This window comes from Stenotrophomonas sp. pho, from assembly GCF_006228405.1.
Classification (GTDB): Bacteria; Pseudomonadota; Gammaproteobacteria; order Xanthomonadales; family Xanthomonadaceae; genus Stenotrophomonas; species Stenotrophomonas sepilia.
The window spans coordinates 355001-813906 of sequence record NZ_CP029759.1 but is presented as its reverse complement, the minus strand read 5'-3'; the positions used below and the strand labels follow the sequence as shown (position 1 = coordinate 813906).

The 458906-nt window shown below is 66.9% G+C and carries 379 protein-coding genes, 3 tRNA genes, 6 rRNA genes, 1 other RNA gene, 36 pseudogenes and 3 riboswitches (2 of these 428 running past the window's edge); of the genes and pseudogenes, 176 read left to right on the top strand and 249 right to left on the bottom strand.

Annotation, left to right across the window (positions count from 1 at the left end; genetic code table 11):
- Nucleotides 1-2555 carry the 3' portion of an autotransporter family protein gene (locus DL544_RS03730; RefSeq protein ID WP_065196892.1) on the top strand. Its footprint begins 694 nt before the window's first position, so 2555 of the gene's 3249 nt are visible here — the last part of the coding sequence; its start codon lies off the left edge, out of view; it ends in the stop codon at nt 2553-2555.
- 504 nt (nt 2556-3059) lie between these two features.
- Here the strand turns inward: DL544_RS03730 and ychF are convergent.
- From ychF to DL544_RS03690, 8 genes and pseudogenes are all read right to left on the bottom strand, one after another.
- A complete protein-coding gene (ychF, locus tag DL544_RS03725) occupies nt 3060-4151 on the bottom strand; it encodes a redox-regulated ATPase YchF (protein ID WP_005415403.1) in 1092 nt (363 codons plus the stop codon).
- A gap of 223 nt (nt 4152-4374) precedes the next feature.
- Nucleotides 4375-4953, bottom strand: a complete 579-nt coding sequence (gene pth / locus DL544_RS03720; RefSeq protein WP_005415402.1) for an aminoacyl-tRNA hydrolase — start codon at nt 4951-4953, stop codon at nt 4375-4377.
- A 48-nt stretch (nt 4954-5001) separates the two neighbouring features.
- The gene (locus DL544_RS03715) at nt 5002-5619 is read right to left on the bottom strand and encodes a 50S ribosomal protein L25/general stress protein Ctc (RefSeq protein ID WP_005415401.1); all 618 of its coding nucleotides are present in this window, start codon (nt 5617-5619) and stop codon (nt 5002-5004) included.
- A 110-nt stretch (nt 5620-5729) separates the two neighbouring features.
- Nucleotides 5730-6689 (bottom strand): ribose-phosphate diphosphokinase, encoded by a 960-nt coding sequence (locus tag DL544_RS03710; protein WP_005415400.1) that lies wholly within the window; start codon nt 6687-6689, stop codon nt 5730-5732.
- A gap of 140 nt (nt 6690-6829) precedes the next feature.
- Nucleotides 6830-6906, bottom strand: a tRNA-Gln gene (locus tag DL544_RS03705).
- 11 nt (nt 6907-6917) lie between these two features.
- The gene (gene ispE / locus DL544_RS03700; RefSeq protein WP_065196902.1) at nt 6918-7787 is read right to left on the bottom strand and encodes a 4-(cytidine 5'-diphospho)-2-C-methyl-D-erythritol kinase; all 870 of its coding nucleotides are present in this window, start codon (nt 7785-7787) and stop codon (nt 6918-6920) included.
- Nucleotides 7784-8442, bottom strand: a pseudogene (gene lolB / locus DL544_RS03695) (lipoprotein insertase outer membrane protein LolB). The gene ispE and the pseudogene lolB overlap by 4 nt, the downstream one beginning before the upstream one ends.
- The gene (locus DL544_RS03690) at nt 8439-10124 is read right to left on the bottom strand and encodes a tetratricopeptide repeat protein (RefSeq protein ID WP_175421912.1); all 1686 of its coding nucleotides are present in this window, start codon (nt 10122-10124) and stop codon (nt 8439-8441) included. Before DL544_RS03690 ends, lolB begins: the two are co-directional and overlap by 4 nt.
- Before the next feature lie 63 nt (nt 10125-10187).
- On the opposite strand from DL544_RS03690, the gene hemA reads away from it, so the two are divergent.
- From hemA to ppk2, 4 genes and pseudogenes are all read left to right on the top strand, one after another.
- The gene (gene hemA, locus DL544_RS03685; RefSeq protein ID WP_139726758.1) at nt 10188-11471 is read left to right on the top strand and encodes a glutamyl-tRNA reductase; all 1284 of its coding nucleotides are present in this window, start codon (nt 10188-10190) and stop codon (nt 11469-11471) included.
- Complete coding sequence (gene prfA / locus DL544_RS03680) at nt 11449-12531, top strand: peptide chain release factor 1 (RefSeq protein ID WP_014036080.1); 1083 nt, start codon at nt 11449-11451, stop codon at nt 12529-12531. The genes hemA and prfA overlap by 23 nt, the downstream gene beginning before the upstream one ends.
- 5 nt (nt 12532-12536) lie before the next feature.
- Nucleotides 12537-14233 (top strand): annotated as a pseudogene (locus DL544_RS03675) (O-linked N-acetylglucosamine transferase, SPINDLY family protein); the annotation flags it as partial.
- 54 nt (nt 14234-14287) lie between these two features.
- Complete coding sequence (gene ppk2, locus DL544_RS03670; protein WP_065178972.1) at nt 14288-15070, top strand: polyphosphate kinase 2; 783 nt, start codon at nt 14288-14290, stop codon at nt 15068-15070.
- Between the two features lie 532 nt (nt 15071-15602).
- Here the strand turns inward: ppk2 and DL544_RS03660 are convergent.
- On the bottom strand, nt 15603-16178 hold the full coding sequence (locus tag DL544_RS03660; RefSeq protein WP_139726757.1) for a TlpA family protein disulfide reductase: 576 nt from the start codon (nt 16176-16178) through the stop codon (nt 15603-15605).
- The gene (locus DL544_RS03655; protein WP_005415390.1) at nt 16175-17449 is read right to left on the bottom strand and encodes a YihY family inner membrane protein; all 1275 of its coding nucleotides are present in this window, start codon (nt 17447-17449) and stop codon (nt 16175-16177) included. The genes DL544_RS03660 and DL544_RS03655 overlap by 4 nt, the downstream gene beginning before the upstream one ends.
- 77 nt (nt 17450-17526) lie before the next feature.
- On the opposite strand from DL544_RS03655, the gene wrbA reads away from it, so the two are divergent.
- The 3 genes from wrbA (at nt 17527) to DL544_RS03640 (ending at nt 19017) form a co-directional block, all read left to right on the top strand.
- Nucleotides 17527-18120, top strand: coding sequence for an NAD(P)H:quinone oxidoreductase (wrbA, locus tag DL544_RS03650; protein ID WP_053501045.1), 594 nt, complete (start codon nt 17527-17529; stop codon nt 18118-18120).
- Nucleotides 18117-18452, top strand: coding sequence for a DUF2069 domain-containing protein (locus DL544_RS03645; RefSeq protein WP_005415388.1), 336 nt, complete (start codon nt 18117-18119; stop codon nt 18450-18452). Before wrbA ends, DL544_RS03645 begins: the two co-directional genes overlap by 4 nt.
- A gap of 79 nt (nt 18453-18531) precedes the next feature.
- A complete protein-coding gene (locus tag DL544_RS03640) occupies nt 18532-19017 on the top strand; it encodes an asparaginase domain-containing protein (protein ID WP_053501049.1) in 486 nt (161 codons plus the stop codon).
- A 189-nt stretch (nt 19018-19206) separates the two neighbouring features.
- Here the strand turns inward: DL544_RS03640 and DL544_RS03635 are convergent, their stop codons facing one another.
- From DL544_RS03635 to sufT, 3 genes are all read right to left on the bottom strand, one after another.
- On the bottom strand, nt 19207-20949 hold the full coding sequence (locus tag DL544_RS03635) for a S8 family peptidase (protein WP_053501047.1): 1743 nt from the start codon (nt 20947-20949) through the stop codon (nt 19207-19209).
- A 450-nt stretch (nt 20950-21399) separates the two neighbouring features.
- A complete protein-coding gene (locus tag DL544_RS03630) occupies nt 21400-22494 on the bottom strand; it encodes a branched-chain amino acid aminotransferase (RefSeq protein WP_065186352.1) in 1095 nt (364 codons plus the stop codon).
- Between the two features lie 59 nt (nt 22495-22553).
- The gene (sufT, locus tag DL544_RS03625) at nt 22554-23105 is read right to left on the bottom strand and encodes a putative Fe-S cluster assembly protein SufT (protein ID WP_005415385.1); all 552 of its coding nucleotides are present in this window, start codon (nt 23103-23105) and stop codon (nt 22554-22556) included.
- Between the two features lie 122 nt (nt 23106-23227).
- On the opposite strand from sufT, the gene DL544_RS03620 reads away from it, so the two are divergent.
- Nucleotides 23228-23647 (top strand): membrane protein, encoded by a 420-nt coding sequence (locus tag DL544_RS03620; protein ID WP_032953950.1) that lies wholly within the window; start codon nt 23228-23230, stop codon nt 23645-23647.
- A 92-nt stretch (nt 23648-23739) separates the two neighbouring features.
- Here DL544_RS03620 and DL544_RS03615 read toward each other — a convergent pair whose 3' ends face one another.
- Both DL544_RS03615 and DL544_RS03610 read right to left on the bottom strand, forming a co-directional pair.
- A complete protein-coding gene (locus DL544_RS03615; protein WP_139726756.1) occupies nt 23740-25200 on the bottom strand; it encodes an NAD(P)(+) transhydrogenase (Re/Si-specific) subunit beta in 1461 nt (486 codons plus the stop codon).
- Complete coding sequence (locus DL544_RS03610) at nt 25197-25517, bottom strand: NAD(P) transhydrogenase subunit alpha part 2 (protein ID WP_005415382.1); 321 nt, start codon at nt 25515-25517, stop codon at nt 25197-25199. Before DL544_RS03610 ends, DL544_RS03615 begins: the two co-directional genes overlap by 4 nt.
- Nucleotides 25518-25615: 98 nt before the next feature.
- Between DL544_RS03610 and DL544_RS03605 the strand changes: the two genes are divergently transcribed.
- From DL544_RS03605 to DL544_RS03595, 3 genes are read left to right on the top strand one after another with little or no spacing between them, the layout of a single operon-like run.
- Nucleotides 25616-26200: an RNA polymerase sigma factor gene (locus tag DL544_RS03605; RefSeq protein WP_080104281.1), complete on the top strand. Its 585-nt coding sequence runs from the start codon at nt 25616-25618 to the stop codon at nt 26198-26200.
- Nucleotides 26197-26523: a hypothetical protein gene (locus tag DL544_RS03600; RefSeq protein ID WP_005415380.1), complete on the top strand. Its 327-nt coding sequence runs from the start codon at nt 26197-26199 to the stop codon at nt 26521-26523. The genes DL544_RS03605 and DL544_RS03600 overlap by 4 nt, the downstream gene beginning before the upstream one ends.
- Before the next feature lie 3 nt (nt 26524-26526).
- Nucleotides 26527-26988 (top strand): DUF3106 domain-containing protein, encoded by a 462-nt coding sequence (locus DL544_RS03595; protein ID WP_053500492.1) that lies wholly within the window; start codon nt 26527-26529, stop codon nt 26986-26988.
- 62 nt (nt 26989-27050) lie between these two features.
- Here DL544_RS03595 and DL544_RS03590 read toward each other — a convergent pair.
- Together DL544_RS03590 and DL544_RS03585 are read right to left on the bottom strand one after the other, a co-directional pair.
- A pseudogene (locus DL544_RS03590) lies at nt 27051-28129 on the bottom strand (NAD(P) transhydrogenase subunit alpha).
- A 51-nt stretch (nt 28130-28180) separates the two neighbouring features.
- On the bottom strand, nt 28181-30502 hold the full coding sequence (locus DL544_RS03585) for a DUF1631 domain-containing protein (protein WP_032953949.1): 2322 nt from the start codon (nt 30500-30502) through the stop codon (nt 28181-28183).
- Nucleotides 30503-30833: 331 nt separating this feature from the next.
- Here DL544_RS03585 and DL544_RS03580 point away from each other — a divergent pair, with 331 nt between their 5' ends.
- From DL544_RS03580 to DL544_RS03565, 4 genes are read left to right on the top strand one after another with little or no spacing between them, the layout of a single operon-like run.
- On the top strand, nt 30834-31415 hold the full coding sequence (locus DL544_RS03580; RefSeq protein WP_049414519.1) for a nitroreductase family protein: 582 nt from the start codon (nt 30834-30836) through the stop codon (nt 31413-31415).
- Nucleotides 31412-32347: a 5'-3' exonuclease gene (locus DL544_RS03575; protein WP_065179593.1), complete on the top strand. Its 936-nt coding sequence runs from the start codon at nt 31412-31414 to the stop codon at nt 32345-32347. The genes DL544_RS03580 and DL544_RS03575 overlap by 4 nt, the downstream gene beginning before the upstream one ends.
- Entirely contained in the window at nt 32344-32898 is a 555-nt protein-coding gene (locus DL544_RS03570) for an NUDIX hydrolase (protein ID WP_065179592.1), read from the top strand. The genes DL544_RS03575 and DL544_RS03570 overlap by 4 nt, the downstream gene beginning before the upstream one ends.
- Nucleotides 32891-33688, top strand: coding sequence for an N-formylglutamate amidohydrolase (locus DL544_RS03565; RefSeq protein ID WP_139726755.1), 798 nt, complete (start codon nt 32891-32893; stop codon nt 33686-33688). The genes DL544_RS03570 and DL544_RS03565 overlap by 8 nt, the downstream gene beginning before the upstream one ends.
- Nucleotides 33689-33761: 73 nt before the next feature.
- Here DL544_RS03565 and DL544_RS03560 read toward each other — a convergent pair whose 3' ends face one another.
- Nucleotides 33762-35174: an MFS transporter gene (locus DL544_RS03560; protein WP_065179590.1), complete on the bottom strand. Its 1413-nt coding sequence runs from the start codon at nt 35172-35174 to the stop codon at nt 33762-33764.
- Between the two features lie 105 nt (nt 35175-35279).
- Here DL544_RS03560 and DL544_RS03555 point away from each other — a divergent pair.
- Nucleotides 35280-36163, top strand: a pseudogene (locus DL544_RS03555) (LysR family transcriptional regulator).
- Between the two features lie 90 nt (nt 36164-36253).
- On the opposite strand, the gene pip reads toward DL544_RS03555, so the two are convergent.
- Nucleotides 36254-37195, bottom strand: a complete 942-nt coding sequence (pip, locus tag DL544_RS03550) for a prolyl aminopeptidase (protein ID WP_019661138.1) — start codon at nt 37193-37195, stop codon at nt 36254-36256.
- Nucleotides 37196-37243: 48 nt separating this feature from the next.
- Nucleotides 37244-38101, bottom strand: coding sequence for a peptide chain release factor N(5)-glutamine methyltransferase (prmC, locus tag DL544_RS03545; protein WP_065196909.1), 858 nt, complete (start codon nt 38099-38101; stop codon nt 37244-37246).
- Between the two features lie 355 nt (nt 38102-38456).
- Here prmC and ahpC point away from each other — a divergent pair, with 355 nt between their 5' ends.
- The 9 genes and pseudogenes from ahpC to DL544_RS21530 all read left to right on the top strand — a co-directional run bounded on the left by ahpC (nt 38457) and on the right by DL544_RS21530 (nt 45057).
- Nucleotides 38457-39020 carry an alkyl hydroperoxide reductase subunit C gene (ahpC, locus tag DL544_RS03540; protein WP_005415368.1) on the top strand — a complete coding sequence of 188 codons (564 nt, stop codon included), beginning with the start codon at nt 38457-38459 and terminating at the stop codon, nt 39018-39020.
- Between the two features lie 225 nt (nt 39021-39245).
- The gene (ahpF, locus tag DL544_RS03535) at nt 39246-40838 is read left to right on the top strand and encodes an alkyl hydroperoxide reductase subunit F (RefSeq protein WP_005415367.1); all 1593 of its coding nucleotides are present in this window, start codon (nt 39246-39248) and stop codon (nt 40836-40838) included.
- 85 nt (nt 40839-40923) lie between these two features.
- On the top strand, nt 40924-41886 hold the full coding sequence (locus DL544_RS03530; protein WP_049414506.1) for a LysR substrate-binding domain-containing protein: 963 nt from the start codon (nt 40924-40926) through the stop codon (nt 41884-41886).
- Nucleotides 41887-42009: 123 nt separating this feature from the next.
- A pseudogene (gene rnk / locus DL544_RS03525) lies at nt 42010-42413 on the top strand (nucleoside diphosphate kinase regulator).
- A gap of 50 nt (nt 42414-42463) precedes the next feature.
- On the top strand, nt 42464-43420 hold the full coding sequence (locus DL544_RS03520) for a transaldolase (RefSeq protein WP_139726754.1): 957 nt from the start codon (nt 42464-42466) through the stop codon (nt 43418-43420).
- Between the two features lie 207 nt (nt 43421-43627).
- The gene (locus DL544_RS03515; protein WP_032954795.1) at nt 43628-43921 is read left to right on the top strand and encodes a transposase; all 294 of its coding nucleotides are present in this window, start codon (nt 43628-43630) and stop codon (nt 43919-43921) included.
- Nucleotides 43918-44205: pseudogene (locus DL544_RS22310) on the top strand (IS3 family transposase); the annotation flags it as partial. The gene DL544_RS03515 and the pseudogene DL544_RS22310, both read left to right, overlap by 4 nt.
- Before the next feature lie 8 nt (nt 44206-44213).
- Complete coding sequence (locus tag DL544_RS21535) at nt 44214-44777, top strand: IS3 family transposase (protein WP_479692442.1); 564 nt, start codon at nt 44214-44216, stop codon at nt 44775-44777.
- A gap of 154 nt (nt 44778-44931) precedes the next feature.
- Nucleotides 44932-45057 (top strand): hypothetical protein, encoded by a 126-nt coding sequence (locus DL544_RS21530; protein WP_255313051.1) that lies wholly within the window; start codon nt 44932-44934, stop codon nt 45055-45057.
- A 194-nt stretch (nt 45058-45251) separates the two neighbouring features.
- Here DL544_RS21530 and msrA (DL544_RS03505) read toward each other — a convergent pair whose 3' ends face one another.
- Together msrA (DL544_RS03505) and DL544_RS03500 are read right to left on the bottom strand one after the other, a co-directional pair.
- Entirely contained in the window at nt 45252-45917 is a 666-nt protein-coding gene (gene msrA, locus DL544_RS03505) for a peptide-methionine (S)-S-oxide reductase MsrA (RefSeq protein WP_065179689.1), read from the bottom strand.
- A 30-nt stretch (nt 45918-45947) separates the two neighbouring features.
- Nucleotides 45948-46210: pseudogene (locus DL544_RS03500) on the bottom strand (putative signal transducing protein).
- Nucleotides 46211-46407: 197 nt separating this feature from the next.
- On the opposite strand from DL544_RS03500, the gene DL544_RS03495 reads away from it, so the two are divergent.
- The 6 genes from DL544_RS03495 (at nt 46408) to DL544_RS03470 (ending at nt 51776) form a co-directional block, all read left to right on the top strand.
- A complete protein-coding gene (locus tag DL544_RS03495) occupies nt 46408-48156 on the top strand; it encodes a glutamine--tRNA ligase/YqeY domain fusion protein (RefSeq protein ID WP_065186344.1) in 1749 nt (582 codons plus the stop codon).
- Nucleotides 48157-48198: 42 nt separating this feature from the next.
- On the top strand, nt 48199-48852 hold the full coding sequence (locus tag DL544_RS03490) for a hypothetical protein (RefSeq protein WP_065186343.1): 654 nt from the start codon (nt 48199-48201) through the stop codon (nt 48850-48852).
- 48 nt (nt 48853-48900) lie between these two features.
- Complete coding sequence (locus DL544_RS03485; protein ID WP_005415359.1) at nt 48901-49623, top strand: DUF6348 family protein; 723 nt, start codon at nt 48901-48903, stop codon at nt 49621-49623.
- Between the two features lie 96 nt (nt 49624-49719).
- Nucleotides 49720-50280 carry a nucleoside deaminase gene (locus DL544_RS03480; protein ID WP_005415358.1) on the top strand — a complete coding sequence of 187 codons (561 nt, stop codon included), beginning with the start codon at nt 49720-49722 and terminating at the stop codon, nt 50278-50280.
- Nucleotides 50264-51331, top strand: a complete 1068-nt coding sequence (gene rlmM, locus DL544_RS03475) for a 23S rRNA (cytidine(2498)-2'-O)-methyltransferase RlmM (protein WP_053501233.1) — start codon at nt 50264-50266, stop codon at nt 51329-51331. The genes DL544_RS03480 and rlmM overlap by 17 nt, the downstream gene beginning before the upstream one ends.
- 49 nt (nt 51332-51380) lie before the next feature.
- The gene (locus DL544_RS03470) at nt 51381-51776 is read left to right on the top strand and encodes an EF-hand domain-containing protein (protein WP_065179680.1); all 396 of its coding nucleotides are present in this window, start codon (nt 51381-51383) and stop codon (nt 51774-51776) included.
- 68 nt (nt 51777-51844) lie between these two features.
- On the opposite strand, the gene DL544_RS03465 is transcribed toward DL544_RS03470, so the two are convergent.
- Nucleotides 51845-53026 carry a UbiH/UbiF family hydroxylase gene (locus tag DL544_RS03465; RefSeq protein ID WP_139726752.1) on the bottom strand — a complete coding sequence of 394 codons (1182 nt, stop codon included), beginning with the start codon at nt 53024-53026 and terminating at the stop codon, nt 51845-51847.
- Entirely contained in the window at nt 53023-54231 is a 1209-nt protein-coding gene (gene ubiH / locus DL544_RS03460; RefSeq protein ID WP_139726751.1) for a 2-octaprenyl-6-methoxyphenyl hydroxylase, read from the bottom strand. The genes DL544_RS03465 and ubiH overlap by 4 nt, the downstream gene beginning before the upstream one ends.
- A gap of 109 nt (nt 54232-54340) precedes the next feature.
- On the opposite strand from ubiH, the gene DL544_RS03455 reads away from it, so the two are divergent.
- The 10 genes from DL544_RS03455 (at nt 54341) to DL544_RS03410 (ending at nt 64209) form a co-directional block, all read left to right on the top strand.
- Entirely contained in the window at nt 54341-54925 is a 585-nt protein-coding gene (locus DL544_RS03455; RefSeq protein WP_005415353.1) for a hypothetical protein, read from the top strand.
- 8 nt (nt 54926-54933) lie between these two features.
- Nucleotides 54934-55488 carry a cob(I)yrinic acid a,c-diamide adenosyltransferase gene (locus tag DL544_RS03450; RefSeq protein WP_065186340.1) on the top strand — a complete coding sequence of 185 codons (555 nt, stop codon included), beginning with the start codon at nt 54934-54936 and terminating at the stop codon, nt 55486-55488.
- A gap of 9 nt (nt 55489-55497) precedes the next feature.
- The gene (locus DL544_RS03445; RefSeq protein ID WP_053500468.1) at nt 55498-56436 is read left to right on the top strand and encodes a histone deacetylase family protein; all 939 of its coding nucleotides are present in this window, start codon (nt 55498-55500) and stop codon (nt 56434-56436) included.
- An 89-nt stretch (nt 56437-56525) separates the two neighbouring features.
- Nucleotides 56526-59006 carry an LPS-assembly protein LptD gene (gene lptD / locus DL544_RS03440; protein ID WP_111129210.1) on the top strand — a complete coding sequence of 827 codons (2481 nt, stop codon included), beginning with the start codon at nt 56526-56528 and terminating at the stop codon, nt 59004-59006.
- Nucleotides 59003-60346, top strand: coding sequence for a peptidylprolyl isomerase (locus DL544_RS03435; RefSeq protein ID WP_053500472.1), 1344 nt, complete (start codon nt 59003-59005; stop codon nt 60344-60346). Before lptD ends, DL544_RS03435 begins: the two co-directional genes overlap by 4 nt.
- A 3-nt stretch (nt 60347-60349) precedes the next feature.
- Complete coding sequence (gene pdxA, locus DL544_RS03430) at nt 60350-61330, top strand: 4-hydroxythreonine-4-phosphate dehydrogenase PdxA (protein ID WP_139726750.1); 981 nt, start codon at nt 60350-60352, stop codon at nt 61328-61330.
- The gene (gene rsmA, locus DL544_RS03425; RefSeq protein WP_139726749.1) at nt 61327-62130 is read left to right on the top strand and encodes a 16S rRNA (adenine(1518)-N(6)/adenine(1519)-N(6))-dimethyltransferase RsmA; all 804 of its coding nucleotides are present in this window, start codon (nt 61327-61329) and stop codon (nt 62128-62130) included. Before pdxA ends, rsmA begins: the two co-directional genes overlap by 4 nt.
- Nucleotides 62131-62143: 13 nt before the next feature.
- The gene (apaG, locus tag DL544_RS03420) at nt 62144-62527 is read left to right on the top strand and encodes a Co2+/Mg2+ efflux protein ApaG (RefSeq protein WP_008268668.1); all 384 of its coding nucleotides are present in this window, start codon (nt 62144-62146) and stop codon (nt 62525-62527) included.
- 15 nt (nt 62528-62542) lie between these two features.
- Nucleotides 62543-63565, top strand: coding sequence for a symmetrical bis(5'-nucleosyl)-tetraphosphatase (locus tag DL544_RS03415; protein ID WP_065179686.1), 1023 nt, complete (start codon nt 62543-62545; stop codon nt 63563-63565).
- Nucleotides 63562-64209 carry a DUF1287 domain-containing protein gene (locus DL544_RS03410; RefSeq protein WP_032953945.1) on the top strand — a complete coding sequence of 216 codons (648 nt, stop codon included), beginning with the start codon at nt 63562-63564 and terminating at the stop codon, nt 64207-64209. The genes DL544_RS03415 and DL544_RS03410 overlap by 4 nt, the downstream gene beginning before the upstream one ends.
- An 86-nt stretch (nt 64210-64295) precedes the next feature.
- On the opposite strand, the gene DL544_RS03405 is transcribed toward DL544_RS03410, so the two are convergent.
- The 10 genes and pseudogenes from DL544_RS03405 to DL544_RS03360 form a co-directional block, all read right to left on the bottom strand.
- Nucleotides 64296-64787 (bottom strand): dihydrofolate reductase, encoded by a 492-nt coding sequence (locus DL544_RS03405; protein ID WP_053500480.1) that lies wholly within the window; start codon nt 64785-64787, stop codon nt 64296-64298.
- Nucleotides 64784-65071, bottom strand: a complete 288-nt coding sequence (locus DL544_RS03400) for a hypothetical protein (RefSeq protein WP_065428238.1) — start codon at nt 65069-65071, stop codon at nt 64784-64786. The genes DL544_RS03405 and DL544_RS03400 overlap by 4 nt, the downstream gene beginning before the upstream one ends.
- A gap of 81 nt (nt 65072-65152) precedes the next feature.
- Nucleotides 65153-65947, bottom strand: coding sequence for a thymidylate synthase (locus DL544_RS03395; protein WP_005415342.1), 795 nt, complete (start codon nt 65945-65947; stop codon nt 65153-65155).
- Nucleotides 65944-66831 (bottom strand): prolipoprotein diacylglyceryl transferase, encoded by an 888-nt coding sequence (gene lgt, locus DL544_RS03390; RefSeq protein ID WP_005415341.1) that lies wholly within the window; start codon nt 66829-66831, stop codon nt 65944-65946. The genes DL544_RS03395 and lgt overlap by 4 nt, the downstream gene beginning before the upstream one ends.
- 51 nt (nt 66832-66882) lie before the next feature.
- Nucleotides 66883-67376 (bottom strand): annotated as a pseudogene (locus DL544_RS03385) (TPM domain-containing protein).
- Nucleotides 67376-68263 carry a TPM domain-containing protein gene (locus DL544_RS03380; protein WP_139726748.1) on the bottom strand — a complete coding sequence of 296 codons (888 nt, stop codon included), beginning with the start codon at nt 68261-68263 and terminating at the stop codon, nt 67376-67378. The pseudogene DL544_RS03385 and the gene DL544_RS03380 overlap by 1 nt, the downstream one beginning before the upstream one ends.
- A 3-nt stretch (nt 68264-68266) precedes the next feature.
- Nucleotides 68267-68887 (bottom strand): LemA family protein, encoded by a 621-nt coding sequence (locus DL544_RS03375; protein WP_139726747.1) that lies wholly within the window; start codon nt 68885-68887, stop codon nt 68267-68269.
- A 561-nt stretch (nt 68888-69448) separates the two neighbouring features.
- Nucleotides 69449-70609 carry an MFS transporter gene (locus tag DL544_RS03370; protein ID WP_139726746.1) on the bottom strand — a complete coding sequence of 387 codons (1161 nt, stop codon included), beginning with the start codon at nt 70607-70609 and terminating at the stop codon, nt 69449-69451.
- Between the two features lie 225 nt (nt 70610-70834).
- On the bottom strand, nt 70835-71584 hold the full coding sequence (locus DL544_RS03365; protein WP_005415336.1) for a TerC family protein: 750 nt from the start codon (nt 71582-71584) through the stop codon (nt 70835-70837).
- A 33-nt stretch (nt 71585-71617) separates the two neighbouring features.
- Nucleotides 71618-72013 (bottom strand): diacylglycerol kinase, encoded by a 396-nt coding sequence (locus DL544_RS03360; RefSeq protein WP_005415335.1) that lies wholly within the window; start codon nt 72011-72013, stop codon nt 71618-71620.
- Between the two features lie 211 nt (nt 72014-72224).
- On the opposite strand from DL544_RS03360, the gene DL544_RS03355 reads away from it, so the two are divergent.
- Nucleotides 72225-72926: an SGNH/GDSL hydrolase family protein gene (locus tag DL544_RS03355; RefSeq protein ID WP_065186813.1), complete on the top strand. Its 702-nt coding sequence runs from the start codon at nt 72225-72227 to the stop codon at nt 72924-72926.
- Between the two features lie 231 nt (nt 72927-73157).
- Here the strand turns inward: DL544_RS03355 and DL544_RS03350 are convergent, their stop codons facing one another.
- The 3 genes from DL544_RS03350 to DL544_RS03340 form a co-directional block, all read right to left on the bottom strand.
- On the bottom strand, nt 73158-74429 hold the full coding sequence (locus tag DL544_RS03350; protein ID WP_065178739.1) for a sensor histidine kinase: 1272 nt from the start codon (nt 74427-74429) through the stop codon (nt 73158-73160).
- 153 nt (nt 74430-74582) lie between these two features.
- Entirely contained in the window at nt 74583-75296 is a 714-nt protein-coding gene (locus tag DL544_RS03345) for a response regulator transcription factor (protein ID WP_002811889.1), read from the bottom strand.
- Between the two features lie 87 nt (nt 75297-75383).
- Nucleotides 75384-76028: an arylesterase gene (locus DL544_RS03340; protein ID WP_053500077.1), complete on the bottom strand. Its 645-nt coding sequence runs from the start codon at nt 76026-76028 to the stop codon at nt 75384-75386.
- Nucleotides 76029-76102: 74 nt separating this feature from the next.
- Here DL544_RS03340 and DL544_RS03335 point away from each other — a divergent pair, with 74 nt between their 5' ends.
- A complete protein-coding gene (locus DL544_RS03335) occupies nt 76103-76750 on the top strand; it encodes an ABC transporter ATP-binding protein (protein ID WP_005415330.1) in 648 nt (215 codons plus the stop codon).
- Nucleotides 76747-79263, top strand: a complete 2517-nt coding sequence (locus tag DL544_RS03330) for an ABC transporter permease (RefSeq protein WP_139726745.1) — start codon at nt 76747-76749, stop codon at nt 79261-79263. Before DL544_RS03335 ends, DL544_RS03330 begins: the two co-directional genes overlap by 4 nt.
- Nucleotides 79264-79432: 169 nt before the next feature.
- Here the strand turns inward: DL544_RS03330 and DL544_RS03325 are convergent, their stop codons facing one another.
- The 5 genes and pseudogenes from DL544_RS03325 to DL544_RS03305 all read right to left on the bottom strand — a co-directional run bounded on the left by DL544_RS03325 (nt 79433) and on the right by DL544_RS03305 (nt 84791).
- A complete protein-coding gene (locus DL544_RS03325; protein WP_065186809.1) occupies nt 79433-80359 on the bottom strand; it encodes a DUF6607 family protein in 927 nt (308 codons plus the stop codon).
- 72 nt (nt 80360-80431) lie between these two features.
- On the bottom strand, nt 80432-81031 hold the full coding sequence (locus DL544_RS03320) for a ChuX/HutX family heme-like substrate-binding protein (protein WP_065178741.1): 600 nt from the start codon (nt 81029-81031) through the stop codon (nt 80432-80434).
- A gap of 4 nt (nt 81032-81035) precedes the next feature.
- Complete coding sequence (locus DL544_RS03315; RefSeq protein WP_277948695.1) at nt 81036-83228, bottom strand: TonB-dependent hemoglobin/transferrin/lactoferrin family receptor; 2193 nt, start codon at nt 83226-83228, stop codon at nt 81036-81038.
- 152 nt (nt 83229-83380) lie between these two features.
- Nucleotides 83381-83575, bottom strand: a complete 195-nt coding sequence (gene hemP, locus DL544_RS03310) for a hemin uptake protein HemP (protein WP_005412278.1) — start codon at nt 83573-83575, stop codon at nt 83381-83383.
- Nucleotides 83576-83820: 245 nt separating this feature from the next.
- Nucleotides 83821-84791: pseudogene (locus DL544_RS03305) on the bottom strand (aldo/keto reductase).
- Between the two features lie 193 nt (nt 84792-84984).
- Here DL544_RS03305 and DL544_RS03300 point away from each other — a divergent pair.
- The 5 genes from DL544_RS03300 (at nt 84985) to DL544_RS03280 (ending at nt 89888) form a co-directional block, all read left to right on the top strand.
- Nucleotides 84985-86283 (top strand): NupC/NupG family nucleoside CNT transporter, encoded by a 1299-nt coding sequence (locus tag DL544_RS03300; protein WP_005415322.1) that lies wholly within the window; start codon nt 84985-84987, stop codon nt 86281-86283.
- A gap of 25 nt (nt 86284-86308) precedes the next feature.
- A complete protein-coding gene (locus DL544_RS03295; RefSeq protein WP_139726744.1) occupies nt 86309-87274 on the top strand; it encodes a ribokinase in 966 nt (321 codons plus the stop codon).
- A 149-nt stretch (nt 87275-87423) separates the two neighbouring features.
- Complete coding sequence (locus tag DL544_RS03290) at nt 87424-87855, top strand: hypothetical protein (protein ID WP_053500089.1); 432 nt, start codon at nt 87424-87426, stop codon at nt 87853-87855.
- A gap of 147 nt (nt 87856-88002) precedes the next feature.
- Entirely contained in the window at nt 88003-88998 is a 996-nt protein-coding gene (dusB, locus tag DL544_RS03285) for a tRNA dihydrouridine synthase DusB (RefSeq protein WP_065178788.1), read from the top strand.
- Nucleotides 88999-89060: 62 nt separating this feature from the next.
- Entirely contained in the window at nt 89061-89888 is an 828-nt protein-coding gene (locus DL544_RS03280) for a methyltransferase domain-containing protein (RefSeq protein WP_049414053.1), read from the top strand.
- 644 nt (nt 89889-90532) lie between these two features.
- Here the strand turns inward: DL544_RS03280 and DL544_RS03275 are convergent.
- The 3 genes and pseudogenes from DL544_RS03275 to olsF form a co-directional block, all read right to left on the bottom strand.
- Nucleotides 90533-91564 carry a metal-dependent hydrolase gene (locus DL544_RS03275; RefSeq protein ID WP_139726743.1) on the bottom strand — a complete coding sequence of 344 codons (1032 nt, stop codon included), beginning with the start codon at nt 91562-91564 and terminating at the stop codon, nt 90533-90535.
- Nucleotides 91565-91683: 119 nt separating this feature from the next.
- A complete protein-coding gene (locus DL544_RS03270) occupies nt 91684-92484 on the bottom strand; it encodes a UDP-2,3-diacylglucosamine diphosphatase (RefSeq protein ID WP_139726742.1) in 801 nt (266 codons plus the stop codon).
- Nucleotides 92481-94195: pseudogene (gene olsF, locus DL544_RS03265) on the bottom strand (bifunctional ornithine lipid synthase OlsF). Before olsF ends, DL544_RS03270 begins: the two are co-directional and overlap by 4 nt.
- 335 nt (nt 94196-94530) lie before the next feature.
- Here olsF and metK point away from each other — a divergent pair.
- Nucleotides 94531-95742, top strand: coding sequence for a methionine adenosyltransferase (gene metK, locus DL544_RS03260; protein WP_005408103.1), 1212 nt, complete (start codon nt 94531-94533; stop codon nt 95740-95742).
- Between the two features lie 138 nt (nt 95743-95880).
- Complete coding sequence (locus DL544_RS03255; protein WP_005415314.1) at nt 95881-96387, top strand: acyl-CoA thioesterase; 507 nt, start codon at nt 95881-95883, stop codon at nt 96385-96387.
- An 88-nt stretch (nt 96388-96475) separates the two neighbouring features.
- On the opposite strand, the gene ppc is transcribed toward DL544_RS03255, so the two are convergent.
- Nucleotides 96476-99187: a phosphoenolpyruvate carboxylase gene (gene ppc / locus DL544_RS03250; RefSeq protein WP_139726741.1), complete on the bottom strand. Its 2712-nt coding sequence runs from the start codon at nt 99185-99187 to the stop codon at nt 96476-96478.
- 237 nt (nt 99188-99424) lie between these two features.
- On the bottom strand, nt 99425-101941 hold the full coding sequence (locus DL544_RS03245) for a S9 family peptidase (protein ID WP_032953936.1): 2517 nt from the start codon (nt 101939-101941) through the stop codon (nt 99425-99427).
- 120 nt (nt 101942-102061) lie between these two features.
- Nucleotides 102062-102145, top strand: a riboswitch (S-adenosyl-L-homocysteine riboswitch).
- A gap of 36 nt (nt 102146-102181) precedes the next feature.
- Here DL544_RS03245 and ahcY point away from each other — a divergent pair.
- The 5 genes from ahcY to DL544_RS03220 all read left to right on the top strand — a co-directional run bounded on the left by ahcY (nt 102182) and on the right by DL544_RS03220 (nt 107134).
- On the top strand, nt 102182-103627 hold the full coding sequence (ahcY, locus tag DL544_RS03240; RefSeq protein ID WP_005415311.1) for an adenosylhomocysteinase: 1446 nt from the start codon (nt 102182-102184) through the stop codon (nt 103625-103627).
- A 292-nt stretch (nt 103628-103919) separates the two neighbouring features.
- Entirely contained in the window at nt 103920-104675 is a 756-nt protein-coding gene (locus DL544_RS03235; protein ID WP_235646206.1) for a lysozyme inhibitor LprI family protein, read from the top strand.
- A gap of 49 nt (nt 104676-104724) precedes the next feature.
- A complete protein-coding gene (locus DL544_RS03230) occupies nt 104725-106065 on the top strand; it encodes a peptidoglycan-binding domain-containing protein (RefSeq protein ID WP_231109136.1) in 1341 nt (446 codons plus the stop codon).
- A 110-nt stretch (nt 106066-106175) separates the two neighbouring features.
- On the top strand, nt 106176-106649 hold the full coding sequence (gene ybaK / locus DL544_RS03225) for a Cys-tRNA(Pro) deacylase (RefSeq protein ID WP_005415308.1): 474 nt from the start codon (nt 106176-106178) through the stop codon (nt 106647-106649).
- Nucleotides 106649-107134, top strand: a complete 486-nt coding sequence (locus tag DL544_RS03220) for a hypothetical protein (protein ID WP_005415307.1) — start codon at nt 106649-106651, stop codon at nt 107132-107134. Before ybaK ends, DL544_RS03220 begins: the two co-directional genes overlap by 1 nt.
- A gap of 75 nt (nt 107135-107209) precedes the next feature.
- Here DL544_RS03220 and DL544_RS03215 read toward each other — a convergent pair whose 3' ends face one another.
- Nucleotides 107210-107767 (bottom strand): DUF3228 family protein, encoded by a 558-nt coding sequence (locus DL544_RS03215; protein ID WP_053498826.1) that lies wholly within the window; start codon nt 107765-107767, stop codon nt 107210-107212.
- A gap of 213 nt (nt 107768-107980) precedes the next feature.
- On the opposite strand from DL544_RS03215, the gene DL544_RS03210 reads away from it, so the two are divergent.
- The 3 genes from DL544_RS03210 to DL544_RS03200 all read left to right on the top strand — a co-directional run bounded on the left by DL544_RS03210 (nt 107981) and on the right by DL544_RS03200 (nt 110973).
- Nucleotides 107981-109411 (top strand): amidohydrolase family protein, encoded by a 1431-nt coding sequence (locus tag DL544_RS03210; RefSeq protein ID WP_235646207.1) that lies wholly within the window; start codon nt 107981-107983, stop codon nt 109409-109411.
- Nucleotides 109412-109520: 109 nt separating this feature from the next.
- A complete protein-coding gene (gene metF / locus DL544_RS03205) occupies nt 109521-110348 on the top strand; it encodes a methylenetetrahydrofolate reductase [NAD(P)H] (RefSeq protein ID WP_005415304.1) in 828 nt (275 codons plus the stop codon).
- 40 nt (nt 110349-110388) lie between these two features.
- Nucleotides 110389-110973 (top strand): DUF4124 domain-containing protein, encoded by a 585-nt coding sequence (locus DL544_RS03200; RefSeq protein WP_139726739.1) that lies wholly within the window; start codon nt 110389-110391, stop codon nt 110971-110973.
- 85 nt (nt 110974-111058) lie between these two features.
- Here the strand turns inward: DL544_RS03200 and DL544_RS03195 are convergent, their stop codons facing one another.
- From DL544_RS03195 to DL544_RS03185, 3 genes are all read right to left on the bottom strand, one after another.
- Nucleotides 111059-112012, bottom strand: coding sequence for a Nudix family hydrolase (locus DL544_RS03195; RefSeq protein ID WP_065178756.1), 954 nt, complete (start codon nt 112010-112012; stop codon nt 111059-111061).
- Between the two features lie 100 nt (nt 112013-112112).
- Entirely contained in the window at nt 112113-114845 is a 2733-nt protein-coding gene (gene secA / locus DL544_RS03190; RefSeq protein ID WP_005415301.1) for a preprotein translocase subunit SecA, read from the bottom strand.
- A 302-nt stretch (nt 114846-115147) separates the two neighbouring features.
- Nucleotides 115148-116104 carry a M23 family metallopeptidase gene (locus DL544_RS03185; RefSeq protein ID WP_053498833.1) on the bottom strand — a complete coding sequence of 319 codons (957 nt, stop codon included), beginning with the start codon at nt 116102-116104 and terminating at the stop codon, nt 115148-115150.
- Between the two features lie 12 nt (nt 116105-116116).
- On the opposite strand from DL544_RS03185, the gene DL544_RS03180 reads away from it, so the two are divergent.
- A complete protein-coding gene (locus tag DL544_RS03180; RefSeq protein WP_049413132.1) occupies nt 116117-116566 on the top strand; it encodes a DciA family protein in 450 nt (149 codons plus the stop codon).
- Nucleotides 116567-116847: 281 nt separating this feature from the next.
- On the opposite strand, the gene lpxC is transcribed toward DL544_RS03180, so the two are convergent.
- The 15 genes and pseudogenes from lpxC to mraZ form a co-directional block, all read right to left on the bottom strand.
- Nucleotides 116848-117759 carry a UDP-3-O-acyl-N-acetylglucosamine deacetylase gene (lpxC, locus tag DL544_RS03175; RefSeq protein ID WP_005415298.1) on the bottom strand — a complete coding sequence of 304 codons (912 nt, stop codon included), beginning with the start codon at nt 117757-117759 and terminating at the stop codon, nt 116848-116850.
- Between the two features lie 205 nt (nt 117760-117964).
- Nucleotides 117965-119200: a cell division protein FtsZ gene (ftsZ, locus tag DL544_RS03170; protein WP_111096806.1), complete on the bottom strand. Its 1236-nt coding sequence runs from the start codon at nt 119198-119200 to the stop codon at nt 117965-117967.
- A 169-nt stretch (nt 119201-119369) separates the two neighbouring features.
- Nucleotides 119370-120605 carry a cell division protein FtsA gene (gene ftsA, locus DL544_RS03165; RefSeq protein WP_005408083.1) on the bottom strand — a complete coding sequence of 412 codons (1236 nt, stop codon included), beginning with the start codon at nt 120603-120605 and terminating at the stop codon, nt 119370-119372.
- Nucleotides 120606-120673: 68 nt separating this feature from the next.
- A pseudogene (locus DL544_RS03160) lies at nt 120674-121351 on the bottom strand (cell division protein FtsQ/DivIB); the annotation flags it as partial.
- Complete coding sequence (locus DL544_RS03155; RefSeq protein ID WP_139726738.1) at nt 121348-122310, bottom strand: D-alanine--D-alanine ligase; 963 nt, start codon at nt 122308-122310, stop codon at nt 121348-121350. The gene DL544_RS03155 and the pseudogene DL544_RS03160, both read right to left, overlap by 4 nt.
- Nucleotides 122307-123743 (bottom strand): UDP-N-acetylmuramate--L-alanine ligase, encoded by a 1437-nt coding sequence (gene murC / locus DL544_RS03150; protein ID WP_005415294.1) that lies wholly within the window; start codon nt 123741-123743, stop codon nt 122307-122309. Before murC ends, DL544_RS03155 begins: the two co-directional genes overlap by 4 nt.
- A 40-nt stretch (nt 123744-123783) precedes the next feature.
- Nucleotides 123784-124872 carry an undecaprenyldiphospho-muramoylpentapeptide beta-N-acetylglucosaminyltransferase gene (gene murG / locus DL544_RS03145; RefSeq protein ID WP_139726737.1) on the bottom strand — a complete coding sequence of 363 codons (1089 nt, stop codon included), beginning with the start codon at nt 124870-124872 and terminating at the stop codon, nt 123784-123786.
- Entirely contained in the window at nt 124869-126188 is a 1320-nt protein-coding gene (gene ftsW / locus DL544_RS03140; RefSeq protein ID WP_005415292.1) for a putative lipid II flippase FtsW, read from the bottom strand. The genes murG and ftsW overlap by 4 nt, the downstream gene beginning before the upstream one ends.
- Before the next feature lies 1 nt (nt 126189).
- Nucleotides 126190-127275 (bottom strand): phospho-N-acetylmuramoyl-pentapeptide-transferase, encoded by a 1086-nt coding sequence (gene mraY, locus DL544_RS03135; RefSeq protein WP_005415291.1) that lies wholly within the window; start codon nt 127273-127275, stop codon nt 126190-126192.
- Nucleotides 127265-128659 carry a UDP-N-acetylmuramoyl-tripeptide--D-alanyl-D-alanine ligase gene (locus tag DL544_RS03130; protein WP_069139506.1) on the bottom strand — a complete coding sequence of 465 codons (1395 nt, stop codon included), beginning with the start codon at nt 128657-128659 and terminating at the stop codon, nt 127265-127267. The genes mraY and DL544_RS03130 overlap by 11 nt, the downstream gene beginning before the upstream one ends.
- Entirely contained in the window at nt 128656-130164 is a 1509-nt protein-coding gene (locus DL544_RS03125; RefSeq protein WP_065178759.1) for a UDP-N-acetylmuramoyl-L-alanyl-D-glutamate--2,6-diaminopimelate ligase, read from the bottom strand. The genes DL544_RS03130 and DL544_RS03125 overlap by 4 nt, the downstream gene beginning before the upstream one ends.
- Entirely contained in the window at nt 130161-132005 is a 1845-nt protein-coding gene (locus tag DL544_RS03120; protein ID WP_005415287.1) for a peptidoglycan D,D-transpeptidase FtsI family protein, read from the bottom strand. Before DL544_RS03120 ends, DL544_RS03125 begins: the two co-directional genes overlap by 4 nt.
- Complete coding sequence (gene ftsL, locus DL544_RS03115; protein ID WP_005415286.1) at nt 132002-132265, bottom strand: cell division protein FtsL; 264 nt, start codon at nt 132263-132265, stop codon at nt 132002-132004. The genes DL544_RS03120 and ftsL overlap by 4 nt, the downstream gene beginning before the upstream one ends.
- A complete protein-coding gene (gene rsmH / locus DL544_RS03110; RefSeq protein ID WP_049468237.1) occupies nt 132262-133230 on the bottom strand; it encodes a 16S rRNA (cytosine(1402)-N(4))-methyltransferase RsmH in 969 nt (322 codons plus the stop codon). Before rsmH ends, ftsL begins: the two co-directional genes overlap by 4 nt.
- A 14-nt stretch (nt 133231-133244) precedes the next feature.
- Nucleotides 133245-133690 (bottom strand): annotated as a pseudogene (gene mraZ, locus DL544_RS03105) (division/cell wall cluster transcriptional repressor MraZ).
- 324 nt (nt 133691-134014) lie between these two features.
- On the opposite strand from mraZ, the pseudogene DL544_RS03100 reads away from it, so the two are divergent.
- Nucleotides 134015-134802: pseudogene (locus tag DL544_RS03100) on the top strand (NRDE family protein).
- Between the two features lie 354 nt (nt 134803-135156).
- The gene (locus DL544_RS03090) at nt 135157-135636 is read left to right on the top strand and encodes a DM13 domain-containing protein (RefSeq protein ID WP_139726735.1); all 480 of its coding nucleotides are present in this window, start codon (nt 135157-135159) and stop codon (nt 135634-135636) included.
- 88 nt (nt 135637-135724) lie between these two features.
- On the opposite strand, the gene rnpB is transcribed toward DL544_RS03090, so the two are convergent.
- The 5 genes from rnpB to rsmI form a co-directional block, all read right to left on the bottom strand.
- An RNA gene (gene rnpB / locus DL544_RS03085) (RNase P RNA component class A) lies at nt 135725-136076 on the bottom strand.
- An 80-nt stretch (nt 136077-136156) separates the two neighbouring features.
- Complete coding sequence (locus tag DL544_RS03080) at nt 136157-136339, bottom strand: hypothetical protein (protein ID WP_139726734.1); 183 nt, start codon at nt 136337-136339, stop codon at nt 136157-136159.
- A gap of 82 nt (nt 136340-136421) precedes the next feature.
- Nucleotides 136422-136970 (bottom strand): hypothetical protein, encoded by a 549-nt coding sequence (locus tag DL544_RS03075; RefSeq protein WP_139726733.1) that lies wholly within the window; start codon nt 136968-136970, stop codon nt 136422-136424.
- 117 nt (nt 136971-137087) lie between these two features.
- Nucleotides 137088-137723, bottom strand: coding sequence for a DUF6058 family natural product biosynthesis protein (locus tag DL544_RS03070; RefSeq protein ID WP_164092972.1), 636 nt, complete (start codon nt 137721-137723; stop codon nt 137088-137090).
- 392 nt (nt 137724-138115) lie between these two features.
- Complete coding sequence (gene rsmI / locus DL544_RS03065) at nt 138116-138934, bottom strand: 16S rRNA (cytidine(1402)-2'-O)-methyltransferase (protein ID WP_065178763.1); 819 nt, start codon at nt 138932-138934, stop codon at nt 138116-138118.
- 81 nt (nt 138935-139015) lie between these two features.
- Here rsmI and DL544_RS03060 point away from each other — a divergent pair, with 81 nt between their 5' ends.
- The 4 genes from DL544_RS03060 (at nt 139016) to DL544_RS03045 (ending at nt 143144) form a co-directional block, all read left to right on the top strand.
- Nucleotides 139016-140737: a penicillin-binding protein activator gene (locus tag DL544_RS03060; RefSeq protein WP_111128433.1), complete on the top strand. Its 1722-nt coding sequence runs from the start codon at nt 139016-139018 to the stop codon at nt 140735-140737.
- On the top strand, nt 140727-141095 hold the full coding sequence (locus tag DL544_RS03055; protein ID WP_049439300.1) for a YraN family protein: 369 nt from the start codon (nt 140727-140729) through the stop codon (nt 141093-141095). Before DL544_RS03060 ends, DL544_RS03055 begins: the two co-directional genes overlap by 11 nt.
- Before the next feature lie 85 nt (nt 141096-141180).
- Nucleotides 141181-141762: a metal-dependent hydrolase gene (locus DL544_RS03050; RefSeq protein ID WP_072167843.1), complete on the top strand. Its 582-nt coding sequence runs from the start codon at nt 141181-141183 to the stop codon at nt 141760-141762.
- Nucleotides 141759-143144: an FAD-binding oxidoreductase gene (locus DL544_RS03045; RefSeq protein ID WP_072167842.1), complete on the top strand. Its 1386-nt coding sequence runs from the start codon at nt 141759-141761 to the stop codon at nt 143142-143144. The genes DL544_RS03050 and DL544_RS03045 overlap by 4 nt, the downstream gene beginning before the upstream one ends.
- A 227-nt stretch (nt 143145-143371) precedes the next feature.
- On the opposite strand, the gene DL544_RS03040 is transcribed toward DL544_RS03045, so the two are convergent.
- A complete protein-coding gene (locus DL544_RS03040) occupies nt 143372-145393 on the bottom strand; it encodes an acyltransferase family protein (RefSeq protein ID WP_139726731.1) in 2022 nt (673 codons plus the stop codon).
- Between DL544_RS03040 and DL544_RS03035 the strand changes: the two genes are divergently transcribed.
- Nucleotides 145362-145697, top strand: coding sequence for an autotransporter outer membrane beta-barrel domain-containing protein (locus DL544_RS03035; protein WP_235646209.1), 336 nt, complete (start codon nt 145362-145364; stop codon nt 145695-145697). The two genes, DL544_RS03040 and DL544_RS03035, sit on opposite strands and share 32 nt — an antisense overlap.
- 216 nt (nt 145698-145913) lie before the next feature.
- Here DL544_RS03035 and DL544_RS03030 read toward each other — a convergent pair whose 3' ends face one another.
- Entirely contained in the window at nt 145914-146267 is a 354-nt protein-coding gene (locus DL544_RS03030; protein WP_072167840.1) for a hypothetical protein, read from the bottom strand.
- A 478-nt stretch (nt 146268-146745) separates the two neighbouring features.
- On the opposite strand from DL544_RS03030, the gene DL544_RS03025 reads away from it, so the two are divergent.
- Together DL544_RS03025 and DL544_RS03020 are read left to right on the top strand one after the other, a co-directional pair.
- Nucleotides 146746-147156 carry a hypothetical protein gene (locus tag DL544_RS03025; protein WP_139726730.1) on the top strand — a complete coding sequence of 137 codons (411 nt, stop codon included), beginning with the start codon at nt 146746-146748 and terminating at the stop codon, nt 147154-147156.
- Nucleotides 147157-147284: 128 nt separating this feature from the next.
- Nucleotides 147285-147656 (top strand): DUF805 domain-containing protein, encoded by a 372-nt coding sequence (locus DL544_RS03020; protein ID WP_139726729.1) that lies wholly within the window; start codon nt 147285-147287, stop codon nt 147654-147656.
- A 192-nt stretch (nt 147657-147848) separates the two neighbouring features.
- Here DL544_RS03020 and thiL read toward each other — a convergent pair whose 3' ends face one another.
- The 5 genes from thiL to DL544_RS02995 form a co-directional block, all read right to left on the bottom strand.
- Entirely contained in the window at nt 147849-148811 is a 963-nt protein-coding gene (gene thiL / locus DL544_RS03015) for a thiamine-phosphate kinase (protein WP_139726728.1), read from the bottom strand.
- 120 nt (nt 148812-148931) lie between these two features.
- Nucleotides 148932-149411 carry a transcription antitermination factor NusB gene (gene nusB / locus DL544_RS03010; protein ID WP_005415268.1) on the bottom strand — a complete coding sequence of 160 codons (480 nt, stop codon included), beginning with the start codon at nt 149409-149411 and terminating at the stop codon, nt 148932-148934.
- Complete coding sequence (ribH, locus tag DL544_RS03005) at nt 149408-149875, bottom strand: 6,7-dimethyl-8-ribityllumazine synthase (RefSeq protein ID WP_005415267.1); 468 nt, start codon at nt 149873-149875, stop codon at nt 149408-149410. The genes nusB and ribH overlap by 4 nt, the downstream gene beginning before the upstream one ends.
- Before the next feature lie 136 nt (nt 149876-150011).
- The gene (ribB, locus tag DL544_RS03000) at nt 150012-151112 is read right to left on the bottom strand and encodes a 3,4-dihydroxy-2-butanone-4-phosphate synthase (protein ID WP_005415266.1); all 1101 of its coding nucleotides are present in this window, start codon (nt 151110-151112) and stop codon (nt 150012-150014) included.
- Nucleotides 151109-151735, bottom strand: coding sequence for a riboflavin synthase (locus DL544_RS02995; protein ID WP_005415265.1), 627 nt, complete (start codon nt 151733-151735; stop codon nt 151109-151111). Before DL544_RS02995 ends, ribB begins: the two co-directional genes overlap by 4 nt.
- Nucleotides 151736-151809: 74 nt before the next feature.
- A riboswitch (FMN riboswitch) is annotated at nt 151810-151955 on the bottom strand.
- Between the two features lie 293 nt (nt 151956-152248).
- Here DL544_RS02995 and DL544_RS02990 point away from each other — a divergent pair.
- The 3 genes from DL544_RS02990 to DL544_RS02980 all read left to right on the top strand — a co-directional run bounded on the left by DL544_RS02990 (nt 152249) and on the right by DL544_RS02980 (nt 154393).
- A complete protein-coding gene (locus DL544_RS02990) occupies nt 152249-152869 on the top strand; it encodes a hypothetical protein (protein ID WP_005415264.1) in 621 nt (206 codons plus the stop codon).
- Between the two features lie 150 nt (nt 152870-153019).
- The gene (locus tag DL544_RS02985; protein ID WP_139726727.1) at nt 153020-153904 is read left to right on the top strand and encodes a hypothetical protein; all 885 of its coding nucleotides are present in this window, start codon (nt 153020-153022) and stop codon (nt 153902-153904) included.
- Between the two features lie 114 nt (nt 153905-154018).
- A complete protein-coding gene (locus DL544_RS02980) occupies nt 154019-154393 on the top strand; it encodes a hypothetical protein (RefSeq protein WP_032953932.1) in 375 nt (124 codons plus the stop codon).
- Between the two features lie 35 nt (nt 154394-154428).
- Here the strand turns inward: DL544_RS02980 and ribD are convergent, their stop codons facing one another.
- The 6 genes from ribD to DL544_RS02950 all read right to left on the bottom strand — a co-directional run bounded on the left by ribD (nt 154429) and on the right by DL544_RS02950 (nt 159188).
- Nucleotides 154429-155514: a bifunctional diaminohydroxyphosphoribosylaminopyrimidine deaminase/5-amino-6-(5-phosphoribosylamino)uracil reductase RibD gene (gene ribD, locus DL544_RS02975; protein ID WP_139726726.1), complete on the bottom strand. Its 1086-nt coding sequence runs from the start codon at nt 155512-155514 to the stop codon at nt 154429-154431.
- Nucleotides 155515-155650: 136 nt separating this feature from the next.
- Nucleotides 155651-156172: a transcriptional regulator NrdR gene (gene nrdR, locus DL544_RS02970; protein WP_005415256.1), complete on the bottom strand. Its 522-nt coding sequence runs from the start codon at nt 156170-156172 to the stop codon at nt 155651-155653.
- Between the two features lie 145 nt (nt 156173-156317).
- Nucleotides 156318-156767 carry a hypothetical protein gene (locus DL544_RS02965; protein ID WP_139726725.1) on the bottom strand — a complete coding sequence of 150 codons (450 nt, stop codon included), beginning with the start codon at nt 156765-156767 and terminating at the stop codon, nt 156318-156320.
- A 27-nt stretch (nt 156768-156794) separates the two neighbouring features.
- Nucleotides 156795-157214 carry a hypothetical protein gene (locus tag DL544_RS02960; RefSeq protein WP_005415252.1) on the bottom strand — a complete coding sequence of 140 codons (420 nt, stop codon included), beginning with the start codon at nt 157212-157214 and terminating at the stop codon, nt 156795-156797.
- 66 nt (nt 157215-157280) lie between these two features.
- Nucleotides 157281-158534, bottom strand: a complete 1254-nt coding sequence (glyA, locus tag DL544_RS02955) for a serine hydroxymethyltransferase (RefSeq protein WP_005415251.1) — start codon at nt 158532-158534, stop codon at nt 157281-157283.
- Nucleotides 158535-158720: 186 nt separating this feature from the next.
- Nucleotides 158721-159188, bottom strand: coding sequence for an RcnB family protein (locus DL544_RS02950; RefSeq protein ID WP_032953924.1), 468 nt, complete (start codon nt 159186-159188; stop codon nt 158721-158723).
- A gap of 252 nt (nt 159189-159440) precedes the next feature.
- On the opposite strand from DL544_RS02950, the gene ettA reads away from it, so the two are divergent.
- The 3 genes and pseudogenes from ettA to DL544_RS02935 form a co-directional block, all read left to right on the top strand.
- Nucleotides 159441-161105, top strand: a complete 1665-nt coding sequence (ettA, locus tag DL544_RS02945) for an energy-dependent translational throttle protein EttA (protein WP_005415249.1) — start codon at nt 159441-159443, stop codon at nt 161103-161105.
- Nucleotides 161106-161266: 161 nt separating this feature from the next.
- The gene (locus tag DL544_RS02940) at nt 161267-162583 is read left to right on the top strand and encodes an NCS2 family permease (protein ID WP_005415248.1); all 1317 of its coding nucleotides are present in this window, start codon (nt 161267-161269) and stop codon (nt 162581-162583) included.
- An 83-nt stretch (nt 162584-162666) separates the two neighbouring features.
- Nucleotides 162667-163659: pseudogene (locus DL544_RS02935) on the top strand (DUF4434 domain-containing protein); the annotation flags it as partial.
- 4 nt (nt 163660-163663) lie between these two features.
- On the opposite strand, the gene DL544_RS02930 reads toward DL544_RS02935, so the two are convergent.
- The 8 genes from DL544_RS02930 to DL544_RS02895 form a co-directional block, all read right to left on the bottom strand.
- Entirely contained in the window at nt 163664-166498 is a 2835-nt protein-coding gene (locus DL544_RS02930) for an NfrA family protein (RefSeq protein WP_139726724.1), read from the bottom strand.
- On the bottom strand, nt 166495-168642 hold the full coding sequence (locus tag DL544_RS02925) for a glycosyl transferase family protein (protein WP_139726723.1): 2148 nt from the start codon (nt 168640-168642) through the stop codon (nt 166495-166497). Before DL544_RS02925 ends, DL544_RS02930 begins: the two co-directional genes overlap by 4 nt.
- Before the next feature lie 6 nt (nt 168643-168648).
- A complete protein-coding gene (locus DL544_RS02920; RefSeq protein WP_139726722.1) occupies nt 168649-170850 on the bottom strand; it encodes a cellulose biosynthesis cyclic di-GMP-binding regulatory protein BcsB in 2202 nt (733 codons plus the stop codon).
- The gene (gene wecB, locus DL544_RS02915) at nt 170847-172031 is read right to left on the bottom strand and encodes a non-hydrolyzing UDP-N-acetylglucosamine 2-epimerase (RefSeq protein WP_139726721.1); all 1185 of its coding nucleotides are present in this window, start codon (nt 172029-172031) and stop codon (nt 170847-170849) included. The genes DL544_RS02920 and wecB overlap by 4 nt, the downstream gene beginning before the upstream one ends.
- A gap of 266 nt (nt 172032-172297) precedes the next feature.
- Nucleotides 172298-173332: a fimbrial protein gene (locus tag DL544_RS02910; RefSeq protein ID WP_111128421.1), complete on the bottom strand. Its 1035-nt coding sequence runs from the start codon at nt 173330-173332 to the stop codon at nt 172298-172300.
- The gene (locus DL544_RS02905) at nt 173323-175887 is read right to left on the bottom strand and encodes a fimbria/pilus outer membrane usher protein (RefSeq protein WP_139728061.1); all 2565 of its coding nucleotides are present in this window, start codon (nt 175885-175887) and stop codon (nt 173323-173325) included. Before DL544_RS02905 ends, DL544_RS02910 begins: the two co-directional genes overlap by 10 nt.
- A gap of 92 nt (nt 175888-175979) precedes the next feature.
- Entirely contained in the window at nt 175980-176708 is a 729-nt protein-coding gene (locus tag DL544_RS02900) for a fimbrial biogenesis chaperone (protein WP_065186240.1), read from the bottom strand.
- An 85-nt stretch (nt 176709-176793) separates the two neighbouring features.
- Nucleotides 176794-177333 carry a fimbrial protein gene (locus DL544_RS02895; protein WP_005415238.1) on the bottom strand — a complete coding sequence of 180 codons (540 nt, stop codon included), beginning with the start codon at nt 177331-177333 and terminating at the stop codon, nt 176794-176796.
- A 459-nt stretch (nt 177334-177792) separates the two neighbouring features.
- Here DL544_RS02895 and DL544_RS02890 point away from each other — a divergent pair, with 459 nt between their 5' ends.
- Complete coding sequence (locus DL544_RS02890) at nt 177793-178158, top strand: hypothetical protein (protein ID WP_049414538.1); 366 nt, start codon at nt 177793-177795, stop codon at nt 178156-178158.
- Between the two features lie 10 nt (nt 178159-178168).
- On the opposite strand, the pseudogene pncB reads toward DL544_RS02890, so the two are convergent.
- The 17 genes and pseudogenes from pncB to purL form a co-directional block, all read right to left on the bottom strand.
- Nucleotides 178169-179346 (bottom strand): annotated as a pseudogene (pncB, locus tag DL544_RS02885) (nicotinate phosphoribosyltransferase).
- A 108-nt stretch (nt 179347-179454) separates the two neighbouring features.
- On the bottom strand, nt 179455-180294 hold the full coding sequence (locus tag DL544_RS02880; protein ID WP_065179816.1) for a glycosyltransferase family 2 protein: 840 nt from the start codon (nt 180292-180294) through the stop codon (nt 179455-179457).
- Entirely contained in the window at nt 180291-181142 is an 852-nt protein-coding gene (locus DL544_RS02875) for a glycosyltransferase family 2 protein (protein ID WP_065186242.1), read from the bottom strand. Before DL544_RS02875 ends, DL544_RS02880 begins: the two co-directional genes overlap by 4 nt.
- Before the next feature lie 615 nt (nt 181143-181757).
- Nucleotides 181758-183958, bottom strand: a pseudogene (gene gspD / locus DL544_RS02870) (type II secretion system secretin GspD).
- 9 nt (nt 183959-183967) lie between these two features.
- Nucleotides 183968-184756: a general secretion pathway protein GspN gene (locus DL544_RS02865; RefSeq protein ID WP_065186244.1), complete on the bottom strand. Its 789-nt coding sequence runs from the start codon at nt 184754-184756 to the stop codon at nt 183968-183970.
- A complete protein-coding gene (gene gspM, locus DL544_RS02860) occupies nt 184746-185453 on the bottom strand; it encodes a type II secretion system protein GspM (protein WP_231114026.1) in 708 nt (235 codons plus the stop codon). Before gspM ends, DL544_RS02865 begins: the two co-directional genes overlap by 11 nt.
- On the bottom strand, nt 185434-186579 hold the full coding sequence (locus tag DL544_RS02855) for a PilN domain-containing protein (protein WP_139726720.1): 1146 nt from the start codon (nt 186577-186579) through the stop codon (nt 185434-185436). Before DL544_RS02855 ends, gspM begins: the two co-directional genes overlap by 20 nt.
- A complete protein-coding gene (locus DL544_RS02850) occupies nt 186576-187439 on the bottom strand; it encodes a type II secretion system minor pseudopilin (RefSeq protein WP_139726719.1) in 864 nt (287 codons plus the stop codon). The genes DL544_RS02855 and DL544_RS02850 overlap by 4 nt, the downstream gene beginning before the upstream one ends.
- On the bottom strand, nt 187436-188068 hold the full coding sequence (locus tag DL544_RS02845) for a type II secretion system protein J (RefSeq protein ID WP_139726718.1): 633 nt from the start codon (nt 188066-188068) through the stop codon (nt 187436-187438). Before DL544_RS02845 ends, DL544_RS02850 begins: the two co-directional genes overlap by 4 nt.
- Nucleotides 188065-188484 (bottom strand): type II secretion system protein XpsI, encoded by a 420-nt coding sequence (xpsI, locus tag DL544_RS02840; RefSeq protein ID WP_139726717.1) that lies wholly within the window; start codon nt 188482-188484, stop codon nt 188065-188067. The genes DL544_RS02845 and xpsI overlap by 4 nt, the downstream gene beginning before the upstream one ends.
- Nucleotides 188481-188975, bottom strand: a complete 495-nt coding sequence (gene xpsH, locus DL544_RS02835) for a type II secretion system protein XpsH (protein ID WP_049417201.1) — start codon at nt 188973-188975, stop codon at nt 188481-188483. Before xpsH ends, xpsI begins: the two co-directional genes overlap by 4 nt.
- 6 nt (nt 188976-188981) lie before the next feature.
- Complete coding sequence (gspG, locus tag DL544_RS02830) at nt 188982-189425, bottom strand: type II secretion system major pseudopilin GspG (protein ID WP_005415225.1); 444 nt, start codon at nt 189423-189425, stop codon at nt 188982-188984.
- Nucleotides 189426-189474: 49 nt separating this feature from the next.
- Nucleotides 189475-190695 (bottom strand): type II secretion system protein XpsF, encoded by a 1221-nt coding sequence (gene xpsF / locus DL544_RS02825; RefSeq protein WP_005415224.1) that lies wholly within the window; start codon nt 190693-190695, stop codon nt 189475-189477.
- A 24-nt stretch (nt 190696-190719) separates the two neighbouring features.
- A pseudogene (gene gspE / locus DL544_RS02820) lies at nt 190720-192440 on the bottom strand (type II secretion system ATPase GspE).
- A 136-nt stretch (nt 192441-192576) separates the two neighbouring features.
- Nucleotides 192577-194430, bottom strand: coding sequence for a S8 family peptidase (locus tag DL544_RS02815; protein ID WP_139728059.1), 1854 nt, complete (start codon nt 194428-194430; stop codon nt 192577-192579).
- Nucleotides 194431-194587: 157 nt separating this feature from the next.
- The gene (locus DL544_RS02810) at nt 194588-202495 is read right to left on the bottom strand and encodes an ESPR-type extended signal peptide-containing protein (RefSeq protein ID WP_065186248.1); all 7908 of its coding nucleotides are present in this window, start codon (nt 202493-202495) and stop codon (nt 194588-194590) included.
- A 439-nt stretch (nt 202496-202934) separates the two neighbouring features.
- Nucleotides 202935-206818: pseudogene (purL, locus tag DL544_RS02805) on the bottom strand (phosphoribosylformylglycinamidine synthase).
- Nucleotides 206819-207636: 818 nt separating this feature from the next.
- Here purL and DL544_RS02800 point away from each other — a divergent pair.
- Entirely contained in the window at nt 207637-209736 is a 2100-nt protein-coding gene (locus DL544_RS02800; RefSeq protein ID WP_053500400.1) for a glycosyl hydrolase family 18 protein, read from the top strand.
- 110 nt (nt 209737-209846) lie between these two features.
- Here the strand turns inward: DL544_RS02800 and DL544_RS02795 are convergent, their stop codons facing one another.
- Both DL544_RS02795 and xerD read right to left on the bottom strand, forming a co-directional pair.
- Nucleotides 209847-210632 (bottom strand): thioredoxin fold domain-containing protein, encoded by a 786-nt coding sequence (locus DL544_RS02795; protein ID WP_053500398.1) that lies wholly within the window; start codon nt 210630-210632, stop codon nt 209847-209849.
- 100 nt (nt 210633-210732) lie between these two features.
- Complete coding sequence (gene xerD, locus DL544_RS02790) at nt 210733-211710, bottom strand: site-specific tyrosine recombinase XerD (protein WP_005415216.1); 978 nt, start codon at nt 211708-211710, stop codon at nt 210733-210735.
- 56 nt (nt 211711-211766) lie between these two features.
- Here xerD and DL544_RS02785 point away from each other — a divergent pair, with 56 nt between their 5' ends.
- The gene (locus tag DL544_RS02785; protein WP_139726716.1) at nt 211767-212258 is read left to right on the top strand and encodes an RDD family protein; all 492 of its coding nucleotides are present in this window, start codon (nt 211767-211769) and stop codon (nt 212256-212258) included.
- 90 nt (nt 212259-212348) lie between these two features.
- On the opposite strand, the gene lptG is transcribed toward DL544_RS02785, so the two are convergent.
- Together lptG and lptF are read right to left on the bottom strand one after the other, a co-directional pair.
- Entirely contained in the window at nt 212349-213455 is a 1107-nt protein-coding gene (lptG, locus tag DL544_RS02780) for an LPS export ABC transporter permease LptG (RefSeq protein ID WP_049414332.1), read from the bottom strand.
- Nucleotides 213452-214534 (bottom strand): LPS export ABC transporter permease LptF, encoded by a 1083-nt coding sequence (lptF, locus tag DL544_RS02775; RefSeq protein WP_065179144.1) that lies wholly within the window; start codon nt 214532-214534, stop codon nt 213452-213454. Before lptF ends, lptG begins: the two co-directional genes overlap by 4 nt.
- 104 nt (nt 214535-214638) lie before the next feature.
- Between lptF and DL544_RS02770 the strand changes: the two genes are divergently transcribed.
- The 4 genes from DL544_RS02770 (at nt 214639) to DL544_RS02755 (ending at nt 220490) form a co-directional block, all read left to right on the top strand.
- Nucleotides 214639-216117: a leucyl aminopeptidase gene (locus DL544_RS02770; RefSeq protein ID WP_139726715.1), complete on the top strand. Its 1479-nt coding sequence runs from the start codon at nt 214639-214641 to the stop codon at nt 216115-216117.
- Between the two features lie 82 nt (nt 216118-216199).
- On the top strand, nt 216200-216625 hold the full coding sequence (locus tag DL544_RS02765; RefSeq protein ID WP_005415211.1) for a DNA polymerase III subunit chi: 426 nt from the start codon (nt 216200-216202) through the stop codon (nt 216623-216625).
- A 72-nt stretch (nt 216626-216697) separates the two neighbouring features.
- Nucleotides 216698-219526 (top strand): valine--tRNA ligase, encoded by a 2829-nt coding sequence (locus tag DL544_RS02760; protein ID WP_139726714.1) that lies wholly within the window; start codon nt 216698-216700, stop codon nt 219524-219526.
- A 133-nt stretch (nt 219527-219659) separates the two neighbouring features.
- The gene (locus DL544_RS02755; RefSeq protein WP_139726713.1) at nt 219660-220490 is read left to right on the top strand and encodes an EamA family transporter; all 831 of its coding nucleotides are present in this window, start codon (nt 219660-219662) and stop codon (nt 220488-220490) included.
- Between the two features lie 142 nt (nt 220491-220632).
- On the opposite strand, the gene rimI is transcribed toward DL544_RS02755, so the two are convergent.
- Genes rimI through pssA form a run of 3 tightly spaced genes read right to left on the bottom strand, consistent with a single transcriptional unit; the run spans nt 220633 to nt 222409 of the window.
- Nucleotides 220633-221130, bottom strand: a complete 498-nt coding sequence (rimI, locus tag DL544_RS02750; protein WP_005415208.1) for a ribosomal protein S18-alanine N-acetyltransferase — start codon at nt 221128-221130, stop codon at nt 220633-220635.
- Nucleotides 221127-221636, bottom strand: coding sequence for a hypothetical protein (locus DL544_RS02745; protein ID WP_005415207.1), 510 nt, complete (start codon nt 221634-221636; stop codon nt 221127-221129). The genes rimI and DL544_RS02745 overlap by 4 nt, the downstream gene beginning before the upstream one ends.
- Nucleotides 221633-222409, bottom strand: a complete 777-nt coding sequence (gene pssA, locus DL544_RS02740) for a CDP-diacylglycerol--serine O-phosphatidyltransferase (protein ID WP_005415206.1) — start codon at nt 222407-222409, stop codon at nt 221633-221635. The genes DL544_RS02745 and pssA overlap by 4 nt, the downstream gene beginning before the upstream one ends.
- Nucleotides 222410-222489: 80 nt before the next feature.
- On the opposite strand from pssA, the gene DL544_RS02735 reads away from it, so the two are divergent.
- From DL544_RS02735 to DL544_RS02720, 3 genes are all read left to right on the top strand, one after another.
- Nucleotides 222490-222867: a DUF4124 domain-containing protein gene (locus DL544_RS02735; protein WP_065196267.1), complete on the top strand. Its 378-nt coding sequence runs from the start codon at nt 222490-222492 to the stop codon at nt 222865-222867.
- Between the two features lie 534 nt (nt 222868-223401).
- Nucleotides 223402-225105 carry a proline--tRNA ligase gene (locus DL544_RS02725; protein ID WP_065186252.1) on the top strand — a complete coding sequence of 568 codons (1704 nt, stop codon included), beginning with the start codon at nt 223402-223404 and terminating at the stop codon, nt 225103-225105.
- A 223-nt stretch (nt 225106-225328) separates the two neighbouring features.
- A complete protein-coding gene (locus DL544_RS02720; protein ID WP_005415203.1) occupies nt 225329-225712 on the top strand; it encodes an H-NS histone family protein in 384 nt (127 codons plus the stop codon).
- Nucleotides 225713-225821: 109 nt separating this feature from the next.
- On the opposite strand, the gene DL544_RS02715 is transcribed toward DL544_RS02720, so the two are convergent.
- Nucleotides 225822-227081 (bottom strand): threonine/serine exporter family protein, encoded by a 1260-nt coding sequence (locus tag DL544_RS02715; protein ID WP_046428410.1) that lies wholly within the window; start codon nt 227079-227081, stop codon nt 225822-225824.
- Nucleotides 227082-227173: 92 nt separating this feature from the next.
- Between DL544_RS02715 and DL544_RS02710 the strand changes: the two genes are divergently transcribed.
- Genes DL544_RS02710 through DL544_RS02695 form a run of 4 tightly spaced genes read left to right on the top strand, consistent with a single transcriptional unit; the run spans nt 227174 to nt 230692 of the window.
- A complete protein-coding gene (locus tag DL544_RS02710; protein ID WP_065179137.1) occupies nt 227174-228295 on the top strand; it encodes an MlaE family ABC transporter permease in 1122 nt (373 codons plus the stop codon).
- A gap of 1 nt (nt 228296) precedes the next feature.
- Entirely contained in the window at nt 228297-229124 is an 828-nt protein-coding gene (locus DL544_RS02705; RefSeq protein WP_061480218.1) for an ABC transporter ATP-binding protein, read from the top strand.
- Nucleotides 229125-229127: 3 nt separating this feature from the next.
- Nucleotides 229128-230054: an MlaD family protein gene (locus tag DL544_RS02700; RefSeq protein ID WP_005415199.1), complete on the top strand. Its 927-nt coding sequence runs from the start codon at nt 229128-229130 to the stop codon at nt 230052-230054.
- On the top strand, nt 230051-230692 hold the full coding sequence (locus tag DL544_RS02695; RefSeq protein ID WP_065196227.1) for an ABC-type transport auxiliary lipoprotein family protein: 642 nt from the start codon (nt 230051-230053) through the stop codon (nt 230690-230692). Before DL544_RS02700 ends, DL544_RS02695 begins: the two co-directional genes overlap by 4 nt.
- 75 nt (nt 230693-230767) lie before the next feature.
- On the opposite strand, the gene DL544_RS02690 is transcribed toward DL544_RS02695, so the two are convergent.
- Genes DL544_RS02690 through DL544_RS02680 form a run of 3 tightly spaced genes read right to left on the bottom strand, consistent with a single transcriptional unit; the run spans nt 230768 to nt 232769 of the window.
- A complete protein-coding gene (locus tag DL544_RS02690) occupies nt 230768-231355 on the bottom strand; it encodes an alpha-ketoglutarate-dependent dioxygenase AlkB family protein (RefSeq protein ID WP_065179135.1) in 588 nt (195 codons plus the stop codon).
- Between the two features lie 48 nt (nt 231356-231403).
- Nucleotides 231404-232036, bottom strand: a complete 633-nt coding sequence (locus DL544_RS02685) for a CoA transferase subunit B (protein WP_049440689.1) — start codon at nt 232034-232036, stop codon at nt 231404-231406.
- A gap of 1 nt (nt 232037) precedes the next feature.
- Nucleotides 232038-232769, bottom strand: coding sequence for a CoA transferase subunit A (locus DL544_RS02680; RefSeq protein WP_065179132.1), 732 nt, complete (start codon nt 232767-232769; stop codon nt 232038-232040).
- A gap of 226 nt (nt 232770-232995) precedes the next feature.
- On the opposite strand from DL544_RS02680, the pseudogene DL544_RS02675 reads away from it, so the two are divergent.
- From DL544_RS02675 to DL544_RS02640, 8 genes and pseudogenes are all read left to right on the top strand, one after another.
- A pseudogene (locus tag DL544_RS02675) lies at nt 232996-234383 on the top strand (UbiA family prenyltransferase).
- Nucleotides 234383-235687 carry an FAD-binding oxidoreductase gene (locus DL544_RS02670; protein WP_065186255.1) on the top strand — a complete coding sequence of 435 codons (1305 nt, stop codon included), beginning with the start codon at nt 234383-234385 and terminating at the stop codon, nt 235685-235687. The pseudogene DL544_RS02675 and the gene DL544_RS02670 overlap by 1 nt, the downstream one beginning before the upstream one ends.
- Before the next feature lie 2 nt (nt 235688-235689).
- Complete coding sequence (locus DL544_RS02665; RefSeq protein ID WP_053505585.1) at nt 235690-236427, top strand: SDR family oxidoreductase; 738 nt, start codon at nt 235690-235692, stop codon at nt 236425-236427.
- Nucleotides 236424-237353: pseudogene (locus DL544_RS02660) on the top strand (NAD-dependent epimerase/dehydratase family protein); the annotation flags it as partial. The gene DL544_RS02665 and the pseudogene DL544_RS02660, both read left to right, overlap by 4 nt.
- A 31-nt stretch (nt 237354-237384) precedes the next feature.
- The gene (locus DL544_RS02655; RefSeq protein ID WP_139726711.1) at nt 237385-238671 is read left to right on the top strand and encodes an NAD(P)/FAD-dependent oxidoreductase; all 1287 of its coding nucleotides are present in this window, start codon (nt 237385-237387) and stop codon (nt 238669-238671) included.
- The gene (locus tag DL544_RS02650) at nt 238668-239060 is read left to right on the top strand and encodes a GtrA family protein (protein ID WP_139726710.1); all 393 of its coding nucleotides are present in this window, start codon (nt 238668-238670) and stop codon (nt 239058-239060) included. Before DL544_RS02655 ends, DL544_RS02650 begins: the two co-directional genes overlap by 4 nt.
- An 86-nt stretch (nt 239061-239146) precedes the next feature.
- Nucleotides 239147-240493, top strand: a complete 1347-nt coding sequence (locus DL544_RS02645; RefSeq protein WP_139726709.1) for a phosphohexomutase domain-containing protein — start codon at nt 239147-239149, stop codon at nt 240491-240493.
- A gap of 11 nt (nt 240494-240504) precedes the next feature.
- A complete protein-coding gene (locus DL544_RS02640) occupies nt 240505-241908 on the top strand; it encodes a mannose-1-phosphate guanylyltransferase/mannose-6-phosphate isomerase (protein WP_065179127.1) in 1404 nt (467 codons plus the stop codon).
- A 103-nt stretch (nt 241909-242011) separates the two neighbouring features.
- Here the strand turns inward: DL544_RS02640 and rfbD are convergent, their stop codons facing one another.
- Genes rfbD through rfbB form a run of 4 tightly spaced genes read right to left on the bottom strand, consistent with a single transcriptional unit; the run spans nt 242012 to nt 245413 of the window.
- Nucleotides 242012-242905: a dTDP-4-dehydrorhamnose reductase gene (rfbD, locus tag DL544_RS02635; protein WP_139726708.1), complete on the bottom strand. Its 894-nt coding sequence runs from the start codon at nt 242903-242905 to the stop codon at nt 242012-242014.
- Nucleotides 242902-243459: a dTDP-4-dehydrorhamnose 3,5-epimerase gene (rfbC, locus tag DL544_RS02630; protein WP_134967769.1), complete on the bottom strand. Its 558-nt coding sequence runs from the start codon at nt 243457-243459 to the stop codon at nt 242902-242904. The genes rfbD and rfbC overlap by 4 nt, the downstream gene beginning before the upstream one ends.
- Nucleotides 243456-244343: a glucose-1-phosphate thymidylyltransferase RfbA gene (gene rfbA, locus DL544_RS02625; RefSeq protein WP_065186261.1), complete on the bottom strand. Its 888-nt coding sequence runs from the start codon at nt 244341-244343 to the stop codon at nt 243456-243458. The genes rfbC and rfbA overlap by 4 nt, the downstream gene beginning before the upstream one ends.
- A gap of 14 nt (nt 244344-244357) precedes the next feature.
- On the bottom strand, nt 244358-245413 hold the full coding sequence (gene rfbB / locus DL544_RS02620) for a dTDP-glucose 4,6-dehydratase (protein WP_139726707.1): 1056 nt from the start codon (nt 245411-245413) through the stop codon (nt 244358-244360).
- A gap of 263 nt (nt 245414-245676) precedes the next feature.
- Between rfbB and DL544_RS02615 the strand changes: the two genes are divergently transcribed.
- Nucleotides 245677-246423, top strand: a complete 747-nt coding sequence (locus tag DL544_RS02615; protein ID WP_139726706.1) for an electron transfer flavoprotein subunit beta/FixA family protein — start codon at nt 245677-245679, stop codon at nt 246421-246423.
- The gene (locus DL544_RS02610) at nt 246423-247364 is read left to right on the top strand and encodes an electron transfer flavoprotein subunit alpha/FixB family protein (RefSeq protein ID WP_139726705.1); all 942 of its coding nucleotides are present in this window, start codon (nt 246423-246425) and stop codon (nt 247362-247364) included. The genes DL544_RS02615 and DL544_RS02610 overlap by 1 nt, the downstream gene beginning before the upstream one ends.
- Nucleotides 247365-247389: 25 nt before the next feature.
- Here the strand turns inward: DL544_RS02610 and DL544_RS02605 are convergent, their stop codons facing one another.
- From DL544_RS02605 to DL544_RS02490, 24 genes and pseudogenes are all read right to left on the bottom strand, one after another.
- On the bottom strand, nt 247390-248055 hold the full coding sequence (locus DL544_RS02605) for a PglD-related sugar-binding protein (protein WP_139726704.1): 666 nt from the start codon (nt 248053-248055) through the stop codon (nt 247390-247392).
- Between the two features lie 30 nt (nt 248056-248085).
- Nucleotides 248086-249294 (bottom strand): acyl-CoA reductase, encoded by a 1209-nt coding sequence (locus DL544_RS02600; protein WP_111008207.1) that lies wholly within the window; start codon nt 249292-249294, stop codon nt 248086-248088.
- Complete coding sequence (locus DL544_RS02595) at nt 249291-250439, bottom strand: LuxE/PaaK family acyltransferase (protein ID WP_139726703.1); 1149 nt, start codon at nt 250437-250439, stop codon at nt 249291-249293. The genes DL544_RS02600 and DL544_RS02595 overlap by 4 nt, the downstream gene beginning before the upstream one ends.
- Nucleotides 250384-251775, bottom strand: a complete 1392-nt coding sequence (locus tag DL544_RS02590; protein ID WP_139726702.1) for an AMP-binding protein — start codon at nt 251773-251775, stop codon at nt 250384-250386. The genes DL544_RS02595 and DL544_RS02590 overlap by 56 nt, the downstream gene beginning before the upstream one ends.
- A complete protein-coding gene (locus tag DL544_RS02585) occupies nt 251775-252527 on the bottom strand; it encodes an SDR family NAD(P)-dependent oxidoreductase (protein WP_111008204.1) in 753 nt (250 codons plus the stop codon). The genes DL544_RS02590 and DL544_RS02585 overlap by 1 nt, the downstream gene beginning before the upstream one ends.
- Nucleotide 252528: 1 nt before the next feature.
- Nucleotides 252529-252771 (bottom strand): acyl carrier protein, encoded by a 243-nt coding sequence (locus DL544_RS02580; RefSeq protein WP_043398768.1) that lies wholly within the window; start codon nt 252769-252771, stop codon nt 252529-252531.
- 5 nt (nt 252772-252776) lie between these two features.
- Nucleotides 252777-253733 carry a glycosyltransferase family 2 protein gene (locus DL544_RS02575; protein ID WP_111008203.1) on the bottom strand — a complete coding sequence of 319 codons (957 nt, stop codon included), beginning with the start codon at nt 253731-253733 and terminating at the stop codon, nt 252777-252779.
- Nucleotides 253730-254860 carry a DegT/DnrJ/EryC1/StrS family aminotransferase gene (locus DL544_RS02570; protein WP_111008202.1) on the bottom strand — a complete coding sequence of 377 codons (1131 nt, stop codon included), beginning with the start codon at nt 254858-254860 and terminating at the stop codon, nt 253730-253732. The genes DL544_RS02575 and DL544_RS02570 overlap by 4 nt, the downstream gene beginning before the upstream one ends.
- Nucleotides 254861-254864: 4 nt before the next feature.
- Nucleotides 254865-255281 carry a GtrA family protein gene (locus tag DL544_RS02565; protein ID WP_176556896.1) on the bottom strand — a complete coding sequence of 139 codons (417 nt, stop codon included), beginning with the start codon at nt 255279-255281 and terminating at the stop codon, nt 254865-254867.
- A gap of 90 nt (nt 255282-255371) precedes the next feature.
- On the bottom strand, nt 255372-257264 hold the full coding sequence (locus DL544_RS02560) for a hypothetical protein (RefSeq protein ID WP_139726700.1): 1893 nt from the start codon (nt 257262-257264) through the stop codon (nt 255372-255374).
- Nucleotides 257265-257561: 297 nt separating this feature from the next.
- On the bottom strand, nt 257562-258293 hold the full coding sequence (locus DL544_RS02555; protein WP_139726699.1) for a class I SAM-dependent methyltransferase: 732 nt from the start codon (nt 258291-258293) through the stop codon (nt 257562-257564).
- Between the two features lie 165 nt (nt 258294-258458).
- Nucleotides 258459-259052, bottom strand: coding sequence for a D-glycero-alpha-D-manno-heptose-1,7-bisphosphate 7-phosphatase (locus DL544_RS02550; protein WP_139726698.1), 594 nt, complete (start codon nt 259050-259052; stop codon nt 258459-258461).
- Nucleotides 259052-259744 (bottom strand): sugar phosphate nucleotidyltransferase, encoded by a 693-nt coding sequence (locus tag DL544_RS02545; RefSeq protein WP_139726697.1) that lies wholly within the window; start codon nt 259742-259744, stop codon nt 259052-259054. The genes DL544_RS02550 and DL544_RS02545 overlap by 1 nt, the downstream gene beginning before the upstream one ends.
- Before the next feature lies 1 nt (nt 259745).
- Complete coding sequence (locus DL544_RS02540) at nt 259746-260324, bottom strand: D-sedoheptulose-7-phosphate isomerase (protein ID WP_235646217.1); 579 nt, start codon at nt 260322-260324, stop codon at nt 259746-259748.
- On the bottom strand, nt 260321-261349 hold the full coding sequence (locus tag DL544_RS02535; protein WP_139726695.1) for a GHMP family kinase ATP-binding protein: 1029 nt from the start codon (nt 261347-261349) through the stop codon (nt 260321-260323). Before DL544_RS02535 ends, DL544_RS02540 begins: the two co-directional genes overlap by 4 nt.
- A complete protein-coding gene (locus tag DL544_RS02530; protein WP_139726694.1) occupies nt 261346-262086 on the bottom strand; it encodes a glycosyltransferase in 741 nt (246 codons plus the stop codon). The genes DL544_RS02535 and DL544_RS02530 overlap by 4 nt, the downstream gene beginning before the upstream one ends.
- A gap of 343 nt (nt 262087-262429) precedes the next feature.
- On the bottom strand, nt 262430-264754 hold the full coding sequence (locus tag DL544_RS02525; protein WP_139726693.1) for a class I SAM-dependent methyltransferase: 2325 nt from the start codon (nt 264752-264754) through the stop codon (nt 262430-262432).
- Between the two features lie 38 nt (nt 264755-264792).
- A complete protein-coding gene (locus tag DL544_RS02520) occupies nt 264793-266151 on the bottom strand; it encodes an ABC transporter ATP-binding protein (protein ID WP_139726692.1) in 1359 nt (452 codons plus the stop codon).
- Nucleotides 266141-266935 carry an ABC transporter permease gene (locus tag DL544_RS02515; RefSeq protein WP_053497939.1) on the bottom strand — a complete coding sequence of 265 codons (795 nt, stop codon included), beginning with the start codon at nt 266933-266935 and terminating at the stop codon, nt 266141-266143. Before DL544_RS02515 ends, DL544_RS02520 begins: the two co-directional genes overlap by 11 nt.
- 2 nt (nt 266936-266937) lie before the next feature.
- A complete protein-coding gene (locus DL544_RS02510) occupies nt 266938-268119 on the bottom strand; it encodes a cystathionine gamma-synthase (RefSeq protein ID WP_139726691.1) in 1182 nt (393 codons plus the stop codon).
- A gap of 123 nt (nt 268120-268242) precedes the next feature.
- Nucleotides 268243-269612, bottom strand: a pseudogene (locus DL544_RS02505) (pyridoxal-phosphate dependent enzyme).
- 300 nt (nt 269613-269912) lie between these two features.
- The gene (locus DL544_RS02500) at nt 269913-270149 is read right to left on the bottom strand and encodes an HP1242/YdcH family protein (RefSeq protein ID WP_005407964.1); all 237 of its coding nucleotides are present in this window, start codon (nt 270147-270149) and stop codon (nt 269913-269915) included.
- A gap of 324 nt (nt 270150-270473) precedes the next feature.
- A complete protein-coding gene (locus DL544_RS02495) occupies nt 270474-271358 on the bottom strand; it encodes an OmpA family protein (RefSeq protein ID WP_139726690.1) in 885 nt (294 codons plus the stop codon).
- Nucleotides 271355-271720 (bottom strand): DUF4398 domain-containing protein, encoded by a 366-nt coding sequence (locus DL544_RS02490; RefSeq protein ID WP_005415160.1) that lies wholly within the window; start codon nt 271718-271720, stop codon nt 271355-271357. Before DL544_RS02490 ends, DL544_RS02495 begins: the two co-directional genes overlap by 4 nt.
- Nucleotides 271721-271841: 121 nt before the next feature.
- Here DL544_RS02490 and DL544_RS02485 point away from each other — a divergent pair, with 121 nt between their 5' ends.
- From DL544_RS02485 to DL544_RS02475, 3 genes are all read left to right on the top strand, one after another.
- Entirely contained in the window at nt 271842-272969 is a 1128-nt protein-coding gene (locus DL544_RS02485) for a PilT/PilU family type 4a pilus ATPase (protein WP_049416904.1), read from the top strand.
- Between the two features lie 130 nt (nt 272970-273099).
- Nucleotides 273100-274383 (top strand): putative DNA modification/repair radical SAM protein, encoded by a 1284-nt coding sequence (locus tag DL544_RS02480; RefSeq protein ID WP_139726689.1) that lies wholly within the window; start codon nt 273100-273102, stop codon nt 274381-274383.
- Nucleotides 274364-275824, top strand: coding sequence for a UdgX family uracil-DNA binding protein (locus DL544_RS02475; protein WP_139726688.1), 1461 nt, complete (start codon nt 274364-274366; stop codon nt 275822-275824). The genes DL544_RS02480 and DL544_RS02475 overlap by 20 nt, the downstream gene beginning before the upstream one ends.
- 43 nt (nt 275825-275867) lie before the next feature.
- Here DL544_RS02475 and maiA read toward each other — a convergent pair whose 3' ends face one another.
- Both maiA and DL544_RS02465 read right to left on the bottom strand, forming a co-directional pair.
- Nucleotides 275868-276536, bottom strand: coding sequence for a maleylacetoacetate isomerase (maiA, locus tag DL544_RS02470; RefSeq protein WP_139726687.1), 669 nt, complete (start codon nt 276534-276536; stop codon nt 275868-275870).
- A 14-nt stretch (nt 276537-276550) separates the two neighbouring features.
- Nucleotides 276551-277540: a fumarylacetoacetate hydrolase family protein gene (locus DL544_RS02465; protein WP_065196201.1), complete on the bottom strand. Its 990-nt coding sequence runs from the start codon at nt 277538-277540 to the stop codon at nt 276551-276553.
- 900 nt (nt 277541-278440) lie between these two features.
- Between DL544_RS02465 and DL544_RS02460 the strand changes: the two genes are divergently transcribed.
- On the top strand, nt 278441-279859 hold the full coding sequence (locus DL544_RS02460; RefSeq protein ID WP_005415154.1) for a DEAD/DEAH box helicase: 1419 nt from the start codon (nt 278441-278443) through the stop codon (nt 279857-279859).
- A 564-nt stretch (nt 279860-280423) separates the two neighbouring features.
- Here the strand turns inward: DL544_RS02460 and DL544_RS02455 are convergent.
- Together DL544_RS02455 and DL544_RS02450 are read right to left on the bottom strand one after the other, a co-directional pair.
- On the bottom strand, nt 280424-283018 hold the full coding sequence (locus tag DL544_RS02455) for a M14 family zinc carboxypeptidase (RefSeq protein ID WP_139726686.1): 2595 nt from the start codon (nt 283016-283018) through the stop codon (nt 280424-280426).
- 74 nt (nt 283019-283092) lie between these two features.
- Nucleotides 283093-285732, bottom strand: a complete 2640-nt coding sequence (locus DL544_RS02450) for a TonB-dependent receptor plug domain-containing protein (protein ID WP_139726685.1) — start codon at nt 285730-285732, stop codon at nt 283093-283095.
- Nucleotides 285733-285924: 192 nt separating this feature from the next.
- Here DL544_RS02450 and queD point away from each other — a divergent pair, with 192 nt between their 5' ends.
- A complete protein-coding gene (gene queD / locus DL544_RS02445; RefSeq protein ID WP_005407953.1) occupies nt 285925-286287 on the top strand; it encodes a 6-carboxytetrahydropterin synthase QueD in 363 nt (120 codons plus the stop codon).
- A 116-nt stretch (nt 286288-286403) separates the two neighbouring features.
- The gene (locus DL544_RS02440) at nt 286404-286751 is read left to right on the top strand and encodes a phasin family protein (protein WP_053501159.1); all 348 of its coding nucleotides are present in this window, start codon (nt 286404-286406) and stop codon (nt 286749-286751) included.
- Between the two features lie 788 nt (nt 286752-287539).
- Here DL544_RS02440 and asnB read toward each other — a convergent pair.
- Nucleotides 287540-289440, bottom strand: a pseudogene (asnB, locus tag DL544_RS22305) (asparagine synthase (glutamine-hydrolyzing)).
- Nucleotides 289441-289789: 349 nt separating this feature from the next.
- Here asnB and DL544_RS02430 point away from each other — a divergent pair.
- Entirely contained in the window at nt 289790-290479 is a 690-nt protein-coding gene (locus DL544_RS02430; protein ID WP_005415149.1) for a winged helix-turn-helix domain-containing protein, read from the top strand.
- Nucleotides 290476-291824 (top strand): annotated as a pseudogene (locus DL544_RS02425) (ATP-binding protein). Before DL544_RS02430 ends, DL544_RS02425 begins: the two are co-directional and overlap by 4 nt.
- On the opposite strand, the pseudogene DL544_RS02420 reads toward DL544_RS02425, so the two are convergent.
- Nucleotides 291821-293289 (bottom strand): annotated as a pseudogene (locus DL544_RS02420) (sensor histidine kinase). The pseudogenes DL544_RS02425 and DL544_RS02420 overlap by 4 nt on opposite strands.
- The gene (locus tag DL544_RS02415) at nt 293286-294005 is read right to left on the bottom strand and encodes a response regulator transcription factor (protein ID WP_005415146.1); all 720 of its coding nucleotides are present in this window, start codon (nt 294003-294005) and stop codon (nt 293286-293288) included. The pseudogene DL544_RS02420 and the gene DL544_RS02415 overlap by 4 nt, the downstream one beginning before the upstream one ends.
- Nucleotides 294006-294150: 145 nt before the next feature.
- Between DL544_RS02415 and msrB (DL544_RS02410) the strand changes: the two genes are divergently transcribed.
- From msrB (DL544_RS02410) to DL544_RS02395, 4 genes are all read left to right on the top strand, one after another.
- Nucleotides 294151-294723 carry a peptide-methionine (R)-S-oxide reductase MsrB gene (msrB, locus tag DL544_RS02410; protein WP_065179290.1) on the top strand — a complete coding sequence of 191 codons (573 nt, stop codon included), beginning with the start codon at nt 294151-294153 and terminating at the stop codon, nt 294721-294723.
- 2 nt (nt 294724-294725) lie between these two features.
- On the top strand, nt 294726-296495 hold the full coding sequence (locus DL544_RS02405) for a cytochrome c biogenesis protein DipZ (protein ID WP_139726684.1): 1770 nt from the start codon (nt 294726-294728) through the stop codon (nt 296493-296495).
- 14 nt (nt 296496-296509) lie between these two features.
- Complete coding sequence (gene msrA, locus DL544_RS02400) at nt 296510-297247, top strand: peptide-methionine (S)-S-oxide reductase MsrA (RefSeq protein WP_065179295.1); 738 nt, start codon at nt 296510-296512, stop codon at nt 297245-297247.
- Between the two features lie 171 nt (nt 297248-297418).
- The gene (locus DL544_RS02395) at nt 297419-298867 is read left to right on the top strand and encodes an aminotransferase-like domain-containing protein (protein WP_139726683.1); all 1449 of its coding nucleotides are present in this window, start codon (nt 297419-297421) and stop codon (nt 298865-298867) included.
- A 64-nt stretch (nt 298868-298931) separates the two neighbouring features.
- Here the strand turns inward: DL544_RS02395 and bioD are convergent, their stop codons facing one another.
- On the bottom strand, nt 298932-299624 hold the full coding sequence (gene bioD / locus DL544_RS02390; protein WP_065179287.1) for a dethiobiotin synthase: 693 nt from the start codon (nt 299622-299624) through the stop codon (nt 298932-298934).
- A 68-nt stretch (nt 299625-299692) separates the two neighbouring features.
- On the opposite strand from bioD, the gene DL544_RS02385 reads away from it, so the two are divergent.
- Nucleotides 299693-300175, top strand: coding sequence for a GAF domain-containing protein (locus DL544_RS02385; RefSeq protein WP_004140850.1), 483 nt, complete (start codon nt 299693-299695; stop codon nt 300173-300175).
- Nucleotides 300172-300534: a TfoX/Sxy family protein gene (locus DL544_RS02380; protein WP_061478647.1), complete on the top strand. Its 363-nt coding sequence runs from the start codon at nt 300172-300174 to the stop codon at nt 300532-300534. Before DL544_RS02385 ends, DL544_RS02380 begins: the two co-directional genes overlap by 4 nt.
- A gap of 91 nt (nt 300535-300625) precedes the next feature.
- On the opposite strand, the gene DL544_RS02375 is transcribed toward DL544_RS02380, so the two are convergent.
- Nucleotides 300626-301204, bottom strand: coding sequence for a histidine phosphatase family protein (locus DL544_RS02375; RefSeq protein ID WP_072167748.1), 579 nt, complete (start codon nt 301202-301204; stop codon nt 300626-300628).
- A 143-nt stretch (nt 301205-301347) separates the two neighbouring features.
- Nucleotides 301348-301570: riboswitch (cobalamin riboswitch) on the top strand.
- Between the two features lie 115 nt (nt 301571-301685).
- Here DL544_RS02375 and btuB point away from each other — a divergent pair.
- Entirely contained in the window at nt 301686-303527 is a 1842-nt protein-coding gene (gene btuB, locus DL544_RS02370; RefSeq protein ID WP_069139411.1) for a TonB-dependent vitamin B12 receptor, read from the top strand.
- Between the two features lie 98 nt (nt 303528-303625).
- Here btuB and gph read toward each other — a convergent pair whose 3' ends face one another.
- The 3 genes from gph to DL544_RS02355 all read right to left on the bottom strand — a co-directional run bounded on the left by gph (nt 303626) and on the right by DL544_RS02355 (nt 306064).
- Nucleotides 303626-304282, bottom strand: a complete 657-nt coding sequence (gene gph, locus DL544_RS02365) for a phosphoglycolate phosphatase (protein ID WP_139726682.1) — start codon at nt 304280-304282, stop codon at nt 303626-303628.
- A gap of 64 nt (nt 304283-304346) precedes the next feature.
- A complete protein-coding gene (locus tag DL544_RS02360) occupies nt 304347-305138 on the bottom strand; it encodes a class I SAM-dependent methyltransferase (RefSeq protein ID WP_005415136.1) in 792 nt (263 codons plus the stop codon).
- Nucleotides 305135-306064 carry a LysR family transcriptional regulator gene (locus DL544_RS02355; protein ID WP_005415135.1) on the bottom strand — a complete coding sequence of 310 codons (930 nt, stop codon included), beginning with the start codon at nt 306062-306064 and terminating at the stop codon, nt 305135-305137. The genes DL544_RS02360 and DL544_RS02355 overlap by 4 nt, the downstream gene beginning before the upstream one ends.
- A 108-nt stretch (nt 306065-306172) precedes the next feature.
- On the opposite strand from DL544_RS02355, the gene DL544_RS02350 reads away from it, so the two are divergent.
- Nucleotides 306173-306811, top strand: coding sequence for an NAD(P)-dependent oxidoreductase (locus DL544_RS02350; protein ID WP_139726681.1), 639 nt, complete (start codon nt 306173-306175; stop codon nt 306809-306811).
- Between the two features lie 92 nt (nt 306812-306903).
- Nucleotides 306904-307815, top strand: coding sequence for an MBL fold metallo-hydrolase (locus tag DL544_RS02345; protein WP_139726680.1), 912 nt, complete (start codon nt 306904-306906; stop codon nt 307813-307815).
- Between the two features lie 311 nt (nt 307816-308126).
- Here the strand turns inward: DL544_RS02345 and dinB are convergent, their stop codons facing one another.
- On the bottom strand, nt 308127-309221 hold the full coding sequence (gene dinB / locus DL544_RS02340) for a DNA polymerase IV (RefSeq protein ID WP_139726679.1): 1095 nt from the start codon (nt 309219-309221) through the stop codon (nt 308127-308129).
- 190 nt (nt 309222-309411) lie between these two features.
- Here dinB and fabA point away from each other — a divergent pair, with 190 nt between their 5' ends.
- Together fabA and fabB are read left to right on the top strand one after the other, a co-directional pair.
- The gene (gene fabA, locus DL544_RS02335; protein ID WP_005415130.1) at nt 309412-309927 is read left to right on the top strand and encodes a 3-hydroxyacyl-[acyl-carrier-protein] dehydratase FabA; all 516 of its coding nucleotides are present in this window, start codon (nt 309412-309414) and stop codon (nt 309925-309927) included.
- Nucleotides 309927-311135, top strand: coding sequence for a beta-ketoacyl-ACP synthase I (fabB, locus tag DL544_RS02330; protein WP_139726678.1), 1209 nt, complete (start codon nt 309927-309929; stop codon nt 311133-311135). Before fabA ends, fabB begins: the two co-directional genes overlap by 1 nt.
- Before the next feature lie 95 nt (nt 311136-311230).
- On the opposite strand, the gene DL544_RS02325 is transcribed toward fabB, so the two are convergent.
- The 3 genes from DL544_RS02325 to DL544_RS02315 are packed head-to-tail and all read right to left on the bottom strand — an operon-like array spanning nt 311231 to nt 313679.
- The gene (locus DL544_RS02325; protein WP_065179277.1) at nt 311231-311914 is read right to left on the bottom strand and encodes an HAD family hydrolase; all 684 of its coding nucleotides are present in this window, start codon (nt 311912-311914) and stop codon (nt 311231-311233) included.
- Nucleotides 311911-312612, bottom strand: a complete 702-nt coding sequence (locus DL544_RS02320) for a pseudouridine synthase (RefSeq protein WP_053498050.1) — start codon at nt 312610-312612, stop codon at nt 311911-311913. The genes DL544_RS02325 and DL544_RS02320 overlap by 4 nt, the downstream gene beginning before the upstream one ends.
- On the bottom strand, nt 312609-313679 hold the full coding sequence (locus DL544_RS02315) for a class I SAM-dependent methyltransferase (protein WP_139726677.1): 1071 nt from the start codon (nt 313677-313679) through the stop codon (nt 312609-312611). Before DL544_RS02315 ends, DL544_RS02320 begins: the two co-directional genes overlap by 4 nt.
- Nucleotides 313680-313836: 157 nt before the next feature.
- Between DL544_RS02315 and DL544_RS02310 the strand changes: the two genes are divergently transcribed.
- Nucleotides 313837-314100: a hypothetical protein gene (locus tag DL544_RS02310; RefSeq protein WP_005415125.1), complete on the top strand. Its 264-nt coding sequence runs from the start codon at nt 313837-313839 to the stop codon at nt 314098-314100.
- Nucleotides 314101-314170: 70 nt separating this feature from the next.
- On the opposite strand, the gene DL544_RS02305 is transcribed toward DL544_RS02310, so the two are convergent.
- Nucleotides 314171-314464: a DUF3247 family protein gene (locus DL544_RS02305; RefSeq protein WP_019660923.1), complete on the bottom strand. Its 294-nt coding sequence runs from the start codon at nt 314462-314464 to the stop codon at nt 314171-314173.
- A gap of 43 nt (nt 314465-314507) precedes the next feature.
- Nucleotides 314508-316496, bottom strand: coding sequence for a hybrid sensor histidine kinase/response regulator (locus DL544_RS02300; protein ID WP_139726676.1), 1989 nt, complete (start codon nt 316494-316496; stop codon nt 314508-314510).
- Between the two features lie 244 nt (nt 316497-316740).
- On the opposite strand from DL544_RS02300, the gene DL544_RS02295 reads away from it, so the two are divergent.
- The gene (locus tag DL544_RS02295; RefSeq protein ID WP_049412742.1) at nt 316741-317304 is read left to right on the top strand and encodes a DUF3016 domain-containing protein; all 564 of its coding nucleotides are present in this window, start codon (nt 316741-316743) and stop codon (nt 317302-317304) included.
- Between the two features lie 181 nt (nt 317305-317485).
- Here DL544_RS02295 and alr read toward each other — a convergent pair.
- Together alr and DL544_RS02285 are read right to left on the bottom strand one after the other, a co-directional pair.
- Nucleotides 317486-318551: pseudogene (gene alr, locus DL544_RS02290) on the bottom strand (alanine racemase).
- The gene (locus tag DL544_RS02285; protein ID WP_005415120.1) at nt 318530-319834 is read right to left on the bottom strand and encodes a D-amino acid dehydrogenase; all 1305 of its coding nucleotides are present in this window, start codon (nt 319832-319834) and stop codon (nt 318530-318532) included. Before DL544_RS02285 ends, alr begins: the two are co-directional and overlap by 22 nt.
- 149 nt (nt 319835-319983) lie before the next feature.
- Between DL544_RS02285 and DL544_RS02280 the strand changes: the two genes are divergently transcribed.
- Nucleotides 319984-320463: a winged helix-turn-helix transcriptional regulator gene (locus DL544_RS02280; protein WP_005407919.1), complete on the top strand. Its 480-nt coding sequence runs from the start codon at nt 319984-319986 to the stop codon at nt 320461-320463.
- Between the two features lie 111 nt (nt 320464-320574).
- Here DL544_RS02280 and DL544_RS02275 read toward each other — a convergent pair whose 3' ends face one another.
- Together DL544_RS02275 and DL544_RS02270 are read right to left on the bottom strand one after the other, a co-directional pair.
- The gene (locus DL544_RS02275; RefSeq protein ID WP_065186685.1) at nt 320575-320754 is read right to left on the bottom strand and encodes a lana protein; all 180 of its coding nucleotides are present in this window, start codon (nt 320752-320754) and stop codon (nt 320575-320577) included.
- A gap of 143 nt (nt 320755-320897) precedes the next feature.
- A complete protein-coding gene (locus DL544_RS02270) occupies nt 320898-321269 on the bottom strand; it encodes a hypothetical protein (RefSeq protein ID WP_053498066.1) in 372 nt (123 codons plus the stop codon).
- 140 nt (nt 321270-321409) lie between these two features.
- Between DL544_RS02270 and msrB (DL544_RS02265) the strand changes: the two genes are divergently transcribed.
- The 5 genes and pseudogenes from msrB (DL544_RS02265) to DL544_RS02245 all read left to right on the top strand — a co-directional run bounded on the left by msrB (DL544_RS02265) (nt 321410) and on the right by DL544_RS02245 (nt 324645).
- The gene (msrB, locus tag DL544_RS02265) at nt 321410-321877 is read left to right on the top strand and encodes a peptide-methionine (R)-S-oxide reductase MsrB (RefSeq protein WP_005415117.1); all 468 of its coding nucleotides are present in this window, start codon (nt 321410-321412) and stop codon (nt 321875-321877) included.
- A 91-nt stretch (nt 321878-321968) separates the two neighbouring features.
- Nucleotides 321969-322822 (top strand): annotated as a pseudogene (gene motA, locus DL544_RS02260) (flagellar motor stator protein MotA).
- A gap of 3 nt (nt 322823-322825) precedes the next feature.
- Nucleotides 322826-323764, top strand: a complete 939-nt coding sequence (gene motB, locus DL544_RS02255) for a flagellar motor protein MotB (RefSeq protein ID WP_065186684.1) — start codon at nt 322826-322828, stop codon at nt 323762-323764.
- Between the two features lie 97 nt (nt 323765-323861).
- Nucleotides 323862-324356 (top strand): hypothetical protein, encoded by a 495-nt coding sequence (locus tag DL544_RS02250; RefSeq protein ID WP_065196183.1) that lies wholly within the window; start codon nt 323862-323864, stop codon nt 324354-324356.
- Between the two features lie 13 nt (nt 324357-324369).
- Nucleotides 324370-324645, top strand: coding sequence for a DUF4031 domain-containing protein (locus DL544_RS02245; RefSeq protein ID WP_005415114.1), 276 nt, complete (start codon nt 324370-324372; stop codon nt 324643-324645).
- Nucleotides 324646-324752: 107 nt separating this feature from the next.
- Here the strand turns inward: DL544_RS02245 and DL544_RS02240 are convergent, their stop codons facing one another.
- Nucleotides 324753-325295, bottom strand: a complete 543-nt coding sequence (locus DL544_RS02240; protein WP_139726675.1) for a DUF6630 family protein — start codon at nt 325293-325295, stop codon at nt 324753-324755.
- A 90-nt stretch (nt 325296-325385) separates the two neighbouring features.
- Between DL544_RS02240 and DL544_RS02235 the strand changes: the two genes are divergently transcribed.
- Nucleotides 325386-325634: a DUF3297 family protein gene (locus DL544_RS02235; protein WP_005415112.1), complete on the top strand. Its 249-nt coding sequence runs from the start codon at nt 325386-325388 to the stop codon at nt 325632-325634.
- Nucleotides 325635-325713: 79 nt separating this feature from the next.
- Here the strand turns inward: DL544_RS02235 and DL544_RS02230 are convergent, their stop codons facing one another.
- The 3 genes from DL544_RS02230 to DL544_RS02220 all read right to left on the bottom strand — a co-directional run bounded on the left by DL544_RS02230 (nt 325714) and on the right by DL544_RS02220 (nt 328710).
- Entirely contained in the window at nt 325714-327363 is a 1650-nt protein-coding gene (locus DL544_RS02230; protein ID WP_005415111.1) for a Na+/H+ antiporter, read from the bottom strand.
- A gap of 116 nt (nt 327364-327479) precedes the next feature.
- On the bottom strand, nt 327480-328268 hold the full coding sequence (locus DL544_RS02225) for a dioxygenase family protein (RefSeq protein ID WP_005415110.1): 789 nt from the start codon (nt 328266-328268) through the stop codon (nt 327480-327482).
- Between the two features lie 31 nt (nt 328269-328299).
- Complete coding sequence (locus DL544_RS02220; protein WP_065196179.1) at nt 328300-328710, bottom strand: DoxX family protein; 411 nt, start codon at nt 328708-328710, stop codon at nt 328300-328302.
- Between the two features lie 95 nt (nt 328711-328805).
- Here DL544_RS02220 and DL544_RS02215 point away from each other — a divergent pair, with 95 nt between their 5' ends.
- Nucleotides 328806-329687, top strand: coding sequence for a LysR family transcriptional regulator (locus DL544_RS02215; protein WP_139726674.1), 882 nt, complete (start codon nt 328806-328808; stop codon nt 329685-329687).
- A gap of 92 nt (nt 329688-329779) precedes the next feature.
- On the opposite strand, the gene DL544_RS02210 is transcribed toward DL544_RS02215, so the two are convergent.
- Nucleotides 329780-332842 (bottom strand): bifunctional diguanylate cyclase/phosphodiesterase, encoded by a 3063-nt coding sequence (locus tag DL544_RS02210; RefSeq protein ID WP_065186681.1) that lies wholly within the window; start codon nt 332840-332842, stop codon nt 329780-329782.
- A gap of 176 nt (nt 332843-333018) precedes the next feature.
- Between DL544_RS02210 and DL544_RS02205 the strand changes: the two genes are divergently transcribed.
- A complete protein-coding gene (locus DL544_RS02205) occupies nt 333019-335130 on the top strand; it encodes a M13 family metallopeptidase (protein WP_139726673.1) in 2112 nt (703 codons plus the stop codon).
- A 110-nt stretch (nt 335131-335240) separates the two neighbouring features.
- Here the strand turns inward: DL544_RS02205 and DL544_RS02200 are convergent, their stop codons facing one another.
- Complete coding sequence (locus DL544_RS02200) at nt 335241-336170, bottom strand: oxygenase MpaB family protein (RefSeq protein WP_139726672.1); 930 nt, start codon at nt 336168-336170, stop codon at nt 335241-335243.
- Nucleotides 336171-336479: 309 nt separating this feature from the next.
- Here DL544_RS02200 and DL544_RS02195 point away from each other — a divergent pair, with 309 nt between their 5' ends.
- On the top strand, nt 336480-337094 hold the full coding sequence (locus DL544_RS02195) for a hypothetical protein (RefSeq protein ID WP_005415104.1): 615 nt from the start codon (nt 336480-336482) through the stop codon (nt 337092-337094).
- Between the two features lie 39 nt (nt 337095-337133).
- Here the strand turns inward: DL544_RS02195 and DL544_RS02190 are convergent, their stop codons facing one another.
- The 13 genes and pseudogenes from DL544_RS02190 to DL544_RS02130 form a co-directional block, all read right to left on the bottom strand.
- Nucleotides 337134-337478, bottom strand: coding sequence for a hypothetical protein (locus DL544_RS02190; protein WP_139726671.1), 345 nt, complete (start codon nt 337476-337478; stop codon nt 337134-337136).
- Nucleotides 337479-337511: 33 nt separating this feature from the next.
- Nucleotides 337512-338282: a LytR/AlgR family response regulator transcription factor gene (locus DL544_RS02185; protein WP_005415102.1), complete on the bottom strand. Its 771-nt coding sequence runs from the start codon at nt 338280-338282 to the stop codon at nt 337512-337514.
- Nucleotides 338272-339530, bottom strand: a pseudogene (locus DL544_RS02180) (sensor histidine kinase). Before DL544_RS02180 ends, DL544_RS02185 begins: the two are co-directional and overlap by 11 nt.
- A gap of 284 nt (nt 339531-339814) precedes the next feature.
- Nucleotides 339815-341463: pseudogene (locus DL544_RS02175) on the bottom strand (M28 family metallopeptidase).
- A gap of 439 nt (nt 341464-341902) precedes the next feature.
- Nucleotides 341903-343555, bottom strand: a complete 1653-nt coding sequence (locus DL544_RS02170; protein WP_139726670.1) for a CsgG/HfaB family protein — start codon at nt 343553-343555, stop codon at nt 341903-341905.
- Nucleotides 343556-343571: 16 nt separating this feature from the next.
- Nucleotides 343572-344249, bottom strand: a complete 678-nt coding sequence (locus tag DL544_RS02165) for a hypothetical protein (RefSeq protein WP_005415096.1) — start codon at nt 344247-344249, stop codon at nt 343572-343574.
- Nucleotides 344250-344347: 98 nt separating this feature from the next.
- Nucleotides 344348-345448 carry a hypothetical protein gene (locus DL544_RS02160; protein WP_032953880.1) on the bottom strand — a complete coding sequence of 367 codons (1101 nt, stop codon included), beginning with the start codon at nt 345446-345448 and terminating at the stop codon, nt 344348-344350.
- The gene (locus DL544_RS02155; protein WP_065186678.1) at nt 345439-346635 is read right to left on the bottom strand and encodes a hypothetical protein; all 1197 of its coding nucleotides are present in this window, start codon (nt 346633-346635) and stop codon (nt 345439-345441) included. The genes DL544_RS02160 and DL544_RS02155 overlap by 10 nt, the downstream gene beginning before the upstream one ends.
- A gap of 106 nt (nt 346636-346741) precedes the next feature.
- On the bottom strand, nt 346742-348004 hold the full coding sequence (locus DL544_RS02150) for an RNA polymerase sigma factor (RefSeq protein WP_065186677.1): 1263 nt from the start codon (nt 348002-348004) through the stop codon (nt 346742-346744).
- A 45-nt stretch (nt 348005-348049) separates the two neighbouring features.
- Entirely contained in the window at nt 348050-348406 is a 357-nt protein-coding gene (locus DL544_RS02145; RefSeq protein ID WP_032128771.1) for a DUF1428 domain-containing protein, read from the bottom strand.
- Nucleotides 348407-348428: 22 nt separating this feature from the next.
- A complete protein-coding gene (locus DL544_RS02140; protein WP_005415091.1) occupies nt 348429-348839 on the bottom strand; it encodes a VOC family protein in 411 nt (136 codons plus the stop codon).
- Nucleotides 348840-348872: 33 nt separating this feature from the next.
- The gene (locus DL544_RS02135; protein WP_139726669.1) at nt 348873-349295 is read right to left on the bottom strand and encodes a VOC family protein; all 423 of its coding nucleotides are present in this window, start codon (nt 349293-349295) and stop codon (nt 348873-348875) included.
- Nucleotides 349296-349362: 67 nt separating this feature from the next.
- On the bottom strand, nt 349363-349776 hold the full coding sequence (locus DL544_RS02130; RefSeq protein ID WP_053500761.1) for a YciI family protein: 414 nt from the start codon (nt 349774-349776) through the stop codon (nt 349363-349365).
- 327 nt (nt 349777-350103) lie between these two features.
- On the opposite strand from DL544_RS02130, the gene DL544_RS02125 reads away from it, so the two are divergent.
- From DL544_RS02125 to DL544_RS02115, 3 genes are all read left to right on the top strand, one after another.
- Nucleotides 350104-350397 (top strand): transposase, encoded by a 294-nt coding sequence (locus DL544_RS02125; RefSeq protein WP_139726668.1) that lies wholly within the window; start codon nt 350104-350106, stop codon nt 350395-350397.
- Complete coding sequence (locus tag DL544_RS02120) at nt 350394-351254, top strand: IS3 family transposase (RefSeq protein WP_065185370.1); 861 nt, start codon at nt 350394-350396, stop codon at nt 351252-351254. The genes DL544_RS02125 and DL544_RS02120 overlap by 4 nt, the downstream gene beginning before the upstream one ends.
- 497 nt (nt 351255-351751) lie before the next feature.
- Complete coding sequence (locus DL544_RS02115; RefSeq protein ID WP_053499021.1) at nt 351752-352159, top strand: YciI family protein; 408 nt, start codon at nt 351752-351754, stop codon at nt 352157-352159.
- Here the strand turns inward: DL544_RS02115 and DL544_RS02110 are convergent.
- Nucleotides 352137-354218: an NHL repeat-containing protein gene (locus DL544_RS02110; protein ID WP_139726667.1), complete on the bottom strand. Its 2082-nt coding sequence runs from the start codon at nt 354216-354218 to the stop codon at nt 352137-352139. The two genes, DL544_RS02115 and DL544_RS02110, sit on opposite strands and share 23 nt — an antisense overlap.
- Nucleotides 354219-354385: 167 nt before the next feature.
- On the opposite strand from DL544_RS02110, the gene DL544_RS02105 reads away from it, so the two are divergent.
- Nucleotides 354386-355906 (top strand): hypothetical protein, encoded by a 1521-nt coding sequence (locus DL544_RS02105; protein ID WP_139726666.1) that lies wholly within the window; start codon nt 354386-354388, stop codon nt 355904-355906.
- 7 nt (nt 355907-355913) lie between these two features.
- Here the strand turns inward: DL544_RS02105 and DL544_RS02100 are convergent, their stop codons facing one another.
- Together DL544_RS02100 and cycA are read right to left on the bottom strand one after the other, a co-directional pair.
- A complete protein-coding gene (locus tag DL544_RS02100) occupies nt 355914-356690 on the bottom strand; it encodes a lytic transglycosylase domain-containing protein (RefSeq protein WP_005415084.1) in 777 nt (258 codons plus the stop codon).
- Nucleotides 356691-356893: 203 nt separating this feature from the next.
- Nucleotides 356894-358342 carry a D-serine/D-alanine/glycine transporter gene (gene cycA, locus DL544_RS02090; protein WP_139726664.1) on the bottom strand — a complete coding sequence of 483 codons (1449 nt, stop codon included), beginning with the start codon at nt 358340-358342 and terminating at the stop codon, nt 356894-356896.
- A 152-nt stretch (nt 358343-358494) separates the two neighbouring features.
- On the opposite strand from cycA, the gene DL544_RS02085 reads away from it, so the two are divergent.
- Nucleotides 358495-360111: an EAL domain-containing protein gene (locus DL544_RS02085; RefSeq protein ID WP_139726663.1), complete on the top strand. Its 1617-nt coding sequence runs from the start codon at nt 358495-358497 to the stop codon at nt 360109-360111.
- 54 nt (nt 360112-360165) lie between these two features.
- On the opposite strand, the gene DL544_RS02080 is transcribed toward DL544_RS02085, so the two are convergent.
- On the bottom strand, nt 360166-361350 hold the full coding sequence (locus DL544_RS02080) for an MFS transporter (RefSeq protein WP_139726662.1): 1185 nt from the start codon (nt 361348-361350) through the stop codon (nt 360166-360168).
- Complete coding sequence (locus tag DL544_RS02075; RefSeq protein WP_139726661.1) at nt 361347-362525, bottom strand: serine hydrolase domain-containing protein; 1179 nt, start codon at nt 362523-362525, stop codon at nt 361347-361349. The genes DL544_RS02080 and DL544_RS02075 overlap by 4 nt, the downstream gene beginning before the upstream one ends.
- A gap of 227 nt (nt 362526-362752) precedes the next feature.
- Here DL544_RS02075 and DL544_RS02070 point away from each other — a divergent pair.
- Nucleotides 362753-363651, top strand: a pseudogene (locus DL544_RS02070) (LysR family transcriptional regulator).
- Nucleotides 363652-363876: 225 nt separating this feature from the next.
- A pseudogene (locus DL544_RS02065) lies at nt 363877-365483 on the top strand (ATP-binding cassette domain-containing protein).
- A 186-nt stretch (nt 365484-365669) separates the two neighbouring features.
- Here the strand turns inward: DL544_RS02065 and DL544_RS02060 are convergent.
- Entirely contained in the window at nt 365670-366995 is a 1326-nt protein-coding gene (locus DL544_RS02060; RefSeq protein ID WP_065197339.1) for a GTP-binding protein, read from the bottom strand.
- A gap of 69 nt (nt 366996-367064) precedes the next feature.
- Between DL544_RS02060 and DL544_RS02055 the strand changes: the two genes are divergently transcribed.
- Complete coding sequence (locus DL544_RS02055) at nt 367065-367436, top strand: MerC domain-containing protein (RefSeq protein WP_014645760.1); 372 nt, start codon at nt 367065-367067, stop codon at nt 367434-367436.
- 77 nt (nt 367437-367513) lie between these two features.
- Here the strand turns inward: DL544_RS02055 and DL544_RS02050 are convergent, their stop codons facing one another.
- The gene (locus tag DL544_RS02050) at nt 367514-367798 is read right to left on the bottom strand and encodes a metal-sensing transcriptional repressor (protein ID WP_049417302.1); all 285 of its coding nucleotides are present in this window, start codon (nt 367796-367798) and stop codon (nt 367514-367516) included.
- 50 nt (nt 367799-367848) lie between these two features.
- Here DL544_RS02050 and dmeF point away from each other — a divergent pair, with 50 nt between their 5' ends.
- On the top strand, nt 367849-368814 hold the full coding sequence (gene dmeF, locus DL544_RS02045) for a CDF family Co(II)/Ni(II) efflux transporter DmeF (RefSeq protein ID WP_069139864.1): 966 nt from the start codon (nt 367849-367851) through the stop codon (nt 368812-368814).
- An 87-nt stretch (nt 368815-368901) separates the two neighbouring features.
- Here dmeF and DL544_RS02040 read toward each other — a convergent pair whose 3' ends face one another.
- A complete protein-coding gene (locus DL544_RS02040; protein WP_005415073.1) occupies nt 368902-369186 on the bottom strand; it encodes a hypothetical protein in 285 nt (94 codons plus the stop codon).
- A 90-nt stretch (nt 369187-369276) separates the two neighbouring features.
- Between DL544_RS02040 and DL544_RS02035 the strand changes: the two genes are divergently transcribed.
- Together DL544_RS02035 and DL544_RS02030 are read left to right on the top strand one after the other, a co-directional pair.
- Nucleotides 369277-369696, top strand: a complete 420-nt coding sequence (locus tag DL544_RS02035; RefSeq protein ID WP_139726660.1) for a hypothetical protein — start codon at nt 369277-369279, stop codon at nt 369694-369696.
- 1060 nt (nt 369697-370756) lie between these two features.
- A complete protein-coding gene (locus DL544_RS02030) occupies nt 370757-371599 on the top strand; it encodes a class I SAM-dependent methyltransferase (RefSeq protein WP_065197336.1) in 843 nt (280 codons plus the stop codon).
- Nucleotides 371600-371602: 3 nt separating this feature from the next.
- Here DL544_RS02030 and DL544_RS02025 read toward each other — a convergent pair whose 3' ends face one another.
- From DL544_RS02025 to DL544_RS02020, 3 genes are all read right to left on the bottom strand, one after another.
- Entirely contained in the window at nt 371603-372571 is a 969-nt protein-coding gene (locus DL544_RS02025; RefSeq protein WP_139726659.1) for a polysaccharide deacetylase family protein, read from the bottom strand.
- A 103-nt stretch (nt 372572-372674) separates the two neighbouring features.
- Nucleotides 372675-372836: a hypothetical protein gene (locus DL544_RS22300; protein ID WP_479692431.1), complete on the bottom strand. Its 162-nt coding sequence runs from the start codon at nt 372834-372836 to the stop codon at nt 372675-372677.
- Nucleotides 372797-373333 carry a hypothetical protein gene (locus tag DL544_RS02020; RefSeq protein WP_479692430.1) on the bottom strand — a complete coding sequence of 179 codons (537 nt, stop codon included), beginning with the start codon at nt 373331-373333 and terminating at the stop codon, nt 372797-372799. Before DL544_RS02020 ends, DL544_RS22300 begins: the two co-directional genes overlap by 40 nt.
- A gap of 134 nt (nt 373334-373467) precedes the next feature.
- Between DL544_RS02020 and DL544_RS02015 the strand changes: the two genes are divergently transcribed.
- On the top strand, nt 373468-374148 hold the full coding sequence (locus DL544_RS02015) for a hypothetical protein (RefSeq protein WP_139726658.1): 681 nt from the start codon (nt 373468-373470) through the stop codon (nt 374146-374148).
- Nucleotides 374149-374258: 110 nt separating this feature from the next.
- Here the strand turns inward: DL544_RS02015 and DL544_RS21205 are convergent, their stop codons facing one another.
- Together DL544_RS21205 and DL544_RS02010 are read right to left on the bottom strand one after the other, a co-directional pair.
- On the bottom strand, nt 374259-374432 hold the full coding sequence (locus tag DL544_RS21205; RefSeq protein ID WP_005415066.1) for a hypothetical protein: 174 nt from the start codon (nt 374430-374432) through the stop codon (nt 374259-374261).
- 9 nt (nt 374433-374441) lie between these two features.
- Nucleotides 374442-375254, bottom strand: a complete 813-nt coding sequence (locus tag DL544_RS02010; protein WP_139726657.1) for an alpha/beta fold hydrolase — start codon at nt 375252-375254, stop codon at nt 374442-374444.
- 227 nt (nt 375255-375481) lie between these two features.
- Here DL544_RS02010 and DL544_RS02005 point away from each other — a divergent pair, with 227 nt between their 5' ends.
- The 4 genes and pseudogenes from DL544_RS02005 to DL544_RS01995 all read left to right on the top strand — a co-directional run bounded on the left by DL544_RS02005 (nt 375482) and on the right by DL544_RS01995 (nt 377585).
- Nucleotides 375482-375961 carry a nuclear transport factor 2 family protein gene (locus tag DL544_RS02005; RefSeq protein ID WP_139726656.1) on the top strand — a complete coding sequence of 160 codons (480 nt, stop codon included), beginning with the start codon at nt 375482-375484 and terminating at the stop codon, nt 375959-375961.
- Between the two features lie 75 nt (nt 375962-376036).
- A pseudogene (locus DL544_RS21505) lies at nt 376037-376270 on the top strand (XVIPCD domain-containing protein); the annotation flags it as partial.
- A gap of 156 nt (nt 376271-376426) precedes the next feature.
- A complete protein-coding gene (locus tag DL544_RS21500) occupies nt 376427-377038 on the top strand; it encodes a type II restriction endonuclease (protein WP_479692441.1) in 612 nt (203 codons plus the stop codon).
- Nucleotides 377039-377357: 319 nt separating this feature from the next.
- Nucleotides 377358-377585 (top strand): hypothetical protein, encoded by a 228-nt coding sequence (locus DL544_RS01995; protein ID WP_139726654.1) that lies wholly within the window; start codon nt 377358-377360, stop codon nt 377583-377585.
- Between the two features lie 117 nt (nt 377586-377702).
- On the opposite strand, the gene DL544_RS01990 is transcribed toward DL544_RS01995, so the two are convergent.
- The 3 genes from DL544_RS01990 to aceE form a co-directional block, all read right to left on the bottom strand.
- Nucleotides 377703-378302, bottom strand: a complete 600-nt coding sequence (locus DL544_RS01990; RefSeq protein ID WP_139726653.1) for a primase 1D-like protein — start codon at nt 378300-378302, stop codon at nt 377703-377705.
- Entirely contained in the window at nt 378299-379720 is a 1422-nt protein-coding gene (dgt, locus tag DL544_RS01985) for a dGTPase (RefSeq protein ID WP_176556895.1), read from the bottom strand. The genes DL544_RS01990 and dgt overlap by 4 nt, the downstream gene beginning before the upstream one ends.
- Before the next feature lie 92 nt (nt 379721-379812).
- Nucleotides 379813-382500, bottom strand: coding sequence for a pyruvate dehydrogenase (acetyl-transferring), homodimeric type (gene aceE / locus DL544_RS01980; protein ID WP_012478970.1), 2688 nt, complete (start codon nt 382498-382500; stop codon nt 379813-379815).
- A gap of 544 nt (nt 382501-383044) precedes the next feature.
- On the opposite strand from aceE, the gene DL544_RS01975 reads away from it, so the two are divergent.
- Both DL544_RS01975 and DL544_RS01970 read left to right on the top strand, forming a co-directional pair.
- The gene (locus DL544_RS01975) at nt 383045-383605 is read left to right on the top strand and encodes a PadR family transcriptional regulator (RefSeq protein WP_095379197.1); all 561 of its coding nucleotides are present in this window, start codon (nt 383045-383047) and stop codon (nt 383603-383605) included.
- Between the two features lie 60 nt (nt 383606-383665).
- A complete protein-coding gene (locus DL544_RS01970; protein ID WP_139726651.1) occupies nt 383666-384463 on the top strand; it encodes a siderophore-interacting protein in 798 nt (265 codons plus the stop codon).
- A gap of 62 nt (nt 384464-384525) precedes the next feature.
- On the opposite strand, the gene DL544_RS01965 is transcribed toward DL544_RS01970, so the two are convergent.
- The gene (locus tag DL544_RS01965; RefSeq protein ID WP_139726650.1) at nt 384526-385347 is read right to left on the bottom strand and encodes a hypothetical protein; all 822 of its coding nucleotides are present in this window, start codon (nt 385345-385347) and stop codon (nt 384526-384528) included.
- Between the two features lie 207 nt (nt 385348-385554).
- Here DL544_RS01965 and DL544_RS01960 point away from each other — a divergent pair, with 207 nt between their 5' ends.
- Complete coding sequence (locus DL544_RS01960) at nt 385555-385956, top strand: hypothetical protein (RefSeq protein ID WP_139726649.1); 402 nt, start codon at nt 385555-385557, stop codon at nt 385954-385956.
- A gap of 175 nt (nt 385957-386131) precedes the next feature.
- Here the strand turns inward: DL544_RS01960 and DL544_RS01955 are convergent, their stop codons facing one another.
- Nucleotides 386132-386839, bottom strand: a complete 708-nt coding sequence (locus tag DL544_RS01955) for a YceI family protein (protein WP_005415047.1) — start codon at nt 386837-386839, stop codon at nt 386132-386134.
- A gap of 86 nt (nt 386840-386925) precedes the next feature.
- Nucleotides 386926-387516, bottom strand: a complete 591-nt coding sequence (locus DL544_RS01950) for a malonic semialdehyde reductase (protein WP_005415046.1) — start codon at nt 387514-387516, stop codon at nt 386926-386928.
- Between the two features lie 126 nt (nt 387517-387642).
- On the opposite strand from DL544_RS01950, the gene DL544_RS01945 reads away from it, so the two are divergent.
- The 6 genes from DL544_RS01945 to DL544_RS01920 all read left to right on the top strand — a co-directional run bounded on the left by DL544_RS01945 (nt 387643) and on the right by DL544_RS01920 (nt 391590).
- On the top strand, nt 387643-388602 hold the full coding sequence (locus DL544_RS01945) for a mitochondrial fission ELM1 family protein (RefSeq protein WP_072169051.1): 960 nt from the start codon (nt 387643-387645) through the stop codon (nt 388600-388602).
- A 154-nt stretch (nt 388603-388756) separates the two neighbouring features.
- Nucleotides 388757-388987 carry a hypothetical protein gene (locus tag DL544_RS01940; protein WP_005415044.1) on the top strand — a complete coding sequence of 77 codons (231 nt, stop codon included), beginning with the start codon at nt 388757-388759 and terminating at the stop codon, nt 388985-388987.
- Between the two features lie 48 nt (nt 388988-389035).
- The gene (locus DL544_RS01935; RefSeq protein WP_005415043.1) at nt 389036-389887 is read left to right on the top strand and encodes a DUF2145 domain-containing protein; all 852 of its coding nucleotides are present in this window, start codon (nt 389036-389038) and stop codon (nt 389885-389887) included.
- 19 nt (nt 389888-389906) lie between these two features.
- Nucleotides 389907-390410: a hypothetical protein gene (locus DL544_RS01930; protein WP_032953871.1), complete on the top strand. Its 504-nt coding sequence runs from the start codon at nt 389907-389909 to the stop codon at nt 390408-390410.
- 32 nt (nt 390411-390442) lie between these two features.
- Nucleotides 390443-390955, top strand: coding sequence for a hypothetical protein (locus tag DL544_RS01925; RefSeq protein ID WP_111201278.1), 513 nt, complete (start codon nt 390443-390445; stop codon nt 390953-390955).
- Nucleotides 390956-391029: 74 nt separating this feature from the next.
- Nucleotides 391030-391590: a queuosine precursor transporter gene (locus DL544_RS01920; RefSeq protein WP_065179558.1), complete on the top strand. Its 561-nt coding sequence runs from the start codon at nt 391030-391032 to the stop codon at nt 391588-391590.
- A 142-nt stretch (nt 391591-391732) separates the two neighbouring features.
- Here the strand turns inward: DL544_RS01920 and glnE are convergent, their stop codons facing one another.
- Nucleotides 391733-394528: a bifunctional [glutamate--ammonia ligase]-adenylyl-L-tyrosine phosphorylase/[glutamate--ammonia-ligase] adenylyltransferase gene (gene glnE / locus DL544_RS01915; protein ID WP_139726648.1), complete on the bottom strand. Its 2796-nt coding sequence runs from the start codon at nt 394526-394528 to the stop codon at nt 391733-391735.
- A 383-nt stretch (nt 394529-394911) separates the two neighbouring features.
- Here glnE and DL544_RS01910 point away from each other — a divergent pair, with 383 nt between their 5' ends.
- Complete coding sequence (locus DL544_RS01910) at nt 394912-396426, top strand: acetyl-CoA hydrolase/transferase family protein (RefSeq protein ID WP_021202957.1); 1515 nt, start codon at nt 394912-394914, stop codon at nt 396424-396426.
- 143 nt (nt 396427-396569) lie between these two features.
- Here the strand turns inward: DL544_RS01910 and hglS are convergent, their stop codons facing one another.
- From hglS to DL544_RS01865, 10 genes and pseudogenes are all read right to left on the bottom strand, one after another.
- A complete protein-coding gene (hglS, locus tag DL544_RS01905; RefSeq protein WP_005415037.1) occupies nt 396570-397934 on the bottom strand; it encodes a 2-oxoadipate dioxygenase/decarboxylase HglS in 1365 nt (454 codons plus the stop codon).
- A gap of 160 nt (nt 397935-398094) precedes the next feature.
- A complete protein-coding gene (locus tag DL544_RS01900) occupies nt 398095-398583 on the bottom strand; it encodes a hypothetical protein (RefSeq protein ID WP_005415036.1) in 489 nt (162 codons plus the stop codon).
- Between the two features lie 31 nt (nt 398584-398614).
- Nucleotides 398615-399364: an HAD family hydrolase gene (locus tag DL544_RS01895; protein ID WP_139726647.1), complete on the bottom strand. Its 750-nt coding sequence runs from the start codon at nt 399362-399364 to the stop codon at nt 398615-398617.
- An 84-nt stretch (nt 399365-399448) separates the two neighbouring features.
- Nucleotides 399449-399865 carry an EF-hand domain-containing protein gene (locus DL544_RS01890; RefSeq protein WP_005407824.1) on the bottom strand — a complete coding sequence of 139 codons (417 nt, stop codon included), beginning with the start codon at nt 399863-399865 and terminating at the stop codon, nt 399449-399451.
- 232 nt (nt 399866-400097) lie between these two features.
- Nucleotides 400098-400469, bottom strand: coding sequence for a hypothetical protein (locus tag DL544_RS01885; protein ID WP_065186625.1), 372 nt, complete (start codon nt 400467-400469; stop codon nt 400098-400100).
- Between the two features lie 380 nt (nt 400470-400849).
- Nucleotides 400850-401563, bottom strand: coding sequence for a M15 family metallopeptidase (locus DL544_RS01880; RefSeq protein ID WP_194442227.1), 714 nt, complete (start codon nt 401561-401563; stop codon nt 400850-400852).
- A complete protein-coding gene (locus DL544_RS01875; protein WP_231112041.1) occupies nt 401496-403082 on the bottom strand; it encodes a serine hydrolase domain-containing protein in 1587 nt (528 codons plus the stop codon). The genes DL544_RS01880 and DL544_RS01875 overlap by 68 nt, the downstream gene beginning before the upstream one ends.
- Nucleotides 403070-404290, bottom strand: coding sequence for a hypothetical protein (locus tag DL544_RS22295; RefSeq protein ID WP_479692429.1), 1221 nt, complete (start codon nt 404288-404290; stop codon nt 403070-403072). Before DL544_RS22295 ends, DL544_RS01875 begins: the two co-directional genes overlap by 13 nt.
- A 137-nt stretch (nt 404291-404427) precedes the next feature.
- Nucleotides 404428-406167, bottom strand: a pseudogene (locus DL544_RS01870) (TonB-dependent receptor); the annotation flags it as partial.
- The gene (locus DL544_RS01865) at nt 406119-407591 is read right to left on the bottom strand and encodes a transglutaminase-like domain-containing protein (protein ID WP_139726646.1); all 1473 of its coding nucleotides are present in this window, start codon (nt 407589-407591) and stop codon (nt 406119-406121) included. The pseudogene DL544_RS01870 and the gene DL544_RS01865, both read right to left, overlap by 49 nt.
- 132 nt (nt 407592-407723) lie before the next feature.
- On the opposite strand from DL544_RS01865, the pseudogene DL544_RS01860 reads away from it, so the two are divergent.
- The 6 genes and pseudogenes from DL544_RS01860 (at nt 407724) to DL544_RS01835 (ending at nt 414209) form a co-directional block, all read left to right on the top strand.
- Nucleotides 407724-409162: pseudogene (locus DL544_RS01860) on the top strand (SH3 domain-containing protein).
- Nucleotides 409159-410253, top strand: a complete 1095-nt coding sequence (locus DL544_RS01855) for a dipeptide epimerase (protein ID WP_012478950.1) — start codon at nt 409159-409161, stop codon at nt 410251-410253. The pseudogene DL544_RS01860 and the gene DL544_RS01855 overlap by 4 nt, the downstream one beginning before the upstream one ends.
- A gap of 598 nt (nt 410254-410851) precedes the next feature.
- The gene (locus tag DL544_RS01850; RefSeq protein ID WP_053498690.1) at nt 410852-411700 is read left to right on the top strand and encodes a MurR/RpiR family transcriptional regulator; all 849 of its coding nucleotides are present in this window, start codon (nt 410852-410854) and stop codon (nt 411698-411700) included.
- Between the two features lie 15 nt (nt 411701-411715).
- A complete protein-coding gene (locus DL544_RS01845; protein ID WP_139726645.1) occupies nt 411716-412477 on the top strand; it encodes a L,D-transpeptidase family protein in 762 nt (253 codons plus the stop codon).
- The gene (locus DL544_RS01840) at nt 412474-413775 is read left to right on the top strand and encodes an APC family permease (protein WP_065179423.1); all 1302 of its coding nucleotides are present in this window, start codon (nt 412474-412476) and stop codon (nt 413773-413775) included. Before DL544_RS01845 ends, DL544_RS01840 begins: the two co-directional genes overlap by 4 nt.
- A gap of 110 nt (nt 413776-413885) precedes the next feature.
- Nucleotides 413886-414209, top strand: coding sequence for a hypothetical protein (locus DL544_RS01835; protein ID WP_005415023.1), 324 nt, complete (start codon nt 413886-413888; stop codon nt 414207-414209).
- Nucleotides 414210-414309: 100 nt separating this feature from the next.
- On the opposite strand, the gene yiaA is transcribed toward DL544_RS01835, so the two are convergent.
- Nucleotides 414310-414762, bottom strand: coding sequence for an inner membrane protein YiaA (gene yiaA / locus DL544_RS01830; RefSeq protein WP_014645710.1), 453 nt, complete (start codon nt 414760-414762; stop codon nt 414310-414312).
- A 168-nt stretch (nt 414763-414930) separates the two neighbouring features.
- On the opposite strand from yiaA, the pseudogene DL544_RS01825 reads away from it, so the two are divergent.
- Nucleotides 414931-416095, top strand: a pseudogene (locus tag DL544_RS01825) (PQQ-dependent sugar dehydrogenase).
- A 115-nt stretch (nt 416096-416210) separates the two neighbouring features.
- Here DL544_RS01825 and DL544_RS01820 read toward each other — a convergent pair.
- The 4 genes and pseudogenes from DL544_RS01820 to folB form a co-directional block, all read right to left on the bottom strand.
- Nucleotides 416211-416765, bottom strand: coding sequence for a hypothetical protein (locus DL544_RS01820; protein WP_065197312.1), 555 nt, complete (start codon nt 416763-416765; stop codon nt 416211-416213).
- A 128-nt stretch (nt 416766-416893) separates the two neighbouring features.
- Nucleotides 416894-419067 (bottom strand): annotated as a pseudogene (locus DL544_RS01815) (glycoside hydrolase family 3 N-terminal domain-containing protein).
- A gap of 128 nt (nt 419068-419195) precedes the next feature.
- Nucleotides 419196-420467 (bottom strand): mechanosensitive ion channel family protein, encoded by a 1272-nt coding sequence (locus tag DL544_RS01810; RefSeq protein ID WP_053498700.1) that lies wholly within the window; start codon nt 420465-420467, stop codon nt 419196-419198.
- A 62-nt stretch (nt 420468-420529) separates the two neighbouring features.
- Nucleotides 420530-420883, bottom strand: a complete 354-nt coding sequence (folB, locus tag DL544_RS01805) for a dihydroneopterin aldolase (RefSeq protein WP_005415016.1) — start codon at nt 420881-420883, stop codon at nt 420530-420532.
- 358 nt (nt 420884-421241) lie between these two features.
- On the opposite strand from folB, the gene DL544_RS01800 reads away from it, so the two are divergent.
- Complete coding sequence (locus tag DL544_RS01800) at nt 421242-421907, top strand: hypothetical protein (RefSeq protein ID WP_065186697.1); 666 nt, start codon at nt 421242-421244, stop codon at nt 421905-421907.
- Nucleotides 421908-421940: 33 nt separating this feature from the next.
- Here the strand turns inward: DL544_RS01800 and tsaD are convergent, their stop codons facing one another.
- Nucleotides 421941-422966 carry a tRNA (adenosine(37)-N6)-threonylcarbamoyltransferase complex transferase subunit TsaD gene (gene tsaD / locus DL544_RS01795; RefSeq protein WP_021202939.1) on the bottom strand — a complete coding sequence of 342 codons (1026 nt, stop codon included), beginning with the start codon at nt 422964-422966 and terminating at the stop codon, nt 421941-421943.
- 165 nt (nt 422967-423131) lie between these two features.
- Between tsaD and rpsU the strand changes: the two genes are divergently transcribed.
- The 6 genes from rpsU to DL544_RS01765 all read left to right on the top strand — a co-directional run bounded on the left by rpsU (nt 423132) and on the right by DL544_RS01765 (nt 428279).
- On the top strand, nt 423132-423347 hold the full coding sequence (gene rpsU, locus DL544_RS01790; RefSeq protein ID WP_002808376.1) for a 30S ribosomal protein S21: 216 nt from the start codon (nt 423132-423134) through the stop codon (nt 423345-423347).
- A 133-nt stretch (nt 423348-423480) separates the two neighbouring features.
- Nucleotides 423481-423924, top strand: a complete 444-nt coding sequence (locus DL544_RS01785) for a GatB/YqeY domain-containing protein (RefSeq protein WP_065179428.1) — start codon at nt 423481-423483, stop codon at nt 423922-423924.
- 105 nt (nt 423925-424029) lie between these two features.
- A complete protein-coding gene (locus tag DL544_RS01780) occupies nt 424030-424950 on the top strand; it encodes a YihY/virulence factor BrkB family protein (RefSeq protein WP_139726644.1) in 921 nt (306 codons plus the stop codon).
- Between the two features lie 61 nt (nt 424951-425011).
- Nucleotides 425012-426751, top strand: a complete 1740-nt coding sequence (gene dnaG, locus DL544_RS01775) for a DNA primase (RefSeq protein ID WP_065179430.1) — start codon at nt 425012-425014, stop codon at nt 426749-426751.
- A gap of 27 nt (nt 426752-426778) precedes the next feature.
- On the top strand, nt 426779-427279 hold the full coding sequence (locus tag DL544_RS01770) for a protein tyrosine phosphatase family protein (RefSeq protein ID WP_139726643.1): 501 nt from the start codon (nt 426779-426781) through the stop codon (nt 427277-427279).
- A 28-nt stretch (nt 427280-427307) separates the two neighbouring features.
- On the top strand, nt 427308-428279 hold the full coding sequence (locus tag DL544_RS01765; protein ID WP_139726642.1) for a bile acid:sodium symporter family protein: 972 nt from the start codon (nt 427308-427310) through the stop codon (nt 428277-428279).
- 115 nt (nt 428280-428394) lie between these two features.
- Here the strand turns inward: DL544_RS01765 and DL544_RS01760 are convergent, their stop codons facing one another.
- The 5 genes from DL544_RS01760 to DL544_RS01740 all read right to left on the bottom strand — a co-directional run bounded on the left by DL544_RS01760 (nt 428395) and on the right by DL544_RS01740 (nt 432796).
- On the bottom strand, nt 428395-429201 hold the full coding sequence (locus DL544_RS01760) for a calcium-binding protein (protein WP_065186702.1): 807 nt from the start codon (nt 429199-429201) through the stop codon (nt 428395-428397).
- A 140-nt stretch (nt 429202-429341) separates the two neighbouring features.
- A complete protein-coding gene (gene cyoE, locus DL544_RS01755; protein ID WP_139726641.1) occupies nt 429342-430235 on the bottom strand; it encodes a heme o synthase in 894 nt (297 codons plus the stop codon).
- Nucleotides 430236-430239: 4 nt separating this feature from the next.
- Nucleotides 430240-431403: a COX15/CtaA family protein gene (locus DL544_RS01750; RefSeq protein WP_065186703.1), complete on the bottom strand. Its 1164-nt coding sequence runs from the start codon at nt 431401-431403 to the stop codon at nt 430240-430242.
- A gap of 10 nt (nt 431404-431413) precedes the next feature.
- Entirely contained in the window at nt 431414-431983 is a 570-nt protein-coding gene (locus DL544_RS01745) for a hypothetical protein (RefSeq protein ID WP_005415005.1), read from the bottom strand.
- A gap of 96 nt (nt 431984-432079) precedes the next feature.
- Nucleotides 432080-432796, bottom strand: coding sequence for an SURF1 family protein (locus DL544_RS01740; RefSeq protein WP_065186704.1), 717 nt, complete (start codon nt 432794-432796; stop codon nt 432080-432082).
- Nucleotides 432797-432853: 57 nt separating this feature from the next.
- On the opposite strand from DL544_RS01740, the gene DL544_RS01735 reads away from it, so the two are divergent.
- A complete protein-coding gene (locus tag DL544_RS01735) occupies nt 432854-433072 on the top strand; it encodes a twin transmembrane helix small protein (RefSeq protein ID WP_049416782.1) in 219 nt (72 codons plus the stop codon).
- Between the two features lie 20 nt (nt 433073-433092).
- Here DL544_RS01735 and DL544_RS01730 read toward each other — a convergent pair whose 3' ends face one another.
- From DL544_RS01730 to DL544_RS01705, 6 genes and pseudogenes are all read right to left on the bottom strand, one after another.
- On the bottom strand, nt 433093-433968 hold the full coding sequence (locus DL544_RS01730; RefSeq protein WP_005407793.1) for a cytochrome c oxidase subunit 3: 876 nt from the start codon (nt 433966-433968) through the stop codon (nt 433093-433095).
- Between the two features lie 13 nt (nt 433969-433981).
- Nucleotides 433982-434572: a cytochrome c oxidase assembly protein gene (locus tag DL544_RS01725; RefSeq protein ID WP_053498717.1), complete on the bottom strand. Its 591-nt coding sequence runs from the start codon at nt 434570-434572 to the stop codon at nt 433982-433984.
- The gene (locus tag DL544_RS22290; RefSeq protein ID WP_065179436.1) at nt 434569-434835 is read right to left on the bottom strand and encodes a hypothetical protein; all 267 of its coding nucleotides are present in this window, start codon (nt 434833-434835) and stop codon (nt 434569-434571) included. The genes DL544_RS01725 and DL544_RS22290 overlap by 4 nt, the downstream gene beginning before the upstream one ends.
- A gap of 8 nt (nt 434836-434843) precedes the next feature.
- Nucleotides 434844-436451, bottom strand: coding sequence for a cytochrome c oxidase subunit I (gene ctaD, locus DL544_RS01715; RefSeq protein WP_005407790.1), 1608 nt, complete (start codon nt 436449-436451; stop codon nt 434844-434846).
- A 59-nt stretch (nt 436452-436510) separates the two neighbouring features.
- A pseudogene (gene coxB / locus DL544_RS01710) lies at nt 436511-437466 on the bottom strand (cytochrome c oxidase subunit II).
- Between the two features lie 11 nt (nt 437467-437477).
- Entirely contained in the window at nt 437478-437954 is a 477-nt protein-coding gene (locus DL544_RS01705; protein WP_021202927.1) for a DUF2244 domain-containing protein, read from the bottom strand.
- Nucleotides 437955-438228: 274 nt separating this feature from the next.
- Between DL544_RS01705 and putA the strand changes: the two genes are divergently transcribed.
- Nucleotides 438229-441447: a bifunctional proline dehydrogenase/L-glutamate gamma-semialdehyde dehydrogenase PutA gene (gene putA, locus DL544_RS01700; protein WP_065186705.1), complete on the top strand. Its 3219-nt coding sequence runs from the start codon at nt 438229-438231 to the stop codon at nt 441445-441447.
- A gap of 118 nt (nt 441448-441565) precedes the next feature.
- On the opposite strand, the gene DL544_RS01695 is transcribed toward putA, so the two are convergent.
- From DL544_RS01695 to DL544_RS01685, 3 genes are all read right to left on the bottom strand, one after another.
- Nucleotides 441566-442438 (bottom strand): AAA family ATPase, encoded by an 873-nt coding sequence (locus DL544_RS01695; protein ID WP_255313030.1) that lies wholly within the window; start codon nt 442436-442438, stop codon nt 441566-441568.
- Between the two features lie 186 nt (nt 442439-442624).
- Nucleotides 442625-443224 carry a nicotinamide riboside transporter PnuC gene (gene pnuC, locus DL544_RS01690; RefSeq protein WP_111173230.1) on the bottom strand — a complete coding sequence of 200 codons (600 nt, stop codon included), beginning with the start codon at nt 443222-443224 and terminating at the stop codon, nt 442625-442627.
- 134 nt (nt 443225-443358) lie between these two features.
- Nucleotides 443359-444786 carry an outer membrane protein transport protein gene (locus DL544_RS01685; protein WP_139726640.1) on the bottom strand — a complete coding sequence of 476 codons (1428 nt, stop codon included), beginning with the start codon at nt 444784-444786 and terminating at the stop codon, nt 443359-443361.
- A 227-nt stretch (nt 444787-445013) separates the two neighbouring features.
- Here DL544_RS01685 and DL544_RS01680 point away from each other — a divergent pair, with 227 nt between their 5' ends.
- Nucleotides 445014-445706 carry a rhomboid family intramembrane serine protease gene (locus tag DL544_RS01680; protein WP_053498727.1) on the top strand — a complete coding sequence of 231 codons (693 nt, stop codon included), beginning with the start codon at nt 445014-445016 and terminating at the stop codon, nt 445704-445706.
- Between the two features lie 60 nt (nt 445707-445766).
- Here the strand turns inward: DL544_RS01680 and DL544_RS01675 are convergent, their stop codons facing one another.
- Nucleotides 445767-447227: a S41 family peptidase gene (locus DL544_RS01675; RefSeq protein ID WP_139726639.1), complete on the bottom strand. Its 1461-nt coding sequence runs from the start codon at nt 447225-447227 to the stop codon at nt 445767-445769.
- 108 nt (nt 447228-447335) lie between these two features.
- The gene (locus DL544_RS01670; protein WP_033834985.1) at nt 447336-448634 is read right to left on the bottom strand and encodes a murein hydrolase activator EnvC family protein; all 1299 of its coding nucleotides are present in this window, start codon (nt 448632-448634) and stop codon (nt 447336-447338) included.
- Between the two features lie 95 nt (nt 448635-448729).
- Between DL544_RS01670 and DL544_RS01665 the strand changes: the two genes are divergently transcribed.
- Together DL544_RS01665 and DL544_RS01660 are read left to right on the top strand one after the other, a co-directional pair.
- The gene (locus DL544_RS01665; RefSeq protein ID WP_005414989.1) at nt 448730-449392 is read left to right on the top strand and encodes a DUF4097 family beta strand repeat-containing protein; all 663 of its coding nucleotides are present in this window, start codon (nt 448730-448732) and stop codon (nt 449390-449392) included.
- An 86-nt stretch (nt 449393-449478) separates the two neighbouring features.
- Complete coding sequence (locus DL544_RS01660; RefSeq protein ID WP_139726638.1) at nt 449479-451188, top strand: M28 family metallopeptidase; 1710 nt, start codon at nt 449479-449481, stop codon at nt 451186-451188.
- A 317-nt stretch (nt 451189-451505) separates the two neighbouring features.
- Here the strand turns inward: DL544_RS01660 and rrf (DL544_RS01655) are convergent.
- The 8 genes from rrf (DL544_RS01655) to DL544_RS01620 all read right to left on the bottom strand — a co-directional run.
- A 5S ribosomal RNA gene (rrf, locus tag DL544_RS01655) occupies nt 451506-451620 on the bottom strand.
- Nucleotides 451621-451751: 131 nt separating this feature from the next.
- Nucleotides 451752-451865: ribosomal RNA gene (gene rrf, locus DL544_RS01650) — 5S ribosomal RNA — on the bottom strand.
- A 124-nt stretch (nt 451866-451989) separates the two neighbouring features.
- A 23S ribosomal RNA gene (locus DL544_RS01645) occupies nt 451990-454864 on the bottom strand.
- A gap of 223 nt (nt 454865-455087) precedes the next feature.
- Nucleotides 455088-455164: transfer RNA gene (locus DL544_RS01640), tRNA-Ile, on the bottom strand.
- Nucleotides 455165-455186: 22 nt separating this feature from the next.
- Nucleotides 455187-455262 (bottom strand) — tRNA-Ala (locus DL544_RS01635).
- A gap of 94 nt (nt 455263-455356) precedes the next feature.
- Nucleotides 455357-456898: ribosomal RNA gene (locus DL544_RS01630) — 16S ribosomal RNA — on the bottom strand.
- A 501-nt stretch (nt 456899-457399) separates the two neighbouring features.
- Nucleotides 457400-457514: ribosomal RNA gene (gene rrf, locus DL544_RS01625) — 5S ribosomal RNA — on the bottom strand.
- A gap of 125 nt (nt 457515-457639) precedes the next feature.
- Nucleotides 457640-458906: ribosomal RNA gene (locus DL544_RS01620) — 23S ribosomal RNA — on the bottom strand (it continues 1613 nt past the right edge of the window).
- The 16S, 23S and 5S rRNA genes sit together here with 2 tRNA genes alongside, the layout of an rRNA operon.

Here is a 458906-nt window from a genome sequence, read left to right as displayed (position 1 = left end):
CGGGCAGCCGCGCCGAGCTGTATGACACCTACATGGAAGGCGGCTGGTTCGATATCGACAGTGGTGGCAGCGTGCTGCTGGAGAACGTGGAAGCGCACTCGGTGGGTGGCAGCATGCGCCTGCTCGGCAGCCGCATCAGCAAGACCTATTCCAGCGCAGTGATCAACGGCGGCAGCTTCTACACCGTCGGCGGCTATGGCGTGAACATCAACAGCTGGGGGCAGCTGACCGCCCGCGACGCCGCGTTCGATGTGCGTGATGGCTACTCCGGATTCTGGCTGGCCAGCGATGAGTCGCGCCTGCAGCTGACCGACAGCACCATCGACACCTGGACCGACACCTACGGCTACGGTGTCGAGATCGCTGGCGGTGTCGCCACCGTGCAGGGCGGCCGGATCACCACGCACGGCGATGCGACCTATGGCGTACGCGTGACCGGTTCCACCGGCAGCACCGCCAGCCGCATTGAAGCCACCGGAAGCGTGATCGACGTGCGCGGCAACGGGGGTGGCGGCGTGTTCATCGGTGGCTCCACCGCCACCGCGCTGCTCGACACCGTTGCGATCCGCGGCGACGGCGAGAACGTGTTCGGCATCGTGCACATGAACACCGCGCGGCTGACCCAGGCCGATCGCCTGGACATCCGCATGACCGGCAGCAACAGCGGTGGCTACCGCTCCTACCTGACCGCGTTCGGCCCGTACTGGAACCGCGCCACCTTCAATGACAGCCACATCGAGACCGCCAGCGGCGCCGCGTTCTGGCTGCAGGGCAGCAACCATGCGTTGACCGTCAATGGCAGCGATGTGACCGCAGGCGACGGCAGCGGGCGCCTGCTGCGCGTCAGCGACACGGTGTTCACCGATGGCAGCAGCGTGGCGACCAGCCGCATCGACTTCAGCGCCGACGCCAGCACGCTGCGCGGTGACGTGGTGGTCGACAGCGCAACGGCTGACGTACGCATGGTGCTGGGCAACGGCACCACGTTCAGCGGTGCTCTGCGCAACGACTCCGGCTACCAGGTCGCACACCTTGCGCTGGATGGCAGCAGCCAGTGGAACGTGCGTGCCAGTTCCAGCGTCGGCGCGCTCGAACACGCCGGCACCATCGCCTTCGATACCCCGGGGGCAAGCGGCTTCAAGACCGTCACTGTCAGCGGCGACTATGTGGGCAACGGGGGCCAGTGGATCTTCAACCGTGCACTGGGTGACGACACTTCGCTGGGCGACCAGCTGGTCATCAATGGCAACAGCAGCGGCACTGCCAGCGTGAGCGTGCGCAATGCCGGCGGTGCCGGTGCACTGACGCAGGAGGGTATCCGCCTGATCACCGTTGGCGGCCAGTCCGATGCACAGTTCAGCCTGCAGGGACGCGCGGTCGCCGGTGCCTACGACTACTTCCTGTTCAAGGGCGGCGTGTCGACCCCGGATGATGGCAACTGGTACCTGCGTTCGGAATACGTGCCACCCGTCGATCCGCCGGAGCCGCCGGAACCGCCGATTGATCCGCCGCAGCCGCCGGAGCCGCCGGTCGACCCGCCGTCACCGCCGGAACCGCCGGTCGACCCGCCGTTGCCGCCGGAACCGCCGATCGACCCGCCGCGCCCGCAGGTGGAACGCCCGGAACCGGCGGCTTACCTGGCCAACCGCAACGCCGCGCTGGGCATGTTCCGGCACAGCCTGCACGACCGCGCCGGTGATCCCGCCGCCGAGGCCGGCGCCAGCAGCGATGCCGTGGCCTGGATGCACCTTCGCAGCGCGCAGCCCGACAGCCACGACCGCAACCGCCAGGTCCAGGTCGATGGGCAGATCAGCAGCGTGCTGGTCGGCGTCGGCCGTCGCTTCGAGGTGGGCGGCGCGGGCGAACTGCAGGCAGGTGCGATGCTCGGCCACGGCCGCGCGCGCAATGACAGCCGCTCGCAGGTGACCGGCTACACCGCGCGTGGCGTGGTCACCGGCACCAGTGTGGGTGCCTATGCCACCTGGCTGCAGGATGCACGCATGCAAGGCGGCGCCTATGTGGATGGTTGGCTGCAGTACGGCCGCTTCCGCAACAGCGTGCAGGGCGATGGACTGCAGAAGGAACGTTATGACGCCCGCAACTGGAGTGCATCTGCCGAAGCTGGCTATGTGCTGCCCCTGCGGCGCACCGCGCAGCGCGGCATCTACCTGCAACCGCAACTGCAGGTAGTGCACAGCCGCTATGACAGCGACCGCGTGGTCGAGGCCAACGGCACGGTGGTCGAAGACCGCAGTGGTGACGAGACCAGCACCCGCCTCGGCCTGCGCCTGTACAGCCGTGGGTTGAGCGCGGCGCAGGGCCAGGTGCATCCGTACGTGGCAGTGAACTGGTGGTCCGGCGGCAATGGCGCGGGCCTGGCGATGGACGGTGAACGGCTGCAGCGGCAGTTGCCGCGCGACATCTACGAGGCCAAGGCCGGTGTACAGGTGGATCTGTCCGGCGGCTGGCGCGGCTGGGGCGAACTGAGCCGGCAGAGCGGCGGCATGGGCTTCCGCGACGTCGGTGCCCAGCTGGGCGTGTCGTACACCTGGTGATGCGGGAAGTGCCCGGCAAGGGAGTGCCGGGCGCTTTTTCCACATGCCGCGTGGAAAGCGGTGGGAGTTTGGTGTGGACAAGTGGCGGTGAGCTCCACGTACCAAGCGTTTCAGGGTGTGGCGTTTTTTTGTCCACGCCCATGCGCGGTTTTCCACATCCGCCGTGGAGAGTGGTTGGGATTTGGTGTGGACAAGTGGGTGCGAGCATTGCACCGCAGGCGTTTCGAAGCGTGGTGAAAATTTGTCCATATTGCACAGGCAACCTGGCAGAGCCGAGCCCACGCTCTGCTGATACCCCCCTGAGCCGAGCGTAGGCTCGGCTCTACAGGGGAGCTGTGCGGTTTTCCACATGTGGCGTGGAAAGCGATGGGAGTTTGCTGTGGACAAGTGCCGGCGAACGTCACGCCACAAGCGTTTCGCAGTGTGGTGATTTTTTGTCCATCGCCGGAAACGCGAACGCCCCGCACAGGGCGGGGCGTCCGGGGGCGATCCGTTGCCGCCGGATCAGACGTTGAAGCGGAAGTGCAGGATATCGCCTTCCTGCACGCGGTATTCCTTGCCTTCCAGGCGCAGGCGACCTGCTTCCTTGGCGCCGGCTTCGCCCTTGTACTTGATGAAGTCGTCATACGCGATGGTTTCGGCGCGGATGAAGCCCTTCTCGAAGTCGGTGTGGATGACCGCGGCGGCCTGCGGGGCAGTGGCGCCCTTGCGCACGGTCCACGCACGGACTTCCTTCACGCCAGCGGTGAAGTAGGTCTGCAGGCCGAGCAGGCTGTAGGCCGCGTTGATCACGCGGTTCAAGCCCGGCTCGCTCAGGCCCAGGTCGGCCAGGAAGGTATCGCGGTCCTCGTCGTCGAGCTGGGACAGCTCTTCTTCGATCGCGGCCGACACCGGTACCACCTGCGCGCCTTCTGCGGCGGCATGCGCGCGCACGGCTTCCAGGTGCGGGTTGTTCTCGAAACCGTCTTCCAGCACGTTGGCGATGTACATCACCGGCTTCAGGGTCAGCAGGAACAGGTCGCGCACCAGCGCCTTCTCTTCCTCGTCCAGGCCGGCCGAGCGGCCGGCCTTGCCCTCCGACAGCGCCGCCTGCAGCTTGGCCAGTACCGGCTTGCGCGCCGCTGCATCCTTGTCGCCGCCCTTGGCCGCACGCTCGGCACGGTTCAGTGCCTTCTCGACGCTGTCCAGGTCGGCCAGCGCCAGTTCGGTATCGATGGTTTCGATGTCCGAGATCGGATCGACCTTGCCGGCCACGTGCACGATGTCGCCGTGCTCGAAGCAGCGCACCACGTGAGTGATCGCATCGACTTCGCGGATGTGTGCCAGGAACTTGTTGCCCAGGCCTTCACCGCTGGCGGCGCCGGCTACCAGGCCGGCGATGTCGACGAACTCGACTGCGGTCGGGATGACCTTCTGCGGGTTGATGATGCCCGCCAGCTCGTTCAGGCGCGGATCCGGTACCGGCACGATGCCGACGTTCGGCTCGATGGTGCAGAACGGGAAGTTCGCCGCGGCGATACCCGCCTTGGTCAGCGCATTGAACAGGGTCGACTTGCCGACGTTGGGCAGGCCGACGATGCCGCATTTGATACCCATGGGTGACAGCTCTCTGGGGTGAAAGTGATTGGGGAAACAGCGGCCTGGGCGCTGCTTTTCCAATCATTCTCCGTACCGACCAACGGTCGGTACCTACCGGATTGGTTGGTTCCGTACCGACCAACGGTCGGTACCTACCGGATTGGTTGGTTCCGTACCGACCAACGGTCGGTACCTACCGGATTGGTTGGTTCCGTACCGACCAACGGTCGGTACCTACCGGCTATTTCGGGGTGTGCAGCCGCTTCATCGCTTCGTTGAAATCGCCCTGCACCGCCAGCGGCATCACGTCGATCGCATCATCGATGGCGCGCGCGATCAGCACCTCGTCGTCCTTCGACGGGCGCCCCAGCACCCAACCCACCACGCGGTCCTTGTGGCCGGGATGGCCGATGCCCACGCGCAGGCGATGGAACTTGCCGTGGCCGAGCAGGCGGATGGTGTCGCGCAGGCCGTTCTGGCCGCCGTGGCCACCGTCGAACTTCAGCCGTGCCGCGCCGGGCGGCAGGTCCAGTTCGTCGTGGGCCAGCAGGGTTTCCTCCGGCTCGATCTTCCAGAACCGCTGGGCGGCGGTGACCGACTTGCCGCTGAGGTTCATGAAGGTGGCGGGCTTGAGCAGCCACACCGTCTGCCCGGCGATCTCGACCTTGGCGGTCTCGCCGAACAGCTTGCTGTCCACATTCCATCGCGCACCGGCTTTTTCCGCCAGGGCCTCAACGAAATGAAACCCGGCATTGTGCCGGGTCCGGGCGTGTTCAGATCCGGGGTTGCCCAGACCGACGATCAGTCGCAGTCCTGCCATGGTTCCTTCCAGTACGGTGCCTGCCCGGAGGCAGGCACCGTAACGGTATTACTCGGCGGCAGCCGCTTCTTCGTCAGCCGCGTCGGCCTTGCCGGCCTTGGCGGTGACGATGGCGTCGTCGTGGTCCTTGCCCAGCGCCAGCGCCGGGATTTCCACGCCCTTCGGCAGCTTGATGTCGGACAGGTACACCACGTCACCGGCCTTCAGCTCGCCCAGGTCGACTTCGATCGACTCCGGCAGGTCCTTCGGCAGGCAGGTAATGGTCACTTCCTTCAGTTCGTGGGTGACCACGACGTCGGCAGCCTTGCCAGCCGGCGAGGTGTCTTCGTTGACGAAGTGCAGCGGGACCGAAGCAGTCAGGGCTTCGTTCTCGTTCACGCGCTGGAAGTCCAGGTGCATGATCAGCTGCTTGTACGGGTGGCGCTGCATGTCACGCAGCAGGACCTTCTGCACCTGGCCGTCCAGGTTCAGGTCCAGGATCGAGGCATAGAACCACTCGTTCTGCTGGGCCAGCCAGATTTCGTTGTGGTCCAGGCTGATGGCGACCGGCTCGGCGTTGCCGCCGTACACGATGGCCGGGATCACACCCGCGTGACGCAGGCGGCGGCTCGCACCCTTACGCTGCAGTTCACGCTTGGTGACCTTGATTTCATGGGTCTTCGACATTTTCGACTACTCAGGTTGTTGCCTCGCCTTTCGGCGTGGCGGTTGAAGATGCTTCCGCGACCAGAAGCACCCGGGGTATGTCCCCGCCGCTGTCGGCAGGGACGAAAAACTCAGTCGACGTACAGCGAGCTGACCGACTCGCCGAAGGCGATGCGGCGCATCGTTTCGGCCAGCATCTCCGCCACGCTCAGCTGGCGGATCTTGCTGCACACCCGCGCGGCGTCCTTCAGCGGGATGGTGTCGGTCACCACCAGTTCGTCGAGCTGGGAATTGGTGATGTTGTCCACCGCCGGGCCCGACAGCACCGCGTGGGTGCAGTAGGCGGCGACCTTGAGCGCACCGCGCGCCTTCAGGGCAGCGGCAGCGGCGCACAGAGTGCCGGCGGTATCGACGATGTCATCGACCATGACGCAGGTCTTGCCTTCGACGTCGCCGATGATGTTCATCACGGTGGAGACGTTGGCGCGCGGGCGGCGCTTGTCGATGATCGCCAGGTCGGCGTCATCCAGGCGCTTGGCCACCGCACGGGCGCGGACCACGCCGCCCACGTCCGGCGAGACGACGATCAGGTTCTCGGTGCCGTAGGCGCGCCAGATGTCGGCCAGCAGCAGCGGGGACGCATACACGTTGTCCACCGGAATATCGAAGAAGCCCTGGATCTGGTCGGCGTGCAGGTCGACGGTCAGCACGCGATCAGCGCCCGCGGTGCTGAACATCTTGGCCGCCAGCTTGGCGGTGATCGGCACGCGCGAGGAGCGCATGCGGCGATCCTGGCGCGAGTAGCCGAAGTACGGCACCACGGCGGTCACGCTGGCCACCGATGCGCGCTTGAGCGCGTCGATCAGCACCAGCAGTTCCATCAGGTTTTCCGCGCTCGGCGCGCAGGTCGGCTGGATCACGAACACGTCCTGCTTGCGGACGTTCTCTTCGATCTCCACCTGCACTTCACCATCGGAGAAGTGCGAGACCAGCGCCTTGCCCGGGCGAACCCCCAGTTCCTTGCAGATGTTCTGCGCCAGACGTTTGTTGGCGTTGCCGGAAAAGACCAGCAGGTTCGGGGACTCTTGCATCATGATTGTCTCGGGCGGGGACGAGTGGCGGGGATCCGGGGGCGGCAAGGACCCGGATGGACCCTTGCTGCTGACAACACCGCGGTTGTTTCCACGTCCCGCGCGGGCGATGCGCTGGAAGGCGCGGACACAGCCGCTATTGGCAGGGGCGGTAGGATTCGAACCTACGAATGCCAGGATCAAAACCTGGTGCCTTGGGCCTCTTGGCGACGCCCCTGCATTGATAAATCAGTGTTGCTCGAGTGCATCCAGCAGTGGCGAACGCGCAACGCCCGCTGCCACCCTTGCCCGCAACTCCTTCGGCAATTTCGACCGTCCCTGCTCTGCAGCAGACTGCGACGCGAATTCGACGAAACAACCACTTCCCGAACCGGTCAGCCGCGCCGTGCCGATGTCGCTCAACGCGGCAAGCGCTGCCTCGACGGCAGGCTCACGGCGGCGCAGCACCGGCTCGAACGCGTTCCCGACCAGGGTCCCGGAAGCGAAGTCCTCTATTTTCGCCACTGGGCTGTCGCGCGTCAAATCCGGGTCTGCAAACAGGGCCGGCGTGGGAACATGAACGCCCGGTTCGACCACCACATACCAGGCCGGCGCCAGCGTGATCGGCTGCAGGCGCTCGCCCACCCCTTCGGCCCAGGCGTTGCGGCCGCGCACGAACACCGGCACGTCGGCGCCCAGGCGCAGGCCCAGCGCGGCCAGGGCATCTTCATCCAGGCCGGCATGCCAGAGCCGGTTCAGTACCACCAGTACGGTGGCCGCGTCGGACGAACCGCCGCCAAATCCACCACCGGCAGGAACGTGCTTTTCGACGATGATGTCAGCACCTTGCGCAACCTTCGCCGCTTCCTGAAGCAGACGCGCGGCGCGCACCGCCAGATCATCGGCCTCGGCCACGCCGGCCAGGCCCTCGCCCTGCCGGCGCACCTGGCCGTCTTCACGCAGGCGCAGGCCGATGCGGTCCCCCCAGTCCAGCAGGCGGAACACGGTCTGCAGTTCGTGGTAGCCGTCGGCCCGGCGGCCGGTAATGTGCAGGAACAGGTTCAGCTTGGCCGGGGCCGGCCACCAGGACCAGCCCGCGTCGTCGACTGCCCCGCTCATGGCGTGCCCTGCCCCCACTCGTCCACCAGCAGGCGCACCTTGGCGTCACCGTTGCTGGCCTCGATCCGGCGCGGCAGCGCCGGCCGTCCGGCGTCGGCCGGGTACCAGTCCAGGTACTGTACCTGCCAGCCCATCTGCTGCATGCGGCGGGGCCGGCCTTCGCCGTCGCGTTCGACCGTCTCGGGGCCGGCGGCGTCGCCGGCCACCAGGCCACGGATCCACTCCGGCAACTGGTTGACCGGAATGTCCCAGCCGGTCGCTTCCAGCAACAGCTGCTGGGCGTCCTCGCCGTCGCGCGGACCGCCTGCCAGTCCTTCCAGGCGGCCAGCTTCGGAATGGGTGTCACCGGTCAGCTTCCAGCTCTGCCGGGTCACCGGCGCGCTCAACTCCACCACGTAGCGGCGGCCTTGCTGCTTCCATTCGATGCGACCGCTGCCGCCGTCCTTGCCCTTGCTGACCGCGACCCGGCCCTGGAAGGCCCAGTCCGGTTGTGCATGCAGGGCGGCCACGCGCGCCGCTTCGGCCTGCGCCGCTTCGGCCGAGACCGTCTCGACCACCGCCGGTGGGGGGTCTTCTGCGTGCCCACGCTGGTACAGGCGGTCACCGCCAGGGTCGCAGCCGCCAACAGCAGCGGCCGGATCAGGGAAACACTCATGGATTGAATTTCTCGCGGGCGCGCAGCAGCGCGCGGTTTTCAGGGTCGAGCTTGGCCGCTTCGTCGAAGAAGTGGCGGGCCTCGTCATGCTTGCCCAGCACCCACAGCACCTCGCCGACATGGGCGGCGATCTCCGGGTCCTTGGCCAGGGTCCAGGCCCGGCGCAGCTGCACCAGCGCTTCGTCCTTGCGGCCCAGGCGATACAGCACCCAGCCATAGCTGTCGACGATGGCGGCGTTGTCCGGCTCGGCGACGCGGGCGCGGTCGATCAGCTCCAGCGCCTCCTGCAGGCGCCCGGTACGGTCAGCCAGGGTGTAGCCCAAGGCATTCAGGGCCGGCACGTTTTCCGGGTCGGTCACCAGGATCTTGCGCAGGTCGGCCTCGGCGCGCGGAATATCGTCACGACGCTCCCAGGTGAGCGCGCGGGCGTACAGCAGGCCATTGTCATCCGGGTAGGCGGCCAGGCCGCGGGCCAGCGCATCCAGCTCGCCAGCACTGTCATCGCCGCGCTGGCGCAGCTCGGCCTCCAGCAGATACGCGTCACGGCGCACATCATCATCGACCACCGCGTCGGACTGGATCGCGTGCACCTCATCCAGTGCCTGCGGCAGCCGTCCGGCCAGGGCCTGGGCGTTGGCCGCACGCAGGCGCGCCTCGCTCAGCTCATCACCGCCGGGCACACTGTGGTACCACTGCACCGCCTCGGGATAGCGCTTCAGGTATTCGGCGATCTTGCCCAGCAACAGGCGCTGCGCGGGGTCCGGCTTGGCCGCCTGCCGCGACAGTTCGTTGTAGAGGTTGGACAGCGCCGCCTTGTCGCCCTGCTTGGCCAACAGTGAAGCGCGCATGCCCCAGGTCTGCACATCCTGCGGGCCGAATGCCAGTACGCGCTCGGCCGCAGCCGGTTGCCCCAGGCTGTCGTAGGCGATGGCCACCGCATTGCGCAGCTCGGGGTCCTGCCGTGTCTTCGGCTCGACGTCGTGCAGCAGCGACAAGGCCTTGTCGGTCTCGCCGGCCTGCTGCAGCTGGCTGGCACGCAGCAACGCTACGCGCGGTTCTTCGGGGAAGCGCCTGACCACTTCATCGATCATGCGCCGCGCCAGGTCGGGCTTGTCCATGCGCAGGGCGAGGCGGCCGAACTCCTGCCAGGCCTCGATCTTCGGCGGAATCGCATTGGCATCGACCAGCTCGCCGAGCACCTGCGCCGGCACCGCCGGGTCGCGGCCACCGCCGATCAGCGCGGCCAGGGCGAACTTCCAGCCGCGCTCGTCGGGGTCGGCCAGCAGCGCCTGCAATTCAGTGCGGGCGGCCTTCACATCGCCCTGGCGCATGGCCAGCGCACCGGCGGCGCTGCGCATGGTCAACGAACGCGGGGCGCGCTGCTGCCACAGGGCCAGGCCCTTGGCGGCGCTGGCGTCATCATTGGCAAGCATGGAGATACGGGTCGCGCGCTCGGCCAGGCCAGCGTCGCCGTCGGTCTGCTGCGCGGCCTGCAGGTACCAGCGCGCGGCCTCGGCCAGCTTGCCGGCCTGCAGGGCGAACTCACCGGCCATCACCGGCTCCAGCGCCAGTTCCCCGGTGGCCGCGGCCCGCACGGGGACCTTGGCCGGCACCGCCGCCAGGGCCTGGGCGCAGGCCAGGGACAGCAGCAGAACACTGGGGATGCGAATCAATGCGGGCATCGTCGGCATCGGGGCCTTAAAATGTCGTCCAATGGCCAGCAGCTTATCGCAAGCAACTGAACAATGACCCTGTGGGTGCTCGGACTGAATCACCAGACCGCACCGGTAGAGCTGCGCGAGCGCGCGGCCTTCGCCGGTGAGGCGTTGCCGCGTGCGCTGGGCTCGCTGCGCGATACCCCGCAGATCGCCGAGGCGGTCCTGTTGTCGACCTGCAACCGCACCGAGCTGTACGCCGTGGCCGAGTCGGCACAGGCGCTGGACCAGTGGCTGCGCAGCCAGGCCGGCGACCTGCAGGGCTATCTGTACCAGCATGCCGATGCCGAGGCCGTGCGCCACCTGTTCCGGGTCGCCACCGGGCTGGACTCGATGGTGCTGGGCGAACCGCAGATCCTCGGCCAGGTGAAGGACGCCTGGTCGACCGCGCGCGACCATGGCCTGCTCGGCCAGCGCCTGGACCGCCTGTTCCAGCAGACCTTCTCGGTGGCCAAGCGGGCGCGCACCGATACCCAGGTCGGTGCCAACCCGGTATCGGTGGCGTCGGCCGCGGTGCGCCTGGCGCAGAACGCGTTCGCCCGGCTGGACGACTCCACCGCGCTGCTGGTCGGGGCCGGCGAGACCATCGAGCTGGCTGCACGGCACCTGAGCGAAGGCAAGGTGCGGCGGCTGCTGATCGCCAACCGCACCCTGGCCCACGCGCAGGAACTGGCCAGCCGCCATGGCGGCGTGGCCCTGCCGCTGACCGAACTGGACCGCCACCTGGGCGAGGCCGACGTGGTGTTCTCGGCCACCGCCGCGCGCGAGCCGGTGATCCATCGCGAGATGGTGGCCAAGGCCCTGCGTGCACGCCGGCACAAGCCGATGCTGCTGTTCGACCTGGCCGTTCCGCGCGACATCGAAGCCGAGGTCGGCACGCTCAACGATGCCTTCCTCTACACCGTCGATGATCTGGAACGCGCGGTGGAAGACAACCGTCGTGGCCGCCGCGAGGCCGCCGCCGAAGCCGAGGCGATCATCGACCTGCAGGTATCGCGTTACGTCGAGACCCAGCAGGCCAGTGCCCATCAGGCGCCTTTGCGGCAGCTGCGTGCGTTCGGCGAGGCCACCCGCGCCGAGTTGCTGGAGCGCGCACGCCAGCAGCTGGCCAACGGCAAGCCCGCCGACGAAGTGCTGGAACTGCTGGCCCACGGCCTGACCAACCGCCTGCTGCACCCGCCGACCGCCGCACTGCGCGCCGCCGCGCTGAGTGGCGATGCCGACCTGACCCGCGCCGCCGAGCGCCTGTTCCCGGCCACGCCGGGCTACCGCCACCCACCCGTGAGACCCGATGACGCCGACCCTGCGCCGTAAGCTGGAAGCGCTGGCCGAGCGCCGCGAAGAACTGGAACGCCTGCTCGCCGAACCCGATGTGGTCGCCGACAACACCCGTTTCCGCGACCTTTCGCGCGAATTCGCCCAACTTGAACCGGTCGCCACTGCACTGGCCGATGAAGCCCGTGCCAAGGCCGACCTGGCGGCCGCCGAAGGCATGCGCGCCGACCCCGACCTGCGCGAGCTGGCCGACGAGGAAATCGCCGCCGCCCAGGCGCGCCTGCAGGAGCTGGAACAGGAACTGGCCCTGTTGCTGGTGCCACGCGATCCGCGCGACGAAGGCAACCTGTTCCTTGAAGTACGCGCCGGCACCGGCGGCGACGAAGCCGCGATCTTCGCCGGCGACCTGTTCCGCATGTACGCCCGCTATGCCGAACGCCAGGGCTGGAAGGTCGAGATCGAATCGGACAACCCCGGCGAGCATGGCGGCTACAAGGAAGTGGTGGCACGTGTGGTCGGCCGGGGTGCGTTCTCGCGCCTGAAGTTCGAATCGGGCACGCACCGCGTGCAGCGCGTGCCGGCCACCGAATCGCAGGGCCGCATCCATACCTCGGCGGCGACCGTGGCGATCATTCCCGAGGCCGACGAAGTCGATGACATCGTCATCAACCCGGCCGACCTGAAGGTGGATACGTTCCGCTCGTCCGGCGCCGGTGGCCAGCACGTCAACAAGACCGAGTCCGCGATCCGCATCACCCATGTGCCAACCGGCGTGGTGGTGGAGTGCCAGACCGAGCGCAGCCAGCACGCCAACCGCGACAAGGCGATGAAGCGCCTGAAGGCGCAGCTGCTCGATGCCGAGCGCCAGCGCCAGGACGCGGCACAGGCCGAATCGCGGCGCCTGCAGGTCGGCAGCGGCGATCGCAGCCAGCGCATCCGCACCTACAACTTCCCGCAGGGCCGGATCACCGACCACCGCGTGGAAGGCCTGACGTTGTACGACCTGCCCAACATCCTGGCCGGTGACCTCGACCCGCTGCTGCAGCGGCTCAGCCACGAACACCAGGTCGACGCCCTGGCCCAGCTGTCGGCGGGCTGAGCACGATGACGGCCTGGAAGCAGCGGCAGCACCTGCAGCAGGCGATCGCACGCCAGCCCGGCGACTTCGTCGCCTGGGTGATGCTGGCCGACCTGGAACTGGAAGCCGGCGACATCGCTGCCGGCGAGCAGGCCGCACGACACGCCCTGCAACTGCGCCCGAACCACCCGAAGCGCTGGCGCGGCTGGGCCGCGTGGCGTGGATGGCCGGCGCGCACACCGACGCGGCGAAGCTGCTCGGCCAGGCCTCGGCATTGGCCCCGCAGCACCCGGGCATCGCGCTGTGGCTGGGCCATGCGCTGGAAGATGCCGATGATGCCGAAGGCGCAGCAGCGGCCTATCGCCGCGCGCACGCGCTGATGCCGGGCGAACCCTACATCGCGGCCCAGCGCCTGGCCTGGCAGCGCCGCCTGTGTGACTGGCAGGACGTGGACACGCTGGCTGCGCAGGTACGTGCCGCGCTCGCTTCCGGGCAGGGTGCAGTGGAACCCTTCGCCTTCCTCAGTGAAGACGTAGGCGCTGCGGAGCAGTTGGCCTGTGCGCGCACACGCGCCGCGGTCGTTGCGTCGGCGGTGCGCCCCCTTCCTGCAGTGAAGGTTCGCGAGCACGGCGCGTTGCGCGTCGGCTTCCTCTCCAATGGCTTCGGCGCCCATCCCACCGGGCTGCTGACCGTGGCCCTGCTCGAACACCTGCGCCATGACCCGGCGCTGCAGCTGCACCTGTTCGCGCTGAACCGCGCCGATGGCAGCCGCATCCGCGAACGCCTGCAGGCTGCGGCCCGCCTGCATGACGTGGCCGCACTGCGGCATGCCGACATCGCGGCCCGCATCCGTGCACAGGGCATCGACCTGCTGTTCGACCTGCGCGGCTGGGGGGGCGGCGGCACGCCCGAAGTGCTGGCCATGCGCCCGGCCCCGTTGCAGCTGAACTGGCTGGCCTACCCCGGCACATCAGGTGCGCGCTGGCTGGATGCCGTGGTCGCCGACGAATTCGTGCTGCCGGCATCGCTGGAACCTCACTTCAGCGAACGCGTCCTGCGCCTGCCACGTGCCTTCCAACCCTCGGACAACACCCGCGTACTGGAACCGGCACCGTCCCGCGCCGAGTGCGGGCTGCCCGAACACGGCGTGGTGTTCTGCTGCTTCAACAACAGCTACAAGCTCAACCCGCGCAGCATGGGCCGCGCCTTCGCGGTGCTGCAGGCCGTGCCCGGCAGCGTGCTGTGGCTGCTGTCCGGGCCCGGCAAGGCCGACGCCCGCCTACGTGCGGCCGCACAGGCCGCAGCCCTGGACCCGGCGCGCCTGGTGTTCATGGCCAAGCTGCCGCATCCGCAGTACCTGGCCCGCTATCAGCTGGCCGACCTGTTCCTCGACACGCATCCGTACAACGCGCACACCACAGCCTCCGATGCGCTGTGGGCCGGCTGCCCGGTGCTGACCTGCCCGGGCGATACCTTCGCCGCGCGCGTGGCCGGCAGCCTCAACCATCATCTGGGTCTCTCGCGGATGAACGTTGCCGACGATGCGGCGTTCATCGCCACCGCCAGCGCGCTGGGCAACGACCCGGTGGCGCTGGCAGCGTTGCGTGCCGAACTGGCGCAGGCACGCGAAGACAGTGGTGTATTCGACATGGCAGGTTTTGCCCATGACCTTTCCGCCCTGCTGCAGACGCTGGCGGGCGAGCAGGGCTGGCAGGGCGTCGACACCCCTGAGCAACCCGTGCGCTACGCTCCGGCTTCCTCCCCGCGTGGTGTGACGATGGCCAAGCTCAAGCGCAAGGACTACGACGAACTGCTGCTGCCGCTGCAGCTGGAACTGACTGCAATGGCGCGCTGGGTGCAGTACAGCGGGCAACGCCTGCTGGTGCTGTTCGAAGGCCGCGATACAGCCGGCAAGGGCGGCGCGATCCAGGCCATCAGCCAGCATCTCAACCCGCGCCAATGCCGGGTGGTGGCGCTGCCCAAGCCCACCGACCGTGAAGCCACGCAGTGGTACTTCCAGCGTTACGCCGCGCATCTTCCCGCCGCCGGCGAGATCGTGCTGATGGACCGCAGCTGGTACAACCGCGCCGGTGTTGAACGGGTGATGGGCTATTGCAGCGAAACCGAGTACCAGCAGTTCCTGCGCCAGGCGCCGGTGTTCGAACAGCTGCTGGTGGACGACGGCATCCTGCTGTTCAAGTACTGGTTGTGCGTGGACCAGGAGCAACAGGAAAAGCGCTTCGCCGAACGCCATCTCGATCCGCTGAAGGGCTGGAAGCTCTCACCGGTCGACCTGAAATCGCGCAGCAAGTACAGCGCGTACACCGAGGCACGCGAGGCGATGCTGCGCGCGACGCATCGCGAGGCGGCGCCGTGGACGCTGGTGGACTTCAACGACCAGCGGCTGGGGCGGCTGACGCTGGTGCGCAACCTGCTGGACCGGTTGCCGGACACGCGGGTGGACGCACCGTTGCCGGAGCTGCCGAAGCTGAAGGGCAAGCTGCATCGCGAGCACTACGATGTGCTGAAGCCGATCGAGGATTTCCCGGTCGAGGAATAGGGTGGGTCGGCAGGGCTTGCGGCCCTGCACCTGCCGAAGCCAGAGCAACGGCAACAGCAACAGCAACGGCGGGCTTCCTGAGGGATGGCGGGGCGGGTCCGGGTGCGGGGGCGCTGCAAGTACGTCCATGTAAGCTCGGTCGCCGCATCCATGCGGCTCACGCCCCGCACCCGGACCCACCCCGCCTTCGACAGATTTCCGCGATCTGTCGTTGATCCACACCATGCGTGGATGCTCTTCGAATTCAATTCGAAATATTCGATTTGTCTGGAGAATCATCCACGCATGGCGTGGATCTACCAGACATGAGGAATCTGTCAGAGGTGGGGCGGTGTCGGAGTGCGGGGTGTCAGCCGCATGGATGCGGCTGCCAAGCCTACATGGACGTACTTGCGGCGTCCCCGCACTCCGACACCGCCCCGCCACCCCACGGATAGCCCGCTGTTGCTGTTGCTTCGGCTGTTGCTGTTGCTGCCGGCCAGCGGCCGGCACTACCGCGGGTGCAGGGCCGCAGGCCCTGCCGACAAACCCACTACTTGGCAGCCGCGATCTGCTTCTCGATGTCGGCGGCGGTCACCGGGCCAAGGAACGTGTGCGCCAGCTTGCCCTGCGGGTCCACCAGATGCGTCAGCGGCAGGCCACGCGGCGTGGCGAAGTCGGCCGGCGGATCGAACGGGTCCACGATCACGATCGGATAGGTCACCGGATGCTTGGCCAGGAACGACTGCATCTCCGGCACTTCGATGTCCTCGTAAGCCAAGCCGACCACTTCGATGTTGCTACGCATCGCATGCAGGGCCGACAGCTCGGGCATTTCCTTGCGGCACGGCGCGCACCAAGTGGCCCAGAAGTTCACCACCACCCACTTGCCGCGATGCGCGGCCAGGTCGTAGTCGCTGCCATCCACCGCCTTCATCTTCAGCGTCGGGAACTCGGCGGTGGTGCGCTCGGCCGGGGTTTCCTCGACCGGTGCCGGCGTGCTCGGCGTCGGTGCCTGCGCCGGTGGCTGGCTGCTGGCCGGTGCCGGCTCCTGGGCCGGTTTGCAGGCCGCCAGGGCCAGCAGCAGGGTCAACGGGAGCAGCAGCGGCAACGACGTCTTGCGGGTCATGGGGTGTCTCCAGAGTCGGTATAGATATCACTGACCTTGCGCTTCAGGCGTTCGCGCAGGGGCAGTCGCAGGTCATCCAGCGCCGCCAAGGCGGCACGGCCCAGGCTGTCGTCGCGGTACGGGAGGTGCTGCTCGGCTACTGGGATGCGCAGCTGGGTGCATTCGTACAGATCGGCCAGGCTGACCTGGTCCAGGTCGCGTGACAGCAGCCACTCGCCGCGCTCATCGCGGCGCAGCAGGTCGATCTCCTGCAGGTTGCAGATCAGGTCCTGCAGCAGTGAATCGGTCAGCATCGGCTCCAGCCGCAGGATCTCGTCATCGGCCAGGCCTTTGCCCTTGGCCCGTGCATGCTGGAAGCGGCCAAGCAGGCGCAGCAGCCCATAGAACTCGTACCCCTGCGGCAGGCGCAGCTCGACCGGCTGGTAGCGGAAGGCGGCCATCGAGGAGGCCAGCGACGCACCCAGCAGCACCGCCACCCAGCACAGGTAGATCCACAGCAGCAGGATCGGCACGAAGGCGACCGTGCCATACAGCTTCTGATAGGACTGGAAGCTGCCCAGATACGCGCCGATGCCCCACTTCACCAGTTCAAGGATGACCGCCGCCAGGATCGCGCCGGGCACGGCATGCCGCCATTTCACCGTGTGGTGCGGCACCACGCGGAACATCAGCGTGATGCAGACGAACTCGATCAGGATCGGTGCCAGCCGCAGCGCCAGTTCGGCCAACCAACGGCCCTCCTGGGTACCGAACAACGGCATCGCGAACACCCTCGCCGATACTGCCAGCGATGCGGCGGCAAGCATCGCGCCCAGGGTCAGCACGGTCCAGTAGACCAGGAAGCGGGTCAGCTTGGGCCGGCTCGAGCCGACCCGCCAGATCTGGTTGAAGGTCTCTTCCACGCTGTTGAGCGTGATCAGCAGTGAGGCGACCAGTGCGATGAAGCCGGCGGCCGTCAGCTGGCCGGCACTGGCCGAAAACTGCCGCAGGTAACCCTCGGCCGCGCGCGCCGCGGAGGGCACGAAGTTGGAGAACACGTAGTCGCTGAGCTGATCGCTCCAGCGGTCGAAAACGGGAAAGGCCGAGAGCACGCCGAATACCACGATGGCCAGCGGCACCAGCGCGAACACCGTGGTGTACGCCAGCGCCGCCGCTGCCTGGAACAGGCGGTCGTCGAGGAAGCGATGCCACAGGAAGCGGCCGAAACTGATGGCCCGTGCGCGATCCCGCGCGCGCTCCATCCACAGGTTGAGCGTATCCAAAGGTTCCATCGGTGGAAGGGTACCCGATGCGGAATGCTCGCAGGATAGCCATACTGGTGGCCACACGACGAGGAGAAGCGGGCACGATGGGCGAGATTCTGGTGCTGTATTACAGCCGGGGCGGTTCGGTGGCACGGCTGGCGCGCCAGATCGCGCGGGGCATCGGCGAAGTGCCGGGCATGACCGCGCGCCTGCGCACGGTGCCGCCGGTGGCCGCAGTGACCCAGACCGCGCAGCCGCCGGTACCCGAAGATGGCGCCCCCTATGTAAGCGTGCAGGACCTGGTCGAATGCCAGGGCCTGCTGCTCGGCAGCCCGACCCGCTTCGGCAACATGGCCGCGCCGGTGAAGCATTTCCTGGACGGGCTGGGCGCCGAATGGGTCAATGGCACCCTGTCCGGCAAGCCGGCCGGCGTGTTCACGTCCACCGCATCCATGCATGGCGGCCAGGAATCGACCCTGCTGTCGATGCAGGTGCCGCTGCTGCACCATGGCTGCGTGATCGTCGGCATCCCGTTCACCGAACCGGCGCTGAGCCATACCACCAGTGGCGGCACACCCTATGGCGCCAGCCACGTAGCCGGTGCCGCCGACGACCCGCAGCCGACCGACGACGAAGCCGTGCTGGCGCGCGCGCTGGGGCGCCGGGTGGCCGGCATCGCGCAGCGGTTGGCCCGATGAGCGCCGCGCCGCGCACGGTCCTGCTGCTGGCCCTGATGGGGCTGGCCGCGCTGTTCGCGGGCTGGTTCATCAATGACAAGCACTGGCTGGCGACCCAGCTGGTGTTCACCGCGCCGCCGCTGGCGCTGGCCATCGCCGTGCGCCTGGGCTGGCGCAAGGCCGGATTCTGGGCCTCGGTACTGGCGCTGGGCTGGTTCAGCCACGGCGTGATGAGCGCCTGGAGCCACCCGGAAACGCGCTGGCTGGCGCTGATCGAGATCGCGCTGGCCCTCCTGGTGATCTTCAGCGCCAGCCTGCCCGGCCTGCGCGCCCGCTTCGGCAAGCAACGCTGACGCTGCGCCCGCTGGGTCGTATCATCTGCATTCCTGGCCCCGCGCCGCAGTACCTGTCCTGGTTTCGCGCATGCACATGATGGAAGAGCTCCTGGTCGTCACCACCGGTGGCACGATCGACAAGATCTACTTCGACGACAAGTCGGACTACCAGATCGGCGATCCGCAGATCGGCATGATCCTGCGCGAGCTGGGCGTGACGTTCCGCTTCAACGTGATTCCGATCCTGCGCAAGGATTCACTGCACATCAACGATGAGGACCGCGAACTGATCCGCGCCACCATCGCCGCGCAGCCGACCCGGCACGTCCTGGTGACCCACGGCACCGACTCGATGGTGCACACCGGCAAGGTGCTGGCGACGATCCCCGACAAGACCATCGTGATGACCGGCGCACTGAGCCCGGCACGCTTCCGCGGCTCGGATGCCGAGTTCAACATCGGCTGCGCGATCGGTGCGGTGCAGTCGCTGCCGAGCGGCGTGTACATCGCGATGAACGGGCGGATCTTCGACCCGCAGCACGTGCGCAAGAACGTGGCTGCGAACCGCTTCGAGTCGGTCTGAGGAACCGCGTGCCGACCAAGGTCGGCACCTGCCAGAGCACTGTCCTTGTAGTGCCGGGCCATGCTCGGCAACCGCGTGCCAGCGTGGCACAACGGTCGGCAGCCGGAGCAGCCGAGCATGGACTCGGCTCTGCAGAAGCGAAAACGCCCCGGCCGAAGCCAGGGCGTGCCCTTGGAGAGGGACTTGGGCTCAGTACTGGGCGTTGAGGGTCACGCCCGAGAAGGTGCTGTAGGCCTTCACCCGCACATACCATGTGCCGGCGGCAGGGCTGTTGATGGTGCAGGTCTCGCTGTTGCCACTCAGGTACGGACGGCAGGTGTAGCTGGTATCGGTCGGGGCACTGCCCTGGCGCACGTACAGGTCGGCATCGCCGCTGCCGCCACTGATCGTCACGCGTAGCTGGCTGCTACCGGCCGGAACGGCGACGGTGTAGTTCAGCTCGGCACCGGTTGCGGCGCCCAGGCCGGTCACCGGCACGTTGTTCTGCAGCACGTTGCCACCCGGGTTCGGGTTGCCACCGCCGTTGATCGCCGCAGCCACGGCCGCGTTGGCGTCGACGATGCCGGCGCCGCAGCCACCCGAGCAGGCGCCCGGCAGCGGGCGTGCAGTGCTCTTGATGATGCTTTCGACCTGCGCCGGGCTCAGCGGGCTTGGCGCGACCGACTGCATCAGCGCAACCACGCCGGCCACGTGCGGCGCCGCCATCGAGGTGCCGTTGTACGACGCGTAGCTGGCGCTGCCAGGCGTGGTGGTGCCGGTGTTGAGGGTGGACAGGATGCTCTGGCCCGGTGCTGAGATGTCGATGCCGGTGCCGTAGTTGGAGAAGCTGGCACGCGCACCGGCCGAGGTTGTGGCCGCCACGGCAATCACGTTCGGGCAGTTGGCCGGCACCGACGAGGACACGTTGGTGTTGCTGTTGCCGGCGGCGACCACCACGGTGGTGCCACGGCTGACCGCGCCGTTGATGGCGTTCTGGTAGGTGGTGGAGCAGCTGCCGCCACCACCCAGCGACATGTTGATGACTTCGGCCGGATTGGCGTTGGCCGGCACACCACTGACGGTGCCGCCAGAGGCCCACACGATCGCGTCGGCGATGTCGGAGGTGTAACCGCCGCACTTGCCCAGCACGCGCACCGGGACGACCTTGGCATTGAACGCAGTACCGGCCACGCCGGTGCTGTTGTTGGTCACCGCCGCCACAGTGCCGGCGACGTGGGTACCGTGCCAGCTGGAGTTGGAGGCCGGGATGCCCGAGCCGCACTCGTTGGCGCCGTACCAGTCGCCCTCGTCATTCGGGTTGTTGTCGCGGCCACCGCCATCGCGCGCCATCGCGGCATCGCTGATGAAGTCATAGCCAGGCAGGATGTTGGCGTTGAGATCGGGATGGTTGGTGATGCCGGTATCGATCACGGCCACCACCACGCCGGTGCCGGTAGCCTTGTCCCAGGCCGGCTGCACGTTGATCGACGCGTTGGAGGTACCGAAGCCCCACTGCTCGCTGAAGCGGGTGTCATTCGGGGTCAGCGTCGCACGCATGATCTGGTCGACTTCGACGTATTCCACGTTCGGGTCGGCGGCGAGCTTGCGCATCAGCAGCTCGGATTCGGCCTGGTCAAGCGGCCGATCGGTCCTGACCAGGGTCGGGCCAACGGCCAGCTTGCGGACCTCCTGCAGGCCCAGCGCGCGGCCCTGGCTGCTGGCCAGGCCGGCGGCGGCACTCTTCAGCGAAGAGGCCAGTGCGGTGGTGTTGGCCACCGGCGCACTGCCGTCGCGGTACTTCACGATGAAGCGCTGGTGCGTCGGCGCGGACTGCAGGCCGCTGAGCTGGACGTCACCGGCCAGCGCAGGCGTGGCCAGCAGCAGCGATGACAGAACGGACGCACCAAGGACCACCCACACTCGACGCACACGCGGTTGCGTTACCTGGGACATCGTATTTCCCTTTCTTGTGGTGTGAATGCCGGAATCGGCAGAAGCACCGGCCCGAACCCTGGGCTGGCTTGCGTTGGCGAGGTTCGAAGTCCGGCGAGTCAGCGGATCCCCCTAACGATCCGCCGTGCAGATGACGCTAATGGCCGAAACCGGACACCACAAGATTTTCAGCGTCTTTTCAGCAAGATGAAATGTTCGTTCTGAGACTTTTCGGGTCGAAGGTTTGTGAAGGTGAAGGAACTTTCTCGTGCCCTGCACAGACCTGACTGGGTCGTCACGTGTCCTGGAATGACTTTGCCGACATCGGCGTCCACCGATCCGGGGTCAGATCCCATTTCACGCGGAAAGGGATCTGACCCTTGGCCTGAAACGCAGAAAGCCCGTCGCGGGGACGGGCTTTCCAGAAGCGCAGCCGGGCGCGGGCTCGGCTCTACGATTCGATGTGGGCGATCAGCCCAGCTTGACCAGCCAGTTGTGGCGGTCCGGCAGGCGGCCATACTGGATATCGGTCAGTTCCTTGCGCAGCGACATGGTGACTTCGCCGGCCGGCGCGTTGATGTCGCCCACCGAGAAGCCCTCGCCCTTCAGCTGGCCGATCGGGGTGACCACCGCGGCGGTGCCACAGGCAAACACTTCGCTGATCGCACCGGAGGTGACGCCGTCCTTCCACTCGTCGATGCTGACCTTGCGCTCTTCGACCTTCATGCCACGGTCGCGGGCCAGCTGCAGGATGCTCTCGCGGGTGATGCCCTCGAGGATGCTGCCCGACAGTTCCGGGGTGACCAGCGTGCCGTCCTTGTAGACCAGGAACACGTTCATGCCGCCCAGTTCTTCCAGGTACTTGCCTTCGACCGGGTCGAGGAACAGCACCTGCGAGCAGCCCTGTGCCTGCGCCTTCTGCTGCGGGAGCAGCGAGGCGGCGTAGTTGCCACCGCACTTGGCAGCACCGGTGCCGCCCTTGGCCGCACGCGCGTACTCGGTGGACAGCCAGATCGACACCGGGGCAACGCCCTTGGCGAAGTACGGGCCGGCCGGGCTGGCGATGACGTAGTAGCCGGCCTTGTGCGCGCCGCGCACGCCGAGGAAGGCCTCGTCGCCGATCATGAACGGACGGAAATACAGGCTCGACTCATCGGCCGAAGGCACCCAGTCACTGTCGACGGCGATCAGCTGCTTCAGCGATTCGACGAAGATCTCCACCGGCAGTTCCGGCAACGCCAGGCGCTGCGCCGAACGCTGCAGGCGACGGCCGTTGGCATCCGGGCGGAAGGTCCAGATCGAACCGTCGGCGTGGCGGTAGGCCTTGATGCCTTCGAAGATTTCCTGGCCGTAATGCAGCACTGCGGCGGCCGGGTCCAGCTGCAGCGGGCCGTAGGCGCGCACATTGGCATTGTGCCAGCCGGCATCCTTGTCCCAGCGCACTTCCACCATGTGATCGGTGAAGTGCAGGCCGAAGCCCGGCTTCTCCAGGATCTTGGCGCGCTCTTCAGCGCTGCGCGGGTGGTCCGAACGGGTGACGGCGAAGCTGGGGATGGACTGGGACACCGGAGGATTCCTGTTCTGGTTGCGGGTAGTGCCGGGCCCGCGTCACTGCGGGCCTTGGGTCAAAGCATGCCGGTCTCTAGCCGGGCCGCCTCGGACATCATGTGCTGGTTCCACGGCGGGTCGAACACCAGGTCGACGTCGGCCTCGGCCACCGTCGGGATCATTTCAAGCTTGCTGCGCACGTCGTCGACCAGGATCTCGCCCATGCCGCAGCCCGGGGCGGTCAGGGTCATCTTCACGTCGATCTCGCGCTTGCCCTCATCCAGGTGCTTGATCTCGACTTCATAGACCAGGCCCAGTTCCACGATGTTGACCGGAATTTCCGGATCGAAGCAGGTGCGCAGCTGCTGCCACACCAGCTGCTCCACCTGTTCATCGGTGGCGTCGGCCGGCAGCTCGAGCGGCGCCGGTGCCTCCTTGCCGATGGCATCGCCGTCCTTGCCGGCGATGCGGAACAGGTTGCCCTCGACGAACACCGAATAACTGCCGCCCAGCGCCTGGGTGATGTACCCATAGCTGCCGGCAGGCAGGGTCACGGTATCGCCCTGCGGGACCATCACGGCCTCGCAATCGCGTTCGAAGTGGACAGGTTCGCTGCTACGGGAATACATGGGGACCGATATGGGGCCGTGGCTGAGGCCACGCAAGACGGCATTCTAGCCCAGCCGCCCGCGCACCGCCGGTGCACTGCGGCAAACCACAGTATCCTGTGGGTGATCTTCTGGGAGCTTCGATGTCCTCCAATGCCGCGCGTGCCAGGACCGTGACCTGGCTCTGGCCCCTCATGCTGCTGCTGGGCCTGTTTGTCGCTCCCCTCGCCTGGATGGTCCTGGCGCTGATGACCGGCCGGCAGGTCGGCTGGATGGCGGTGCTGGCCGCCCTGGAACTGGTGTTCATGCTGCGCCTGGGCACGCTGGGCCCAGGCCGGCTGCGCGTCGCCCTGGTCGTGCTCGGCACCCTGCTGGTGGCCGCCGTGGCCAACTGGGCCATCGCCAGCGCCTGGATGGGCGGCTCGATCGGCCTGGACCTGTGGGATGCCACCACGCGGATGGGCCCGCACCTGGCCTGGACCCTGATCAGCCTGGCCAATGGCGCGGTGGAATGGCTGTGGCTGGCCGTGGCCGTGGCCGTAGGTGCCTGGCTGGCGCGCTGAGCGCGTAGAGATCCGTGGATTCGGTAGTGCCGGCCGCTGGCCGGCAAAGGGGTCAGAGCCCTTTCCTGCGGAAAGGGATCCGACCCCCGTCCTCAATGCCCGCCGTCGAGCGCCTTCAGTTCGCTCACCAGCGAGGCCGCCGCTTCGGCGCCGTCGCCATAGAGCATGCGGGTGTTGTCGGCGTAGAACAGCGCATTCTCGATGCCGGCAAAACCGGTGCCCTTGCCACGCTTGATCACCACCACGTTGCGCGCGTTGACCACGTCCAGCACCGGCATGCCGTAGATCGGGCTGGCTGGGTCGGTCCGCGCCACCGGATTGACCACGTCGTTGGCACCGATCACCAGCACCACATCGGTATTGGCGAATTCGGGGTTGATGTCGTCCATGTCGGCGATCAGGTCGTAGGGCACGCCGGCCTCGGCCAGCAGCACGTTCATGTGCCCGGGCATGCGCCCGGCCACCGGGTGGATCGCGAACTTCACTTTCACGCCGCGCTGGCCCAGCCGCTGCGCCAGTTCCCAGATCTTGTGCTGGGCCTGTGCCACCGCCATGCCGTAGCCGGGCACGATCACCACGCGCTCGGCAAAGGCCATCATCGCCGCGACGTCCGACGCTTCGATGGGCTTCTGCGCGCCGGTGATCGCCTGTGCCTCGCCTCCGGCACCGCCGCCGAAGTTGGAGAACAGCACGTTACGGATCGGCCGGTTCATCGCCTTGGCCATCAACCGGGTCAGCAGGATGCCGGCCGCGCCGACCATCATGCCGGCGATGATCAGCGCCTCATTGCCCAGCACATAACCTTCGAAGGACACCGCCAGGCCGGTGAATGCGTTGTACAGCGAGATCACCACCGGCATGTCGGCGCCACCGATCGGCAACGTCATCAGCACGCCCAGTGCCAGCGCCAGCACGAAGAAGGCGACGATTGCCGAGGTGCTGAGCGTGCTGGCCGCGATGATCGCCAGTACCACCACCGCCAGCGCCACCAGCAGGTTCATCACCTGCTGGCCCGGCCAGGTCACCCGCTTGTCCAGGCGTCCATCCAGCTTGGCCCAGGCGATCACCGAACCGGACAGCGAGACCGCACCGATCGCCGCGCCGACCACCGCCAGCAGCAGCACCGTGCCCGACGGCTGGCGCGCGGCCAGGTCGGCCAGCGCCTGCTCGCTCCAATGGCTGGTATCGCGGTGGGCCAGGAAGGCATAGCGCAGCAGTTCCACCGCACCGATCGCCGCCGCCGAGCCACCGCCCATGCCGTTGTACAGCGCCACCATCTGCGGCATGTCGGTGATGGCCACCTTGCCGGCCGACCACCAGGCCAGGCCCGCGCCCAGCAGCAGTGCCACCAGGATCAGCGGTACGTTGTGCAGTTCAGGCAGGAAGAAGGTCGCCACCGTGGCCAGCAGCATGCCCAGCCCGGCCCAGCGGATGCCGCTGCGCGCGGTCAGCGGCGAAGCCATGCGCTGCAGGCCCAGCAGGAACAGCGTGGCGGCGACGAGGTAGCTGGCCTTGACCAGCCAGTCGAGCAGTTCGACGGTGCTGATGTTCAAGCCTGTGGCTCCTTCGGTTCGTCCCTGCCGCCCTTGGGCGCGCTCGGCTTGAACATCTCCAGCATGCGCGCGGTGACCACGTAGCCACCGGCGGCGTTGCCGGCGCCGAGCACCACGGCAAGGAAGCCCAGCGCCTTCTCCAGCGGCGTCTGCGCGTGCCCCAGCACCACCATCGCGCCGATCAGCACGATGCCGTGGATGAAGTTGGAACCCGACATCAGCGGGGTATGCAGGATCACCGGCACCCGCGAAATGATCACGTGGCCGGCGATGGCCGCCAGCATGAAGATGTACAGCGCTACGAACCCGTCACTCACTGGCAACGCTCCCGCTCTGTCTTCGTCGGCCCATCATAACCACGGGCTGAACCCGGCGCGCACCCGGCGTCAACCGCGGTGACGCTCACGCGTTGTCGATGGTGACCCCGAGCGAGGAACCGTACCCTGTGCTGGTGAGCAGCCCCGTCCCCCCGAGCGCCGACACCGATGCCCTGCCAGCATCGCTGGAGGCGTTCCTGGCCAGCGTCGGCCCGCGCGCGTTCCGTTTCGCCGAGGCCGGCCTGCGCCAGCGCGAAGACGCCATGGACGCGGTTCAGGACGCGCTGATGCGCATGCTGGACTACGCCGACAAGCCGGCAGCCGAATGGGCGCCCCTGTTCTGGAGCATCCTGCGCCGCCGCGTGATCGACCTGCAGCGCCGGCGCCGTTTCCGCCTGCCGTTCTGGCGCGACAACCAGGACGCCGACGGAGGCGGGATCGACTGGGCCGACCCCGGCCCGGACCCGGCGCAGGCGCACGAACAGCGCCAGCAGTACCAGCAACTGGTGCAGGCCCTGCGTACCCTGCCCGCACGCCAGCGCGAGGCCTTCACCCTGCGGGTGCTGCAGGACCTGGACGGAGCCACCACTGCCCGCGCCATGGGCTGCAGCGAAGGCGCGGTAAAAACCCATCTGGCACGCGCCCGCCAGGCGCTGCAGGACTACCTGGAGACCCACCCGTGAACCGCTCCCTGCCCTCCGATGACATGCTGCGCAACCTGCACGCGCAGTCGCTGCAGGCGCTGTCGCCGGCCACGCTGGCACAGTTGCGCCAGGCCCGCCACGGCGCCAGCGCGGCTCGTCACGGGCGCTGGCGCTGGTGGCTGGCCAGCGCCTGTTCTCTGGTGGTGGCGCTGGGGATCGGCCTGCAGTTCAGCGGCCACAGCCCCCTGTCGCCCGCCGTGCCGGCACCGGTGCTGGCCTCGATGGAAGACAACAGCGTGCTGTACGACGAAAATCCCGATCTGTACCTGTGGCTGGGCGATACCGACCTGGCGATGGAGTGAACCATGTCCCGACTGCATACCCTGCCGCTGCTGTTGACCCTGTTGCTGCTGCCGGCCTTCCCGGTATTGGCGCAGAACGCCGCGCCCGCCCCTGCCGCACGCCCCGCGCCAGCCCCACCGCTGCCGGCCTGGGAACAGTTGAGTGAAGCGCAGCGGGAATCCTTGCTGGCGCCGCTGCGCGACCGCTGGAACAGCGCCGATGCCGGCCAGCGCCAGCGGATGCTCTCGCATGGCCAGCGCTGGCAATCGATGAGCCCGGAGGAACGCGACAAGGCCCGCCGCGGCCTGCGCCGCTTCGAGCACATGAGCCCGGAACAGCGTGAGCAGGCCCGGGCCCTGTTCGGTCAGATGCGGGATCTGCCACCCGCGCAGCGCGACGCACTGCGCGAGCGCTGGTCGCAGATGACGCCGGAGCAACGCAAGGACTGGGTGCGGGAGAACCCGCCGCCGGCGAAGCCACGGTAAGCCTTCGGGATACCAGGGTCAGATCCCTTTGCCAGAGGCAAAGGGATCTGACCCCGTATCACTCACGCCTGCCAGCGCGTCTTCGCCAGCAGTTCGTCGTCCCAATCGAAACCGAGCTGCCCGTCGCGCACGAACAGCGCAACGAAGTTGAGCAGGTTCCGTGCATACATCTCGCTGGCCTGGGTCGCGCCGCGGCTGGCCAGGCCCAGCGGACCGTCGATGGTCACGCCCTGGTGTTCGATGCACTGCCCCGGCAGGGTCAGTGCGCAGTTGCCGCCACTTTCCGCCGCCAGATCAACAATGACGCTGCCGGTGGCCATGCCTTCCACCATCGCGGCGGTCACGATGGTCGGTGCCGGGCGGCCCGGTACCGCAGCCGTGCAGATCACCACGTCCACACTGCGCAGGTGGTCGGCCAGGCGGCGCTGCTGCTCGGCACGCTCTTCATCGGTCAACGCGCGCGCGTAACCGCCCTCGCCCGCCGCGCTCACCCCGAGGTCGAGGAAGCGCGCGCCCAGCGACTGGATCTGCTCGCGGGTTTCCGGGCGCACGTCGAAGCCTTCCACCTGCGCACCAAGACGCCGGGCAGTGGCAATGGCCTGCAGGCCCGCCACGCCGGCACCGATCACCAGCACCTTGGCCGGCCGCACGGTGCCGGCCGCAGTGGTCAGCATCGGGAAGAAGCGCGGCGCGCGTTCGGCGGCGATCAGCGCCGCCTTGTAGCCGGCCATGCCGGCCTGCGAACTGAGTACATCCATCGCCTGCGCACGGGTGGTGCGCGGCAGCTGCTGCAGCGGGAACAGCTGCAGGCGACCATCGGCCGCCAGCGCGGCCAGCGCCGGATCGCTGGCCGGGGCCAGCAGGCCGACCACGCTGGCGCCGGGCTTGAGCTGTTCCAGCACCGCCGCAGGGGGGCCTGCACGCACAGCAGGATATCGATCTCGGCCCAGCGGCCCGCGTCGAAGACGCGTGCACCGGCGTCGTCATAGGCGGCGTCGGTGAAACCAGCGGCCAAACCCGCGCCCGCCTCATACCAGACGGCAATGCCCAAGGCCCCGAGCCTGCGCGCGGTCTCCGGCGTCAGTGCCACGCGCCGTTCGCCCGGCGCGGTCTCCTTGATCCCCAGCAACGCCACGGCCATGCAGGTCCCCGCTGATCGGTGAGTTTCCCGATCCTAGCAGGCAGCACCCGCTCAGTGCAGCGTGGCGCTGCCCGGGTCGAGGCGATCGATCACGCCCTGCATGGCGCTGTCGAAGGCGCCATCATCAACGTGGGCACGCAGGCGGCCCAGCCGCATCATCACCGCCAGCTCTTCCGGCGAGGCCACGCAGAAGCGCACGCCGCGACGGTTGACGAACAGCAGGCGCGAGGAAATCGGGCTGACCCAGGACAGCTTGCCCGCCTGCACCTTGCCATCCTTGTCGACGAAGTCCAGCCAGTTGCCGATTTCCATGCGGCGGAAGCGGTCGGCATCGGCGTTGTCGAAATCGTCGGCGTCAATCTGCCCGCCAAGCTCAACCGCCGGCGATTCAGCCACTGGCGGCGCCGGCAAGGCAACCTGCGGCAGCTCCGGCAGCGCACGCTGCAGTTCCGGCCGCGATTCAGCGATGCCCTGCAGGGTGTCATGCAGGGCATCGATGGCGGCGGTTGCCGCATCGCCGTGCACGCCGACGCTGGCAAACACCTTGGCCAGCACCGGCTGCCAGGCCTGCAGCCACGGCTTGCCGACGATCTGGCGGCGGGCCTCGGCCACTTCCTCCAGCAGGCCGTCGCCCAGGCTCAATGCCTCGGCCACCGAGGCGCCTTCTTCGCCCTCGCGCAGCAGCGCCAAGGTGAGATGATGCTGCCACGGCTGGCGCAGGAATTCGGCAATGGCCGGCGGCAGCGTGGCGTCACCGATGCGGCGGTCCAGTTCCGCACCGGCCCGGCTGCGGGCCATTTCCAGCTTTTCCTGGCCGCGCTGCGTTTCTGCGGCACGGCGCTCGGCGATTTCCACGCGGCGGCGATGCTGCACCAGGAACTCGCGGAATTCCTCTTCCAGGGTCAGGAAGATCGCCAGGTTCTCGTTGAACTCGGCCACCAGGCGCTCGATGATCTCTTCGACCTTGGCCATCAGCATGCGCTCGGCCTGGCTCTCGCCGGTGTTGCCCTCGCAGGCCTCGGCCAGCGAGTTGAGCAGCTTGCGCGCCGGGTGGGTCTTCTGCACGAACATGCGGCGGTCGAGCATGGCGACCTTGACGAAAGGCACCACCAGGCGGCCGATCAGTTCGCGCGAGCGGCCTTCCAGTTCACGCTCGTCCAGCATCACGTCGAACAGCATGCCGACCAGGTCGATGGCATCCTCATCCTGCGGGTCCAGCCGGGTCTGGCCCGGATCGACGCCAAGCTGGGTGGCGCTGGACAGCACTTCGCTCTTCAGGCGCTGCGCCAGCGATTCGCCGTCCTCGCCGATGGCCGCGCGCAGGGTGGCGCTGGGCGTGGCCTGCAGCAGCGACAGCACCGACATCATTTCGCGCTGGCTGAGCGGGCGCTGCTGGCCAACCGCCACCTGTGCCGCAGACGTGGCGTCCTCACGCACATGGCGGGTCTGCTGCAGCAGTTCGTGCAGCGCTTCCAGCAGCATGCCCTGCTGGCCAGCGTAGGCCTCGCCGGTGGCGCCGTCATCGCCGCCCAGGTGCTGCTGCATATGCCCGCGGCGCTCGGACCAGCGGGCAGCAAAGCGCTGCGCCCAGGCCGGTGCGGCCTGCTCGTCATCGCTGAACCCCGGATCGACGCCCGCGCCGTGGCGATGCTCGACCAGGTCATCCAGCATCCCGGCCATGCGCGGATCCGGTGCCGGCGGTTGTGGGCGCTGCGGAGCCCCCATCTGCGACATCACGCCGGCTGCGGCCAGCTGCTCGTCCAGCTTCTCGTAGATGCGACCGACCGGTGCACGCAGGTCGCGCTCGCACAGCTTGATCAGCACCAGATGCACTTCCGGGGCCAGTTCACAGCCGGCAAAGGCTTCGTGGATGGCCACGCCCAGGTGTTCGGGGCTGATCGGATTGTGGTCCGCGTCCAGTTCCGCGCCGCCGATCAACCGGCCCAGGCGGCGATCCAGCCGCGCCAGCACCGGCTTGAAGTCACGCAGCAATACAGTGGCGAAATTGCGCACCGCCAACCGTGATTCCAGCACATGCTCGGCCAGCAGGCTGAGCCCATCCTCGGCCGGCCCGGACAGGGTCGCCTCGGCTGACAGCGGCTCACCAGCCTCCAATGCGGCCCAGGCCTGCTGCAGGTGGCCGGCGAAAGCGGCCGCGATGTCCTCACGGCGCCGGCGCAGTTCGCGCATCGCGTCCAGGAACAGCAACTGCGACGAGCCGGCATTGCCGGCGCGGTCGAACAGGGCATCGTCGAAACGCGCCAGTGCCGCCCCGAAGGCCTGGCACAACGCGGGCAGGACCATGTCCCGGGCACGCTGGAGCTGGGCCGGGTCACGGCCCGGCGATCCCATCGGTGTGGGCACGCTCATCATTCGGGAAGGCTCCCCACCTTCTCTGGTACGACAGACAGCATGGACATCGCGGCTTCCGGCACACCCCATGTACCGGAACGTCGATGGTAGGCCGGCCAGCCCGTCACGGACAGTGAAACAGTCCTCACTTCAAACCTCATGACCGGCGGCCCGGCAAGACAGATATCGTAAGCCGTGCAAGGCCCACGAGGCGAGGGGAAGCGGCTGTCCGTTTCCCGCCAGTGGCATGATGTTCATCACAGTTTGGTATTCAGGGGCCGGACGCGACACAGACGGCGTCATTGACCACCCCGACTATAATCAAACGCCCGTGATGACCGGTTCAGCCTCCATGCCCGATCCTGCCGCCCTGCTCGCCCTGGATGCCCGCCGCTCGGTGCCCTCGCGGCAACTGGGCGAGCCCGGGCCGGACCCGGCCACCCTGCAGCGGATGCTGGCCTCAGCGGTGCGCGTGCCCGACCACGGCAAGCGCGTGCCGTTCCGCTTCCTGAAAATCGCAGGCGATGCACGTCACACTCTGGGCGACTTCCTGGCTGAACGCAGCCGCCAGCGCGACCCACATGCGGGCGAGGCCGTGTTCGAGAAGGACCGCCAGCGTTTCAGCCACGCACCGCTGGTGATCGTGGTGGTGGCCAGCCCGCGGCCGGACCCGAAGGTGCCCGAACAGGAACAGCTGATGACCGCCGGCTGCGTCTGTTTCGCCCTGCTGCAGGCCGCGCAGGCGCTGGGTTTCGGCGCGCAGTGGCTGACCGCCTGGATGGCCTTCGATCCGGCTGTTCAGGCCCACCTGGGCCTGGTCGACGGCGAACGCATCGCCGGCTTCATCCACATCGGTACGCCCAAGGCCGACGTACCCGAGCGCGAGCGCCCCGACCCGGCGACCCTGCTGCGCGACTGGACGCCCCCGGCATGACCCTGCCGGCTGCCCCGCCGTCGCTGTACCTGGTTGATGCCAGCATCTACGTGTTCCGTGCCTGGCATTCACTGCCAGACCAGTTCCAGGACGCACAGGGCTGGCCCACCAATGCGGTGCACGGCTTCGCCCGCTTCCTGCTGGACCTGCTCGAGCGCGAGCGCCCGCGGCACATCGCCATCGCCTTCGATGAAGCGCTTGACAGTGGTTTCCGCCACCAGCTGTATCCGGCCTACAAGGCCAACCGCGAGCCAGCACCGGAAGCGCTCAAGCGCCAGTTCGTGCACTGCAAGGCGCTATGCGCGGCGCTGGGCCTTGCCGTCCTGGCCCACCACGAATACGAGGCCGACGACCTGATCGGCAGCGCCCTGCACGTACACCGGAGCAGCCATCGCGGGGTGATCATCTCCGCCGACAAGGACCTGTCGCAGCTGCTGGTCGACCATGACGAGCAGTGGGACTACGCCCGCAACCAGCGCTGGAACGTGGCCGGGGTGAAGGCGCGGCACGGCGTGCACGCGCACCAGATCGCCGACTACCTGGCGCTGTGTGGCGATGCGGTGGACAACATTCCCGGTGTCAGTGGCGTCGGCAGCAAATCGGCCGCCGTGCTGCTGGCCCATTTCGGCAGCATGGATGCGCTGTTCGAACGACTGGACGAAGTGCCGTTCCTGCGCCTGCGTGGCGCTGCACAGATGGCAGTGCGGCTGCGCGAGCAGCGCGAGCACGCCCAGCTCTGGCGCCAGCTGACCACCATCGCGCTGGATGCGCCGTTGGAGGGCAGCCAGCCCGGACTGCTGCGCCAATCGGCCGATCCAGAGCTGCTCGGTGGCCTGTGCCAGACCCTGCGCTTCGGCCCGATGACCCGCCGCCGGCTGTTCGACGCCGCCGGCGTGGCCGATCCTCTTCCCTCCCACAGCGAGCCCGCATGAGCAAGCGCAATACCGAAGCCCCGCGCGTCGTCTACGAAGGCAAGTACCAGCGCATGTTGGTGCGCGGCACCTGGGAATACAGCGAACGTACCCATGCCGGTGGCCTGGCGGCGATCATCATCGCCGTCACCCCGGAGGACAAGGTGCTGTTCGTCGAGCAGTTCCGCGTGCCGCTGCAGGCACCCACCATCGAGATGCCGGCCGGCCTGGTCGGCGACATCCACGCCGGCGAATCGATCGAAGTCTCGGCCGTGCGCGAACTGGAAGAAGAAACAGGTTGGACCGCCGATCACGCCGAAGTGCTGATGATCGGCCCGACGTCTTCCGGCGCCAGCAGCGAGAAGATCGCCTTCGTGCGCGCCACCGGCCTGCGCCGCATCGGCGAAGGGGGCGGTGATGACAGCGAGGACATCACCGTGCACGAGATTCCACGCAGCGAGGCTGCGGCCTGGCTGGTGCAGAAGATGGGCGAAGGCTACGAGCTGGACGCCAAGCTCTGGGCCGGGCTGTGGATGATCGAGCACCACCTGGACGGACGCCCACGTGGCTGACGCGGACCTGCACAGGCTGCCTGCGTTGCTCGGCGCCGACGACCCGGCGATCTACACGATCCACCGGGCGCAGGGCGTCTCGCCCTACCTCCTGCTGGCCGACCACGCCGGCCAGCAGGTGCCGCGTGCGTTGACCGGGCTCGGCCTGCCCCAGGCCGAGCTGGACCGCCACATCGGCTGGGACATCGGCATCGCCGGCACCACCCGTGCACTGGCCGAACGGCTCGATGCCTGGGCGATCGAACAGACGTACTCGCGGCTGCTGATCGACTGCAACCGCCCACTGGCCTCACCGACGCTGATTCCGGAGGTGAGCGACCACACCGTGGTGCCGGGCAATGCCGGGCTGTCGGCGGCGCAGCGACAGCAGCGCATCGATGCGATCCACGCGCCGTACCATACACGCATCGAGACCGAGCTTGATGCGCGCCGTGATGCCGGCCAGCCCACCCTGCTGGTGATGATGCACAGCTTCACCCCCGTGATGAACGGCACGCAGCGGCCCTGGCACGCCGGCGTGCTGTACCACCAGGACATGCGTTTTGCCCATGCTCTGCTGCGGGCATTGCGCGACGAAGGCGACCTGGTGGTGGGGGACAACGAACCGTATTCGGTCAGCAGCACCAGCGACTACGCGGTGCCGGTGCATGGCGAAGGCCGTGGGCTGGTGCACGTGGAACTGGAGATCCGCCAGGACCTCATTGCCGATATGGCAGGGAAGCAGGCGTGGGCCGAGCGGTTGGCGCGGATCTTCAGCGCGCTGCAACCGGAGTTGCTGGCGCTGGGTTGAACGCGCGTGCATCCATGCCGAACCGGTAGTGCCGGCCGCTGGCCGGCACATCCACCCACGGCAGCGCCTTCAATCATGCCTCGTTGGCCGGGCAGACGGTGGCGGCCGATTCGGCCGGCGCCGGGCGCAGGCCCAGCGCGATCACCACGCCGAACAGTGAAAACAAGGCGGCACCGTATTCGGCGCGCACCAGCCCGGCCAGTGCACTCGGCGAACCGGCTGTACCGGCATCGGCATTGGCCACCATCACCAGCACGGCCAGGCCCAGCGCACCACCGATCTGCTGCGCGGTCGCCGCCATGCCAGATGCAACACCCTGCTGTGCGGACGGCACGCCCTGCCCGGCCACGATCCACATCGAGGTCCAGGTCATGCCCTGGCCGATGCTCAGCACTACCACGCCCGGCAGCAGCGGCCAGAAGTTCGCGCCGTGCGGCAGCGTCGCGGCCACCCAGGCGATACCGATGGCGCCGGCCAGCTGCCCGATCACCAGCACCTTGCGCGCGCTCCAGCGCTGCAGCGTCCACTCGGCCAGCTGGATGCCGACCGTGCACACCGCAGTGGCGGGCAGGAACGCCAGGCCGGCCTGCAGCGGGCTCCAGCCGTAGCCGTCCTGGAAGTACAGCGCCATGAAGTAGTACTGCACCCCATAGCTGCTCATGAAGGCGAAGGTCAGGCCCAGTGCCGCGCGCAGTCCGGGCAGCCGCAGCAACGCGAATTGCATCAGCGGATCGCGGCTGCGCTGTTCGATCTGCACGAACGCCACCAGCAGCAGCACCGACAGCAGCAGGCAGCCCAGCGTGGCCGGCGCAGTCCAGCCCCACTCCGGCCCTTGCACGAGGGTAGTGACCAGCAGGCTGCCGCCGGCAGTGACGGTGATGCAGCCGGCCAGATCGAACGAGCGGCCCCGCGCACGCGGGCCATCGGCCGGCAACCACGCACCCGCAGCCACCGCGCAGGTGGTGGCCAGTGGCACGATCACCGCCAGCACCGCCGGCCAGCCGAACGCCTGGGTCAGCACGCCGCCGAGCAGCGTGCCCAGCGCCAGGCCCACCGCGCTGGCCATGCTCCAGATCGCAAGTGCACGGTTGCGCACCGGACCTTCCGCATACAACGTGTTGATCAGCGCCAGCGTGGCCGGGAACAGCAATGCCGCGCCGATGCCCTGCGCCGCACGCGCGATGATCAGCAGGGTGGCGTTCGGCGCCAGCGCGCCGAGCAGCGACGCCAGTGCGAACAGCAGCATGCCCAGCCGGTAGAAGCGGCGACGGCCGATCAGGTCGGCGGCACGGCCCCCCAGCAGCAGGCTGCCGCCAAAGGCCACGGTGTAGGCACTGACCACCCATTGCAGCTGCTGTGCGTTGATCTCCAGCGCGCGCCCCATGTCATGCAGGGCGACGAAGATGATGGTGGCGTCCAGGGCGATGATCAGCTGGGCGGTGGCCAGCAGGGCCAGCGCCCAGCGCGGGTACTTGAGGGGAGGCATCGACGCTCCGGTGCTGTGGGGGAGCGCAGTCTCATTGATGCAGCGCTCTCAATAAACCCCTTTCCGTCCATATCTGTCATGATTTTCAGCATGAATGGAACCTCGATGGACCTCAATGCCGTGCGCATGCTGGTGCAGGTGGCCGAAGCACGCAGTTTCACCGCCGCCGCCGGGCAACTGGGCCTGAGCCAGTCAGGCCTGTCGCGCGCGATCAGTCGGCTGGAGGCCACGCTGGGGTGAAGCTGCTGCAGCGAAACACCCGCAACGTGGCACTGACCCCGGATGGTCGCCAGTTCGTCGATCAGGTCGCGCCCCTGCTGTGCGGCCTCGAGGATGCCGAACGCCAGTTGGCCGACCGTCCGTGCACGCCCTCGGGCACCCTGAAGATCAGTGCGCCCTCGATGTTCGGGCGCAAGGTGCTGGTACCGCTGCTGGGGCCGATGCTGCAGCAGCACCCACAACTGCAGGTGGAAGCCGTGCTCAACGACCGCCTGGTCGATCTGGTCGAGGAAGGCTTCGATGCCGCGCTGCGCACCGGCGTCATCGCCGACCAGCGCATCGTCGCGCGGCCACTGCGGCCGCTGCGCTGGGTGACGGTGGCCAGCCCGGACTACCTCGACCGCTGTGGCGCGCCCGACGATGTGGCCGCCTTGCGGGATCATGCCTGCCTGGCGGTGCGCAACCTGCGCAGTGGCCGGCTGGTGGACTGGCAGTTCCTGCAGGACGGCCAGCTTCATGATTTCACGCCACCGGCGCGGATGGTGTTCGACAGCGGCGATCCGCTGGTGGAAGCGGCGATCGCCGGCATCGGCATCGTGCAGGTGATGGATTTCGCGGTGGCCGACGCCTTGGCCGATGGCCGCCTGCAGCGCGTGCTGCAGCCGTTTGAGGGCCGCAGCCGCGCGCTGTCACTGATCTACCCGCCGTCGCGCCAGCATTCGCCGAAACTGCAGGTACTGGCCGACGCGTTGCTGGCTGGGGACTGGTAGATCCACGCCATGCGTGGATGAGGCCGGTAGCGCCGGGCGATGCCCGGCGCGAATGGTGAAGCGTTGCCGGCCAGCGACCGGCACTACCGATCAGGCGAAGCTATCGGTGGCGCGCACCAGCGCGTCCACGTTCTCGGCCTCGAACGCCGAATGGCCCGAGGCCGGGGTGATTTCCAGCTTCGCCTTCGGCCACACCTTGGTCAGGTCCCAGGCGTTGGCCAGCGGGCAGACCACGTCGTAGCGGCCGTGCACGATCACGCCCGGAATGTCGGCGATGCGGTGTGCATCGCGCAGCAGCTGGTCTTCCACCTCGAAGAAGCCGCCGTTGACGAAGTAGTGGTTCTCGATGCGGGCAAACGCCAGCGCGAAATGCGGGTCTTCGTGGCTGTTGATGAAGTCATCATCGACGTGCAGGAAGCTGGTCGCGCCTTCCCACACCGCCCACGCCTTGGCCGCTTCCAGGCGGGTGGTCTCGTCTTCGCTGGTCAGGCGGCGGTGGAAGGCCGAGATAAGGTCATGACGCTCCACCAGCGGAATCGGCTTGAGGTAGTGCTCCCACGCATCCGGGAACAGGCGGTTGGCGCCTTCCTGGTAGAACCATTCCAGCTCCCAGCGACGCAGCATGAAGATGCCGCGCAGGACCAGTTCGGTCACGCGCTGCGGATGGGTCTCGGCATAGGCCAGCGCCAGGGTCGAGCCCCAGCTGCCACCGAACACCTGCCAGCGATCGACCTTCAGGTGCTCGCGCAGCTTCTCGATATCGGCGACGAGGTCCCAGGTGGTGTTGTCCACCAGGTCCGCGTGCGGGGTGGAACGGCCGGCACCGCGCTGATCGAACAGGATGATGCGGTACTTGGACGGATCGTGGAACTGGCGCATCTTGTCGCTGCAGCCGCCACCCGGGCCACCATGCAGCATCACCACCGGCTTGCCTTCCGGGTTGCCGCACTGTTCGAAGTACAGCGTGTGGCGGTCGTCGACCTTCAGGGTGCCGACGTCGTAGGGGGTGATGGCGGGGTACAGCGTACGCATGCTTGCAGCTCCAGGGTGATGCCCTGCCGGGGCAGGAGAACTGCCATTCTAGGCCGGACGCCGGCCCAGGGTGATGCGGTCGCGCTGCTCCAGGTCCTGCACGGTCTGCACCTCGGCAAATCCCGTCGCCTCGAACAGTGCCCGGATCGCCGCGCCCTGGTCCCAACCGTGCTCGATCAGCAACCAACCGCCGGGCCGCAGGTGGGCCTGGCCACCATCGACGATGCGGCGGATGTCATCCAGGCCGTCCATGCCCGAGGCCAGCGCGGTAGACGGTTCAAAGCGCAGGTCGCCCTGTTCCAGGTGCGGGTCGTTGCTGGCGATGTACGGCGGATTGCTGGCGATCAGGTCGAAGCGCACGCCCTGCAGCGGCGCATACCAGTCGTGCCCGCCCTCGGCGAAACGGACGTTGTCCAGTTCATGGCGGGCCGCATTGCGCGCGGCCACGGCCAGCGCGCCCGGGCTGGCATCGGTGGCCAGCACCTGTGCCCGGGGCCGTTCGCTGGCCAGTGCCAGTGCGATCGCACCGCTGCCGGTACCGAGGTCGGCCAGCTGCAACGCCTGGTCCGGCGGCAGTCGCTCCAGCGCCAACTCGACCAGCAGCTCGGTTTCCGGGCGCGGGATCAGCGTGGCCGGGTCGACCTCCAGGTCCAGCGTCCAGAAACCGCGGCGCCCGGTCAGGTAGGCAACCGGCTCACCGGCCACACGGCGGGCCAGCAAAGCTTCGAAGGCGGCCTGGTCATTGGCGGCCAGCGGATCGGTGGCATGGGCGAACAGCCAGCTGCGCGGGCGCTCCAGTACATGCAGCAGCAGCAGTTCGGCTTCGTGGCGGGCGTCGACACCGCCCAAGCGGGCACTGGCGTCGGCTACGACCTGACGCAGGGTGGGTTCGGGTTGGAAAGACATGCCTCAATTGTAGGGCCGAGCCGATGCTCGGCTGCTGCTGGAACAGCCGAGCATCGGCTCGGCTCTACAGATCCACCGTCGAGCATGGCTCGACGCTACAAAAAGCTGGAATCCGTTCAGGTTTCGCAAGAGGGTATAAGGAGGGGCTATCAGCCCTCTTCACACGTCCCGGTCGATTTTCCTTGTCACACAAGCAGTTGCAGGATGGGAGCGGCAGGGTTCAGTGCCTGCTCATGGCCATTTGATAGACTCCATCTATCAAATAGATGCAATCAATGGATTGTTCTTATCGCGAGCGAATGGGTAACCTAGCTCCTGTCGATTCACCCACTCCCCTTCACCAAGAGGAAAAATGATGTCCCTCATCAATACCCAGATCCAGCCGTTCGAAGCCAACGCCTACCACAACGGCGAGTTCATCAAGGTTTCCGACGCCAGCCTGAAGGGCCAGTGGTCCGTCCTGATCTTCATGCCGGCCGCCTTCACCTTCAACTGCCCGACCGAGATCGAAGACGCCGCTGACCATTACGCCGAGTTCAAGAAGGCCGGCGCCGAGGTCTACATCGTCACCACCGACACCCACTTCTCGCACAAGGTGTGGCACGAGACCTCGCCGGCCGTCGGCAAGGCCCAGTTCCCGCTGGTCGGCGACCCGACCCACCAGCTGACCCGCGCCTTCGGCGTGCACATTGAAGAAGAAGGCCTGGCCCTGCGCGGCACCTTCATCATCAACCCGGAAGGCGTGATCAAGACCCTGGAGATCCACTCCAACGAGATCGCCCGTGACGTGTCCGAGACCCTGCGCAAGCTCAAGGCTGCCCAGTTCACCGCCGCCAACCCGAACCAGGTCTGCCCGGCCAAGTGGAAGGAAGGCGAGAAGACCCTGACCCCGTCGCTGGACCTGGTCGGCAAGATCTAAAGCAGTACCGGCCTGCCGTGGCCCCACGCCACGGCGCGCCCTTCATCCCCGTGCCGGTCCCCCCGCCGGCGTGGGGGTGAACCCAAGACAGCCAACGCTCGCCCGCCTTGGCCAGCCAGCCCCTTCCACGGTCGCTGTCTTGGGTTCACCCCTACCCCCTGCTGGTCCGCTACCTTCTACAGCGGTGCCACGCCCCCTGTTTGCCTGAAGCCAGGAGATGACCCGATGTTGGACGCCAACCTGCAGTCGCAGCTGAAGACCTATCTGGAGCGCGTGACCCGCCCGATCCAGATCACCGCGCACGCCGACGACGGCGCCAAGTCGCAGGAAATGCTGGAACTGCTGCAGACCCTGGAAAACCTGTCGGACAAGATCACGCTGCAGGTCCTGCGCGATGGCCAGGGCCGCGTGCCGTCCTTCGACCTGGGCACGCCGGGCCAGGACATCCACCTGACCTTCGCCGGCCTGCCGATGGGTCACGAGTTCACCTCGCTGGTGCTGGCCCTGCTGCAGGTCGGCGGCCACCCGTCCAAGGCCACCGCCGAGCTGATCGAGCAGGTGCAGAACCTGGAAGGTGAATACAAGTTCGAAACCTACTTCTCGCTGTCCTGCCAGAACTGCCCGGACGTGGTGCAGGCGCTGAACCTGGCCGCGGTACTCAACCCACGCATCCAGCACGTGGCCATCGATGGTGCGCTGTTCCAGGACGAAGTCGAGAAGCGCGAGATCATGTCGGTGCCGACCGTGTACCTCAACGGTGAAGTGTTCGACCAGGGCCGCATGACCCTGGAGCAGATCGTGGCCAAGCTGGACACCAATGCCAGCAAGCGCGATGCCGAGAAGATCGCCGCCAAGGATGCTTTCGACGTACTGGTGGTCGGTGGTGGCCCGGCTGGCGCCGCAGCGGCGATCTATGCCGCGCGCAAGGGCATCCGTACCGGCATCGCTGCCGAGCGCTTCGGTGGCCAGGTGCTGGACACCATGGCGATCGAGAACTTCATCTCGGTGAAGGAAACCGAAGGGCCGAAGCTGGCCACGGCGCTGGAGCAGCATGTGCGCGAGTACGACGTGGACATCATGAACCTGCAGCGCGCCAGTGCGCTGGTGCCGGCCGGCGAAGACGGCCTGGTGCAGGTGCAGCTGGAGAACGGCGCGGTGCTGAAGTCGCGTTCGGTGATCCTGTCCACCGGCGCGCGCTGGCGGCAGATGAACGTGCCGGGCGAGGACCAGTACCGCAACAAGGGCGTGGCCTACTGCCCGCACTGCGATGGTCCGCTGTTCAAGGGCAAGCGCGTGGCGGTGATCGGCGGCGGCAACTCCGGTGTGGAAGCGGCCATCGACCTAGCCGGCATCGTGTCGCATGTAACCCTGCTGGAGTTCGATTCCAGCCTGCGTGCCGACGAAGTGCTGCAGAAGAAGCTGCGCAGCCTGGGCAACGTCACCGTGCTGACCAGCGCACAGACCACCGAAGTGCTCGGCGACGGCAGCAAGGTCACCGGCCTGGTCTACAAGGACCGCATCGGCGGCGATGCCCACCGCGTCGAGCTGGAAGGCATCTTCGTGCAGATCGGCCTGCTGCCCAACACCGAGTGGCTGAAGGATGTGGTGGCGCTGTCGCCGCGTGGCGAGATCGTCATCGACGATCGCGGCCAGACCAACCTGCCGGGTGTGTTTGCTGCTGGCGATTGCACGACGGTGCCCTACAAGCAGATCATCATCGCCATGGGCGCCGGTTCCACCGCCGCACTGAGCGCGTTCGACCACCTGATCCGCTCGTCGGTGAGCAACAGCAGCGGTGCCGTTGCTGAAGCGGCCTGATCCACCGTTCCCAGATCACCGGGAACATTGTCTGCCTGTCGGGTAACCACGCCGTCAGCCGGTCCGTTACCCCTGGGGTGTAAGGATGAACCTACGTGATCTGAAGTACCTGGTAGCCCTGGCCGACCACAAGCATTTCGGCCGGGCTGCCGCGTCCTGCTTTGTCAGCCAGCCGACGTTGTCCACGCAGATCCGCAAGCTGGAGGAAGAGCTCGGCCTGCCGCTGGTGGAACGCGCACCGCGCAAGGTGATGCTGACCCCGGCCGGCCAGGAAGCGGCCGCACGGGCGCGGGTGATCGTGTCCGAAGTGGAACAGCTGAAGGAAGCGGCGCGACGCAGCCGCGATCCGGAAGCCGGTACGGTGCGCCTGGGGATCTTCCCGACCCTCGGCCCGTACCTGCTGCCGCATGTGATCCCGCGCATCCGCGAGCGCTTCCCGGAGCTGGAACTGCTGCTGGTCGAGGAAAAGAGCGATGTGCTGCTGGACCGCCTGCGCGAAGGCAAGCTCGACGCTGCATTGCTGGCGCTGCCGGTGATCGACGACCAGCTGCATGCCGAGTTCCTGTTCGAGGAACCGTTCCTGCTGGCCGTCTCCGGTCGCCACCCGCTGGCACGTCGCGAGCACCTGGACGTGCAGGAACTGGCCACGCAGAAGCTGCTGCTGCTGGAGGACGGCCATTGCCTGCGCGACCAGGCGCTGGAAGTCTGCCGCCTGTTCGGCGCCAACGAGAAGTCCGAGTTCCGCGCCACCAGCCTGGAAACGCTGCGGCAGATGGTCGCCGCCGACGTCGGCATCACCCTGCTGCCGAGTCTGTCGGTGCAGCCGCCAGTGCCGCGCTCGAACAACATCCGCCTGCTCGACTTCACCGGCGAAGGCCGTCCCAGCCGCCGCATCGCCATGATCTGGCGCCGCAGCTCGGCCATGAACGACTTCCTGATGGACCTGGCCGACCAGTTCAAGCGCCTGCCGCAGGCGCTGTTCACCCTGGAGGCGCTCGATGCCGGCAGCGATGCACCCGCCCTGCCCGGCCCCGCGCTGAACGGCTGAGCCCCCGCAGTACCGGCCTGGAATCGGCAGGAGTCGATTCCGGCCGCATTTGTCCCCACAATACAGACAGGCGGCGCCAGCAGGTGCCGCCTTTTGCATGGCTTTCAACCAAGGAGCTTCACCATGAGTACCGCCAGCGGCCTGCCGCCGTCGATCACCGTTTCCACCTTCGACATGGACCGCCTGGACGCCATGCTCGAATCTCCCGCGCTGAGCCAGACGCCTGCCGCGCTCGCGCTTGCTGAAGAACTCAACCGGGCCACCGTGCTGGCACCGGACCAGATTCCCGAAGGCATCGTCATGATGCATTCGCGCGTGGAGTGCGAAGATGAAGTGTCGGGCGAGAAGCACGTCCTGACCCTGGTCTTCCCCGCGAAGCCAACGTGGATGAAGGCAAGGTTTCCGTGCTGGCCCCGGTCGGCAGTGCCCTGCTCGGCCTTTCGATCGGCCAGAGCATCGACTGGAACGCGCCCGGCGGCCGCAAGTTGCGCCTGCGCGTGACCGCGGTCCACAACGACCGCCCCTGATTACCGCTGCGCACCGCGCGCGATTCGATCCCCCTGCCCCAGGAGCCGTAATGAGTATCCCGTCCAAACTGTCCCAGCTGCGCGAACTGTCCGTGGTCGTTGCCGATACCGGTGACTACGAGGCGATCAAGCGCCTGCAGCCGGTGGACTGCACCACCAATCCGACCCTGGTGAAGAAGGCGCTGGACCTGCCGGTCTACGCCGAGCTGATCGAACGCGAACTGGCCTGGGGCCGCCAGCAGAGTGGCGACCGCGAAGCCGTGGTGCACGCCGTGGCCGACCGCCTGACCATCGGCGTCGGCGCGCTGCTGAGCACGCTGGTGCCGGGCCGGGTGTCCACCGAGGTGGATGCCGACCTGGCTCACGACACCGCTGCCACCGTGGCCAAGGCCCGCCAGTTCATCCAGATGTACGCCGATGCCGGCGTGCCGCGCGAGAAGATCCTGATCAAGATCGCCGCGACCTGGGAAGGCGTGGAAGCCGCACGCATCCTGCAGGCCGAGGGCATCGACTGCAACCTGACCCTGATCTTCAACCCGACCCAGGCGCTGGCCTGCAGCGAAGCCGGGGCGTTCCTGATCTCGCCGTTCGTCGGCCGCATCCTGGACTGGTACGTGGCCAACGGACAGGCCCCGGCCACCATCGATGAAGACCCGGGCGTGAAGTTCGTGCGCGGCGTGTATGCCGAATTCAAGCGTCGCGGTTCGCCGACGGTGGTGATGGGCGCCTCGTTCCGTTCGACCGCGCAGATCGAAGCACTGGCCGGCTGCGACCGCCTGACGATTTCGCCGGACCTGCTGGAGAAGCTGGACGCCGACCACGGCGAGCTGCCGCGCAAGCTGGTGGCCGGTGCCGCCGATGGCGCGGCGGTGACCCCGATCGATGCGGCCAAGTTCGCGGCGGATCTGGCGGCCGATCCGATGGCCACCGAGAAGCTGGCGACCGGCATCGATGCGTTTGCCAAGGATCTGGAAGCGCTGCGCGAGCGGATCCGCGCGGCACTGTGAGGATTCCGGCCAACGGCTGAGCCCCTCGTGGCAGGTCGGTTGGCCGCAAAGAGCAAAAAGCCGCGCTGGGTCGGGCGGGTTGGGTTCGCGGGAGACGCCGTGAATCCATCCCTGGAGGCTTGGCCGCCGCATCCATGCGGCGGACTGATCTGGCCCCCGTCAGCGGACGCCAAGAAGCGATACTTTGATCGCACTTGGAGGTCCCTTATGTCCCGTATCACCCGTCGTAGCTATACCGATGAGTTCAAGCACCAAGCCGTGGAGTTGGCCGAGTCGCTCGGGCCTGCCGCAGCAGCCCGTCAGCTGGAGATGTCGGTCAAGACGCTGGCAAATTGGCTTGACGCGGTCCGTGCTGGCCGGTCTCTGACCTCTGAGGCTCGCAGGCCAACCACCGACCTGGAAAGCGAGATCAGCCGCCTTCGGGCCGAGAACGCCAATCTGAAGATGGAGCGGGAAATCCTAAAAAAAGCGGCGGCGTTCTTTGCCAGAGAGTCCAAGTGAGGTACGCCTTCGTCGCCAGTCAAAGGACTCACTACCCGACCAGGTTGTTGTGTCGGGTTCTTGGGGTTTCTGTCTCTGGATTCCATGATTACCTGCGTCGGCAATGTGCCCAAGCGTGCGATGCCGATTCGGCCCTGCGTACCGAGCTTCGGGCCATTCATGTGACCAGCAAGCGCAGTTATGGGCGACGTCGGCTGGTCAGGGCCTTACGAGCCAGGAATCATCCAGTCGGCCACAAGCGCGTGGCACGGTTAATGGCCGAGGAGCGAATCCAGGGCAAGACCAAAGGCCGATTCCGACCCAAGTCCTCCGGCGGCTCATCTCAGCTCGCCCCCAACCTGCTGGATCGGCAATTTGCCCCGGAACCGGACCGACGGCGTGGGTCGGGGATATCACGTATGTCCCCACCCGCCAGGGATGGCTGCATCTGGCCGTGGTCATCAGCGTCCAGACCCGGCAGGTGCTGGGCTACAGCGTTTCCAAGCGTCTGACTGAAGAGCTGGTGGTGAAAGCATTTGCCAATGCCTGGGCTCTGCATCCACAACGACCCGGCCTGATCTTCCATTCAGATCGTGGTGGGCAGTACTGGGGGAACGAGTTTCGCCAGCTGCTGCAGTCCCATGACGTGGTCCAAAGCATGAGCCGGCCTGGCAATTGCTGGGACAACGCGGTGGCCGAGAGCTTCTTTGCGACGCTCAAGACAGAAGAGGCTGCCGAGCCTTACGCCAGTAGGGAACAAGCCAGCCAGTGCATCGCTGCTTACATCCACGGCTTCTACAATCCAGCCCGGCTACACTCGGCGCTGGGCTACCACTCGCCTAACAACTACGCCCGGCAGCTCCGGGCTGCCGCCTGAAACGGCTTCATGGCGTCCGTTTTCAGGGGGCCAGATCAGACACTCCCGCGAACCCAACCCGCCCGCCCTCTGACAGTTTCCGGTGGCCACCCGCCACGGAAGAAAGAAAGAAGAGCAACAGCGGGTCGCGCGCTTCGCTTGCTTGGAGCGGAGCATGGCTCCGCTCTACAGAAAGCACTGCAGGATCAAACAAGAAGGACGCGGCGAACGCCGCGTCCTTTTTGTTTTCCTTCAGTTCGTCAGTAATCCACTGCTCCTGCCCACCGTCACCGGGAAATGATCGGAGGCGGGACGGGTACAGATGGCGGGACCGTCCACGGCATGGATGCCGTGGCCGAGCCCCCAGGGACGGGTTTACGGCGTGTCCCGCCATCTGTACCCGTCCCGCCAAACCATCAGCAACCCAGAGCCGCTTTGGCTTTGGCTTTGGCAGTTGCTTTCAGCTTCAGCCCGCCGCAGGCGGACCACCGCGCGTCAGCGCGGCGCCTCCACATCCAACCCGATCGGGCAGCTCACGCCGGTGCCGCCGATGCCGCAGTAGCCGTTCGGATTCTTCGCCAGGTACTGCTGGTGGTAGTCCTCGGCGTAGTAGTACGCCGGTGCCGGGTACACGATCTCGGTGGTGATCGGGCCGTAGCCGGCCGCAGCCAGCTGCGTCTGGTAGGCCTCGCGGCTGGCCAGCGCGGCCTTGTACTGGGCCTCGTCGGTGGCATGGATCGCCGAGCGGTACTGGGTGCCGGTGTCGTTGCCCTGACGCATGCCCTGGGTTGGATCGTGGCTTTCCCAGAACAGCTGCAGCAGCCGCTCCAGGCTCACCACCGCCGGGTCGAACACCACCTGCACCACTTCGGTGTGGCCGGTCAGGCCCGAGCAGACCTCTTCATAGGTCGGGTTCGGCGTGATGCCACCTGCATAGCCGACCGAGGTGCTGTACACGCCCGGCTCGGTCCAGAACTTGCGCTCGGCGCCCCAGAAACAGCCCAGCGCAAAGCGGATCTGCTGCAGGCCGGCGAAACGGTCCTTCAGCGGATGGCTGTTCACGAAGTGCTGGTTGCTGTGCAGCGGCAGCGGTTGGTCACGCCCCGGTAGCGCCTCTTCCGGGCGCGGCAGGCGCTGCTTGAAGGCGCCGATGCCGAGGATGCCCTGGCCAATTCCCAACATGATGCGCTCCTACGCCGGAAGGCCGGCAATGTCGTCTGCATCGGAAATGGGGTCGGACGGCGCCTGGCCCAAGTCCAGCGCCGCTACGATGTCCTCGGCCTGCGGCCGCGCCGCATCGGGGATGCCGACCCGCAACACGCCAAACAGCGGCAGCTCGCCCATCCCGCCCAGCAGCTGCTCTCCGAACACGAACGCGGGATACCGGCGTCTTCCAAGGCGTGCTTGACCAGATGGGCGTCGAACAGGTTGTCGGCCTTGTACACGATGTGCATGCGGCGGCTCCTCGGGACAAGGGTCCAGCATACGCCTGGGGGCTGAATGGTGGAGAGGGCGGGATCCGAGAGTTGCCGGCCAGCGGCCGGCACTACCGGAAGACGCCTGGTAGTGCCGGCCGCTGGCCGGCAACCCCGGCAGTTCTGCCCGGTACGCGCTAGACTGTTGGTCTTTCTGCCTTTCTTTTCGCCGACTCATGTCCGAGCACACCCCCGCCAGCCCCGAGACCCCCGCCGACAGCCACGAGAAGCGCGATTTCATCCGCCAGATCGTGCGCGAGGACCTGGCCAGCGGAAAGCACCAGGCGATCAAGACCCGCTTCCCGCCGGAGCCGAACGGCTACCTGCACATCGGTCACGCCAAGTCGATCTGCCTGAACTTCGGCATCGCCGGTGAATTCAGCGGCGTCTGCAACCTGCGCTTCGATGACACCAACCCGGCCAAGGAAGATCCGGAATACGTGGCCGCGATCCAGGACGACGTGCGCTGGCTGGGCTTCAGCTGGAACGAGCTGCGCCACGCCTCGGACTACTTCCAGGCCTATTACCTGGCCGCCGAGAAGCTGATCGAACAGGGCAAGGCCTATGTCTGCGACCTGTCGGCCGAGGAAGTGCGCGCCTACCGCGGCACCCTGACCGAGCCGGGCCGTCCGTCGCCATGGCGCGACCGCAGCGTCGAGGAAAACCTCGACCTGTTCCGCCGCATGCGCGCCGGTGAGTTCCCGGATGGCGCGCGCACCCTGCGCGCGAAGATCGACATGGCCAGCGGCAACATCAACCTGCGCGATCCGGCGCTGTACCGCATCAAGCACGTCGAGCACCAGAACACCGGCAACGCGTGGCCGATCTACCCGATGTACGACTTCGCCCATGCGCTGGGTGATTCGATCGAGGGCATCACCCACTCGCTGTGCACGCTGGAATTCGAAGACCACCGCCCGCTGTACGACTGGTGCGTGGACAACGTCGATTTCGCCCATGACGACGCGCTGACCCAGCCGCTGGTCGATGCCGGGCTGCCACGCGAAGCGGCCAAGCCGCGCCAGATCGAGTTCTCGCGCCTGAACATCAACTACACGGTGATGAGCAAGCGCAAGCTGATGGCGCTGGTCACCGAACAGCTGGTGGACGGTTGGGAAGACCCGCGCATGCCCACCCTGCAGGGCCTGCGCCGCCGTGGCTACACCCCGGCCGCGATGCGCCTGTTCGCCGAGCGCGTGGGCATCAGCAAGCAGAATTCGCTGATCGACTTCAGCGTGCTCGAAGGCGCACTGCGCGAGGACCTCGACAGCGCCGCGCCACGCCGCATGGCCGTGGTCGACCCGGTCAAGCTGGTGCTGACCAACCTTCCGGAAGGCCACGAAGAACTGCTGACCTTCAGCAACCACCCGAAGGACGAGAGCTTCGGCAGCCGCGAAGTTCCGTTCGCCCGCGAAGTGTGGATCGATCGCGAGGACTTCGCCGAAGTGCCGCCGAAGGGCTGGAAGCGCCTGGTGCCGGGCGGCGAAGTGCGCCTGCGTGGCGCCGGCATCATCCGCTGCGACGAAGTGATCAAGGATGCCGACGGCACCATCATCGAACTGCGCGGCTGGCTCGATCCGGAATCGCGTCCGGGCATGGAAGGCGCCAACCGCAAGGTCAAGGGCACCATCCACTGGGTGAGCGCCGTGCACGGCGTGCCGGCCGAGATCCGCCTGTACGACCGCCTGTTCTCGGTGCCGAACCCTGACGACGAATCGGAAGGCAAGACCTACCGCGACTACCTGAACCCGGAATCGCGCCGTACCGTCACCGGCTATGTCGAGCCGGCCGCAGCCAGCGCCGCACCGGAGCAGTCGTTCCAGTTCGAGCGCACCGGCTATTTCGTCGCCGACCGCCGCGATCACACCGAAGCCAAGCCGGTGTTCAACCGCAGCGTGACCCTGCGCGACACCTGGTCGGCCTGAGGACCTGCGCGGGCGCCCACACGGCGCCCGCACGCCCCGACGATGATCACCGCCCTGTCCGTCCTGCTCTGGTTCATCTCGCAGCATCCGCTGCTGACGTTCTTTGCAGCGATGGTGCTGGCCGGGCTGGTCTCGTGGTGGCGACGCTTTCCAGGCTACGCCATCGTGGTGTTCCCGCTGGCGATGCTCAACATGTTCTTCGGCCACTTCCTCAACGCCACCTTCCTCAACCTGGTGGGCGAGCGCGGCGAAGCGGTGATCGTCAAGGCAGAGCGAACCAGCTCGACGCTCAACGAACAGTACATCTGGCGCTACGAAGCGGTGCTGCGCACTGCCGAAGGGCGCGATGTGGAAGCGGTGTTCCACACCAACACCGCCTCGCTGTGGCCGCTGGAAAACGCCATCCGCATCCCGGCGCGCGACCAGCCGTTCGTGGTCAAGTACACGCCGGGTTTCCCGCGCAACTTCGTCATCCTCACCAACGAATCACTCCACGGCATCGCCCAGGCCCGGTCCAGCGCGCGCGAGCGCGTGGAGGTGGCAGCACGCAAGCTGCATTTCAGCCCGGGCAATGCCGATTTCCGCGCGGAGTATCGCCGCGAACTGGAAAGCTGGCTGCGCGACCACGGCAACGACCCGCAGCAGCAGTCCGACGCGCAGCGCTATCGCGCCGAACTTGACGCGCTCGACCGCTAGCACCAGGCCCGGCCTGGATGCTCCACCCGATCCATCCACAGGCCTGACATGACCACGACGTCCACCGCCCTCCTCCCACTGCTGCAGCAGGCCCTGCAGGACGCCAGCGTCGCCAGCCGCATCGACGGCAACGCGCTGCTGCTGGACAGCGGACTGCGCCTGACCCCGCATGCGATGGCCGCGCACGCGCGCGACAACGGGGGCTGGCAGACCTCCACCGTCATCGAAAGCCAGCATCCGCTGCTGTTCGCTGACGGCCTGTTCGAGTACCAGCACGCCAACGGTACCGATGAACAGACATCGCTGCTGGCCGGCTTCCAGGCCTGGGCACGGGTGGACCTGGTGACCCTGCAGACCGCGATCGGCGCCGAAGACGCACAGGCCCTGCCAATGATGGGCCTGACCTATCCGGCCGGCGATGAGGGCCGGGAACACGAACGCACCGTGGTGCTGGGTCCGCTGGCGCATTACCGCGAGCACGAGGTGGACGCCAGCACCTGCAGCGAGGACGACCATGGGTCCTGTCCGTGCTGCCTGTTCACCAGGAGCATGGACGCCTTCGACGAGCTGCTGAAGGCGCGCCCGTTCCTGGCCATCCGCCTGTTCGCCTCGCGCGATGCCGATGGCCTGTGCGAGGCCGATTGCCGGGTCAACGGCCACGATTTCGCCGCCGCCCTGCCCCTGCTGCGTGCCTATGCAGCCAGCTGGCCGCAGGCCGGGCTGGAGTTCCGCAAGCAGTACGTGGTGATCCGCACCGGCTCGCCCGGCTGACCCACCGCCACACCCGATACAGGCCGGTGCGGCTACACTGCGCGCCGGTTTCCCAAGCAACCGCACTTTCTTCCATCCCTACGAGGCACCCCCGCGATGCTGTACGCGCAAGTCCACCTGACCCTTCCCGCCTGGATCCACGACCAGATCGACCTGGATCGTCGATATCCGGGCGATGAGGCCAAGGTCGCGCTGGCGATCGAGCTGTCGCGGCTGAACGTCGAGCACGCCAGTGGCGGCCCGTTCGGCGCCGTGGTGTTCGGCCCGGACGACAAGGTGATCGCTGCCGGCGTGAACCGGGTGATGCCACACGCGACCTCGCTGGCGCACGCCGAGAACATGGCCTACATGCTGGCCCAGCAACGCCTGCAGACCCCGCGCCTGAACGCGGTGCTGTCGCCGGTCACCCTGGCCACCAGCTCGCAGCCGTGCTGCCAGTGCTACGGCGCCACCGTGTGGGCCGGCATCGACCGCCTGCTGATCGGTGCCAGTGCAGCCGACGTCGAAGAACTGACTCCGTTTGACGAAGGCCCGCTGCCGGCCGACTGGGTCGGCGAGCTCAACAAGCGTGGCATCGAAGTGGTGCAGGGCCTGAACCGCGACGCCGCGCGCAGCGTGCTGCGTGCCTATGGGGAAAGCGATGGCGCCCGTTACTGAAACCGGCATCGGCCTGCTGTGCCTGTGCCGGCAGGGTTTCGAGCCCGAGCTGGCCGGCGAACTGCAGTTCCGTGCCGGCGAAGCCGGTTTCGCCGGTTATGCGCGTACCCAGCGCAATGACGGCTACGTGCTGTTCATGTGCGACGAGGCCGCGGCGCTGGCACCGCGCCTGCGCTGGCGCGAACTGATCTTCGCGCGGCAGAAGCTGGTGGTGCTGGCCGAGCTGCCGCAGCTGGATCCGGCCGACCGCATCACGCCGATGCTGGAGGTGCTGGCCGATGCGCCGCGCTTCGGCGACCTGTGGGTGGAGCATCCCGATTCCGACGCTGGCAAGCCGTTGTCCGGCCTGGCGCGTTCCTTTGGCAATGCACTGCGCCCGGCGCTGCGCAAGGCCGGCAAGCTCAGCGACAAGCCGAACACCCGCCTGCCGCGCCTGCATGTGGTGTTCGTCGACGGTACCCATGCCTTCGTCTGCGTGGCCGACCCGGGCGACAGCGCGCCGTGGGCATTGGGCATTCCGCGCCTGAAGCTGCTGCCCGAAGCGCCTTCGCGTTCGGCGCTGAAGCTGGACGAGGCGCTGTTGACCCTACTGACGCCTGAAGAACGCGAGGCGCTGGCCAAGCCCGGCATGCGCGCGGCCGACCTTGGCGCCGCCCCCGGTGGCTGGACCTGGGTGCTCACCCGGCAGCACATGCACGTGCTGAGCATCGACAATGGCCCGCTGCGCCAGCACGTGCTGGACACCGGCCTGGTCGAGCACCTGCGCGCCGATGGCTTCCACTGGCACCCGGAACAACCGCTGGACTGGATGGTCTGCGACATGGTCGAGCAGCCGCGCCGCGTCGCCGAACGCATGGCCACCTGGTTCCGCGAAGGCTGGTGCAGGCATGCGATCTTCAATCTGAAGCTGCCGATGAAGAAGCGCTGGGACGAGACCCGGCTGTGCCTGGACCTGTTCCAGGACCAGGCCGGGAAGCCGCTGGTGGTGCGCGCCAAGCAGCTCTATCACGATCGTGAAGAGATCACCGTGCTGGCCTCGCCGCTGCGCTGATCCCATTGCATCCGCCGGGCATGGCCCGGCGCTACCGGGGAACGGAACCATGCGCTACCACTCGCTCACCCTGCTGATCACTTTGCTGTCAGTCGCACCGGCCATGGCCCAGCAACTGCCGCACACCCCTGCGCAGAGCCAGCCGCTGGGCCCCACCGGCGGCGCGATCCGCCAGCAGCCACTGGATGCCGGTCGGGTCAGCGGCAGCGTCGAGATTGCACAGCCGGCCGGCGAGGCACAGGTGACGGTGCGTTCGCTGGAGCCCAGCAGCGTGGTTGGCCAGTACCGCATCCACTTCGCCGCGCTGGATGTGAACGGCGATGGTTTCATCAGCCGCGAGGAAGCGCAGGCCAACCCGGCGCTGGCCGACGAATTCAATTCGCTGGACCGCAGGCATCGCGGCAAGCTGGACCGCACCGACCTGGCCGGCTGGCTGGTGGATTGAAAAAGGGGACGGAGGGGATTAAGTCGTATGTGCACATACGACTTAATCCCCTCCGTCCCCTTTTTGCTTCAGACGCCGGCGGCGCGCTTCCAGAACGCCTGCACCAGCGGCGGCCATCGGCCGACGCAGCCCAACGCACGGCCCCGGGCCAGGGTCAGGTGCATTTCGTCGTTGGAGAACAGGCGGTTGATCGCATCGAAGCTGTAGGCGGCGATGTGGTTGTCGCTCCGCCGTTCGCGTGCCCAGCGCTGCAGGCGCTGCGGCGACAGCCGCGGTTGGCCGCGGCGCTCTGCCGAGGGTGCCAGCCACTGCTGCAGGGCGGCGACATCACGCAGCCCCAGGTTCACGCCCTGCCCGGCCAGCGGATGCACCACATGCGCCGCGTCACCCAACGCCAGTACACGACCGGCCACGTAGTGACGGGCCAGCTGGCGGCGCAGCGGGAATGCCGCTCGCGGGGAGGCCAACCGCAGCTCACCCAGGCGTGCCGCGAAGGCGCGGGTCAGTTCGCGGTTGAAGCTGTCCTCGTCCAGTGCCAGAACACGCGCCGCCTCGTCCTCGGGCAGGGTCCAGACGATCGAGCTGCGGCGCTCGGCCACCGGCAGCAACGCCAGCGGCCCGCTTGGCAGGAAGCGCTGCCAGGCCGTGGCCTGGTTGGGAAGATCGCTGTCCACGTAGGCCACCACGCCACGCTGGTGGTAGTCATGGCGCTCCACCTCTATCCCGGCCAGCTGGCGGAGGGTCGATTCGGCGCCGTCGGCGGCCACCGCCAACGCCGCTTCCAGGCGACGCCCGTCATCCAGGCGCAGGCGCACGCCGTCCTCGTCCTGCTCCAGCGCGTCCACCCGTGCCGGGCAGTGCAGCTGCACACCCGCCGCCGGCAGCGCCGACCACAGGCGGTCCTGCAGCAGCCCGTTCTCGACGATGTAGCCCAGTTCGCGACGGCCGAAGCGATCGGCGTCGAACAGCAGATCCTCGCCACCGGCAGCGTCCCACACCTGCATGCGCCGGTAGCGCCATGCACGGGCCTGCGCGATCGCCGGCCACACACCAAGACGATTCAGCAGCTGTACGTTGTCGGCAGCGAAGGCGAACACGCGCAGGTCCGGCTGTGCGGCCTGCCACGGCGCCGGTTCGCGACCTTCCACCAGCGCCACCGACAGGCCAGCATCAGCCAGCGCCAGCGCACACGCGGCACCGACCACGCCACCGCCGATGATGGCCACATCAAGACGCGCGCGCCGGCTCATGCCGCTTCTCCACGGCACAGCCGCGGCACCTCGCCGCGGAAGCCCATCGCACCACCGACCAGCATCGATTGCACCGAGGCGCGCTGCGCGGCCACCAGGCCGAGGCTGCGCAGCGGCCGCATCAACGGCGCCGGATTGCTGGTCAGGCGCGCCAGCCCGCCGGAGAACGCCACCGTCTGCCGGCGGTCCTCTTCGCGGCGCGCGACATAGGCCTGCAGCAGTGCATCGCTGCCGGCATCCTCATGCGCATCCTCCAGCAGTTCAGCCAGGGTCAGCGCATCGCGCAGGCCCAGGTTGAAGCCCTGCGCCCCCAGCGGATGGACGGTCTGCGCGGCATTGCCGAGCAGCACCGCGCGCTCTCCGGCCAACGCGCGCGCCAGCACCTGGATGAGCGGATAAGCACTGCGCGGGCCGGATTCGAGCAGCCGGCCCGCGCGCCAGCCGATCGCGTTCTGCAGGCGTCGCAGCCAAGCCGCATCGTCCAGCGCCATCACCGCATCGGCCTGGTCGCGCGCAACACCGTGCACGGTGCCGAAGTGGCGATCACCACGCGGCAGCAGGGCGGTCGGGCCGGTATCGGTGAAGCGCTCCCAGGCGGTGCCGTCCGGCGCACGCTGGCTGCGCACGCGGGCCACGAACAGGGTCTGCTGGAAATCATGGCGGTCGACCTCGATGCCGAGCGCGCCGCGCACGCCACTGGTCGTGCCATCGGCCCCCACCACCAGCCGGGCCTGCAGCACGCGTTCGCCGGTCTCGTCGGCCACCCGCACCTGGCGGTAGCCATCGACCACCTCGCCCAGGCCCAGGAAGCGCATGGGCCGGTAGCGCCGCAGCCGCGGCAGCTCCTGCAGGCGCGCTTCCAGCGCCTGGCCGAAGTCCCGCGCCACCACCACCTGGCCGAACCACGGCCGGTCGTAGTCGGAAGCCTCCAGCTGCACGCGGCCGAAATCGCCGGCGCGGCTGACGTGGATGCGGCGGATCGGGCCCGGCGCCATCGCCAGCTTCTGCATGACCCCCAGCGCGGTCAGCGCATTGACCGTGGCAGCGGCAAAACTGAGGTTGCGCTGGTCGAACACCGCCGGCAGCTCGCCGGCCGGGCTGGCCTCGAGCAGGCCCACATCGCGGCCCAGGCGGTCCAGGGCGATGGCCAGGCTGGCACCGACCAGGCCACCACCGACGATCAGCACGTCATGTCGTTCACTCATGATGTTCATGATACGCGCTCGCCCTGCCCGAACGCCCAACACCACCCGACCTGCGCCAACCGGCGCGGCGGGCTAGAATGAAACCTGAATCCGCTCCGGGCCCGCTGCCATGTCCGCCACCGCCAACCGCGCCTTCGTCCTGTCCGTCCTCGTGCTGTTGCTGGCGGCGACCCGGGTCAACCACTTCGCGGCGATCCCCGATGCCTCCTGGGCGGTGTTCTTCATCGGTGGCTTCTACCTGGCCACGTGGACACGCTGGGCGTTTCCGCTGCTGATGGTGTTCGCCGTGCTGGTGGACTGGATCGTGATCCGCAGCAGCGGCCTGGATTTCTGGCAGCACTACTGCGTGTCGCCGGGTTACTGGCTGCTGCTGCCGGCGTATTTCTCGCTGTGGGCCGGCGGCATGCTGCTGGGCCGCAACTACCAGGGCGCACGCTGGCCGGTGCTGGCCAAGGGTGCACTGCTGCTGGTGGCCTCGGTGGCGGTCTGCCACCTGCTGGCGCAGGGCGGTTTCTACTGGACCACCCGCAACGTGGCCGAGCCGACGCTGGCCGGTTGGGCGCAGAACTACGCACAATGGTTCGGCCCCTACCTGCGCACCACCGCGATCTACGTGGCGCTGGCGGCGGCATTGCAGCTGGCCGTGGAGCAGGTACTGAAGCTTCAGCAGGCCCGCCGCGACATTCGGCACTGAGCCGCGCCATGGGTCATCGCCTCTCGCGCATCTATACCCGCACCGGCGACGACGGCAGTACCGGCCTCGGCGACGGCCAGCGCGTGGCCAAGGACGACGCCCGGGTGGCGTCCTACGGCACCGTCGATGAAGCCAACGCTGCGCTCGGCCTGCTGCTTGCCACCGCGCTGCCCGAGGATGTCCGCGCGCTGGTGGTGCATCTGCAGCACCAGCTGTTCGACCTGGGTGCCGAGCTGTGCATCCCGGGCCACGTCGCCATCCACGCCGCCGATGTCTCGGCACTGGAACAGCAGCTGGACCACTACAACGCCAACCTGCCGATGTTGAAGGAGTTCATCCTGCCGGCTGGTGGCGAGGCCGCCGCACGCTGCCACCTGGCCCGCACCATCGTCCGCCGCGCCGAGCGCGAGACGGTCACCCTGGCCCGCCTTGAGCCCGTGCGCAGCGAGGCGCTGCAGTACCTCAACCGGCTGTCGGACCTGCTGTTCGTGCTGGCGCGCGTACTGGCCCGCGCCGACGGCCATGGCGAAGCGCTGTGGCAGCCACAGCAGCGCCAGCGCTGAGTCGGCACGATGCTGGTCTTCACCCATCCGTCCTGCCTGCTGCATGACCCCGGCCCCGGCCATCCGGAGTGCCCGCAACGCCTGCAGCAAGTACTCGATGCCCTGCACGCCGCGTTCCCCGGCCAGCTCGACTGGCGCGAGGCGCCGCCGGCCAAGTTCGGCGAACTGACCCGGGTCCACGACAGTGCCCTGCTCGACTTCGTGCTGCAGCCGCAGACCGCGCCGCTGCGCCAGCTGGACATGGACACCTGGACCTCGCCGGGCTCGGCCAGTGCCGCCGTGCACGCCGCCGGCGCCGGGGTGGCCGCGGTCGATGCAGTGATGCTGGGCGAGGATCCGCTGGCGTTCTGCGCGGTGCGGCCCCCGGGCCACCACGCCACCAGCAGCACCGCGATGGGCTTCTGCCTGCTCAACAACATTGCCATTGCCGCGGCCCATGCCCGCGACCGCCATGGGCTGGAGCGGATCGCGGTGGTCGATTTCGATGTCCACCATGGCAACGGCACCCAGGACATCTTCCAGCACGACGCCCGGGTCTCGTACTACAGCACCCACCAGGCCGGCCTGTTCCCCAATTCCGGCCTGCGCCGCGACCGCGGTGCCGGCAACCTGATGAACATCCTGCTGCCCCCGGGCAGTGGCGGTTTCCGCTTCCGCAACGTGTGGGCCGACGAAATGCTGCCGGCCATCGACGACTTCCGCCCTCAGCTGCTGCTGATCTCGGCCGGCTTCGATGCCCACCTGCGTGACCCGCAGGCCGACCTGATGCTGGAAACCGACGATTTCGCCTGGATCACCCGGGAGCTTCATGCGCTGGCGCGCCGTCATGCGGCCGGCCGGGTGGTCTCGATGCTGGAAGGCGGCTATGACCTGCAGGCCCTTGCCGAGTGCAGCGTGGCCCATGTCCGGGCCCTGCTGCTGCCCCCTCCCGGCAGCGTCTCCGGATGAACCCGAACCGGCAGGCTGCGGCGTCCTTCATTGCCCCTATGCAAGGGATGGGGCAAGCTACCGTCCGTTTTCGCCCGAATCCGAACCGCGTGCGCCGAGCCCTCCGCCTGCTTCCCCTGCCTCTGAGCATCGCCATCTGCCTGCCGGCAATGGCCGATGAAAAGCCGCTCAACTGGGGCCTGTGCCCGGCTACCGACGTGATTCCCGCGTTCACCGATGCGCCCACCCCGGTCCCGGGGCAGGACAAGGCCGCCGCCAGCGCTGCGCGCGAGCAGCAGCCGACCGACATCGAGGGTGACCAGCTGCTGGGCACGACCACTGTGCCGCAGTACGAAGGCAACGTGGCCCTGCGCCGCGGCGACCAGTTCGTCGGCACCGACAAGCTCAGCTTCGATACCGAGAGCGGCAACTACATCGCCGACGGCAATGTCCGCTACCAGGACTCCTCGATCCGCATGGTCGCCAAGCGCGCCGAGGGCAACCAGGAAAGCGACACCCACAAGATCACCGACATCAAGTACCAGCTGGTGTCGCGCCGCGGCAACGGCGATGCCGAGTCGGTCGACCTGCAGGGCGCGGTCGGCCAGATGCACCGCTCCACCTACACCACCTGCGACCCGTCACAGCCGGTGTGGAAGCTGTCGGCGCCGCAGATCGAAGTGGACAACGACGAGGGCTTCGGCACCGCCCGCAACGCCGTGCTGCGGATCGGCAAGGTGCCGGTGCTGTGGGCGCCGTACTTCAAGTTCCCGATCGATGACCGCCGCAAGACCGGCCTGCTGTTCCCGCAGCTGGGCATGTCCGGGCGCAACGGATTCGACTACGCACAGCCGATCTACTTCAACCTGGCGCCGAACTACGACGACACGTTGACCCCGCGCTACATGAGCCGCCGCGGCCTGATGCTCGACAACGAGTTCCGCTATCTCTACAACGGCGGCCGCGGCGAACTGCTGACCGCGTTCATGCCCAACGACAAGCTGCGCGACCGCGACCGCGGCCGGGTGATGTTCAGCGGTTACCACAACGTGGACAGCCACTGGCAGGCCCGTGCGAACCTGGCCTGGGTCAGCGACGAGCGCTATGTCGAGGACTTCGCCAACCGCCTGGTCGGGGTGACTGCCTCGAACCTGCAGAGCACCGTGGGCCTGTACGGCACCGGCAGGAACTGGACGGCCGGCATCATGGCCGACCGCTGGCAGCTGACCGACTACACGCTCAATGAAAGCGCGCTGCCGTACAACCGCCAGCCGCGCCTGTACTTCAACTGGGACAAGCCGGTCCTGCCGTGGCTGGAAACCGGCATCTATGCCGAAGCCGTGCGCTTCACCCACGACGACATCAACTTCAAGTACGGCGCCGATGCGGGACCCGACCTGCAGTACACGCGCAACGGCCAGACCCAACGCATGTACGGCGGCTCGCGACTGGACGTGAAGCCGTACGTGTCGTTCCCGATCAGTGGCGCGGCGTGGTACGTCACCCCGACCCTGGCCTACCGCTACACCGGCTACGACCTGGACCAGGGCCTGGCTGACAGCGTCCGCCGCAACGTGCTGGCCTCGCAGGGCATCGACCCGAACACCGCCACGCCGGAGCAGCTGCGTGGCAACAAATCGCCCAGCCGCAGCCTGCCGATCGGCAGCATCGACGCCGGCCTGTTCTTCGATCGCGAGACCACGATCGGCGGCAAGTCATTCCTGCACACGCTGGAACCGCGCCTGTTCTACCTGCGCACGCCGTACCGCAACCAGGACGACCTTCCGATCTTCGACACCCGTGACTTCACGTTCAGCTGGGGCCAGCTGTTCCGCGACTCGCGCTACACCGGCGCCGACCGCCAGAACGATGCCAACCAGCTGACCCTGGCATTGGGCACCCGCTTCATCGACCAGACCACCGGCAAGGAACGCTTCTCGGCGGCCATCGGCCAGATCCAGTATTTCGACGAGTCGCGGGTGACCGTCACCCCGGGCGGCGCGCCGGTGGAAAAGGGCAAGTCGGCGTGGATCGCCGACGGCAACTACATGATCAACGACCGCTGGACCCTGGGTGCCACCTACCAGTGGGACCCGAAGTACAAGCGTGAGGATCTGGCCAGCGTCCGTGCCCGCTATCTGATGCCCAACGATGGCGTGATCAACCTCAGCTACCGCTACCGCATCAACTCGGGCGCCCCGGCCAACGCCAACAAGCACGACCGTACCCTGCTGGAACAGGCCGACCTGTCGTTCCTGTACCCGCTGAATGCGCGCTGGAGCCTGGTCGGTCGCTACTACTACTCGCTGCAGGACAAGGAGCCGCTGGAAATCATCGGCGGTGTCCAGTGGGACAGCTGCTGCCTGGCCGTGCGTGTGGTCGGCCGCCGCTATGTCCGCAACCGCGAAGGCGAGATGAACAACTCCATCCAGGTGGAGTTCGTGCTCAAGGGCCTGAGCTCCCTGGGGCAGGACACGGACCGTACCCTGCGCCGTGCTATCCTCGGCTACAACCGCGACGACCTCTATCTCGTGCCGCCGAGCAACACCGGGGCGACCCGGGATGACTACGATCCGAACCTGATCCCATGACCAAGCGCTTCCCCGTTCTTCTCGCCTCGCTGCTGGCGGTGTCCAGCGTGTCCGCCCCCCTGCAGGTGCTTGCCCAGGAGGCGCAGCCGCTTGACCGCATCGCTGCCGTCGTCGATGAGGACGTGATCCTGCAGAGCGAGCTCCAGCGTGCGATCGCCAACATCAAGGCGCAGTATGCCGGTCGCGAAAACCAGCTGCCGCCGGAAGACGTGCTCAGCCGCCAGGTGCTCGAACGCCTGGTGCTGGTCAAGCTGCAGGTGGCCCGCGCCCAGGGCAGCGGCATCCGTGTCAGCGACCAGGAGCTGAACCAGGCGATGAACGCCATCGCCCAGCAGAACGGTTCGAACCTGGATGCCCTTCGCCAGCGCCTGGCCCATGACGGTATCGATTTCAACGATTTCCGCGCGTCGGTGCGTGACGAGATCACCGTGCAGCGCCTGCGCCAGAGCTTCGCGCAGAGCCGCATCAGCGTCAGCGAGGGTGAAGTCGACGCCGCGCTGAAGCAGCAGGCCACGGTAGGCAACCAGTATCACCTGGCGCACATCCTGATCGCCCTGCCCGACGGTGCCAACGCCGACCAGATCGCCACCGGCCAGAAGAAGGCCGATGGCGTGAAGGCCCTGCTGGACAAGGGCGAGCTGGACTTCAACGCGGCGGCCGTGCGCTATTCGGACAGCCCGAACGCGCTGGAAGGCGGCGATCTGGGCTGGCGCAGCCTGGATGAAATCCCGCAGGCCTTTGCCCAGTTGATGGAAAAGATGAAGCCGGGCGAGGTGGTCGGCCCGATCCGCGGCCCGAGCGGCTTCCAGCTGCTGAAGCTGGTGGAAGTGCGTGACAGCAGTTCCGCCGCCGGTGAGCAGACGGTCACCGAGTTCCACGGCCGCCACATCCTGGTCCGCGTGGACGACCACCAGACCGATGCCGCTGCCAAGGCCAAGATCGATACCCTGCGCGCCCGCATTGCCGGCGGCGCCGACTTCCAGACCGTTGCCAGGGAGTCCTCCGAGGACAACAACAGCAAGGGCCAGGGCGGTGATCTCGGCTGGTTCCCGGCTGACGCGTTCGGTCCGGCCTTCGGCCAGCAGGTGAGTGGCCTGCAGGATGGTGGCGTCAGCCAGCCGTTTCGCACCGACGCCGGTTGGCACATCGTGCAGCGCGTGGCGACCCGCCAGACCGACGTGACCACCGACAACCAGCGCGCCCAGGTCCGCGAGACCATCGGCCGCCGCAAGCTGGAAGACGAGTACAACCGCTTCCTGCAGGAACTGCGTGGCGAAGCCTACGTCAGCTTCCGCAGCGGCGACCGCGCGGAAAACACCGCCACGCCGCCGCAGTCCTGACCGATGCGCCCCGAGCTCGCTCTGGTACCGGGCGAGCCCGCCGGGATCGGCCCGGAGCTGTGTGTCCGCCTCGTTCAGCAGCCGCGTGAAGATTGCCGGCTGCTGGCCTTCGCCGACCCGGACACCCTGCGCGCGGCTGCGGCCGCCCTGAACCTGCCCCTGCAACTGCTGCCCGAGCACGCCGAAGCACGCGTCCCCGGCGATCTGCGCCTGCGCGCCGTCCGCAACGCGGCGCCCAGCCACTTCGGCCAGGCCGATCCGGCCAATGCGAGCGCGGTCATCGGCGCCCTGCTCGGCGCCGGCCAGGCCTGTCTGTCCGGTGAGCTGCACGGTGTGGTGACCGGCCCGGTGCACAAGGCGGTCATCAACGAGGGCGGCATCGCCTACAGCGGCACCACTGAACTGCTGGCCGACCAGGCCGGAGTGAAGGTGGTGATGATGCTGGCCAATCACATTGTCCGCGTGGCCCTGGCCACCACCCACCTGCCGCTGCGCGAGGTGGCCGATGCGATCACCGCGCCCAGCCTGGAACACACCCTGCGCACGGTGCATGCCGCGCTGCGCCGCGAGTTCGGCCTGCCTGCGCCGCGCATCGCGGTGCTCGGGCTGAACCCGCATGCCGGCGAAGACGGTCATCTGGGACGCGAGGAACTGGACCTGGTCATCCCCCTGCTGCAGCGCCTGCGCGCGGAGGGCATGGACCTGGTCGGGCCGCTGCCGGCCGACACCGCCTTCCTGCCGGCCAAGCTGGCCGGTTTCGACACCGTGCTGGCGATGTACCACGACCAGGGCCTGCCGGTGCTGAAGTATTCCGGCTTCGAACAGGCGGTGAACCTGACCCTCGGCCTGCCCTACCCGCGCGTGGCGGTCGACCATGGCACCGCGCTGGACCTGGCCGGCCGCAGCATCGCCGATCCTTCCAGCCTGCAGGCGGCAACGACGCTGTGTGCGCAGCTGGCGCGGCAACGTACACTGAGCGCATGAATTCCCCGCATTCCCCCTCCGGCCCGGTGTTCACCGCACCGGCCAAGAAGCAGCTTGGCCAGCATTTCCTGGCCGATCGCCACTACATCGACAAGATCGTGATGGCGGTCAATCCGAAAGATGGTGACCGCCTGGTCGAGATCGGACCCGGCCAGGGCGCCATCACCCTGCCGCTGCTGCGCGTGCACCCGACGCTGACGGTGATCGAGTTCGACCGCGACCTGATCGCGCCGCTGACCGCCGCCGCCGAGCCGCTGGGCGAGCTGACCATCGTCCATCGCGACGTGCTGCGCGTGGACTTCACCGAACTGGCCAATGGCCAGCCGATCCGCCTGGTCGGCAACCTGCCCTACAACATCTCCTCGCCGATCCTGTTCCATGCGCTGGAGCATGCCGCAGTGATCCGCGACATGCACTTCATGCTGCAGAAGGAGGTGGTCGACCGCATGGCCGCCGGCCCCGGCAGCAAGGTGTATGGCCGCCTCAGCGTGATGCTGCAGGCCTACTGCCAGGTGACCTCGCTGTTCGTGGTTCCGCCGGGCGCGTTCCGGCCGCCGCCGAAGGTCGATTCCGCCGTGGTGCGGCTGGTGCCGCGTGACCCGGCCTCGATCAGCATCAACGACCACACGCGCTTCGCCGAGGTGGTCAAGGCCGCCTTCGGGCAGCGCCGCAAGACCCTGCGCAATGCTCTGAACAACGTGGTGTCCGCCGAGCAGTTCATCGCTGCCGGCGTGCGTCCCTATGCCCGCGCCGAACAGCTGGACGTGGCCGAATTCATCGCTTTGGCCAATGTCTCCTGATTACACTGCCGGTATGGAAGACGCTGACGTATATGCCATCTCCGTCGAAGTCGCGCCGCGCTTCCTCGACGATCAATCCGCGCCGGAAGACGGTCGCTTTGCGTTCGCCTACACGATCCGCATCCACAACCAGGGGCGGGTCGCCGCACGCCTGGTCGCACGCCACTGGCGCATCACCGATGCCAATGGCCGTGTCGAGCATGTCGATGGCGACGGGGTGATCGGCGAGCAGCCGCGGCTGCGCCCCGGTGAAGACTTCCGTTACACGTCCGGTGTCATGCTGGGGACCGATCACGGGACCATGCAGGGGCACTACGACATGGTCGCCGACGATGGCACCGAATTTGCCGCGCCGGTCGCACCGTTCGTGCTGGCCGTCCCGCGTACCCTGCACTGACACGGAGGCCGAACGATGAGTGTGTGGGCGATCGGCGACCTGCAGGGCTGCTACGACGTGACCCAGCGGTTGCTGGAGAAGATCCGCTTCGACCCGGCCCAGGACACCCTGTGGTTCTGCGGCGACCTGGTCAACCGTGGCGGCCAGTCGCTGGAAACGCTGCGGCTGGTGCATTCGCTGCGCGAGCACAGCGTGGTGGTGCTGGGCAACCATGATCTTTCGCTGCTGGCCGTCGGTGCACGCACCGAAGAGGAGCAGCGCAAGGTCAACCCGGACCTGCTGCGCATCGTGCAGGCCGAGGACCGCGACGAACTGCTGGACTGGCTGCGCCTGCAGAAGCTGGTGCATGTGGATCGCGAGCTGGGCTGGATGATGGTGCACGCCGGCCTGGCGCCGAAGTGGACCACGCAGATGGCAGAGAAGCACGCCGCCGAAGTCGAGGTGCAGCTGCACGGCGCCGGCTACCGCAAGCTGTTCCGCAACATGTACGGCGACAAGCCAAGCTGGGCGCCGAACCTGTCCGGCTACGACCGTTCGCGTGCGATCATCAACGTGCTCACCCGCATGCGCTACTGCACCCCGCGCGGGCGCATCGGCATCGAGGACAAGGGCACCCCTGGCACGCAGGAACAGGGACTCTACCCCTGGTTCGAAGTACCTGGACGGGTCGAGCGCGACCTCAAGATCGTCTGCGGCCACTGGTCGGCGCTGGGCCTGACCATCACCCAGGGCGTGCACGCCATCGACACCGGCGCAGTCTGGGGCGGCAAGCTGACCGCGATCCAGCTCGATACCGACGAGCTGCGCGTGGTGCAGGTACCGGGCCGTGATGTACCGGCACCCGTACCCCACGCCCGCCCGCCGGCGCGACCGGCGCACGAGCGCTCCGCCGCTGCGGTGCAGGGCAAGGAACAGGGCGGCGGCAACGCCGCTGCTGCCAACCCGGGCAACCGTGGTCCGCGCCGTCGTCGCCGTCGAGGTGGTGGCGGTGGAGGCTCCGGTGGACCCCACAACAACGGCGCCGCGCCGCAGGCATGACGCGACGCGGCTGGGCACCATGGAGGGTGCTGCTGCTGACGCTGGCCCTGGCCAGCGGCTGCCAGCCTGCTTCGCCCCCGGCTCCCACCGGCGGCGGAAATGCCGCCCCCACGCCATCGCAGCCGCAGGCCCCTTCACCGCCACTGGTGGCCGCAGCGCGCGCACAGATCGGCGTCACCACCCGTTACGATCCCGCCTACCAGGTCCTGTCCTATCCCGGCGGCGACGTCCCGCTTGATCGCGGCGTGTGCACCGACGTGGTGGTGCGCGCCCTGCGCAGCCAGGGCCTGGACCTGCAGGCGCGCGTGCATGAAGACATGCGCGGCAACTTCAGCGCGTATCCCGCGATCTGGGGCCTGTCACGGCCGGACCGCAACATTGATCATCGACGTGTGCCGAACCTGATGCGCTGGTTCGAACGGCAGGGCTGGCAGCAACCGATCACCGCCCTCGCCACCGACTATGCGGCCGGTGACATCGTGGCCTGGAAGCTCAACGGCAACGGTCTGCTGCATGTCGGCATCGTCTCCGACCGGAGGCTGGCCAATGGCACACCGCTGGTGCTGCACAACATCGCGCGCGGCACGCGTGAAGAGAACCTGCTGTTCCAGCACGCGATCATCGGGCATTACCGGATGCCGTAGGCACCTGCAGAGCCGGGCCATGCTCAGCTACGGGAGGTATCAGGCAACAGCAGCCGAGCATGGCTCGGCTCTACAGAAAACCATCCTCAGCGGCGCACGTAATGCACGAAGCGGAACGCATAGGCGTGGCGGTCATCGGCCGGATGCGGCTCGCTGCTCACTTCCCGCCAGTCCTGCACGGCCACCTCGGGGAAATGGGTGTCGGCGGGGACTTCGGCATCGACCCAGGTCAGGTACAGGTCGCTGGCCTGGTCCAGCAGCTGGTGGAAGATCTCGCCGCCGCCGATGATGCACAGCTCGCTGGCGCCCTCGCCTTCGGCAATCGCCTTCGCCTCGTCCAGCGACGCCACCGCGCGCATGCCCGCGAACGGCACCTGGCCGCTGCGGGTCAGCACCAGGTTGGTGCGCCCCGGCAGTACGCGGCCGATCGACTCGGCCGTCTTGCGCCCCATCAGGATCGGCTTGCCCAGGGTGAGCGCCTTGAAGTGCTTGAAATCATCCGGCAGGTGCCAGGGCATGGCATTGCCCTGGCCGATGCCACGGTTGCGGTCCAGCGCCACGATCATCGAGAGCTTCATTTGTCCGGATACAACTCGTTGAAGATTTTCATCGCCGCGCTACGTCCACCGAGTACTGTCGCAACCGCTGAGCAATAGAGCAGGAACAGTATTGCCGCAGTAGTCGGTTTGAGGTCAGTAATCATGGCCCAAAGGTCCACATCCTTTCCCGCGACCGCCGCATTGGCGACTGCCAGGAGAGGAGTAATTAACACACCAACAGTCAATGCAACGGCCAGGGAGCCGGACATCGACATCAAGCCTTCCGCCAGCTTTTCCCGTGCCTTTCGTGAATGTTTGCTCATTGCTTCTCCACTTGGTGAATCCGAGAAACAATCTGCATCAGTCAGGTCTCACCAGCTGATACGCAGCATGCCAAACATCACTCACACCGCCACCGGCGCCTTGATCGCCGGGTGCGGGTCATAGCCGTCGATGCGGATGTCGTCGAACCGGAAGCCGAACAGGTCGCTCACCTCCGGGTTCAACCACAGCTTCGGCAGCGCGCGCGGTTCACGCGAAAGCTGCTCGCGCGCCTGCTCGAAGTGGTTCGAATACAGGTGCGCGTCGCCCAGCGTATGCACGAAGTCGCCCACGCCCAGGCCCGTGGCCTGCGCCACCATGTGGGTCAGCAGCGCATAGCTGGCGATGTTGAACGGCACGCCGAGGAAGATGTCGCCACTGCGCTGGTACAGCTGGCAGCTGAGCTTGCCGTCCACCACGTAGAACTGGAACAGGTTGTGGCACGGCATCAGCGCCATCTGCGAAAGCTCGCCCACGTTCCAGGCGCTGACCACCAGCCGGCGCGAATCGGGGTTGCGCTTGATCTCGTCCACCAGCCACTGCATCTGGTCGATCTCGCGGCCATCGGCGGTGGCCCAGCTGCGCCACTGCTTGCCGTAGACCGGGCCGAGGTCGCCGTTCTCGTCGGCCCACTCGTCCCAGATGCGTACCTGGTTGTCCTTCAGGTAGCCGATGTTGGTATCGCCCTTCAGGAACCACAGCAGCTCGTGGATGATCGAGCGCAGGTGCAGCTTCTTGGTGGTGACCAGCGGGAAACCTTCATTGAGGTCGAAGCGCATCTGCCAGCCGAACACGCTGCGGGTGCCGGTGCCGGTGCGGTCGCTCTTCTCCGCGCCATGTTCCAGCACATGCGCGAGCAGGTCCAGGTAGGCCTTCATGCCTTGCCCTCCGCAGCCATCACCGGTTGCGGCTGCAGCACCGGCGCGCGGCGCGACATCGCCAGCAGCACCAGGCCGAAGGCGATGAGCGGCAGGCTGAGGATCTGGCCACGGGTCAGCCAGTCGAAGGCCACGTAGACGCCGTTGTCGGGCATGCGTACGAATTCGACGGCGAAGCGGAACAGGCCGTACATCAGCGCGAACAGGCCGCCGACCAGGTAACGGTGGCGCGGCTTGGCCGACACCGTCCACAGCACCACGAACATCACCAGGCCTTCCAGGAACGCTTCATACAGCTGCGAGGGATGGCGGGCGAACTGGTTCAGCGCGCCGGTGGCGAACTGCGCCTGCAGGGTCGCGTGGTCCAACTGGTTCAGCGGCGCCGGCAGGCCCGACGGGAACACCACGCCCCACGTGCCGTCGGTGTACTTGCCCCACAGCTCGGCGCCGATGAAGTTGCCGATGCGACCAAAACCCAGGCCCAGCGGTACCAGCGGCGCCATGAAATCCATGGTGTCGAAGAAGTGCAGCGCGTGCTTGCGCGACCACCACCAGCAGGCACCCAGCACGCCCAGCAGGCCGCCATGGAAACTCATGCCGCCGTCCCACACCTTGAACAGCAGCAGCGGGTTGTGCAGGAAATCGCCCAGCGCGTAGAACAGCATGTAGCCGATGCGGCCGCCCAGCACCACGCCGAGCATGGCGTAGAACAACAGGTCGGAGAAGCCGTTGGCATCGACGCCCGGCAGGCGCCCGGCGGCGATGCGCGTGCGGCCCAGCAGCCAGGCCGCAGTGAAGCCGAGCAGGTACATGATGCCGTACCAGTGCACCTTGATCGGCCCCAGCGAGAGGGCGATGGGGTCGATGTCGTGGAAGTAGATCATGGAAGGTGCCTTGCGGTTGAACGTCTATTCTCGGGCCAGTGCCGCCCCGGCTCAACCAAGGATCTGCGGCGAGTTCGGCAACGCGTCATCGTTCGACCGCGTCGAGGCCGGAAAGTGCCCTTCGATCAGGCTGGAGACCTCGTCGATGGCATCCTGCAGCGCTTCCACCGGGTTGGAACCACGCAGGCCCTCGCGCAGATGGGTGCAGACCCGCTGCCACTGCGCTGGGCTGACCCGGCCATGCAGGCCGCGGTCGGCGACGATCTCGATGGCATGGTCGGCCAGCAGCAGGTAGATCAGCACGCCGTTGTTGTGGGCGGTGTCCCAGGTGCGCAGGCGTGCGAAGGCATGCTCGGCGGCCTGCCTCGGGTGACCTTGTGCCACAACGCGGCCAGCGGCAGATCAGCCTCCACCGCAAACATCACCTGACCGCCGTGGCGCTGCTCACCGGCCGCGATGGCCTCGGTGATCGCCTGCAGCGTGGCTGGCGGGAACGCGCGACGTACCGACGGCGAACATACATGACGGAACAGACGTTGGATCATCACCAGCCTCCCGAAGCGCCACCGCCACCGGAACGGCCACCGCCGCCGCCCCAGCCGCCACCACCGCCGAATCCACCACCACCGCCGAAGCCGCCGCCCCCGCCCCAGCTGCCGCCGCCCCAGCCACCACCGCCGGCAAAGCGCCCCGGGTGGCCGGACAGCATCGCCACGATCAGGCCAACCACGCCGGCCAGGCCACTGGCCAGCAGGGTGGAGGTGAACAGGAACGCCGCCACGGCTGCGCCAGCGCCGCCGAGCAGGCCACGCAGCGGGCGCGGCACGCGCGCGAACACGCCGCGCAGGATGCTGCCGGCGAACACACCGATGAACAGCGCCAGGAACCAGGTATCGCCGCCGCCACCCGGCTCGCGCCCACGATGACCACTGACCGGTGCCGGCAGCGTTTCGCCATCGATCAGCTTGACCAGCACGGCGGTGGCATCGGTGATGCCCCCGGCGTAGTCGCCGGCGCGGAAACGCGGCACCAGGTATTCCTGGATGACCCGGTTGGCGATGGCATCGGGAATCGCGCCTTCAAGACCGTAACCCGGCTCGATCCGCACGCGCCGGTCGTCCTTGGCCACCACCAGCAGCACGCCGTCATCCACGCCCTTGCGGCCGATCTGCCACTGGTCGAAGACCCGCGTGGTGTACTGCGCGATGTCCTCCGGCTGGGTGCTGGGCACCACCAGCACCTGCAGCTGGCTGCCCTTGCGCTGCTGCAGTTCAATCGCCTGCTGCACCAGCGCTTGCTTCTGCGTGGCGTCCAGCGTGCCGGTGGTATCGACCACGGGCGAATCCAGCGCCGGAATCGGCGCCAGCTGCTGCGCCTGCGACGCCAGCGGCAGCCACAGCAGCAGGGCCAGCAGCGCAGTGGCCAGGCGCATGGGTCAGTGGCCCGGCTGCGGTGCCGGCTGCTGCTGCGGCGCGTTGCCGAAATCGACCGCCGGCGCGTTGGAAATCTGCGCTTCGTTGTCCACGGTGAAGTTCGGCTTGGTCTTGTAGCCGAAGAGCTTGGCGGTGATCACCTGCGGGAACGAGCGGATGTAGGTGTTGTAGTCCTGCACCTGCTGGATGTAACGGCCACGCGCGACGGTGACCCGGTTCTCGGTGCCTTCCAGCTGGGCCTGCAGGTCGCGGAAGTTCTGGTCGGACTTCAGCTGCGGATAGTTCTCGGTGACCACCAGCAGCCGCGACAGCGCGCTGCCCAGTTCGCCCTGGGCCTGCTGGAACTGCTTGAGCGAGGCTTCGTCGTCGGCGTTGACGTTGATCTGGCCGACACGCGAACGGGCGTTGGTCACTTCGGTCAGCACGCGCTCTTCCTGGCTGGCGAAGCCCTTCACGGTCTGCACCAGGTTGGGCACCAGGTCGGCGCGGCGCTTGTACTGGTTGATGACCTCCGACCAGCTGGCCTTGACCGCTTCATCCTTCTGCTGGATGGCGTTGTAGCCGCAGCCGGACAGCAGGGAGGCCAGCAGCATCAGGGGCAGGACACGGGTGAACAGGCGCATGGCGGAGGTTCCGGGTGGACTGGGCACCGAGCATGCCATGGTTCGGGTGAAAGACCGGCCATCGGGCGCTGCCCCCTCCGCGGTGTGGTCCAGCCAGCTCGGGGTGGGCCGGGAGGGTGGGGCGGCTGGGGGCCGCTGCAAGTACGTCCATGTAAGCTCGGTCGCCGCATCCATGCGGCTCACGCCCCCAGCCGACCCACCCTCCCGGCCACGGACAATTTCCTGCGCACCGCGGGAAGATCAAAAGAAAAATCAAAAGCAAAAGCCGGTTCTTCAGGCATTCGTGTCGACCAAGGTCGACACCTACCAAAGCAGAACGCCGTTCCGACCGATCGCGGCAATCTGTCGGAGGCGGGGCGGTGTGGGTTGGCAGGACCGTTGGCGCCATGGATGGCGCCATCGAGCCCCCATGGATGGGTTCACGGCGTGTCCTGCCAACCCACACCGCCCCGCCCAACCCTCAGAAAACCAGCGCCGGCTGTTGCGGTTGCTGTTGCTTCGGCGGTTGCCTTCGCCTTTAGCGGGTGCAGGGCTGCAAGCCCTGCCGGAATCCAACACCCCTCAGCAGGCCTCGACCACCGCAGTGCGGGGACGCCCAAGCCATGCCAGCAGCAGGCCCGACGCGGCCAGCAGGCCACCGGCCACCGGAATCGCGGCGTAGCCCAGTCCCGAGCTGATCACCGCACCACCCAGCGCAGCACCTACCGCATTGCCCAGGTTGAATGCACCCACGTTGATCGACGACGCCAGGCCCGGCGCCTCGCTGGCCACCTGCATCACCCGGATCTGCAGCGGCGGCACGAGGGCGAAGGTCGCCGCACCGAACAGCAGTACACCCAGCGCCGCGGTGGCGTGGCTCATGAAGGCCAGCGGCAGCACGAACATCAGCACCGCCAGGACGGCCAGCAGGATCCGTGTGGCGCCATCGAGCGACCAGTCAGCCATGCGTCCACCGATGCCGTTGCCGAAGGTGAAGCCGATGCCGATCAGGGCCAGCGACATTGCGATGAAGGCATTGGAGGCGCCGGTCAATTCGGTCAGCACCGGTGCGACGTAGGTATAGAGGGTGAACATCGCACCCGCACCAAGCACGGTGGTGGCCATCGCCAGCAGCACCTGCGGCTGCAGGATCGCCTTCAGTTCGCGGCGCACGTCCGGGCGCGGCCCCGGTGCAGATGCCGGCAGCGCGAAACCCAGCGCAGTGATCGCAACCAGGCCCAGCACTGCGGTACCGGCGAAGGACAGGCGCCAGCCCAGCTGCTGCCCCACCCAGGTCGCCAGCGGCACGCCGCCGATGTTGGCGATGGTCAGGCCCATGAACATGGTGGCCACGGCAGCGGCCTGCTTTTCCTTCGGCACCAGGCTCGCAGCGACCACCGCACCGATGCCGAAGAAGGCACCGTGGTTGAGGCTGGTGACCAGGCGCGACAGCAGCAGCATCCCGTAGTTCGGCGCCAGCGCAGACAACAGATTGCCGGCGACGAAGATCGACATCAGCAGCATCAGCGCGGTGCGCTTGCCGAAACGCCCCATCAGCAGGGTCATCACCGGCGCGCCCAGCATCACGCCCACGGCATAGGCGGTGATCAGCATGCCCGCAGTGGGGATGCCAACGCCGACGCCGTCGGCGATGACCGGCAACAGGCCCATCGGGGCAAACTCGGTGGTTCCGATGGCGAAGGCGCCAACGGCAAGCGCCAGCAAGGCGGCTCTGGAATTCATGGGGGGTCCTGGGGGCGGGAATCGGGAGTGCGTAGCCTGCGCGCTTTGCTGCGCCGGATTAAGCCTCGCCCCGGGAAAACACTGTTGATCCTGGTTCACAAGTGGAAGCCGGAACGCAGCCACAAGTGCAAAAACCACAATGCCGTTGCAGAACCGACCTCGCCCCCACAACGCAGAACCCCCGGAATGCCGGGGTTCTGAGGGACTCACACGCCAGTGGCGCGCTTACCAGTTGCCGGCGCCCGGCACGTTGTGCTCGCGGGCGCGGCGGCGCATCAGCAGGTTCAGCCACTCCACCAGCACCGAGAAGCCCATCGCGGCGTAGATGTAGGGCTTGGGCACGTGCACGTCCAGGCCGTCCAGGATCAGCACCGCGCCGATCATCAGGATGAAGGCGAGCGCCAGCATCTTCACGGTCGGGTTGGCATCGATGAAGCGGCCCAGCGGGTTGGCGGCCAGCAGCATCACCATCACCGACAGCAGGATCGCGGCGACCATCACCGGAATGTGGTCGGCGATGCCGACGGCGGTGATCACCGAGTCCAGCGAGAACACGATGTCGATCACCGCAATCTGCGCGATCACGTAGCCGAACACGGCCGAGGCCTTGGTGGTGCTGGGATCTTCATCCTCGCCACCGCTGATCAGTTCCTTGATCTCCATGCAGCCCTTGATGATCAGGAACAGGCCGCCAACGATCAGCACCAGGTCGCGGATGGAGATGCCCATGCCGGCCACGGTGAACAGGTTTGCCGCCATGTGCGCCAGGTAGGCCAGCGATACCAGCAGGCCGATGCGGGTAATGCAGGCCACCGCGATGCCGAGCTTGCGGGCGAACGGGCGGCGCTCTTCCGGCAGCTTGCTGACAGCAATGGAAATGAACACCAGGTTGTCGATGCCGAGCACGATTTCCAGCGCGCTGAGCGTGAACAGGGTCACCCAGGCATTGGGGTCGGCGAGGAACTCAAAGGACATGGAAACTCTTCAAGGCAGTGGGGGAATGGGGTTTCAGCCGTAGTTGCCGGCCAGCGCGTGCGGAACCACGACCAGCGCCCAGCACAGCAACACGTTCATCATCAGCACGAACACCGCCGCCGAGCCCATGTCCTTGGCGCGGCCGGCCAGCTCGTGAATCTCACTGCCGTAGCGTTCGATCACCGCTTCGATGGCCGAGTTGGCCAGCTCCATCGCCAGCACCAGCAGCATCGAGCCGATCAGCAGCGCGCGTTCGACCGGCGTCTGGCCCAGCCAGATCGCAATCGGCGTCAGCAGGATCAGCAGGTAGACCTCAAGCCGGAACGAGGACTCGTGCAGCCAGGCAGCGCGCAGGCCCTGCCAGGACCAGCGGGCGGCCTGGAAGATGCGGCGCGGGCCGCGCGGCAGGTGGCCGAACTGATCAGCCACGGGTGGAACATCCAGCAACGGGGGCGCGGCGCAGCGACCGCTCAGACGCACGGCAGGGAATCATGGGTGCACAGGAATAGGCAGATGGCGGCCATTTTGCCACAAGGCCGCCAACCGCAGCCCGCGCCGGCCCGCTGAACGGCCTGCCAGGGGCAAGCAACGGCCCGGGCATGCTCCTATGATGGATGCCCCTTGCCTGCTGGAGCGCCTGATGTCCCGTCGCCGTACCTGCCTGTTGATGCTGGGCCTGCTGACTGCCGCACCGCTGGCCCAGGCGCTGAGCCCGGCCGAGTCGCCCCGGGTGCCAGAACAGGTCTCCAACGCGGCCTGGGCCGGCGACATGGCCCGCTTCGCCAGCGCCGACCAGTCCACCCCGCCGCCGCGCGGTGGCATCGAGTTCATTGGCAGCTCCTCGATCCGCTTCTGGGAGAGCCTGGCCACCGACTTCCCTGGCCAGCCAGTGTTCAACCGCGGCTTCGGCGGCTCGGAAGTGCGCGACAGCACCTGGTACGCCGACCGCATCGTGGTGCCGTATGCGCCATGCAAAGTGTTCTTCTACGCGGGCGACAACGACCTCAACAGTGGCCGCAGCGCCGTGCAGGTGCGCGACGACGTGGTTGCCTTCGTGCAGCGCGTGCACCGCGACCTGCCGAAGACCAAGGTGGAGTACCTGTCGATCAAGCCGAGCCCGTCGCGCGCGCACCTGCTGCCGGCGATCAACGAGGCCAACACGCTGATCAAGGCCGCGCTGGCCAAGCTGCCCAACACCGGTTTCACCGACATCTACACGCCGATGCTCGGCGCCGACGGCCAGCCGGATGCGACGCTGTTCCGCGAGGACATGCTGCACATGACCCCGGCCGGCTATGCGATCTGGACCAGGGCGCTGGCGCCGAAGGTCAACTGCAACTGAGCAACCCCATCCACGCATGGCGTGGATCTACTGCGGATCGCGGGAAACTGTCGAAGGCGGGGCGGTGTGGGTTTGCAGGACCGTTGGCGCCATGGATGGCGCCATCGAGCCCCCATGGACGGGTTTACGGCGTGTCCTGCAAACCCACACCGCCCCGCCATTCCACGGAATGCCCGCTTCTGATGTTGATGTTGCCTCGGCGGGTGCCGGGCGCAGCCCGGCAAAATCCCTCTACCGGAAGATCACCGTAGCCTCGGTGCCCTTGCCCGGCTCGCTGGCCAGGCTGACCTTCCAGCCGAAGCGGTCGCACAGCCGGCGCACGATCGACAGGCCCAGGCCGGTGCCCTGCGGACGGCTCGGCTCGGCGCGGTAGAACGGTTCAAACGCGCGCGACAGCGCCTCGGCGGACATGCCGATGCCGGTATCGCGCACCACCACCCGGTCATTGAGCACGTGCACGTCGATACGCCCTTCGTCGGTGTAGCTGCAGGCATTGCGCACCAGGTTGCTGACCACCACCTGCAGCACCCGCGGCGGTGCGTGCAGCTGTACCGGGCCGTCGCCGTGCAGGTGCACCGATACGGGCCGGTTGCCCAGCAGCTCGTTGGCGTTGTCCACCTCGTAGCGGACGATGTCGTTGACGTCGAACAGCTCGATCTGCGGTTCGACATCGGCCTCGCGGGCCAGGATCAGGAACGCATCGATCACCGCCTCCATGTCACGGCCTGCACGCTGGATGCGCTGCAGGCTGCGGCGCAGGCGCGGCTGCAGGGTTTCATCGCCAAGGGCCATGTCGCTGGCCACGCGGATGACGGTCAACGGCGTGCGCAGCTCATGGCTGGCATCACGGGTGAAGTTGCGCTCGCGCGCCACGTGCGCGCTGACCCGGTTGGCCAGCGAATGCAGTGCGGCCGCCAGCTGGCGGGTCTCGCCCTGCATGTCCGCCGGCAGCTTGTTCGGCTCCAGATCGGCCGCTTCGGGGTGGCCCGGGTCCCAGCGCGAGACGCGCCGCGCCAGCCAGTTCACCGGCGACACCAGTCGCTTGGAGGCACGGTAGGTGACCCAGCTGGCGCCATACACCGCCAACAGGGTCAGCAGCACCGGCACGATGCCGAACCAGAACGCCAGCATCTCCGCGCGCGAGCGCAGGAACACCAGGTACAGGCGACCGGCAGGGCGCACGTCGACCAGCACCAGCTGGTCGTCCTGGGGCAGCTCGTGGAAGCCAGGCTCCAGGGTGCGCAGGTTGGCCGGCAATGACAGTGCCGACTGCCCGCTTTCCAGCAGGTAGCCGCGGATGTTGTGGGTGTTGGGCGGCGGCTGCACCGGCGACGCCTCGTGCAGCGTCCAGTAATAGGCCGCTTCCTCGCGCAGGGCGGCGCCGACCAGGCTGTGCTTGATCACCAGCGAGACCAGCCAGGCACCGAGCAGGATGCCCAGGCTGGCCAGGACTGCCTGCAGGATGAAGGCGATACGGATCTTGCGCGGCAGGCCGTGCGGCATTGCGGGGTCCCGGTCAGAGCGCTGCGATTATAGGCAGCGCGCTGCGCCGTAGTCGTGCACGGACGCTGACCGGCGGCAGCGCCGGCCGGTCATCCGTGCCCGGTGCGGGGTCGTTGCCCGGCCGGGCCTGATGCTGCACAGGCCGGGCCCCGATCAGGCCATCGGCTGGGCAATATCGGCAATGCGATAGCCGGCGCTCTGCACAGTGTGCAGCAGCGGACGGTCGAACGGCTTGTCGATGATCTTGCGCAGGTTGTACAGATGGCTGCGCAGGGTGTCCGAATCCGGCAGGCCATTGCCCCAGATCTCGCGTTCGATCTCCTGGCGGGTGACCACGCGCGGCGATTCGCGCATCAGGATGGTCAGCAGGCGCAGGCCGATCGGCGACAGCTGCAGCTCGGTACCGGCACGGGTAGCCCGCATGCTGACCGGATCGAGCACCAGGTCGGCGACCTTCAGCACCTCCGAACCGACCTGGCGGCGTTCGCGACGGATCAGCGCGCGCAGGCGGGCTTCCAGCTCCTGGATCGCGAACGGCTTGGTCAGGTAGTCATCGGCACCGAACCCGAGGCCGGTGAGCTTGTCGTCCAGCGTGTCGCGTGCCGTGAGCATCAGCACCGGCGTGGACTTGCGCGCATCGTTGCGCAGGCGACGGCACACTTCAATGCCATCCAGGCGCGGCAACATGAGATCGAGCACCACGACGTCATAGCTGTTCTCCGCCGCGAGGCGGTAGCCATCCAGGCCGTCCTGTGCATAGTCGACTTCGAAGCCGCGACCTTCCAGGTATTCCCCGATCATCTCGGAGATGTTGCGGTTGTCTTCGACCACCAGCACCAAGCCGGAGGTCTCCTTCGTCTGACGCATGTGATTCCCTCTAACTTCAGCTTTGTGAAACATGCCGGATCGACGGTGGACGCGATGTGAAGTTCCGTCAAGAGGTACACAAACGGTTCAGAGCAGCGGCCTGAGCAGCGGCCAGACGTTGTCCAGCACCTTCGGCTGCGCCTGCGCCGTGGGGTGCAGGCCGTCGCCCTGCATCATGCCCGGCTGCAGGGCCACGCCCTCCAGCAGGAACGGCAGCAGCGGCACCTTGTACTGCGTGGCCAGCGCCTTGTAGGCCGCGGCCAGGCGCTGGCGGTAGGCCGGTCCGTAGTTGGGCGGCACGTCGATGCCCAGCAGCAGCACCTTGGCACCGGCCTTCTGGCTGGCCTGCACCATTTTTTCCAGGTTGCCCTGCACCTGCGCCGGGGTCAGCCCGCGCAGCGCGTCATTGCCGCCCAGCGCGATCACCACCACGGTCGGCTTCTCCCTGGCCAGCAGGCCCGGCAGGCGGGTCAGCGCGCCGGCGGTGGTTTCCCCGCTCATGCTGGCGTTGACGATGCGCGCCGGGGTTTTCGACTGCTGCCTGACCCGCTGTTGCAGCAAGCTGACCCAGCCGGCGTCGGCAGGGATATTGTGGGCGGCACTGAGGCTGTCGCCGAGCACCAGCACGGTGCCAGCCGGACCTTTGGCACAGGCCAGCCCCGGCAACAGCAGGAACCCTAGCAGCAGCACCATCATCGCGCCGGCTCGCCGGCTCCATCCCGTCTTGCGCATTGGAGTCTCCTCATCGACAGCCTGTCCCCCGCAGCGCGCCCGTCGCCATCGCCGTCGACCAGGTCGGCAAATCCGTGCAGGGCCCGGAGGGTGAAGTCCACATACTGGACAACATCACCCTGACCGTCCATGAAGGCACCAGCGCGGCCATCGTCGGCGCCTCCGGTTCGGGCAAGACCACCCTGCTCGGCCTGCTGGCCGGGCTGGACCTGCCCAGTCGGGGCCGCATTGCGCTGTCGGGCCAGGACCTGGGCGACCTCGATGAAGAAGCGCGGGCCCAGCTGCGCGCGCGCGAGGTTGGCTTCGTGTTCCAGAGCTTCCACCTACTGCCGGCGCTGACCGCCGCCGAGAACGTCGCGTTGCCACTGGAACTCGCCGGGCGCGAGGATCGCACGCGGGTCGATGAAGTGCTGGCGCAGGTCGGCCTCTCCCATCGCGCCCGCCACTACCCGCGCCAGCTGTCCGGTGGCGAGCAGCAGCGCGTGGCACTGGCGCGTGCCTTCGTCACCCGGCCGCGCATCCTGTTCGCCGACGAACCGACGGGATCGCTGGACCATGCCACCGGCCAGCACGTCAGCGACCTGCTGTTCGAACTCAACGCCGGCAGCGGCACTACCCTGGTACTGGTCACCCACGACATGCGCCTGGCGCAGCGTTGCCAGTACATCCATCGTATCGACGACGGTCGCCTGCTGCCGGTCGAGCGTGGGGCACAGGCATGAACGTGCTGCGCCACGCGTGGCGCGCACTGCGCCGCGAGGCGCTGGCCGGCGACCTGCTCACCGTCTTCGCCGCACTGGTGCTGGGCGTGGCGGTGATGACTGCGGTGGGCACGCTGGTGAACCGGGTCAACCTGGCGCTGACCGGCAGCGCGGCGGAAATGCTCGGTGGCGATCTCGGCATCGCCGGGCGTGATGACCCGCCGCAGGCATTCGCCGACGAGGCACAACGGCGTGGACTGGCCTACACCCGCATCGCCAGCTTCGGCAGCGTGCTGTTCAACGGCGACGCCAGCCAGATGGCCAGCATCAAGGCGGTGCAGGCGGGCTATCCACTGCGCGGCACGCTGCGGGTACGGGCCACGCCCGGCGGTACGTTGATCACCGATGCCGGCATGCCACCTAAGGGCCAGGCCTATGCCGACCCACGCCTGCTGCAGGGGCTCGGGCTGAAGGCCGGCGATGATCTCGAGTTCGGCGCCGGCACGCTGCGCATCGCCGGCATCATCGAGGCCGAACCGGATACCGGCGGCGACCTGCTGACGCTGTCCCCCACCCTGCTGGTCAACCGCGCCGATGTGGAAGGCACGGGACTGCTTGGCCCCGGCAGCCGCATCAACTACCGGCTGATGTTTGCAGGACCACCCGGGCAGGTCGCGTCCCTGCGTGAGTGGCTGCTGCCACAGGTGAAGGGCCTGCGCCTGCTGAGCGTGGATGACACCCAGCGCGGCGTGCGCCAGGCCTTCGATCTGGCCGGGCGCTTCCTCGGCCTGAGCGCGCTGCTGGCGGTGCTGCTGGCGGGCGTGGCCACCGCATTGGCGGCCAACCGCTTCGCGCTGCGCCGCATCGACCAGGTGGCGATCCTGCGCTGCCTGGGTGCGCGCCAGCGCGACATCCTGCTTGGCCTGGCACTGCAGCTGCTGATGCTGGCGGTGCCGGCCTGTGCGCTCGGCATCGGCCTGGGCATGGCCGCGCAGGAAGGCCTGGTGCAGGTACTGGGCAGCCTGGTGCCGCAGCGCCTGCCGTTGCCCGAGGCGATGCCTGCGCTGACCGGCGCCGGCATCGGCCTGTTGCTGCTGTTCGGTTTCGGCCTGCCACCGCTGCTGCGCCTGCGCGGGGTGCCGCCGATGCGGGTGCTCAACCGTTCCTTCGCTGCCCTGCCGCCGGCGTCACTGCTGGCCTATGTGGCAGCGCTGGCGGCCAGCCTGCTGCTGGCGGTACAAGTCACCGGCGACCTGAAGCTGGCGTTGTGGGTGCTGGGCGGCCTGGCCACGCTGGCACTGGCCGCCGGGGTGGTCGGCTTCGTGCTGCTGCAACTGCTGCGCGGCCTGCAGCACCGCCTGCACGGCCACTGGCGGCTGGGCCTGGCCGCGCTGACCCGGCGCCGGATACTGGCGGTAATGCAGCTGGTCGGGCTGTCGCTGTCGCTGTGCGCGCTGCTGTTGCTGGCCGTGACCGGCCCCGGCCTGCTGCAGCAATGGCGCGAGCGCCTGCCGGCGGACACGCCCAACTACTTCCTGATCAACATCCAGCCCGAACAGCGCGACAGCGTGCTGGCCACGCTGCGTGGACTGGGCGCCGGTGACGCCAGCATCGAACCGATGGCCACCGGCCGCCTGATCGCGATCAATGGCAAGCCACCGCTGCGCGTGGACCGCGAGCCCGGTCAGGACGGACAAGCGGCACAAGGCGAAGGTCAGCGCGATGACGATGACGAGAACCGGCCACTGAATTTCAGCTGGCGCAGCACGTTCCCGCCGGCCAATACGCTGGTCAATGGCACGTTCTGGAAAACCGACAGCACCGCACCGGAAGCCTCGGTGGAAATCGGCTGGGCCAAACGCTACGGCCTGTACCCCGGCGACCGCATCACCATTGCGGTGGGCGAGCAGGAGCGCGAGTTCACCGTCACCAGCGTGCGCAAGGCGGACTGGAACACCTTCCGGCCGAACTTCTTCGTGTTGCTGAACCCGAATGCGGTGGGCGAAACCCCGCACAACCTGCTGTCGGCCTTCCATCTGCCGGCCGGCAAGGCGGCGGGCCTGGGCGAACTGGTGCGCGCGCAGCCGAACCTGTCGCTGCTGGACGTGGATGCGGTGATTTCGCAGGTGCGCGATGTGATGGAGCGCGTGGCGCAGGCGGTGCAGCTGGTGATGGTGTTCAGCCTGCTGGCCGGCGTGCTGGTGCTGCTGGCCGCGCTGCAGGCCACCGCCGGCGAGCGCCGCTACGACAGCGCGGTACTACGCACCCTGGGTGCGACCCGGCGCCAGCTGCGCGGTGCGGTGCTGGTGGAGTTCGGCGCGCTGGGTACGCTGGCGGCGATGCTGGCGGTGGGCGCAGCGGCTGCCATCGGCGTGGCGGTCTCGCAGAAGGTGTTCGAGCTGCCGTTGCTGCCGCCGTGGCCAGGGCTGCTGATCGGCGGCGTAGTCGGCATCGGTTTGAGCCTGTTGGCGGGTTGGTGGGGTACGCGGGCGATCCTGCATACGCCGCCGGCATTGGCGTTGCGCGAGGCCTGAATCGGTTGCGCCTCCGGACGGCGTGCCGAGCAGGCTCGGCACTTGCCGGTAGATCCACGCCATGCGTGGATGCGGGAAAGCGTGTGCCGAGCAAGCTCGGCACCTGCCAAAAGCACATGACGGCGTTGCCAGTGTTCAAGGAACAAGCACATCCACGCATGGCGTGGATCTACTGCGCCTTTTCCACGTACTTGGCGAAGACCTCGTCGATCTGCGCGTCCTTCACCTGTTTGCCGGACTGGATCTCTTCGGCCTGGGTGAACAGCGGGATGATCATCGCCATGCCATCGAGCTTGGTCTTCAGGTGCACGCCCGGGGCCTGGCCGAGGAAGCCGTCCCAGCGCTGGCGCACTTTGGCCCAGTAGCCGGCGGTGGCCTTCCAGTAGGCGCGGGCCGGGGTGAAGTCGACCTCGGTTGTCTTGACGTAGTCGTTGAAGCCGAACTCGCGGGCGATCTCCACCTGGCTGCCGTCGGCGTTGCGCTGCACCTTGGTATTGAACTGCTCGTGGGTCCAGCCATTGGGCGTGAGCGTGTGGCGGTTGACCACGGCCAGCGCGTTGTAGTCGCTGCGCTTTGTGTATTCACGACGCGGCAGCGGGCGCCAGCTCAGGTCGCTGGTCCAGCTCGGCACGTTGTTGGTGTACGTCCATTTGCCGGTGCCACAGTAGCGCGGTGCATCGCTCACTTCATACACGCACTGGGTCCAGGCGCCCTGGTTCACCGCTGCGGGAATGCGGCGTACCTGCCAGGTCTGGTCGGCGCTGAACTCGAAACGGCTGGGCGCTTCGTAGACCCAGTCCTGGCGCCAGTGCTTGGTGATGTGGCCGCTCTTCTCATCGAGCAACAGGTGCTGCAGCACGATGCGCTGCGGGGTGTCCTCGACCACGATGACCACTTCGCTGCCGCCGCTGCGCATCGCCGGCGCACGCTCGTAGCCGGGCTTGAGCAGCACGGTCTCGTCGAACGCGAAGTCGACGGTGTACTCGCCCTGCATGGCGAGGATGCTGTCGTGGTCGCGGGCGATGTCGGAGGGCTGCGCGCTGGCCACGCCGCTGGCAGCGAGCAACAGCATGACGCTGGCTGTCTGGAACTTCATCGGGTCTTCCTTCGGGGTTGCAGGTTCGTTGAGAGGCCATCCAGGGCCGGCGGGCGTTCCATCAGGAAAGGATCACAGGCGGATCAGCGGCAGGTCGCCGGGAATACGGGGTGTCGGCCGGCGCGCGGCGTCGGCGCAGCAGCAATCGTCGATCGCCAGCTCGCCTTCGGCACCTTCCAACCGAGCGATGCGACGCGCGGTGGCCGCGCCCAGCGAGGACAGGGTCGACAGGCTGGCTGCCAGCGTGCGGCCCTCGTCCGCGGCATGCAGGCGCAGCGTGCACAGGCGCCAGCGCTGGCCGCCGAGGTGCCCGGCCAGGCGACGCCACAGGCGTTCGCCGACACTGCCATCTCTGTCGTGCTCCGGGCCCGGCGGCAGCGCCGCGACCAGCCGGTCCCAGGCCAGGAAATCGCTGTCGGGCAGCAGGTACAGGCGCCACACGCAGCGGCCGCGGGTATCAAGGAAACACAGGCTTTCGCGTATGCCCTCGCTGTCCACGCCCTGGCAGGCGTGCACGCGCACCGCCTGGCGCCAGCCACCCAGCTCGTTGCCGTCGGCGTGGTACAGGCACAACACGGTGCCGAGCGTGGCCAGCTGTGCCGGGGTCGGCCAGGCCGCGCTGCCCTGCACGGCGATGGCGTCATTCCTGCGTGCGGACAAGGCGCGGCTCATGAGGTCACCAGGAAACGGCAAGGCTGGCGGAAAGGGTGCGGCCCGGGCTGGTGTAGCGATCCAGCACGCGGCTGGTCGCAGACAGCGTCGAACCCACGTTGGACCAATCGATGTAGCGCTTGTCGCCCAGGTTGAACACGCCGACGTTGAAGGTCGCGCCCGGGGCGAAGTTCCAGTGCGCCATCAGGTCGGCCACGCCGTAGCCGGCCGGGCGGTACACCGTCGCTGCAGTGACGCGGTCCTTGCGCTTGACGAAGGTACCGGCCAGTTCGACGCCCCAGGCGTCGGTGTCGTACATCAGGCCGACGGTGCCGCGCAGCGGGTCGACCGAATCCAGCGGAGTGTCCTCGGTCTTGTTGTCGCCGCGCGACCAGGCCACCGAGCTGCGCAGCGCCCAGCCCTGCAGCGCCGGGTTGATCTGGCCGAAGTCAACGCCAGCCTTCAGTTCGGCACCGTAGATGCGCGCATCGGCGATGTTGCGCGACTGGAACACCATCAGGCCCTGGGCGTTGGTGCCGACCAGCGACTGCGACTCGATGAAATCCTTGTACTCGTTGTAGTAGCCGCTGACGCTGACGTAGGCGGCCGGTGACAGGAAGCGCAGGCCCAGCTCCATGCCATCACTGGTTTCCGGCTTCAGGTCCGGATTGGGGATGGCGGTGTAACCGAAGGCGAAGTTGGTGAAGCCCAGGTTGACGTCGTTGTACGGCGGCGAGCGGAAACCATGCGAGTAGCCGGCGAACAACGACCATTCGTCGGTGAAGCGATAGACCACGCCCAGCTTCGGCGAGACGCTGGTCTTGGTCAGCCTGGCCACCGCAACGCCGGGATTGTCGTCGGCGAAGATGCTGTCCACTTCCGGCTTCAGCTCGTAGCGATCCACGCGCACGCCCGGCACCAGCGACAGCTTGCCGCCGGCCATGCGCATTTCATCCTGCGCGTACAGGCCCAGCTCGGTGGTCTTGCTGATCGGGAAGTCGCGTACCGGGAAGGCGTCGGGCAGGATGGTGGTGCTGGTCTGGCCATTGGCCAGAACCTGATAGCCGTCGCGCTTCTGGCGGATCTCGGTACGCGCACCTTCGAAGCCGTAGGTCAGCGCGTGTTCGACACTGCCGGTGCTGAACGCCTTGTTGAATTGTGCCTGCAGGCCGTACACGCGCTGGTCGAAGTTGAACTCGCGGTGGCGGCGGCTGCGGTTGGCGCGGTCTTCGTCGGTGATCTGGTTGGTCTCGCTGTGCTGGGTATACAGCTGCCAATGCAGGTTGTCGGCGAAGCCCTTGTCCAGCGCATCCATTTCATGGGCGAACGACACGCGGGTGCGGTTCTGCGTGTCGCGCGCCTTCATGCCGGTGGTGGTGGTGCGGTCGATGGAGGACAGCACGTTGGTATCGGTGTTGTCTTCGTTGCCTTCCACGGTCAGGCGGAAGCGCTGGTCCTCGCTCGGTGCATAGACCAGCTTGGCCAGGCCACTGCGACCGTCGCGGTCCTGCGGGTTGGGCGCGGTACGAGTGTTGTCGAGGCTGCGAACATCGCCCTTGTTACCGGTTTCCTGGCCCTGGCGATGGTTGATGTTGACCATGCCGCTCCAGTGTTCGCCGCCGAACGCGCTGGTCACGCCGCCGAGCAGGCCCTTCCACTCACCGTCGTAGCCGAACTTCAGGCCGACGTAGCTGTCCTTGCCATCCTTCAGGTAATCGGCCGGATCCTTGGTGACGAAGGCCACCACGCCCCCGAGCGCGTCGGAACCGTACAGCGAGCTGGCCGGGCCACGCACGATCTCCACGCGCTTGAGCGTGTCCAGATCGGTGAAGTTGCGGTTGGCGTTGGAGAACGAGCCGATGTTGAAGCTGGTGGGCATGGCGATGCCATCGGTCTGCACGCGCACGCGGTTGCCGTCCAGGCCACGGATGCGGATGCTGCCAAGGCCGAAGCGCGCGGCGCTGCGGCTGACCGACAGGCCCGGCTCGTAGCGCAGCAGATCCTTGATGTCCTGCACCAGGTGCCGGTCCATCTGCTCGCGGTCGATGACATCCACGGTGGCCGCCACGTCACTCACTGCCCGCTCGGTGCGGGTGGCGGTGACCTGCACGCGGTCGAAGTCGCGCGCATCAGGCGCGGCGGTGGCCGCGGCAGCAGCATGGGCGGACAGCGGCAGGGCCATCCAGACGGCGAGGCAAAGGGCGGTAGGGCGGGTCATCGGGTTCGTTCGGTCAGGCAGGGGAACCCCGGTTACCGGCACACCCGGGAGGTGCACGCGGTAGACCGAGGGGGAGAGAGCGGGCGCGGACGGGTCGCCCACCCTGCCGGCGCTGCCGGCAGGAGGGAGGGAGGCGGGCGACCAGGCCGCGATTACTTGGTCAGGATCAGCTTGTCGTTGCTGGTGTGCCGCAGGCGGTAGAAGCGGTCGCCGTGCTGGATCAGGATTTCACGACGGCCCTTGAGCAGGGCTTCGCTGTCGATGACCTCTTCCGGCGGAACGACACGGACCGGACGATCGCGGAGGGTCAGCGTTTCGGGGCGCAGCAGTACAGGTTGAGCATTCATGAGCATCTGGACTCGTGCGAGGGACGAGTCAAATGATAATGATTCTCAGTTGACAATCAACAACCATTCTCAATTTGATTGATGGGATTAATGATCGAATTCGAAAATTCAATAGGTGTCATCAATCAAAAGATGGCGCGGCGCTTTTGTAGAGTCGAGCCATGCTCGACTGCTCCTGGCACCGTCGCCTGGAAACGCACGCGCTACGCGCGGAGTCGAGCATGGCTCGACTCTACAAAGGGCTGTCAGCCGAAGGCGGCTTCGATCTCGGCCCAGCCGGCCGCATCCACCTGCTCCAGCACGTCCAGTGCCTGCAGGTTCTGCAGCAGCTGCTCCACCCGGCTGGCGCCGAGAATCACGCTGGAGACGTTCGGGTTGCGCAGGCACCAGGCAATCGCCAGCGCGGCCGGGGCGTGGCCCAGCTCACGCGCTGCTTCGCTGAAGCGGCGCACCTGGGCCAGGCGGGCCTCGGCGTCGTCACCCAGCACCAGCGCCTGCAGCCATTCCATGCCCTCGCGGCCCAGCCGCGCATCGGCCGGAATGCCCTGGTCGTACTTGCCGGTCAGCAGGCCCGAGGCCAGCGGCGAGAAGATGGTGGTGCCCAGGCCGGCACCGGCATACAGCGGCGCATACTCGACCTCGACGCGTTCGCGGTGCAGCAGGTTGTACTGCGGCTGCTCCATCGACGGGCCCTGCAGGTTGCGTGCTTCGGCGATGTCCAGCGCCTGCTGGATCTGCACCGCCGACCACTCCGAGGTCCCCAGTAGAGGATCTTGCCCTGCCGCACCAGGGTATCCATGGCATGCACGGTCTCGGCGATCGGCGCGTCCGGATCCGGGCGATGGCAGTAATAAAGGTCCAGGTAGTCCACCCGCAGGCGCTTGAGCGCGGCATGGCAGGCGTCGGTCACATGCTTGCGCGACAGGCCGCGCTGGGTCGGCCGTGGGTCCTTGGCGCTGCCGAAGAACACCTTGCTGGAGACGCAGATGCCATCGCGCGGCAGGCGCAGGTCGGCGATCACATCGCCCATCACCTGTTCGGCGCGGCCGTTGGCATAGCCCTCGGCGTTGTCGAAGAAGTTGACGCCGTGGTCCCAGGCGGCAGCCACCAGGTTGCGGGCCTCGTCGCGCGGGATCTGGTCACCGAAGGTCACCCAGGCGCCGAAGGACAGGGCGGAAATCGGCAGGCCGGTGGAGCCCAGGCGACGGTATTGCATGCGAATCTCCTGCTGCGGGCCCGCATCCGGGCCGGGATCGAGCCCCATTCTACCTGCCGCCGCCGGCCGCAAGCCCTTGCCGTTGCTGGCCTGATCGGTACCGATGGGCGCGCGCACGCTGCTTTTTCTTGCCCCGGCCCCTGCCCTGCACTAGGCTTCCCGTTTTTCGCGACGCCCCAGGGGAGTCACTCACATGGTCGAAGGTTTGGGCAGGATCGGCTTCGGCCTGTTCGGGTTGGCGGTGCTGATCGGCATCACCTGGCTGTTTTCCAACAACAAGCGTGCGGTTGACTGGAAGCTGGTTGCCACCGGTATCACCCTGCAGATCGCCTTCGCGGCGCTGGTGATCCTGGTGCCGGGCGGGCGCGACGTGTTCGATGCGCTGGGCAAGGGCTTCGTCAAGGTCCTGAGCTTCGTCAACGAGGGCTCGGGCTTCATCTTCGGCTCGTTGATGGACACCAAGAACTACGGCTTCATCTTCGCCTTCCAGGTGCTGCCGACCATCATCTTCTTCTCGGCGCTGATGGGGGTCATGTACCACCTCAACGTCATGCAGGCGATCGTGCGCGTGATGGCCTGGTCGATCACCAAGGTGATGCGCGTGTCCGGCGCGGAAACCACCAGCGTCTGCGCCAGCGTCTTCATCGGCCAGACCGAGGCGCCGCTGACCGTGCGCCCGTACATCGCCAGGATGACCCAGTCCGAGCTGCTGACCATGATGATCGGCGGCATGGCGCACATCGCCGGCGGCGTGCTGGCGGCCTACGTGGGCATGCTCGGCGGTGGCGACCCGGCGCAGCAGGCCTTCTACGCCAAGCACCTGCTGGCGGCGAGCATCATGGCCGCACCGGCCACCCTGGTCGTGGCCAAGCTGCTGATTCCGGAAACCGGCACCCCGCTGACCCGCGGCACGGTGAAGATGGAAGTGGAGAAGACCTCCAGCAACATCATCGACGCGGCCGCTGCCGGTGCCGGTGACGGCCTGAAGCTGGCGCTGAACATCGGCGCGATGCTGCTGGCCTTCATCGCCCTGATCGCGCTGCTGAATGCACCGCTCACCTGGTTCGGCGAAGTGACCGGCCTGGCCGCTGCCATCGGCAAGCCGACCAACCTGTCGACCATCTTCGGTTACGTGCTGGCCCCGATCGCCTGGGTGATCGGTACCCCGTGGGCTGATGCCACCACCGTCGGTTCGCTGATCGGCCAGAAGGTCGTGATCAACGAGTTCGTGGCCTACACCGAGCTGTCGCAGATCGTGAACGGCCAGGTGGCGGGCGTGAGCCTGTCCGACGAAGGCCGCCTGATCGCCACCTACGCGCTGTGCGGCTTTGCCAACTTCAGCTCGATCGCGATCCAGATCGGCGGCATCGGCGGCCTGGCGCCGGAACGTCGCCACGATCTGGCCAAGTTCGGCCTGCGCGCGGTGTTGGGCGGTACCATTGCCACCTTCATGACGGCGACCATCGCCGGCGTGCTGACGCACTTCAGTTGAACCCCTGGTTGAGAAAAGATTTCCTATGAGCAGCAGTGTCGTTGTCGTCGGTTCCTTCAATGTCGATCACGTGTGGCGGTGCGAGTCGCTGCCGGCACCGGGTGCGACCATTGCCGGCCGCTACAGCACCGGCCCGGGAGGCAAGGGCTTCAACCAGGCCGTGGCCGCCTGCCGCGCCGGCGCCGAGACGCACTTCGTGTGCGCGCTGGGCGATGACGCCGGCGGCGCCACCGCACGTGAACTGGCCGCGCAGGATGGCTTCGGCCTGATTGCCGAAGCCAGCAGCGAGCCGACCGGCACTGCGGGCATCTACGTGGACGCGCGTGGCCGCAACACCATCGTGATCGGCCCGGGCGCCAACGCCGCGCTCAGCACCGACTTCCTGCAACAGCAGCAGGCATTGCTCACCAGCGCCAAGGTGGTGCTGGTGCAGCTGGAATCGCCGGTGCAGACCATCGAAGCGGCGCTGGCCACGGCCCGCGAGGCCGGTGTCACCACCGTGCTCAACACCGCACCGGCCGACGCGCCCTCGACCATCGGCCTGCTCAAGCTGGCCGATGTGATCACCCCGAACGAGACCGAGTTCGCCGCGCTGCTCGGTCGCCATGTCGGTGAGCGCGTGGATGCCAACGATGTCGCCGCGCTGGATGGCGTCAGCCTGCATGCGCTCTGCCGCAAGCTGGTCGGCAACGGTACCGTGGTGGTGACCCTGGGTTCGGTGGGCGTGTTCGTCTCGCATGCCGACGAGAACCTGCGCGGCGATACCCAGCCGTACTACCGCGTCGGCGCCGAGCAGGTGCAGGCCATCGACACCACCGGTGCCGGTGATGCCTTCAACGGTGCGCTGGCCGCGTCGCTGGCGCAGGTGGCCGACGCCCCGTTCGCCCGCCACGTGCGCTTTGCCAACCAGTTCGCCGGTCGCTCGACCGAGAAGGAAGGCGCTGCAGCGGCGATGCCGCGCTTCACCCCGGCCGACGCCGAAGCCAAGTAATTCCACGCCACGCGTGGATGACAAGGCCCGGGTGCACAGGCACCTGGGCCCTTCTTTTGCCCATTGCCCAGCCCCTGCGACCGCCTGTCGCATTGCCCACATCCTGCCCCTCGCTCACGATCCGCGCAGCTTCCTTGCACGGGCAGGACATGGACGGATTCCCCTGGTTGCTGGTCGCGGCCGCAGGCAGTGCCGCTGCGGCGCTGCTGCATATCGGCTGCATCGCCTTCGGCGCCGCGTGGTACAGATACTTCGGTGCCGGCCAGCGCGTAGTCCGGCTCGCGCATGCGGGGCACTGGTGGCCACCGTTGATGACCGCCGGCATCACGGCCGTGCTGGTGGCCTGGACCCTGTACGCACTGGCCGCCGCGGGCTGGCATTCGCCGCTGCCGGCCAGCCGCCTGGTCCTGCCCGCCATCGCTGCCTTGCTGCTGCTGCGCGCCGCGACGGGCTTCGGCCTGGCACTGTTCCGGCCGGGGTACAACGGCCGGCGCTTCTGGGTGGTCAGTTCGCTGGCCTGCCTGGGCCTGGGGCTGGCCTTCGCCCTGGGTACCCGCCAGGCCTGGCAGAGCCTGGGTTAGCCGGCCACCATCGCCCGCCCTTGGGGGCGACGGAAGCAACCGTCAAGCATCTGCTGATGCCGGTACGGCATGAGGTCGGTGCCGATCGGCCTGAACCGGACCGTACCCGACACGGCCGTACCGCCGCCCGCGCCCTACAATGGGCGCATGCAGATCGGCCCGTACACCATCGCCCCCAACGTCGTGCTGGCGCCCATGGCCGGCGTCACTGACAAGCCCTTCCGCCTGCTGTGCAAACGGCTGGGCGCGGGCCTGGCCGCCTCGGAAATGACCATCAGCGACCCGCGCTTCTGGAACACGCGCAAGTCGATCCACCGCATGGACCATGAGGGCGAGCCGGCGCCGATCAGCGTGCAGATCGCCGGTACCGAGCCGCAGCAGCTGGCCGAGGCGGCGCGCTACAACGTCGACCACGGCGCGCAGATCATCGACATCAACATGGGCTGCCCGGCCAAGAAGGTGTGCAACGCCTGGGCCGGCTCGGCGCTGATGCGCGACGAGCAGTTGGTGGCGCGCATCCTCGAAGCCGTGGTCAACGCGGTGGACGTGCCGGTCACCCTGAAGATCCGCACCGGTTGGGACTGTGACCACCGCAATGGCCCGCTGATCGCGCGCATCGCCGAGGACAGCGGTATCGCTGCACTGGCCGTGCACGGCCGCACCCGCGACCAGCATTACACCGGCCAGGCCGAGTACGCCACCATCGGTGAGATCAAGGCCGCCCTGCGCATTCCGGTGATCGCCAACGGCGATATCGATTCGCCGCAGAAGGCTGCCCACGTTTTGAAGGAAACTGGCGTGGACGCGGTGATGATCGGCCGTTCCGCACAGGGCCGGCCGTGGATCTTCCGCGAAGTGGCGCATTACCTGGCCACCGGCGAGGAACTGCCGCCACCGTCGCTGGCCGAAGTGCGCGACATCCTGCTTGGCCACCTGCACGCACTGCATGCCTTCTATGGCGAACCGCAGGGCGTGCGCATCGCGCGCAAGCACCTGGGCTGGTATGCCAAGGACCGGCCGGAGAACGCCGCCTTCCGCGCGGTGGTCAACCGCGCGGAGGATCCGCAGAGCCAGATCGCGCTGACCACCGAGTACTTCGACCGCTTGATTGACGGGGAACCGGCGCTGTCTTCGGCGGCCTGACCGCCCTGCCGCGTCGCAACGTCGAGCCTGCTCGACCGAATTGAACTCCGAGAGCCCGCCCCATGACCCCGCCGATTTCCTCCCCGACTTACCTGCACGGGTTCTCCGGCACCGAGCAGCAGCGCCTGATGACCCAGGCGCGCCTGCTGGAGTCGAGCATCTTCGGCCAGATCGACTACAGCGGCGCGCGGCGCCTGCTGGAAGTCGGCAGCGGCGTGGGTGCGCAGACCGAGATCCTGCTGCGCCGCTTCCCCGAGCTGCACGTGACCGGCGTGGACCTGAGCGAGACCCAGCTGGCCACCGCGCGCGAGAACCTGGCGCGCACCCCTTGGTGCAGCGACCGTTACACCCTGCAGCAGGCCGATGCCGGCGAACTGCCGTTCGAGGCGCGCAGCTTCGATTCGGCCTTCCTGTGCTGGGTGCTGGAACACGTTCCGTCACCGGCACGCGTGTTGAGTGAAGTGCGCCGCGTGCTGGCGCCGGGTTCACCGGTCTACATCACCGAGGTGATGAATGCCTCGTTCCTGCTTGATCCGTACTCGCCGCACATCTGGCGCTACTGGATGGCCTTCAACGACTTCCAGTACGACCACGGTGGCGACCCGTTCGTCGGCGCCAAGCTGGGCAACCTGTTGCTGGCCGGCGGCTTCCGCGACGTGCATACCGAGATCAAGACCATCCACCTGGACAACCGCGAGCCTGCCCGTCGCAAGACCATGATCGCGTTCTGGGAGCAGCTGCTGCTGTCGGCGGCCGACCAGCTGCTGCAGGCCGGCTCGGTGGACGAGGACACCGTGGAAGGCATGCGCCGCGAGTTCCGGCTGGTGCAGAACGACCCGAATGCAGTGTTCTTCTATTCGTTCGTGCAGGGCCGCGCGACGGTGTATTGAGCCGACGCGGCACCAATGCTCCCGTATCCACGCATGGCGTGGATCTACTCAACGGCACCGGCTGCGGGCGCTGACCGACGCAGTAGAGCCGCGCCATGCGTGGCTGCCACCGCCGATGTCCCGCCATCCACGCAGGGCGTGGATCTACTCAACGGCACCGGCTGCGGGCGCTGATCGACGCAGTAGAGCCACGCCATGCGTGGCTGCCACCGCCGATGTCCCTTCATCCGCGCATGGCGTGGATCTACTCAACGGCACCGGCTGCGGGCGCTGATCGACGCAGTGGAGCCACGCCATGCGTGGCTGCCAGCGCCGATGTCCCTTCATCCACGCATGGCGTGGATCTACTCAACGGCACCGGCTGCGGGCGCTGATCGACGCAGTAGAGCCACGCCATGCGTGGCTGCCACCGCCGATGTCCCGCCATCCACGCAGGGCGTGGATCTACTCAACGGCACCGGCTGCGGGCGCTGATCGACGCAGTAGAGCCACGCCATGCGTGGCTGCCACCGCCGATGTCCCTTCATCCGCGCATGGCGTGGATCTACTCAACGGCACCGGCTGCGGGCGCTGATCGACGCAGTTGAGCCACGCCACGCGTGGCTGCCACCGCCGATGTCCCTTCATCCACGCAGGGCGTGGATCTACTCGGGCGCATGCCAGATCCGCTGCCACATCGCCGCCAGCCGGCGCCCGGCATCAGCGCGCGCGGCCGGGCTTCTGTAGTCCGCCCGCACCTGCTCGGGCACGATCGCCCGCCATTGCCCGTCCGCCTGCTCGGCGACGACGAAGTTGAAGGTGTAGTCCGGTTCCAGCCCCATGCGCAGATCGCTCAGCACAAGCCTTCCGTCCACGACCTGCGCACGCATGAAGCCACGGTTGAACCATTGCAGCTGCTGCACCGCCGGGATGGCCCGCGCTTCGCGCAAGGCCTGCACGTTGGACGCATGGCCTTCGAACCGCATCGGCCCATGGTCGGCCACCAGTGAGCGATCACCCACCACGTAGCCATTGGGCGTCATCGCTACCACCCGCCACAGCAGCGTATTGAACGGCATCGGCACCGAGAAGCGCGGCGCGTCACCCAGGCCCATCGCCGCCAGGCTCTGCTGGGCGGCCCGATCGACCTGCGCCTTGGCTATCAGCCCCCAGCCCAGGTAGCCACTGCTGAACAGCAACGCCGCGCCCAGCACCTTGCCCGCCCAGGGCCGCGCACGACCAAACCAGGCCAGCACGCAGCCCAGCAGCAGCCACACCGTGTAGCCAGGGTCGATGATGAAGACGCTGGAGCCCATGGTTGGGTGTGGCCGCAGCGGCCACCACAACTGGGTACCGTAGACGGTGAACGCATCCAGCACGGGATGGGTAACCAGCGCCAGCTGGATCGCCCAGAACCAGCGCAGCGGTGACTGCGCGACGCGACCATTGCCGAAGCGCTTGAACAACCACCAGATCAGTGCGGCCACCCAGGGCAGCACCAGCAGCGAATGGCTGAAGCTGCGGTGTTCGGTCATGTTCGCCACCGGGTCGGCCGCAGTGAAGCCAAGCCACAGGGCGTCGAGGTCCGGCAGGGTGCCGAGCGCGGCACCGGCCAGCAGGGCCGCGCGGCGATGGCCGGGCGGAGCGATGGCAGCAGCGACGGCGCCACCGAGCACGATCTGGGTCAATGAATCCATGGGCCGATGCTAGCGGCTTGCGCGCGGTGTATGTAGAGCCGAGCCCATGCTCTGCTGCTCTTCGTTGCGCGCAACGACAGCCGAGCATGGACTCGGCTCTACAGCGGGACACACGCGGGCTATGCCGCCTGCGACAACCGCGCGCCCGGCAGCTCCACCAGCGTCTGGCCGTTGTGGTCCAGCAGGCGCAGCGCGCCGTCGTGGTCTTCGACCAGCGCGGTCAGGCTTTCCACCCAATCCCCATCGTTGGCATAGACCAGGCCATCGCGTTCGACCAGCGCGGCGCGGTGGATATGCCCGCAGACGATGCCGTCCAGGCCGCGCCGGCGCACGTCGTCCAGGCCGGCCTGCACGAAGCGCTCGATGTAGCGTTCAGCCGCACCACTGCGCTTCTTCAGGAACTCCGATAGCGACCAGTAGCGCATGCCAAGCTGGCGGCGCACCGCGTTCAATGCCTGGTTGCCGGTGAGGATGCGGTAATACAGCCAGTCACCGAACTTTTCCTGCAGGCCGCCGAAGTGGGTCACGCCGTCGTAGTCGTCGCCGTGCGCGACCAGCAGCCGGCGGCCATCGGCGGTCACGTGGATGGCGCGGCGGCGCACCTGCATCGCCGGCAGCATCAGACCGCAGACCTGGCGCAGCGAAGCATCGTGGTTGCCCGGAATGTAGATGATCTCGGTGCCGGCACGGCGCAGCGCATGCAGCGCCTGGATGACCTCGCTGTGCGACTGCCGCCAGGTGGCACGGCGGTGCGCCATCCACCACAGGTCGATGATGTCGCCCACCAGGTACAGCCGTTCGCAGCGCAGCTGCGAGAGGAATCGCGCCAGCTCGGTGGCATGGCAATGGCGCGAGCCCAGGTGCACATCGGAGACGAACACCGCGCGCCGGTTCGGCGACAGGTTCGCCAGCGTGCTCATGCCGGCGTCCCCGCGTCGCGCAGGTAACGTTTGCGCTTGTTCGGCCGGATCGCACACAGATCCACCTCGATCAGGCCGTCGATCGAATCGCTGAAGTCCGGATCCACCCCGAAGGCGAGGAAGCGCGCGCCGCCCGGTTCGCACAGATCGGTGTACTGGCGATACAGCGTGGGTACGCCGGTACCGAGTGCAGCCAGGTTGGCCTTGAGCACGTCGAACGCGGCGCCTGCATCCAGCTCACCGAAACTGGGCGGTGCGGCGAAGTACTGGAACGGCCGGTTCGATTCGGCCATGCCGGCGGTGCCGCTGTAATAGCGCTGGTAGTACGCCACCAGCTGCTCGCGCGCATCGCGCGGCAGCGCCGCACTGATCGACACCGCGCCGAACAGGTAGCGGATCCCCGGCCGGCACTGCAGGTAGGCACCGATGCCCTGCCACAGGTAATCCAGGCTGCGGCTGCCCAGTAGTCGGGCACCACGAAGCTGCGGCCCAGTTCCAGGCCTTCGGCGATGTGGCTGATGGCGTCGTCGGAATAGCGGAACAACGACGCACTGTAGAGGCCGGACAGGCCGTGCCGGGCCAACGCGTGGGCACCACGCATGATCCGGTACGCGCCAGCGATGCGCTGCGCGGCGGCGTCCCAGATCACGATGTGCTCGTACTGCGGGTCGTAGTTGTCGAGGTCACGGCTGCGGCCGGTGCCCTCACCCACCTGGCGGAAGGTCAGTTCGCGCAGGCGGCCCAGTTCCAGCAGCAGTGGCGAATCGGCAGTGCAGGTGGCCAGCAGGATCTGCTTGCCGTCGGCGGTCTGGCCCAGCTGGGTGGCGGCTGCGATGCCAGCGGCGACCTGCGAAGGTGGCACCGGAGCGGCCAGCGGCTCAGGGCCTGCGCAGGCAGCGGCATTGCCGGCCGCGCCATTGCGGCCCAGCGCATAGAGTGCGCGGCGTACCGCCAGCAGTTGGGCACCCGGATCGCCGCCGTCGCCCAGCCGCATCGGCTCGCCGATGCTCAGCCGCAGTGGGCGGCCACGACGAGTGAACATCTCGCGCGCCAGCAGCGCGGTACCGGCCGGCTTGAACAGGGTCGAGGCGCCATAGAACAGTGCCGAGTTGCGCGCTTCCACCCGCACCGGCAGCACCGGCGCGCCGGCCGCGCGGGCAAAGCGGACAAATCCCCGCTGCCAGCGGCCATCGCGGATGCCGCGCAGCGACAGGCGCGAGACCTCGCCAGCCGGGAACACGATCACGCACTGCTCGGCGGCCAACGCCTGCTCCACCGCATGCAGGCTGCCGCGCTGCGCCTTGCCGCCCAGGATGCGCACCGGCAACAGCAGATCCTGCAGCGGCGCGATCGCCCCCAGAAGGTCGTTGGCCACGATCCGCACATCGCGGCGGATACGGCCGACCGCGTCCAGCAAGGCCAATGCGTCCAGAGCCCCGGAAGGGTGGTTGGCGACGATCAGCAGGCGGCCGGTGGCCGGAATCTTCGCCAGCGCGGCCGGATCCACCTGGTACTGGCCGCCGATGAACTCCAGGCCGGCGGCGACGAAACCGAAGCCGCGCAGGCCTGAGCTGCGCTGCAGGAAGGCTTCGATCTGGTCCAGGCGCGACCAGCGGCCGACGCTGCGCAGCAACGGCCGCGCCAATTGGCCGCGACGGCCATGGAACCAATCGGGGAAACGTTGCTGGAGACGCTGTTCGAGTTCCTGCATGGCGGATCCACTGATGCCCGGCGGCCGGATTGGCCGACAGCCTGCACCCGGCAGGCGGCAGCCAGATGGCGGTTTCGGGGCAGAACGATGACGGCCGGCCCCTTGACGGCCGGGTCGCGGCCTGCGCGGTCGGGGTTGGGCAGCCCCGTCTGTTGTTGTCACGCTGGTGGAACACTGGGCCTCGAGGCTGGCCCCCAATCCCGTCGTGACGGCCCCTGCCGGGCCTACGCGGGCTTAACCACCGGCAACCGGTACCGGTTCACAATGCACAGGCGGCGCACCCCGTGTATCATGCGCGCCCATCTTTCCATCCGAATCAAGGGATATTACGCCTGATGTCCAGCTATCTCTTCACCTCCGAGTCGGTCTCCGAAGGCCATCCGGACAAGGTTGCCGACCAGATCTCCGATGCGGTGCTGGACGCGATCCTGACCCAGGACCAGCGCGCCCGCGTGGCCTGCGAGACCATGGTCAAGACCGGCGTTGCCATCGTGGCCGGTGAAATCACCACCAGCGCCTGGATCGACCTGGAAGCGCTGACCCGCAAGGTCATCACGGACATCGGCTACGACAGCTCCGACGTCGGCTTCGACGGCGCCACCTGCGGCGTGCTGAACCTGATCGGCAAGCAGTCGCCGCACATCGCCCAGGGCGTGGACCGCAAGAAGCCGGAAGAAATGGGCGCTGGCGACCAGGGCCTGATGTTCGGCTATGCCACCAACGAGACCGACAGCTACATGCCGGCCGCGATCCACCTGTCGCACCGCCTGGTCGAGCAGCAGGCCAAGATCCGCAAGAAGAAGAACTCGCCGCTGTCGTGGCTGCGCCCGGACGCCAAGAGCCAGGTCACCCTGCGCTATGAAAACGGCGTGGTCTCGGCCATCGACGCCGTGGTCCTGTCGACCCAGCACGCCCCGGGCATCAAGCAGAAGGACCTCATCGAGGCCGTCCGCGAAGAGATCATCAAGCCGGTGCTGCCGGCCAAGTGGCTGCACAAGGGCACCAAGTTCCACATCAACCCGACCGGCAAGTTCGAGATCGGCGGCCCGGTGGGCGACTGCGGCCTGACCGGCCGCAAGATCATCGTCGACACCTACGGCGGCTGGGCCCGTCACGGCGGTGGCGCGTTCTCCGGCAAGGACCCGTCCAAGGTCGACCGTTCGGCCGCCTACGCGGCCCGCTACGTCGCCAAGAACGTGGTTGCCGCCGGCCTGGCCGACCGTTGCGAAGTGCAGGTCTCCTACGCCATCGGCGTGGCTGAGCCGACCTCGATCTCGGTCACCACCTTCGGCACCGGCAAGATCAGCGACGACAAGATCGAGAAGCTGATCCGCAAGCACTTCGACCTGCGCCCGTACGGCATCATCAAGATGCTGGACCTGATCCACCCGATGTACCAGCAGACCGCGGCCTATGGCCACTTCGGCCGCAAGCCGAAGGAGTTCAGCTACCTCAACGGCGAAGGCGAGACCGTCAACGCCACGGCCTTCTCCTGGGAGAAGACCGACCGCGCCGCCGCCCTGCGCGCCGATGCGAAGCTGAAGTAAGCAACACGAAGGGCCGCGCAAGCGGCCCTTCTGCTTCTGGTAGAGCCGGCCGCTGGCCGGCTTTTTCATGGCCTCCGGAAACAACCGCGTGGTTGCCGGCCAGCGTCCGGCACGACCGGTTGCCGATACAATCGCCGCATGTCGACCGAACTGAAAACCCACCAGCTGTCCATGACCGTGCTGATGTCACCGGAAATGGCCAATTTCTCCGGCAAGGTCCATGGTGGCGCCATCCTGCGCCTGCTTGACCAGGTGGCCTACGCCTGCGCCAGCCGCTATGCCGGCAGCTACGTGGTCACCCTGTCGGTGGACCAGGTGATGTTCCGCCAGCCCATCGCGGTGGGCGAGCTGGTCACCTTCCTGGCCTCGGTGAACTACACCGGCACCTCATCGATGGAGATCGGCATCAAGGTGGTGGCTGAGGACATCCTCAAGCGCAGCGTGCGCCACGCCAACAGCTGCTTCTTCACGATGGTCGCAGTGGATGAAGAAGGCCGGCCGACGCCTGTCCCGCCCTTGCAGCCGGCAACGTCCGACGAAAAGCGCCGCCAGGCCGCAGCACAGATCCGCCGCCAGCTGCGCCAGGAAATGGAACAGCGCCACCTGGAACTGCTGGCGTCGAACCCGCCGTCGCCGGAAGAATGAGGTAGTGCCGGCCGCTGGCCGGCAACCTCGCGCGTGCTGCCAAACATCATGAGGTTGCCGGCCAGCGGCCGGCACTACCAACGCCAGGTCACCCTGTGTTCTGCACGCCCTGCGAAACGCCGTTCACGCACGCCACCAGCGCGCGCAGCAGATCGTCATCCTCGCGCCCGCTGGCCCGCCAGCGCTGCAGCAGTTCCACCTGCAGCACGCTGATCGGATCGACGTAGGGATTGCGCAGGCGGATCGACAGCGCCAGCCGCGCGTCGTGGTCCAGCAGCGTCTTCTGGTCCATCAACGCCAGCAGCCAGCGCCGGGTGAGCTCCAGTTCGCGCTGCACCTGCGGGAAGAAGCGCCCATGCAGTTCACCCGACAACAGCGAGAACTGCTCGGCGATGGTGATATCGCCCTTGGACAGCACCATCGCGATGTCATCCAGGAAGGTACGGAAGAACGGCCAGTCCCGCGCCATATCGCGCAGGGTCTGTTCGTGGCCGGCATCGACCGCGGCCTGCAGGCCACTGCCCACGCCGTACCAGCCGGGAATCACCGCACGCGCCTGGCTCCAGGCGAACACCCAGGGAATCGCACGCAGGTTGCCCAGCGCTGCGTCCTGGCCGAGCCGGCGCGACGGCCGCGAGCCCAGCGTCATCCGCTCGATCACGTCGATCGGCGTGGCGGTACGGAAATAATCCATGAAACCGGCCTGGCCAACGAACCCGCGATACACCTCGCTGCTGGCCGCAGCCACCGCATCCATCACCGGCCGCCACGCATCCTCGCGCGGTTCGGCGGCACGCGGGCGCAGGCTGGCGCGCAGCACTGCACCGGTAGCCTGCTCCAGCGAGCGCAGGGCCAGCGCGCGGATGCCGTACTTGCGATGGATCACCTCGCCCTGCTCGGTCACCCGCAGGCGGCCATCGATGCTGCCGCGTGGCGACGCATCCACGGCGTGGGTGGTCTTGCCACCACCACGGCTGATCGAGCCGCCCCGGCCATGGAAGAAGGTCAGGCGGATGCCGGCCTCGGCCGCCACCTCCAGCAGTTCCACCTGCGCGCGCTGAAGGCCCCAACGCGAAGCAGCAATGCCACCATCCTTGCTGCTGTCCGAATAGCCCAGCATCACCATCTGAACATCATCGCGTGCACGCAGGTGCGCGCGGTACACCGGATCCTCCAGCAGGTCGCGCAGCGTGGCGGTGCCGCGCTTGAGGTCGTCCACAGTTTCAAACAGCGGCGCGATATCGAGCGGCACGCCGCCATCGGCATCGACCAGGCCACCACGCCGCGCCAGCGCCAGCACCGCCAGCACGTCGCTGCGGTCGTGCGCCATCGAAATGATGTAACTGCCCAGTGCATCGCCGCCATGCCGCGCACGGGCATCGGCCAATGCAGCGAACACGGCGTCCAGCCGCCGGTTGCCTTCGTCGTCGCCTTTCGGCAACGGCACCTCGCCACTGGCATGCGGTGCCAGCAGGCGCGCGCGGCCCAAGGCATCCAGGCCCTCCCACGCCGGGTCGCCGCCCAGCACCGCCGCCAGCGCGCGCGCATGCACGCTCGATTCCTGACGCACGTCCAACCGCGCCAGATGGAAGCCGAACGTCTTCACCCGCCACAACAGCCGCTGCACGGCGAAGCCGCCAGCGTGCTCGCCGCGATTGGCGCGCAAACTGTCGAGGATCAGCTGCAGGTCGTCGATCAGTTCATCCGGGCCGGCGTAAGCGCCCTCGCCGTCTTCCAGCGTGGCCTGCAGGCGCGCGCGCATGCGATCGTTGAGCAGGCGGTAGGGCATGTCGGCATGGCGCGGGCGCGACTGTACCTGCGGCAGCAGCTGCTGGTAGTGCGCCACGCGCGCCTGCAGCGCATCGCTCACGCCCACCCGCTCGGTGGACTGGCTGAGCAGGCTGGCCAGCTGCAGCAGTTCCTTCTGATAGCGCGCCAGTACCGCCTGCCGCTGCGCATCCAGCGTAGTGCGGATGGTGTGGGCATCCACGTTCGGATTGCCGTCCATGTCCCCGCCCACCCACGTACCGAAGCGCAGCAGGCGCGGCAGTGGCAGCTCTTCCCCATAGGTATCGCGCAGCGCCTGCTGCAGCGATTCGTACAGCACCGGAATCACGCGGTACAGCACCTGCACCAGATAGAAGCCGACGTGCTCGCGCTCGTCATCGACGGTGGGCCGCACCGGCGAGGAATCAGTGGTCTGCCACGACGCGGTCAGCGCCATGCGGAAGCGCGCAGCATCGGCGGCCGCTTCCCCCGGCGTGCGCTGGCCGTCGAGGTTGTCGACCAGGCTGGCCACCATCAGCTGCTCTTTCTCCAGCAGCGCACGGCGCACCGCTTCGGTCGGGTGCGCGGTAAACACCGGTTCGATGTCGATGCGCGGCAGCCACTGCGCCAGCTCGTCCAGGCCCACGCCCTGCGCCTTCAGGTGCTGCAGCGCATCCTGCAGGCCGTCGGGCTGCGCCCCTGCGGTACCGGCACGCTGGTAGTCACGGCGGCGGCGGATGCGATGCACGCGCTCGGCAATGTTGACCACCTGGAAGTAGGTGCTGAAGGCCCGCACCATGGTCTCGGCCTGCTGCGGCGTGCGCCCGGCCAGCCCTTCGGCCAGCTCCGACAGCGGCGCCTGGTTCTCGCGACGGGCGATGGCGCGGGTGCGCACGTCCTCGACCTCGTCGAGGAAGGCCGCCGATACCTGCTCGACCAGCAGGTCACCGACCAGTGCGCCGAGCCGGCGCACGTCATCGCGAAGCGGAAGATCGGGGGAAGCAAACTCGATGCTGCTGCGGTACTCGTTCATCGGCGACGCACAGGCCTCGGTCAACGGATCCAGACCCCAAGCCTAAACCAGAACGGGCAGCGTGCTGCGATGCAAAAATGGTTTCATCTGCACGCATCCCTGGCGGACGCAGCCGAGCATGGGCTCGGCTCTACAAGCGTCGTGGCGCGCGACACCGTGTAGCGCCCGAGCCCACGCTCGGGCGGCGGCGCAGCCGCACAGGCGGCCCCTGTTACAGGGGCCGCCCTCATGCAGGTATCAGCGCTTCTTCTTCGCCTTGCCCTGCTCGGCCGGGCCGATGGTCTGCTCCAGCCAGCGCTCGCTTTCGGCCAGCATGGTCATGATCGATTCGCGTGCCCGGTAAGCATGCGATTCGTTGGGCAGCATCACCAGCCGCGCGGTGCCACCCAGGCCCTTCACCGCGGCGAACATGCGCTCGCTCTGGATCGGGAACGTGCCGGAGTTGTTGTCGTCCACGCCGTGGATGAACAGGATCGGATCCTTGATCCTGTCGGCGTAATTGAACGGCGCCATCTTCTGGTAGACGTCCTGCGCCTGCCAGTAGTTGCGCTCCTCGGCCTGGAAACCGAACGGAGTAAGCGTGCGGTTGTATGCACCGCTGCGCGCGATGCCGGCCTTGAACAGGCGGGTGTGTGCCAGCAGGTTGGCCGTCATGAACGCACCATAGGAGTGGCCACCGATGGCGATGTGATCGCGATCGGTCACGCCTCGGCGCACCACTTCATCCACCGCCGCCTGCGCATTGGCCACCAGCTGTTCGATGTAGGTGTCGTTCGGCTCCTTGTCACCCTCGCCGATGATCGGCATCGACGGGCTGGCCAGCACCACATAGCCCTTGGCCAGGAACGCCTGCGGGCCCCAGTAGCTGACCGCGTTGAAGCGGTACGGCGAATCGGTCACCTGGCTGGCCGCGGCCGCGCTCTTGAACTCGCCCGGGTAGGCCCACATCAGCAGCGGGCGCGGGCCGTCGCGCTTGGGATCGTAGCCCGGCGGCAGCAGCAGTGTCGCGGTCAGGTCGACGCCATCCTTGCGCTGGTAACGGATCTGCTCCTTCTGCACGCCCTTCAGCTGCGGCAGCGGATGGGCGAAACGGGTCAGCGCGCGCGGTGCGGCACCGGCATCGGCCAGCGACTGCACGTAGAAGTTGGCCGGTTCGTCCGGGCTCTCGCGGCTCAGCAGCAGCGAATTGCCCTGGTTGTCCAGCAATGCCACCGGCAGCGAATAGCTCGGCGCCTGCGAATGGAACAGGCGCGTCGCCTTGCCCGTGGCGATGTCGAAGCGGTCCACGAACGGGCGGTCGCCTTCCGGCGAAGCGCCGGCACCGGCCAGGTACAGGCTGCTGCCTTCCGGGCTGGTCTGCAGCAGCGAGCGACCACGTTCATCGCTGGCCAGCAGCGGCCGCCCCGGATCGGCATAACGGTCCTGCGCGTCACGATCCCACAGCAGGCGCGGCTCGGCACCGGCGTTGTCCGGGGCGATCAGCCAGGTCCTGGTCCTGCGGGTCTTCCACCACGACTCGGTCAGCAGGGCCAGGTCGCCACGGCCCCAGTTGATGCCGCTCAGGCGGCTGCCAAGCTGGGCCAGGGTCACCGGCGGCTTGTCGAACGGCGCAGCCTGCATCAGCACCGCATCGCGCACCTTGGCTTCCCGGTTCGGATCACCACCGTCCTGCGCTTCGGCCCAGACCAGGGTGGCATCGGCATCACCGCGCCAGCTGATGTCGCGCACGCCGGTCACTTCGGCATCGTTGCCGGTCGGCAGGCCTTCCACCAGCGGGCGCACCGCCACGGTATGCACCAGCTTGCCGGTGGCACGCTCGATCACTTCAATGCGGCGCGGAAAACTGCTTACCGGCACCACGTAGGAGTACGGACGCTGCACCGGCTGGCGCAGCACGAAGCGGCCGTCAGGCGACACCGAGAAGCCCATGAAGATGCCGGCCGCACCGATCGCGCGGGTACTGCCATCCAGGCCGACTTCCATCGGCTGGGTAGTCGCGTAGTAATCGAACTGGCGAGCGTCGGCTTCGTTCTTCAGCAGGTCCTGATAGGTACGGATCGACACTACGCCGCCGCCCTGGCTGGTCTGCTGCACGGCAGGGCCGGTCGGGACGCCGTCGGCGGCCGGGGCCGGCCCCAGGTTGGCCGGGCGGGTGAACACCACCAGCCCGCGGCTGTCCGGCAGCCACTGGTAGCCGCTGCCGATCACCGTGTTCAAGCCGGCAACCAGGCGGCGGGCGCTGCCACCGGCCACATCCACCAGCCACAGTTCATTGGCGCCGCTGGCGGCGTCGACCTGGTTGAAGGCCAGCCACTTCTGGTCCGGCGACCACATCACACTGGCGATCGACAGCGTGGCCGGCAGGCCACTGATCTGCCGCTCCTTGCCATCGGCCACGTTCATCAGCCACAGCTTCTCACCGAAGCTGAAGCGGCTGTCGGAGAACGTGCGCGGGTTGATGCGCAGGCCGGCCAGCTTCAGTTCCGGCTGCGCCACCACCTGGATCGACGGCAGCGACGGCATCTGCATCATCGCGGCCACGTCGCGGCGCGGCGACAGGAACAGCGACGGCGCGCGCGGGGCGTCGACCACTGCCTGCAGTGCGGCCGATGGCAGTTCGTAGCCATTGACGCCCTGCGCCTGCGCCGGAGCTGGCTGCGAGGCGGCCGCCCAGGCCAGCGGGGCCACCGCCAGCAGCCCCATCGACAGGACCAGGCCGGTCCAGCGCCGTGTGCGGCGCGCGTGCATGCTCATCGTTCCACCTGTGTGATGCGTGAAAACTCCGACCTTAACAGGCCGTGCACGTGGCCCCATCTGCCGATGGTTGGGTCATGCCGATGTCACGCTGGGGCCGCGATATAATGGGGGTTCTCCCCTGCCGAGGGGCGCTGCGACCGGATCCCACGAGGCCCGGCCAGGCTCGGTAAGGTGGCTTTGTAACAACGGCGCCCGGCTAGATGCGAGCATCCGCTCGCCCACAACCGGAGCACACGAATGAACGCTGTTGCCAAGACCTTCTCCACCGAAGGTGATTACAAGATCCGCGATATCACGCTGGCCGACTGGGGCCGCAAGGAACTGGACATCGCCGAGCACGAAATGCCGGGCCTGATGTCGATCCGCCGCAAGTACCAGGCCGAGCTGCCGCTGAAGGGCGTGCGCGTGACCGGCTCGCTGCACATGACCATCCAGACCGCAGTGCTGATCGAGACCCTGAAGGACATCGGCGCCGATGTGCGCTGGGCCTCGTGCAACATCTTCTCGACCCAGGACCACGCGGCTGCCGCCATCGCCGCCACCGGCACCCCGGTGTTCGCCTGGAAGGGCGAGACCCTGGAAGAGTACTGGGACTGCACCCTGGACGCGCTGACCTTCACCCTGGCCGACGGCACCCTGACCGGCCCGGAACTGGTGGTCGACGACGGCGGTGACGTGACCCTCCTGATCCACAAGGGCTACGAGCTGGAAAACGGCAGCGACTGGGTCAACACCGCGTCCGCCTCGCACGAAGAACAGGTCATCAAGAACCTGCTCAAGCGCGTGGCCAAGGAGCGCCCGGGTTACTGGGGCCGCGTGGTCAAGGACTGGAAGGGCGTTTCCGAAGAGACCACCACCGGCGTGCACCGCCTGTACCAGCTGGCCCAGGCCGGCACCCTGCTGATCCCAGCGATCAACGTCAACGACTCGGTCACCAAGAGCAAGTTCGACAACCTGTACGGCTGCCGCGAGTCGCTGGCCGACGGCCTGAAGCGCGCGATGGACGTGATGCTGGCCGGCAAGGTGGCCGTGGTCTGCGGCTACGGCGACGTCGGCAAGGGCTGCGCGGCCTCGCTGCGTGCCTACGGCGCGCGCGTGATCGTCACCGAGATCGACCCGATCTGCGCCCTGCAGGCGGCGATGGAAGGCTATGAAGTCAACACCATCGAATCGACCCTGGGCCGTGCCGACCTGTACGTCACCACCACCGGCAACCGCGACATCATCCGCATCGAGCACCTGAGCGCGATGAAGGACCAGGCCATCGTCTGCAACATCGGCCACTTCGACAACGAGATCCAGGTCGACGCACTGGTGTCCTACCCGGGCATCAAGCACGTCAACATCAAGCCGCAGGTGGACAAGTACATCTTCCCGAACGGCAACGCGATCTTCCTGCTGGCCGAAGGCCGCCTGGTGAACCTGGGCTGCGCCACCGGCCACCCGAGCTTCGTGATGTCCAACAGCTTCGCCAACCAGACCCTGGCACAGATCGACCTGTGGGCGAACAAGGACAGCTACGAGAAGAAGGTCTACCTGCTGCCGAAGAAGCTGGACGAAGAAGTGGCCCGCCTGCATCTGGAGAAGATCGGCGTGAAGCTGACCACCCTGACCCAGGACCAGGCCGACTACATCGGCGTGCCGGTGGAAGGCCCGTTCAAGCCGGACCACTACCGCTACTGATGCCTATGGGGTGCCGGCCAGCGGCCGGCACTACCGGCGTACGCGGGGTCGGATCCCTTTCCGCATGAAAGGGCTCTGACCCCGGCAACGGATGCAGACAGGACGGGCGCCTTCGGGCGCCCGTTCTGCGTTGCGGCACCCGGCAACTGATCCGCGCACCCTGTCACGGAGCACTAAGAAGCTGCTTGCTAGGCTTTACGCCCGCGTGGGCTGCCAACGGCAGGCCATGCGCCGGGACGCAGAAACCAAAGGACAGGACATGCCGCGCAACCGTGAACGACTGAACCGGGCCATGAAGCCCCTGATGACCCTGTGCTGGGTGGCCCTGCTGGCCGCCTGCACCCCACCTGCCGGCGACGCCGGCGCTACGGCTCCGGCTGCGGCCAGCGGACAGGCCAGCCCCGCAGGCAAGGCCGCCGACGCGCCCGCCACGGTTGCCGACACAAGCGCTGGTTGCGCCGATGCAGCGTCGCCGGCACAGACCCTGGTCTGCAAGGACCCGACCCTGACCGGCCTGGATGCGGACATGGGCAAGGCGGTCACTGCCGCACAGGCCACGCTCGATGCAGCAGGGCAGAGCAAGCTGCACGCCGAACAGCAGCGCTGGCAGGAGCACACCCGCGACCTGTGCACCGATGCACAGTGCCTGCGGCAGGTGTACGCCGATCGCCTCAACGTGCTGTCCGCTACGCGTGACGGCCTGGTCGATCAGGATGCATGCGAAGCCCCTGACGGCCAGCAGCAGTGCGTGGACCTGCTGGTGTTGCGCGATCCCAACAGCCAGCTGGCTAACTTCAACGCGCTGCTGGGTGAGAACGGCCAGGAAGGCCGCCTGCTGGGCTGCACGGCCGCCACGAACATGGGCGGCGGCGCCAACGCCCTGCTCGCAGCCAACTGCACCCAGGAAACCTCCGCCGGCAGGCGCACCGTACAGCTGTGCAGCAACCAGATGGTTGGCCAGTTCGCCCTCGAACCGGCGCCGGCTGCTTACGGCACCCAGGCTATCCGCCAGCTGCTCGGCTTCACCCAGCAGCACTGCGCCGGCTGACAATCGCCGGGCACGCCCGGCGCTTTTCTCTCATTGAAGGACGATGACCATGGCAACGGATTCCACCCTTACGCGCGAACAGCTGTCCACGCTGTTCCTCAACACCGAGCTGGGCGGCGACACCCGCCACCTGGACCACTTCTCATACGCACAGAAGGGCGCAAGCACCTATTCGTTCGGGCTGGTGCAGTTCGATGTCGGCGGCAATCCGCAGGCCAGGCGCTTCCTGCGCGACAACGGCTTCACCGATGGTGACATCGCACTGTTGTCCCAGCAGGGCGGATTGAGCACCCAGCAGCTGGCGGCGCTCGACGCCAAGTTGCAGGCCATTCCGCAGGCCAGGATGGACGAGCTCACCAACGCCAAGCTGGACAGCGCCATCGAGCGTGTCGATCAGGCCATCGCCAAGGTGCGTGCAACCAATCCGGCCGCGGCCGATGCCATCGCCGCCAACCCGGAGTTGCAGTTGGCCATGGCGGACTATGACAACCAGTTCGGCAGCATGGGCCCGCAGTTCATCAGCTATCTGGCCGGCAATGCGGAAAAGCTGCAGGGCGGCACGGTCCAGGCCGGCAATCCGCCGACGCGCGGCGACGTGCAGAACTTCGTCGATGCCACCAAATACGGCATCCAGTCGCAGGCCGCCGTAGCCAGCCGCGATGAGCGCTTCGACCGGGCCATGGTCCAGATCGGCATCACCCCCACCCATGCTCCCTCGCACGGGTCACCGGGCACGCCTGCGGGCAACGGCGTGCTGGTCAACGGCAGCAAGGGAGATGAGGTGCAGGCCATGCAGCAGAAGCTGTCCGACCTGGGCTATCTGGGCAAGGACGGCAAGCCGCTGGTGGCCGATGGCGATTTCGGCCCCGGCACCCTGGAAGCGGTCAAGCAGTTCCAGCGGGATCACCACCTCACCGTAGACGGCAAGGCTGGCGGCACTACCCTGGCCGCACTGGATGCGGCTACGCAGCAGCGCGCACCGGCTGCCGAACCGACCATGGCCTCCCCGGGCCACGCCGACAACCCGCGTTACCAGCAGGTCGTGGAAAAGCTGGAAGCACTGGAAGAACAGCGGCGCCAGGGCGGCCTGTCGCCGCTGTTCAATGACCGCAGCCAGCTCGAGAACGCCGCAGGCCAGGTGGCTTACGAGGCAAAGTTGGCCGGCATGAGCCAGGTCGATACTGTGCTGGCGCGGCCGGACAACCAGGGCGTGTTCGCGGTGCAGGGCCAGCTCGGCGATCCCGCCATGCATCGCACCTACGTGGACCTGTCGCAGGCGGTGAACCACAATCTGCAGGACAGCACGCGGCAGAGCCAGGCCCTGGACAACGAACTGTCGCAGCGACAGACCCAGGAACAGATGCAGACGCAGCAGTCGATGTCGCGCTGATGCTGGATGCAGCCGATCGCAGCCGGGACGGGCGCCTTCGGGCGCCCGTTCTGCGTTGACGCGCGAGTCTCGGTCAAGGCAACGCCCCTGCCCCGCGCTAGGATGCGTCCATGACCCCGGCCATCAACCTGCTCAAGCGCGAGAAGATCGCCCACACCGTGCGCAGCTATGTGCACGACGCCCACGCCGAATCGTATGGCGGCGAAGCCGTCGACAAGCTCGGCCTCGACCCGGCCCAGGTCTTCAAGACCCTGCTGGCAAGCACTGAAGCACATGAACTGCTGGTGGCGATCGTGCCGGTGGCCGGCCACCTGGACCTGAAGGCGCTGGCCGAAGCGGCCGGCTGCAAGAAGTGCGAGATGGCCGCCGCCGACGCCGCGCAGCGTGCGACCGGTTACCTGGTCGGCGGCATCAGCCCGCTGGGGCAGAAGAAGCGCCTGCGCACGTTCCTGGATGCCAGCGCGCAGGTGTTGCCCACGCTGCACGTCAGCGCCGGCCGCCGTGGCCTGGAAGTGGAACTGGCGCCGGCCGACCTGCTGCGCCTGACCGCCGGCCACTACGCTGCCATCGGCAAGGCACGCTGATGCGCTGGCCGTGGTCTGCGGCGCCGCCGCCCAGGCTGGAAGACGCGCAGGCCGATGTGCTGCTGCAGGACCTGCTGTCGCGCGACGCGACGCGCATCACCGACGCCGCCCGCATCGTCGCACGACTGTTCAGTGCACCGTCGCTGGACGCATTGGCCGCGCATGTGGACCTGATTGAACGCAGCTGCCACGGCATCACCCTCGGCGGCATGCTGATCAGCAACCAGGCGCATCTGGAGGCGGCCCTGAAACGGCTGCGTCACTGGCAGGCGCACGCAGGCTGCCTGTGCGCGCTCAATCCCGGCTACCCGTTCTTCGATCCGCGCCGCCTGATTGAACAAGGGCAGATGCAGCTGCTCGCGTTGCAGGAGGCCGAGGATGGTTGGGGCGATTGCCACAACGTTGCCTGCATGCACTGCGGCCAGCATTGGCAGGCCATCGACCGCGAGTACCACTACCCGTGGTGGGAATGGAAAGCTGCCTGAAGGCCAGGCAGCCAAGCATGGCGTGGCTCTACTGCGGTCCGTACACTCACGCGATGCGTGGATGACCAATATCGCTCACGGCCGCCAGTTCGCGTTGCTCTCCCAGAACTCGACAGAACGCCGGTAGGCCTCGCGGTCCAACGGCACGCCGGAACCGCCCTCTTCCACGCCCAGCGCATTGCGCATCATCGTGATCGGCGCCATCGGCACCTCTTCCGGCTCGGCGGTATAGATACAGCCGACGATGCCCCAGTCGGCCTCGATCGGCGAGCCTTCCTTCGCCAGCTGCTCGGCGCTGTACAGGATCACCACCAGATAGTTCGCACGCGGCGACTCCACGCCCTCGAACCAGCGCACCAGCACCGGCAGTTCGTCGCGATTGCGTGCCTCGTAACCACTGCGCAGCAGATGGCGGTTGGCCTCGGTGATCGGCACGGTCAGGCAGCGCGTGCTGGTCCAGTTCTCGTAGACGAACAGTTTGCAGAACGGCGCATAGCCGTCCAGTACCTTCATCGGCGCGTGCGCGTTGAGGTGCGCTTCGAACTGTTCGGCAGTGCAGTCCTGGATCGTGTTGCCACGCGGTACGCGCGGGAACAGGCGGGGACGGGCGAAATCGGTGAGAACGATGGACATGGCGCGGCGTGATCAGGGAATCCGCTGCACAGGGTACCTGCCCACGCGGCATGGAGGGCGGGATGCCGATGGTCACTGGCATCGGCACCCATGTTGGCGCACCCTGCAGGCGACCCCATGCAAGGATTGCCGGTTCATGGATGCACTACCCCGCTCCGCCCGTCGTCGCCGCTGGCCGCGCGTGCTGGCCGTGCTCCTGCTGGCCCCCCCCTGTTGTTCACCGCCGCCCTGCTCTGGCCGCTGTCTGCACCACCGCTGCCCCACCCCGGCAACAGTCACGTGATCGTCAACGCACGCGTGGTGGACATCGCCCGCGGCCAGGCCAGCGAACCCACCACGGTGACCGTGCGCAACGGCACCATCACCGCCATCGGTGAAGACCCGCCGGAGACCACGTTGCCGGTTCTCGATGCGGGCGGACGCTGGCTGCTGCCCGGTTTCTGGGACATGCACACCCATGCACTGCAGCTGTCACCGCAACTGCAGTTTCCGTTGATGCTGGCCAACGGCATCACCGGTACCCGCGACATGATGGACTGCCCACAGGCCACCGATCCGCTGATCGCCTGCGTGGCCGACAAGCGCCGCTGGACCGCGCAGGCCATTGCCGGGCAGCAGGTTGCACCGCGCTTCGTACAGATCGCCAGCTTCTATTTTGAAGACCCGGCGCTGACGCCGGATGCAGCGGGCGAACGTGCACACGCGTACCGCGCACGCGGCGTCGATGCGTTCAAGGTCTACAACCGCCTTCGCGCCGAGACCTACCAGCGGCTGGCCAGCGAAGCGCGGCAGCTGCATCTGCCCCTGGTCGGACACCTGCCCAGGGCGGTCCCGCTGGAAGCCGCATTGCACGCGGGCCAGCGCAGCTTCGAGCACGGCCATCTGTTCGTGCGCCATTGCGTGGACAGTGCCGCCGCCTGGCGCGAAGGCTCGCTCGATGACGGGAACCCGACCGCGCTCGCCGAAGCCATGGTGGGTGACTACCAGCCCGCCCTCTGCGCCCAGGCGTTCGACCTGATGCAGGCCAGCGGTGCGGCGTTCGTACCGACCCATGTCACCCGCGAAGAGGATGCACGCGCGCGCGATCCGGCGTTCGTCGACGACCCGCGCCTGGCCTACCTGGATCCGCTCTCGCGCTGGGCATGGCGCGACGATCTGAAGGCCACCGTGGCGCGCTATCCCGGCGCGCGCGGCGAACAGGCGCTGAAGGCCTACTTCACCCATGGCCTGGCGCTCACCGGCGCCGCCCATCGGGCTGGCGTGACCGTACTGGTCGGCACCGATACCGGACTGGGTGGACTGCGTTACCACGACGAACTGCAGTGGCTGCGGCAGGCGGGGCTGAGCCAGGCCGACGTGCTGCGTGCGGCCACGCTGCAGGCCGCGCGTCATCTGCAGCTGCAGGCATCGCATGGCAGCGTCGAGGTCGGCCGGGCCGCCGACCTGGTGTTGCTCGATGGCAATCCGCTGCTGGACACCGGCAACACGCGCCGCATCCACGCCGTGCTGCTGGCCGGGCACTTGTACGACCGCCCGCGCCTGGACGCACTGTGGGCGTACGCCCGTGCACAGGCACGCTCGCCGGCGGTGATGGCGCGCCTGCTGTGGGGCTTCATCACCAGCCCGGTCAGCGCTGAGCTGTAGCAGCCTGTCCCGCGCGAGCGCCCGGCAGCGGCCACGCCTCCACATATTCGCGCACATCCATCTTGATGAAGCGATATACTGATCCACACCCGCCGCCGCCGCCCGTGCCATGACTGCCATCAGCTTCGAGTTCTATCCGCCCAAGACCGACGAACAGCGCAGCCAGCTCGATCGCGCCGCAGCCAAGCTGAAGGACTACGGCCCCGAGTACGTGTCCTGTACCTTCGGCGCTGGTGGCTCGACGCTGAGCTATACCTCCGAGACCGTGCGCCATCTCAACCAGCACCATGGCTTCGAGGCCGCACCGCATCTGTCGTGTGTCGGCGGCACCCGCCAGGAAATCCGCGAACTGCTCAAGCTGTACCGCGCCATCGGCTGCCATCGCCTGGTCGCGCTGCGCGGCGACCTGCCCTCCGGCATGGGCTTCCCCGGCGACATGCGCTATGCCGCCGAGCTGATCGAGTTCATCCGCGCCGAACACGGCGATGCGTTCCGCATCGAGGTAGGTGCCTACCCGGAGACCCACCCACAGGCCTCCGATGCATTGGCCGACCTCAAGCACTTCAAGGCCAAGATCGATGCCGGCGCCGACGCGGCGATCACCCAGTATTTCTACAACCCGGATGCGTACTTCCACTTCGTCGATGCCGTGCGCCGGCTCGGCGTACAGGTACCGATCACGCCCGGCATCATGCCGATCGCCAACTTCAGCCAGCTGCGCCGTTTCTCCGAGCAGTGCGGTGCGGAGATCCCGCGCTGGATCAGCCGCAAGATGCAGGCCTATGGCGATGACGCCGAATCGGTGCGGGCGTTCGGTACCGAAGTGGTCGCCAGGCTGTGCCAGCGCCTGGTCGAGGGCGGCGCGCCGGGCCTGCACTTCTACACCCTGAACCTGGCCAAGCCGACCACGTCGGTGCTGAAGCTGCTGCACGGCTGAAAGCACGCCATGCCACCGCGATCGGCGCTACCCTGCGTCGATGAACCGGCTTTCCTTCCTGCTGTTGCTGCTGTCATTGTGCTCGGCATCGAGCGTTGTCCATGCGCAGTCCACGCGCTTGAACCGCTGCACCGATGCGCAGGGCCAGAGCGTGTATACCGACCGGCCCTGCGACAGCGTCGGCGCCCGATCACGATTGCCACCGCCCGCGCCCACCGGCAGCACCCTGCGGCGAGACACCCTGGGGGCGCGCTGCCCACGGCGCCTTAGCGAGCTGGTGGACGCGCTGCGCATCGGCACCCTCAGCAACGATGTGAACCGGTTGTCGTCGCTGTACCTGTGGGGCGCGGTCTCCGATGCCGGTGCGCAGCGCATCCTCGGTCAACTGGAATCGCTGGCGCGGCGGCCGCTGGTAGACGTGGTACCGGTGTATCCAGGACAGGGCCAGGACGCAGTGACTGACGAGGGTCAGGGCCCTGCTGCGCAGGGATCCGCCCCTGAGCCGACGGATGTTCGCCATCCGGTCGGACTGCGTCTGGAGCAGACCCTGCCAGGCAGCGTGGCGCGTGCCTCGACGGTGGTGGGATTACGGCGGCAGTACGGGTGTTTCTGGATCACGTTGTGATCGCAGGCATCCATCCACGCATGGCGTGGATCTACTGCCTCCCTTCCACGCCAGCACCGGGCGATGCCCGGCGACCGACGCGGCTTTACGCCGGCCACAACCCGCCAATCGCAGCGATACCCTGCCCACCGTGGCGACGGGCTTCGGCGATATGGCCGGCGACCATCCCACCCAACGCGTAGATCGGCAGCGACACCTGCGCGCGCAGCGCGGCGAAGGCCTCCCAGCCCAGCGGCACTGCCCCGGGGTGGCTGGCCGTGGCCTGCACCGGGCCGAGCACCACGAAGTCGCAGCCCAGCCGCTGCGCCGCCTGCAGCTGCTCCAGGTCGTGGCAGGACGCGGCGACAAGCTGCCCTTCCGGCAAGGGCCGTTCCTGCAGGTCCTGCAGCTGCTCGCTGCCCAGGTGCACACCCACGCCCAGTGCGCGTGCCAGCGCGACATCGCGGTTGACCAGCCATTGCACGCCGCGACGATGCGCGCGCACGGCCTGTTCGATCATTGCCTGCCGTTGCGGGTGTTCCGGTGGCAGGCGCAGCTGGATGCGCTGCTGGCCCGCCGCGACCGCGCGCTGCAGGCAGTCATGCCAGTGCTGCACGCCGCTGGCATCGTCAGCCGGCGCCGGCGTGATCAGGTAGCGGTCCGGTTGGCGCAGTGCGGCCACCACCGGCAGGTCGGCCGGCGGCATCGAATAGCGGCCCAGCTTGTCCTGCGCCACCCAGGTGATCGCCTGGCCTTCGCGGCCGCGCGGGGTGCCCTTCCAGCTGCGCACATGGCGCACTTCCAGGGTCAGGTGCTTGTCCGGATAGCGCTGCGGCACGTCCATCAGCCAGGGCCCGACATCGGCCTCGATGCCCAGCTCTTCGCGCAGTTCACGCGCCAGCGCCTGTTCGGAGGTCTCGCCGGATTCGCGCTTGCCGCCGGGGAACTCCCACAGGCCGGCCATGTCGCGGTTCTCGGTACGGCGGTTGAGCAGCACGCGGCCACGGGCGTCGGTGATGACGGCGGCCACGACGTGGATCGATCGGGTGGGGGAAGGCATGGGGGAAGCATGCCCAGAACAGTGCGGCCGGCGCAATCACGGATCCGGTGCAACTCCCCGCAACAAACGAAAAGCCCCGCTTTCGCGGGGCTCTTCGGGATCAGCTCAGCTGGCCGTGGCAGTGCTTGTACTTCTTGCCACTGCCGCACGGGCACGGATCGTTGCGGCCGATCTTAGGCTCGTCGCGCTGCATCTGCGCGACGCCCTGCTGCGCAGCCTGCACCTGCGCAGCTTCCTCGTCGGCACTGTAGCCGCCCGCATCCTGGTGCTGGAACTGCGACTGGCTCAGGCGAGCCTGCGCCTGCTGCCGCTCGGCGGCCTCCAGGGCCTGCACTTCCTCGTCGCTGCGGATACGCACGCGGGCCAGCAGGGTCACCACTTCGCGTTTGACGTTCTCCAGCATGTCCGAGAACAGCTCGAAGGCTTCCTTCTTGTATTCCTGCTTGGGCTGCTTCTGCGCGTAACCACGCAGGTAGATGCCCTGGCGCAGGTAATCCATGCGCGCCAGGTGCTCCTTCCAGCTCTGGTCCAGCACGGTCAGCATCACGTGCTTCTCCAGCGCGCGCATGGTCTCTTCGCCCAGGCTGGCTTCCTTCTCGGCGAAGTGCTGGTTGACGCGCTCCTGGACCTTGCTGGCGATGGCCTCGGCGTCCAGTTCCTCATGCTGCTTGACCAGGTCGGTCAGCGACATCTGCAGGCCGAAGTCCGACTCCAGGGTCGCTTCCAGGCCACGCAGGTCCCACTGCTCGTCGATCGAGTTCGGCGGCACGAAGCGCGCAACGATGTCGAAGATCACGTCGTCACGGATGCCGTCGACGTTGTCCTTCACCGATTCGGCGTCCAGCAGCTCGTCGCGCTGGGCGTAGATCACCTTGCGCTGATCGTTGTTGACGTCGTCGAAGTCCAGCAGGTTCTTGCGGATGTCGAAGTTGTGGGCCTCGACCTTGCGCTGCGCCTTTTCGATCTGGCGGCTGACCAGGCGGTCCTCGATGACGTCGTCTTCCTTCATGCCCATCATGCGCATGGCCTTCTGCACCCAGTCGGAGGCGAAGATGCGCATCAGGTTGTCTTCCAGCGACAGGTAGAAACGGGACGAACCCGGGTCACCCTGGCGGCCCGAACGGCCGCGCAGCTGGTTGTCGATACGACGCGACTCGTGGCGCTCGGTGCCGACGATATGCAGGCCGCCAGCGGCCTTCACTGCATCGTGGCGCTTCTGCCATTCGGCCTTGACCGCCGCCTTCTGCTCGTCGGTTGCGTCCTCGCCCAGAGCGTGGATCTCGGCTTCCAGCGAGCCGCCCAGCACGATGTCGGTACCACGACCGGCCATGTTGGTGGCGATGGTCACCGCCGCCGGGCGGCCCGCGTTGGCGACGATGGTCGCTTCGCGGTCATGCTGCTTGGCGTTGAGCACTTCGTGCTTCACGCCGGCCTTGCTCAGGTGCTCGGACAGCATTTCCGAGGTTTCGATCGAGGTGGTACCCACCAGCACCGGCTGGCCGCGCTTGGCGCACTCTTCGATGTCGGCCAGCACCGCATTGAACTTGCCCTTGCGGTTGAGGAACACCTGGTCCGGGCTGTCCTTGCGGATGGTCGGGCGGTTGGTCGGGATCACCACCACTTCCAGGCCATAGATGCTCTGGAACTCGAACGCTTCGGTATCGGCCGTACCGGTCATGCCGGACAGCTTCTTGTACATGCGGAACAGGTTCTGGAAGGTGATGCTCGCCAGCGTCTGGTTCTCGCGCTGCACCGGCACGCCTTCCTTCGCTTCCACCGCCTGGTGCAGGCCATCGGACCAGCGGCGGCCGGCCAGGGTACGGCCGGTGAATTCGTCGACGATGACCACTTCGCCATCGCGCACGATGTAGTCCACGTCACGCTGGTAGATCGCGTGCGCGCGCAGGGCGGCGTTGAGGTGGTGCACCACGGTCAGGTTCTGCGCCGCGTACAGGCCTTCGGTCTCGCCATCGAGGATGCCGGCCTCGACCAGCAGCTGCTCGGCGTGCTCCATGCCCGCTTCGGACAGGTGCACCTGCTTGCCCTTCTCGTCGACCCAGAAATCGCCTTCGCCGTCTTCCGCTTCCTGCTTGACCAGGTGCGGCACGACACGGTTGACGCGGATGTACAGCTCCGGGGAATCATCGGCCGGACCGGAGATGATCAGCGGGGTGCGCGCTTCGTCGATCAGGATGGAGTCGACTTCGTCGACGATGGCGTAGTGCAGGCCGCGCTGGTAGCGGTCGGCCTTGGACAGCGCCATGTTGTCGCGCAGGTAGTCGAAACCGAATTCGTTGTTGGTGCCGTAGGTGATGTCCGCAGCGTAGGCTTCGCGCTTGTCGCTGTGCGGCATGCCCGGGTACACCACGCCCACGCTCAGGCCCAGCCAGTTGTACAGCTTGCCCATCTGCGCGGCGTCGCGGCGGGCCAGGTAGTCGTTCACGGTGACCACGTGCACGCCCTTGCCTTCCAGCGCGTTGAGGTACACCGGCAGGGTCGCCACCAGGGTCTTGCCTTCACCGGTGCGCATTTCTGCGATCTTGCCCAGGTGAAGCACCATGCCGCCGATCAGCTGCACGTCGTAGTGGCGCATGCCCAGCACGCGGCGACCGGCTTCGCGGCAGACCGCGAACGCTTCCGGCAGCACCTTGTCCAGGGCTTCACCGCCAGCAATGCGCTGCTTGAACTCCGGCGTCTTGGCCTGAAGCTGCTCGTCGGACAGCTTCTCGATCTCCGGCTCCAGCGCATTGATCTTGGCGACGATGCGGTTGAGCTGGCGCAGCTGTCGTTCGTTACGACTGCCAAATACGCGGGTAAGCAGGCTGTTGATCATTGAAGGAACCGGGTTGGATGGACACGACGCCCGGCCTCCCCCTGGGGATCCGTCCGCCGCAAACGAAACAGGGCGCCTGGCGCCCTGTCGATGGCAACACCCATTGTAGCTTGGGACGGCCGCAAGGGGTTTCAACCCTTTGGCGGCAATGGCATCCGAACATTCCCGGTAGTGCCGGCCGCTGGCCGGCAATCCGCGATGCTGCCGAAATCCATGAGGTTGCCGGCCAGCGGCCGGCACTACCAGATCAACCGAGTCGGGTCAGAGCCCTTGCGCGGCGCGGAAGGGATCCGACCCGGGGATCAACCGCGGCTGACCCGCCCGACCGGCGTGTTGCCGCCGTCGCCGAGGAACTTGCGCGGGTTGACCACGTTGCCGTTCTCCCACACCTCGAAGTGCACGTGGGCACCGGTCGAACGGCCGGTGGAACCGGCCTTGGCCACTTCCTGGCCGGCACGGACCAGGTCGCCGGCCTTCACCACCAGGCGCGAATTGTGCGCGTAGCGGGTGACATAGCCATTGCCATGGTCGACATCGACGACATTGCCGTAGCCGCCCTTCACGCCGGCGAAGCTGACCACGCCCTCGGCCACGGCCATCACCGGGTCACCGACCTTTGCGTGGAAGTCCATGCCCTTGTGGGTGGCGGCACCGCGGCCGAACGGGTCGGCACGGGTGCCGAAGCCGGAGGTCACGTAGCTGTTGCGGATCGGCATGCGCGACGGCACGGCGTTCTGCTGCAGCTGGTGGTCGAACATCAGCGATTCCATCACCGACAGCTGGCGGCCTGAAGCAGCGAAGCGCTGCTCCAGCACCTGTAAGTCGGCGTTGACGTCCTTGACCGGGATGTCGCTGGTCGGGCCGCCTGCGTCACCGTCACCGAGGCCGGGGGTCTCGTTGAAGTCGAACTCGCCGTCCTCCAGCTTGCCCATCTGGGTCAGCCGTTCGCCGAGGGCGTTGAGGCGGGTCGCCTGGGCCTGCAGCTCGCCGAGGCGAGCCGCCAGCGCATTGACCTGGGTCTGCGCATCGCGCTTGACCTTGGCCAGCTCCGCATCCTGGCGCTCGACCTTGGCCTGCAGCCGGGAATCATTCAGCGCGCTGGCGCCAATGCCGCCAGCAAGGCCGATAATGCAGCCTACCCCGAGCACGCTGCCCAGCAGGGCGCGGGGGCGGTCCTCGAAATAGAACCGCAAACGCGTGATCGGCGACGATTTGGCCTGTCCTTCACGCGTTTTGATTACGATCTTTTTGAATGCCATCAGTGAGTTTTCATGTCTGAGCCGAAATCCAGCGTTCGCCCCGCGTCGGCACCGAAACCGGCGCTGGATGCGGTAATGGCGGACAAAAGCGGGAACCCGCTGCGGCGTGCCCTGTGGCTCGACGCGCTGGACCGTCAGTTGCGCCCCCAGTTGCCGCCACCTCTGCGCAGCCGTTGCCGGCTGGCCAATGTGGACGGGGAACACCTCGTTTTTCTCGTCGAGTCCCCGGTCTGGCATGCCAAGTTGCGGCTTGCCGAAGCCCAGCTGCTCGACGCGGCCCGTTCCATCGGGCTGAAGGCCACCAGGGTGACCATCAAGACTGCGTCTCCCACTCCCACGCGCTCCCCAGCGCTCGACAACCGGAATGGACCCCACGCAGTTTCAGCCGCCACGCACAAAGGGCTACGCGACGCCTTGGCTTGCCTGCAGGACGTTCCCTCGAAGCCGAAGAAACGGTCCTGATGGCAACGGAGCATCCGGCTCCGCTCCCCGTCGCGCGTGTCACCACGGCGTGAAACATTTCGGGGGCCGGGTCGCATCCTAGCGGCCATCCGGGGGCCTGTCGTTAGATTGTTGTTAAAACTGCGTTAAATTCAGGCTTCTGATCCAACAGGTTCACAAAACCGTGACCTTGAACCAGCCTTGACGTCTTTCAAGCACGCTGAATGCGTCGCCAACGCCGGAAACAAGAACGCCGCCCAGGAAGGCGGCGTTTTTATCTTTAAATTCAACAACCTATGGAATCATGCGTACGCCGGGGTGGCGTATTCCACCGGATCCGGGGTGGCCGGCGAGTCGAAGCTGACCCATTCCCAGGCACTGGCATCGGCCATCAGGGCCCGCACCAGCTTGTTGTTGAGCGCGTGGCCGGACTTGAAGCCCTCGTAGGCACCCAACACCTGGCCACCGGCCAGATAGAGGTCGCCGATGGCGTCAAGGATCTTGTGGCGCACGAATTCGTCGGCGTAGCGCAAGCCGTCTTCGTTGAGCACGCGGAACTCGTCCAGCACGATGGCGTTGTCCATCGAACCGCCCAGACCCAGGTTGCGCTCGCGCATGTACTCCAGGTCGCGCATGAAACCAAAGGTGCGCGCGCGGGAGATTTCCTTGGTGTAGGCCAGCGTCGAGAACTCGATTTCCTGGCGCGACTGCTTGGCCGGAATCATCGGGTGGTTGAACTGGATGGTGAAACCCAGCTTGTAACCCTCGTACGGAGTGAAGCGGGCCACCTTGTCGCCCTCGGTCACTTCCACAGTCTTCAGCACGCGGATGAAGCGCTTGGGCGCATCCTGTTCCACGATGCCTGCCGACTGCAGCAGGAACACGAACGGGCCGGCCGAACCGTCCATGATCGGCAGCTCGGCCGAGGACAGCTCGACGATGATGTTGTCCACACCCAGGCCGGCCAGCGCCGACATCAGGTGTTCGACGGTCTGGATCTTGGCGTCGTTGCAGGTCAGGCCGGTGCACAGGGTCACTTCGGTGACCAGTTCGGCCTTGGCCGGCACTTCCACCACCGGGTCCAGGTCCACGCGGCGGAACACGATGCCATGGTTGACCGGTGCCGGGCGCAGGGTCATGTAGACCTTGTCACCACTATGCAGGCCAACGCCGGTGGCGCGGATCGTGTTCTTGAGGGTGCGTTGCTGGATCATGGGGATGGACCGGAAGTGACACATTAGATTAACACGCGCACTCCCCTACCCTGGCTGAAACGCCAGTGACAGCCACCGGCAGGACACACCGGCACGCCGCTGGGAAAGCGCGTGAAGCAGGGCGGCCGGGCCCATCCTGGCCCGGCGCCCGCATTTTCAGGACATGGTGGCGCAACCCGGGGAGGACAACCCCGGGCCGCCCCGCTTAGTCCGCCTGGCGGCGCAGGAAGGCCGGGATGTCCAGGTAGTCGTTCGGCAGTTCCGCCGCTGCCGGGGCCGAAGCCGACGGGGCCGACGGGGCGGAAGCCGCCGCGGTATCGCTGCTGGCGCGACGCAGGCCCAGGCCCATGCCGCCCACGGCCTTGGACACGGCGTCGCCGCCGTTGTCGAACTCGCCGAACTCCGGCTGGCCGGTGGTGGCGTTGCGGACCAGCTTGATCGGTGCACGCTCGCCCGGACGCTGGGTCTTGCTGGCCGATACGCGGTTCAGGCCAGTGGCCACCACGGTCACGCGCACTTCGTCCTGCATGTCCGGGTCCAGCACGGTGCCGACCACGACGGTGGCGTCTTCCGAAGCGAAGCCGTCGATGGTGCGGCCGATCTCGTCGAACTCGGCCATGGTGAAGTCGGCGCCGGCGGTGATGTTGACCAGGATGCCGTTGGCACCGGCCAGGTTCACATCGTCCAGCAGCGGGTTCTGGATCGCCGATTCGGCAGCGGCCTGGGCGCGGTCATCGCCCCGTGCGGTGCCGGTACCCATCATCGCCAGGCCCATTTCGGACATGACGGTGCGCACGTCGGCGAAGTCGACGTTGATCAGGCCCGGACGCACGATAAGGTCGGCGATGCCCTGCACGGCGCCCTGCAGCACGTCGTTGGCGGCGCGGAAGGCCTGGATCATGGTCGCGTTGCGACCCAGCACGGTGATCAGCTTCTCGTTCGGGATCGTGATCAGCGAGTCGCAGTGCTGGCTCAGTTCCTCGATGCCCTTCAGCGCCACCTGCATGCGGCGACGGCCTTCGAACGGGAACGGCTTGGTGACCACGGCCACGGTCAGGATGCCCATTTCCTTGGCCAGCTGCGCCACCACCGGCGCAGCGCCGGTGCCGGTGCCGCCGCCCATGCCGGCGGTGATGAACACCATGTCCGCGCCCTGCAGCGCGTCCATGATGCGCTCACGGTCTTCCAGCGCGGCCTGGCGGCCGACTTCCGGGTTCGCGCCTGCGCCCAGGCCCTTGGTCACGTTGGTACCCAGCTGCAGCTGCAGCTTGGCACCACAATTCTTGATGGCCTGCGAGTCGGTGTTGGCGGTGATGAACTCCACGCCGTCCACCGCCGAGTTGACCATGTGCGCCACGGCATTGCCGCCGCCGCCGCCCACGCCAACCACCTTGATCACCGCATTGGGTGCCATCTTTTCGATCAGTTCAAAATGCGCCATGTCCGTGTCCTCGTTGTATCCGCTTGTCGGTGGCATGGACGGTCGGGCCTCCTGCCTTCGCGTGTCATGTTGCCGTTGCGGCTGTGTGGGTTGTGTAGTGCGTTGTTGCGTTGTGATGCGGGTATTGCGGGTGTTGCGCCGGGCCGGGCCCGGAGTTACGGGTTCCGCGTCAGAACTCGCCGCGGAACCAGGTCTTGAGTTTCTTGAACATGCTTCCAGCGCGCCCGGTCGGCAGCGACGGCCGCCGCGGGTGCTCGATCTGGCTGCCCATCAGCAGCAGGCCCACGCCGGTAGCGTGCACCGGGTTGCCGACCACTTCGCCCAGGCCGGTGACGTGCTGCGGGATGCCCACGCGCACCGGCATCTGCAGCATTTCCTCGGCCAGTTCGACCACGCCCTCCATCTTCGACGCGCCACCGGTCAGCACCATGCCGGCGCGCACCAGTTCCTCGAAGCCGGAGCGGCGCAGTTCGGCCTGCACCATCTCGAAGATCTCCTCGTAACGGCCCTGCACGGCCTGCGCCAGCGAGTGGCGCGGCATGCGGCGCGGCGGCCGGTCGCCGACCGACGGCACCTGGATGCTCTCCTCGGCCGTGGCCAGCTGGGCCAGGGCGCAGGCATAGCGCACCTTGATCTGCTCGGCTTCCGGGGTCGGCGTGCGCAGCATGTGCGCGATGTCGTTGGTCACGTGGTCGCCGGCGATCGGCAGCGAGGCGGTGTGGCAGATCGCGCCCTGCACGAACACCGCGATGTCGGTGGTACCGGCGCCCATGTCGACCAGCACCACGCCCAGCTCGCGCTCGTCGGCGGTCAGCACCGCCACGCTGGAGGCCAGCGAGGACAGCACCAGGTCGTCCACCTGCAGGCCGCAGCGCTGCACGCACTTGCTGATGTTGGCCGCCGCCGACTGCGCGCACACCACCAAGTGCGCATGTACCTCCAGGCGCACGCCGGTCATGCCGACCGGGTTGCGGATGCCCTCCTGCGAATCGTCCAGCACGTACTCGCGCGGAATCGCGTGCAGGATCTTCTGGTCGGCCGGGATCGCCACCGCCTTGGCTGCGTCGAGCACGCGATCCAGGTCGCCCCAGGTCACTTCACCGTCGCGGATCGGCACGATGCCCGGCGAGTTCTTGCACTGCACGTGGTTGCCGGAGATCGAGGCGTACACCGAACGGATCTCGCAGCCGGCCATCAGCTCGGCTTCTTCCACCGCACGCTGGATCGACTGCACGGTCGATTCGATGTCCACCACCACGCCACGCTTCAGCCCGCGCGATTCGTGCGAGCCGATGCCGATCACTTCGATCGGGTTGCCCGGCGAATACTCGCCCACCAGCGCCACCACCTTGGAGGTGCCGATGTCCAGGCCAACGATCAGCGATTTGTCACCCTTGCGATTCATGTCCTTTCCTGCGTGCTTCTGGCCGGGGTCGCCGGCGTTTTCGCCGGCGTGGCCGGGGTACCCCAGCTCAGCGTGAAACCATTGGTGTAACGGAGATCTGCGCGCTCGATCGGCGCGTCCTGTCTGTTGAGCTGCGGCAGCACCTTGACGAAGCGCTGCATGCGCGAGCGCGCGTCGTCACGGCCGACCACCACTTCGGTGCCGTTGCTCAGCACCAGCGACCAGCTGCCGCGTGCATCCATCGTCACCCGGCGCACGTCGACGCCGGCCGGTGCGAACAAGGCACGCGAGTCGCTGTACAGCTTCATCACTTCCTGGGTCTGGCTGTCCGGGCCATCCAGCTCCGGCAGTTCCAGGTCGGACAGCTTCTTCGGCGTGGGGAACAGCTTGCCCTGCTCGGAGACCAGGCGGTCGTTGCCCCAGCGTGCGAACGGCTTGTGCTCGACCAGGGTCACTTCCAGCACGTCCGGCCACTGCTTGCGTACCTGCGCGCTTTCCACCCACGGCAGCTTTTCCAGCGCGTCCTGCGCATCCTGCAGCTTGACCGCGAAGAACCCGGCGCGCGCGTACGGCAGCAGCACCTGCTGCAGCTGCTCGGCCGGTACCCGCTTGAACTCGCCATGCACGCGCAGCTTCGCCAGCGGCCAGCGCTCGGCGCCGACCCAGCCATTGACCACGGCCACCACCGGCAGTGCAACCACCGACAGTGCCAACAGCCAGACGAAGATGCGCAGCAGCGCGTTCATGCGTGCTTGGCCTCCAGGGTCTGTTCCAGCACGCGCCACACCAGTTCCTCGAAACCGATGCCGGCCTGGCGGGCCGCCTTGGGTACCAGCGAATGGCTGGTCATGCCCGGCGCGGTGTTCACTTCCAGCAGGAAGAAACGGCCGCTGGCGCGGTCACGCATCACGTCCACGCGGCCCCAGCCACGGCAGCCGGCGGCGCGGAATGCGGCCAGCGCGATGCGGCGGATCTCGTCTTCGTCGCTACCGTCCAGGCCCGGGCACAGGTACTGGGTGTCCTCGGCGATGTACTTGGCGTTGTAGTCGTACCACTGGCCCTTGGGCACGATGCGGATCGACGGCAGGGCAACGTCGCCAAGGATGGCGACGGTCAGCTCATCGCCCACCACCATCTGCTCCATCAGCAACTGGCCGTCGTAGCGCGCGGCCAGGGCCACGGCCTCGTCCAGGCCGGCCTCGTCGGTGACCCGGCTGATGCCCACGCTGGAGCCTTCGTTGGCCGGCTTCACCACCACCGGCAGGCCCAGCTCGGCGGCCAGCGCATGCACGTTCGACGCGTCGACCTTGCGGTACTGCGGCGTTGGCAGGCCCAGCGACAGCCACACCTGCTTGGTGCGGATCTTGTCCATGCTCAGCGCCGAACCCAGCACGTCCGAGCCGGTGTACGGCACGCCGAAGGCGTCCATCAGGCCCTGCACGATGCCGTCCTCACCGCCACCGTTGTGACCATGCAGGATGTTGAACACGCGGTCGATGCCACCGGCGGCGAGCGCGCTGGCCAGCGCCGGAATGCCATCGACGGCGAACGCATCGACGCCGCGCGACTGCAGGGCTTCGAGCACGTTGCGGCCCGAATCCAGCGACACCTCGCGTTCGCTGGAACTGCCGCCGAGCAGCACGGCGACGCGGCCGAACACGGCCGGGTCGGTCACGCGCAGCGGCGGGAAAGTCAGCGCGCTCACGCCTGGCCCTCCCCCTGGAAGCCTTCCACCGCGATATGGGCGGCCACGGCACCGATATCGCCGGCCCCCATCATCAGCAGCAAGTCACCGTCCTGCAGCACGTCCGGCAGCACGCTGGCCAGCTCGGCGGCCTTGCCCACCACCACCGGCTCGCTGCGGCCACGCGCGCGGATGGCGCGGGCCAGCGCATGCGAGTCGGCACCGGCAATGGGTTCCTCACCGGCCGGATAGACCTCGCTCAGCACCAGCGCGTCGACGCTGGACAGCACCGCGGCAAACTTGTCGAACTGGTCACGGGTGCGGCTGTAGCGGTGCGGCTGGAAGGCCACCACCAGGCGCTTGTCAGCCCAGCCGCCGCGAGCGGCGGCGAACACCGCCTCCAGCTCGCTCGGGTGATGGCCGTAGTCGTCGATGATGCGCACCTTGGCACCGCTGGCGGTGGTCACTTCGCCCAGGTCATTGAAGCGGCGGCCGACGCCGGCGAAGCCTTCCAGCGCGCGCGCGATGGCGTCCGGTGCCACGCCTAGCTGCCAGCCCACCGCGGCGGCGGCCAGCGCGTTGAGTACGTTGTGCCTGCCCGGCAGCGCCAGCACCACTTCCTGGCTGGTGCCCTGCGGCAGGCGCAGCGTGAAGCGCATGCGCGATCCTTCCTGCACCACGTTCTCGGCGCGCACGTCGGCCTGCGGGCTCATGCCGTAGCTCATCACGTGGCGCGGGGTCCTGGCAGCCAGCGCGGCCACTTCCGGATCGTCGATGCACAGCACCGCCAGGCCGTAGAACGGCAGGCGCTGCAGGAATTCGGCGAACGCCGCCTGCACGCGGGCAAAGTCGTTGCCGTAGTTCTCCAGGTGGTCCGCATCGATGTTGGTGATGATCGACATCAGCGGGTTCAGGCGCAGGAAGCTGCCATCGCTTTCGTCGGCCTCGGCCACCAGCCACTGCCCACCGCCCAGCTTGGCGTTGGCACCGGCAGCCAGCAGCTGGCCACCGATCACGAACGTCGGGTCCAGGCCACCTTCGCTCAGCACCGCTGCGGTCAGGCTGGTGGTGGTGGTCTTGCCATGGGTACCGGCCACGGCGATGCCGCGGCGGAAGCGCATCAGCTCGGCCAGCATCGCCGCGCGCGGCATGATCGGAATGCGCTGGCTGCGCGCTTCCATCAGCTCCGGGTTGTCCTCGCGGATGGCGCTGGAGACCACCACGCAGTCGGTGCCCAGCACATTGGCTGCCGAGTGGCCGCGCATGATGCGCGCACCCAGGCTGGCCAGGCGGCGGGTCGCTACGTTGTCGGCGTTGTCCGAGCCGGACACTTCGTAGCCCAGCGTCAGCATCACTTCGGCGATGCCACTCATGCCGGTGCCACCGATGCCGACGAAATGCACGCGCGGGAACGCGCGCACCAGGTCGTTGGTGTCGTGCAGGCGACGGATCATGCGCGGCCTCGCGCAGGGCAGGCGCGGTGGCATGCCTTCTTCATACAGCTTCCTCGAGAATGATATCGGCGATGCGCTCGGCGGCATCGACCTTGGCCAGGGCACGCGCGGCTTGCGCCATCTGCATGCGGCGGGCGGGATTTTCGGACAGATCGCGCAGCAGTGCGGCAATGCCGTCGGCCAGCGTTCCGTCCTGCTTCAGCAACACCGCCGCGCCGCGCTCGACCAGGTACTCCGCATTGCGGGTCTGGTGATCGTCGACGGCAGCAGGGAATGGCACCAGCACGCTGCCGACGCCGGCCGCGCACAGCTCGGCCAGGGTCGACGCACCGGAGCGGCACACGACCAGATCGGCCCAGGCGAAGGCCTCGGCCATGTCCGCGATGAACGGGGTGATTTCAGCCTGCACGCCGGCCTTGGCATACGCCTCGACCGCCTCGGCATGCATTTTCTCGCCGCTCTGGTGGCGCACCTGGACCGGCACGCCGGCACCCAGCGCGGCAATCGCCTGCGGCACGCCGGCATTGAGTGCGCGCGCACCCTGGCTGCCGCCCACCACCAGCACGCGCAGCGGGCCGCTGCGGTCGGCGAAGCGCTGTTCCGGCGGAGCGATGGCGGCGATCTCCGCACGCACCGGGTTGCCGACGAACTCCTCGCGCTGGGCGAAGGTGCCCGGGAAGCCGGTCAGCAGCCGGCGCGCATAGCGCGACAGGATGCGGTTGGTCAGGCCCGGTGCACGGTTCTGCTCATGCACGATCAGCGGCAGGCCATGCAGGCGCGTGGCCATGCCACCCGGGCCGGAGGCGAAGCCACCGAAGGCCACCACCGCACGCGGCTGGCGCTTGCGGATGATCATGCCGGCCGCGCGCAGCGCGCGCATCAGCCGCCATGGCGCCGCCAGCAGCGCCAGCTTGCCCTTGCCGCGCAGGCCGGTGATCGCCAGCGTGTCGATGGCGATGTCGTGCTGCGGCACCAGGCGGGTTTCCATCGCGCCTTCGGCGCCCATCCAGGTGACCGGCACGCCACGCTCGCGCAGCACGCGGGCCACGGCCAGGCCGGGGAAGATGTGACCGCCGGTACCACCGGCGAGGATCATCACCGGGCGCACCTTCTCGTTGGCTGCACTCATGACAGCCTCCCGAAGGTCGGTTCGATGCGCGACTGCAGGCGGCTGGTGCCGCGCGCTGCGTTCGCCGCAGCGGCAGCCGTCGGCTCGGCGCTCGCCGGCACGCTGGCGGCCACCGGCGTGGCGGCGGCGTCCATCGGCTCGGCAGCCGTTTCTTCGGCGCCACCGATGCGCACGGCCTGGCGACGCTCGGCGCGCTTGAGCTCATAGGACACGCGCAGCAGCAGGCCCATCGCCACGCAGGTCATCAGCACCGACGAGCCGCCGGAGGAGATCAGCGGCAGAGTCAGGCCCTTGGTCGGCAGGATACCCAGGTTCACGCCGATCGAAACGAAGGTCTGCATGCTGATCCACAGGCCGATGCCGAAGGCGATGTAGCCGGAGAAGTGGCGCTTCATTTCCACGCAGCGCATGCCCAGCCAGAAGGTACGGCCGACCAGCAGCGCGTACAGCGCCACGATCACGCAGGTACCTAGGAAACCGAATTCCTCAGCGGTGACCGAGAAGATGAAGTCGGTATGCGCTTCCGGCAGGTAGTAGAGCTTCTGCACCGAATTGCCCAGGCCGACGCCGGTCCACTCGCCACGGCCCACCGCCATCAGCGCGTTGGACAGCTGGTAGCCGTCGCCCTGCTGGTCGGCCCACGGGTCCAGGAACGAGGTGATGCGGCGCATGCGGTACGGCTCGATGATCGCCAGCGCGCTCATGCCGACCAGGCCGATGACCACCGGCATCGACATGCGCGGCATGTTCACCCCGCCCAGCACCAGCATGCCGGCGGTGATCGCCAGCAGCAGGGTCGAAGAACCAAAGTCCGGCTGCAGCAGCAGCAGCACCACCAGCGCACCGGCCACGCCCAGCGGCTTGAGCATCGCCGGCCAGGTCGCATTGACCTCGTCGCGGAAGCGCACCAGGTAGCTGGACAGCCAGACGATGTACAGCACCTTAACCGCCTCGACCGTCTGGAACTTGGAGATGCCCAGGTTGATCCAGCGGCGTGCGCCGTTGACCGTGCTGCCCAGGCCCGGCGCGAACACCGCCAGCAGCAGCACGAAGCAGCCCAGCAGCAGCATCTGGTTGTACTGCTCGATGGACTTCAGCTCGGTGCGGGCGGCGATGACCGCCAGCACGATACCCACCGCCAGGAAGATCAGGTGGCGGTTGAGGTAGTAGAACGGGCTGCTCATCAAGGCGATCGAGCTGGACGCCACCATCACCACGCCCACGCCGGTGAGCGCGATGATCGCGCCCAGCAGCCACTTGTCGTAGCTGCCTTCGATGGCTTCAAGGCGTGTTGCCTGGCGGGACAGGTCGTTCATCTCAGCGCACCTTCAACGTGGCCAGGCCGATCAGCACGAGCACGACGGAGATGATCCAGAAGCGCACGATCACGCGCGGCTCCGGCCAGCCCTTCAGTTCGAAATGGTGGTGGATCGGCGCCATGCGGAACACTCGCTTGCCGGTCAGCTTGAACGAGGCGACCTGGATCATCACCGACAGGGTTTCGATGACGAACACGCCGCCCATGATCACCAGCACCAGTTCCTGGCGGGTGATCACCGCGATGGTGCCCAGCACCGCACCCAGCGCCAGCGCGCCGATGTCGCCCATGAAGACCATGGCCGGATAGGTGTTGAACCACAGGAAGCCCAGGCCGGCTCCGGCGATGGCCGCGCAGATGATGACCAGCTCGCCGGCGCCCGGGATCTGCGGGATCTGCAGGTAGTTGGCGAACACCACGTTGCCCGAGGCATAGGCGAACACGCCCAGCGCGCAGGCCACCAGCACGGTCGGCATGATTGCCAGGCCGTCCAGGCCGTCGGTCAGGTTCACCGCGTTGGAGAAGCCGACGATCCAGAAGTAGGCGATGGCCACGAAGCCGATGCCGGCCAGCGGCAGCGCGACCGACTTGAACATCGGGATGTAGAAGGTCAGCGCTGCCGGCACGTCGGCCGTGTAGAACAGGAACAGGCCCGCGGCCAGGCCGAAGATCGACTGCAGCAGGTACTTCCAGCGCGACTTCAGGCCGTTCGGGTCACGGCGGACGATCTTGATCCAGTCGTCATACCAGCCGATGGCGCCGAAGCACAGCATCACCGCCAGCACCAGCCAAACGTAGCGGTTGCGCAGGTCGGCCCACATCAGCACCGACAGGGTGATGGTGAGCAGGATCAGCGAACCGCCCATGGTCGGCGTGCCGGCCTTGGAGAAATGGGTCTGCGGGCCGTCCTGGCGGATCGGCTGGCCGCCCTTGAACTGGGCGAGCTTGCGGATCATCGCCGGGCCAAGCCACAGCGACAGGAACAGGGCCGTCAGCGCGGCAAGGATGGCGCGGAACGTCTGGTAGTTGAACAGCCCGAACAGGCTCTCCAACTGCTGCAACCATCGAGCCAGTTCATACAACATGCGGGGATTCCTCTCCTTGCGCCAGCAGCGCTTTGACAATCGTGTCCATGGCGCTGCCACGGGAACCCTTGACCAGGCAGCGCACGCCGGCGTGCAGCCCGTCCTTCAGCGCCTGCGACAGCGCGTCGTGGGTGGCGAAATGACGGCCGCCGTCGCCGAAGGCGGTGGCGGCGGCGGCACTGAGCGGGCCCAGCGCGTACAGGCGCTTCAGGCCGGCGGCGCGTGCGCGGATGCCGGCCTGCGCATGCAGCGCCTCGGCGTCCGGGCCCAGCTCGCGCATGTCACCCAGCACCAGCCAGCCCTCTTCCGGGGCAGCGGCCAGGGCATCGATGGCCGCAGCCAGCGAGCCGGGATTGGCGTTGTAGCTGTCGTCCACCAGCACCGCGCCGTTGCGCAGCTGATGGGCAATCTGGCGGCCCGGTACCGGCTGCGCCTCGGCCAGACCGGCCGCAATCAGCGCCAGATCGACACCGGCCGCCAGCGCCAGGCTGGCGGCGGCCAGCGCATTGCTGACGTTGTGGCGACCCGGCAGGCCCAGCACCACGCGGGCTTCGCCGGTCGGGGCGACCAGGGTGAACTGGCTGCCCTGTGCACCGGCGCGGATGTCGCGCGCGGTCACGTCCGCCGAGTGTTCCAGCCCATAGCGCAGCACGCGGCAACGCTGCGGGCGACCGACGAAGTGCTGCTCGAACCAGCGGCCGTAGGCATCGTCGGCGTTGATCACCGCCACGCCATCGGCCGGCAGCGCGGCATAGATCGCGCCCTTGGTCACCGCCACCCCGAGCAGGCTGCCCATCCGCTCCAGGTGGGCGGGGGCGATGTTGTTGACCAGCGCATAGCGCGGGCGGGCGATGTCGGTCAGGTAGGCGATATCGCCAGGCTTGCCAGCGCCCATCTCGTAGACGGCGTAGTCGGCATCTTCCGGCGCGTCGATCACCGCCAGCGGCAGGCCGATCTCGTTGTTGCGGTTACCCGGGTTGGCGTAGACCACCTTGTGCGCGTGCTGGGCCACCTGCTGCAGGATCGACAGCAGCAGGCTCTTCACGCTGGTCTTGCCATTGCTGCCGGTGATCGCGAACACCTCGGTGCCACGGTCACGCTGCATGCCGGTGGCGATCTTCGCCAGTGCCAGCTCGCTGTCGGCCACCAGTACCTGCGGCAGCTCGATCGGCAGCAGCCGCTCGACCAGCAGCGCACTGGCACCGCGCGCCTGCGCGTCGGCAGCGAAGTCATGGCCGTCGAAACGCTCGCCGCGCAGCGCCACATACAGGCTGCCCGGGCCCAGGCTACGGGTGTCATTGCTGACTGCATCGATGGCCACGTCGTCGCCATGGATCTCGCCGCCGGCCCAGTGTGCGATCAGCGAAAGCAGAGTGCGCTTCATGCGGCGCCCTCCCCGGCCTTTGCCTGCAGAACACCGGCCTTGGCCGCCAGTGCAGCCGCAGCCACTTCGGTGTCGTCGAAGTCATGGCGCACGCCATTCACTTCCTGGTACGGCTCATGGCCCTTGCCGGCAATCAGGATGATGTCGCCGGCACCGGCACGCTTCACCGCCAGGCCGATCGCACGCGCGCGGTTGCGCTGCACGGTCACGGCATCGGCGTGCTGGAAGCCGGCCAGGATGTCGGCCACGATCACGTCGCCATCCTCGCCGCGCGGGTTGTCGTCGGTGACGATGACCTGGTTGGCCAGGCGCTCGGCAATCGCCGCCATCTGCGGACGCTTGCCGGTATCGCGCTCGCCACCGCAACCGAACACGCAGAACAGCGTGCCCTGCAGATGGCCGTGCAGGCTGTCCAGCGCCTGCTCCAGCGCGTCCGGGGTATGGGCGTAATCGACCACCACTGTCGGCAGACCGTCTTCACCACCCAGGCGGTTCATGCGGCCACGGATCGGCTGCAGCGCCGACAGCACTTCGGCGATGCGCGGCAGCGGCTGGCCCTGCGCATGCAGAGTACCGGCCACGGCCAGCAGGTTGTCCACGTTGAAGCGGCCCAGCAGCGGCGACTGCACCGCAGCACGCTGGCCGTCGATGACCAGCTCGAAGGCAATGCCGCGTCCATCCAGTTGCAGCGCCTCGGCGCGCACGCTGGCGTCAGCGGCAGCGCGCGAGCTCAGGCCGATCGGTTGCACGCCAGCAGGCAGGCCAGCGAACAGCTGGCGACCGAAGGCGTCGTCCAGGTTGACCACCGCCGCCTTCAGGCCCGGGCGATGGAACAGCCGCGCCTTGGCCGCGCCGTAGCTGGCCATGTCACCGTGGTAGTCCAGATGATCGCGGGTGAGGTTGGTGAACACCGCCACGTCGTAGTGCACGGCATCCACGCGGCCCTGGTCCAGCGCGTGCGAGCTGACTTCCATCGCCACCGCGCGCGCACCGGCGTCGCGCAGCTGTGCCAGCAGCGCATGCATCTGCAGCACCAGCGGCGTGGTGAAACCAGTCGGCTCGACCGCACCATAAAGTCCGGCGCCCAACGTGCCGATACTGCCACTGGGCGTTCCGAGCAGGTGCCAGGCCTGGGCCAGCAGCTGCACGGTGGAGGTCTTGCCGTTGGTACCGGTCACGCCAACCATCGCCATCGCCCGCGACGGCGCGCCATGGAACTGGTCGGCCATCGCCCCCATGCGCGCCCGCAGGCCCGGCACGGCGATCGCATCGGCCGGCGCCGGCAGCTCGGCCGGTGCCGGTGGCTCGAACAGGATGACGCTGGCACCGGCCGCACGGGCCTGCTCGACAAAGCCCAGCCCATGCGCGCCGAAGCCGGCGATCGCGACGAAGGCATTGCCGGGGCGCACGGCGCGGCTGTCCAGCACCAGGCCGGTCAGAACGGGATCATGGCCCGCCAGGGCCACGTCCGGAAGCAACTGCGAAAGCAACATCGAAGGACTCATTGCGTGCCTCCCGTAACGGGCGGCGTCTGGGCTTGCGCGCTCGGCAGCGCAGCATCGAATTCAGCGGCGGCATCGACCGGCAGCGCGGTCTCGGCCGGCGGTGCGGGCAGGATCGAGGCCGAATGGCCGACCTTGCCCGACTGCTGTGCGGCCAGCCACGACTGCAGGTCATCCAGCGGCACGTCCATCAGGCGCAGGGTGCCTTCCATCACGTTGTGATAGACCGGCGCCGACACCAGGCCGCCGTAGAACTTGCCGGCCTGCGGATCGTTGATGACGATGACGGTGGCGAAGCGCGGGTTGGTGGCCGGCACCACGCCGGCGAACAGCGCGTTGTAATGCCCGCGCTCGTAACCGCCCGGGCCAGCCTTGCGTGCAGTGCCGGTCTTGCCGGCCACGCGGTAGCCCAGCACCGCCGCCTGCTTGGCGCCGCCCTGGGTGACCACCGTTTCCATCATCGCCACCACCTGCCTGGCGACGTTCTCGTCGATGATCTGCTGGCCTTCGTTGCGCTGGCCCTTGACGAAGGTCGGCGCGATCAGGCGCCCGCCGTTGGCCAGCGCCGAGTAGGCGGTGGCAATCTGCAGTGGCGTGACCGACAGGCCGTAGCCGTAGGACATGGTGGTCTTGGTGGTCCCCGACCAGCGCGCCGGACGCATCACCACACCAGCCGATTCACCGGGGAAACCGCTGTGCGGCGCCGAGCCATAGCCGAAGCGGCGCACGCCGTCATAGAAGGTCTGGTCCGGCATCTTCGCCGCAACCTTGGCTGCACCCACGTTCGAACTGCGGGTGATCACGCCGGTCACGTTCAGCACGCCGTTGTTGCGTGGCACGTCGCGGATGGTGAAGCGACCCAGCGTCATGTAGCCCGGGTTGGTGTCGATGATGGTGTCCTTGGTCACCGCACCGGCCTGCAGCGCGGTGGCGATGGTCAGCGGCTTCATCGTCGAACCCGGCTCGACCAGGTCGGTCACCGCACGGTTGCGGCGCGTATCAGGGATCGCGCCGGTCAACGAATTCGGGTTGTAGGTCGGCAGGTTGACCATGGCCAGGATCTCGCCGGTGGTCACGTCCATGATCACCATCGAGCCGCCGGCCGCCTTGTTGGCCACCAGCGCGTTGCGCAGTTCCTTGAACGCCAGGTACTGGATGCGGCGGTCGATGCTGAGGGTCAGGTCCTTGCCCGGCTCAGCGGCACGCAGCAGATCGCTTTCGACGGTTTCCCCCTTGCGGTTGCGGATCACCCGCTTCGCACCGGGCTTGCCGCGCAGCCATTCGTCGAAGGCCAGTTCCAGGCCTTCCTGGCCGCGATCATCGATGTTGGTGAAGCCCAGCACGTGCGCCATCGCCTCACCCTGCGGGTAGAAGCGGCGGAACTCGCGCTGAGCCGCCACGCCCGGAATCTTCAGCGCGACCACCTTCTCTGCCTCGTCCGGATTGATCCGGCGACGCAGATACATGAATTCCTTGTCCGACTTCTGCGACAGGCGGCTGCTCAGCTCATCCACCGACATGCCGACCGCCTGGGCCAGCTCGGGGATGCGTTCGGGCGAACGCAGCAGGTCCTGCGGGTTGACCCAGATCGAGGCAACCGGCGTGGACACCGCCAGCGGCTCGCCGTTGCGGTCGGTGATCATGCCGCGCGAGGTCTTGATCGGCAGCTCGCGCAGGTAGCGGGCCTCACCCTGGCGCTGGTAGAAGTCGCTGTTGATGATCTGCACGTAGGCCGCGCGACCGACCAGCGACACCGAGCACAGGCCAAGCGCCAACGCCACCCAGCGCAGGCGCTGGCGCAGGTTGAAGGCATTGCGTGGACGGTTGCGACCGGCCTTGCTCATGGGCGCACCACCACGATGTCGGCGGCCTCGGGGAACTTCATGCCGAGCTTTTCGCGGGCGATGCGATCGACACGGTTGGCTTCGGCCAGCGTGGCCTGCTCCAGCTGCAGACGGCCGAATTCCAGGTTGATGTCATCGCGCTTGCGCTCGGCGCGCGACAGCTCGATGAACGTCTGCCGATGACGGTGACGCACGAACACGACGCCGATCGCCGAGGCCACGGTGCAGGCCAACAGGATGATCAGCAGCAGCCGGCTCATGCGTCAGCCTCCCGCTTCTGGGCCACGCGCAGCACGGCGCTGCGGGCGCGCGGGTTGGCGGCCAGCTCTTCGTCGGTGGCCTTGATGGCCCCACCGATCAGGTCCAGCGTCGGCACGAACGCAACGGCCTCGGGCAGGCGGCGGTTGGCCGGCGGCGCCTTGGCCAGGCGGTTCATGTACTGCTTGACGATGCGGTCTTCCAGCGAGTGGAAGCTGATCACCGCCAGACGGCCACCGGGCTTGAGCCGTTCCACCGCCGCATCGAGCCCTGCTTCCAGATCGGCCAGCTCGCGGTTGATGTGGATGCGGATGGCCTGGAAGCTGCGCGTGGCGGGATGGATCTTGTCCTTTCCACGCGGCATCACCGAGGCGATCAGCTCGGCCAGTTCGGCGGTGCGGGAGAACGGCTGCTTCTCGCGGCGGGCCACGATGGCGCGGGCGATGCGCCGGCTCTGACGCTCTTCGCCGTAGGTCCACAGCACATCGGCGATCTCGCGCTCTTCCACGCGGTTGATCCACTGCGCAGCGCTTTCACCGCTGTCCGGGTCCATGCGCATGTCCAGCGGGCCGTCCTTGCCGAAGCTGAAGCCACGTTCGGCCACATCCAGCTGCGGCGACGACACGCCCAGGTCGAACAACACGCCGTCCAGGCCTTCGGCCGTCGCATCCCACTGCAGCAGCTGGGCGAAGCTGCCACGGAAGATGGACACGCGCGGGTCCGGCGCGAAATCGCGCTCGGCAACGGCGATGGCTTCCGGATCCTTGTCCATGACCAGCAGGCGCCCCTCGGGACCGAGCTGGGTGAGCACGCCACGTGCATGACCGCCACGACCGAACGTGCCATCCAGATAACGTCCGTTTTCGATCACCCTCAGGCCTTCAAGGACCTGGGTGTACAGGACCGGCAGGTGCACCGCCGGCGACTGCGACACCGGAAGGTGACCGGCCTGCGCTTCTGGGCGCATCCGGGCACCCCGGCTCACAACTTCAGGTCGAGCAACCCATCACCCAGATCCTCGTCAGACAACGTCTGCTGGATCAGGGCCCGATGCGCCTGCTCGCTCCACAATTCGAACTTGTCGCCCATGCCGAGCAATACCGCCTTCTTCTCAATGCCCACCGCACCGCGGTGGCTGGCGGGATGCTGATGCGACCGTTGCCGTCCAGCTCCAGATGGGCGGCCGAGCCGACCAGCTTCTGCTGCAACAGGCGCACGACGCGCTGGGTGTTGGGCTTGGACATCACATCGTCGCGGACCCGTTCCCATTCCGACTCTGCGTACAGCCACAGGCAGCCGGCTTCGAACGGGTTGTAGGTCAGCACGAGACGGTTGTTGCTGGCGCGCGCGACGAGGTCGCGGTAAGCGGTGGGAACCGCCATGCGCCCCTTGTCGTCAACTGTGATGGCCGTCTCGCCCTGGAACACGACGCCTGCACCTTGTCCTTCGCCCGGTGAAACATTGAACCACGAAAACCCACAAAACACCCGGATTTCCCTCTGATGCCCACCTTAGCAGCGGGCCGAGGGTTGTCAACAACTTTTCAGCAGGGAAATCGCCAGCCGCATCAATGGCTTGCAACAACCTTTAGAGAATTGTTCAAGGCTTATCCACAAGTTGCTGATCCGTCTCAATTTTTGAGATTGAACGGAAGTTCAGGGGCGTGGACGGGGCGTGAAACATCGGCCGCGCATTCATCCGAGCCGGGCCGGAAACGGCGCCGGACTGCGCAAACGGTGCACAATGAGGCCATGTGCCTGCTCGCTCTTGGCTGGATGCACCACCCGCGCTGGCGGCTGGTGATGACCGGCAACCGTGATGAGTTCCACGCCCGCCCCACCGCGGCGCTGGCCCCCTGGCAGGATGAGACCTCCGTCATCGGGGGACGCGACCTGCGCTCCGGCGGTGGCTGGGCCGGGGTCGGCGCCTCGGGCCGGATGGCGGTGGTCACCAACGTCCGCGACCCGCTGGCGGCCCAGACCGGACCGTCGCGGGGCGCGCTGGTGGCCGACTTCCTGCGCGGCCGCGACCCGGCCGCCGTGCATATCGAGCGGTTGGCAACCGTGGCGGGTGCCTACGCCCCATTCAATCTGTTGCTGGCCGATGGCGACAGCCTGGAGTACCTGGGCAACCATCCGCCGAACGGCAGACGCTTGGCCCGGGCGTCCACGGCATGTCCAACGGCGCGCTGGACGCGCCCTGGCCGAAGACCCGACGGCTGATGGCCGCGCTGTCGGCATGGCTGGAAGCAGACGGGGTCAGATCCCTTTCGCAACGCGAAAGGGATCTGACCCCGGACCTGACCCCGCTCTGGAATGCCTTGGCCGATGAACACCGCCCCGCCGACAGCGACCTGCCCGACACCGGCATCGGCCTGGAACGCGAGCGCTGGTTGAGCCCGGCCTTCATCCGCGGCGACGACTACGGCACCCGCGCCAGCACCGTACTGCTGATCGACGCCGACGGCCACGGCGAGATCCACGAACGCCGCTTCGGCCCGCAGGGTGCACCGAGCGGACAAAGCCACGTCATTTTCTGACCCGATCAAGACGGCCCTTGGCCGGATGCTCTTGGCGTGGGTAGTGCCGGCCGCTGGCCGGCAGCCTTTGGATGCTCGGATTCGCCATGAAGCAGCCGGCCAGCGGCCGGCACTACCCGCAGCTTGCTGTCGCGATCCACGTGGCGGCCGTCGCCATCGCAGCGGGCCTGAAACGTCATTCAGCTTCCAGCCGCGACCACGATCCGCCCGCACCCCAGGGGTTTCAGCATCGCCGCCACCCGACTGTGCCCTTTTCGCAATCGGCACTGTGTCTATAAATGTCGCCCCTGACCTCCCAGGGTGGTCGCGCCCGGCATCACGCCGCGCGATCGACCGCAACCACAAGGAGGCCCCATGCGCCGCATCCTCATCCTGCTCGCCACCCACCTGCTCACCCTCGGCCTGGGCTTCGGCCTGGGCGTCTATCTGCTGCCGATCCTGATCGCCCCCGATGACCCGCCGGCCGCCCAGGTACAGGCCGCGATGAAAGACGCCACCTACCGCACCACCTTCCGCCGCGACCTCAAAGGCAGCGATGCGGTGCACTGGGCCGAAGGCAAGGTCAGCGTCAGTGCCACCCAGGTCGCCTTCGACGGGAAGATGGGACCGGGCCCGGATTACAAGGTCTATCTGGTCCGTGATTTCGTCGACAACAAGGCCGACTTCCTGAAGATCAAGGCGCAGGCCCAGCGCATCGGTGAGGTGAAGACCTTCAACCGCTTCCTGGTGGACGTCCCCGCGAACGTGGACGTGGACGACTACACCACCGTGGTGGTGTGGTGCGAGCGCTTCTCGCAGTTCATCTCCGCCGGGCAGTACCGTACGCCGGGCTGATCAGGGCATGGGGTCGGATCCCTTTCCTCTGGAAAGGGATCCGACCCCGGAATCACGGTAGATCCACGCCATGCGTGGAAGAAGAAAGAGGCGGAGCCGGCCGATAAGCCGGGTTCTGTCGTGGACAGTCATTCCTCTAGGCGTTACGTCACCGCAACGCTCAAGCAACCTACCCGGATCCAACGCGGGCCGCGCCAAAGGATCCCTATTTGGCCTTGCTCCAGGTGGGGTTTGCCGTGCCGGTCTGTTGCCAGACTCGCGGTGCGCTCTTACCGCACCATTTCACCCTTACCGGCCTTCCGAAGAAGACGTAGGCGGTATCTTTCTGTTGCACTTTCCGTCGGCTTGCGCCGCCCAGGCGTTACCTGGCACCTTGCCCTATGGAGCCCGGACTTTCCTCGGCACCCCCGAAGGGATGACGCGACTGTCTGGCCGACTCCGCCAGCGCGCATTCTAGCGTACGCACGCCTTTCCTGCCGTGCCGATCGCGGCGTCCGGTTCATCCACGCGTGGCGTGGCTCTAGCGGCCCTTCGCCTTCGCCCTCGCCATCACCGCCGCCCGCGACTCCAGCACCACCCCGACGATCAATTCCCGCACCTGCGGTTGCGAACCGTCCCATTCAATGCGGCGGACGCGCACGTCCACGCGATCGCCCGGCGCGTGGGCTTTCAACGCTTGGCCGATACCGAAGACGGTCTTCACTCGGGTACCTGCCACGGCCAGCACCTCATCCCCTTGCGCAGGCCGGCGCGATGGGCCGGACCTTCGTCAGGCTCGGATTCGATCACGGTCGCGCCCCCATTTGAACGCCGAGGACCGGGCGCAGCGCATCGCTACGCGAATCCCCTTCCCCAGCCTGTTCGCGCGCCAATTCGGTGGCGCCCAGCAGTGCATCGTCCAACCCCGCATCGAAATACGGCGCGTTGTCCACGAATGCGGCGCATTGCCACGACGCGCGCTCGGGTACCGGCTCGCGCCCCGCACGCAGGGCCTGCCGCAGGTCGCGCCATTGCGCCGCGCTGACGTACCGCTGCTGGCTGTTCACCAATTGCTGGTAGGCCGCCTCGATCTGTGCGTGGTTGCCGGCCCCCACCTGCAGACATCCCTCGTAGTTCTCCAACGCGTCACGTGCCGCGCGATAGGTCAGGTAATTGCTGTAATCGCGGACCGACTGCAGCCGATTGAATTCGACCAACCCCGGATCGAACAGCAGGTAGCCAACATAGTCCGGGCCCAGATCGGCTTCGGTAATGGCCGCAGGTGGCGGCCCTTCAGCTGCAGGAGCTGGCACGTCGGCCAGAGCGAACAGCAGGAACAGTCCCTTTTCCAGCATCTGTCTTCCCTCCCTCAAGTAAATTTGAGAGCTTCATTCCTTCACCCCCAGAATTCCGCCGCTCATTCGCATTCCAGCGTCCCAGGCTGTGAATGACCCATGCAGCCTGCACGCTTTTCAGGACTTTTCGTCCAGCTCCCGGCGAAGATCGTCGACCCATCGCTTTCTGCTGCTACGGTCATACTCGGCCGGCGAGAACGGCATCGACGCACGCGCATAATCGTCGATCAGTGCCAGCAGCGCCTGCCTGTCGACACGCGCGTCGAGAGGAGTGTGGGTGTCACTGGCGAGTGCGACCAGTTGTTCCTGGAGCAGCTCCTTTCTTGCGATGCCGGCGCCGGTGGACGGATCTGCGATACACAGACCGAAGGTCCCGTTGAAGAAGTGCGGGAGCAGCAGTTGCGCCTTGTCGTGCGCAGCGTTGGCATCCCCAAGCACGGCTGTCATGTAGCCCTCGAGCTCCTGCAGCAGAACGTCGACCACAGCCGCCCGCTCACTGCCCGGTGGTGCATGATCGGCAATGCGTATCCAGCGTGCGCAATCGGTACGGAAGTACTCCCCCACAAGGTCTTCGCTGATGGGAATGGAGCCGAACACTGCAGATCGGATGGCGCCACCCTCGCAGGTGTAGGTGGGCTGCGGCACCGCGCCCACTGCAATCAGGCGACTGAGTCTTTCTTCTGACACATTGCAGAATGCGGCGAACGCATCCTTTGGCAGGAAATGAGCTTGAAGGTAGGCTGTCAATGCCATCTCGAACAATTACTCCCAAGTGGGGGATGAAGAGGCGTGTGCAGGGGCGTCTTCGTCCAGGACAGACATCCCGAGCACCGGTCCTCACGCCTCAGAGGCCTCGGAAATGGAGTCACACTACGGACACGCTTCCGTATCGGGAGTATCCGCACGGGCTCGACTGATCTCAATGTCGCTCTGCAGGACGTCCCGCAATACCCAAGGCTGCTGGCTTCGTACGATCATCAGTGGGTCGGTCATTGCTGCTCATCACGACATCGCCTGTCCCCGGATTCGTCCCTCAGCCGCGCACGTGAGCACGTTCACGCGGCAGAGGTTGGCGTCCCTCCGGCGGTTCCGAACCGTTTCGCATTTCGCGCCGCGCGCTGCCCGACATGGCCCGGAGCGAGCGATCAACTGCCGTACAGCGCCTTGCGCGGCGCACCGGTCAGTTCCGCGGCCAGCTTGGCGGCGGTCGACGGCGGCAGGTGCTCGCTCAGCTTCGCGTAGACGCGGCGACCATGCGCCAGCTGCGCTTCCTCGTCGTCACCGGCACCCTGCACCATCACCACGAACTCGCCCTTGCGCTGGTTGTCGTCGGCCTCGACTTGGGCCAGCAGCCCCGCCAGGTCGCCATCAAGCACGGTCTCGAACAGCTTGGTCAGCTCGCGGGCCAGCACCGCCGGGCGCTCGCCGCCGAAGATCGCCGCCATGTCGGCCAGCGACTCGGCGATACGGTGCGAGGATTCGTAGAACACCATCGTGCGCACTTCGCCGGCCAGCGCCTGCAGGCGGTCGCGGCGGCCGCTGGCCTTGGCCGGCAGGAAACCCTCGAAGCTGAAACGGTCGCTGGGCAGGCCGGCCACGCTCAGCGCGGCGATGGCGGCGCAGGCACCGGGCACCGGGCTGACCTTGATACCCGCCGCGCGCGCGGCACGCACCAGGCGGAAACCGGGGTCACTGACCAGCGGGGTACCGGCATCGCTGACCAGCGCCAGCGACTCGCCGGCCTGCAATCGCGAAACCAGGCGCTGCGCCAGGGCCTCTTCATTGTGTTCGTGCAGGGCCACCAGCGGTTGCTGGATGCCGAAATGGGACAGCAGCTGGCCGCTGCGGCGGGTGTCCTCGGCACAGATGGCCGCCACCGAACGCAGCACCTCCTGCGCGCGCGGGCTCAGATCGGCCAGGTTGCCGATCGGGGTGGCGACGACGTACAGGGTTGGCACACTCATTTCAGCGGTACTCACGGGGCAAGGGTAGAATCGTAGCGTGTACCCGGCCAAGGCCGCTGCCCCCATCGCATGGACCCGATCATGAACAAGCCCGCCGCACGGATCTCCGCCCTGTCGTTGTCGCTGATGCTGCTGGCCGGTTGTGCCACCACCAGCCTGACCAGCACGCCCGATTCGCCGGCCCAGAGCCAGGCGCTGGCGCTGATCGAACAGGGCAAGCCGCGCGATGCCGCGCTGCAGCTGGAAGGCCTGGCCTCCACCCTGCGCGGCGGCGCCCGCAGCAACGCCCTGGCCGATGCGGCTTGGGCCTGGCACCTGGCCGGCGACAGTGCCCGCGCGCGCAGCCTGCTCGGCCAGCTCACCGCACGCCAGCTGTCCGGCGCCAGCCTGCAGCGCTACCAGCTGACCGGTGCCGAGCTCGCCTTGGCCGACAAGCAGCCGGCGCAGGCACTGGCCCTGCTGAAGGACCACGGCGATAACGTGCTGCCGGCGCTGCGTACGCGCTGGTACCTCGCCCGCGCCAGTGCCCTGCAGGGCACCGGCGATGCCTTCGGCGCCGCCACCGAGCGCGCCCGCGCCCATTCCAGCCTGACCGGCAGCGCGCGCAGCGAGAACCAGGCCGCCATTGCCGGCCTGCTCGGCACCCTCGACGACGCCACCCTGCGCAGCCGTGCCGCCGCCCTGCCGGCCAACGACCCGCTCTACAACTTCGCCGGCCGTGCACTGATCGCGCGCGGCCTGCCGCTGCCGCGCCCGTTCGACCGCGATGGCGCGGCCCAGTTCGACACCAGCAAGCGCCCGCCGGCGATGAGCGACGGTTACCGCCCGCCGGCCAAGCTGGCCGTGCTGCTGCCGCTCAGCGGCCGCCTGGCCACCGCCGCACAGCCGGTGCGCGATGGCCTGTTGAGCGCTTATTACGGTGAAAGCCGCCGCCGCCCGGACATCAACTTCTTCGACACCGCCGGCACCCCGGCCGGTGCCCTGGCCGCCTATGACAAGGCCGTCGCCTCCGGTGCCGACTTCGTGGTCGGTCCGCTGGGCCGCGACGAAGTGGACGCCGTGTACGGCCGGCAGCAGCTGCAGGTGCCGGTGCTGGCCCTGAACCGCGGCAAGGACGCACCGCCGGCCGGCAGTGCCGGCTTCTCGCTGGCACCGGAAGACGACGGCATCGTCGCCGCCGAGTACCTGCGTGGCCGCGAGCGCGGCAAGGCGCTGGTGATCAACAGCGCCGATGACACCGGCCGCCGTGCCGCCGCCGCCTTCGCCCAGCGCTTTGCGCAGCGCGGTGGCCAGGTGGTGGCCACGATCGGCGTCACCGATGCCGTCGGCGATGTCGGCGCGCAGGTGCGCAACGCCGGCCAGGTCGATGCCGTATTCCTCGCCGTGCGTGCGCCGCAGGCGCGCCTGCTGGCGCCGCAGCTGGCGCTGGCCGGTGCAGGCGGCGCGACCCGCGTTGGCACCTCGCAGCTGACCGTTGGCAGCGGCAAGGTGGAAGAAGACGTGGCGCTGGACGGCATCGTCTATCCGAACGAAGCCTGGAACGTGCGCAGTGTGTCCGGCCTGCCGTCGGCCAGCCAGGTGGCCAGCACCCTGCCGAGCGCACGCGGTGCGGCCGGCCGCCTGTTCGCCTTCGGTGCCGACGCCTGGAAGATCACCGCCTACCTGGACAAGCTGTCCAACGAAGGCGGCCTGGACGGTGCCACCGGCACCCTGTTCCTGGACAGCAACGGCAACATCCTGCGCCAGCCGGCCTGGTCGACCTTCAATGGCGGCCGGCCGATGCCGATCGTCGGTGGTCGCTGAGCGCAGCCAACGTGGCTCGGCGGTGGAAGCCGCCGCCGAGCAGCATCTGCAACAGGCGGGACTGCAGCCGCGTGCGCGCAACGTGCGCTATCGCGGCGGTGAACTGGACCTGGTGATGGACGATGCCGGCACCGTGGTGTTCGTGGAAGTGCGCTACCGCGCGCGATCGGATTTCGGCGGTGGCGCCGCTTCGGTCGATGCGCGCAAATGCCGGCGCCTGGCCCACGCCGCGCAGCTGTACCTGCAGGACCACCCGGCGCTGGCCAATGCGCCCTGCCGTTTCGATGTGGTCGAAGCCACCGGCGAACCGCCGCAGCTGCATTGGCTGCGGGATGCGTTCCGATTGGATGACTGCTGATGGCTACTCTTTGCCGGCCAGCGGCCGGCACTACCCGTCGGACCTGCAGCCGGCCCGCGGCCGGTACGACCATGGTGCGTGACTGATGCCGTCGATCATCACCCATGCCGCTGTGCCGCTGGCGCTGTGGTGCGCCGCTGATCGTGGCCGCATCCCGCCGCGCCTGCTGGCCGCCGGCGTGATCGCCGCCATGCTGCCCGATGCCGATGTACTGGCCTTCGCCCTGCACATTCCCTATGCCGATGCCTTCGGCCATCGCGGCGCCAGCCACTCACTGCTGTTTGCCGGCGTGCTGGCAGCATTGGCCGCGGCGTTGGCGTTCTTGGGTAGTCGCCGACCTTGGTCGGCGGATGTGTGCCAACCAAGGTTGGCATCTACCGTACAAGCCGCTGTATTCGTCTTCGCCTGCGCCGCCAGCCATCCGCTGCTCGATGCGATGACCTCCGGTGGTCTGGGCGTCGCGCTGGCCTGGCCGTGGAGCGAACAGCGCTTCTTCGCGCCGTGGCGCCCCATCCGCGTGTCACCGTTCGCGCCACAGTTCTTCAGCGCACGCGGCGTGGCTACCCTGCTCTCCGAACTGCGCTGGGTGTGGCTGCCACTGGCCGGCGCCGTTGTCGCCTGGAAACTGATCCAACCCGCTCCTGCTGCCTCACGAGATCCGTCATGAGTCCTGCCCTGCCTGCTGCCCTGGTTGCCGAACTGTCCACCCTGCTGGGCACGGAGGGCTGGCGCATGGATGACGGCGCGCTGGAGGCGAATGCGCAGGACAACTCATGGCGCCATCAGCGGCCGGCCGCAGTGGCGTTTCCGGCGGACATCGAGCAGGTGCAGGCGCTGGTGCGTGCATGCCGCGCGCATGGCGTGGCGCTGGTCGCGCGCGGTGCCGGCACCGGTACCACCGGTGCCGCGGTCCCGCAGCCGGGCAGCATCGTACTCTCGTTCACCCGCATGGACCGCATCGTCGAGATCCGCGCCGGTGATCGCTGCGCGGTCGTGCAGCCGGGCGTGTTGAACGGCACGCTGCAGCAGGCGCTGGCGTCGCACGGCCTGTTCTGGGCGCCGGACCCGTCCAGCGCCGAGATCTGCAGCATCGGCGGCAACCTGGCCTGCAATGCGGGCGGCCCGCGCGCGGTAAAGTACGGCACCAGCCGCGACAACGTACTGGGCCTGGTGGCGGTGACCGGCACCGGTGAGGTGATCCGCTGCGGTGGTGCCTACACCAAGGACGCCACCGGCTACGACCTCACCCATCTGCTGGTGGGCAGCGAAGGCACGCTGGCACTGATCGTGGAAGCCACGCTGAAACTGACCCCGCTGCCGGTCAGCCAGGCCGGCCTGCGCGTGCTGTACCGCGATGCCGATGCTGCTGCGGCCGGCGTGTCGCGGTTGATGTCGCAGCCGGTGGTACCCACCCGCCTGGAATTCATGGACGCGCGCAGCCTGGAGCTGCTGCGGCTGAATGGTGCCGATGTGCCGGAGGCAGGCGCGATGCTGCTGGTCGAGGCCGATGGTGACCACGACACCCTGCCTTATCTGCTGCAGGCACTGGCCAGTGCCGCCGAAGGCGACGGCATGATCGAGCTGGACGTGGCGATGGAGGGCCGCGCGCGCGACCAGCTGTGGGCCGCACGCAAGGCGCTGTCGCCCGCGCTGCGCAGCGTTGCGCCGGGCAAGATCAATGAAGACGTTGTGGTCCCGGTGTCGCGCATTCCGGAGCTGGTAGCCGGCGTGCAGGCACTGGCGCGTGACTACAGACTCACCATCGTCACCTTCGGCCATGCCGGCAACGGCAACCTGCACGTCAACATCCTCTACCACCCGGAGGATGCCGACGAAAACACGCGCGCGCATGCCGCGTTGCCAAAGATCTTCGAGCTGACCCTGGCATTGGGTGGCACATTGTCCGGCGAACATGGCATTGGCCTGGCCAAGCGCGATTTCATGGCACAGGCTTTCACCCCGGAAACGCTGACGGCGATGCGCGCGATCAAGGCCGCACTGGACCCGGACGGCATCCTCAACCCGGGCAAGGTGCTGCCGCCGGCATAGACCGCGCACATTCCTTCGCACTCCTGTAGAGCCGAGCCCATGCTCGGCGGCTCTTCGACCAGATCGCGATGAAGCCCGCGCTGCGCGCGCGAGCCGAGCGTGGGCTCGGCTCTACAACCACGTGTCGTTCACCCTCACACTCCTGTGGAGCCGAGCCATGCTCGGCCCCGCTTCGGCCACATCGCGATGAAGCCCGCACCGCGCGCAAGCCGAGCGTGGGCTCGGCTCTACACCGGCGTGTCGCCTGCAATATCGATCAGGGTCTGCCGGAAGCTGGGCAACAGCACGCGGTTGCCATGCCCGCTCAGGTGATCGTTGTCGAAGAACAGCGGCTCCCCGTCTTTCACCGCCGAACAGGTCGTTGGCCCGCACAGCAGCGGCAGCGGATCCCACACCGTCAGCGATGGATAGCGCACCGCCAGTTCGGACAGCAACGCCATCTGCGGCGCGCGCAGCCTTTCCAGGTCGGCGCGCGGCATGCTCAGGCCACCGGCACAGGCCGGGTTGCGGCGGTTGAACCAGTCCGAACAGCGGTACGCACCGGCCTTGAACAACGGCAGCGGCGCATCCACAACCACGTGCACACCCAGCTTCTGCAAACGCCCCAGCACTCGATCGGCTTCATCGCGTGCAGCTTGTGCATGCGCGGGCGTGCGCTCGGCCAGCAGTTGACGATAGATTTCCTGTGCATCCTGCCGCCGCCAGTCGAATCCGCGCAGCTCCGGCATGCGCAAGGCCGCCAGCAGCACGATGTCACCCGGGCGTGCCTCGCGCTCGATGGTCGACAGCGTGTGCTCAATGAACTCCTGGCAATCGGCTGGACTGGCCCGCAGCAGATTGACGAAGCTGCAGCCGCCGCGATCCTGCTGGCGCACCTCCATGCCGGTCTGGCGCGCGACCATGCTGGTCATGGTGCGATACGCCGCCGCGTGCGAATCGCCGGACACGAACAGGCGCCGTCCTTCAAGCGCCGGCGCACTCACCGGCTCTAATGGGCGCCACGCGGGGTAGCGACGCGCCTGCCATGCATAGCCGTCACGGGTAACGCTCAGCGAGACCTGCTCGTGGTACTCCACGGTGGCCCAGGCACCCGCACCACACAGCGCCACCACCGGCAACGCCATCGCCAGCACCTTGGCCGGTGCCAGGCGCAGCAGCGGCGCCGCACTGCGCAGCGGACGCTCGATGAAGTGATACGACGCAGCTGATACCGCCAGCAGCAACACCGGGTACAGACACAGCGCGGCACCGTGCAGGCCGTAGGTCCAGCGCAGCAGCACCAGCAGCGGCCAATGCCACAGGTACAGCGAATAGGACAACCGGCCCAGGTAGGCCAGCGGTGCGCAGCCCAGCGCGCGGGCGAGGCGCGATGTCCCCGGCGCCGACACGCTTGCCAACAGCAGCAGGGTACCGGCCACGGTGGCCAGCACACCCGGCACCGGCATCGCCAGCTGCGGGGCGATCACCACGCCTGCGGCCAGCAGCGTCAGGCCGGCCGCTGCAACCGCACCACCGTTCTGGCCCGGCGTACGAGTACGCATCCACTGGTACAGCAGCGCGCCCGCAGCCAGCTCCCAGAACCGCGCCGGCAGCAGATAGAACGCTGCCGCTGGTGCCGTCTGCGCCTGCCAGCCCGCCCACGCCAGCGACAGCACGGTGAGCCCCGGCAACAGCCAACGCGACCACGGCCAGCGCTCACGCCCGCGCAGCCAGACGAAGAACAGCAGCGGGAAGACCAGGTAGAACTGCTCCTCCACGCCCAGCGTCCACGTGTGCAGGAACGGGTTGAGTTCGGCGCCGGGTGAGAAGTAATCGTCCTGCTGGCCAGCCAGCACGATGTTGCTGAAGCCGACCAGCGCGGCCCAGCCGGTCTGGTCGAACTGTTCATTGCGCCACGCACGGGGAATGAACAGCGCAGACAGTATGAAGGTGGCCACCAGCATGACCAGCAGCGCCGGCAACAGGCGCAGCACGCGGCGCCGGTAGAAGTCGAGCAGCATCGCGCCCAGCGACGCAGGCGTGCGCGAGGCCAGCGACTGGCTGATCACGAAGCCGGACACCACGAAGAACAGGTCCACCCCGGTGAAGCCGCCGGGCAGCCACGTCGCATTGGTGTGGAAGAGGACGACGGCCAGCACCGCCAATGCGCGCAGGCCATCGATGGCAGCGTTGTGGGGACGTTCGGGAGGGGACACGCGGGCAACCAGAAGCGAGCAATTGGCCAGCATCGCCACCGTCGCCGCAGTCATTCAATGGTCAATTGCGACAGAGCTGGGCATCGTTCAGGTCCGGTCACAGCGCGACGCAGCAGCGGGTGTCTCGGTCAGCAAGTATGTGGTGACCAACTGGTACCGCGATGGCGCCAGCAACGGCATGGCGTTCGATGATGAAGCGCTGAATGCCAGCGTGCCACGCAACCGCTACGAGCTCAATGCCGGTGCACGCGTGGACTTCCGTTCCGGGCTGAGTGCGTGGGGTGGCTTCGGCGTGATGCGCGGTGACCATGGGTACCGCGAAGCGACGGCCAATCTGAGCATGTCGTACAAGTGGTGATGTAGAAACACGCACGGCGCCGGTTGACTCCGGCGCCGCTTTTCTTTGCTCGTGTAGAGCCAGGCCAACGCTCGGCTACGTTCTGCATCAGCCAAGCAAGCTCGGCGCCGTCAGCAGCGGGAACCCCGAAAACCGGCAGTGCCTTCGGCATCCCGACCAATGAACGCCTGAGTATCAACAAACGGCTCGACGATAGCGAAGGCGAAGGCGAAGGCGTCACTCTGCGCCAATCAGGATAAGGCGGCCGTCGTCTGTGGGATGCAGTTGCAGAAAAACATCCCGGCCATTCTTGTGGAACATGGACCAGCAGACCGCCTGCCAGCCGCGACCACAATTGACCTCGGGAAATCCAAGCACGGTCGGATGCGAGTACTCGCGTGGTATTCCGCTCCACCCCGCTTTCAACAGGGCAGGGCGTAGCGTTCTGTAGTCCATCTCCCATCGCGCGCCCAATGCCTTCAGCGTGCCCGGCATCGGCGACGGATTTTCCTTGTAGCTGCCCATTCTGTAGCCGGGCTCTATGACGTCCGGCGAAGAGGCCAGCAAGAAGGCGATCAAGATAATTTTCATCTCCCCAGCGTAGCGGCATCGCTGAGCCCGGCAACCCCCGCTGAAGCCGATGCCACTTCGACGAAGTGGTTGAGCGCACTCGACTCTACGGTGCGAGCGGCGAAGAATGTCGCATTTGGCAAGAGTCGCCATCCGCTACCTGCCAGCGACAAAGTTGCAACGCTTTCGAACTTTCCAACAATTCTCATTGGCGGCACGGGCGCTTCATGCAAATCATGTAGTGCCACCGACAACGGGTGGCACGGGCTTCCAATCCCGATCGGTAACACTGTTGTTTACGCTTGCCTGCCGGCGCCACCCTTTCCTTGTTGGGTGGCGTCGGCAGGCATTCTGTCCGCGCTTACATGGCGGGCGGTGCGTGGGGGCCTCGTGCCCGCCGGCGTTTCGCAGTGTTACCACCGGTATTGGAACCACGCACCGTCCGCCACCCTCGCTGTTAAGCAGGGTGGCCCCTTGCCGCTTGCACAAGGACGCCGCCATGACCGCTTCCCCCTACCCGCACCTGTCCGCCACCCTGGGCGAGGCCGCCACGCGCCTGCCCGATGACCTGGCCCGCACGCTGGAAGACACCTTCGTTGCGCTGCAGAGCGGCAACAGTGCCGGGGCCATCACCCTGCAAGCCTGCCTGCAGCACATCCGCCAGGGCGATGCCGCCGATGGCCAACCATGGCCCGGCAACAACCGCACGCCCGGGCAACGCCTGGCCCTGGCGCGCATCGACCGCGCCAATGCGGGGCTGAGTTTCCTGCTGGAACTGCTGCACGCCACCGAACGCGTACGCGTGGATGGAGATATCGACCAGCAGATGGGCGATGGCGCGCGCGAAGGGCTGCTGCTGGCCTGCCGTGGGCTGGCCGAGTACGTGGATGTGCAGCTGCGGGCGGCGTGAGCATGCGACGAAGAGAAGTGCGGGTGAGCGCTCAGTTCAGTTGCACGCTGCGCGCAATTGCAACGATTCCGATGGCTCGTCATCACAGGAGCACCAATGGTGCGCACTTCTTTTCAGGGAGTGTTTCGATGCACAAGATGATGGTTCCGCTCACCCGCTATGCGCAGTTCACTGGCCGCGCAAGCCGCAGCGAATTCTGGTGGTTCCAGTTGTTCATCATGATCATTTCGATCCCGCTGTATCTGCTGAGCTTCTATGCCGGCCACAGTGGTTCGCAGGGCCTGGCGCTGGTCGCTACCGGGCTGAGCGTAGTGATGTGGCTGGTGTTCGCCTTGCCGTGCATTGCCGCAACCATTCGCCGCTTGCACGATACCGATCGCTCGGGCTGGTGGATGCTGCTGGCGTTCGTGCCGTTTGCGAGCCTGGTGCTGCTGGTGTTCCTGGTGCTGCCCAGCACGCCGGGCGACAACCGCTTCGGTGCGCCAGTTCCGCACGTATAACCAGACCGCGTTGGTAGGTGTCGACCTTGGTCGACATGGATGTGCCACCGGATGCTGACACATCCGTGCCAACCAAGGTTGGCACCTACCAGAGCAACATCGATGTGCTTCACTTGGGGTCAGATCCCTTTGCGGCGCAAAGGGATCTGACCCCACCCCGAAGGTTGACCCAGCAGGGCAGTACCGCTGCGGCTACGCGAAGTGCTGGTAGCCGCCGTCGGCGGCTTCGCCATCCACATGCACGCCCTGCCCTCCGGCCATCCGACCGATGCGGGTGAGCGGCACGTCCAGCGATTCGGCCAGGTAGTGCAGCGCGTCACGCTGGTCGGCGGCGGCGGTAAAGCACAGCTCGTAGTCGTCGCCACCGCGCAGTGCGCAGTCGCGTGCGGCCTCACGACCGAGCAGCTCACGCAATGCGTGCGAGATCGGCAGCGAGTCGGCATCGACATGTGCGGCCACGTAGCTGCGCGTGGCGATATGACCGAGGTCGGCCAGCAGGCCGTCGGACACGTCCACCGCCGCGTGCGCGAAGGCCCGCAGGCGCAGGCCCAGGGTCACGCGCGGTGCCGGCCGCAGCAGGCGCAGGCGCAGGCTTTCGTAGTCGGCCAGCAGCGTGGCGGTGGCGATGCTCAACGCACCCTGTTGCCACAGGCGCAGCGCACCGGCGGCATCGCCGAGCGTGCCACTGACCCAAATGTCATCGCCTGCCTGTGCGCGGTCGCGCCGCAGGGCCTGGCCGCGCCCGACCTGGCCCATCGCGGTCACCGACAGCGACAGCGGACCGCGCGTGGTGTCGCCACCGATCAGCGCGATGTCGTGCTGGTCGGCCAGGGCGAAAAAGCCATCGGCAAAGGCCTCGATCCAATCTTCAGATGCTTCCGGCAGCGACAGTGCCAGCGTGCACCACGCCGGGCGCGCGCCCATCGCGGCCAGGTCCGACAGATTGACCGCCAGGGTCTTCCAGCCGATGTCGAAGGCCGGGGTTTCCACCGGGAAGTGCACGCCGCTGTTGAGCGTATCAGCGGTGACCACCAGCTGTTCGTTGGCGCGCGGCTGCAACAGCGCGGCGTCGTCACCGATGCCGAGCAGGATGTCGTCGCGCTCGAGGGTGCGGGCGCGGATGCGGTCGATGAGGGCGAATTCGGCCAGGGACATGGGGCGTTCCCGCTGTTGTACGTGCCGCGCAAGGCGCGGTGGGCGGTAGTGCCGGCCGCTGGCCGGCAACCTCAGGATCCCTGCAGCTGCCGGCCAGCGGCCGGCACTACCACAGGCGGGTCAGTGACCCGATTCGACCTTGCGCCATTCCACGGCGGCACGATCCAGCACGCCGTTGACGTAGGTATGGCCATGTTCGGAACCGAAGCGCTTGGCCGATTCGATGGCCTCGTTGATCACCACGCGGTACGGCACGTCCAGGCGGTAGCGAAGCTCGTAGGCGGCCAGGCGCAGCACCGCGCGTTCGATCGCATCCACTTCCTCGATGCCACGGTCCAGGTACGGGCCGAGCGCTTCGTCGATGTCGCGACGGTTGTCGAGCACGCCGTGCACCAGCGCCTCGAAGTACGCCAGGTCGGCGATTTCGCGGGCCTGCTCGTGGGCGAACTGGGCGATCAGCGACTGCGCGTTGCCGCCGGAGATCTGCCAGGCGTAGATGGCCTGCACGGCACGACGACGGGCGCGCGAGCGCAGCACCGGATCGACGCCATCGCGGCGGACGGGTTTACCGGAGGGCTTGCCCTGGGTGTTCTTGTTCATGGCAGTTGCTCCAGCAGATTGACCATTTCCAGTGCGGCGAGTGCGACTTCCTCGCCCTTGTTGCCGTGGCTGCCGCCTGCGCGGGCCTCGGCGTCTTCAACGCGTTCCACCGCCAGCACGCCGTTCAGCACCGGCACGCCGAAATCCAGCTGCACGCGCATCAGGCCTTCGGCGCAGCGGTCGGCCACGTGTTCGTAGTGGCGGGTGTCGCCACGGATCACGCAGCCCAGGGTGAGGATGGCGGCGTGTTCATGCGCGGCGGCCAGGCGTGCAGCCACCAGCGGCAGTTCCCAGGCACCCGGCACGCGGATCACGTCGATGTTGGCTTCGGTGATGCCGTTGCCGGCCAGGCTCAGGCGGGCGCCTGCGACCAGCGCGTCGGTGATGCGGGCGTTCCAGCGGCTGGCCAGGATGGCGAAGCGCGCCGACTCGGGAGTGCGAAGATCGCCTTCGTAGTGGCTCATATGCGGCTTGGGGGACTCGATAAGGGGGTAATTCTAGCGTGGATGGGCCCCGGCCGTGGCTGGCGGGGGCCTTCAGGGTGTGCCGACCAACGGTCGGCACCCACCGGTAGTGCCGGCCGCTGGCCGGCTCTACCCATTACAGGGTCACCGTCTCCACCACTTCCAGGCCGTACCCGGCCAGGCCGATCTGGCGGCGCGGGGTGCCCAGCACGCGCAGCTTGCCCAGGCCCAGGTCGGACAGGATCTGTGCGCCGGCACCGTTGCGGCGCCACTGGCCCACGTCCTTGTCCTTGCCCGGCACCACCGGCGCCGGCTGCTGGCGCAGGCGGGCCAGCAGGGCTTCGCCATCGCGCGGGGCCGACAGCACCACCATCACGCCTGCGCCCTCGGCATCGATTGCACGCAGGGCGTCGGTGGCCGCCACGCCGAAGTCGTCACGGCGCCAGTGCAGCAGGTCGGCCAGCGGGTTTTCCACCTGCACGCGCACCAGGGTCGGTGTTTCCGCATCCGGCGTGCCGCGCACCAGGGCGAAATGCAGGTCGTGGGCGATGCGGTCGCGGTAGGTCACCAGCTTGAACGGGCCGAATTCGGTGTCGATGTCGCGCTCGTCCACACGTTCAACAGTCTTTTCGGTGGCCAGGCGGTAGGCGATCAGGTCGGCGATGGAGCCCATCTTCAGGCCGTGCTCGCGGGCGAACACTTCCAGCTCCGGGCGGCGCGCCATGCTGCCATCCGGGTTCAGGATCTCCACCAGCACGCCGGCCGGTTCCAGCCCGGCCAGCATGGCCAGGTCGACGCCGGCTTCGGTATGGCCGGCGCGGGTCAGCACGCCGCCCGGCTGGGCGATCAGCGGGAAGATGTGGCCCGGCTGATGCAGGTCCGACGGCTTGGCGTTGGGCTTGACCGCGGTGCGGATGGTGTGGGCGCGGTCGTGGGCCGAGATGCCGGTGGTAACACCCTCGGCGGCCTCGATGCTGACCGTGAAGTTGGTCTGGAACTGCGCGGTATTGGCCTGCACCATTGGCGCCAGGCCGAGGTCGGCGGCGCGGGTGCGGGTCAGTGGCAGGCACACCAGGCCACGGCCATGGGTGACCATGAAATTGATGTCCGACGGCTTGACCAGTTCGGCGGCCATGATCAGGTCGCCTTCGTTCTCGCGGTCTTCGTCATCGACGATGACCACCATGCGGCCCAGGCGGATGTCTTCCAGGATTTCCGGAATCGGGGCGAAATTCATGCGGCATCTCCGTGTGGGTGCTGACCGTTGGTCGGCACACTGATCAACCGCTCCACATAACGGGCGACCAGATCGATTTCCAGATTGACCGCACTGCCCACGCCGGTGGCAGAGAAGGCGGTGTTGGCCACGGTGTGCGGAATGAGGGCGACTTCAAAGCCTTCATCGTCCACTTCGTTGACGGTGAGGCTGACGCCGTCCACGCAGATCGAACCCTTCTTGGCGATGTAGCGGCGCAGCGAGGCCGGCGCGGCGAAGCGCCAGCGCTGGGCACGTGCATCTTCATGGATGGACAGCACCTGGCCGAGGCCGTCGACGTGGCCGCTGACCAGATGGCCGCCGAGGCGGTCGGTCGGGCGCATGGCCCGTTCCAGGTTGATGACCGCACCCTCGCCCAGCTGGCCCAGCGTGGTCAGGCCCAGAGTCTCGGTGGAGGCGTCGGCCTGGAAGCTGCGGGCATCGAACGCGATGACGGTGAGGCAGACGCCGTTGATGGCAATGCTCTCGCCCATCTGCACGTTGTCGAACGGCAGATTCCCGACATTGAAGGTGAAGCGGACATCGCCGCCGATGGATTCGCGTGCGGCCAGACGGCCGACGCCTTCGATGATTCCAGTAAACAAGTAACGTTCTCCGCGAAAAGTGAGCGAAAAACGCCGCAAGGCAAACAGGTGCACGCAGGGCAAGAGCCCTGTGGCACCGTCTTCTTTCATCCGGACTATGACCGTCGGCTCCGGCATTGGACCGGATCTGCTGACCCCCGGCCGTGGGCCGGGGCGCTCGCGGGCTCGTGCTTGCGCACCTACCGCCGGTGGGGAATTGCACCCCGCCCTGAAGACGTTTGTGTACCGGCGAACCGGCCCGCGCAGTGTACCAGCCCGTGCTGAACGGGGTCGGATCCCTTTCCGCAGGAAAGGGCTCTGACCCCATGGACCGGTGGCGCAGCAGCACTGGGGTCAGGGCCGTTTCCCGATGGCAAACGGATCCGACCCCCAACCCCGGTCCGCCCCAGCCTGTGACGGCCATCTCTCGCATTTTGTAAAACTTTCATTAAAATCCGCAGCGGACGACATGAGGTCGCCACGGGCAGCCGCGAGGGCAGGCCCGCCAATGGACTGAAACTCACAGGAATTCCCATGCGCAAGATCCTGATCGTGGCCGCCCTGCTGGCCGCCGCCCCGTTCTCGGCTTCGGCCGAGGCCCTGAGCTACACCTACGTTGAAGGCGGCTGGACCCAGGTCCAGGTTGACGACAACCTGCTGGACGACCCGAAGGTCGACGGTGGCTACCTGCGCGGTTCGGTCGCGCTGGCCGAGCAGGTCTACGTGTTCGGTGGCTGGTCGCGCACCAGCAAGACCCGCCACTACGGCGAAGATTCGCTGAAGCTGGAACTGAACCAGCCGGAGCTGGGTATCGGCTACCACATGCCGTGGACCGACCGCCTGGACTTCACCGCCGATGCCGCCTGGGTGCGCCAGAACGCCGAATCGACCCTGCGTTATGACGGTGTGCGTTACCACGGCAAGGACCACACCAACCTGGGCCGCGTCACCATGGGCATCCGCGGCAAGCCGTCGCGCATGACCGAAGCCTGGGCCAAGGCCGGCTACATGGATGGCGGCAACAACTACAAGGGCACCTGGGTCGGCACTGTTGGCGGCCAGATCAACTTCACCAAGACCTGGGGTCTGGTGGGCGAGATCTCCGGCTACCGCGACGTCACCCAGTACTCGGCCGGCGTCCGCGCCAGCTTCTGATCCAACGGTCGCTCCTCGTCGTGCGATCGAACGGGCCCCGCAAGGGGCCCGTTTTTTTTGCCCCGCGCGTCGGCACGTGATCACAGGGCGCCGTCGGGCCTGCGCAAAGATGCGCTAGGCTTGCGCGCCTCTGGAACAGGAAACACCGTCATGAAGACCCCCTTGCGTACCCTGCTGGCCAGCGCCCTGCTGGCTGCCCCGCTGCTGGCCAGCGCCGCCCCGGCCACACTGACGCCCGAACAGGCCTTCGATCTGTATGCCCGCGTCCTGCTGGAAGACGACGCCGCCGCGACCCGCACCCTCAACGATGCGCTGAAGCCCGCCTTCGACGGCCAGGACGCGGTAGCCCCGAACCCGGGCGCATTGGCCAAGGCGCTGGCCGAACCGTGGCAGGTCGTGCTTGCCAGCACCGGCGCCAAGGCCGACGCGGCCACCAGCGAAGCGCTGTATGCCAAGGCCCTGCGTGATTCGAAGTGCCGCGCCAGCAAGAGCGTGATTGAAGACAACGAATACGTGGACGACCAGAAGCTGGCGCGCATCACCTTCAGCTGCCAGGTGCCCGACCTGGGCAAGGTACGTCCGCTGTTCGCCGCCAGCCTTGCCGCCGACGCCAGCCCGGCCTCGCGCAAGCAGTTCACCGACGCCTACACCCAGGCGCTGCAGAGCGGCGCGCGCGTGCCGGTCAGCGGCACCTTCACCCTGTACCCGGCCAAGGACAACGGCTACTGGTACAGCGGCAACTTCGATGATCTGGTGGGCACCGTGACCGGGGCGCTGGCACCGTTCGAGGAATGGATGCAGGACGTGCAGGCGGCCAGCGCACCGAAGGTGACCGGCGTACCCGGCTGCGACCTGCTGCTGCAGCAGCACCGCAGCTGCGTGGCGAAGATCGCACCCGACCAGATCAGCGGCGTGGATGCGATGGCCGAGGAACTGAAGGCCAAGGCACAGGTGAAGTCGGCCGATGAGATGACGCAGGAGTGCAAGGCGCTGCGCCCGATCGCCGAGATGATGTGGACGGACGAGTGCACATGAGCACGATGTAGCGCCGTTGCCTGCAGCAGGATCAATGGCACTTTCAGAACCGTTGCATGGTCTTGCGCACACTGCGTGATCAATGCTGTTGTCCTCTTCCACGAGGGCAACAGCATGAAACACCGCACAACCTCGACCACGGCCCTGCTTGTCGCGCTGATGGCGTGCTGGCACGCCGAAGCGTCCAGACCCAGGACATTCTTCGTGCAACCTTCGGTTGCGTTCGAGTCGACCCAGCTGCGCGACCGCGACATCGACGCGCAACTGAGCGAGAACGACGATTGCCGCGCGTTCCTGCAGTACCACGATCAGTGCGCACCGTCGGTACTGCCGGACGAGTACGACCAGGGCATCAGCCGGCGCAGGCTGCGGTGGAAGTCAACGCAACTGACGGGAGAAGCACTCGGTGCCTACTGCCGTGACCTGCATCTGCTGTGGAAGCAGCAATGGAAAGAGCAGTGCCCTGCCCACGAGGACGAGGGCACCTGACAGCGCCGGAACGGGGCCAGTGCCCCGCCATTGCCTCACGGGCGCAACAGCAGCCGGATGTCCTCGCCGACCTGGCGCTGGTCAACCACGCGCAGACGGCGCTGCTGGCCCATTGCCTCGATGCCCAGGCCTGCCAGCAACGGACGACCGTTGTCGCCCAGCAGCGTGGGCGCCTGGTACAGCAGCAGTTCGTCCACCCAGCCAGCGCGCAGCAGCGCACCGGCCAGTGTCGCGCCGGCTTCGGTATGCACCTCGTTGATGCCACGCTCGGCCAGCAGCGCCAGCACCGCACCCAGATCCAACCGCCCCTCTGCGCTGGGCACGTTGGCAAATTCGGCGTCGGCCGCATCCGGTGCGCTCACCGCCGCATCGTGCAGGTACAGCGTCGGCGCACCGCCCTCGCGCACACGGCTGCATTCGAGCGAACGCAGGCGCGAATCGAGCACCACGCGCAGTGGCGGCATCACTTCGGCACCGGCCAGGCGCACGGTCAACATCGGGTCGTCGGCCAGCACGGTATCGGCGCCAGTCAGGATCGCACCGGCGCGAGCGCGCCAGTGCTGCACGTCCTCGCGCGCAGCCGGCCCGGTGATCCACTTGGAGCTGCCGTCGGCCATCGCGGTGCGGCCATCGAGGCTGGCGGCCAGCTTCACCCGCAGCCACGGGCGGTTGCGCTCCACGCGTGACAGGAAGCCCTTGTTGAGCTCGCGCGCCGGCGCCGCCATCAGTCCTTCGGCAACCTCGATACCTGCATTGCGCAGCAGATCGAAGCCACCGCCATCAACCTTCGGGAAGGGATCGCGCATCGCCGCCACCACGCGCGTCACGCCCGCTTCGATCAGCGCCAGTGCGCACGGCGGCGTGCGCCCGTAATGGGCGCAGGGCTCCAGGGTGACATAAGCGGTGGCACCGCGGGCCTCGCTGCCGGCTTCGCGCAGTGCGAATACTTCAGCGTGCGGCCCCCCTGCGCGCTGGTGCCAGCCCTGCCCGACCACGCGTTCGCCGTGGGCGATCACGCAGCCGACCATCGGGTTGGGCCGGGTGGTATAGGCAGCGCGCTCGGCCAGACGCAGCGCGTTGGCCATGTGCAGGTGGTCGAGGACAGAGAACGATGGTGTCATGCGACCATGGTAACGCCGCCGGTGTGGATGCACGCGATCGGTAGATCCACGCCATGCGTGGATGGATACCTCCGTGCCAACCAAGGTTGGCACCCACCAGATCATGGGCGCCTCCGTGCCACCACAGCGGTGTCGGTCAGCCCTTCTTCTTCTTGGTCAGGGCGATCACATCGCCCAGCAGCTGCAGCTGTTCGGTGCTGGACGGCAGGTCGCGCTCGAGCTTCTCGATCTCCTCGCGGAAATCGGCCACGTCCTCGAAGCTGCGGTACACCGAAGCGAAGCGCACGTAGCCCACGTGGTCGAGCTTGCGCAGTTCGTTCATGACGAACTCGCCAACCTTGATCGAGGGCACTTCGCGCTCGCCGCTGATGCGCAGCTGGTGCACCACCGCACGTACCGCCGCTTCGATCTTGTCTTCGGGCACCGCGCGCTTCTGCAGCGCGCGGTCGAACCCCGCGCGGACCTTGCGCTGGTCGAACGCTTCGCGGGTGCCATCGCTCTTGACGATGGCCGGCAGCTTCAGCTCGACCGTTTCCAGAGTGCTGAAGCGCTCGCCGCAGGCTTCGCATTCCCGCCGACGGCGAATCGTCGCGCCGTCTTCAGAGACGCGCGAGTCGATGACCCGGGTATCGGCATGTTGGCAGAAGGGGCAATGCATGGAACGCCTGGCTCAGGGAGCAATTGCCACGATCATGGCAGCGTCGCAAAGGTACCTGAGAAAGGGCGCCGCAGCAAATGCTGCCTGCGCGGAAGCGCCTGCATTCTGGCCACCCGAGGTGTGCGGCGAGTTCGTGATGTCCGGCTCAACCCGGTGCGGGCGGCGGCGATGCCACGCGTGACCAGCGCAGCCACGCCAGGTGCCCGGCCATCACCAACAGCGGTGGGCCAAAGCCGAGGAAGGCCAATGTCGAGATCTCCCCGCGCTTGAAGGTGAAGTACAACGCGGCGGCGATCACGCCCAACGCAGCCAGCACGCCCAGCGCCAGGCCGGCCCAGGCGGCAACCGGTGATTGGCGCAGGCCGGCAACACCGCGCCACAGGAACAGCCCGCTCAGCCACAACCACGACAGCAGGCCGATGATTCCCGCCGACGACCACAGCAGCAACAGCGTGTGCTCGTCGCCCGTCAGGTACTTGCCGTCCCATACGACCATCAGCCCCAGCACGGCACCCGTACCGCCTGCTGCCACTGTGGGCAGGCCCACCAGCAGGCCGGCAATGGCCATCCCGCGCTTGTGCAGGCGCTCATCCATGCGTTCGATGTCCTTCCATGGGCCACGTCATGCGCGGCGCTTGATCCACACCAGCACCGCCGCCGGCACCAGCATCGATGGGCCCAACAGCAACAGGGCGATGCCTTCGGCGTGGACCGTGATGCTCCACCACAGCGCCAGCCCCAGCGGGGGCACAGCGGCAAGACCGCCGGCCAGCAGCATCCACCACCAGAGGCGATGCACCTGCAGCCCGGCACGCCCCTGCAGCAGATACCCGGCGCTGAGCCACAACCAGGCCAGGCAGCCGGCAATGCCGGCCAGGCCCCACAGCGGCATCACCGTCACCGCGGCCAGCGTGCCATGGCCGAACTGGCCCAGCCCCGTCAGCAGCAGCATCGTCGCCGCGACACCGCCCACTGCCAGGCTGGGCAGGCCAAATGCCACCGCCAGGACGGCATACAGGTACTTGAGGCGGCGCTCATCCATGCGCGGGATTCCTGGTGACGGGGTCAGAGCCCTTCCCTGCGGGAAGGGATCCGACCCCGGCGGCGATCAGCCGTAGACCGGGTACTTGCGGCACTGCGCGCTGACGGCATCACGCACGCGGGCGATGACGGCATCATCGTTCGGCGCGTCCAGCACGTCGGCGATCCAGTTGGCCAGGTCCACGCAGTCCTGCTCGACGTAGCCACGGGTGGTCACGGCCGGGGTGCCCAGGCGCAGGCCCGAGGTCACGAACGGAGAACGCGGATCGTTCGGCACCGAGTTCTTGTTGACGGTGATGTGAGCCTTGCCCAGCGCAGCTTCCGCATCCTTGCCGGACACGTCCTTGCCGATCATGTCGACCAGCATCAGGTGGTTCTGGGTGCCACCGGAAACGATCTTGTAGCCGCGCGAGATCAGCGTGTTGGCCATCGCCTGGGCGTTCTTCACCACCTGCTGCTGGTAGGCCTTGAAGCCCGGTTCCAGCGCTTCCTTGAAGGCCACGGCCTTGCCGGCGATGACGTGCATCAGCGGACCGCCCTGGATGCCCGGGAACACGATCGACTGCAGCTTCTTGACCAGGTCTTCGTCGGCGCCCTTGGCGATGATGATGCCGCCACGCGGGCCGCGCAGGGTCTTGTGGGTGGTGGAGGTAACGACGTGGGCATGCTCCAGCGGGCTCGGGTAGACGCCAGCGGCGACCAGGCCGGCCACGTGGGCCATGTCCACGAACAGGTAGGCACCGACCTTGTCGGCGATGGCGCGGAAGCGCGCCCAGTCGATCACCTGCGAGTACGCCGAGAAGCCGGCGACGACCATCTTCGGCTTGTGCTCCAGGGCCAGGCGCTCGACTTCGTCGTAATCGATCAGGCCCTGGTCGTTGACGCCGTACTGCACGGCGTTGAACAGCTTGCCCGAGGCATTGACCTTGGCACCGTGGGTGAGGTGGCCGCCGTGGGCCAGGCTCATGCCGAGGATGGTGTCACCCGGCTGCAGCAGGGCGAAGTACACGGCCTGGTTGGCCTGCGAGCCGCTGTGCGGCTGCACGTTGGCGTAGTCCGCGCCGAACAGCTGCTTGAGGCGGTCGATCGCCAGCTGCTCGGCGATGTCCACGTATTCGCAGCCACCGTAGTAGCGCTTGCCCGGGTAGCCTTCGGCGTACTTGTTGGTCAGCTGGCTGCCCTGGGCTTCCATCACCGCCGGGCTGGTGTAGTTCTCGCTGGCGATCAGCTCGACGTGGTCTTCCTGGCGCTGGGTCTCAGCGGCAATGGCCTTGGCCAGTTCGGGATCGTAGGTTTCGATGCGGACGTCACGCGGGAACATCGGGTACTCCAGCAGGCAGGGAAAGGGGTACGGCTCAGCCCCTGATTGTAGCCCCGCACCGGCCTGCCGGGGCCGAAAAGGCCGGGGCCGGCACTCCCGAAGGAATCCGGCCCCGTATGGTTTCCAGGGATGTTGTGGGATCAGGGCCCTTTCCGTTGGAAAGGGATCCGACCCCGGCCGCGATCCTCAGCGACTGTTGATGATGTAGTCGGCGATGATGCCGGTCGCCACCGCCACCAGCAGCATGTTGCCGCGGTCGTCGCGGATCCAGTGGTGCCCATACGGCGGGCGGCGCAGGTGGTAGCGCGGGTAGTCGTTCACCACATAGATCGGGCCGCGGTAGTAATCGCGGTAGCGGTGGCCGACCTTCCAGCCGTAGCCCGGGCCGTAGACCACGCGCGGCGGCGGCGGGGCCGGGCGGTAGTAGCGGTCGTGATCGCGGTGCCAGTCGCGGCGGTCGCGCTCCCAGTCGCGGCGTGCCTCGCGGCGGTCGCGTTCCCAGTCACGGCGGTCCTGTCGCCATTCGCGGCGGTCCTCGCGCCACTCGCGGCGGTCATGGCCGCGACGGTGGTCGTTGTCGGCAAAGGCCGGGGCCACCGCGCCGAACGCCAGCACAGAGGCCACGGCGCCGGCCATTACTCGATTGATGCGCATGTCAGACCTCTGCTTGGGTGGTGGTGAGCCCATATTGCGCAACCGATCTGAACCGTTTCCGGCTGGAAACGCTTCCCGCTGCAGGACTGTGACGCAGTATTCAGCCCACGGCCAGCCCGACGGCGCCTGCCCGGCGCGGCCCGGAACCGGTTCCGGCTATAATTGGCGGTATTCCTTTCCAGTCTGTGCCCGCTGCCACAACGGGATGTTCCCGTGATGGGCCGGGCGCAGGGCCGCGCCTACGGAGACCTCATGTCCTCGCAATACATCTACACCATGAACCGCGTGTCCAAGGTGGTCCCGCCCAAGCGGCAGATCATCAAGGACATCTCGCTGTCCTTCTTCCCGGGTGCCAAGATCGGCCTGCTGGGCCTGAACGGCGCCGGCAAGTCCACCGTGCTGAAGATCATGGCCGGCGTGGACACCGATTTCGAGGGCGAGGCCCGCCCGCAGCCGGGCATCAAGGTCGGCTACCTGGCCCAGGAACCGGAACTGGACCCGAACAAGACCGTGCGCGAGTCGGTCGAGGAAGGCGTGGGCGAAGTGCTGCAGGCGCAGGCTGCGCTGGAAGCGGTGTATGCCGCCTACGCCGAGGAAGGTGCCGACTTCGACGCGCTGGCCAAGGAGCAGGAGCGCCTGGAGGCGATCCTGGCCGCCGGTGATGCGCACACCCTGGAAAACCAGCTGGACGTGGCTGCCGATGCGCTGCGCCTGCCGCCGTGGGATGCCAAGATCGCCAACCTGTCCGGCGGTGAAAAGCGCCGCGTGGCACTGTGCCGCCTGCTGCTGCAGAAGCCGGACATGCTGCTGCTGGACGAACCGACCAACCACCTCGACGCCGAGTCGGTGGAATGGCTGGAACAGTTCCTGGCGCGCTACACCGGCACCGTGGTGGCGGTCACCCATGATCGCTACTTCCTGGACAACGCCGCCGAGTGGATCCTGGAACTGGACCGCGGCCGCGGCATTCCGTGGAAGGGCAACTACACTGAATGGCTGGTGCAGAAGGATGAGCGCCTGAAGCAGGAAGAGAACCAGGAAAAGGCCCGCCAGAAGGCGATCCAGAAGGAACTGGAGTGGTCGCGCCAGAACGCCAAGGGCGGCCGTTCCAAGGGCAAGGCCCGTCTGGCCCGCCTGGAAGAGCTGCAGTCGCAGGATTACCAGAAGCGCAACGAGACCAACGAAATCTTCATCCCGCCGGGCGAGCGCCTGGGCAACATGGTGATGGAGTTCAAGAACGTCTCCAAGAAGTTCGGCGACCGCCTGCTGATCGACAACCTGTCGATGCTGATTCCGCCGGGCGCGATCGTCGGCATCATCGGCCCGAACGGCGCCGGCAAGTCGACCCTGTTCAAGATGATCACCGGCCAGGAAAAGCCGGATTCGGGCGAGATCGTGATCGGCCCGACCGTGCAGCTGTCCTACGTGGACCAGAGCCGCGACAAGCTGGAAGGCAACCACAACGTCTTCCAGGAAATCGCCGGCGGCCTGGACATCCTCAACATCAACGGCATCGAGATCCAGTCGCGCGCCTACATCGGCCGCTTCAACTTCAAGGGCCAGGACCAGCAGAAGATGGTCGGTTCGCTGTCCGGTGGTGAGCGTGGCCGCCTGCACATGGCCAAGACCCTGCTGCAGGGCGGCAACGTGCTGCTGCTCGACGAACCGTCCAACGACCTGGACATCGAAACCCTGCGTGCACTGGAAGACGCGCTGCTGGAGTTCCCGGGCAACACCTTCGTGATCTCGCACGACCGCTGGTTCCTGGACCGCATCGCCACGCACATCATCGCTTTCGAAGGCGACTCGCACGTGGAGTTCTTCCAGGGCAACTACCGCGAGTACGAGGAAGACAAGAAGCGTCGGATGGGCGATGACGCTGCGCCGAAGCGCCTGCGCTTCAAGGCGCTGAAGTAAGGCAACCGGAAAGGCCGCGCTCGCGCGGCCTTTCTCCTTTCGGTAGGTCACCACCGTTGGTGGTGACGCTTTGAAGCGTACCGACCAACGGTCGGTACCCACGTTCTGCATTCGGGTAGGTCACGACCGTTGGTCGTGACACCTTAGTCGCGAGAATCTCCATGTCCCTGTTCGAGCGCATGTTCCAGCTGCAGCAGCACGGCACCACCGTGCGTACCGAGCTGCTGGCCGGCATCACCACCTTCCTGACGATGTCCTACATCGTCTTCGTCAACCCGGAGATCCTCGGCACCACCGGCATGGATGCGGGTGCGGTGTTCGTGGCCACCTGCCTGGCCGCCGCGCTGGGTTCTGCGGTAATGGCGCTGGCGGCCAACTTCCCGGTCGGCATGGCACCGGGGATGGGCCTGAACGCGTTCTTCGCGTTCACCGTGGTCGGCGCTGCCGGCCTGCCGTGGCAGCAGGCGCTGGGGGCGGTGTTCATCTCCGGCCTGGTGTTCCTGGTGCTGTCGCTGACCGGTGTGCGGGCATGGCTGGTGTCGGGCATTCCTTCGTCGCTGCGCTCGGCGATCGTGGCCGGCATCGGCCTGTTCCTGGCGATCATCGCACTGCAGAAATCCGGCGTGATCGTCGGCAACGAAGACACGCTGGTGGCGCTGGGCCCGTTGAACACGGCGCCGCCACTGCTGGCGCTGGCCGGTTTCCTGTTGATCGCAGTGCTGGAAGCACGCCGGATCCGCGGCGCGATCCTGATCGGCATCCTGGCGGTGACCGGTGCGGGCTGGGCATTGGGCGACGTGCAGTACCAGGGCCTGGTTTCGCTGCCGCCGAGCCTGGCCCCCACCTTCCTGCAGCTGGACCTGCCGGGCCTGCTGCACCATGACGGCGGTGCGCCGATCGCGGTGTTGCTGCAGGTAGTGCTGGTGTTCGTGCTGGTGGAAGTGTTCGATGCCACCGGCACCCTGTATGGCGTGGTCGGTCGCGCCGGACTGCTGAAGCTGCCGGGCGCGCAGAAGCGCTTCGGCCGCGCGTTGCTGGCCGACAGCACCGCCATCGTGGCCGGTTCGGTGCTCGGCACCAGCAGCACCACCGCTTTCGCTGAAAGCGCCTCGGGCGTGCAGGTGGGTGGCCGTACCGGCCTGACTGCGCTGGTCGTATCGGCGCTGTTCGTGGCCGCGCTGCTGTTCTCGCCGCTGGCGGCGATGGTGCCCAGCTATGCCACCGCACCGGCGCTGCTGTTCGTGGCCGGCCTGATGCTGCGCGAACTGGTGGAAGTGGACTGGAGCGACCTGACCGAATCGGTGCCGGCCGCACTGTGCGCGCTGGCGATGCCGTTCACCTACTCCATCGCGAATGGCCTGGCGTTTGGCTTCATCGCGTATGCGGCACTGAAGGCCGGCACCGGCCGCTGGCGCGAAGTGCATCCGGCGGTATGGCTGGTGGCGGTGCTGTTCACCCTGCGCTACGCGTTGGAGTAAGCACACGGTGGTGCCGGCCAGCGGCCAGCACCACCGGTCGCTGGGTTCACCTGCTGCGCACGGTGCTCTGGGATGATGCGGGCATGGTTGCGCCCGTCCTTCCCGCAGATCCGTCTTCGCCGTTGCGCCGCCGCCTGCTGCGCGCGGCCGTGCTGGCGCCGTTGGCCGGTACGCTCGCCACCCTGCCCGGCTGCTCGCTGCCGGTGCAGGTCGACGGCACCTTCCTGCAGCCCTGGCGCAGCCACCTGCAGTGGGGACTGGCCGACTGGCAGCGCTCGTTGAAGCTTGCACATACGCTGGGCTGCCGTCAGCTGGTGCTGCAATGGACCGGCATCGTCGGCGGCAGTGACGGCGACTGGTCACTGCCCGACGGCAGCCTGCAGCAGCTGTTCAGCGCCGCCAGCGAGAACGACATCCGCATCCGCGTCGGACTGCCCTTCCAGCGACGCTGGTGGCAGGCGATCGGGGCCGACGATGCCACGCTGCAGGCGTTCCTTGCCGACAGCCTGGAGCATGCACGCCGCTGGTTGGCACAGGCGCCCTGGGCGCAGGTACCCGCCTTCGAGGGCTGGTACCTGCCCTACGAGCTGGAGCAGTACCACTGGGCCGATCCGGCACGCCAGCAGTGGCTGGCGCAATGGCTGCACGGGCTGGCAGACGCCGCCCGCGCGCGCGGCGGTGACTGCGCGATCTCCTGCTACTTCAGCCGCCTGCAGACCGACGGCAACCTGGTCACGCTGTGGCAGGCAGTGCTGGCACAGGCCACGCTGCGGCCGATGGTGCAGGACGGCGTGGGCGTTGCCGGCGCCGGCAACGTGCAGCAGCTTCAGCCGTTGCTCGATCACTTCCACGCGCACGACATCGGCTTCGATGCGATCGTCGAGCTGTTCCGCGAACTGCCCGGCAGCGCCGCTGATGGCAGCGGGTTCAAGGGCGAGACTGCCGATGCCGCGCGGATCCAACGGCAGCTGGCGTGGGCACGCGACAGCGGCGCACAGCACGTGCTGGTCTATGCGCTGGAGCCGTGGCTGACCCAGGACACGCCGCAGGCGGCGGCGCTGCGGCGGCGGTGGGGTTGCCTCAGTAATATAGGATGGCGGTGGCGAACAGGCCCTTGGCGCGCTGCGTATCACCGCCACCGATCGCAAAGCGGTACTGCACGGTCAGGTCGAGGTAGGAACGCGGCGTGTTGTAGCGGTCCTCGCGGAACCAGTAGCGCACGCCCAGGCCCGGCCCCGCGCCAAGTGACCAGCTGCGCTGCGTATCGTTGAGCGCGAACGACTGCGACGGGAACAGCGGGTAACGGATGTCGCGCACGCGCGAGCGCTGGTCCAGCCAGTCCGCCCCCACCACCAGATACGGCGTGACCACCCAGTGGGTCTGCCCGGCGCCAAAGCGGAAGCTGCGTCCGGCGCGCAGTTCACCGGCCGCGAACCACTGTTCGCGATGCAGGCGCCCGCTGGCATCGCCGATCCGCCGCACCGGTATGCCGTTGGCATCGAGTGCATCGAGCGTGAAATGCGCGCTGTTGTCATCCCACGTGTAACCGCCCTGCGCGTAGCCGCTGACCATCCACCACTGGTTCACGTCGGTGCGCAGGTCGGTACCGTGGTAATAGCCGTAGGTCAGGTAGGACATCCAGCCACCGGAACCGCTGGCCAGGCGGTAGCGGGCCAGCGTGCTGGCTTCCAGTGGCGGGTTCAGGGCCAGCTGCAGGCTGCACTGCACGGCCGCGGACGCGGGATAGACATCGCCCGTGCGGGTGGCGCTACCGAGAAACTGGCGGCGCTCGATGCCGGCGCTCAGGCCGGTCTGGCCGAAGGCGTAGCGCATGCCGAACGAGGCGATGGTGGACGGCCAGCCGGTGGTGGAACGCGAGCGGCTGAGACGGTCGGCGCGAGCACGTGCGTCGGGTGTCGATTCGCCGGTGCACGGGTCCACTGCGCGGATCGATTCGTAGGTGCCGCCCTCGTCGTACAGCGTGTTGAGCAGCCGGGTGTACAGCTCCAGCGTGCCATGCTGGTCATTGAACGCCGGGGGCCGCCAGAACGCTTCCAGCGTGCTGAACACCGAATCGCCCGACGTACTGATCGCCGCGCCGCCGACATTGGTCGCGGCCTGGCGCGCGCCGCGGAAACCGGCCGAGGCGATCACGCCCCACTCGCGCGAATAGTTGGCGATGGCATTGCGCACGTTGTAGCGCTGATGCGCATCCAGAGGCAGCTTACCGGCGTCGGCGCGATCAATGGCGCTGCGCAGCAGCGACACCGCCTGCGGATGATCTCCGTTGGCCGCACTCGCGTACGCCTGGTCGATCACCACGCTCTTGGGTGCCTTGCCGGTGGCCTCGGCGGCACGGAAGTCGGCCAGTGCGCGCGCCGGTTCACGGGCCTTCTGGTTGAGGTAGCCGCGTTGCATCAGCGCCACCGCGTCATCAGGGTGTTGTGCCAGCGTCGCATCCAGGCGCAGCCGCGCTTCGTCCTGCTGGCTGCGGTTGCCTGCCGCCAGCGTGGTGGTCAGCAGGCCTTGCAGGTCTGCATCGTCCGGTGCGAGTTGCACGGCCTGCCTTGCCTCACCGATGGCCTCGGCAAAGTCCTGCCGCGCGTAGGCTGCATATGCGCGCTGTGCGGCACCACCGTCGCCCTGCAGGTCAGCCGGCATCAGCTCGCAGACATTGCCGGTGCCATCCGACTGGCAATGCTGGAACGGCGCCGGATAGGCCTGCGCACTCATGCGCGGACGCTCGCGACTGGATCCGGTCGCCCTGGCGCGCTGCTCGATGCCCTGCTGCAGCAACTGCTGCGCGCGAGCATCGCCCACATCCGTGGGCAACGCCGCCTGCAGCGGCGCCAGCAGTGCAGCCGCACGTATGCGGTCCCCAGCGGCCAATGCCGCATCCACGGCCAGCAGGCGCACGTTGCGCTGTTGCGTTGTGGACCCCGGCAGGGCAAGCGCGGTGTCGAAGTCCTCATTGGCAAGCACGGTCTTGCCCTGGCGCTGGCGCAGATAACCGCGCATCACCCGGGCATTGAGATCGCCGCCGTCGGCCTGCAGTGCCTGGTCGGCGCTGCGCTCGGCGTCGGCCAGCTGCCCCTGCTGCAGCTGCGCGGTGATCAACAGCAACCGGTACGAAGCAACATCCGGCGCAAGCTCGACGGCGGCCCGCGCCTGCGCGACGGCCGCCGCATCGTTCTGCGTGGACAGCGACTGGTAGGCCTGCTGGGCCTGCAGCAGCGCGCGCTGGCGGGCCAGCGCCACGCGCCGCGCGTGCAGTTCCTCGACGTTCGGTGCGCCCAGCTGCAGCGCCGTGCCGACGGCCGCGTCGGCCAGTTCGGCCTGTTGCTGTGCTTCCAGCGCCGCCACCCACAGCATCGCCCAGGCGCCCTGCTTCGGCTGCTGGCGGAAGGCCTGCTCGGCCTTGCTGGCTGCTTCCCGCATGCGCCCGGCGTCATAGGCAGCATAGGCCTCGGTGGCCAGCGTGTAGGCCTGCTGCCTGGCGCGGTCTGCGCCGCTGCCGGCCGCGCGCGGTGGGGAGGGGGCGCGCCCGCCCCTGGCATCCGGGGGCGTGCTGCGCGCAGCGGTGGCAGCGGCCAGTGCCGGCAAGGCCGGATCCTTCAACCCGGCATCCAGTGCACGGCGCGCCTGCTGCTGCGCCTCCGCCGACCGGCCCAGTTTCTGCAACGCATAGATCTGCAGCAGGCGCAGCCGCACCACGTCCGGGCGCAACCGGACAGCTTCGCTGGACTGCTGGTAAGCCGCTTGATAGTCGCCGCGCTCGTAAGCGGCGAAGGCCTGCTCGGCGATGCGGTATGCAGCGCCGGACAACGGCAGCGGCGCATCGGCCTGCGCCAGCACCGGCGCGGCGGCCGTGGCCAGTGCCACGGCAATGACGGTGGACAGCAGCGTGGTCTTCATGCGGGCAAGGCTCCGGGAGGCGGCGACTGCAGCGCGGCCGCACGCCGGCGCTGCTCCTGCATGGCCTGGGCCACGGCCTCTTCGGTAGTGATGCCCTGCTTGACCAGGTAATCGCCAATGCGGCCATCGCGCTGCGGCTTGTACGCATCCAGTGCGATCTCGAAGCGCGCGTGGTCGATCAGGCGCATCTCCACCAGCAGGTCGCCCAGCAAGGGCACGTTGTCCAGCTGCCAGTGCTGGTCGCCGCCGATCAGGCGCAGGCCAGCGTTGATTTCGCTTTCGCGGGCGATGCTCTGTTCGATGTGTGCGCTGCGGGTTTCCTGCTTCAGCAATGCCAGCGCGTCTTCGGGCAATGGGCTGGCCACGGCCAGCCGCAGTGTCTGCTGCTGCCGCGGCGGTAGCGGCAGCATGCGCCACTGCACGCAGGCATCGGCGCTGACCGGGAATGAGCCCGCGCGCAGGTAGTCGACGTCGATGACCGCACGCGGCAGGTCGCCCTGGAAGGCGATGGCTTCGGCCAGGGTTTCATCATCCAGCCAGCCCTGGGTTAGCAGGATGCGGCCCAGCGGCTGCCGCCGGCCGGCATGCTGCTGCGCCAGCGCCTGCTGCAGCCGCTCCGGTTCCACCGCCTGCCAGGTGGTCAACAGCTCACCGAGCTGCTTGCGGGTCTGCACCAGCTGTGCCGCATCGGGGAAGTCGTGCATGGTCTTGTCCCAGACCATGCGCTTGCCGAACAGCAGGTAGGCCAGGAACACCTTCCATGCGCGGGCGGTGGCCATGAAGTTGATCATGTTGCCGACCACCATGCGCGGGATCGACATCAGCGCATGCTCCCAGCCGTACAAGCGGTTGACGAAGTAGAAGCGCTGCACGACGCGGGTCGCCAGCGCCGCCGTGGTCAGCAGCGCGACATTCATCTGCCAGGTACCGGCCTGGAACACGCTGGGGAACTGCATCGTCCACACCCCGGTCGCCTTCAACAGCCAGAACAACAGCAACTGCAGGAAGATGAGGTAGGCGATGATGCTGACGAACGAGGTGATGATGCCCTTGCGATCGCGCGCCAACAGGTACTTGGTAGCCAGCGAACCGCGCCAGCCCAGCGACTCCCAGCTCTGCAGGCCGATGCCCAGCACCCAGCGCGCCTTCTGCCGGTACGAGGCGCGGAAGTTGTCGGGGAAGTACTCACGCACGCACAGTGCCATCTGCTGGGTGCGCTCGCGCACCGGCCCCCAGCCGAACCAAGACGGCCGGCGCACGCGGAACTGCACCGGGAAGCGGGCGAAGATCGACTGCATGCCCATGGCTGCCAGCCGCGCACCGACGTCGTAATCTTCGGTGAGGCTGTCGGTGTTGAAAGGCTGGTTGTCGGTCTGCGCGCTCAACGCCAGCAGCGCACGCCGCGAAAAGCAGGTGCCGACGCCGGCCGACGGCACCATGCCGGACACGCTCTCGCGCACCACCAGGTCCTTGGCGTGCCATTCGGCGAACTCGTCCATGTAGACACCGGCCACCAGTTCGTACCATTCGCGGTCCAGCGAGGTGACCGGCAGCTGGATCATGTCCTTGCGCGGCAGCAGGTAGTTGTAGAAGCGCAGTTCCATCGGGTGCAGCACGTCTTCGCTATCGTGCAGAATCACCCCGGCGAACTCGATGTCGTGGCGCTTCTCGTAGTCGAAGATCGCCAGGATCAGCCAGTTCAGGCAGTCGGCCTTGCTGGTCGGTCCGTCATGCGGCACCTCCACACGGCGCAGGCGCTTGTAGCGACGGCGCATGCGCTCGACTTCGTCGATGGTCTGCTGGTCGTTGGGATAGGTGCCGACGAACACGACGTACTCGCGGTAGTCGAGCACGTTGATCATGTTCTCGACCATCTGCGCGATGACGTCGTACTCCATCCACGCCGGCACCATGATCGCCAGCGGCTGTTCCGGCCGCCGCAGCAGGTCTTCCTGGGTCAGCGGCCGGTACGCGTCGCGGCGCTTGACGGTCAGCGCGCGCCAGCTCTCGCGCACCCAGTACCAGACATCGATGAACAGGTCATCGAGGCTGGAGATCAGGATCAGCACGGCCACCGCCGCCGCCGTGGTTTCCAGGGCGGCGTAGTAGTTGGCCAGCTGGATGTTCCAGAACAGACCGTCCACGGTGGATCAATGTCCTGCGCTGGCGGACTTGCGGCGGCGCACCTGGGTGACGCGGGCGGCCAGCAGCGCGAATACGATCACGCCGACCAGCAGCAGCAACCAGACCATGTGCCGTTCCCACTTCGATTGCGGATTGCCGTCGTGCGCGAGGCGAGTGCCATAAGGATCCTGGCGGTCGAATTCGCGCACGACATCAGTGCCGTCAAGCACGGCCAGATCGCCGCGCAGCAACCGGAACGGTGCGCTGAACGACGGTGCCTGTGCGCCGAGGTCGCTGTAAAGAACGCCCAGCTGGCCTCCGGACGAACCCACCTGCACCACCGCGGCGTGATCCAGGCCACTGACATCCAGCAGCGGTTGCGACGTGCCACCGACGCGCAGGTGGCCATCCTTCAGGCCGGCCACATCGACACCGGCCGGTGCAACGCCGAAGGCCAGCCATGGCGCGCCCGGGCTGACCGCGGCACCGGCGTCGACCACCTTCAGTTCCGACGCCTCCGGCGAAGCGCCCACTGCACTGGCCACCGCGATGACCTTGCCCAGCGAGGCCGGTGCATCCTGCAGCCAGGCGCCGGGCACGAACACCTGGTTGCCGCGTGACAGCTGGCTGCTGGCACCGACGAAATCACTGCCCAGCGAGCGCCTGGCCAGGGTCAGGTGGCTGCTGGGCAGGATCGAGACTGGATAGCCGGTCGCCGGATCGTGGCAGTAGGGGCGTGCCGGTTGGCGCAGGAAGCTGACACGGATCTCGTTGCGGGCCGACAGCGCGTAGGCCGGTACCTTGGCCACCAGCCGTTGCGGCTGGCCGTTGGCCGACAGCACCTTGCCGCCCAGCAGATAGTCGTTGAGATAGATCGTGGCCACCGCGCCCTGCCCGGCCGCGTTGGGGGCCGCCGAGACATCGATCACCACTTCCTCGGGCAGGCGACCATCGGCCGACAGCGCACCCAGATCGAAGCTGGCGCTGCGGTCGGCGCGGGTCACCACATCCATGGTTCCGGCGATGTTTCCGAGCCGGCTCAGCAGTACCTGGTCACCGTCCAGTTTGGGCGTTCCTGCTGCGCTGACCTGCAGGCTGCGGCCCAGCGCATAGCTGCGCCACTGTTCGGCGAACAGTCCGGCAACCTTGCCCGCTGCCGCCGGGTCGACCACCAGCGTCGGACGGCCTGCAACGGCCACCACGCTGACCGACGCGTTGGCGGCGGGCTTCTCCAGGCCGCCCATGTCAGTACCGCGCCACGTGGCGAACGCTGCGCCCGCATCGGTGCCCGCCGCGCCGACCTGTGCGGCCAGCGCATCCAGCGCCCCGCGTACGCCGGCGCGCAATGCATCGCTGCCGATCATCACATCGGCGGCCAACGGCCCGCTGTCACGCAACGACAGCAGCGCTCCCACTTCGGCCAGGTCCTTGATCGCGTGCACGCGCTCGCCCGCGGCCAGCGCGGCGTACGCCGGCACGCCCCGCAGGCTGGCCGGGATGCTGATGCCGGCCAGGTCGACGCTGTCGCCGACCTTGGGCAGCGCCACCACCTGCACCTGCTTGCCGCCAGCCTGCAACGCGGTACCAATGCGCCAGGCGGCATCATAGGTGGGCGCCTGCAGCGCCTTGCCCTCCACCAGCAGGCGCACCCGCGGTGGCAGCGCGCCCCAGGCCTTGGCCACGGTATCCACGGCACGCCCATCGAAGCGGTAGCTGAAGCGCGAATCCGGCGACAACCGCAGCACATTGGCCGGCGCACTCTGGTCGGCACATTGATAGTCGGACACGATCGACCACCAGCCGACACCGACCCGCACGAAGCCGTTCTGGCGGGGTTCGCCATCGATGGCCAGCAGCTGGCTGGCATCGCCCTGGGCATCGGTGATCGAACGCGCGGCGATCGGATCGCCATCCACCGACCACAGGCCTGAAGTGCGCCCAGCGTGGCCACGCACATAGCGGCCATCGAGCTGCAGCTGCGCATCGCGGGTGGCAACACCGGCCGGCACCGGCAGGTAGACCTCGCGCTGGCTCTCCTGCCCACTGAGTACCAGCGGCTGGCGGAAGCCGAGTTCGCGCAGGGTCATCTGCCGGCTCACCGTGCTGTCGCCGCTCCATTCTGCGAACTGGCCGGCGACGCTGTCGGCGGCGTGGGCACTGCCAACCGCGCACGACAGGACGAACGCGGCGGCGGAAACAAACAGGGGACAGCGGCCGGTGTGGCTCATGGCGTCACTTCATGGAGAGGATGGTGGGCGGCACCGCCGCTGCGGAGACCGGGCGAGAATTCGGGAAGGGGTGCGCCACGCAGGGCGGCGACGATGCGGGCGCTGGCGCGGCCATCGCCATAGGGACTGCCATCGGGGTCGAAACGGGTCGGCTGCGGTGGCTGTGCCAAGGCCGCATTGACCCCCTCGACGATGCGCGAGGGCGTGGTCCCGACCAGCGTCACCACACCGGCCTCGACCGCCTCCGGGCGCTCGGTGACGTCGCGCATCACCAGCACCGGCTTGGCCAATGCCGGCGCTTCTTCCTGCACGCCACCGGAGTCGGTGAGGATGACGTCGGCGCGCTGCATCAGGCGCACGAAGCGCAGGTAGTCCTGCGGCGGCACCAGGTGCACGTTGTCGAGGTTGCCCAGGTGTGCGTTGACCGGTGCCTGGACGTTCGGATTGAGGTGCACCGGGTACAGTACCTGCAGGTCCGGCCGCTGGGCCAGTTCGGCCAGCGCACGGCAGATGTCCTCGAAGCCCTGGCCGAAGCTCTCGCGGCGATGGCCGGTGACCAGCAGCAGGCGGCGCCCGGGGTCGAGCATGTGGAAGGGTTCGTCGGCCTGGGCACGCAGTGCCGGATCGGCATCCAGGCGCTGCACGGTCTGCTGCAGGGCATCGATGACGGTGTTGCCGGTGACCAGGATCTGACCGCCCAGATGCTCACGGGCCAGGTTGGCGCGCGAGCCGGGAGTGGGTGCATACAGCTGATGACCGACCACGTCGATCACCCGCCGGTTCATCTCCTCCGGCCATGGCCGGTTGATGTCGCCGGTGCGCAGGCCGGCCTCGACATGGCCGATCGGAATGCGGTGGTGGAACGCGGCCAGGGCGGCGGTCATCGCCGTGGTGGTATCGCCGTGCACCAGCACGCGATCCGGGCGGACCTGCGTGTAGAGCACGTCAAGCCGCTCGAACAGCCTGGAGCACAGGCCATTGAGGGTCTGGTTGGGCACCATGACATCCAGGTCATGGTCGGCGGTGATCTCGAACAGCGACATCACCTGGTCGAGCATCGCCCGGTGCTGGCCGGTGATGCAGACCACCGATTCGATGTCCGCAGCCTCGGCCAGGGCGCGCACCAGCGGCCCCATCTTGATCGCTTCCGGTCGGGTGCCGAACACCGACAGGACCTTCACCGGGGTGCTCCGGAAGGACCGTACTGGAGAATGCCAGTAGCTGTAGCCACGTCTGGATCCTTTCGGCGTTCCCGCCCAATGCCCGCAGGCAGGAGACGGTCACCTCATGAGGAAACTCCAAATTCGCGACGTCCATCACATTAGATTGATGGTACGTGCGTCGTGGCACTGATCTTCATCGTTGGAAGATCAACACGCAGTCAACGCCGCCCGTGGGACGGGCGACGTTGCGGCGGAACGCAGCAGGGACAGCCGCCCGGGCGGCCTTACTCGTACTGGATGGTGAAGGTGGCCTGGCCGTTCGCGACACCCGCACCCACCGTACCGGCCTGGGTCTGCACATAGCGCGCGCGCAGCGGCAGCGCCATGACGCTGGTCCCCGGCGCGGTGGTGCCGACGTTGATGGTCTGGCCGAAGCGCACTTCGCGCTCGGTGGTGCCAACGCGCTGGACCATCTGGATGCCGATGCGGGTGGCGCTGTTGCTGGCTGCGCTGAGCTTCAGCACACCCGGCATGTTCGAGCTGTCCTGGTCGGCATCGAGGCGGATGCCGATCTTGCTCTGGTAGGCGGCAACATTGCTGCCCTGGCAGTTCAGGCGGATCTCGAAATCACGATCGACCGCGCGCGAACCGACACCGGTGAAGGTGGTGTTGGGCACGCTGCCGAAGTCGACGGCGATGTTGCGGCTGCCGGCCTGCACTTCGCAGGTCGGGCTGACCACGGTGGTGCCCGAGCCCTTGAAGGTGGAGGTCAACACCGGGCGACCGGGGCCATCACCGTCGAAGTAGTACGTGGTGAAGCGGCCGTTCGGCGCGATCACGCCCGAGCCTGTCTGTGCCGCAGTCTTGATCAGCTGGATGCGGAACGTGCCTCCGACCAGCGAGATGGTGCTGTTGCTGGCGAAGTTGATGGTGTGCGGATAGTAGGTCTGGATCGCGCCGGAGTCGCGGTACAGGCGGATGCCCACGCCCGCCACATCGGTTTCATAGACGTTCGAGAAGCCGGCCACCGGACGCTTCTGCGCGGCGTTGACGTACTCGCCGATGGAACGGCCACCGGACCAGTCGCAGCGTGCCACGCTGTTCTGCTGGTTGATCGGTTCGCTGATCTCCTTGATCACGCCACCGACCGGCGTGCTGGGCAGGATCACGATCTGGCCCATGTCCATGGTCACGTCCTGCGCGGTGAACCAGCTGGACTGGATGCGGCACGACGCGCTGGCCTGCTGTGCCAGCAGTGCGCCACCCAGCAGTACAAGGGCCGTCAGCGCCTTGCGGCCACGGGAAGAAATCATCGGCATGCTGCCTCCAGCGGAATGAAGCCGGTCTTGGACGCATCGGCGCCCGCCGGAACCTGGTAATCGATGGTGCAGCGCTGGTCGGCACCGGCGCCCCACTCCACCAGCAGGCGGCCCTGGTTGTTTTCACTGCGCACGTACAGGCGGCCGCCCTGGCTGACCATGCCGACCGGCTGGCCCTGCTCATCCTTGACCTGTGCACCGAACGGCATGCTGCGGCCATCCGGGTTGCGTACCTGGATCAGCAACGCGTTGCCCTTGCGGGTATCGAAGCGCAGGTAGCTGATGGCACCGGCGAACGGTGCGATCGACTGGCTGGTGCTTTCCAGCTCGACGTCGTGGGCCATGCCCTGCGGATCGAGGGTGACGGTGTTGAGGCGGTACGGCGACACGTACGGCACCACGGCGTAGCCGCGGCCATCGACGCGCAGGCCCGGGGCGTTGCTGACGATCGCATCGCGCGCGCCCGGTGCCTCGACCAGCACCATGGTGTCGCCACGCTGCGGGGTGAAAGTGAAGCCGCCCGGATGCACCACCACGCTGCCGTTGGCACCGACGGAGGCCTGACGGAAATCACGCGAGTGGCTGTAGGTGGCATTCAACGCGGAGTAGCGGCTGCGGTATTCGGCATTGCCGACCGCCGTGGTGCCACCCTCGCGGGAATCGGACAGGGCCACGCCGTAGCTGAAGTTGTTGTCGACGCCGGCCGAACCGGTGATGCCGACGCGGCTGTTGTCGTAGCCACCGCGGTCGCGCACGCCCAGATCGGCACTGAACGACACCGGGTGGGTACCACGGCCCAGCGGCACGCTCATCGACAGCAGGTACTGGGTGTCGGAACGGCCGAGCACGCCTTCTTCGGTGCGCAGCGCCGAGAAGCCGTAGTTCACCGAACGCCAGGCGTTGTTGTAGCCCACCTGGTACTGCTTGGAGGTGCCGGAGCGGTCATAGAAGTCACGCACCGAACCGGTCACGTACAGCGCACCGCCACGACGGCCCAGCGGCTGGTTCAAGGTCACCTGGAACTGGCTGCGCTGGCGACCACGGGTGGTCGGATCGATGCCGCGCTTGTCCGAGTCACGGCCATACAGCGCGTCCTGCAGGCTGTAGAAACCTTCGGTCGAGTAACGGTAGGCGGCCAGGGTCAGGTTGGTGCCGGTCTCACCGATCATGTTGCTGTAGCTCAAGCGCACGCTGGCGCCGGTGTGGCTGCCGTAGTGGTCGAACGAGGTGCGTGCATGGGTGACGTCTGCCGCGAAGGCACCGACCCGCGTGGACAGGCCGACACCGTACAGCAGCGACAGGTAGCCATCGCTCAGCGCGCTGCCGCCGTACAGGGTCAGCTGGTTGCCGATGCCGCGCTGGTAGGTGCCCTGCACCAGCCAGGGTTCGTCGGCCAGCAGCTTGTTGCGCACTTGGCCGGCGGTCAGCGAGTAACGCGACACGCCTTCGCGCAGCATCTGCGGCACCGAGCCGAACGGCACCTTGAATTCGCGGCGGCGGCCATCGGCCTCGATCACGCTCACTTCCAGGTCTCCGCCGTAGCCGGTCGGGTACAGGTCATCGATGACGAAGTTGCCCGGCGAAACGGTGGAGGAGTAGATCAGCTGCTGGTTCTGGCGCACTTCGATGCGTGCGTTGGTCTCGGCGATGCCGCGCACCACCGGCGCGTAACCGCGCAGCGAATCGGGCAGCATGCGATCGTCGCTGGCCAGGCTGGCACCGCGGTAGCCGATCGAGTCGAACAGCTCGCCGGTGGTGTAGGCCTCACCGATGGTGAGCATGCCGCGCACCTGCGGGATGCCGCGCTGTGCGTAGGTGGCGATGCTCTGCCAATGGCGGCCGTCACCCTCGGACCAGGTCAGGTTGGAGTCGTGGCGGAACTGCCAGCCACCCAGGTTCAGGCCGGCATTGAGGCCGAGATAGGCACTGCGGTTGCGCTGGCCACCTTCGACACGGCTGTTGCTGTCGATGGCATTGAAGCTGTAGCCGACGAAACCGGCATTGATGCCGCGGTCCCACAGCGCCGGGTTGACGTAGCCGCGTGCCTCACGGCGCAGGAACACCTGCGGGATGCTGAGGTCGTAGCGCAGGTTGCCGCTGTCGTAGACACCATAGGCGTTGGCCATGCGCTGCTGCACCGGCACGCAGCTGGTCGTGTCGGTCGGCAGCGTCGGGTCCTGCTGCAGCAGCACGGCCTCGCTGTCCACGCCCATTTCTTCCAGCATCGGCAGCGGCAGGCAGGCGTCGACACGGCCCTGTGCATCGGCCTTGAACTGCAGGTCACGACGGCCCTGCCAGGCACCGTTGACGTAGACATCGACACGGTAACTGCCGGCCACCATCGGGTTGCCGTTGCTGAAGGCAGCCAGGTCGACCTGCTTGGCCTGGCCGGACAGGAAGCTCGAATTGAACTGGGCCGATTCCGGTGCACGCGCGTTGGCCGCACCACTCTGCGCCATCAGCGCCTGTTCGCCGAGATTGGCCGGTGCAGCCAGCGCCCATCCTGGGCAGGCCGCGCCAACAACCAGCAGGCAAAGCGCCTGATGGATCGACAATGTCAATCTGTTTCCGATCACACTGACATTCCTTCAATTCGCCGCACGGCGGCGGTGGCGGGATGCGCAGGCCCTTGGCCGGCGCGGCGCGTTCAGCTCCCGGTGCTGTCGAGGCGGACGGTGTGCTCGACCCGGCCGCCGTAATCGTTGATGGTGATGAAGCGCACCTGGTTGGTGCCCGCCGGCGCGGCGAACTCCAGGCTCTGCTTCGGCGCGACCATCGCGCCCTTGTCCTCGACGGCCTTTTCGCCGCTGCCGGTCACGGCATGCACTTCGGCCAGAGTGACGTGGAAGGGGCTCGGGTTTTCCACCCGCAGGCGGTCGCCATTGCGGGTCCAGCGCAGCGCTGCCGGTGCGTCGTTGGCGACGCCCTTCAGGCCCTGCGGCCGGTAGAAAAGCTTCAGGCGCGAACGGAACGCAACCTGCAGGTAATTCTGGTCACCACTGTCGGCGTTGTCCGGCGACGGCGGTACGTCCAGCACATTGAGCCAGAACACCGTCTCGTGATCGGTCGGCAGCTGCGCGCCGGAGAAGATCAGGCGCAGCGCCTGGCTGCGGCCCGGCTCGACGCGCGCGATCGGCGGCGTCAGCACGAACGGAGCATCGCTGGTATCGGCGGTCTGGTTGGCGTCTCCACTGTCGATCCAGGCCTGGACCAGTGCGGGCGAGTCGCCCACGTTGTCGACCTGCACGGTGACTTCGCGTGCCTGTGCCGGGTAGATCACCCGCGTGCCATTGACCACCACGCCGGCCAGTGCGTTCTGGCAGAGGGGCAGCGTGAACGCTGCCAGCAGCAGCGCCCGGGGAAAGAGTGCTTTCATCGGAAGTACTACGCTCGAGGGGTGTGGCCAAGGGCCGCGGAGCACTGGCCGGCGCGTACGCCGGCCAATGCGGGTACGGCTACGATCAGTTGTAGATGATCGTGTACTTGACGCTGCTGGTGACGTCGCCCGGGGTGGCGGCGGCAGTGGCGTAGTACTCAGCGTAGTAGTTCAGGTCGGCCGAGCCGTCGGTGCCGACGGTGACCCACTGCGAGTTGGTCTGGGCCAGGCCAGCGCCAGCCGCCTTGATCGGGAGGAACTGGTTGTTCGAGCCCAGCAGCTGCAGCTGCACGTTGGTGGCAGCGTTGGCCGAGGCCTGGTTGACCAGGCGGCCGCTGTTGAAGTCGACGGTCGAACCCGGCTCGAAGTAGGTGGCGACGTTGCCGGCGCTGCACTTGGTCAGGTTGATGGCGAACGGGGTACGGCCCGCAACGGCACCGGCGGTAGCCAGGGTGTTCTTCGACACGGTCGGCAGGGTCACGGCGAAGTCCTTGCCGCCCGGGGTCGAGATGGTGCAGGTCTTGTCGGTCACCTTGCCATTGAAGGTGATGGTGCCGTCGGCGGCGTTGGCGGCCAGCGGAGCGGCGGCCAGCATCAGAGCGGCAATGAGGTTGATCTTGTGCATTCGCTTTTACCTAACCCTACTGAAGAGATGAGAAGTAGAGGAGGAAGCAAGGAGCACTGCCGGGCTAACAAGACCCATCCTTGCGTCTCACCTGTGGCCGGACTCGGACATACCTTCCCCTGAATCCGTGACGCAAGTATATGCACAAATGTGATGAAAGTCTCATTATTTTTCTGAACGCCAATTCATTGACGCTCTAAATGTGACGTGATAGGCGGAATCTGCGCCTGGGAGGCGTGAAAGATTTGACGACGGGGCCGCCAGGTCGCGGCCGACCGTGGATGACGCGTTGAGAGGCGCGTTCGGCAGGCGCGGAAACAGGCCTTTTTCAGCCGGAAATCGCCTTATTTGATGCGCATCACTCTTTCTTGGTGATGGCCCTAGCAGATTCGGATTTGTCCTATTAAAGGCGGATCGAACCTGTCGCTAACTAGGACACACCGAACCAGAGAACGTGTCATGAGGAATTCCATTCTGCTGTGTGTGGCCCTGATGTCCGTCAGTGCGCTGGCCCAGGCCAGCAGCGGCAGCATCCGTTTCAGCGGCCGCATCGCCGAGCCGGGCTGCACGACGAACCTGTCCCAGGGTGAGCTGAGCCTGGCGGCCTGCCCGCCGTCGGCCAAGGGCTCGACGGTGGAAGTGACGGCACTGGCCGATGGCCAGGCCGCGACGCTGCGCGATGGCAAGCGCCAGGGCCAGAAGCTGTCGGTGTCGGCCAGCGCGATGCGCGCCGGCGATATCGCCTTCTCCGAGCGTTACAGCGTGCAGGCTTCGAAGCAGCAGCCGCTGCAGGGCGCCTACCTGGTGGTGGTCGACTACCTGTAAGCCGACGTATTTACGCCGGCGGCAGCTCGAAGACCTGGCGCAGGTAGGCCAGGTAGCCCGGGTCGTCGCACATGCTCTTGCCCGGCGAATCGCTGAGCTTGGCCACCGGCTGGCCGTTGCAGCGGACCATCTTGATGACGATGTTGAGCGGTGTCGGGCCCAGGTCATTGGTCAGGTGGGTGCCGACACCGAACGCGACCTGGCAGCGACCGCGGAAGTAGTCGTACAGGCGCATGACCTTGGCGATGTCGAGCCCATCGCTGAACACCAGCACCTTGCTGCGCGGATCGACCCGGCGCTGCTGGAAGTGCGCCAGCATGCGGTCACCCCAGTCGAACGGATCGCCTGAGTCATGGCGCACACCGTCGAACAGCTTGCAGAAATACATGTCGAAGTCGCGCAGGAACGCGTCCAGGCCGACCACATCGGACAACGCGATGCCGAGGTCGCCGCGGTACTCGCGCGCCCAGGATTCCAGTGCCGCCACCTGCGAATCACGCAGGCGCGGGCCGAGCGCCTGGAACGCCTGCAGGTACTCGTGGGCCATGGTGCCGTGCGGGGTCATGCCGTACAGGCGCGCGAAGTGGACGTTGCTGGTGCCGACCAGCTGCGGGCCGAGCGCGTCGCGCAGCAGCGGCAGCAGCCGGGCATGCCAGTCACGCGAGTAGCGGCGACGGCTGCCATAGTCGGCGATGCGGCATTGTTCGAAGCCGGGGGTATCGCGCAGCAGCGCGGCCTTGGCCTGCAGGCGGCGCTCGCCTTCGGCGAAGTCGGCCGTGGTGGTGTTGCGGAACCAGACTTCGTTGATGATCGCCAGCAGCGGCACTTCAAACAGGATGGTGTGCAGCCACGGGCCGGTGATGTCCAGTTCGATCTCGCCGGGCACGGCCGTCGACGCACGCAGTTGGATGTACTTGCGGTCGAGGTGGAACAGGCCGAGGAAATCGGCGAAATCCGGCTTCACGAAGCGCAGGCCACGCATGTAGTCCAGCTCCGCGTCACTGAAGCGCAGGCTGCACAGGTGGTCGATTTCTTCGTCGATCTGGTCGATGTAGCGGGCCAGGTCGATGCCGGGCGTACGGCACTTGAACCGGTACTGCACCTGGGCGCCGGGTGCTGGTGCAGCACCGCCTGCATCATGGTGAACTTGTACAGGTCGGTGTCGAGCAGGGACTGGATGATAGGCATGGGGCGGATTATGCGCCCGGCAGGGTGAACCGGGGTGCCTCCGGCCACGCTCGGCTCACGGGGAACAGCATTGGTAGATCCACGCCATGCGTGGATGCTCCTGCGGCGCTACAACGACCTGCGCAGCAGGCGCGGCACCAGCATCGCCGCATGCGCCCAGATCGCGGCCCACACCGCAACGCGTACCGGCAGCGAGCGCTGCCTGGCCTCGAACTTCTGGAAGTAACGCCACAGCCCCCTGTGCTTGTGCCATTCCACGAAGAATGGCCGCGAACGGCTGGAGACGCCGCGCACATGGGTAACCTGCAGGTCGTTGGCGATCGCCACCACCGCGCCGGCCTCGCGTGCGCGGCGGCACAGATCCAGGTCCTCGGCATGCAGGCGGTAACCCGCATCCCAGCCACCGATGCGCTCGAACAGGGTACGCGGCATCATCAGCAGCGCACCGGACAACGCCGGCACCGGCTGCACGGCCTGGTGCGGATCGCGCGGAACCGCCAGCTTCGAACCCTTGCCCGGCGAGCGCAGCATCAGCAGGAAATCCGGATCGCGACGGCGCACCGCTTCATCGGCGTGGCCGTGCTCGTCCACCTGCTCCACGCCCAGCAGGCAATCGCCCAGCACCTCACCACGGCTGCGCAGTTCGGTCAGGGTGTCCGGCTCAATCATCAGGTCCGGGTTGATGAAGGCCAGCCATGGGCTGTGCGAGTCGGCCACGCCCTGGTTGTTGGCGGCGGCAAAGCCGGGATTGTCCGGATTGCCGACGAAGCGCACGCGCGGGTCATGGCTGGCGTGCCGCTGCACGATGTCCAGCGTGCCATCCAGCGAACCATTGTCGATCACCCGGATCTCGGCGATGTCCTGCGCCTGGCGCAGGCGCGACAGGCAGGCATCGATGGTGCTGCCACTCTGGTAGGTGACGACGATGGCGGCAATGGCTGCATTCAAACGGGAGGCTCCGGCGCGGGCGGGACGAACAGGTCGCCCTGTTCCTTCGGCATTATCGCCTGCCGCATGCGCTGCTGCAGGTCGGCACGCAGACCGTGCAGTGGATCGTGCATCAGGAAATCGGCCAGCCGCGGCACCCAGGCCGGCCAGCGCGCGGCCAGGGCCTCCAGATCGCCATCGCGGCTGACCGCCTCTCCTGCCCGGCCGACGAACGCGGTCTCGCACAACACGTTGCGCCACCCCAGGCCCGCCATGCGCAGGCTCAGGTCGACCAGCGCGGCATTCCAGCCGGCATAGCTGTCCACGTCCAGGCCACCGGCACGGCGGCGAGCGTTGCCACGTACCAGCACCGCGTGGGTGACCGCCGATGGCAGCTCCGGGTGAAGCGTCGGCAACGTGGCGCAGGTATGCGCCAGCAAGGCCGGGTCATGGGGTTCGGGATTGATCTCGCCCAGCCGTGGCCACGCCGCGGTCTCGCCGGCATTGCACCAGGGGGTCGCGGTGGCAATGGCGGCATCGCGGGCGAAGGCATCCTGCAACTGCTGCAACCAACCGGGCGACGGCACGCTGTCCGGCGCCAGCACGGCCACGTCCAGGCCATCGCAGGCGCGCAGCATCTCGTCCAGATGGGCAACCTCGCCCAGTGGGCGCGCGCGCCGGGTGTACTCGGCCTGCAGCGGCGTATGCGCCAACCAGTGCTCGACCACGGCCTGCGCACGCGGCCCTGCCTGCGCGTCATCGGCCAGCCAGACCGGGGTGCCCGGCGCGGTGCCGGCATCCAGTGCGGCCAGGCAGCGATCAAGCGCGGCATCGTCCACGCACAGCGGCAACAACACGATCGCCCCCATCCCGCCTCCGTGGTTGTCGGTGGCCACAGCGTAGCACCGGGAGGGTATCGGCCGGGTTGCACCCGGCACCCGCAGAGGCCAGAGCCAGAGCCAGAGCCGAAGCAACAGCCGGAGCAAAAGCTGGGTTCCTGGGGGATGGCGGGGTGGGTCCGGTTGCGGGGGACGCCGTAAATACGTCCCTGTAGGCTCGGTCGCCGCATCCATGCGGCTCACGCCCCCACAACCGGACCCACCCCGCCTTCGACAGTTTTCCGCGATCTGTCGGCCCTACCTTCTGTAGAGCCGAGCCATGCTCGGCTCAGATGTTTCGGATCTCGAAATATTCGATTTCGATGGAGAGTCATCCACGCATGGCGTGGATCGTGTCGACCAAGGTCGACACCTACCAACAGCAGCAGGAAACTGTCGAAGGCGGGGCACTGTGGGTTTGCGGGGTGTGAGCCGCATGGATGCGGCGACCAAGCCTACATGGACGTATTCACGGCGTCCCCGCAAACCCACAGTGCCCCGCCATCCCTCAGTAAACCCGCTGTTGCTGTTGCTGTTGCTGTTGCTGTTGCCGTTGCTCCAGCTTCAGCCTCTGCGGGTGCCGGGCGCCGCCCGGCCGTAAACCCCTTACTTCTTCGCGCGCGGCTGGTTCAGCGGCTCCATCGCGCGGAAGCGCTTGCTGTACTCATCGGTCAGGTTGCGCGATTCCTGGCTGTTGCGGACGATGGTCGGGGTCAGCAGCACGATCACTTCCGAACGACGGCTGGTGCGGGTCTTCTGCCCGAACAACGCACCGACCACCGGAATCCTGCTCAGGCCCGGAATGCCGCTGCTGCCATCGGTGGCCGAGTCGGTGATCAGGCCCGCCAGCATGATGGTGTCGCCGCTCTGTACCGCCGCTTCGGTGGACAGCTTCTTGGTCGAGATGCGCGGGTTGCAGTTGCGCTCGTTCGGGTTGCAGGCGTCCGGCACGTCGGAGGCGCTGCTGACCTCCTGCACGATATCCAGGAACACCGTGCCATCGCGGGTCACGCGCGGGCGTACCTTGAGGATCACGCCCGTGTCGATGTACTGCACCGAGCTGTAGGTGCTGGTGCCCACGCCGGTGTTCACCGTGGTGGTGTTGATCGGCACCTTGTCGCCAACGTTGAGCGTGGCCTCGGCGTTGTTGCGCACGAACACCGACGGTGTCTGCAGCAGGCGCAGGTCGGTGACCTTGTCCAGCGCGCTGACCACGGCGGCCGCGTTGTGGCCGGTGAACGCCCAGCCCACGCCGTCGTTGCCGGTGACACCGCCGGCGAAGGTATTCCACGAACCGCCCGCTGCCGGCGGCAGGGTCAGGCCTGCCAGTGCGCCGGTCAGCGCGCGACCAGCCACGGCGTTGTCGAAGAACCAGTTCACGCCATACTTCAGGTCACCGGTCAGCGCGACTTCGGCCACCTGTGCCTCGATGTGCACCTGCAGCGGCATCACGTCCAGCTTCTCGATCACCTCGCGGATCGAGCGCCAGGCCTGCGGCGTCGAGCGAACCAGCAGGGTGTTGGTCTCCTCCACCGCCGACACGCCGACGCGGTCGCCCTCCACTTCCAGGCTGACACTGACGTTGCCGGGCTGGCGCTGCGGCAGGTTCAGGCTGCCGTTGCTGCTGCTACTGCCACTGCTCCCGCCCAGCGTCGAGCCGAGGGTGCTGCTGTTGTTGTCCATGCCACGATCGCCGTCACCGCCCAGCTGCGACGGGATGGCGCCCGGTGCCAGCGAGGCCGGGCCGGAGCCGCCGCGGTTGCCACTGCTGGCGAAGGCCTCGCTGAGGCGCTCGGCCAGGTCGCGTGCCTTGATGTAGCGCAGCTCGTAGGAGAACAGGCGGGCGCTGCCACCTGCGGTGTCGATGCGATCCAGCCACTGCTGGATCTGGTCCAGGTAGCGTACCTGCGGCGTGATCACCAGCACGGCGTTGGCGTTCTCCAGCGGCAGGAAACGGAACATGCCAGCACTGGGCGTCTTGCTCTCTTCGCCGAACACCTTTTCCAGGTCGGCCGCGACCTGCTCAGCCTTGCCCGACTGGATCGGGAACACGCCCACCGACATGCCCGACAACCAGTCGACGTCGAAGATCTCGACGGTGCGCAGGTAGTTTTCCAGTTCTGCGCGCGTACCACCGAGGGTGATCACGTTGCGGCCGCTGTCCACGTTGACGATGGCGTTGGGGCGCGCATACGGCTCCAGCACCTTCTTCATCTCGGTGGCCGAGATGAACTGCAGGGGACCACGCGGACCTCGAAGCCGCGTGCGCTGGCCGCCGGCGCGGTGCTCGGCGCGACCGTGCCGGCCAGCGCCTGGTCGGCGGCGACGATGTTGTAGCGCCCACCGCTGTAGACCATGCGTGCGTTGTTCCAGCCCAGCACCATCTCCAGCAGGTTCAGCGCCTGCGCCGGCGAGACCGGCTTGGGCGTGGCCAGGGTGACCGTGCCCTGCACGCCCGGTGCGATCACGTAGTTCTGGCCAAGCATGTCACCAAGGATGGCCTTGACCACCGCATGCAGCGATTCGCCTTCGAAGTTGAAGGTGGCCTCGCCGGTGCTGGCGCCATGCAGCGCCGGTGCCGGTGCGCGCGCGGCCTCACGGTTGATCATGGTGCCGGTGCCGCGGCGGATCACCGCCTGCGGTGCGCCCTGGCTCTCGCGGGCGGCATCGGCGGCGACGTCGGCTGCCTGGCCGGCATCGGCACTGGGCGACAGGTTGCCGTTGCGCTGCACGTGCGGCGCGGACACCGTACTGCAGCCGACCAGCAGCGCGAGGGCAAAGGACCAGGGAAGAAAACGCAGGTTCATGCATTCACTCTATCGGTTGGTGCCATCGCCCGGGGGCGGCGACGGTTGTTGCTGCTGTTGCTGCAGCTGGCGGCGGCGGGCCTGGATGCGTTCGCGGATGGCCTGCATCTGCGCTTCGCTGGGACCGTTGTTGTTGGCCGGTGGTGTTTTTGCAGCTGACGCCGCAGGTGTGGGGGCATTGCCGGCGGGCGGCGTCGGTGGGGTGGCCGCGACCGGGGACGGCGCCGGCGGAGCACCCGCCGAAGGCGGCACAACGATCGCACCTGCAGGCGGTACACCGTTGGCACCGCGCAGCACCGTCGGCGGCTCACCGCCCTGGCCGTTGAACACGGCCAGTTCCAGGACCTGGTTGCCACCGGGGCCGATCACCGTCGCCTGGCGCGGCTGCAGCGCGACCAGCTGCCAGCCATCCACGGCTTCGCCGTTGAGACGCAGGCGCAGCGAGCGGTTCTGTTCGGTGGTGAAGGTGGCCATGCCGAAATCGCCGGTCAGCAGCACGCCGGTCAGGCGCAACGCGGCACTGGCCGCCGGTTCGCTGCCCCCCAGCAGATAGGGCCGCGGCCTGCGGTCTTCGGCGAATAGCGGGCGCTCACCGATCGCGCTGTAGCTGTCGGCGCTGGCCATGCGCTCGGCCGCCAGCGGCGGCAGCGATGGCAGCGATGGCGCGGCGTCGGCATCACCGTCGGCGCCCGGCAGCTGGCTGCCCAGCCCGAACACGGTTGACAGCCAGACCGCCGCCGCCCAGCCGGCCAGTGCCAGCAGGAAGCCGGTACGCAGGCTGATCTGCTCAAGCTTCATCGGCCACCTCCGGCCCTTCGGACGGGGGCGCCGGCTGGGGCGCAGGCGTGGCCTCGGCCGGCGACGTGGACGGTGCCGGTGCCGCAGCGGGTGCCGGTACCGTGCCGTCGGCGGCGGCGCCTGGCAGCAGATAGCCGGCCAGCTCGAAGGACACATCCAGGCCCAGCCCCGATTCGTTCGGCGATTGCTGGAAGCGCTGCGCGATCAGGTTGAGGTTGTCGACGAACAGGCGGGGGCTGCCGGTTTCGAGGCTGTGCAGCACGGTGGCCAGTTCGGCCACGCCGCAGCGCAGGCGCACCTGCATGGCGACGCGCACGAACTCGGCATCGCGCCGGTTGTCGGTCAGCGGCGTGCGGTTGCTGATGGTGCAGCTGCGGTTGCCCGGGCTGGCCATCGCCACCGCATCCTGCAGCCGGGCGCCCAATGCAGCGGCGGCAGCTTCGGCAGTGGCTTCGCGCAGGAAGCCTGGCCGCTGCTGCAGTGCCTCGCGGGTAGCGCGAAGGCGCTGTTCGATCTGCGGCTGCTGCTGCAGCTGCGCCTGCACGCGCGACTCGCGTTCGCGCAGGGCGGCGACATCGGCATCGATCGCACGCAGCGGCTGGGTGAACCAGGGGTGCACCAGCAGCAGATAAGCCAGGCCCAGCACTGCCAGCAGCAGTGCCAGCGCCAACCAGCGATCACGGCGTGCGCTTGGCATCGGCATCGGCCGCCTCCGGGGTCGGTGCTGCGGCCGGCAACGGCTGCAGTTCGGCGGTCATGGTGAAGCGGTCGCGGCCACTGGCCGCGCCATCGGCCTGCAGCACCCCGGTCAGGTTGACCTTGCGCCACTGCGGTGCATCCTGCAGCAGCTGCACCAGCTGCGATGCTTCGCGGCTCAGGCCGATCAGCTGCAGGTTGTTGTTCTCGATCGCCAGCTTTTCCAGGTAGGTGCCTTCCGGCAGGCGCCGGGTCAGTTCGTTCCAGATCTCCACGGTACCGGCGCGCTGGCTGCGCTGCTTCTCAAGGAATGCAGCACCATCGATCAGCGCCTGCAGCTGCGCGCGTTCGCTGGCCACGCCACGCGCGCTGCGCGCGCTGCGCTCGACCTGCGCACGCAGTTCGTCGGCGGCGGCCTGGCGGTTGTCCAGCAACTGCACCGCGGCCAGTACCAGCATCACGACGGATGCCGCTGCCAGCAGCAGGTTCCAGCGCCGCATCGGGTCTGGCCGCAATTGGCGCTGCGCGGGCGGCAGCAGGTTCACCTGCAACACGTTGCCCTGCGCATCGATGGCATCGACGCCGGCCAGCGCATCGGCCCATTGGCCCACCCGCGTGCGCCATGCTTCCAGCTGCCGCAGTGGCCACGCTACCAGTTCGACCTGCAACTGCCCTTCGCCGCCCGCGCCGAGTTCACGCACGTCATAGCTGACCTGGGACGCTTCGAACGGGGTCTGCCGGTCGATCTCGAAACCGACCACGCCACGCAGGCGGTCAGCCGCCGCGGCGGGCAGGCGCAGCGTGCGCCGCAGCACATCCGCCGCGGGCAGCAGCCACACCCGGGGCAGGCTGCGCAGGCGCGGCTCGAGTACCCGGTCCAGTTCCACCGGCGACAGCGGCCACGGCAGGCGCGCCACCACTTCGCGGCGTTCACCGGCCTCACGCCAGACCTGCAGCTGGTCGCTCTCAGGCTGCAGCAACAGGCGGGCCTGGCCCCAGCCCAACGCCCATTGCCAGCGCACCGGTACCCAGGCCAGCAGCGACTGCCGCCACCAGCGCAGGAAGCGGCCAGCACCCGGGCCGATCCGGCCCTGCACTTGCCGCAGACTGTCCTGCCACGCCGTCATCTTGCTGTCATTCCCTGCTCCCAGCGAAGCACTGTGTAGGTCCGCCCGGGAACCCCGCCCGAGCCACTGCGTACCACTGCCTGCAACACCGACCTGCGTCCACTGCTGTCGATGGCAGCGGACTCGATACTATAGGTGCCGCTGCTGCTGGCAAGCGTTGTCGTACCACCAGCGGAATCTGCATCACGCTCCTGCTGTGCGCGCTGCGCCATCACCCTGTCCGCATCCAGCCCCAGCGCGCTCAGCACCGGCGCACTGGCGAACTGCGGATCCGGCCGGGCCTGGCGGCTGTACAGGGTCAGGTGCGGCAACATCGCCCGGTACAGCGTGCCGCGCATGCCCAGCACGCGCTGCAGCTCGCCCAGGGTCTCGAAGCGCTTGTTGCGTGGGCCATAGGGCAACCCGGCTGCGGCGTAGTCCTGCGCTTCAGCACCACCGCCCGGCTGCAGCAGGCTGTCCTCGTCACGCCAGTCGATGATGGCCGCCGCCAGCTGCCGGGCCTGGGCATCGTCTTCACCCAGCGCCTTGAGGAAGGCGGCCAGCAGCGCGGCGTCGGCCAGGTTCAGGTTGATCTTGCCGTTCTCGTCCAGCACCTTGATCTCGATGCTGGCGTCGTCGAACTGCCAGCGATAGGTCCGGCCATCGGCACGCCAGGGCGCGCGCTGCGGATCGGCCGACAGGCGCAGCAGGGCATATTCGAGGCCGGCACGCGCACGTTCCTGCCCGCGTGCATCGTCATCCAGCACGCGCTGCTGCAGGTGTTCGACCCGTGCGCTCAGCGCGAATGCGCCGACCAGCGCGGTCATCAACGCGATCAGCCACAGCACCAGCACCAATGCCGCCCCAGCCTGACGCCTCATCGCGCGCCTCCGCTGCCACCGGCGCGCAGCGCCACCACCAGCGGTGGCCACGGCGCTCCACGGGCCGGCACGATCTGGATCTCCACCAGCATCGGCAGGCGGCGGGTGTCGTCCCAGCGCGGCATCCAGTCGGTCACCTGCTCAGTGCTGGCATCGATACCCCGATAGCGCAGCTGCACCGACTTCAGGTTCTCCACCAGCACCTCGGGCGGGCGCGGTGGATTCTCGGCGATGCGCTCGCCTTCCTGCAGCAGCACCAGGTCCAGCAGCAGGCGCTGTTGGCCATCGCGTCCGTCGACCTGCAGCGCGTGCAGGTAGGGGCCGCCACGGCCGAGGTAGCCGGGCAGGTCGGCGGCGAACAACATGCGTTGCTCCTCCCCCTGGAAGAAGATCGGTTCGCGGGTGGGGTCCGGAACCTCAAGCGGGGTGCGCAACGCGCCCGCCAGCTGCCTGCGAAGCAAGGACTCGACCGCGCGCATGCGTTCGCTCTCGGCGGCGATCTGCTCGCCACGCTGGCTGACCGCCATCGCCGAGCGCACGCTGGCAAAGGCCAACGCCAGGCCGCCGGCCAGCAGCACGGTGGCCAGCATCACTTCGACCAGGGTGAAACCTGCGGCGCGGCGCCTCACCGTGCATTCTCCAGGTCGGGCGGCAACAGGCGCAGGCTGCGCCAGCGCAGCTGCTCGCGCTCGCTGTCACCCCAACGCACCTGCAATTGCAGCTCTGCCAGCCATGGGGTCCCCGGTGACGAGGCCTGCACGACATTGCCAGCGCGTGGTTCCACCCACGGCTGAACCTGCAGTTCCCAGTGATAGCGCCCCTGTTCCCAGTCACCCTGCTGGCTGCCCACCTGCAGCGGTGCGTCAACGCCGGCCTCGGCCAGCAACGACTGTGCATGCAGCACCGCGCGCGTGCGCAGCTCGGCATCGCGCACCTGTTTTGCGCCGCCGGACAGGCTGCCCAGCAGCAGGGTCAACGCCAGGCCCAGCAGGGCGAAGGCGATGATCACTTCCAGCAGGGTGAAGCCACGCGCGCGCCGCTTCATTGCGCCCGCCAGGGGCCGGAGCGGACCTCACCGGTGAGCCAGCCGACGTCGACGCGCCATTCGGCGCCGTCGCGCTGCAACCGGATGCGGCCGCCGCTGGAGCCACCATCGGGATGAAATTCGATCACGCCCTGCCCCGGCGCGGTGGCCAGCTGCGCGGCGCCTTCGAACTGCACCTGCAGCTGTGCGGGCACCTCACCGTGGCGCTGGTTGGCGCCCTCCCAGCGCCGCCGCGCCGGCTCGATGACGAAGCGCTGCGGTTCGCCGCGGGCGATTGCCTGCGCGCGCACCATGCGCAGCTGGCTGGCGATGTCCTTGCCGGCGCTGCGCAGCTGCATGCCGGCGAAACCGCGCGACAGGCCAGCGGCGGTGATCAGGCCGATCGCCGCGATCAGTGCGATCACCAGCAGCATTTCCAGCAGCGACAGTCCCGCCGCGCGCCTGCCGTGCAGGCGCGGGTGGGGCAACCGGCGCGGCAGGAAATACGTCATGCGCGGTTACGGCTGGTAGCGGATGTCAGCGTCGACGCTGCTACCGCCGGCCTTGCCATCCTTGCCCAGGCTGACCAGCTCATACGGCTGGCCTTCGCCCGGTGCGCGGTATTCCAGGGCGTGGCCCCACGGGTCGTTCAGGTCGGCCGGCTTGGCGTACGGGCCGAGCCAGCCGCCAACACCGGCCGGTGCGGTCACCAGGTCATTGAGCGAGCCGGGCAGCTTGCCGGTGTCGATCTGGTAGTTGTCGATCTTGGACGCCACGGTCTGCACCTGCGCCTTGGCGATGTTGGCCTTGCCACGGTCGGCACCGCCCAGCACGCGGCTGGCGACCAGGGTCAGCACCGCGCCGATCAGCACGATGACGATGATGATTTCCAGCAGGCTCATGCCCGACTGGTTGCGCGCGGCAGTGAAGGAAAGGCGGATCGGTCGGCGACGGGCAATCATGGACGGTCCTTTCAGTTACGGAGTGTCGGGGTTGCAGGGAGTGCCATCGTCAACCGATGGCATTGGTCAGGTCGTACAGCGGCACCAGCACGGCCACGATCACCGCGCCCACCACCGAGGCCAGCACCAGGGTGATCGCCGGCACCATCGCCGCCAGCAGGCGGTCGATGCGCCGGGCACTATCCTGTTCGAAGGTGTCGGCGGCCTTCAGCAGCATGGTATCGAGGGCGCCGGATTCCTCGCCGACCTGGATCATCTGCAGGGCCAGGCGCGGGAAGCGCTTGCCGCGCGACAGTGCCAGCGACAGGCCGGCACCATTTTTCACTTCATCGGCGGCCGCTTCCACATCGGCGGCCAGCGCGCGGTTGCCCAGTACGTTGCGCGCGATGCCCAGTGCGCCCAGCAGGGGCACGCCGTTGCGCAGCAGGGTGCCCAGCGTGCGCGCCAGGCGCGCGGTCTCCAGTTCACCGACGAGACGGCCGATGCCACGGCGCTGCAGCAGCCAGCCATCCAGCGCCAGCCGGAACGCCGGTTGCCGCGCCTTGCGCTCGAAGAACAGCGCCAGCAGCGCCGGCACCACCAGCAGCAGCACCCACCAGTCGCGCACGAACAGGCCCAGCTGCAGCACCGCATTGGTGAACCACGGCAGCGCCACGTCCAGGCTCTCGTACATCTGCGCGAACTGCGGCACCACGTAGCCAAGCAGGAACAGCAGCGCACCGCCCACCACCACCAGCAGGATCGCCGGGTAGACCAGCGCGTTGATGACCTTGCCCTGCAGCGCGCGGCTGCGCTCCAGGTAGTCGGCCAGGCGTTGCAGGGTTTCATGCAGGCTGCCGCCGGCTTCGCCGGCGCGCACCATGTTCACGTAAAGGCGCGAGAACAGCCCATGCTGGCGTTCCAGCGCGGTGGACAGCGGTGCACCGCCGCGCACCACGTCGCGGATGTCGGTGATCGCGCGGCGCGATCGTTCGTCCTCGGGCAACCCCAGCAGGATCGACAGCGCGCGGTCCAGCGGCTGGCCGGCACCGAGCAGGGTCGCCAGCTGCTGGGTGAACTGCAGCAGGGCGGCGCCCTGCAGGGGGCGCTGCTGCAGCAGGTTGCGCCAGCTGCGGCCGCCGATCGCGCCGGCGTCGGCCAGCTGCGTCTCCATCGGCAGGTGGCCCTGGTCCTGCAGGCGCGCGATCAGCTCGGCCTCGCTGGCCGCTTCCATCTGCCCGTCGAAGACCTCACCGTGCGGATTGAGCGCCTTGTAGCGGTAGTTCGGCATGTCAGCCCCGGCGTCCTGCGCGCATCAGCTTTCCTCGGTCACGCGCAGCACTTCCTCGATGGTGGTCTGTCCGCTCAGCGCCTTGGACAGGCCATCCTCGTACATGGTGCGCATGCCGGCTTCGCGGGCGATGCGCTCGATCTCGCCCATGCCATCGCGACGCATCACCGCACGCCGCAGCGCATCGTTCATCACCAGGAATTCCATGATGGTGGTACGCCCCAGGTAGCCGGTCGGCGCCAGCGCCGAGGGCTTCGGGCGGTAAAGGTGGATCGGTCCCTCCGGCTGCAGGCGGCGCAGCTCGAAGCGTTCGATCTCCTCTGGCGAGGCTGCGTAGCGTTCGGCATGGGTCGGCTCCAGCCGGCGCACCAGGCGCTGGGCGAGGATGCCGTTGATGGTCGAGGTGAGCAGGTAATCCTCCACGCCCATGTCGAGCAGGCGGGTGATGCCACCGGCCGCATTGTTGGTGTGCAGGGTGGACAGTACCAGGTGGCCGGTCAATGCCGACTGGATGGCGATGCGCGCGGTTTCCAGGTCGCGCATTTCACCGATCATGATGATGTCCGGATCCTGGCGGACGATGCTGCGCAGCGCGTTGGCGAAATCCAGGCCGATCTGCGGCTTGGCCTGGATCTGATTGATGCCCTCGATCTGGTATTCGACCGGATCTTCCACCGTGATGATCTTGACGTCGGCGGTGTTGAGCTGGCTCAGCGCGGTGTACAGCGTGGTGGTCTTGCCCGAGCCGGTCGGGCCGGTCACCAGCAGGATGCCGTGCGGCTGTTCCAGTACCTTGCGGAACTGCGGCAGGAAGGCGTCGGTGAAGCCGAGCCGGTGGAAATCGAAGACCACCGTTTCGCGTCCAGCAGGCGCATCACCACGCTTTCGCCATGCGCGGTGGGCACGGTACTCACGCGAAGGTCCAGCTCCTTGCCCTGCACGCGCAGCATGATGCGGCCGTCCTGCGGCAGGCGGCGCTCGGCGATGTTGAGCCGGGCCATGATCTTGATGCGGCTGATCACCGCGGCGGTGAGGTTGGCCGGCGGGCTTTCGCCCTCCACCAGCACGCCATCGACCCGGTAGCGGACCTTCAACCGGCTCTCGAACGGTTCGACATGGATATCCGAAGCGCGCAGTTCCACCGCACGCTGGATCACCAGGTTGACCAGACGGATCACCGGCGCTTCCGAAGCGAGGTCGCGCAGGTGCTCGATATCGTCGACCGCGCCGCCTTCGCCATCGGCGGTTTCCACGATCGCGCCCATCGCGCTGCGGCCCTGGCCGAACCAGCGCTCGACCAGGTCATCGATCTCCGCGCGCATGCCCAGCACCGGTGTCACCGGAACCCCCAGCGCCAACTGCACGGCCTGCTGCGGATAGGCATCGTGGGCATCGGCCAGCCACAGACGCACCCCGTGTTCATTCAGCTCCAGCGGGCACACATGGAACTGCTTCAGGAAACGCAGCGACAGCGGCAGTCCCTCGGCCAGCGCCTGCGGCGGGGCCTCCGGCACCTGTTTGCCCTCCAGCAGCGGCAGGCCCAGCACCTCGGCGCTGGCCTGTGCCTGGTCGCGTTCAGACACCAGGCCCAGGCGCACCAGCAGGCCCAGCAGGCTGCCGCCGGCCTCGGCGTGCAGCGGCCGCGCGCGCGCCAGGTCTCCTTCCTTGAGCCGGCCGCGTGCCAGCAGCGCATCCAGGATGCGGCCTTCGGCATCGTCGGTAACGGTTGCAGCGAGCGCGTTCACGTGACTCTCCTGTCAATCGGACCGACTTTAGCAGTTAAGCCATGATTTCCGCCGCCCTGCGGCCAGCTTTCGTAAAAAGACGAAGCCCGTCACACAGGATGACGGGCCTCGGCCGTTCAACTACGACACGTCAGGCTTACTGCGTGGCGAGGATGCTCACGCCGTTGTAGGCCGCTTCGCCCACCACCTTGATGTAGTAGGTGCCTGCCACCGGCTTGTTCACCCGTACCGTTTCGGACGTGCCGGGACGGGTCGACTTGCCATCGTTGTCGCTGGCGCTCGGCTCGCGTCCCTGGGCGATGTAGACCGACACGTTGCCGGTGCCACCGTAGGTGATCACGCTGAGCTGCTTTCCGGCGGCTGCCTCGAAGCTGTACAGGCGGCTGCTGCCGGCCGTACCGTTCAGGCCCCCCACGGCGGCCTTGTTGGTCAGCGGCGTCGCCACCGGCCCGCAGTTCTCGGTGCACGGCTCTTCCAGTGCCTTGGCCAGCGCCGCCTTGGCATCGACGATGCCGGTGCCGATCGGAGTGGCGGCCGGGATACTGACCGGGAACGGGCGCGCGGTTTCCTTCAGCAGCGCGCGCATCGCGGCGGGGGCCAGCGGATCCTTGCCCTTGGCGATCAGCGCGCTCTGCACCAGTGCAGCGACGGCAGCCACGTGCGGCGAGGCCATCGACGTGCCACCCATGCCCATGTAGCTGTAGCTGCCTGACTCCGGCGTGGTGGCCGCATCGGAACCGGACTGCCAGACGTAGCCGCCCGGATTGCCATCGACGCTGCCGCCACCACCCGGACCGGACAGGTCCACGCGGGTGCCGTAGTTGGAGTAGTAGGTGATGCCGCCGGTGATGCGGGTGGCGCCGACGGTCACTACGCCGTCGCAACTGGCCGGACGGTACTTGGATGCGTTGTCGGTCTCGTTGCCGGCCGCCACGACCACGGTGGTGCCACGCGAGATCGCGCCATTGATCGCATCCTGGTAGGTTCCGTCACAGCTGCCACTTCCACCCAGGCTCATGTTGATGATCTCGGCCGGGTTGGCATTGGCGGGCACGCCCGCCACGGTGCCGCCGGAGGCCCAGGTGATGGCGTCGGCGATATCGGAAAGGTAGCCACCGCACTTGCCGAGCACGCGGACCGGCAGCACCTTGGCCTTGTGCGCGACACCGGCCATGCCGACGCCGTTGTTGGTCTGCTCGGCCACGGTGCCGGCCACATGGGTACCGTGCCAGGAGCTGTCCTCCGCGACGGAGCCGGTGTAGCACTCATTGTCGTTCTCGACCCAGTCGCCATAGTCCTGCGCGCCCGGCACGCGATCGTTGGTGGCACGGCGCGACGTATCGGCGTCGCTGATGAAGTCGTAGCCTTCCAGCAGGTTGCCGACCAGGTCCGGGTGCTGCGGCAGGATGCCGGTGTCGAGCACGGCCACCACCACGCCCTCGCCCTGCGATACATCCCACGCCGACGGTGCGTTGATGCCACCGGTGGCGTTGTGCAGGTGCCACTGGTACTGCTGGTAGTACGGATCGTTCGGCGCCAGCGCCGGCTGCACGTCACCGGCGCGCAGCTCGGTGCGGCGCAGCTTCACGTCGGCTTCGGCGTACTGCACGGCCGGGTCGGCCTTCAGCTCCTTCAGCACGCGCTGCAGTTCCGCAGGCGCCAGGCGGCCCTGCAGGCGGATCAGGTCGGCACCGACGCCGAGCTTGCGCACGACCTGCGGGCCAAGCGTGCTGGCGCGGGCGGTGCCACCGGACAGGCTGGCGCGGGTCAGCGCGGACTGCACGGCGGACAGCTTGGCCGAACGGTCGTCCGCCGCAGCGGTGCCAGCACGATACTTGACGATGATGCGCTCGGCGCCCGGCTCGGCGGTGCTGGCCTGGCGCACCGGTTCACGGGTCGGCAACCCGGCGGCGTGGACGGCACCCACCGCGGTCATCGACAGCACGGCGGCGGCAAGCACATTGATGCGAAGGTTCTGCTTCTTGATCACGTCGAAATTCCTCTTCTGGGTCATGGATCGAACCAACACTGCGGCCATCATTCCTTGACGACTCCCGGCCGGCCCAGCCGGGATTGCCGTGACCTCCCCCAGGCCCTGATTGCAGGTTTGGCGCCGGCGTGGGTGGCCGCCGGCGCAGTGGTTTGGCTTACCAGCCGAAGCCGGCACCAACGCCGACCGAGCTGTCGTCACTGCTGAAGGCACCGCCGAAGGTGACCGTGGCGCGATCGCTGATCGCACGCTGGTAGCCCAGCGACAACGCCGACTCGCCGCCCTGGAAACCGATGCCGACGCCGACCCGGTTCTGGGTGCGGATACCGGCGGCACTGGTGGCCATGTTGAGCATCGCCGCGCTCATGGCGCCCTGGCGGTCGATGCGGCGATCCATGTGGCGCAGGCGCCCGTCGATCTCGCCCTTGAACACATCGAAGCTGTCGGCGACGGCCTGCACGCGGCTGTCGGTGTAGCTGTTGGCAGTGGCCATGCCACGGTCCAGCTGGCCCTTGTTGACGGCGTCGGTGGCAGTGGTGCCGGCGGCGACGTTGGTGACCTGGCGTTCGTTGCCTTCGCTACCGACCGACACGGTGTTGGCACGATCGGCAACCGAGCCCTGGCCCAAAGCCACCGCGTTGGCAGCCGTGGCACTGGCACCCTGGCCGATGGCGGTGGACGAGGCGCCACTGGCCACTGCGCCCTCCCCCATGGCGACGGCATTGAAGCCCGTGGCCGGGGTGCCAACCGGAATCCCGGCACCGGCGGCGGCGGCCGTCGGCGTGCCCTGCACGCGTGCGGTGCTGGCCGGTGCCGCGTCGGCGGTGGCCGGTGCGTCGGCGACGCTGGCCAGTGCGCTTTCATCCAGCGAGGCACTCATCGAACGCAGGCTTGCCGTTCCCGAACGCGTGCCTCCGGCGGTGCGGCGATCGATCTCGCTGACCTTGCGGTCCAGCGCACCGAGCGCATCGCCGACGTTGCTGTAGGTGGCGCCCTGGATCACGTAGTTCGGCGCCACGAACACGCCCTGCATGCCGACGCTGGCGCCACCGCCGAGGAAGCTGGCGGCATCACTGAGCGACTGGAACAACTGCCCGCCATTGATCGCCTGGCGGCTGCCGGCGGCGATGCTGCCGGCACCGACGTTGTCGATGGTGGTGCCCTGGAAGCCGGAGAGGGTCAGGCGATCACGGCTGGCGTCGTCATAGCCGACTGCACTGGCCGCCGTGGTCTCGACCGTCGCGATGCGCGAATCGAAATCACCGACGCGGGTTTCCACTGCGCCCACGCGCTGGTTGGTGACGTTGAGCTGCGAACCGGTGACCGCATCGGTGCTGCCGGCAGCGATGCGGCCGTCGGCCACATTGACGATGCGCCGCGTGGCCGGGCCATCGGTGCCATTGCCGCCGCCGACCGAGACCACGTTGGCATCGAGCGCACGCGAACCCGCCCCCAGAGCCACCGAGTTCGCACCGGACGCGCCGGCGCTGTTGCCCAGTGCAAGCGCACCATTGCCAATGGCCATCGCGTTGGCACCCAGCGCATTGCTGCGTGCACCACTGGCAGTGGCGGCCGAACCGACCGCAGCGGCATCGCTGCCGCTGGCACTGGCGGTACCCGCACCAGTGGCCTTGACGTAGCGTGCGGTGCCATCGGCGGTCGCCGCGACCGCATCGAGCTGGCCACGATTGACTGCATCGGTGCGCTCGGTACCGGCGGCGACACGGGTGATCTGACGATCACTGGTGCTGCTGCCCACTGACACGGTGTTGGCACGATCAGCCACCGAGCCGGCACCCAGTGCGATGCTGCCGGCTGCCGACGCATTGGCGCTGACACCCACTGCGGTGGCATTCGCGCCGGTGGCCTTGCTGCCGTAGCCGACCGCCGTACCAAGCCGGCCACTGGCTTCGGCATAGCTGCCCAGCGCGGAGGCACCGTCAGCCGAGGCGTTGGCGCGGAAGCCGCTGGCCTGCGACTGCGTGCCGCTGGCCGTGGCCTGCGCACCACTGGCGGTGCTGTAGGCACCCTTGGCCTGGGCACCGGTGCCGCTGGCGCTGGCACCGAGTTCGCTGGCGCTGGCGCCGCTGCCCACCGCCACGCTGTCGACACCACTGGCCTGTGCGTTGTTGCCCAGAGCCGCGGCGTTGTTGCCGGTGGCCAGGGCATCGACGCCGACGGCGGTGGCGTTGACGGCCATGGCATTGGCTCCGCTGCCCAGCGCGGTGGCGCCGTTGCCGACGGCGTTGGCCGCGTTACCGGCGGCCAGTGCGTTGTCGCCGTCGACCAGGGCACCGGCTTCGCCGTCGGCGTTGCCGCTGGCCTGGAACTGCCGGGCAGTCCTGTCGGCAACGCTGGCAACCGCGTCCAGCTGGCCCTTGTTCACCGCGTCGGTGGCCTCGGTGCCGGCTGCCACATGCGTCACCTGGCGCTCACCGCCCGCGGTGCCCACGGCCACGGTATTGTCGCGCTCGGCCTTGGAGCCGGCGCCCAGCGCCACGCTGTTCAACCCACTGGCGGTGGCACTGGCGCCCAGTGCCGTGCCATCTGCGGCATCCGCCCACGAATTCCAGCCGATCGCGGTGGCGTAATCTTCGGTCGCCCAGGCGCCGGCACCGAAGGCCGCCGCGCCGGTGCCGCTGGCACGCGACGGGATCAAGCCGAAGAAGGTGCTGCCACCAATGGCCACGCTCTCCTCGCCACTGGCCTCGCTGGACTGGCCCACGGCCACGGCACCGGTACCGGCTGCGGCGGCACCGAAGCCGACCGCGGTGGTGTTGGCCCCGCTGGCGGCCGAGCCGTAGCCCAACGCGGTGCCGAGGCGTCCGCTCGCTTCGGCATAGCCACCGACGGCGGTGGTGCCATCGGCAGAGGCGGCACTGCGGAAGCCACTGGCCAGTGCCTGCGTGCCACTGGCGTTGGATTCGGTGCCGGTCGCGGTGCTGTACGCACCACTGGCCTGCGCACGCGCCCCTACCGCGCTGGCGCCGAGCTCGCTGGCGCTGGCGCCGGTACCGAGCGCAAGGCTGTCTTCGCCGGTGGCCTGTGCGGTACTGCCCAGTGCTGCGGCGTTGTTGCCGGTGGCCAGCGCATCGATGCCGACCGCCGTGGCGTTGGCGGCCAGTGCATTGGCGCCGCTGCCGAGTGCGGTGGCACCGTTGCCGATGGCGTTGGCCGCATCACCGGCCGCCAGCGCGTTGTCACCCTCGACCAGGGCGCCGGTTTCACCCTCGGCGTTGCCACTGGCCTGGAACTGCCTGCTGGTCTTCTCCGCTGCTGCGGCTACGGCGTCAAGCTGGTTCTTGTTGACCGCATCATTGCCCTGCGTGCCATCGGCCACGTTGGTGATCTGGCGGGTGTTGCCAGCACCGCCTACCGACACGGTGTTGTCACGGTCCGCGATCGAATCGGCACCCAGCGCCACGCTGTTGGCAGCGCGCGATTCGGCGGCGTTGCCCAGTGCGGTGCTGTTGATGCCGCCGGACCAGGCGCCGCCACCGACGGCGGTGGAGTAATTGCCCGATGCTTCGGTGGCCAGCACGCCAAACAGCGAACCACCGACGGCGACGCTGTTGGTGCCGGTGGCCAGGCTACCCTGGCCGGTGGCGGTGCTGTAGGCACCCGACGCCTCGGAGTCGCCGCCCAGCGCCACGCTGTTGGAACCGGTGGCACTGGCGAAGTTGCCGAAAGCGGTGGCGTTGAACGCCGATGCCTGGGAATAGCCACCGATGGCGGTGCTGTAGCCACCGGTCGCTTCGGCGCCGATGCCGAACGCTGCCGACGCCGTGCCGCTGGCGACGCTTTCGCTGCCGACCGCGGTGGCGCCGCTGCCGCTGGCATTGCTGAAGTAGCCCACCGCCACGGCTTCCTCGCCGGAGGCTTCGGACAACACACCGTTGGCGGTACTGCCGGCACCACTGGCGATGCTGGCGGCACCGAACGCCGCGCTCTGCTCGCCGCTGGCTTCGCTTTCCGCACCCTGCGCGGTGGCGTACTCACCGGTCGCCTGTGCGTTGGCACCGACGGCGCTGGCGTTGGCGGCGCTGGCCAGCGCGTTGAGACCGATCGCCTGCGCGTTGTTGGCCAGCGCATTGGCACCACTGCCGAGTGCGGTGGCACCGTTGCCGATGGCGTTGGCCGCATCACCGGCGGCCAGCGCGTTGTCACCCTCCACCAGCGCACCGGCTACGTCGTCACCGCTGCCACTGGCCTGGAAGAAGCGGCTGGTGGTGGTGGCGGTACTCGCGACCGCATCCAGCTGTGCCTTGTTCACCGCATCGGTGGCCTGGGTGCCAGCGGCGACGTTGGTGATCTGCCGCTCGTTGCCGGTGCTGCCGACCGACACGCTGCGGGCGCGGTTGGCAACCGAGCCGGCGCCGAGCGCGACAGCGTTGCTGGCGCTGGCGTTGCTACCGGCCCCGAGCGCGATCGCGCTTTCACCACCGGCCACCGTGTTGGTGCCGATGGCAATGCTGTTGAGGCTGTTACCCAGCGCCTGGAAGCCCAGCGCCACGCTGTTGTCGCCATAGCCGAAGGCACCACGGCCGACTGCGGTTGAGCTGGCACCATTGGCCCAGCTGTTGTATCCGATGGAGGTTGCGCCACTGCCGCTGGCCCATGCCGCGTTGCCGAACGCCGAGGCGTTGGTGGCGGTGGCCCATGCACCGGAACCGAAGGCGCTCGCACCACTGGCCGTGGCCCAGCTGTAGCCACCGACAGCGGTGCTGTCATCGCGGCTGGCGAAGGCGCTGTCACCGACCGCAACGGCATAGCTGCCGGTCGCACGCGACTTGCCGCCGGCCGCGAAGCTGTTGTCGCCGCTGGCCTTGGCGGCATTGCCGAACGCGCTGCTCACGGCACCGGTGGCCTGCGCACCGCTGCCGACCGCCGTGGCATCGGCAACCGCCGTGGTGCCCACCTGTTGCGCCTTTCCGTCGGCGCCGATGATCGGCTGGTTGTACTCGTCGTAGGCCTGTCCGAGGCCACCGATGGCAACACCGCCGTTGCCGGTGGCGCTGCTGTTGCGACCCACCGCCACGCTGTCATCACCGATCGCTGACGCGGCAGCGCCATGTGCAACTGCACCAGCACCGACCGCGTTGCTCGAGGAGCCGGCCGCAACCGCACCTTCGCCCTCGGCGAACGCACCGGCATCACTGCCCGCTTCGGGCTGTGCCTGGAAGAAGCGCGCGGTGCCGTCGGCGGTGCTGGCCACAGCGTCCAGCTGCGCCTTGTTCACTGCATCCGTCGCCTGCGTACCCGCGGCCACGCTGACGATCTGGCGTTCATTGCCATTGGTGCCCACGGCCACCGTATTGGCCCGATTGGAGCCCGAATAGGCGCCCAGCGCGACACTGTTTTCGGCGCCAGCGGTGGCGTAGTAGCCGATGGCCGTGCTGTCCTTGCCGATGGCCCAGGTCTGCGCGCCCAGTGCACTGGCGTTGTCGCCTGCGGCATAAGCGAAGTAACCCAGCGCGGTGGATTCCGCGCCCACTGCTTCGGTGAAGCTGCCGTTGGCCAACGAACGGTCACCACTGGCGACCGCACCGCCGCCTACCGCGGTGGAGGACACACCGCTGGCCCGCGTCTGCACATACAGGCCCATGCCCGGCACGATGTCGGCCGGGCCACCGATGGCGACGCTGCCGGCGCCGGTGGCGCTGCTCTGCGTTCCCAGGGCGGTGGCGTTGCTGCCACTGGCGGTGGCCGCCGCGCCGAAGGCCGCGCTGCCCTGCCCCGAAGCCAGCGCATTGCTGCCGACGGCAGTGGCGCTCTGCGCGATGGCGACGGCGCCCGCACCCAGTGCACTGGTGCCATTGCCGATCGCGTTGGCCGCCTCGCCGGCGGCCAGCGCATCTTCGCCTTCGGCCAGCGCACCGGCATCGCTGTTGCTGCTGCCGGTGGCCTGGAAGTGCTTGGCGGTGGCATCAGCCACGGCAGCGACGCCCTTCAACTGGGCCAGATTGACCGCATCGGTGGCTTCACTGCCCGCGGCAACGCTGGTGATCTGCCGTTCGTTGCCTGCGCTGCCGACCGCTACGCTGTTGGCGCGGACAGCTTCGGAGTTCGCGCCCAGTGCAACGCTGTTGGCACCGCGAGCGGTGGCGTAATAACCGACGGCGGTGCTCTGCGCACCGCTGGCCCAGGTCTGCGCACCGAGCGCGCTGGCATTCTCACCCGGGGCATAGGCGAAGTAGCCCACGGCGGTGGATTCCACACCGGATGCTTCGGTCAGGCTGCCGTTGGCCACCGCACGATCACCGCTGGCGATAGCGCCGGCGCCGACCGCGGTGGCGGCTTCGCCGCTGGCCTGGGTCTGCACGAAGAAGCCCAGGCCCGGAATCAGGTCGGCCGGGCCGCCGATGGCGACGCTGCTGGTACCGGTGGCGGTACTCTGCGTACCCAGTGCGGTGGAGTAGTCACCGATGGCATTGGCGACCGCACCGAATGCCGACGACTGCGCACCGGCGGCATACGCGCCAACGCCGTAGGACGACGCCGCAAATCCACTGGCTTCGGCACTGGCGCCGACTGCGGTGCCACCGACACCTGCGCTGGTGGCGCCGGTTTCCACCGGCACGCCGCCACTGGTGATCAGCGGGTTGCCGTCGGCATCCACCGCAGCACCACCGACGGCGACACTGCCCGGGCCGTTGGCCTGTGCGTTGTTGCCGAACGCGGCGCTGTTCTGGCCCGACGCCAGCGCGTTGTTGCCGACGGCGGTGGCGTTCTGCGCAACGGCCGTGGCGCCGGCACCCACGGCGGTGGTGCCGTTGCCGATGGCGTTGGCCGCCTCGCCGGCCGCCAGCGCCTCGTCACCTTCGGCCAGCGCGCCGGCGTCGCTGTTGCTGCTGCCAGTGGCCTGGAAACGCTTGGCCGTGGCATCGGCCACGGCGGCCACGTTCTTCAACTGGCCGACATTGACCGCGTCGGTATCTTCAGTACCCGCAGCGACGCTGGTGATCTGCCGGGTCAGGCCATATTCGGCGGCGCCGACAGAGACGGTATCGACGCGGTCGGCCAGCGAGCCGGCGCCCAGCGCCACGCTGCCGGTGGCAACCGCCGCCGAGTTGGACCCCAGCGCGGTGCTGTACTCACCGACGGCGGTGCTGAACGCACCCACCGCGATTGATGCTTCATTGGCGGCAGTGGCGCCGCGGCCCAGTGCGGTACTGCCCGGGCCCATCGCCACGGCACCGCCACCCACGGCAGTGGCGCCATCGGCGGTGGCTTCGGACAGCGCACCCAGGGCGGTGGCCGCGCCATTCTCGCTTGCAGCGTAGGCACTGGCGCCGACGGCGGTGTCACCAAGACCGAACGCGGCAGCACTCTGCCCGACCACCACGCTGGCGTCACCGATTGCCAATGCGCCCTGGCCGAACGCGCTGGCGCCCAGGCCGGCGGCAATCGCCTGGGTACCGATGGCGGTGGTGGCATTGGCCAACGACTGCGCACCGGCGCCCGCTGCAACCGCGCCCTGCCCGTCGATCTTCGCCGCGTCGCTGTCATCACCTGCGCCATCGGCCTTGAAATAGCGGTTTCCATCTGCGGCGACATCCGCCAGCGCGGCCTGCGTGGCGCGCGCCTGCGCATCCAGCTGTGACTTGTTCACCGCATCGGTGGCCTGGGTACCAGCGGCCACGTTGGTGATCTGCCGTTCCTTGCCGGCGTCGCCGACGGACACGGTATTGGCCCGCGCTGCTTTGGAGCCAGCGCCCAGCGCCACGCTGTTGGCGGCGCTGGCATTGCTGTTGCTGCCGATCGCCACCGCGTTGCTGCCCTTGGCCGTGGCCGAGCCTTCGATCAGGCACTTTTCCAGCAGCTTGCCGCTGAATGCGACGCAGGTAGCGCTGCCGCCGATCTGCACTGACTGTGCAATGGCGGAACCGCTCATGCCCAATCCCAGTACCAGGCCCAGTGCCACCGCCAACAGCGCGGGCGTGGCCTGTGTCGTATCGCGGCGCTGGTCGACAACACCACCGCTGCTGTCGGAGGAGGCCAGTTCCGAGGCCACCACCAACTGACCCAATGCTTTGTTCCAGACCTTGCGATAAATCCGATTCATCGGTACGGCTCCTGATTGGACTGGTTTTGGGCAAAGCAACGCCACCGCCGGGCCTTGTGGCCCAACGTCCCCTGGGGGCGTTTATTCGCGTGATTTACTGCGGGGTATTGCCGAACGGCGCGCAGCGACAGAAAACCGAGCGCGTGCGCCGAGCGGTTACTGCGGAATGAATGGTTCTGAAACGGGGTTCAAGTGTTAACGGCAACTTTGCAGATCGTCAAGACTTTGACACGACAAATGCTATTGCCGTGAAGCAGTTCACCATTTCACGTGTTTATAAAAGTATTTTGTTAGGTACACGTGACGGACCGCTGGCGCATGAAAACCGATGTAACTAGCGGGCACGACAAGGGTTTCACGCGCGCAAAGAAAAACCCGCCGACGAAGCGGCGGGTTTTTCCATACGCGGTGGCATTGCGGCCTGCGCGGAACGATGCGATCAGCCGCACCACACCCGCGCGTTGCGGAACATGCGCATCCACGGCGAATCACCCTGCCATTCCGCCGGTGCCCAGCTCAGGTTGAGCGCGCGCGGGGTACGTTCCGGGTGCGGCATCATGATGGTGACGCGGCCGTCGCTGCTGGTCAGGCCGGTGATGCCGTCCGGCGAACCGTTCGGGTTCAGCGGGTACTGGCTGGCCACCTTGCCATTGCCATCGATGTAGCGCAGCGAGACACGTGCAGCAGCCTGGTCGACGGCATTGTCGAACACGGCCTGGCCTTCACCATGCGCCACCGCCACCTGCAGGCGCGAGCCGGCCATGCCACGCAGCAGGATCGACGGCGATTCCACCACTTCCAGCAGCGCGGTGCGGGCTTCGAACTGCTCGCTGGCGTTGCGACGGAACTGCGGCCAGTGCTCGGCACCCGGAATGATGTTCTTCAGCTGGCTCATCATCTGGCAGCCGTTGCATACGCCCAGCGCGAAGCTGTCTTCGCGCGCGAAGAACGCGGCGAAGGCATCACGCAGTGCGCTGCGCTCCAGGATCGAGGTGGCCCAGCCACGGCCGGCACCGAGCACGTCGCCATAGCTGAAGCCACCACAGGCCACCAGGCCGGTGAAATCCTGCAGGGCCACGCGGCCTTCAATCAGGTCGCTCATGTGCACGTCGAAGGCACGGAAGCCGGCACGCTCGAAGGCGTTGGCCATTTCGATCTGGCCGTTGACGCCCTGCTCGCGCAGCACCGCCACGCGCGGACGCGCACCACTGCTGATGAACGGTGCCGCCACATCCTCGTTGAGGTCGAAGCTGAGCTTCGGCTTCAGGCCCGGTGCGTTGAAGGCACGCGCGATCTCGCGCTCGGCATCGGCATTGGCCGGGTTGTCGCGGCGCTTCTGCATCGCGTGGGTGACCGACCACCAGGCATCGAACAAGGCCTCCCAGCGCCACTCGGCCAGGTTCTCGCCGCCCAGCGACACGCGCACCACCGGTGCGGTGGTTGGCTTGGCGATGCGCTGCGCGCATTCGGTCAATGCATGGCGTTCAACCAGGTCGGCAAACGCTGCACGGTCTTCGCGCGCGATCTGCACCACCGCGCCCAGTTCTTCGTTGAAGAGGCTGCGGAACGGATCGTCACCCCAGGCATCGAGGGCGATGTCCAGGCCCAGGCGCGAGGTGAAGGCCATTTCGCACAGCGCGGCGAAAGCACCGCCGTCGCTGCGGTCGTGATAGGCCAGCAGCAGGCCGGACTGGCGTGCATCGCGGATCAGCTCGAAGAAACCCCGCAGGCGCTGCGGATCGTCCAGGTCCGGGGCGGCACCGGCGAAGGCCGGCAGGTCGCCGTGGTCGGCATGCACCTGGGCCAGGATCGACCCCCCAGGCGCTGCTTGCCGGCACCGAGGCCGATCAGCCACAGCTCGCTGTCCACCTCCCGGTCGAGCAGCGGGGTCAACTGCTGGCGCACGTCGGCGACCGGCGCGAACGCCGAGATCACCAGCGACACCGGCGACACACTCTTGTGCGCTTCACCCTGGTCGTGCCACTGCGCCTGCATTGACAGCGAGTCCTTGCCCACCGGGATGCTGATGTCCAGCTGCGGGCAGAGTTCCATGCCCACCGCCTTCACCGCGTCGTACAGCAGCGCGTCTTCGCCTGGGTGACCGGCCGCGGCCATCCAGTTCGCCGACAGCTTGATCTCATCCAGCGCATCGACCGGGGCCGCGCACAGGTTGGTCAGCGCTTCGCCCACCGCCATGCGTGCCGAAGCAGCGGCATCGAGCAGGGCCAGCGGGGTGCGCTCGCCGATCGACATTGCCTCACCGGCTACGCCGTCGAAGTCGGCCAGGGTGATTGCCACGTCGGCCACCGGCAGCTGCCACGGGCCGACCATCTGCTCGCGCGCGGTCAGGCCGCCGACGCTGCGATCACCGATGGTGACCAGGAAGTTCTTCGAGGCCACGGTCGGGTGCGCGAGCACGCGCAGGCCGGCTTCCTGCAGGTCCAGGCCACCGGTCTTCAGCGCCGGCCAGCGCGGTGCCGGCGGGTGCGCGGTATCGCGGTGCATCTTCGGCGGCTTGCCGAACAGCACGTCCATCGGCAGGTCGATCGGTGCATCGGCCGGGGTGTGGCCCGGCACGGCACCGTAGGCCACCACCAGATGTTCCTCGGCGGTGGCCACACCGACCGCAGCGAACGGGCAGCGCTCGCGGGCGCACAGCGCGGCGAACTCGGCCAGGCGTTCCTGGGCCACGCCCAGCACGTAGCGTTCCTGCGACTCGTTGCACCACAGCTGCATCGGCGACAGCGACGGATCATCGGTGGGCACCTTGCCCAGGTCGATGACACCACCGACGTTCGAGTCGTGCAGCAGTTCGGGGATGGCGTTGGACAGGCCACCGGCGCCGACGTCGTGGAAGAACTTGATCGGGTTGTTGGCGCCCATCGCCACGCAGCGGTCGATGACCTCCTGGCAGCGGCGCTCCATTTCCGGGTTGTCGCGCTGCACGCTGGCGAAGTCCAGGTCCTCGGCGCTTTCACCGGAGGCCACCGAACTGGCCGCACCGCCGCCCAGGCCGATCAGCATCGCCGGGCCACCCAGCACGATCACCGCATCACCGGCCTGCAGCGGGATCTTGTCGACCTGCACGCGGTCGATCGCGCCGAGGCCACCGGCCAGCATGATCGGCTTGTCGTAGGCGCGCACCAGATCGGCGCCTTCCGGCAGCTCGAAGCTGCGGAAGTAGCCGAGCAGGTTCGGGCGGCCGAACTCGTTGTTGAACGCGGCGCCGCCGAGCGGGCCGTCGGTCATGATTTCCAGCGCCGGTGCCATGCGCGGGTTCAGCGCGCGCGGCGCCTCCCACGGCTGCGGCAATTCCGGAATGCGCAGGTGCGAGACCGAGAAGCCGGTCAGGCCCGCCTTCGGCTTGCCACCGCGGCCGGTCGCGCCTTCGTCGCGGATCTCGCCACCCGCGCCGGTCGAGGCGCCCGGGAACGGTGCGATCGCGGTTGGGTGGTTGTGGGTTTCCACCTTGATCTGGAAGGCACTGGGCACCTGCGCTTCGCGGCGGTATTCGCCACTGGCCGGATCGGGGCGATAGCGCGAGGCCGGATGGCCTTCGATCACCGCGGCGTTGTCGCTGTACGCGCTGAGCGTGTGCTGCGGGGTCTGCTGGTGGGTGTTCTTGATCATCCGGAACAGCGAGCGGTCCTGCTCCTGGCCGTCGATGGTCCAGCTGGCGTTGAAGATCTTGTGGCGGCAGTGCTCGGAATTGGCCTGCGCGAACATCATCAGTTCCACGTCCGACGGCGAGCGGCCCAGCGCGGTGAAGCGTTCACGCAGGTAGTCGATCTCGTCCTGGGCCATGGCCAGGCCGAGGCGCTGGTTGGCGGCCTCCAGCTGGTCCACCGGCACGCGTTCCAGCTCGCCACGCGCTGGCGCCGAGAACAGCGCCTGGCCCTGCTCCACGGTCTCCAGCACCGACTGCGTCATCGGGTCGTGCAGCGCCTTGACCAGCGCCTGCTGAGCGTCGGCATCGGCCGGCCAGCCCTGCACGTCGATGCGCAGGCCACGTTCGACCCGGCTGACCGGCTGGCCGGCACCGCGGACCAGTTCGGTGGCCTTGCTCGACCACGGCGACAGCGTGCCCAGGCGCGGCACCACGATGCGGCTGACTGCGCCTTCGGCCACGGCTTCGGCCTGCGGCGCCGCTTCGAGGATGCGGCACAGCGTGGTCAGGTCGGGGGCGGCGCTGCCTTCGGGCTGCACGAAGTAGACGTGCCAGGCGCCGCTGATGCGCAGGGAGGGAGCGATGGACTGCAGGCGGGATTCAAGACGTTCGCGGCGGAACGGCGACAGGGCGGGCGCGCCCTCGAGGACCATCATGTCCGGGGAACCGTAGTTGGGAAACGGGCCCGACATTGTACCGGAAGCGGGGGGTGGGCTTTGGCCGGGCGGCGCCCGGCACCCGCCGAGGCCACGGCCGAAGCAACGGCAACGGCCAAAGCAACAGCAAGAGCTGGCTTCTGTGAGCTGGCGGGGCGGTGGGAGCCAGCAGGACACGCCGTAAACCCATCCGTGGGGGCTCGATGGCGCCATCCATGGCGCCAACGGTCCTGCTGGCTCCCACCACCCCGCCCCGACAGTTTCCCGCGATCTGCGGCCATGCGTGGACGCTTCCCGGTAGTGCCGGCCGCTGGCCGGCAACCAGGAAATGTCAGAAATCAGGCATTGAAGAGCGCAGCGACCGGCTTTTGCCTTTGTTTTTTTCTTCTGTCTTTCGTGGCTGGCCGCGCAGGAACCTGTCCGTGGCCGGGCGGGTGGGCTGCGCAGGGGCGTGAGCCGCATGGATGCGGCGACCGAGCTTACATGGACGTACTTGCAGCGCCCCCTGCGCAGCCCACCCGCCCGGCCAACCCCCAGAAATCCGCTGTTCGCGGCAAGCCCCAGCCACGAGGGGGCTCCGCCGATGGCCGCCGACCGCGCGCCAGCGCCGCTTTCCGCCCAAATCGCCGAACCATGCGCTTGCTCACGGATTGACCACGCAATTGATGACAACGTTGTCCCCACCTGGTGCCGGACTCTCTCCCCGGCCTCCCAGGTGCCTCCGTCCGGCCCCTCCGTCGCCTTCCCGGGCGATGCCCGGACCTGCGTCACGCGCGGCGCCATCGGGGCCCGCGCGCCCTTTGATCGGAGACTCACCCATGTACGACCCGATTGTGCGCAGTGCCGAACGTTCGACCCGAAGCTGTCGTCCCCGCCATCTGGCCTGGCTGCTTGCCCTGGCCGCCGGCAGCGCCGCCCTGCCCGGCCTGGCGCAGGCTGCCAGCTGTGCCGGCGTGGCCCAGTGGGACCAGGCCAAGATCTACCGGGCCGGCGATACCCTGCAGAAAGGAGGCGTCCTCTATCGGGCGAACCAGGACATCTGGAACGCGCCACCGGACCATCCGGCCGGTGCGCCCTACTACACCAACCTCGGTGCCTGCGATGGCAGCGGCACCAACCAGCCGCCGGTGGTCAGCCTGACCTCGCCGGCCAACGGCGCCACCTTCAGTGCCGGCAGCACGGTCAACGTGACCGCCACCGCCAGCGATCCGGACGGCAGCGTCGCCAAGGTCGAATTCTTCCGCGACGGCAGCACGCTCGGCGTGGCCACCAGTGCGCCGTATGCGGCCAGCTGGACCAATGCCAGCGCCGGCAGCCACACCCTGCGTGCGGTCGCTACCGACAACAACAACGCCACCAGCAGCACCGCGACCATCACCATCACCGTCAACGCTGCCGGTGGCGATACCACCGCGCCGAGCGTGCCCGGCGGGCTGGCGGCCGGAACGCGCACTGCCAACAGCATCGCGCTCAGCTGGAGCCCATCCACCGACAACACCGGTGGCAGTGGCCTGGCCGGCTATGACGTGTACCGTAACGGAAGCCTGGTCGGTTCGCCGTCCAGTGCCAGCTATGTGGATGGGGGGCTGACCGCATCGACCACCTACCGTTACCGCGTGCGGGCGCGCGACAACGCCGGCAACGCGTCGGCGCAGGGCACCGAGATCAGCGCCACCACGCTGGCCGGTGACGGTGGCACCACCGGCAAGCGGGTCATCGGTTACTTCACGCAGTGGGGCATCTACGGCCGCAACTACCGGGTCAAGAACATCGACAGCAGCGGTTCGGCGGCGCGCCTGACCCACATCAACTACGCGTTCGGCAACGTGCGCAACAACCGCTGCGAAGTCGGCATCACCCAGCCGTCGGATCCGAACAGCGGTGCCGGTGGCGATGCCTTCGCCGACTACACCAAGGCCTTCAGTGCCGCCGAGAGTGTCAGCGGCAGCGCCGATACCTGGGACCAGCCGCTGCGCGGCAACTGGAACCAGCTCAAGCAGCTCAAGGCCAAGTACCCGAACCTGAAGGTACTGATCTCGCTGGGTGGCTGGACCTGGTCGCGCGGCTTCTCCAGCGCGGCGCGCCCGGAAAACCGCCAGGCCTTCGTTGCCTCGTGCATCGACGCCTACATCAAGGGCAACCTGCCGGTGACCGACGGTGCCGGCGGCGCCGGTGCGGCGCTGGGCGTGTTCGACGGCATCGACATCGACTGGGAATACCCGGTGGCCTGCGGCATCGAATGCGGCAAGCCGGAAGACAACGCCAACTTCACCGCGCTGATGGCCGAGTTCCGCCGCCAGCTCGATGCGGTGCGTCCGGGCCTGTTGCTGACGGTGGCGGTGGGTGCCGGCATCGACAAGATCCGCGTCACAGATCCGGCGGCGTACCACCCGTACCTGGACTACATCAACGTGATGACCTACGACTTCCACGGCGCGTGGGATGCGAAGACCAATCACCAGTCGGCGCTGTTCGATTCGCCGAATGATCCGTCCACCGGCGACCAGAAGCTGTACAACAGCAACGACGCCATCGAGGCCTTCATCAGCCGTGGCGTGCCCGCCGCCAAGCTCAACCTGGGCATCGGCTACTACGGGCGTGGCTGGACCGGCGTGGCCAATGCCAACAACGGCCTGTACCAGACCGCCAGCGGTGCCGCCCCGGGCACGTATGAAGCCGGCATCGAGGACTGGAAGGTGCTGAAGAACCTGGCGTGGCCGGGTTACACCGACAACACCGCCGGTGCCACCTGGATCTACAACGGCAGCACGCTGTGGAGCTTCGACACCCCGGCCAACATCACCCGCAAGATGGGTTACGTGAAGACCCAGGGCCTGGGCGGCGCGTTCGTCTGGGAGTTCAGCGGTGACGATGCGCAGGGCACGCTGACCAAGGCAGTCAGTGATGGCCTGAAATAAGGGAAAAGCCGGGGGCGCATTTTGCGCCCCCGGCCTCTGATCTGTGGAGCCGAGCCCATGCTCGGCTGATGTTTCCGCAGTCGAGCATGGCTCGACTCCACAATTCTGCGTCAGCGCTTGGCCGACAGCTTCTCCAACGCCGCACGCAGCTGTGCCGGCGGCAGGTAGCCCCCCAGCTGGGTGCCGTCCGGCGCGAAGATCGCCGGCGTACCATTCACGCCCAGCTGCTGGCCCAGCGCGTACTGCATCGCCACCGGATTGGTGCAGTTCCTGGCGGGAACGTTGCCGCCGCGCTTGGCGTTGGTCAGCGCCTGGCGACGATCCGCTGCACACCAGACCGAAATCATGTCGGTGTAGTCCTTGCTGCCCAGGCCCATGCGCGGGAACGCCAGGTACTCGACGGTGATGCCGTTGCGGTTGAGCTCGGCGATGTCCTGGTGCAGCTTGCGGCAGTAACCACACTCGATGTCGGTGAACACGCTGATGGTGTACTTGGCGTTCGGCGCGGCGAACACGATGCGATCGCCGTGATTGGCCTTGGCCAGCAGGCCGCGGCGATAGCCGAGCAGGCCTTCGCTGTTGGCCGGGCCCTTGGCGCGGGTGTCGTAGGGCTGAGACTGGAACAGGTAGCGGCCGTCATCGGACACATACAGAAGCTGGCCTGAAACGACGACCTCGCGGAAGCCGGGGAACGGCGCGGCGCCAATGTAGTCCACCTGGAAACCGGGGTTCAACGCGGTCAATGCGGCGCGTACCGCCTGGTCGGCCGGCGCATTCGCGGCCGGATTGGCCTTGGCCGCAGCGGCGGCGGGTGCCTTGGCGGCCGGCGGAGCCGGCTGGGCGCAGGCGGTCAGGCTGAGCGCACCGAACACGGCGGCGATGGCAAATCGGAGCATGGAGCGGTCCGCGACAGAAGAAGACCCCGGATTCTGACACAGCCGCCGGTACCGGGCAGCGACGCCCGGCAGCGCCCCGGGCAGCGATTCAGCCCGGCACTCAGCCACGCGGATGGTGGCGGGCGTGCAGCTTCTGCAGGTGCTCGCGCGCTACCAGGGTGTAGATCTGGGTGGTCGACAATGAACTGTGGCCGAGCAGCATCTGCAGCGCGCGCAGGTCGGCACCGCGGTTGAGCAGATGGGTGGCGAAGCTGTGCCGCAGCCCATGCGGGCTGATCCGCGCCGGGTCGATGCCGGCCACCTGTGCGTGGCGCTTGACCAGATGCCAGAACGCCTGCCGGGTCAGCGCATGCAGCGTCGGTTCAATGAACAACGGGGCCTGCCCATCCGCCAGGGCATGCACCTTGCCCTTGCCGACCAGCTGCGGGCGCGACTGCTGCAGGTAACGCTCCAGCCAGTGCTGGGATTCCTCTCCCAGCGGCACCAGCCGTTCCTTGCTGCCCTTGCCGGTGACCCGCAGCACGCCCTGGCGCAGGTTGACCGCCGTCGCGGGCAGCAGCACCAGTTCACTCACGCGCAGGCCCGCGGCATACATCAGTTCCAGCATGGCGCGATCGCGCAGGCCCAATGGGCTGTCGACGTCCGGGGCCGCCAGCAGCGCATCGATCTGGCTCTCGGCCAGCGCCTTGGGCAGCAGCCGTGGCAACTTCGGCGGGTCCAGCAGCGCGCTGGGATCCTCGCTGCGTTCGCCGCGGCGCACGCCATCGGCGAAGAACGCCCGCAACGCCGACAGCAGGCGCGCGTTGCTGCGCGGTGACCAGCCATGCCGGGTGCGCCAGGCCAGATAATCGAACAGCCCAGGACGCTCGATGCCGGCCAGGCCACCGTCGCGCCCATCCATCCAGCGCGCCAGCCCTTCCAGGTCACGCCGGTAACTGTCGAGGGTGGCACGGGCCAGGCCGTTCTCGGCCCAGATCGCATCGAGGAAGCGCTGGATGCGCACGCCGTCGTCGGCGCGAAGCTCGGGCAGTTGCTGGACCAGCTGGCGGCGTTCTGCGGGGGTGGAGACAAGGGCCATGCGTGCAGGATACGAGGGCCACTGCGGGCACGGCCAGCTTTGCGTATGCTCGGCGCATGTCCCGCCCTGCCACCGACACGGCCCCTGCGGCCGCTACCGAAATGCCCCGCCCACGTGCCTTGTTGGCCTGGCGCGTGCTGGCGATGGTCTACGACGCACTGCCGGTGCTGGCGCTGTGGATGCTGGCCGGCACGCTGTTCACCCTCGCCTACACCTTCAGCGGCCACGCGCAACGCGAGAACATCGCGCCGTTCAGTGCCTGGCAGTGGCTGCTTTGGGCGGTGTGCTGGGCGATCACGGGCTGGTACGCGACGGCCAGCTGGCGCCGCGGTGGACAGACCCTGGGCATGCGCCCGTGGCGGCTGACAGTGCGATCAATCGATGGCACGCCGTTGCGGCGCGGCCAGTTGTGGCTGCGCTTTGCGGTGGGCACGCTGTCCCTGCTGCTGGGCGGACTGGGATTCTGGTGGGCGCGGGTCGACCGCCAACGCCTGACCTGGCACGACCGCGCCAGCGGTACCCGCCTGGTGCGGATGCCGAAACGGTAAGGCGCTGTCTGTAGCGCCGAGCCCGTGCTCGGCTGCTTTCCGCACTGTACGTGACAGCCGAGCACAGGCTCGGCTCTACAACAATCAGAATCAGCCCGACTTGCGCCGGAACAGAAGTCCGGATACCGCCAGCATCACGATCGGCGGCAACGCGTAGGCAATGCGGTAATCGAACTTCAGCGCGCCGGCCATGCGGCCGAAGAACAGCTGCAGCAGCCAGAAGCCCAATGCGAACAGGATGCCCAGGAACAAGCGCTTGCCCATGCCGCCGCTGCGCAGCGATCCGAACGCGAACGGCACCGCCGCCAGGCACAGGGCCAGCACGTTCACCGGATAGAACCAGCGGCTCCAGTACACATCCTCGAAATCGCGCGCGTCCAGCCCGTTGCGTTCGCGGTAGGCAATGCTGGTGCTCAGCTCGGACACGCTGAGGTTGCGCGGCTTGGCGATACCGGTCGCCAGCGCGGCCGGGTCCAACTTCGAGTTCCAGGGCTCACGTGCCACTTCCTGACGGGTTGCCGAGCGCTCGCCAAAGGTGTCGCGGCGCACGCCGGTCAACACCCAGCCGTCCTTGTCGTGCTCGGCGGTGGCGGCATGGGTCAACGAGGCGATCTTGCCGTCTTCGGCGACCCGGTACAGGCGCACATCACGCAGGATCAGCCGCGTGCCCTTGTCGCCCACCAGCTGCTCCTCGCCGCTCTGCGCATTGAGGAAGGTGTCGCCTTCGCGTGCCCACAGCCCCGAGTAACGGGTAGTGGCAATATCCCGCCCCCATTTGGCGCTGGATTTCAGCGCATCGGCACGGTCCTGGCCCCACGGGCCCAGCGTCTCGGCGCTGAGCACCATCACCGCGGTCAGCAGCGACAGCGCAATCGCCACCGACACGCTCAGGCGCTTGCGCGACAGGCCCAGGGCACGCAGTGCGGTCAGCTCCGAGGTCGCGGCCAGCTGGCCCAGGCCCATCAGTGCGCCGATCACCGCGGCCGTCGGGAACATCGTGTAGGCGCGGCGCGGCACGGTGTACAGCACCCACGCGGCGGCATGGCCCAGGGTGTAGCCGTTCTTGCCGATGTCCTTGAACTCGCCGGAGAAGGCCATCACCACGTCCAGGCCCACCAGCACCGCCCAGGTCAGCAGCACGGTGGTGAACACCGACCGGCCCAGGTACAGGTCGAAACGCATCGGGCGCAGCCTCATGCGCGGGCTCCCTTCGGGCGGGCCAGGCGGCCATCACGTACATACATCCAGATCGCCAGCGCCAGCAGCGGCAGGGTCAACCACCACAGGCCGAGCGCGGGCGGAATCTTGCCGTTGGCAATCCAGCCGCTGCCGATGAACATCAGGTTGGTGCCCACCATGTAGGCCAGCAGGGCCAGCATCATGCGTCCATAGCGCTGCTGGCGCGGCGAGCTGCGGCCCAGCGGCACGGTCAGCAGGGCGAACGCCAGCGCGATCAGCGGCGGTGCCAGCCGGCGATGCAGCTGCGCCTGCGCCTGCGGCCGTGCATCACCGACCAACTGCAGGGTCGGCATCAGTTCCGGGTCGTCCTCGGTGCGGGTCTGTGCGCCATCGGGCAGGGCCACGTCGTTGCGGGCGAAGGTCGCCAGCCGGTAATCCAGCCCAGCGGCCACCGGGCCTTCCACCTGGTGGCCATCATCCAGCTCCAGGAAACGCTGGCGGGTGCCCTCGAAGTACATGCGGCCACTGTTGGCCGACACCACTTCCAGGCGATCGTCCTTCTGCCGCTGCAGGAACACCTTGCCCAGCTCGGTGCCGTCAGGCGAGATCGAGGACAGGTAGACCACGCCGCCATTGGGCAGCGGCGTGAACCGGCCCGGCTCCAGGCCGGCCATCAGCACGCTGCGGTTGGCCTCGATGATCATCTGCTCGGCCACCCGGCCTGCCCACGGGCCCAGCCACAGCGAGCAGGCGCCGACCAGCAGCACCACCGGCACCACCAGCATCAGCAGCGGTCGCAGCAGTCGCTTGGGGCCAACACCAATGGCGGTGATGACCGCCATTTCCGAGTCGCGGTACAGCCGCGCCACGGCCAGCAGCAGGCCCAGCATCAATGCCAGCGGCAGGATCAGCGGCAGGTAGGCGATGAACTGCAGGCCCAGCTGGGAGAACAGCAGCTTGGCCGGCAGGCGTCCGTCGGCGATGTTGCCGAGGATGTCCACCAGCACGCCGCCCACGCTGACCACCAGCAGGACGATCAGGGTAGCCAGGAAACTCTGGACGAAATCGCCCAGCAGGTATCGGTCGAGCTTCAGCATGGGGCGGTGGTTTAAACTCTGGGGTTCGTTCGCGGTGCCGCCCAGTCTACTGTCTGGGCGTAAACGGCCTGCGATTGTACGGACTCGCCAATGGAATCTGCTCAATGGCCCTCGAATTCACCCTGAACCACGTTGCTCCGGCCGCTGCCACCGTTGATTGCCTGGTGGTCGGCGCGTATGCCGACCATACCCTGACCCCGGCCGCGCAGGCCCTGGATACCGCCAGCGGTGGCCGCCTGGCGGCGCTGGCCGAGCGTGGCGACCTGTCCGGCAAGACCGGCGCAACCACCCTGCTGCACGACCTGCCGGGCGTGACCGCCCCGCGCGTGCTGGTGGTCGGCCTCGGTGAAGCCGCCCGTTTCGGCGTGCCGCAGTACCTGAAGGCCATGGGCGACGCCGTGCGCGCGCTGAAGGCCGGTGCTGCCCGCAGCGCACTGTTCACCCTGTCCGAAGTGGCGGTGAAGGACCGCGACGCGGCCTGGGCGATCCGTCAGGCGGTGATCGCCGCCGATCACGCCGCCTACCGCTATACCGCCACCCTGGGCAAGAAGAAGGCCGACGACGCCGGTCTGACCCAGCTGGCCATCGCCGGTGACGACGCGCAGGCGCTGGCTCAGGGCCAGGCCATTGCCGCCGGCGTCGAGTTCGCCCGTGAGCTGGGCAACCTGCCGCCGAACTACTGCACCCCGGCCTATCTGGCCGACGTGGGCGTGAAGTTCGCCGGCGAGCACGAGGGTGCCGAAGCCGAGATCCTCGACGAGCACCAGATGGAAGCGCTGGGCATGGGCTCACTGCTGGCCGTGGCCCGTGGCTCGGCCAACCGCCCGCGCCTGGTCGTGCTGAAGTGGACCGGTGCAGGCGACGCCAAGCCCTATGTGCTGGTCGGCAAGGGCATCACCTTCGATACCGGTGGCGTCAACCTGAAGACCCAGGGCGGCATCGAGGAAATGAAGTACGACATGTGCGGTGGCGCCAACGTCATCGGCACCTTCGTCGCTGCGGTCAAGGCCAAGCTGCCGCTGAACCTCGTCGTGGTGGTCCCGGCGGTGGAGAACGCCATCGATGGCAATGCCTACCGTCCGTCCGACGTGATCACCTCGATGTCGGGCAAGACCATCGAAGTCGGCAACACCGACGCCGAAGGCCGCCTGATCCTGTGCGACGCGCTGACCTACGCACAGCGCTTCGAGCCGGCCGCGCTGGTCGACGTCGCCACCCTGACCGGTGCCTGCATGGTCGCCCTCGGCCACCAGACCGCCGGCCTGATGAGCAAGCACGACGACCTGGCCAATGAACTGCTGGCCGCCGGCGAGCATGTGTTCGACCGCGCCTGGCGCCTGCCGCTGTGGGACGAGTACCAGCCGATGCTGGATTCGACCTTCGCCGACGTCTACAACATCGGCGGCCGCTGGGCCGGCGCGATCACCGCGGGCTGCTTCCTGTCGCGCTTCACCGAAGGCCAGCGCTGGGCCCATCTGGACATCGCCGGCGTGGCCAGCGATGAAGGCAAGCGTGGCATGGCCACCGGCCGCCCGGTCGGCCTGCTGAGCCAGTGGCTGCTGGACCAGGCCGCCCGCGCCTGATGCCGTACCCGCCCCTGGCCGGCAGACGCCGGCCGGGGCCTCGCCCGGCACTGCCGGGCCCCTGCCTGACCCGGACCCTGCCATGCCCCGCGCCGACTTCTACCTGATCGCCAAGCCCCGCTTCCTGACCGAGCCGCTGCGCCTGGTCTGTGAGCTGGCGCGCAAGGCCAACGACGCCGGGTTGTTCACCCTGGTGCTGGCCCGTGACCAGGCCCAGGCCGAGGAGCTGGACGAGCTGCTGTGGGCCTTCGACAACGACGCCTACATCCCGCACCAGATCGCCGGCGAAGACATGGACGAGGAAGAGGCCCTGGTACTGATCGCGGTACCCGGCACCGAGGCACCGGCGCGTCCGCTGGTGATCAACCTGCGCGACGAGCCCTGGCTGGGCCAGTGCGAGCGCGTGCTGGAAGTGGTGCCGGCCGATCCGGAAGCGCGCGAACCGCTGCGCGAGCGCTGGCGCCAGTACAAGGCCGCCGGTTACGACCTGAACAAGCATGACATGTGAGCGCGCCCCGGCCCCCTTGATGGGCCGCCGCCGCGCCCTGATCCTTCAACGATTACCTCCTGGTTCCCCCGCATGACCCAACTCGCCTCCAGCTACGACCCGAAGTCCTTCGAGACCGACCTCTACGAGGCCTGGGAGAAGGCCGGCCACTTCAAGCCGTCCGGCACGGGCGAGCCGTACACCATCCTGCTGCCGCCGCCGAACGTGACCGGCACCCTGCACATGGGCCACGCCTTCCAGCAGACCCTGATGGACGCGCTGGTGCGCTACCACCGCATGCGCGGCTACGACACGCTGTGGCAGGTCGGTACCGACCACGCCGGCATCGCCACCGAAATGGTGGTCAGCCGCAACCTGGCGCTGGAAGGCAAGGGCGAGACCCGCGATTCGCTGGGCCGCGAGGGCTTCATCGGCAAGGTCTGGGAGTGGAAGCAGCAGTCCGGCGACACCATCGAACGCCAGATGCGTCGCCTTGGCACCTCCGCCGACTGGTCGCGCAGCACCTTCACCATGGACCCGCAGCCGTCGGCGGCAGTCAATGAAGCCTTCGTGCGCTGGTACGAGCAGGGCCTGATCTACCGCGGCCAGCGCCTGGTGAACTGGGACCCGGTGCTGAAGACCGCCATTTCCGACCTGGAAGTGGAGAGCGCCGAGGAAGACGGCTTCCTGTGGTCGATCGCCTACACGCTGGACGAAGGCCTGAGCTACGAGCACGTCGAGCGCGATGCCGACGGCGTGGAAACGCTGCGCGAAACCCGCGACTACCTGGTCGTCGCCACCACCCGCCCGGAAACGCTGCTGGGCGATACCGCGGTGATGGTGCACCCGGAAGACGAGCGTTACGCGCACCTGATCGGCAAGAGCGTGGTGCTGCCGCTGACTGGCCGCCGCGTGCCGGTGATCGCCGACGACTACGTGGACCGCGCGTTCGGCACCGGCGTGGTCAAGGTCACCCCGGCGCATGATTTCAACGACTACGAAGTGGGCGTGCGCCACAGCCTGCCGATGATCAACCTGTTCACCCCGGTGGCGGCGCTGAACGAAAACGCGCCGGAACGCTTCCAGGGCCTGGACCGCTATGAAGCGCGCAAGGCCGTGCTGGCCGAACTGGAAGACCTGGGCATCCTGGTCGAGACCAAGGCGCACAAGCTGCAGGTGCCGCGCGGCGACCGTACCGGCCAGGTGATCGAGCCGTACCTGACCGACCAGTGGTTCGTGAAGATGGACGACCTGGCCAAGCGTGGCCTGGAACTGGTCGAGGACGGAAGCATTTCCTTCGTGCCGCCGAACTGGATCAACACCTACCGCCACTGGATGAACAACATCCAGGACTGGTGCATCAGCCGCCAGCTGTGGTGGGGCCACCGTATCCCGGCGTGGTTCGATGCCGCCACCGGCAACTGCTACGTCGGTCGCAGCGAAGAGGACGTGCGCGCGAAGCACAACCTGGGCAGCGACGTGGTGCTGAACCAGGAAAGCGACGTGCTGGAGACCTGGTTCTCCTCGCAGCTGTGGCCGTTCTCCACCCTGGGCTGGCCGAATGAGCAGGCCATGGCCGAGCGCGGCTTCGACCGCTACCTGCCATCGTCGGTGCTGATCACCGGCTTCGACATCATCTTCTTCTGGGTGGCGCGCATGATCATGGCCACCGACAACCTGGTCGGGAAGATCCCGTTCAAGGACGTCTACTTCACCGGCCTGATCCGCGACGGCCAGGGCCAGAAGATGTCCAAGAGCAAGGGCAACGTGCTCGACCCGCTGGACATCATTGACGGCATCACCATCGACGACCTGGTCGCCAAGCGCACCGGCGGCCTGATGCAGCCGAAGATGGTCGAGAAGATCGAGAAGGCCACCCGCAAGGAATTCCCGGACGGCATCGCCGCCCACGGTGCCGACGCGCTGCGCTTCACCATCGCCGCGCTGGCCACCCACGGCCGCGACATCAAGTTCGACATGAACCGCGCCGAGGGCTACAAGAACTTCTGCAACAAGCTGTGGAACGCCAGCCGCTTCGCCCTGATGAACACCGAAGGCGCTGCGTTCACCGGCGTGCCCAAGCCGCGCACCGATGCCGAGCGCTGGATCCTCGCGCGCCTGGCCGCCACCACCGCCGAAGCTCAGGGCCATTTCGCCGCGTATCGCTTCGACCTGCTGGCGCAGTGCCTGTACGAGTTCGCCTGGAACGCGTTCTGCGACTGGTTCCTGGAGCTGAGCAAGCCGGCCTTGAACGGTGCCGACGCGGCTGATGCCGAAAGCACCCGCCACACCCTGCTGTACGTGCTGGAAGCGCTGCTGCGCCTGCTGCACCCGCTCACGCCGTTCATCACCGAACAGCTGTGGCAGCAGCTGGCCCCGCGCCTGGGCCTGGCCGAAACCACGCTGTCGCTGCGCCCGTACCCGACCGCCGCCGAATTCGCCGGTGATTTCGCCCAGGCCGAGGCCGACGTGGAATGGCTGAAGGCGGTGATCAGCGCGGTGCGTCGCGTGCGCAGCGAACTGAACGTCGCACCGTCCAAGCAGGTGCCGCTGCGCCTGCAGGCCGGCCTGGCGCAGGACCGCGTGCGCATCGAACGCTTCAGCGCTTCGCTGTCGTTCCTGCTGAAGCTGGACAGCATCCAGTGGCTGGCCGAAGGCGAAGGCGCACCGCCGGCGGCCGCCGCGATCGTGGGCGAGCTGAAGCTGCTGGTGCCGCTGGAAGGCCTGGTCGATCTCGATGCCGAGCGCGTGCGCCTGGACAAGGAAATCGCTCGCGTCGAAGCCGAAAAGGAGAAGAGCGAGACCAAGCTGGCCAAGTTCACCGACAAGGTGCCGCCGGCCGTGGTCGAGCAGGAACGCGTGCGCCTGGCCGACTGGAACACCCAGCTGGCCGGCCTGCGCGAACAGCGCGCGAAGCTGTAACGCCGCGCTCTGGTGCGTGCCAACCAAGGTTGGCGCCTACCACGCCGGGAGAGGTTGGCACCCACCCAAGCGGAATCGGAAACGCCGGGCGATGCCCGGCGTTTCCATTTCCGCCGCATGGCATCATCGCCGGATGCCTCTTTCGATCTTCCTGCTGGTTCTCGCCGCTGCGGCACTGCATGCCAGCTGGAATGCGATCGTCAAGCGCGGGCCGGACAAGTTCCTCGGCACCGTGCTGGTCACCGGCAGCGCCGCGCTGCTGTCGGCCGCCGCCCTGCCCTTCCTGCCCTTCCTGCCTTTTCCCGCCGCGCACAGCTGGCCCTGGCTGGGCGCATCGGTGCTGTTGCAGGTGACCTATTACGGGCTGGTCGCACGCTGTTACCAGCAGGTCGACATGAGCCTGGCCTACCCGCTGATGCGTGGCAGCGCGCCGATCCTGGTCGCACTGGCGGGCACCCTGCTCGGTGAACCATTGCCCGCTGCAGCGTGGCTGGGTGTGGTGCTGGTGAGCACCGGCATCCTGTGCATGGCAGTGGGTGCGCGTGGCGGCCAACTGCGCCTGCCGCTGCTGACCGCAGCGATGATCGCCACCTACACGCTGGTCGATGCGCAGGGTGCACGGCAGTCCGGCAGCGCGCTCAGCTACACGCTGTGGTTGTTCCTGCTGTCGGGCATTCCGCTGCCGCTGTGGGCGTTGTACACGCGCGGCGGCGCGGTACTGGACTATGCGCGGCAGCATTGGCCGCTGGGACTGGCCGGTGGCGTCGGCACCACCGCCTCCTATGCGATGGCGTTGTGGGCCATGACCCAGGCGCCGGTGGCGATGATCTCGGCGCTGCGCGAATCCTCGATCCTGTTCGCGCTGCTGATCTCGGTGTTCCTGCTGCGCGAACGGATACCACGCGCGCGCTGGCTGGCAGCGTCGCTCATCGTCGGTGGCGTGCTGGCGTTGCGCCTGGCGTGAGCAGAGCGTGCCAACCAAGGTTGGCACCTACCGGATATGCCATTGCACGCCTTGGTAGTAGCCGACCTTGGTCGGCGCATTGCTGCCAACCAAGGTTGGCGGCAACCGGTAGTGCCGGCCGCTGGCCGGCAACCCGTCTGCGTTAAAGCGGCGGCATCACCTGCAGGTCGCCGTCGACCAGCTCGATCGCCATCACCACCGCGTCCTCGCGGCCCTGTGCGGCCGGATAGTAACGCGGGCGGCGACCGATCTCGTTGAAGCCTTCGCTGTGGTACAGCGCCAGCGCCGGCGTGTTGGACGGACGCACCTCCAGGAAGACGCGCTGGGCACCACGGTCGGCGGCCAGTTGCACCATCGCGCGCAGCAGCTGGCGGCCCAGCCCGCGCGACTGTGCCAGCGGGTCGATGCAGATGTTGAGCACGTGCGCTTCATCCGCGGCGATGCTGAGCACGCCATAGCCGACCAGCAGGCCATCGCGCTCCATCGCCAGGCCGGGATAGCCGGCGCGCAGGCAGTCGATGAAAATGCCGCGGGTCCAGGGAAAAGGATAGCCCCGCAGCTCGATCGCCATCACGGCATTGAGGTCGCTCTCGCGCAGCGCACGCAGGCTGACCGGGCCGGGCCGGGTCACCGCGCTCACCGCGCACCCCGCTTGCGCAGGGCACGCAGCTGCGGCCACAGCGCACGCTTGGCGGCCGGGTCACGGCGCAGCTGGTCCAGCGGCCAGCTGTCCATCAGCACCTGCGTCGCCGGGTCGTTCGGGTTGCAGCCGGACGCGCGCAGCAGCGCGATCTGCAGGCGATCGGGCAGGCGTACCACCGGCTGTCGTGCGTTGCCGCTGGGCAGCGGGCGCTCAGCCGCCGGCACGGTATCCGGGGCACTGACCGGCGTTTCGCGGCGCGGCGGAGCCGGGCGTTCCGCGCGTACTGCGGTCGCCGTCGCGGCGCGGGCGTCGCGCGGCGGCACAGCGGCCCGCACCGGCTCCGGTTCCGGCGGGGCAACACTGGCCTCGGCTTCGGCCACGCTCAACTGCAATGCGGCATCCAGCTCGGCGGCCAGCTGGCCGTCGTGATAGACGGTATAGCCCATGGCCTGCAGCCAGGCCTGCTGGGCCGGCGACCACAGCACGGGCAGGTCCTGGCTCACGCGGCCTCGGGCTTCTTGCGCAGGCGCTGCACGGCCCACATCACCGGGCCGGACAGGGCGTACAGGATCCCGACCGCGAACAGCACGCGCGGCAGGTCGATCACCGCGATGGCAATGGCGACCGGCACCAGCGCCAGCACCAGGAACGGCACGCGATCCGAACGGGTGCCCTTGGCCGCGCCGCCCTTGAAGCTCCAGAAACGGATACGGCTGACCATCAGCAGCGCAGCGATGATCGTCACTGCCAGCGCCACGTAGCGCAGCTGGTTGCCATCCCAGCCCAGGTTGCCGTCGGCGAACGCCCAGACGAAGGACATCATCAGGCCCGCTGCGGCCGGGCTGGCCAGGCCAACGAACCAGCGCTTGTCGACCACCGCCACCTGCGTGTTGAAGCGGGCCAGGCGCAGTGCCGCGCAGGCCGCATACAGGAAGGCCACGGCCCAGCCGACGCGGCCGAGCAGCGGATCATCGAACTTCAGCCACGACAGCGACCAGTGGTACATCACCAGCGCCGGGGCCATGCCGAAGCTGACCAGGTCGGCCAGCGAGTCGTACTGCACGCCGAATTCGCTGCTGGTACCGGTCAGGCGCGCCACGCGCCCGTCCAGGCCATCCATCACCGCCGCCACGAACACGGCGATGCTGGCATTGACGAAATCCCCGTTGGCCGCGGCGATGATCGCGTAGAAACCGGCGAACAGGCCGGCGGTGGTGAACAGGTTGGGCAGCAGGTAAATCGTGCGCGAGCGCGGCGGCGGTGTGATCGGGTCCATGGAATCCAGTTTAATCGACTTGCCAGTGCTCGGCGCCAATGCTGCAATCGGCGTTCTACGCCCATTCCGTGGAGTTTGCCATGCGTGCCCTGTCCTGCCTTGGATGCCTGCTGCTGTTGGCCAGTGCCAACGCCGTGGCCGGTCCCGTCTACAAATGGAAGGACGCCCATGGCGTGACCCAGTACTCGGAGACCCCACCGGCGGGCAAGAAGTACGAGACCCGCGAGCAGGCCCGCACCCCGCAGGCCGCGGCCAGCACCGAGACCCCGGCCGCGCCGGTTCCCGAGCAGTGCAGCACGGCCCGGGCCAACCTGGCCCTGCTGGACGGCGGTGGCCAGGTGATGCAGGACACCGATGGTGATGGCAAGGCCGATACCCCGTTGACCCCGGAGCAGCACACCGCGCAGAAGGGGCTGGCGCAGGCCGCCATCAAGGCGTACTGCCCACCGGCCGGTTAAGGGTATCGGCAGGGCTGCGCCCTGCACCTGCCGAGGCTGCAAGCAACGGCAACGTCAAAAGCGGGCATTCCGTGGAATGGCGGGGCGGTGTCGGATTGCGGGGACGCCGCAATCCGACACCGCCCACCCCCGACAGATTTCCGGTGGCCAGTAGATCCACGCCATGCGTGGATAAAATCTGTCGGATCTCGAATTGAATCCGGGGTCAGATCCGTTTTCCTGCGGAAAACGGATCTGACCCCGGGAGCCATTCCGACAGCTCGCAGGAAACTGTCGAAGGCGGGGTGGGTCCGCTTGCGGGAGTGTCCGCGGCATGGATGCCGCGGCCAAGCCCCCATGGATGGGTTTACGGCGTCTCCCGCAACCGGACCCACCCCGCCATCCCACGGGAAACCCGCTGTTGCTTCGGCTGTTGCTTCTGAGGTTGCCGGCCAGCGGCCGGCACTACGGCGGGTGCAGGGCGCAGCCCTGCCGATACCCCTCCCCCGGCCGGGCTGGCAGAATAGACGTCTCTGCCGTTATCCGAAGCCGACGATGCGCCTCTCCCAGTTCCACCTGCACACCACCAAGGAAACCCCCAGCGACGCCGAGCTGACCAGCCACCGGCTGATGCTGCGCGCGGGCATGATCCGCAAGCTGGCATCGGGCCTGTACACCTGGTCGCCGCTGGGCCTGCGCGTGCTGCGCAAGGTCGAGCGCATTGTTCGCGAGGAAATGGACCGGGCCGGCGCGGTGGAATTCCAGATCCCGACCATCCAGCCGAAGGAACTGTGGGAGCAGACCGGCCGCTGGCAGAAGTTCGGCCCGCAGCTGCTGAAGATCAAGGACCGCAAGGACCAGGTGTTCTGCTACAGCCCGACCGCCGAAGAAGCCGCCTGCGACTTCGCGCGCAGCGAGCTGTCCAGCTACAAGCAGCTGCCGGTGAACTTCTACCAGATTCAGACCAAGTTCCGCGACGAGATCCGCCCGCGCTTCGGCGTGATGCGCGCGCGCGAATTCCTGATGAAGGACGCCTATTCGTTCCACCTGCACGATGAGTGCCTGGTGCGCGAGTACGAGAACATGAAGTCGGCCTACAGCCGCATCTTCACCCGCCTCGGCCTGGATTTCCGCATGGTGCAGGCAGACTCCGGCGCGATCGGCGGCGATGCCTCGCAGGAATTCCACGTGATCGCCGATTCCGGCGAAGACGCGCTGGTGTTCTCCACCGGTTCGGACTACGCGGCGAACATGGAGGCGGCGATCGCCGCCGATCCGGCACCGCGTGCGGCCGCCACCGAAACAATGCGCAAGGTGGATACCCCCACCCAGAAGACCTGCGAGGACGTCGCGGCCCTGCTCGGCATCGACCTGCAGCGCACGGTGAAGTCGGTGGCACTGATCGCCGGCGAAGGCGAGGCACAGCAGTTCGTGCTGGTGCTGGTGCGTGGCGACCATGAGGTCAATGAAATCAAGCTGGCCAAGGTGGCCGGGCTGGACGAGCAACGCTTCGCCAGCGAGGCGGAAATCGCCGAGCACCTGGGCAGCGTGCCAGGCTTCCTCGGCCCGGTCGCGCCGGCCAAGGCCATCCGCGTGGTCGCCGATCGCGAAGTGGCGGCAATGGCCGACTTCGTCGTCGGCGCCAACGAGGCCGGTTTCCACCTGGCCGGCGTCAACTGGGGCCGCGACCTGCCGGAACCGGAAGTGGCCGACATCCGCAACGTGCGTGCCGGTGATCGTGCCGTGGACGGCGGTGAACTGAAGATCGCCCGTGGCATCGAAGTCGGCCACGTGTTCCAGCTCGGCCGCAAGTACGCCGAAGCGCTGGATGCCACCGTGCTGGATGAAAACGGCAAGGCGGCGGTGATGGCGATGGGTTGCTACGGCATCGGTATCTCGCGCGTGGTGGCTGCCGCGATCGAACAGAACCATGACGATGCCGGCATCATCTGGCCGGACGCGATGGCGCCGTGGCAGGTCGTGGTGTGCGTGATCAACCCGAAGGGCGATGCCGTTGTGGCCGACGCTGCAGCCAATCTGCTGCAGGAGCTGCGCGACGCCGGCCTGGACGCCGCGCTCGACGATCGCGGCCTGCGCCCGGGCGCGATGTTCGCCGACATGGAACTGATCGGCATCCCGCACCGCGTGGTGGTCAGCGAACGTGGCCTGGCCGCCGGCACCTACGAGTACCGCGCGCGCCGCGCCAGCGAGGCGGAGAGCCTGGACAAGGCCACCCTGCTGCAGCGACTGCAGGGCTGACGTGGAAAGACCGGGGCCTGCCCCGGTCTTTTTTTTTGGGGCGCGCGGCCTTTCCCTATATTGCAGCGGACATAATCCGGTCAAAATCACCGCGATAGCGTCTGCATGCCGCCACGCCATGACCCGCCTGCATTTGTGCTGTGATTAATTCATCTCTATTCTGTCCGCCGACGCCATGGACTGGCTTGTCCCGTCCACACATTAGTTTCCGGAGTAACCGTAAATGAGCATTGACCTGACCGGCCTGTCAGCACGCGAGCTGGGCGCCCTGATCCGTACCGCCAAGAAGCAGCAGACCATCGTCGCCAAGCGCCGGCCGATCACCAAGGTGCGCGCCCAGCTGACCAAGCTGGCCAAGACCGAGGGCTACACCATCGAGGAACTGTTCGGCGACGCCCCGGCACCGCGCGCGCGCAAGGTGGCCAAGGTCGCCAAGGCACCGTCGAAGACCGCCGGCCGCAAGCTGGGCAAGGTTGCCCCGAAGTACCGCAACCCGGCCAACCCCAAGGAAACCTGGACCGGCCGTGGCAAGCAGCCGCGCTGGATGGCTGAACTGACCGCCAAGGGCAACAAGAAGCCGGAAGATTTCCTGATCAAGAAGGCCTGAGGCCGGATCGGGGAGCAATGAAAAACGCCGGCGAAAGCCGGCGTTTCCTGTATGTTGAGCCGAGCCCACGCTCGGCTATCCATATGCAAAGCCGAACATGGGCTCGGCTCTACAGTGTCTTGCGCGCCGGCATCAGCAGGTTGCCGAACAGCAGGCCCGCCACCAGCGCCATCACCACGTTCAGAACGGTGAGGAACACGCTCTGGCCGGCGCCCACGTCCTGCTGCTGGACCAGGGTCAGCACGCCACGCAGGCTGGTGCTGCCGGGCACCATCATGATGATGCCCGGCAGGCGGATGATCGCGCCCGGACGCCCGACCAGGCGACCGAACAGGTTGCCACCGGCGGTCAGCAGCATTGCCGACAGGAAGATGCCGGCCGGCGCGCCCCAGGCGTGGCCGCCGAACTTGGAGATCGCGTAACCGGCCACCGAGGCGGCGATCACCCACGGATAATCGCGGCGATTGGCCTTGAACAGCATCGCGAAGGCGAACGCGGCGGTCAGCAGCGAGCCCCATTCCACCCACGGCCCCTGCGGCCGCGCGGCCCGGATCACCGGATCCAGGCCGAGCACATCGGCCAGGGTCACCGCGATCATCGCGCCGACGCTGAGCTTCATGATGGTGGTCAGCGCGCCGGCAAAGCGCGCGGTACCCGATACCCAGTGCTGGCTGGCCAGCTCATTGACCGCATTGGTCAGCGACATGCCGGGCAGCAGCACCACCAGCGAGGCGATGATCACCGTATTGAGGTTGAGCGCACCAATGAACGACGCGACCAGGGTGGCGACCATGCCGGCCAGCAGCGCGGCCAGCGCCTCGGCGGCTTCGCGGGTGGCCGGGCGACGGTCGGTGACCATGCCGAGCAGGCCGATCATCAGGCCGATGACACCGGCGGTGGCGATGTCCAGCCACGGCAGCTTCCACATGCCGGCCACGCCAGCCGCGCCGAGGGTGAACGACAGGATCGTGCGCAGCTTGCCGCGCCGGCCCGGATCCTTGTCCAGCTGGCGCAGCGCAGTGTGGCCCTGGGCGATGCTCATCCGCCCGTTGGACACTTCTTCGGCGATGTGGTCGGCAACGCTGAGCTTGTGCAGGTCGTTCTCACCCGGTGCCAGGCGGATCACGCGGGTGATGTCGCTGGAGCCGATCGCCTGGGCCGGATCGCTGAAGCTGAGGATGATACCGGTGGGATTCGACCACGGTTCACAATCCAGATCGAGCTGGCGGGCCAGGGCAACCACCGCCGTTTCCAGGCGCTGGGCCGTGGTGCCATAGCTGTGCAGGCGTCCGGCGATCTCGGAAACGAAGGCCACGCGCTGTGCGTAGGTGGCCTGGGGTGTGGGGATCGTGTGAGCATCTGCGGACATGCGCCGTAGTATTACCTACGCTGGGGCCCGCCGGAGAAATTCATCCAAGTTCGACGCGAAGCCCGATACAGAACGGTTATGCTGCGACCCGAATGGCCCACGTCACCCCGAACCTCGCTCCCCAGCTCGAACAGGATGCCCACGACCCGGGCCTGATCCGCCTGTCCGGCACCTGGACCTTGAAGACCGCGCTGGCCGCGGCCGAAGTCCTGCGCGGCGTTCCCGACGCGCTGACCGGCATCGATGCCACCGGCATCGAGCAGCTCGATTCGGCCGGCGTGCTGCAGGTGCTGCGCGTGGCCCATCGCGCCGATCTCCACGAAGACGCGCTGCAGTTCCGCCCGGACCACCAGGCGCTGGTGTGCACCATCGAGGAAGTGGCCGATGACCGGCCCAAGGCCAAGCGCGATTTCGGCGTGCTGGCCGCGCTTGAGCGGCTGGGTGTCAGCGTCCACGCCACCGGCCACAACATCAAGGCCCTGTGCAGTTTCCTCGGCGAGAACCTGGTCAAGGCGGCGCGGCTGGTCAAGGAACCCCGCCGCTTCCGGCTGACCGCCACCGTGCATCAGATGGAGCAGGTCGGGCTGGATGCGGTGCCGCTGGTGGCGCTGTTGTCCTACCTGGTGGGTGCGGTGATCGCCTTCCTCGGCTCGACCATCCTGCGCGACTTCGGCGCCGAGATCTACGTGGTCGAGCTGGTCAACATCGCTTTCCTGCGCGAGTTCGCCGTGCTGCTGACCGCGATCGTGCTGGCCGGCCGTACCGCCAGCGCCTTCACCGCGCAGATCGGTGCGATGAAGGCACGCGAGGAGATCGATGCGATGCGTACGCTGGGCCTGGACCCGGTCGACCTGCTGGTGCTTCCACGCTTGCTCGCCCTGCTGGTCACCCTGCCCTTGCTGACCTTCATCGCGATGATCGCCGGCCTGGCCGGCGGCATCACCGTCGGTGCGTTCGACCTCGACATCCCGCCGCAGATGTACATCGCGCGCATGCACGAGACGATGGAAGTGCGGCACCTGCTGGTGGGCCTGTCGAAGGCGCCGGTATTCGCCCTGGTGATCGGCCTGATCGGCTGCCTGGAGGGCCTGAAGGTCGAGGGCACCGCGCAGTCGGTCGGCGAGCGCACCACCTCCAGCGTGGTGCAGACGATCTCGCTGGTGATCATCATCGACGCCTTCGCGGCGTTGTGGTTCATGCACATGGACTGGTGACATGAGCACATCCGCCCTCCCCGAATCCATCGACATGCGCGACGACCAGGGCCACGAACTGGCCATCCGCGTGCGTGGTCTGGTCAACCGGTTCGGCAGCCAGACCGTGCACGAAGACCTGGATCTGGACGTACGCCGCGGCGAGATCCTGGGCGTGGTCGGCGGCTCCGGCACCGGCAAGTCGGTGCTGATGCGCTCGATCCTCGGCCTGCGTGTGCCGGATGCTGGGCAGATCGAAGTCCTCGGCCGCGATGCGCGTGCCGACGACGCCGAGAGCCGCCTGCACATCGAACGCAATACCGGTGTGCTGTTCCAGGACGGTGCCCTGTTCTCGTCGCTGACCGTGGGTGAGAACGTCCAGGTTCCATTGAAGGAACACCACCGCGAACTGCCCGAGCGCTGGCACTACGAACTGGCGCTGCTGAAAGTGAAACTGGCCGGCCTGCCAGCCGACGCGATCAACAAGCTGCCTTCGCAGCTGTCCGGCGGCATGCGCAAGCGCGCCGGCCTGGCCCGGGCGCTGGCGCTGGATCCGCCGTTGCTGTTCCTGGACGAACCCACCGCCGGCCTCGACCCGATCGGCGCGGCGGCGTTCGACCGCCTGATCAAGACGCTGCAGGAAGCGCTGGGGCTGACCGTGTTCCTGATCACCCACGACCTGGACACGCTGTACGCCATCTGCGACCGCGTCGCCGTGCTGGCCGACCGCAGGGTGGTGGCCAATGCGCCGCTGCCGGACATCGAGAAACTGGATCATCCGTGGATCCAGGAATACTTCCACGGACCCCGCGCGCGCGCCGCGCGTGGCGAACAGATCGAGAGTGCCTGAGCCATGGAAACCAAAGCCAACTACGTGCTGATCGGCGCGTTCACCCTGATCACCGGCCTGGCCCTGCTGGCCTTCGGCCTGTGGGCGGCCAAGTACTCCTCCGACCGCACCTGGCAGGAGTACCGCGTGGTGTTCCGCGAAGCGGTGACCGGCCTGTCGGTGGGCAGCCCGGTGCAGTACAACGGCATCGCGGTGGGCTCGATCACCGAACTGAACCTGGTGCCGGACGACCCGCGCCAGGTGGTCGCGCGCATCCGCCTGAACTCCAACACGCCGGTCAAGACCGATACCCGCGCCAAGCTGGCGATCACCAGCCTGACCGGCCCGTCGATCATCCAGCTCAGCGGCGGCACGCCGCAGTCGCCGGCACTGACCACGGTCAACAAGGATCCGGCACCGATCATCCCGACCACGCCCTCGGCGCTGCAGAACATCACCGACGTGGCCAACCGCATCGTCGAGCGCATGGACCAGATCCTCAGCGACCGCAACGTGGCCTCGATCAACGCGACGCTGGCCAACCTGGAGACGATCAGTGGTGGCCTGGCCGACCGTGACCAGGGTACGCAGGCGCTGCTGCTCAGCGCGCGCGATGCCGCCCGCAGCCTGGACACCACGCTGAAGACCACCAACGGCACCATCGAGCGCCTGGACAGGAACCTGGTGCAGCAGCTGCCCGGCATCATCGACAAGCTCGACACGACCTTGGCCAAGCTCGATTCGGCCGCCGGCAACGCCGATTCGATCCTTGGCGAGAACCGAGCCGCGATCAACAGCTTTGCCAACGATGGCCTTGGCCAGCTGGGCCCGACGCTGACCGAACTGCGCGGCCTGATCCGCGACCTGCGCCGGGTCAGCGACCGCCTCGAGAACAACCCCGCGCGCTACCTGCTGGGCCGCGACGCACCGAAGGAGTTCGAACCCAAATGAGCCCGACCACCCTTCCGCGCCTGCTGCTGGCCGCTTCGATGGTCACCCTGCTGGGCGGCTGCTCCATCCTCGGCAGCAGCGAGAAAACCGCGGTGACGCTGTACTCGCCGTCCGTGCAGGTCAAGGCGGACCCGGCATGGCCGCAGGCCAGCTGGCAGCTGGTGCTGGCCAAGCCCAGCGCCGCGCGCATGGTCGACAGCCCGCGCATCAATGTGCGGCCGACACCCTCCCAGCTTGAGATCTACAAGGGGGCCAGCTGGGCGCAGCCGGCCACCGACATGATCGAGGACACCCTGCTGCGTGGCTTCGAGGATTCCGGCCGCATCCGCGGCGTGGCCCGCAGCACTGCCGGCATCCGCGCCGACTACAAGCTGTCCACCGACGTGCGCCGCTTCGAATCGGATTACCAAGGGCAGGCCACGCCGACCGTGGTGATCGAGGTCAACGCCAAGCTGATCCACGTCGCCGACCAGCGCGTGGTGGCCGACCGCACCTTCCGCCAGGCGCAGCCGGTCGGCAGCACAGACATACCGGCGGTGACCGCGGCCTTCGAACGTGGCCTGCAGCAGCTGGCGCAGGACATGGTGGGCTGGACGTTGACCAGCGGCCAGGCCGACCAGCCGAACGTTGCACGCTGATCTCCGCATTCGCCGGGCGCGTGGTTGCGGGGTCAGATCCCTTTCCTGCCGGAAAGGGATCTGACCCCTTCTTCGTCAACGTGGGGTAATCCAGCGGAACGTCAGGTTGATGCGCTCGCCCTGCACCCGCGTCATCTTCGGCAACGCGTGCTGGTAGAAGCGCTGGGTCTGCCCGGCCATCAGCAGCAGGTCACCATGGCCAAGCACGAACTCGGCCTTGCGCGCCGGATCGTCGCGTCGGCGCAGCAGGAAACGGCGCGCCGCACCCAGGCTCAGCGACGCGATCACCGGGGCCGGCCCCAGCTCCGGCTCGTCATCGCTGTGCCAGCCCATGTAGTCGCCGCCGCCGCGATAACGGTTCAGCAGCACACTGTTGAAGCGGCCGTGGCCTTCGGCCTGCAGGCGCTCGCGCACGGCCTGCAACACGGGCGGCCATGGGTGCGGCACGAACTCGGCACCGGAGTAGCGGTAGCGCGCCTGCGGGTCGCCGATCCAGCAGCTCAGCCGTGGCGAGTCCACCCAGTTGCCGAACATGCGGATGCGGTGGACGTCCCACCGCACGTCGGCCTGCAGCGCCCCCATGAGCCGGTCGGCGTCGGCAGCAGCCAGCCATCCCGGCAGGTGCAGGACATCGGCATCGGGCAGGTCGTGGGGGAACAGCATGGCGGCACCTCAAGAAACAGGGCGGCACGCTTGGCCGCCCTTGCAGCCTCAGCCGCGCTGGAACGCGACGCCGGTCTTTTCCTCCAGTTCTTGATCGCTGACACCCGGCGCGGCCTCCACCAGCAGCAGGCCCTTGTCAGTCACGTCGAACACGGCCAGATCGGTGATGATCCGGTCGACCACGCCCACGCCAGTCAACGGCAGCGTGCATTCGGCCAGGATCTTGTGCTCGCCGTTCTTGGCGGTGTGCTCCATCAGTACCACCACGCGCTGCACGCCGGCGACCAGGTCCATCGCGCCGCCCATGCCCTTGACCATCTTGCCGGGCACCATCCAGTTGGCCAGATCGCCCTTGTCGGTGACCTGCATGGCGCCGAGGATGGCCAGGTTGACGTGGCCACCGCGGATCATCGCGAAGCTGTCGTGGCTGCCGAAGTAGCTGGCGCCCGCACGTGCGGTGACGGTCTGTTTGCCGGCGTTGATCAGGTCGGCGTCGACCTCGGCGTCGGTCGGGAACGGGCCAATGCCGAGCAGGCCGTTCTCCGACTGCAGCCACACATCCACGCCGTCGGGAATGTGGTTGGCGACCAGGGTCGGCAGGCCGATGCCCAGGTTCACGTAGGCGCCATCGGTCAGTTCCTGGGCGGCACGGGCCGCCATTTCATCGCGGGTCCACGCCATGTCAGTTGCCCTCCGCGCGGATGGTGCGCTGTTCGATACGCTTCTCGGGATGCGGGTTGTGCACGATGCGGTGCACGTAGATGCCCGGCAGGTGCACCTGATCCGGGTCGATGGCGCCGACCGGCACTACCTCTTCAACCTCCACGATGCAGACCTTGCCGGCCATCGCACAGGCAGGGTTGAAGTTGCGCGCGGTCTTGCGGAACACCAGGTTGCCAGCCTCGTCGGCCTTCCAGGCCTTGACCAGTGCCACGTCGGCGCGCAACGCGGTCTCCATCACGTAGTGCTTGCCATCGAACGCGCGGGTTTCCTTGCCCTCGGCCACCACCGTGCCATAGCCGGTGGCAGTGAAGAACGCAGGGATGCCCGCGCCGCCGGCACGCAGGCGCTCGGCCAGGGTGCCCTGCGGGTTGAATTCCAGCTCCAGCTCGCCGGCCAGGAACTGCCGCTCGAATTCCTTGTTCTCGCCCACGTAGGACGAAATCATCTTCTTGATCTGCCGCGTTTCCAGCAGCTGGCCGAGGCCGAAGCCATCGACGCCGGCATTGTTGGAGATCACGGTCAGGCCCTTGACGCCGCTGTCGCGCAGCGCAGCGATCAGCGCCTCGGGAATGCCACACAGGCCAAAGCCGCCCACGGCCAGGGTCTGCCCATCGGCGACCACCCCCTGCAGGGCCTCCGCCGCACTGGCGAAGCGCTTGCCGCGCTTTCCGCCGGAAGTCGATTGCTGCATTGCTGTAGTACCCTGCGAATGGATAAGCGCATTCTAGCCGCAGGCCTGCACCCGACGGGTTTGCGGCGCAGCAAACCGCGCGGATGCAGCGGCCCGGGGCCGGGATGCCGCTTTCTGGCCCATGCCCCAACGCGGATACAATGGACGATCCCGCCGCGTCAGCCCGCGAACGATGCCCCCAGCGCCTCCTGCCCCCTCTCCTGCAGCCCACGACCGCGCCCTGTGCGTGGACCTGGATGGCACGCTGCTGGACACGGACCTCCTGTATGAATCGCTGCTGGTGCTGTTGGCGCGCAATCCGCTGTACCTGTTCCTGCTGCCGTTCTGGCTGCTGCAGGGCAAGGCCGCACTGAAGCGGCAGATCGCTGCACGCGTCACCATCGATCCACGCCGCCTGCCTTACAACCCGAAAGTTCTGGAACTGCTGCGCGACACGGCGCAGCGCCCGCGGGTGCTGTGTACCGCCTCGGACCAGCTGCTGGTCGCGCCGATCGCCGCACACCTGGGCCTGTTCGAGCAGGTGATCGCCAGCGATGGCCAGCGCAACCTGTCCGGCACGCACAAGGCACAGGCCCTGGTGGATGCCTTCGGCGAGCGTGGTTTCGACTACGCCGGCAATGGCACGGTCGATCTGGTGGTCTGGGCCCGCGCTGCAGGTGCCTGGGTGGTCAACAACCGCAGCGCCCTGGCCGGTGCCGCAGCGCAACGCACCCAGCTGCTGGGGCACTGGCCCGCCCCATCCAGGCTGCAGGCATGGTTGAAGGCGCTGCGGCCACACCAGTGGCTGAAGAACCTGTTGGTGTTCGTGCCCGTGTTGACCGCCCACCGCTTCCTGGAAGCACCGGCGGTGGCCGATGCCCTGCTCGCCTTCGCGGCCTTCAGCCTGTGCGCCTCCGGCGTCTACCTGCTCAATGACCTGCTCGACCTCGATGCGGATCGCCGCCATCCGCGCAAGCGCCATCGCCCCTTTGCCGCCGGTCGCCTGCCGCTGCTGCACGGCCTGGTTGCAGGCCCGCTGCTGACACTGTGCGGGCTGGCCGTGGCACTGGCCTGCAGCCCTGCATTCGCGGCCGTGCTGGCGGGCTACTACGCGCTGACCGTTGCCTACTCGTTGCGCCTGAAGCGCATCGTCATGCTCGACGTGGTACTGCTGGCCAGCCTCTACACCCTGCGCATCATCGGCGGCACGGTGGCCATCGGGCAGAACTGTCGTTCTGGCTGCTGGCCTTCAGCATGTTCATTTTCCTCTCGCTGGCTCTGCTCAAGCGCTATACCGAACTCCACGCGGTGCTGGCACGTGGCAAGACCCGCGCCAACGGCCGTGGCTACGGCGTGGAAGACCTGCCGCTGCTGCAGTCGCTGGGCGCGGCCGCCGGCTACTGCGCCGTGCTGGTGATGGCGCTGTACATCAACAGCCCCGACAGCGTGGAGCTGTACCGCAACCCGAAGCTGCTGTGGTTCATCTGCCCGGTCCTGCTGTACTGGGTCAGCCGCGCCTGGGTGATAGCCCATCGCGGCAACATGCACGATGACCCGATCGTGTTTGCCGCCACGGATCGGCCCAGCCAGGTGGTGGCCGTGCTGTGCGCCGGGTTTGCCCTGGTGGCGATCTGATGCGGGCCGACGCGCATTCCTGGGGGCGGTATCCGCGCGCGCCACAGTCGCTGATCAGGGTGCATGATCGGCTCGCCACGCTGCCAACCTTCGAGGGCACTGCGTTGCCGCATGGTAACGGACGCAGCTATGGCGACAGCTGCCAGAATCCGGGGGCCACCCTGCTGGAATGTCGCGGTCTGGACCGCTTCATCGCCTTTGACCCGGCCAGCGGACGGCTGCAGTGCGAAGCTGGCGTCACCTTGGGTGAGATCATCGCGCTCGTTCTGCCGCAAGGCTGGTTCCTTCCGGTTACCCCAGGCACGCGTCACGTCACCGTGGGCGGTGCGATCGGCAATGATGTGCATGGCAAGAATCATCATCTGGCCGGCAGCTTCGGTCACCACGTGCTGTCCTTCGAGCTGCTGCGCAGCGACGGCGAACGCCACGTGTGCCGTCCTGGCAATGGCGACGGCTGGTTCGAAGCCACCCTCGGTGGGCTTGGCCTGACCGGAGTGATCACCCACGCCGAGCTGCTGCTGCGCCGCGTGCCGGGCAGCTGTCTGGAGGTGGAGACCATCCGTTTCTCCAGCCTGGCAGATTTTTTTGCGCTGTCACAGGACAGCAGCGAAAGCCACGAGTACAGCGTGGCCTGGATCGACTGCCTGGCACGTGGCCGCGCCCTCGGCCGCGGGCATTTCACCCGTGCCAACCATGCCGCGCAGCCGGCCGACGAACGTCCAGCCACGCCCCGGCGGCAGTGGTCGATGCCGCTGATACCACCGATATCACTGGTCAACCGGCTCACTCTGCGCCCGTTCAATACGCTCTATTACTGGCGCCAGCCGGCGCAACGCCGGCGCCACGTCTCACACCTGTTGCCCTTTTTCTATCCGCTTGATGGCATCAGCCAGTGGAACCGGATGTATGGTCCGGCTGGCTTCGTGCAGTACCAGTGCGTGCTGCCACCGCACGCGGCCGCGGATGGAGTTCCCGCCCTGCTGCAGGAAATCGCCCGCAGTGGCCAGGGGTCGTTCCTGGCGGTGCTCAAGCAGTTCGGTACGCGGCCGTCCCTTGGCATGTTGTCCTTTCCGCGCCCGGGTACCACCCTGGCCCTGGACTTCCCCAATACCGGCGAGGCACTGTGGGCCCTGCTGCGGCGCCTGGACCAGATCGTCGATGCCGCCTGTGGTGCCCAGTACCCGGCCAAGGATGCGCGGATGACCGCCGCCTCATTCCAGCAGGCGTACCCGCGCTGGCAGGACTTCAGCCGATTCATCGATCCACGTTTCTCGTCCGGCTTCTGGCGCCGGGTGACGGAGTAAGCATGCAGAACGTCCTCATCATCGGCGCCACGTCCGCGATCGCCGAAGCCGTCGGACGGCGCTATGCCGCACGCGGCGCGGCGCTGTTCCTGGTTGCTCGCCGTTCCGAACGGCTCGCCGCCATCGCCGACGACCTGCGCGTGCGCGGTGCACGCGCCACGCACACTTCTTCGATGGACATCAACGATCTGGCCGCCCACGCCGAGCTGCTGGCGCAGGCCTGGCAGGCGCTGGGGCGGGTGGACGTGGTGCTGGTTGCACATGGCACGCTGCCCGATCAGGCAGCGTGTGAGGCCTCGGTGGAAACCTGCATGGCCGAGTTCGCCACCAACGGCAGCTCGACGCTGGCCTTGCTGGGGCCTGTGGCCAATCGGCTGGCCGACGCCGGCAGCGGCACGCTGGCGGTGATCACTTCGGTGGCCGGCGACCGCGGCCGCCAGAGCAACTACGTCTACGGCGCCGCCAAGGCTGCGGTCAGTACCTACCTGAGTGGCCTGCGCCAACGCCTGGCCAAGCAGGGCGTGGCGGTGGTCGACATTCGTCCGGGCTTCGTCGACACGCCGATGACGGCCCACCTGCGCAAGGGCCCATTGTGGGCAACGCCGGACCAGGTCGCGCGCCGCATCGTCGCCGGCATCGGGCGCGGCACCCCGGTGCTGTATGCCCCGGGCTTCTGGCGGTTGATCATGACGGTGATCCGCCTGCTGCCGCAGGCCCTGTTCAACAGGATCTCGCTGTGAGCACTGCAACGGACTCCGAGCTGGAGCAGAAGATCATCATTCCCGGTGGTGCCGGCCTGGTCGGCCAGAACCTGGTCGCCATCCTCAAGCGCCAGGGCTACCGCCGACTGGTGGTGATCGACAAGCACGCTGCCAATCTCGAGGTACTCGCGCGTCTGCATCCGGATGTGATGACCGAACACGCCGACCTGGCAGAGCCGGGCACCTGGGAGCGCCATTTCGCTGGTGCCGACGCCGTGGTGATGCTGCAGGCGCAGATCGGCGGCACCGATCCTCTGCCATTCGTGCGCAACAACATCACTGCCACCGACCTCATCCTCGATGCCATCGAGCGTCACGCCGTGCCCTACACGGTGCACGTCAGCTCCTCGGTGGTCTGTTCGGTGGCCGATGACGACTACACCCGCACCAAGCGTGAGCAGGAGCAACGGGTCGCCGCGCGCGGCATCCCTGCGGTCATCCTGCGCCCGACCCTGATGTTCGGCTGGTTCGACCGCAAGCACCTGGGATGGCTGTCGCGCTTCATGCGCAGGGTTCCGGTATTTCCGATTCCTGGCGATGGACGCTACATGCGCCAGCCACTGTATGCCGGCGATTTCGCCACCATCATCGCCAGCTGCCTGCGCTCGCGCATTGCTGGCCAGCGCTACAACATCACCGGCCTGGAGAAGGTCGATTACATCGACATCATCCGCCAGATCAAGCGCAGCACGCGTGCCCGCACCCTGCTGCTGCACATCCCCTACCGCCTGTTCCACCTGCTGCTGAGGACCTGGGCGCTGTTCGACCGCGACCCACCGTTCACCGCGGCGCAGCTGCAGGCACTGGTGGCCCATGATGAGTTCGAAGTCATCGACTGGCCTTCGATCTTCAACGTACGGCCGACGCCCTTCGCGCAGGCCATCGACGCCACCTTCAACGACCCGAGTACGGCGACATCGCCCTGGAGTTCTGATCATGAGCGAGCGCATCGCCGTTCTCGGCGCCGGCCCGATGGGCCTTGCCGTGGCCTACCAGCTGGCCCGCGACGGCCATCAGCCCGTGGTATTCGAAGCCGATGACCGGGTTGGCGGAATGACCGCGAGCTTCGACTTCGGCGGCATGCCGATCGAACGCTACTACCATTTCCATTGCACCTCCGATCACGATTTCCTGACCGTGCTCGACGAGCTGGGGCTGGGCGAACGCATGCGCTGGACCGAGACCCGCATGGGCTACTGGTTCGGCAAGCGCCTGCAGCCATGGGGCAATCCGATCGCCCTGCTGCGCTTCAGGGGCCTGGGGATGATGGCGAAGATCCGTTACGGCCTGCATGCTTTCCTGTGCACGCGTCGCAACAACTGGCGCCCGCTGGACCACGTTGAAGCCTCCTCCTGGATCCGCCGCTGGGTTGGCGCCGAAGCCTACGAAACGCTGTGGCGCCGGTTGTTCGACTACAAGTTCTACGACTATGCCGGCAACCTGTCCGCGGCCTGGATCTGGAGCCGGATCCGGCGCATCGGGCGCTCCCGTTACAGCCTGATGCGCGAAAAGCTCGGGTATCTGGAAGGCGGTTCATCCACCCTGCTCGATGCCCTGCATGCGGACATCCTGCGCCATGGTGGCGAGGTGCGGCTGTCCAGCCCGGTGCAACGCATCGTGATCGAGGACGGCCGCGTACGCGGTGTCCAGGTCGGCGGCGAGCACCTGGCCTTCGACAAGGTCATTTCCACGGTGCCGCTGCCGTTCGTGCCACGCCTGGCACCGGACCTGCCCGAAGCCATCCTGGCGAAGTTCCGCGCACTGAACAACATCGCCGTGGTCTGCGTGATCGCCAAGCTGCGCAGGCCGGTTTCGGCCAATTTCTGGGTCAACACCAACGACCCGGACATGGACATCCCCGGCATCGTCGAATACACCAACCTGCGCCCAATGGATGCGCATATCGTCTACGTGCCGTTCTACATGCCCGGCGAGCACGAGCGCTATGGCGACAGCGACGAGGTGTTCGCCGACAAGGTGCGCCGCTACCTGTGCATGATCAATCCGCAGCTGGGCTCAGATGACTTCATCGACGTGCGGGTCAGCCGCTACCGCCACGCGCAGCCAATCTGCGAACCGGGCTTCCTCGACCGGCTGCCGCCGCGCCGGCTGCCGGTGGAAGGACTGTGGGTGGCCGATACCTCGCACTACTACCCCGAAGACCGCGGCATCTCCGAGAGCATCGGCTTCGGACGCGCCATGGCCCGCGAGGCGGTGGCGTGACCCTGTCCCGCCCGTTCCTGCTGTTCCTGCTGGCCGGCGGCATCGCTGCGCTGGCCAACATCCTGTCGCGCATGCTGTACAGCCACTGGATGCCGTTCACCCCGGCGATCATCGCCGCCTACCTCACCGGCATGGTTACCGCCTTCGTGCTGACCCGCTGGTTGGTGTTTTCCGGCAGCACACGCCCCCTGCACCACTCGGCGTTCTACTTCGTGCTGGTCAACCTGTTCGCGGTGGCCCAGACCTGGCTGGTTTCCACCGTCCTGGCCTACCACCTGCTGCCATGGCTGGGCGTGGACCTGCTGCGCCTGGAAATCGCCCACGTGGTAGGTGTGGCGGTGCCGGTGGTGTCCAGCTACTTCGGCCACAAGTACCTGTCGTTCCGATGACTGCCCGGGAACGCTGTTTCCAGAAAACGGTTCCCACACATCCGTGGCCGTAAACTACGGCGCTGACCTCATCCAGGATCCGATCAATGCCCCTGCCCGCCTTCAAGGCCTATGACATCCGCGGCCGCGTGCCGGAAGAACTGAACGAAGATCTGGCCCGCCGCATCGGCGTGGCGCTGGCGGCGCAGCTTGCGCCGGGCCCGGTGGTACTGGGCCATGATGTGCGCCTGACCAGCCCCGCGCTGCAGGATGCATTGGCCGCAGGCCTGCGCGGTACCGGGCGCGAGGTGATCGACATCGGACTGTGCGGCACGGAAGAAGTCTATTTCCAGACCGACCATCTGGGCGCCGCCGGCGGCGTGATGGTCACCGCCAGCCACAACCCGATGGACTACAACGGCATGAAGCTGGTCAAGGAGAACGCGCGGCCGATCAGCTCCGATACCGGCCTGTTCGCGATTTCCGATGCGGTCGCCGCCGACACGTCCGAGGCGCAACCGCAGCGTGCCGCGCAGAGCGCCCGGCACGACAAGAGCGCGTATATCCAGCATCTGCTGAGCTATGTCGATGCTGGCAAGCTGCGCCCACTGAAGCTGGTGGTCAACGCCGGCAACGGCGGCGCCGGTGCCATCGTCGACCTGCTGGCACCGCACCTGCCGTTCGAATTCATCCGCATCTGCCACGAACCGGACGGCAGCTTCCCCAACGGCATTCCCAACCCGCTGCTGCCGGAGAACCGCGCCGCCACTGCCGACGCGGTGCGCGAACACGGCGCCGATTTCGGCATTGCCTGGGATGGTGACTTCGACCGTTGCTTCTTCTTCGACCACACCGGCCGCTTCATCGAGGGCTACTACCTGGTCGGCCTGCTGGCCAAGGCAATCCTGGCGCGCAACCCCGGCGGCAAGGTCGTGCACGACCCGCGCCTGGTCTGGAACACCGTGGACATGGTCGAACAGGCCGGCGGCGTACCGGTGCAGTGCAAGAGCGGCCACGCCTTCATCAAGGAAAAGATGCGCGCCGAAGATGCGGTGTACGGCGGCGAGATGAGCGCCCACCACTATTTCCGCGAGTTCGCCTATGCCGACTCGGGCATGATCCCGTGGCTGCTGATCGCCCAGCTGGTCTCTGAAAGCGGGCGCTCGCTGGCCGACTGGGTGGAAGACCGCATGGCGGCCTACCCGTGCAGCGGCGAAATCAATTTCAAGGTCAGCGATGCCAAGGCGGCCGTCGCACGCGTGATGGAGCACTTCGCGGCGCAGTCGCCCACGCTGGACCACACCGACGGCATCAGTGCCGACTTCGGCGACTGGCGCTTCAACCTGCGCAGCTCCAACACCGAGCCACTGCTGCGCCTGAATGTTGAAGCCCGTGGTGATGCCGCGCTGATGCAGGCGCGCACCGACGACATCTCCCGCCTCATCCAGCAGTAACCGAGGAACGCATGAGCAGCATCCAGCCCGTCATCCTGTCCGGTGGATCCGGTACCCGCCTGTGGCCGCTGTCGCGCGAGGCGTACCCGAAGCAGTTCCTGCCGCTGGCGGGTGAACTGACGATGCTGCAGGCCACCTGGAAGCGCGTGGCGCCGATCGCCGCGCGCGGACCGCTGGTGATCGCCAACGAAGAGCATCGCTTCGTCGCCGCCGAGCAGCTGCAGCAGGTTGGCGCCGAGCCGGCCGCGATCATCCTCGAGCCGGTCGGCCGCAACACGGCCCCGGCGATCGCGGTGGCCGCGCTGGAGGCCACCCGCGACGGTGCCGACGCCCTGCTGCTGGTGTTGCCGTCCGATCACGTGATCACCAACGAGACTGCGTTCCGCAGCGCCGTGCAGGCGGCGGCCGGCGCTGCCGAGGCCGGCAAGCTGGTGACCTTCGGCATCGTGCCGACCGGGCCGGAAACCGGCTACGGCTACATCAAGGCCGCCGATGGCCAGGGCCTGCGTGCGGTCGAGCGCTTCGTCGAGAAGCCGGACCTGGATACCGCGACCGGCTACGTCAGCAGCGGCCAGTACTACTGGAACAGTGGCATGTTCCTGTTCAAGGCCTCGCGCTACCTGCAGGAACTGGAACGCTTCCAGCCCGCGATGCTGGCTGGCAGCCGCCAGGCCTGGCAGCAGGCGCGCCGAGATGCCGACTTCACCCGCCTGGACAAGGACGCCTTCACTGCCGTTCCGTCCGATTCGATCGACTACGCGGTGATGGAGAAGACCGCCGATGCGGTGGTGATTCCATTGGATGCGGGCTGGAACGATGTCGGTTCGTGGACTGCCCTGCGCGACGTCTCGCAGCAGGACGGCGATGGCAACGCGCACCAGGGCGACGTGATCGCCATCGACTGCCGCAATACCTATGCCTACGGCCAGCGCCTGGTGGCCATGGTCGGCCTCGATGACGTGATCGTGGTCGAGACCGACGATGCGGTGCTGGTGGGCAAGGCCGACCGCATGCAGGAGGTCAAGACCGTGGTGGCACAGCTCAAGGCCGAAGGCCGCAGCGAGGCCACCTGGCACCGCAAGGTCTATCGCCCGTGGGGCGCCTACGATTCGATCGACAACGGCGAGCGCTTCCAGGTCAAGCGCATCACGGTCAAGCCCGGCGGCACGCTGAGCCTGCAGATGCACCACCATCGCGCCGAGCACTGGATCGTGGTCAGCGGCACCGCCGAGGTGACCCGTGGCGATGAAGTGATCCTGCTCAGCGAGAACCAGAGCACCTACATTCCGCTGGGCGTAACCCACCGCCTGCGCAACCCGGGCAAGCTGCCGCTGGAACTGATCGAAGTGCAGTCCGGCAGCTACCTCGGCGAGGATGACATCGTGCGCTTCGAGGATACCTACGGGCGCAGCTGAGGTTTGCCCGGGGTCGGAACCCGTTGCTGCGCAGCGGGCTCTGACCCGTTCCTGATCGGCCCGGCCGCGCTGCATCGCCGGGCATGGCCCGGCGCTACGGCCATCAGGCAATCTCCGCCATCACCCGCTTCAGGCCATCCTGCCAGGTCGGCAGCACGATGCCGAAATCCTGCTGCAGCTTGCGGTTGTCCAGCACCGACCAGGCCGGGCGCTTGGCCGGGGTCGGATACTCGGAACTGGGAATCGCCTCGACCGTCGGCACCTTGGCCAACACGCCGCTGGCCAATGCCTCGGCGAAGATCGCTTCGGCGAACCCATACCAGCTGGTCTGGCCGCTGGCGGTCAGGTGCCAGGTCCCGGACAGCTGCTCCGGATGCTGCAGCGCCTGCAAGGTGACATCAGCGATCAGCGCGGCCGGCGTTGGCGTGCCGATCTGGTCGGCCACCACCCGCAACGCATCGCGTTCGGCCCCGACGCGCAGCATGGTGCGCAGGAAGTTCGCGCCGTGCGAGGCATACACCCACGCCGTGCGGAAAATCAGATGGCGGCCACCGGCCGCACGCACCGCGTCCTCGCCATCGCGCTTGCTGGTGCCATACACGCCCAGTGGCGCGGTCGGCTCGTCCTCGCGGTAGGGGGCGCTGCCCTGGCCATCGAACACGTAGTCGGTGGAGTAATGCACGAACGGCACGCCGTGCGCCGCACACCAGCGCGCGATCACGCCCGGTGCCTGCGCGTTGGCAGCGAACGCAGCGTCCGCATCCTGTTCGGCACGATCCACCGCCGTGTAGGCCGCGGCATTGACCACCAGCGACGGCTGCACGCGATCCAGCAGTGCCGGCAGGCTGTCGGGCTGGCCGAAGTCGGCCGTTTCGCACGCACTGCCGTCCGGCAGCTGGCCGCTGCGGGTAGTCGCGACCACCTTGCCCAGCGGCACCAGCGCGCGCAGCAGCTCCTGGCCGACCTGGCCATTGCCACCGAACACCAGCACGGTCATGGCACGTAGACCGGCAGGCGGTCTTCAGCAATGTCCTTCAGGAATGGCGCGTTCTCGTCCTTGGCCGACAAGGTCGGGGCACTGACCGGCCAGTCCACGGCGATGTCAGCGTCGTTCCAGCGGATACCCGCATCGGCTTCCTTGACGTAGACATCCGTGCACAGATAGCTGAACAGAGCGCGCTCGGACAGCACGGCGAATCCGTGGGCGAAGCCTTCCGGAATCCAGAACTGCCGCCTGTTTTCTGCGCTCAGTACCACCGCTTCCCAACGCCCGAAGGTCGGCGAGCCGCGGCGGATATCCACGGCGACGTCGTAGACCTCGCCCTCCAGCACGGTCACCAGCTTGCCCTGCGGGCGCGGCCACTGGTAATGCAGGCCACGCAGCACGCCCTTGGCAGAGGTGGAGACATTGCTCTGCACGAAGCGCTCCGGCAGGCCCAATGCAGCGAAGCGCTCAGCGTTCCAGGTTTCGTAGAAGAAGCCACGTTCGTCGCCGAACACCGCCGGCTCGATGACCCGGCACCCCGGCAGTGACGTCTCGATCACTTTCACGGAACCACTCCGCGCTGGGCCAGCGTGTGCAGGTACTGGCCGTAGCCATTCTTGATCAGCGGCGCAGCCAGTGCTTCCAGCTGCTCGGCACTGATCCAGCCCTTGCCGAACGCGATTTCTTCCGGGCAGCAGACCTGCAGGCCCTGGCGAGTCTGGATGGTCTCGATGAAGTTGGACGCCTCCAGCAGCGACTGATGAGTACCGGTGTCCAGCCAGGCGTAGCCACGGCCCAGCGCTTCCAGATGCAGGTTGCCTTCGGCCAGGTAGCGCTTGTTGAGATCGGTGATTTCCAGCTCACCACGCGGCGACGGCTTGAGTTCGGCCGCATGCGCGCTGGCATTGCCGTCGTAGAAGTACAGGCCGGTCACTGCGTAGTTCGAGCGCGGTTTCTCCGGCTTCTCGACCAGGTCGATGACCTTGCCACTCTTGTCGAACTCGGCCACGCCATAGCGCTCCGGGTCATTGACCCAGTAACCGAACACCGTGGAGCCTTCCACGCGCTCATCGGCGCGCTTGAGTACGTCGCGCAGGCCATGGCCGTGGAAGATGTTGTCGCCCAGCACCAGGCAGCTCGGCTTGCCGGCGACGAAATCACGGCCGATCAGGTAGGCCTGCGCCAGGCCGTCCGGACTCGGCTGCACCGCGTACTGGATGTCCATGCCCCACTGCGAGCCGTCGCCCAGCAACTGCTGGAACAGCGCCTGCTCGTGCGGGGTGTTGATGATCAGCACTTCGCGGATGCCCGCCAGCATCAGCACGCTGAGCGGGTAGTAGATCATCGGCTTGTCGTACACCGGCAGCAGCTGCTTGCTGACGCCCTTGGTGATCGGATACAGCCGGGTGCCGGAGCCACCAGCCAGAATGATGCCTTTACGCTGCGTCATGTCGTCTCCAGGATTCAGGCCGCAGTGCCGATGCGCTGCAGACGGTAGCTGCCGTCCAGCACGCCGTTGACCCAGTCCTGGTTGGCCAGGTACCAGTCGACGGTGAAGGCGATGCCCTGCTCGAAGGTGTAGGCCGGTTCCCAGCCCAGATCGTTCTTCAGCTTGGACGCATCGATCGCATAGCGGCGGTCATGGCCGGGGCGGTCAGTGACATAGGTGATCTGGCTGCTGCGCGGCTGGCCGTCTTCGCGCGGACGGCGCTGGTCCAGCAACGCGCAGATGGCCTGCACTACTTCGATGTTCTGCTTTTCCGAATTGCCGCCGACGTTGTAAGTCTCGCCGACCTGGCCCTTGGCCAGCACGGTGCGGATCGCTTCGCAGTGATCGGACACGAACAGCCAGTCACGCACCTGCTTGCCATCGCCGTACACCGGCAGCGGCTCGCCGGCCAGCGCCTTGGCGATCACCAGCGGGATCAGCTTCTCGGGGAAGTGGTACGGGCCGTAGTTGTTGGAGCAATTGGTCGTCAGTACCGGCAACCCGTAGGTGTGGTGGAAGGCACGCACCAGGTGGTCCGAAGCGGCCTTCGACGCCGAGTACGGCGAATTCGGGGCATACGGGGTGGTTTCGCTGAACTTGCCGGTCTCGCCCAGGGTGCCGTACACCTCGTCGGTGGACACGTGCAGGAAGCGGAAGGCCGCGCCCTGTTCGGCCGGCAGCGCCTTCCAGTAGTCACGGACCGCTTCCAGCAGGCCCAGGGTGCCCACCACGTTGGTCTGGATGAACGCACCCGGGCCGTCGATGGAACGGTCCACGTGGCTCTCAGCGGCGAAATTCATTACGGCGTCGGGCTGGTGTTCGGCCAGCAGGCGGGTGACCAGGGCGCTGTCGCCGATGTCACCCTGCACGAACACGTGGTTCGGGTTGCCGTCCAGGCTGGACAGGGTCTTCAGATTGCCGGCATAGGTCAGGGCGTCGAGATTGACGACCTTGATGCCACGGGCGACCGCTTCGAGAACAAAGTTACCGCCAATGAATCCGGCACCGCCGGTGACAAGCCATGTGGGCACTACTTGTTCTCCTGATCGAAATTCATCCAAGGGGTGCCATGAAGCACCCCAGCACAGCAGCACAGGATACATGTGGTTCGTCTTCACGACTGCCTGCGTGACGTGAACGACGCACTGGATTCACGCGAGCCATGCCGCAGCGCAGCATAACCATACGCATTCGCATGGTCGCCCCAAGCCAGCTAGAATCGGGATCCCACCCCCGAACCGGTTGCTTTACGAGGACCGGACGTTCTCCCCGTTATTGAAGGACCCCGTACCAGATGAAAATCCTCGTCGCGTACAAGCGCGTGGTGGACTACAACGTCCGCATTCAGGTCAAGCCGGACGGTTCCGGCGTGGTCACCGACGGCGTCAAGCTGTCCCCCAATCCCTTCGATGAAATCGCCCTGGAAGAAGCCCTGCGCCTGCGCGACAAGGGCATCGCCAGCGAGGTCGTGGTCGCCACCATCGCCCCGGCCGACGCCCAGGCGCACCTGCGCAATGGCCTGGCCATGGGCGCCAACCGTGCGGTCCATGTGGTCACCGACCAGGCCATCCAGCCGCTGACCGCCGCCCGCACCCTGCTCAAGCTGATCGAGAAGGAACAGCCGGACCTGGTGATCCTCGGCAAGCAGGCCATCGACGACGACGCCAACCAGACCGGCCAGATGCTGGCCACGCTGTGGGGCCGTCCGCAGGCGACCTTCGCCAGCAAGCTCGAGATCGCAGACGGCAAGGCCACGGTGACCCGCGAAGTCGACGCCGGCCTGGAAACGCTGGAAGTCGATCTGCCGGCGGTGGTCACCACCGACCTGCGCCTGAACGAGCCGCGCTTCATCAAGCTGCCGGACATCATGAAGGCCAAGGCCAAGCCGCTGGAAACCCTGCAGCTGGCCGACCTCGGCGTTGAAGCCGCCGACACCTTCAAGACCACCCAGTACGCCGCACCGTCCAAGCGCAGCAAGGGTGTGATGGTCAAGGACGCGGCCGAACTGGTGGCCGCACTCAAGAAGAAGGGGCTGCTGTAATGAGCAAGATTCTCGTCATCGCCGAGCACCACGACGGCAAGCTCAACGCCGCCACCGCCAAGACCGTCAGCGCTGCCGCCGCCATCGGCGGTGCCAGCATCGATGTCGTGGTGCTGGCCGCCGATCCGGCCGCCGTCGCCGCCGAGGCCGCGAAGATCAGTGGCGTCGCCAAGGTCCTGACCGTGGCCAACGCCGCCAACGCGCAGGCCATCGCCCAGGTGCTGGCGCCGCAGATCGCGCAGCTGGCCAAGGGCTACACCCACGTGTTCGGCCCATCGACCACTTTCGGCAAGGACCTGATGCCGTGCGTGGCCGCGCTGCTGGGCGTCAACCAGGTCTCCGACCTGATGACCGTTGAAGGCAGCCATACCTTCAAGCGCCCGATCTACGCCGGCAACGCGATCATCACCGTTGAAGTCCCGGCCGACCAGATCGTGGTCGCCACCGTGCGTGCCGCCTCGTGGCCGGAAGCCGCCCAGGGCGGCAGCGCCGCCATCGAAGCGGCCAGCGTCGATGCTGCCCTGCCGACCCACACCCGCTTCGTCGGCCTCGCCGCGGGTGCCAGCGACCGCCCGGACCTGCAGAGCGCCAAGCGCGTGGTCTCCGGTGGCCGTGGCGTCGGTTCGGAAGAGAACTTCAAGGTGATCTTCCAGCTGGCCGACAAGCTCGGTGCCGCCGTGGGTGCCTCGCGTGCCGCGGTCGATGCCGGCTACGTGCCCAGCGACCTGCAGGTCGGCCAGACCGGCAAGATCATCGCCCCGGAGCTGTATGTGGCGGTGGGCATCAGCGGTGCGATCCAGCATCTGACCGGCATCAAGGACGCCGGTACGATCGTGGCAATCAACAAGGATCCGGATTCGCCGATCTTTGAAATTGCCGATATTGGGTTGGTGGGGGATCTGTTTGCGATCCTGCCGGAGCTGGAAGCGGCGCTGGCTTGATCCGCTCCGATCGTGCTCCGGATCGTTAGGTCCGGAGCGCGATCACCTGATAGGTTCCGCGCGCGGAGACCATCTGGCGATCACCTGCACTTGCGCGCACACCGGTATGGCTGTCGACAATGCACCCGGCTCCCAAACGGGTCCTGGGATAGATCGTCGCGCGGGTACCCAGGAAGCAATCGTCGCCGATCGACGCATCGCCATTGAGCGCAGCGTAGGGAGAAAGGATGCTGAACTCCCCGACATGGGCACCGTGGCCCACACTGCAATGCACGTTCACCGCCGCTCCCCGGCCCAGCGTCGCATTGCGGTTGATCACGCTGAAGGGACACACCAGTACACCATCCCCGAACTGCGCATTCGGAGAGATCACCGTGTTGGCCGACACGAACGGGGGAGCGTACACCCCCATCTCCCAGAGACGTGACAGGATGAGTCGACGTCCCTTCACCGAGCCAACCGCAACGACCACAGCTTCGCGTTCTACGGGCCGATAGTCGCCGATTGCCCCAAGGTGGGTCGAACCAAGCTGGGCAGGAATCGGATTATCTGCACCGTCATCAATGAATCCGGAGATCATCGGCCCGCCACCGCGGGCGTCTGCACTGAGGTAATCGAAGACTTCCATGCCGAAGCCACCGGCCCCGGCAATCACCACCGAATCGATGGCACGATCATTAAGCAATGGCATCCGTCTTCTCCGTTCTGAACGTAACTTCGATCAGGCGACCGTGATTTCGCGCGTGAACACGGTCATCAGATCAAAACCATCCCAGACACTGCTGAAATCAAGCGCACTTCCCACCGGTACGAAGCGGTCAACACCGGCCAACGGCGCCTGCTGCACGAAGGACCGCAGCTGATCCGATGGCATACCGAGGTAGGAAACCGTTTGAACCTTGCGGGAAAGCAGTGGGCGAAGCGCATCCAGATGCGCAATACGAGACTCGAAGAAGAGTCCCGCACCGCAATGTGCATCGGCATGCAATGCCGGAACCTCAAGCCAGAGGCGCGCAACATTGTTGCCGCTCGCCGCCGGAATGCTGACATCGGCCTCGATGGAAAGCACATCCTGCGCGATTCGCTTGTTCACATAGTCGACGTCGCCGAAGGAAACACCCTTTTCCCGTACCTTCTGTTCCAATGCGGGCCAGAAGCCGTCCCGTGCCTGATCCACCTGCGCCGGGCTTCCGATCCAGAGAATCAGCCGCGGCGACGAACAGGCCATCTGATCGAACCAATAGGCATCGTTGAAGAACCCATCGATCCAGCGCGCCTTCTGCTCGGGCGAAGCGAATATCCAGCCGGCCGCATCGAAGAGACCGAGCGAGAACTTGTTTGCAAATGCAATCTCGGTCGCAGTCGGTGGCAAGGGCACCTGACGGATGGCTGCAACTGTCGCATCGCCGCCCCAGATAACACGCGTATCGCAGTGAGCGGACAACAATGCAGTGGTGCGAGCATCAGCCGCATAGCGCACCACCAGGCTGCGCCTGGCAATCTCGGCATGCTCAGGACGCGTGCTTACCCGGCCGATGGCAGCAACCAACAGGTCGGTCTGCACCGATGCCTTCGTCGACAACCTGACGATGTTGCGGTTACCACACAGGAGCGAAATGAACCAGGAGTAGACAAAGATCGTGTCCACGTTGGAAGGCGCGAAATGCAGAACCGTTCCGCGTGCCACTGACAGATGACCGTCGTGACGGCGACCATGGGCTTCCTTCAGCCGCACGATGTTCGAGCGCCGCATCCAGAATGCCAGCGCGCTCAGCTCGGGATAACTCCGTGCCTCCGGCATGCGGAACAGCTCTGCAGACAGAGCATCGACGAATGCCACCGAGGGCTCGGCGAACGCGGGAAGCGGAGGGGCCTCGGCCAAGACCTCCAGGTCAGGGGCCGTCGCGATAAGGGACTCGTAATTACTCATGGGCGTGCATCAAAGGGGGCGGTTGCCGCATCGGCAGCATGGGTATCGCTGCAACCACGCAGTTCTGCGCGCGCCACCCGGCCATGCACGCGGAACGTGCGGCCCAAGCGGCCACACGGACAATCGTCCACGCCGGTCCACTCGCCGATGTCCTCGGTCAGCAGGCTATGGCCCGGGTAACTCGTAGGCAACACCGACAGCACCTGGATAAGGCCTGGCACGTTTGCCGGCAGAGGCTCCCACGTGCTCGGCGCACGGATCTTCACATCAGCAAAGGCAGGACAGTGCAGGCGACCGTGCTCGCACTCGACGAAGATCGAACCAACCTGTTCGACCATACCGTAGAAATTGTGCACAGCGCCGATACTGAAACTCTCGGCCAGCGACCGCTTGAACTCTTCATTGCTTACCGCCTCATCCTGCAGCTTCTTCCAGCCACCACTGTGGATGAGTACGGCATCACTGAACCGCGGCACATCACTGCGCCCCTTCAACGCCTGGACAAAGTACTTCCAGACCATGAAGGTGAAGCCGAACAGGAACACGCGCTGGCCGGCATGCCGCTCCAGGAACGCATTCACTGCCTCGAGATTGATCGACATATCGTCGTTCAATGCGTAGGTATGGTCACGCCCAAAATTGGACAGGCCAAGAATGCCAGCGCCACGCGCGGAAAAATTGGCGCGATCCTTCACCACACCGGGATGATCGATGATGAGCATCGGCAGGCGCGCCTTGCCGAGGAACTGCTGCATGATCAGCACCAGCGCGCGCGTTTGCGCAGCCGCCGTATCGCGATCAAGGATGATCCTGGAGACCGTCTGCGACGTCGTGCCCGACGAGGTGAGGACCTTGAAGCGCTGATCGGCCGGGGTCGAGCTGAGCTCGAACTCCTTGAACAGGCGTACGGGCAGGAAAGGAATCTGGTCGACGCTTTGTTCCGAGCCGGGCGTATGCCCGTGGGCCTGCAGCACGCGCGCATAGGGCGTGCAGTGCTCGGCATGATGCACGGTCAAGCTGCTCAGCAGCTGCTTGAGCAGGACTTCCTTCTCGGCAGCCCCGACGCCATAGACAGGCAGGTCAAAGTAATCACGTTGCACGGGCCGCCCCTTGGCCTGCCTCAGCCTGTTGAAGGAGATCTGCATACAGAATCTTGCCCGACGAGGACAGCGGAATGGCGTCGACCGGCAGCACCCTCACCGCGATTGGATTCAGCTTGTAGCGCGCCGCGATATCCCGCCTCAGACGCTCGCAGGCATCATCCTCAGGCCGGACAAGGATCGCGACAACAAGGTCGTCGCGTCCGGTCATGACCACATCCCAGCCATCGGCTCGCAGCTTGGACTCCATCTCGTCCAGGCCGAAGCGGTTGCCGAATACCTTGATCATCCGCTTCAAGCGGCCAACCACGTAGTAGTACCCGTCGTCGTCAAAACGCGCCAGGTCACCCGTACTGAGCACACCCTGCTGGATGTCGCCCAACGCCAGATCGCCAGGACCCTCGGCGTACCCCAGCATCACATTCGCGCCGCGATAGCGCAGCTCACCCACCTCACCGGCCCGCTCGATGGCCCGCCCCTGCTCGTCCACCAACGATAGCATTCCGCCTGGAATGGCAACACCAACCGACCCGATCTTGCTGGCCAACACGTCATGGGGGACATAGGCAATCCGGGCTGTGGCCTCGGTCTGGCCGTACATCACGAAGAAGCGCTGGCCGCGCTGCTCGGCCAAGTTGTGGAACCACTCGATGGTCGACTCGGCCAAGCGGCCTCCCGCCTGCGTCAGGGTCTGCAGTGAAGGCAGCGACATGCGCTCGAAGCGGAACTGCTTCAGCATCTCGTAGTGGGTCGGAACACCGGAGAGACTCGTCGCTTCGTGCTGCCGGAAAAAGTCCCAGAATGACCTGGAAACCACGGACTCGGCAGTCAGCAGCAACGTCGCACCGGCCAGCAGGTGACTGTTGATCACCGACAGACCGTAGGAGTAATGCATGGGCAACGAGGTGATTGCCCGCTGCGCGCTGTCGATCCCCAGGTAATCCTGGATCGACTGGGCGTTGGCCTGCAGGTTTCCTGCAGAAAGACGCACCAGCTTTGACGATCCCGTGCTACCCGATGTCGGCAGCAGGACTGCCAGTTCAGCAGAAACGGCGGCCGCGCGCCTGCCAGTTGCATGCCACTGGCCATCAGGACGGCGCACGTGGCTGATGCTGTAATGATCAATGACCTGCTCGCGCAGTGTGTCGTTCAACGAGGCATCCAGCAGCAGTACGGGCTGCCCTGCACGCAGCGCGCCCAGATAGGCCAGCAGGTTGTCCAGCGTATTGGCGCATTCGAGGGCGATGACGCCCCAGGCCGGATCGACAGCAGCCCACGCAGCGTCCGCGCGCGCGGCCAGTTCGCGGTATGCCAGTGACTCTCCGCCGGGAAGGATCACGGCAATCTGGTCGCCGTGCTGTTCCAGTACGCGGGCGAACATCAGATCAGCATCCCGCCGTCGACCCCGATCACCTGACCGGTCACATAGGACGCCAGATCCGATCCGAGGAAGACTGCCACGTTGGCCACCTCTGCCGGCGCACCCACCCGGTCCATGGCGATGGACGCAACGCGTTCGGCATATTTCTCCGAACCAATGGAGCGCGCCATGTCCGTGTCGATGAATCCTGGCGCGATCGCATTGACGCGGATGTTGTTCGGCGCGAGCTCCTTGGAGAGCGAGAGGGTGATGCCGACCACGGCCGCTTTGCTGCCACCGTAGACCGCCTGGCCAACGTTGCCGGTCACGCCGATGATGGATGCAAGATTGATGATCGAGCCACCACCGTTGCGTGCCATCAGTCGGCTCGCATACTGGGCACAATACAGGACGCCATAGGTGTTGACCGAGAATACCGCCTGGATCTGCTCGGGCGTGACCATGCCGATAAGGGCATCCTGCAGGACGCCCGCGTTCGAAACGAGCACGTCCAGCCGGCGGTGCTGCTTGAACACGGACTGGAAAGCATCACGCACGGAAACCGGATCGGTCACGTCAAGCGGAACCGCCTCCAGCCGTGCCTCAGGCATGCTCGTGCGCACGCTGTCGAGCAGCGGCTGCAGAGCGGCGGTGTCCCTGGCAGTCGCCACAACGTGTGCGCCCTGCTGCAGGTAGGCACGAACCGTTGCCTCTCCGATGCCGCGGGACGCCCCCGTGATAAGGGCAACCTTTCCTTCCAGCAAACCGGCCATATCAGAACTCGACGCCGTGCTTCGCCAGGATTTCCTTGGCCTTGGCGACCGAGCTCATATCGATGATGTCATCAGTGTCGAACATGACATCGAACTCATTCTCAAGCTGCGAAACCAGCAGCATGTGGGCAATCGAATCCCATTCCGGAATGCTGTTGTAAAGCAGGCCATCGACCACGCGGGAAGCGTCGATGTTCAGGGCAGCCGAATAGACCGATACCAGTCGCTCGTCGTTGTTACTCATCAGTGTTACTCCAGCTCATTCTTGGAAATGGCAGCCTTTTCAGCTGTATCTTCTCGGACGATGTACATCGGCTTGGCACGGATCTCGTCGAGAATCCGCCACAGGTATTCGCCGATGACACCCAGCATCAACATGATCATGCCGCCCACCACCAGGATCGCCACCATGATCGGCGCCCAGCCCGAGAACGGCGTCAGGTCGAACAGGCGCGAGACCGCGATCACGACGGCATAGCAAAGCCCCAGCATGGCCAGCACGGTGCCGGACAAGGACATGAGACGGATCGGAAGATAGGAACCGTCGATGATGAAATCGAAGGCCAGTTTCAGCTTCTTGCTGAAGTTGTACTGCGACTTGCCGATCTCGCGCTTGCGCCGCACGTACGGAATGTAGGCGGTCGGGAAGCCGGCCCAGAGCACGTCACCCTGGAAGAAACGATGGCGCCCCTTCATGCTCATGAAGAGCGTCAGCGCACGGCGGCTCATCAGGGTGAAATCGAACCCGCCCGCCGGCATGTTCGGGTTGGACATGCGCAGGATGCCGTAGACAATGCGGGAAAACATCGAGGAAGTGAAGTTGTCCTCACGGTCCGCACGATGCGCGATGACCACTTCATTGCCCTGTTCCCACTTGCGGATCATCTCGGCGGTCAACTCGATCGGATCCTGCATGTCTGCGGACATGTTGATGACCGCGTCGCCGCTGGCGGCGTCGAAGCCGGCCAACGTAGCCGACAGCTGGCCGAAGTTGCGGGTGAAGGAGATCGATCGCACGCGCGGATCCTGCGCACTGACACGCAGCATCTCTGCATGGGAGCCATCCTTGGAGCCATCATTCACGAACACGATCTCGTAGTCGTGTTCGGGCAGGCTGGTGGCGAACAGGTCGCGGATCCCAGCCCAGGTCAGCTCGATTGAACCTTCATTGTGATAGACCGGAATGACGTAGCTGATCGTGCTCACTGGACGACTCCGGCGGTCTCGGTGGAAATCGCCCGTGCGAGCGAATCGACCACGGTACCGATCTCCTCGTCAGTGATACCGGCGAAGAACGGCAGACCGAGGATGCGGTCGCCGATGGCAGCGGTAACACCCAGCGAGTCCGAGCGGTCGAAATGGGCCAGCACGCCATGCGCGTGCAACGGCGGGCAGTACCACCGCCGGGTATCGATACCCTGCTCGCGCAATGCGTCACCGATGGCCAGCGCGTCGACACCGTCAGGCAGGAGCACCGGAAGCAGCGGATAGATACCATCGGGATCCTTTTCTTGCAGCCCCACGCTCGGGCAGGCCTGCTGCAGCTTACGCAGGTAGCGGGCATGCAGCTCGCGCCGCTGCTCGACAATGTCGGGCCACTCGTCCAGTGCCGCCAACCCGACTGCAGCGTGATACTCACTGAGCTTGCCGTTGGTCCCCAGTCCGATCAGCTCGCCACGGGCGGCGTCGATGCCGAAGTTGGCCAACTGACGGATGCGCCGGATGCGCTCGGCATTGAACGACACGATCAATCCGCCCTCACCGCTGCCGATGGATTTCGTCGCGTGGAAGCTGAACACAACGTCCGTCGTGCGGCCGATCGGCTGGTTCCCGAAGGCACCTGCCGCGTCGATCAGCACCGGGATACCGGTCTTTGCGCTGAAGTCATCCCAGGCGGTGACATCGTGCTGCTTGCCGAATGTACTGACCGGCATCACCAGGTCAAAGATCTCACCCCGCGCCAGCGCCTCCTCGGCAATGGCCGGAGTCAGGCACCAGCCGGAAGGGTCGATGTCGCTGAACAGCGGGGTCGCCCCCACCCTGACAATCGCCGTGGCCGTGGCGACGAAGGTGAGCGAGGGCAACAGGACCCGCGCGCCCGCACGCAAGGCAAGCGCCTGGATGGCCAGCTCGAGACCGACGGTGCAGTTGGAGACCGTCGTCAGATGGGCCGGCTCAAGCCCCTGGCCGAGTTCGGTCGCCAGGCGCTGCTCGAACTCGGCGTTCAAAGGGCCGTAATTGGTGTAAATCCGATTCTGGTCAATCTTTCGGAGATACGGATACACCTTGTCCGCAGACGGCATCCTCGGAATCAACAACGGAATACGACGCATCGGGTCACCGGGAAAAAGAGAAATACTTGTGAGCAAAATAGCTCGCGACAGTCGAAACCATCACGAACACTCCCTGGACGATGCGCGGGTCACCTTCAGAGAGCCTTATGCAGATCGGCAGTGCTACCACATTGATTGCGAATATCGTGGAGTTGGCCAGCAGGAACCGGCCGAACTCGCGTACCCAGGGCGCCCGTGAACGGAACACGAACACCCGCTGATTGACGAAGGCAATGGGAAGTGCGACCAGATAGGCGGCGACAAGAATGGCGACCGGGCCTGCCCAGGGATCCATGAGTGCGAACGTCAGCAGGAAGCAGGCATAGCCGATCACGGTATTGCCCGCGCCCACGATCAGGAATCGCAACTTCTCGGATTTGAGGAGGCGAACAACCTTCTCCTGCTCCACTTTCCACACCACCTGTGCTCCCAAGCCTCGGATCGTTTGTCGCGCCCCCAAAGCGCAGGGCATTGGTTTTGGAATCTTAACATAGCCCCCTACGGGAGCCGATCAAGGATTGGCCACGCCGATGTTGCGCAGCAGCACCCTACCCGAGTGGTCGTCAGGCAGCGTCGCATAGACGTAGGCATGGGTCGCGCCGCTAGGAGCAACGGCCAGCAGAGGATAGGAACGGGGTACCAGACCCACATCCACCACTTCGATCTGCGTCGAAATGAACCCGCCGTCCGCGCCATGCCAGTTGATCTGCAGGCGCATCCTGCCGGGCTGCCCATCGGCAGACTGGGCGGTGTACAGGACAATGTGGCGATCAAGTTCCTCAACAGCCTGCCGACGGGTCACTTCCGACAGTCCGCGGAGCTCCAATCCCTCGCTGCTTACCCGTTCATCCGGAATACCCACCCATTCCGGCCACTCCTTGCCCTCACCCAGCTGATGGGCCGGAGCCGGCAACGCCGCGGGATCCATCAGACGCTTGGCCTGTTCAGCGGATATCACGCTGAATCCCGGACGGCCGCGCAGATTGGGCTCACCCACCACAAGGCCATAGCTGAACTCCTTCACATTACCCTTGCTGAATTCGGCACGCGGATAGAGGCAATGCCCCTTTGGCAGGTTCAGGCGGCAATAGACTTTGCCATCTTCACCAAGCACCCAGCTGATGTCCGGCTCGGGCCCGGCTACGACCACGCCGTCACCAGCCTGGCGCAGGGTACTCAGCGAATCGCTGATGGATACGGCCAGACGCGCGCCGGTGATGCTGGCAATCGACCACATACTGCCGAAGAACAGGTAGAACAACTGGGTGACAGCCAGTACCGACAGGACGACGATCTGCGCCCGGTGCCGATAGCCGGCAAAGACAAACAGCAGCAGGAAAGCCATGGCCGGGTACATCCAGCGAGCCTCCTGCCGCGCTGAACCGGGCAGGCTCGCAATCGCAACCAGGCCGATAATGGCGGCCAGGAAGGCCAGCATCGGCATGAGGTAGGTCGTCGAACGCCACTCTGGGCGCAGCCAGGGCAGGCACCAGGCCAACAGGGAGACTGCGGCCAGCGGCACAAAGACATACAAGTAGCGAGGCGCCGCATGGTTGAACATGCCAACGAAGTACTGTGGGCCGTGATTGCCACCCAGGAAGAGGTTGACCAGGTAGGTGGCCGCCACTTTCGCCGTGTCCAACGATACGCTGACAGTCTGTCCGGAGGTACCCATCGCCACCGGCTGGTTGGACAGCACTTTCACGGCAACGATGTACAGGCCGAGCGGAACAACAGCAGTGACCAGGGCGAATACCAGAGGCCGGGCGCCGACGGACCTACGCATGGGCCACCAGCGCAACACCGCCACGCCGGACAAGCCCAGCAGTGCCAATGCGTAGCGCTCATGGGTGAACACCGCCAGGATGAAGAGCAGCAGTGCCAGTGCCAGGCAGGAAGCGCGCTGGCGCTGCAAGAACACCAGACCGGGCATGGACACAGCAACACCGGCCAGCAGGAACAGGAGACTGAGCGCCTCGACCGTCCCCGAAACGTAGTCGAAGTACAGCATGATGTTGAAACGGCACGCCACCATCATCACCGCAGCCAACAGGGCAGCGCTTCGGCGAGCATTGAAATGCACCCGCGCGATCCCGTAGACCAGCGCGGCACATCCTGCCAATGCTGCACAATTGACCAGCATGGTCATCCAGCGCGGAAGATCCTGGGAGACGATGACCGCCCAGATGAAGTTCATGACGATGCGTGGCTTGTAGCTGTTCAGCCCGGTGAAAACCCCCATCAGGGTGTTGCCGCTGTGCTCTCCGAAGTTGAAGGAGAACATCTCATCGCCGAAGTAATAGGGATGATAGAAGTAGATGGACAGCGCGAACGTCATCGCTGCGATGGCCGCCAGGTCCACCAGGCGCACCACCGGCTTTACAGCCAGGATCTTGTTAAACATCGACACACTGCTCCATTGATTCAAACCGCCGCAAGGCCTCGCTTCCTGTACGCCGCGACCACGCGGTCCACGCTCCGGCAGAATCCGGGGGCAATAGCAGGCACGTACATGGCATTCCGCCGCGATGCCATCAGCAGCCGGACCGAGATAGTAACAGTGCGACACACTTTGGGTCGCGCCCCCCCCTCCGGGGACTGACCTCGAGGTAGCACCGCAGAAGGGGCAGTACGGACTAGACGTATGCCCGAGCACTCTCCCGGGCCAGGATGTGCATGACCGTTCCCATGTCCTCATCGGTCAAAAGATCGACGTTGGCCTGCGGCGCCGACCAGATGCGATCAGCCAGCGGAACCTGCTGCCGTGGGTCGTCGGAAAGGACTTCGACCACGAAAGCCCAGCTCTTGCCCTGCAGCGGGAGCACGCGGAAGCCCAGAGGCTCGAACAGCCGGCGCGCAGCGCTTTCCGACCAGCAGGTGATGTGCCCCGGTGGAACGGATCAAGGTAGCCTGGATCCTCGGTCCGTACATACTCGGTCAGTCCGGTGTTGAACAGAAACAGGGCCCCCGGAGCGGCGACCTTGCGTAGGGAGCTCGCCAACGACCTCGCCATCGACGGGGTCAGATGTTCAACGACTTCCACGCAGATACCGCATTCGAACGTCATCCCGATGTCGGCCAGATCACCGCATCTGTAATTCGCGTGGCTGGAGCGATACGCCGGCTCGGGTGGAAACTTCTCTACGCCGTAGAAACAATGCGAACTCTTCGGTAGGTAGCGCTGCACCGCATCGAGCAGAAAACCCGGGCCCGTGCCGATATCGATGAAGCGATGGACTGGAATGGAGCAGTAGAGCAACGCCTCTCCCAACCTTGCCAACGACGAGCCGAAAGACCGGTCACGTGCCGACTGCAGTTCGGAGCGCCAGTAGTCCTCGTCGTATTCCCGGGGAGATTCACCAGCATCGATCGATGCTATCAGCGCCGGATCGGCGAATATGAAATCGCAGATGCCACATTCAAGATACTGCACGCCATCAACCACCCTGAAGGCAGTGGCCGGCTCATTGCACAGCAGACAGTTACCCGTCGACGACACAGATCTGAAGCGCGCCACAGCCCTCTCCCGGAAGGATGGAGAGGGCATCCTAGCAGCACAGGAATGCTACGGCATCCGGCAGACTTTGTGGATAACCGGTTACAGCTGACGCTGCACCGCAGCGAGATCAGGCACCAGGATGGCCTGCTGCGGCGCAGCACCCTTGCCGATGTCGCCTGCGATCAGGAACAGCTTCCCAATGCCTGCAGCCACCCCCGCCTGCATATCGGAGATCTTGTCGCCAACGAATACCGCCTGCGCCGGATCAATCGAAAACTCCTCGATCGCCTTCAGCAGCATGCCCGGTTCGGGCTTTCGGCACAGGCAGTCAATCTTGAATTCACCCTGGCCGGCCTGCGGATGATGCGGGCAGAACCACGTGCCCAGCAGCGGCGCGCCGGCCTGCTGCAACTGCTCGTGCTGCCAGTGCGTGTAGTCGGTGAAGTCATCGACGCTGTAGAAGCCACGTGCGATGCCGGCCTGGTTGGTCACCACCACAACCTGGTAGCCCAAATGCACAGCATCGGCCAGCAGCGGCAGGATACCGGGAACCCACTCAGTCCGATCCGGTGTATGCACGTAGCCGTGATTGACGTTGATCACTCCGTCCCGATCAAGGAACAGTACTGGCGCACCGGGCCGCCTTGTGACCGGCCCGGCGACGAAGCCCGGCACGTTTGGTAGCACTGTCATCAGGCTGCTCCAAGCAACGTCTGCGCGCGATGGAAATCCTCCGGCACGCCGATGTCGATGAACGCAGCGGTCTCCACCAGCGCGCCGACCCGCCCAGCGGCTACGGCCGGTTCCAGCACCTGCTTTTCGAACGAGAAGGAGACTTCGTCCGGCAGGCTGGCCAGCGCCTGCGCGCTGAGGAAATAGCTGCCGGCATTGATCAGGCCGGCACCGCCCGGGCGCTTCTCATGGAAGCGCAGCACCCTGCCCTGCTCGACATCCACCGTGCCGTAGCGTGAGACATCATCCACACGCGCCAGCGCGATCGACATCGGCAGACCCTTTGCAGCCGCTTCCAGTGCTGCCGGCGAGTACTCGAGGTAGGTGTCGCCATTGCAGACGTGCAGCCCATCACCCTGCGCCAGCCGTGCCGCGGCAGCGATCGCGCCACCGGTGCCGAGCGGCGTCTCCTCACGCGAGTAGACCACTTCCATGCCCGCCCACTTCCTGCCGATGGTCTGCTCGACAACATCACCGAGGTAACCGGTCGCCAGGATCACACGACGCATGCCGGCGGCCGCATAGCGATCCAGGAGATAAACCAGGAAGGGGCGCCCGGCCACCGGCGCCAGTGGCTTGGGCAGATCGGGAACTTCACTGCGCAGGCGGGTGCCAAAGCCACCGGCCAGGATCAGGATCTCGTCAGCAGCCATGTCAGCGCGGGAACATCTCGCTTTCGATCAACGCGCACAGCAGGTGGCCGATGAACTCGTGGCCTTCCTGGATGCGCGGCGTCTCGTTGGACGGCACCCGGAAACAGATGTCGCAGCGATCCTTCATGTCGCCACCGTGCTCACCGGTGAAGCCGATCACGCGGACGCCCTTGGCTTCGGACGCTTCCAGGGCGCGCATGATGTTCTTGGAGCGGCCGGAGGTCGAAATCGCTACGAACACATCGCCTTCCTGACCGAGGGCTTCGATCTGCCGGGCGAAGGTGTAGTCGTAACCATAATCGTTACCGATGGCAGTCAGGATCGAGGTATCGGTGGTCAGCGCGATCGCCGGCAGGCCTGGGCGATCGTAGTAGAAGCGGCTGACCAGCTCACCCGCCCAGTGCTGCGCATCGGCGGCGCTGCCACCGTTGCCGGCGAACAGGATCTTGCGACCGGCCTTCAGCGCGTCCACGCACAGTGCCACTGCCTGCTCGATCTGCGACGCCAACGCGGCATCCGCCGACATGCGCTGGAAGTTCTCGAGAGTCTTGCCGAACTCGGCCTTGATGAAGTCGTTCATCCGATTTTCCATGCCGTTGCACCTTGGTGGGTGAAGTGTGTATCAAAAACGGTGCCGCCGGCGCCAGCAAGCGCGCGCACCAGGTCGACCCGGTGTGCCGGGTCGCAGAGGAACATCATGAAACCGCCGCCACCCGCGCCCGATACCTTGGTCGCGCGCGCGCCATGCCGCATTGCCAACGCTTCGATCTCATCGATCATCGGGTTGGAAATACTGCTGGCACTGAGCTTCTTCGCTTCCCAGCCGGACTGCATCACCTGCGCCAGCCGCTCAAAATCACCGCGCAGCAGCGCTTCCTTCATCTGGCTGGCTTCGACCTTCAACCGATGCATCGCATCGAGCGAACTGGCCTTGCCTTCCTTGATGTTGCGGGACTGCTCATCAATGATCTTGGCGGAAGCACGCGACACGCCGGTGAAGTACAACACCAGGCCCGCTTCGAGTTCGGACCAGATCCAGTCCTTGATGCGCAGCGGATTCACGATCACCCGATCGGCGTCGTAGAACTCCATGAAATTGAAACCACCGAAGGCCGCTGCGTACTGGTCCTGCTTGCCACCGGACAGCTGCAGGTCGACACGCTCGATTCGGTAGGCAAGCTGTGCGATCTCGTACTCGCCCAGCGGCAGCGCGAAGTACTCTGCAAAGGCGGTGACCAGAGCGACGACCATCGTCGAGGACGAGCCCAGACCCGAGCCCGGCGGCGCATCGGAATGCGCGCGGACGCGGATGGCCGGGCGCTCGCCCAGCAGGAAGTCGTTGCAGACCCGCAGGTACACGCCCTTCATCAACTGCAGCGGGCCGGGACCGGCATCCACCACCTGCGGATCGACGCGCTCGCATGCGCCCGCATCCTGCGCGTGGAACTCGACCAGGCCATCGGACGAGCCATCAAGGGTTGCATAGGCGAACTTGTCGATGGTCACGTTCATGACGAAGCCACCGAACTGGTCGCAGAACGGCGACACATCCGTGCCACCACCGGCCAGCCCCAGCCGCAGGGGGGCGCGCGAACGAACGATCATGCTTTCTTCTCCATTGCGAATGCCGATTCCAGCGCACGACCCAGCGCATCGCGCGAGAACTGGCTGCGACAGTAGCTCGCCGCTGCACGCGACCGCTGCAGCCACAGCGCATCATCTTCCAGTAACGACAACAGCCCTGCGGCAAGGCCATCAGCCTCGTCGGCCACGGTGACCACCGCCTCCAGACCGACCAGGCCCTGGGCACCAATACCGGTAGTGACCAGCGGCAGACCCTGCTGCATGGCTTCGACAACCTTGCCCTTGACGCCGGCACCAAAGCGCAGCGGCACAATCGCCACGCGCGCGACACCGTAGCGCTGGGCCAGCTCCTCGTCGCTGACGAAACCGGTCACCTCGACATGTTCGCCCGCCAGGGCGCGTACAGCGTCGGTCGGGTTGGAGCCAACCAGTGACAGCTTCACGCCGGGGTGCCGCGCCCAGACCTGCGGCATCACCGACTCGACCAGCCATCGCGCGGCATCGACATTGGGGCCGTGGGCGAAGCCAGCGACGAACAGGATGCCGGCACGCTGCGCGGGCACGGCTTCATCGTTGAAGTGGTCGAAAGCGTACGGCAGGATCGCGCGTGCATCGACGTCCGGCTCCAGCGCGCGCACGTCCTGCGCCTCTTCGGCCGACGGGTAGAGGACGCGGTCGACGGCCTTCCAGATGCGCCGCTCCAGCTTCTCCATGTCGCGCGCGGCTGCATCGCTGGCGCCGTTGCGCTGTGCTTCCATGTCCAGACGACGGAAGTGCAGGTCATGGCCGTAATAGACGGTGCGTACCCCGGATGCTTCTTCAGGGCGTCGACATAGTGCTCGGCGATATGCGGGCGTGACAGCATCACCGTGCGCACGTGCGGATTCTCATCCAGGTAGCGCGCGAAGCCGCCCACCCACTGGCCGCCATACATCACTTCCACGCCACGGGCCTGCAGTGGCGGAGTGTAGATCGGATCGAAGTACAGGTTGTCGGCCCAGAACTTGACCACGCAGCCACGTGCCAGCAGGGCATTGATGAAGGCGATCATGGTCCGCGAGCCCGCATCGCGGTCGGGCTGCGGCACGTAGTGATCGACGATCAGCACGGTTTCCTTCTGCCAGCTGCGATCGCGGGCGCGCACGACGTGCTCGCCATTGGGCTCATGCAGGGCCAGCTCATCCTGCCAGCGTTCGCGCAGTTTCTTCTGGTTCGCGACCTGGTAGGCCTTGATACCGCTGCCGGTATCGGTGCCGTGGGAGATGCCTTCGTAATGCACGACCTCCGAGGTCGGGCAGTAATAGAGCTGGTAGCCCGCCTTGCGCACGCGGAACGCCAGGTCCGAATCCTCGCAGTAGGCCGGCACGAACTCTGGATCGAACCCTCCCAGTTCACGCAGCAGCGCACTGGGGATGAGCAGGCTGGCACCACTGCAGTAGTCCACCGGGCGCAGATAGTTGTACTGGCTGGCCGCCGGGTTATCCAGGCGGCCGTAGTTCCAGGCCGAACCGTCGCGCCAGATGATGCCGCCCGCTTCCTGCAGGCGGCCGTCGGGTAGACCAGCTTGGAACCGACCATGCCGCAGTCGGGCATGCGCTGGAATACATCCAGCATCTGGTCCATCCAGCCCGGACGCACTTCGGTATCGTTGTTCAGGAAATAGGTATAGCGGCCACGCGCCAGTTCCAGCGCCTGGTTGCAGGACAGCAGGAACCCAAGGTTCTGCGGGTTGTGGTGGAAGCGCAGGCCCGGAACCGGCACCAGCTTCTCGATCTCCACGTCGCCGGACGCATCTTCCAGCACCAGCACTTCATAGCTCACCGCAGGCGGATGCGCGGCGATGGAGCGCAGGCAGGCCAGGGTATGCGGCAGGTTGCCGTAGGTAGGAATGACGATGCTGACTTCCGGCGCCTCATGCACCGGGAAGGACAGCGTCTTCAACACTTCTTCGGCGTCTTCCACCACCGCCGGCAGGGCCAGGCCCGCGGGCGGTTCGACCTGGCCCTTGTCATGGCGCAGGAGCCAGTTACGCACCGGGCGTGCCAGCGGCGCCAGCAATGGATGGCGGGCCAGGCCACTGGCACGCAGCGACGCAATAATGGCCGGCACATCGCCACGCAGCAGGCGCGAAGCGAAACGCATCGGGCGCGTGATGCGCCAGGACTTGGAGGCGAGCACCTTCGCGAAGGCATCGTTCAGGCTCTCCAGCTGCTCGTCGTATTCGTGGATGACGCGCTGTACTTCCAGCTCGGAGGTGCCTTCCGCACCGGGCCGGAGGGCGAGACCAGAGCGCCTCTGCAGTTCGCGGCTGACTTCCGAACGGCTGGCAACGGTTTCATGGGCCGTCTGCAGCAGTCGGCGCAGCTCGGCCGCTTCGTGCTGCGATGCTGCCTGATGCCGTTGCAGATCAGCTTCGACGTCCGCCTTCTCGCCCCGCACCTGTTCCAGCTGCGCCTGCAGCGCATCGTTGCGTTCACGCAATTCAGCACTGGCGTTGTGGCCACCGCTGGCCTGGACGATCTGGTCCAGCTCCAGCGCCCAGCGCGTGCGCTCGTCGAACTCGGCTTCCAGGCGCTGGTAATTGCGCTTGGAGCCTTCCAGCTCCGACTCCAGCGACAGTGCCCAGGCGTAGATCGATTCTTTCTCCGAGCCCAGCCGCGATGCATCGGCCTCGGCAGTCTCGGCACAAACGCGATCGGTGCAGGCTGCGCCCAGGCGTGAGAACGCACCACGGACCAAGGCCTCGGCGGCCGGCACGCCAGCACTGGCGAACAGTGCTCTCATGGTCTCGCCAATGTCGCCGCCCACAGCGATGACGCCCAGGCCATTGCCATGCAGGAACTCGAAGCTCGGGTAGCGCTCGCGCAGCGGCGCGAAGAAGCGCTGGACGCCAAAGCCTTCAGTATGCACGTTGGTATCGTGGAACAGCACCACGCCGCGCGAGGACATCTTCGGCAGCCATGTGGTGAAGTCGTGCGAGACCGCCTCGAAGGTGTGCAGACCGTCGATATGCAGCAGGTCGACCGAGCCATCGGGCACTTCGTCCAGCGCGTCGTCGAAGGTCATCCGCAGCAGGGTCGAGAACGCAGCGTAGCTGCGTTCGTTGCGCTCGACGACGCTGCGATGGATATCGTTTTCGTAGTAACCGGCCTGCGAGTCACCTTCCCAGGTGTCGACCGCATGGCAGCGCGTGTCCAGGCCCATCTCCTTGACCGCCTGGCAGAACGCGAAGTACGAGATGCCACGGTGGGAACCGAGCTCGACCAGCGAGCGCGGCCGATGCGCCTGGATCACCCAGAATGCAAACGGAACATGCTCCAGCCAGCCAGATGTCTCCAGAAACTCCGGGCGGGTGAACATTGCGCCGTGACGAAAAATGGCTGCGGTCGGATCCGCCGCACCTTCAATGATCAACTCGTCTGCCATCTTCCACTTCCCTCAGGTCGAGCGTCCGCAGCGGCCGCTCAGACATCATTGTTCTGCAAGGTGATATTCAGCATCGGGATCCCGATGAGTCCAAAGCGCATGGTTTCGTCCAGCGCACGGAACTCAAGGGCGTCGTGGATCCAGTGCTGCTGCGTATGGTCATGCAGGTCGCCGGAGGCGACGGCTGCATCGATCATGTAGGAACCGGAGGGCATCACGGGCATGCGGAACTGGAACGTCGCCCGCACCGTCTGCCCAGCTACTCCGCCAACCGGGGCATCCTTGCACGCAAAGTAGCTGTTGTCGCCGAACAGGCGCTGTCCCAGCCGGTCCTTCACATAGAAGCCGACGATCAGGTTGCCCAGCGTCTCCTCCAACTTCACCGTCACCTGCAGGGTGACCAGTTCGCCACCCTCGACCAGCGTCAGTGCACTGCCGTCATCGCCACGGATGGCCACGTCAACGATACGCGCGCCCTGCGCACCGAACTCCTGCCCGACATTGTCCGGATCGAATTCAAACAGCGCGATGCGGTTGACGACGCCCTCATCGCGGAACTGCTCGCGACGGAAGTCCGGAGATTCAGCGGTGCTGCGGCGCTGCTTCTTCTCGACCACGATGGTTTCGCCACCCACCTCCCGCCGTCCTACCACGTGCTGTTCGGTCATGTAGGCCTCGACCACCTCCTGCGAGGTGCCGGACAGGCGCATGCGGCCGTTCTGCAACCACACGGCGTTCTCGCACAGGTTGGTGACGGCGGCCGCATCATGGCTGACGAACAACAGCGTGCCGGTCTTCTGGAATTCCCGCAGGAAGCGCATGCACTTCTGGGAGAAAAAGGCATCACCGACTGCCAGTGCTTCGTCAATGATCAAAATGTCAGCGTCAACATGGGCGATCACCGCAAAGGCCAGACGCACCGACATGCCGCTGGAGTAGCTGCGTACCGGCTGGTCGATGAACTCGCCGATATCGGCGAAGGCCAGGATGCTCTCCAGGCGATGGTCGATCTGCGCACGGGTGAGGCCAAGGATGGTGGCGTTGAGATAGACGTTCTCGCGGCCGGTGAACTCGGGGTTGAAGCCACTGCCCAGTTCGAGCAGCGCGGCCACGCGCCCCTTCACAGTAATGTTGCCCTCGGTGGGATTGAGGGTGCCGGCGATCATCTGCAGCAGGGTCGATTTGCCCGAGCCGTTGCGACCGACAATTCCCACTGTCTGGCCACGGCGGATCGAGAAGCTCACGTCGCGCAGCGCCCAGAAATCCTTGTAGAAGGACTTGCGCTTGCCTGCCAGCGTTTGCCACAAGCGGTGCGAAGGACGTTCGTACATGTGGTACGACTTGCCAACCCCTTTGACCTCGATGACGGTCTCGGCCACGGCGATTTCAGAGGACATCGGCAAACCCCACGCGCAGCTTGTTGAACAGGCGATGGCCAATGACGGCCACCACACAGGCGATGAGGGTGTACAGACCCAGCCCAGCCCAATCTGGCAGGCGGCCCCAGATCACCACTTCGCGCACCTGGTTGATGATGAAGGTCAGCGGATTGAGCTCGAACACGATGCGGTAGCTGGCCGGCACCGACTCAACCGGAATAATCGCCGAGGACAGGAACAGCATGGCAGCTGCGATGACGCCGGCGATCTGCCCGATATCGCGCAGGTACACACCCAGTGCCGAGGTAATCCAACCAATGCCGACCGTCAGGATCACCAGCGGCAACACCACAACCGGCAACAGCACCGCGGTGGGATGGATGCTGCCCTTGACGCACAGGTACAGCAGCAGCAGTACGACCATGTTCATCAGCAGATGGAACAGCGCCGACAGCGTCATGCTCCACACCAGGATATCCAGCGGGAACACCACACGCTTGACGTAGCTGGTGTTGCTGACGATCAACTGCGGCGCACGGGTAAAGCATTCCGCGAAGAAGCCATGCACGGTAAGGCCCGCGAACAGGATCAACGCGAAATCGGTGGTGGACCCGGTCGATCCGGGCCAGCGTCCCTTCATGATGAAACCGAAGGCCATGGTGTAGACCAGCAGCATCAGGAACGGGCTGATCAGCGACCACAGCAGACCGAAGCTGGCACCGCGATAACGCCCGAGGACTTCACGCTGGGTCAGTTCGAAGGTAAGCGAACGATGCTTCCCGAAGACCGAGAGAATGCTCATGCTCAGCGGTTCCCACCCAGCGCATTTTCCAGATCCACCTGCAGATCCCCCAGCTCCTCCACACCCACGCTCAGCCGCACCAGCGCATCGCTGATCCCCAGCTGCTCCCGGCGCGCGACCGGGATCGAGGCATGCGTCATCACCGCCGGGTGGTTGACCAGGCTTTCCACGCCGCCCAGCGACTCGGCCAGGGTGAACAGCTCGGTCTTCTCGCAGAAGCGCTTGGCCGCCTCGAACCCGCCCTTGAGCACGATCGAGACGATGCCGCCGTAGCCCGCCATCTGCTTGCCGGCCAGCTCATGCTGCGGGTGCGAGGGCAGGCCCGGGTAGATCACTTTCTCCACCGCTGGATGCTTGTCCAACCACTGCGCCAGCGCCATCGCATTGGCGCAATGCGCCTTCATGCGCAGCGGCAGGGTCTTCAGGCCGCGCAGGGCCAGGAAGCTGTCGAACGGGCCCTGCACGCCACCCACCGAGTTCTGCAGGAACGCCATCTGTTCGGCCAGTTCGGCGTTGTCACCGACCACGACCATGCCACCGACCATGTCCGAATGGCCGTTGAGGTACTTGGTGGCCGAATGCAGGACCAGGTCCGCGCCCAGTTCCAGCGGGCGCTGCAGCATCGGCGAGGCGAAGGTGTTGTCCACCACCACGATCAGGCCATGGCGCTTGGCGATGGCAGCGACCGCGGCGATGTCCACGATCTTCAGCATCGGGTTGGTCGGGGTTTCAATCCAGACCATCTTCGTCTTCGGCGTGATCGAGGCTTCAAAGGCCGCCAGATCGGTCAGGTCGACGAAGCTGAAGTCCAGCCCGGCGGTACGGCGGCGCACGCGCTCGAACAGGCGGAAGCTGCCGCCGTAGATGTCGTCCATCGCCACCACGTGGCTGCCGGCGTCCAGCAGCTCGATCACCGTCGAGCTGGCCGCCATGCCCGAGGCGAAGGCGAAGCCACGGGTGCCGCCTTCCAGCGAGGCCACGCAGCGCTCATAGGCAAAGCGCGTCGGGTTGTGGGTACGCGAGTACTCAAAGCCCTGATGCTCGCCCGGGCTGGACTGGGCATAGGTCGAGGTGGCGTAGATCGGCGGCATCACCGCGCCGGTGCTGGGATCGGGCGACTGGCCGCCATGGATGGCCAGCGTGGCCAGAGCCAGCGCGCGGTCGGGCGAAGAGGAGTTGGACATGTCGTTTCCTGAATGGCGCCGACGTGCGGCGCCGTCAAAGGATCGGGAGTCTATCAGCGCAGCCTTAACGAGCTTTGACGCGAATAAACCGGAATTCAGAGGTGAACGGCAGCGATCAGCGGCTTACTGCACGCGACGGCGCAGATAGTTCAGCAGGTCGATGCGGGTGATCAGGCCGAGGAAGGCGTCACCGTCCATCACGATCGCCACCTGCCCGCGGTCGAACACCGGCAGCAGGGCCTCGATCGGCGACTTCACGTCCAGCCGGTCCAGCTTGCTGACCATCGCGGTGGCCACGGTGTCGCGGAAGCGCGCTTCGTCACCATAGACATGCAGCAGCACGTCGCTTTCATCGACGATGCCGACCAGCTGGTCACCGTCCATCACCGGCAGCTGCGACACGTCATACAGCTTCATACGCTGGTAGGCGGTGGTCAACAGGTCGTTCGGGCCGATCACCACCGTGTCGCGCTGGCCGTACGGACGCAGGATCAGGTCGCGCAGGTCACCGTGCTGCGGGCGCTCCAGGAAGCCGTTGTCCAGCATCCAGTAGTCGTTGTACATCTTCGACAGGTACTTGTTGCCGGTATCGCAGACCAGCACCAGCACCTTCTTCGGCGTGGTCTGCTCCTTGCAGTACTTCAGTGCCGCGGCCAGCAGGGTGCCGGTGGACGAACCGCCGAGGATGCCTTCCTTGCCCAGCAGCTCGCGCGCGGTGTGGAAGCTCTCGGCGTCGCTGATGGCATAGGCCTTCTTGACGCGGCTGAAGTCGGAGATCGAGGGCAGGAAGTCCTCGCCGATGCCCTCCACCAGCCAGCTGCCCGACTTGTCGTTGAGCACGCCGTCGTTGATGTACTCGGCCAGGATCGAGCCGACCGGATCGGCCAGCACCAGCTCGGTCTTGGGCGACAGCCTGGCGAACGCACGCGACAGGCCGGTCATGGTGCCGGAGCTGCCGCAGCCGAACACGATGGCGTCGAGGTCACCGCCCATCTGCTCCAGGATTTCCGGGCCGGTGCCGAACTCATGCGCGGCCGGGTTGTCCGGGTTGCCGAACTGGTTGATGAAGTAGGCGCCCGGGGTCTGCTCGGCGATGGTCTTGGCCAGATCCTGGTAGTACTCCGGGTGGCCCTTGGCGACGTCCGAACGGGTCAGGCGCACTTCGGCGCCCATCGCCTTCAGGTTGAAGATCTTTTCGCGGCTCATCTTGTCGGGAACGACCAGGATCAGCTTGTAGCCCTTCTGCTGGGCCACCAGTGCCAGGCCCAGGCCGGTATTGCCAGCGGTACCCTCGACCAGGGTCGCCCCGGCTTCAGGTCACCCCGCTGCTCCGCGGCCTCGATCATCGACAGGCCGATGCGATCCTTGATCGAACCGCCCGGGTTGGCGCTCTCGAGCTTCAGGTAAAGCTCGCAGACGCCGGTGTCCAGGCGCTGGGCCTTGACGATCGGGGTCTGGCCGATGAGTTCGAGGACGGAAGAATGGATGGGCATTCGGAGGACTTTCGATTCGCGCCACGCAGGGCCGGACCGATGATTATCCGACGGATGGCGCTGAATGTCAGGTCGGCGCGGGCATGCCGCCCGCCGTCCCGTAGAGGGATGCGGACGGCCCCGGGTCGACGAGGAGACCGGTACCGCCCGCATCGGTGAGTTGTGCCTGCAGGCCAAGGCACCACCGCCTGTGGTGCCTTGGCGCGGCCGCCTCATCGGCGGTGCCGCGATGCCGGGGCAGGAGCGCCCGGCCGGGCCATCGATGGCCGGGTCACGCCGTTCCGGGCGTGACGGGGTGCGTCAAAGCGTGGGGGACGTCGTTGGGAGCGGTGTTTCGTACATTCGCAGAAGTCGTTGCTTGGCCAGCAGCTTCTCGCGCTTCATGCGACCCAGGGTGACATCATCGATCGGGAGTACACCCAGCTCCGCGTCCATGCACTTCTTGTTCAACTTGCGGTGCTGGTCATGGAGTGCCCTGAACTCCGGATCACGCGCGCGACGTGCGTCGATCTCGCTCTGGGGCTGATCTTCAAACATGATGGACCTCCTTCGACAGATACACGAACGCCCCGGCCGCAAGGCACGGGGCGTTGTTCATGGAGGAGTGCCGGCCGATGGCCACCTGGACGCCTGCAACGACCTGCGGCACTGGCCTGCGCACGTCGATCTGCTGCGGTTCGCGCCCTGCTTGCATCGGCCCGGCCCTCCCATCGTCCGGTCCGCGGCATTGCGTCCCGGACGATTGACCCTACGCCTGCTCAAGGCGGGGTACAAGACCCCTGCGTCAAAAAGACCGAACCCCGCCGGGGCGGGGTTCAGGCTGAATGCTCATCGCAACGAAAAACAAACAATATCAATGCATTACGGCGCGATGATGACCTCGGCCGAGCGCACCCGGGTGGACGCTGCCTTCTTGCCGCTGACCTGGATCCGGTTGCTGGCGACACCACCCGCGACCAGGGCGTCGCGCAGCGCTTCGGCACGCTTCTGGCCCACGCCGTTGGCGCTGTCGTAGGCCTCGATGCGCAGGCGCCCCTTCTTGCCGATGTTCAGGTACTCGGCCAGGGCCTTGGCCTGGTTGCGGGCGCCCCCCGACAGGCTGGAGGCGCCTGCGGCGAACGCGTCACCACCGAAGGTGAAGACCTCACCGCGAGCGTCGAACTTCGAACCGGGCAGCTTCTGCCCGGACACCAGCTCGGCTTCCTCCCGGGCCAGCCTGGCAGCGTTCTGCTGGGCAGCGCTCAGACGCTGCTGCTGCTTGCCGGCCACGCTGGTCAGGGCATTCTCGGCGTCCTGGCGGGCCAGGGTCTCGGCCTCGGCCGCCTGGCGCAGGCGTTCGGCCTCCTCGGCCTGCATCTGCGCCTGCATGCGCAGCTGCTCGGCTTCCTGGCGGGCACGGGCGGCATCGCGGCGGCTGGCCTCGATCAGCAGGTCGCTGCGGGTACGCTCCAGGCGGTCGACCTCGCGCGCGGCCAGCGCGGTGCGCACGGCGGTCTCGGCAATCTCCACCCGGCGCTCGGCCAGGTACGTGGCCAGCTCCTGGTCGCGGCGCTTGGCCTTGTCCAGGGTGGCGATCGCCTGCTGCGCCTGCATGCGCTCGAAGGCGCCCAGCTCAGCGGTATCGGGGTTGGCCTGGATGGCCATCAGGCGCTGGCTCAGCTGCGCCACCATCGGGTTGTCGGCGGCCGTGGCCAGGGTCGGCAGCGCCAGCAGCGCGGCCAGGGTTGCGGCGGTCATCGGCTTCACCGGCGGTCCTCCCCGGTCGACAGCTGGCGCTGCAGCTGGTTGACCTCGTTGCGGCGCAGCTGCAGCTGCGCGGTGACGGTGGCTTCCTCACTGCGGACGCGGGCCAGGTCGGCATCGGCGGCGGCGCGCAGGGCCATCGCCGGGGCGTTCTTGCGCTCGCGGCGGTCGCCGGCGGCGCGCTGGGCCTGCTCCAGCCCCTGCCGGGCCAGCCCGATCAGGTCCGGGGCGTACTGGTCGGCATCGGCCTGGGTGGCCTTGTCGACCGCCTGCCGGGCCTGCGCCAGTTCCAGGGCAGCGTCCTGCGCCCAGGCGGGGGCAGACAGTGCGAATGCAAACGCCATCACATACAGGCCATGGCGCATTCGTGCGAAGCTAAGTCGTTTCATTGGGGAGGCCGTACCGGTTGTCGGTTCACGGCCATTGTCGTCAAGCCGACACCGTGCTGGCAACGGGCGTCGGCCGTTTCGTTGGGGAAAATTCGCAATGGATATCGGCTACTTCCTGAAGCTGATGACCGAAAAGAACGCTTCGGACATGTTTCTGACCACCGGGGCACCGGTCTACATCAAGATCGAAGGGAAGCTCTATCCGCTGGGCAACACCGGCCTGCCGCCGGGCATGGTCAAGAAGATCGCCTACTCGCTGATGGACGAGGGCCAGGTGCCGCAGTTCGAGCGCGAGCTGGAGCTCAACATGGCCATCGCGCTGCCCGATGCCGGGCGCTTCCGCGTCAACGTGTTCAAGCAGCGGGGCGAGGTCGGCATGGTCATCCGCGCCATCCGCAGCCGGATTCCGAGCATCGAGGAGCTGAACCTGCCGCAGGTGCTGAAGGACGTCATCATGACCCCGCGCGGGCTGGTGCTGGTGGTGGGGTCCACCGGTTCCGGCAAGTCCACCTCGCTGGCGTCGATGATCGACCACCGCAACAGCACCACCACCGGTCACATCCTCACCATCGAGGATCCGATCGAGTACCTGCACAAGCACAAGATGTCGATCGTCAACCAGCGCGAGGTCGGCCTGGACACCCACGCCTTCCACAACGCGCTGAAGAACGCGATGCGTGAAGCGCCGGACGTGATCCTGATCGGCGAGATCCTGGATGCGGAAACGATGGAGGCGGCGATCGCCTTCGCCGAGACCGGCCACCTGTGCCTGGCCACCCTGCACTCCAACAACGCCGACCAGACCATCGAGCGCATCCTCAACTTCTTCCCGGAAAGCGCGCACAAGAACGTGCTGATGAACCTGGCGCTGAACCTGCGTGCGGTGATCAGCCAGCGCCTGGTGAAGAACAAGGAGGGCCGTCGCCTGCCGGCCACCGAGGTACTGATCAACACGCCGATGATCCGCGACCTGCTGCGCCGCGGCCAGGTGCACGAGATCAAGGCGGCGATGGAAGCCTCGCTGGAAGAAGGCATGGAGAGCTTCGACCAGTGCCTGTTCCGGCTGGCCAAGGCCGGCACCATCGAGCAGGAGGAAGCGCTGCGCGCGGCCGATTCGCGCGATGGCCTGGCCCTGAAGTTCCGCCTGTCCGAAGGCAGTAGCGGCGAGCACGACCCGTACGCCGATTTCTCGGCAGGCGCACCCAGCATCACCCACGGCTTCTGATCCCACGAAAAAGGGGACGGAGGGGATCAAGTCGTTTGTGCACTGGCGACTTGATCCCCTCGATCCCCTTTATCTGAAGAGTTCAGGGGCGGTCTCATCCAATGAGACCGCTCATCCGTAGGTTTCCTCAATGGAAACCATCCGCAAGCTGGCCATTCTGGCTGATGCCGCCAAGTACGATGCCTCCTGCGCCTCCAGCGGTTCGGGCAAGCGCGATTCGCGCGCCAGTGGCGGTATCGGCAGCACCGAGGGCATGGGCATCTGCCACAGCTACACGCCCGATGGCCGCTGTGTTTCGTTGCTGAAGATCCTGCTGACCAACTTCTGCATTTACGACTGCGCCTATTGCGTGAACCGGGTTTCCAGCAACGTGCCCCGTGCACGTTTCAGCGTGGATGAGGTGGTCACGCTCACCCTGGACTTCTACAAGCGCAACTACATCGAGGGCCTGTTCCTGTCCAGCGGCATCATCCGCAATGCGGACTACACCATGGAACAGATGGTGGAAGTGGCCCGGCAGCTGCGCGAAGAACACCGCTACGCCGGCTACATCCACCTCAAGACCATTCCCGAGGCCTCGCCGGAACTGCTGGCCAGTGCCGGGCGCTATGCCGACCGCCTGTCCATCAACGTGGAACTGCCCACCGAAGCCGGCCTGAGCGCCTTGGCGCCGGAGAAGACGGTTCATTCCATCCGTGGCGCGATGGGGGAACTGCGCTGGCGCATCGAGGAAGCCAAGGAAGCTCGCAAGGCCCCCGCAGCGGTGGCACCGACGGCCAGCCGCAGCACTCGCCCGCGCCCTCCCCGTTTCGCACCGGCCGGGCAGAGCACCCAGATGATCGTCGGCGCGGACGGGGCAAGCGACCAGCAGATCCTGGCCAGCGCCGACAGCCTGTACGGCAACTACCGCATGCGCCGGGTCTACTACTCCGCGTTCAGCCCGATTCCGGACGCCAGCCGGCAGCTGCCACTGCAGCCGCCACCGCTGCAGCGCGAACATCGCCTTTACCAGGCTGACTGGCTGCTGCGCTTCTACGGGTACGGCGTGGATGAGATTACCGATACCACCCAGGACGGCATGCTCGACCTGGATATCGACCCGAAGATGGCCTGGGCGATCCGCCACCCCGAGCGCTTTCCGGTCGATCTGAACCGGGCACCGAAGGAGATGCTGCTGCGCGTGCCCGGCCTTGGCGTGCGCAACGTCAAGCGCGTGCTGATGGCGCGCCGTCACGGGCGGCTGCGCGTGGCCGACCTCGCACGCCTGAAGGCACCGATGAGCAAGCTGCTGCCGTTCGTGCTGCTGGCCGACCATCACCCGCGCAAAGCACTGGACGACCCGGCGGCGCTGCGCGCGCAGCTGGCCCCGCCGCCGCGACAGGGTTCGCTGTTCGATGCCCCGTCCGCGGCCTGACGCGCAGCGCTGGTCGCTGCGGGTGGATCCGCCATGGTCGCTGGAGGCCTGGCGCAGCGGTGCGCGCGAAGCCCTGCTGCGCGGCGTCGCGCCGGAGCAGCTGGACTGGCTCGAGGGCAGCGACGCATCGCTGCTGGACGCGCCAGCGGTCACCTCGGCGCCCGCACAGGCCGATGCTGGCGCACTGACGGTACCGCGCGACTTCCTGGAACTGGCGGCCACCTGCCTGTGCCATCGCGACGGACAACGCATGGCCCTCCTGTACCGGTTGCTGTGGCGCATCGCCCATGGCGAACGCTCGGTGCTGTCAAACCCTGCCGATGCCGACGTACTGCGGGCGATGACCATGGCACAGGCGGTCCGCCGCGACACGCACAAGATGAAGGCGTTCGTGCGCTTCCGCGAAGTGCCTGGCCAGCCTGATGCGTTCATCGCCTGGTTCGAGCCACAGCACCACATCGTCGACCGGGTCGCGCCGTTCTTCGCGCGCCGCTTCACCGGCATGCGCTGGGCCATCCTCACGCCTTCGCGCAGCGTCGCCTGGGATGGGCAGGCGCTTGCCTTCGGCCCCGGTGCACGACGCGAGGATGCCCCGGCCGAGGATGCACGCGAGTCGCTGTGGCAGACCTATTACGCCAGCATTTTCAATCCGGCCCGGCTCAACACGCGGATGATGATGCAGGAGATGCCGGCCAAGTACTGGCGCCACCTGCCTGAAGCCCGATTGCTGCCTCGCCTGGTACGCGACGCCGCCGACCGCGTGCAGGAAATGCATGACCGTCCCGCGCAGGCACCGCAACGCAGGATTCCGCTGCGAGCGAACCCTCCGGCATCGGCAGCCGAAGCCAGCAGCCTGGACAATCTGCGCGGGCAGGCCAGCGCCTGCCGCCAGTGCCCGTTGTGGGAGCAGGCCACGCAGACCGTATTCGGACAGGGGCCGGCAGGGGCCGGGGTGATGCTGGTCGGAGAGCAACCCGGTGACACCGAAGATCTGCGTGGGCAGCCATTTGCAGGACCTGCCGGCCAGGTGCTGGACCGCGCATTGGCGGAACTGGGGATCGATCGCGCCACGCTGTACCTCACCAACGCGGTGAAGCACTTCCACCATGAACGGCGCGGCAAGGTGCGGCTGCACAAGCGGCCGGAGAGCCGTCACATCCAGGCCTGCCGGCCCTGGCTGATGGGTGAGATCGCGCGCGTGCGGCCCCAGGTGATCGTGTGCCTGGGCGCGACTGCGGCAGCCTCGGTATTCGGTCGAGATTTCGACCTCTCACGCGACCGCGGGCGCTGGCACACCCTCGAAGACGGCACCCGCGGCTACGCCACGGTGCACCCGGCATGGGTGCTGCGACAGACCGACGATGCCCGCCGCGAGGAGGCCTACCGGTTGTTCCGCGATGACCTGGCCCGATTGCAACAGAAAAGGGACGGAGGGGATTAAGTCGTAAGTGCATATACGACTTAATCCCCTCCGTCCCCTTTTTTCAGGCGGCGTCGAGCTGGTGTTCCGGGCGGGCGCGGTCGAAGGCATCCAGTGCCTGGCAGGCCGCTTCGATGCGGCGCAGGGTCGGGTAAGGTGCCAGGTCCAGGCCGAAGCGGTGGGCGTTGTACAGCTGCGGCAACAGGCAGATGTCGGCCAGGCCAGGGCGGTCGCCGTGGCAGAAGGTGCCGGTGTCGCGGCTGTTGGCCAGCATCGCTTCCATCGCGTCAAAGCCTTCGGCGATCCAGTGCAGGGTCCACTGCGTGCGGGCGTCGGCAGGCAGCTGCAGGTCGCGTTCCAGGTACTGCATCACCCGCAGGTTGTTGATCGGATGGATATCGCAGGCCACAAGCTGCGCCAGCGCCCGCACCCGTGCGCGGCCCGCAGCAGCGGCCGGCAGCAGCGGCACCTGTGGGAAGCGCTCTTCCAGGTACTCGATGATCGCCAGTGACTGGGTCAGCGTGTGCCCATCATGCAGCAGGGTCGGCACCAGCTGCTGCGGATTGAGCGCGCGATAAGCCTCATGGTGCTGCTCGCCACCGTCACGCACCAGATGCACCGGCCGCGCCTCCCAGGCCAGGCCCTTCAGCTCCAGGCCGATGCGCACGCGGTAGGCGGCGCTGGATCGCCAGTAGGTGTACAGCACGATGCTGTCGTCGACCGGGATCTCCATCGCCGCCTCCATGCTCAGGGCTTGGCCGCCTGTTCGATGCGCTGCTCGATCGCACCGAAGATGCTGTTGCCGGCAGCATCGAGCATCTCGATGCGGACCACGTCGCCGAAGGACATGAACGGCGTGCTCGGCTTGCCGTCACGCAGGGTCTCGACCACGCGCTGCTCGGCGAAGCACGAGGCACCCTTGCTGGTGTCTTCGTTGGCGATGGTGCCCGAGCCGACAATGGTGCCGGCACCCAGCGGGCGGGTCTTGGCCGCATGCGCGACCAGCTGGGCGAAGTTGAACTGCATGTCCACGCCCGCCTCCGGCGCACCGAACCACCGGCCGTTGATGTGGGTCAGCAACGGCAAGTGCACCTTGCTGTCCTGCCACGCAGCGCCCAGCTCATCGGGGGTGACGAACACCGGCGACAGCGCCGAACGCGGCTTGGACTGCAGGAAGCCGAAGCCCTTGGCCAGCTCGCCCGGGATCAGGTTGCGCAGCGAGACATCGTTGACCAGGCCGACCAGCTGGATGTGGCTGGCGGCCTGTTCCGGGGTGGCCGCCATCGGCACGTCGTCGGTGATCACCACGATCTCCGCTTCCAGGTCGATGCCGTAGTCCTCGCTGACCACCTTGACCGCATCGCGCGGGCCGTAGAAGCCTGCGCTGGTGGCCTGGTACATCAGCGGGTCGGTATAGAAGCTCTCCGGCACCTCGGCACCGCGGGCGCGGCGCACGCGCTCGACGTGCGGCAGGTAGGCGCTGCCATCGACGAACTCATAGGCACGCGGCATCGGTGCGGCCAGCGCCTGCGGATCGAGGTCGAACACGCCATCGGCGTCGCCAGCGTTGAGCGATTCGTACAGGGCGTTCAGGCGCGGTGCGATGTGGCTCCAGTCCTCCAGGGCCTGCTGCAGGGTGGCGGCGATGCCGGTGGCGCGCACGCCGTGGCGCAGGTCACGCGAAACGACGATCAGGGTGCCGTCGCGGCCGCCTTCCTTCAAAGAACCAAGCTTCATGGGTGGGTGTCCGGAGTCGTGGGCAAACAAGTTTCAAGTGTAATCAAATCTGCGGCGGCGCCAAGCTGCAGCGCGGCATCGGCCCACCCTACCGCAGTGAGGGTTCGGCAGGGTTGCACCCTGCACCCGCTTCAAGCCAAGGCAACAGCCGATGCAACAGCAACAGCGGACATTCCGTGGGATGGCGAGGCACTGTGGGTTTGCGGGGACGCGGTAAACCCATCCATGGGGGCTTGGTCGCGGCATCCATGCCGCTCACACCCCGCAAACCCACAGTACCCCGCCTTCGACAGTAGACCGGTGGCCAATAGATCCACGCTATGCGTGGATGAAATCTGTCAGATTTCGAATGAAATTCCGGGGTCAGATCCGTTTTCCTGCGGAAAACGGATCTGACCCCATGCCATTCCGACAGATCGCGGGAAACTGTCGAAGGCGGGGTGGGTCCGGTGGCGGGAGTGTCCGCGGCATGGATGCCGCGGCCAAGCCCCCATGGACGGGTTTACGGCGTCTCCCGCCACCGGACCCACCCCGCCATCCCTCAGGAAACCCGCTTTTGACGTTGACGTCGCTTTGGCCTCTGCGGGTGCAGGGCGCAGCCCTGCAGAGAGCCCCCCTTACCTGAACGGGGCTTTTTGCGCGAGGTCTCAGCCATCGGTTAGACTAGGCAGGTCTGCAGCGGCCGTCCGTTTCCCTCCGGGATCGCCGGCGACCAGGGTCCGCCCTCTTCGCCCGCCCCCACTCCGACGCCGTTCGTCACGCATTCCAGCCTGCGCTTCGTGCCGGCTGCACCCAACTTCTCGCAGCGCGGTTCACGGGAACGCTCCGAGTCAGCCGATCACTTTGATCTGCCCCGTCTGTCCGCTCGGACAGGCGTTTCTTGTACCTGGAGCAATCTCAATGTCTTTTGAATCGCTGGGCCTGGCGCCCTTCCTGCTGCGTGCGCTTGCCGAGCAGGGCTACGAAACCCCGACCCCGATCCAGCAGCAGGCGATCCCGCTGGCGCTGGCCGGTCGCGACCTGCTGGCCGGCGCACAGACCGGTACCGGCAAGACTGCTGCGTTCGGCCTGCCGTTGCTGCAGCACCTGGGCACCGCCTCGCAGGAGGTGCGTGCCGGCCCGCGCAAGCCGCGTGCGCTGATCCTGGCCCCGACCCGCGAACTGGCCACCCAGGTGCATGACAGCCTGCGCGGCTACAGCAAGTACCTGCGCATTCCCAGCGCCTGCATCTACGGCGGTGTCGGCATGGGCAACCAGCTGGACATCCTGCGCCGTGGCGTGGACCTGCTGGTGGCCTGCCCGGGCCGCCTGATCGACCATCTGGAACGTCGCAGTGTCGACCTGTCCGGCATTGAGCTGCTGGTGCTGGACGAAGCCGACCGCATGCTCGACATGGGCTTCCTGCCGTCGATCAAGCGCATCCTGGCCAAGCTGCCGAAGCAGAACCGCCAGACCCTGCTGTTCTCGGCCACCTTCGAGGACAACATCCGCCAGCTGGCGCTGGAGTTCATGCGCAACCCGGAACAGATCCAGGTGACGCCGAAGAACACCGTGGCCGAAACCATCACCCATCGCGTGCATCCGGTCGATGCCGGCCGCAAGCGCGACCTGCTGCTGCACCTGCTGGCGCAGGACAGCCGCGAGCAGACCCTGGTGTTCGCACGCACCAAGCACGGCAGCGACAAGCTGGCCACGTTCCTGGAAAAGTCAGGCATCAAGACCGCGGCGATCCATGGCAACAAGAGCCAGGGCCAGCGCCTGCGTGCGCTGGGCGACTTCAAGGCCGGCCGCGTGACCGTGCTGGTGGCCACCGACATCGCTGCGCGCGGCATCGACATCAACGAGCTGCCGAAGGTGATCAACTTCGACCTGCCGATGGTGGCCGAGGACTACGTGCACCGCATCGGTCGTACCGGCCGCAACGGCGCGACCGGCCAGGCGATTTCGCTGGTGGCGCAGGATGAAGTGAAGCTGCTGCGCGCGATCGTGCGCCTGCTGGGCCGCGACATGGACATCCGCGATGTGCCGGGCTTCGAACTGCAGGTTCCGATCCGCTGGGGCAACAGTGCGCCGGGCAAGGCCGAGCACGATACCGGCGAGCGCGCACCGCGCAAGAGCCACGCACGCCGTCCGCACGGTGATGCACCGCGCCATGCGCATGCCGGCCCGAAGAAGGCCGGCGGTGGCCGTCGCGAGGGCGGTGGCAACGGCCAGCAGCGTGCGGGTGCAGGCGCCGGTCAGGGCCAGCGTCGTGGCGGTGGCGGTAATGGTGGCGGCCGTGGCCGCGGCCAGGGCGGCGGCGGCGGTCGCGCCGGCTGATCCCAGCTGCCAGGGAGGGTGCTTCCCGCTGCGCGGGGGCTATCGAGGGACGGCGCTGACGCGCCGTCCTTTTTTTTGCTGGCTACCGTGGCTGAAAGCACGCGGATGGTTTGGCTTGGGGCGGCGCAGGGCGCAGTGGGTGCAAAACACGCCGTAAACCCATCCATGGGGGCTCGATCGCGCCATCCATGGCGCTCACGGTTTTGCACCCACTGCGCCCTGCGCCGCTTCAGAGATCGCCAGCGCCTACTTGCCCCACCGGGTAGCCGGGAGAAGAAAGATTAAATTCAAATTCAAATTCAAGTTCAAAGGCAAAAGCCGAAGTCGCAATTCCTGGCTGTGCTTGTGCTTGTGCTTGTGCTTTTGCTTGTGCTTTTGCCCTTGCTCCCGCCTTGGGGTCTGATGCGTCCGCGCCCGCAGGAAACTGTCATGGGAGGCAGGGGGCCTCAGCCAGGACCGTTGGCGCCAAGGATGGCGCCATCGAGCCCCCATGGATGGGTTCACGGCGTGTCCTGGCTGAGGCCCCTGCCTCCCAAGCACAACAACGACTCGGCGCCAAACGCCTCAACCCCGCGCCTTACTCGGATTCACCAGATTCCCGAAGAAGATCGCGTTGATCAGCAGCCGATCCGTCCCGTGCCAGTACTTGCGGTGCGCCGGGTCATCGGCAAACAGCACCACGTTGCCCTGCCCCTGCGCCGACACCAGCAGCCACGCGCTGCCCGCCACCCGCGCACGGTTGCGCTCGGAAAGATAGCCATTCACCCGCGGCGGCGTGTCGATGCGTACCACCGTCGAGAATGGGTTCGCACTCGGCTGCAGCGTCACCGTGTTCTCCTTGTTGATCGCCAGTTGCCGGCGCGGCACACCGAACGCCAGCGGATGACTGGTGTCCACATCGGCGCTGAGGATGTTGCCGCTGACCCGCTCGATCGCGGCGATGTCGCGCTGGTCGCCGAATGCACGGCGGCTCTCGTCGGCAGTCTCTTCGTCCTTACCGAGCTTCTCGCCGTCGGCGAGCTTCTGTTCGATCGCCCACTTCGAGGCACTGCCATAGGTCACCAATGAACCACCGGCCTGCACCCAGCGCTTCAGTGCAGCCACCGCCGCGGCATCGACGCCGGTATAGGTGCCACCGGACAGCACGATCGTGGTGTAGCGGTCCAGCGGCACCTTGGCCAGCTGCTGCGGGTCCAGCTTGCTGGCCGGAAGGTGCAGTTGCTGGTCGAGCAGGAACCAGGCCGAGCCGATCTCGGTGGCGGCCACGCCATCACCCATCACCAGCGCAACCGCGGGTTTGCGCAGCGCCTTGACGCCGTCACTGCCCAGATCGATGCCTTCGCGGCTGCGGCCACTGGACAGCGCGTGCACCTGCACACCTGCCTCGCGCGCGGCTGATGTCACTGTCTCAAGCAGCGCCGCGCCCTGCAGCGTTTGCCCGGCAACCGGAATCACCAGGCTGCCGGCGGCGAAGCTGACGTCGCCCTGCGCGGTCGCCGTGGTGAACGGCTGGAATGCCGCACGTGCGCTCACGCCCTTGCCCTGCAGCGCGGCCAGCGCGCGCCCGGCGTTGTAGTCGCGCCAGTCGATCGCGTACGCGAATCCGGCCTGGCCACCCAGCACCGCGCCCTGCTCAGCCGGCAGCGCAGTCACGCGTGCGCCACCCTCGATACGGCTACGGCTGCCGGCGAAAGCCACGCCGTAGGCCGGTGCGATCGCATAGCTGGTGCTGCCGTAGAACACATCCCCCTTGATCGGCGGTGTCTCGGCAAAGATCGAATGCACCAGGCGGAACTGCGCCTGCTGCACCGGCACCACGTAGGCGCTGCCGGCATCGAAGCGCTGCCCATCGACGGTGATTGCACGCTCCAGCGCGCGTACCTCGATGCGATGCAGTAGCAACAGTTCCAGCAGGCGGCGGGTCAGTGCCGGATCATGCACATCACCGAACACGAAGCTCTTCACCGGCTGCTGTGCGGCCTGCTTCAGCGCGCTCTGGAAGAACTGCTTCTGCAGGTCGAACAGGCCGCTGCGCTCAGTTACCGCGCCACGCACCGTGCCCAGCCCGGTGGCGACCTGGTTGCGGATGGTGAACGGGAAGGTCAGCAGGCCGTTCACCGATTCCTGCACGCGGCCACGCGAACTGGCCTGCTCGACGGTAACGCCGACGGCACCATGGAAGTCCGGGTAGGTGGAACCGTACACCGGCGAGAAGTTGTCGAAGTTCTCGCCGGTGTAGTACAGCGAACCCAAGGCATCCAGCGCCTGCGCGTGGTACTTGGCCAGGGTCTTGTTGAATTCATACGACGCCGCCGGAATCAGCGGGCTGTGCATGCTCTTCGGCGAGGGCTCGAAGTAGTAGGTGCTGTCCTTGCCCATTTCGTGGAAGTCGATCTGCACGTTCGGGTACCACTGGTGGAACACCTCCACCTTCGGCCGCGAGTCCTGCTGTGTGAGGGCAAGCCAGTCGCGGTTGAGATCGGTGAAGTAGTGGTTGGTGCGGCCCTGCGGGAACGGTTCGACGTGTTCCTTGTCGGCCGGGTCGGCCGAGGCCGGATCGGAGGCCCAGGCGTTGTGCCAGTTGGCCGCACGATCGCGGCCATCAGGGTTCTGTGCCGGATCGAACAGCACCACCGCGTGCTGCAGCCACCGCTGGGTTTCGGCACTGCGGTTGGCCACCAGGTAGTAAGCAGTCAGCATCGCCGCCTCGGCACTGGACGTCTCGTTGCCATGCACGCTGTAACCCAGCCACACCACCACCGGGCTGTCACCGGCCGCGCTGCGCGGCTGCGCCGGATCGGCCAGGGTCGCGTGCTGTTGGCGCAGCTGTTCCAGCCGCGCGTGATTGCCGGCGGCGGTGACGGTGGCGATCAGCAGCGGGCGGCCCTCGTAGCTTCGTCCGATCTCGCGCACGCTGATCTTGTCCGAGCGTCTGGCCAGCTCCTGGAAGTACGCCACCAGTTGGTCGTGCCGGGTGTAGCGGCTACCGATCGGGTAGCCGAGGAACTGCTCTGGCGTCGGCACCGCTGCATCGAAGGCTGCCGCATCCGTGACCTGCGGGAAGAAATAGGCACTCTGTGCCTGCGCCGGCTGCGGGCAGGACAGTACAGTGGCGGCGGCAAGCAGCAACGGAAGAACGGCACGGCGATGCAAGGACACGGTGACTCCCCTGGAACACAACGGCAGACAGTTGCGCGGCCGGTCCCTTCAGGTGGCCGGCCGCGGCGGATGGATCAGAAGCGGTAATCGAAGCCCAGCGTGAAGTAGCGGCCGCGCAGGTCGTACTGGCTGAAGTCGTATGGCGCGCGGATGCCCGGGAACGAGGCGTCGTACGGCGGCGTCTTGTCGGCCAGGTTCTGCACCTTGGCATACAGCGTCAGCTTGTCGATGCCGGTGTAGGCCAGGTACAGGTCGTACTGGCTGTAGCTGCCGACGCGCTGCTGCACGGCCTTGGCTGCGGTGCTGGCTTCCTGGCGGTAGCTGCTGGTGTAGTACCAGGTCACGGCTGCGTTGAAATCACCGTACTTCCAGTCCAGCGTGGTGGTGGCCTTGTCCTTGGGCAGGGTCGCGCCCAGGTTGCTGCCGGCGTAGTCGACCAGCGGGCCACCGACCACGGTCGGGCGACGGTAGTCGCGCACGTGGGTGTAAGCCGAGGACACGGTGAAGTCACCCAGCACCGCGGTCGGGATGCGCTGGCGCAGTTCGACGTCGATGCCCGAGGTCCTCAGCTCGCTCAGGTTCTGGTAGCGGTTGTAGACCGCCTGCAGCTTGCCGCGCTCATCGCGCTGCACCGCGCCAGCCACGTTGTCGTTGACCAGGGTCTGGGTGTTGTTGGTGCCGACCAGGTTGTCCAGCTGGATGCGGTAGTAGTCCACGCTCAGGTTGGTGTTGGCCCACGGCGACAGCACCACACCGAAGTTCACGCTCCTGGTGCGCTCGGGCTTCAGTTCGTTGTTGCCGACGGTGAAGAAGGTCGGGTTCTGCCGCGAACCCGGCACGTCCGGATCACGCGGATCGACCACGCTGCCATAGGCGATGCTGGTGCTGTTGGAGTTTTCCGACAGCGACGGTGCGCGGAAGCCCTTGGAAGCGGACGCACGCACCAGCAGGACATCCAGGGGCTGCCAGCGCAGGCCGATCTTCGGCGAGAATGCCTCGCCGAAATCGTCGTAGTGGTCGGCGCGCGCGGCGGCGGACAGCTCCAGCGTCGAGGCCAGCGGCACGTTCACTTCGGCGTAGGCCGCACTGACCTGGCGCTTGCCGTGTACTTCGGCAATGGCCGGGCGCACCTGCAGGCCGGCATCGATCTGCCACGGGTTGTTGGAGTCGAGCTTTTCGCGGCGCCACTCGGCACCGGCCGCGAAGCCGATCTCACCCGCCCAGGTGTGGCCCAGGCTGCCGGAAATCTTTGCATCGATGCCCTGCAGCTTGGATTCGGCCGGACGCAGCGTGGCGATGTTGATCGAGTCGCGCACCGACTGCGGCGTCGCCGCCGGGTTGAGCAGGTTGTAGCTGCCCGTGGCCAGCGCATCGGCCAGCGCCCAGCGGTTGGCGAAGCCGCCGGACACGCTCTCGCGTTCGCTGCTGCGCGCACCGAATGCAGCGACTTCCCAGTCCCAGTTGGCGGTGGTGCCGCGCAGGCCGAACACGCCGCGATAGGCCGTGGATCGGTTGGTCTTGATGGTGCCGCCAAGGTCGAAGAACGTGTACTCGATCGGGATCGCACGGCCGTACGGGTTGTACGGATTGTTGGCCGGCAGCAGCGACGACACCGGCTCGGCCAGGCCGCTGTTGGCGTTCAGTGCGAAGCGGCCGCTCTCCAGGGTGAAGAACGGGCTGCTGCCGAACCACGCGGCGCTCTTGATCTGGCTGTACAGCACTTCGCCGAAGGCCTCGACGTTGTCGTTCAGGCGGAAGGTGCCGTTGGCATAGGCCTGGTAACGCTTGGTCGAGGGGATCAGCGTGGTGAACGGCGCCTGGTTGAAGCCGCAGGTGTCACCGGACAGGCCATCAATCGGCGCGCTGGCAACGCGGGTGGTGCCGGCCGGGCAGTTGCCGTTGGCGTCGAGCATCGGTACCGACACGCCGTTGACCAGGTAGCGCGCACCCTTGGCCGACCAGCCGTTCCAGCGGCCACCCGGCTTGTCGGTGTAGATGCCGCTCCTGGTCAGGTTGCGTTCGTCCTGGTCCAGGCGCTCGCGGTTGTAACCCTGCAGGCTGAAGAGGATGTTGTAGCCATCGGTGTCCAGATCACCGAGGCCGCCGACGAACTTCAGGTTCTGCTCGTGCAGGCCGCCCTGGTCGGCACCGCCGAAGCTGCCGCCGATCTCGGCGCCTTCGAAGTTCTGCCGGGTGATGATGTTGACCACGCCGGCCACGGCGTCGGAGCCGTACACCGCCGAGGCGCCGTCCTTGAGCACTTCGATGCGCTCGACTGCGACCAGCGGCAGCGCGTTGAGATCAACGAACGTATCGGACAGGCCGCCGGCCGGGAAGCCGTAGTTGGCCAGACGGCGGCCGTTGAGCAGCACCAGCGTGTTCTTCTGCGACAGGCCGCGCAGGCCGATGCCGGCCGAGCCGGAGGCCCAGCCGTTGTTGGTGGTTTCGTTGGCGGCATTGCCGGTGTTGGCCGAGATCGAACGCAGCACGTCGGCCACGGTGGCCTTGCCGGTCTGTTCCAGCTGCTGGCGACCGATCACCTGCACCGGGTTGGAGGCCTCGGTATCGGTGCGCTTGATGTTGGAACCGGTGACACGCACGGCGGCCAGGGTGCTGGCTTCGCCACTGGCGTCGGCGGAGGTTTCGGCGGCGGCGGACAACGGCGCGGCCAGAGCGACGGCCAGGGCCGCCACGAGCAGGGTGTGCTTGGGCATGACGATGTGGGGGAGGTGGTAAGGACGACGAAGTTCCGCAGTAGTCCATGCCTGGCCGGCGCCCGGCCAATAACATCTCTTCATACGGATATAAGAGAAACTATCATCTCTTCATCCGGATGGAAAGAGTCACTTCACGAAAGCCCGGCGTCCGCTCAGGCTGCCGGGCCGCCTGCGGCGTACAATTGCGCCATGGAAATCTTCAAAGTCTTCATGCTCGAGGCGGCGCACCGCCTTCCCAACGTGCCGCCGGGGCACAAGTGCGCGCGCCTGCACGGCCACTCGTTCCGGGTGGAACTGAAGGTCGAGGGCGAGCCCGGCGCGCAGACTGGCTGGATCATGGACTTCGGCGACGTGAAGGCGGCTTTCCAGCCGATCTATGACCGCCTGGACCATCACTACCTCAACGACATCCCCGGCCTGGAGAACCCGACCAGCGAGAATCTGGCGGTGTGGATCTGGAACGAACTCAAGCCCAGCCTGCCGGCGCTGAGCGAGATCACCGTGCACGAAACCTGCACCTCCGGCTGCCGCTACCGCGGTCCGACGGCTTGATCAACCCATTGATCTGAAAGGTGTTTCAAAGGCGCCCTGGGCGCCTTTGTTATTTTTGTTGCATTGCCGCATCAAGAGCGTATGCTGCACTGCATCAAGCCACTCCCTGATGCCCCATGGCCGCCGCCTTCAGCGATCGCTTCAGTGATGCCACCCGCCAGCTCGCCGCCGCAGCCACGCGTGCGAACCGGCTGGCGTTGGAGAACGCGGAAAGCATGTTCGGCGTGCAGTTGAAGGTGATGGAGCGCAACCTGACCGCGACCGGCGGCTGGCTGGGTGAACTGGCCCGCAGCGACGACACGGCCGGGATGCTCAACAAGGGTGCACAGCTGTGGCAGGACAACCTGCAGCGGCTGGGCCAGGCCCAGCAGGATGTGGTCGGTCTCGGCCTGCAGGCCAGCAAGGCGTGGTCCGAACTGGTGCAGGGCTGCAACGAATCAACGGCGGACGCGAACAACCACTGACGCGACGCAACGCTCATTGCATGGGTCCCTCCCCCCATGCAATCCGGACCCGGCAGATCCCTCCCTCTGCCGGGTCTTTTTTTGCCTGGTGTTCGGATTCCGAAGTGCGTCTTCGTCCGATGTCTTTGCGAGCTGAGGGGCCCCGCCGTGACAGGCAGGGGCCTGGGCAAATGTCCCCCGGCGCCGGCCGTTGGCCGTCACCTCCTCCTTTACTTTGCCCAGACCCCTGCCCGCCCCGACGAGGCTCGGCGTGCGGTGGGTAGAGCGCAGTGCTCGCGGCAACCTTTCAATGACGCGCCGACGAACTCCGAACGCAGGGCGGAGGCCCTTGCGTACGAAGTAAAGGAGGAGGTGACGGCCAACGGCCGGCGCCGGAGGACATTCGTACGCGAGGGCCTCCGCCCTGCGCCACGCAGAATGAGCCCGCCACAAGCGTGTCTTCGTCTCGATTCCCCGCGAACTGATGGGCCCCGCCGGGGCAGGCAGGGGTCTGGGCAAATGTCCCCCGGCGTCGGCCGTTGGCCGTCACCTCCTCCTTTACTTTGCCCAGACCCCTGCCCGCCCCGACGAGGCTCGGCTTGCGGTGGGTAGAGCGCAGTGCTCGCGGCAACCTTTCAATGACGCGCCGACGAACTCCGAACGCAGGGCGGAGACCCTTGCGTACGAAGTAAAGGGGGAGGTGACGGCCAACGGCCGGCGCCGGAGGACATTCGTACGCAAGGGTCTCCGCCCTGCGCCACGCAGAACGAATCCGCCACACGCCACGCAGAACACACCGCGAAGGAACCTCAGCGCCCGCGACCACCGTGCCAGTGCTGGTGCCACGCCTGGAACATCAACACGTTCCACAGGTGCGTGTGCCACTTGCGCTCGCCGCGCAGGAACGCTTCCCAAATGCCGCGCACGCGTGCCGGATCGAAACAGCCCTGATTGCGAAGCAGCTGCGGGTCCAGCAGCGCCTCCGCCCAATCGCGCAACGGACCGGCCAGCCAGCGCGCCATCGGCGGGCCAAAGCCGCGCTTGGGACGGTACACCAGCGGCTCGGGCAGGTAGCGTGCCAACAGGTGCTTCAGGATCAGTTTGTGTTCGCCGTCGTGGTACTTCAGGTGCTGCGGCAGGCGCCAGGCCAGTCGCACCACCTCCATGTCCAGCAGTGGCGCACGGGTTTCAACGCCCGCCGCCATGCCCGCGCGGTCGACCTTGGCCAGGATGCCCTCGGCCAGATCCATGCGGAAATCCAGCAGCTGGATGCGCGCTTCGGCCGGCAGCGCCGAGTCCTGCTGCTGGAAGATCGTCACCGGTTCACGCGCGCCCAGCACCACCTGCGCCGGCTGCCGCCAGCGGGTCACCCGCTGCAGGTAGTGGCCTTCCACATCGTTGGCAGCAACTTCGGCCACCAAGGCACGCCATCCACCGAGACGACCACGCTCGGCGTTCATGCGGTTGCCGCTGCGCCGCGCCAGGTCGCGTACCCAGTCCGGCAAGCCACCGCACAGGCGCGCATTGCGCAGCGCGCGGCCATAGCTGGGGTGGCCGAAGAACAGTTCATCGCCACCGTCACCGGTCAGCGCCACCGGCTTGCGTGCCCCCAGCAGTTCACTGGCCAGCAGCGTCGGCAGCTGCGAGGCGTCGGCGAACGGTTCGCACCAGACCTGCGGCAGGCGCTGCAGCAGATCCAGGCCCTGGCGCGCGTCCATGCGGTGCAGGTGGTGCTGCACACCCAGATGGCGCGCGACCTGCGACGCCCAGTCGCTCTCGTCATGTCCCGGATCGTCGAAGCCGACCGTCCAGGCTCCGATCGGCAGGGTCGATTGGGCCTGCATCATCGCCGTCACCAGCGAGGAGTCGGTGCCGCCGGACAGGAACGCGCCACAGGCCAATGGCGAGTGCATGCGTGAAGCGATGGCCTTCTGCAGTACCGCTTCGAGCTGGTCGGTGGCCTGTTCCAGGCTTGGCGCCGGCTGCAGCGGCTCCTGCAGTGCACGCTGCATCGCGTCGCGTGCGCACCAGTAACGCGCCCCCCCTGCGCGGCCTGGCTGGAGTAACCGGCGGCGTGGTCGCTGAGATCGATGCGCAGCATCGCGCCCGCCACCAGTTTGTGGATGCCGCGGTAGATCGTGTGCGGCGCCGGCACATAGTCGTGACGCAGCAGAAGGCTCAGTGCATCCTGGTCGATGCTCGGTGCGAACCCGGCGAAGGCCTGCAGCGCCTTCAACTCCGAGGCGAACAGGAACTGGCCCTGGTACCAGCCGTAGTACAGCGGCCGCTCGCCCACCGGATCACGGGCCAGCCACAGCACGCGCGACTCGCGGTCCCAGACGCTGAAACCGAAGGCGCCCTCGATACGCGACAGCGCCCGCTGCACGCCCCATTCGACGATCGCCTGCAGCAGCAGCCGTGCATCGCTGCAGCTGCGTGGCAGATCGCGCAACTGCGCCTGCAGGTCAGCGCGGTTGTACAGGCGGCCGTCCAGGCACAGCACGTAGCGACCGCAGTCCGAGCTCAGCGGCTGCAACGGCGTATCGGTCGGCGCCCGGCAGTGGCCCAGCGCGAGGCCGGCCTCGGCGTCGGTCCAGTAGCCGATGCGGCCACGCCCACGCTGCTGCAGCGCCCGCAGCATCGGCGCCAGCTGCTGCAGCAACTGCTCGTCCTCGGCGGGCGGCAACCAGGCCCCGACCACGCCGCTCATCGGGAGCCTCCGCACTGGCGGCGGCGGGACGGGTTCAGCAGGCAGAGGGCGGCGGGCGACATGGGGGACGGCACGCGGAGCGGAGGAGACTCCATGCTCGGCGCCGGACCGCGCGGCGTCAGTCGCTTTGCTGTCAGCGATCGTCACCCGTCGTATCACGAAGGTAACGTTTTGTAACAGCATCAGGCTATGCTGAACGCCAAGTTGTTGCCGGGACTGAGACCCGGCCCCTGCGCCAGCAACCCCGGCTGAATGGCGCCCGCCCCGGGACCCGGGCGGCCCGATGGCTGGGATAGCATCGCCGCGCTCGTGCCGTGGCGGTACGTTTGCGCCTACGGAGGCCTTGGAAATGCTGGATATCGTACTGGTCGAAGACGATGCCCGCCTGGGAACGATGGTCAGCGACTACCTGCAACGGCATGGCTACCAGGTGGCCCACGAGCGCAGCGGCGAGCGCGCAGTGGCCCGCATCCTGGCCGAGAAACCAGCCCTGGTGCTGCTCGATGTCGGCCTGCCCGACCAGGATGGTTTCGAAGTGTGTCGGCAGATCCGGCCCCTCTATGACGGCATCATCTGCGTGCTGACCGCCCGCACCGACAACATCGACCAGGTTCTGGGGCTGGAGCTGGGGGCCGACGACTACATCGGCAAACCGATCGAACCGCGGGTGCTGCTGGCGCGGCTGCGCGCCCACCTGCGCCGCCACCGCCGGGTCGAACCGCGTGACGGCAGCCTGCGCTTCGGCGAGCTGAGCATCGACCCGTCCACCCGCAACGTGCACCTGCAGGGCAGCCTGCTGGAGCTGACCACCGCCGAGTTCGACCTGCTGTTCCTGCTGGCCAGCAATGCCGGCCAGATCCTGGACCGCGACGCGCTGCTGCGCGGCCTGCGTGGCATCGCCTTCGACGGCCTGGACCGTTCGATCGATGCCCGCATCTCGCGCCTGCGCCGCAAGCTGGGCGACAACCCCGAGCAGCCGGAACGGATCAAGACCGTCCGTGGCCGCGGCTACCTGTTCAGCCGCTCGGCATGGGGATGAAGCGCACGCCCTCGGCGATGCGCGGCCACGCCTTCCACTTCCTGCGCTACGGCATCGGCTTCCTGGTTGCCCACCTGTTGCTGATCGTGCTGGGCCTGTGGGCCTGGGATGCCCTGCTGGAGGACCGCACCGAAGCCGGGCTGCAGGCCGAAATGCGTGGCACCCATGCCCTGCTGCAGCACCGCTTCGCCGAAACCCGCGCGACCAGTGGCCGGTGCTGGCACGCGAACTCGACGCCGATTTCGCCTACGCGCTGCGCATGGTGCCGCTGGCTGAGGCAGTGAAGGCGTTGCCGGCCAGCCAACGTCCGCCGTTCAACAACGGCCGCGTGCAGATCGACCTGGAGCACATGCGCAGCCTGCAGCGCATCGGTGACAGCGACTACGCGGTTATGCTGGGGCCGCTGGATGAAGCGCTGCCGGACGAGGGCTGGCAGGACAGCGAAGTGTCGGGCGTGGCGATCCTGCTGCTGATCCTGATGGTGGCGGTGGCATTGCCGATGTACGTGATGGTCTATCGGTTGTGGCGCGACGTCTCGCAGCTGGCGCAGGCGGCCAGGCAGATGCGCGATGGCCAGTTGGACACGCGTGCGCCGCGTGCGCGCACCGCGCTGGTGCGGCCACTGGCCAATGCCTTCAACCACATGGCCGAGCAGCTGCAGCAGCTGCTGGAAAGCCAGCGTGTGCTGGCGCAGGCGGTGGCGCACGAAGTGCGCACGCCATTGGCGCGGATGCGTTTCGGCCTGGCCGACCTGGAGGACACCGCGCTTGATGATGGGCAGCGCGATGCACTGGGCGGATTGCGCACCGATGTGGATCGGCTGCAGCACCTGACCGATGCAGGCGTCGAGTACGCCGCACTGGGCCGCTGCCATCAGCTGACCCGCCAGCGCCTGCAGCTGGCGGCGCTGGTGCGCGGCGTGGTCGCCCAGTTCGCGCCGCTGCCGATGCCGGTGCAGCAGGCGCTGTCGCCGGTGGGTCTGGTCAACGTCAACCGGCATATGCTGGAGCTGGCACTGCGCAACCTGCTCGGCAATGCACTGCGCTACGCGCGCCGGCAGATCCGTATTGCCAGCAGCGTCAATGACGGCTGGCTATGCCTGCAGGTGGAGGACGACGGCCCCGGCATTGCACCCGAACTGCGCGGCCAGGTACTGCAGCCCTACGTCCGGCTGGACCCGGGCAGTCCCGGCTTCGGCCTCGGCCTGGCACTGGTGCAGGTGGTGGCCGACAAGCATGGCGGCCACGTCGAAGTAACCGATTCGTCGCTGGGCGGTGCCTGCATCCGCCTGCACCTGCCGCTGGAAAACGGCGGCGGCATCGTCGAATGCGAAGCGGCCTGCTAGGCCGCCGGTTCCGCACGCGGCAAGGCAAACACGAACAGCGCGCCACGCTCGCTGTCGCGCAGTTCGATGCGGCGGCCGTGCAGCTGCACGATGCGCTGCACGATCAACAGCCCCAATCCGCCGTTCTCGCCGCGCCGCGCGCCCAGCGCGGCCGGTGCCTGGAACAGCTGGGTGCGCAACGCCGGCGCCACCCCTGGGCCGTCATCAGCCACGCTGACCTCCACGCTGTCGGGAGTCGCGCAAAGGCGCACCTCGATCTGTCCACCATCGGGTGCATGGCGCAGCGCGTTGTCGAGCAGGTTGGTCAACACCCGTTCGACCAGGCCCAGGTCGGCGCGCACCAGCGGCAGGCCGGGGGGAACGCTGCGTGCAGCTGCTGGCCGCGCGCCTGTGCCGCCAGTTCGAACTTCTGCAGCACGTCCTGCAGCAGCTCCGGCAGCGCGAACACCTCCCACTCCAACCGCACTTCGCCATGCTCCAGCCGCGCCAGCTCGAACAGCGCGCGCGCCAGCCGGCCGACCTTGGCGCTCTGCGCCAGCGCGATACCGAGATAGCGGCGGCGCTCGTCCGCTGACAGCGTGGCGTCCTTCAATGCCAGCGTTTCCAGGTAGCCATGCAGCGACGACAGCGGCGTGCGCAGGTCGTGCGAGATATTGGCAACCAGTTCGCGGCGCTGCAGGTCCTGCTGGCGCAGCTGCTGCCACTGCTCGCCCAGCCGCTGCGCCATCTGCGCGTGCGCGTGTTCGAGGATCACCAGCTCGTCGCGCTCACCGGGGCGCAGCGGCTCCGGCGGTGGCAACGGCGTGGGTGCGTCGATGTCGAAGGCCTGGATGCGTCGGGTCAGCCGCCGCAGCGGACGGGTCACCCAGTAGAACGCCACCAGCCCGGCCAGCAGGCCGAGGCCACCGACCAGCACCACCGACCACAGCGTGGTGTTCCACTGGCTGCCGGCCGCAAGATCGTCGGCCAGCATCTGCCGGTGCTCGCCGACCAGTACCACGTACACGTAGCCCGCCTGGCGACCCTGCACGACCAGCGGGGCGACGCTGAACACCTTGCGGCCATCACGGCTGCGCGGGTCATCGCCGAGGATCGGCAACGGCGCACCGGCCAGCAGGTGGCGCAGCGGCGCCACGTCCACCCGGTTTCGCACCAGGTGCCCACTGGGTGCATCGTGGCCGAGGATGCGGCCCTGGTCATCCAGCAGGTAGACCTCGACGCTGGGATTGACCGCCATCAACTGGCCGAACAGCGCCCGCACCGCCGCATCACGCATGCCGCTGGTATCCATCAGCTCGCTGCGCTGGGCGATGTGCTCGGCCAGGCCCAGCGACAACCGCTGTACCACCTCCTGCTCGTGGCGGGTATTGGCACGCATCTGCAGTGCAAGCAGCGCCATGCAGCACGTCAGCATCAGCGCAGCGGTCACCACTGCCAGCTTCTGCCACAGGTTCGGCTTGATCATGCCGCTGCTCCGGCCGGGTCGACCAGCTTGTAGCCACGGCCCCACACCGTCAGCAGCCGCCGCGGATTGGCCGGATCGGGCTCGATCTTGCTGCGCAGGCGGTTGATATGGGTGTTGACCGTATGCTCGTAGCCATCGTGCTGGTAGCCCCAGACCTGGTTGAGCAGTTCCATGCGCGCGAACACCTGGTCCGGGTGACGGGCGAAGAACAACAGCAGGTCGAACTCGCGCGGGGTCAGCTCCAATGGATTGCCATCCACCGAGGCGGTACGCGCGACCGGGTCCAACTGCAGTCCCCCCAGCTCGATCGCGCCGGCATCGATGCGTGCGCTCTGCGCCATCGCCTCGGCGCGGCGCAGCAGCGCGCGCACGCGTGCCACCAGTTCCGGCATCGAGAAGGGTTTTGCCAGGTAATCGTCCGCGCCCAGTTCCAGGCCGACGATGCGCTGGGTTTCGCTGCCGCGCGCACTGATGATGATGATCGGCACATACCGCGCCATCGCGCGTGCGCGCTGGCATACCTGCAGGCCGTCCACGCCGGGCAGCATCACGTCCAGCACCAGCGCATCCCAGGGACCTTCCTGCTCGAGCAGGCGCAGGCCGGCATCGCCGCTGGCAGCATGGGCGACGTCGTAGCCCTCATCGCCCAGGTGCATGCGCAGCAGGTCGGCGATGTGGGCATCGTCTTCAACGATCAGCACGCGTTTGGTCGACATCGTCAGCTCAAGGCCAGTGGGGAGGCGGGTTGCATTGTGGCGCGGGACGGCCGCCGATACCTCACGAAAAATTGAATCCTGCGTGAGGATTCGTTGACCCGGGCGGGCGCAGCATGGCCCCGTCATCCCCTTCCCGGAGTCCGCCATGTCCTTGTCCCGCCGCCATCTGCTGGGCCTGGGAGGTGTTGCCACCGCCGCCGGCCTGCTCGGCCTGGGGGCCTGCAGCCGCGCCGCCCCGGCCGCCGCTGAAGCGCGTCCGTCGCGACAGTTCGAGGTCATGCACAGTGATGCCGAGTGGCGCCAGCGCCTGACCCCGGCGCAGTACGCGGTGCTGCGCCAGCAGGCCACCGAACGGCCGTGGAGCAGCCCGCTCAACAAGGAACACCGGCAGGGCACCTTCGCGTGTGCCGGCTGTGCGCTGCCGCTGTTTTCCTCGTCCACCAAGTTCGAGAGCGGCACCGGCTGGCCCAGCTTCTGGGCGCCGCTGCACAACGCCATCGGCGAAGACCGCGACGTTACCTTCGGGATGCTGCGGGTGGAGGTGCACTGCCGTCGCTGTGGCGGCCACCTCGGCCATGTGTTCAACGATGGCCCACGCCCGACCGGGCTGCGCTACTGCATGAACGGTGCAGCGATGGTGTTCGTTCCCGGCGCCACGGATGGCACTGCCGACGGCTGGCGGGTGCCGGTCGGTTCTTCCCCTGTTTCCGGAGCCTGACGATGCTGCTGTTGCTGCTTGCCTACCTGGGGGGCGCACTGACCCTGCTCAGCCCCTGCATCCTGCCGGTGCTGCCGTTCGTGTTCGCGCGTGCCGACCGTCCGTTCCTGCGCAGCACGCTGCCATTGCTGCTGGGCATGGCGCTCACCTTCACCGTGGTCGCCAGCCTGGCCGCGGTGGGCAGCCAATGGGTGGCACAGGCCAACCAGGTCGGGCGCTGGATCGCCCTGCTGCTGATGGCGCTGTTCGCGGTCGCCCTGCTGTGGCCACGAGTGGCCGACCATCTGCTGGCGCCGTTCCAGCGCGTGGGTGCCCGTCTGAGCGCGCGCGCCGATGCCGCGGATGCCGCTGGGCGCGGCGGCGCGTGGACCTCGCTGCTGATCGGCATCGCCACCGGCCTGCTGTGGGCACCGTGTGCAGGTCCGATCCTCGGCCTGGTGCTGACCGGTGCCGCCCTGCATGGTGCCAGCGTGGGTACCAGCGCCCTGCTGCTGGCGTATGCGCTGGGCGCGATCACCGCGCTGGCACTGGCGGTGTGGGTGGGCGGCCGGGTGTTCCGTGCGCTGCAGGCGCGGCTTGGACTCGGCAATGCACTGCGCAAGGTGCTGGGCGTGGCCGCCCTGCTGGCGGTGGTGGCAATCGGCCTGGGCTGGGATACCGGCCTGCTGACCCGTCTTTCCACGCTCAGCACCGCGCGTATCGAGCAGGGCCTGCTGGACGCGGTACCCGGCGCGCAGCCGGCGGTACCACCGATGATGATGATGGCCGGTGCCGACGCCGCTGGCGATGCACCGCTGCCGGTCGAAGGCACCCTGCCCGCGCTGGACGGGGCCACCGGCTGGCTCAACAGCCCACCGCTGACGGTCCAGCAGCTGCGCGGCAAGGTCGTGCTGGTCGATTTCTGGACCTACTCCTGCATCAACTGCCTGCGTGCGATGCCGTTCGTTCACGAATGGGAGCGCCGCTACCGCGACCACGGCCTGGTGGTGATCGGCGTGCACACGCCGGAGTTCGCCTTCGAGCGTGACCCGCGCAACGTGATGAAGGCGGTGCAGCAGCTGAAGGTCGAGTACCCGGTGGCACTCGACAACCAGTACACGATCTGGCGCGCGTTCAACAACCGCTACTGGCCGGCGCAGTACTTCGTTGATGCGCAGGGCAACATCCGCGGCCACCAGTTCGGCGAAGGCAACTACGCGCGTTCGGAACAGATGATCCGTCGCCTGCTGACCGAGGCCGGGCAGGCCAACCTGCCGCCGCCTGCCGATCCTGCTGCCGCCGACCTGAAAGGCGTGGCCGTGCAGGCCGACATGGGCAACCTGCGCTCGCCGGAAACCTATCTGGGCCACGCCCGCGCCGAGCAGTTCGCCTCGCCCGGCGGACAGCGCAGCAACAGCGCGTTCGACTACACGCTGCCGACCACCCTGGCGTTGAACCAGTGGGGACTGTCGGGGCGCTGGACCGTCACCGATGAAGCCGCACAGCTGCAGCAGGCCGGTGGCCGCATTGCCTTCCAGTTCCATGCGCGTGACCTGCACCTGGTGCTGGCGCCCAGCCGCGACGGCACGCCGGTGCGCTTCCGCGTCTGGCTGGATGGCAAGGCGCTGCCCGCCGCCGATGCCGGTAGTGATGTCGGCGCCGATGGCAGTGGCGTGGTCGACGAGCATCGCCTGTACCAGCTGGTACGCCAGCGCGGCACGGTCGGTCCGCATCGCTTCGAGATCGAATTCCTCGATGCGGGCGTGCAGGCCTATGCCTTCACCTTCGGTTGAACCGGGAGCACATGATGAAACTCTCCTTTGAACAGGGCATCGCCGCCGGTGTGGCCGGCCTGGTGGCCATGGCATTGATTGCCGGGGTGCTGCTGGTCGATCACGGTGCGGCTGCGGCGCCGGTCGAAGCCAGCGCGCAGATCCAGGCACTGCCGGCCCCCACCGGCGATGCGGCGTTCCGCGATGACGCCACCCACGCCAGCGTGGTGTTTGCCGGCGGTTGCTTCTGGGGCGTGCAGGGCGTGTTCCAGCACGTCAAGGGCGTGAGCAATGCGGTGTCCGGCTATATCGGTGGCAGTGCAGCCAATGCGCGCTATGAGCGCGTCAGCGGTGGACAGAGCGGCCATGCCGAAGCTGTAAAGATTGACTACGACCCGCGCCAGGTCAGCTATGGACAGCTGATGCAGGTGTTCTTCTCGGTCGCGCACGACCCGACCCAGCTCAACCGCCAGGGTCCGGACCACGGCAGCCAGTATCGCTCGGCGATCTTCAGTGATGACGCCCGCCAGCAGGCGGCCAGCCGTGCCTACATCGCCCAGCTCAGCCAGGCCGGCAGCTACCGCGCACCGATCGTCACCCAGCTGGTCAGCGGCCAGCGCTTCTACCCGGCCGAGAGCTACCACCAGAACTACATGACCAACTACCCGCAGGCCGCCTACATCCGCTACTACGACGCACCGAAGCTGGCGGCCCTGGCCAGGCAGTTCCCGGCGCTGTACCGGCGCGAGGCGGTGCTGGTGCCGATGCGCTGACGGCATTTGCCCTGGGGCTGATCGGTGCTCGGCTCTACACACAAAAAAAGACGCACGGCGGTCCCGCCGTGCGCTTGGAATGCGCCAGCCACGCCCCGATCAGGCCCGGCCGACGACGACATGCTAGGCTCGCCATCATCATGGGTACAGCACCAGATGGCGGGATGCTCGATGGATACAGATGACCAGGCCACGATGATCCCTCCACGCTACCAGCGGCTCTCCGACGAACTGGCTGAGGCCATCCACGGCGGTCGCCTTCCGGTCGGCAGCCGCCTGCCTTCGCTGCGGCAGATGGCGTCGCAGCGCAGGCTCAGCCTCAACACGGTGATCGCCGCCTATCGCCAGCTGGAAGATGCGGGCCTGGTCATTCCGCGGCCCAAGGCCGGCTTCGAGGTGGCGCCGCGGCTGTCGGTGCCGGAACGATCATTGCGCGATGCGCCCTCGGCACCCACCGCACCGCTGCAGCAGGTGCTGATGGCGCGCGTGCTGGAAGCGCAGCGCCGCCCGGGTGTGGTCGACCTGGCCTTCGCCGGCCCGCGTGGTCGCCAGTTCTACCCCGGCGCGCAGTTGGCCAAGCACACCGCGCAGGTACTGCGCCATGGCCAACAGACGGTGGAGACCTACGCGCGCCCGAATGGTTCACCGCGGCTGCTGGCGCAGATCGTGCGCCGCAGTCCGCGCATGGGCCTGCACACCCACGCCGAGCGACTCCTGCTGACCCATGGTGCGATGGAAGCCCTGCAGCTGGCGTTGCGCGCGGTCACCCAGCCCGCTGATGCGGTGGGCATCGAGGCGCCGTCCTACTTCAACCTGTATCCGTTGCTGGCCAACCTCGGCCTGCAGGTCATCGAGTTACCCACCCACCCGCAGCACGGACTGGATGTAGATGCACTGGATGCGCTGCTGGAGCACACGCCGCTGGCCGCACTGGTGGTGATGCCGACCGTGCACAACCCGCTCGGCTGCACCATGCCGACCGCCGCCAAGCAACGCTTGGCCGAGCTGGTCAACGCACGGCAGCTGCCCCTGATCGAGGATGCGGTGTACGCCGAGCTGCAGTTCTGCGAGCCACCGGCCCCGTTGCTGAAAGCCTTTGATCGCGATGGCTGGGTGATGGTGGTCGGTGGCTTCTCAAAGACACTGGCGCCGGATTACCGCATCGGCTGGCTGGATGGCGGTCGCTTCGCAGAGCGCATCGCGCTGCTGAAGTTCCAGTCCACCGGCGGTGAGCCGCAGCTGCTCGGCGATGCGGTGGCCGCGTATCTGGAAGCAGGCAGCTACGAGCACCATCTGCATCGCATGCGCCGCCTGTACCGCGAACAGGTGGGACGGCTGCGCCAGCTGGTAGCCGAGCATTTCCCGGCAGGCACCCGCGCCACCGAACCACAGGGCGGATTCCTGCTGTGGCTGGAACTGCCGGGCGTTGACACGCGAGAGCTGTTCGAGCGAGCGCTGCAGGAGGACATCGTGTTCATGCCCGGCCAGGTCTATTCGCGTGGTGCGCGCTATCGCCACTGCCTGCGGCTGTCGTGCTGCCAGAGCCTGGATGCGCGCTTCATCGGTGCGGTGGAACGGCTGGGTGCGATCGCGCGGGAGCTGGCGGCTGCAGCACGGTAGTGCCGGCCGCTGGCCGGCAACTGCACGGACGTGATTCATCGAGGTTGCCGGCCAGCGGCCGGCACTACCCCAGGTCGTCGAGCAGGTGCGCCGCCAGCACTTCACCACTGGCATTCGGCAGATGCGGCAGCCGTCCCCAACACGGCATCGGCAGGCGCTGCTGCAGCGTGGCGATGTTCTCGTCCTGGCGCTGCATCGCCGGGTCGATGTGGTTGCCGATCCAGCCCAGGCAGTCCACGCCGCTGGCCTGCAGTGATTGCTGCGTCAACCGCGCGTGGTTGACGCAGCCCAGGCGCATGCCCACCACCAGCAGCACCGGCAGCTGCAGCGCACGCACCAGGTCGAGCTGGTCCAGCGTGGCCGAGACCGGTGCCAGCCAACCGCCCACGCCCTCCACCACGACGATATCGGCCTTCGCGCGCAGGCGTTCGAACGCGGCCACGATCGGCGCCAGCGCCACCTGCACGCCGTCCTCGGCAGCGGCCAGCTCCGGTGCCAGCGGCTGCCGCAGCGCATAGGGATTCAGGTCGGCATAGTCCGGTACCGGCCAGCTGGCCGCCTGCAGCGCCAGCGCGTCCTCGTTGCGCAGGCCCTGCCCCAGGTCCTCGCTGCCGCTGGCCACGGGCTTCATGCCCACCGCGCGCAGGCCACGCTGGCGCAGTGCATGCAGCAGCGCGGTGCTGGCCGCGGTCTTGCCGATTTCGGTGTCGGTGCCGGTAACGAACAGGGCGGGCGGCAGCGTAGCGGGCAACGGCATCGATGGGCTCCAACAGGGCAACAGTGCGCGCATTATCGCCGGCCCGGCGCACTTGCTAGACTGCAGGCATGTTCGCCAATGCCTCGCTCACCGGCAGCAAGCCGGAACAATACGCCCAGCTGCTGGAACAGGCCCGTGGCCTGGTCTACGCCGAGTCCGACCGCATCGCCAACGCGGCCAACCTCTCCGCACTGGTCTATCACGCCCTGCCCGACCTGAACTGGGTGGGCTTCTACCTGTATGACGGCAAGGAACTGGTGGTCGGCCCGTTCCAGGGCCTGCCGGCCTGCGTGCGCATCCCGCTGGACAAGGGTGTGTGCGGTGCCGCCGCCAGCCAGCGCGTAACCCAGCGCGTGGACGACGTCGATGCCTTCCCCGGCCACATCGCCTGCGACTCGGCCTCGCGTTCGGAGCTGGTGGTGCCGCTGCTGCGCGGCGATGAACTGATCGGCGTGTTCGATATCGACAGCCCGAAGGTCGGCCGCTTCGACGCCGACGATCAGGCCGGCCTGGAAGCCATCGCCCGCGTGTTCGTCGAGGCACTGGGATGAGCGCACCGAAGCTGCGCAACATCGGCCCGAAGAGTGCAGCGTGGCTGCGCCAGGTCGGGCTGCGCAGCCGCGAGGACCTGGTTGCGATCGGCGCAGTCGGCGCCTTCGTCAAGGTCAAGCGGGCCGGCTTCAAGCCCAGCCTGAACCTGCTGTACTCGCTGGAAGGCGCATTGCTGGACTGCCACTGGCAGGAGCTGAGCGAGCCGCAGCGTGAAGCGCTGGTGCAGGACTATGAGGCGCGCATCGCCGCGCATCCGCTGAAGGCGGCCGGCCCGGCGTCGGGCCCGGTGCATGAGCAGCGCTTCGATGCCGACGATGAGGCGGAAGACAGCGTGACCGAGCGCGCGGACGAGGATTGACTGCACCGGTAGTGCCGGCCGCTGGCCGGCAACTGCGTGATCCTTGCAACGTTCCTGAGGCTGCCGGCCAGCGGCCGGCACTACCGATGGACTACGGCTGCTGCAGTTCCAGCAGCTCGCCCACCAGCCCGATCTCGCCCCGCTCCAGCCACACCCGCAGGCGCGTGCCGTGGTCGATGCGCAGGGCCCAGCACAGCGACATCGGCAGGCCGCAAACCTGCGACAACACCATGCGCAGCGGGCCACCATGGCTGACCACCAGCGTCGGCACCGGATCATCATCATCGAGCAGGCGATCCAGCGCGCGCGCGATACGCCGCTCGAAATGCCCCCAGCTCTCGCCGTTCGGCGGCGGGAACGCATGCGGATCGGCGTGGAAGGCGGCCAGCGCATCTTCCGGCAGGTCGAACAGCGACTGCCCGTCCCAATCGCCGAAATCCAGCTCTTCCCATTCCTCGTCCGCTTCGACGTCCAGCCCGCGTGGGGTGGCCAGCGCCATCGCCGTGTGCAGCGCGCGCAACCGCGGTGAACTGATCACCCGCTCCCAGCGTTGCTCGGCATAGGCCTCGACCAGCTCCTGCGGCAGGCCGGCCAGCTGCGGTGGATCGCTGCGGCCATCAAGGAACTCATCGCGACCGTTGCCGGCGTGGCGGACCAGGTCGAGGATCATGCGTGCGTCCCGGACGGGCGGCGCAGGTACAACGGAGAACGGGCAGACATCGGTAACGGCACCACGGGATCGAGCAACCATTCTAAAGGCACAGCAAAGGCAGCCGCGCAGGCGCGACGCAACGGGACGGCCTGCGATGCCGTAGACTGCGCGCACTTCCAGGTGACCTGCGGCCGTGGCCGGCAGGTTGAAACGGGAAGCCGGTGACGCGTGATTCCACGCCAGGCCGGCGCTGCCCCCGCAACGGTAAGCACGTCAGTTCCAGGCAACACCGCCACTGTGCCGCAGGCATGGGAAGGCGCCTGGACGGTGGCCTCGCGCCACCCGGCGGCAAGCCCGGAGACCGGCCCGGAAGCCTCAGGTCGCGATGCGGTGGGCATGGCGCTGGATGACCGTGGCGTGCGCTGCGGCATCGGCGCGTGCCTGCCTTCGCGGCTCCTCCCCTTCGCCACGCGGGCGTGCGTGGCACCTGGAGTCCCCCATGAAGCTGCAGTCCCGAATGCTGTCCCTGGCCGTACTGGCCGCCCTGCCCGCGCTGGCACAGGCCGCCGATGACACCACCGCGCTCGACCAGATCCTGGTCACCGCCACGCGCACCCCGATCGCCCTGCAGGACAGCATCGCGCCGGCCCAGGTGATCGACCGCGCGCAGATCGAATCCAGCCAGGCCACCTCGCTGCAGGAACTGCTGCGCGGCCGCGCCGGCATCAACCTGACCAATGCCGGTGGGCTCGGCAAGCAGAGCTCGCTGTTCCTGCGCGGCACCAACTCGGGCCACACCGTGGTGCTGGTCGACGGCGTGCGCATCAACAGTGCCGACCTCGGCCTGGCGATGTACCAGGACCTGCCGCTGGCGCAGATCGAGCGCGTGGAAATCGTGCGTGGCCCGCAGTCGAGCCTGTACGGCGCCGATGCCATTGGCGGCGTGATCCAGATCTTCACCCGCCGCAACCAGGGTGATTTCGCCCCGCACTTCCAGCTCGGTGGCGGCAGCAACGGCCTGCGCGAAGCCAGCGGCGGGATCGGCGGCGGGACCGAACGCGGCTGGTTCGGCGCCGACATCGCCTACCAGCATTCCGATGGCATCGATGCCTGCCGCGGCTCGGCAACGCTGTTCACCGGCTGCTTTGCCGACGAACATGACCGCGATGGCTACCGCAACCTGTCCAAGAGCCTGCGCGGTGGCTACACCTTCAACGACCAATGGAACGTGGAAGGCAGTGCATTGCGTGCCGACGGAAAGAACCATTACGACGGCTACTACAACTATTCGGAAACCCGCCAGCAGGTGCTGGCCGGCAAGGTGCGCTACACCCCGTCCGAACGCCTGGCGTTCACCGCCAATGTCGGGCGCAGTGACAACGAGTCGGACAACTTTGGTGACTTCGGTGCCCGTGGCAGCGCTCAGACCCACCGCGACAGTGCCTCGCTGCAGGGTGACTTCGCCTTGGCAGAAGGCCAGCTGCTGAGCACCGGCGTGGACTGGAGCGAAGACAACCTGGATGGCAGCAGTGCCGGATATCGGGTCGACAGCCGCCGCAACACCGGCGTGTTCGTGCAGTACCAGGGACGCTTCGGTCGCCACCAGCTGCAGGCCAGCGCGCGCAACGACGACAACCAGCAGTTCGGCAACCACGCCACCGGCAGCCTCGGCTGGGCGATGGAGCTCGGCCACGGCCTGCGTGTCAATGCCAGTTACGGCACTGCGTTCAAGGCGCCGACCTTCAGCGACCTGTACGACCCGTGGAGCGGTGTGCCGACGTTGAACCCGGAGAAGTCCAAGAGCACCAACCTGGGCGTTTCGCAGCAGGGACAGGGCTGGCACTGGGGCCTGGACGTCTATGAAACCCGCATCGATGATCTGATCACCTACGATGCGGCGACCTTCAGGATGCAGCAGGTGGAGAAGGCGCGCATCCGCGGTGCCGAACTGACCGGTGGCGTGCTGCTGGCCGGCTTCGACATCAACGCCCAGCTGAGCTACACCGACCCACGCAACCGCACCGGCGGCAGCACCCAGTTCGACAACTGGCTGCCGCGTCGTGCACAGCAGACCGCGCGCCTGGACCTCGATCGGCGTTTCGGGGCCTTCCGCGCAGGCCTGACGGTTCAGGGAGCGGGCAAGCGCTATGACGATGCCGCCAACGCGGTGAAGGTGGGGGGTTACGGCACGCTGGATCTGCGCGCCGAGTACGCGCTGACGCCATCGTGGTCGCTGCTGGCGCGTGCCGCCAACGTGTTCGACCGCAGGTATGAGACGGTGGCGTGGTTCAACCAGCCGGGCCGTGAGTACCAGTTGAGTGTGCGTTACCAGCCGAAATGATCGCGACGGTCATGGTAGTGCCGGCCGCTGGCCGGCAACATCATGACCTTCGGCAACGCATTCCGGGTTGCCGGCCGGCGGCCGGCACTACCCCTGCGTCAGCCCTGCAACCCCGGCAGTTCACGCAGGTCATCGATCACCGCCACCGCATGCGCGGTGGCCAGGTCCAGGCCGCGCGGGTAGCCGTAGCGAACCAGCGCGATCGGCATGCCCGCATCTTCGGCGGCGCGGTAGTCGGTCAGCGAATCACCCACCATCAGGCAGGCATCGACCGGCAGCCCGAAGTGCGCAGCGATATGCCGCAGCGGCTCACCGCTGGGCTTGCGCTGCGGCAGTGAATCGCCGCCCAGTACCAGCGCGAACGCATCACCGATGCCCAGGTGCTGCAGCAGCGGCGGCACCAGTGCTTCGGGCTTGTTGGTGCAGATCGCCAGTGGCACGGCGCGCGCGCGCAGCTGCGCCAGTGCGTCGGCCACGCCATCGAACAGGCGCGGGCTGCGCAGCAGGCATTCACGGTAGTGCACCATGAACACCGGCATGACCTCGGCCAGGTCGACCTCACGACCGGCGGCGTGCACGGCCTGTTCGACCAGGCGGCGCACACCGTCGCCGATCCAGCCGAGCACGGTGGCTTCCGGCACCCGTGCCATGCCGATGGCTTCCAGCGTGCGGTTCAGCGCTTCGGCGATGTCAGCTGCGCTGTCGACCAGCGTGCCATCGAGATCGAATACGACCAGCGGATAGGGATACGACAAGGGACGACGCCTGTACAACGTGGGGCCGTCCATTGTACGCCGCGCTTTTTCCCCGGGATCGGCCTCAGCCGATCCTGCGTGCGCGGGTGGCCAGAAAGGTGGGCAGGTAACGGTCGATCAGGAAGCGCGGCTTCGGCTGCCAGTCTTCCATGAACCGATCAATCACGAAGCCTGCATCCAGCTGACCGCCGATCAGTTCGGTCAGGCTGTGGCCAAAGGTCAGCGCATCGCCGCGGGCGAGTTTCGCCTCACGCTCTGCGGCGGGCAGGTCTTCCAGGTCCGAATAGGGAATGGCGTACTGCGGCCGGATCAAACCCTGTGCATCCAGCTGCGGATCACGTGCACCGACGAACAGCACGGGGTTGTAGAAGCTGGCCATCAACATGCCATCGCGCGCCAGCACGCGGCGGCATTCGGTCCACACCGGGCGCACGTCGGGTACGTACAGGTTGGAGATCGGATGGAACACCACGTCGAAGCTGTCATTGGCGAATACGTGCAGGTCGCGCATGTCGCCCTGCACCGTGCGCAGCTGCAGGCCGTCGCGCGCAGCGACCCTGCGGTCCTGTTCCAGCTGCCCGTCGGACAGGTCGAACACGGTGACGTCGGCGCCCGCAGCGGCCAGCACGGGTGCCTGCTGGCCGCCGCCCGAAGCCAGGCACAGGATGCGACGGCCGCGCACGTCGCCCAGCCAGTCCAGTGGCAGCGCGCGTGGGGTCAGGTGCACCTGCCAGCGGCCTTCGCGCGCGGCGGCAATGGTTGAACTCTCCACCGGGCGCGACCATTCGCGCACTTCGCTGGCCTGGCGGTCCCAGGCAGCACGGTTGTGGTCGATCAAGGCCTGTCCATGGTTCATGTGTTCTCCTTGCCCGGTGGGCGCCAATCCAGATCCTGGAAGGCCGGGCTGGCGAAACACTCGGCCAGGTAATCCAGGAATCGCCGCATGATAGCGGGCTGCTGGCGCCGTGACGCGTACACGGCATGAATGCCGAGCTCGTCCAGACTGAATCCGGGCAGCAGTTCGATCAGCTCGCCGCTGCGCAGCAGTGGCGCCACCTGGTAGGTCGGCAGCATGGCGATCCCGGCACCGGCGCGTACCGCCTCCAGCAGCAGCGAGGCCTCGTTGGCGCTGATGTTGCCGCCCACCGCCACCGACAGCGAACGGCCATCGCGGTGCAGCTGCCACAGGCTCTTGCCGACGTAGTGGTGGGTCAGGCAGTTGTGCGCGGCCAGGTGCTCCGGCGCGGTCGGCGTGCCACGCGCCTGCAGGTACGACGGCGTCGCGCACAGCACCGAGCGGCAGGTGGCCAGCCGCCGCGCGATCAGGCTGGGGTCGATCTGGCGCGCGATGCGCACGGCCAGGTCCACGCGCTCCTCGACCAGGTTCACCGTACGGTCGACCAGCAGCAGCTCGATGCGCGCCGCTGGATGGCGCGCGACGAAACCGGCCACCGCCCGTGCCAGGTGGCTCTGCCCGAACGACACGCTGGCGGTCACCCGCAGCGTGCCGTGCGGCTCGGGATCATCACTGGCCAGCTCGCCCTGCAGTTCTTCGCCGATCGCCAGCATCTGCCGGAAGCGCGCCAGCGCCGCCTCACCCGGGCCGGTCAGGCTGACCCGGCGCGTGGTCCGGTGCAGCAGGCGTGCGCCCAGCCAGCCCTCGACCTCGGCCAGGTAGCGGCTGACCATCGCCCGCGACATGTCCAGCACTTCCGCGGCGGCGGTGAGGCTGCCGCGCTCGGCCACCTCGACAAACACGGTCATGGCGGTCAATCGGTCCATATGCTCGATCCACGCAACAAACAAGCGCGTTATACGCTGTTTTTCGAGCGACTGCAGCAGCCTAGAGTGGCCCCATTCCCAGCCCACATCGCCCCACGGAGTCCTGCCATGAAGATCGCCCTCGTTGGTTCCACCGGCAACATCGGCCGCCAGATCGCCCGCCACGCGCTGGCCCACGGCCACGAACTCACCGTCATCGTGCGCAGCGCGCAGGACCTCCCGGCCGAACTGGCCGGCGCCCATCCGGTGATCGCCTCGCTGGATGACCAGGACGCGCTGGTCGCCGCCATCGCGGGCCACGACGTACTGGCCAGCGCCTACGGCCCGCGCCCGGGCGACGACATCGGCCGCGTGGGCGAGATCGCCGCGCAGCTGGCGGCCGCCGCGCGCAAAGCCGGCGTACCGCGCCTGGTGGTGGTGGGTGGCGCTGGCAGCCTGGAAGTCGCGCCGGGCGTGCAGCTGGTCGATACCCCCAACTTCCCGGAAACCTACAAGCCGTACGCGCTGGCCCATCGTGAAGCCTTCAATCGCCTGCAGGCAGTGGACGACCTGGACTGGACCTTCTTCTCGCCGGCCGCCGAAATCGGCCCGGGCGATGAGCGTGGCCAGTATCGCGTGCAGCCCAAGGCCTTCCTGGCCGACGCCAGTGGCCACAGCCGCATCAGCTATGCCGACTACGGCGCCGCGTTCGTCGCCGAGCTGGAAGCGCACGCTTACCCGAAGCAGATCATCACCGCCGCGTACTGATCCAGCTACGCCCCTTGTAGAGCCAAGCCCGCGCTCGGCTCTACGCGAACATGCAGCCGGGCATTGGCCAGGCTCTACACAAGGAATTTCCCATGCGTACCGCTGCCCTGCTGCTTCCCCTCGCCCTGGCCGCCACGTTCACCAGTGCGCCGCTGCTAGCCGCACCGGCCACCGCGGCGCCGGCCGCCGCGACGAAATCACAACTGCACCTGCAGACCTTCCATCCCGGCCCGCAGGCGATGTTCTCGGTATCCTCGGTGCTGATCGAAGGCCGGCATGACGCGATCCTGGTCAACGCGCAGTTCGGCGCCAGCGACGCACGCAAGCTGGTCGAACGGATCCACGCCAGTGGCAAGCAGCTGACCACGATCTACATCAGCCACGGCGATCCGGACTACTACTTCGGCCTGGCCACCCTGCAGGATGCCTTCCCGCAGGCACGCATCGTCGCCACTGCGCAGACCGTCGCCCACATCCAGCAGACCCGGGCCGGCAAGCTGGCCTACTGGGGACCGAAGATGGGTGCCGACGTGCCGGCGCGCATCGTGGTGCCGCAGGTGCTGGACGGTGATGCCCTGCAGCTGGAAGGCCAGCGCCTGCCGTTGATCGGCCTGGATGGCCCGACCCCGGACCGCACGGTGCTGTGGGTGCCGTCGCTGCGCGCGATCGTCGGCGGCATTCCGGTGGTGGCCGGCGAGCACGTGTGGATGGCCGACACGCAGACGCCGAAGTCGCACACTGACTGGCTGCAGACCCTGCAGCGATTGCAGGCACTGAAGCCGAAGGTGGTGGTGCCGGGGCATTACGCGCCGGGTGCGGCGCTGGATGCCAGTGCGTTGCGCTTCACCGCGGACTACATCCGCGCGTTCGACGCCGAGGCGGCAAAGGCGAAGGACAGTGCGGCGCTGGTGCAGGCGATGCAGGCGCGCTATCCGAAGCTGGACGGCGTGGCGTCGCTGGAACTGAGTGCGAAGGTGGCCAAGGGCGAGATGCCGTGGCCATGAGATAACGGGGTTCTTCTGCAGGGCTGCGCCCTGCACCTGCAGAGGCAACAGCAACAGCCGAAGCAACAGCCGAAGCTGGTTTCCTGAGGGTGGGCGGGGTGGGTCCGGTTGCGGGGGACGCCGTCAATCCGTCCATGGAGGCTCGGTCGCGCCATCCATGGCGCTCACGCCCCCGCAACCGGACCCACCCCGCCTTCGACAGTTTCCCGCTATCTGTCGGAACCTGCTGCTGATGGTGGGTGCCGACCGTTGGTCGGCACGGGGTCGGATCCCGTTGCTGCGCAACGGGCTCTGACCCCGCTGTTTGATGATTAGGTATCTGTGGGATTGATCATGTCGTGCTCGAACAATTCCCCCTGCACCACCGCCTCCTTCTCGCGGAAGCCGCCCAGCCCGACGCCAACCAGGCGGTAACGCGTCTCCGCCGGCAGGTCGACGCGGGCGCGCAGGGCCAGCGCGATGTCGCGCAGTTCTTCCATCGATTCCGGCGGGCGCTCCGGGGTGAAGCTGCGGGTGAGGATGCGGAACTGCGCGGTCTTCAGCTTCAGCACCACGGTATGGCCGACACGCTCGGTCTTGCGGGTCGCCTTCCAGGTCTTCTCTGCCAGCTGCACGATGGCCTCGGTCAGGTCTTCCAGCAGCAGGTCTTCGGCGAAGGTGTCCTCCGAGGAAATCGACTGCACCTGCTGGTCCGGTTCCACCGGCCGCTCGTCGATGCCGCGTGCGCGGTTGTACAGGCTGCGGCCGAAACTGCCGAACGCTTCTTCCAGATCGATCAGTGCCCACTGCCGCAGGTCGCCGCAGGTGGCGATGCCGCGCGCGGCCAGCTTGCCTTCCATCACCTTGCCGACGCCAGGCACCCGGCTCACCGGTAACGGCAGCAGGAAGGCGTCCACCCGCTGCGGCGGAATCACGAACTGGCCATCGGGCTTGCGCCAGTCCGAGGCGATCTTGGCCAGGAACTTGTTCGGCGCGATCCCAGCTGAAGCAGTCAGGTTGGTCTCCTCACGGATCTGCATGCGGATGGTACGGGCGATGTCGGTCGCCAGTTCGATGCCGCTCTTCGGCTCGGTCACGTCCAGGTAGGCTTCATCCAGTGACAATGGTTCAACCAGGTCGGTGTGGCGCAGGAAGATCTCGCGCACCTGGCGTGACACCGCCTTGTAACGTGCGAAGTCGGGCGGCACGAAGATCGCATCCGGGCACAGGCGTTCGGCCCGCACTGCCGGCATGGCCGAACGCACGCCGAACACGCGTGCCTCGTACGATGCCGCGCACACCACCGAGCGTGCGCCGCGCCATGCCACAACCACCGGCTTGCCGCGCAGTGACGGATCGTCGCGCTGCTCCACCGACGCGTAGAACGCGTCCATGTCAACGTGGATGATCTTGCGCAGTCGGGTCATGTCAGGTGGAAAAGGCGGGGCCGGGCCGGGTGGGCCACACGCCGAAGTATGGTCGTTGCACATCAACAGGATGCGCGTATTCCCTTGAAAACACTACGGTTGCGTACGGTTGAAATGTTTGATCGGGACAGTTTCCACGGGCATTCTCGGGCGCTTGTTTCCCTGTTCTCCGCTTCCAGGATTGTGCTTCATGACCCGTCTCCACGCGTTCAACCGCGAACAGCTGCTGGCCAGCGCACGCGGTGAACTGTTCGGCACCGCCGCCGGCCGTTTGCCCAACGACCCGATGCTGATGTTCGACCGCATCACCGACATCCGCGAGGACGGCGGACCGCATGGCAAGGGCATGGTACGCGCCGAACTGGATATCCGCCCGGACCTGTGGTTCTTCGGCTGCCACTTCATCGGCGACCCGGTGATGCCAGGCTGCCTGGGCCTGGATGCCATGTGGCAGCTGACCGGCTTCTTCCTGACCTGGCTGGGTGCACCCGGCAAGGGCCGCGCGCTGGGCTGTGGCGAGGTGAAGTTCACCGGCCAGGTATTGCCGGACGCCAAGCTCGTACGCTACGAGATCGACATCAGCCGGGTCATCAACCGCAAGCTGGTGATGGCCCAGTCGGACGCCCGCATGTACGTGGACGACCGCGAAATCTACAGCGCGCGCGACCTGCGCGTCGGCCTGTTCACCGAAACCGGGAGCTTCTGATGCGTCGCGTCGTCATCACCGGCATGGGCATCACGTCCTGCCTCGGCAATGATCTGGATACCGTTTCGGCCGCGCTGCGTGAAGGACGCTCGGGCATCACCGCCCTGGCCGACCACGCCGAAGCAGGCCTGCGCAGCCAGGTCGGTGGCCGCGTCGACCTCGACCTGGACGTCTTGATCGACCGCAAGCAGAAGCGCTTCATGAGCGACGCGGCGGCCTTCGCCTACCTGGCCATGCGCGATGCCATCGCCGATGCCGGGCTCAGCCCCGAGCAGGTCAGCAGCCTGCGCACCGGCCTGATCGCCGGTTCCGGTGGCGGCTCCAGCGAATGGCAGATCGGTGCCGTCGACCTGCTGCGCGAACGTGGCGTGCGCAAGGTCGGCCCATACATGGTGCCGCGCACGATGTGCTCGACGGTCTCGGCCTGCCTGGCCACGGCCTACCAGATCAAGGGCGTCAGCTACTCGCTGTCGGCTGCCTGCGCGACCTCGGCGCATTGCATCGGCGCCGCTGCGGACATGATCCGGCACGGTGCGCAGGACATCATGTTCGCCGGCGGTGGGGAAGACCTGCACTGGTCGATGAGCGTGATGTTCGACGCGATGGGTGCCCTGTCGACCAGCTTCAACGAAACCCCGGCCAGTGCCTCGCGCCCTTACGACAAGGACCGCGACGGCTTCGTCATCGCCGGTGGTGGCGGCATGCTGGTGCTGGAGGATTACGACCACGCCGTCGCACGCGGTGCGCACATCCATGCCGAGCTGATCGGCTATGGCGTCACCTCCGACGGTGCCGACATGGTCGCGCCCTCCGGTGAAGGTGCGGTGCGCTGCATGAAGATGGCGCTGCAGGGTGTCGATCGCCCGCTGGACTACCTGAACACCCACGGCACCTCGACCCCGCTGGGCGATGTCACCGAGCTCAACGCGATCCGCGAAGTGTTCGGCGATGCGGTGCCGCCGCTGTCTTCGACCAAGGCGTTGTCCGGGCACTCGCTCGGTGCAGCCAGCGTGCACGAGGCAATCTACTGCCTGCTGATGATGCGCGATGGCTTCGTTGCCGGTTCGGCCAACATCGGCGAGCTGGACCCGAAGGTGGAGAGCTTCCCGATCCTGCGCGAGAGCCGCGAGGAAAAACTGGATACGGTGATGTCCAACAGCTTCGGCTTCGGTGGCACCAACGCTGCGCTGGTGTTCGGGCGGGTGTGATTGAACAGGTGTGCCGACCAACGGTCGGCACCCACCAGAAGATGTAGAGCCGAGCCCATGCTCGGCTCAGTGCCAACCAAGGTCGGCACCCACCGCTACTTCGGCAGCAACGGCAGCAGCAGCGCGTGCGCGTCTACCAGGGATCCAACGATCCGGTGTCCCAGGGCACGCAGCTCTTCATCCGGATGCACCAGGTCCGGCACCTGGATCACGGTCATGCCGGCCGCCAGCGCCGCGCGCGTACCGGCCGGTGAATCCTCCAGCGCCAGGCAACGCCCGGGCACCTGCCCCAATCGCTGCGCGGCCAGCAGGTAGATATCCGGCGCCGGCTTCGGCCGCGCCACGTCGCCACTGGTGATCACCGCATCGAAATACGGCAGCAGGCCAGCAGCGGCCAGCTTGCGGTTGGCCCGCGGCTGCCGCGTGGTGGTGGCCACCGCCCGCGGTACCGCGTGCACTTTCAGCAGCTCCAGCAGTTCCAGGATGCCCGGACGCAACGGCAACCCGGTCTGTGTGCGTGCCTCATACAGGTCGTGGCAACGTGCGGCCACCGCATCGATCACGCTGTCCTCGATGCCCTGCGCGCGCAGCAGCGCGTGCGAATCGCGGTCGCCGAGGCCGACCATGCGCAGGAACACCGTTTCATCCAGGCCCAGTCCGAACTCGTCGGCGGCCTGGCTCCAGCAGGCAAGCGAAACGCGCTCGCTGTCGATCATCAGGCCGTCCATGTCGAAGATGACGGCGTCGGGGAGGAACGGCAGCGCAGCAATGTTGGTCATGAAGCGAACAGCGTATCCAGGTCGGTGGAAGTGAGCTGCCGCCATTGCCCCTCGTCCAGCCCCTGCAGGTCCAGCCCGCCGACGCGGCTGCGATGCAGGGCCTGCACGTGGTTGCCGGTGGCGGCGAACATGCGGCGTACCTGATGGTAGCGGCCTTCGTGCAGCACCAGCCGCGCACGGCGCGCATCCAGCACCTCCAGTTCAGCCGGCAGCAGGGGCGTCTTCTCCGATTCCAGCATCAGCGTGCCGCTGGCGAACAGCGCCACCTCGTCGCCGCGCAGGTCCTCGCTCAACTCGACCTCATAGACTTTCGGCAGCTTCGACTTCGGCGAAATGATCCGGTGCAGCAGGCCACCATCGTCGGTCAGCAACAGCAGGCCACTGGTCTCGCGGTCGAGGCGGCCGACCGTGGACAGCACCGGATCGCGGTCGCGGAAGCGCGGCGGCAGCAGGTCGTAGATCAGGCGCCCGGTGTCCTTGGTCGAACAGGTGTAGCCGGCCGGCTTGTGCAGCGCGATCGACAGCCCCGGCGGTGGGTCCAGCGGCTCGCCATCGACCCGGATGGCGTCATGCGGCACCTGGTCGTCGGCATACAGCACCTCGCCATCGGCGTCGGTGACGCGGCCTTCGCGGAACATCCATTGCACCTGCTTGCGGCTGCCATAGCCCAGGTTGGCGATGTGCTTGACCAGCTTCACTTGCCCTTCCCCTTCACTGCTTCCACCAGCTTGAAACCGTCGCGTTCGGCGACCACGCGCACCGCGCCGAAGCTGTCGTTGAGGGTGTGCTCGTAAGGCAGGTGGCGGTTGGCCACCACGTACAGGCGCCCGCCCGGGCGCAATGCCTGCGCAGCCACGGCGATGAAGCGCTGGCCGATGTCCGGGCGGTCAGCGCGCGACGGCGTGTGGAACGGCGGGTTGCTGATGATGACGTCGTAGCCCGGCTCGATGCCGGCGGTGACGTCCTGCCACAGGAAGCGCAGCGGCAGCGGGCGCGGTGGCGGTGGCGGCGCCAGATTGAGCTCGGCCAGCGCCAGTGCGCGCTGCTCGGCCTCGTACAGGTCCAGCGCGGTGATCTTCGGGCAGCGTTCCAGGAGTTCGCGCGACAGGTAGCCGTAGCCGGCGCCGAGGTCGGCGGCGCGTCCGGCCAGGTCGGCCGGCAGGTGCTCGGCCAGCAGCGCCGACGCCGGATCGATGCGATCCCAGGCGAACACGCCCGGGCGGCTGAGGAAGCGACCGCCCACGATCGGGCGCACCGCATCCAGCGCCGACCAGCGCCTGGCCAGGTCAACGTCGTGCTGGCCCTGCAGCGGGGCGGTCCAGTACACGCGGCAGTGGTTCTTGGTCAGGCAGCCACCGAGGCCGGCCAACTGCTTGAGGTCGCCCTCGCCCGAACGCGCACCTTCGTTGTTGGACTGGCAGGCAACGATGAGGCCGCCATCGGCGACCAGCGCCAGCGCACGGGCGAACAGCGCACGAGCTTCTTCGCGCTGGCGCGGCGGCAGCACCAGCACCAACGGGTAGCGGCCCTTGCCGGCCGCGTCATCCAGCTGCCCGCTGACGGTCCAGCCGGCAGCCTGCTGCAGCGGTTGCGCGAACGGGGCGAAGCTCTGTTCGCAGTGCACCTCGCGATCGCCGGCCACTTCGCGCAATGGCCAGCCATCGCGGGCACGCAGGAAGGCCACCGGGCCCTCCGGCCAGCGCAGGGCGCCTTGGGAGAACGGCAGGAGCAGGGTCTGCAGGGGGGCGTCGTCGCTGGAGGCCATCGGCGCGGGTACTTCAAGCGTGAGGGCCGTCCATTGTACCGGCTTGGCCGGGCCGGCCCCGGCGGCCCGCTTTGCGAAACCCGAACGGGGCCTTGATCCGCCAGAAACATTGAAACGTTCAGGGTAGAGGCTCCCCCGGAAACCCAGGAGAACCTGCATGCGAGCCTTGTTCGTCGGTGGCGTGGTCGACAACAGTGAAATGGACCTGGAAGGCAGCCATCCGCCCGTGCACTACCCCGAGGACACCGGCGGCGGCCACTCGCGCTACCGGCTGCATCAGATCGGTCATGGTGCCGACGGCAGCGTTGCCTACGCCGTCTATGGGGCACCGGACCTGGCCGATGACGAGGTGGCGAGGGTTGCAGAGGAGCGGGCGTACGCACGCCGATTCGAGGCGACGCCGACGTTGTTCGAGCATTGACACATCCGTAGCGCCCTGGCCCACGCTCGGGCGGCGGCAGAGCCGAGCGTGGGCTCGGCTCTACACCGGATCAAGGCGCCTTGGGTGGCAGGCGGTTGATACTGGCGATTTCATCCAGCCACACATGGTGCTGCTGCACCGGCGTGTCGTAGTCATCCAGGCGCAACTGGCCGTTGCTGCCTTCATCACCAGCGGCGTTGCGGTATTGCTGCACAGTTGGCCTCACCGCCACCGTGCCGAGCAGGCGGCGGCCATCGTGCAGAATCAGTTCCACCTGCGTTTCGCCATCCAGCTGCGGCAGCAGGGCTTCCAGGCGCGCGATCTGCGCCGGATCGGTGTGGATACGTGGAGCTATACGGGACATCGGCGACCTCCTGACTGCAGGGTCGCCTATCGGCCGTGAATGTTCAGTGCAGCGCGCTGTCCGCGCGCGGCACCTGCACCTTGCGCACGGCAGCCACCAGCTGCGCTACCGAGTACGGCTTGGCCACATGCTCCTGGAAGCCCGAGGCCAGCGCGCGGCGACGGTCGTCGGCACGCGCCAGTGCAGTCACCGCCACCGCAGGCAAGGCCGCCGCGTCCACGCCCATGTCCTCGCGCAAGGTGCGCACCAGCCCATAGCCATCCATGCCCGGCATGCCGATGTCGGTCAGCAGCACGTGGTATTGCAGGTGGCCGGTGTCGGCCAGCAGTGCCAGCGCTTCGCCGGCCGAACTGGCCGCAGACACGCTGGCGCCCTGCTCTTCCAGCATGCGCCGCAAGTACTCCAGCACTTCCGGCTGGTCTTCCACCGCCAGCACATGCATGCCGCGCAGCGGATACGGCTCGACGATCACCGGCTCCAGGATCGGCCCGCTGATCACTTCGCGCAGCGGCCGCCGTTCGGCATCGGGAACATGCTGGGGCAGGCGCACGGTGAAGGTCGCGCCGTGGCCGTGGCCCTCGCTGGCCGCAGTGACCGTGCCACCATGCAGTTCCACCAGCTGCTGCACGATCGCAAGGCCCAGGCCCAGGCCGCCATGGCGGCGGGTGGTGGTGCCGTCGGCCTGGCGGAAGCGGCTGAACAGATGATTGAGGAATTCGGGTGCGATGCCATCACCGCTGTCACGCACGGTGATCTCCCAGTAGTTGCCGTCAGCCCGCAGCTGCAGGTCGATGCGGCCTTCAGCCGGGGTGAACTTGATCGCGTTCGAGAGCAGGTTCCAGAACACCTGCTGCAGGCGCGTGGCGTCGCCCAGCACCAGGCTGGGTTGCGTGGGCAGCTGCAGGTGCACGTCCAGCTCCTTGCCTTCGGCCACCAGTTCCTGCGCGCCGATCGCCTCACCCAGCACCGCGCACAGGTCCAGCACTTCCACCTCCAGCTGCACCTTGCCCAGCAGCATGCTGCTGAGGTCGAGCATGTCCGAGATCAGCCGCTTCTGCGCACCGGCGCTGTTGGCGATCACGTTCAGGCCCTTGTACAGCGGACTGGTGTTGTCCACTCGCTGCAGAAGCAATTCGCTCCAGCCGAGGATGGTAGTCAACGGCGTACGCAGCTCATGCGACAGCGTGGCCAGGAATTCATCCTTCAGCCGCGCCATGTTTTCCGCAGCACTGCGCGCGGCACGCTCGGACTGCAGCAGTTCCTCGCGGGCCAGCTCGATCTCGCGGCGTTCGGTCACGTCCGGGCTGCTGCCGGCCAGGCCGATGAAGCGGCCCATGCGCGAGAAGCGCGGGCGGGCGTTCATCTCCAGCCAGCGCCACTGGCCATCGGCACGGCGTGCGCGCACCAGCGCATGCATGGAGCGCTGCGCCTTCAATGCTTCCTGCAGTTCGTACTCGAAGACCGATGCGTCGTCCGGATGCACCAGGCCGCGCCAGACGTCCTCCGGCACGCGCGTCTCGTCACCGCCGAAGAACTCGCTGAAGGCACTGTTGACGAAACGGGCATGGCCGCGCTCGTCCAAGACCCACACCGGCATCGGCAGGCCGTCGGCCAGCGCACTGAAGCGGGCTTCGCTTTCGCCCAGCTCCACTTCCATCTGCTTGCGTGCGGTGATGTCGAAGAACAGGATGCCGACCTTGTCCTCGCCCGGCCGGCCCACGCGCACCGCATCCACCGCGAACGAGCGGCCCAGCGCACGCGCCTCCATCTCGAACTGGGCCGGGCGGCCGCTGCGTGCGACCTCGCCATAGATGCGGAACCAGTCCTGCTCATGGCCGGGCTCCAGCGCCGTCATGCGCTTTCCACGCGCATCCTTCAGCCCTGTGTGGCGCTCGAAGGCATCGTTGACCTCGATGAAGCGGTAGTCGACCGCACGATCACCCTCGAACAGCACCTGGATCACGCAGAAACCGGCGTTGATGCGCTCAAGCACGCCATGATGCAGGTCGGGTTCGGGCGCCGGCACCGTCATCGGTGGGCGCTCCACGAGGGGCGGCAGTGTGGACAAGGGTGTCTGTGCAGGCCAGGTTGGAGGCACAGCATCTTCCAAAGGGCGTATTCACAGCGTCAAGCGCCGTCAGTCATGGTTGACGTCGATGAATTGGCGGCAACCGCTCTTGCAGACGACGCATGCGGCCATTGCCGATACCGGGAAGCAGGATCACACTCGATCTGTGATCAACATCGCCCCCATCGAGGGGACGCAGGAGACCGTGATGAAACGCTCACTCGCGATTGCCCTGTTGGCAGGCGCCCTGGCGGCGGGCGGCGCCAGTGCGGCACCGCGCACCGTGACCGACCCGGAAGCTCCCCGCGCATTGCAGGCCGATGGCCCGGTCAGCGTGAAGTGGGACGATCCGGCCAAATTCACCGAGATCCGCCAGAGTACCAACCGCTTCGAGGCCGAGCGTGGCGACTGGGTGCAGCAGCTGGCACGCTACCTGCAGACCGCTGCCGCCAAACCGCTGCAACCGGGACAGACGCTTGATGTGACCCTGGTCGACATCAAGCGCGCCGGTGACTACGAGCCGTGGCACGGCCCGCGCGGCCGCGACATCCGGATCATGCGCGACATCTACCCACCGCGGATCAGCCTGCAGTACACGCTGAAGGACGCCAGCGGCCGCATCGTCAGCGAGGGCGACGCGCGCCTGAGCGATACCGGCTACCTGCACAACATCGGCCTGAAGAGCGACAGCGATCCACTGCGCTACGAGAAGCGCCTGATCGACGACTGGGTGAAGCGGCAGCTGACAGCGCAGGCCACCGCAGCACGGTAGGCCGTAGGCCCATCGGCAGGTGTCGACCTTGATCGACACGCATTACAGGGCGCCGACCAAGGTCGGCCGCTACCAGAGTCGCGCCCGGCGCCCCGTACCGGGCGACCGCTACGCGTAAAGCCCATCGGTAGGTGTCGACCTTGGTCGACACGCATTCAAGGCGCCGAGCGTGGGCTCGGCTCTACACGTACACCTTCGCCACACGCTTGACCGCGCACGGCAGCTGGTAGGCACTCACGCCACAGCGCGGCGCCAGCTCCGACAGCGTCGGCGCGCAACCCCACAGCTCCACCACGCTGCCGATGCCGGCCTGCGGATGCGCGGTCAGGTCCACCGTCAACATGTCCATCGACACGCGCCCGATCAGGCCGCCGGGCTGCCCGTCGATCAGCACCGGGGTGCCGTTCGGGCGAACTGCGGGTAACCGTCGGCATAGCCAAGCGCGACCACGCCTACGCGGGTGCGTGCCTTGGCCACGAAGCGTGCGCCATATCCCACCGGTTCACCGGCTTCGATCCAGCGCTCGGCGATCACCTTGGACTGCATCGTCATCACCGGGCGCAGGCGCGCGGTCAGCGCGGTGCTGTCCGGCAGCGGGTTGGCGCCGTACAGCATCAGGCCGGGCCGCACCCAATCGCTGCGCACCTCCGGCCAGCCCAGCAGCGCCGGCGAATTGCACACGCTGGTCTCGCCGTGCAGGCCGTCGATGGCGCGCGCGAAGGTCGCGGCCTGCTCGCGGGTGCGCTCGCTGTCCAGTTCGTCGGCACGTGCCAGGTGGGTCATCAGCACGATGCGCTCGACCTGCGGCAGCGCCGACAGGCGTGCATGCGCCGCGCGGAAGCTGTCCACGTCCAGGCCGAGGCGGTGCATGCCGCTGTCCAGCTTCAGCCACACCGTCAACGGGCGCGGGCTGTCGAACGCCGCCAGTGCCTCCACTTGCCACGGCGAACCGACGGCGAACCAGAAGTCATGCTCGGCCACCAGCGCCATGTCGCTGGGCTCGAAGATGCCTTCCAGCAGCAGGATCGGCGCACGGATGCCGGCCTGGCGCAGCTCCAGTGCCTCTTCGATGGTGGCCACGCCGAAACCATCGGCCTCGCCTTCCAGCGCCTGCGCACAGCGCACCGCGCCATGCCCATAGGCATCGGCCTTGATGATCGCCAGCGCCTTGCCCCGCCCAGTTCACGGGCGAGGCGGTAGTTGCTGCGCAGGGCGCCCAGATCGATCAGCGCGCGGGCAGGACGCATGTGCGGTTCTCGTGTTGCGGCGCGTGACCGTACTGGCCGTAGCGGAAAATATCCAGGCCTTCGGTGCTGATCTGCGGCTGTCGCGCGCTCATCAGGTCGGCCAGGTAGCGGCCCGAGCCGCAGGCCATGGTCCAGCCCAGCGTGCCGTGGCCGGTGTTGAGGTACAGGTTGCGGAACGGCGTGGCGCCGATCACCGGCGTACCGTCCGGCGTAGCCGGGCGCAGGCCGGTCCAGAACTGCGCGCGCGACAGGTCACCGCCCTTCGGGTAGAGGTCACGGACCACCAGTTCCAGGGTCTCGCGGCGGCGCTGCGACAGCGACAGGTCGAAGCCGGCCACCTCGGCCATGCCGCCGACACGGATGCGGTCGTCGAAGCGGGTCACCGCCACCTTGTAGCTCTCATCGAGGATGGTCGAGGTCGGCGCCATCGCCGGGTCGGTGATCGGCAGGGTCAGCGAGTAACCCTTCAGCGGGTACACCGGCAGGCGCATGCCCAGCGGTGCGACCAGCGCCGGTGAGTAGCTGCCGAGCGCAACCACGAAGCGGTCGGCGGTTTCCAGCTTGCCGTCGATGCGCACGCCGGTGATGCGGTCGCCATCGAACTCCAGGCCGGTGATGTCCTGGTCGAAGCGGAATTCAACGCCGGCATCCACGCACATCTGCGCCAGGCGGCGGGTGAACAGTTGGCAGTCGCCGGTCTGGTCACGCGGCAGGCGCAGCGCGCCGACCAGGCCATCGACGTGGGCCAGGGCCGGTTCGGCCTGGATGATGCCGGCGCGGTCCAGCACCTCGTACGGCACGCCGTACTGGGCCAGGATCTCGATGTCCTGCGCCGAGGCATCCAGCTGCTGCTGGGTGCGGAACAACTGGGTGGTGCCCAGGTCGCGGCCTTCGAATTCGATGCCGATCTGCGCGCGCAGCTCGTTCAGGCAGTCGCGGCTGTACTCGGACATGCGCACCATGCGCGCCTTGTTGATCGCATAACGCTCGTGGGTACAGTTGCGCAGCATCTGCCACAGCCAGCGGTACTGGGCCAGGTCCATGCCCGGCTTGATCGCCAGCGGCGCGTGTTTCTCGAACAGCCAGCCGATCGCCTTCTTCGGCACGCCCGGCGCCGCCCACGGCGAGGTGTAGCCGAACGACAGCTGGCCGGCATTGGCGAAGCTGGTCTCCAGCGCTGGGCCGGGCTGGCGGTCGATGACCGTGACTTCAAACCCGGCCTGTCGCAGGTACCAGGCACTGGTAGTGCCGATCACGCCGCTGCCGAGAACTAGGACTCGCATGGGACTTCTCCAACCCGATCATTCCCTGCACTGGAGCGTGCCGGGGCCATAATTGGGGAAGTATAGACAGCCAATACCAGTTGATTTGCCTGAATCGAAATCAACCGGCAGGATGTTCTCCTGCAATTCATTCCCCAAGGTTGACGGCCATGGCCACCCGTACCCGCGAACTGGACAAGATCGACCGCAAGATCCTGCGCATCCTGCAGGCCGAAGGCCGCATCTCCTTCACCGAGCTGGGCGAGCGGGTCGGCCTGTCGACCACCCCGTGCACCGAGCGGGTGCGCCGCCTGGAACGCGAAGGGGTAATCACCGGCTATCACGCCCACCTCGACCCGGCCGCGGTAAAGGCCAGCCTGCTGGTGTTCGTGGAGATCAGCCTGGCCTACAAGTCCGGCGACATCTTCGAGGAGTTCCGGCGCGCAGCGCTGAAGCTGCCCAACGTGCTGGAGTGCCACCTGGTGTCGGGCGACTTCGATTACCTGCTGAAAGCACGGATCAGTGAAATGGCTTCCTACCGCAAGCTGCTCGGCAGCACGTTGCTGACACTGCCGCATGTACGTGAGTCGAAGAGCTACATCGTGATGGAAGAGGTGAAGGAGACGCTGAGCCTGCCGATTCCGGATTGAAGCTGGGAACCGGTTGGGGTCAGAGCCCGCTGCGCGGGATCCGACCCCGGTCGGCATCTGGCAAGGGGTCGGATCCCGCGCAGCGGGCTCTGACCCCGGTCATGGCGGCAGTCAGCGCTGCTGCGGATGCTTCTGCGTGCGCTGTTCCTGCTGCTTGCCGCCCTTGTGCGGCGGCTGCGGCTCCATCTGTTGCTGTTGCTGTTGCTGCTGCGGGTTGCGGCCCTGCGGTTCCTTGCCGGGATGACGGTTCTGCTGGTTTTTCATGGTCGCGATCCAGTGGACGAAGGACATGCGGCGGCGGAATGCCGGCGCAGGGCCACGGTGGTCCCGCAACGGTTAATCGCAGGCGAAAAAGCAGTGATCGGCTGGATGCTGTTTTTGTGCGTTCAGCCCGCTCAGCGTCAGCCAGCAGCCAACCTTGGTGGCGCCAGGACTCAGCGCTTGATCTGCTGCCCATCGCCGGCCGGCACGCTGTCGTAATAGCGGCCGGTGCGCGAATCGAACACGCGGTTCGGGCCGGCCGGGCGCACGCCCGGAACGATGCGGCCATTGCGGTCATAGACCTTGTCGGCCGGCTTCGGCACCGGCGTCGGCGCGACCCGGGCCGGCCCGGTGGATCTGATCGGCTGCGCCGGCTGCGGCGACGGCAGCACCTGCGGTTGCGGGCGAGCGGCCTGTGGCGGTGGTGCCACGGGCTGCGGGGCCACGGTGGTCGCGCTGCGGGTCGCAGTCGGGTCGGCGGTCGGCACCTGCGCCAGCGCGACGATGGGCAACAGGGCCAGCAGCAGGGGAAGGATTGGTTTCATGGCACGCTCCGGCGTGGATCGCGTTCACCTTGCGCCCGCCCCTGTGTGCCGCCCATGAACGGCCATCACACTTGCAAGGTCGCGTCTTCACCCCCACGTTTTCCGCCATCCCCAGGCCATCGACCCCACGGAGCGCCGCCATGACCGCTTTCGACCTGACGCCCCCCACTGCCACCCAGACCGAGGCGCTGATCGCTGGCCTCAGCAGCGAGGAGCGCCGCGTGCTGCTGCAGCACGGCACCGAGGCGCCGTTCTGCGGCGTGTTCCTCGACAACAAGCGCGAGGGGGTCTACTGCTGCAGGCTGTGCGCGCTGCCACTGTTCCGCTCCAGCACCAAGTTCGATTCCGGCACCGGCTGGCCCAGCTTCTTTGCCCCGTTCGACCCCGCGCATGTGCGCGAGATCCGTGATACCAGCCACGGCATGGTGCGCACCGAGATCACCTGCGCGCGCTGCGGCAGCCACTTGGGCCACGTGTTCCCGGATGGTCCGCCGCCCACCTACGAGCGCCACTGCCTGAACTCCGTCTCACTTTCGTTCACCGGCAATGGCGAGCCCTGGCCCGATCCGTTGCAGCGTGGCGGCGCAGAAAGCGGCGTGGCGGGCTGAAACACCCCGCTGACCGATTTCACAGAATTCCCTCTTCAGAAAACCGGGCGACGGGCCGACAAGGAGATATCCCCTCTCCTTGCGTCGCCCCATGCTCATCATCGTTGGATTCCTGGTCGTCATCATCAGCGTGATCGGGGGCTACCTCGGTGCCCACGGCCGCCTGGGTGCCCTCTGGCAGCCCTATGAGCTGGTCATCATCGGCGGCGCCGCGCTCGGCGCCTTCCTGGTCGGTACCCCGGCCAAGACGGTCAAGCAGACCCTGCAGGCCATGGTGGGTGTGTTCAAGGGCCCGCGCTACAAGCAGCAGGACTACATCGATGTGCTCAGCCTGCTCTATGAACTGCTCAACAAGGCCCGCCGCGAAGGCTTCATGGCGTTGGAAGACCATGTCGAGCGCCCGGCCGAAAGCGCGCTGTTCGGCAACTACCCAAGGTGCAGGCCGACCACCACCTGATCGATTTCATCACCGACTGCCTGCGCCTGATGATCGGCAGCAACATCGAGCCGCATGAGCTGGAACCGCTGCTGGAACTGGAGCTGGAAAAGCACCACGCCGAGGCCATGGCCCCCTCACAGGTGCTGACCAAGGTCGCCGACGGGCTGCCCGGTTTCGGCATCGTCGCCGCGGTGCTGGGCATCGTCATCACCATGGGCTCGATCGGTGGCGACATCGTCGAGGTCGGTGGCCACGTGGCCGGCGCGCTGGTCGGTACGTTCCTGGGCATCCTGCTGGGCTACGGCTTCGTCGGCCCGATGGCCGCCGCGATGGAGGCCCGCGCCGAGCAGGACAGCCGCATCTACGAATCGGTCAAGACCGCCCTGCTGGCCTGCCTGCGCGGTTACAACCCGAAGATCGCGCTGGAGTTCGCCCGCAAGACGCTGCCGTCGAACGTGCGCCCGGCCTTCTCCGATTTCGAGCAGCACCTGAAGACGGTCAAGTAAGCCATGGCCGAGACCAAGCCCACCGTCATCGTCCGCCGGGTCAAGAAGGCCGGCCACGCCGCCCATCATGGTGGTTCGTGGAAGGTGGCCTATGCCGACTTCGTGACCGCGATGATGGCGTTCTTCCTGGTGCTGTGGCTGATGGCCACCACCAACAAGAACGACCGTGCGGCCATTTCCGAGTACTTCCGCAACCCCAGCCCGTTGAGCGGTCAGAGCGCCACGCCGGCGCCCGGCATGGCCGGCCCGGGCGGCGCCAGCACCTCGATGATCAAGCTGGGCGGTGCCACCGACATTTCGCGTGGCAACAGCAACGACCCCTTCCAGAACCAGAAGGAAGCGGTACCGCAGCCGGTGGACCAGCAGCAGCGCGACAAGCAGCAGCTGGAAGCACTGATGAAGGAGCTGCAGGAAGCGATCAGCAGGAGCCAGGCCCTGGAGCCGTTCAAGGACCAGCTGCTGCTGGACCTGACCCCGGAGGGCCTGCGCATCCAGATCGTGGACAAGCAGAACCGGCCGATGTTCGACCTCGGCAGCGCCACGCTGAAACCGTACACGCAGCAGATCCTGCACGAGCTGGCCAACTACCTGAACCACGTGCCGAACCGGATCAGCCTGACCGGCCACACCGACATCACCGCCTATTCGGCTGCACGTGGCTACGGCAACTGGGAACTGAGCGCCGATCGTGCCAATGCCGCCCGCCGCGCGCTGGTGGACGGCGGCCTGGAGGACAACAAGATCACCCGCGTGGTCGGTCTGTCTTCATCGGTGCTGTTCGACAAGGCCGACCCGCAGAACCCGATCAACCGCCGCATCAGCATCGTGGTGATGACCCAGGCCGCCGAAGCTGCCGCCTTGGCCGGTGCCGGCCCGCAGGTGGGGCTGTCGGCGCCGACCGCCGACCCGGACGTGCAGGCCGCGCAGGGTGAGGCGCACTGAACCGGGGTCAGATCCCTTTCCCCTGGAAAGGGATCTGACCCCACCTGCGTGCGGCCGCTACAATGGCGGTCTTTCCGTTTCCAGGTGACCCCACCCCATGTCCCAGAACTCCAAGGCCAAGCGCGACAAGCGCAAGAAGCAGCAGGCCAAGCGCCCGTTCCTGCGCCTGAATGCCCAGCAGCAGGTGCAGAACCATGCCGTGCTGACCAACGAAGACGGCCAGGTGGTCGCCGCCATCGGCCTGCAGGGCCGCGAATGGCTGCTGGCCATCGGTGGTCAGACCATGGGCAACGCCGAGAACCCGGTGCCGATGCTGGCCATGCTCAAGCACCTGTCCAACGTGCAGGAAAAGGAAGGCCGCAAGGTCAACCTGGAGTATTCCGAGCTGCTGCAGAAGCTGCTGGACGCCCTGGCCGCCGAATCCGGCCAGACCGCTGACGAGTACCTGGACAAGCTGGTGTCCGAGTTCGAGACCGTGGAAGCCGAAGAAGGCGAAGAAGCCACTGAGGCCGCCGAAGGCGATGTGGTTGAAGCTGCTGCCGACGCCGAGGCCAGCCCGGCCGCTGACAGCGACAGCAAGCCGCAGGCCTGAACCGGCCGCGGCGGTGACGGTCTACGTCGATGACGCGGTGCATCCCTGGCGCGGACAGCGCTGGGCGCACCTGATGGCCGACACCCTGGCCGAGCTGCACGCGATGGCGGCGCAGCTCGGCATCCCACCGCGGGCCTTCCAGAACAAGGCCAGCGGTGCCCACTACGATGTCACGGCCGAGCTGCGTACGCAGGCGATCGCGCTTGGCGCGCGAGCGATTTCCCGGCACACCGATCGTGACCTGGTCAAAGCGGTGATTGCCAACGCCAGGGCGCAGTACCGGCCGTAGGCGCGCTGCCGTTTGCCTCCTGTAGAGCCGAGCCCATGCTCGGCTGCTCTACGCGGACTGCAGCCGAGCGCGGGCTCGGCTCTACATGCGCAGCGCTGCCGGCCCGTTCAGAACGGGTCGCTGCCCAGTCGGATCTCCACGTTCAGCAGCGAGCACAGCGTCAGCATCGCGTCGTCGTCACGGGTCAGCGCCATCACGCCGGTGAAGCCGTCGCTGCCGGTATCCACGCTCCACAGCGTGTAGTTGTGCTCGCGCAGGCGGTCGAAGGCGGTGGACATCAGCTGCACACCGTCCAGGTCCTCGGCGAAGTCCTCGTCATCCAGGTCGCCGCCCCAGTCCAGCTGCAGGTTGAAGCGCGCCGACAGCTCGTTGACCGCCGACTGCAGCGATTCCAGGTCGTCGCGCTCCACCTCGAAACCGGACTGCCAGGCGATGGCGGTGAACAGCGCCGGCAACCAGTCGCTGTCCGCTTCCAGCGGCTGCCCGTCCTCGGACAGGTGCTCGCGGCAGCGGTTGAACTGCTGCAGGGCCAACTCTTCGTCGCCCGGGTTGATCAGCACCAGCAGGTTCCAGACCCGCGCCTCGAATCCATCCTCGTCGAAGTCGTGGATGTCTTCCTCGAAGTCGAAATAGTCGCTGTTGTCGGGCATGGCGGAACGTCCTCTGGGGCAGGCCGGCATTCTACGGTTTATCCTGTGCCGCTGAAGCCGGCCTTGGTGGCCGTCACTGTGAATGAAGCGATGAGCGATACCCCTCCCGACCACCTGGCGATCAATCCGGCCAGCCCCTTCCATGATGCACAGGCGCTGGAGCGCGGCGTCGGCGTGCGTTTCAACGACGTCGAGCGCGACAACGTCGAGGAATACTCGGTCAGCGAAGGCTGGATCCGCGTGCAGGCCGGCAAGGCCCGCGACCGCCGCGGCAACCCGATGACGATCAAGGTCAAGGGCAAGGTCGAGGTGTATTTCCTGGACCAGAAGCCGGAATAACCGGATGTTCCGACCCGGGGTCAGATCCCTTTCCTGCGGAAAGGGATCTGACCCCGCTCGACGGCGCATGGCCGCCGAGTCACTCGCGCTTGCGCGATTCCAGCAGGTCCAGGTTGCGGATCAGGCGCCGCGAGATCTCATCGGAGATCACCCCGCGCCGGGTCAACCGGAACAGCTCCTCGCGCTCGGCATTGAGGCCGGCGCTGCGCAGCTGGCGGTAACCCAGCTCCATGCGCCGCACTTTCTCCGGGTCCACGTCGGGCCCGTCGTTGTCCTTCTCCAGGTGCCGCTGGTACAGCAGGCTCACCCGCGAGGCAGCGTCGTTGTACAGCTGCACGTTCTCGGTGTTCTGGTTCATCACCAGCTGCTGGCGCATGCGCTCGACCCCGGCCAGCGCAGCCTTGGACGACAGCCGGCGTGCCAGGTCCTCTTCCTTGCGCTCGCCCGAATCGGCCGGCAGCTGCAGGCCCTTCAGCAGCTGCGGCAGCGCCACGCTGGCGCCGACCAGCGAGAACAGGATCACCGCCGCGGCCAGGAAGATCACCAGGTCGCGCGCCGGGAACGCGCTGCCATCAGGCAGGAACAACGGCAGGGTCAGCACGCCGGCCAGGGTGATCGCGCCGCGGACGCCGGCCACCGAGGTCGCCACCACGATGCGCCAGTTCGGTGCCTCGCCGCGTTCCAGGCCTCGGCGGCGTGCACGCAGCAGGTTCCAGCGCAGCGACAACCATACCCACAGCAGGCGCAACAGGATCAGCGCCAGGTTGATCACCACCACGTACACCAGCAGCCACCATGCACTCTGGTGGCCGGACTCGTTCATGGTGGTGGTGGCACGCTCGACGATGCCGGGCAGCTGCTCGCCCAGCAGCACGAACATGATGCCGTTGAAGCTGAACTGCAGCATGTTCCAGACGCCCGCGCGCTGTACGCGCATGCTGCCGGAGACACGGCCGGTCAGCTCGACGTAGCTCATCGCGATACCGGCCGCTACGGCAGCGAGGATACCCGAGGCATGGATTTCTTCGGCCAGCAGGTAGGCCGCGAACGGAATCAGCAGGTTGACCAGCATCGCCGCACCCGGTTCCTCGCCGAAGCGGCGCCACAACCAGCGCTGGAAGGTGGAGACACCGAGGGTGACCGCCACGCCCACCGCAAGGCCGGCCACCGCCACCCACAGGAAGGTCAGCGAGGCCGTGGCCAGCGAGAAGGAGCCGGTCATCACCGCCGCCACCGCGAAACGGAAGCAGACCAGGCCGGACGCATCGTTGAGCAACGACTCGCCTTCCAGGATGTGCATCAGTCGCTTGGGAATCGGTGCCTTGGAGGCGATCGCGCCGACCGCCACCGGGTCGGTCGGCGAGACGATGGCCGCCAGCGCAAAGCACACCGCCAGCGGCATCACCGGAATCATCCAGTGGATCAGCAGGCCGGCACCGATGACGGTGAACACCACCAGGCCGAACGCCAGTTCGAGGATCGCGCCCTTGTCGCGGAACAGGCCCTGCTTGGGGATGCGCCAGCCATCAAGGAACAGCAGCGGCGGCAGGAACAGCAGGAAGAACACTTCCGGCTCCAGCGCGTGGCCGCGGTTGAACACCCCGGCGATGACCGCGCCCAGGCCGATCTGCACCAGCGGCAGCGGCAACGAGAACGGGAGGACGCGAACCAGGTAGCCGCTGGCGACAACGGCCACCAGCATCGCCAGGACGACTTCAATGGTATGCATGCTTCTTCCAGGAAGCGGCGCGCGGGAGGCTCGAAGGCCAGCGCCGGAAACCCGGAAAAAACTACCACATGCGGCCATGAGCGCGACGGCCGGGGCGGTCGCGCGTCAGCCCCGGCTCATGCCCCGTCGAAGCGGTACAGGTCCATGGCGAGGAAGCCGGCATCGATGCCGGCATCGATGCGGCGTGCACCGAAGCCGTCCTCGCCGGCTGCGCCCATCGCGAAGAACAGCGGCAGCAGGTGCTCGTCGGTCGGGTGCGCGCGTTCGGCGAACGGTGCCTGCCGGCGGTAGTCGAACAGGGCCTGGCGATCATCGGCGGCCAGGCGCTGCTCGACCCACTCGATGAAGGGCCGCACGTACGACGCTTCCTTGCCGTCCTGGTAGTCGCCCCAGTCGTGCAGGTTGTGGGTGATGCTGCCCGAGCCGACCAGCAGCACGCCCTGCTCACGCAGTGGCGCCAGCGCGCGGCCCAGCGCGAACTGGTGCCCGGGGCCGAGCAGCGGCTGGATCGACAGCGGCACCACGGGGATGTCGGCTTGCGGGCGCAGCAGCCGCAGCGGCACCCACGCGCCATGGTCGAGGCCACGCTGAGGGTCGAGCGCCACCGGCAGGCCGGCAGCGGCGATGCGGCGGGCCACTTCTTCGGCCAGCGCCGGATCGCCGGGCGCCGGGTACTGCAGTTCGAACAGCGCGCGCGGGAAGCCGCCGAAGTCATGGATCGTCGGCGGCTGCGGATGCGCGCCGACCAGCGGCTGCCGACCCAGCCAGTGCGCCGAGGCCATCACGATGGCGCGCGGCGTCGGCAGGTCGCGCGCCAGCTCGGCCAGGCGCACGCCGACCTGGCCCGGATGCAGGGCGGTCATCGGCGAGCCGTGGGAGATGTACAACGAAGGCAGGCGGGACATGGAATGCTCCAGTTGCAGGATCAGGCGGCGATCAGCGCGAACGCAGGGTCCACTTGCCGTCGCCGACCAGGAACAGCACCACCAGCGCCAGTGCCCAGAACGCCGGGTATTCCCAGCCGCCGCCGGCATTGGCGAAACCGAAGCCGTTGGCGCCGTGCACGGTGACGATGGTGCCCAGCAGCAGCGGCACGCCGGCCAGGCCGACCCAGCGCGCGTAGATGCCCAGCAGCAGCGCAGTGGTGATCACCAGCTCGGCGCCGATGGTGAGGTAACCCAGCACGCCGGGCAGGCCCAACGATTCGAAGAATGCCGCCGTGCCCGCCGGGGTGAACACCAGCAGCTTGATCAGCGCATGGACCAGGAACAGCACGCCCAGGGCCAGGCGCAGCAGGGTGGCGCCGTAAGGGGCCAGCGGCGAAACGGGAGGGGGGGCGGTGTGCATGGGAAGCACCTTGAAGGGAGTGGATACAGGTTATTGCTACTTCACGAGCCGATAAATACGATCGTCTGACGGTATTTATTTCATAAGGCGCAACAATGGACACCCTCGAGGCGATGCGCGTGTTCGTAGCGGTGGTCGAGCGCAACGGCTTCAGTGCCGCGGCACAGGCCCTGGGCATGTCGACCGCCGGCGTCACCCGCCAGGTCGCGGCACTGGAAAAGCGCCTGTCCACCCGCCTGCTCCACCGCACCACGCGGCGGGTCAGCCCCACCAGCACCGGCGCCGCCTATTACGCCCAGTGCGTGCGCCTGCTGGCCGAGTTCGACGCGCTGGAGGCCAGCATCGGCGCGCAGGCGCTGGAACCCTCGGGCACGCTGCGCATCAACGCACCGGTCAGCTGGGGCATCGCCCGCCTTGGCCCGTTGCTGGCCAGCTACCGCGAGCGCTTCCCGCAGGTGGAACTGGACCTGGCCCTGTCCGACCGCCTGGTGGACATGGTCGAGGAAGGCTACGACGTGGCCATCCGCATCACCCGCGAGCCGAGCCCGGCGCTGATCGCGCGCCGGCTGGGCGAATCGCGGGTGAGCCTGTGCGCGGCGCCGGCCTACCTGGCTGCACGCGGTACCCCACAGACGCCGCAGGACCTGCAGGATCACGCATGCCTGAGCTACAGCTACTGGGCCGCTGGCGACCACTGGCCGCTGCAGGGACCCGGCGGTGAAGTGAAGGTGGCGGTGAACAGCCTGCTGCACGCCAACAACGGCGACGTGCTGCGCGAAGCGGCGATCGCCGGCATGGGTGTGATCCTGCAACCCGACTTCCTGCTGGAACACGCGCTGGCCGATGGCCGCCTGGTACGCGTGCTACCGGAATGGGAGGCCTCGCCGATCGGCATCTTCGTGGTGTATGCCAGCCGCAGCCACCTGGCGCCGAAGGTGCGCAGTTTCATCGACCACCTGGTGGAGGCCGGGGTGTAGCCGAGTCGGGTGCCTGCCGGCCAGCGGCCGGCACTACCGTCATGCTTCAGTCGGGTAGTGCCGGCCGCTGGCCGGCAAATACGAAGCCCCGATCAGGCAGGGACTTCATCCAGCGCGTCGATGATCCGCTCCAGCGGCGCCGGCCGCCCCAGCAGGTAGCCCTGCACCTGGTCGCAGCCATGCGCAGCCAACCAGTCCAGCTGCCCCGGCGTTTCAACGCCCTCGGCGATGATGGTCAGGCCCATGCTGTGGCCGAGCGACAGCAATGCGCGGCAGATCGAAGCGTTGCGCGGATTGGTTTCCACGTCCGCGACGAAACTGCGATCGATTTTCAGGATGTCCAGCGGCAGGTGCTGCAGGTAGGACATGCTGGAATAGCCGGTGCCGAAATCGTCCAGCGACACGCTGATGCCCTGCTCGTGCAGGCGCTGCATGGTCTGCATCGCCTGCGCCGGCTTGCGCATCAGGCTGCTCTCGGTCAGCTCCACGTGCAGTGCGCCGCGGGCCAGTCCGAACTCCTGCTGGACGCGGGTGAATTCGGCCACCAGGTCGCTGTTGAAGAACTGCACTGCCGACACGTTGACTGCAATCGGCAGCTCGCCCCAACCGGCCTCGACCAACCGCCGCTGTGCCTTCGCCGCGGCGCGGATCACCCAGCGGCCCAGTGCCAGGATCAACCCGGTGTCCTCGCACAGCTGGATGAACTCGTTGGGCGGGATGAAGCTGCCATCGGCCTGCGGCCAGCGCAGCAGGGCCTCCAGCGCGGCCGGGCTGCCATCGCTGGCGTGCCGGATCGGCTGGAAGTACAGCTGGAACTCGTTGTCGATGGCGGCATGGATGCGCCCGGCCAGGCGCAGGCGGTCGGCCAGCCGCGTGGTCACTGCCGCATCGAACCAGACCACCACGTTGCCCTCGGCACGCGCCGCGTGCGCGGCCTGCGCGGCCATGCCGATCACCTGCTCGGCGCTGTGGCCGTCACCGGCAGTGTGCACGGCCACACCGATGCGCGGTTCGAACTGGTGCAGTGAATCCTTGCCACGCATCGGCGCTGACACGATCTGCAGCAGGTCATCCAGCACGCGCTGGGTATCGTGCTCGGCCCCGATCGCGAACACGAAGTCTTCCGCCGGCTGGAATGCCAGCGTGCCGCAACGCGCCCCCAGTCCACCGAGCCGGGTCGCCATCGACTGCAGCACCGCATCGCCGATCTCACGGCCCAGCGTATCGGCCACAAGCTGCAGGCCACGCAACTGCACGAAGGCGATGGTGTAGCCCTGCTGCTGCTCGTCCAGCTGTTCGGTCAGGGCGCGCACGTTGAGCAGGCCAGTGGCCGGGTTGTGCCGTGCCCGATAGGCCAGGTCACGCTCGTAGGCCAGCCGTTCGCTGACATCCTCGGCCAGCACGAGGCACGCGGGTTGTCCGTCGAAATCGAGCCTGGACAGGTGTGCGCGCACCTCGAACACACTACCGTCCTTGCGCCGGTGCAGGCGGACGGTCGCGTCCGGAGGATCGCCCACCTGTGCGCGCTGGATGGCACCACGCACTTCGTCCCAGCCTTCGCGCGGGCGGATGTCGAGGATGCTCATCGACAGAAACTCGTCGCGGCTGTAGCCGTACTGGCGCACCGCAGCGTCGTTGACCTCGATGAAGCGCAGCGTATCCGGGTCGAATACCCAGAACGGTGCAGGATTGCGGTCGAACAGCAGCCGGAAGCGGCGCTCGACCTCGCTCACCTGCTCGCGCGCCTGGTAACGCTCACTCAGGTCGGTCAGCGCGCCGATCATGCGCCGCTCGCTGTCGGCCACTTCCACCCGCTGCCCACGTGCGCCCACCCAGCGCACCTCGCCCCCGGGCAATACCAGGCGGAACACCTGGTCGAGCACGGCGCTGCCGGCGAATGCCTGGTCAAAGGCATGCTGCAGGCGCGCGGCATCGTCGCGGTGCACGCGTGCGAAGAAATCGGCCACCGGCAGCGCATCGGTCTGCACGCCAAAGATCTCGCGCGCCAGCGGCGACCAGCGCAGCAGTGCGGCGTCCTCATCCACGTACCAGGTACAGACACGACCAACCTGGTGCGCAAGACGCAGCTCGGCGTGGCCTGTTTTCAGCTCCTCGGCCATGGCCTGCTGGCTGCGGGTGCTGCGCCGCACGGCGTACAGCAGCACCAGCAACACCGCGATGTAAGCCAGTACGATCGCCACCGACGCCTGCAGGTACGGCCACCACGGCGCCAGTACGTCTTCGTCGGCCAGGCCGACCTGCACCGCCAGCGGGCTGTGTTCCAGCGTGCTGATGGTGATGATGCGCGGTACGCCGTCGACCACGCCCGGCACGCTTCCCAGCTCGACCACCGCCTGCGTGCCGAGCAGGTCACGGCGCGGCAGGTCGTAGCGGCGGCCCACCGTGCCGTGCGGATCAGGCACGCGGGCCAGCATGTAACCCTCGGCATCGCTGATCGAGACCAGTCCGTTGGGGCCGACATCGAGGCCGCCGACGATGCGTTGCAGTTCGCCACAGCGCAGCCGCGCCAGCAGCCAGCGCCCGTCGGCCATCGCCAGCGCCAGCGGCACCACCCAGCCGCCATCGCTGGCCCGCTGCGGCGGGCCGATGTACAGCGCGCTGCCCAGGCCACGGCGCTGCGGATCGGTCCACAGCGGCAGCTGCAGGTCGCCCGTGCCGGCCGTCAGCGGTCGGCCATGGCTGTCGAGCACGACGATGCTGTGCAGCTCGGCATGCCGGCGCAGCACGCCGCCGATGGAGGCATCCATCAAGGCCGGCGCCTGTACCGGCACACTGCGGAACACCTCGGCGGCGTCGGCGGCGATGCCGGACAGGGCGCGTTCCAGGTTGCGCAGCTCCAGCGCCAGCAGGCGCTCGCTGCCCACCGCCAGCGCGCGGCTCTGCCGCTGCGCCGCTTCCAGGCGGCGGTGGTAGTCATTGACCAGCATGAGGGTCAGGCCGGTCACCAGCAGAACGCCCAGCAGCACACCGCCCCAGGTGATGGCGCGCAGCGGCCGTGCCAACGCCCGTTTCAGCGCGGGCATCGGTTGATCTTCCTTGTGCAGTCGGCTGGCTTCATGCGCGAACGAATCCTCCACGTCCCCGACCTCAACGGCCGGCGGACGCCATTCTTGACGCCTGACCCCACCCTGCATGGCCACCTCCCCGTGTCCACGCAGGGCTCCAGGGTCCAGCATGCACCACCCCGGTGACGGCGTGAAGATCGCGTCTGCGCGTTCAGCCAGATCCTGCACAGGACGGGCGGCGCAAGGACGCGGCCAGTGGCGCCGGAGCGGATTAGACTTGGGGTTTTCCGCTGCAAGAGAAGTCCATGTCCAAGCTGCGCCGTCCCACCCTGGCGCTGGCCATCGTTGCCAGCCTGTCCCTGGCCGCCTGTGACCGCCCGGCCGAACCGGCCGCCGGTGCCACCGCGCCGGCCGATGCCGCCCCCGCTGCGGCCAAGCCGATGCTGGGCAGTTTCGGCTTCGATGCCAGCGGCATGGACCGCAGCATCGCCGCCGGCGACGACTTCTTCGGCTTCGCCAATGGCACCTGGGTGAAGAACACCGAGATTCCGGCCGACCGCTCGCGCTTCGGCAGCTTCAACGTCATTGCCGAGAAGACCCTGGCCGACACCCGCGCCATTCTCGAAGGTGCCGCCGGCAACACCAAGGCCAGCGGTGACGACAAGCTGATCGGCGATTACTACGCCGCCTACATGGACGAGGCTGGCATCGAGCAGCGCGGTCTGGCGCCGGTGCAGCCGCAGCTGAAGGCCATCGATGCGATCGCCGACAAGGCCGGGCTGGCCCGCGCCCTCGGCGGCGACCTGCGCGCCGACGTCGACCTGCTCAACGCCACCAACTTCTACACCGACCGCCTGTTCGGCCTGTGGGTCTCGGTGGACATGCTGCAACCGGACCGCACCGCGCCGTACCTGGTGCAGGGCGGGCTGGGCATGCCCGACCGTGACTTCTACCTGGGCGATGGCCGCATGGCCGAGCTGCGCAAGCAGTACCAGGCCTACATCGCGCAGATGCTGCAGCTGGCCGGTGTGGCCGACCCGGCTGGCAAGGCGCAGCGCATCCTGGCGCTGGAAACGAAGATCGCGCAGGCGCATGCCACCCAGGAAGAAACCAATGATGTGACCAAGGGCGCCAACCCCTGGACCCAGGCCGACTTCAATGCCAAGGCGCCGGGCATGGACTGGAGCGCGTTCCTCGATGCGGCCGGGCTGGGCAACCAGCAGGACTTCATCGTCTGGCAGCCCAAGGCCGTGGCCGGCCTGTCCAGGCTGGTCGCCACCGAGCCGCTGGACGCCTGGAAGGACTACCTGGCCTTCCACGCGCTGGACCGTGCCGCCGCTTACCTGCCGAAGAAGTTCGCCGATGCCCGCTTCGCCTTCCATGGCACCGCGCTGAGCGGCACGCCGCAGCAGAGCGACCGCTGGAAGCGCGCCGTGGATGATGCCAACCATGCCGTCGGCGAAGCCATCGGCAAGCGCTATGTCGAGAAGCACTTCGACGCCAAGACCAAGGAGCGCGCGGACGAGATGGCGAAGAACATCATCGCCGCGTTCGCCAAGCGCATCGACGCGCTGTCGTGGATGTCGCCGCAGACCAAGGCACATGCCAAGGCCAAGGTTACCGGCCTGACCGTGGGCATGGGGTATCCGGAGAAGTGGCGCGACTACACTGGCCTTGAGATCCGCCGTGATGACCCGCTGGGCAACGCGCAGCGCGCCGAGCTGTTCGAGTACCAGCGCAACATCGCCAAGCTGGGCAAGCCGGTCGACCACAGCGAGTGGGCGATGCTGCCGCAGACCATCAATGCGATGAACGTACCGCTGGAAAACCGCCTGGTGTTCCCGGCGGCGATCCTGCAGCCGCCGTTCTTCGACGGCGCCGCCGACGACGCGGTGAACTACGGTGCGATTGGCGCGGTGATCGGCCACGAGATCAGCCATGGCTTCGACAACGCCGGTGCGCTGTTCGATGAAACCGGCAAGCTGCACAACTGGTGGACCGCCGAGGACCTGAAGCAGTTCAACGCCGCCGGTGATGCGCTGGCCGCGCAGTTCAGCAGCTACGAGCCGTTCCCGGGCGTGCATGTGAACGGCAAGCTGACCCTGGGCGAGAACATCGCCGACGTGGCCGGCCTGGGCACCGCCTACGATGCCTACCAGCTGTCGCTGCAGGGCAAGCCGGGCCAGACCCTGGAAGGCTTCACCCCGGACCAGCGCTTCTTCCTCGGCTTCGCCCAGGCGTGGCGCAGCAAGAGCCGCGAGCAGGCGCTGCGCAACTCGCTGCTGACCGATGTGCATGCACCGGGCCAGTTCCGCGCACTGACCGTGCGCAACATCGACGCCTGGTACCCGGCGTTCGAGGTGAAGGAAGGCCAGAAGCTGTACCTGGCCCCGGACAAGCGGGTCAAGGTGTGGTGATGTAACCGGAACGGGCGCCGCAAGGCGCCCGTTTCACTTGCGGGTAGCTGCCAACCTTGGTTGGCGCTTCCGCGGCACCGCGTGAAAGGCGTGCCAACCAAGTTTGGCACCTACCAGGCAACCGCGGGCCACTCGCGCAGGATCTCCACCGGCGCGCCCATGCGTGCACAGGCGCGACTGGCCAGGCCATCGGGCAGTGCGCAGCGGAACAGCGGCGCCATGCCCTGCATCAGCTTCGCAGACGCCGCCGCCTGCGCGCGCTGGCGGCCACTGCGTTCAAGCATGCCTTCGGCCCAGTCCGGCAGCAGCGCCGCGCCCGCACCGAGGAACACCTCGCGCGACAGCCCCGGCACCGGTACCGGCAGGCGCACGCCGGACAGCACCTCCAGCACCTCGCGCGAGCGCTCATCCACACGCAGCTCCGGCTGACGTGCACAGAAGTACGCCGCCACTTCCGCTTCGCTGCGCGGCACGTCCACCGCGCCCAGTGCCTCGGCCACGCAACGGTACTCGTCGTAATAGCGATCGGCGATGTGCGCCGGCACCTCGCGCCCGTAGCGTCGGAAACCCTGCAGGAAACCGAAGGCTTCGGTCACGTGCACCCAGGTCAGCAGTTGCGGATCGTCGGCGGCGTAGGGCTCGCCCTGCGCGGTCTGCCCGCGGATCTGCGCATGGATGCGGCGCACCTTGGCCACCAGCGCCTCCACCTCGCCGCTGGGCGCATAGCTGGTGCCGGCAACGAAGGCCGTGGTGCGGCGCAGCCGACCCACCAGGTCCTGGCGGAAATTGGAGTGGTCATAGACCCCGGCCAGCGCGCGTGGGTGCAGTGTCTGCAGCATCAGCGCGCACAGGCCACCGGCGAGCATCGAGGGAAATTCGGCGTGCAGCCGCCAGGTGACGCTGTCCGGGCCGAACCAGCCCGGGTCGCCCTGCGGATGGTCGTAATCGATGCCGCTCTGGCCGCGCGGGAAGGCGTCCAGTACCCAGCGTCGGATCGGCGCGGTGACGGGGCGGGAGAGTCGCTGCAGCAGAGCCGGCATCACAGGTCCAGGAAAGGCGGAAGAACAGTCGCGTCTTGCGCGGTTGGCTCCGATTCTCGGCGATCACGCCTCCTGCGGCGAGCCTCCCCGCTCAGCGACGGTTTCATGTGCGGCCGCAGCACGTTTCACCCTGCGACATCCTGTCGCAGGCCGCGACTGCGATGCTGCATCGCGCCAATTTTCACTCCCGCCGGTCAAAGCCTTGCGCCGCTTGGCATTGCCCCCATTGCACGGCTCGCTGGAAGTGCTAGAACTGGATCCGCCACACCGTCCAATGCTGATCGACGCACGTTCCACAAGGAGCCAGCCATGATTGCCTTGTTCAAGGGTTTGGGAATTCTGCTTCGCGACAACGAGCTCTACAGCAGCCCGTTCGACAAACAGGTGGCGCACTGGCGCAACCTGAGCGAGCAGCAGATCCGCGATGAAGTGGCGGTGCTGGCCCAGGCCAAGTGCCAGTGGCTGATCGCGTCGATCGTTGGCTGGCAGGCGGCCTCGCTGCTGATCCTGGGCCTGATTGCCAACTACCTGTGGCGCGACGATTTCCATATCACCTTCACCCGCGTGGTGATCGTGTTCGGCTCCTGGGTCTCGATCCTGTTCGTGATCTGGTTCATGGCCAACATGTTCGATCAGCAGGCCGGCTTCGAGCGCTGGATGAAGGCCTTCAACAGCCGCGCCCGCATCAGTTCCAAGGCCGACAGCGTCGAGCACGTGGCCGAGGCGCTGGACCTGGCCGAGCACTACCCGGAAGTGCTGGACTACAAGCAGGCGGTCACCGCCAAGCGCGAACTGCGCCACGAGGACATCCGCATCATGACCGAGATCGGCCGGATGAAGCAGCACTCCGAACTGGTCGGCCGCCTCAACCATGTGGGCGAGACCGAGCACCATCACGACCTGACACTGCAACCTGCCTACTGAGCCTTCAGGGAAGCGGGGGGACCCACACTGCCACCGTGATCACTCACGGTGGCAGTGTTCTATCGGGTCCTGGCTGACGCACTGGCGGAAGCCGTCGGGCAGGCCACGCATGGCCTCGGTCTTGCCTGCTGCAACTGCGAACCGGCGCAGCGGCGGTGTGGTACACGCCGCATCGGGGCTGCAGCCCGGATCGAGCACCAGGTAGTGGCAGGCACCACTGCTGCTGGCAATGCACTGGAAACGAGCCTCGCCATCGACGACGGTAGCCTTGCTGTACAGCGTGTCCACGCCGTTGGCGTGGGTGCGCGTGATCGAGGTGTTGCGGGACCTTTCGCAGCCGGCCAACGCCAGCACGACAATGCACGCAATCAACAGTCGGGGCATGTTCGTTCCTCGGTGAAGGGGATGCTGCTGCGGCTACATGCCGCGGAACAGGCTCATGAACGGCTGGCTGACCACCAGCGTCTCCGTGCGCCCGCGCAGGCGCAGCACGCCGCGCCCGGTATCGTCGCGGCTGACCGCCGCCACCGCCTTCATGTTGACGATGGTCGAACGATGGATCTGGCGGAAGTGCTGCGCATCGAGCACTTCCAGCAGCTCGCGCAATGGTGTGCGCAGCAGGCTTTCGCCGGTGGCGGTGACCACGGTGGTGTACTTGTTGTCCGCGCGGAAGTAGGCCACGTCTTCCAGCATGATCAGCTGCGTCTCGCGCCCGTTGCTGGCGGTGATCCAGGCCAGTGGCGGGCGCTCGGCTGCGCCCTGCGATGGGCCCAACCGCTGCAGCAGGCGCTCCAGCACGGCATCGTCCTGGCGCGTCGATGGCAGCCGCGACAGGATGCGCTCGCGGGTGGCCAGCAGGCGCTCGTCGCTGACCGGCTTCAACAGGTAATCCATCGCGCCCTGCTCGAACGCATCGATGGCGTACTGGTCGTAGGCGGTGACGAACACTACCTGGGTGCGCGGGCTCAGCTCGGACAGCGAGCGTGCCACCTCGATGCCGCTGATGCCAGGCATGCGGATATCGAGAAAGGCGATGTCCGGCTGCTTCTCGGCCAGCTGCTCCAGCGCGCTGGCACCATCCTCGCACTCGGCCACCAGCGCGAGGTCCGGCCACAGCCGGCCCAGCTGCTCCACCAGTGACTGCCGCAGCAGGTCCTCGTCTTCGGCGATCAGGGCTTCAAGCGGCATGGCTGCGCTCCTTGTGCGACTGCGGCAGGGTCATCGTCGCTGCCACGCCGCTGGGGAAGTTGGCGACGATCGCCACGCCGGCCTGCTCGCCACAGGTCAGGCGCAGGCGCTCGCGCAGGTTCTTCAGGCCGATGCCGGTACCACTGGTGCCCTGGCCGAAGCCGAGCCCATCGTCAGCCACGGTCACCGTCACGTGGTCATCGAAGCCGCGCGCCAGGATCCAGATCGTGCCTCCGCCGGGCTTGGGTTCAAGGCCATGCTTGATCGCGTTTTCCACCAGCGTTTGCAGCGCCATCGCCGGCAGGTGCACGCCATGCAGTTCGTTGGGCACCTGCACTTCCACCGCCAGCCGTGCACCCATGCGGATGCGCAGGATCTCCAGGTAGGCGCGGGTGCGTTCCAGCTCCACGCCCAGCGTGGACACCGATTCGTCCACCTGTGGCAACGAGCTGCGCAGGTACTGGATCAGGTGGCCGAGCATCTGTTCGGCCCGTGCCGGGTCGGTGCGGGTCAGCACCTGCGCATTGGCCAGCGTGTTGTAGAGGAAGTGCGGTTCCACCTGCGCATGCAACAGGTTCAAGCGCGCCACCGACAGTTCCTTTTCCACCTGGGTCTGTTCGGCCGCAGCCTGTTCGTCGCGGCGCTGGTCGGCGACGCGGCGACTGATCGCGCGGGTGACTGCTTCGGCGTTCTCGAAGTTGCTGCCCTCGTCCAGCGCCAGCAGGTCGGCCCACCAGCCAGCATCGGGTTCGAACAGCAGGGTAACGGTGCTGGTGCCCTGCCCCGGCGTGACCGTTGCCAGCACGCTGTTGCGCTTGATCGCCAGCCGCGCCGGCAGGTTCCAGCGCGACGGCTGGCGGCCATTCCAGAGGTCGACCCGGCGCACATAGGCGCGCACCTGCAGGCTGCCGGCCGAGCTTTCCACATCCTCCACGCGGGTAGTTCGGAGATTGCCGCCTCCACCACCGAGAAGGCGTGGCCGGCGTCCATCGGCAGTTCGATCTGGCGGCGCTGGCGACCGGACAGGGTGGTGGCATCCAGGCGACCGGCCACCAGCCAGACCCGGCGGATGTGGGTGATGGCACTGCCCAGCGCGGAAATGATCAGGAACATCGCCAGCAGGCCGAAAATCCAGCCCGGGCCATCGTTCATGCCACTGAAGATGCCGCTCCAGACCATGCCAGCGACGAACAGCGCCGCAGCCCAGGCCAGCAGGTGACGGAACAGAAGTGAGAGGCTGGCGAACACGGCGGCGCCTTGGAGGAAGGGGTGAGCCGAGCATAGGGCGGCCGGCCGGGCAAGCAAGCGGCCTGCGACGAAGGGCCGGAAAGTGCGGATGGAAGCCGTTATGGAAATGCCGGGAACGCGCCTGCGCATTCGCGCTGGCGCTCCCACGGCTCGCCTGCGCAAGCCGTGGGCCCCATCTCACCAGCACCCACATCCCCGCGCCTATGGCGCCGCCCCCTGACTCAGGGGACGGTTGCCCGGACCGAGTGCGGTTGCCGGCCAGCGGCCGGCACTACCGAACGCCCTTACTTGCGCTGGCCGGCGCTGGCGTCACGCACGGCGCGGAACGACTCGTCCTTGCTCCAGTTCGGCCAGGCACGGAGTTGGCCAGCTGGTTGCCCAGCGTGTACAGCACTTCCAGGTCGCGGGCGGCACCGGCGAACACCCAGTCCGGCTGCCATTCGTCGCCCTGCTGGTGGTAACGCTTGGCGGTGTAGTCCTCGGAGGCCTTCTTGCCCGCAGCCACGCCACCGTCCACCCAGTCCTGGCCGGCCGACCAGGACAGCGCCGGCACGCCACGCTTGGCGAACGGGAAGTGGTCGGAGCGGAAGAACAGGCCCGCTTCCGGCTTCGGGTCCGGCGTGTAGCGGATGTCCCAGCCCTTGGCCACGTCCTTCAGCTGGTCCAGCAGCTCGAAACGCGCGGCACCGTAGATGCCGAAGTCACGCGACGGGCCGAACGGCGCCATGCCGTCCATGTTGATCACCGCCACGGTCTTTTCCAGCGGGTACAGCGGATGGGTGGCGTAGTACTCCGAACCCAGCAGGCCCTTCTCCTCGGCGGTGACCGCCAGGAACAGCAGCGAGCGCTGCGGGCGCGTTTCCTTGGCGAAGCCACGGGCAAGCTCGAGCAGCGAGGCGGTACCGCTGGCGTTGTCCAGTGCGCCGTTGAAGATGCGGTCACCGCGCGCGTCCGGCTCGCCCACGCCAATGTGGTCCCAGTGCGCGCTGTAGATGATCGTCTCATCCGGATGGCGGCTGCCTTCCAGGCGTGCGGCCACGTTGTGCGAGGTGATCACTTCGGTCTTCACCGCGTACTTCGCGTCCAGGCTGGCGCCGGTCAGCGGCACCGGGGTGAAGTCGCGCTGCTGCGCCTTCTTCTTCAGCGCCTCGAAGTCCTGCCCGGCGGAGCGGAACAGCTCCACGGCCAGGTCGCGCTGGATCCAGCCTTCCAGCAGCGGGTGGCTTTCGGCCGGGTTGTCGCGCACCACGTCGAACATGGTGTTGGTGTTGGAACCGGCCACGGTGGCCCAGCCATAGGAGGCCGGTGCGGTCTCGTGCACGATCAGCACGCCCAGTGCACCCTGGCGCGCGCCTTCCTCGTACTTGTAGGTCCAACGGCCGTAATAGGTCATGCCCTTGCCGTCGAAATCACCTTGGCCGGTTTCGAAGTCCGGATCGTTGATCAGTACGACGGCAATCTTGCCCTTCAGGTCCACGCCCTTGAAGTCGTCCCAGTTGCGCTCCGGCGCTTTCACGCCATAGCCGAGGAACACCAGCGGGGCCTTGCTGATGTCGACGTTGCTGGCGCCGTTCATGGCGGCGCGCACGGCAATCTGCTTGCCCTGCTCCAGCGCAACAGTCTTGCCGCCCTGGTGCAGCGCCAGCTGCGGTGTGCCGACGATGTCGCCCTTGCGCAGCGGCACGGCCTGGGTCCACAGGCGCTTGCCGTCCTTGAGGTCGCCGCCCGGCTGCAGACCGGCGTCGGCAAACTGCTTGCTGAGGTAGGCGATGGTCTTCTCTTCGCCGGCGGTGGCCGGCGAGCGGCCTTCGTAGGCGTCGGAGGCCAGTTCCTTGACGTCGGCGGAGATCCGCGCGCCATCGAATTTCGGGGTGGCCGCCATCAGTGCGCTCGACACCGACAGGGCCAGCACGCCCAGTACCACTCGTTTCATTGCTCTCTCCAGCAGGGAAATCCTTCTGGAGTGTAATGGGATTCGGCAGGGCTGCGCCCTGCACCCGCCGAAGCCAGGGCAGCAGCAACAGCTGGAGCAACAGCAACAGCAGAAGCAGGCATTCGGTGGGATGGCGGGGTGGGTCCGGTTGCGGGGACGCCGTAAACCCCGCTCCGCGGTCCGGCCCAGCCGCTGGCGGCTGTGCGTTCGGGCGCTTGCGAAGCAATGCTTCGCAAGCAAAGCGCCCTCACCCTTGGGGGCTTGGCCGCGGCATTCATGCCGCGGACACCCCCGCAACCGGACCCACCCCGCCTTCGACAGATCTCTGCTGCTGTTGGTGGGTGTCGACCTTGGTCGACACGGACGGAAACACGAAGGGGTCAGAGCCCTTTCCCGGCGGGAAAGGGCTCTGACCCCATCTGTGTGTTGCTTGGGCGTGTTACCAGTTCGGGTCTTCGGCCGGGGCGGCAGCAGGCTTGGGCTTCGGCTTGGCGGCCGGGCGGGCGGCGGCTGCAGCCGGGGCGGTCGCGCCCGCAGCAGCGGCGGCAGCCGGCTTGCTGCCCAGCTTCTGGCGCAGTTCGATCTGGCCCGGACGGAAGCCGCCGCGCATCGCGTCAACGCCGTCTTCGATGGTGCCGTACGAGGTCTGTGCAGCCACGCGGTCGATGCGGATGGTGCAGCATGGGTGTTCGCTGCGGCCCAGCGAACGGCCGGTCTGCGGGTCCTTCAGTTCCTCGCCCAGGCGCACAGCCTGCCAGCGCTGGCCGGCCTGCACGGTGTCACCGCCCTGGCTCAGCACCACCTGGTCACCGTCCACCGACACCACCGACACCGGGAACAGCGTGGTGACGATGCTGGTGCCGATCTGGCCGGACAGCGATTCCATCATCGCCGCAGCCATGTTGCGGCCGTTCACCACACGCGGCAGGGTGCTCGGGCCGGTCGAGGCCAACTGGTGATCGAAGCTGTCGGACATCACCACCTGGCCGGTGGTGGCGTTGACCAGGCGCAGGGTGATGCGGCCGCCACCGGAGTATGAGGTCACCTGACGGTCGGACATGCGCAGGTTGCGCACGCTGCGCGGGTACTCGAAGCGTTCGATGGTCGGGATCAGGATCAGGTCGGTCGCCAGCTGCTGGCCGACGCGGGCAGTGTCCTGCAAACGCACGTTGCCGCTGTTGATGTGGTCGATCTCGGCCTGCAGTTCGTCGCCGAACTCGCGATCCAGCACGATGAAGCGCTGGGTCTGGGTCAGCGTGTCGGACAGGCGTGCGCGGATCGCGTCGGCCACTTCATCGGCGCTCACGCGGCCATCGCCCACGGCATAGCTGCCGGCCTTCGTACGCGGCAGCGCGACCACGATCTTCGGCTTGCCCTGCTCGTCCGGTGCGCGGTACTGGGCGATCTGGGCACGCACGCGTACCTTCCAGTAGCTGCGCATGCTGCGGTGGGTCACGTCGGAATCGAACGAGCTTGCGCCACGCTTGGCATCGACGCTGACCTTCTCGTCGTAGCGCTCCTTGACACTGGCCGAGGCACCGCCGCCCTTGGCCGTGGCTTCGCCAGAGGCGCTGGCAGAGGCCGAACCCTTGAAGCTCCAGCCTTCATCGCTGGCGCGCACGCGCGCGATGGTTTCCTCGTCCAGCTGCCGCACTTCGTCCTGCGACAGGATTTCATAGCCCAGCACCGCGCCCTGCGAGCCGGCGATCATCTGCTGGGTGAACGCGTCGGCGCGGATATCGCCGACGTGTTCGTCATCCACGTCCACATGCAGGCCTGCGCGCAGGCCCTGCATCTGGCTGGCCACGCGTACACCGTTGACCTGCGCCACCGCCGACTGCAGCGCCGCCAGCACCGCCAGTTCCGGGGTGCTGCCGATGCCGTCGGCCTCGCGCGCGACCTGGGTGGTGCCGCCGAAATCCGGCGTGCCACGCAGGGGCGCTGCTTCCACTGGCGCATTGCTGGCCAGTGCACTGGTTGCCTTGTCCTTGGCGGGTGTGGGCGCATCGGCGGCCGGGGTGCCCTGCTTGCCGCAGGCTGCAAGCAGCACGGCGGCCAGGCCCAGGCCGATCAAACGGGAGGTCGTACGCATGGGGTTGATCCTCGGATCAGATCGAGTCGAGCATCGAATCGGCGTTCGACGGCACCTTCACCTTGCTCTTCTTGGCGAAGGTCACGGCCGACTTGGTCGAGCCGTACAGGCCCTGGATGAAGCCCGGCGATTCCTTGGCCACCCATGCACCGGCAGCCAGTTTGCGGCCGACGGTGGCCATCTGGGTGGCGCCCAGGTTCTTCATGCCGGCGGTGAAGTTGCTGGCTTCGCCGCCCAGCTTCTGCGCTTCGGCAGCCGACGCCAGCAGCGAGACCAGGCCTTCGGCATAGTGCTGCTTGGATTCAGCGTTCAGCTCCGGCTGCGCGGCCTGGCGCTCGTCGATCGCGGCCTGGGCGGCTTCGCTGACCGACACCGACTTCTTCATCGCATCGACGCTGACCGAACCCGACGACAGCGCCTGGCGCTCGGCTTCCAGCAGCTGCACCTGCTCGGCCAGGCCGAAGGCACGGGCGAACGAGGTCTGGGCCTGCAGCGAGTGCGACTGCGAGCTGACGAAACGACGCACCAGTGCTTCCTGCGCGGCTTCATCCGGTGCGGCGGCGCTGGAGGCGCTGCTGCTGGAGGTACCGGTGGCGGCGCCGGCCAGGTCCTTCAGCTTGCCCAGGCCAGCGTGCGCCGGCATCGACAGGGTGGCGGCCGCGATGGCCAGGACAAGAGCGGTATTGCGGATCATGTGAGAGTCCTTTGGGAGAGACGGCCGCGGTGCGGCACGTGGGGAATCGGTAAGCCCCGGTGGATGCCGAGCGCGCTCGGCACCCACGGGGCGGCGGATCAGCGGACCGCCTTGACGTTCAGTTCGTTGATCATCTGCTGGGCGGCCTTTTCGGCAGCCAGCTGCAGGGCATTGGTACGGGCCACGGTTTCATTCGGGCCGGTGCCGGAGAACTGCACCGGGCCGACCGACGACACGGTGCGCGGGAAACGACCGGTCACATCCAGCACCTTGCCGGTGACGGTGACGAACACGCGGGTGTTGCCACTGGCCGGATCACGGTCGCGCATGCCGATGTCGAGGGTGCCGACGGCGATGTACGGAATGTTGGCTGCACGGATGCCGTTGGCGGTGTCACGCAGGGTGGCCGGGGCCAGGTCGTTGCCGGTGCTGAAGTCCTTGCGGATACGCTCGATGCTGAGCAGGCCACGCGACTCGCCTTCCACGTATTCGGCTTCAACCACTTCGTAGCCCGCGGCGCTGAAGGCCCCGGTCATCGCGGTGTTGACCTCGGCGGCGTTGGCCACCTTCCAGGTGATGTTGTCGGCGCGCGCGGTGGTGCTGCCGCCGCTGGTGACCGACACCGAACCATTCTGGTTGATGCTGCCGTTGGTGCTGACCGAGTTGCCGCGGAAGCTGTCGCCCTCACGGGTGTTCTCGCTGTAGCTGCTGCTGGCGTCGACGCGGCGGTATTCCTTGTCCTGGAACGACTGCACGGTGTCCTGCGAGCGCGCCATGAACAGGAAGGTCAGCAGCGAGCGCTGCGCGGCGGTGGCACCGGCCACGGCCGAACCCGCATCCAGCTTGGTCTGCAGCAGGGTGGTGTTGATCTCGGCACGGACGGTGACGGTGTAGGTCTTGGCCTTCTTGTCTTCGGTGTCCGACAGCTGCACCGCGCTGAGCACGTAGCGGTCGATCTCGCCGATGAACTCGGCGCGGCGCGCTTCGAACAGGCGCAGCTTGGCCGCACCGGTTTCGGCGATGTATGCCTCCAGGGCGTTGACCTTGGCCTTGTTCAGGGCCTGGGCACGGGTATCGGCACTCAGGCGCAGGCCGTAGCTGGCCGAGCCGGTGCCGCGCGAACTCGCGGTCTGCGCAGCGACCGGCGAGGCCACCACCAGCGCGATGAGGATGAGCAGGATGGTACGCATCAACGACATGACTTGATCAACTCCTGGAGGGCTTGGGTCTGCTGCTGCAACGGGCGGCCGCCCGGCTTCTGTTCGTCCAGCCAGGCGCGCGAATCGGCACGCTTGGCGGCGGCGCCGGCGAAGGCATCGAGCCCGGCCAGCAGGGTTTCGTAGCTGGCCGACCACTGGTCGACCTGCCACTGCGTGGCCGGCACCACCTTGGTGGCGCCCTTGCGCAGCGGCTGTTCGAAATAGACCTTCCCCGAGAACGGTTCGGTCACCTTGGCGGTGAAGAAGGCGCCGAACAGCATCGTCTTCATCGCCGGGGTTTCCTCGATCACGCCGTTCTTCAATGCATCGACCTGCAGGTTGATGACGTAGTCGGGTTCGGGAATCTTCAGCTGGTAGACCTTGCCGTCGGCAAAGCGGGCAGCCATCGCGCCACCGATCGCCTGGCCCGAGGCCGGCGGCAGCAGCCCGACGCCGGTGTTGGACGACAGCGTCTTGGACAGTTCATGGGCCAGCGTGGCGCGCAGCGGCGCTTCCCACTTCGGGTCGGGCAGCTTGGCGCGGACCGCGTCGGACAGGGTTACACCACCGACCTGCAGACGGCGCACCGCCGCGTCGGGCAACCTGGCCTGGGCAAGGCTGGCCGCCAGCACCTGCGACAGGCTGGTATCGGCGCCGCCATACAGCAGATCGGCGACGATCGCGTCGATATCGTCGTTGTCCGGTCGGTAATCCTGCACGTCGATGCGCTGCAGCGTGAGCGGATAGGACGCGATCACCTGGCGCTCGCGGAAGTCGAAGAACAACGCCTGCAGCGCCACTTCCACCAGCACCTTGTACTGGTCGCCGATCGGCTCGACCGAGACCAGTTCGCGGTCCAGCGCGGCGGCCAGCACGGTGGCGCTGGTGGTGCCGTCGAGCATCGCCACCGGCTGGTCGATCAGCTCCAGGTGGGCCGGTGCGCGGCGCTTGAGCGACTGCGCCAGCGTCTGGTTCAGCGGGATCAGGCCACGCCGTTCCAGCACCGCATGCGCATGTGGCGTGGTCGCCTGCACGGCGGCGGCGTCAGCGGTATAGGCAAAACCGGCCCAATAGGCCTGCTGCGATTTGTCCGCGGCCTGCACGGCCGTCGGCCATACGGCCAGGCACAGGGCACAGGCAAGCAGGCGCGCAAAAGCGCGCGATGCGCTCTTCGTCCTTGAATACATCCAACCGCTCCTCGGTCAATACGCACGGAATGCGGGCGCTGATGCGTCCGCTGGGCGCGAAACATAGCCGCTCAGGCGCGCGGCGACAAGTGCTGTCCTTGTCGGCTCAGTCCGTGGGGGGCAGGCCGGCCCGTTGCCGCAGCAGTCCGCGCTCGGCCTGGTTGTGGCTGAGCCGAGCCGCCTCGCCAAAAGCGTCACGCGCATCCTGCTCGCGCCCCAGTGCCTGCAACAGCTCGCCACGCACCACCTGCAGTGGCGCGTAGTCACGCAGGCGCGCGTCGACCAGCAAGGGCTGCAGTTGCGCCCACGCGGCGAAGGGACCGTCGCTGCGCAGGATCGCCACCACCCGGTTCAATGCCACCACTGGCGAAGGCTGCACCTGCAGAAGCTGTGCATAGAGCGCAGCAATGCGCGGCCAATCGGTATCCTCGGGGCGGCGCGCCGCTGCATGGCAGGCCGCAATGCGCGCCTGCAGCACGTAGGGATCGTCGCCACCACCCGCGGCCAGCGCACGCGCCAGCACCTGCTGCCCACGTTCGATCTGCAGCCAATCCCAGCGTGCGCGGTTCTGCTGGTCCAGCAGCACCGGCACGCCCTGCGCTTCCACCCGCGCCGCTGCGCGCGAGGCCTGCAGCTCCATCAGCGCCAGCAGGCCCAGTACCGGCGGCACCGGCAACCGATGGGCCAGGACGCGGGCCAGCCGCAGCGCTTCCTCGCACAGCGCCGGGCGCATCCAGTCGTCGCCGGCGCTGGCCGCATAGCCTTCGTTGAACACCAGGTAGATCGCCTCCAGCACCGAGGCCAGGCGCTCCGGCATCGCCTCCGCGCGCGGCACTTCATAGGGCACCTGCTTCTGCGTCAGGGTGCGCTTGGCGCGCACGATGCGCTGGGCGATGGTCGGTTCCGGCTGCAGGAACGCGCGCGCGATCTCCACGGTGGTCAGGCCACCGAGCAGGCGCAGGGTGAGCGCCACGCGCGCATCGGCCGGCAGCACGGGATGGCAGGCCACGAACATCAGCCGCAGCAGGTCATCGCCCAGGTCGTCCTCCAGCGCCTGGCTGTCATCGGGTGCCGGCAGCGCCGCCGGATGCAGTTCCTCGCCCCATTGCGCGTGCTGCTGAGCCACGCGTTGGTGCTGGCGCAGCACATCGATGGCACGGTTGCGCGCGGTGGTCATCAGCCAGGCTCCGGGGTTGTCCGGGATGCCCTGCTCCGGCCAACGCTCCAGCGCGGCCAGCCAGGTGTCCTGGGCCAGTTCCTCGGCACGGCCGACATCGCCACCGAGCAGCCGCGCCAGGCGCGCGATCAGCACTGGCGACTCCATCCGCCAGAGGGTTTCCAGACGCTGCGTCAGTGCGGGCTCGAGCATGCGCCGATCACAGCACGCACGCCCGGCCCGCACAAGCGCCGCAGCTCACGCTTCAACAATCGGCTTGAAGCCGCCCCAGAACATGCGCTTCGTATCGAACGGCATGTCCTTCGGGCCCAGCGACGCCAGTCGCGGGTCGGCCATCACCTTTGCGTTGATGCGGTCGCGTGCCGCGCGCGAGCGGAACACCACGAAGGCGACGATCACCGTCTCGCCCGGTTTCGCCTTGACCGCGCGCGGGAACGAGGTGCTCTTGCCCGGCTCCACATCGTCGGCCACGCATTCCATGTACTGCAGCGCGCCATGGTCCTTCCACACCGCGCCGGCCTTGCGGGCAAGGCGGCGGTAGGCCGCCACCTTGTCCTGCGGGCACGGCAGCACGTAAGCGTCCACGTAAGCCATGCGGGTTCTCCTGCGGCGGCCGTCAGCCCGGCTCGCCGTCCATGTGTGCGATCTCCCAGAGATGGCCGTCCAGGTCCTGGAAGCCACGCTGGTACATGAAGCCGTAGTCGCGCGCCGGCTGCGGTTCGCTGGCGCCGGCGGCCAGGGCCTTGTCCACCAACTCGTCAACGGCCTTGCGACTGGGTGCCGAGAGTGCGTTGATCACTTCGGTGTGGGTGTGCGCGTCGGCAATCGGCTTGTTGGTGAACTGCTGGAAAAAGGGCTGGGTCAGCAGCATCACGTAGATGCTTTCGCTGATGACCATGCCGGCCGCGTCGTCGTTGGTGTAGGTCGGATTGAAGCTGTAGCCCAGCGCGGTGAAGAACGCCTTGGACTTCTCCAGGTCCTGCACGGGCAGGTTGACGAAGATCATCTGCGGTTGTGGTGCACTCATCGTTGAAGCTCCTTGTGGATGACAGAGGCGGGATCAGGACTGCTTCATGCAGTTGACCATCCACGGCTTGCCGTAACGGTCGATCAGCATGCCCCAGCGATGTGCCCAGAACGTTTCGCCGATCGGCATCTGCACCTGGCCACCTTCGGCCAGCGCGGCGAACACGCGTTCGGCTTCTTCGATGCTGTCGACGTCGACATTGATGGTGGTCGAGCCGCCCTCGCCACCGCCGGGACCGTCGGCCGCCATCACGATGGCGCTGCCGATTTCCAGCTGGCTGTGCGCAACGTGGTCGAGGGTTTCCGGCGGCATTTCGTTGCAGCCCGGCGAGCCATCGGAGGGCGGCATGTCGCGGTACTTCATTTCCGAGGTGACCTGGCCACCGAGTGCCTTGGCATAGAACGCCATTGCCTCGTGGGCCTGGCCGCTGAAGCCGAGGAAGGGAATCAGTCTCATGGCAATACTCCGTTGTGCGGTTCAGGGCGATAGTGCCGGGGCGTGCCCGGCAGGGAGAGGAATCGGATCAGCCTTCCAGCTGTGCACGCAGACGCTGTTCCTGCTGCTGTAATTCGGGGGTGAAGGCTTCACCAAAGTCTTCTGCGGAGATCAGCGGACGCAGTTCCAGCGTGCCGCCCTCGCCGAACGGCGCACGGCTGGCCCATTCAACGGCCTCGTCCAGCGACCGCACCTCCCACAGCCAGAAGCCGGCGATCTGTTCGCTGGCAGGACCGAACGGACCGGCCTCGACCTTGGGTGCCCCGCCGCCGAAATGAATGCGACGGCCGCGCTGGGTGGCGTGCAGGCCTTCACCGGCCAGCATGATGCCGGCGGCCACCAGTTGTTCGTTGAAGGCGCCCATTTCGGACAGTTCCTGTTCGCTGGGCATGCGGCCGGCTTCGGAGTCGGCGTTGGCCTTCACGATCACCATCACTTTCATTTTGGTCTCCCGTGGGACGCGTGGTGCGTGCCCTTCACTGGGTACAACGAACCAGGGGGCTGGGAATCGACACGTCTGTTGGAAATTTTTTTCTTGCGAGGAAAGCGCGCCTTCGGCGAGGGTCGGCGAACGGCGGAGCCCCTCCGTGGTGGGGTGGGTTGGTCGCTGAAAGCTCGGTTCATGGGTTTGGCCGGGTGGGTAGGCGGGTCGGGGGACGCCGTAAACCCATCCATGGGGGCTTGGCCGCGGCATCCATGCCGCGGACTGATCTGGCCCCCGTCAGCGGACGCCAAGAAGCGATACTTTGATCGCACTTGGAGGTCCCTTATGTCCCGTATCACCCGTCGTAGCTATACCGATGAGTTCAAGCACCAAGCCGTGGAGTTGGCCGAGTCGCTCGGGCCTGCCGCAGCAGCCCGTCAGCTGGAGATGTCGGTCAAGACGCTGGCAAATTGGCTTGACGCGGTCCGTGCTGGCCGGTCTCTGACCTCTGAGGCTCGCAGGCCAACCACCGACCTGGAAAGCGAGATCAGCCGCCTTCGGGCCGAGAACGCCAATCTGAAGATGGAGCGGGAAATCCTAAGAAAAGCGGCGGCGTTCTTTGCCAGAGAGTCCAAGTGAGGTACGCCTTCGTCGCCAGTCAAAGGACTCACTACCCGACCAGGTTGTTGTGTCGGGTTCTTGGGGTTTCTGTCTCTGGATTCCATGATTACCTGCGTCGGCAATGTGCCCAAGCGTGCGATGCCGATTCGGCCCTGCGTACCGAGCTTCGGGCCATTCATGTGACCAGCAAGCGCAGTTATGGGCGACGTCGGCTGGTCAGGGCCTTACGAGCCAGGAATCATCCAGTCGGCCACAAGCGCGTGGCACGGTTAATGGCCGAGGAGCGAATCCAGGGCAAGACCAAAGGCCGATTCCGACCCAAGTCCTCCGGCGGCTCATCTCAGCTCGCCCCCAACCTGCTGGATCGGCAATTTGCCCCCGGAACCGGACCGACGGCGTGGGTCGGGGATATCACGTATGTCCCCACCCGCCAGGGATGGCTGCATCTGGCCGTGGTCATCAGCGTCCAGACCCGGCAGGTGCTGGGCTACAGCGTTTCCAAGCGTCTGACTGAAGAGCTGGTGGTGAAAGCATTTGCCAATGCCTGGGCTCTGCATCCACAACGACCCGGCCTGATCTTCCATTCAGATCGTGGTGGGCAGTACTGGGGGAACGAGTTTCGCCAGCTGCTGCAGTCCCATGACGTGGTCCAAAGCATGAGCCGGCCTGGCAATTGCTGGGACAACGCGGTGGCCGAGAGCTTCTTTGCGACGCTCAAGACAGAAGAGGCTGCCGAGCCTTACGCCAGTAGGGAACAAGCCAGCCAGTGCATCGCTGCTTACATCCACGGCTTCTACAATCCAGCCCGGCTACACTCGGCGCTGGGCTACCACTCGCCTAACAACTACGCCCGGCAGCTCCGGGCTGCCGCCTGAAACGGCTTCATGGCGTCCGTTTTCAGGGGGCCAGATCAGACACCCCCGCCCCGCCTACCCACCCGGCCCTGGACAGTTTCCTGCCTCCGGTACCCACCACGGGAAGATCAAGAGAAAAGGCAACAGCAACAGCAAAAGCAAAGGCGGTTGGCTGGCGGGCTCGGCTTTGCGAGCGAAGCGACCCGCTTTTGCTCTTGTTGTTGATTTCCCGTGGTGGATCGGCCGCCGGAATCTGTCTGGGGCCGGGCGGGTGGGGTTGGCGGGGTATCCGCGCCATGGATGGCGCGGCTAAGCCTCCAGGGACGGATTCACGGCGTCCCCGCCAATCCCACCCGCACGGCCCACCCTCAGGAAACCCGCTTTCAGCGACCAACCCCACCCCACCACGGAGGGGCTCCGCCGTTCGCCGATCCCCGCCGAAGGCGCGCTTCTGCGCTGCAACATGCCCGTGCGCAATCCTGCGCGATCATGGACCCCCGCCCCGCCAGGACCATGCCATGCAGCAGTACCTGCTTCTGATCTACATCGAGCCTGCCCTGCTGCAGGCCCTGCCCACCGAAGAATTCAACGCGCTGATGCGCGACTGCCTGGCCCATGCCGACAAGCTGCAGGCCGAAGGCACGCTGCTGGCCGCACAGAAGCTGCAGCCGGTCGATACCGCACAGACCCTGCGCGTGCGCGATGGACACAGCCGCGTGCTCGATGGCCCGTTTGCCGAAACCCGCGAGCTGCTGGCCGGCTTCAACCTGATCGTGGCGCGCGACCGCGACGACGCCATGCGCATCGCCCGCGACTTCCCGTGGGCACGCTTCGGCAGCATCGAAGTGCGGCCACTGGAAGACATGGACGCCGAGCGCGAACGCTGCGGCGCCCCGGCTGCGGCTATGGCAGCAGCCGTACTCTGATCTCGCGCGGGCCGACGCCTTCGTTGCCGCTGTAGTCGCGCACGCTGGCACGCACGATGTACTCGCCCGGCGGCAACGCCGCCGGCTGCCAGCGCCCGGTTTCCATCAGGCCATCACGCACGGTGTTGGTGGCCAGGTAGCGGAACCGGGTCACCGCGCTGCCATGCACGGTGATGCCGCTGTCCGGTGCGTAGGCCACGCGCACCGCTTCCCGCTGCGGCGGCATGCGGTTGAACATGATGTTCCAGCGCGGCTGCTCGTAGCCCTGCAGCGGATGTCCCGTAGCATCGAGAATCTGGTAACCCACCTGGTACATGCCCAGCCGGCGTCGTGGCAGATTGTTGTCGACCTGGTCCCAGGCCTCCACCACGATCTGCACGCCACGCCCCTGCCGCGCAACCATCACCACGCCATCGCTGCCGGCGGCCATCGGCTGGTCGTTGTCGTCCAGCAGGGCCACATCGGTGATGCGCGGTGCGAAGTGGTCGGCGTAGCCCTGGAAGCCCAGCGCTACCGCGTTGGTCTCGAAGCCACCGGTACCCACCGCCAGGTGCACGTGCGCCTGGTTGTTGATGCTGCCCAGGCGGTCTCCCACGTGGATGCGCATGCCACGGCGCACGCGCATCCGCTGCAGCTTGCCCTGCTCGTCATACAGCGCCTGCCAGCGCGCGTCGAACGGCACATCGCGCGGGGTGCGGCCGACACGCATGTGGATGTACTTGAGGCGGTCCACCGCCAGGCCCTCGGCCTGCTCGCCCAGGTTCCAGGCCGCCACTGGGCTGCTGATCTTGCCATCGGCAATCGCCAGCACGGTCTGGCCCACATCACCGCGCACGTCGAAGCCGCCATGCAGGTGGTGGCGGCTCTCACCGCTGAAGTTGCCGCGCACTTCACCCAGGGTGCCGACCACTTCGTGCCAGCCGTCCTGCGGTGCGAGCGGCCAACGGCCGCCCGTCTTCGGCAGCGCGGCATCGGCGGCCGGGCCGACCAGTGCCGGCGCCGGCAGTTCGCCCACCGGCAGCGGACGCAGGCGATGCAGGCGGTAGCCTGCGGCGTCGGCCACCAGCACGCTGCCATCGGCCTCCATCGCCAATCCGCTGGGGCGGGCCAGGCGCGGCAGGCGACCGTTGCCGACCAGTGCAATCTGGTGGCCCTGCGGCGTCACCTGCACGATGCGGCCATCCATATCCCCCACGTACAGCACGCCATCGTGGGTGGTGGCCAGCGACAGTGGCCCATTGATCACGCCGCCGCCGGCAACCACGGTGCAGACCGTGCCATCGGTCCCCACCCGGCGCACGGCGTTGTTGAACAGATCGGCCACCAGCAATGCACCCTGCGCGTCGAAGGCCAGCGCCACCGGCGTATCGAAACGCGCAGCGGCGCCCGCGCCATCGGCAAAGCCCGGCCGATCACCACCGGCCAGGGTGCGCACACTGCCATCGGTACCGATCACCCGGATGCGGTCATTGAACGTGTCCGCCACGTAGACCTGGCCCTGCGCGTCCACCGCAACGCCCATCGGTGCATCGAAGCGGGCCTGCATGGCAGGGCCATCGGCGAAGCCCTGTTCACCACCGGCCAGCGTGGTCACCTGGCCATCGGTGCCGATGCGGCGGATCGCATGGTTGCCCGTGTCGGCCACGTACAGGTTGCCCTGCGCATCGCCGGCAATGCCCGAAGGCGTATTGAAGCTGGCCTGCAGCGCAGGGCCATCGACACGGCCCTCGCCCTGCCCGGCCACGGTTTCAACGCGGCCATCGGGCAGGCGGCGGCGGATCCGGTTGTTGTCACCGGCATCGGTGAAATAGACACTGCCATCGGTGCCGCGCAGCAGTGCATACGGGTCGGCGAAGCGCGCCTGCGCGGACGCACCGTCGCGGTCGCCGGGGTGACCATCGCCGGCCAGCGGCTCGATCTGCGCAGTCCAAGCCAGCGGCGTGGGCACCGGGCCGGCAGGGCCGGCCAGCGTTTTCAGCGGGGTATCCCACCAGGTTGCAGCCAAGCCCACCGCCGTTGCCAACGCCACCCCTGCCGCCATCCATTGCCACCGTGCCATCGTGTTGCGCTGCCTCTGCCTGCTGCTTGAAGAGGCACCGACAATAGACGCTGCGCGTGCGATCCGCCACGGCCGATCATGCGGCTGAACGCCAGGATTCGCTTCGTCGTGCTTGTCCTCGCTGGCCGTAGCAGGTTCAATGCGGTTCCCACGGATGGAGATTCTCCATGCCCCGCGTTCTCCCCCTCACCGCCCTGCTGCTGGCCGCATTGGCCAGCGCGCCCGCCTTCGCTTCGATCACGGTGGCCCCGCAGAAGCCTTCGGCCACCGCCGATGCAGTACACGCGGCGTACGCCACGCGTTGGGATGAGGCCATCCAGCAGGCACGCGACGGCAACACGCTGGGTGCGCTGATCAGCATGGAGCGGCTGATGGAAGATCCGTTGCTGGACGACTTCGATGCCGAGCATCGCGGCCGCGCCTCGCAGGTCGCCGGCTGGACCGCGCTGATGCAGAAGAAGCCGGACCAGGCCCGCCGCTACCTGCAGCGGGCGCAGGAGGCCCTGCCGGAGGATGCACAGATCCTGCTCACCCAGGTGTCGGTGGAACTGTCGGACAACCAGCCGGCCGCAGCCACCACTTTCCTGGTGAAGGCACTGCAGCACGCCGACGCACCGCTGTCGATCGATCACCACGCCATCAACTACCTGCAGTACCGCCTGCGTGAGCAGCCGCAGAAGCGCATGGACCTGCTGCAGGCGCTGTTTGACAACGGCTGGAAGAGTGGCGGCCTGGAACCCACCGGGCTGTGGCTGGCGCTGGCCACGCTGCAGGCCGACAACGGCCGTGGCGACAGCATTCCGGCCACGCTGGCGCGGATCGACAGCCCGGCCGAGATCATCCGCCTGCGCAGCGACAAGCGCTTTGATCGCTATGTCGATCGCGGTGACGCGCGTTTCGATCCGGTGCAGGCGGCACAGCGCCACCTCGATGAACTGCGTGTTTCCGGCCTGCTCGACCGCGCACTGGACGCGCGCATGGCCGAGTTCAGCACCACCTTGCTGATGCTGGACCGCAACGAGGAAGTGCTGTCGTTGACCGAGGGCATGGCCGGTGCCGCCAGCAACGGCGAATCGCCTGCCGCTGCGGAGGCGGAATGGGTGGCCTGGCTGCTCAACAGCCGGCTCACCGCACTGCGCCGGCTGGGCCGCACCGATGAGGCACTGGCCACGGCGAAACAGGCCGCCCGCATCGGCGCGCTCGGCCCGGATGGTGTCGAGCACCAGATGAATGTCGGCTTCGTGTTCAGTTCGCTGGGGCGCATGCAGGACGCTGCGCAGGCAGTGAATGACATGCCGGGCCTCGCCGGTTACGGCAAGGCCGCACAGGCGCTGCTGCAGTTCGCCGCCGCCCGCGAGCGCGGCGATGCCAAGGCGCGCGATGCAGCACGCGCGGTGATCCTGGCCCAGCGCGACGATGCCCGCCTGTTCCATCGCGAAATGCTGCTGGAGGAAGGCGACCTGGACGGTGCCGCCGCCGTGCTGATCGAACAGCTGCGCTCGCCGGTTGAACGCGGTGAAACCCTGGCCAGCCTGCAGGACATGCGCACCTATCCGTCATTGCCGGGCGATGTGCGCATCGATGCCGCGTGGCGTGCACTCAAGCAGCGTGCCGACGTGCAGGCGGAGGTGGCACGCGTCGGCCGCATCGAGCGCTACGACTTGGTCAGCACTTCCACCTCGCGCTGAGTCCCTGCTAGCGGGCTGGTACTTCGGTGCGGATGCCCATCGCTTCGCGGTAGCGCGCGTACAGCGCCATCACCTTGTCCACATAGGCCAGGGTTTCGGCGTAGGGCGGCACGCCCTTGTAGCGGGTGACCGCACCGATGCCCGCGTTGTAGGCAGCCGCCGCCAACGGGCGATCGCCGTTGTAACGGCGCAGCAGCGCGCGCATGTAGCGTGCGCCGCCCTCGATCGACTGCTGTGGCGAGAACGGATCGCGCACGCCATATTCCTGTGCGGTCTCCGGCATCAACTGCATCACGCCCTGTGCGCCCTTGGTCGAGACCGCCAGCGGATCGAAATTGCTTTCGGCATGGGCGATCGCGCGCAGCCAGGCATCATCGACGCCGGTGGCTTTGGCCGCGGCCTTGAACTGCCTGGCGTGCTGCGCGAGCTGCGGCTTGCCGACCTTGCCCAGGCCCTCGTGCGCCGGCTCGCCCGGCGGCGTGGCCACGGTGAACTTCAGGAATACCCGCGAGCCGGGCAGGTTGCGGGTGGAATAGACCAGCACGCCGTCCTGCTCGCGCTCGTACAGCACACCACTGAACACGCCCATGTTGCCCCACAGGTTCGGGGCCTGGATGGCGTTGTCGTCGATCTCCTTCGGCGTGCACCGCGATCCCGGCTCCGGTGCGGTAGCCAGGCTGACGGTGTTGCCCTGCACGCAGCGATAGACCGTGCGCGCGGCAGCCATCCCGGGCCACAGGATGGGCAGCAGCACCAGTGCAAGCAGGAGAGGTCGATGGGACATGGCGGCCGGATGATCCGGCGGCGCCCGCGAATGTTGGGTGAATGGGGGCCGGCAGGGCTACGCCCTGCACCCGCGGTAGTGCCGGCCGCTGGCCGGCAACCTCAACAGCAACAGCCGTTTTCCCGCGAGGAGGCGGGGTGGGTCCCGCGACCTGCCGGGGTCAGATCCCGTTGCTGACCAACGGGATCTGACCCCACTTCGGATCACTTCGCGGCCCTCCGGCGCACCCAATACCCCGCGCCCAGCAGCACGAACCACACCGGGCTGGCGATCAGCGCCTGGCGGGTGTCGCCCTGCAGGCTCAGCAGCACCAGCACGGCGGCGAAGAACACCAGGCAGGCCCAGCACATGGCAACGCCGCCGGGCATCTTGAAGATCGAGGCAGCGTGGCGCTCCGGGTAGCGGCGGCGATAGGCCATGTAGGCCACCAGGATCAGCGACCAGACGAAGATGAACAGCACCGTGGCCAGCGTCGTCACCAGGGTGAAGGCGGTCACCAGGTTCGGAATCAGGTAGATCAGCAGCGTGCCGCCCAGCAGGCACAGGCACGAGAACAGCAGGCCTCGGGCGGGCACGGCAGCGCGTGACAACTTCGACAGCCCGCGCGGGGCGTGCCCCTCTTCGGCCAGGCCGTACAGCATGCGGCTGGTGGAGAAGATGCCACTGTTGGCCGAGGACGTGGCCGAGGTCAGCACCACGAAATTGATCAGGCTGGCGGCGGCGGGAATGCCGGCCAGCACGAACAGCTGCACGAACGGGCTCTTGTCCGGCACCACCTGGCGCCACGGGGTGACCGCCATGATCGCGATCAGCGCCAGCACATAGAAGATGATGATGCGCACCGGGATCGAGTTGATTGCCTTGGGCAGGTTGCGCTCGGGATCGGCGGTTTCGGCGGCGGTGGTGCCGACCAGCTCGATGCCGACGAAGGCGAACACCGCAATCTGGAACCCGGCGAAGAAGCCGACCAGGCCCATCGGGAACATGCCGCCGTCATTCCACAGGTTCGACAGCGACGCGGTGTGGCCGCTGGGTGAAGTGAAGCCCCACACCACCAGCCCGGCGCCGGTGATGATCAGCGCACAGATCGCCACGATCTTGATCAGCGCGAACCAGAATTCCATTTCACCGAACAGCTTCACCGTCACCAGGTTCAACGCCAGCAGCAGCATCACGCAGGCCAGCGCCGGTTTCCAGGCCTCAAGCCCGGGGAACCAGAACTGTGCGTAGGCGGCAATCGCGATCACGTCGGCAATCGCGGTGACGATCCAGCAGAACCAGTAGGTCCATCCACAGAAGAACCCGGCCCAGGGGCCGAGCAGGTCGGTGGAGAAGTCGATGAAGGATTTGTACTGCAGGTTGGACAGCAGCAGCTCGCCCATCGCACGCATCACGAAGAACAGCATCGCGCCGATGATCAGGTAGACGAAGACGATGGACGGGCCGGCCAGGCTGATGGTCTTGCCCGAGCCCATGAACAGGCCGGTGCCGATGGCACCGCCGATGGCGATCAGTTGCAGGTGGCGGTTGGACAGGCTGCGGCGCAGGTGCTCGGGGGCGTGGCGGGCTCGGTCATGGGCGCGGGAAGGGGCGGGCGAAGCGTTCGACGGTAGTCCTCCGCGGCGCCGAGCGCCAGCGCCAGACGGCCCCATTGCGTCAAAGCAGGCCGCTTTCACCACAATGTGACCGAATACCGTATTGATCCCATTCCGCCCGGCCCGGTGCCATGCTCAGATAGCCGCACCTGCCCAAGGACCGGCCCGACCATGCGCCCTGCCCCGCCCGCCCTACTGGAGCCCCGGCCATGAGCCGCCTGCGCGTCATCATCGGCGGTACCGCACTGGCCCTGCTGGCCGCTGCGGTGCCGATCGCGGTCATGGCCTACGCCACCTGGGACCGCGCGGTCAGCGTCGAACAGCAGCGCCTGCGCGACATCGCCGATCGCACCCTGCGCCGCTCCGACCTGTCCTACCAGGAGGCGCTGGCGGCGCTGAAATCCGCCGAAGCCGGTACCTACGTGTCCTGCAGCCCCGAGCACATCCGGCGCATGCAGACCCTGGTAATGACCACCCCATCGATTGACCAGATGGGCTACTTCGAAGGAGGCAAGCTGCGCTGCACCTCCTGGGGGCCGTTCCTGTCGGATGTGGATCAGCCCAGGCCGGACCACGTCACCAGCGACGGCGCCGGCATCGCAGTGGACGTGCGCCCGGAAATCAGCGGGCGACGCCAGGTGCTGGCGATCCTGTATGGGTCCTACGACGCTCTGGTGGACCCACGCCGCTTCGTCGATGTCATCGCCGACCCGAATGTGCGGCTGGCACTGGCCAGCCCCGATGGACGCCTGCTGGCCAAACAGCCTGGCCTGGATCCGGACCTGCTGCAGGCACTGCTGCGCGACCCGGGCGAAGGCCTGGACCACACCACGCTGTTCGCTACCGCGCGCAACGAGGAATGGCTGGCCGTCGCCACTACACCGCGCACCGCGCTTGCCGCGGCCTTCCGCCAACAGGCCTGGCTGTACGTGCCGGTGGGCCTGCTGCTGGCCGCCGCCGGGGCCGGGCTGGTGATCTGGCTGTCGCGGCGCCGCCTTTCCCTGCGCGGCGAACTGGCCACCGCCATCCGCCGCCGCGAGCTGTACCTGCATTACCAGCCGATCATCGAACTGGACACCGGCATCTGCGTCGGCGCCGAGGCGCTGGTGCGCTGGCAACGCCCGGATGGCCCCCAGGTGCGCCCTGACCTGTTCATTCCACTGGCCGAAGAGGCCGGCATGATCGCCGACGTCACCGACCTGGTGATCGAGAACGTGGTGCGCGACATGCGCGAGCTGCTGGTCGCCGACCGCAGCGCGCACATCGCGATCAACCTCGCCGCCGAAGACATCAGCAGCGGTCGCGCCCTGAAGATGATCTCCCGGCACATGGCCGGCAGCGGCATCCTGCCGCAGCAGATCTGGATGGAGGCCACCGAACGTGGCTTCCTCGATCTGGACCGCGCGCGCACCATGCTCGCCGCCGCCCGCCGCGCCGGCCACAGCGTGGCCATCGATGATTTCGGGGTCGGCTTCTCCAGCCTGCAATACCTGCAGCAGCTGCCACTGGATGCGCTGAAGATCGACAAATCATTCATCGATGCGATCGGTACCGAAAGCGCCACCAGCCCGGTCACGCCGCACATCATCGACATGGCCAAGGAGCTGGGCCTGTGGGTGGTGGCCGAGGGCGTGGAAACCGAAGCGCAGCTGGCCTACCTGCACAGCCGGCATGTGGAATTCGGACAGGGCTGGCTGTTCTCGCGGCCGCTGCCGCGCGATGAGTTCGTCGCCTTCCATCAGAAGCGGCAGCAGCAGTACGGCGCTGCACGCGAACACATGCAGAACCCGCGCAGCGTGCCGATCGAGCAGGTGCCTCTGGAGTGAGGCAACCCGGCAGTGCCGGCCGCTGGCCGGCACCACCTGACCCGTGATTGGCGGCTACGCCCACGCCTTCGGCCGTGCCAGCAACCACGCGGCGGTCACCGCCAGCAACAGCAACGGCAGCCATCCCAGCTGGCGTGGGCCGCTGGCCTGCAGCAGCACCCCGCCTGCCACGCCGCCGGCCGCAATGGCCAGGTTCCAGCCGGTCACCAGCATCGATTGCGCCAGGTCCGCAGCGGCCCCGGCGCGCCGTGCCAAGGCGGTCTGGAACAGGGTCGGCACGGCGCCGAACGCCACGCCCCACAGGATCGTCGCCAGCAGCAGCGCGCTCGCCACGCCTGGCCACACCAGCAGGGCCAGCACCGGAACGATGAAACCGATCACCGCCGCCCACACCAGCGCATGCAGGTAGCGATCCACGCCCCAGCCGGCCATCGCGATGCCAGCAATCGCCGCCATGCCGAAAGCAAGCAGCAGCCGGTCCAGCCACGCACCGGCACCCGCGTCGACGGCCAGCGGCTCGATGTAGGTGTACAGCACGTTGTGCGCCAGCACGTACAGCGCCATCACCAGCAGCGCACTGCGTACACCGGGCAGGCGCCACACGGTCGCCAGCGAAGTGCGTTGCCCGGCCCCAGCGGCCGGCAGCGCAGGCAACGCCCAGCGCGCGTAGGCCAGCAGCAGCAGACCCAGCACGCTCATCGACGCGAACGCCCAGCGCCAGCCGATCTGCTGGCCAAGCAGCGTTCCGGCCGGCACCCCCAACGACAGCGCCAGCGGCGAACCGACCATCGCCACTGCGATGGCCCGTCCCTGCAGCGACGGCACCACCATGCGTGCGGCGTAGCCAGCCACCAGCGACCACAGCAATCCACCGCTCACACCGGCCAGGAAGCGCGCAGCCAGGATCAGCGCGTAACTGCTGCTCAACGCGGTCAGCGTATTGACCACCACGAAGCCGGCGATGGCCGCCAGCAGCAGCGGACGCCGTGGCAGGCGCTGGGTCAGCGCGGTCATCGGCAGTGCGGCCATCACCGAACCCAGCGCATACACGCTCACCAGCTGGCCGACCGCCGCATCACTCACGCCCAGGCTTTCGCCCATCGGCCGCAGCACACCCGCCGGCAGGTTCTCGGTCAACAGGGTGATGAAGCCGCCACCGGCCAAGGCAAGCAGGCCCGCCCACGGCAGGCGCGTGGCCTCGCCGGCCGGACTGGCGGCATCGATGGCATGGCCGCTCATCGCGTTGCCCCCAGGTCGGCATAAATCGCATCGCGCAGGTCATCGACGAAAACGCCATCCATCCCTTCGTACAGGGTGTTGGTCAGCGCCACCACGCTCAGCCCACGCGACGGGTCGACGAACCAGCTGTGCCCGTAGGCACCGCCCCAGCGCCAGCTGCCTTCGCGCTGTGGTGTGCCGCTGGCGGCGGCATCGCGCAGTACCGCAAAGCCCAGCCCGAAGCCCCAGCCGGCCGGTTCCGGGGGCCCCTGCTCGCCCACCTGCGGGCTGGCCATCTGCGCCGCCAGCGCGGGCGGCAGCAGGCCGGAGCGTTGCACGTCGCGCAAAGCCTCCAGCACCGCCATCACCTCATCGGCGGTACCGACCAGGCCGGCGCCGGCCGAAGCGAACCGACTGGCGTCGGTGGCACGTGCGGGACTGAACTCGATGCCCAGCGTTCCCTCGAAAGGTGCGACCACCTCGCCTTCCTGCAGGCGATGCGGTTGCGGCCTGTCGCTCACATACGGCGTGGCCAGCCGCTCTGCATCGCGCGTAACGAACGCGGTATCGCGCAGGCCCAACGGGGCAGCCAGCAGACGCTGGAACAGCGCCTGCAGCGTTTCACCGGTCGCGGCTTCGGCCACCGCACCGGCCACGTCCACGCCCAACGAGTAAAGCCACTGGCTGCCCGGTGCGAACAGCAGTGGCACCTGCGCGATGCGGCGCACGTTCTCGGCCAGGGACACCGGGTTGGCATCCATGCCATCGCTGACGCCAGCGCGCGCGTAGGGTCCCTCCGCATCCGCCTCCAGGAAGCGATAGCCCAGTCCGCTGCTGTGGCTGAGTAGCTGGCGCAGGCTGATCGGCGGCGTGCTGCCATCGGCCAGCGCCGGGCGGAAGTCCGGCAGCCAGCGCTGCACCGGCGCGTCGAGGTCGAGCACGCCTTCAGCCACCAGGCGCAGGATCACCGTGGCCAGCAACGGCTTGCTGACCGATGCCAGCCGGAACAGCTGATCGCGCAGCATCGGCCTGGCCGACTCGCGGTCGGCCAGCCCGCTCGCGCTGGCATGGCGCAGCACGCCGTGCTCGCGCACCAGCACCACCGCACCAACCAGGCGCAACGGATGGACCTGCTGCAGCAGCCGCTGCACCGAAGGCAGCGTCGGTGCAGGTTCAAGGGAAAGAGCGGCATTCATCATGGTGATCCGTGGGGAGAGGCCCGCCACGTTAGGCAGCGCGCGGCGCTGCAAAAAGCCGGTTGCCGCTCCGGGCATCATGGACCATGCAGTCCGCAATCGGCATCATGCCCGGAACTGCAACGCCGCAAGGGCTGCCCGAGGCCCCGCACCACAGTGTTGCGATGGCCGCGCCGCGTGCCGCGATCACCCGCCCCTACCCTGCCGTTTTCATTGCCGGTACGCCCATGTCAGTCCTGGACAACCTCGCCAACCTGCAGACCTTCGTCCACGCCGCCGACACCCGCAGCTTCGTCGAGACCGGGCGCCTGCAGGGCATCTCCGCATCGGCCGCCGGCAAGTGCGTTGCGCGGCTGGAACACGCACTGGGCGTGCGCCTGTTCCACCGCAGCACGCGCAGCATCACCCTCACCGCCGAGGGCCAGCTGTTCCTGGCGCGCTGCCGGCGCATCCTCGACGAACGCGATGCCGCGCGCACCGAACTGGCGCAACCGCACGCTGCACCGAGCGGCACGCTGCGGATCAGCCTGCCATTGGTAGGCGACCTTACCCTGCCGTTGATGGCCGAATTCATGGCCGCGTATCCGGACATCCGCCTCGACCTGGATTTCAGCGACCGGCTGGTCGATGTCATCGAGGAAGGTTTCGATGCGGTGCTGCGCGTTGGCGAACCCAGCGACTCGCGGATGAACGCACGCCGGCTGGGGTATTCCCGCGGCGTGTCGTCGCCTCGCCGGGCTACCTGCAGCGTCGCGGCTTTCCACGCACGCCGGCCGACCTGCTGCAGCACACGTTGCTGCACTACCGCTTCCCCAGCACCGGCAAGCTGGAGCCGTGGCCGATCCACTGGCCCGACCACGAAACACCGCAGGAGCTGCCGGTGCACATGGTGGCCAACACCATCGAGGCGCGGGTGGCGCTGGCGCTGCGCGATACCGGCCTGGCCTTCGTGCCGGTGCACTCGGTACGCGATGCGCTGGCCGACGGCCGCCTGGTCACCGTGCTGGAGGATCATGTGCACTCCTGCGGCACCTTCCACCTGCTGTGGCCGTCGGGCCGACACGTATTGCCGAAGCTGCGGGTGTTCATCGACTTCGTCGGCGCCCGCCTGGACACCGTGCCGTAGCCGCGAGAAATCCACCCATGCCCGGCCCACAGTAGATCCACGCCATGCGTGGATGCTCTTGTAGTGCAGAGCCATCAAACCATTCAGCCAACCCCGCTATACTGGCCGCTCATTCCTCCCAGAGGCTCGCGACCAATGCGCCATTGATGCCGCCGTCTTCCCAACAGACGGCCTGACTCTTCCCGCCCCTGCGCGCAGGGGAGAACCGGCATCCATGGAGGTCGCATGACCACACATTCCCTCACGCTCGATCGCGTGTCGTATCGGCTGGCCGACGGCCGCCCGCTGTTTTCCGATCTGTCGTTTTCCTTCGATCCGGTCGCCACCGGTCTGGTCGGTGCCAATGGCACCGGCAAGAGCGTGCTCGCACGCCTGCTGGCCGGTCGGGTGCGGCCAGAGAACGGGCAGGTGCGCAGCAGCGGCCGCGTGTTCCTGTTGCCGACGCCCGGCTATCCCCCCGCCGGCACGGTCGGTGAACTGGCCGGCGTCGGCGCGGAACTGGCCGCGCTGCAACGCATCGAAGCCGGCAGCGTGGATGATGCCGACTTCGCCTGCGTCGGCGACCATTGGGATCTGCGCGAGCGCCTGCAGCAGCAATGGCAGGCGCTCCGCCTGCCCGACGATCTCGATCCCGCCCAACCCGCCGCGCGTCTCAGTGGCGGCCAGGCCATGCAGGTGGCGCTGTCCGGCGCCTGGGCCAGCGGCGCCGATTGGCTGATCCTGGACGAACCAGCAACCACCTCGATGGCCGCCATCGCCAACAGTTGTACGAACGGTTGCAGCAGTGGCGCGGCGGCCTGCTGGTGATCAGCCATGATCGCGAGCTGCTGGCGCAGATGCAGCAGATCGTCGAGCTCGACGCGCGCGGGCTGCATCGCTATGGCGGCCCGTGGCAGCACTACGCCGACGCGCGGGCCGCCGAACGCGAAGCGGCCGCCGCACAGCTCGACCACGCCCGCGCCCAGCACCGGCAGCAACAGCGCAGCGCGCGCGAGCAGCACGAACGCCAGCAGCAGCGCCAGGCACGTGGCAATCGCGATGCGAAGCAGGCCAACCAGGCACCGATCCTGCTTGGCCGGCAGAAACAGCGTGCAGAGGCCAGCCACGGGCGCGCGCAACAGGTACAGGCCGATCGTCTTCAGGCCAGCGCCGACCAGCTGCGCGCAGCGGCTTCGGCAGTTCACGCCGCGCCGGAGCTGGCGCTGTTCGCCGGTGACGGTGAACGCGGCAACGCACGTCTGCTGCAGGCGGAGTCGCTGGTGCTGCCGCAGGGTTGCAGTGCACCGTTGCAATTGGAGATCCGCCGCGGCCAGCGCATCGCCGTGGTCGGTGACAATGGCAGTGGCAAGTCCACGCTCCTGCGCGTGCTGGCCGGCCAGCTGCCTGCACGCAGCGGCATCGTGCAGCGCCATGCACCACTGGCGCTGCTCGACCAGCAGCTGCTGGGACTGTCCGGCGAACGCAGCATTCTCGACACCGTGCAGGCCGCCAACCCGGTGGCGGATGCGGGTGAGCTTCGCACACGGCTGGCCCTGCTCGGGCTGGACGCACAGCGCATCCAGCGTGCAGCCCACAGCCTCAGTGATGGTGAACGGGTGAAAGGCGCGCTGGCCAGCGTGCTGTATGCAGATCCCGCACCGCAGCTGTTGCTGCTGGACGAGCCGGGCAACGCGCTGGATCTGAGCGCGTTGCAGGCACTGGAAGAACTGCTGGCGGCGTGGCCGGGCGCGCTGCTGATGGTCAGCCACGACCGGCACCTGCTGCAGGCGTTGCGGCCGACCCACGTGCTGCAGGTGGGCACCGGGGGGTGGCAGTGGCGTGACGCCTTGTAGATCCACGCCATGCGTGGACCTGCTGCAGCAGCCGAGCGTCGGCTCGGCTCTACAGGATTGTCCGCAACGGATCGCACTGTAGAGTCGAGCCATGCTCGACTCCGCCATGCATCCATCCACGCGTGGCCTATCGACCAGGGGTAGTGCCGGCCGCTGGCCGGCAACCCATGGATCCTCAGTGCACCGTCACCGCTTCCACACCGGGAATGCCTGCGGCAGCTGTTGCCACAGCAGCGGCCCCGCACGCAGTTCCTGATCGTTGAGCAGGCACGCGTCCAGCTCCGCACGCACCGCGCGCTCATCCATGTGCACGCCAATCACCACCAGCTCCTGGCGGCGGTCGCCCCACAGCGGGTGCCACAGCCGCTGCATCGCCGAATGCGCGGCCGCATCCGGGAAGTCTTCCAGACCCGGCAACGGTGCGCTCCAGCAGTCGGCCTGCTGTCGCGCCCAGCCCAGGTCGCTGTACGGCAGTGGCGTGGGCGGCAGCAATGGCGCGGTGTCCTCCAGCCCAGCCCGCACGCGATCACGCGCGGCGTACCAGAACCCCGCCGCCTGCGTCCGCGTCGCGGCGCCCACGGTGTTCAGCTCGCCCACCCAGTCCATCCGGTTGGCCAGCCAGAACCAGCCCTTGCTGCGGATCACACCGGGCATCCCCGACTGCAGCGCGCGGGCGAAACGCGCGGGATGGAACGGTCGCCGCGAGCGATAGACGAAGCTGGCGATGCCGTACTCCTCGGTTTCGGGCGTGTGCTCGCCACGCAGTTCCTTTACCCAACCCGGCGCACGTTGCGCACGCTCGTAGTCGAAGCGGCCGGTGTCCAGCAGCTCGGCCAGTGGCACGTCACCGAAGCGGGACAGCAGCAGCTTCGCGTCGCGGTTCAGGCCGCGCAGCACGGCCAGCGTGTCCTGCAGCACTTCGTCATCCACCTGGTCGACCTTGCTGACCACGATCACGTCGGCGAACTCGACCTGCTCGCACAGCAGGTCGACCACGCCGCGATCATCATCCGGCCCAGCCTGCTGGCCGCGCTCGGCCAGGCGCAGCGTCGAGCCGAAGTCGGCGAGAAACGCGCTGCCATCCACCACCGTCACCATCGTGTCCAGACGCGCGATGTCACTCAGGCTGAAGCCCTGCTCGTCGCGCACCGCGAACGTGGCCGCCACCGGCATCGGCTCACCGATGCCGGTCGACTCGATCAACAGGTAGTCATAGCGACCGGCGTCGGCCAGGCGCCGCACTTCCTGCAGCAGGTCATCGCGTAGCGTGCAGCAGATGCAGCCATTGCTGAATTCCACCAGCGTCTCTTCGGTGCGGCGCAGCTCGGCGCCGCCGTCGCGCACCAGTTGCGCGTCGATGTTGACCTCACTCATGTCGTTGACGATGACCGCCACACGCAGGCCGGCGCGGTTGCGCAGGATCTGGTTGAGCAGGGTGGTCTTGCCGGCCCCGAGGAAGCCGGACAGCACGGTGACCGGAAGGCGACGGTCGGCGCGGGAAACAGTGTTCATGTCGGAGCAGGTTGGCTGCGGAACGGAAATGTTACTGTATAACAATTGCAGCGCAAGGAACCTCCCCCGATGAAATCACCGTCTGCCGCCCTGCTCGATGCCGGCGCGGTCGCCCTGTCCAGCCTGTGCCTGCTGCACTGCCTGGCACTGCCGCTGCTTGCCGCCGCGCTGCCGCTATTCGGCACGTGGGCCGAAGCGGAATGGGTCCACCTGCTGTTCGTGGCCATCGCCCTGCCGCTGACCGGCTACGCGCTGTGGCGGGCCGAGCGCCGCCATCCGTTGCCGGTGCTGGCCTGGGCCACCGCCGGCGCCGGGCTCGGCCTGCTGCTGGCCGGCGCGCTGGCGTTGCCCTCGCACGACTGGGAAACACCGATGACCGTCACCGGCAGCCTGCTGCTGGCTGCCACGCACATCTGGAACGCGCGGCACCGGCACGGGTAGTGCCGGCCGCTGGCCGGCATCCCCAAGAACACCGCGCGCAGCCCGCAGGTGCCGGCCAGCGGCCGGCACTACCCTTGCTATTTGCCGTAGCGGCGCAGCAGTTCGACCAGCACCTCGGCCTCGGCCGCCCGCTGCTGCGGGTCTTCGGCGCCGACCACATGTTCCTGCAGATGCTCGTGCAGCAGCTCCATCAGCAGGCTGTGGGCGGCACCGCGCACGGCGGCAACCTGCACCAGCACGTCCGCACAGTCGCCGGCCTCACCCTCCGGCCTGTCCAGCGCCTGCTCCAACGCCGCCACCTGGCCGCCGATGCGGCGTACCCGGGTCAGCAGCTGCTTTCGATTCCTGTGTACATGGGCCATGGGCGCATCGTATACCCTATGGGGGTATCCTTCCACCCTCTGGTCTTTCCATGCACCTGGATGCCCTCGCCGCCGCCCGTCGCCACGAACACCGCTTCGACGACGGCAACCCGCTGGCCGAACGCAATACCCGCCGCGCTCTGTGGCTCACCGTCAGCATGATGCTGGTGGAAATTGTCGGCGGCTGGTGGTTCAACTCCATGGCCGTGCTCGCCGACGGCTGGCACATGAGTTCGCACGCACTCGCGCTGGGCCTGGCAGTGTTCGCCTACCGCTGCGCGCGCCGCTACGCGCACGACCCGCGCTTCGCCTTCGGTACCTGGAAGATCGAGATCCTGGCCGGCTATACCAGCGCCATCGCCCTGCTTGGCGTCGCCGCGCTGATGGCGGTGCAATCACTGGAGCGGCTGTGGGTACCGGCAACGATCCACTACAACGAAGCCATCGCCATTGCTGCGGTCGGGCTGGGCGTCAACCTGCTGTGCGCCTGGTGGCTGCACGACAGCCCGGGCCACGTGCATCACCACCACGGGCATGACCATGGCCATCACCACGGCCACAACCACGATCACACCCATGCGCACGGTCACGACCTCAACCTGCGCTCGGCCTATGTGCACGTGCTGGCCGACGCCGCCACCTCGGTGCTGGCCATCATCGCCCTGCTCGGCGGCAAGCTGCTGGGCCTGACCTGGCTGGACCCGGTGATGGGCCTGGTCGGCGCCGTGCTGGTCACGGTGTGGGCGATCGGCCTGCTGCGCGACAGCGGCCGCATCCTGCTCGACGCGCAGATGGACGCGCCGGTGGTGGCCGAAGTACGCGAGGTGATCGAACAGGGCCCGTGGCCGGCGCGCCTGGCCGACCTGCACGTCTGGCAGGTGGGTCGCGGCAAGTACGCGGTCAGCGCCAGCGTGGTCACCAGTGACGCCACGCTGGATGCCGATACCGTGCGCAACGCGCTGGCGATCCATGAAGAGCTGGTGCACGTGACGGTGGAGATCCATCGCAGCGCATGACCCGCGTCCGGTAGTGCCGGCCGCTGGCCGGCACCCCATGAGCACCGCACGCAACCTGCAGGTGCCGGCCAGCGGCCGGCACTACCGCTACAGCTTCAGCATCATCCGCAGCAGGTACATCAGCAGCGGCAGCGCACTCAGCACTGCACCGCCGATGCCGATCCACGGCCAGCGCTCACCGCGCACGCGCGAGGCTACGGCCAGGCCGCCGCCCACCAGCGCCGCACCCAGCACGCCCACGCCCAGCCCTGCGGCCATGCCATTGCCACCCGCAGCGACCGCTGCCTGTGCCGCCACGGTGCCTGCCCCCCACCCCACTGCAATACCCAGCCAACTGGCCACGCCGCACCACGGTGCCTTGCCCTGCGCCATCCGAAAACCCCTGTGTCCTTGCCGAATTTCTGTACGGGCCACGCCCGCATGCCGCCTACACTAGCCGCACCTGCCCTGTAGGGACATCCCATGCGCACGCTCCGCCTGCTGCTGCCCGGTGCCCTCCTGCTGCTGACCGCCGCCTGCAGCGGTGACGCCGGGCTTCCGTTTTCCACCGACCCGCTGCAGGGCTGCTTCGCCACCGGCGCGCGCAAGCCGGCCGACTTCCGCATCGACAAGGAAGGCGGCCAGTACTTCGTCTCCTTCAGCCGCGGCGACCAGTGGCAGCGCGAGCCCAATGCGCTGCACAAGGCCACCCGCAGCGAGATCAGCCGCTACTTCCGCGATGACGCCGAGCAGATCGACAGTGCCCTGATCCGCATGTCCGGCGGCTTCGGCATCTTCCACTTCAACAAGGACGCGACGTTGAAGGGCAAGGCCAGCGATAGTGACTACATGGCGTTGATGCTGATCGGTGCTGGGCCGGTGTATGCGGTGAAGTGCGATTAGCGACACAGACTTTTGAGAAATGTTTGAAATCCAAAGAACTGCGTAATGCAACCAAAAGCACCATTGGGCAAGTAGCGAAGATGGAGCCTCACCCAGAATTGAGAGGCCCAAGTGAAATTGCAGCTAGCCATCATCATGTTCATCGCCTCTGCGTCCGTGCAGGCAGGAGACAGGAGTCCAGCTGTCGGACAAACCGCAGACGAAGCAAAGATCCCGGAAAGAATCGTTCGCAGCGCAGAATGGCCCGACTTCATTGGGGGACGATCAGTGTGGAGCAGTCCCTCACCCGCAACGCGAAGGGACAATATGTATATCGCTACGACGATCAAACGGAAGCGACGAAGCAGTATCACGAGGCTTCCTGCGCAGATCTTGGAATGAACCCTGCCAAGGGCGAGTCCATCACAGTGGGGCCAGGAAGCGCTGCATGGCATTGCTCAAGCATCGATTCGAACAGTGCTAGCGACGCAAGAAGTACTGACTATGTAATCGCCTATGCACCAAATGGACAGGTATCAGCTGGCCAGAACTTCGTTTCCTACGGAACCGTAAGATTCAACAGCCCAGTCAGTGGGAACATCCAGGGTAGCGCGCAAATCGACAACGGAAGGTGCCGGACCTTCTATAGCGAGTACTACCCACCGAATACCGTGGGAAACCACACCGCAAGAGTACTCTGCTTCGCTCATACTCCGCAGACCATGAATACGTTGATGGAAGGGTGCGTACCGCGCGCCTGCGCAAGCGATCGCGGTTCCATCAGGGCCGACTGATACCAGGCTCCTGCCACGGAGGAAAGGGCGCCAAGGCAAGTGACAGCGCGGCCCGAGAGCCCTGCACAAGGCCAGCGACAGCGACTACATGTCGCTGATACTGATCGGGGCCGAGCCGGTGTATGCGGTGAAGTGCAATTGAACTGTAGAGCCGAGCCCGCGCTCGGCTACTTTTGCGGTAGATCCACGCCATGCGTGGATGCAGGCATGGTGGAGCCATGGGACGACTCGGCTCTACAACAGCTGCGGTACCATGCCCTCCCCCCCGAACCGCCCCGGTACCCGCCGTGCCCCATTACACCGGCCCCCTGCTGACCCGCGACAGCGCCGACACCCTGCGCCGTGCCCGTGACAAGGGCGCCGCCGACTGGCAGGGCTCGCTCGACCTCGGCCGCAGCCAGGACAGCGTGGCGCTCGATGCGGACGGCTTCCACTTCCGGGGCCAGCCCTACCCGTGGCCGGGCAAGCTGAAGGACCGCACGCTGTACTACTGGGATGGCGAGGAATTCGCGCCGATCTCGCGCTACAGCGGCTCTCTGATCAAGCTGGTGCCGACCGAATGGGGCGCACCGACCTTCGAGATCGACGGCATCAAGATGCTGCCGACCTCGAAGCTGTCGCCGTTCGAGGATGCACGCCGTAAGGTGGAGCTGGTCGCCCCGGCCGGCAAGGTCATCCTCGATACCTGCGGTGGCCTCGGCTACTTCGCTGCCTGTGCGCTGGAAGCCGGTGTCGGCCAGATCCGCTCGTTCGAGAAGAACGCCGATGTGATGTGGCTGCGCACGCTCAACCCGTGGTCGCCGGATCCAGACTCGGCTGCCGCCGGTGGTCGCCTGCAGTTCAGCCACGGTGACGTCTCGCAGCAGATCGAACGGGTGGCCAGCAACAGTGTCGACGCAATCCTGCACGACCCACCGCGCTTCGGCATCGCCGGCGAGCTTTACTCGCAGGTGTTCTACGACCACCTCGCCCGCGTCATCCGCAAGGGCGGTCGCCTGTTCCATTACACCGGCGCGCCGAACAAACTGACCAGCGGCCGCGACGTCCCGCGCGAAGTGGCCAAGCGCCTGGAAAAGGCTGGTTTCAAGGCCGAACTGGCGCTCGACGGCGTGCTGGCCGTCAAGCGCTGAGCCTCACTCCGAATCAACCTTGGCCAGCTTCATCACCCACGCCGGCACCTGCGGTTCGCCGGCGTAGAAGTCCTTCGGCTTGTTCTCCGCCATCGCCCAGCGATGCAGCCAGCTCGGGCCATAGCGGCCGTTGTAGCCTTCCGCACCCCGCGCATACGCCGGGTCACGCATCGCTTCGTCCAGTGAAATGAAGCGATAGCCGCGGCGCTTCGTGGCCGCCACCAGTTCGGCAAGGGTGGCCGCATTGAGCTCGTTGGCGTGCATCAGCCACACCTGCGGCAGCGCGTACCCCAGCAGCGCCTGCGACTGCTTGTCGTAGTAATCCAGCTTGTTCAGCATGTACGGCACGTAGCCCTTGCGCAGCTGCGCCAGCGTCGCGTCGCGCGCCGGCGAATCCGCCTGCTCGTTCATCACGTTGGCATAGGCGAACGCCCACACCCATTCCCCGTTGTCCACCGTCACCGGTGCCACGCGATAGCCATGCTGCTTGAAGAACGCCTCCATCTGCACGCGCTCATCCGCGGTGCGCCCGGCGCGCAGGTAGGGGTGGCGCATCCACTGTGGCGCCTGCCCCTTCTCGGCCAGCAGCGGCCGCAGCACCGTTTCGCCGCGCAGGAAATCCTGCTGGAACGCCGCCACGCCCTTCGCATTCAGATCCATGTGCGAGTACGTGTGGTTGCCCAGCACATAGCCCGCATCGCGCCAGTCGCGCAGCATCTGCACCCGCGCCAGCTGCACCTGTCCATTCACCTCAAGCTTGTTCTCATTGACGAAGCCCACCACCGGCACGCCGGCCTCGCGCAGCTGGGCCATCAACGCTTCGTGCCGCGCCTGCAGATCCGGCGGCACGATCTGGTCCAGCCGTGCCCATGGCAGATCATCGATGGTCACCGCGATACGACGGTCCACCTCGGCGGCGTGTACCGCCAGCGAACACAGCAACAACGGCAACGCACGCAGCAACAAGCGCATCGGGTCTTCCCTGGAGTGGCGAGGCGTCGACTGTAGCGCGATTGCCGCGCGCCGCCGAGCGTGCGCTCTGCATGTCTCGGATCCGGTCAGCCGCGGAGGCCCGTCAGGCCACTGCCGATCGTGCCACCCGGGCCCGCACGATCGCCCGCCACAGGGAGATGCCGCCCACCATCGTCGCCATCAGCAACGCCACCAGCACCAGCGCCAGGTCGTCCGGATTGCGCATCAGCGTTGCGTTCTCGCGCGCCAGGATGTGGAACACCACGGACTGCGCCTGCACCAGCGGGTATCGCCCTCCGCCACCAGGTCCATCAGGCATGCCGTGGGTGACAAGCGCGCCACGCTGTTCCATGCGTTCTCGTACAGGTGCAGCGTCCACCCGGCCAAGCACAGTGCCCCGCCATGCAGCAGCAGCAGCGCCACGTTCGCCGTGCGCAGCCCATCGCGCAGCCACAGCGCGCGGCTCGCGCACACCGCCATCGCACCCAGCAGCGCCAGCACGATGCCCGCCAATGGAATCCAGCTCAATGGCTGCCAGTCGTCCAATGCACCGGCGCGCGCCATCACCTGTTCGGCCATCTGCAACCGCGCCTGCTCATCCGGGCCACCGCACGCCGCGGTGATCGGCTCCAGCAGCAGGTCGACGCGGCAATGGAAGAACCCGGAAGCCAGTGCAACGGACAGCAACGCGACCAGCTGCAGCATCAGCAGGATCGGCCCCTGCCCACAGATGCGGCGGATTCGGGAGGTGGCAGCGCTCATCGGTTCATCCATGACAGCAAAGAGCCATCCTAACCAAGCAGTTCGCACGTGTCGGCTGGCGGATGCGACACACACCACGCAGCGCCGTTACGATGGCACGGTTGTTTGAATGCGAATTTTCCTTGGTATTCCCGATGGTGATGCTGTACCTGATCGTACGAACGCTGCTGCCCCTGCTGGCATTCGTGCTCGCGTGGTACCTGCTCGCGCGCCTGATCGACGCGCGCGTCGCCCGGCTGCCACGCGTCCCGTTGAACCTGCCGGCGCACAGCAGCAGCCCGCGCAGGAAGGATCGGCGCATCTACGCGCGCAAGCTGCGGCGCAAGCCGGGGCTGCGCACGGCGACCCGCGCCGCCGCCGCGCCGCGCAGATGGCGCCTCGCCGCAGCTGTCCTGTCGATAGGCGTGCTGGCCGCCACTGTGGTCGCCATCCCCGATGGTGCGCGCTTCCAGGTGATGGTGGGCAATGTCATTGGCTACCCGGGAACCATCATCGAGGTGCGGGTTCCCGCAGCAGCACAGCCTGTCGTGCTGCAGGCATGGCGCCCCGTACTGGCACACCTGGGAAGGCCCGTGGCGATGCGCTATCCGATTGCTCGCACCGGCGGCGAGCATGAAGCCCATGCGGTGGTGCCCACGCAGGTCCGTCAGCAGGGCGACCAGCTGCAGGTGGCCATCGCACTGCCGGTGGACAGCGAAGTACTGCGTGCCGAACTGGCGCGACAGGCAGGATTGCCGGTCGAGGCGATCAACGTGCAGAGGCGCGACGTAGCGCCATGGCGGGAGTCGGGCTGGCGGCCACTGCCCGGCCCCTAGCGCCGAGACCATGCTCGGCTGCCCTTTGCCCCTTCCCCGAACGGCACGCGCTGCGCGCGCCAGCCGAGCATCGGCTCGGCTCTCCACCAGGCCCGCACCCAGCCTTTGAATCACGACCCACGCGGCAGCTTCGCCGCCCACATGTTGTCCACCAGGTTCGGATAGCGCCGCCCGTTCTCCTCCGCCCGCTGCCGCGCCGCGGCCTTCTGCGCATCCGACAGCGGTTGCGACGTCTGGCCCTTGGGGTTGGGCTTCTTCCACGGGGGTGTTCTGGTCTGGCGCATGGCCGCAGCTTAGCGCTTCAGGAAGTTCAGCAGGGCCAGATTGAAGCGGTCGGCGTGGCTGGTGTTGCAGCCATGTGGCGCGCCTTCCAGGATCACCACTTCGCTGCCCTTGATGGCCTTGTGGGTACGCTGCCCAGAGCCCTCGAACGGCACGATGGCATCGCTGTCACCGTGCAGGACCAGCGTCGGCACCGAGATCTTCTTCAGGTCATCCCGGAAATCGGTCGTAGCAAACGCCTTCATGCAGCCCAGCGCCGCCGCCTGGTCGGATTGATGGCACAGCGCGATCGCCGCCTGGCGCGTCTCTTCGGTCACCATCAACTGGCCATTGGCGCTGAAGAAGTCGCGGGTGAAGCCGTCGAAGAACGCCTCGCGGTCCTTCTCCAATCCGCTGCGCATTTCATCGGCCTTGTCCTGGGTCAGCGGCCCCTCCGGGTTGTCGTCACTGCGCAGCAGGAACGGCGGCACCGCCGCAGCGAACACCACACTGTGCAGGCGATCCTGACCGTGGTTGGCCACGTAGCGCGCCACCTCGCCACCGCCCATAGAGAAACCGACCAGGGTGACATCGCGCAGGTCATGCTCCTCGATCAGCCCCGCCAGGTCCGCCGCCAGCGTGTCGTAGTCATAACCTTCGGCCGGCTTGTCAGAGCGGCCAAAACCACGCCGGTCGTAGCTGATCACCCGATACTGGGCGTCGCGCAGGATCGCCACCTGCGTCTTCCAGGCATCGGCGGACAGCGGCCAGCCGTGGATCAGGATGACCGGGCGGCCATCGCCACCCGTGTCTTCAACGTGCAGGCGGATGCGGGAAGCAGGCATGGGCGCTCCTGTGGAAGGGAAGGAGTGCAGGCTAGTGGCCGTCACCTGTGGCGGCTGTGAGGGAATCCCGGCCGCTCATGACATCCCCTGCACAGGCAACGGCCTCAAAGCTGGAACCGGGCCGCCAATATGGGCATTCATTCCGTGGCAGAGCCGTTTCGTCGGAAGCCGGCTGCAGTGGCCCAAACGCCATGCGAGCCTGCATGAACCCTCCCTGGAGCCTCACCATGCTGCCGCTCACCATGCCCTTGCTGGCCGCCGGCCTCGTTGCCATGCCAGCGCCCGCCGACACCCTGCGCGTGCAGATCCGCCAGGCCGATACCCAGCTCTTCGCTGCGGCCTTCGAGGCCTGCGATGCCGACAAGGCCGCCGCGATGACGACCGACGACATGGAGTTCTTCCATGACAAGGATGGCAAGTCGGCCAGCAGCCGCGAGGACTTCCGCCACAGCGTGGCCAACCTGTGCAGCAGCGCGCGCGAGGGTGGCTGGCAGCTGCGCCGCGAGCTCGTGGAATCTTCGCTGCAGGTGTTTCCGCTGCACGATGAGCGGGCGCTCGAAATCGGCGACCACCGCTTTTACGAGCGCGGCAAGGACGGCGTGGAACGCTGGACCGGCCAGGCCCGCTTCATCCAGGTCTGGCGCCGCGTGGACGGGAACTGGCTGGCCGAACGGGTGATCAGCTATGACCATCGGCCGGCGAACTGACCTTTCCGGCGCCCTTCACCGGCCGGATCTATACTGGCGGGGTTCACCCCGACCCACCGCTACCGTTCGATCGCCATGGCAGAAATCACCCCCAACCACCCCGACTACGGCCTCAACCAGCAGATCCGTCAGGGCGTGGCCGCACTGGACGCCCAGCATGGCCGTGCGTTCGACCAGACCAGCGAACGCCTGACCGCCAGCCTGACCGTGCTCGCCCGCGAACAGGGCCTGCAGCAGGTCGACCACGTGCTGGTCAGCAACGCCACGGCCCAGCACCCGGCCGGGCACAACATCTTCGTGGTGCAGGGCGTACTTCGAAAAGGCACTCTTGCGGCTCTGGTAGCCAAGTACTCCAAGCTTCCCAGCCCCGATTTACTCGCGAGCGAGGCGCGGGCAAACTTTCTCAAGTCGATTCAGGCGAGGGATTTCGATCCATGGTCGATCAGAAGGCCTGGTGACGCACTTATGAGTGTCAGCCGGGATATCGAATTCTCGATCTACCGCAGATACGAGCTCCGCATGAGGGCAGTCGAGATCGCCCAGATTCTGGCAGATCATGACCGCACTGCCACAGCTGCCGTGCGCGGCTTCCCGTCGATGAACTCGATTTTCCTGTCCGCAAGTCAGCAGCGGAAGAGCCGTGCAGGCAAGTCATTCGAAGCGCACTTGGCTGCTATGCTGACGGCCGGAGGCGTGAAGTTCGAAGCGCAGGCAATTCTTGGTCAGCGACGCCCTGACTTCGTCCTACCAGATCAAGCAACCGTGGCCTTGGACAAGAAGCGGCTATATGAGGACGCCGCAATTCTGTCCGCCAAAACCACGCTGCGGGAGCGCTGGAAGCAGATCACTCACGAGCGTTTCAACTGCGCCATCTTCCTTGCGACCGTAGATGATCGAGTTTCCAAGGAAGCGCTGGCAGATCTTCAGAAGGCCGAGATCACGCTTGTTGTACCGGAGTCATTGAAGATGAAGACCAATGAGTCCTTCTATTACAACGATTCAAACGTGATTTCCTTTCGCACATTCTTTGACGAAGAGATCGCTTCCAAACGATCGAAACTTCTATTCAGCGCCTGAATTCCTCAGAATCTCCCCTTGGCGAGTAACAAGGGGTTGTCGCCATGAGATCGAATCCGCGCATGCCACGATCCAGCTGAGAAAGCCGCTAGCTCATTGGCCGATACTGAAGTCTGCACTCGATCGAGCATTTCGAAAAACCGGAGACTCGTGAGAACTGTGATTCATCATAATTGACAGCGCAGATTTAAGCTGATAGACATCACTTCTGTAAAGTTCTGAAGAATCAGCGTTCGTTATGCAAGCCGGCGCCTTACGGGGCGCCCGTCGACAATCGATGTTTCCGCGTGATTTTGCTCTGGCTTCCAAGGAGGATGTAATGCCGCATTACACCGACATTGATGGGGATTCTGGCGTCCACTCGTATGAGTTCGGCCCCGACTGGATCGTAGTCAACTTCACGAAAGGTGGCTCTTATCGCTATGATTCAAGCAAACCTGGATTACCCCATGTAGCTGCGATGATTTCCCTTGCAGAGGCAGGGAACAGCCTAAATTCGTATATAAACAAACATGTACGCAAGAATTATGCTGAAAAACTGAGCTGATTTAATGTCTCATGGCAGATTATTCTACCATGAGACATTCTGATGCGCACTTTACGAAGTAGCCGAATTTGTATAGAACCCCCCCTTCAGATACAGCCCTGCTTCAGTCATGCAGGCCTATATCTTAGCCAATATTCCAGAAGCGGCCAAATCAAACCTACGAGGATAATCAAGATAATTATCCCCATTGGCCGACCATCGGAGGGCAGAATAGCCGCCAGCAAGCCGATGACCTACCCAACGATGATCAATCATTGGAACTTCATCTGGAAAGTCCACAAGCAGCAGACGTGCCATATATGAGATCCACTCACCTGGCGCGAGCAACACAGACGAGTACCCATGAAGGCTGCGCCCACTACTGAAGGGGATCATCTCATCATAGATCCGATGGCCGACGATATCCCTACTTCTTCGATCAATGAAGAACTTTGCCGCATCACCTATAAAATCGATCATAGGTATATGCCGGGTCCTTCCTCGCGAATCAACGACGACCGAGTTTAAAGCAAGATCCCAGTTAGGCAAGAGTGAATTCATCTCATCCTCGAGCCAAGCATCTGATATCAATCTTGCAGAAACCTGAATTATTTCTCGCTCATCTACTGGACTACGAGGCCGATAGAAGTATCGCGAAAAACTAAAGGTAATATCTTCGCCGTACTGCTCAACTAGACCCCGAACAAAGCTCAGAGGATGAGTGGAATAATCACTCATACCCTAATCCCAGAAAGCATTTGATAAGTCCGCAACGCGAACACGTCCGTCATCCCGGAGATATAATCAGTCACCAGATGACACCGGGCCATCCATTCATCTATGTCTGATGCACCAGCCGCACGACGGCAATAGGCATCAACATGCTTCTTCGGCAGAAACGAGAATAGCTTGGCCTGTTCCTCAAGCATTTTACTCGGCCTCCCCCCTCGCGTGAGAAGTTCCGCATCATCGCGCTTTAGATTCAGAATGCCCTCATATCGGCGAAGTATGCCAAGCATTGCCGCATGACCAGTCAACTCAAGTTCGTGCGACGCTCGCTTTCCATACAAGAGATCAGCAACCACATCTCTGACTGCCTTCAATATCGAATGCTCGGGCGTATCATTCTGCGCCAGCTCGACAGTCTGCCCTGCAAAGATGCGCTCGTGATTCTCGCAATAGCTGCGCGCGATCCTCTCCACCAGATATGTAATGATCTTGGTTCTAAAAAGCACAACTACATCAACTGAATCTTGGTGCCGCTGCGCCTCCTCCAAAGCCTTTTTGACGAAAGCGCTTGCTTCAGCATCCTTCTCAACACCAACAATCAGAGCGTCCGTAAAGTCCTGGTGTCGAAGATATCCTTTTTCTATTCCGTCCTCGATATCACTGAGGCAGTAGGAAATGTCGTCAGCAGCCTCCATTAGATACGCAAGTGGAAATCTAGCTCCAGACATTAGCCCAAGCTTTTCCCAAACCGCCTTTCCATGCTCGCCCTCTGAGTGAAAGAAGCCGGCCTTTTTGCTGAATACCGCACTGAGACCAATACCTTCCGGATCAACTGGATACTTTACTGTCGACGCGATCTGCGCGACGGTCAAGTTCATTCCGAAATCATCTACACCACCAACTCTAGTTATAATCCGAAATCCTTGCGGATTACCATCGAATTCCTGAAAGTCTTTGGCAAGCCGATTAGCAGAGGCATCCCCTGCAAATCTCTTTTCGAGAACTTCCGGCCAGTATCCATGAAACCAGTTAGATATTGCCGATTCTCCGAAGTGCCCGAATGGAGGGTTGCCGATGTCGTGAAGAAGGCAGGCAGTTTCAACGATATTGGAAATTGCAAGTGCGCACGACTCATCGATCCCCAGCTTATCCCGACTAAGACCTGCCTCTCCCTTGTCCACCATACACAAGAACCTTGTGGACAAGTATCGCCCCACGTGAGCAACCTCAAGAGAATGAGTCATGCGGGAGCGGATCGCAGCATTCTCCTCAAGAGGGAAAACCTGCGTCTTACGCTGCAAGCGCCTGAAGGAAGCAGAATAGAGGACTCTCGCCTTATCACTTTCTGATTCATCAAGGATCGACCTAGTATCCCGTGAACTCGACCGAAGGCGTTGAACTTTGAGAAGATCTGAGTAACTTGCCACCACTTATAGCTCCCTTACGTAACGGTTGGCTGATCCAATAGCTAGTTAAGAAAAGGGCGACCTATGGTCGCCCTTTTCTCGGTTGGACTACATCAAACCCCAACAGGATTAGCCTTCTCCGGATCAATCTTGTACTGCTTGATCGCCCGGGCCACATCCTTCGCGGTCATCTTCCCTTCCTTCGCCAGCGCCGCAATCGCGGCATGCGCGATGTAGTACCGGTCAACCTCAAAGAACCGGCGCAGGTTCGCACGCGTATCCGAGCGACCAAACCCATCGGTACCCAGCACGGTGTACGACATCGGCACGAACGCACGGATCTGGTCCGCATACGCACGCACGTAGTCGGTGGCGGCAATTGCCGGGCCCTGACGGCCTTCCAGCAGCTCGGTCACGTAGGCCTTGCGCTGCTCACCTTCCGGATGCAGGCGGTTGGCACGTTCCACGTCGAAACCATCGCGACGCAGTTCGTTGAAGCTCGGGCAGCTCCAGATGTCGGCAGTCACGCCGAAGTCCTTGTCCAGCAGCTCAGCGGCAGCAATGGCTTCGCGCAGGATGGTGCCCGAACCCAGCAGCTGCACGCGCAGCTCGCCCTTCTTCGGCTTGCCGGCGTCGGTCAGCAGGTACATGCCCTTGACGATGCCTTCGGCCGCGCCTTCCGGCATTTCCGGGTGGGTGTAGTTCTCGTTCATCAGGGTGACGTAGTAATACTCGTCCACCTGGTCTTCCATCATGCGCTTGGTGCCGTGCTGCAGGATCACCGTCACTTCGAAGCCGAAGGTCGGGTCGTAGCTGCGCACGTTCGGGATGCCACCGGCCACCAGATGGCTGAAGCCATCCTCGTGCTGCAGGCCTTCACCGTTCAGCGTGGTGCGGCCGGCGGTGCCACCCAGCAGGAAGCCGCGGGTACGCATGTCGGCGGCCTGCCAGGCGATGTCGCCCACGCGCTGGAAGCCGAACATCGAGTAGTAGATGTAGAACGGCAGCATCGGCACGTTGCTGACCGAGTAGCTGGTACCGGCGGCCATCCACGAGCTGATCGCACCCGGCTCGCTGATGCCCTGCTGCAGCACCTGGCCGCTCTGGTCTTCGCGGTAGAACATCAGCTGGTCGGCGTCCACCGGCTTGTACTTCTGGCCGAACGGCGCGTAGATGCCGATCTGGCGGAACAGGCCTTCCATGCCGAAGGTACGCGCTTCGTCGGCCACGATCGGCACGATGTGCGGGCCCAGTTCCTTGTCACGCAGGGTGATGTTCAGGCTCTGCACGAACGCCATGGTGGTGGAGTAGCTGCGCTCGCCGCTGCTCTTCAGCAGGCGCTCGTAGGCTTCCAGCTTCGGTGCGACGAAGGTCTTGTCGGCCTTGCGGCGGCGCTGCGGCAGGTAACCGCCCAGCGCGGCACGGCGTTCCTGCAGGTACTGCACTTCCGGCGAATCCGGGCCCGGGTGGTAGAACGGCACTTGGCCGTCGGCCAGCTGCGCGTCGGTCACCGGAATGTTGAAGCGGTCGCGGAAGTGGCGCACCGCTTCGTCGTCCAGCTTCTTGGTCTGGTGGGTCGGGTTCAGTGCCTCACCGGCGCTGCCCATGCCATAACCCTTCACGGTCTTGGCCAGGATGACGGTCGGCATGCCCTTGGTGTTCACGGCCTGGTGGTAGGCGGCGTACACCTTGTGCGGGTCGTGGCCACCACGGTTCAGGCGCCAGATGTCGTCGTCGGAAAGGCCGGCGACCATCGCAGCGGTTTCCGGGTACTTGCCGAAGAAATGCTCGCGGGTATACGCGCCGCCGAAGGCCTTGCAGTTCTGGTACTCGCCGTCGACGGTTTCCATCATCAGCTTCTTCAGGACGCCATTGGTGTCCTTGGCCAGCAGGGCATCCCAGTAACCGCCCCACAGCAGCTTGATCACGTTCCAGCCGCCGCCACGGAACACGCCTTCCAGTTCCTGGATGATCTTGCCGTTGCCGCGCACCGGACCGTCCAGGCGCTGCAGGTTGCAGTTCACCACGAAGATCAGGTTGTCCAGGCCTTCACGGCCGGCCAGCGCGATGGCACCCAGGGTTTCCGGCTCGTCGCTCTCGCCGTCGCCGATGAAGCACCACACCTTGCGGTCGGACTTCTCGATCAGGCCACGGTTTTCCAGGTAGCGCATGAACTGCGCCTGGTAGATGGCGGCCAGCGGGCCCAGGCCCATCGACACGGTTGGGGTCTGCCAGTAGTCCGGCATCAGCCACGGGTGCGGGTACGAGGACAGGCCACCGCCGTCCACTTCCATGCGGAACTTGTCCAGCTGCTCTTCGCTGATGCGGCCTTCCAGGAAGGAACGTGCGTAGATGCCCGGGGCGCTGTGGCCCTGGATGAACAGCAGGTCGCCCGGGTGGTTTTCGCTCGGGGCGCGCCAGAAGTGGTTGAAGCCCACGTCGTACAGGGTGGCGCCGGAGGCGAACGAGGCGATGTGGCCGCCCAGGTCACCCGGCTTGCGGTTGGCGCGCACCACGGTGGCCATCGCGTTCCAGCGGATGATCGAACGGATGCGCCATTCCAGCTCGGCATTGCCCGGGCTCTTGGCCTCGAACTGCGGTTCGATGGTATTGACGTATTCGGTGGTGGGAGAGAACGGCAGGTAGGCGCCCGAACGACGGGTCAGTTCCACCATGCCTTCCAGCAGCTGATGCGCGCGCTCGGAGCCCTCGACATCAATAACGGCCTTCAACGACTCGATCCACTCCTGGGTTTCCACAGGATTCGGGTCGTTGTTCAGCACCTCGTTCAACCAGTTCATTAGCGCTCCCATAACCGCACGCACGCGCGCGACTGTTGTATAGATTTCTAGACCGCAAAGTGTAGCGCACCAAGGGCTTTCGTCACTTGGCTACGCAGGCGTATGGATGCAACCGGCCAGTGTCCGCAAGGGGCTTGCCGGGCCCGCTGATGGCCCTGCGGCGGGCCTTGGCGGCGGCGCGGGCTGTCGCTTGCGGCCGCTGCGCCCATGCGCAGGACGCAGTGTTACTGCTGCCGATGACGGTTGTAGGGCAACTCCGGCACCGCCGTAGGTGGGCGTCGGGCAGCGGTTCTGAACCGGCGACAACATGTCGCACCTGCCTCTGGATCGCTGCCAGCCACGGGCCCAGGGTGGGTCGCGAGTGATGGGCCCGATGGCCCTGCTCCCTTCCACAGCATCGCCGGGGCGCCTCGCAGGGGGCGCCCCTTTTGCTGTGCGCACGAAGGTCCGTGGCCAAAATTGCACCTGCTTGTGGCCGGATCGGATGTTGTCGCTTTCGACATATCGATATATCGTTTGCATACTCGTTTACCGATATATCGAAATGAGCCGTACCGCTTCTGCCAGAGCCCGTTCCACCGATCCGGATGTGCCGCGCCGCAACGGCCAGCCACGTGTGCTGAGCCGCGGCGACCTGCGCCTGCTGGTGCTGGCCCTGATCGGCGAGCAGCCGCGCCATGGCTACGAGCTGATGCAGCTGATCAGCAACCAGTTCATGCAGGCCTACACGCCCAGCGCCGGCACCATGTACCCGCTGCTGGCCAGCTTCGAGCAGGCCGGCTGGATCGAGGCCGAGGAAGTGGATGGCAAGCGGATCTTCCGCATCACCGCCGCCGGCGAGTTCGAGCTGAAGGTGCAGCGCACCCAGGTGCGCCTGGCGCAGCGGCGTGCCTTCGACCGTGCCCGCGAGATCACCAAGGCCTCGCTGCCGCCGCCGCTGGCCGCGGCCCTGCGCGAGTTCAAGCGGGCGCTGGTGCACCACCACGGCCGCTGGGCCGAGGGTGAGGCGGACGAAGTGGCGGCGCTGCTGACGCGGGCCTCGGCCCTGCTCAACGGTACGGCCGGTAGCGAGCAACCACCGATTTCAACGACCCAGCCAGACTGAATCCAGCCAGGTCTCCCCTACGCCGCGCGCCCCCGCGCGACACCTTTACAGGTAACCCCCATGACCGAACACAACAACACGCGCCTGCGCCTGGATGTGCGCTTCCGTGAACTGACCGTGCTGCGCACCGAAGAGGTCACCCCGCACATGCGCCGCATCGTGCTGGGTGGCGACGCGCTGGCCGGCTTCGATTCGCCCGGCGCCGACGACCATATCAAGCTGTTCTTCCCCAACGCTGCGGGCGAGATGGTGCTGCCGGTGCTGACCGCCGAAGGCCGCAGCTACCCGGACGGCAAGGAGCCTTCGCCGTCGCGCGACTACACCCCACGCTGGTGGGACCACGAAGCCGGCGAGCTGGCCATCGACTTCGTGCTGCACGACCAGGGCGTGGCCGGGCCGTGGGCCGAACGCGCACAGCCGGGCGACGTGCTGGTGATCGGCGGTCCGCGCGGCTCGTTCGTGGTGGCCGACAGCTACGACGCCTACGTGCTGATCGGCGATGAAACCGCACTGCCGGCCATCGCCCGTTGGCTGGACGTGCTGCCGGACAGTGCCGAGGTGCAGGCCTTCATCGAAGTGCGCGACGAGACCGAGCGCCAGGACCTGCCGCAGTACGAGAACGTGCGCATCCACTGGCTGGAGCGCAACGGCTTCCCGGCGGCCAGCAGTACGCTGCTGGAAGACATGCTGACCGACTTCGAGGCCCCGGACGGCGATGTCTTCTACTGGATCGCCACTGAATCGCGCCGCGCGCGGATGATGCGCAAGTTCATCGAAGGCCACCTGGGCGTGCCGCGCGACTGGATTCGTTCCACCGGCTACTGGAAGGCCCACCCGGACGAAACCGACGGCGATTGACCGGCTCGGGGTCAGATCCCTTTTCCTGTGGAAAAGGGATCTGACCCCATGCACCGGCAACCTCATGAACCTTCGGCAGGAACCTGCAATTGCCGGCCAACGGCCGGCACTACCCTCTGCCGCGTCCACCCGAACCGCTGCGCAGCCCAGATCTCCAGCGCCACCAGCAGCGCGATGATCAACAACGGCAACAGCAGCCCGAAGTACACGCCCGGCATCATGCCGTTGATCTGCGCCTTCACCAGCCGCAACACGCCACGGGTGTGCAGCAGCTCATCGACGTGCATGGTCAGCGCCTCGCGCACCACCTTGGGTTCCAGGCCGAGGGTACCGGCCCTGTCCACCAGCGTGTCTTCCACCATGCTGCGCAGCAGGCCCTCGCGCACCCTGCCGATCACCCAGCCGGTGCCGCGTGCCAATGGGCCGTTGCCAAGACGGTCCAGGCCAGGCAGCGGATGCTCGCTGAGGTAGGCCGAGGCGATGGTGTCGGCGACGTCGCCCACCGTGCCCTGGCTGCGCAGTGCCTCGCGCATGCGCGGGTCGTCCAGCGAATCGGTAAAGCCTTCGCTCCAGCCTTCCACCAGGGTCTGCAGGTGCGGCTGGAAATGATCGAGCTGCTTGAACAGCGCACGGTGCGCACCGGCAGTGAAACCCAGCTGCAGGCCGAAGAAGGCAGTGGCCAGCGGCAGCAGCACCACGTAGCTGGCCAGCAGCCAGTGATGCCAGCGCTTGCGCCGCTGCAACCAACCACGGCGATGCAGCCAGCGCCAGCCGGCGATGCCCAGCACCAGGCCGAGCAGCGTACCGAGCACGCTGCCGCCCACCAGATCGAGCACGCTCAGGCCCGACCAGAATTCGTTCAACAAGTACTGCGCGTCCTGCATGGGTCTTCCTTCCGTGGGTGATACAGCGGGCCATTGTGGAGCCGAGCCCATGCTCGGCTGCGCCGCCGTCGGTGGGTGCGGACCGCCATCGACTGGTGGGTGCGGACCGTTGGTCCGCACACTCCCATGCAATTGCCGGCCAGCGGCCGGCACTACCGAGCTGGCAATGCGACAATCGCGCTCCTTTCCTGCAGCAACGAGGCCCACATGGCCAAACTGACCCTGGCCAGCGTGGATGCGCTGCGCACCCGTTTCGCTGATGACGCTGCCTGCGACGCGGCCCTGGCCGCCTTCGCCGATACCGCTGCACTGCGCGCGCCGCTGCGCGAGCTGGTGGAAGCACAGCACCGCTACCTGCAGGCCGAATTCGAAGTGGCGCAGGTGGCCGACGTGCTGCGCCGCGACCAGAAGTACGCGCCGGTGGGTCGGCCTTCGATCAACATCGTGCAGCTGCGCAAGCAGCAGGCGGCCACCAAGCAGGCGGCGCTGATCGCCCGCCAGGTGGTGGCGCAGGCGGCGCAGACGTTCGTGCGGGTGAGCGGGATGACGGTGAAGGCCAAGCAGAGCCCGAGCGAAGCGTGCGTGGCATGGTTGGGCGCGTTGCGCTGAGGGATCGTGCGGACCAACGGTCCGCACCCACCAGATGCCGGTTGGCATCTACCGGGTAGTGCCGGCCGCTGGCCGGCAACCCCATCGGCATCGGGCACCTCGCATGCAGAACCCAAAAAGAAGGCCCGCTTTTCAGCGGGCCTTCTGCCTTCTCACGACGAGTGAGCTGGGTGCATCAAGCGGCCGGCTTTTCGCCGGTGGCTTCGGTGGTGATGCGGATCTTCACTTCATCGCTGACGTTCGGGGCGTAGGCGCCGACGCCGAAATCGCTGCGCTTCAGGGTGGTGGTGGCATCGAAGCCGGCGGCCGGAACCTTGGCCATCGGGTGCTCGCCGCCGCCGTTGACGGTGACGTCCAGGGTGACCGGCTTGGTGATGCCCTTGATGGTCAGGTCGCCGGTGACGGTCAGCTTGTTGGTGCCGGCCGCTTCCACCTTGGTGCTCTTGAAGGTGGCATCGGCGAACTTGGCGGCGTCGAAGAAGTCGGCGCTCTTCAGGTGCTCGTCGAACTTGGCGGTGAAGCTGTTCAGGCCGCTCAGCGGCAGCTTCACTTCCACGGTGGACTTGGTCACGTCTTCGGCGTTGTACACCAGGGTGCCTTCGACGTTGCCGAAGTGCGCGCTGGGGTTGGAGAAGCCGAAGTGGCTCCACTGCGCCAGCACGTCGGTGTGGCTCGGGTCCAGCTTGTAGGTGCCCGAGGCGATCTTGATCGCTTCAGCAGCTGGCGCGGCAGCAGCGGCATCAGCCGCCGGGGTGGCAGCCTGCTCGGTGGTGGCCGGGGCGGCGGCATCGGCAGCCGGGGCAGCGGTGTCGGCCGGCTTGGAGCAGGCGGCGATGGCCAGGGTCAGGGCCAGCGGCAGCAGCAGTTTACGGGTGGCGCTCATCTGAGGAACTCTCCGGATCGTAGGGTGGGTACACGGTGCAGCAATGGCCCGCCGCGGAACAGCGGGCCCGAAACCGATACAGCGACTTACGCGATGCGCGCCGCTTCGTCGAACGACAGGCGCGGCAGGCGCGGGAACAGGCCCGCCGGATCACCGTAACCCAGGTTGACCAGGAAATTCGACTTGATGGAGGTGCCGGCGAAGAAGGCTTCGTCGACCTTGGCCGGGTCGAAGCCGGACATCGGGCCGGCATCCAGGCCCAGCGCGCGCGCAGCCAGGATCAGGTAGGCACCCTGCAGGCTGCCGTTGCGGATGGCGGCTTCGTGGCGGCCTTCCTGCGGGCCATCGAACCAGGCCTTGGCATCGGTGTGCGGGAACAGGTACGGCAGCTTCTCGTGGAAGTCCAGGTCGAAACCGATGATGACGGTGACCGGCGCAGCCATGGTCTTGGCCAGGTTGCCTTCGGACAGCGCCGGGGCCAGCTTGTCCTTGGCCTCCTTCGAGGTGACGAAGACGAAGCGCGCCGGCGTGGTGTTGGCCGCGGTGGGGCCCCACTTCACCAGGTCGTACAGTTCCTTCAGCAGGCTCTCGGGGACCGGCTTGTCGAGGAAGGCGTTCTGGGTGCGGGCCGTACGGAACAGCTGATCAAGGGCGGCGGCGTCGAGCGCGTGGGACATCGGTGGATCTCCAGGGCGGCGAAAGGAAGTCAGTGCCCGCGGGCGGCGCGGGGCGAAACGACGAGCCGCAGTGTAGAGTGTCGCGACTGTTGCAACACCCAGCAGGGCTGAAACGAATTAATGCCAATGGTGAAACGATCGAGCGCGCCATGGACGGTCACTGACGGCCGTGCGGGCAATGTCCGCCAGGCGGTCGCGCTGGCCTCGGCACTGCGCCAGGGCACCCACCGACCGCTGCTCCTGCAACCGCGCGCACCCTGGCGCTGGCTGTCGCCGCGGCGCCTGCCCGGCGATGTGAATGGCTACGGCGAGGCCTTGGCGACGCTGGCGGCCGAGGCGCCGGCACTGGCGATCGGCTGTGGTCGCCAGGCGGCCGGTGCCCTGCGCGTGCTGCGTGCACGCGGCAGCCAGGTGGTGCAGATCCTCGACCCGCGCATCGGCGCCCGCCATTGGGACGTGGTGGTGGTGCCGGAACACGACGCCCTGCGCGGCAGCAATGTGCTGACCCTGCTCGGCAGCCTCAACCCGGTGGACGACGACTGGCTGGCCTGGGGTCGCGCCGCGTTCGCCGGCTTCAGCACCCTGCCCGGTCCGCGCACGGCACTGCTGGTGGGCGGGCCGACGCCGCTGGCGCCGTGGGACGAGACGGCGATGGTCGGTGTGTTCCAGGCGCTGGCCGAGCAGATCCGCAGCGAAGGCGGCAGCCTGCTGGCCACCACCTCGCGACGCACGCCGCCAGCCCTGGCCGAGATCCTGCGCGCGAAGTTCGCCGACCTGCCGCACGTGATCTGGGGCGATGGTGGCGACGGTACCAATCCCTATGGTGGCCTGCTCGGCTGGGCCAACCGGGTGGTGGTCTCGCCCGATTCGGTGAACCTGCTCTCTGAAGCCTGCGCCACGCGCATGCCGGTGATGGTGGCGCTGGCCGATACCGCGCAGGGCCGGCTGGCCCGGTTCCAGCAGCAGCTGCGCGAACGCGGGCGCTTGCAGCCGCACTGGCTGGACTGGCAATACGACCGCATCGAGCCATTGCGCGAAACCGCGCGCGTGGCGGCGGAAGTAAAGCAGCGCCTGGCCTTGGGGTAGTGCCGGCCGCTGGCCGGCAACGCTGTGCGCATTACCGGACACCCTGCCGATGCCGGCCAGCGGCCGGCACTACCGGGATGCGCAGCGATTTCTGAACATTTCAATCCGCCCATATCGTTAGAGTCCGGTGTCCCCCATCGGACCGAATGCCTTCATGCGTACCCTGCTCCTGCTGCCCCTGGCCCTGCTCGCCGCGTGTTCGACCGCGCCCACCGAGCTGGACCCGATCTCCTATCAATGCCAGCAGCAGCTGGATGCGTACCGCGAACAGCCGGCGCTGCGCGATCCGAAGACGGGCGAGCGCCCGCCGCTGCCGATCGCCCCGATCAGCGATGCCTGCGACAGGGAACTCCAGCGCAAGGGCGTGGATCGCCCGCTGCGCTGAGCAGCGTATGATCGGCGCGCGGGCCTGCCCGCCGTTGAAGGTACCGACATGGATCGTTTTTCCCGCCTGCGCCGCGCCGCGCTGCTGATCGCCAGCCTGCTGGCGACCGCACCGGCCTGGGCCGACAGCACCGCCTGCCGCGAGCGCTACCCGAGCGTGGCGTCGCAGGCGGCGATGCTGGACGTGGCCTGGACCACCGCCGAACGCCTGGACGCGCTGCCCGAGGTGGACGTGGTGGTGGCCGCGCGCGGTGGCCAGGACCTGAGCCGCTACGGCCTGCGCCACAGCCACCTGGCCTTCCTGCTGCGCGAGGACGACGGCCGCTGGCGCGCGATGCACCTGCTCAACCGCTGCAAGACCGACAGCTCGCAGCTGTACCACGAGGGCCTCGGCAACTTCGTCGGCGAGAGCGGCGGCCATACCGACCTGCGCATCGGCGTGCCGTCGGCCCCCTTGCGTGCGGCGCTGCGCGCGATGCTGGTGCCGCCCTCGATCCAGCCCAAGGCGCTGCACGAAACAAGGTACAACGTGGTCGCCTACCCGTTCGCCACCGACTACCAGAACTCCAACCAGTGGGTGCTGGAAGTGCTGGCGGCGGCGATGGCGCAGACCGAAGGCGCGCCGGCCATCGTCAAGCGCGAACAGGCACAGCAGTGGCTGCGCCAGCAGAAGTACCAGCCCAGCGTGCTGCATATCGGCCTCGGCAAGCGCGTGGGTGCGCGCCTGTTCGTAGCCAACGCCACCACCACCGACCATCCAGCCGGCGAACGCATCTCCGGCAACTATTCGGTGGTGACGGTGGAATCGGTGTTCGACTTCCTGCACCAGCGCAGCCAGCTGCAGCAGGAACTGGTGATCCCCCATGTGCCGGTGGCCGGTGCCACCGCCGCCACGCCCTGAATCCCGCAAGGAGAACGACATGCGTCCGCTGCTTACCTCTGTGTTGTCGATGGTGATCGTCACCGGCCTGGCGTGGTCGACGGCCGCCCACGCCGAACGCCGCATCGTGATCATCCATGACCCGGGCCCGCAGGGACCGAGCCTGGAAATGTCCACGCAGATGGTGGCCTCGGCCCGCGCCGCAGCAGCGAAGGAAGCCCAGGATGCGGCCGATGCGGGCCAGCCGCTGGCCCGCCCGCAGCAGATCAAGCTGCCGCAGATGGAGGTGAGCGCAATCGCCACCACCGTCGATGGCCGCCGCGAAGTGCTGCTGCGTGATGCCAACGATCCGCAGAACACCGCATCGATGCAGTATCCGCGCGGCGTCGGCGACCCGGCCGTGCAGTTCACCGTGGGCCAGACCGTGAACTTCGAGCCGACCGGCGCCGACCAGGGCTGGCAGCTGAAGGACAACCAGGGCCGCCCGCTGGAATACCTGCCCGAGGCCACCGGCCCGCGCGATATCTTCGATACCCGGCGCTGAGCCGCCGTCCCCACGCTGACCAGGAGGTCTCCATGTTCCGTTGCCTGCGCGTTCCCGCTTCCGCCCTGCTGCTCTCCGCGCTGCTGGTGCCCACCGTCCATGCCGGCGCCGCGCCGCAGTTGAACAGCAGCGAAGCCAGCGTGCTGATCACCTCGCTGATCGTGGTCTCGGTGCCGCTCGCTGCATCGGCGGGCCTGTCCGAACTGTCCAAGGCGCCGTTCAAGGCCAGCGAACGCAATGGCAGGGTTGCCCGCACCAAGGCGGTGCCACTGCCGCCGATGGAAGTGAAGAAGGTGGAGACCACGGCGGCCGGCGAGCGCCAGGTGCAGCTGCAGGTGCCCGACAAGGCCGATCAGACCGCCACCCTGCGCTGGCCGGCGCGCGTGCATGAAGACCAGACGGCGGCCTTCGTGGTCGGCCAGCAGGTACATTTCGCCCCCACCGAGGCCGGTGCCGGCTGGACCGTGAAGAGCGCACAGGGCCAAGCGCTGGCTTACGTCCCCACCGCCTACGCCGCAGGCGATGTGATGAGCGAAGCGCTGTAAAGCTGAACAAGCGGTTTTGGCTTTGCCGCGGGCCGGGCGGATAATGGGCGATCCCCTTTGTCCCCTGGCTCGCCATGTCCGTGCGTCCTGCCCCTGTGTTTGCCCCGCTGACCGCCCGCGCCCTGGTGCTGGCGGTATTGGCGATGGGCGCGGTGGTGCTGCTGTCCAACGTGCTGGTGCAGTACCCGATCAATGACTGGCTGACCTGGGGCGCCTTCAGCTATCCGGTCGCGTTCCTGGTCAGCAACCTGATCAACCGCCGCTTCGGCCCGGGCCCGGCGCGCCGCGTGGCGTGGATCGGCTTCGCGGTGGCGGTGCTGTTGTCGATCTGGGTGGCCACGCCGCGCATCGCCGTTGCCTCGTGCTCGGCCTTCATCGTGGCGCAGTTGCTGGACATCACCGTGTTCGACCGCCTGCGCCGCGGCAGCTGGTGGCGCGCACCGATGGTGGCCACGACCTGCAGCGCGACGGTGGATACCACCATTTTCTGGTCGATCGCATTTGCCGGTTCCACCCTGCCGTGGGTGAGCTGGGCCGCCGGCGACCTGGCAGTGAAGCTGGCGATCGGCGTGTGCCTGCTGGCCCCGTTCCGCGCGCTGCTGTGGAAGATGGCGCCGCTGCGCGCCGCCAGCTGAACGCACATGCTCTGGTAGGTGCCGACCGTTGGTCGGCACGCTCCATCAGAGTTCATCACCGCTGACAGATTGTGCCGACCAACGGTCGGCACCTACCAACAGCGGATCATCCCCGGGCAATTGCTCTAATGGGTGCACCCACTCACCCGAACGGCAGCTCCGCCGCTCTGCACGCCGCCGTAATCGCCGCACACGCGTCTTCAATCGCTGGCGTGGTCGGTGCCAGTCGCGGGCGACGGTCCAGCGTGCAGGCCAGGCCCACGTCGAGCAGCGTGGCATGCGCGCCATGCAGTGCTTGCGCAGTGTCTTCCGGCAGGAAACCGGCAACCGCCAGCGCATCGATCAGCGACGGCGTGTCGCGTGGCTGCAGCAACGCCGCATGCTGCGCACTACGCGCCAGCACGCCGGTCTGCAGCAGGAACTCCAGGTCCACCACGCCACCGGCACCCTGTTTCAGGTCCAGCCGCGCGGCATCGCTGCGGTCCAGTTCAGTGCGCATGCGGCCGCGCATCTTCAGCACATCGGCATACAGCGTGGCCGGATCGCGCTCACGACCCAGTGTCTGTGCACGCACCTGTTCGAAATCGGCCAGCAGACTGGCATCACCGGCCACACCGCGTGCGCGCACCAGGGCCTGGTGTTCCCAGGTCCACGCGCGTTCGCGCTGGTATTCGGTGTAGCTGGCCAACGAAGACACCAGTGAACCCTTGCCACCGTCCGGGCGCAGGCGCACGTCGATGTCGTACAGGCGCCCGGCGGCGGTGACCGCACCAAGCAGCGCCATCACCTTCTGTGCCAGTCGTGCATACCAGCGCCCCGGTTCCAGCGGACGTGCGCCATCGCTGGCCTCCACGCCAGCCGGGTTGTCGTGCAGGAACACCAGGTCCAGGTCGGAACCGAAGCCCAGCTCAAGCCCGCCGAGGCTGCCGTAGCCGATGATCGCGAAACGTCCACCGGGAATCCCGCCGTGCGCGGCGCGCATGTCCGCCTCGGCCATCGCCAGCACGGTGGTGACCACCGCCTGCGCCAGCTCGGCCAGTTGCCGCGTGCTGTCCACCGCACCCTGGCGGCCATCCAGCGTGGCCATCGCCATGCGGAAGCTGAGCGCCAGCCGCGTCTCGTTGAGCCAGCGCAGTGCGGATTCGGGATCTTCCACCGCCAGCACCTGCTGGCACTCGGCCAGCATACCGGCCGCATCGGGCATCGGCCCGGACACGCGCACGTCCAGCAGTTCGTCCAGCAGCAGCGGGTACGCGGCCAGCCGCTCGGCCAGCAGCGCGCTGCGCGCCAGCACATCGACCAGACGCGCCAACGCGCTCGGTTGTTCGTCCAGCAGCGCGAGATAGCTGGTCCGGCGCAGCACGGCCTGCAACAGGCCGAGCACACGCTTGAGCGCAGCGTCGGGTTGCGGCGAACGCGTGGCCGCATGCAGCAACGCGGGCAGTACGCGATCCAGCCGCGCACGCGCCGCATCGGATAATGACTTCACGCCGGTGCCCTGCGCGAAGTCACGCAATGACTGGTCGGCGCCATTGGCATCGAGGAAACCGGCTTCGGCCAGCAACGGCGCGTTGCTGGCCTCGGGCAGGCTACGCCAGTAATTGGCCAGCGCGTCGGGCGCGGCCTGGCCCTTGCGCGGTGCCAGCAGCGCGGCGAATTCGGTACTGACCCGCTGCTGCTGTTCGGCCAGCGCCGCGCGCAGCACGTCCCAGTCCGGGTAGCCGAGGCCGACGGCGATGCGCTCGCGGTCCAGTGCATCGCTGGGCAGCACGTGGGTCTGCGCATCGCGCAGCATCTGCAGGCGGTTCTCCAGGCGGCGCAGGAACAGGTAGGCCTCGCGCAGCGCACTGCCGTCCCCGGGCGCGATCTGCCCCGCAGCCACCAGCGCGTCCAGCGCCACCAGCAGGCGGCGCTCGCGCAGCGCAGGTTCGCGGCCACCGCGGATCAGCTGCAGCGCCTGGCACAGGAACTCGATCTCGCGGATGCCACCGGCGCCGCGCTTGATGTCTTCGTGCAGCTCGCGGCGCGCGACTTCGGCGGTGATCGCCGCCTTCATCTCGCGCAGGCCATCGAGCGCAGTGAAATCCAGGTAGCGGCGGTACACGAACGGGCGCAGGGTCTGCAGCCACGCTTCACCGGCCTCGATATCACCGGCGACAGCGCGCGCCTTCAGCCACGCATAGCGCTCCCAGTCGCGGCCTTCGCGCTGGAAATACTGGTCCATCGCCGCGAACGACAGCGCGACGCGGCCGGCGCTGCCGAACGGGCGCAGGCGCAGGTCAACGCGGTGGCTGAAGCCATCGACGGTGGTTTCGTCCAGAAGCTTGGCCAGGCGCTGGCCGAGGCGGGCGAAATACTCTTCGGCGGCCAGCGCGCGCGGGCCGTCGGATTCGCCGCCGTGCGGATAGGCGTAGACCAGGTCGATATCGGAACTGAAGTTGAGCTCGCCGCCGCCGAGCTTGCCGAGGCCGAACACCACCAGCTGCTGCGCGGCGCCTTCGCCATCGCGGACCACACCGTGCCGCTGGGCGAATTCCTGCTGCAGCGCGTCCAGCGCCAGCCGCAGGCAGTTCTCGGCCAGGGTGGTGGCGCCAGCCAGGGTCTGTGCCACGTCGTCCAGACCGGTCAGGTCGCGCCAGATCAGCCGCGTCGACATGGCAGTACGCCAGCGCCGGATCTGCGCCGGCCAGTCGCTGGGCTGCAGCGGATCGAGCACCGGTGGCGGGATCGGCGGGCAACCGGGCGCGGCCAGCTGCGCCAGCAGCGCCGGTTGCCGCACCAGGGTGTCCAGCGCGAAGTCGCTGGTCACCGCCAACCGGCTCAGCAGCGGCAGCAGTTCGGCAGGAACGGGCTCGGGCAGGACCTGGGCCAAGCGCGCCAGCGCGCGGTCGACAAGAGGCTGCAGGGCGGCGGGCAGGTCAGCGGGGGCGAGGGTCATGGGTCTGATTGTATCGACCCGGCTGGGGCGCAACGGACCCAGTAGTGCCGGCCGCTGGCCGGCAAATCCGATGATCCTGCCGAAGGTTACTGGGGTTGCCGGCCAGCGGCCGACACTACCGATACTGGGAGCCGCGCATTCATACTGGGCGACAGGCAATAAAAAAGCCCGCTTGCAGCGAACTGCCAGCGGGCTCTGCTCCCTCCCCCACGTCGGGATGCAGGGCCATCGTGCGGGCTGCGAAAGCACTTTGCACGCTGCACTGCAAAACAGAACCGGTGGGTATGGGTGAGCCCCTGGGGGAAAAGCCATTCCACGAAGGTAGAACCCCCGTACGGATGAGGATGGCCGATAATCGGGATTCCCCCAGAAACACTGTCGTCATGTCTGTTGATCGCATCGCCAACGCGCGTCTCCGTGACCGCGTGGTCTCCGCCGAGGCCGCAGCCGCGCTGATCCAGCCCGGTGAAACCGTGGCCATGAGCGGCTTTACCGGCTCCGGGTATCCCAAGGCCGTTCCCGTCGAACTGGCCCGCCGCATCGAAGCGGTGCATGCCCAGGGCAATCCCTTCCAGATCAAGCTGATGACCGGCGCCTCGACCGCGCCGGAACTCGATGGCGCGCTGGCCAAGGCCGATGGCATCGCCATGCGCATGCCGTTCCAGAGCGACCCGGATGCGCGCAACCGCATCAACGAGGGCAAGCTGGATTACATCGACATCCACCTCAGCCACGTCGCCCAGCACGTGTGGTTCGGCTTCTATGGCGAGATCGATACCGCCGTCATCGAAGTCTCGGCCATCCGCGAAGATGGTTCGCTGGTGCCCTCCACCTCGGTCGGCAACAACAAGACCTGGCTGGACCTGGCCAGGAAGGTGATCGTCGAGGTCAACGAATGGCAGCCGGCCGGCGTCGACGGCATGCATGACATCTACTACGGCACCGCGCTGCCGCCGCACCGCAAGCCGATTCCGCTGGTGAACGCCAACGACCGCATCGGCGATACCGCGCTGCGCTGCGACCCGGACAAGATCGTGGCCGTGGTGCGTACCAACGGCCCGGACCGCAACAGCCCGTTCAGCCCGATCGATGCAACCAGCGAGCAGATCGCTTCGCACCTGATCGAGTTCCTCAAGCACGAGGTGAAGAAGGGCCGCCTGCCGCCGAACCTGCTGCCGCTGCAGTCGGGCGTGGGCAACATCCCCAACGCCGTGCTGGCCGGCCTGGCCAAGAGTGGTTTCCGCGACCTGGCCGCGTTCACCGAAGTGATCCAGGACGGCATGCTCGACCTGCTGCGCGACGGCGTGCTGAGCTACGCCTCCTGCACCGGCTTCGCGCTGAGCCCGCAGGCGAATGAGACGTTCAAGGAGAACATCGATTTCTACCGCGAGCGCATCATCATGCGCACGCAGGAAATCTCCAACCACCCGGAACTGGTGCGCCGCCTGGGCTGCATCGGCATGAACGGCATGATCGAGGTGGACATCTACGGCAACGTCAATTCGACGCACGTGATGGGCACGCGGATCATGAACGGCATCGGCGGTTCCGGTGACTTTGCCCGCAACGGTTTCCTGTCGGCGTTCCTGAGCCCGTCCACCGCCAAGAACGGCACCATCTCGGCGATCGTGCCGATGGCCAGCCATGTCGACCACACCGAGCACGATGTGTCGGTGATCGTCACCGAACAGGGCCTGGCCGATCTGCGCGGCCTGACCCCGCGCAAGCGCGCGCAGGTGCTGATCGACAACTGCGCCCACCCGGACTTCCGCCCGCAGCTGCAGGATTACTTCGACCGTGCCAGCCGCGAGAGCTACGGCAAGCACACCCCGCACCTGCTGCCGGAAGCGTTGTCGTGGCACCAGCGCTGGCTGGATACCGGCACGATGAAGGGCTGAGGCCCGCTACGGACGTCGGGTAGAGCCGGCCGCTGGCCGGCTTCCCCAACAGCCGGCCAGCGGCCGGCTCTACCTCACGCGGTGCGCCCGGCCAGCGGCCGGCTCTACCTCACGCGGTGCCCGGCCAGCGGCCGGCTCTGCCTTTACGCGGTGCGCAACGCCGCCAGCGATTCGGCCTGCAGCCGCTCGTAGATCTCGAACTCGTCGTTCACCGCCACGCCCAAGGCCTGCTCGAAGGCTTCGCGGTTGGCATGCGCGGCATAGGCGCGCTGTTCTTCGCCGCCCAGGTTCGACTGGAAGATGCCCGCGGCGCTGACCGGCAGGAAATCCTCGTAGACGATCGGGTCGGCCGTGGCCAGGCCGGCGGCCACCAGCACTTCAGCGGGCAGATCGGCCACGCGCTCCGGCGCGGCGCGGCCAGCGTCGGTCAGCTGGTAGCGGTAATACCCCAGGCCTTCCTGGCGCAGGGTGTCATGGTCATCCGGGAAGCTGGCGAACACCGCCTGCAGGCGCTGGCCGTAGTCGCCGCCGGTGCTGCCTTCACCACCGGCGTCGCGGGCCTGCGACAACAGCTGGTCGTACAGCGCGCGGCCCTTCGGGGTCAGCGCCAGGCCGCGTTGTTCGATCTCGCCGAAGCGCGCGGTATGGGTGCCGGCATCACCACCTTCGGCATCCGGGAAATGCACGGCCTCTTCCAGCGCCTTGAAGCTGGTCTGGCGCAGCAGGATCGGGCAGGCGCGGCGCGGCGGGCCTTCGATCACCGCCTTGGCCGCCATGCCGTGCTCGATCATTGCCGCCTGCGCGGCATCGATGTCCAGCGTGCGCGGGGTCAGGTGGTTGATGTGCGGGCCGCGGAAACTGACCACGTCGGCCACCAGCCGGTGCGCGTTGTGCAGCGCGCGGTAGGTCGGCAGGTCGACCGTGGCGTCACCATGCCAGCGGAAGGTTTCCAGTGCTTCATCGACGAAGCGCTCGGCATCGGCCTGCGACAGGCCACCGTCGCGCTCGGCCTGGTCGATCAGCGCCAGCGCGCCGTCGGTGAAGATGCGACGGCGCGCCAGGATCTTCGCCGACTCTGCACGCAGGGCTTCGTCTTCGATCAGCTCCAGGCGCAGCAGCGAGGTGAACACGCGGAACGGATTCTGCGCCAGCGCCGCGCCGGTCAGCGGGCGGAACGCGGTGGAGTGCACCGGCACGCCGGCCACCGACAGGTCGTAGTAGCCGACCGGGTACATGCCCATCACCGCGAACAGGCGGCGCAGCGTCGCCAGTTCCTGCACGGTACCGACGCGGATCGCGCCATGACGCTCTTCATCCAGCCGCGCACGCTCGTCGTTGCGCTGCAGCTGCGCGGCCAGCGCCGGGTCCTGGGCAAGCACCTGCGCGTTGATCCGCTCCACCAGTTCCACCAGCGTGCCGTACAGCGGCACTTCGGTGCGGTACATGCGGGACATGGCCTGCGCGAACAGGCGGCGGATCACATCAGGCGAAACGAAAGAGGCGCTCATCAGTCACTCGATTACGGGAACGGGGAACAGCTCGGACCCGTATTGTCGCCGGAGCGCCCGGCGGCGGCGATACGCAGAGCAACATGACCGGGTAGTGCCGGCCGCTGGCCGGCAACCCCGGATGCCTGGAAAGGCTGCAATTGCCGGCCAGCGGCCGACCCTACCGCTTCAACTGGCGCTTCAGCGCGGCATCCAGGGTGATCGGCCGGTCCCAGTGCTGGTAGCTGGCCACGATGGCATGGCGCACAGCCCGGTAGTGCAGATTGTCCGGCTTGGTGGGCATGCGCTTGACCACCGCCTCCCAGCCGCCCTCCGGGTCCTGGCTGAAGGCACGCACGCTGTCGCGGCAGGTCTGGCCACTGGCCTTGGCCCAGAAGCAGGCGAAATAGATGTCTCCGGCCTGCCAGCCGTGGGTGGTGAACAGCGCGCTGATGTAGCCGCGCGGCACGTCGGCATAGCGCGACACTTCGTCGAGGAAGGCATCGGGGTAGCGTTCGGCGTAATGGTTGATGTCCTGCAGCTGGGCATCGACCCAGCTGTCGCCGGTGTCCACGTCGTAGGCGCTTGAGCGCTCGGCGGTCTGCTGGGCCAGCACGGTGGCCGGCGCCAGCAACAGGAACAACATCAGCGCGCGCAGTCGGTGGTTCATGCCCCGATTCTGCCGCAGCCGACGGGCCCTGTCAGGCCGCAGCGGCCTTGGCCTCGATCGCCGCCAGTGCGGCCGGCCAGTCGTGGGCGGTATCGGCAGTGACCATGCGCGGTTCGTCGTCGGCCACGCCATGCTGGGTCTCGTGCGCCCAGGTCACTGCGTACGGGGTATGCACGCCCCAGCCACCCAGCGTCACCACCGGCTCGATGTCCGAGCGCAGCGAGTTGCCGACCATCACGAAGCGCTGCATCGGCAGGTCGAATTCGGCCAGCACGCGGGCGTAGGTCTCCGGGTCCTTCTCGGAAACGATCTCGATGCGCGGGAACAGCTCGCCCAGGTTGGCGACCTTGATCTTCGCTTCCTGGTGGAACAGGTCGCCCTTGGTGATCAGCACCACCGGGTAGTGCTCGGCGATGGCCCCCACCGCTTCGCGTACACCATCGATCAGCTCGACCGGGTGGCGCAGGGTGTCGTGGCCGATCTCCAGGATGCGCTGGATGTCCTTGGCCTCGATGCGCTGGCCGGTGATGTCGATGGCCGCTTCGATCATCGACAGGGTCATGCTCTTGACGCCGTAGCCGAAGGTGCCCAGGTGGCGCTGCTGCACTTCCAGCAGGTGGCGGGCGGTCTGGGTGTCATGCACGTCGACATAGCGCGACAGCAGGTCAAGGTAATCCTGCTCGGCCTTGCGGTAGTAGTCCTCGCTCTTCCACAGCGTATCGTCACCGTCAAAACCGACCAGGCCGATGGCGCGCGACGGCGCAGGCGTGGGTGTATTCATCGCGCAAGGATACAGGGGCCATGGTGACGAAAAAAACCCGGGCGGCCGAAACCGCCCGGGTTCCCATACGCCCCGACGCAGGACTTACCTGCCCTGTGCACCCTGCGCTGCGCCACCGGCGCCGGCCTGCTGGGCGGCCACGTAGGCCTTGTACTCATCGGCGCTCAGCTCGCCGTCCTTGTTGGTATCGGCCTGGTCGAACACCTGGGCAAGGCCGGCGTTCACCTGCGCCTCGGTCTTGCTGATGGTGCCGTTGCCATCGGTATCGATGCTGGCCCAGGTCTGGCCACCGCCATTGGCCTGTGCCGATGCCGCTGCGGCCGCATTGGTCGCCTGGTCGGCGGCCTGGCCGGCCTGTGCAGCCGCCTGCTGGGCCTGAGCGGCCTCGTTCTGTGCATGCGCGGCCTGCTGCTTGGCCGACTGGGCCATCGCCGGGATGGCCAGCACGCTGCCAGCGGCGACGATCAGGGCGATCAGGGGCTTGCGGTTGCGAATAGTCATCAGGGGTGTCTCCTGCCAATTGGGTGGTGTTGCGCGGCGTGTTGATTCCGCACGGCACCTACCCTGCCACCGCGTTTCTGAATCGATTTTGCGCCGCGACCGGCCCGCACACATGCGATTAACCACTCGCCTCCACGCATGCTTTAGCGCGGTGGTTAGGGTGAAGTGAGTGGCTCATAAGATGCGCATTCAGCGCCTCTGCATTTAACCGGCAGGCAACGAAAAACCTGCGTCAGTCGACGGTTTTTTCCGATGACCGCGAACTGAACAACACCCATGCAAGAGCAACACCGGCGAGCGCACCGGCGATTTCCAGCACCACACGGCTGCCAAGTTCGTTCGGATCGTGGATGGTGGCCAGGAAGATGCGCGCGTACAGCGGCGATTCCAGCCGCACGATGCCCATGTAGAACAGCTTCCACGCATCGATGCCGGCGGCGATGATCACGGCGATGACGCAGGACCAGCCGATCGCGTGCCCCATCGACCACCGCAGCAGGCGGCACAGCTGCGACCACAGGAAGTACACCAGCAGCCCGACCAGCATGGCGATGGCGCCGGCTTCCAGGGTACCGAGCAGGCCGAAGTGCAGAGGAAGGTTCATCGGATGGGCAACGGTGGGATGGCGGCCAGTGTAAGGGATCTGCTTCGGACCCAATCCGGCAGCCACGGTAGATCCACGCCGTGCGTGGATGAGTCTCCATCGAGATCGAATAATTCGACGATTGAACAAAGAGCAGCCGAGCATGAGCTCGGCCCTACAACGGACCGCGCGGGAAACTGTCAGAGGCTGGGCGGTGCCGGAGTGCGGGGTGTCAGCCGCATGGATGCGGCTGCCAAGCCTCCATGGACGGATTTACGGCGTCCCCGCACTCCGGCACCGCCCAGCCAACCCACGGAACGCACGCTGTTGCTGTTGCGTCTGATGTTGCCGGCCAGCGGCCGGCACTACCGCGGGTGCAGGGCGCAGCCCTGCCGATACCCCTACCGTACCGGGACGTCGTACGCGGAGCCGGGATCCGGTTCCGGCTGGAACGTGTAGTGCCACCACTCCTGCGGATAGTTCACGAAACCACGCCGTGCCATTGCCTGCACCAGTTGCCGCCGGTTCGCCTCCTGCGTCTCACTCAGCCCGCTCGTCTGTGTATGCGCACGTGGCCCGAAGAAGTCGAAGTCAGTGCCCATGTCCGACGGCGCACATGCACCGCTTCGGCAATCCAGCAGGCCCAGATCCACCGTGGCACCGCGGCTGTGGCCGGAGCGTTCGGCGATGTAGCCATCGGCCAGCAGGCGCGGCTTGTCCAGGTCCGGATACTGCTGTGCCTTGCGCGAGAGCTCGCGCGGATCGTTCACCCAGGCCATGAAGGCCTGCACCGAACGCACCGGCCGGTAGCAGTCGTAGAGGCGCAGGCCGAAGCCATCGGCGCGCAGGTCCTGTTCCACCTCGGCCAGCGCCTTCGCCACCGGCGCCAGCAGGTAGCACGAAGGCGCCTCGTAGCCGGGCACGCGCGCGCCGGTGAAGTTGTTGGCGCCCGCATAGCGGATGTCCAGGTCGATGCGCGGCGACAACGTACGGATCTCCACCAGCCCGGCGCTGGCCGCGTCGGTGGCCGGTGAAACGCGCGGTGGCTCAGCGGCGCTGGTGGTCGCTGCCAGGGCAATCGCCAGTACGAGTGAAATGCAGGTCCTGGAAGTCATAGCTGAAGTCGATGTCCGGATCGATGGCGCGCAGGTCCAGTGTCGGTGCCAGGCCTTCACCCGGCTGCAGCCACGCCTGCGCGTCTTCGCCCAGCGTATCCCAGCGCAGCAGCCAGCGCCCCTGCAGCTGCAGCACAGCCGCTTCCAGCCGGGGCGACTTGTCCACGCTGAAGCGCAGGCCGTCCTTGCCCGGGCACAGCGAGGCCGGCCCCAGCCACGGATCGGTGTAGCGGCCCTGCCAACGCGGCAGATCGGCGTCCGATGTCGGCCGTGCCTGTGACGTCGCCGGCCGCTGATGGCCGCCTGCCGCTCGCATGGCCTGGTCAGCCTTCAGTTCGGCCAGGTACGCCAGCGCCGGACGCGCCTCATCGGGGGCGGTGAAGCGCTTCAGTGCGGTCTGCATCAATGCGATGCGCGCATCCTCGCCTTCACCGTTGATCAGCATTACCACACCCACCTTGCGCTCAGGCAGCAGCGCCAGCGACGAGTACATGCCCGACAATGTGCCGGTGTGCGCCACCTTCCACTGCCCATCCATGTCCGACACGCGCCAGCCATAGCCGTAGCCGTAGAAATGCGCGTTGTCCCAACGCCGCTGGCGTTCACCCAGCGGCATCGGCATGTGCAGGGTCCACAGCGTACGGCGCTGCTCAGCATCCAACCAGCCAGGTGCCAGGCCGGGATCGAGCAGCACCTGCATCCAGCGCGTCATGTCCCGCAGCGAACAACGGATGCCGCCGGCGGCCATCGACGGCAGGTCCGGGCTGATCGCACCATCGGCGTTCACCACCGTATTGTGGTCGCCACGCCAGGCATGTGGCTGCGCCACGTTGCCGACCCGCTTCACCGACCACGTCCCCACTTGGCAGCGGGTCATGCCCAGCGGCTCGAACACCTGCTCGCGCATCAACTGGTCATACGGTTTGCCACCCGTCGCAGCGGCCAGTTCGCCGGCCACCACGTACATCAGGTTGTCGTAGGCGTAGCGGCTGCGGAAACTGCTGACCGGCTTCAGGTGCGCCAGCCCCGCGATGATGTCGGCACGGGTGAACGCGTTCGGCTCCGGCCACAGCATCAGGTCACCGGCGCCCAGGCCGAGACCGCTGTTGTGGATCAGCAGGTCGCGCACCTGCATCTGCTCGCCCACCCACGCATCGTGCATGCGGAAGCCCGGTAGATGCCGCCGCACCGGATCCTCCCAGCGCAGCTTGCCCTGCTGCACCAGCCGCGCCAGCAGCGCGGCGGTCATCGCCTTGCTGTTGGAGGCGATCTTGAACAGCGTGTCCTGGTCGATGCGGCCGCCGTCGCCGCGCGCGCCCTCGGCATGCTGGTACACCACACGCCCCTGCTCGACCACCGCCATGGCCAGCCCGGGCAGGTGCTCGTGCTGGACCACGGCGGCGACGTCGGCATCGATCGAGGCGGTCGCGCTGGTCTGCGCCGCCGCAACCGGAAACACCGCCAACACGGCCACGCAGATGCAGCGTCGAGCGTGCTGGGCGGGTCTCAGTAGGCCCATGTGACGGTCAGCTGCGCATAACGCGGCGACTGGAACCCGGTACCGTAGCGGTACAGCGGATTCGGCGTACCGATGCTGTCCTGCGGTTCGTAGTCCTGATCCACGGTCACCACGCGCTGCTGGTTGAGCACGTTGTACACCGCCAGCTTGAGACGCAGGTCGGTGGGGATCGGCACCTTGTACGACACGCTCACGTCCAGGTCGTAGGTCCACGGCGTGCGGCCATCGCCACCGCGCGGGGAATGCACGAACACGCGTTCGGAGGGCACCGTGGCCTGGCAGTTGGACACGCACACGTAGTAGCTGTGGAAATCGGTGGCGTCGAATGGATTACCGGCGCCGAAGCGCGTGATCGGGCTGCCCGACTGCACGCCCAGCGTAGCGGCTACGCTCAGGTTCTCGGTCAATGCATAGCTGCCACGGAACTTGAACTGGTGTCGGCGGTCGTTGGCCAGATAGCCGTAGCCGCGGTAGTTCACCCACGGATTGTCGAAGTTCTCGGTACGCCCGGCATCGGCGAAGTCGGTATCGGAGTTGACCGGGCCTTCTGCATTGCCGCGGCCGTATGCGAGGGTGTAGGACGCGTTGAAGCCCCACTTGCCGTCCCAGGCCCGGTCGACTTGCAGCTCCAGTGCCTTGTAGTCACGCTTGGGCTTCACCCAGCCGCGCTGGCCGACGTAGTTGCCATTGTCGTCGTACAGCGCCCAGCCTTCCTTCGACGTATCGATGCTGATCCAGCCATCGTTGCTGCCGTCACAGTTGGTATCACCCCATACGGTGTTGGTGCGGCCCGGATTGCCCATGATCCACACCCCGTCGATGGCACCACATTGCCCGGTCGCGGTGATGTTCATGTCATCGATGGCGTTGTGCAGCCGGCGATAGGTCACGCTGGCACCGACCGACCAGGCTTCGTTGATCATCTGCTGGAAGCCGAGGATCGCCTCGTCCTGGTACACCGGGTCCATGTCCCGGTTCACTTCTGCACGCAGGTCCGGCACGCTGCCGTCGCCCTGCGAGTTGTCCACCGGGCCGATCTGCGCGCCCAGGTTCGGGATGTTGTTGGCTGCGCCGCTGTAGCCGAGGAACTCATACCAGGTCCGCTCGTCGAGGAAGCCACCGGCCTGCTTGATGTTGATGACGTTGGCCACCGGCAGGAAGTAGCGGCCCAGGTTGCCGAAGACCTTGGTCGTGCCATCGCCGCGCACGTCCCAGGAGAAGCCCAGGCGCGGGCCAGCATGTCGTCGATCTTGATGTAGCTGCTGCCATCGCCACCCTTGTTGTCAAAGGCTTCCAGGCGCAGACCCATGTTCAGCAGGAGGTTCGGCGTCACTTGCCAGTTGTCTTCCAGGTAGTAGGCCGAGTTGATCGTCTCGAATGCACCCTCCACTTCATAGCGACGGGTGCGCGCCACCAGGCCGCTGGCCGGCACGACACCGCCGTTGAGCGAGCTGCCGGGCGTGCGGGCGTAGACGTCGTAGCGTAGGCCGCCCGGCCCGGGATAGGCGCGACTGTAGTCGGACGTGTTCTCCTCCCGATCCAGGCCGAAGCGAAGCAGGTGGTTGCCCAGCGTCCATTCGAAATCGGCGCGCGCGGCCTTGCGGGTGTCCAATGCGGATTCGAGCTGCGAACTGCTGGTGCAGCTGCGGTCACCCTGCAGCGAGGGCGGCACGCCCTGGCTGGCGGTTCGGTTGTCGAACACGCGGTTGCAGTTCTGGTCCATCAACGAGCTCTGCACACGGTTGCGCTTGTTCTCGCCATACATCAGTTTCATGGTCAGGTCGTTGTTCACCTGCCAGCTGTAGGTGCCGGACCAGTTCTTGCCGCCCACCGTGTTGTAGATCTGGTTGCTGCGCTCGCCCACGGTCTGCCCAGTGGCGTAGTCGTAGGCGTAGACATCGGTGAGCGTCTTGCTCTTGTCCGAGAAACCGAACAGCGACAGCATCTGGTTGTCGGTGATCTGCCAGTCGATCTTGCCGCCCCAGAACGGATCATCAGCCTTGCCCTGGCTCAGGCGCGTACCGGCGTCGTTGGTCGAGGTCGGGCGGTAGTCGCGCGCCTCGTACATTCCGAAGAAGAACAGTCGATCCTGCACCAGCGCACCGGAAGCGAACACATTCAGCGCGCTGCGGCTGTAGTCGTCGCGGCTGGCGGTGATGTAGCGGCTGCCGTTGCCGTCGTAGCGGTCGCGGGCCTGCGACTGCCACGCGCGCGGCTCAAACACCAGCTCGGCACCGGCCTTGAAATCATTGCTGCCCGAGCGGGTCACCGCGTTGATGACACCGCCGGTGCTGCGCCCGAACTCCACCGAGTAGCCGCCGGTCTTGACCTGGAATTCCTGATAGAACGAGAACGGTACCGACGAGAAGCCGACCCGATTGTAGAAGTCGGTGACGTTCAGGCCATTGATGTAGACGGTGTTCTCAGCCACCGACGAACCCCCGAAGGAAATGCCCTGGCCACCCAGCGAGCCCTTGCCCTTCACCGCACCCGGCGCCAGCAGCGCCACCGCGGTGATGTCACGGTCCACCGGCAGCCGCGAGAGTTCCTCGCGGGTGATGTTGGTGGCCGACTCGGTGGACTTCACATCCACCATCGACACTACCTGCGGTGCCCGTACTTCAACCGTGCCCAGCGTGCTGACCGCGCCGAGCGGCACGTTCACCGTGGTCGCGCTGCCCAGACTGACCGTCACCTGGCCGACGCGGCTGGCCCCTCCGCCGGGCAGGCTCACCTCCATCTCATAGGTGCCGACCGGCAGCAACGGAATGCGGTAGCTGCCGTTGGCTTCGGCCTGCACGGAGCGCACGAAGCCCGTTGCCGGATTGCGTACGGTCACCGTGGCACCGGCCGGTACCTGGCCAGCATCGCTGACCAGCCGGCCGACCACCGAACCATCCTGTGCGAATGCGCTGGGCGCGATCACGCCCAGACACGCCCAAGGGCGACGCACAACGCCGCCCGCTTGATGCTGTAAGCCTTCATCCCCTGCTCTCTCCTGCAAGAATTGAATGGTGTGGAATGTGATGTGTCGCGCTAGCGTTGCCTGGCTGGCAGTACCCGCCACTGGAAGTCGTAGCTCCATTGGTCGAAGTACAGGTTGCCGCCTGCCCACTCGGCCTCGCCGCGCTGCGAGTCGACCGTTTCCGAGCGGAAGTGCTGCTTGGCCGGCACGAAGGGCTGGCCGAAATCGTCGTTGAAGGCGATGCGGTAGCCATCGAGGCCACCCAGATAGAAGTCACGGAGGGCCGGCACATCACTGGCCAGTGCGCCGGTGGTCACGTCCATCGGCAGCCAGCCATACGGCGCCAGGTAGACCTGCCCCCAATCATGCAGGTTGTTGTAGCCGCTGCCGTCGCCGGAGAACACCATGCCCGACTGCCAGCGTGCAGGAATACCGTTCAGGCGCAGCAGCGCGATCAGCAGCAGGGTCTGCTGCCCGCAGTCGGCATGGCCGGCCCGCAGCGCGTAATCGCTGATGTTGCTGATCGTGGAGTACTCGCGCGCACCGGCCCAGGGAATGCGGTCGACCGCAGCAAACAGCCTGCGCACCACTTCATACGGGCGCGCTTCACCCTGCAGCACCTGGTCGGAGAACAGCTTCAGCGCCGGGGTGAAGCGCACATGCGGCAGCTGCTCGGCCAGGTAGGGCTTCAGGGCCGGGTCGGCCGGGGTCGGTTGCACTACGGCCGGGTTGATCGCGGTATGCCGGGCGAAGATCGTGACCGCGTAGCGGATCTCGAAGCGGGTTGGCCGCCCGGCAACCGCTTTGGCTTCGAGGTAGGCGGTGCGCTGCTGGGTATGTGCCGGAGCCACGCGCGCCTTGCCCGGGGTGCTGCCCAGCCACTGCACCTGCTCCTGCTGGCCGGGGATCTCGCGGGGGTACGGAATCCACGCGCGGATCGTTTTACCGGCGGGCACCACATCGGCTTTCACCGTAAGCGACTGGGTGAATTCATAGCGCTGCGGCAATACCGACGCCTGGCCACTCTGTTCGGCCACGGCAACCACGCCTGCATGGTGGGCGTTGAGCACTTCGTTGGGGCCCGGAGGCGGCACCGGTGCATCCGTGCGGCGGCGCGCGCGTGCTTCGTCGCTGAGCAGGAACAGGTTGGAGGGTGCGCGCTTGAAGTACCAACGCTCGCCATCGATATCGAAATGCTCGATCAGGCCGAGTTGGTCCCAGCGCGCAAATTCCTCGTCGGTCAGATCGGGAATGCCGCGCCGTACGGCGTCCTTGGCGGCGTTTTCGTCGAGGGCGAAATCCAGGCGGATGCGGCGCATGCGCTCGCGCTGGAACGCTTCGTCAGTGGCGGCGGGTGTAGTGGCCAGCAGCGCGTCGGCGTCGCGGAAACGGCCGCTGTCGATCAGGTCGATCACCTGCGCCTGACGCGCCTGCTGCTGGCTGCTGCGCTCGCCTGCTGCGTGCGTGGCCGACACCCACAGCAGCAGCACGGCACCCAGGCCGGCGGCGGCAGTCAGACGCGGTTTGCGAACGGCAGGATCCACAGCGACACTTCCCCAGCGCGGGTGGTAACGGCTGTGTAACACGGGCCGGGATGTTGGTCAATAATTTATTCTTGCTTTCGGGGCCAAAAGGAATAAATATTCCAACAGGCATTCGAGGAGGGTGTGCACCGCATGAGCCTGGCTTTCCGCGAACGGCACCGGCATTGGCCGCGCCGCTTGGCCCTGGCCCTGTGCCTGCTGGCCGCCCCGGCCTTTGCACAGGCGGCCCCACCGCCCGACCCGGGTGCGCCGCTGCCCTATGTGATCGGCCTGCACGAGGCCTATCTGACCCCGCAGTACTGGGCCGCGCGCTTGGACAACGCCGACGCGCCGATTCTGGATCGCGCGCAGATCGAAGCACAGAACGCGCGGATGCGGGCGCAGGACAGCCACATCCAGGACATCGCCACACTGCCCGCCCAGCTTGATGCGGCGACGGTTCGCGCCAGCATCACCGCGCTGTCGAGCTGGCCCACCCGCGCCCTCTACAACGACAAGGGCCAGGCGATCGCACCCGCGCTGCGCAGCACTATCGAAGCCAACCTCGGCCTCGATGCGATTCCCACACAGGTGGCACCGCAGTATGGGCTGGTGGTGAAGCGTGCCGCGCTGCGCACCTTCCCCACCCGCGAGCGCGTCTTCAGCACCGTCGGTGACACCGACATCGACCGCTTCCAGGAATCGGCACTGTTCCCCGGCGACAAGGTGGCCGTGGTCCATCGCAGTACCGATGGCCGTTGGCTGTTCGTGCACAGCGAGCGCTACAGCGCGTGGATCGAAGCCGACGCCATCGCCAGCGGCGACAAGGCCACGGTGCTCGGCTACGGCGCGAAGGGACCGTACCGGATCGTCACCGGCGCCACCGCGCAGACCGCCCATACCCCGGAGGAGCCGCGCGTCTCGCGCCTGCAGCTGGACATGGGCGTGCGCCTGCCGGTGCTGGCCGACTGGCCCGCGTCAGAGCCGGTGAACGGCCAGCAGGCCCACGCCTCGTGGGTGGTGCAGTTGCCGGTACGCGAGGCCGATGGCCGATTGAAGCTGGTGCCGGCGCTGCTGCCGCGCTCGCAGGACACCGCCGCCGATTACCTGCCGCTGACCCGCGCCTGTTGCTGCAGCAGGGCTTCAAGTTCCTCGGCGAACGCTACGGCTGGGGCCACGACTACGACACCCGCGACTGCAGCGGTTTCGTCTCCGAGATCTACCGCAGCTTCGGCGTGCTGCTGCCGCGCAATACCAGCGCGCAGGCGGTCAGTCCGGCGCTGGACCGCCTGCCGTTCACCGGCAAGGACGGCAAGGCGGTGCGCGACCGTGCCGTCGCCAGCCTGCAGGTGGGCGACCTGGTCTACATTCCCGGTCATGTGATGATGGCCATCGGCCACGTCGACGGCCGCACCTGGGTCATCCACGATACGGCGGGCGGCAGCTGGTTCGGTACCGACGGCAAACGCGTGCAGGCCCATCTCAATGGTGTTTCGGTCACGCCGCTGGAGCCGATGATGGCCAGCGACACCGTCCGCTACATCGACCGCATCACCAACATCCAGCGCCTGCGGGCCAAGACTCCTGAATGAAGATCACCGCCATCGAACTGGGCATGCTGCGCGTGCCGTTGAAGACACCGTTCAAGACCGCGCTGCGCACGGTGGAGACCGTGGAAGACGTGGTGGTGCTGATCCGCACCGACACCGGTCACACCGGTTACGGCGAGGCACCGGCTACAGCGGTGATCACCGGTGATACCCACGGCTCGATCATCGAAGCGATCCGCCACTTCATCGCCCCGCGCCTGATCGGCCAGGACGTGGTCAACCTCAACCACCTGTGCACGCTGGTGCAGACCGCGATGGAGCGCAACACCAGCGCCAAGGCCGCGGTGGAGATCGCGCTGTACGACCTGTGGGCGCAGCTGCACGGTGCCCCGCTGTACCAGATGCTCGGTGGCGGCGACCCGGTGATCACCACTGACATCACCATCAGCGTGGACTACATCGACAAGATGGTGGCCGATTCGTTGTCGGCGATCGAACGCGGCTTCGAGTCGTTGAAGATCAAGGTCGGCAAGGACATCGGACTGGACATCGAACGTGTCAAGGCGATCCACGCCGCCGTGGAGGGCCGCGCCCTGCTGCGCCTGGACGCCAACCAGGGCTGGACCGCCAAGCAGGCGGTGCATGCGATGCGCACGCTGGAGGAAGCCGGCGTGGTACTGGAGCTGCTGGAGCAGCCGGTGAAGGCCGCCGACATCAGCGGCCTGAAGTACGTCACCGACCGCGTCAACACGCCGGTCATGGCCGACGAGAGCGTGTTCAGCCCGAGCCAGGTGATGGACCTGATCCAGCAGCGCGCGGCCGACATCATCAACATCAAGCTGATGAAGACCGGCGGCCTTTCCAACGCGATCCGCATCGCCGACATCGCCGGCATCTACGGCGTGCCGTGCATGATCGGCTGCATGATCGAATCGAGCATCAGCGTGGCCGCGGCCGTGCACCTGGCCGTGGCCAAGAGCGATGTGATCACCAAGGTCGACCTCGACGGTCCCTCGCTGGGCCAGTTCGATCCGGTCAGCGGCGGCGTGCATTTCAACGAATCGGAGATCAGCATCAGCGACGTGCCGGGGCTGGGTATCACCGAAGTGCGTGGGCTGGAGATGCTGGGGTGATTTCTGCCTTGCGGTTGGCCTGGCGTGCCACTGACGTTGGGTCGGGCGTTACTTTTCTTTTCGCGAAAAGAAAAGTAACCAAAAGAAACGCTCCGCCGACCGCGAGCCGGTGCTACGCACCGGTTCCCTGCGCTCCTCGGCCCGTCGAGGGACGGCGCGGGAACTCGCTGCGCTCGGACACCCGCGCCTCTTCGCCCTCGCCGGACCTGCGGTGCTCGGCTCGCTTGAAGGCGGACTCAACGTCAAAGGCAACAACTGCATCCCGTGGATCCACGCCATGCGTGGATGCTTTTGCTCTTGCTTTTGCTCTACCCCGTATCCCCCTCGCGGCTGGCACGCGCGCGATCTGTCCGGGGTCGGGCGGGTGGGGCTTGCGGGGGTGTCCGCGCCATGGGCCCGAGGCATGCCTCGGGCGGGTTGGGCAGGACGCCCAACCCCGGTCTTGCCGTTTGCGCAGGACAGCGCAAACGAGCAAGCGCGGCCAGGCCCCCATGGACGAATTCACGGCGTCCCCCGCGAACCCCACCCACCCGACCCACCACATAATCTGCTCTACGCTGCCAACCGCAACGCGCCTACACATGCCCGGACGCCCCGCATGCCGCCCCTGCTGAAGATCCGCACCGAGCGCGGGCAGATGTCTGCCATCGAGCGCCGCATCGCCGACTTCATCCTCGACAACGCCCACCTGCTGCGCGACTACTCATCGCAGCAGCTGGCCAGTGCGCTGGGCATCAGCCAGTCCAGCGTGGTGAAGTTCAGCCAGAAGCTCGGCTTCAAGGGCTACCCGGACCTGAAGTACTCGATCGGCCAGGACGTGGCCCGCGCCGGTGCCGATCCACAACAGGTGCCCAGCGAACCCGACAGCGGCGATGACTACCTGCGCCTGGGCGAGGCCCTGCGCCGCAGCAAGGCGCAGGCCGAGGAGGAAACACGCCAGGCCAATCCACGCGAGGAGATCGAGCGCATCGTGCAGCTGCTCGACGGCGCACCCAAGCTGTTCGTCCATGGCCTGGGTGACGACGGCCTGTTCGCCCGCGAGTTCGCCATGCGACTGTCGCTGCTCGGCCTGCTGGTCGTGCCGCACACCGACCCGATCCTGATGCTGGCCAACCTGTCGGCCGCACGCCCCGGCGATGTGCTGCTGGTGTTCTCCGAATTCGGCAACCTGCCGCAGCTTTCGCAGCTGTCGCGGCAGTTCCAGGACATGGGTGGCAAGGTGATTTCCATTACCCGCCACACTGCCAACCCGCTGCGCGCGCATGCTGATGCGGCACTGGCGGTCTGCGCGCACGACCGCACGCCGCAGGTCGCGCAGCTGCTGTACCGTAGCGCCATGCACGCCCTGCTCGATTTCCTGTTCGTGCTGCTCTGCCACACCAATCCGGACCGCCAGCAGCAGCTGGCGGTGAACCTGGAGCGGATCGACCACCTGCTGGATTCCTGACCGGAGCACCTGTTGATGAAATCGCTGGTTCGCCTCGCTACCGCTGCGCTGCTGCTTGCTGCGACGGTGTCCGTTCACGCGGCGCCGCTGGATGGCGCGCGCCAGCTGATCGTGGTCACCAGCGATGGCTGGGACAGTACCCAAGGGCAGCTGCAGGCCTATGTGCGCGATGGCAAGGGCTGGCACACGCACGGACAGGCGTTCCCGGTGGCGCTCGGCCGTACCGGCAGCGCCTGGGGACTGGGCCTGCATCCGGCACAGGCCGATGGCCCGCAGAAGCATGAAGGAGACGGTCGCAGCCCGGCCGGCATATTCGCGCTCGGCAGTGCGTTCGGCTATGCCGTCACACGCCCCGGCACCGCAATGCCTTATCAGCCGATGCTGGACAGCAGCTACTGCATGGACGTGCCCGGTTCGCCGTTCTACAACCGCATCGTCGATGAGAAGAAAGTCGGCAGTGCAGCGATCAAGGGCTCCACCGAGCCGATGCGGCTGGATCTGCACAACAAGGGCGACGTGCGCTACCGGGAGGGCTTCGTCATCGCCCACAACCCGGACAACCAGCCCGGCAAGGGCAGCTGCATCTTCGCCCATCTGTGGCGCACGCCCGGGGAGGCCACCGCCGGCTGTACCGCCATGCCACAAGCGCGCATGCAGGCGCTGCTGGACTGGCTGCGGCCGCAGGATACGCCGCGCTTCGTGCTGCTGCCGCGCACCGAGTACCAGCGACTGCAGGTGCAGTGGCAGCTGCCCGCGCTGAGCGGAGACGCCCGTTGAGCGCGCAGGACGAACCACAGCTGCAGCGCGCGGTCAGCCGCTGGCAGATCGTCGGCCTGTCGATCAACGATGTGATCGGTAGCGGTATCTACCTGCTGCCGGCCGCCACCGTTGCCCTGCTCGGCCCCTTCAGCCTGTGGGGCGTGGTCGCCGCTGGCATCGTCGTCGCGCTGCTGGTGCTGTGCTACGCGCAGGCCGCCAGCTACTTCGATGAACCCGGGGGCAGCTACCTCTACGCACGCGAGGCCTTCGGCCGCTTCGCAGGGTTCGAGATCGGCTGGATGATCTGGCTGACCCGCATCAGCTCGGCGGCCGCATTGAGCAACGCGCTGGCCGATGCGGTCGCGCGCTTCTGGCCGTGGGCCGGCGCCGGCATGGGTCGCATCGCGGTGATCGTGGTGTCGCTGGGCTTCCTGACCGGCGTCAACATCATCGGCGTGCGCTCGGCCGCGCGCACCGGCGTGGTGCTGGTGATCGGCAAGATGCTGCCGCTGCTGCTGTTCGTGGCCATCGGCGCGTTCTATATCGATCCACAGCTGGCCTTCTCCGGCCAGCGCCCGGACCCGCATGACCTGCAACGGATGGGCGAGGCCGCCCTGCTGCTGCTGTACGCCTACGCCGGCTTCGAGAACATCCCGGCCGCGGCCGGCGAGTACCGCAATCCACGCCGCGATATTCCGTTCGCGCTGATCACCATGATCATCACTGTCACCGTCATCTATGGCGCGGTGCAGGTGGTGGCGCAGGGTACGCTGGCCGGCCTGGCCAGCTCGGCCACGCCGCTGGCCGACGCCGCAGCCGGTTTCGGCGGCGAGGCCCTGGCACTGATCCTCACCATCGGCGCGACCATCTCCATCCTGGGTACCAACAGCAACACGATGATGATGGGCCCGCGATTCCTGTTCGCACTGGCCCGCGATGGCTACGGGCCGAAGATCCTGGCGCAGGTGCATCCGCGCTTTCATACGCCGGCCGCATCGATCCTGTGCCAGGGCCTGATCGCGCTCGGACTGGCGCTGTCCGGTTCGTTCGTGCAGCTCGCCCTGCTGTCGATGACCACGCGCCTGTTCGCCTACATCGGCACCGCTGCCGCCGTCCTGGTGCTGGCCAAGCGCTACGCGGATCGCCCAGGCGCGTTGAAGCTGCCCGGTGGCCCGCTGATTCCGGTGCTGGCGCTGCTGCTGTGCCTGGCCCTGTTCGCCAGTGCCAGCTGGCAGAACATCGCCGCTGCACTGGTCGCGTTCGTCATTGGCGCGGTGATCTACACGCTGCCGCGCAAGGATGCGGACGCCGGGTGAACGGAGCGCCGGGCCATGCCTGGCGGATTGATCTGGCGATCACGCTGTCGGACCGGACCGTTAACCGCCACGCAGGCACGATCAGGCTTCGTCCACAACGGAGCCTTTTCATGACCGAGTACCAGATTCCCGGCCGCGTACCGGACGACAGCACGCCGCGCGACGCGGTCAGCGACTATTGGCGCGAGCGCTACACCGCCGAGCCGTACTACGACGACCAACTGTTCTTCGAGGACTACGAGCCGGCCTACCGGATCGGCCATGCCGCGCGCGCGCAGGACATGATCCGCGCCTACGAGGAAGTGGAGCGCGAACTGGAATCGCGCTGGGCCAGCGAACGTGGCCGCAGTCGCCTGGACTGGGCGCAGGCACGCAACGCCGTGCGCCGTGGCTGGGACGAAGCGCAGCTGGCGGATCCGCGCTTGAAGCGATAGCGCCAGGCTGCTGTAGAGCCGAGCCTACGCTCGGCTCTCGCCCCACGTTTAGGGTCGAGCCATGCTCGGCTGAGCCGAGCATGGGTTCGGCGCTACCGAATCATTCCTGTTCAGGCAGCGGCGGCACGATCGCGCTGCGCTTGCTCTCGCCACCACCGGCGGCGATCAGGTCGCGGGTGTTCTTCTGCACAGCCACCGCACCGAACAACGACAACGCATACGCCATGCCGTAGAAGCCCTTCTCGCTGGGTGCCAGCGTGGCGTTCCACAGGCCGACCAGCAGCAGCATCAGCGCCGACAACAACGCGAACCAGCACAGCGCGTAATACAGGCCGCTGACCGGAATGCCTTCGACGCGGTCGCGCACGCTCTTCTGCAGCGACACCGCCGCGAACAGGCCGAACAGCAGCAGGGTCAGGTAGTAGCCCTTCTCGTTGAGCGCCATCGTGGCATTGAACAGGCCGATCAGGTACGCCGCCGCACCCAGCAGCAGGGCCACCCACGAGGCGGCGATGAAGGCGGTGGAGGGCTTGTGAGGCATGGCAGTATTCATTGCAGGTCCTTGGCAGGCAGACGGGCATGCTTTGCCCGGGCGTGCCCACCCTAGACGATCCCGCCGCTGCCGCACAGGGGGCGCAGGACCTTCGGGCCACGACGGTAACGGCTGCGGTGGTATACAAGGGGCAGCCCGGCCATCCGCATCCCCGCCCTGGAGATACCCATGACCCGTACGCCCCTGCTGCTCGCCCTCGGCCTCGTGCCGATCCTCGCCACCTCCGCCTGCAACGCCGCCGATCCGGCTTCGGGTACCGCCCAGGCCACAGCGCCTGCAGCCACCGCCACCGACCAGCGGCCGTTCACCGCCACCGAAGTCAGCCGCTTCGACCAGCCCTGGGCGATGACCTTCCTGCCCGACGGCAGCCTGCTGGTCACCGAAAAGCGCGGCACGCTGCAGCACCTGGACCCGGCCAACGGGCAGAAGCACGAAATCACCGGCGTTCCCAAGGTCGCCTATGGTGGCCAGGGTGGCTTCGGCGACATCATCCTGCACCCGGACTTCGCCCGGATCATGTTGTTTACGTCAGCTATGCCGAGGAAGGCACGCTCGACACCCGCGGTGCCGCGGTGGCCCGGGCCACGCTGGCACTGGATGCCGACGGGGTGGCCAGCTGAAGAACCTGAAAGTGATCTGGCGGCAGAGCCCCAAGGTCAGCGGCGAGGGCCACTACGGGCATCGCCTCGCCTTCGGCCCGGACGGCAAGCTGTGGATCAGTTCCAGCGAACGGCAGAAGTTCGATCCGGCCCAGGACATGGGCGGCAACCTCGGCAAGATCATCCGCCTCAACGACGATGGCAGCCTGCCCGCCGACAACCCGTTCGCCTCACAGGGCGGGGTTGCCGCACAGGTGTGGTCGCTGGGCCATCGCAACATCCTGGGCATGGCCTTCGACGCCAACGGCAAGCTGTGGGCGCATGAGATGGGACCCGCCGGTGGCGACGAGTTGAACCTGATCGTGCGTGGCGCCAACTACGGCTACCCGATCGTTTCCAACGGTGACCATTACGACGGCCGCCCGATTCCCGACCACGACACCCGCCCGGAATTCGCCGCGCCGAAGGTGACCTGGACGCCGGTGATCTCGCCGGCCGGCTTCGTGATCTACAGCGGCAGCCTGTTCCCGCAGTGGAAGGGCAGCGGCTTCATCGGCGGCCTGTCGTCCACCTCGCTGGTGCGCGTGGCCTTTGATGGCGACAGCGCGCGCGAAGCCGAACGCTTCAACATGGGCGAGCGCATCCGCGAAGTGGAACAGGGCCCGGATGGCGCCCTGTGGCTGCTGGAAGACGGCAGCAAGGCGCGCCTGCTGAAGCTCACCCCGAAGACCTGATGCCCCGGTAGTGCCGGCCGCTGGCCGGCACCTGGATCCTTCCGGCATCCGGCGGTTGCCGGCCAGCGGCCGGCACTACCCTGCCAAACGGCCCCGCGTGCGGGGCCGTCTGCGTTCACTGGATGGTGATGACCTTCACCTCGGTCTGCGTGCAGGCCTTGTCCAGGCACGTTCCGTTCAACCACACCTGTCCATCGCCAATCATCACGCCCTGCTGGTTGACGAAGACCTTGCCGAAGTCCTGCCCGGACACTGCCTTGACCACCGCCGGGGTAATGATCTTCTCGTAGTTCCGCTGGAACTCACCGGGGCCAGTGATCTTCTTTCCGTCGCTGATGTTCAACGGGAAGCGCACTTGCTCGACCACCGCAGCACGATCACCGCCGACCACGGCGGTCTTGAACGCGTTGAAGACCTTCTCGAACTGCGCCGCATCGCCGAGCAGCGATTCGATGCGCGCACGCGCGTCCTCGGCGGGCGCCTCCGCGGCCGGTGCGGCCGGTGCGGCGGCGGCAGGTTCGGCAGCCGGCGCCGCCGGTTCAGCGGCAGGCGTCGCTGCCGCGTTCGCTTCCATCGGCGGCGGCGCATCCGCCGCAGGCTGCGCCGGCGGCTCAGGCTGCGAACAGGCCGCCAGCAGCAGAGCGGGAATCAGGTAGGCCATCCGGCGCATACGCGCACTCCATCGAAACAGGAAGCCCGATGGTAGCGCCGCCACAGTGACGGCAACAAAAAGGGGACGGAGGGGATTAAGTCGTTAGTGGCACAAACGACTTAATCCCCTCCGTCCCCTTTTTCTGATCAGGCCTTCAGCAGTTCGAACTGCACGGCTTCGCCGGCGGCCGACGAGGCGCAGACCCACAGGTCGAACTGGCCCGGCTCGGCACGCAGCACGCCATCGCGGCCGGTGAACGCCAACTGCTCGCGGGTCAGGGTGAACACCACGTCGGCGGACTCCCCGGCTGCAGCGCCACCTTGCGGAAGTCCTTCAGCTCACGCACCGGACGTACGCGGCTGGCCACGCGGTCGTGGATGTACAACTGCACCACTTCCTCCCCGGCCACATCACCGCTGTTGGTCAGCGTGGTGGTGATGGTCAGGGTGTCGTCCCAGCCAAGCTGCACAGCACTCAGCTGCGGCACGCCGTAGGCGAAGGTGGTGTAGCCGATGCCGTGGCCGAACGGGTACAGCGGCTCGTTCGGAATCTCGCGCCAGCGGGCCTTGAACTCCGACATGGTCGGCAGCTCCGGACGGCCGGTGCGCGGGTGGTTGTAGAAGTACGGCTGCTGGCCGGACACCTGCGGGAAGCTGACCGGCAGGCGGCCGGACGGGCTGTAGTCACCGAACAGCACATCGGCCACGGCATGGCCGGTCTGCGTACCCAGGTACCAGGTCACCGCCACGGCCTGCGCATTGCGCACCGCGCCCTGCAGCGCCAGCGCGCGGCCATTGCGCAGCAGCACCACCAGCGGCTTGCCGGTCATCGCCACGGCCTCGGCCAGTGCCTGCTGTGCCGGCGGCAGGGTGATCTCCACGCGCGACTGTGCTTCACCGCTGTAACGCTGCGGTTCGCCCAGCGCCAGCACCACCACATCGGCGCGCAGCGCGGCAGCCACCGCCGCTTCGGTACCGCCCGGAATGGCCGCTTCCAGTTCGCAGCCCGGCACGATTTCCAGCAGCGCTTCGTCGCCGATGGCGGCACGCACGCCGGTTTCCAGGTCGACGTAACGCTGCTTGTCGCCGAACAGCGTCCAGCAGCCTTCGATGTTTTCGCGGTCCTGCACGAACGGGCCGATCAGCGCGATCTTCTGCCCGGTCTTCTGCAGCGGCAGCACGTTGTCGCGGTTGTTCAGCAGCACGATCGAACGGCGCGCGGCATCGCGCGACAGTTCATCATGCGCAGCGATATGCGAGGTATCCGCTTCGCGCGCCGGGTCCAGCGAACGGTACGGGTCGTCGAACAGGCCGATGGTTTCCTTCAGCCACAGGATGCGGCGCACGCCTTCATCCAGCACCGCCATCGGCACTTCGCCGCTCTCGACCAGGCCCGGCAGGTGCTCGGCGTAGAAGCCGCTCTGCATGCTCAGGTCCAGGCCGGCGGTGAACGCCTTGGCGGTGGCATCGCGGTCGTCGGCGGCATAGCCGTGGGCGACCAGCTCCATGTCGGCGGTGTAGTCGGAGATCACCACGCCCGGGAACTTCCATTCGCCGCGCAGGATGTCGGTCAGCAGTTCAGCGTTGGCACTGGCCGGCACGCCGTTGATGTCATTGAACGAGGACATCACGGTGATCGCGCCGGCATCGAAGGCGGCCTTGAACGGCGGCAGGTGCACATCGCGCAGGGTCTGCGGCGAGATGTCCACCATGTTGTATTCCATGCCGGCCATCACCGCGCCGTAGGCGGCGAAGTGCTTCGGCGTGGCCAGCAGCGAATCGGCGGCGCGCAGGTCGCTGCCCTGGAAGCCACGCACGCGGGCGGCGGCGAACGCACAACCCAGCACCACGTCCTCACCGGCACCTTCGGCACCCCGGCCCCAGCGCTGGTCGCGGGCGATGTCCACGGCCGGGGCATAGGTCCAGTGCAGGCCGGCAGCGGTGGCTTCGATGGCGGTGGCGCGCGCGGTGCGCTCGGCCAGGTCCGGCTCGAAGCTGGCGGCCTCGCCCAACGGAATCGGGAACACGGTACGCATGCCGTGGATGACGTCGGCGGCCAGGATCACCGGGATGCCCAGGCGGCTCTCCTCGGTGGCGACCTGCTGGATGCGGCGGCCCAGCTCGGCGCCCACGCCATTGAACAGCGAGCCGACCTTGCCCTCGCGTACCTGCTGCAGCACCTGGTCGGCATTGCGCACGTTGGCTTCCGGGTTCACGTCCGGGGCGAACGGGCGGACCATGTCCGCGAAGACACCCAGCTGGCCGACCTTTTCCTCGACGGTCATCTGGGCAATGAGGGATTCGATGCGATCGGAGGCCACCGGCAGTCCTTGATGAAAACGTTTACAAGCCCGGCATTCTAGCGATCCCGAGCCATTTGGCGAGAGGTTTCTTCGTTCAGTTTCAGCCAACAGCGGGGCCCGTATGGTCCCACCGGGAGCACCGCAGCTTACTCCGAGCCGGCCATCTGGCGCTGCCCGGCCATCAACATGGCATCGCTGGAGGCCTGGAACACCCGCAAGCCGAACGCCGGCAGAATCGCCAGCAGGTGGTCGAAGATGTCCGACTGCACGGCCTCGTACTCGCTCCAGGCGGTGCTGCGGGTGAAGCAGTACAGCTCCAGCGGCAGGCCTTCGGTGGTGGGCTGCAGCTGCCGCACCAGCAGGGTCATGTCGGTATGGATGCCCGGGTGGCTGCGCAGGTAGCGCTCCACGTAGGCGCGGAAGGTGCCCAGGTTGGTCACGCGGCGGCTGTTGACCTCAGCCACGCCCTGCTCGCGCAGGCGCCCGTTCCACTGCCCCAGCTCCTGTTCCTTCTCACGCAGGTAGTCGCGCAGCAGCGCGAATTCGCCGAGGAAGGCCAGGTCGCCCTCGTCGAGGAAGCCGACGCTGTGCTGGTCCAGGTACAGCGCGCGCTTGATCCGGCGGCCACCGGCCTCCTGCATGCCGCGCCAGTTCTTGAACGACTCGGTCACCAGCTTCTTGGTCGGGATGGTGGTGATGGTCTTGTCGAAGTTCTGCACGGTGATGGTGTGCAGGGCGATGTCGATGACGTCACCGTCGGCGTTCTGGCTGGGCATCTCGATCCAGTCGCCGATGCGCACGCGGCCATCGCCACTGATCTGCACGCTGGCCACCAGCGACAGGATGGTGTCCTGGAAGATCAGCATCAGCACCGCGGTGGCGGCGCCAAGGCCGGTCACCAGCGGGCCCAGCTTCACCCCAAGCAGGGTGGCGACGATGGACAGGCCGGCGGCCACGAACACCACGATCTTGACCACCTGCAGGTAGCCCTTGATCGGCTTGTTGCGCGCATCGGGCTTGCGCTCGTACAGGCTGTTGGCCGCGTCCAGCGCATGCGAGAACGCCATCGACACCGTCAGTACGGCCCACACGATGCACAGCTTGATGATGACGTTGACCAGGCTGGGCGGCAGGTCGGGGATGAGGGTGATGCCCGAGGCGATCACCTGGCTGGGCACCACGTTGGACAGGCGCGAAATCACCCGCATCAAGTGGCTGCCGCGGCCGGACTCGGCACCTGGCAGGCGCTGCAACAGGCGCCGCAGGCCACGCAGCAGGATGCGCTTGGTCACCCAATTGGCCAGGCCGGCGGCGATCAGCAGCGCCGAGATCATCAACGCCAGGTAGGCGCCGGGATAGGGTTCCAGTGTGTTCTGCAGCCGTTCCAGCCACTGTACCGCCACCACCGCATCCACCATCCGTTGTCTCCTTGCTTTGTCGTTGTTGTTGGGGTTGCCGGCCGGCGGCCGGATTTACCGGATCAGTCCCGCGAGCGTTCGATGATCACGCCCACCGCGCGAGCGCCGCGCACCGCGCCCGGCTTGCTCAGCTTCAGGCGCAGCCACTTCACGTCGAATTCGTCCAGCACGATCTGCGCGCAGCGCTCGGCCAGCGTCTCGACCAGGCCGAACTCCGACTCGCGCACGAACTGCTCCAGGCGCTTGCTCACCGCCTTGTAGTTCAGGGTGTGGGCGATGTCGTCGGTGGCCGCAGGGCGACGGTTGTCGAAGCCCATTTCCAGGTCGAACACCAGGTCCTGGCGGATCCGTCGCTCCCAATCGTAGATACCGATCAGGGCGTCGATCGTCAGCCCCTCGATGAAAACCTTGTCCATTGCGGTTACCAGCGCCAATACAGGCGGCCATGGTAACGGCACGGCGGTGACCCTGCCCGGAACGGGCGGTGAGCGGCCGACAGGGAGACGGCGCCGGAAAAAACAAAGGGCCCCACTAGCAGGGCCCTTTGGTACTACCGTTTGTCCCCGGGGGAGCTGGAATCCAGCCGCGAGTCCCGGTGGCGCAGGCACGCAGATTAGGCAAGGACCAGATCGCCGGTCAAGGCCAATTCCGACAGGGCAGGTCAGGTATTCGTCCGAGGCAAAACGCAGAAAATCAGCCGCGCGGACAACGACGTTCCCTGATGGTCGCCGCCGCCCACTCTCGCGAACATCGATCCCTCCTTCACCACCGCACATGACGATGGCTCCATACGATGTACTGCGGCGCGCGTTGTCAGCGGAGCGTCTGTCTACTTACGAGAGAATCGCATCGACCTGCAGCCCCGACGTCACAGCCGAATCCCTGTACCTGTGGAACATGCGGATGTGCAGTGCACTGATGATGCCGGTCCATCTGTGCGAAGTGGTCACCCGTAACGCCGCTGCAGCTGTGCTCGCCAGGCAGCATGGCCCGCGTTGGCCCTGGAATGGTGCCTTCCGACGGAGGCTGCCAACCTCATCCAGTACTTCTCCGCGCACGGTACTGGAACAACTTGCCAGCCGCGTAACCGATACACCTGGGATCGTCGCCAACCTGCCGATGGTGTTCTGGCAGCAGCTCTTCACCTGTCGCTTCGACTCCACGCTTTGGATACCCGCACTCAGCAGGGTTCTGCAGCATGCTCCCTCTGCTCATCCCAGTGCCGTCAGGAAAGCCATCCATGCGGATATCGGACGCATCCGCCACCTGCGCAACCGCATCGCCCATCACGAGCCCATCCTCGAGCGCGACATCGGCGCCGATCTGGCCGCGATCGGGCGGCTGATCCATGCGCGCTGCCCGCACACCCTGGGGTGGCTGCAGCGCCATGAGCGGGCGACGACGGTATGGGCGGCGTCGCCGTTGGTAGTGCATCGGTAATGCGTCCGCCGGCCGTGGCCCGAGGCTACCGGTTCACACCGCCGGCAGGGTCGCCATGTCCCAGCGCGGGGTCACATCCACCTTCGGCGGGCTGTGCTGGCCAGCCTGCAGCCGCAGCGCGCCAGCGAAGGCGATCATCGCGCCGTTGTCGGTGCACAGTGCAGGCCGCGGGAAGCAGGCGCGGCCGCCGAGGCGCTCGGCCATCTGCTGCAGGCGGGCGCGCAGACGCTTGTTGGCACCTACACCGCCGGCCACCACGATCACATTGGTCCCGGCCGCTTCCAGCGCGCGCTCGCACTTGATCGACAGGGTCTCGACCACCGCGTCCTCAAAGCCCCGGGCAATGTCGGCGCGGGTCTGCTCGCTCTGGTCGCTGTCGCGCCAGGCCATCAGGACCTGGGTCTTCAGGCCGGAGAAGCTGAAATCCAGCCCCGGGCGGTCGGTCATCGGCCGCGCGAAGCGGTACGCGCCCGGCGTGCCCTGCTCGGCCAGCCTGGCCAGCTGCGGGCCGCCCGGATACGGCAGGCCCATCAGCTTGGCGGTCTTGTCGAAGGCCTCGCCAGCCGCATCGTCCAGGGTTTCGCCCAGCAGGCGGTACTGGCCGATCGCGTCCACCGCCACCAGCTGGGTATGGCCACCGGACACCAGCAGCGCCACGAACGGCGCTTCCGGCGGGTCGTCTTCCATCAGCGGAGCCAGCAGGTGGCCTTCCATATGGTGTACGCCGACGGCCGGAACCTCCAGCGCCCAGGCCAGCGATCGGGCCACGCCGGCGCCGACCAGCAGCGCGCCGACCAGGCCGGGACCGGCCGTATAGGCGACGCCATCGATATCGCCCACGCCCAGGCCGGCGTCGGCCAGGGTCTGGCGTACCAGTGGCAGCAGCTTGCGGACGTGGTCGCGGCTGGCCAGCTCGGGCACCACGCCACCGTATTCGGCGTGCAGGGCGATCTGGCTGTAGACCGCATGGGCGCGCAGGGCCGCGCTGCCGGCCAGGTCGGTGTCATACACCGCCACGCCGGTCTCATCACAGGAAGATTCGATGCCAAGGACTCGCATGCCTGCTATTATGACGCCCCTGCCGCCCCCTCGGGGACGTGCAGATCTCACTGCTTTCGAACCGCCGGCCCGTATTCAGGGTTGGCCGCTTGCAGTTTGTCGATTCGCCGCTATAATGTGCGGCTCGCCGGGCGTGACCCGGTTCTACTGTGTCCCGGAGATTCCATGCCCAGCGTCAAAGTCCGCGAGAACGAGCCCTTCGAGTTTGCTCTTCGCCGCTTCAAGCGCACTTGCGAAAAGGCCGGTGTGCTGGCCGAAACCCGCAAGCGCGAGTTCTACGAAAAGCCGACCCAGGAGCGCAAGCGCAAGGCCGCCGCTGCTGTGAAGCGTCAGCTGCGCCGCTCGTCGCGCGACGTCACCAAGCGTCAGCGCCTGTACTGATCGGACGCATTTTCATTGCGGCGGGCCTGCCCGTCGCGATGGAGCCGAAGCCGGCACGCGCGAGCGTCGCCGGCTTTTTGCGTTTCCGGGTTCGGGCATCCGCCCCGCCCCACCTACCACCACGAGGTTCCTCATGAGCATGAAGCAGCAGCTCACCGAAGACATGAAGGCCGCCATGAAGGCGGGCGAGAAGCACAAGCTGGGCGTGATCCGCCTGATCAATGCCGCCATCAAGCAGCGCGAAGTGGACGAGCGCATCGAACTGGACGACACCGCCGTGATCGCCGTGCTCGACAAGATGGTCAAGCAGCGCAAGGACTCGGTCAGCCAGTACGAAGCGGCCAACCGCGAAGACCTGGCCGAGATCGAGCGCGCCGAGATCGTGGTCATCGAAGCCTACCTGCCGGCCAAGATGGGCGAAGACGAGATCGTGGCCGCCATCCAGGCCGCCATCGCCGAGACCGGCGCCTCCGGCCCGGCCGACATGGGCAAGCTGATGGGCGCACTGAAGCCCAAGCTCGCTGGCCAGGCCGACATGGGCCTGGTGTCCAAGCTGGTCAAGCAGCAGCTGGCGTAATCCGGTACACGGAGTCGGATCCCTTTCGCAACGCGAAAGGGCTCTGACCCCATTGATGCACCCGCTTCACCGCACCTTCGTCGGTCGCCTGCTACAACCACACCCATGGTTGAACCCGAGCCCAACGTTCCCGTGTCCCTGCACAAGTACCTCAAGCGCCTGCAGGACAGCTTTCCGATGGCGGTGGTCAAGCGCTTCATCGACGTCGACGTGCTGACCCAGGCCGCCTCCGTTTCCTTCTACGCCCTGCTGTCGATGGCCCCGCTGCTGGTGCTGCTGCTGTGGTTGACCGCTTCGCTGTACCCGCCGGCACAGCAGGCGCTGATCGACCAGATCAGCTCGGTGGCTGGCAGCAGCGCGGCTACGGTGGCCGAAACCGTCCTGAAGAACGCCGACAACCAGCCCGACGTCGGCTCGTTGGCGGGGCTGTGGAGCACGCTGCTGCTGTTCGTCGGCGCCACCGCCGTGTTCGCGCAGCTGCAGAACGCGCTCAACCTGATCTTCCGCACCAGTGGCGAGCGCCTGGAGGGCATCAAGGCCTGGCTGCGCAAGCGTGTGTTCTCGTTCGGCGTGGTGCTGGCCCTGGGCTTCCTGCTGATCCTGTCGATGACTGCCACCACGGTACTGCAGGTGGCCTTCGCGCAACTGCCCTCGATCCTCCCCGCGCTGGGGTACGTCACCAGCCTGCTGCTGTACGCGGTGGGGTTCGCCTTCATGTACCACTACCTGCCCGACCGCCGCGTGGCATGGCGCCAGGCCTTCATCGGCGGTGCCATCACCTCGGCACTGTTCGCACTGGGCCGCTACGGCATCGGCGTCTACATCGCCACCGTGGCCCCCGGCAGTGCCTACGGCTCGATGGGCGCGCTGGTGATCTCACTGGTCTGGATCTATTACGCGACCGTGGTCTTCTTCGTTGGCGCGCTGATGACCGCGGTGATCGATGAGCGCCTGCGCGCGCGCCATCACCTGGCCGCCGCCGGCATCGATCCGGCCACCGCCAGCCAGGTGCCCGACAGGGGGTAAACTAGGGCAACCGCCCCCGGTTCCGTCGCGTGGTCCTGTACCGCGCCCTGCCCTGTTGCCCATGGCCCGTATTCCCGACGCTTTCATCGACGACCTGCTGGCCCGCACCGACATCGTCGAGGTGGTGGGCAGCCGCGTGCCGTTGAAGCGCCAGGGCAAGGAATACGCCGCACGCTGCCCGTTCCATGACGAGCGCTCGGCCTCGTTCACGGTCTCGCCGACCAAGCAGTTCTATCACTGCTTCGGCTGCGGCGCGCACGGCACCGCGATCAGCTTCCTGATGAACTACGACCGCCTCGAGTTCCTCGACGCGGTGGATGAACTGGCCAAGCGCGCCGGCATGGAAGTGCCGCGCAACGAGAATCCGCGCAGCCCGCAGCAGCAGGACGACAGCCGCGAGCTGTATTCGGCGCTGGACGCCGCCACCAGGTTCTTCCAGAAGAACCTCGAAGGCAGCGAGAAGGCACGCGCGTATCTGGAAAGCCGTGGCGTGGACGAAGCGAACCGCGCGCGCTTCCAGATCGGCTACGCACCGGATGGCTACAGCGGCCTGCGCGATGCGCTGGGCAAGGACGAGCGCCGCATGAAGCTGCTCGACCGCGCCGGCCTGTTTTCCAAGAACGATCGCGGCCACGTCTACGACAAGTTCCGTGACCGGGTCATGTTCCCGATCTTCGACCGCCGTGGCCGGGTGATCGCCTTCGGCGGGCGCGTGTTCGAGAAGGACGACGGCCCCAAGTACCTCAACTCGCCCGAAACCGCGCTGTTCCACAAGGGCCGCGAACTGTACGGCCTGTGGCAGGTGCGCCAGGCCAACCAGAAGATCGAGCGGTTGATCGTGGTCGAGGGCTACATGGACGTGGTTTCGCTGTTCCAGTTCGGCGTCACCCAGGCGGTGGCCACGCTGGGTACGGCGACCACGCCGGACCACGCCGAGCTGTTGTTCCGCAACGCACCGGACGTGTTCTTCTGCTTCGACGGCGACGCCGCAGGCCGCCGCGCCGGCTGGAAGGCGCTGGAGTCGGTGCTGCCGCGCATGAAGGATGGCCGCCAGGCCTTCTTCCTGTTCCTGCCCGATGGCGAGGACCCGGACAGCATCGTGCGCAAGGAAGGCGCCGAGGCCTTCAACGAGCGCCTGAAGCAGGCCACGCCGCTGTCGCAGTTTTTCTTCGATGAACTGACCCGCGAGATCAACCTGGGCACGCTGGACGGCAAGGCGCGCCTGGCCGAACGCGCAAAGCCGATGCTGGCGCAGATTCCCGACGGTGCCTTCGGCGACCTGATGAAGCAGCAGCTGGCGCAGCTGACCGGCCTCGGTGGCACAGCCCAGGCCACGCGCGCGCCGGTGCCGCAACGCCAGCCACATCGGACGATCCAGCCGGTGGCCAAGCGCAGCCTGGTGCGCGGCGCGATCGCCGTGCTGCTGCAGCAGCCGTCGCTGGCGCTGACCCTGGGCGGAAAGCATCACTTCCAGGGCCTGCGACTGCCGGGCGTGGAGCTGCTGCTGGAACTGCTGGGGCTGGTCGAACAACGCCCGGACATCAGCACCGGCGCCCTGCTGGAACACTTCGACGGCCGCGAGGAACAGGCGTCGCTGCATACGCTGGCCGCTCAGACGCTGCCCGGCACCGAGGCCAGCTGGACCCAGGAACTGCACGATGCCGTGGCCCAGTTGGAGAAACAGCTGCTGGTGCAACGTCTGGAGGAGTTGTTGGCAAAGCAGCGCCAGCAGGGCCTGGATGATACTGACAAATACGAACTGCGCGAGCTGCTGAAGGCCCGCGCCGGGCTGCGCCTGTAGCGGCAGAACGTTTTCACGGAGAGGACCATGCTGCTGCGCCTGACCTGCCTGCTGTTGTTGTCGCTCTGCCTGCCACTGGCGGCCCTGGCCGCAGATGGCCCGCTCAATGAAGTCCGCCCGGGCCTGTATGCCGGCGGCCAGCCCTCCGCCGCACAACTGGGCGAACTTGCCGCGCAGGGCGTGCGCACCGTGATCGACCTGCGCCAGCCCGGCGAGGACCGGGGGTTCGACGAAACGCGCGTTGCCGAATCATTGGGCCTGCGCTACGTGCACATTCCGGTGGCCGGTGCCGAGGGGCTCGATGCCGCCAACGTGCGCGCCGTGCACCAGGCCCTGCGGCAGAGCCAGGGGCCTGTGCTGCTGCACTGTGCGTCCGGCAACCGCGCCGGCGCCGTGCTCGGCCTGGTCAACGCACGCTACGAACATGCCAGCCCCGAACAGGCCCTTCAGCTGGGCCAGCGTGCTGGCCTGACCTCGCTGGAAGCCGCCACCCGCCAACGCCTGGCCACGCCGATCACCTCACCCTGAACCCTCCGCACCAAGGACTCTGCCCACCATGACCCGCTGGTGGTCGCGCCTGCGACCGGACAACTTCACCCTCGCCCTGCTGTGCACCGTCGGCCTGGCCTCCCTGCTGCCGATGAGGGGCGCCGCCGCCATCGTCCTGGACGATGTCACCACCGTCGCCATCGCTGCACTGTTCTTCCTGCATGGCGCGCGCCTGCCACGTGAGTCGATCATTGGCGGCATGCTGCACTGGCGGCTGCACCTGACCATCCTCGCCTGCACCTTCCTCCTGTTCCCGCTGCTCGGGCTGATGTTCAAGCCGCTATCGGGCTGGCTGCTGACCCCGGAGCTGTACCTGGGCGTGCTGTTCCTGTGCACCCTGCCCTCCACCGTGCAGTCGTCCATCGCGTTCACCTCAATGGCGCATGGCAACGTGCCCGCAGCGGTGTGCAGTGCCTCGTTGTCGAGCATTCTCGGCGTATTCCTGACCCCGCTGCTGCTGACCGCGCTGGCGGGCACCTCCGGCGGCGTGCACGACCCGCTGCATGCGATCGGCGGCATCATGCTGCAGCTGCTGGTGCCGTTCGTGGCCGGCCACCTGCTGCGGCCGTGGATTGCCGGCTGGGTGGAAAAGCAGCGCGCGCTGCTGCGTTACACCGACCAGGGCACGATCCTGCTGGTGGTGTACTCGGCGTTCGGCGAGGCGGTGACCGAAGGACTGTGGAGCAAGACGCCGCTGCTCTCGTTGCTGGCCGTGGCGGTCGTGGCCGCCGTGCTGCTCGGCATCGCCATGCCGCTGATCACCTTCATCGCCCGCCGCCTGCGTTTCAACCGCGAGGACGAGATCGCCATCGTGTTCTGCGGCTCGAAGAAGAGCCTGGCCACCGGCGTGCCGATTGCCAAGGTGCTGTTCGCCGGCGGCAGCCTCGGCGCCATCGTGCTGCCGGTGATGATCTACCACCAGATCCAGCTCATCGTCTGCGGCGTGATCGCGCAGCGGTACGCGAAGCGCGCGCCCTGACCCGACGGGAGGACATCCACGCATGGCGTGGATCTGTTGTAGAGCCGAGCCCGCGCTCGGCTAACACCTGTGATCCGGAGTAGATCCACGCCATGCGTGGATGGTTTGCCTGACGCTACGGATCCACCAGCGTCCCGACGCTCAGTTCCGGCATCCATACCCATAGGTCGTACGGCCGTTCCGCACCGGCAGCGACCCGCGGCCCCGTGGCAACCTGCTCTCGAAGTGGCCGCGCCATGCAACCGCCCGCGCATCCCCACGTCTGACCACGTTGCGCGCCCAACCGTACGCTGTAGATATCCAGGTCCCGCAGCTGCGACGCCATCGGATGCATCTGCATTTCTGGCGGCATACCTTGCGGCCTTTGCAGCATCGCGTGCACGTTACCAGTCAGCACCAGCATGCGCGCATTGGCCGGTAGGCCTCGATAGAGCCGCCGCAACTCGGCTGCCATGAGGTCATCGCGTACCTGGTTGCCGCCTTTGCTGGCGTTGACGTCATAGCCAACGACGTCGATCACACGTCCCTGCGACTTCAGCACGCGTAGGCTTTCGATCATTGCCAGCATGTCGCGGCTGCGACGGCCATCATGCTGGTCATCGCGCACGGTCCAGAACGCACGCCCGCGCAGATGCTGGCGTGCCTTCTCCCCGCCATCGGAAGTCAGGTAATCGCGCAGCGTGGAGGTTTCCCCGCGTGGCAGTTCCAGCGCCAGCAGGACCGGCCTGGTGCGGCTGTAGTCATCCACCAGCTGCCGCACCAGCAGCGGCGTCTCGCGGGTTCCATGGAATTCGCCCAGCACCAGCAGGCGGTGATCGCCGGCGTGCTGGTGGATCTGCGCGGCGGTGTCGTCGGCATGCGCGGTCACGGCCATGCCCAGCGCCAGAATCAGCGCGGTGGTCCAACGGAAGATCGTATGCATCCCTGCTCGCTCCTTTCCTTGGGGTCAGGAACAGCAATGGCGACGCCGCTGGAAGAGATCAAGTGCAGAGCCGAGCCCACGCTCGGCTGCTCTTCCAATCCCCCTCAGCCGAGCATGGGCTCGGCTCTACAGGTGGTGCTTCACAACCAGGGCAGGATCCAGTGGTCGACCAGCAGGAAGGCGAACAGCGCCATCAGGTACACGATGGAGTAATAGAACATCTTCATCGAGAACAGCTCATCCGGTGGGTCGAGCATGCGCCAGGCGTACCAGAGGAACACGGCATTGAGCACGATCGCGCCGCCCAGGTAGAACGCACCGCTCATGCCCACCAGGTAGGGCAACAGGCAGACCAGCGCCAGCACCACCGAATACATCATGATCTGCTTGCGGGTGTGCGCCACGCCGTGGGTCACCGGCAGCATCGGGATCTCCGCCTTGGCATAGTCCTCGCGGCGGAAGATCGCCAGCGCCCAGAAATGCGGTGGCGTCCAGATGAAGATGATCAGCACCAGCAGCGACGAGTATGCCCAGTCCGACGAGCCCTGCATGCCGGTCACCGCAGCCCAGCCCAGCATCGGCGGCATCGCGCCGGCCAGGCCACCGATGACGATGTTCTGCGAGGTCGCGCGCTTCAGGTACACGGTGTAGATCACCGCGTAGCCGATCAGCGAGGCGAAGGTCAGCACCGCAGTGATCAGGTTCACCCACAGCACCAGGATGGTCATCGACAGCACGATCAGCACGCCGGCGAACACCAGCACCTGCCATGGCTTGACCTTGCCGACCACCAGCGGGCGCCACGACGTGCGTGCCATCTGCGCATCGATGTGCGCATCCAGCAACTGGTTGATCGCGGCGGCCGCCGAAGCGGCCAGCCAGATGCCGAGGAAGCCGAGCAGGCCGGCGCGCACCTGCTCCCAGCTGGGCACGCCCGGAATAGCCAGGACCATGCCGACCAGGGCAGTGAAGACAATGAGGGCGACGACCTTGGGCTTGGTCAGGTCCCAGTACTGGCGGTAGTTGGAAAACATGGAATCAGTCCGGGGCGCGCAGGCGGGCCAGCAGGCTGACCAGCACGAACAACAGGGCAACGGCCACGCCATTGTGGGCCACGGCCACTTCCAGTGGCAGCGCCAGCTTCACATTGAGGATGCCGAGGGTGACCTGCAGCACCAGCAGCGCGATCAGCGCGCTGGCCCAGCCGCGCATGCTCGGCAACCGGAACAGGCGCACGCCCAGCCACAGCAGGTAGATGGCCACCACCATCGCGAACAGGCGGTGCGCCATCTGGATGGCGATACGCGAGGCACCATCCAGCACGCCGCCTTCGTAGTCCACGCCGATGCCACGCCACAGGGTGAAGCCTTCGACGAAGTTGTGCTGCGGCCACCACTGGTTGGCACAGCGCGGGAAGTTGTCCAGCGATGCACTGCCGCCGCCGCAGGCCAGCGCCGCGTAGTTGGCACTGACCCAGCCGCCGAGTGCGATCTGGGTGACCAGCACCGCCAGGCCGATGCGCAGCAGCCACTTCAGCTTCGGTGCCTCGGCCAGAGTGATCGGCATGTGCGTCGCACGCCAGGCCATCCAGGCCAGCAGCGCGAACATCAGCATGCCGCCCAGCAGATGGCCCATCACCACGATGGGCTTGAGCAGCAGGGTCACCGTCCACATGCCCAGCAGGGCCTGGAAGATCACCACCGCCAGGGTCAGCAGTGCAGCGCGTGCCAGGTCGATGTTGCTCCAGCGCAGCGCGGCGATCAGCAGGATCGCCTCGCCGACCAGAGCCAATGCGCTGGCGGTGCCATGCCAGCCCATCATGTACAGCGGTATGCCAGCGGCCACCAGTACGCAGGCGGTCACCACTGCCGTGGTCCCAAAGCGGCGCTTGCGCGTGGCCAGCAGGGCCAGGGTCAGGATCTCGATGCCCAGCGCGCCGGCCAGGAAGCGGTGCACCTGCTCACGCCAGGCCTTGTGGGTCTCCAGCGGGCGGATATCCGCCGCCGGGTGGCCGATGGTCTCTTCCACGTGCTGCGGCCAGGTGGCCTGGCCATAGCAGGTCGGCCAGTCCGGACAGCTCAGGCCGGCATCGGACAGGCGTACGAACGCACCGAACATGATCGTGCTCGCGGTCATGATCATGGCGAACCACGCCAGGCGGTGGAAATTGCGGTGCAGCGCCGGACGCGCGGAAAGGCTCATCAAACGGGACTCACTTCAGTTTCAGCAACGTGGCCATGTCCTTGCGCAGGCCACCCAGGTCGGAACCCGGGGCATGGCGCATGATCACGAAGCCGTTCGGATCGATCACGTAGACCGGCAGTCCCGCCGGATCATCGACGCCCGGCAACGCCGCGCGCAGGGCTGGCGACGGAGCCAGCGGCCGCAGCGCGGGCAGCGAGGCGATCGACGCCGGTGGCGTACCCAGCCACAGGATCTCGACATTATCGGCGTTATGGCCGAACAGCTGCCACACCTTGCCCAGTCCCTGCGACAAAGTGACGCACTGCGCGTCGCAGGCACCGGCCGGTGCCACCAGCAGGCGCCAGGTGCGGGCCTCGGGGTTCCAAGGATAGGGCTGGCCGCTGGCCAGGGTCGGCGTCTGCTGGCGCAGATCGACCGGCGGCTTCAGCAGCTGTCCCGCATTGCGGTGGCCGGTGGGCTGCCAGCCGGAGAAGCGCAATACCGCGGCCAGCGCCATCGCCCCGAAGAACACGGCAAACAGCAGCACCAGGGTCCGGCGGCCGGAGCCGCGCGCCTGCGGGGACGTAGCAGTGTTCATGTGGGGCATTTTCTCATGGTTGGGTAAACGATGCCGGTAGTGCCGGCCGCTGGCCGGCATCCAGGAATCCGAGTGCGTGCCGGCCAGCGGCCGGCACTACCCGGCGATGGGCCGTCTCCTGCGCCGCTCCAGCACCAGCGCCACCACCAGCACGGTCAGGGCCAGGCCGAACCACTGCACGGCGTAGCCCAGGTGTCGCTGCGGTGGCAGCGTATTTGGCAGCAGGTCCATGTCACGCTCGTCGCCGAAGGGCAGCGCCGGGTCCAGTCGCAGGACCCGCTCGGGCAGTGTTGGCAGGCCCAGCGCTGCGGCGAGGCCCTCGGCCGGCAAGCGGCTGGCCAGCCAGCGCCCCGCCTCACCGGTGGCGGAGAACGGCGGACCCAGTACCAGCCCCGCCGAAGGCGGTGGCGCCAGCAACCCGCGCACCACCACCGGCGAAGGCGGCGCCGGTATGTCCGGCAGCGTGCGATCCGGCGGCAGCGCGCGCCAGCCAAGATCGACCAGCAGCACGCTGCCTTCGTCACTGCGGAACGGGCGATAGATCTTTACGCCGGCACGGCCATGCCGGGTCTGGTTGTCCAGCAGCACCACGCCAGGCAGGAAGCGACCGTGATCGGCCACACCGTGCAACGCACCGGGGGCTGCCAGCGCCTGGGCCAGCGGCAGCGCCTGTGCCACCGCTGGCCCCTGCGCATCCAACATTGACTGTTTGGCATGCATGCGCTGCAGCTGCCACAGCCCCAATGCAGTGAAACCGGCCATCGCCAGCACGGCCAGCAACCATCCGATCACGCGTGTGTGCTGGCGCATCATGACAAGTCCGCACAAACGCGGTCAGATAGGCGCACCCACCCTTCCCTCGAGCCGCGCATGAGTGATTCGCTGAAGACCCTGCTGGTAATCGCGTTTCTGATCGTCATCGTCTGGAACCTGGGCGCCGGCCTGTATTACCTGCTGGTCGACCGCGGCCAGACCAAGCGCACGGTCAACGCACTGACACGTCGCATCGCGGTGTCGGTGGCGTTGATCGTACTGGTGATCGTGAGCATCTACATGGGCTGGATCAAGCCGCACGGCGTCGGCGGCTGAGGCCACCGATGCGTGCGTGGTCAAAGCACGTAGACGAACAGGAACAGCATCAGCCACACCACGTCGACGAAGTGCCAGTACCACGCGGCCGCTTCAAAACCGAAATGGTTGTCGCGGGTGAAGTGTCCCTTGGCCGAACGCAGCCACATCACGATCAACATGATCGTGCCCAGCAGCACGTGCGCACCGTGGAAGCCGGTCAGCATGAAGAACGTCGAACCGTAGATGCCCGAGCCCAGCGTCAGGTTCAGCTCCTTGTAGGCGTGGATGTACTCTTCCGCCTGCAGGGTCAGGAAACCGAGGCCGAGCACCACGGTCAGGCCCAGCCAGATCAGCAGCTGGCGGCGGTTGCCGGCCTTCAACGCGTGATGGGCGATGGTCAGGGTCACGCCTGAGGTGAGCAGGATCAGCGTATTGATCAGCGGCAGGCCCCACGCCGGGATGGTCTGGAAGGCACCACCGATCGCCGCCGGGCCATTGGTCGGCCATCCGGCGGAGTAGCCCTGCCAGAGCAGCTCGTTGGTCATCACCCCGCGGCCTTCGCCACTGAGCCACGACAGGCCCAGGTTGCGGGTGTAGAACAGCGCGCCGAAGAAGGCGCCGAAGAACATCACCTCGGAGAAGATGAACCAGATCATCCCCATCCGGAACGAGCCATCGACCTGGTGGTTGTAGTTGCCGGCCTGCGATTCGCGCACCACGTCGCTGAACCACCAGAACAGGGTCAACACCAGCATCGCGATGCCGATGTAGAACGTCCAGCGCCCCCAGCTGGCATCGTTGAGCCAGCTGGCCACGCCCACCATGGTCACCATCATCGCGATGGACCCCACGAAGGGCCATTTGCTCTGGGCCGGGACGAAGTACACGTTGGCGTCGGTTGGTGTCTGGGCCATGTCGGTATCCGGGTCAGGGTGCGGCGTGCGCGCCGTCCGAGGTGGCGGCCGGGGCCAGCCGATCGGACAACGCGTCGTTGCGGTAGAAGGTGTAGGACAAGGTGATCGTCTTGATTTCCGGCGGCAGGTCCGGATCGACGATGAAGCGCACCGGCATGTCGCGCTTCTCGCCGGCCTGCAGCGTCTGCGCGGTGAAACAGAAGCACTCGGTCTTGCTGAAGAAGCCCGACGCGCGTGCCGGTGCCACCGAAGGCACCGCGCTGCCAACGACTGCCTGCTGGCTGTCGTTGCGGGCGAAGTACAGCGCCTCGTTGAGTTCGCCGGGCACCACATCCATGGTCAGCTGCTCGGGATGGAACGACCACGGCAGGCGCGAATTGACGCCGCCATCGAACTCCACCCGCACGGTGCGCTTGCCAGCTGCGGCACCCGTACTGGCTTCACCACCCGGGCCGCGTTCCAGGCGCACGCCGAATACCTTCTCGCAGGCAATGCGGTACAGCGGCACCAGCGAGAAGGTCAGCAGGAACACCGCCACTGCCACGCCGATCAGGCGCGGCAGCCCGGCACTGGGTGACCGCGTGCTGGCCGGTGCCTCGCTCATCGGCCGATCACCCCGCTGAGGATGAAGCCGACGTAGACCAGCACCGCGATGGCGCCGACCCACATCGCCGTGCGCCGGGCACGCTGGCGTTGCTGTTCGATGCCGTGGTGTTGGGCTTCGCTCTGGCTTTGGTTCTGGTAGAGCCGACTGCTAGTCGGCTGCACTTCGCGAGTCGACTGACAGTCGACTCTACCGTTGGTCAGCACGCCGTCAGCCGAGCATGGCTCGGCTCTACAGGTCTGCAGTGGGCTCTCGTTATGCATGCCCCACCTCAATGCGTGATGTCGTCATGCGCCAGATCGCCCGGGCGGATGGTCGGCGGCGTGGTGAAGGTATGCGCCGGTGCCGGCGACGGCAGCGTCCACTCCAGCCCGCGCGCGCCTTCCCAGCTACGGGCCTCGGCCTTCTCGCCATTGCGCAGCGAGGACAGCAGGATCGCGGCCATCATGAACGGCGTGACGAACATGCCGAACGCACCGATCGAGCTGATCAGGTTCCAGTCGGCAAACGCTACGCTGTAGTCCGGAATGCGGCGCGGCATGCCGGCCAGGCCGAGGAAGTGCTGCGGGAAGAACAGCAGGTTGACGAACACGATCGACCACCAGAAGTGCACCTTGGCCCACTTCTCGCTGTACATCCGCCCCGTCCACTTCGGCCACCAGTAATACACAGCCGCGATCAGCGCGAACACCGCGCCGGTCACCAGCACGTAGTGGAAATGCGCAACCACGAAGTAGGTGTCGTGGTACTGGAAGTCGGCCGCCACGATGGCCAGCATCAGGCCGGAGAAGCCACCGATGGTGAACAGGATGACGAAGGCCACCGACCACAGCATCGGCGCCTCGAACGTCAGCGACCCCCGCCACATGGTGCTGACCCAGTTGAACACCTTCACCCCGGTCGGGATCGAGATCAGCATGGTGGCGAACATGAAGTAGATCTCGCCGCCCAGCGGCATGCCCACGGTGAACATGTGGTGGGCCCAGACGATGAACGACAGGAACGCGATCGCGGCGGTGGCGTACACCATCGCCTGGTAGCCGAACAGCGGCTTGCGGCTGAAGGTCGGGATGATCTCGCTGACCACGCCGAAGGCGGGCAGGATCATGATGTAGACCTCGGGATGGCCGAAGAACCAGAAGATGTGCTGGTACATCACCGGGTCACCGCCACCGGCGGCATTGAAGAAGCTGGTGCCGAAGAACTTGTCGGTCAGCAGCATGGTCACCGCACCGGCCAGCACCGGCATCACCGCGATCAGCAGGAAGGCGGTGATCAGCCACGCCCAGCAGAAGATCGGCATCTTCAGCAGGTCGATGCCCGGCGCGCGCATGTTGAGCACGGTGGCGATGATGTTGATCGCACCCATGATCGAACTGATGCCGGCCACGTGGATGGCGAACACGCTGAAGGCCACGTTGTAGCCGCCCTGCAGCGACAGCGGCGGATACAGCGTCCAGCCACCGGCCGGTGCACCACCGGGCAGGAACAGCGTCAGCAGCAGCAGGCTGAAGGCCACCGGCAGCAGCCAGAACGACCAGTTGTTCATGCGCGGCAGCGCCATGTCCGGCGCACCGATCTGCAGCGGGATCATCCAGTTGGCAAGGCCGACAAACGCCGGCATCACGCCGCCGAAGATCATCACCAGCGCATGCACGGTCGTCATCTGGTTGAAGAACTCGGGCTTGACGAACTGCAGGCCCGGCTGCGCCAGCTCGGCGCGGATCACCACGCTCATCGCCGCGCCGATGATGAACATGATGAAACTGAAACCCAGGTACAGCGTGCCGATGTCCTTGTGGTTGGTCGAGAAGAACCAACGCTCGAAGAAACTCTGGTGGTGATGGTGATCGTCGTGCCCAACTGCCGAGTGCGCCATTGCAAAACACCTCTCAGAATCGGTTGTCACCACGGCCGCGAGCGGCCGCGGGCTTTACATCACGCGCCGCTGGCCGCAACCGCAGGTGCATTGCCGGCTTCGGCAGCAGCAGGTGCCGCCGGTGCTTCGCCCGCAGGGGCAGCCGGTTCTGCAGGTGCCGCAGGGGGGCGGGCTCGGCCGGCGGTGCAGGCTTGCGCTGCGCCAGCCACTGCTTGAAGTCCTCCTTGGACACCGCCTCGACCACGATCGGCATGAAGCCGTGGTCCTTGCCGCACAGCTCGGCGCACTGGCCGCGATACACCCCGGGCTGCTCGATGCTGGTCCAGGCTTCATTGATGAAACCGGGGATCGCGTCCTGCTTCCAGCCCAGCGCCGGCACCCACCAGGCGTGGATCACATCATCGGAAGTGATGACGAAGCGGACCTTGGTATCGACCGGCAACACCAGCCGGTTGTCGACGTCCAGCAGGTAGTGCGGATGACTTTCGCGGGTCGGCACGATGCCACTTTGCCGCACGCGGTCGGATTCCCGGTCCAGGCGACTGGTGAAGGTGACGTTCTCCCCGAGGTATTCGTACTTCCACATCCACTGGTAGCCGGTGACCTTGACCGTCATCTCGGCATCGCGGGTGTCGTACATCTTGATCAGGTTGGCCGTGGCCGGCCACGCCATCACGATCAGGATGATCACCGGGATCACCGTCCAGATGATCTCGGCCTTGGTGTTATGGCTGAAGGTGGCGGCGACCGCGCCCTTGGATTTGCGGAACTTGAAGATGGCGTAGGCCATCGCGCCGAACACGATGACGCCGATCACCGTGCAGATGATCAACGAAAGGTTGTTCGATTCCCAGGCCAGGCGCGAGGTCTGGGTCACCCCCTTGCCCATGTTCAGCTGCCACGGCTTGGGATCGGCCGCCTGGGCCCAAGCCAACGCCGGCATCAGTCCCCCGGTCGCCAGCACTGCGGCAACCGCGTTCACGCACTTCGTGCCCCACCTGCTGCTTTGCTTCATTGCCTAGACCCTTAGCGTCGTCGGTTGCCGCCATCGCTGGCGGCGAGCAAGCTTTCAAGTGTCTCTGCGAGCGTCTGACGTTCGGCCGGCGCGAGGAAACTCCCCACCTCCACCTGCCGGCCGCTGGATGCCAGCCGGACCCTCTCATCGTCGGTGAGCAGGCGCACCCAGTGCGGGTGGGCCCGGAACACCGGCGATCCACCGGGTACGGGAATGACCTCCACGTACGCCGGCACTACCCGGATCTCCTCCTGCCGTTCACCGCTGCGCCACAAGGCACGCAGCGCCGCCGCCAGCACCAGGCTGTACAGCAGCGCGAACAGGGGGGCGAATGCATTGCCGGCCCACCACCCGAGGGCGGACACCAGCCACATCGCACCCGACAACACGGTGAACAACAGGACGAACTGCCGGGCATCGAGCGCCCGTGGGGGACGCAGCCGCAGCTGCGTACCTGACCCATCCGGAGCTGGAAGCACCTCGATCATGTCGCAACCGCGTTCCTGCCGCGGGAAACGTCTCGATGGTAGCCCCGCCCTCTCGCCGGTAGCAAGGGTGCATTCACACTTTTTCCGATGCTGCAACACAGCATGCGGTCGGCGGCACGAATGACGAATTCAGCACAAATCTCGCCAGGTTTGCTGAACACGCCGAATCCACCACCGTTAGTGGCTATCAGCCCTTCATGAAGGTGTCTGCGTGGCACTTCCGAAGGCCGCAAAAATGATTAAAATCGCCAAGTTTTCCACTGGCCGGACCGGCATGAACGCACCTTCCTCCTCCCCTGCCGCCCACGACGCCCCGCGTCCGGGCGCGCTGCTGTCGCCGGAACTGCCGGCGCCCCCCAACCCGTTCCGCCAGGCCATCACCGATGCCTGGTTGAAGGACGAGGCCAGCCACGTCCGCGAGCTGCTGGCGCAGGCGCGCCTGCCCGCCGAGGAACAGGCCAGGGTGCAGGCGCTGGCCGCCGACCTGGTCGGCCGCGTGCGCGTGCGTGCCAAGGACCAGGGCGCGATCGAAGCCTTCATGCGCCAGTACGACCTGGGCAGCGAAGAAGGCGTGCTGCTGATGTGCGTGGCCGAAGCGCTGCTGCGTATTCCGGACCAGGACACCGCCGACAAGCTGATCCGCGACAAGCTGGCCGATGCCGACTGGGAAAAGCACCTGGGCGGCAGCGACTCGGTGCTGGTCAATGCCTCCACCTGGGGCCTGATGCTGACCGGCAAGCTGGTGCAGATGAACGACGCCACGCGCGCCGATGCGCCCAGCGCATTCAAGCGCCTGGTCGGCCGCGTCGGTGAGCCGGTGGTGCGCCTGGCCGTGCGCCAGGCGATGAAGATCATGGGCCACCAGTTCGTCATGGGCCGCACCATCAGCGAAGCGCTGGCGCGCTCGCACAAGGGCGACAACGCCAGCTACCGCTACTCGTTCGACATGCTCGGCGAAGGCGCGCTGACCATGAAGGACGCGCTGCGCTACCTGGAAGACTACCGTCGTGCGATCCACGCCATCGGCGGCGATCACAAGGCCCGCGGTGGCCGTCCGGACGGCGACGTCAACAACGCGCCGGGCATCTCGATCAAGCTGTCGGCGCTGTACCCGCGCTACGAGCACGCCAAGCGCGAGCGCGTGCTGAAGGACCTGGTGCCGGGCGTGCTGGAACTGGCACAGCTGGCCAAGAGCTACGGCATCGGCTGCACCGTCGACGCCGAAGAGTCCGACCGCCTGGAACTGTCGCTGGACATCATCGAGCAGGTGTTCTCCGACGCCTCGCTGGCTGGCTGGGATGGCTTCGGTGTGGTCGTGCAGGCCTACCAGAAGCGCACGCCGTACACGATCGACCACCTGGCCGACATGGCACGCCGTGCCGGTCGCCGCCTGCAGGTGCGCCTGGTCAAGGGCGCCTACTGGGATGCCGAGATCAAGCGCGCGCAGATCGAAGGCTACCCGGGCTACCCGGTGTTCACCCGCAAGCAGAACACCGACGTGTCCTACCTGGCCTGCGCCAAGCGGCTGTTCACCCATGCGGACGCGATCTACCCGATGTTCGCCACGCACAACGCGCACACCATCGCGGCCGTGCGCAGCATCGCCAACGGCGGCGTGTACGAGCACCAGAAGCTGCACGGCATGGGCGACGACCTGTACGCCGAAGTGGTGCCGGCCGACCGCTTGAACCTGCCCTGCCGCGTGTACGCCCCGGTCGGTTCGCACGAAGACCTGCTGCCGTACCTGGTGCGCCGCCTGCTGGAAAACGGTGCCAACTCCAGCTTCGTCAACCGCATCACCGACGAGCGCGTGCCGATCGCAGACCTGATCCGCGATCCGGTCGAGATGGTCGCCTCGTTCGAATCGATTCCGCATCCCAAGATCCCGCTGCCGGTTGACCTGCTGCGCAGCCAGAACCACGACAGGAAGAACTCCATGGGCGCCAACCTCGCCAACGACAACGAACTGCGCGCCCTGGCCGAGCAGCTCAACGCCGCCGTGAAGCCGTGGCAGGCCTCGCCGCTGGTACCGGGTGCCAACCCGGCCGGCGCCGCGCTGCCGGTGACCAACCCGGCCGACACCCGCGAAGTGGTCGGCCAGTGGCTGGCCGCCGATGCCGCCACCGTGCAGAAGGCCCTGGCCAACGCCGTGGCCGCACAACCGGCCTGGAACCGCACCCCGGCCGCCAGCCGCGCCGCCATCCTCGAACACGCCGCTGACCAGCTGGAAGCGCGCATGCCGGAGTTCATGGCGCTGTGCGTGAAGGAAGCCGGCAAGAGCCTGCCCGACAGCATCGCCGAAGTGCGCGAAGCCGTGGATTTCCTGCGCTACTACGCCAAGCAGGCGCGCGAGCAGTTCAGCCACGCCGAGAAGCTGCCCAGCCCGACCGGTGAATCCAACGAGCTGCAGCTGCACGGCCGCGGCGTGTTCGTCTGCATCAGCCCGTGGAACTTCCCGCTGGCGATCTTCCTGGGCCAGGTCGCCGCCGCACTGGCCGCCGGCAACAGCGTCATCGCCAAGCCGGCCGAGCAGACCAACCTGATCGGCTACTACGCGGTGAAGCTGCTGCACGATGCCGGCGTGCCGGCCGAGGTGGTGCAGTTCCTGCCGGGCGACGGCGCCACCGTGGGTGCAGCGCTGACCGCCGACCCGCGCGTGGCCGGCGTGGCCTTCACCGGCTCCACCGAGACCGCCCGTGCGATCAACCGTGCGATGGCCGCGCGTGACGCCGCCATCGGCGTGCTGATCGCCGAGACCGGTGGCCAGAACGCCTTCATCGCCGACTCCTCGGCACTGCCGGAACAGCTGGTCAAGGACGCGATCGGTTCGGCCTTCACCTCCGCCGGCCAGCGTTGCTCGGCCGCGCGCGTGCTGTTCGTGCAGGACGACATCGCCGACAAGGTGATGACCATGCTGGCCGGTGCGATGAAGGAACTGAAGGTCGGCAACCCGGGCCTGCTGTCTACCGACGTCGGCCCGGTGATCGACGCCGACGCGCTGAAGATCCTGCAGGAACACGCCGAACGCATGGACCGCGAAGCGCGCCTGATCGCCGCCGCCGAGCTGTCCGCTGAAACCGCCAACGGCACCTTCTTCGCACCGCGCGCGTATGAACTGAAGGACCTGGGGCAGCTGCACAAGGAAGTCTTCGGTCCGGTCCTGCACGTGATCCGCTGGAAGGGCGACCAGCTCGACGCGGTGATCGACCAGATCAACGCCACTGGCTACGGCCTGACCCTGGGCGTGCATTCGCGCATCGACGAAACCGTTGACCGCATCAGCAACGGCGTCCACGTCGGCAATGTGTACGTCAACCGCAACCAGATCGGTGCAGTGGTCGGCGTGCAGCCGTTCGGTGGCCAGGGCCTGTCCGGCACCGGCCCGAAGGCCGGCGGCCCGCACTACCTGCTGCGCTTTGCCACCGAAAAGACGGTGACGGTGAACACCACCGCCGCCGGCGGCAACGCCTCGCTGCTGACCCTGGGCGACTGATCGTCAGCCTCATGCAGTGAACGAAAAACCCCGCGAAAGCGGGGTTTCTTGTGCTTTGCTTCCTGTAGAGCCGAGCCCACGCTCGGCTTTCCTGGCGCAGCCGAGCATGGACTCGGCGCTACAGAGGCAGGGCGACACTGAACCGGTTGTCCGCACGCTTAGCCAGCTCGCGCTGTATGCGCGCGATGCGCGTCTCCAGATCGCCTTCCAGCAGCACATGGTCGACGCCCCGCGCCTGCAGCTCGCGCACGTACCACGCATGCTGCTGCGCACGGAATGCTTCCCCCACCCGTGTGCCGTCCTGGTCGAACGGAATATCCGGCGCGCACAGGAACAGCAGATCATATCGCCGCAATGCAGCCTGCCGCAGTGCCTCCGGCGCCGTACCAGACATCCAGCCGCTGTAGCCCAGCGTCACCAGCGGCGTGGTATCGCAGAACAGCCAGCGATGTGCCCGCCGCGCAGCCTCTTCTTCATGCTGCGGCTGGGTCATTGCGATACGAAGCAGATCGTCCGGCATCAGGTCGCCGCCCTGCTGCTCCCAGAGCGTGCGGCCATACTCCGGCACCCAGGCGGTCTGCAGGCGCTCGGCCATCACCCGAGCCAGCGTGGTCTTGCCACTGGACTCGCCACCAATGAAGGCCACGCGCTGCACGTATCCGGCGTACACCTCCGGTGCGAGACCATGACGGTGCGCGTGCGGATCGGCGCGCAGCTGGGTGCCGCACGCCTGCCCGGCGTCCAATGCGCGTTCGAGCCGCTCATGGCGTACCGGCGCACCGAAGTGCGTGGCCAGCGCCTGCGCGAAGCCGTCACCGTAGTCCTCGCCGGTGAATACCGCCTGCACCGGGCCACCGAACAGGTGCTGGCACAGCCAGGCGGTGAACATGCGCTGCACTTGCTCGCTGTTGCTGTCGTGCGGCAACACGCGTGGCGGCACGCCATGTTCGGCACACAGGGCCGCCAGCCGCGCATCATCCAGCACCGCCACCGTTGCCCGGGGAAGCGCGCACGCAACCAGCGTTCGCGGCGAGCAGCGCTGTAGCCGGCAAAGCCTGGCTGCGACCAGCCGATCACCAGCAGCTGCTGGCAGCGCGTGGCGGCGAAGTCGATCAGGCGTTCGTGACCGAGATGCAGCGGGCAGAACTTGCCCACCACCAGGCCGCGCTCGACACGCTCAGGCAGCGGCATCGGCCGCCCTGGCCTCGTCCCGCATCAGGTGCCGCCAATGGCGCAGGGCGACCAGCGCGTTTATCCAGAAACCGATGTAGAGGATCGAGGTCAGATGCAGGCCACGGCTGTAGTACAGCGGCACTGCCACGGTGTTCACCAGCAGCCACACCCACCACGATTCCAGCTTGCGCCGCATCATCAGGATCTGCGCGATCACGCTCAGCACCAGCACCGCCGAATCGATGTAAGGCGCATAGGCGTTGGTCAGTCGGGTCAGCATCCAGCCGTAGCCGAACGTGGCCACCACCGCCAGCGGCGCCAGCCAGGCCCATGCCCGCGGCCGCAGCGCAGTGATCGGCAGCGGCGCGCCATGGTCGCCGCGCAGCCACTGCCACCAGCCCAGCACGCTGATGGCGATGAAGAAGAACTGCAGCACCATGTCCGCATACAGGTGCGAGCGCTCGAACACGGCCGCAAACAATGCGCAGCCGACGATGCCCAGCCACCAGGTGTGCACGTTGTTGCGGCCGGCCAGCAGGATCGAGCCGGCGACGGCGATGTTGGCGGCCAGCTCCAGCTGGAAGCTCGGGTCGGACAGGTTCATCGCACCATTGTCGCGTAGATCCACGCCCTGCGTCGTCGGACCAGCAGAACCATGCCATGCGTGGATACCCTCCGCAAAAAGAAAGCCCCGCTTGCGCGGGGCTCTCCTCGTACTGCTTCAGGCAATCGCCCGAATCAGAACTTGTACTGCATCGACGCCGCCAGCACGTCGCCGCTCACCTTGTACTTGCCGGTCACGGTGTTGGCAGTGGCCGAGGTCGAGGTGATGTTCGGATCCTTGGTGAACAGGTGGGTGTAACCCACGCTGTATTCCATCTTGTCCGAAGCGGCGTAGGTCAGGCCCAGCGACAGCCACTTGCGGGTGGTGTCCGGCACGAGCACGTCACGGTGGGCGTCGGTGGTCGGGGTCTGGTCGTAGGCCAGGCCGCCACGCAGGGTCAGCTTGTCGTTCACGCGGAAATCGGTACCGATCGACGCGAAGGTGGTGTCGCGGTAGTGGAACGGCAGCACGCTGTCCGGCTGGTTGGAGTCATAGTCGACGGTGACCTGGTCGAACTTGCTCCACGCCGTGCGCGTGACCTCGGCCATGATCTGCCACTGGTCGTTCACGCGGTGGGTGAAGCCCACGGTGGCGCTGGCCGGCAGGGTGATGGTGGCGCGGCCGTTGCTGTCGATGAAGGTACCCGGGGCAGCAGTGGCCAGGAAGGCGGCAGCGTTCTGCGGGATGGTGAAGTCGGCCTTGCCATCGGTGATCTTGTGCTCGACCTTCGAGCGGTAGCTGAAGGCGATGTTGGTGCCTTCCACCGGGGTGACCGTCATGCCCAGGGTGTAGCCGACCGACACTTCGTCGCCCTTGATGCGCAGGTAGCCATCGGCGGTGCCCGGCGAGAAGCCGAGCTGCGCGGCCTGGCGTGCAGCGGCCTGCGAGGCCGCCGCAGCCTGGGCCGCAGTGCCGCCGGCAGCCAGCACACGCGCCGCAGCGGTGCGCTGGGCCGTGGCGTTGATCGCGGTGCCGGTATCGACAGCGCTGGTCAGGTCGACGTTCAGGCGCTCGGCGAACACCGAAGCACCGAACGACAGGTACGGGTTGACGTCATAGGAGAACGCCACGCCCAGGTCGATGGCCTGCAGCTCGGTCTTGACGCCGTTGTAGCGGCCGACCCAGTCGCGGTCGTATTCGGTCTTGAAGCCGAACGGCACGGTCAGCGAAGCACCGAAGTGCATGTTGTCGTTCTCGCCGAACGGCACGTGGAAGTACGCGGCCGGAACCGGGGCGATCATGCCGGCGTCGCCGCCGTTGCCACCGGAAATCGGCGCGCCGTTGCCGTACTTGCCCTGGCCGCGGAACTTGGCGCCGAAGCTGATGGCACTGACGTCGCCCTGGACCAGGGTGCCGTCGAGCAGGCGCATGGAGGCCGGGTTGGTGGCGATGACCGAGGCGTCACCTTCGGTCGAGGTGGAGCCGGCGAACGCGCGGCCCAGGCCCTTGGCGCTGTTTTCCTTCAGCTGGAAGGCGGCAGCATTGGCATCGGCGGCGGCCAGCGCACCGGCAACGCCGACGGCCAGCAGGGTCAGTCGGGCAATGGTGGAAGCGGTTTGCATCGTAGTTCTCTCTCTCCGGTAAGCGTTGATGGTGCTCTGAGTGCGCCTGCGCCCGCCGGGTCCTGGGACCCATCGGAGCGCGCCGGATTCCCCTCCCGACATACGACGCCGTATGCGAGTATTACCCAGAGCTGTTAATGAAACAATAACAGCGCAGGCGGTTTTTTCGTCTCAAAAGCTGAACAGGACCGTCCCCACCGAAAGTGGCCGCACGCTAGGCTATTGGCATGTTCGTCTCGCTCCCGTCCCGCAAGAAGGCGGCCCTGCGCTGGGCCACGCCCGTGCTGTTCGCGTCATTGTGGCTGGCGTTCCTGTGGTCGATCTCGCGTCCGGACGATGCCCGCGGCAGCCTCTGGCTGGACTGGGGCGCGCTGTCCACCGGTCTGACCCACCCGCTGGACTGGTGGGCGACGCTGCAGGACGGCAGCGTGCTGCGGCTGTTCACCGCCCTGTTCCTGCACGCGGACTGGTCGCACCTGCTGGGCAACCTGGTGTTCCTGTTAATCTTCGGCCTGCCCGCCGAGCGGGTGCTGGGGCCGTGGCGGCTGCTGCTGCTGTTCCTGGTCGGCGGCGCAGTGTCGAACCTGGTCGCGATCTACACCATGGGCAGCCCGGACCAGATCATCATCGGCGCCAGCGGCGCGGTGTCGGCCCTGATCGGCGCCTATCTGGCCCTGTTCCCGGGCGCGCGGCTGGGCGTGGTGATCCCGCTCGGCCTGTTCCTGGAGTTCGTGCGCGCCCCGGCGTACCTGCTGATCGGCGTCTGGGCGGCGCTGCAAGTGGTGTTCGCCCACATCGGCCCGAGCTTCGGCATGGTGGCCTGGTGGGCGCACATCGGCGGCTTCGTGTTCGGCGTCGTGTACGGGGTCTATGTACGCGCCGCGATCGCGCGCCGCCTGCGCAAGCGGCACGGCTTCTGATCCAGGTAGAGCCGGCCGCTGGCCGGCTCCACGCTCAGCCGCTCGTTCGTAGACCAGGAATCAAGGCTTGGCCGGCACAGGAGCGGGCTTGGCTTCCGGCGTGCTGTCTGCCTTCGGTTCGACCTTCGCCTCCAGCTTGGCTTCGGGCTTCACCGCAGCGGCCTTCGCGGCCTTGGCGGCATCCGCCTTCGCGGCCTCGGCCTTCAACCGTGCGGCCACCGAACCGGGGTTCTTCAGCTCGGCCAGCGCGTCGTTGATCGGGCCGTCGCCCGGCAGCACCGCACCGGCGTGGTAGCCCTCGGTGCCTTCGTCGTCGCCGCGCAGATGGCCTGGCAGGGTGGCTTCGCTGTAATCGCTCAGGCTGGCCGGCAGGGCATCCTCCGCCGGGGTGGCGGCGGGCTTCAACTCCACATCCGGCACGATGCCGGTGGCCTGGATCGACTTGCCGCTGGGCGTGTAGTAGCGCGCGGTGGTCAGCTTCACCGAATCGCCGTTGTCCAGCGGCAGCACGGTCTGCACCGAGCCCTTGCCGAAGGTGCGGCTGCCCACTACGCGGGCGCGCTTGTTGTCGCGCAGCGCGCCGGCCAGCACTTCCGAGGCGCTGGCCGAACCGGCATCGGCCAGCACCACCACCGGTGCGCCCTTCAGCAGGTCGCCCGGGGTCGCGTCGAATCGGGCGTCGCTGATGCTGATGCGGCCACGGGTGCTGACGATGTTGCCCTTGTCGAGCAGATCGTCGGCGACCTGCACCGCAGCGGTCAGCAGGCCACCCGGGTTGCTGCGCAGATCCAGCACCAGGCCCTTGAGCTGGCCACCGGACTGCTTCTGCAGCTGCTGCACATGCTTCTGGAAATCCGAGCCGGTATCGGCCTGGAAGGTGCTCAGGCGGATATAGCCATAGCCCGGCTCGAGCAGGCGGCTGCGCACGCTGGTCACGCGGATGGTCTGGCGGGTCAGGCTGACATCGAACGGCTTCGGCTTGCCATCACGCACGATGGTCAGCACCACCTTGCTGCCGGCCGGCCCACGCAGCGGTTCGCTGGCATCGATCGCGCTGATCGGCTTGCCGTCGATGGCGATGATCAAATCGCCGGCAAGGATGCCGGCCTTGGCTGCCGGCGTGTCGTCGATCGGCGCGATCACCTTCATGCTGGCGTTGTCCGGCTGCTGCTGCAGCTCCACGCCGATGCCCTCGTAGGCACCGTTGGCCTGCTCGTCGAAGGCCTGCGCGTCTTCCTTGTTGAAGTAGGTGCTGTGCGGATCAAGGTCGAGCAGCAGGCCACGCACGGCTGACTGCATCAGCTTCTTGTCATCGACCGGGTCGACATAGGCGGCGCGCACCGCGTTGTACACGGCCACGAAACGGCGGATTTCCTCCAGCGGCACCTTCGAGGTCACCGCCTCCTCGCTGTTCGCTGCCTGCCCGCTGGTTTCCGGGCTGGGGGCGGGCGCGGTCTGCTGCGCCCAGGACAGCGCTGGCAACAGGGCCAGCAAGAGGGTGGCGGTACGGGCTGCGCGCATGGATCACTCCTGTCGACGGTGGCATGGTGCCCAAGGCACATGCACCGATTATGCGCGAAGCACAGCTAAATTCCCGTTGAATCCGGCCCGCATCCGGCGGGCCAGGATTCAGCGCCGCTGCAGCCAGCTGTCCGGGTTGACCGGTTGCCCGCCACGGCGCAGCTCGAAGTACAGCGCGGTGACGCCCTGGCCGCCGGAATTGCCGACCTTGGCCACCGCATCGCCGCGGCTGACCCGCGCGCCAGCATCCTTCAGCAGGGTGTCGTTATGCGCGTAAAGGCTCATGTAGCCGTTGCCGTGGTCGACGATCAGGATCATGCCGTAGCCGGTCATCCAGTCGGAGAACACCACGGTGCCATCGGCCACGGCCGTGACCGTGCTGCCGGCTGGCGCGCCGATCAGCACACCGCTGCTGGTGCGCCCATCGGGCAGCTTGCCGCCATAGCGGGCCAGCAGGTTGCCGGACAACGGCCACCCCAGGCCGCCGACCTTCGGCGCCGGTGCCGACGCCACCGCAGGTGGAACCTTGGTGGGCGGCGGTGGACGGCCCTGCGCGGCGGCCTGGCGTGCGGCGCGCTCGGCAGCGGCTTTCTCGGCGGCGGCCCGGCGTGCAGCGGCGCGCCGCTCGGCTTCGGCCCGCGCGGCAGCGGCACGCAGGTTGGCCAGCAGCGTTTCCAGTGCCTTGGCGTCCTGGCCCAGTGCCTGTTCCTTCTCACGCTGGTCCTTGAAGCGCTCTTCCAGCGAGGCAACGGTCTTTGCGCGATCGCGGCGGTCCGCTTCCAGGGCGGCTGCCTGCTGTTTCTGGTCCTGCTGCGTCCCCTGCAGCTTCTGCTTGCGCTCGGCGATCTGCGCCTGAAGCGCTTCCAGCTCCTTCAGGTCGGCGGTCAGCGTGGTGATCCGCTGCGCACGCTCGCGCTGCAGGTAGCGATGGTAGGCCAGGGCGCGGTTGGCATCGGCCACCGTGTCCTGCGACAGCAGCAGCTTCAGCGGTGCGTGGTTGCCCAGCTGATATGCCGCGCGCAACAGCCCGGCCAGTTCGCGGTGCTGCTGGGCCAGGTTGCCCTGCAGCGTGCTGCGGCGCTGCTCGGCTTCGGCAAGGGCGCGGCCCTGCTCGCGCAGCGCGGCTTCCGTCTGCGCAAGGGCACGGCCGGTGCGGGCTACCTTCTCGTCGGCCTCGCGCAGTTGTTGCGATGCCTGCCCGCGCTGGCCCTCGATCTGCCGTCGCTCCTGCGCCACGCCCTTCAATTCGGTTCGCAGTTTCTGCAGCTTGCGCTCGGTCTCGCGGGTGGTCTGCGCACCGCTGGGCAGCGGCAGGGCCAGCGCCAACGCCAGCCCCAGCAGCAGGCAGCGACCGCCGCGGGCAGCGGCGATGTGATGTCGGCGTGATGGGAAGGCGTTGTCGCGCAAGGGCTTTCCAGTGACTTCAGGCAGTTGCGGGGGTTACCGGGGAATGGTGACATCTCCGCACGCGGCCTGCCAGCCGCACATCCATCGAGGTCGCCATGAAAACTCTTTCCATTCCGCTGCTGTTGGGCGTACTGCTGGCCACCGGGCCGGTCTGTGCGCAGGAGAACATCAGCAAGGTCAACGGCAGCATCAGCGCCGAACCCGGTCAACGCTACGGCAAGCTCGACACCGTCAACGGCGGCATCCGCGTCGGCGAAGGCGTCGAGACCGGCAGCATCGACACCGTCAACGGCGGGGTGAAGGTCGCCGACCGCGCGCGCACCGGCAAGATCGAAACGGTCAACGGCGGTGTGCGCCTGGGTCGTGAAGTGATCGCCAGTGGCGGCGTCAGCACCGTCAACGGCAGCATCTTCACTGATCGCGGCAGCCAGATCGAAGGCGGCGTCGAGACCGTGAACGGCGGCATCGGCCTGGTCGAGAGCCGCGTCGGCAAGGACGTGGAGACCGTCAATGGTGACATCACCGTCGGTATCGGTTCGCAGGTCAACGGCGGTGTGCATGTGCGCAAGCCGAACTTCAGTGTCTCGCTGACCGCCAGCCGCAAGCCGCGCGTGATCATCGGCCCGAATGCGGTGGTCAACGGCCCCCTGCAGTTCGAGCGCGAAGTGGTGCTGTACGTGCATCGCTCCGCTCGCATCGGCCCGGTGACCGGCGCCGAGCCAATTCCGTTCGACACCGAAACCGCCCCGGCGGACTGAACCCGCCGGACCTGCCGGTTCGGTGATACTCACTGTTACCGGTCGCGCATCAGGTGCGGCCGCCCTTTGTTCTCCAGGAATCGACGATGCCCCGCAAACTCCTCCTGTGCCTGGCCGCCGCGGCCGCGCTCAGTGCCTGCAAAGGCGAAAACACGCCCGCCGCCGCGCCGGCCACCGACACCGCTGCGGCGAAGCCGGCCGCCCATTCGTTCTCCCCGGAGATCAATGCCGGCGACTTCGCCGAGATGGTCAAGACGCTGGCCTCGGATGAGTTCGAAGGCCGCGCCCCGGGCAGCAAGGGTGAAGAGCTGACGGTCAACTACATCCGCGACCAGATGCAGCGCATCGGCCTGCAGCCCGGCAACGGCGACAGCTGGTTCCAGGATGTGCCGATGACCGAGACCACGGCCGACGAATCGACCGTGCTGAAGATCACCCAGGGCGGCAAGACCACCGAGCTGAAGTTCGGCACCGACATGGTGGTGGGTACCCGCACCGGCCAGGCCGAGGTGAAGGTCGATGCCAGCGACCTGGTGTTCGTCGGCTACGGCGTCGATGCACCGGAGCAGAAGTGGAACGATTACGCCGGGCAGGACTGGAAGGGCAAGACGGTCGTCATGTTCGTCAACGACCCGGGCTTCCATGTCGACGACGAGAAGCTGTTCGACGGCAAGCGCATGACCTACTACGGGCGCTGGACCTACAAGTTCGAGGAGGCCGCGCGCAAGGGCGCCGCTGCTGCACTGATCGTGCACGACACCGCCGGCGCCTCCTACGGCTGGGACGTGGTGAAGAATTCCTGGGCTGGCCCGCAGTACGACCTGCCGGCCAAGGATGATCCGGATGCGCGTATCCCGGTGCAGGGCTGGCTGAGCGCCGACGCGGCCAAGGCCCTGTTTGCCGGTGCCGGCCTGGACCTGGCGCAGGCCTACAAGGACGCCAGCAAGCGCGGCTTCAAGCCGGTGCCGCTGAAGGCCACCGCTGCGGTCGACCTGAAGAGCCAGATCGCACAGAAGCAGTCGCGCAACGTGGTGGGTGTGCTGCCGGGTAGCAAGCGCGCTGACGAGGCGGTGCTGTACATGGCGCACTGGGATCACCTGGGCAAGCATGAGGGCGAGACCGGCGACAACATCTACAACGGCGCCGTCGATAATGCGACCGGCGTCGCCGGCATTCTCGAAGTGGCCGAAGCCATGGCCCACCAGGACCCGAAGCCGGAGCGTTCGGTGGTGTTCCTGGCCGTGACCCTGGAAGAATCCGGCCTGCTGGGTTCGAAGTACTACGTCGCCCATCCGACCTTCCCGCTGGACAAGATCGCCGGCGTGATCAACATCGATGCGATGTCGGTGGCCGGCCGTGCCAAGGACGTGACCGTCACCGGCTTCGGCAGCTCGGAGCTGGAGGACATCCTCAAGCCGTTGGCCGCCGCCCAGGACCGTACGCTGCACGGTGAGACCTCGGTGCAAAGCGGCTTCTACTTCCGCTCGGATCACTTCAACTTCGCCAAGGCCGGTGTGCCGGCCCTGTACGCCGATGGCGGCGAGGACCTGCGCGAGGGTGGCGTGGAAGCGGGCCGCAAGGCCGCGGCGGACTACGGCGCCAACCGCTACCATGGCCCGAAGGACGAGTTCGACGCGGCCACCTGGAAACTGGACGGCACCGTTGAAGACCTGCAGCTGATGTACGGCGTGGGCAAGGAACTGGCCGGTGGTGATCGTTGGCCGAACTGGTATGCAGGCAACCCGTTCAAGGCGGCCCGCGACGCGATGATGAAGGACAAGGCTTCGGCCAAATAAAGTCGGGCCATGCTCGACTGAGCATTGTTGAGAGCAGAGCGGCGCCCCACTGGGGCGCCGCTTTTCTTTTGCATACCGTCGGCGGCAGATCCACGACTGGTGTGGATCTGCCGGTAGTGCCGGCCGCTGGCCGGCAATCGATTGGTAGCGGCCGACCTTGGTTGGCGCCATGCTTCCTCGCAGAGGGCATCCAGGCAGGGCGTGGATCTAGCGGGCGATGTAACGCCATCGGGTTGCCGGCCAGCGGCTGGTACTACCTGTATTACTGCGCGCAAAGAAAAACCCCGCTGCGCGAGCAGCGGGGTTTTGGGTGTAAACCCTGGCGATGACCTACTCTCGCATGGCTTGAGCCACACTACCATCGGCGCAGCTGCGTTTCACTTCCGAGTTCGGGATGGGATCGGGTGGTTCCACAGCGCTAATTTCACCAGGGAGACGGTTGCAGCAGCGCTTGCAGCGCCAGCTTCGCGATCTTGCCCTTGGGCGGAAGGTATCCAGAAAGGCAATGCCTTCACTTAATAAGGAAAACCCCGCTGCGTCAGCAGCGGGGTTTTGGGTATAAACCCTGGCGATGACCTACTCTCGCATGGCTTGAGCCACACTACCATCGGCGCAGCTGCGTTTCACTTCCGAGTTCGGATGGGATCGGGTGGTTCCACAGCGCTAATTTCACCAGGAGGCTTTTGGAGTGTCGCACTCGTCCCTGTGGACAAGGCGCCAGCCTCGCATAGTTCTTGTGACGTAGCGTGCACTTGATGCTCTTACGACGCTGTCGTAAAGCCAAGGCAACTTGAGGTTTATATGGTCAAGCCGCACGGATCATTAGTATCAGTTAGCTCAATACATTGCTGTACTTACACACCTGACCTATCAACCACGTAGTCTACATGGTTCCTTCAGGGGGCTTGTGCCCGGGAGATCTCATCTTGAGGCGCGCTTCCCGCTTAGATGCTTTCAGCGGTTATCGCTTCCGAACATAGCTACCGGCAATGCCACTGGCGTGACAACCGGAACACCAGAGGTTCGTCCACTCCGGTCCTCTCGTACTAGGAGCAGCCCCTCTCAAATCTCCAACGCCCATGGCAGATAGGGACCGAACTGTCTCACGACGTTCTGAACCCAGCTCGCGTACCACTTTAAATGGCGAACAGCCATACCCTTGGGACCGACTACAGCCCCAGGATGTGATGAGCCGACATCGAGGTGCCAAACACCGCCGTCGATATGAACTCTTGGGCGGTATCAGCCTGTTATCCCCGGAGTACCTTTTATCCGTTGAGCGATGGCCCTTCCATACAGAACCACCGGATCACTAAGTCCTAGTTTCCTACCTGCTTGATCCGTCGATCTTGCAGTCAAGCACGCTTATGCCTTTGCACACAGTGCGCGATGTCCGACCGCGCTGAGCGTACCTTCGAGCTCCTCCGTTACTCTTTAGGAGGAGACCGCCCCAGTCAAACTACCCACCATACACGGTCCCCGACCCAGATAATGGGCCCAGGTTAGAACGTCAAGCACGACAGGGTGGTATTTCAAGGATGGCTCCACCACAGCTAGCGCCATGGTTTCATAGCCTCCCACCTATCCTACACAGACGAACTCAACGTTCAGTGTAAAGCTATAGTAAAGGTTCACGGGGTCTTTCCGTCTTGCCACGGGAACGCTGCATCTTCACAGCGATTTCAATTTCACTGAGTCTCGGGTGGAGACAGCGCCGCTGTCGTTACGCCATTCGTGCAGGTCGGAACTTACCCGACAAGGAATTTCGCTACCTTAGGACCGTTATAGTTACGGCCGCCGTTTACTGGGGCTTCGATCAAGAGCTTCGCCTTGCGGCTGACCCCATCAATTAACCTTCCAGCACCGGGCAGGCGTCACACCCTATACGTCCACTTTCGTGTTTGCAGAGTGCTGTGTTTTTGATAAACAGTCGCAGCGGCCTGGTTACTGCGACCCTCTTCAGCTATAGCTCGCACGAGCCACCAAAAAGGGTGCACCTTCTCCCGAAGTTACGGTGCCATGTTGCCTAGTTCCTTCACCCGAGTTCTCTCAAGCGCCTGAGAATTCTCATCCTACCCACCTGTGTCGGTTTACGGTACGGTCTGCGTAAGCTGAAGCTTAGGAGCTTTTCCTGGAAGCGTGGTATCAGTGACTTTGCCATAAAGGCTCGTCTCGGTGCTCGGTCTTAGAGGATCCCGGATTTGCCAAAGATCCAAACCTACCGCCTTTCCCCAGGACAACCAACGCCTGGTACACCTAACCTTCTCCGTCCCTCCATCGCACTTACGCGAGGTGCAGGAATATTAACCTGCTTCCCATCGACTACGACTTTCGTCCTCGCCTTAGGGGCCGACTCACCCTGCGCCGATTAACGTTGCGCAAGGAAACCTTGGGCTTTCGGCGTGCGGGTTTTTCACCCGCATTATCGTTACTCATGTCAGCATTCGCACTTCCGATACCTCCAGCAGACTTCTCAATCCACCTTCAACGGCTTACGGAACGCTCCTCTACCGCGCATAACAAAGTTATGCACCCCAAGCTTCGGTTCTGTGCTTAGCCCCGTTAAATCTTCCCGCAGACCGACTCGACCAGTGAGCTATTACGCTTTCTTTAAAGGGTGGCTGCTTCTAAGCCAACCTCCTGGCTGTCTGTGCCTTTCCACATGGTTTTCCACTTAGCACAAAATTTGGGACCTTAGCTGTGGGTCTGGGTTGTTTCCCTTTTCACGACGGACGTTAGCACCCGCCGTGTGTCTCCCATACAGTCCGTCTCGGTATTCGGAGTTTGCAATGGTTTGGTAAGTCGCGATGACCCCCTAGCCATAACAGTGCTCTACCCCGAGAGGATACATATGAGGCGCTACCTAAATAGCTTTCGAGGAGAACCAGCTATCTCCGGGTTCGATTAGCTTTTCACTCCTAATCACACCTCATCCCCTACCTTTGCAACGGGAGTGGGTTCGGGCCTCCAGTGCGTGTTACCGCACCTTCACCCTGGGCATGACTAGATCACCCGGTTTCGGGTCTACTGCCCGCGACTATGCGCCCTTATCAGACTCGGTTTCCCTTCGCCTCCCCTATACGGTTAAGCTTGCCACGAACAGTAAGTCGCTGACCCATTATACAAAAGGTACGCAGTCACTCCTTGCGGAGCTCCTACTGCTTGTACGCACACGGTTTCAGGTTCTATTTCACTCCCCTCTCCGGGGTTCTTTTCGCCTTTCCCTCACGGTACTGGTTCACTATCGGTCGGTCAGTAGTATTTAGCCTTGGAGGATGGTCCCCCATGTTCAGACAGGGTTTCACGTGCCCCGCCCTACTCGTCTTCACTGAAATGGCCCTTTCAGATACAGGGCTATCACCTTCTATGGCCGCTCTTTCCAGAGCGTTTTCCTAGAACCAAATCAGCTTAAGGGCTAGTCCGCGTTCGCTCGTCGCTACTTACGGAATCTCGGTTGATTTCTTTTCCTCTGGTTACTTAGATATTTCAGTTCACCAGGTTCGCTTCCAGCAGCTATGTATTCACTGCAGGATACCCGCAAGCGGGTGGGTTTCCCCATTCGGACATTACCGGATCAAAGCTTGTTGCCAGCTCCCCGATACTTTTCGCAGGCTGCCACGTCCTTCATCGCCTCTGACCGCCAAGGCATCCACCGTGTGCGCTTATTCGCTTGACCATATAACCGCAAGTTGCCTTGGGTTACATATGACCCGGGGGTACAAAGCCCGGATACGAATATAACGACTCAATCAATAAAGAGACTTGCGTCTCTCGCCTTAGCCTCACGACACGTCTGATAGAACATCTCAAACGCTCGCTACGTCACAAGTTTTAAAAGAACACGTACCAGCCACAGTGCTGATGCGTATAAAGATCGAATGTATGCGTCATTCAGAGAATGGTGGGTCTGGGAGGACTCGAACCACCGACCTCACCCTTATCAGGGGTGCGCTCTAACCACCTGAGCTACAGACCCGGAGCTTGTTTCTTAATCTCCCTGGTGGAGCCTGTCGGGATCGAACCGACGACCCCCTGCTTGCAAAGCAGGTGCTCTCCCAGCTGAGCTAAGGCCCCAGAAAGGGACATCTCACACCGGCCTGGCCGATGCAAATCTCTGAATGCAGGTACTTTGTGAAGACGCCCGACAGGACGATGCTGTCTTTGCTCAAAAGGAGGTGATCCAGCCGCACCTTCCGATACGGCTACCTTGTTACGACTTCACCCCAGTCATCGGCCACACCGTGGCAAGCGCCCTCCCGAAGGTTAAGCTACCTGCTTCTGGTGCAACAAACTCCCATGGTGTGACGGGCGGTGTGTACAAGGCCCGGGAACGTATTCACCGCAGCAATGCTGATCTGCGATTACTAGCGATTCCGACTTCATGGAGTCGAGTTGCAGACTCCAATCCGGACTGAGATAGGGTTTCTGGGATTGGCTTACCGTCGCCGGCTTGCAGCCCTCTGTCCCTACCATTGTAGTACGTGTGTAGCCCTGGCCGTAAGGGCCATGATGACTTGACGTCATCCCCACCTTCCTCCGGTTTGTCACCGGCGGTCTCCTTAGAGTTCCCACCATTACGTGCTGGCAACTAAGGACAAGGGTTGCGCTCGTTGCGGGACTTAACCCAACATCTCACGACACGAGCTGACGACAGCCATGCAGCACCTGTGTTCGAGTTCCCGAAGGCACCAATCCATCTCTGGAAAGTTCTCGACATGTCAAGGCCAGGTAAGGTTCTTCGCGTTGCATCGAATTAAACCACATACTCCACCGCTTGTGCGGGCCCCCGTCAATTCCTTTGAGTTTCAGTCTTGCGACCGTACTCCCAGGCGGCGAACTTAACGCGTTAGCTTCGATACTGCGTGCCAAATTGCACCCAACATCCAGTTCGCATCGTTTAGGGCGTGGACTACCAGGGTATCTAATCCTGTTTGCTCCCCGCTTTCGTGCCTCAGTGTCAATGTTGGTCCAGGTAGCTGCCTTCGCCATGGATGTTCCTCCTGATCTCTACGCATTTCACTGCTACACCAGGAATTCCGCTACCCTCTACCACATTCTAGTCGCCCAGTATCCACTGCAGTTCCCAGGTTGAGCCCAGGGCTTTCACAACGGACTTAAACGACCACCTACGCACGCTTTACGCCCAGTAATTCCGAGTAACGCTTGCACCCTTCGTATTACCGCGGCTGCTGGCACGAAGTTAGCCGGTGCTTATTCTTTGGGTACCGTCATCCCAACCGGGTATTAGCCAGCTGGATTTCTTTCCCAACAAAAGGGCTTTACAACCCGAAGGCCTTCTTCACCCACGCGGTATGGCTGGATCAGGCTTGCGCCCATTGTCCAATATTCCCCACTGCTGCCTCCCGTAGGAGTCTGGACCGTGTCTCAGTTCCAGTGTGGCTGATCATCCTCTCAGACCAGCTACGGATCGTCGCCTTGGTGGGCCTTTACCCCGCCAACTAGCTAATCCGACATCGGCTCATTCAATCGCGCAAGGCCCGAAGGTCCCCTGCTTTCACCCGTAGGTCGTATGCGGTATTAGCGTAAGTTTCCCTACGTTATCCCCCACGACAGAGTAGATTCCGATGTATTCCTCACCCGTCCGCCACTCGCCACCCAGAGAGCAAGCTCTCCTGTGCTGCCGTTCGACTTGCATGTGTTAGGCCTACCGCCAGCGTTCACTCTGAGCCAGGATCAAACTCTTCACTTAAAACTACATGATCCGAAGATCAAAATTTAAAGCTGCAGATGATTGATTCTGGCAACGTATCGCTTGCTTTAAAACAATTAATAGTTGCTTGATCAAACGTCTGCAAGATGGACAATCATCCTTCCTGCAGGCGCCTTCACAAGATACCTGCGCATACTTTCAAAGATCCGGGGAAGTGGCCTCAGCGCCGTTCCCGTGTGCTGCGAAGTTTCCTTCGCAGCGAGCCACCCATTATAGCCGGCTTTTCCGCTTCGTCAACACCTTTTTTCAAGGCCGTCTCACCGGAGTGGACGTTGTTGCCGATGCTGCTTCGTCGTTGGGCCCGAGAGCCGTTCGTCGTTGCGAGCCGCCTATTATGGCAGGCCTTTCAGCTTTGTCAACAACTTGTTTGAGGAACTTGAAGCTCTTCGTGAAGTTGTTGCTGCAAGTCCAGGTCGAAACCAGGTGCCTGCAAAAAAAGGAAAACCCCGCTGCGCATGCAGCGGGGTTCTCGGGTGTAAACCCTGGCGATGACCTACTCTCGCATGGCTTGAGCCACACTACCATCGGCGCAGCTGCGTTTCACTTCCGAGTTCGGGATGGGATCGGGTGGTTCCACAGCGCTAATTTCACCAGGGAGGCTTTTGGAGTGTCGCACTCGTCCCTGGGGACAAGGCGCCAGCCTCGCATAGTTCTTGTGACGTAGCGTGCACTTGGATGCTCTTACGACGCTGTCGTAAAGCCAAGGCAACTTGAGGTTATATGGTCAAGCCGCACGGATCATTAGTATCAGTTAGCTCAATACATTGCTGTACTTACACACCTGACCTATCAACCACGTAGTCTACATGGTTCCTTCAGGGGGCTTGTGCCCCGGGAGATCTCATCTTGAGGCGCGCTTCCCGCTTAGATGCTTTCAGCGGTTATCGCTTCCGAACATAGCTACCCGGCAATGCCACTGGCGTGACAACCGGAACACCAGAGGTTCGTCCACTCCGGTCCTCTCGTACTAGGAGCAGCCCCTCTCAAATCTCCAACGCCCATGGCAGATAGGGACCGAACTGTCTCACGACGTTCTGAACCCAGCTCGCGTACCACTTTAAATGGCGAACAGCCATACCCTTGGGACCGACTACAGCCCCAGGATGTGATGAGCCGACATCGAGGTGCCAAACACCGCCGTCGATATGAACTCTTGGGCGGTATCAGCCTGTTATCCCCGGAGTACCTTTTATCCGTTGAGCGATGGCCCTTCCATACAGAACCACCGGATCACTAAGTCCTAGTTTCCTACCTGCTTGATCCGTCGATCTTGCAGTCAAGCACGCTTATGCCTTTGCACACAGTGCGCGATGTCCGACCGCGCTGAGCGTACCTTCGAGCTCCTCCGTTACTCTTTAGGAGGAGACCGCCCCAGTCAAACTACCCACCATACACGGTCCCCGACCCAGATAATGGGCCCAGGTTAGAACGTCAAGCACGACAGGGTGGTATTTCAAGGATGGCTCCACCACAGCTAGCGCCATGGTTTCATAGCCTCCCACCTATCCTACACAGACGAACTCAACGTTCAGTGTAAAGCTATAGTAAAGGTTCACGGGGTCTTTCCGTCTTGCCACGGGAACGCTGCATCTTCACAGCGATTTCAATTTCACTGAGTCTCGGGTGGAGACAGCGCCGCTGTCGTTACGCCATTCGTGCAGGTCGGAACTTACCCGACAAGGAATTTCGCTACCTTAGGACCGTTATAGTTACGGCCGCCGTTTACTGGGGCTTCGATCAAGAGCTTCGCCTTGCGGCTGACCCCATCAATTAACCTTCCAGCACCGGGCAGGCGTCACACCCTATACGTCCACTTTCGTGTTTGCAGAGTGCTGTGTTTTTGATAAACAGTCGCAGCGGCCTGGTTACTGCGACCCTCTTCAGCTATAGCTCGCACGAGCCACCAAAAAGGGTGCACCTTCTCCCGAAGTTACGGTGCCATGTTGCCTAGTTCCTTCACCCGAGTTCTCTCAAGCGCCTGAGAATT

Bases quoted from the DNA above. Each gene is read 5' to 3' on its own strand.
- ychF (WP_005415403.1), bottom strand. From the start codon at position 4,151: ATGGGTATCAAATGCGGCATCGTCGGCCTGCCCAACGTCGGCAAGTCG.
- pth (WP_005415402.1), bottom strand. From the start codon at position 4,953: ATGGCAGGACTGCGACTGATCGTCGGTCTGGGCAACCCCGGATCTGAA.
- DL544_RS03715 (WP_005415401.1), bottom strand. From the start codon at position 5,619: ATGTCGAAGACCCATGAAATCAAGGTCACCAAGCGTGAACTGCAGCGT.
- DL544_RS03710 (WP_005415400.1), bottom strand. From the start codon at position 6,689: ATGCAAGAGTCCCCGAACCTGCTGGTCTTTTCCGGCAACGCCAACAAA.
- ispE (WP_065196902.1), bottom strand. From the start codon at position 7,787: ATGAGCGGGGCAGTCGACGACGCGGGCTGGTCCTGGTGGCCGGCCCCG.
- DL544_RS03690 (WP_175421912.1), bottom strand. From the start codon at position 10,124: ATGCCCGCATTGATTCGCATCCCCAGTGTTCTGCTGCTGTCCCTGGCC.
- hemA (WP_139726758.1), top strand. From the start codon at position 10,188: ATGACCCTGTGGGTGCTCGGACTGAATCACCAGACCGCACCGGTAGAG.
- prfA (WP_014036080.1), top strand. From the start codon at position 11,449: ATGACGCCGACCCTGCGCCGTAAGCTGGAAGCGCTGGCCGAGCGCCGC.
- ppk2 (WP_065178972.1), top strand. From the start codon at position 14,288: ATGGCCAAGCTCAAGCGCAAGGACTACGACGAACTGCTGCTGCCGCTG.
- DL544_RS03660 (WP_139726757.1), bottom strand. From the start codon at position 16,178: ATGACCCGCAAGACGTCGTTGCCGCTGCTGCTCCCGTTGACCCTGCTG.
- DL544_RS03655 (WP_005415390.1), bottom strand. From the start codon at position 17,449: ATGGAACCTTTGGATACGCTCAACCTGTGGATGGAGCGCGCGCGGGAT.
- wrbA (WP_053501045.1), top strand. From the start codon at position 17,527: ATGGGCGAGATTCTGGTGCTGTATTACAGCCGGGGCGGTTCGGTGGCA.
- DL544_RS03645 (WP_005415388.1), top strand. From the start codon at position 18,117: ATGAGCGCCGCGCCGCGCACGGTCCTGCTGCTGGCCCTGATGGGGCTG.
- DL544_RS03640 (WP_053501049.1), top strand. From the start codon at position 18,532: ATGGAAGAGCTCCTGGTCGTCACCACCGGTGGCACGATCGACAAGATC.
- DL544_RS03635 (WP_053501047.1), bottom strand. From the start codon at position 20,949: ATGTCCCAGGTAACGCAACCGCGTGTGCGTCGAGTGTGGGTGGTCCTT.
- sufT (WP_005415385.1), bottom strand. From the start codon at position 23,105: ATGTATTCCCGTAGCAGCGAACCTGTCCACTTCGAACGCGATTGCGAG.
- DL544_RS03620 (WP_032953950.1), top strand. From the start codon at position 23,228: ATGTCCTCCAATGCCGCGCGTGCCAGGACCGTGACCTGGCTCTGGCCC.
- DL544_RS03605 (WP_080104281.1), top strand. From the start codon at position 25,616: ATGGTGACCCCGAGCGAGGAACCGTACCCTGTGCTGGTGAGCAGCCCC.
- DL544_RS03595 (WP_053500492.1), top strand. From the start codon at position 26,527: ATGTCCCGACTGCATACCCTGCCGCTGCTGTTGACCCTGTTGCTGCTG.
- DL544_RS03585 (WP_032953949.1), bottom strand. From the start codon at position 30,502: ATGATGAGCGTGCCCACACCGATGGGATCGCCGGGCCGTGACCCGGCC.
- DL544_RS03580 (WP_049414519.1), top strand. From the start codon at position 30,834: ATGCCCGATCCTGCCGCCCTGCTCGCCCTGGATGCCCGCCGCTCGGTG.
- DL544_RS03575 (WP_065179593.1), top strand. From the start codon at position 31,412: ATGACCCTGCCGGCTGCCCCGCCGTCGCTGTACCTGGTTGATGCCAGC.
- DL544_RS03570 (WP_065179592.1), top strand. From the start codon at position 32,344: ATGAGCAAGCGCAATACCGAAGCCCCGCGCGTCGTCTACGAAGGCAAG.
- DL544_RS03560 (WP_065179590.1), bottom strand. From the start codon at position 35,174: ATGCCTCCCCTCAAGTACCCGCGCTGGGCGCTGGCCCTGCTGGCCACC.
- pip (WP_019661138.1), bottom strand. From the start codon at position 37,195: ATGCGTACGCTGTACCCCGCCATCACCCCCTACGACGTCGGCACCCTG.
- prmC (WP_065196909.1), bottom strand. From the start codon at position 38,101: ATGTCTTTCCAACCCGAACCCACCCTGCGTCAGGTCGTAGCCGACGCC.
- ahpC (WP_005415368.1), top strand. From the start codon at position 38,457: ATGTCCCTCATCAATACCCAGATCCAGCCGTTCGAAGCCAACGCCTAC.
- ahpF (WP_005415367.1), top strand. From the start codon at position 39,246: ATGTTGGACGCCAACCTGCAGTCGCAGCTGAAGACCTATCTGGAGCGC.
- DL544_RS03530 (WP_049414506.1), top strand. From the start codon at position 40,924: ATGAACCTACGTGATCTGAAGTACCTGGTAGCCCTGGCCGACCACAAG.
- DL544_RS03520 (WP_139726754.1), top strand. From the start codon at position 42,464: ATGAGTATCCCGTCCAAACTGTCCCAGCTGCGCGAACTGTCCGTGGTC.
- DL544_RS03515 (WP_032954795.1), top strand. From the start codon at position 43,628: ATGTCCCGTATCACCCGTCGTAGCTATACCGATGAGTTCAAGCACCAA.
- DL544_RS21530 (WP_255313051.1), top strand. From the start codon at position 44,932: ATGGCTCCGCTCTACAGAAAGCACTGCAGGATCAAACAAGAAGGACGC.
- DL544_RS03495 (WP_065186344.1), top strand. From the start codon at position 46,408: ATGTCCGAGCACACCCCCGCCAGCCCCGAGACCCCCGCCGACAGCCAC.
- DL544_RS03490 (WP_065186343.1), top strand. From the start codon at position 48,199: ATGATCACCGCCCTGTCCGTCCTGCTCTGGTTCATCTCGCAGCATCCG.
- DL544_RS03485 (WP_005415359.1), top strand. From the start codon at position 48,901: ATGACCACGACGTCCACCGCCCTCCTCCCACTGCTGCAGCAGGCCCTG.
- DL544_RS03480 (WP_005415358.1), top strand. From the start codon at position 49,720: ATGCTGTACGCGCAAGTCCACCTGACCCTTCCCGCCTGGATCCACGAC.
- rlmM (WP_053501233.1), top strand. From the start codon at position 50,264: ATGGCGCCCGTTACTGAAACCGGCATCGGCCTGCTGTGCCTGTGCCGG.
- DL544_RS03470 (WP_065179680.1), top strand. From the start codon at position 51,381: ATGCGCTACCACTCGCTCACCCTGCTGATCACTTTGCTGTCAGTCGCA.
- DL544_RS03465 (WP_139726752.1), bottom strand. From the start codon at position 53,026: ATGAGCCGGCGCGCGCGTCTTGATGTGGCCATCATCGGCGGTGGCGTG.
- ubiH (WP_139726751.1), bottom strand. From the start codon at position 54,231: ATGAGTGAACGACATGACGTGCTGATCGTCGGTGGTGGCCTGGTCGGT.
- DL544_RS03455 (WP_005415353.1), top strand. From the start codon at position 54,341: ATGTCCGCCACCGCCAACCGCGCCTTCGTCCTGTCCGTCCTCGTGCTG.
- DL544_RS03450 (WP_065186340.1), top strand. From the start codon at position 54,934: ATGGGTCATCGCCTCTCGCGCATCTATACCCGCACCGGCGACGACGGC.
- DL544_RS03445 (WP_053500468.1), top strand. From the start codon at position 55,498: ATGCTGGTCTTCACCCATCCGTCCTGCCTGCTGCATGACCCCGGCCCC.
- DL544_RS03435 (WP_053500472.1), top strand. From the start codon at position 59,003: ATGACCAAGCGCTTCCCCGTTCTTCTCGCCTCGCTGCTGGCGGTGTCC.
- pdxA (WP_139726750.1), top strand. From the start codon at position 60,350: ATGCGCCCCGAGCTCGCTCTGGTACCGGGCGAGCCCGCCGGGATCGGC.
- rsmA (WP_139726749.1), top strand. From the start codon at position 61,327: ATGAATTCCCCGCATTCCCCCTCCGGCCCGGTGTTCACCGCACCGGCC.
- apaG (WP_008268668.1), top strand. From the start codon at position 62,144: ATGGAAGACGCTGACGTATATGCCATCTCCGTCGAAGTCGCGCCGCGC.
- DL544_RS03415 (WP_065179686.1), top strand. From the start codon at position 62,543: ATGAGTGTGTGGGCGATCGGCGACCTGCAGGGCTGCTACGACGTGACC.
- DL544_RS03410 (WP_032953945.1), top strand. From the start codon at position 63,562: ATGACGCGACGCGGCTGGGCACCATGGAGGGTGCTGCTGCTGACGCTG.
- DL544_RS03405 (WP_053500480.1), bottom strand. From the start codon at position 64,787: ATGAAGCTCTCGATGATCGTGGCGCTGGACCGCAACCGTGGCATCGGC.
- DL544_RS03400 (WP_065428238.1), bottom strand. From the start codon at position 65,071: ATGAGCAAACATTCACGAAAGGCACGGGAAAAGCTGGCGGAAGGCTTG.
- DL544_RS03395 (WP_005415342.1), bottom strand. From the start codon at position 65,947: ATGAAGGCCTACCTGGACCTGCTCGCGCATGTGCTGGAACATGGCGCG.
- lgt (WP_005415341.1), bottom strand. From the start codon at position 66,831: ATGATCTACTTCCACGACATCGACCCCATCGCCCTCTCGCTGGGGCCG.
- DL544_RS03380 (WP_139726748.1), bottom strand. From the start codon at position 68,263: ATGCGCCTGGCCACTGCGCTGCTGGCCCTGCTGCTGTGGCTGCCGCTG.
- DL544_RS03375 (WP_139726747.1), bottom strand. From the start codon at position 68,887: ATGCGCCTGTTCACCCGTGTCCTGCCCCTGATGCTGCTGGCCTCCCTG.
- DL544_RS03370 (WP_139726746.1), bottom strand. From the start codon at position 70,609: ATGAATTCCAGAGCCGCCTTGCTGGCGCTTGCCGTTGGCGCCTTCGCC.
- DL544_RS03365 (WP_005415336.1), bottom strand. From the start codon at position 71,584: ATGTCCTTTGAGTTCCTCGCCGACCCCAATGCCTGGGTGACCCTGTTC.
- DL544_RS03355 (WP_065186813.1), top strand. From the start codon at position 72,225: ATGTCCCGTCGCCGTACCTGCCTGTTGATGCTGGGCCTGCTGACTGCC.
- DL544_RS03350 (WP_065178739.1), bottom strand. From the start codon at position 74,429: ATGCCGCACGGCCTGCCGCGCAAGATCCGTATCGCCTTCATCCTGCAG.
- DL544_RS03345 (WP_002811889.1), bottom strand. From the start codon at position 75,296: ATGCGTCAGACGAAGGAGACCTCCGGCTTGGTGCTGGTGGTCGAAGAC.
- DL544_RS03340 (WP_053500077.1), bottom strand. From the start codon at position 76,028: ATGCGCAAGACGGGATGGAGCCGGCGAGCCGGCGCGATGATGGTGCTG.
- DL544_RS03330 (WP_139726745.1), top strand. From the start codon at position 76,747: ATGAACGTGCTGCGCCACGCGTGGCGCGCACTGCGCCGCGAGGCGCTG.
- DL544_RS03325 (WP_065186809.1), bottom strand. From the start codon at position 80,359: ATGAAGTTCCAGACAGCCAGCGTCATGCTGTTGCTCGCTGCCAGCGGC.
- DL544_RS03320 (WP_065178741.1), bottom strand. From the start codon at position 81,031: ATGAGCCGCGCCTTGTCCGCACGCAGGAATGACGCCATCGCCGTGCAG.
- DL544_RS03315 (WP_277948695.1), bottom strand. From the start codon at position 83,228: ATGACCCGCCCTACCGCCCTTTGCCTCGCCGTCTGGATGGCCCTGCCG.
- hemP (WP_005412278.1), bottom strand. From the start codon at position 83,575: ATGAATGCTCAACCTGTACTGCTGCGCCCCGAAACGCTGACCCTCCGC.
- DL544_RS03300 (WP_005415322.1), top strand. From the start codon at position 84,985: ATGGTCGAAGGTTTGGGCAGGATCGGCTTCGGCCTGTTCGGGTTGGCG.
- DL544_RS03295 (WP_139726744.1), top strand. From the start codon at position 86,309: ATGAGCAGCAGTGTCGTTGTCGTCGGTTCCTTCAATGTCGATCACGTG.
- DL544_RS03290 (WP_053500089.1), top strand. From the start codon at position 87,424: ATGGACGGATTCCCCTGGTTGCTGGTCGCGGCCGCAGGCAGTGCCGCT.
- dusB (WP_065178788.1), top strand. From the start codon at position 88,003: ATGCAGATCGGCCCGTACACCATCGCCCCCAACGTCGTGCTGGCGCCC.
- DL544_RS03280 (WP_049414053.1), top strand. From the start codon at position 89,061: ATGACCCCGCCGATTTCCTCCCCGACTTACCTGCACGGGTTCTCCGGC.
- DL544_RS03275 (WP_139726743.1), bottom strand. From the start codon at position 91,564: ATGGATTCATTGACCCAGATCGTGCTCGGTGGCGCCGTCGCTGCTGCC.
- DL544_RS03270 (WP_139726742.1), bottom strand. From the start codon at position 92,484: ATGAGCACGCTGGCGAACCTGTCGCCGAACCGGCGCGCGGTGTTCGTC.
- metK (WP_005408103.1), top strand. From the start codon at position 94,531: ATGTCCAGCTATCTCTTCACCTCCGAGTCGGTCTCCGAAGGCCATCCG.
- DL544_RS03255 (WP_005415314.1), top strand. From the start codon at position 95,881: ATGTCGACCGAACTGAAAACCCACCAGCTGTCCATGACCGTGCTGATG.
- ppc (WP_139726741.1), bottom strand. From the start codon at position 99,187: ATGAACGAGTACCGCAGCAGCATCGAGTTTGCTTCCCCCGATCTTCCG.
- DL544_RS03245 (WP_032953936.1), bottom strand. From the start codon at position 101,941: ATGAGCATGCACGCGCGCCGCACACGGCGCTGGACCGGCCTGGTCCTG.
- ahcY (WP_005415311.1), top strand. From the start codon at position 102,182: ATGAACGCTGTTGCCAAGACCTTCTCCACCGAAGGTGATTACAAGATC.
- DL544_RS03235 (WP_235646206.1), top strand. From the start codon at position 103,920: ATGAAGCCCCTGATGACCCTGTGCTGGGTGGCCCTGCTGGCCGCCTGC.
- DL544_RS03230 (WP_231109136.1), top strand. From the start codon at position 104,725: ATGGCAACGGATTCCACCCTTACGCGCGAACAGCTGTCCACGCTGTTC.
- ybaK (WP_005415308.1), top strand. From the start codon at position 106,176: ATGACCCCGGCCATCAACCTGCTCAAGCGCGAGAAGATCGCCCACACC.
- DL544_RS03220 (WP_005415307.1), top strand. From the start codon at position 106,649: ATGCGCTGGCCGTGGTCTGCGGCGCCGCCGCCCAGGCTGGAAGACGCG.
- DL544_RS03215 (WP_053498826.1), bottom strand. From the start codon at position 107,767: ATGTCCATCGTTCTCACCGATTTCGCCCGTCCCCGCCTGTTCCCGCGC.
- metF (WP_005415304.1), top strand. From the start codon at position 109,521: ATGACTGCCATCAGCTTCGAGTTCTATCCGCCCAAGACCGACGAACAG.
- DL544_RS03200 (WP_139726739.1), top strand. From the start codon at position 110,389: ATGAACCGGCTTTCCTTCCTGCTGTTGCTGCTGTCATTGTGCTCGGCA.
- DL544_RS03195 (WP_065178756.1), bottom strand. From the start codon at position 112,012: ATGCCTTCCCCCACCCGATCGATCCACGTCGTGGCCGCCGTCATCACC.
- secA (WP_005415301.1), bottom strand. From the start codon at position 114,845: ATGATCAACAGCCTGCTTACCCGCGTATTTGGCAGTCGTAACGAACGA.
- DL544_RS03185 (WP_053498833.1), bottom strand. From the start codon at position 116,104: ATGGCATTCAAAAAGATCGTAATCAAAACGCGTGAAGGACAGGCCAAA.
- DL544_RS03180 (WP_049413132.1), top strand. From the start codon at position 116,117: ATGTCTGAGCCGAAATCCAGCGTTCGCCCCGCGTCGGCACCGAAACCG.
- lpxC (WP_005415298.1), bottom strand. From the start codon at position 117,759: ATGATCCAGCAACGCACCCTCAAGAACACGATCCGCGCCACCGGCGTT.
- ftsZ (WP_111096806.1), bottom strand. From the start codon at position 119,200: ATGGCGCATTTTGAACTGATCGAAAAGATGGCACCCAATGCGGTGATC.
- ftsA (WP_005408083.1), bottom strand. From the start codon at position 120,605: ATGAATCGCAAGGGTGACAAATCGCTGATCGTTGGCCTGGACATCGGC.
- murC (WP_005415294.1), bottom strand. From the start codon at position 123,743: ATGATCCGTCGCCTGCACGACACCAACGACCTGGTGCGCGCGTTCCCG.
- murG (WP_139726737.1), bottom strand. From the start codon at position 124,872: ATGAGTGCAGCCAACGAGAAGGTGCGCCCGGTGATGATCCTCGCCGGT.
- ftsW (WP_005415292.1), bottom strand. From the start codon at position 126,188: ATGAACGACCTGTCCCGCCAGGCAACACGCCTTGAAGCCATCGAAGGC.
- mraY (WP_005415291.1), bottom strand. From the start codon at position 127,275: ATGTTGTATGAACTGGCTCGATGGTTGCAGCAGTTGGAGAGCCTGTTC.
- DL544_RS03130 (WP_069139506.1), bottom strand. From the start codon at position 128,659: ATGAAGCGCACTCTGCTTTCGCTGATCGCACACTGGGCCGGCGGCGAG.
- DL544_RS03125 (WP_065178759.1), bottom strand. From the start codon at position 130,164: ATGAGTCCTTCGATGTTGCTTTCGCAGTTGCTTCCGGACGTGGCCCTG.
- DL544_RS03120 (WP_005415287.1), bottom strand. From the start codon at position 132,005: ATGAGCAAGGCCGGTCGCAACCGTCCACGCAATGCCTTCAACCTGCGC.
- ftsL (WP_005415286.1), bottom strand. From the start codon at position 132,265: ATGAGCCGGCTGCTGCTGATCATCCTGTTGGCCTGCACCGTGGCCTCG.
- rsmH (WP_049468237.1), bottom strand. From the start codon at position 133,230: ATGCGCCCAGAAGCGCAGGCCGGTCACCTTCCGGTGTCGCAGTCGCCG.
- DL544_RS03090 (WP_139726735.1), top strand. From the start codon at position 135,157: ATGCGCCGCATCCTCATCCTGCTCGCCACCCACCTGCTCACCCTCGGC.
- DL544_RS03075 (WP_139726733.1), bottom strand. From the start codon at position 136,970: ATGCTGGAAAAGGGACTGTTCCTGCTGTTCGCTCTGGCCGACGTGCCA.
- DL544_RS03070 (WP_164092972.1), bottom strand. From the start codon at position 137,723: ATGGCATTGACAGCCTACCTTCAAGCTCATTTCCTGCCAAAGGATGCG.
- rsmI (WP_065178763.1), bottom strand. From the start codon at position 138,934: ATGAGTGTGCCAACCCTGTACGTCGTCGCCACCCCGATCGGCAACCTG.
- DL544_RS03060 (WP_111128433.1), top strand. From the start codon at position 139,016: ATGAACAAGCCCGCCGCACGGATCTCCGCCCTGTCGTTGTCGCTGATG.
- DL544_RS03050 (WP_072167843.1), top strand. From the start codon at position 141,181: ATGCCGTCGATCATCACCCATGCCGCTGTGCCGCTGGCGCTGTGGTGC.
- DL544_RS03045 (WP_072167842.1), top strand. From the start codon at position 141,759: ATGAGTCCTGCCCTGCCTGCTGCCCTGGTTGCCGAACTGTCCACCCTG.
- DL544_RS03040 (WP_139726731.1), bottom strand. From the start codon at position 145,393: ATGACTGCGGCGACGGTGGCGATGCTGGCCAATTGCTCGCTTCTGGTT.
- DL544_RS03030 (WP_072167840.1), bottom strand. From the start codon at position 146,267: ATGAAAATTATCTTGATCGCCTTCTTGCTGGCCTCTTCGCCGGACGTC.
- DL544_RS03025 (WP_139726730.1), top strand. From the start codon at position 146,746: ATGACCGCTTCCCCCTACCCGCACCTGTCCGCCACCCTGGGCGAGGCC.
- DL544_RS03020 (WP_139726729.1), top strand. From the start codon at position 147,285: ATGCACAAGATGATGGTTCCGCTCACCCGCTATGCGCAGTTCACTGGC.
- thiL (WP_139726728.1), bottom strand. From the start codon at position 148,811: ATGTCCCTGGCCGAATTCGCCCTCATCGACCGCATCCGCGCCCGCACC.
- nusB (WP_005415268.1), bottom strand. From the start codon at position 149,411: ATGAACAAGAACACCCAGGGCAAGCCCTCCGGTAAACCCGTCCGCCGC.
- ribH (WP_005415267.1), bottom strand. From the start codon at position 149,875: ATGAGCCACTACGAAGGCGATCTTCGCACTCCCGAGTCGGCGCGCTTC.
- ribB (WP_005415266.1), bottom strand. From the start codon at position 151,112: ATGAATTTCGCCCCGATTCCGGAAATCCTGGAAGACATCCGCCTGGGC.
- DL544_RS02990 (WP_005415264.1), top strand. From the start codon at position 152,249: ATGCGCAAGATCCTGATCGTGGCCGCCCTGCTGGCCGCCGCCCCGTTC.
- DL544_RS02985 (WP_139726727.1), top strand. From the start codon at position 153,020: ATGAAGACCCCCTTGCGTACCCTGCTGGCCAGCGCCCTGCTGGCTGCC.
- DL544_RS02980 (WP_032953932.1), top strand. From the start codon at position 154,019: ATGAAACACCGCACAACCTCGACCACGGCCCTGCTTGTCGCGCTGATG.
- ribD (WP_139726726.1), bottom strand. From the start codon at position 155,514: ATGACACCATCGTTCTCTGTCCTCGACCACCTGCACATGGCCAACGCG.
- nrdR (WP_005415256.1), bottom strand. From the start codon at position 156,172: ATGCATTGCCCCTTCTGCCAACATGCCGATACCCGGGTCATCGACTCG.
- DL544_RS02965 (WP_139726725.1), bottom strand. From the start codon at position 156,767: ATGGATGAGCGCCTGCACAAGCGCGGGATGGCCATTGCCGGCCTGCTG.
- DL544_RS02960 (WP_005415252.1), bottom strand. From the start codon at position 157,214: ATGGATGAGCGCCGCCTCAAGTACCTGTATGCCGTCCTGGCGGTGGCA.
- glyA (WP_005415251.1), bottom strand. From the start codon at position 158,534: ATGTTCCCGCGTGACGTCCGCATCGAAACCTACGATCCCGAACTGGCC.
- DL544_RS02950 (WP_032953924.1), bottom strand. From the start codon at position 159,188: ATGCGCATCAATCGAGTAATGGCCGGCGCCGTGGCCTCTGTGCTGGCG.
- ettA (WP_005415249.1), top strand. From the start codon at position 159,441: ATGTCCTCGCAATACATCTACACCATGAACCGCGTGTCCAAGGTGGTC.
- DL544_RS02940 (WP_005415248.1), top strand. From the start codon at position 161,267: ATGTCCCTGTTCGAGCGCATGTTCCAGCTGCAGCAGCACGGCACCACC.
- DL544_RS02930 (WP_139726724.1), bottom strand. From the start codon at position 166,498: ATGAAGACCACGCTGCTGTCCACCGTCATTGCCGTGGCACTGGCCACG.
- DL544_RS02920 (WP_139726722.1), bottom strand. From the start codon at position 170,850: ATGAGCCACACCGGCCGCTGTCCCCTGTTTGTTTCCGCCGCCGCGTTC.
- DL544_RS02910 (WP_111128421.1), bottom strand. From the start codon at position 173,332: ATGCCGATGATTTCTTCCCGTGGCCGCAAGGCGCTGACGGCCCTTGTA.
- DL544_RS02900 (WP_065186240.1), bottom strand. From the start codon at position 176,708: ATGAAAGCACTCTTTCCCCGGGCGCTGCTGCTGGCAGCGTTCACGCTG.
- DL544_RS02895 (WP_005415238.1), bottom strand. From the start codon at position 177,333: ATGCACAAGATCAACCTCATTGCCGCTCTGATGCTGGCCGCCGCTCCG.
- DL544_RS02890 (WP_049414538.1), top strand. From the start codon at position 177,793: ATGAGGAATTCCATTCTGCTGTGTGTGGCCCTGATGTCCGTCAGTGCG.
- DL544_RS02875 (WP_065186242.1), bottom strand. From the start codon at position 181,142: ATGGGGGCGATCGTGTTGTTGCCGCTGTGCGTGGACGATGCCGCGCTT.
- DL544_RS02865 (WP_065186244.1), bottom strand. From the start codon at position 184,756: ATGAAGCTTGAGCAGATCAGCCTGCGTACCGGCTTCCTGCTGGCACTG.
- gspM (WP_231114026.1), bottom strand. From the start codon at position 185,453: ATGCCAAGCGCACGCCGTGATCGCTGGTTGGCGCTGGCACTGCTGCTG.
- DL544_RS02855 (WP_139726720.1), bottom strand. From the start codon at position 186,579: ATGACGGCGTGGCAGGACAGTCTGCGGCAAGTGCAGGGCCGGATCGGC.
- DL544_RS02850 (WP_139726719.1), bottom strand. From the start codon at position 187,439: ATGAGGCGTCAGGCTGGGGCGGCATTGGTGCTGGTGCTGTGGCTGATC.
- xpsI (WP_139726717.1), bottom strand. From the start codon at position 188,484: ATGAAGCGGCGCGCGCGTGGCTTCACCCTGCTGGAAGTGATCATCGCC.
- xpsH (WP_049417201.1), bottom strand. From the start codon at position 188,975: ATGACGTATTTCCTGCCGCGCCGGTTGCCCCACCCGCGCCTGCACGGC.
- gspG (WP_005415225.1), bottom strand. From the start codon at position 189,425: ATGATTGCCCGTCGCCGACCGATCCGCCTTTCCTTCACTGCCGCGCGC.
- xpsF (WP_005415224.1), bottom strand. From the start codon at position 190,695: ATGCCGAACTACCGCTACAAGGCGCTCAATCCGCACGGTGAGGTCTTC.
- DL544_RS02810 (WP_065186248.1), bottom strand. From the start codon at position 202,495: ATGAATCGGATTTATCGCAAGGTCTGGAACAAAGCATTGGGTCAGTTG.
- DL544_RS02800 (WP_053500400.1), top strand. From the start codon at position 207,637: ATGTACGACCCGATTGTGCGCAGTGCCGAACGTTCGACCCGAAGCTGT.
- DL544_RS02795 (WP_053500398.1), bottom strand. From the start codon at position 210,632: ATGCTCCGATTTGCCATCGCCGCCGTGTTCGGTGCGCTCAGCCTGACC.
- xerD (WP_005415216.1), bottom strand. From the start codon at position 211,710: ATGGCCCTTGTCTCCACCCCCGCAGAACGCCGCCAGCTGGTCCAGCAA.
- DL544_RS02785 (WP_139726716.1), top strand. From the start codon at position 211,767: ATGTCCCGCCCTGCCACCGACACGGCCCCTGCGGCCGCTACCGAAATG.
- lptG (WP_049414332.1), bottom strand. From the start codon at position 213,455: ATGAGGCTGCGCCCGATGCGTTTCGACCTGTACCTGGGCCGGTCGGTG.
- lptF (WP_065179144.1), bottom strand. From the start codon at position 214,534: ATGCTGAAGCTCGACCGATACCTGCTGGGCGATTTCGTCCAGAGTTTC.
- DL544_RS02770 (WP_139726715.1), top strand. From the start codon at position 214,639: ATGGCCCTCGAATTCACCCTGAACCACGTTGCTCCGGCCGCTGCCACC.
- DL544_RS02765 (WP_005415211.1), top strand. From the start codon at position 216,200: ATGCCCCGCGCCGACTTCTACCTGATCGCCAAGCCCCGCTTCCTGACC.
- DL544_RS02760 (WP_139726714.1), top strand. From the start codon at position 216,698: ATGACCCAACTCGCCTCCAGCTACGACCCGAAGTCCTTCGAGACCGAC.
- DL544_RS02755 (WP_139726713.1), top strand. From the start codon at position 219,660: ATGCCTCTTTCGATCTTCCTGCTGGTTCTCGCCGCTGCGGCACTGCAT.
- pssA (WP_005415206.1), bottom strand. From the start codon at position 222,409: ATGGACCCGATCACACCGCCGCCGCGCTCGCGCACGATTTACCTGCTG.
- DL544_RS02735 (WP_065196267.1), top strand. From the start codon at position 222,490: ATGCGTGCCCTGTCCTGCCTTGGATGCCTGCTGCTGTTGGCCAGTGCC.
- DL544_RS02725 (WP_065186252.1), top strand. From the start codon at position 223,402: ATGCGCCTCTCCCAGTTCCACCTGCACACCACCAAGGAAACCCCCAGC.
- DL544_RS02720 (WP_005415203.1), top strand. From the start codon at position 225,329: ATGAGCATTGACCTGACCGGCCTGTCAGCACGCGAGCTGGGCGCCCTG.
- DL544_RS02715 (WP_046428410.1), bottom strand. From the start codon at position 227,081: ATGTCCGCAGATGCTCACACGATCCCCACACCCCAGGCCACCTACGCA.
- DL544_RS02710 (WP_065179137.1), top strand. From the start codon at position 227,174: ATGGCCCACGTCACCCCGAACCTCGCTCCCCAGCTCGAACAGGATGCC.
- DL544_RS02705 (WP_061480218.1), top strand. From the start codon at position 228,297: ATGAGCACATCCGCCCTCCCCGAATCCATCGACATGCGCGACGACCAG.
- DL544_RS02700 (WP_005415199.1), top strand. From the start codon at position 229,128: ATGGAAACCAAAGCCAACTACGTGCTGATCGGCGCGTTCACCCTGATC.
- DL544_RS02695 (WP_065196227.1), top strand. From the start codon at position 230,051: ATGAGCCCGACCACCCTTCCGCGCCTGCTGCTGGCCGCTTCGATGGTC.
- DL544_RS02690 (WP_065179135.1), bottom strand. From the start codon at position 231,355: ATGCTGTTCCCCCACGACCTGCCCGATGCCGATGTCCTGCACCTGCCG.
- DL544_RS02685 (WP_049440689.1), bottom strand. From the start codon at position 232,036: ATGGCGTGGACCCGCGATGAAATGGCGGCCCGTGCCGCCCAGGAACTG.
- DL544_RS02680 (WP_065179132.1), bottom strand. From the start codon at position 232,769: ATGCAGCAATCGACTTCCGGCGGAAAGCGCGGCAAGCGCTTCGCCAGT.
- DL544_RS02670 (WP_065186255.1), top strand. From the start codon at position 234,383: ATGCGGGCCGACGCGCATTCCTGGGGGCGGTATCCGCGCGCGCCACAG.
- DL544_RS02665 (WP_053505585.1), top strand. From the start codon at position 235,690: ATGCAGAACGTCCTCATCATCGGCGCCACGTCCGCGATCGCCGAAGCC.
- DL544_RS02655 (WP_139726711.1), top strand. From the start codon at position 237,385: ATGAGCGAGCGCATCGCCGTTCTCGGCGCCGGCCCGATGGGCCTTGCC.
- DL544_RS02645 (WP_139726709.1), top strand. From the start codon at position 239,147: ATGCCCCTGCCCGCCTTCAAGGCCTATGACATCCGCGGCCGCGTGCCG.
- DL544_RS02640 (WP_065179127.1), top strand. From the start codon at position 240,505: ATGAGCAGCATCCAGCCCGTCATCCTGTCCGGTGGATCCGGTACCCGC.
- rfbD (WP_139726708.1), bottom strand. From the start codon at position 242,905: ATGACCGTGCTGGTGTTCGGTGGCAATGGCCAGGTCGGCCAGGAGCTG.
- rfbA (WP_065186261.1), bottom strand. From the start codon at position 244,343: ATGACGCAGCGTAAAGGCATCATTCTGGCTGGTGGCTCCGGCACCCGG.
- DL544_RS02615 (WP_139726706.1), top strand. From the start codon at position 245,677: ATGAAAATCCTCGTCGCGTACAAGCGCGTGGTGGACTACAACGTCCGC.
- DL544_RS02610 (WP_139726705.1), top strand. From the start codon at position 246,423: ATGAGCAAGATTCTCGTCATCGCCGAGCACCACGACGGCAAGCTCAAC.
- DL544_RS02605 (WP_139726704.1), bottom strand. From the start codon at position 248,055: ATGCCATTGCTTAATGATCGTGCCATCGATTCGGTGGTGATTGCCGGG.
- DL544_RS02600 (WP_111008207.1), bottom strand. From the start codon at position 249,294: ATGAGTAATTACGAGTCCCTTATCGCGACGGCCCCTGACCTGGAGGTC.
- DL544_RS02595 (WP_139726703.1), bottom strand. From the start codon at position 250,439: ATGCAGATCTCCTTCAACAGGCTGAGGCAGGCCAAGGGGCGGCCCGTG.
- DL544_RS02590 (WP_139726702.1), bottom strand. From the start codon at position 251,775: ATGTTCGCCCGCGTACTGGAACAGCACGGCGACCAGATTGCCGTGATC.
- DL544_RS02585 (WP_111008204.1), bottom strand. From the start codon at position 252,527: ATGGCCGGTTTGCTGGAAGGAAAGGTTGCCCTTATCACGGGGGCGTCC.
- DL544_RS02580 (WP_043398768.1), bottom strand. From the start codon at position 252,771: ATGAGTAACAACGACGAGCGACTGGTATCGGTCTATTCGGCTGCCCTG.
- DL544_RS02570 (WP_111008202.1), bottom strand. From the start codon at position 254,860: ATGCGTCGTATTCCGTTGTTGATTCCGAGGATGCCGTCTGCGGACAAG.
- DL544_RS02560 (WP_139726700.1), bottom strand. From the start codon at position 257,264: ATGTTTAACAAGATCCTGGCTGTAAAGCCGGTGGTGCGCCTGGTGGAC.
- DL544_RS02550 (WP_139726698.1), bottom strand. From the start codon at position 259,052: ATGACAGTGCTACCAAACGTGCCGGGCTTCGTCGCCGGGCCGGTCACA.
- DL544_RS02545 (WP_139726697.1), bottom strand. From the start codon at position 259,744: ATGGCTGCTGACGAGATCCTGATCCTGGCCGGTGGCTTTGGCACCCGC.
- DL544_RS02540 (WP_235646217.1), bottom strand. From the start codon at position 260,324: ATGAACGACTTCATCAAGGCCGAGTTCGGCAAGACTCTCGAGAACTTC.
- DL544_RS02535 (WP_139726695.1), bottom strand. From the start codon at position 261,349: ATGATCGTTCGTTCGCGCGCCCCCCTGCGGCTGGGGCTGGCCGGTGGT.
- DL544_RS02530 (WP_139726694.1), bottom strand. From the start codon at position 262,086: ATGGAAGCACAGCGCAACGGCGCCAGCGATGCAGCCGCGCGCGACATG.
- DL544_RS02525 (WP_139726693.1), bottom strand. From the start codon at position 264,754: ATGGCAGACGAGTTGATCATTGAAGGTGCGGCGGATCCGACCGCAGCC.
- DL544_RS02520 (WP_139726692.1), bottom strand. From the start codon at position 266,151: ATGTCCTCTGAAATCGCCGTGGCCGAGACCGTCATCGAGGTCAAAGGG.
- DL544_RS02515 (WP_053497939.1), bottom strand. From the start codon at position 266,935: ATGAGCATTCTCTCGGTCTTCGGGAAGCATCGTTCGCTTACCTTCGAA.
- DL544_RS02510 (WP_139726691.1), bottom strand. From the start codon at position 268,119: ATGTCCAACTCCTCTTCGCCCGACCGCGCGCTGGCTCTGGCCACGCTG.
- DL544_RS02500 (WP_005407964.1), bottom strand. From the start codon at position 270,149: ATGTTTGAAGATCAGCCCCAGAGCGAGATCGACGCACGTCGCGCGCGT.
- DL544_RS02490 (WP_005415160.1), bottom strand. From the start codon at position 271,720: ATGCGCCATGGCCTGTATGTGATGGCGTTTGCATTCGCACTGTCTGCC.
- DL544_RS02485 (WP_049416904.1), top strand. From the start codon at position 271,842: ATGGATATCGGCTACTTCCTGAAGCTGATGACCGAAAAGAACGCTTCG.
- DL544_RS02480 (WP_139726689.1), top strand. From the start codon at position 273,100: ATGGAAACCATCCGCAAGCTGGCCATTCTGGCTGATGCCGCCAAGTAC.
- DL544_RS02475 (WP_139726688.1), top strand. From the start codon at position 274,364: ATGCCCCGTCCGCGGCCTGACGCGCAGCGCTGGTCGCTGCGGGTGGAT.
- maiA (WP_139726687.1), bottom strand. From the start codon at position 276,536: ATGGAGATCCCGGTCGACGACAGCATCGTGCTGTACACCTACTGGCGA.
- DL544_RS02465 (WP_065196201.1), bottom strand. From the start codon at position 277,540: ATGAAGCTTGGTTCTTTGAAGGAAGGCGGCCGCGACGGCACCCTGATC.
- DL544_RS02460 (WP_005415154.1), top strand. From the start codon at position 278,441: ATGTCTTTTGAATCGCTGGGCCTGGCGCCCTTCCTGCTGCGTGCGCTT.
- DL544_RS02450 (WP_139726685.1), bottom strand. From the start codon at position 285,732: ATGCCCAAGCACACCCTGCTCGTGGCGGCCCTGGCCGTCGCTCTGGCC.
- queD (WP_005407953.1), top strand. From the start codon at position 285,925: ATGGAAATCTTCAAAGTCTTCATGCTCGAGGCGGCGCACCGCCTTCCC.
- DL544_RS02440 (WP_053501159.1), top strand. From the start codon at position 286,404: ATGGCCGCCGCCTTCAGCGATCGCTTCAGTGATGCCACCCGCCAGCTC.
- DL544_RS02430 (WP_005415149.1), top strand. From the start codon at position 289,790: ATGCTGGATATCGTACTGGTCGAAGACGATGCCCGCCTGGGAACGATG.
- DL544_RS02415 (WP_005415146.1), bottom strand. From the start codon at position 294,005: ATGTCGACCAAACGCGTGCTGATCGTTGAAGACGATGCCCACATCGCC.
- msrB (WP_065179290.1), top strand. From the start codon at position 294,151: ATGTCCTTGTCCCGCCGCCATCTGCTGGGCCTGGGAGGTGTTGCCACC.
- DL544_RS02405 (WP_139726684.1), top strand. From the start codon at position 294,726: ATGCTGCTGTTGCTGCTTGCCTACCTGGGGGGCGCACTGACCCTGCTC.
- msrA (WP_065179295.1), top strand. From the start codon at position 296,510: ATGAAACTCTCCTTTGAACAGGGCATCGCCGCCGGTGTGGCCGGCCTG.
- DL544_RS02395 (WP_139726683.1), top strand. From the start codon at position 297,419: ATGGATACAGATGACCAGGCCACGATGATCCCTCCACGCTACCAGCGG.
- bioD (WP_065179287.1), bottom strand. From the start codon at position 299,624: ATGCCGTTGCCCGCTACGCTGCCGCCCGCCCTGTTCGTTACCGGCACC.
- DL544_RS02385 (WP_004140850.1), top strand. From the start codon at position 299,693: ATGTTCGCCAATGCCTCGCTCACCGGCAGCAAGCCGGAACAATACGCC.
- DL544_RS02380 (WP_061478647.1), top strand. From the start codon at position 300,172: ATGAGCGCACCGAAGCTGCGCAACATCGGCCCGAAGAGTGCAGCGTGG.
- DL544_RS02375 (WP_072167748.1), bottom strand. From the start codon at position 301,204: ATGATCCTCGACCTGGTCCGCCACGCCGGCAACGGTCGCGATGAGTTC.
- btuB (WP_069139411.1), top strand. From the start codon at position 301,686: ATGAAGCTGCAGTCCCGAATGCTGTCCCTGGCCGTACTGGCCGCCCTG.
- DL544_RS02360 (WP_005415136.1), bottom strand. From the start codon at position 305,138: ATGAACCATGGACAGGCCTTGATCGACCACAACCGTGCTGCCTGGGAC.
- DL544_RS02355 (WP_005415135.1), bottom strand. From the start codon at position 306,064: ATGGACCGATTGACCGCCATGACCGTGTTTGTCGAGGTGGCCGAGCGC.
- DL544_RS02350 (WP_139726681.1), top strand. From the start codon at position 306,173: ATGAAGATCGCCCTCGTTGGTTCCACCGGCAACATCGGCCGCCAGATC.
- DL544_RS02345 (WP_139726680.1), top strand. From the start codon at position 306,904: ATGCGTACCGCTGCCCTGCTGCTTCCCCTCGCCCTGGCCGCCACGTTC.
- dinB (WP_139726679.1), bottom strand. From the start codon at position 309,221: ATGACCCGACTGCGCAAGATCATCCACGTTGACATGGACGCGTTCTAC.
- fabA (WP_005415130.1), top strand. From the start codon at position 309,412: ATGACCCGTCTCCACGCGTTCAACCGCGAACAGCTGCTGGCCAGCGCA.
- fabB (WP_139726678.1), top strand. From the start codon at position 309,927: ATGCGTCGCGTCGTCATCACCGGCATGGGCATCACGTCCTGCCTCGGC.
- DL544_RS02325 (WP_065179277.1), bottom strand. From the start codon at position 311,914: ATGACCAACATTGCTGCGCTGCCGTTCCTCCCCGACGCCGTCATCTTC.
- DL544_RS02315 (WP_139726677.1), bottom strand. From the start codon at position 313,679: ATGGCCTCCAGCGACGACGCCCCCCTGCAGACCCTGCTCCTGCCGTTC.
- DL544_RS02310 (WP_005415125.1), top strand. From the start codon at position 313,837: ATGCGAGCCTTGTTCGTCGGTGGCGTGGTCGACAACAGTGAAATGGAC.
- DL544_RS02305 (WP_019660923.1), bottom strand. From the start codon at position 314,464: ATGTCCCGTATAGCTCCACGTATCCACACCGATCCGGCGCAGATCGCG.
- DL544_RS02300 (WP_139726676.1), bottom strand. From the start codon at position 316,496: ATGACGGTGCCGGCGCCCGAACCCGACCTGCATCATGGCGTGCTTGAG.
- DL544_RS02295 (WP_049412742.1), top strand. From the start codon at position 316,741: ATGAAACGCTCACTCGCGATTGCCCTGTTGGCAGGCGCCCTGGCGGCG.
- DL544_RS02285 (WP_005415120.1), bottom strand. From the start codon at position 319,834: ATGCGAGTCCTAGTTCTCGGCAGCGGCGTGATCGGCACTACCAGTGCC.
- DL544_RS02280 (WP_005407919.1), top strand. From the start codon at position 319,984: ATGGCCACCCGTACCCGCGAACTGGACAAGATCGACCGCAAGATCCTG.
- DL544_RS02275 (WP_065186685.1), bottom strand. From the start codon at position 320,754: ATGTCCTTCGTCCACTGGATCGCGACCATGAAAAACCAGCAGAACCGT.
- DL544_RS02270 (WP_053498066.1), bottom strand. From the start codon at position 321,269: ATGAAACCAATCCTTCCCCTGCTGCTGGCCCTGTTGCCCATCGTCGCG.
- msrB (WP_005415117.1), top strand. From the start codon at position 321,410: ATGACCGCTTTCGACCTGACGCCCCCCACTGCCACCCAGACCGAGGCG.
- motB (WP_065186684.1), top strand. From the start codon at position 322,826: ATGGCCGAGACCAAGCCCACCGTCATCGTCCGCCGGGTCAAGAAGGCC.
- DL544_RS02250 (WP_065196183.1), top strand. From the start codon at position 323,862: ATGTCCCAGAACTCCAAGGCCAAGCGCGACAAGCGCAAGAAGCAGCAG.
- DL544_RS02240 (WP_139726675.1), bottom strand. From the start codon at position 325,295: ATGCCCGACAACAGCGACTATTTCGACTTCGAGGAAGACATCCACGAC.
- DL544_RS02235 (WP_005415112.1), top strand. From the start codon at position 325,386: ATGAGCGATACCCCTCCCGACCACCTGGCGATCAATCCGGCCAGCCCC.
- DL544_RS02230 (WP_005415111.1), bottom strand. From the start codon at position 327,363: ATGCATACCATTGAAGTCGTCCTGGCGATGCTGGTGGCCGTTGTCGCC.
- DL544_RS02225 (WP_005415110.1), bottom strand. From the start codon at position 328,268: ATGTCCCGCCTGCCTTCGTTGTACATCTCCCACGGCTCGCCGATGACC.
- DL544_RS02220 (WP_065196179.1), bottom strand. From the start codon at position 328,710: ATGCACACCGCCCCCCCTCCCGTTTCGCCGCTGGCCCCTTACGGCGCC.
- DL544_RS02215 (WP_139726674.1), top strand. From the start codon at position 328,806: ATGGACACCCTCGAGGCGATGCGCGTGTTCGTAGCGGTGGTCGAGCGC.
- DL544_RS02210 (WP_065186681.1), bottom strand. From the start codon at position 332,842: ATGCAGGGTGGGGTCAGGCGTCAAGAATGGCGTCCGCCGGCCGTTGAG.
- DL544_RS02205 (WP_139726673.1), top strand. From the start codon at position 333,019: ATGTCCAAGCTGCGCCGTCCCACCCTGGCGCTGGCCATCGTTGCCAGC.
- DL544_RS02200 (WP_139726672.1), bottom strand. From the start codon at position 336,170: ATGCCGGCTCTGCTGCAGCGACTCTCCCGCCCCGTCACCGCGCCGATC.
- DL544_RS02195 (WP_005415104.1), top strand. From the start codon at position 336,480: ATGATTGCCTTGTTCAAGGGTTTGGGAATTCTGCTTCGCGACAACGAG.
- DL544_RS02190 (WP_139726671.1), bottom strand. From the start codon at position 337,478: ATGCCCCGACTGTTGATTGCGTGCATTGTCGTGCTGGCGTTGGCCGGC.
- DL544_RS02185 (WP_005415102.1), bottom strand. From the start codon at position 338,282: ATGCCGCTTGAAGCCCTGATCGCCGAAGACGAGGACCTGCTGCGGCAG.
- DL544_RS02170 (WP_139726670.1), bottom strand. From the start codon at position 343,555: ATGCGTACGACCTCCCGTTTGATCGGCCTGGGCCTGGCCGCCGTGCTG.
- DL544_RS02165 (WP_005415096.1), bottom strand. From the start codon at position 344,249: ATGATCCGCAATACCGCTCTTGTCCTGGCCATCGCGGCCGCCACCCTG.
- DL544_RS02160 (WP_032953880.1), bottom strand. From the start codon at position 345,448: ATGTCGTTGATGCGTACCATCCTGCTCATCCTCATCGCGCTGGTGGTG.
- DL544_RS02155 (WP_065186678.1), bottom strand. From the start codon at position 346,635: ATGTATTCAAGGACGAAGAGCGCATCGCGCGCTTTTGCGCGCCTGCTT.
- DL544_RS02150 (WP_065186677.1), bottom strand. From the start codon at position 348,004: ATGCTCGAGCCCGCACTGACGCAGCGTCTGGAAACCCTCTGGCGGATG.
- DL544_RS02145 (WP_032128771.1), bottom strand. From the start codon at position 348,406: ATGGCTTACGTGGACGCTTACGTGCTGCCGTGCCCGCAGGACAAGGTG.
- DL544_RS02140 (WP_005415091.1), bottom strand. From the start codon at position 348,839: ATGAGTGCACCACAACCGCAGATGATCTTCGTCAACCTGCCCGTGCAG.
- DL544_RS02135 (WP_139726669.1), bottom strand. From the start codon at position 349,295: ATGAGACTGATTCCCTTCCTCGGCTTCAGCGGCCAGGCCCACGAGGCA.
- DL544_RS02130 (WP_053500761.1), bottom strand. From the start codon at position 349,776: ATGAAAGTGATGGTGATCGTGAAGGCCAACGCCGACTCCGAAGCCGGC.
- DL544_RS02125 (WP_139726668.1), top strand. From the start codon at position 350,104: ATGTCCCGTATCACCCGTCGTAGCTATACCGATGAGTTCAAGCACCAA.
- DL544_RS02115 (WP_053499021.1), top strand. From the start codon at position 351,752: ATGCAGCAGTACCTGCTTCTGATCTACATCGAGCCTGCCCTGCTGCAG.
- DL544_RS02110 (WP_139726667.1), bottom strand. From the start codon at position 354,218: ATGGCACGGTGGCAATGGATGGCGGCAGGGGTGGCGTTGGCAACGGCG.
- DL544_RS02105 (WP_139726666.1), top strand. From the start codon at position 354,386: ATGCCCCGCGTTCTCCCCCTCACCGCCCTGCTGCTGGCCGCATTGGCC.
- DL544_RS02100 (WP_005415084.1), bottom strand. From the start codon at position 356,690: ATGTCCCATCGACCTCTCCTGCTTGCACTGGTGCTGCTGCCCATCCTG.
- cycA (WP_139726664.1), bottom strand. From the start codon at position 358,342: ATGGGGCCGTCTGGCGCTGGCGCTCGGCGCCGCGGAGGACTACCGTCG.
- DL544_RS02085 (WP_139726663.1), top strand. From the start codon at position 358,495: ATGAGCCGCCTGCGCGTCATCATCGGCGGTACCGCACTGGCCCTGCTG.
- DL544_RS02080 (WP_139726662.1), bottom strand. From the start codon at position 361,350: ATGAGCGGCCATGCCATCGATGCCGCCAGTCCGGCCGGCGAGGCCACG.
- DL544_RS02075 (WP_139726661.1), bottom strand. From the start codon at position 362,525: ATGAATGCCGCTCTTTCCCTTGAACCTGCACCGACGCTGCCTTCGGTG.
- DL544_RS02060 (WP_065197339.1), bottom strand. From the start codon at position 366,995: ATGAACACTGTTTCCCGCGCCGACCGTCGCCTTCCGGTCACCGTGCTG.
- DL544_RS02055 (WP_014645760.1), top strand. From the start codon at position 367,065: ATGAAATCACCGTCTGCCGCCCTGCTCGATGCCGGCGCGGTCGCCCTG.
- DL544_RS02050 (WP_049417302.1), bottom strand. From the start codon at position 367,798: ATGGCCCATGTACACAGGAATCGAAAGCAGCTGCTGACCCGGGTACGC.
- dmeF (WP_069139864.1), top strand. From the start codon at position 367,849: ATGCACCTGGATGCCCTCGCCGCCGCCCGTCGCCACGAACACCGCTTC.
- DL544_RS02040 (WP_005415073.1), bottom strand. From the start codon at position 369,186: ATGGCGCAGGGCAAGGCACCGTGGTGCGGCGTGGCCAGTTGGCTGGGT.
- DL544_RS02035 (WP_139726660.1), top strand. From the start codon at position 369,277: ATGCGCACGCTCCGCCTGCTGCTGCCCGGTGCCCTCCTGCTGCTGACC.
- DL544_RS02025 (WP_139726659.1), bottom strand. From the start codon at position 372,571: ATGCGCTTGTTGCTGCGTGCGTTGCCGTTGTTGCTGTGTTCGCTGGCG.
- DL544_RS02020 (WP_479692430.1), bottom strand. From the start codon at position 373,333: ATGAGCGCTGCCACCTCCCGAATCCGCCGCATCTGTGGGCAGGGGCCG.
- DL544_RS02015 (WP_139726658.1), top strand. From the start codon at position 373,468: ATGGTGATGCTGTACCTGATCGTACGAACGCTGCTGCCCCTGCTGGCA.
- DL544_RS21205 (WP_005415066.1), bottom strand. From the start codon at position 374,432: ATGCGCCAGACCAGAACACCCCCGTGGAAGAAGCCCAACCCCAAGGGC.
- DL544_RS02010 (WP_139726657.1), bottom strand. From the start codon at position 375,254: ATGCCTGCTTCCCGCATCCGCCTGCACGTTGAAGACACGGGTGGCGAT.
- DL544_RS02005 (WP_139726656.1), top strand. From the start codon at position 375,482: ATGCTGCCGCTCACCATGCCCTTGCTGGCCGCCGGCCTCGTTGCCATG.
- DL544_RS21500 (WP_479692441.1), top strand. From the start codon at position 376,427: ATGAGTGTCAGCCGGGATATCGAATTCTCGATCTACCGCAGATACGAG.
- DL544_RS01995 (WP_139726654.1), top strand. From the start codon at position 377,358: ATGCCGCATTACACCGACATTGATGGGGATTCTGGCGTCCACTCGTAT.
- DL544_RS01990 (WP_139726653.1), bottom strand. From the start codon at position 378,302: ATGAGTGATTATTCCACTCATCCTCTGAGCTTTGTTCGGGGTCTAGTT.
- aceE (WP_012478970.1), bottom strand. From the start codon at position 382,500: ATGAACTGGTTGAACGAGGTGCTGAACAACGACCCGAATCCTGTGGAA.
- DL544_RS01975 (WP_095379197.1), top strand. From the start codon at position 383,045: ATGAGCCGTACCGCTTCTGCCAGAGCCCGTTCCACCGATCCGGATGTG.
- DL544_RS01970 (WP_139726651.1), top strand. From the start codon at position 383,666: ATGACCGAACACAACAACACGCGCCTGCGCCTGGATGTGCGCTTCCGT.
- DL544_RS01965 (WP_139726650.1), bottom strand. From the start codon at position 385,347: ATGCAGGACGCGCAGTACTTGTTGAACGAATTCTGGTCGGGCCTGAGC.
- DL544_RS01960 (WP_139726649.1), top strand. From the start codon at position 385,555: ATGGCCAAACTGACCCTGGCCAGCGTGGATGCGCTGCGCACCCGTTTC.
- DL544_RS01955 (WP_005415047.1), bottom strand. From the start codon at position 386,839: ATGAGCGCCACCCGTAAACTGCTGCTGCCGCTGGCCCTGACCCTGGCC.
- DL544_RS01950 (WP_005415046.1), bottom strand. From the start codon at position 387,516: ATGTCCCACGCGCTCGACGCCGCCGCCCTTGATCAGCTGTTCCGTACG.
- DL544_RS01945 (WP_072169051.1), top strand. From the start codon at position 387,643: ATGGTGAAACGATCGAGCGCGCCATGGACGGTCACTGACGGCCGTGCG.
- DL544_RS01940 (WP_005415044.1), top strand. From the start codon at position 388,757: ATGCGTACCCTGCTCCTGCTGCCCCTGGCCCTGCTCGCCGCGTGTTCG.
- DL544_RS01935 (WP_005415043.1), top strand. From the start codon at position 389,036: ATGGATCGTTTTTCCCGCCTGCGCCGCGCCGCGCTGCTGATCGCCAGC.
- DL544_RS01930 (WP_032953871.1), top strand. From the start codon at position 389,907: ATGCGTCCGCTGCTTACCTCTGTGTTGTCGATGGTGATCGTCACCGGC.
- DL544_RS01925 (WP_111201278.1), top strand. From the start codon at position 390,443: ATGTTCCGTTGCCTGCGCGTTCCCGCTTCCGCCCTGCTGCTCTCCGCG.
- DL544_RS01920 (WP_065179558.1), top strand. From the start codon at position 391,030: ATGTCCGTGCGTCCTGCCCCTGTGTTTGCCCCGCTGACCGCCCGCGCC.
- glnE (WP_139726648.1), bottom strand. From the start codon at position 394,528: ATGACCCTCGCCCCCGCTGACCTGCCCGCCGCCCTGCAGCCTCTTGTC.
- DL544_RS01910 (WP_021202957.1), top strand. From the start codon at position 394,912: ATGTCTGTTGATCGCATCGCCAACGCGCGTCTCCGTGACCGCGTGGTC.
- hglS (WP_005415037.1), bottom strand. From the start codon at position 397,934: ATGAGCGCCTCTTTCGTTTCGCCTGATGTGATCCGCCGCCTGTTCGCG.
- DL544_RS01900 (WP_005415036.1), bottom strand. From the start codon at position 398,583: ATGAACCACCGACTGCGCGCGCTGATGTTGTTCCTGTTGCTGGCGCCG.
- DL544_RS01895 (WP_139726647.1), bottom strand. From the start codon at position 399,364: ATGAATACACCCACGCCTGCGCCGTCGCGCGCCATCGGCCTGGTCGGT.
- DL544_RS01890 (WP_005407824.1), bottom strand. From the start codon at position 399,865: ATGACTATTCGCAACCGCAAGCCCCTGATCGCCCTGATCGTCGCCGCT.
- DL544_RS01885 (WP_065186625.1), bottom strand. From the start codon at position 400,469: ATGAACCTTCCTCTGCACTTCGGCCTGCTCGGTACCCTGGAAGCCGGC.
- DL544_RS01880 (WP_194442227.1), bottom strand. From the start codon at position 401,563: ATGACTTCCAGGACCTGCATTTCACTCGTACTGGCGATTGCCCTGGCA.
- DL544_RS01875 (WP_231112041.1), bottom strand. From the start codon at position 403,082: ATGGGCCTACTGAGACCCGCCCAGCACGCTCGACGCTGCATCTGCGTG.
- DL544_RS01855 (WP_012478950.1), top strand. From the start codon at position 409,159: ATGAAGATCACCGCCATCGAACTGGGCATGCTGCGCGTGCCGTTGAAG.
- DL544_RS01850 (WP_053498690.1), top strand. From the start codon at position 410,852: ATGCCGCCCCTGCTGAAGATCCGCACCGAGCGCGGGCAGATGTCTGCC.
- DL544_RS01845 (WP_139726645.1), top strand. From the start codon at position 411,716: ATGAAATCGCTGGTTCGCCTCGCTACCGCTGCGCTGCTGCTTGCTGCG.
- DL544_RS01835 (WP_005415023.1), top strand. From the start codon at position 413,886: ATGACCGAGTACCAGATTCCCGGCCGCGTACCGGACGACAGCACGCCG.
- yiaA (WP_014645710.1), bottom strand. From the start codon at position 414,762: ATGAATACTGCCATGCCTCACAAGCCCTCCACCGCCTTCATCGCCGCC.
- DL544_RS01820 (WP_065197312.1), bottom strand. From the start codon at position 416,765: ATGCGCCGGATGGCCTACCTGATTCCCGCTCTGCTGCTGGCGGCCTGT.
- DL544_RS01810 (WP_053498700.1), bottom strand. From the start codon at position 420,467: ATGGTGGATGCGGTGGTGGCGGTACAGTGGCTGGAACGGCTGCAGAAC.
- folB (WP_005415016.1), bottom strand. From the start codon at position 420,883: ATGGACAAGGTTTTCATCGAGGGGCTGACGATCGACGCCCTGATCGGT.
- DL544_RS01800 (WP_065186697.1), top strand. From the start codon at position 421,242: ATGACGATGGCTCCATACGATGTACTGCGGCGCGCGTTGTCAGCGGAG.
- tsaD (WP_021202939.1), bottom strand. From the start codon at position 422,966: ATGCGAGTCCTTGGCATCGAATCTTCCTGTGATGAGACCGGCGTGGCG.
- rpsU (WP_002808376.1), top strand. From the start codon at position 423,132: ATGCCCAGCGTCAAAGTCCGCGAGAACGAGCCCTTCGAGTTTGCTCTT.
- DL544_RS01785 (WP_065179428.1), top strand. From the start codon at position 423,481: ATGAGCATGAAGCAGCAGCTCACCGAAGACATGAAGGCCGCCATGAAG.
- DL544_RS01780 (WP_139726644.1), top strand. From the start codon at position 424,030: ATGGTTGAACCCGAGCCCAACGTTCCCGTGTCCCTGCACAAGTACCTC.
- dnaG (WP_065179430.1), top strand. From the start codon at position 425,012: ATGGCCCGTATTCCCGACGCTTTCATCGACGACCTGCTGGCCCGCACC.
- DL544_RS01770 (WP_139726643.1), top strand. From the start codon at position 426,779: ATGCTGCTGCGCCTGACCTGCCTGCTGTTGTTGTCGCTCTGCCTGCCA.
- DL544_RS01765 (WP_139726642.1), top strand. From the start codon at position 427,308: ATGACCCGCTGGTGGTCGCGCCTGCGACCGGACAACTTCACCCTCGCC.
- DL544_RS01760 (WP_065186702.1), bottom strand. From the start codon at position 429,201: ATGCATACGATCTTCCGTTGGACCACCGCGCTGATTCTGGCGCTGGGC.
- cyoE (WP_139726641.1), bottom strand. From the start codon at position 430,235: ATGTTTTCCAACTACCGCCAGTACTGGGACCTGACCAAGCCCAAGGTC.
- DL544_RS01750 (WP_065186703.1), bottom strand. From the start codon at position 431,403: ATGAGCCTTTCCGCGCGTCCGGCGCTGCACCGCAATTTCCACCGCCTG.
- DL544_RS01745 (WP_005415005.1), bottom strand. From the start codon at position 431,983: ATGAACACTGCTACGTCCCCGCAGGCGCGCGGCTCCGGCCGCCGGACC.
- DL544_RS01740 (WP_065186704.1), bottom strand. From the start codon at position 432,796: ATGATGCGCCAGCACACACGCGTGATCGGATGGTTGCTGGCCGTGCTG.
- DL544_RS01735 (WP_049416782.1), top strand. From the start codon at position 432,854: ATGAGTGATTCGCTGAAGACCCTGCTGGTAATCGCGTTTCTGATCGTC.
- DL544_RS01730 (WP_005407793.1), bottom strand. From the start codon at position 433,968: ATGGCCCAGACACCAACCGACGCCAACGTGTACTTCGTCCCGGCCCAG.
- DL544_RS01725 (WP_053498717.1), bottom strand. From the start codon at position 434,572: ATGAGCGAGGCACCGGCCAGCACGCGGTCACCCAGTGCCGGGCTGCCG.
- DL544_RS22290 (WP_065179436.1), bottom strand. From the start codon at position 434,835: ATGCATAACGAGAGCCCACTGCAGACCTGTAGAGCCGAGCCATGCTCG.
- ctaD (WP_005407790.1), bottom strand. From the start codon at position 436,451: ATGGCGCACTCGGCAGTTGGGCACGACGATCACCATCACCACCAGAGT.
- DL544_RS01705 (WP_021202927.1), bottom strand. From the start codon at position 437,954: ATGATCGAGGTGCTTCCAGCTCCGGATGGGTCAGGTACGCAGCTGCGG.
- putA (WP_065186705.1), top strand. From the start codon at position 438,229: ATGAACGCACCTTCCTCCTCCCCTGCCGCCCACGACGCCCCGCGTCCG.
- pnuC (WP_111173230.1), bottom strand. From the start codon at position 443,224: ATGAACCTGTCCGACCCGAGCTTCCAGCTGGAGCTGGCCGCCAACATC.
- DL544_RS01685 (WP_139726640.1), bottom strand. From the start codon at position 444,786: ATGCAAACCGCTTCCACCATTGCCCGACTGACCCTGCTGGCCGTCGGC.
- DL544_RS01680 (WP_053498727.1), top strand. From the start codon at position 445,014: ATGTTCGTCTCGCTCCCGTCCCGCAAGAAGGCGGCCCTGCGCTGGGCC.
- DL544_RS01675 (WP_139726639.1), bottom strand. From the start codon at position 447,227: ATGCGCGCAGCCCGTACCGCCACCCTCTTGCTGGCCCTGTTGCCAGCG.
- DL544_RS01665 (WP_005414989.1), top strand. From the start codon at position 448,730: ATGAAAACTCTTTCCATTCCGCTGCTGTTGGGCGTACTGCTGGCCACC.
- DL544_RS01660 (WP_139726638.1), top strand. From the start codon at position 449,479: ATGCCCCGCAAACTCCTCCTGTGCCTGGCCGCCGCGGCCGCGCTCAGT.